The organism is Roseovarius sp. E0-M6 (assembly GCF_037083845.1).
GTDB lineage: Bacteria > Pseudomonadota > Alphaproteobacteria > Rhodobacterales > Rhodobacteraceae > Roseovarius.
Genome location: NZ_JBAPLA010000001.1, coordinates 617,641 through 1,079,013 on the forward strand (window position 1 = coordinate 617,641; position 461,373 = coordinate 1,079,013).

Genomic DNA, 461,373 nt, shown 5'->3' on the forward strand with positions numbered 1-461,373 from the left:
TGGGCAAGGCCATCGCGCAATATGAAGGCGCGCCGGACCCCTATCAGCTTTTCTGGATGTATCATCGCACGCGACGAGAGATCAATTTCGTGCCGCAAGCCATTCTGAAGCCAGCGAAACTGGTCTATACGCCATATCTTGATACGGAGTTTGCGGATTTCTGTATGTCGCTGCCTTATAGTGTGACGATTGATCAGCAGTTGCACAATGATGCCATTGCGCGGGCCTATCCGCATGTGTCGGACATCCCGTTTCAGGAAGGGTTTCGTGAGCCGCCCGCCGCGAGGGGCCGACCGCTTCACAAGCTTGCGAGCTTGCGCGACGCATGGCGGATCGCCGGCGTTCTGAGTCCACAGGATCGGACCGGCGCGATGCTACGATGGCTTCGTCCGCGCCCTCGGCTCAAGCGGAGTCCGGGAGATGTTTATGACCTGCACGCGCTTTGCCTTCAGGGGCTGAACGCCGAACGGGCGCGCAGCATTCTGGATCTGGCCGCTAGACTGGAGGGGGACGCCCCGCGCGCGCTTGTCACTGACTGCTACGAGGGGACAGCATGATCACCCGGGTTCGTAACCGGTTGGCCGCGATGCGCCATGAGCGTTTGCGGCGGGGCGCCTATCGTCGCCCATTCGCCGGGTGGGGTGACGACCGTCTCTTGCTATTGGGGGTGGATCACCGGATTCCGCAAAGCCAGATCTATCCGTTCCACTTTTATGAACCGACGCTGAGAGCGCGCGGGATCGAGGTGCGGGAGGCGCCGGTCGAGACTTACGGTCCCGCCGCGCCGAGCGGCGCGACGACCGTTTGTTTTCAGACGCAGTTTGATATCACAGAAGCGGAGTTTGACGCCCTTACAACGCGTATCCGTGCCCTCAACCCGGGTGCGCGGCTTGTCTATCTTGATTGGTTCGCGCCGACGGACCTTAGGCTGGCGAAGATAGCCAACAGCCGCGTCGATCTTTATGTCAGCAAGCATCTGTTGCGCGACCGGTCAGCCTATGGTGTGCCGACGGACGGCGACACGACACTTATGGATTATTACGGCCATGTTTTCGGTCTCACTCATGCGCCGCAATGTTTTGATATTCCAGATGGGTTCATGGAGAAACTTCAATTGGGGCCATCCTTCGTCACGGCCCCCTTCATGCTGCCGGTTTTTACACGCGGTCAGCGGCCCACGGGCGCGCGACCACTTGATCTTCATGCGCGGATCGCGATCGGTGGATCGCCTTGGTATGCGGCGATGCGGGGCCAATGCGCCGACGCGGTTGCCGCACTGGATCAGGTCTCTGCGGTGACGGGGACGGGTATCCGCCACGATCTTTTCCTGCGCGAACTACGTAGGTCCAAGCTGTGTTTCAGCCCCTTTGGCTACGGTGAGGTGTGCTGGCGCGACTTCGAGGCCGTGATGTGCGGTTCGGTCCTGATCAAGCAAGATATGAGCCATGTGGAAACCGACCCCGATATTTTCGTGCCCCATGAGACCTATGTGCCTGTGCGCTGGGACCTGTCGGATTTCGGCGATACGGTGAACCGGCTTTTGAATGATCCGGCGCAGTGCGAGAGGATCGCGCGCCACGCGTTCGAAAGGTTGCATGATTACGCAAGCTCGGAGCGGTTCGTGTCACAGATGGCACCGCTTTGGGAGGATCGTGGATGAGTGTGGACGCGGTTGTTATCGGGCGAAACGAAGGGGCGCGGCTTGACGCTTGCCTTGGGTCACTCAAGGGGCGGGTGAGGCGGATTGTCTATGTCGACAGCGGTTCGACCGACAACAGCCTTGCGATTGCCCGCGACGCGGGGGCCGAGGTGGTCGAGCTTGACCTGAGCACGCCGTTTACCGCGGCGCGGGCGCGCAACGCCGGGTTTGCGGCGCTGACGCCGCCCGGGGAGTTCGTGCAGTTCATGGATGGCGATTGCATTCTGGCGGCGGGTTGGTTGACCAATGCGGTTGCCGCGCTGAAGGCGCGTGCGGACCTTGCACTGGTTTGCGGCAGGCGGCGAGAGCTGTGCCCCGAGGCCAGCGTCTACAATCGGCTTTGCGATCTGGAATGGAACACCCCTGTGGGCGAGGCGCGGGCCTGCGGCGGTGATTTCCTTATCCGGGCCGAGGCCTTTGCCGCAGTTGACGGGTTCGACGCTGGTCTTATCGCCGGGGAGGAGCCGGACTTGTGTCTCAGGCTGCGCCGGGCGGGCTGGCGGCTTTGGCGGCTTGATGCCGAAATGACCGAGCATGACGCGGATATGCACCGGTTCGCGCAATGGTGGCGCCGGGCGATGCGGGCGGGCCACGCCTATGCTGAAGGGGCGGCGCGCTACGGGCGCGGCCCTGAACGTCATTGGGTTCGGGAGACGGCGCGCGCGGTTTTCTGGGGGCTTGCACTACCGCTCGTGAGCCTTGGGCTGGCGTTGATCTCGCCTTGGGCGCTTGGCCTTTTGGTGGCCTATCCGCTTCAGGTCTGGAAGCTTGCACGCAAAGGGCCTTCGGCTGTCTGGGCGCTTTTTGCGGTGCTTGGCAAGTTCCCCGAAGCACTTGGGGTGCTGACCTATTGGGCGCGCCGGTTGCGGGGTCACGATGCCCGGATTATCGAATACAAATGACGCCTCAGCGTCTTGCGCGGTGGCCGATTGCCCGCACGACAAGTCCGGGCAAGATGGCAAAACACGCGGCATATCGCGGTATCATGCGCCGCGGATGTGAGAGCGCGCGCCAGAGCCATTCGAGCGCAAGAGCCCGCATGAAACGCGGTGCGCGCGCCTGATGACCCGCGATGAAATCCAAACCTGCGCCAATGGATGCAAACCCGACTGAGGGGGCAAGGTGCGCGCCGCGTGCGGCAAGGCGTTCCTGTTTGGGTGCGCCGAGCGCCAGAAAGCAAAGCCGCGCACCGGACGCCGCGAGGGTCTCAAGCGTTTCCTCCCCTTGGGGACCATCGGGATCAAAGCCCATGGCGGGCGCGTCGACGTGCAAGATTTCAAGGCCCGGCACCGCATTGCGCAATCCGGCAGCGGCCCCCTTGAGGGCATCATCCGTGCTGCCGATCAGCGCGATGGGCCAGCCTTCGTCAGCGGCGAGTTTGCATAGCGGCACGATCAGGTCTGAACCGGGCATGAGTGTCACCCGATGCCCCGCGATCCAAGAGAGCCAGACAATCGGGCGCCCGTCGGCGACGATGAAATCCTGAGCCGCGTAGGCCCGTGCAAACTCGGCGTCGGACCGGATTTTGACAAGGTGATCAAGGTTGAGCGTTGCCAGGGCAAACCCACGCCCGGGGCCAAGACGCGCACGGATCGCGGTCCAGAGTGCCCCGCGGTCAGGTATGTTGATCTCGATCACGTGATTGCCGCTTGAGAGTTTCATCGTCACCCTTTCCTGCCTCTGCATCGGATATCCGCTTGCACCGCCGTGGCAAAGAAAAAACACAGTTTCCGAAGTCGGCATGCAGGGGGCGCGACTTATCCCCGGCCTCATGATAGATTCAGATTGCAGTAAAAGGACACAGGCGCACCCGCACATGCCAAACGCATTGGCCTATCTCATGCTGATCCTCTGGCCGGTGGTGTGCCTGATCCTGTTTCGCAGGTTCTCGATCGAGCGCGCGATCATCTGGTCCATTCTCGGGGGGTATCTGATTTTGCCGCAAGCGGCAGAGTTCGATCTGCCGTTGGTGCCGGATATGACCAAGACGTCGATCCCGAACATCTGTGCCTTCGCGTTCGTGTTTTTGCTGGCTGGACGGCGCATGAACTTCTGGCCGGATACGTGGCCTATGCGCGTGCTGCTTTTGGGGTTCGTGCTTGGCGTGGTGCCGACCGTCCTCACTAATGATGATCCGATGGTGTTCACCATCCTGGGAACGACCGAGCCCATCGTTTTCGAAACGGCCAGCATTCCGGGCCTTGGCGTGATCGACCTTTTTTCGGTCGTGTCGGCACAGCTCATTGTGCTGATGCCATTTTTTCTCGCGCGGAATTTCCTGTCGAGCGAGCAGGGCATTCGCGAACTCTTGCTTGCTCTGGTTCTGGGGGGGCTGGCCTATAGCCTGCCGTCTCTCGTTGAAATACGGCTCAGCCCACAGATCAATATCTGGGTCTACGGTTTCTTTCAGCACAGTTTCGAGCAGATGATGCGCGACGGCGGTTTCCGACCCATTGTCTTTCTGCCGCATGCCTTGTGGCTGGCCTTCTTTATCATGACGGCGGCTGTTTCGGCGGTTGCGCTCGCGCGGGATGCCCAAGGGGCGACCAAGGTTCGGTGTTTTGCCGCAGCACTTTATCTCTTGTGTGTTCTCTATCTGTGCAAGAGCCTTGCTTCGATGGCATATGCCAGTGTTCTGCTGCCCTTGTTTCTTCTGGCGGGTGAAAAATGGCTGTTCCGCACCGCGATCCTGATGGCGGCGATCGCGGTCATCTATCCGATCCTGCGCGACAATGGGTGGGTGCCGCTTGAGGCGATCCTCGCTCAGGCAGAGGCGATAAATCCCGATCGCGCGCAGTCGCTTGGGTTCCGTTTTGACAATGAAGAAATGCTTCTGGAACGCGCCCATGAGAAGTGGTTGTTCGGTTGGGGCGGCTGGGGTCGCAATCTCGTGCGGGACATGCAAACAGGAGAAATAATTTCTATCCCCGATGGTGAGTGGATCATCGTCTTTGGCACCTTTGGATGGGTGGGCTATCTTAGCCAGATGGGCCTGTTGGCCGTGCCGCTGTATATGCTTTGGCGCTATGTCAAACCGCAACCCGCGCGTGGTTCGATTCACGTTGGGGCGGCTGCGGTCATCCTTGCGGTCACGTTGATCGACATGCTGTTGAACGCGATCCTGACGCCTTATACTTGGCTGCTGGCCGGGGCTCTCTGGGGGCATGCGGAGGCCAGTCTGAGAACAAAGCGCGTGACGCGGTTTACCTCTCCGAAGAGTGAGGGACCGCGAACCATCCTGCAACCTGAACGCCGGGAGGGCGACCGCACCGCGCTTTGACGTGAAGAGATTGATTCGCGGCTGATCTGACACCATTGTTGACCCAGCATGGCCAATTTGTTTCGCATACGTGGTTTGTTGTCCGGGCGTGTGATTGTGTCAGCAATGTGGCTTCGCGAAAAATAAGCAAAAGCAATAACTTATGTTATTACTCTCATCTTTGGAAGAGTTCATTTTTTGGGCGAAGAGGGAATTTGAGGTAGAACTGTGACGCCTCTTTCGCCCCGTTTTGAGTTCTGGAGACAGACATTTGATGAGTGATAATGCCCCCAAGCCGTCGGGCGGCGCCGATATTGCGATTGTCGGTATGGCGCTGAAGGTGCCGGGTGCCGATGGTGTCGACAGCTTTTGGCGCAACCTTGCGACGGGTGTCGAAAGCATCTTGCCGTTAAGCGAACAGGATTTGCAGAACGCAGGCGAAGACCCGGCGCTCGTGCGTCAGAAAAATTATGTGGCCGCCGCGGCCATGCTCGACAAGTATGATCATTTCGATCCCGACTTCTTCGGATTTGGTCCAAAGGAAGCGGCGATTCTCGATCCACAGCATCGCAAGTTCCTCGAGGTGAGCTGGGAGGCGATGGAGCAATCCGGCCATGTGCCGCAAACGTTCAATGGCCGGGTCGGTGTCTATGCCGGATGTGGCATGGGAAGTTATTTCTTCTTCAACATATGCTCGAACCCCGATCTTGTGGATGACGTGGGCATGTTTCTTCTGCGCCATACCGGGAATGACAAGGATTTCCTGTCAACGCGGGTGAGCCATGTTTTCGACCTCAAGGGTCCGAGCCTCAATATTCAGACCGCCTGTTCCACGTCGCTCGTTGCCGTGCATCAGGCGCGTCAGGCGCTGATGCGGGGTGAATGTGACATGGCGCTTGCGGGCGGGGTCACGATCGAACTGCCGCAAGGGCGGGGATATCTTTGCAAAGAGAACGAAATCCTGTCGCCGGATGGGCATTGCCATGCGTTCGACCACCGCGCGCAAGGGACGGTCTTTGGCAGCGGGGCCGGGGCCGTGGCGCTACGTCGGCTTGAGGATGCGCTGGCGGATGGAGATCATATCTGGGCGGTGATCAAGGGGAGTGCCATCAACAATGATGGCGCTGCCAAGGCCGGATACCTCGCACCCAGTGTGAACGGGCAGGCCGAGGCGATTGCCGCCGCTCTTAGCGATGCGGGGGTGCCGCCCGAAAGCATCGGATACGTGGAATGTCACGGGACCGGCACATATCTGGGCGATCCCATCGAAGTGGCCGCCCTGACCGAGGCGTTCGGGCCGGCGGATGCGCCGCGCACCGGGATCGGATCGGTCAAGACAAACATTGGCCATCTTGATACCGCCGCGGGGGTGGTGAGCCTGATCAAGACGTCTCTTGGTCTCTATAACGGTCAGATGCCGCCAAGCCTTGGATATGAGAGGCCGAACCCGTCGATCGACTTCGAACAAAGCCCATTTTACGTGAACAACCGCCTTCGCGAATGGCAAGGCGAGGGACGTCGCCGCGCGGGTGTGAACTCGCTTGGGGTGGGGGGCACGAATGCGCATGCGGTGCTTGAACAAGCACCCGAGCGCGCAGCATCCGAGCCGTCCGACTGGCCCATGCATATTCTTACCCTTTCGGCGCGCAGCAAAGGCGCGCTTGACGGCAACGCGCAGGCGCTTGCGGCGTATCTGCGTGACAATCCCGAAGTGCCGCTGGCCGATATTGCCTATACGCTCAAGACAGGGCGCGCGGCCTTCGAGAAACGACGCGTGCTTGTGGCCGAAAGCCATGAGGAGGCCGTGCGCCTGCTTGAAAGCGGCGATCCACAGCGGGTTTTCACTCAGGATGCGCTGAGCAAGGCGCCCGATGTGGTCTTCATGTTCCCCGGTGGGGGCGCGCAATACGCGGGCATGGCGCGCGACCTCTATGATACCGAACCGGTTTTCCGTGACTGGATGGACAGGGGTCTGACCCATCTGGATGGCGTGCTCGATTTCGACATCCGAACGATGTGGCGGCCTGATGAGATCACCCCCGAGACCGAAGCGGCGCTTTTGAAACCTTCGGTGCAACTTCCGCTGATCATGATCGTGGAATATGCGCTGGCGCAGCTCTGGATGAGCTGGGGCATCAAGCCGACGGCCATGGTCGGTCATTCGATGGGTGAAAACACCGCTGCGTGCCTTGCTGGCGTGATGTCGTTCGAGGCCTGTATCGATCTGGTTCTTCTGCGTGGCCAACTTTTTGACAGTGTCCCCGCGGGCGGCATGCTGAGCGTGTCACTCCCCGAGGCGGAGCTGCGCGAGATGATCGGTGATGATCTTGATATGGCGAGCGTCAACGCACCCGATCTGTGTGCCGTGTCGGGCCCCGATGCGGCGCTTGAGGCGCTCGCCGCGCGACTTGCCGCGCGCGATATCGACCGTCAGCGCATCGCCATCGACATTGCGGCGCATTCGCGGATGCTTGCCCCGATCCTTGATGAATATCGTGCTTTTCTTGCGTCCCTCGACCTGTGCCCGCCGCAAATCGAGGTGATTTCGAACCGGACTGGCCTGCCCTTGACCGCAGAGCAGTCAACCGATCCTGACTATTGGGTCGCGCAACTGCGCAACACCGTGCGCTTTGGTGATTGCATGGCGGCGCTTTCGGAGCGGCGAGACCGCGTCTTTCTTGAGGTTGGGCCGGGCAAGGCCCTGAGTTCACTGGCGCAGATGCAACCCGCCGTGACAGCCGGGCAAGTTCTCAGTTCCTTGCGTCACCCGCAGGACGCAACAGCGGATGACGCACATTTCCTTCGCGTCATCGGGCGTCTCTGGGCGGCAGGGGTCGAAGCCGACTGGAATCAGATCTGGGGCGATGCACGGCGCAACCGTGTGGTGCTTCCGACCTATGCATTCCAGAGTGCGCGCTATTTCATCGAACCCGGCACGGCCGTGGCCCGGACCGAACACCCCGAAGTGGCGCGTCACGAAAGCATGTCGGACTGGGGCTATCGCACCGCGTGGGTGCCGCGTTATGCGGCCTGCGAGATTGACGCTCTGGAAACCTCAGAGCCCATGACCTGGCTGGTGTTCACGGACGAGGCTGGTGTCGTCGCGCCAATGGTGGACCGGCTGCGCGCGACGGGTCACCGGGTGATCACTGTGGCGTCGGGCGACAGTTTTCTGCACCGGGGCGAGGACGATTATATGCTGGCCCCCGAAGTGGGGCGCGACGGGTATGATACGCTTTTCACCGCGTTGGACGCCGATGGCGCATTGCCCGACAGGATCGTTCATGCGTGGCTTGTCACTGCGGCCGAGCGGTTTCGGCCCGGCAGCAGCTTTTTCGACCGCAACATGGAGCATGGCTTCTTCAGTCTGTTCTACATCGCGCAGGCGATGGGTGGGGTCGATATGCCGGAAACATGTCACCTGACGGTGCTCTCAAACGGTGCCATTCAAGTCGCCGGCGAGGCGCTGCCCTGGCCCGAGAAGGCGCTGATCGCGGGCCCTGTGGGCGTCATCCCGCGTGAGTTTCCGGGTGTCACGGTGGCAAGTCTTGAACTGGATCTGTTGCCGGATGCACGCGGGCGCATATCGCGTCAGGCACAAGAGGCGTTGACCGCGCCTTTGCTGGATGAAGTCCTTGCTGAACCGGCCAATCTGCGCGCAGCGATGCGTGGCGGACGACGTATCGAGGCGCAGTTGCGGCCCTCCGCACTTCCCGAGGCTGCGCGCAAGGCGGCGGGATTTCGGCCGGGCGGCACGTATCTTATTACCGGGGGCCTTGGCGGTATCGGGCTGAGCGTGGCGCGGATGCTGGCCCGCGACCACAGCGCAAATATCGCGCTGCTTTCGCGCAAGGCACTGCCGCCTCGGGCGGAATGGGACAGCTATCTCGATCGGTCGGGCGGGACCGGGCCGATGTCGTCGATTTTGCGATCCTGCAAGGAGATCGAAAGCTTGGGGGGAACCCTTCGCGTGCTTCAGGCTGATGTGACCGACCTGAGGGCGATGCAGGATGTGGCGAATGAACTGCGGGCCGAGTTCGGAGGCGTTGATGGCGTGATCCATGCGGCGGGCCATATTGACGATGCGCCCATCCTTGCCAAGGACGCAGCCGGGATGCAGGCGGTGCTTGCCCCCAAGGTGGCCGGACTCAGGGTGCTTGACGAGGTCTTTCCGGATGGCACGCTTGATCTCATGGTGCTGTTCGCATCGACCTCGACCGCGACGGCGCCGGCGGGGCAGGTAGACTACGTCGCGGCGAATGAATACCTCAACGCCTTCGCGCGTGCCCGACGCGGGAGCAAAACGCGCGTCATGGCGCTCAACTGGGGCGTCTGGGCCGAGGCGGGAATGGCCGCCGAAGCTGTTGCGGCGAGGATGGGCGACGCGAACGAGGAAAAGCTCGCTCTCGACCTGCCGCTTCTGTCCGAAGCGACGCCAGAGGTGGGCGGTGTCCAATCGCTGCGCGGCACGCTTGATGCCGAGCGTGACTGGGTGGTGAGCGAGCACCGGACACGGCGCGGCCAAGTGATTATGCCCGGCACCGGAACCGTCGAGTTGGCCGCACAGGCATTGGCGGCCAAGGGCATCGCTGCTCCGTTCGAGATACGTGACCTTATGTTCCTTCGGCCGCTCGAGGTCACAGACCGGCGCGCCATCGACATCCGGCTGGAAACCGAGCGGCAAGGGCTCATGTTCTCTCTGCGCGCCGAGGCCGAAGCGCAGGGACAGCGCGGCCTTGTCACCACAGCCGAGGCGGTGCTTGCGCCGCTCGATCCGGTCGCGCGGCCCGGGCGCGTCGATCCGCGCGCCATTGAAAAACGCTGTGCAACGATCCTGCCAATGCCCTTTCACTCACCACAGGAGGCGCATCTGGACTTTGGCCCGCGGTGGAGCGTGGTGGCTCGCGCTGCGCTTGGCGACAAACAGGGTATCGCTCATATGCGACTTCCCGAGATTGCGCAGGCCGATCTGTCCAAAGGATACCGGCTGCATCCCGCGCTTCTGGATATCGCGACCGGCTGGGCGATTTCGCTGGCGCCGGACTATGCTGCGGATCACCTCTGGGTGCCGATGTCCTATCAATCGATCCGCGTTTGGCGCGATTTGCCACGCGACATTGTAAGCTGGGTTCGGCTGCGCACGGGGCAGGGTGATGACATTGCCGCTTTCGACATAACGCTGTGCGGAGAAGATGGCGAAGTGTTCGTCACGATCGAGAATTTTCAGATGCGACGGATCGCGGTGCAGGGTGGATTTGCAATCACTCCGCCCCGGCCCGACGAAATTCTGTCCGATCGCGTGGACGCCGCCCCGCTGAGCAAAGCCGAGGCGCGTCTAGCCTATCGTGTGTCGCGTGGGATTGCCCCACAGGAAGGCGCCGAGGCGTTGACCCGTGCATTGGCGCTTGGCGTGTCCGACATCTATGTCTCGTCGCTTGACTTGCCTGCGCTGGTGACCGAGGCCATGACCCCCGAGACCACCCCGGCAAAGTCCGGGCAAAGTTTTCAACGACCGGATCTCGACAGCGACTTCGAAGCGCCGGAAGGCGCCACGGAAGAACAGCTTGCCACGATGTGGGAGGCTCTTTTGGGGATCGACCGGGTCGGCGCTTTGGACAGTTTCTTTGACTTGGGTGGTCATTCGCTTCTTGCCGTTCGGCTTTTTGCGCAGGTGAAGCGCGCCTTCGGTGTCGACTTTCCGATTTCGGTCTTGTTCGAGGCCCCTTCGATCCGACCGTTGGCACAGCGCATCGTGGAAAAGGGCGGCATTGCGACCGATCCCGCGGCGTCCACCACCCCCGGAGCGTCCGAGGAAGCAGCCGAAGCAGAGACCGGGCTACGCCACGTGGTGCCACTGCACGCGGGAAATCCGGGCCAAGGCGTGCCGCTTTTCATCGTGGCGGGCATGTTCGGAAACGTGATGAACCTGCGCCACCTTGCGCTTCTGATCGGGTCGGACCGTCCGGTCTTTGGCCTTCAGGCGCGCGGCTTGGTAGGTGACGAGGCGCCACACACCTCCATTTCAGCAGCGGCGCGCGACTATATCGCGGAAATGCGCGAAGTTCAGCCCGAGGGGCCATTCATGATCGGCGGATTTTCCGGCGGCGGCGTGACAGCATATGAGATTGCGCGGCAATTGACCGAGGCGGGTCAGCGCGTGGGCGCGCTCATCATGCTCGACACGCCCTTGCCGGTGCGCCCGTCGCTTAGCCTGCGGGACAAGGGCTGGATCAAGGTTCATGAACTGCGCCGGAAGGGCGTGGGGTATCTTGGCGAATGGGCACGCAACCGTCTTGCCTGGGAGGCCGAAAAGCGCCGCCGCGCCGAGGCGCGTGAAGCCGGGCCCGAAGCCGGTGGATTCGACAATGCCAAGATTGAACAGGCCTTTCGCTACGCCGTGGCGCAGTATGTGCCCGAACGGTGGGACGGGCCGCTCACGCTTTATCGTCCGAGGCTTGATCGCCACTGGGCCGTGTCGGGCGGAGGCTATGTAAGCCGTGAACGCGAATATGTGTTCGAGGACAATCAGTGGACGCGATATGCGCCCCGCATCGAGGTCATCGAGGTGCCGGGCGACCATGACAGTATGGTGCTTGTCCCCAATGTCAGCGTTCTCGCACGGCATATCAGGGCCGAGCTGGATCTTGCCGACCCAGATGGCACCAGTGGGGCAAACGGGCTTTTCTGGCCCGGACAGTCGGCGGCGGAGTAACCCGAATGACAACGCCGCGCATATTGACCATCATCCTGAACTACCGCACGCCAGATATGACGTTGCGCGCCCTTGCCGCCGCGCGCGACGCGATGGCGCCCCTCTCGGGAGAAATCGTTGTCGTGGATAACGGGTCCGGTGACGCCTCCTGTGAGATCATCCCGCGCGAGATCGCAGCACGCGGCTGGGACGGCGATGGCCGCGTGAGGTTTTGTCCTTCGCCGCGCAATGGCGGGTTCGGCGCGGGCAACAATTTCGGTATGGCACAAGGTCTCTCGGATGGCGGACGCCCGGATTACGTCTATATCCTCAATTCAGATGCTTTCCCCGACCGTGACGCCATCGACGTGCTGCTTGAGCACCTTGAGGCCCATCCGGAGGCGGGCATGGCCGGCAGCTATATCGAGGGCGAGGATGGTGTGCCGCATCAGACGGCGTTCCGCTTTCCCACCATAGCGGGCGAATTCGAGGGGGCCGTGCGCACCGGGATCGTGTCGCGCTTTCTCAGCCATGCTATCGTGCCCCTTGCCATACCGGAGGGGCCGGCCCGTGTTGATTGGTGCGCCGGGGCATCGGTCCTGATGCGTCAGGACATGCTGGACAAGATCGGCACCTTTGACGAGACGTTCTTTTTATACTTCGAAGAGACGGATCTTTGCCGCCGCGCCGCGCGCGCCGGGTGGCAGGTCTGGTATCTTCCGCGCAGCCGGGTCGTTCATGTAGGTTCCGTCAGCACGGGAATGAAAACATGGAAACGGACGCCCGGATACTGGTTCGACTCGCGCCTGCATTATTTTGTCAAAAACCATGGCCGGGGCTATGCCATTGCCGCAACGATTGCCCGCCTCTCTGGTGAGGCGCTTTGGCGCTTGCGCGCGCGTCTGACGGGACGTCCGTTTGGTGCTCCAAGCGGGTTTCTACGCGATCTTGCGGCACACAGCCTGCGCGCCGCCGTGGGCCGCAAGCATGCGGCACAACCAGGTGCCGGTGCATCCATAGTCGAGGATTTGAAATGAGTATGTTTTCTTGCGTTCTGATTGGTGATGAATCCCTGACACAGGCCTGTGGAGAGAGGCTCTTGCAGGCGGGTCACGATATCCGCGCGGTTGTTTCCGCCGACGATGCGGTGCGTGTCTGGGCCGAAGCGCAGGGCCTCAGCGTTTTCTCATCCCCCGATGCGCTGCATGGGGTGGCGTGTGATCGAGGGTTCGACTGGATCCTGAGCGTGGCCAACCTGCGGGTGCTGCAAGCAGATATTCTCGACCTCGCGAGGCAGGGCGCAGTGAACTTTCACGACGGACCCTTGCCACGATATGCAGGGCTCAATACCCCGGTCTGGGCCATCCTGAACGATGAGGCGCAGCACGGTATCACGTGGCACCTCATGGAATCCGGGATCGACACCGGTGATGTTCTGGTGTCCCGCATGTTCGAGATTGAGACCGGCGACACGGCGCACAGCCTCAACACCAAGGCGTATGCCGCCGGTATCGAAAGTTTTGCCGACGTGATGCGCGCTCTGGAAACAGGAGATACCAAAGGGCGCGCGCAAGGCGGCGGCACGCGCATCTATTGTGGGCGGGACGATCGCCCTGCCGGATTTGGCCTGCTTGATCCGGGGCGGTCGGTCGAGGATATCCTTCGCCTCGTGCGGGCCCTTGATTTCGCAGGATATGCCAATCCGCTTTGTGCTCCCAAGCTTGATCTTGGAGCTTGTGTAGCACTTGTGGGAGGGGCCGAAGCGGTGAACGCGGATGGCACGCCGGGCGCGATATTGTCGTTGGAGGCTGACGCGCTGACATTGGCTGTCGGTGACGGGGCGGTGCGCCTGACGGGACTGCGCGATATGTTTGGCGATCCGTTCGATCCGGGCGCTGTGATGCGAGAGGGCGATATCCTGCCACCGTTAACGGGTGAGCGTGTGACCGCGATCAACGAGACGATGGCCGGTGTCAACCAGAGGGAGCCCTATTGGCGTAGCGTGCTGAAGGGGCTGGAGCCGGTTTCGGCGCCACTTGCCACGCGCCACGGCGCCGCACCGAATTGGACCGAAGTCGAGATTGCCAAACCCGCCGAAATGCCCGCCGATACGGCCCGCGCGGTTGCGGCACTCTGGGCACTTGTGTCCTCCGGGCAGGTGGAGGCCGATATCGCGTGGCAAGGCGATGCGCTGGCCAAAACCGTTGACGCCGCGCATGGGCTTTCGTCCCAGTGGGTGCCGCTCAGGGTTTCGCGCGACGTGGATGACTGGGATGAGCTTCTGGCGGCGATTAGCAACAGGGTCGATCAGGCAGACAAAGCCCGTGGATTCGCCGCAGACATTTTTGCCCGTGACCCGGCGCTCAGGGAACTTGGGAAACCGCAGGTTGGTCTAAGTGGCAAGGCCTCGCCGGTGCCCGGCATGGCGTTAAGCCTCGCTCTGAACGACAAGGGACTGTGCCTTTTCGCCGATCTTGCGCGCTTGGAGACCGACGCGGTGGAGCGTCTCAAAGCCCGGCTTGAAACCATGCTCAAACGTGTGGCGGATGGAGTGAGAGACATCGACCGTATCTGTGACCTGCCGGACAGTGAACGGCGAGCGTTGCTTTCGGCATGGGATGCGACCGAGAGCCCGCATGACAGGTCGCAGACCGTGCACGGCGCGTTTGAGAAAATGGCAGCGCAGAGGCCAGATGAAACCGCGCTGATATTTGAAGACCGTGAACTGAGCTATGCCACGCTTGATGCCGAGGCCAATAGTGTGGCGGCGTCATTGCGTGATGCCGGTGTGGCGCGGGGTGATTTCGTCGCGCTCTGTGTGCCGCGCGGCCCCGACATGGTCATCGGTGCGCTTGCGATCCTTAAGGCGGGGGCCGCGTATCTTCCGCTTGACCCGACATATCCGCAGGATCGCCTTTTGCATTGTATCGCCGACAGTGGTGCCGGGATCGTCCTGTCACGTTCGGAGGTGACGACCCTACCTGAATGCGACGCGGCACGGATCGACATGGATGGCATGACCCGGTCCACCAGTGTTGAGCGTGTCGACGGGGGTGCGCGGCACGGCGACCTTGCGTATCTGATCTACACCTCGGGCTCTACCGGACGTCCCAAGGGGGTCATGGTCGGGCATGGCAATGTCGTGAATTTCTTTCACGGGATGGATACGCATGTGGATGCGGACCTTGGTCGCGTCTGGATGGCTGTGACAAGCCTTGCTTTCGATATTTCTGTGTTGGAGCTTTTCTATACGCTGGCGCGGGGGTTCTCTGTCGTGATCAGCGGCGATGAAACCCGTGCCGCCATTTCCAACGGACCGGTGCGCGCGGCACCCGGTGGCGCGATGGATTTCTCACTCTATTATTGGGGTGCCGATGACGTGGCCGGGCCGGGCAAATACGACCTCCTGCTGGAGGGTGCGAAATACGCCGACGAAAACGGCTTTGCGGCGATCTGGACGCCCGAACGGCATTTCCACGCCTTTGGCGGACCTTATCCGAACCCTTCGGTGACGGGGGCGTCGGTGGCAGGCATGACCCGCAATATCGGTGTGCGTGCGGGCTCTATCGTCGCGCCGTTGCATCATCCAGCCCGGATAGCCGAGGAATGGGCGGTGATCGACAATCTGACGAACGGTCGCGCGGGTCTGGCCTTTGCATCGGGCTGGCAGCCGGATGATTTCGTGCTGCGGCCCGAGAATACGCCACCCAAGAACCGCGATGCGCTTTTTGATACGCTGAACAAGGCCCGTGCCCTGTGGCGGGGTGAGCCGGTCGAATTCGCACGCGAAAACGGGGAGATGCATCCGGTCGTGACACAGCCGCGACCCGTGTCCCCCGAGCTTGAGGCGTGGGTCACGACGGCGGGCAACCCCGCCACCTGGCGCGAAGCCGGCGAGAACGGCGCGCATATCCTCACCCATCTTCTGGGGCAGTCCGTTGAAGAGGTGGCCGAGAAGATCGGCATCTATCATGACGCGCTGCGCAAGGCGGGGCACGATCCGGCCAAGCACAAGGTTACGTTGATGCTTCATGCCTATCTGGCCGAAACCCGAGAGGCGGCCCGTGACGTGGCGCGTGGCCCGATGAAGGACTATCTGCGAAGTGCCGCTGGCCTGATCAAGCAATATGCTTGGGCGTTTCCGGCCTTCAAGAAACCCAAGGGGGTCACCAACCCGTTTGAAATCGACCTGAGCGGCCTGTCGGACGAGGAAATGGAAGGTATCCTCGATTTCGCCTTCGAGCGTTATTTCGAGGATTCGGGCTTTTTCGGGACGGTCGAGGATGGCATCGCGCGGGCCGAACAGTTGCGCGCCGTCGGTGTGAGCGAAATCGCATGTCTGATCGAATATGGGATCGACAAGGACACCGTGCTCGACAGCCTGCCGCGTATCAAGAGCGTGATGGATCACGTGAATTCGGGTATCGCGCCGGCCGAGGATGACTTCTCACTCGCGGCTCAGATCGTCCGGCATGGGGTCACCCATCTTCAGGCCACGCCCAGCATGGCACAGCTTTTTGTGATGAACGATGAGGCGCGGGGCGCTTTGTCGGGGGTGAAACAAATTCTTCTTGGTGGTGAGGCGCTTCCCGGCTCTCTGGTCACGGAGTTGCGCAAGAGCACGGAGGCCCGCATTCTCAACATGTACGGCCCCACCGAGACAACCATCTGGTCAAGCGTGGCGGAACCCGGTGCGCCCGCCCCCGGGGCCGAGCCGATCGGGCGGCCCATCGCCAACACGGTCATGCGCGTCTTGGACGAGGACGGCGCGCTTTGCCCCATCGGCGTGCCCGGTGAGCTTTGGATCGGAGGCGAGGGCGTTTCGCGCGGCTATTGGCGGCGTGACGACCTGAGCGCCGAACGGTTTCAGCCCGACCCTGTCAGCCCCAAGGGCGGGCGGCTTTATCGCACCGGCGATCTGGTTCGGTGGCGGACCGACGGGCAGCTTGATTTCCTTGGCCGCACGGATTTTCAGGTCAAGATCCGGGGCCAGCGCATTGAACTCGGAGAGATTGAGACGGCCATGAAGTCAGATCCCGCGATTGCCGAGGCCGTTGTTGTCGCACGCGACATGGCCGGCGACACGCGGCTTGTGGGGTATTACACCGCGTCAGGTGACGTCGATGAGACCGCGCTGAGGGCTCATATGGCACTGCGATTGACCGGTGCGATGGTGCCCGCGCATCTGATGCGGGTCGATGCGTTTCCCCTGACACCAAACAAGAAGATCGACCGAAAGGCCCTCCCTGATCCGGTGCCGCGGGCAGGGGGGCGGGCCAAAGTCGAAGAGCCGTCCACCGAGCCTTCCGAGAAAGGCGTGGAGGCGGGCGTGGCCGGACAGAACGCGCAGGAGATCACCGCGATTATCGCCCAAATATGGCAGGAGGTGCTTGGGATACGCGATGTCGGAGGACGTGATAACTTTTTCGATCTGGGCGGCCATTCGCTTTTGGCGGTGCAAGCGCATCGGAGCATTCGCGCCCATCTCGCGGATCATAAATTGTCGATCACGGATGTTTTCCGGTATCCGGTTCTGGATGATCTGGCCGCGCATCTGGCTGCGCAGGGTGTGCGCGCGGCACGGGCCCCCGAACCTCAAGCGCCTGTGCGCGAGGAACGCGCCACAGCCAGACCCGCCGATCTGCGCCGCCCGGTCCTTTCGGCCGAGACTGCGCGGCTTGTCTCGCGGCGACGTGCGCTGCGACAAGAGCGGGGCAGGGCGCGGGCATGATTTTGGACGCAGCAACCAAATCCTCGTGGCATGGTCCTTTCACGCGTCTTGCCGGAGTGTTCCCCGACAAGGTCGAGATGTCGATCTGCGATCCCCGAGACGATCATCCGGCCCCCTTCCCAAGCGAGGCGTGTGCCGTCAGCCGCGCGACCGAGGGCCGCCAGCGTGAATTTGCAGCGGGCCGCGCAGCGATCCACGGGGCGATGCGGGCCTTGGGGACAACGCCCGAACCGGTGCCAGCGGGCCCCGACCGCGCCCCCCGTTGGCCCGAGGGCCTGACAGGAAGTCTTAGCCATTGTGACATCGCCTGTGTCGCCGCCGTGGCCCGGACGCGGGACATGCGCAGCATCGGTGTAGATGTCGAGCCCGATGCCCCGCTCGCCTCAGACCTGATCCCCGAGATTGCCTCATTGGCCGAACGGGCATGGCTTTCGGCTCAATCGGATGCGTGGCGCGGTCGGCTCGCGCGACTTATCTTCTCGGCCAAGGAATGTGCTTACAAATGTCAATATCAGGTCAGTGGCACCATCATCGGGTTCGATGCTTTCGACGTGACGCCCGACCCCGACTCGGGCCAATTTGAAGCGACACTCGTGACCGCCGTTCCGGGATTTTCTGCGGGACACAGGTTTCACGGACGTTTCGTGATCGAAGGAGGGTTGATCGTGACGGCATCCACATTGCCGCAGGGGCCGAGTTGGCGCATGGGGTCCGCCTGATGCCGCTCCGTTTTGTCATCATCGGTTTGGGTATTCTGTGCCTCGCGGTCGCCATTGCGTGGATTTTTTGGCCGAAACGCGGCCCGAGCCCGGAGGCCGTGGCACGCGCCTATGAGGCCCCGCTTCCGGCCCCTGACCAAGGTTTACAAGTTTATCATCTGGGTCACAGCCTTGTGGGGCGTGATATGCCCGCGATGCTGACACAGCTTGCGCAGGCGGGCGGACAGGATGGGCATTCCCATGAAAGCCAGCTTGGCTGGGGGACGTCTCTGCGTGAACATTACGAACCGGACCTGCCGATCAACGGGTTCGAGGCCGAGAACGACCATCCCCGTTACCGCGACGCGGCGGAGGCACTTGGATCAGGTGATTACGACGCGGTCATCCTGACCGAGATGGTCGAGCTGCGTGATGCGATCAGGTATCACAAAAGCGGGCGCTATCTGCATCTCTGGGCCGAGCGCGCCCGAGAAGGCAATCCCGATGTACGGGTCTATCTATATGAAACCTGGCATCATCTTGATGATCCGGAGGGGTGGCTTCTGCGGTTGGATCGTGATCTTGAGCGGTATTGGATGGCCGAACTGCTGCACAAGGATCTTGCCGAAAATCCTGAACGGCCGATCCATGTCATTCCGGCGGGGCAGGTGATGGCGGCGTTCGTCCGCCGGGTCGAAGAAAAAGGCGCTGTTGGAAATGTCGCGGCGGCGGCTGACCTTTTTGCGCGGCGCGAGGATGGAAGCCTCGATACCATCCACGTGAATGACCTTGGGGCCTATCTCGTGGCGCTGACGCATTACGCGGTGCTTTATCACAGTTCACCGGTGGGCTTGCCGCATCGGCTCAGCCGCGCGGATGGGAGCCCTGCGGCTGCGCCTGAACCCGATACTGCACGCCTGATGCAAGAGGTCGTATGGGACATCGTTTCACAGATGCCGCAAACGGGGGTGGCGACAAGATGAGAAACCTGCTTGCTTTCGCCTTTGCCGTGATGGCCGCAGTGCCCGCGAGGGCGGACGCGCCGCCGATGGCGATCAACCTTGCCCCTGTGCGTGACTGGTCGAGCGCGCAGCCTTTCATCGACGTGATGAAGACCGCGCGCCGCTGGATCGGACACAAGCCCGGACAGTGGGGCGGGGTTGAATACGAGGAGCTGCAGGCCCGCGGTCTCCTTGATGCACAGGGGTGGCCCATAGCGGTGCCGGGTGATCTTGGGTCTATCGGCACTGTGATTCTGACAGATATTCCCGAGGCCGCGACAGAGGCGTTTTCCGGGCGTTATGTGCTCCGTTTCGAAGGTGAAGGCATCGTGGAGGTATCGGGACGCGCGCAAAACACGCGTTACCGCGATGATGAGGTGCGCTTTGACTTTGAGCCGGGCGAGGGGCCGGTCATTATCCGCATTCAGCGCAGCAATCCTGACGATTACGTGCGCGACATAACCGTGATGCGCGAAGCGCATGTGGACCTTCACGAGGCGGGCGCGCTCTTCAATCCCGATTGGCTTGCCGTTATCGAGGGGTTCGAGGTGCTGCGCTTCATGGATTGGGCCAACACCAACGACAGCGACGAAAGCATATGGACCGCCCGTGCGCAGGTGGATGATTTCTCTTACTCGCGGGTCGGTGTTCCTTACGAAGTGATGCTACGTCTGTCCGAGCGGGTTGGCGCGGATGCCTGGATTACGTTGCCGCATCTGGCCGATGCCTCTTATGTCAATGCGGCCTGCACGCTTCTTCGCGATGCGCTCCCTGAGGGGCGGCGCATCTGGCTTGAGTATTCGAACGAAGTCTGGAACTGGCAATTCCTTCAGGCGGAATGGGCCGGCCAACAGGCTGAGGCGCGTTGGGGGAAACCGGATCAGGGCACCCAGTTCCACGGTATGCGCGCCGCCGAAATCGCCCGCCAATGCAGCGAGATATTCGGCGATGTGGACCAAGATCGTCTGGTCAACGTGATCGCGACGCAGACGGGCTGGCTCGGGCTTGAACAGGGGATACTCAACGCGCCGCTGTGGCAGGCCGAGGCCGAGGGCAACGGCCCGCCGCACGAGGCATTTGATGCTTATGCGGTGACGGGATATTTCGGTGCCCTTGGCACCCAGAGGCTGGCGCCACTCGTGCGCGATTGGCTTAATGAAAGCGCAGGGGCCGCCCGCGCCGAAGGCCGTGACCTTGGCCTTTCGGGTGACGCGCTCGCGGCACATGTGGAGACGCATCGCTATGACCTCGCTGTGACGCGCGCGGCGCAGGAACTTTCAAACGGAAGCCTGAGCGGAAATCCGGACGGCACACTGGCCGACTTGCGCGACAGGCTGTATCCCCATCACGCGCAAGTGGCGGAGAGATATGGGCTCGACCTCGTCATGTATGAGGGCGGCACGCATGTCGTCGGTGTCGGAGAGGTGTTGGGCGACGATGCGCTGACCGCGTTTTTTGTCCATCTCAACTACACCCCTGAAATGGGTGCTCTGTATCTCAGGCTTTTGGCCGATTGGCAGGCCGCTGGGGGCCAGCTTTTCAATCATTACGCGGATGTCTTGACGCCGGGGCGATGGGGAAGCTGGGGCGCGCAACGCTATCCCGGAGATGACAATCCGCGATGGCGCACCTTGGAGGCATGGAAGTGACGGATGCTGTGCCGCTGAGTGTCATTCTGCCGGCCCATGATGAGGCTGACTGGATCGAGCGGTGCCTTGCGGCGGTGTGCAAGTCGCGCCCATTGGAGGCCGAAGCCGAGATCATAGTGGTGGCAAACGGATGTTCGGATGAGACCGCCGCGCGGGCGCGGGCCATGGACGCCCGGTGCAAGGCGGTCGGATTTGCTCTGCGGGTTCTCGAACTGTCGGAGGGTGGCAAAATTGGGGCTTTGAATGCGGGGGATGCGACTGCGCGCCATGACGCGCGGGTCTATCTGGATGCCGATGTCGAGGTCAGCGCCGGACTATTGCCTGCGTTGGCCCGCGTTCTGGCCACACCGCACCCGCGTTATGCGAGCGGGACGCCGATCCTGAGCGCGGCAAGGAGTGCCGTCACACGGGCATATGGCCGGTACTGGATGACGCTGCCATTCAACACTGAAGGCGTGGGCGGATACGGCATTTTCGCCATGAACGGCGCCGGGCGCGCGCGCTGGAAGGCTTGGCCCGAGATCATCTCGGACGATACTTTCGCAAGGCTGCACTTTGCACCGGAGGAGCGGATCAAACTGCCCGATACCTACCACTGGCCGCTGGTCGAGGGCTTTGGCAATCTCGTGCGCGTCCGGCGACGCCAGAATCGGGGGGTGCGAGAGATATCGACAGCGTTCTCGCATTTGCTGAGACATGACAGCGTCAATGCGCCGGGTGCCGCAGGGATTCTGCGCCGGGCGTTGCGTAAACCGGTCGGCTTTCTGGCCTATGCCGCCGTCGCGTTGACTGTGACTGGTTCGGCGGGACGGGATGGCACAGCTTGGACGCGGGGGCGTTAACCATCTCCACGAAAATGTGACGCGAGCTTGGTGGCCTCGGCATCGACATCATGCCGGATAAGAACCCGCTTGCGTCCGGCCTTGCCCATCGCGTCCCGCTGACTGTGGGGCATTTTCCCCAGTTCCAGAACCGCTTGGGTCAGGGCTGCGGGATCTCCTGCCGGAACGAGCCACCCGGTCTCGCCCGGGCGGACAAGCTCGGGGGTGCCCGCGATATAGGTCGCGATCACGGGGCGGGCCGCGGCCATCGCTTCCATCACCACCATCGGCAATCCTTCCGCGAAACTGGGCATCACGAGGGCGTGGGCCTGTGCAAGTTCCGCGCGGATCGCCTCCTCGTCCAGCCAGCCGGTCAGGCAAACATTATCGGACAACCGGGCCTCGGCGATTTCGGCTTCCAGTTCCTTGCGAAGCGGGCCATCCCCGACAAGGTGCAGAACGGCGTCGGGATGAGCGTCGCAGATGGAGCGCATGGCGGGCACGAGCGCCATTTGTCCTTTCTGTTCGACGAACCGCCCAATCGAAACGAGTCGCAAAGGACCCTTGGGCATCGGCGCGGGATCGGCGAAACGTGCAGGCTCGATCCCGCAATGCACGACGTGAATGCGCGGCCAATGTTCATGCGCGACCCAGCGACAAAGCTGTGAGCGGCCAAACCGGCTTACCCCAACCGTAAAGGCCGCGCCGATGATCTTGTCGGGGAGCGAGAGGGCCCGGGGCGCGTCGAACTCTTCGGGGCCGTGGACCGTGAACGAATAGGGCGGGCCGCCAAGGCACCGCGTCAGGTGCGCGACAGTCGCGGCGTTGGTGCCGAAATGGGCGTGAATGTGAACCGCCTGCGTTTCACGGCACCGCAAGAGAACATAGGCCGCTTCGGCAAGATAAATCAGGTGACGCCGCCACCCGACTTCGGACCGCGTGCCCATGCGGTATGATTGCCGCAAAGCTCTGAGTGTCGCGAGCGGGTGCTTGATCGCCACCCGCAGGACCGCCGCCAAAAGCAGCAACGCGCCTTGCCGCAGGACATAATGCGTGCGCGTTGCTTCGGCCTTGTCACCCTCATCCACCAAGGGCATTTCAGGCACGCGCATGGCAAGGCGCAGCACTTCGAACCCCTGACGTTCAAGCGCCTGTATCTCGCGGCGGATGAAGCTGTGCGACGGTTGCGGATAAGTGTTGAGCACATAGGCGATTTTCATGCCGGGCGCGCCTTTCGGGTGCATATACGTCGTGATGCCCAGAACACCGAGCCTTGGTCACGATACTGCATGATACCGCTGAAATTAACCGCGAAACACACGCAGATACGAAATTCGGGTGGATCGGTTGGTGTCCACATCAATTCGTTTGCCGGACCGCCCCGATCAGGTAAGACAGTCGGGATTATCCGGGGCGCCCGAGGAGGCCATGCAGCGACTGATTTCCGCCTTTGCCGGCAACCGCCTGACCGCCCGTCTGATGCGCAGCGCGTCCTGGGTTCTGATCGGGTATGCCGGAGCACAGGCGATCCGGCTTGCCTCGAACCTGATCCTGACCCGAATTCTGTTTCCCGAGGCATTCGGCCTCATGGCGCTCGTGACGATGATCACCGTTGGATTGATGATGTTCTCGGATGTCGGCGTCGGCCCTTCGATCGCACAAAGCAAGCGGGGCGACGACGCGGCCTTCCTTGATACCGCGTTCACCATTCAGATCATGCGCGGTGTCTTGCTCTGGTTGGTTACTTTGGTGATCGCTTTGCCCGTGGCGGAATTCTATGAACAGCCCGACTTGGCGCTTTACCTTCCGATTGCGGGATTTGCGCTTGTGATCACCGGGTTCTTCCCCACCAAGATCGAAACCGCGCACCGGCATCTCGTTTTTGGCAGGCTCACAATTCTGGACCTGTCGGCGCAGTTCATCGGGGTGGGGGGCATGGTCGTTCTGGCCCTTCTGACGCAATCGGTGATGGCGCTGGTTCTGGGGTCGGTTCTGACAGCGACGGCCAAGCTTGTTCTGACGTGGCGCTTTTTGCCGGGCCACGCGAGCCGCCCCCGACTTGAACGTGCCGCGATGGCCGAACAAATGCGGTTCGGAAAATGGATATTCTTGTCAACCGCCTTCGCGTTTGTCAGTGCGCAGGGGGACAAGGCGATCCTCGGTAAGCTTTTGCCGATCGAGACGCTGGGCATCTACAATATCGGTTATTTCCTGGCCAGCTTTCCGGTGCTTCTTGGCATCACCATGTGTCAGAATCTGTTGATACCGGTTTACCGCGACAGACCGCCCGGCGCGTCGGAGCATCACCGCACGCGGCTTCGCAAGATGCGGGTGCTGATCACTGGCGCCCTGTTCGGAATGCTTGGTGCGATGGCGCTTCTGGGGCCGTGGCTTGTTGGGGTTCTCTATGATCCCCGCTATGAGGCGGCGGGCACCATGATGGTGGTGATTGCGCTGGCGTTCCTGCCGCAGGCGATCGGGCTTACCTATGATCGCGCCGCACTGGCGGCGGGCGACTCGCGCGGTGCATTCGTTTTTTCCGGGCTGCGCGCGGTGTTGCAGATGGTCTGTCTCTGGACCGGATTTCAGTTGGCCGGTCTGGTGGGCGGTCTTGCGTCTTATGCCGTGGCGATGATTCTGGCACATCCTTGGCTCGTCCGGCTTGCACGCCGTCACCACGCGTGGGACGGCCCGCACGATGCTGTATTTGCGACACTGGCGGTCGGATTGGCCGTCATCGCGCTCTGGCTCCATGGCGGTGAGGTCGCGGGGCTTTTGAATGTGCGCCCCGGTCCGTGATCAGGAGGTCCGTTTCACGCCCCGCTTGGGCCGCTTGCGCCGTTTCCCAACCCCCTTGGATTCGGGGATCGTGATGACCGGACGCAGGCCGATCTCACGCTCCATCTGCGTGGCGGATCTGATCACAGGGTGTCGCAGGTCAAGCAAGAACGCGATGCCGAGCCCAAGCAGCAAGCTTGCAAATGCGCCCAAAATGACAATCTGTTTGCGTGCGCGGGTGAAAGGGTAATCCGGCAACGGCGCGGGTTCCAGCACGGTCAGACGCTCGGATTGGCGCTCGGTCTCAAGCTCATAGCTGATGGCGGCGTCCTTGCGGCGCGTCTGAATGGTCTGAAGCTGTTCGCGCAGTTCCTGAAGTTGGAGGTTATACCGCGCGAGTTGCAGTTCGACCTCGGGGCTGGCTTCAAGCGATTCAGTCAATTCGTCCAGCGTGCTTGTCAGGAGCGCGCGCTCTTCTGTCAGGCGGGCAAGTTCGGCGCGGTTTTCTTCTTGCTGGCGGCGCTCCACGCGTGATGTGGGTTCGGTGACGAGGCTGCTTTGCAGGCTGATCATCTGTCGGTCGATATTCAGTATGGCTTCGTTGAGGCGTTCGACCTCCCGCTGGCTGACGGCAGTGCCGCCGGGCATTGCGACGTCGTTATCAGCACGGTAAGCCGCGATCTCAGCTTCGAGATCGGCCACCTCACGCTTGAGGTTGGCTTCTCGTAGCTTGAAAAATTCAAGCGTCTCCTCGGCTTGCTCAAGCCGTGAACTTGTCGAAAGCTGGACGGTGCGCTGTGCAAAGGCGTGCGCGATGCGTTGTGCGCCGTCCGCGCTTGGCCAGTCGGCGGTGACGCGCAAGAGCGATACGGTGCCATCGTCGGAAAAGCCTTCGCGGGCTGCGGCGACCCCGCTTACCGTGACCGCACGGCGGATGATTTCGACCTTTTCACTGTCACGCAGCGCCGGTGCATTCTCGAAAAGGTTCAGCTTTTCGGCCATCTCAAGAACGGCGCCGCGCGCCATGACCTGCTGTTCGATCATCTGCAAGCGTCGCGCGGAGGAGCCTTCAACCGTGGTTGGCGTCAGCTCTTCGGAAATTCTTGGGCTTTGGACCTGTAGCACCTCGGAGGAGGTGTAAAGATGCTGCTGCGACAGGGCATAGAGCACAGTCACGACTGTCCCGAGGCAGACCACCCCGAGAATCACCAGAAACCGCCGCCTGATCATGTCGATCAGGTCCGAGAGGGAATAAATCGATCCCATACGACCCTTGTCCTGCCTCTTGCGTGCGGCGAAGCGCACGTGGCCTTTTAGCCTCGAAATATCATGTAATGCGGCAAATTGGCAAAACTATGTCGTGGGGCGGGAGTTATGCGGCGCGGGCATGGTCCGCGTCATTGCGCCCACGGTTGAGGATGACACCCAACAACGGGGTCTTTCCGGCAAGACGACGTTCACATTCCTCGATCTGACTGCCGAGTGTGCGCTTGGCATCGGCCACGAGCAGGACACCATCGACCTGCGGCAGGAAGGCCGAAACATCGTCATAGTCCAGCATCGGAGGCAGATCGTAAAGAACGATATCGGGGTCCAGATCGGCGATCATGTTGTCCAGCGCGATGTGAGCGCGCCGCGAATGCAGACGTTCGGACGGATTCAGCGGGCGTTCAGTGTTCAGACCAAGGGCCAGTGTGTCCGAGAACCTGAGAAGATGCTCGCGCGCTGGAACCTCGCCGGTCAGGAATTTACCGATGTCCGAGCGACCGCGAAGATTTAGTGCGCGGGCAATGGCGGGGTCACGCTGATTCATATCCATCAGGACCGTGCGGAATTCAGGGATCCGAGACATGCTTAGCGCAAGGTTGAGCGCGGTGAATGTCGCGCCGCATCCCACGGATGGCGCGGTGATGGCGATCCGTTTCCACGTCTCGCTTTCCAGACTGCGCAGCAGTTGGGTTCTCAGATCATCAATCACGCGGATCACACGGTCGTCTTCTCCCGCCACGAAACGCTGAACGCGAAGCGCGTCATTGGCCCGACCCTGAATGGGTATTGATGGCAATTCGTTCCAAGCCGACCCGGAAAGACGCATGGCGGGGGGGCTTGGCATTGGCATAACGCTGATATCCTCGTGGGCGATCATGTCAGTCATGGATGTCCGCACGACATCACCTTGGTCCTCATCCGTCTCGGGAACAGGGTCTGCAGGTGCGTCTTCGGCATACTCAAAATTGGCGCTATCTTCGGCAAAGCCACCGGTTTCGGGGGCCTTGGAAGCGGGCGGGTCCACGTCTGTCTCTGCGTCCCGGGCAAGAAGGTCAGGATCGAAGCGCGGCATGGGAACTGTCTCATCTTGCTGCACCTCGTCGTCGCTTTCGTCCGAAACGGGGGTTGCATCCGCGCGCAATTTATCAAGATAGGCGCGGGTTTCGCTGTCGGTCACGGACTGTATTCGCAGGATTTGCGGCCGATCTTGGTCGGCGAGGTCGCGGCTCCCGCCGCGGCGGTCCGACACATGTCCAATTCTGTAGCGTTCTATCATGACTGTCACTTTTCAACCTGTCGGACCCACCCAAAGATCCGACGTAACGCCCCCTGTCAGTATCCGGTCCGCCGCAGCACAACGCCGACCGTTCTCCACAAAATTTTCAAGTCCTGCCCAAGCGAGAGTTTCAGATCATAATCCTGATCGATAACGGCGCGTTCGGTAAAGAGATCTTCGTTTCGCTTGGAGACCTGCCACGCGCCGGTTATGCCCGGACGCAGCGCGAAGTAATGTCGCGCATCCCCGTACATGATAAGCTGTTCAGGCATCATCGGGCGCGGCCCAATAAGGCTCATGTCGCCTTTGAACACGTTCCAAAGCTGAGGCAGCTCATCAAGAGAGGTTGCGCGAAGGAACGCGCCGACCGTTGTGATGCGGGGATCGTTCTTCAATTTCTGTGTGGCATCCCATTCGGCGCGCATCGCCGGGTCTGAGGCGAGACATTGTTCCAGCATCGTGTCTGCGTCTCGGACCATCGTGCGCAACTTGAATAATTTGAAACGGGCGCCGCCACGCCCCAGCCGGTCTTGATGATAGAAGGGATTGCCCCCTTCGATCCAAAGCGCGGCCCCCGCCACCAAAATGAGCAGAATCGCGAAGGGCGCCATGAGGATGCCAAGCACGATATCGAGACCGCGTTTTCCGATCAGCCGATAGACCGGGTGCGGCGGTCGCAGGTAGCCCGCAGGCACCGAAAGAGACGGGTCTGGAAGGCGAAGTGTGTGATCGACCTGCCGGACCAGCGGGTAGCGGAGGCGCCTTGCAGCGTCGGTCGTCAGAGTCGCCTCTCGGCCCCGCGGATGCGGCACATCAATACTTGAATCTGTCATCCCGTTCCCCAAGCAGCAATTCAAAACGCATAATCGTACATCGCCCGGGGAGGCTGTCCGGCGTCTCACCACGCGAGCAGAAGGTGGTGGAAACGTGGTATCCGGACCCGGCAGTCCCGGGGGTTGTCTCAATCCAGACAAACCGGGGTCACTATTGTGTCCTCAATTCGTCTAAAGTGAGACTATCATTTTCTATCGATTCTCTGACAATTACCACGGAAACAATGCGTTTCTGATTTTGTTAACGAATGGAGGTAAAGAACTGAAAATAAATAATAATATTATTAATATTTGCGTCATGCTCGGCAACGATCACGCTCCTTATCTGCTATTGTTCGTAATTAAGCCACGATCCAACGCGGGGGTGTTCGGGGCGGAAATGTGGCAGACCAAGATCGTAGTCAGGTACTTTGCAACCCTGCCGATTGCGATGTCGAAATCGGCGCCTCTACCGTGTGCGGAGCGTCGTCGTTTTGATCTTGTGGGTTGCGGGCCGGAAAGGACGTGCATTTCCATCTTCGGTCGCGAATTGAGTTTCTGATTGCCGTGTCCGGCAGGGCGGCGTGAAAACCTTTAAACTTTGTGACGGCCCCGATCCGAACGTCGGTATTGCGTCGGTATCAGGACGGCATCAGGACGGTGCGAATTAATTTCGGATCGGTGCGATTTCTTGTGCATTTGGTCATTGACGGGACCGGGGACCTGATTTAATCAGCCCCTCACGCGCGGTTGTAGCTCAGTTGGTTAGAGTGCCGGCCTGTCACGCCGGAGGTCGCGGGTTCGAGCCCCGTCAACCGCGCCATTTTCATACTTCGTGACACCTGTGATTATCACGGCTTCCAGCCGCCGCCCTTGATGCGGTTTGGCGTCAGGGCATCGGGCCAGCCGTAGAATGCTTCATAGGCGAAAAGTGCGATGCAGATTGCTATGATCGCGAACACGAATTTCACACGCGCCCAGCTTGGCGGGTTTTGCGCCCACCTCTTCATCCGGAAAAGCCAGCGTTGATTCACCGGGGCACCCCCTTGAATTTCCGCGTTTCTTTTAGGACAAAGTCCTGAAGGACACGCGCGGAAACCCTGACACATGACGACGCACTCTGAAACCCGTCACCTGCCTTACTCGGCCCAGCAGATGTATGATCTGGTGGCCGATGTGGAATCCTATCCCGAATTTCTGCCATGGACAGCCGCCGCGCGCATACGCAGCACGACACCGCAGGATGATGGCTCAAAGGTTATGCTTGCGGACCTCGTGATCTCTTTCAAGGTGTTCCGAGAGAAGTTCGTGAGCCGTGTGACGCTCTGGCCGGACGACATGAAGATCGACACGGAATACCTTGAAGGCCCATTCAAATATCTTGTATCGAACTGGGTTTTCCAAGACCGAGAAGAGGGCTGCGACGTTTCCTTTCACGTTGATTTCGAGTTTCGCAACATGATCTTGCAGAAAGCGGCGGGACTGTTTTTCTATGAGGCGATGCAACGCGTTGTGCGCGCCTTCGAGGAGCGGGCGCACAAGCTCTATGGATGACACTATCACGACATTGCTTGCCTCGGTCCGCGCCGAGCCGCAGGCAGACGACCTTGAGGTCATGCGCCTGTCGATGCTTGATTGGCTCGCGGTTGGATTGGCGGGATGCAGCGAACCCGTGGCGCGCATCACCCGCGCGATGGTTCTGGCCGAGGGTGGCAATTCACAGGCCACAGTAATGGGCGGCGGTCAAGCACCCGCGCGCGCAGCGGCTCTGGTCAATGGCGCGACGTCTCATGCGCTAGACTATGATGACACGCATTTTGCCCATATCGGACATCCGTCGGTGGCGGTCATCCCGGCAGCCCTTGCCATGGGAGAGCGCGAAAACGCACCACGCGACAAGGTGCTGCGTGCGGCGCTTGCGGGATGCGAAGCATCGGTGCGGATCGGCCTGCTTTTGGGGCGGGGGCACTATCAGGCCGGATTTCACCAGACCGCGACCGCCGGAACATTCGGCGCGACCATCGCCGCCGGGCTTCTGGCCGGGCTGAACGATGAGCGTATGGAGCATGCGCTTGGCCTTGCCGCGACGCGCGCCTCGGGCCTCAAGTCGCAGTTCGGCACGATGGGCAAGCCGTATAATGCCGGGATGGCGGCGGCCAACGGTTTGGAATGTGCCGATCTTGCCGCCCTCGGAATGATGTCGAACCCCGACGCGGTCACGGGCGTGCAAGGGTTCGTGTCAACGCATCATGGAGACGGCGACAGCACGGAGACACCGGGCTTTCTCATGCGCGGAGTCAGTCACAAGTTTCACGCGTGTTGCCATGGTCTTCACGCCGCGCTCGAGGCGCTGTCGGGTCTTCTTCCGATCGATGCAAACAAGGTCAGCGATGTTCAGGTAACCACGCATCCGCGCTGGATGTCGGTCTGTAACAAGCACGCGCCAGAGACGGGTCTGGGAGCGAAGTTCAGCTATGAGGCCGTCATGGCGCTCGCCCTCTTCGGGTACGATACGGCGAACCCGGCCACGTTCGCGGACGAGCCGATGCGCGAACCTGCGATTCGATCGCTGATGCGGCGGGTTGATGTCGTCACAGATGAGAAGCTGACCGAGACGGAGGCAAAGGTCCGCATCAAGGCGGGAGAGGTGTTCGAGGCGCACCATGACCTGAGTGCGGAGATGGCGCTTGAGCATCGGCGCGCACGGGTCAAGAAGAAAGCCGCGATCCTTCTGGGTAACATGCAGGCCGAGGCGGCATGGGATGTGATCGTGAGCGACGGGCCCGTCGCAGCACTGTCGGCACTTCTTAAGACGTCAGCGCCGTCTCGATAAGCTCCAAGGCGTGATCGCGGGACATTTGGCGCACGGCCTCGCGCCCTTGCGCGCCGAAATCACATGTCTCTGCGGTCACGCCCTTGGCGGTTGCGAGGCCGAAACATACCCGGCCTTCGGGTTTGTGCTCGGACCCGCCGGGGCCTGCGATGCCCGTGATCGAAACGGCGATGTCCGCACCTGCGGCGCGGCGGGCGCCGGTGGCCATTTCCCGAGCCACGTCTTCGGACACTGCCCCATGAGCAGAGAGCGTTTCAGGTAAGACACCCAGAAGGTCGCTCTTGGCGGCGTTGGAATAGGTCACCAAACCACGTTCGAAAACAGTCGATGACCCGGGCACATCGGTCAAGGCCACAGCCACCATCCCGCCTGTGCAACTCTCGGCGGTGGTGAGGGTGAGGCCGGCAGCATGGGCCGCCTCGACTATGCGTGCCGCTTGTGTCATGCCCCGTGCCACAGCCCCCCAAGGATGCCGACGCAAACCGCCGCCATGACACCCGCGATCACGTCATCGAGCATGACACCCATCGCGCCGCCGCGCCGGTCCGCCCAGCCGACCGGGCCGGGCTTCCAGATGTCGAACAGCCGGAAGAGCACGAAGGCGGCGATCCAGCCGGGCCAAAGCGCGAGGGCGGGAGCCCCGGAATGGGCCGCGCCGATCGCGACAGGCAGAAGCGCAATCCATTGTCCCGCCACCTCGTCGATGACGATCTCGGAGGGGTCTTTGTCGGCTTTACCCTTTGTTTCCAATAGTGTCGCCCACCATCCTAATGTGATGGACGCCGCGATGCCCACGGCCAAAAGCGCAGGTCCGCCCAGCACCAGAAGCCCCCACGCCACCGGCAGCGCGGCAAGCGACCCCCAAGTGCCCGGTGCGGGCCTGAGGTGCCCGACATAAAAGAAGGTGGCGATCAGATGGCTCATGATGTCACCAATGTCACGGTGGCCAAGGCCGCGATTCCTTCGCCCCGGCCGGTGAAGCCCAGCCGCTCGGAGGTGGTGGCTTTGACCGATGCGCGGTCGATATCAGTGCCGCAATATCCGGCAAGTGCTGTTCGCATCGCCGGGACATGAGGCCCGATTTTGGGATATTCGCAGACAAGAGTGACGTCTAGGTTGCTGATTTCAAAACCTTTCGAGCGTGCGAGCGCCATGGCGTGCGACAGGAAGATATGGCTTTCCGCGCCTTTCCATTGGGGATCGGAGGGCGGGAAATGCTGACCTATGTCGCCCTCGGCGAGCGCGCCGTAGATCGCATCGGTCAGGGCATGCATGCCGACATCGGCATCGGAATGCCCCTGAAGGCCGCGATCATGGGGAACGGCGACACCGCAGAGCATCACATGATCGCCGGGGCCGAACCTGTGGACGTCATAGCCGTTTCCGGCACGAAGTTGCATGGGCTCTCCAAGGATGCGCGCGGCGCGTTGGAAATCGCCGGGATGGGTGATCTTTATATTGGTCTCATCGCCTTCGACGATGGTCACGTCAAGCCCTGCGGCGCGCGCCACGGCCACATCATCGGCAGCGTCGCCGTCATGGTTGCGGTGCGCCGCGAGGATTGGACCGAAATGGAACCCTTGCGGTGTCTGCGCGCGGAAAAGTCCGCTGCGATCCTGTGTTCCGGTGACCAGACCGCCGTCGCCGCGCCAAAGCGCGTCGGTGACGGGCAGAGCGGGCGCGGCACCGGGAGAGCCCTTGAGCGCCGCGATCACCCGGCTGATCAGGCTGTCGCTCACACAGGGGCGCGCAACGTCATGGATAAGCACCTGCGTTGTTGATCCGCCTTCGAGAGCTTCAAGACCGTTGAGAACCGACCCCGCGCGGGTATCACCCCCCGCCGTGACGACAAGCCCCGGAAGGGTGGGGGCCAAGGCCATGTCATCAGGGTGCAGGACAAGAACAATATGATCTATGTCAGGATGCGACGCGAACCGTGCGAGAGTGTGGCCGGTCACGCTTTGCGTGCCGATGGGTTGCCACTGTTTTGGCATCGGCCCACCGGCCCGGGTGCCTCGGCCAGCGGCCACGATGAGGGCGGCGGTTGTCATGCTGTCTGATAGCGCGCTGGTGCATAGCTGTGCAACACCGTCGAAAACTGCTTAAATTTTGTGCAGAAGGTGTGTATCAGCGTGATGAAGCTCCACATTTCTTGAAGGAATGCAGGGTTTGTCAGAAGCCTGCACCGTTGCACAAGGATTAGGCACGTGGCCCAAACCCTTTCCGATCTCGGACTGAACCCACCGGTTTTCCTGGCCCCGCTTGCGGGAATCACCGATCTGCCATTTCGCAACCTCGTATCGCGGTTCGGGGCCGGCCTTGTCGTGAGCGAGATGGTCGCGAGCCAAGAGATGGTTCAGGCAAAGCCCGGCGTGCGCGAGCGCGCCGAGCTTGGCTATGGCACCCAGAACACCGCGGTTCAGTTGGCCGGTCGCGAGGCGCATTGGATGGCCGAGGCCGCCCGGATGGTCGAAGCCAACGGCGCCCGTATCATCGACATCAACATGGGCTGTCCCGCAAAGAAAGTCACAAGCGGTAGCGGCACGGGCGCAAGCGGATCGGCCCTGATGAAGGATCTCGATCATGCGCTGTCGCTGATCGAGGCGGTGGTGGGCGCGGTTGATCTGCCCGTAACGCTCAAGACGCGGCTTGGTTGGGATGACAACATGCTGAATGCACCCGAGCTTGCCCGGCGGGCCGAGGCCGCAGGTGTGCGCATGATCACCATTCATGGCCGCACCCGCTGTCAGTTCTATAAGGGGCACGCGAATTGGAGCGCCATCCGGGCGGTCAAGGACGCGGTGGGTGTGCCGGTGGTTGCCAATGGCGACATCATCGACGTGTCAGACGCACGAACGGCCCTGAGCCAGTCGGGCGCGGATGGCGTGATGGTGGGCCGCGGGGCACAGGGCCGCCCCTGGACACTGGCGCGGATCGCCTGTGAGCTTTTTGGTGGGCCCGCCCCGGAGGTTCCACGCGATCACGCCTTTTGTGACATGGTTTCCGAACATTACGAAGAGATGCTCAGGTTTTATGGTTGTGATCTCGGGGTGCGTGTCGCGCGCAAGCATCTGGGCTGGTACATGGATGAGGCGAGCACAGGCGCGGGTCTGCGCAAGCGTATCCTGACCACGCGCTGCGCAAAGGAGGTCATGACGCTTCTGCCCGAGGCGCTATTGGCCCCGCAAAGGGCCGTGGCATGAGCGACACCGTTCAGGACGGACTGTGGTCTGCCTTGCCCGCGCCCGCGCTGATCCTTGATGGCGACGATACAATCGTCGCGGCGAACCCTGCCGCGGAATCATTTCTCAACTTGTCGAGCCGGGCCATCGTGGCGCGCCCGGTTTGGGACGTGATCGCGATTGACCCGCCACCCAATGCCGCGCTTGCACGGGCACGGGCACAGGGGGCGACACTTGTCGTCAATGACGCCGAGATGCGCGTGGCCTGGTCCAATCCGGTTGTGGTAACGGTCCATGTGGCGCCTTACAGCGCGGCGGCGGGTCAGATGTTGATGTTGGTCACGCCACATGACGCCGCAGGCCGGCTTGAGAGCCGGGGCGCACGGCCATCGACGGCGAAATCCGCAATAGGGATGGCCGAAATGCTGGCGCATGAGATCAAGAATCCGCTGGCCGGGATCACCGGTGCCGCCCAGTTGTTGTCCATGTCGCTGAGTGACGAGGACCGCGAGCTTACCGATCTGATCGTCGCCGAGAGTCGGCGCATCGTAGCACTTCTGGATCATGTGGAGCAGTTTGGTGATGTCCGCCCCCCGGTGCGGCGGCCCGTCAATCTGCATGATGTGCTCGATCGTGCGAAAAAGTCCGCATTACTTGGGGTCGCGGCGGATATGCGCATGACCGAAAGCTATGATCCCTCGTTGCCCGACGCGCATGGCGACGCCGATCAGTTGCTTCAGGTCGTGCTGAACCTGATCAAGAACGCTGCCGAAGCCGCGACGGGCGGATCGGGCACCATCACGTTGCGAAGCTATTTCGACCACGGGATGCGTCTGCGGGATATTGATGGCGTGCCCCGCGCCATTCCGCTTCAGATCGAGGTTGAAGACGATGGTCCCGGCCTGCCCGAGGATATCGCGGGAGATGTGTTCGCGCCTTTTGTCTCGGGACGAGAAAACGGCACGGGCCTTGGACTCGCGCTCGCCAACAAGATCATCACCGCACATGAGGGGCTGATCGGTGTGGTATCCGCCCCCGGCCGAACTGTGTTTCGGCTTTCGCTACCTGTGGCGCCGCGCGAAACGAAAGGATCGGAGTGATGGACGGGACCGTTTTGGTTGCTGACGATGACAGGACCATTCGCACGGTCCTGACGCAGGCGTTGACGCGGGCGGGGTGCAAGGTTCACGCCACGTCATCGCTCACGACGCTGATGCGGTGGGTCGAAGAGGGGCGCGGCGATGCGGTGATCTCGGATGTGGTCATGCCGGATGGCAACGGGCTTGAGTTGCTGCCCCGCATTTCGCAGATACGCCCCGGCCTGCCGGTTATTGTGATCTCGGCGCAGAATACCATCATGACCGCCATCCGCGCGACCGAGGCCGAGGCGTTCGATTATCTGCCCAAACCCTTCGATCTGCCGGAACTCATGCGTCGGACGGGGGCCGCGCTTGATGCCGGGCACGTGCGCGGCAAGACGCCGGATGTGCCACCGGACCGGCCCGAGGAGCTTCCACTGGTGGGCCGGACACCCGTGATGCAGGCGCTTTATCAGGGGGTCGCGCGGATCGTGAATATTGACCTTCCGGTGCTGATCCGTGGTGAAACCGGGGCAGGTAAATCGCTTCTGGCGCAGGCAATTCATGACCTGTCCGAACGGCGTGGCGCGCCCTTTGTGACGGTCGGGCCGACGGGTTTGGAGGATGTCGACGCCATTGCCGCGCGCGTCGGGCGGGGCACGATGGTTCTTGACGGGCTTGAGCGGTTCGACGCTCAGGCGCAGGTGCGCGCGCTTCTGCTGCTTGAGGCTTGCAAGGGCGCGCGGGTGATCAGCACGATGCAGGAGACCGGGTTCGCGGCGTTGAACGATGATCTCTACTACCGTCTCAGTGGTGCCGTGCTGGACATGCCGCCTCTGCGGGAACGCACTGACGACATCGAACCGCTTGCCGCGCATGTGCTGGCCGGGCTGAGCGGGGCGACACGCGGCATCGATGCGGCGGCGGCGGACCTGTTGCGGCGTTACGGCTGGCCGGGAAATGTGCGTCAGCTTGAGAACCTCTTGCGGCACGCGGCCCTTGATGCCCGCGAACCACAGCTTGGCCGCGCCGAGATCGAACCGCTTCTGGCCACACAGCCGGACGCGCCTGCGGCCATGGGAACTGAGGGTGAAACGCTGTCTGATTCGGTGGCCAATCACCTGAGCCGATACTTCGATATGCATGGTGGAATGCTTCCGCCGGCTGGTCTTTACCCTCGGATTCTTCGAGAAATCGAACATCCTCTGATCGAGATCGCGCTTGAAGCGACAGGCGGAAATCAGGCCAAGTGCGCCGAACTTCTCGGGATCAACCGCAATACGTTGCGCAAGAAAATGACCGAGTTGGATATTCGCGTGACACGCCGTCGCAAGTTGATGTAAAAGAGCAACATACCTGTGGCGAAAAGGGAGCAGTGCCGCCGACCGCTACCATATTTGGTGGCCTGTGCAGCGCGCGACGCGATTTGAGGGGGAGGGCAGTGGCCGCGAGGGCACGCAAAGTAAGTTGGGATCGAGTGGTCCGACTGCGCAGGATGCGCCTTTTGCAGACAGTGGCCACGGTTGGCCTGTTCGCGATTGGGCCGGTTCTTGCGCTCGTGACCTATCTGGTGATGGGGCCGCTGGATCAGGGGGCGTCTTCGAACGTCCTGCGCATCGTCCTGCTTAGCGATCTTATCTATGTCATCATTGTTGCCGCGCTGGTGTTGCAGCGGGTCGTGCAAATGGTGGCCGCACGGCGCCGGCATTCGGCGGGGTCGCGGCTTCATCTTCGGCTCACGGGTGTGTTCGCCATCATGGCGCTGATGCCCACCGTTACCGTGGCCGTTTTTGCCACGCTCAGCGTGAATATGGGCCTTGAGGCATGGTTTTCGGACCGCGTTGGCCGCGTGGTCAGCAATTCGGTGGCCGCGGCCCAAGCCTATGAGGAAGAGCACCGCCGCGACCTGATCACTGATGCGCGCGCGCTCGCCTCGATCATCAACGCGACCAAGCGCGCGACCGTTTTTCTGGATGATGGCGACATCCGCAAGGTGCTGTCGGATGGGCAGCGGGGCATTCAGCGGGGGCTGCGCGAAGCGTTCGTTGTCGACGGCACCGGCACGATCCGCGCGCGGGGTGAAAACTCTTATCTGTTCGACTTTGAGAAACCGACGCCAGAGCAGATAGACCGCGCACAGGAGGAAGGGGCCATCGTCATTCAGGACTGGGTGAACAACGAATTCCGCGCCCTCATGCCGCTGGTGACGATCCCGGACCGCTATCTCTATGTCAGTCGGAACGTAGACGGTGAAATCCTCAACCTTCTGGACGAGACTCAGGAAACCGCCGCCTTTTATCGCCAGCGAGAGAGTGAACGGGGCCGCGTCCTGTTTGAATTCGGGCTGGTTTATGTGGGGTTCGCTGTCATCCTGATTCTGGCTGCGATCTGGCTTGGTATGTGGTTTGCCGAACGCCTGTCCCGGCCCGTCGGACGGCTGGCCAGCGCCGCGCAAAGGGTCGGAGATGGCGATCTTGATGTGCAGGTCCGCGAAGAGGACGGCGATGATGAGATTTCCATGATGGGCCGGTATTTCAACAAGATGACCCGCCAGCTCAAGGAGCAGCGCAACGACCTGCTGGCGCGCTCGGAACAGATCGAGCGGCGGCGAAGACTGTTCGACTCGGTGCTGGGATCGGTGTCGTCGGGGGTTGTCGGGCTTGATGCCAAGGGGCGCGTGACCTTTGTGAACCGCGCCGCCGAACGCCTGCTCGACTGGCAACAGGACCGGCAGAGTGTTCCGTTGTCGCTGGCGGTGCCGGAGTTCGCCGAACCGTTCGAACGGCTGAGCGCGAACGGGGGCGGCTTTGTTCAGGACGAGATCCGGGTGAGCCGGGGAGGCACGCAGGAAAACCTTCTTGTGCGCATGTCCGAGCGTCTGAGCGAAGAAGGCGAGCTGGAAGGTTACGTGGTCGCCTTCGACGATGTGACCGACCTTGTCAGCGCGCAGCGCATGGCGGCGTGGGGCGACGTGGCGCGGCGGATCGCGCATGAGATCAAGAACCCGCTGACCCCGATCAAGTTGAGTGCCGAACGGACGCGGCGCAAGTTCTCGAAGTTGCTGGACGCGGAGAACGCCGAGGCGCTGACGCAGATGACAGAGGTGATCGTGCGCCAGACCGATGACCTTCGCCGGATCGTGGACGAGTTTTCCAAGTTCGCACGCATGCCGGAACCCGAGCGGCAACGCGAAAGCCTGTCACAGCTTATCCGCGAGGCGGCCATGCTTCAGGAGGCGGGCCAGCCGGAGGTGCGCTTCGAGACGGATTTCACCGACGAGGAGATGCGCGCCGATCTTGACGCGACGATGATCAGTCAAGCGCTGACCAACCTGATCAAGAACGCCGGGGAAGCCATTGAAACCCGACAGGAAAAGATGGATGACGATTTCACGCCCACAATTCGCATCAGCAGCGGAATCGAGGGCGGACGGGCCGTGATCCGTATCGCCGATAACGGCATCGGCCTTCCCGAAGACAAGGCCAGACTTTTTGAACCTTATGTCACCACACGCGACAAGGGCACCGGCCTTGGCCTGCCTATCGTGAAGAAGATCATCGAGGAACATGGCGGCACGCTGACGCTTGAGGATGCTCCGGCCTTTGAGCCGGATGCGCATCGTGGGGCGATGGCTGTCGTCACGCTTGAGCTTGTGTCCGAGCCACAAGCTCTTCAGCCACAACGTGAGGCAGTTTAGGGGGTAGTGGAATGAGTGATATTCTGATTGTCGATGACGAGCGCGATATTCGCGAATTGATCTCGGACATTCTTGAGGACGAGGGGTATGCCACGCGGCTTGCCGGGAATTCCGACGATGCGATGGCGGCCGTGGCCGAGGCGCAGCCTGCGCTCCTGATCCTTGATATATGGCTCAAGGACAGCAACATGGATGGCATTGATATCCTGAAGGCGGTCAAACGTGACTATCCGGATGTGCCAGTGGTCATCATTTCGGGGCATGGCAATATCGAGATCGCCGTGGCCGCGATCAAACAGGGCGCCTATGACTTCATCGAAAAGCCCTTCAACATAGATCAACTTCTGGTAGTGATCCGGCGCGGGATGGAAACCAGCCGACTGCGCCGCGAGGTGCAGACGCTTAAACGCCGTGACACCGGACCGGCGGAAATGCTTGGGGACAGTTCGGTGTTCCGCGCACTTCTGAGCCAGCTCGACAAGGTCACGCGCTCGAACGGGCGGGTGATGCTTTCGGGGCCGCCGGGCTCGGGCAAGGAGTTGGCGGCGCGTTATATTCATGCCAACTCCACTCGCGCCGAGGGGCCGTTCATAAGTGTCGGCTGTGCCACCATCGAAGCCGACCGGATGGAAGAGGTTCTCTTTGGCCGCGAAAGTGAGGAGCGCGGTGTCGAACCCGGCCTGCTGGAAGAGGCAAATGGCGGTGTGATCTATTTCGACGAAGTGGCCGATATGCCTATTGGCACACAGTCCAAGATATTGCGCGTGCTCGTTGATCAGCAATTCCTGCGCGTTGGTGGCTCGGACAAGGTTCAGGTGGATCTCCGGGTCATTTCCTCGACCAGCCGCGACCTTGAATCCGAGATCGCCGCCGAACGGTTCCGCCGTGAACTTTATCACCGTCTCAATGTGGTGCCGATCACCGTGCCGTCACTTGAGGAGCGGCGCGACGACATTCCGCTTCTGGCCACCCATTTCATCGAGGGGCTGCACAAGACCCAAGGCCTCCCGCTGCGCAAGCTCAAGGATGACGCGGCCGCGCTTCTTCAGACGATGCCGTGGCCGGGCAATGTGCGCCAGTTGCGCAACGTCATCGAGCGCGTGCTGATCCTTGGCGATGGCAATGGCGAGATCGAGTCATCCGAGCTTCCCGGTGAGACGGAGGCTGTTGTCGAGGATGGTCGCGTCGTGCTTTCGGGGTCGCTTGCCACCATGCCCCTGCGCGAGGCGCGCGAAGCGTTCGAGCGAGAATATCTGCTGACCCAGATCAACCGTTTCGGGGGAAATATCAGCCGCACCGCCGAATTCGTCGGCATGGAACGCAGCGCGCTGCACCGCAAGCTCAAGTCACTGGGTGTGGTGACCGGGGCAAAGTCGGGTGCGCGGGTCGCCAAAGTGGCCGATGCCGAGGCGTCCTGACCCTTCGACGCGGTGTGTTAGGCGGCGAATTGCGTTGACCCACAAGCTGCAACCTGCGATGCAAAAAGCCCCCGGGAAGCATCTTATAGGGCTGGCATGAAGGTCATAATTTGTGGCGCGGGACAGGTTGGCTGGCAAATTGCGCGGCACCTGTCCGGCGAGAAGAACGACGTGACCGTGGTGGACAACAACGCCGATCTGGTGCGGCGTGCCACCGATACGCTTGATGTGCGGGGGCTTGCCGGATTCGCCAGCTACCCGGATGTGCTTGACCGGGCCGGGGCGCGTGACGCGGACATGATCATCGCCGCCACCTATTCCGACGAGGTCAACATGGTGACCTGTCAGGTGGCGCATTCGGTCTTCAATATCTCGCGCAAGATCGCGAGGTTGCGTAGCCAGTCCTATCTGGACGCGATCTATTCCGACCTTTATCGCCGCGACCACATGCCCATCGACGTGGTGATCAGCCCCGAACGCGAAGTGGCCGAGGCGGCGTTGCGGCGACTCAAATCACCGGCAGCGTTCGACAGCGAAGGATTTCTCGACGATCAGGCACAGCTCATGGGGCTCAGGCTCGATGAGGATTGTCCGGTGCTCTACACGCCTCTGCGGCAGCTCAGCGATCTTTTCTCGACGCTGCGTGTCATTGTCCTTGCGGTACGGCGCGAGGGGCGGCTTTTCGCGCCCGAGGCCGGGGATCAGCTTTTTGCCGGGGACGAGGCGTATCTCTTCGCTCCGAATGAGGATGTGCCGCGAATGCTCGAGGTGTTCGGCAAGAAATCGAAACGGCAGGAGAAGGTGGTCATTCTCGGTGGCGGCAACGTGGGCCTTACCGTGGCGCAGGCGCTTGAGGATCGCGGTGGCGGCATCCGTGCCAAGGTGATCGAACGCAACCGCCAAAGCGCGGAGCGGGCCGCAGACGCGCTCGAGAGGACAATCGTCCTGCATGGTGACGCGCTTGACGCGACCTTGCTGAACGAGGCCGGGGTGGGCCGCGCCGACGCGGTGCTGGCGGTGACGGACGATGACAAGACCAACCTGCTCGCGGCGGTGCGGGCCAAGGCCGAGGGATGCCCGCTGGCCATTTCGCTAATCAACGATCCGACGCTTGTGCCATTGATGGAGCCGATGGGCATCGACGCCTATATCAATCCGCGCGCCACCACCGTCAGTTCGATTTTGCGCCATATCCGGCACGGTCGCGTGCGAGGGGTCTATTCCATTGGCGATTCCGAGGCCGAGGTGATCGAGGCGCAGGTGCTGTCGACCTCTTCGGTGGCCGGGACGCATATTCGCGACATCGACTTTCCCGAAGGCGTTCTGGTCGGGGCGGTCAAAAAGGGGGACGAGATACATCAGCCCACCGGCGGCCTGAGGATCGAGGAAGGCGACGTTCTGGTAATCTTCGCGCTGTCTTCGGACGTGCCCGCGGTTGAGCGGCTTCTTCAGGTCTCGATCGATTTCTTCTAGGGCCGCATCATGACCGCCCTTCTTGCCAGACTTCCGCTTTTTCTGATCCTCGCGGCCATATCCTGTGTTGCGATGATGGTGCCCGCGTTGCATGCGCTTTTGAACGATGATCACACGATCGCGCGGAGCTTTCTTTATTACGGGCTGATCGGGCTGGCCTTTATCGCGCTGATCGGCATCACTCTGAGCGCTCGGCCCCGCCGCAGCTCGAGCGATCTGGCCAATCTGCTTGGGCTTTTCCTGACCTTCACGCTGCTGCCCGTATTTCTCGCGTTGCCGTTCTACGAAGGGCTGGGCACGACCGCGTTCGTGAACGCCTATATCGAAATGGTGTCCTGCCTCACCACGACAGGCGCGACCTTTTTCGACGCGCCCGAGCGACTTGCCGACAGCTTGCATCTTTGGCGCGGGATCGTTGGCTGGCTTGGCGGGATGTTGATGTGGGTGGCGGCCTCGGCGGTTCTGGCACAGCTCAATCTTGGTGGCTTCGAGGTGACGGCGACCGCGGAACCGGGGCAGGGCGGCACGCGGCTTGACCAGTTTCAGCGCGCAGGCGCCGCCAAGCGTCTTGGGCGGTCCGCCGTGGCACTCGTCCCGATCTATTCAGGACTGACCGTGATCCTTTGGCTATGCCTTGTTGTGGGCGGTGACCGGCCCCTTGTGGGCGTGATTCACGCCATGTCCACGATGGCCACAAGCGGGATTTCCCCGATCGGCGGCCTGTCCGAAGCGCGATCTGGTCTTGCGGGCGAGATGGTCATTTTCCTCTTTCTCAGCTTTGCTCTGTCACGTCTGACCTTTTCGTCCGACACCATGACGGCCAGCCGGCCGGGGCTTCTGCATGATCCGGAATTCCGGCTGGGCGCGGCGCTGGTCATCGGGGTGCCGCTTCTGATCTTCCTGCGGCATTGGCTGGGCGCGCTCGAGGTGCAGGACGACGAAAACCTTTCAAACGCGTTGCGGGCTCTTTGGGGGGGTGCGTTCAGCGTGCTGTCTTTCCTTTCGACAACAGGATTCGAGAGCGGCGATTGGGATGTGGCGCGCGGATGGTCCGGGCTGAGCACGCCCGGCCTGATCCTGATGGGGTTGTCGCTGATTGGTGGCGGGGTCGCCACAACCGCGGGCGGGGTCAAGCTGCTTCGGGTCTATACGCTCTACCTTGCGGGGCAGCGCGAGATGGAGCGGCTCGTGCATCCGTCCTCGGTGGGACGGGCAGGGGCACGAAGCCGCCGTATCCGGCGCCAAGGCGCCTTTGTCGCATGGATATTTTTCATGCTTTTCGCGCTTTCACTGGCGCTTTTGACGGTGATATTCGCGGCGTTCGGAATAGATTTCGAGAATGCCGTCGTGCTGGCCATTGCCGCATTGTCGACGACCGGACCCTTGGTTCAGGCTGCGTCTGAGATACCCATCGTTCTGGTCGAGATCGAGCCGATGGCAAAGTTAGTGCTTGGTGCTGCGATGGTGGTTGGGCGACTTGAGACGCTGGCTATCATCGCGCTGCTCAATCCGGGTTTGTGGCGGAGCTGAGGCGCAAGAAGAGCGCATCGGAAACATATTGCCGCCCAACGAATTGATTTTGGGGCTGGAAACACCCGCGAATGGTCTCCATACTCGTCTAAGATTCACGAAGATGCCGATACGCGGCACCACGCAAGAACAAAGGCTTTGGAACCATATGGCTTCTGACCGTCAAAACCTGCAGGACGTATTTCTCAATCAGGTGCGAAAAACCAAGACGCCGGTTACGGTGTTCCTTATCAACGGTGTGAAATTGCAGGGTGTTATTACCTGGTTTGACAATTTCTGCATTCTTCTGCGCAGGGACGGACAATCACAGCTTGTCTACAAGCATGCGGTCTCGACGATCATGCCATCCCAGCCGATCAACCTTTATGATGGTGACGAGGACGCGTGACGTCAACTGAGCCAGTGGCAACCCGGGCGTGGGTGCTGCATCCCGATATCAGCGGACAGGATGCCGCGCGCGATCCCGAGCGCGCGCTAGAAGAGGCCGTAGCGCTTGGTGAGGCGCTTCCGGGACTCGAAATCCTTGGGTCCGAGATCATCCGCTTGCCGCGGCCCCATCCCCGCGCGCTTTTCGGATCGGGCAAGATCGAGGAACTGAAAGCCCGGCTTGAGGCGAACGAGGTGGGTCTGGTTCTGATTGACGGTCCCGTGACGCCCGTGCAGCAGCGCAACCTAGAAAAGGCGTGGGGCTGCAAGCTTCTTGATCGCACCGGTTTGATCCTTGAAATTTTCAGCGATCGCGCCGCCACCCGTGAAGGTGTGCTTCAGGTCGAAATGGCCGCGCTCAGCTATCAGCGCACGCGGCTGGTGCGGGCCTGGACCCACCTCGAGCGACAGCGCGGGGGCCTTGGTTTCGTTGGCGGACCGGGCGAAACCCAGATCGAGGCGGACCGCCGCGCCATTGACGATCAGCTCGTGCGACTGCGCCGACAGTTGGAGAAGGTGGTTAAAACCCGCACCCTGCACCGGGCCTCGCGGGCCAAGGTGCCGTTTCCGATTGTTGCACTGGTGGGATATACCAACGCGGGTAAATCCACGCTCTTCAACCGGCTGACCGGATCTGACGTGATGGTCAAGGATATGCTCTTTGCCACGCTTGATCCGACCATGCGCAAAGTATCGCTTCCGCATGGCGGGCCGGACGTGATCCTGTCGGACACGGTGGGGTTCATCTCGGATTTGCCGACCGAACTGGTCGCTGCGTTTCGCGCCACGCTCGAAGAGGTGGTGAGCGCAGACCTCATCGTGCATGTGCGCGACATCTCCCACCCCGAAACCGAAGAACAGGCGGCGGACGTTGAGACGATCCTGGAAGGGTTGGACATAAACGAGGCGACGCCTCGGCTTGAGGTGTGGAACAAGGCCGACCTTTTGTCGCCCGAAGATGCAGAAACCCGCCGCACGCTTGGGGACAGGCGCGACGATGTCGTTCTCTTGTCCGCAATCACCGGCGCCGGGCTCGGGGAGTTTGTCGAACATGCGACCGATGCGCTCACCACCGCTCAGGTCGAGGTCACGGTAACGCTCGGCTTCGATGAAGGCCGCAAACGAGCGTGGCTTTACGATCAGGGCATTGTCGAGGCCGAACGGCAGGGCGAGCACGGCTGGGAGTTTGACGTGCGCTGGACCGTGCGTCAGGCGGGGGCCTTCGAGGCGCTGTAAGGCGCTGACCCGTCTTGGACGCGTCAGTCGCGTGGTGTCGGCGTGAGACGTGTGACGCCCACGGATGCGGCCCGTGCCAGATCGGGATCCAAAGACATCGGAATGTATTCACCGCGCCGCCATAGCTGTGCCATGTCATCGTAGTGACGACTCAGGAAATGACCGGACTGACCGGTGGAGATCATGAAAACGCTGCTGTCGGGGTCGGCAAAATCATAAACGCCCCGATAGCCCGCGCCATGCACGTTGGCAAAGGGGTTGTCGCCAGTTCCGCTGGTGCGACCACGCAGAAGCGTGTTGTCTCCGCCCGAAGTCGATTGGCGGATATTCACGAAATAGCGCAGCACCGGCACCTCGCCCAGAACCTGATGATCATGCGTGGCCTGATGCAGGTCGCCCCACCGCAGCGATTCGAGCGCGGACCCATAGCGATCGCTGATCCAGACAAGTGCGTCATCAAGTGCTTGCCGCGAAATGTCGGTGCAGGTTTCGACGGGGCTCGATTGCTGCACGTCGCACCATTTCGCGGCCCCGTCCACGTCGCGATAGGCACGCTCGATAAAGACGGGGTCGGCATGGGTGAATTCGTCCGCCAGCGGGCCGAGCTCGTCCTTGGTCAGCCGTTGTTGTAGGGCGCGAAGCCAAGCGGCATAGATCAGGGGTTCAGGCCGGTGCTCGTTCATCTCGCCGTTCCAGTCGGCCAGAAGGGCCAGCGCATCCTGACGCAAGCGTTCCGTGGTGCCTTCGGGCGCGGGATCACCGGTGAACCAAAGATCCGCGCCGATCAGCGGCAGGATTGACCGCGCGGTGAAACTCACGGTGTCGAGCTGACCCTCGATAAAGCTGTCGCGGGTATGGACTTCACGGCCTTGCATCAGGCGCTTCCATCTGTTGATCCGCTGCGTATCGCCCCAGACATAACTCACATGGAGGGGGAACGGTCGGTCCACCGTCTTGTTGTTGGTGTTGCCGAGGATGCCACCCGAGGGACTCACGAATTCCGGGTTCGAGGAATAGGGCAGCCGCCCTTGCCAGCGGTTTCGCGTGATCCAGCCCCGGGCGGGCATGCGGCCCTTGCTTTCATGTGCGGCATCGCGTTTGGGCATGGCGCCGACCATCTTCATCGCGATGGCGTCCTGATCCACGAGGGTGAGGTTCTGGGCCGGGGAGATATATTTCTCGCCCGCGTCGAGGGCCTGGGTGACGGTGCGGGCGCGCATCAGCTCGAGGGCCGCGCTCATCGTGGTGTCGCGACGGCTTAGCGCCGTCCATGAGAGGGAGGAGACATGGCCCTTGGGTGTCACGGTGCCAAGGTCGAACTGCGAGCCGGGCAACACCGGGCCGTTTTCGGTCCACCGCAATGTCAGGGTGACGGGGTCACCATCCGCGATTTCGATGATGGACTGCCGCGTCTCGAAAGGTTTGAAACCTTCAGGTGTCTGATATTCCTCGGGATTTACGGGGTTGAGGCGCTCGATAAAGACGTCTTGATCATCAAGATAGGCCGACGTGACGCCCCAGCCCAGTTCGGCACTGCGGCCCACGAGAATGGCGGGCACACCGGGGATTGTTCCGCCGATGACGCCGCCTGTGGTGAGTTCGAGCCGGGCCAGATACCAGATAGAGGGCGCGGAGAACCCCAGATGAGGATCGTTGGCCAGAAGAGTGCCGCCCGAGGCGGACCGGCTTGTCGCCGCGGCCCAGGCGTTGGATGCTCCAGCCAGTTCGGGCCGGTGCACAGGCGACAGAGGGTGATCGGGCCAAGGCTTGGATTCGGCGAAGCGCGGCAAGCTTCCGGCGGGGAACAGTGAGGAATATTTGGGCAGAGCGGCGATACCGTCACCGGGCGCGTCGGGCAGAATATCCTCGATCATTTCGGGATTGTCCAACGCAAGAGAGACCCGTGCGCGCCGCACCTCACTGGCCAGATGTCCCGACAATTGAAGCGCCATGAGCTTGATAATCGAGATGGAGTCGGCGGGTTGCCACGGCGAGATCGGCGCGTTGAAGATGAACATCTCGGGCGCGCCACGGCCAAGCGCCCGTTCGTTGATCTCGGCCAGACGTGCATTCACGCCTGCGGAATACGCGTTCAGTGCAATGAGCGTATCGGCGTTCTGGGCCCCGACCGAGGCCCGGGCAGTGTTATAAAGATCAAGCCTTTTCAGTAGTTTATCTACAGGCAGCGTGCGCGTTCCGAACACTTCCGAGAGGCGCCCCTGTGCGGTGCGGCGCAGCATGGTCATCTGCCAAAGCCGATCCTGTGCATGAGCATAGCCAAGACCGAAATAAGCGTCGGCGTCGCGGCTGGCGAAGACATGGGGGACGTTGGCGTTGTCGCGGACGATCTCGACCGGGGTGATCAGACCGTCGACGGCAAGATCCTTATCGTATTCCGGCAGCGAGCGAGACAGCAAGAAATAGAACACCAGCACCGCGAGCAGCGCCAGCCCAAGCACGACACCCACGCCGCGCACCATCCATTTGAGCACAGCCGTCATGGCCCGCCTCTTTGCCCTTGCAATCGTTTCAGGGCATAGTCAGAAATCCGGAGCAAGACAATGGAAAGGGTGGGAATTATGGCGAAACTGGCGTTTCTGGGCCTTGGCGTGATGGGCTATCCGATGGCGGGGCATTTGCAGGCCAAGGGGCATGAGGTCACCGTTTATAACCGCACCGCCGCGAAGGCCGAAGCATGGGTGGCCGAGCATGGCGGGACGATGGCGCCCACCCCGCGCGAGGCTGTTGCGGGTGCGGATTTCGTCATGGCCTGCGTGGGCAATGACGACGATCTGAGGGCCGTGTGTCTTGGCGCGGATGGTGCTTTCAAGGGTATGAAAGAAAACGCTATTTTCGTGGACCACACCACGGTTTCGGCGCGTGTTACCGCCGAGATGAACGCAGCCGCCACCAAGGTGGATCTTGGATTTGTCGACGCGCCCATTTCCGGCGGACAGGCGGGGGCCGAGAACGGCGTTCTGTCAGTCATGTGTGGTGGTGACGCCGCGCATTACGATGCCGCCGAGCCGATCATCGGCTGTTATGCCCGCATCTGCCGCCGCATCGGCGAGAGTGGTGCCGGACAGATGACCAAGATGTGCAACCAGATCGCGATTGCGGGGTTGGTTCAAGGTTTGAGCGAAGCCCTTCATTTCGCGGAGAAATCCGGCCTTGATGGACGTGCTGTCGTGGAGGTGATCAGCCAAGGCGCAGCCGGAAGCTGGCAGATGTCGAACCGCTATGAAACCATGTTGGATGATGAGTTCGAGCATGGCTTCGCGGTGGACTGGATGCGCAAGGATCTGGGCATCTGTCTGGACACTGCGGACGAGAACGGTGCCTCGCTTCCGGTGACGGCGTTGGTCGATCAGTTTTACAAGGATGTGCAGAAGATGGGTGGTGGTCGTTGGGACACGTCGAGCCTCGTCAAGCGGCTGCGCAAGCTTGGGTAAGCGGAACGGTTAACGTGGCGCCCGATACGTCGGTATCATGTCGGTATTCACGTCTGTATCGCGTCGGTGTCAGGTGAGTCGCGCCAACCGTTTCGGCAGCGCGCGCACCCCCAACCGCCCGGCACGAATAGACGGGTGAGCCCCGGACCGCGCGGCGCTTAGTCCAGCGCGGTCAGATCGCGGTATTCACCGTAAGCCTTGGCATGGGCGCGGTAGCTTTCGATGACGCGTTTGAACATCGGGTCTTGGGCGGATTTCTCGGCGTAGACCTCGTTCGTGGCGGCGCGCAGCGCGTCAAGCACCGGATCGGGAAATCGCGCGACGGTGACGCCGTTGGCGCGAAAGTCATCAAGCACCGCCGCCTGTGCGCCCGCAGCGGCACCAAGGGCAAAGAGGTTGGCATCGTTGCATGCGGTTTCGATCGCAAGGCGCTGTGGATCGCTGAGCGCGTCCCATTTCGTCTTGTTCATGTAGAACTCGATGAAGCCCGCGGGCTGATGCCAGCCGGGAAAGTAATAAGTCTTGGCCACCTTGTCGAAGCCCAGCAACCGGTCCACGAGTGGAAAGCTCAGTTCGGTCGCATCAAGCCGCCCGGTTTCCAGCGATGTCGAGATTTCGCCGGTGGGCAGAGACATCGCGTTCGCGCCAAGCTTGGCCAGAATGGCGCCGCCAAGGCCGCCGATGCGGATGTTGAGGCCCTTGAAGTCCTCAGGCGTGTTGATCTCGGTGGTATACCAACCCCCGGCCTCGGAGAGGATGACGCCGCAGGCCATCGGCACGAGGTTGTAGGGTTCGTAAATCTCGCGCCAGAGTTCGAGCCCGCCGCCATGGTTGAGCCAGCTTATGTAGGAAAGCGGGTCGCCCCCGAAAGGCACCGATCCAAAGAGCGCGGCGGCGGGCTCCTTGCCGCTGGCGTATGAGGCAAAGGACCAGCCCGCGTCGATGGCGCCGACGCTTACGTTGTCGAAGATTTCGAAGGGTGGGCTCAGTTCACCGGTGAGAAGGTAGTCGAATTCAACCTCGCCGCCAGTGAGGGTGGCAACAGTGTCGACAAAGCGTTCGGCGGTGGGGTTCAGCACGGGCAGCGGGCCGAAGGCCGACTGCAACGTGAAACTTTCCGCATGGACCGAGGTGGAGGCGAAGGCGAGGGCGGCGAGGATCGTGCGTTTCATGTCTGTCTCTCCATTTAATGCTATTCGAGCATGATGTGACACGCTTGCCAACACGGAACCGCGTCAAGGCCCCGGCTGTTGAGGTTGAAACCGCGTTACAGAAAAGGAGACGACCCCATGCCTTGCCCAATTCGCACCGCCGCTGCAGGCCTTGCCGCTGTTATCCTCGCGCCGCCGGCCTTGGCACAGGAGGCTTCCGCCTTCGAACTGGCCGGCCATGGCGAATACGGCCTCTACCTTACCGATCCCGCAGGACGGCCGGTCTATGCTTTCATTTCTGAACGGGGCACGGCCACAGACGGCCTGCCATCGCTGGAGAGTTGTGGCGAGTCTTGCCGGGAGGATTGGCCGCCGGTGACCGCATCGGAAACACCGACGGGTGCGCAGAGCCTTCGGGCCGACCTCTTTGGGCGGGTCAGCGACGAGGCCGCCGGTGAGGTTGCGACCTATAATTCCTGGCCGCTTTTCTATTACGCCCATGAAGACCCCGACACTGAAGGGCCAGATGGTCACGCGATCAGCACCTATGGCGGCTGGTGGGCCCTGATCGCCCCTGATGGCGAGCCGATTCGCACCGGTGTCATGCCGGGCGCAAATGTGGATGGCTGAGCAGCGGCACGCGGTCAGGTCAGCCCGGTGACGAGGCCGGGCCACAGAATGAGAAGCGCGAGCACGAGGAGTTGCAGCGCGATAAAGGGGATCACGCCGCGATATATATCGCGTGTGGTGAGCTGGTCGCCCGCCGCGCCCCGAAGGTAGAAAAGCGAGAAACCGAATGGCGGGGTGAGAAACGAGGTTTGCAGGTTCACCGCCACGAGGATGCCGAACCAGATCAGGAGCGCCTGACCCGAGAGTCCGTTGCCGAAGTCGAGACCGGCGATGATCGGTGCGAAGATCGGTATCAGAATAAGCGTGATCTCGAGCCAGTCGAGCACGAACCCCAGAACGAAGATCGCGGCCATGACCACGGCAAGCACCACGTATGGCGACGTGCCGAAGGCGGTGACACCTGCCTCGACAAGGTCATCACCGCCAAGACCCTTGAAAACCGCCGAGAAACAGGTGGCACCGATCATGACGAAGAGCACCATCGCGGTGGTTGTCACGGTGCGCCGAGCCGCGGCGAGAATGGTTGCGCGGCGAAACCGACCATATAGCGCCGTGATGAGAACCGCGCCGAACGCGCCGAGACCGCTGGCTTCGGTGGGGGTGGCGAGGCCGGCGATGATCGAGCCCAGCACAGCCACGACAAGCCCCAGCAGCGGCCCGAGGTCAAGCAGCAGCCGCAGGGGTGCGACGCGTGTCTCGCGGCCTATGGGTGGCAGGCCGCGCGCGCGCCAAAAGACGAGCGCCGCATAGGCCAACACGAGCAACAGGCCCGGCCCGATGGCACCCGCGAACATCGACGGCACCGGCGCGCCCAGTTGATCGCCCAGCACGATGAGCATCACCGAGGGCGGTATCAGAATGGCCAGCGTGCCCGACGCCGCCACCAGCCCGGCGGCGGAGGCCGTATCGAATCCTGCCTCGTCAAGGCGCGGCAGCGCGAGAAGCGCAAGCAGCACCACCGACGCCCCGACGATCCCCGAGGAGGCCGCGAGCAGGACGCCGATCACCAGCACCGAAAGGCCCATGCCCGCGGCACTGCCGCCAAGCGCCTGTTGTGCGGCGCGCAGGCTGCGTTCCGCGACGCCCGACATTTCGAGCACCAACCCCATGAAAATGAACATGGGAATCGCAACGAGGAGCCAATTCGACAGCACGTTGGCGTAGATGCGGCTTGTCAGGAGGCTGAAATATGCGGTGGGCAGGTCCGAGATCAGCACGAAGAGCGCCGCCGCGCCGCCAAGCACCATGCCGACCCGATACCCAAGGAGGATGCCGGTCAGTGTGAGCGCGGCCATGGCAAGGGGCAGGGCGGTGTCGATCATCGCGCGTCACGAAGCAGGCGCAGGGTGTCGATCACGACCGCCAGCGCCAGAAGCGCAAGCCCGAGCGGCAGCAGTGCCTTGACCAGCCACAGATCGATGAGACCGCCATTGCGCGATCCTTCGTCCGAGCTCCAGGCGCGGAGCATGAACCCCGATGCGGCGGGCAGCATGAGCGCGAAGAACGGCAGCGCAAACAGCAGATGCCCCAGCAGATCGACGCGCGCGCGCCACCGGGGGCTGCGCGACTGATAAAGGAAATCGACGCGCACATGACCTGCGCCGAGCCAGACCAGGCCCGCAGGCAGAAGTCCGATGATCACAAGCAGGTGCCATTGCAGATCGAGCAGGGAATTGAGCGTGATCGCGGGGCCGAAGAAGGTGCGGGCATGGTCGAACGTGATGACCGGGTTCATGTCGAGCGCGCTCAGCGTGACCTGTGCGACAATGGCCAGCATCAGCGCGATAACGGCCCAGTCGAGCAGCCCGAGACAGATGGCGATGACACGCGCGATCATGCGCCCCCCTTCAAATTCCTGAACCATCATGGAACTGTAACGCAGCGGCGGGTGCAACGCTTTAATGGAGGGACATGATGGATATTGACCGGATCAGGGCCGAGACGCCTGCCTGCCGCGAGGTGCTGCATTTCAACAATGCGGGCGCATCTTTGATGCCTGCGCCGGTGGTTGCGGCGCTTCAGAATGTGCTGAACGAGGAGATTGCGCTTGGCGGATACGAGGCCGAGCGCCGCGCGACTGCCGACCTTGAGGCGTTCTATACCGAGTTCGCGGCCTTGCTGAATGCCGACCCGGACGAGATTGCCTATGTCGAGAATGCGACGCGAGCCTGGGACATGGCGTTCTACGGGATAGATATTGGCCCCGGAGATCGGGTGATCACCCACGGGTCGGAATATGTCTCGAATTACCTTGGGCTTTTGCAACAGGCGCGGCGGCGGGGGTTTAAAATCGACCTCGTGCCGTCGGATGCGACGGGGCAAATCGACGTCGGCGCGTTGGATCGGATAATCTGTTCGCGCACGAAGCTGATTGCGATCACTCATGTTCCCACCCAAGGCGGCCTGATCAACCCCGCCGAGGACGTGGGGCGTATCGCCAAGGCACATGGCGTTCTTTACATGCTGGATGCCTGTCAGTCGGTCGGACAGATCGAGGTGGATGTGGCCCGCATCGGCTGTGACGTGCTTTCGGGGACGGGGCGCAAATTCCTGCGCGGGCCACGGGGAACCGGGTTTCTTTATGTGCGCCGCGCGGTGCTTGACCGGATCGACCCGCCCTTTGTCGATCTCAGATCCGCGGACTGGACCGGACCAGACAGTTACGAGATGGCCCCGGGCGCGCGGCGGTTCGAAAATTGGGAAAGTTTCGTGGCCGGGCGCGTGGGCCTTATGGCGGCGGTGCGCTATGCGCGGCAGATCGGTATGCGGGATATCGAGGCGCGGGTGACGGACCTTGCGGCGCGCCTTCGTGACGAGTTGGGCGTGCTGAAGGGTGTCACCCTTCATGATCAGGGCGCGCGCACATGCGGCATCGTCACCCTGCGAAAGCAGGGGCATGACCCGGCGGATATGGCCGCGCAACTTCGCGCGCAGGGCATCCATGTGTCGGTTTCGTCAGTAAGCTCGGCCCGGCTCGACCTTGGGCCACGCGGGCTTGATACGCTGTTGCGGGCGTCGGTGCATTACTTCAACACCAAGGAGGAAATCAGGCGCTTTGCCGAGGCGGTGGACCGGCTGTGACGTCTTCCGGGGTGATCCGCGTTTGGCAAAGAAGCCCCGGCGGGCCAGAGCGCTTCAGCTTCAGCTTCGGTTCGCGGGGCGCGGCATCGTGTCGGGCAGGGTGATATCGGCCACCTGCGCCGCGATCGGATCGTTGCGAAGGGGATGGGCGCGGGTGTCATAGCTTGACGGGTCGCGCATCCGTTCCCATGCGCCGCCCACGTAGACCTCAAGCCCGGAGAACCGCGACTTGTAGCCCATTTTCCGGCTGCCCGGCACCCAGTAGCCGAGATAGACATAAGGCAGCCCCATCTCACGCGCGATGGCGATGTGATCGAGGATGAGATAGGTGCCGAGGCTTCGTTTCTGGTAGCTGGGTTCAAAGAAGGAATAGACCATGCTCACCCCGTCATCGAGCACATCCGTCAGGCTCGTGGCTGCGAGATCGCCGGTGGCGTCATCGGTGTATTCGACAACGCGGGTGCGGACCGGGGTTTCCTCGATCATGGCGGCGAATTCGAAGGCATCCATGTCGGCCATGCCGCCGGCGGCGTGGCGCTCTTCGAGGTAGCTGCGGAAAAGCGCGAACTGTTCCTCGGTGGCCCAGGGCGAACTCGACCGTCGGTTCAGGCTGGAATTGCGCCGGATGGCGCGTTTCTGAGATTTGGAGGGTTTGAAGGCCGCGACGTTGATACGAGCCGAAAGACAGGCCGCGCAATCGGCGCAGGCCGGACGGTAAAGCACATTCTGCGACCGACGAAACCCTTGTTGCGAGAGCGCATCATTAAGCCGCTGCGACTGATCCCCCTGAAGCGCCGTGAAAAGTTTGCGCTCCATCCTTCCCTCGAGATATGGGCAGGGCTGTGGGGCGGTCACATAAAACTGGGGTGTTGTCGGCAGCGTGTGGCGCATGATCTCACTTTGTTTTCCTCTCGTCACGGGACGATAGCAATGATGCGCGGTCCCGCCAAGGGGTCTGGCTTGGCGAATGGACTTCCCGCCGTGACATGCGCAAAACTCCGCAGTCCCGCCTATCGGCGGGCGCGACGGTTGAGCGCGGTGGTGTCGAGTATCAGGTCGGGCAGGCCCTGACCGCGCGGATGCAGGAGCATGAACCCCATCGAGACGATCTGAATGATGGGAATGGCCAAGGCGATGGTGAAAAGCCCGGTGTGCAGCGCCGCTGTCGCGCCGTCGAATCGTGCGCCGTTCGCGTGGCGGAATTCGATCCCCATAAGCCGCATCCCCCAAGTGGCAGAACTGCGCGCGATGGTCAGCGCGCGATAGAAAAAGCCAATGAGCAGAAAGAGAAAGGGAAAGAAAAAGAGCCCGATGAACGCAGTCAGCACAACCGCAAGAAGGCTGATCACAAAGATCAGGGCGGTATCGACGAGAAATGCCATGAGCCGTTTGAGCGGCACATCGGCATAGAACTCGGGGGTCTGGTCGGGATCAGGGAGGGTCCAGGTCATGTCAGGCGCTATATTGGTTTGTGGCCGGGGGCGAAAGTCTCCGGCCCCGTGATCGGGGCCGGTGGGCGTGTTATCGACCGGCATCATGCCTCACGCGGGGATGTTTCGTCATCTTCGCGCGCGTTGGCGGCGCGGGCGCGGTCATCCATGAACTGATCGAACTCGGACTTGTCCTTGGCTTGCCGGAGGCGGTCGAGGAACTTTTCAAACGCCTCTTGCTCTTCTTCGAGGCGGCGGAGGGTTTCGTTGCGGTAGGCGTCAAACGCGCTGTTGCCGCTGGAGCGGGCCGAGAAGCGAGGGCCGGTTACGGCGCTGCGGGATTTTGAACAGGTCATTTTTCCCTTCCAGATCATGTAGCCCAAAAGGGCGAGGCCGATGGGCCAGAAAAAGATGAAGCCAAGCACCATGGCAATGATCCAGGCGGCGCGGCCCTTGTGATCAAGCCAGCCTTCGGCGCGCGCGAGTGCCGCCATCGGGCCGGTGCCGTGATTGTCAGAGGCGAGGGTCGTCATAAGCGTGTCCTTCCGGTTGGAATCCGTGGTCATCAAGCGGATGTAAAGCCGTTTTACATCCATGCCCATCAAATGGGAAAGTGAAGCGCGTGTTGCAAGGGGTATGTGAATCTTTTTCACATAGTCCTCCGGATCGGTGTCGCGTCTGAAATATTGGCGCCCCGAGGAGTGGTCCTGCATTGACCTTGGCGCGGGGGGGCGAAACAGTCGCATCATGAGTTTCGCAGACCGCATCACCCGTTGCCCCGCCTCGTTCGATATCTCGGCCGGAGAGGAGGCGCGCGCGCGCCTGCCCGAAGCGCCAAAAGCGGTGGCCGACCTTATCGAAGGGGCGGCCGGGTGCAGCCCCTATCTTGGCGCGCTGATCGCGCGCGAGGCCGAGTGGCTTTCGAAGGCGCTGAGCGATCCCGAGGCCGCGCTTGCGGCGGTGCATGAGACGGTGCACGCGCTTGAGGATGCGGCGCTGTCAAAGGGGTTGCGCCGGGCCAAGGGGCAGGTGGCGCTTTTGACCGGGCTTGCCGATCTTGGTGGGGTCTGGCCGCTTGAGCAGGTGACGCAGGCGTTGACCGATTTCGCCGATCTGGCCGTGGGATGCGCCCTACAGGAGGCTGTGGGCCGCGAGATCCGGCGCGGCAAGCTTCCGGGACAGGAGGAGGCGGATATTGCCACGGCAGGTGGCATGACGGTGCTGGCGATGGGCAAGATGGGGGCGGGGGAGCTTAACTATAGTTCGGATATCGACCTTATCTGCCTGTTTGACGAGACGCGTTTCGCGCCCGACGATCTGCACGATGCCCGCGCGGCCTTTGTGCGCGCGACGCGGCGGATGTGCGCCACACTGAGTGACCGGACATCGGACGGATATGTCTTTCGCACCGACCTGCGGCTCAGGCCCGACCCGAGCGTGACGCCCGTGTGCATGACCATGGCCGCCGCCGAAACCTATTACGAAAGCCTTGGGCGGACATGGGAGCGCGCGGCCTATATCAAGGCGCGGCCCTGTGCGGGCGACATCGGGGCCGGGGCCCGGTTTCTCGATGTGCTCAAGCCGTTCGTGTGGCGCAGGCATCTGGATTTCGCGGCGATCGAGGATGCCCATAACATGCGTTTGCGCATCCGGCAGTCCAAAGGCTTTGGTCGTGCGCTGAGCCTTCCGGGGCATAACATCAAACTTGGCCGGGGCGGCATTCGCGAGATCGAATTCTTTACCCAGACGCGGCAGATCATCGCCGGTGGGCGAGACCGTGACTTGCGGGTGCGCGGAACGGTCGAGGGGCTGGCCCGGCTGGCGGCCAATGACTGGGTTCCCGAGGAGGTGACCGAGGAGTTGACCGGACATTACCGGTTTCACCGCGAGGTCGAGCACAGGCTTCAGATGCTGCGCGACGCGCAGACCCATGACCTGCCCAATTCCGATGAGGAGTTCGCCCGGCTGGCAGCCTTCATGGGACGGCCGCGCGCGGAACTTGAAAAAGAGCTTCTGACGCGGCTGGGTCAGGTGGACGCGATCATCGAACGGTTCTTTGCCCCCGGCGAGAGCGAGGAGGCACCGCCCGCGCAGGGTGTCGAACTTGACCGCAAGATCATCGCGCGTTGGCCCAGTTACCCGGCGCTCAGGTCGGCGCGGGCGACCGAGATTTTCAACCGCCTGCGGCCTTCGATCCTCAACCGGCTGGCGGCGTCGGCGCGCCCGCAGGAGGCGCTTCTCGCTCTTGACGGGTTTCTGGCCGGGCTTCCGGCCGGCGTGCAGCTTTTGTCGCTCTTTGAGGCCAATCCGCAGCTTATCGACCTGTTGTTGGACATTGCGGGCACCGCTCCGGCGCTTTCGGGGCATCTGGCACGTAACCCCGGTGTCTTTGACGCGGTGATCGCGGGGGATTTCTTTGCGCCTTGGCCGGGGCTGGAGCGTCTGACCGCCGATGCAGGCGAGATGCTGGCGCAGGAGGCGGACTATGAGCGCAAGCTCGATGCGGCGCGGCGATGGCGGCGGGAATGGCTGTTCCGGATCGGGGTGCATCATCTTCGCGGTCTGATCGATGCCGAGCGGGCAGGCGAGCAATATGCCGAACTGGCCGAGGCGGTGGTCGCGGCGCTTTATCCCGAGGTGGTCGCTCAGTTCTCCGAGCGGCACGGGCCCCCGCCCGGACGTGGTGCCGTTGTGCTTGCGATGGGATCGCTGGGGGCCGGGCGGCTCAATGCGGCATCGGACCTTGATTTGATCGTCATCTATGATGCCGATGGCACGGAGGAGTCGACGGGCCGGCGCCCCCTTGCCACGAGGCTTTATTTCGCGCGCCTGACACAGTCGCTTATTACCGCGATCACGGCGCAGACCGCCGAAGGCCGGCTTTATGAGGTGGATATGCGGCTGCGCCCATCGGGCAATCAGGGGCCCGTGGCGACGGCTTGGTCGGCCTTTCGCGAGTATCAGACCAAGGAGGCATGGGTCTGGGAACATCTCGCGCTGACGCGGGCGCGACCGATTGCGGGCGATGAGGGGCTGGCGCGGGATATCGCGGAGTTCCGGGCCGATCTTCTGGCGCGGGAGACAAAGGTCGAGAAGGTTCTGAGCGAAGTGGCGGCCATGCGGGCCCGAATACGCGACGCCAAACAGCCTGATGGCCCGCTTGACAGCAAGCTGGGCGAAGGACGGCTTCAGGATATCGAGCTTCTGGCACAGGCGGCGGTGCTTCTGGCGCGGGGAGATGCGCATGATGTGCCGCGCGCGCTTGATCTCGGTGTCGAAATCGGGTGGCTGAGTGACGCAGACAGGCGGGTTTTGATGGAGTCTTTCAGGCTTTGTTGGGAAGTGGTGATGGCCGCGCGCCTTCTGAGTGATCGGGCACCGGACCCTGCCCGCGTGAGCGGAAGCGCCGAAACCTATCTTTTGCGTGTGACCGGACTCGAAACGATGGATGCGCTTGTCCGCGCGCTGGAGCAAAAGGCCCAAACTGCGCGGGCGGCGATCGAAGCCGCGCTTGAGCGTGTGCCGGAGGATTTGAAATGAGAGAGCGCGACGAATTGGACCCCAAGGGCCTGATCCGGGAGGCCTATCGGATCGACGGGATCACCGGCGGTGAATGCCGGTCGATCTTTCTTGACTGGGCGCTGTCGATGGACAGCGACCGGGACACCCAAGGCGATATCGCCGCGTTGCTTGAGCGGTATCGCGGCGAGCACCCGGAGCATCCCATGACACAGGTTCTGACCGAAGGGCTGGAACGGTCGGGCAAACCGCGCCGCAGGGGCGGCTGGAAGTCCAGACCGCGCGAATGACGCGGTGACAGGTGGGCAGATTGCCCAGCTAGGAACGCTTAGAACAAGGGGTCATGCCACCCTGGAACCTTGCCCCCGCAGACCCAGTCCTTGCTTGATTTGACGGAGCCCACCCAACGAACGCGGGTGCGCCCGGTGGCGTCGCTATAGGTTCTCCAACTGTGGCGGCGCCCCTCACCGATACCTGAAGCGCCGCAATCGGCACTTCTATTCTCTCTTTGATTACAGAACTTGGCGTAAACCCGGCCTTGGCAGTTGTTGGTGAAATACGAGATGAACTCATCGTTTTTCCATTTGCTTGTCACGCTGATGCATTTGCTTGCCGTGTTAAAGCATCCATCACTGTCTTGTGCCATGGCCGGGGGCGCGACGAGCGACACGGCAAGGGCGGCGAGAAAGTATTTGGCGTCAGAAATCAACATGGTGGATGCCTTTCTTGTCAGGTGAACATGTCCACAGGCTAATCTCGCCATCGTGCTTGGCTCAAGCCCTGCTAAAAAAATCAGGCGCCCGAAAGGCCAACAAAACACCGCCACTTTTTCCCCAATTTGACGCAAACGCGCCGCATTCGGAGAGCATTACTGTTTTCGATCAAAAGGGCAGAAAGCCCAAGGAGGCAGTGATGAAACCCATTCGACTTATGCTCGCGATGCTTGCGGGACTTGGCCTGAGCGCCTGTGCCGCACCCGAGACCGCAACCCGTAACGCCCCGCTCGTTGTTGATTCGCCCGCACCGCAGGCCGCGTCGCTTCGGGTGCAGAACGTCACGGTGGATGTGCCACGCGAATTGCGCGTGTCCGAGGCCAACCGCTACTTCCCCGGTGGCGATATCGTCTGGCGCGAGGACCCCACGGGGGATCGTTATGCGCAGGTTCAAAAGATCGTCGAAGACGCGATGATCACGGGTGTGTCCACCCTCGAAGGCGCCATGCCGGTCGACCTGCATATTGAGGTCACACGGTTTCACGCCCTGACCGAGAAGGCGCGTTATACAACGGGTGGCGTTCACGACATCGAGTTCAAGGTCACGCTCCTGCATCCCGAAACCGGTCAGCCGCTGGGCGCCGCGCATGAGGTGGATGCCGGGTTCAAGGCGCATGGAGGCCAGAAGGCGATCGCCGCCGAAGCGCGTGGCGAGACACAGAAGGTCCGGATTACCCGTCATCTGGCACAGGTGATCCGCGATGAACTGACCCGGCCTGACGGATTTCAGACAGCGAGCCTTGGTCTTTACGAGATGTTCAACTGATCGCGGGCCTTTTCACAGCGCCACAAAGAGCTTAAGGGGACGGCCATGACGCCGTCCCCTTTGCCTGTTCTTCGCCTGAAACCGAAATCGAACCCGCGCCACATTCGGCACGGGTTTCCTTGGGTTTTTGACAACGAGGTCGTGACCGACCGCCGCACGCGGGCCATCGCGCCGGGGGCTTTGGCCGTGCTGGAGGACGCCGAGCGCAGGCCGCTTGCGCTTGTGGCGGTCAATCCGGGGTCTCGTATCATCGGACGCGTCCTTGACCGCGATCCGGGGGCGAGCATGGATGAGGCGTGGGTCCGGGCGCATATCGGCCGGGCACTGACCCTGCGAGAGCGCCTGTTCGACGCGCCGTTCTACCGGCTGATCCATGCCGAGGCGGACGGGCTTCCGGGGCTGATCATCGACAGGTTCGGCGATGTCGCCGTGATCCAGCCGAACGCAGCCTGGGCCGAGACGCATCTTGATACGCTATGTGCCGCGCTGGTTGAGGTGACGGGTGTCACCACAGTGGTGAAGAACGCGGGCGGACGGGCCCGGGCGCTCGAAGGGCTGGATGATATTGGCACCGTCCTTTTTGGCGAGATGCCGACGGGCCCGGTGCCGGTGCCGATGAACGGGGCCGTTTACATGGCCGATCTTGTATCGGGTCAGAAAACCGGTCTCTTTTACGATCAGCGGCCCAATCATGACTTTGCCAAGCGCCTGAGCGATGGCGCGCGGGTGCTTGATGTGTTTTCGCACGTGGGCGGTTTCGGGCTCGCGGCGTTGGCGGGTGGGGCTCGGTCGGCGCTCGCGGTTGACGCCTCGGACCCCGCGCTGGCGCTGTCGCGTGAGGGGGCGGCACGGATGGGCATGGAGGAGCGGTTCGACACGCGCCAAGGCGATGCGTTCGAACAGCTTGAGGCATTAGGGCAGGAGGGGGTCCGGTTCGACGTGGTCATCTGTGATCCGCCGGCCTTTGCGCCCACGAAAAAGGCACTGGACCGGGGGTTGCGCGCCTATGAACGAGTTGCCCGGCTTGCGGCGCCTCTGGTGACTGAGGGCGGGTTTCTGGGCCTGTGCTCCTGTTCACATGCGGTGGACCTTTCGGCGTTTCGCGGAGCTTCGATCCGGGGGATCGGGCGCGGCGGACGGCAGGGGCGGCTGATCCATACGGGGTTTGCCGGGCCGGACCATCCGATGCATCCGCATCTTGCAGAGAGCGGGTATCTCAAGGCGCTGTTCTTCGCGTTATGAGGGCGCTTCTCGATACGTGCGTGATTTATCCCACGGTCATGCGGCAGATGCTGTTGCGGGTGGCGTCGCGGGGGGTGTTCACGCCACTTTGGTCGGCGCGTATCCTTGAGGAATGGCAACGCGCTGCGGCCAAGCTTGGGCCCGAAGGCATAGCGCAAGCGGGGGCGGAGGCCGCGCTTCTGCGTATGGAGTGGCCCAAGGCGGAGGTGGCGTATAACGCCGCGCTCGAGGCACGGTTGTGGCTGCCGGATACGCATGACCGGCATGTGCTTGCTGCCGCGATCGCCGGGTCGGCGGATGTGATCGTGACACTGAACGCCCGAGATTTCCCGCGCCATATCCTTGCCGAAGAAGGGCTTGGCCGGGCCGATCCCGACGCGCTCTTGATGGGATTTCGCGAGGCGCAGCCCGAAATGGTCGCTGCGGCGGCAGGCGAGGTTTTGGCCGAGGCGAACCGGCTTTCGGGTGAGCAATGGGAGCTGCGCGCGTTGCTCAAGAAGGCGCGATTGCCACGCCTTGCCAAGGCGCTTGGATGAGGTGCCTCAGACCGGGGTGACCCCTTGCATGGGATCAGGTCCAGCGCGCGTCGAGCGCGTCGATGGCTGCGATACGCTCCTTGGTCTTCGGATGGCTCATCAGCCACGCGGGCATTGCACCGCCGCGTGATTGGGTCAGCTCTTCGAGTTTGGTGAAGAGTGATTTTTGCGGCCCGGTGCCGATACCTGACTTGGTCAGGAGGGCGGCGGCATAGGCATCGGCCTCGTATTCATCCGATCGCGACAGCCGCGCGGCCAGAAGCGAGGTCAACCCGTTGGCGATCCAGACGCCGATCCCCGGCAGGAAGCGTGACAGCAGCATGGCAAGGGCCGTGCGGAGAGCGTTCTGACCCGAAAAGTCGATCATCCGGCGGCGCGTGTGGCCAAGCGCGACGTGGCCAAGCTCGTGCGCGATGACCGAGGCCATTTCTTCGGCGGTAACGTCGCCTTGTTGAAACTTGCGATAGAAGCCGCGGGTGATGAAGATGCGCCCGTCCGGCGCGGCCAGACCGTTCACCGGGTCTATCTCGTAGATATGGACGCGGATGCGCGGCAAATCGAGCGCCTGTGCCAACCGGTCGGTCATGGATTTGAGCTTGGGATCTGCGAGTTCTGTCGATCGCGAATCAAGCTCGCGCCGGGTGCGCCAAACCGAGAAGCGATACATGGCGACAGCATAGATGATCGCGAGAAGAATCGGCGTGAATTTGAGCATGATAAGAATATGGGGCGTGGACCGCATGGCGGCAAGCCCGGCGTGGAGGCTGGAGGCGCGCAGAAATCAAATCGCCTTCGGCGAGGATATTTGGAGCAAGAAGAATGACCTGTGTCAGGCCGAACAGGAGGCACCGCCCAGCACGCAGAACTTGGCGCAATGGGGGTGGTTGAGCGCCACGTCGCGCTCGGCTTCGGCCAAGGTTGTGCCAAGCTCGAATTCGGGGGCGTAGGGCAGCAGCGTGCAGGCCAGAACGGCGGGTTTTTCGGCGCCTTTGCGTTTGACCACCATGCGCGACGAGGCGCACATCACGTCACGGGGCGATTTGCCCAGAGTGTCCCAGCAGCCGGTGGTGATTTCGGGCACTTCGACGTTTTCGTCCATCTCGGGGAAAAGCATGGTCATGCCGGGGTCGTTCGGATCGATATCAAAGCCATGTTCGGCGAAAAGCGCGGCAAAGCCGGTGCGGGCCTGTGCATCGGATTCGTCCCAAATGGTGCGCCCCGCAACGGCCATGCGCGCGCCGATATCACGCAGCCAGATCATGCCGTCGATCGTGCGCTGAAACGTGCCTTTGCCGCGCATTTCCTCATGCATGGCGGGTGACCAGTGATCAAGCGAGATGCGCAGCGTGAGTTTCGTGCCGAACTCCTCGACCAGCGCCTTGAGCGGCTCCTGCACGGTTTTGCGCTGCATCGGGCGCATCGCGTTGGTCAGGATCAGCACCTCGTAGCCGCGTGACAGCGCGGCGCGGGCCATTGCGCACATTTCGGGGTTCATGAAGGGTTCACCGCCGGTGAAGGCAATTTCCCGGATCGGCCATCCACGGGTTTCGATCTGATTGAGGTAATCGCAAAGGTCGGCTTCGGTGAAATAGACCAGCCGGTCATTGCTGGGAGAGCTTTCGATATAGCAATTCACGCAGGTGATGTTGCACAGCGTGCCAGTGTTGAACCATAGCGTTTCAGGATGCGAGAGCGGCACCTGTGCGCGCGTCTCGCCCTTGGCCGTCACATGGGGATGCCGGAATTTTCCCGCGTTGGCGTCGCCTGCGACATTGTCCTTCATGGCTGCTTGGGCCTCCTGATCTCAGTTCGGGGCCGCGCGTATCGTTCGGGGCGGCTGGCTTGGTATCCTTAGGCTATTTCACCTAAATGCCGGGGTGTCACAAGAAAAGTCCCGCCTGCCGGCTCTGACGCCATTGTGAACACGCGGGCGCGTGCTAGTCTTGGGTCGAGGGCGCATCACCGCGCCCGAGGAAAGGACGCCGATGGTCTCTCGTGTCATCCCGGTCGAGCCGTTCGACCTTGTCATCATCGGAGGAACCGGCGATCTGGCAAGGCGCAAGATCCTGCCCGCGCTTTATCAGCGGTTCGTTGCGGGCCAGATCGGCAAGGAAAGCCAGATCATCGGCGCGGCGCGTTCGGAAATGGAGACCGAAAGCTATCGCAGCTTTGCCGCCGAGGCGATCCGCGAGTTTACCGATACGGACGAGGTGAAGCCCCGCAAGCTCGCCGCGTTTCTGAAGCTCGTGAGCTATGTCACGCTTGACGCGAAGGGCGAGGCGGGGTGGAAGACCCTGTCGGGCATGGTGCAGGAGAACCGAATTAGGGCCTTCTATTTCTCGGTCGGTCCGAGCCTTTTTGGCGATCTGGCCAAGCGGCTTCAGAAATATGGCATGGCCGAGGATGATTGCCGGATCGTGGTTGAGAAGCCCTTTGGCCGCGATCTTGCCACGGCCAAGGAGCTGAACCGTATCCTCGCGCGGCATTTCGACGAGAGCCAGATTTACCGGATCGACCATTACCTTGGCAAGGAGACGGTGCAGAACCTGATGGCGGTGCGATTCGGCAATATGCTGTTCGAGCCGTTGTGGAACAGCCAATATGTGGATCACATTCAGATCACCGTCGCCGAAAGCGTGGGTGTCGGTGGCCGTGGCGGATATTACGACCGGGCGGGCGCCATGCGCGATATGGTGCAGAACCACCTGATGCAGCTTTTTTGCCTGATCGCGATGGAGCCACCCGCCAAATTCGAACCGGATTCGGTGCGGGACGAAAAACTCAAGGTGATCCGCGCACTTGAGCACGTGAAGCCCGAGAACATCGTGCGGGGGCAGTATGACGGCGACGGGCAAAACCCCGGCTATCGCAACGAGGTCGAAAACCGCGACAGCACGACCGAGACCTTTGTCGCATTGAAGGCCCATATCTCGAATTGGCGTTGGGCCGGGACGCCCTTTTATCTGCGCACCGGCAAGCGGCTTCGCGACCGGGCGAGCGAGATCGCCGTGGTCTTCAAGGATGCGCCGCATTCGATCTTTGACGAGGATGCGGGGCGGCATCACAATATCCTGACGATTCGACTTCAGCCCAATGAGGGGATCGAGCTGGGTGTGACGATCAAGGAACCGGGACCGGGGGGTATGCGCCTTGTCGATGTGCCGCTCGACATGAGTTTTGCCGAGGTGCTGGGCCCGGACGAGGCGGATTTTCCGGATGCCTATGAGCGCCTTATCATGGATGTGATCCGGGGCAACCAGACGCTTTTCATGCGCGGTGACGAGGTCGAGGCGGCCTGGGCCTGGACCGATCCTATCATCGCGGAATGGCAGGCGGCGGGCACCGAGCCCGAACCATATGATCCCGGTGGATCGGGGCCCGAGGAAGCCCTTTTCCTGATGCACCGGGACGGACGACGCTGGCGGGAGATCAAGCCATGAACCTAACCGAATACATGGATTCCGAGATGATGGCCCTTGAAGTCGCCAATCTTCTGGCCGGGGATCTGAACACCGCGCTTGAGACCCAAGACCGCGCGCTTCTGGTCGTGCCGGGGGGCACGACGCCGGGACCGGTTTTCGATGTTCTGTGCGCCGCGCGGTTGGACTGGGAGCGGGTGGATATCATGCTGAGCGATGAGCGTTGGCGCCCCGAGGTGCATGTCCGTTCGAATACGCGCCTTATCCGCGAACGGCTTTTGGTTGATCGGGCCGCAGCGGCGACGTTTATCCCGCTCTACAAGCGGTCAGAAGAGCCCGAGGAAGTTCTTGGCGAGGTATTGGCGGGGGTCGAGGCGGCGCTGCCGGTGGCGGTTGCCCTTCTGGGAATGGGATCGGACATGCATACCGCGTCACTATTCCCAAAGGCGGATCGCCTTGAGGAGGCGATGGGCCGGCGTGCCCCGCCGCTTGTGCCGATGCGCGTGCCCGGAGAGCCGGAGCCACGGGTCACACTCAGCGCGCGGGTGCTGAATGATGCGATGTGCAAGCACCTTGTCATCACCGGGGAGGCCAAGCGCGGAGCTTTGATGCGGGCGCGCTCATCGACACCGATGCAAGCGCCAATTGCGGCGTTTCTTGAGGATATGCGCGTGCATTGGGCCCCGGAATGAGCGGGGGTGTCGCAGAGTTGCGCCAGCTTGCGAAGTTGGCCGAGGCGCGGGGCATCCTGCCACTTTTCGAGGAGAACCAGCAGCGGGCCGCAGATTTCTCGATCAGTTTTGACGGGATGCTTTTTGATTATTCAAAGACCCATCTGAATGTGGCTGCGCGGACGGCGCTTTTGGATTGGGCGGCGGAGCGGGATGTTTCGGGGCGGCGTGCGGCCATGTTCGCGGGTGCGCCCATCAATGAGACCGAAGGCCGTGCCGTGCTACACACGGCACTGCGCAACCTGTCTGGCGAGCCGGTAGAGGTGGATGGGCGCGATGTGATGCCCGAAGTGCGCGATACGCTGGCGCGGATGCAGACCTTTGCCGAAGAGGTGCGCAGCGGCGGCTTCGTGGGTGCCGGTGGAACGATTACCGATGTGATCAACATAGGAATCGGGGGATCGCATCTTGGGCCTGACATGGCGGTGCGCGCGCTTTCGCCCTATCACGACGGGCCGCGCTGTCATTTCATCTCGAATGTGGACGGGGCGGATGCGGTCGATGTGCTGCATGGTCTTGATCCGGCGCGGGTTCTGGTGATTGTGGCGTCGAAAAGCTTCACGACGACGGAAACCATGACCAACGCGGCGACTGTGCGCGACTGGATGGCCGAGAAGGTCGAGACCCCCGCAGCGCAGTTCGTGGCGCTTTCGTCGGATGAGGAGACGGCGGGTCAATTTGGCATCCCGCCTGATCGTGTCTTTGGCTTCGGCGATTGGGTCGGGGGGCGGTATTCGATCTGGGGGCCCATCGGGCTTAGTCTTATGCTGGCGATCGGACCGGAAGCGTTTACCGACTTTCTGGGCGGGGCCGAGGCAATGGACCGGCATTTCCGTGAGGCCGAACCTGCCGAGAACATGCCCATGATGCTGGCCCTGACCGGGCTTTGGCATCATCAGATCATGGGATTTCCGACGCGCGCGGTTCTGCCTTATGATCAGCGCCTGTCGAAGCTGCCCGCCTATCTTCAGCAATTGGAAATGGAGAGCAACGGCAAGCGCGTGGCGCTGAGTGGTGAGACGCTCGACATGCCATCGGGGCCCGTGGTTTGGGGCGAACCGGGGACAAACGGTCAGCACGCGTTCTATCAATTGATCCATCAGGGCACGCAGGTGGTGCCTTGCGAATTCATGGTGGCGGCCCAAGGGCACGAGGCCGGTCTCGGGCATCATCACACGCTGCTGGTGGCCAATTGCCTTGCCCAATCCGAGGCGCTCATGCGTGGTCGGTCGCTTGACGAGGCGCGCGCGTTGATGGCCGAGAGCGGGCTGGAGGCCGACGAGCTTGAACGGCAGGCGCGGCACCGGGTCTTTCCGGGCAATCGACCGTCGGTCACGCTGATCTATGATCGGCTGAATCCGCGCCGACTGGGACAGATCGTGGCGCTTTATGAACACCGCGTTTTTGTCGAAGGTGCGATCCTTGGCATCAATTCCTATGATCAATGGGGGGTCGAGCTTGGCAAGCTGTTGGCACAGGAGCTTGGGGCGGTGCTCTCGGGTGAGGCGAACGCGCAAGATAAAGACAGCTCCACCCGGCAGCTTGTGCAGTTTGTTCAGAACTGGCGAAGCTGATCCTTGTCTGGGCCAAGCCTCTAAGATGTTTCACCTTTCGCTGATGTCTAAGGTGAAAGGCGAAACGCTTTAAGTCGCTGTAAAGATATAATCTTATCCTTCCAAATTTATCATGCGCCGATTTTCGCACATTCTGAAAATCGGGTGGAACATCCTGTCGCGCGACACGTTTTTGCCCCTGACGCCGAAACGAAATGCGAAAGGAAGGTTGTCATGAAAAATTGGATTTACGCAGTCGCAGGGTCTGCGGTTCTGGCGCTTGGCGCATGTGAGTCGCTCACCACAGAGCAACGCACGCTCGCAGGTGCCGCCGGTGGCGCTGCTGCCGGGCTAATCACTGCCGAAGCACTGGGGGCCGATGACGATTGGCGGCTGATTTCCGCATTGGGTGGCGCTGCGGCCGGTACGGTAGTTGCGCAAAACAATCAGCGCAACGTTTGCGCCTATGCGCGCGGTGACGGCACTTACTATGAGGCGCCGTGCCCGTAAGCTGCCGCATGATGACGGTCTAAACAAAGCGCGGCCGGGTGGGAAACCACCCGGCCGCGTTCCTGTTGGACTGTTCGGCCCGCGCACACGGGAGGAGGATGTGCACACGACCCGCCGTCTTCTCAAGGCGCGGCACGAATAGAGTGCAACGCCGGTTTTTGGGCGGTCCCGGACGACGGGAGGAAGTGTCGCTCGGAACCGTTTCGCATCTCCAGAATGCCGCGATGCAGCAGATTCGCAATCGAGGCACGCTGCACTTGCAGAAAAATCGTCAACCCAATGGGAAGATGATGAAAAAATCAGCCATGTGATCGCTGATCGGGCAGGATCGTGCCGCCCCTTCGCGGATGCAGCATGATCGTGTGCTAGGCCCGCAAGATCGAGCGGCCCGCATAGAGCGCCGTTTCGCCCAGTGCCTCTTCGATGCGGATCAACTGATTATACTTGGCCAACCGGTCTGACCGCGCGAGGCTTCCTGTTTTGATCTGCCCGCAATTGGTGGCAACGGCCAGATCGGCGATGGTGGCGTCTTCGGTTTCACCTGAACGGTGCGACATGACGTTGGTCATACGGGCACGATGCGCCATGTCGACGGCGCGCAGTGTTTCGGTCAGGGTGCCGATCTGGTTGACCTTCACGAGCATCGAGTTGGCGGCGTCGTTCGCGATCCCTTCGGCCAGGCGGGTGGGGTTGGTCACAAACAGGTCGTCGCCCACAAGCTGCACCTTGTCGCCCAGTGCCTTGGTGAGGGCGATCCAACCGTCCCAGTCATCCTCGGCCATGCCGTCCTCGATCGAGATGATCGGATAATCGGCGACGAGCGCCTTGAGATAGTCGACATTTTCTTCGGAGGTGAGGGTTATCCCTTCGCCGGAGAGATGGTATTTACCGTCCTTGAAATATTCGGTCGCGGCGCAATCGAGCGCGAGATGCATGTCATCGCCAGGCTTGTAGCCCGCTTTCTCGATGCTCTTGAGAATGAAATCAAGCGCCTCTCGGGTCGAGCCGATATTGGGCGCAAAGCCCCCTTCGTCGCCAACGCCGGTGGCGAGGCCCGCCGCGCTCAGTTCCTTTTTCAGCGTATGGAATACCTCGGCCCCCATGCGCACGGCGTCGCGGATATTTTCGGCCGCCGTGGGCATGATCATGAATTCCTGAATGTCGATGGGATTGTCGGCATGTTCGCCGCCATTGATGATGTTCATCATCGGCACCGGCAGGATCCGGGCCGAGGTGCCGCCGACATAGCGAAAGAGGGGCTGACCACAGAAATCGGCGGCGGCCTTGGCGGTGGCCAGGCTCACCCCGAGGATGGCGTTCGCGCCCAGACGAGATTTGTTGTCGGTGCCGTCGAGTTCGATCATGGCCTCGTCGATTGCGACCTGTTCGGTTGCGTCGAAACCCAGAAGCACCTCGGCGATTTCACCGTTCACGGCCGCGACCGCCCCAAGCACGCCCTTGCCCATGTAGCGCGCCTTGTCGCCGTCACGGCGCTCGACCGCCTCGTAGGCGCCGGTTGAGGCGCCCGATGGCACGGCGGCGCGGCCCATGGTGCCGTCTTCAAGGATCACGTCGACCTCGACCGTGGGGTTGCCCCGGCTGTCGAGTATTTCGCGGGCGTGAATGTCGATAATGATGCTCATGGCGTCTGATCCTGAAAAATGGCGATGTGTCGGGCGCGTCAATAGCAAGGAACGGAAGAAAAGGGAACGCCGGATGATTGCGCTAACAAGTTATCGATGTTCACGATAACGGTGCATTTCCGCCCGCGATGGTGGTTCGCCCTTTGCGCGCGAGGCGGCGTTCGCGCAGAATCGTGTAGATGCCGCTTGCGATGATGAGGGCCGATCCGAGATAGGTGAGAAGGTCGGGGCGCTCGGAAAATATCAAGATGCCGAGGATCAGCGCAAAGAGAAGACGCGAATACCGGAAGGGCGAGACAAAGGAAACCTCGCCCACGCGCATCGCGGCAACCACGCCGTAATACCCCGCACTTCCGAACGCGATGCCAAGAAGAAGCGCCCAGATCGGGAAGGGCGGCGGCATCAGCGGTTCACCCGTGACAAGGCAGAGGCCGAGCCCCGCAAATATCAGCGTTGCGAAGCCGTAAGCGGAAATCGTTCGCGTGGTAACGATCGCGGGGGTGAACCGTGTGGCAAGGTCGCGCAAGGCCAGCGCAAAGACGGCGATAAGCGGCAAAAGTGACACCGGAGTGAATCCGGCAAGCCCGGGCCGGATGATCATGAGCACACCCAGAAAGCCGATGGCGATGGCGCTCCACCGCCGCCATCCGACAGCCTCGCCAAGGAACAGCGCCGCGGCGAGGGTGATGGCCAGCGGCTGAGCCTGAAGAATGGCCGATACGACAGAAAGATCGGCAAGCGAGAGAGCGGTGACGAAGCTGAGTGCGGCGATAAGTTCGCCCAGATTGCGCAGCAGGAGCGGGGCGCGAAAGGCATCGCGGGTAAAAAGCCTGTCACCCCGCAGAAGCGCCGCGATGGTGAAGATGAGCGTCCCGCCGATCCCGAACAATATGAGGATGTGCCCGACGGAAATGTCGCGCGACAGGAATTTGACGAAGGCGTCTTCGATGGCGAACCCCGCCATCGCGAACACCATGAGAAGCGCACCGCGCACATTGTCCATTGGTCACACCCCTTTCAGGCGTCGAGGGTGACCCAGATCGGGACATGGTCCGAGGGCTTCTCGCGACCGCGCACATGCTTGTCGATCTGGCACTCTGTCAGTAGGTCGGCGCAGTGCGGGTCAAGAAGGAAATGGTCGATGCGGATACCCTGGTCGCGGTTCCACGCCCCGGCCTGATAATCCCAGAAGGTGTAATGCCCGGTGCCGTGCGTGCGGGCGCGGAAGGCATCAGTCAGCCCGAGATTGACAAGGCGGCGGAAGGCCGCCCGCGTTTCTGGCAGGCCAAGTGCATCGTCGCGCCATGCGTCGGGGTTTTTGGCGTCCTCGTCCTGTGGGATTACATTATAGTCGCCAGCCATGAGGAACGGCTCTTCCAAGGCCATGAGCGCACGAGCACGCGCGTCGAGCCGCGCCATCCACGCAAGTTTGTAATCGTATTTCGGCCCCGGTGCAGGATTGCCATTCGGCAGATAGAGGCCGCAGACGCGCACGGCGGTCTTGTCTCCCATCACCGTCGCCTCGATCCAGCGGGCGTGATCGTCCTCATCGTCACCGGGCAGGCCCCGAGTGACATCCTCAAGCGGCAGCTTTGAGAGGATGGCAACACCGTTGAAGCTTTTCTGGCCGTGGGTTTCAACGCTATAGCCGCGGTCTTCGAAAACCTCGCGCGGGAAGGCTTCGTCCACGGACTTGATTTCCTGAAGCACGACAACATCGGGGTCGGCCTCGTCCAGCCATGTCGGAAGGGCCGAGATCCGGGCCTTGATACCGTTGATGTTGAAGCTGGCGATCTTCATGGGGCGACCTTCCGCAGGGGTTTCCCCGTCTATCGCGCAGACACGCGCCGGGAGCAAGTGAAGAGACCGGGTGTGTGACCATGGGATGGCGGGCGCGATTCGCGTCTGCCGCGGCATCAATCTGTTAAGCTTTGTGCAACTACCCGCACAGGTTGCAATTCTGTGCCACGGGTTTTCACGGGTATTTATCCACAGCAAAAATTTTTTTCCCGGCACGAAGCGCCAAGTCATCATGTACAACCTGTGATTTGAAACGCGACGATATGGAATAAAGTTAAAGTATTCACAGGCCTGTGGATAAAATCTAAGGTAGAAAATCTCTTTAGACAAACCCGCTAAACGTGCAACCGTTTTGAGGTCTGCAACACCAAAACTGGGGAGAACCTTCATGAATACGCAACTTAAAGACGAGCTTCTGGGACACGCATTCGAGGCCGAAACAACAACTACGACAAGCCTCCACGACGGCGGCGCGGTCGAGGCATTCACCTCGTCATTGGCCCCTTCGATGAGCGCCGAGGCTGCTTCGGGAGATGCCGTCGGTCTCTTTACCTCGTCGTTGGGTCCGGTGGCGACGCGCGGCATGGGCGCCGGTGAAGGCGTGGAGATGTTCACCTCTTCGTTGGCACCGTCGGCGACGCACACAGCCAGCGGTGACGCGGTGGAAATGTTCACCTCAAGCCTTGCGCCCGCCGGCAATGTCGTTGCGCTCAACGGCGATGTGACGGGCCTGTTCACCTCCTCGCTCGCTCCGACGGCCACCGAAGCCAAGTCGGGCGACGCGGTCGAGATGTTCACGTCGAGCCTCGCGCCCACCGCCACCGAAGCCAAGTCGGGTGACGCAGTGGAGATGTTCACCTCCAGCCTTGCGCCGACAGCGACCGAAGCCAACGCGGGTGACGCGGTGGAAATGTTCACCTCCAGCCTCGCGCCCAAGGCGACCGAAGCGTCGGACGGCGACGCGGTGGAGATGTTCACGTCGAGCCTCTGAGCCGAGCCATGCGGAGCGGGGCGTTTCATCCCGGCAGGATTTGACAGGAGAAAGCCCATGGAAAATGTTGTCCGGCTGAACGTCCCGTTCCGGCAAACCAGCACCGCCGCCCGGCAGGCGGTGCTGATGCAAAACTTCGCGGAGCATCGCCGCACCGAAGACGATGTGTTCTGGCTGAAGGAAAATGCCGAATTTCTGAACATCCTGGAATGCACCGGCGCGGCAACCGAGCGCGCGGCGCTGACTGTGCATGATCGGTTCTACGACGAACTTGAAATGCGGATGGGGTTTTTCCCGCAATACTACCGTTTCCTGCTGTCGATGTGCCTTGATCTTGAGGATATCGGAATGCCGGGTGACAAGGGCGCGAAACTGGTTGAATGGACCACGCGCCAAGGTCTCGTCGAGGCTGAACTGTCGGATCTGCAACGGGCCGAGGCGCGGCGTCTGTGTTTGCGGCGCGGGGTCGATCCTGTGGTTGACCCCGAGGCGCTCGAGGCGCGATTGCGGCGTTTTGCCGGGCGTTCCGAGACCTTTGCCATGCCCAACAAGAAAGCGGCGTATGAGCTGACTCATATCGTGTTTTACCTGTCGGAATACGGCCGCAAAGACCCGTACGTGGACGATAATATGCGCGAGAGCCTGCTTTTTGCAGGAACACTCGCGTTTCTGGATTTCAACGCAGATCTGCTGGCCGAGATTTGCATCGCGCTGCGCTTTGCGGGCGAAGCGCCGCCCGAGGTCTGGGACATCTGGCTGCGCCAGCAATTGTCGCTTTTCTCGCAGGACGCTGACGAGGCGGGTTCGGTGGCCGATGACTATCACGAGTTCCTCATGCTCAATTGGTATATGTCGATGACCGAGGAAGACGGCTTTGCGACACAGGTGCCCGAAGGGCGCGTTGTCTTTCACAGGGTTCGTCCGCAATCGGGGCCGCTTCGTGAACTTTCGGAGTGTATCTATGCGCTCGGGGCGTCGCGGAGTGGCGACTGGCAAGCGATGCGCGCCCGGGTCTCGGACACGCTATCACACGAGGCGCAGGCCGCGTTGGCGGCCGCCGAGGCCGCGACAGGCCGGTTTGACCGGTTCTTTCACGGATTTGCGCGGGTGGGTCTGACGGGGGTGGGGGCATGAGCGCGCGCGTGGCGGGTGCGGCGATCCCGATCGGTGTGGGGCTGACCGCGCTTTACACGGCGCTGATTTCCAGTGCGGACGCGATCACCAAGTTTTTTGGCCAAGCCTATGCCGCACCACAGCTTTTTGCCGTTTCGGGTTTGATCGTGGCCGCGCTTGCCTTTGCCACAAACCGGAGCGGTCGGGCGCGGCGCGGGATGGTGACGCGCTGTCCGGGCGCCATGGCGGTGCGGGTCGCAGCGACGGTCGCGGGGTCGGTCGCGTTTTATTACGCTTTCCGGTTGTTGCCCTTTGCCGAAGTTTTCCTGTTCATCGCGCTTATTCCGCTGATGACCGCGCTTTTGTCGGGACCGGTTCTTGGCGAGGAGGTGCGCCCACAGGCTTGGGCTGCGCTGTGCCTTGGTCTTTTGGGCGTGCTGTGCCTTTTCCCGACCGGTCTGAGCGGTATCGGCGCGGGGCATGCAGTGGCCTTCGCGGCCGTGGCGCTTGGAACGGTATCGATGATGGCGTCGCGTTATATCGGGCGGCGTGACGACAACCTGCTGGCACAGGTCTTTTATCCCAACCTCGGGCTCGCGCTTGCGATGCTGGTGGCATTGCCCTTTGTCTGGCGTCCCATGGGCCTGATCGATTTGGGGTGGGCCGCGGCCTATGCCACGCTTCTGTTCGGTGCGCGGTGGGTTCTTGTGGCCGCGTTCCGGGCCCTGCCGGCCTATGTGGTGACGCCGCTCATGAACCTTCAGTTCGTCTGGATGGTGGTGTTGGGGGCCTTGGCGTTCGGTGAAATGCCCGGTCTGCTGGTCTTTGCAGGGGCGGGGATCATGGTGACCGCCGGAGCATGGCTTATCTGGGATCAAACCTTGCCGGCGCGGCGCGCGGCCAAGGTGGTGCCCGCCGAATGACGGCCCTGACCGGAGGCGGACGTTACATCGAGAAGGACGTGCCGCAGCCACACGAGCTGCTGGCGTTGGGGTTGTCGATAGTGAAACGCGCGCCGATCAGTTCTTCGGTGAAGTCGATCGTGGCACCGGTGAGGAAGGGCAGCGAGACACTGTCCACCACGACGCGTTGGCCGTGCCCTTCGAGGACGAGATCATCGTCTTCGGGCTTGTCGAGCTTGATCTCATACTGAAATCCCGAGCAACCGCCACCTTCGACGGCCACGCGCAGGGCCTGACCCTGTTCGTCAGCGCCGATTTCGGAAAGGCGTTCAAACGCGCGCTCGGTAACTTTGGGAGGAAGTTGCATGATCCTGAATCCGCTTGGGCTTTGCTTCGTTAAAGTGCAATATAAGGGCGGCAGGGAGAAGCGACAAGGATCGAGGCATGACAGCAGTGTATGCCGCGCGCCCGACTGCGACGCGCGGGCGGCTCATCGCGGAAGAAGAAAGTGCTTTTCGGTCTTGTTTTCAAAGGGATCGGGACCGCATCATCCATTCCAGCGCGTTTCGGAGGCTCAAGCACAAGACCCAAGTCTTTGTTGAGCACGAGGGCGATTATTTCCGCACCCGACTTACGCATTCGATCGAGGTGGCGCAGGTGGCGCGCACCATCGCAGGGGCCCTCGGGCTCAACTCGGAACTGACCGAGGCGGTGGCTCTGGCCCATGATCTGGGGCATACACCGTTTGGTCACACAGGTGAGGACGCGCTTAACGCGCTGATGGCGCCTTATGGCGGGTTCGACCACAATGCGCAGGCGGTGCGAATCGTGACATCGCTTGAGCGGCATTATGCAGGCTTCGACGGGCTCAACCTGACGTGGGAGACGCTTGAGGGGTTGGCCAAGCACAATGGCCCGGTCGTGTCACGACTGCCCTATGCTCTGGCCGAGTATAACGCGCGTCACGATCTTGAGTTGCACACCCATGCCAGTGCCGAGGCGCAGGTGGCGGCTCTTGCGGATGACATCGCCTATAACAATCACGATCTTCACGACGGTCTGCGCGCAAAGCTTTTCACCGAGGATGACCTGCGTGATCTGCCCATCGTGGGTCCGTGCTATGCCGAGGTGGACGCGGCGCATCCGGGGCTTGACCGTGTGCGGCGGCGGCATGAGGCGTTGCGGCGGGTTTTTGGCATCATGGTGGGGGATGTCATCGACCGGTCGCGCGAGGTGCTGGCCGATTTGGAGGTGACCGATGTCGACGAGCTTCGTCGGCTTGGCCGCCCTGTGATCCGGTTCTCCGATACGCTTTGGGAGGATCTTCAGGTTATCCGGCGGTTCCTTTTCACACGCATGTATCGTGCGCCACGCATCATGCGGATGCGCGACGAGGTGACGACGGTGGTGCGCGATCTGTTTCCGTTCTATATGGACCGTCCCGAGCACCTGCCGGACGCGTGGCAACCGGATGTGGCACAGGCAGCGAATGAGACCGAGCGCGCCCGTCTGGTCGCGGATTACATCGCGGGGATGACAGACAGGTTCGCCTATCAGAGCCATGCCCAGTTCTTTGCAGAGAAAATGAGCGAGGACGAGGCATGGCGGTAGAGGCGGCGGCAGACGGAGCCTTGTCTCCTATCATGGCCTTTGCGTTGGTGGGTGTCATCGGCGTGGGGTCGCAATGGATCGCGTGGCGGATCAGGATGCCGGCGATCGTTCTCATGCTTTTGGGTGGCCTTATTGTCGGGCCTCTTCTGGGTATCTTCGATCCCATGCGCGATATCGGCGATCTGGTCGGGCCGATGATCTCGGTTGCGGTGGCGATCATCCTGTTCGAAGGGGGACTCACGCTTAACCTGCATGGCTTGCGCGGGGCGGCGGAAGGAGTGCGCCGGCTTGTCCTGATCGGTGCGCCGCTGGGCTGGTTTCTGTCGGCGATGGCGCTGCATTTCGTCGCGGGGCTCAGCTGGGAGGCGTCGGTGGTCTTTGGCGGGATCATGATCGTCACCGGCCCCACCGTGATCGCGCCGCTTTTGCGGCAGGCGCGGCTTCCGCGCAGGCCGGCGCAACTTCTACATTGGGAGGCTATCGTCAATGACCCCATTGGCGCGCTTGCGGCGGTGATCGCCTTTGAACTGGTTCTCGTTTTGCGCGCGACCGAAACCATGGGCGATGCCATTCTGGACATGGCCGTGGGCATTTCCGTGGCCGCCGCACTGGGCGCTGTCGCGGGCTGGAGCGTGGTGAGGGCATTCCGCCGCGAACTCGTGCCGCAGTTCATGAAGGTGCCGCTTCTGTTTGCCGTCGTGCTGGGCGTGTTCGCGCTGTCGGATGCGCTTTTGCATGAAAGTGGCCTTCTGGCGGTCACGGTGATGGGCCTGTGGATCGCCAATGCCGACTTGCCCAGCTATGATGAATTGCGACGGTTCAAAGAGCACGCGACGATCCTGCTTGTCTCGGGTGTGTTCGTTCTGTTGGCGGCCTCGATGACCCCCGAGACGCTTTATGCGTTGGACTGGCGCGCGCTGGCCTTCGTGACGGTGGTAATTTTCATCGTCCGGCCCGCAACGGTTCTGGTGTCGTTCATCGGCACGCATCTGCCGTGGAAAGAGCGGCTTCTCGTGGGGTTCACGGGACCGCGCGGCGTTGTTCTGGTGGCGGTTGCGGGGCTTTTCGCGCAGCGCCTTTATGCCGGGGGCGTCGAGGATGCGGTGCGCCTTACGCCGTTGGCCTTCGCGCTGGTGGCTGCGACCGTGATCCTGCATGGGTTCACCATGTCGCCCTTGGCGCGCGCGCTTGGCCTGAGCGCGGCACAGGTGCCGGGTGTCATATTCGCCGGCGGCTCGCGCTTTTCGGCGGCTTTCGCCGAGGCGCTAAAGCGGCTTGATGTGCCGGTCCTGATGGCGGATGCGAACCGCACCCGCCTGCGCACCGCACGCGAGGCGGGGCTGCCCATTTTCGTCGGCAATATCCTGTCCGAGGCCGCCGAACACGGGGTTGAATTCATCAGCTTTGGACGCATCGTCGCGCTGAGCGACAATGACGCGCTCAATACGCTTGTCACCACTGACCTTGCGCCAGAATTCGGGCATGAAAACGTCTATCAGCTCAAACCCGCCAAGCAGGAGCACCGCCGCTATGCGATGCCCGTGACACTGGGTGGGCGGACCATCTGTGATGGTCTGGGATATCTCGATATCGGGCGCCGGATGACCGAGGGCTGGACGGTTCAGAGCGTGCAGTGGACCGGCGCCGAGGATGAGCACGACCTTTGGGTCGAGGCCAATCCCGAGGCTGTCGTTCTGGCAGAGGTCAACGCGGGCAAGGCGTTGCGGCTTATTGCCAAGGATATGGAGGTTCAGGCATGGGAGGGCTGGCATCTCGTTTACTTTGCGCCCGAGCCCGAAGACGCAGATGAAAAGGCCGCAGAAGCGGCGGCGGAACGTGCCGCAGAAGACGCCGAGACTACCGTGAAAGGCGACGCGGGCTAGGGCGTGGAGATTTCCGCCCGTTGACGCGGCCTGTGGCAGTGATAAACCCGGCGCGACCCTAGACAAGGCGCAAGAGAGATGAACCTTTTCACCGAAATACGCGGTGCGGTGATTGCTGCACTCGAAACGATGATGGACGAGGACACGTTGCCCGCCGGGCTCGATCTCGGGAATGTCACGGTCGAGCCGCCCCGCGATCCGCTGCATGGGGATATGGCGACGAATGCCGCGATGGTTCTGGCCAAGCCTGCCGGACTTAAACCGCGTGATATCGCCGAAGTGCTGGCCGCAAAGCTTTTGGACGATGCCCGCATCGTCAGTGCCGAGGTGGCGGGCCCCGGTTTTCTCAACCTGCGGTTGGCCGATGCGCAATGGCACGAGGTGCTGCGCGCCGCGATCGCGGCGGGCGGAGAGTTCGGGCGCTCGAATATGGGGCAGGGACAGCGGGTCAATGTCGAATACGTGAGCGCGAACCCGACCGGGCCGCTTCATGTGGGGCATACGCGGGGCGCTGTCTTTGGAGATGCGCTGGCCAGTTTGCTGGATTTCACCGGCCATGATGTGACGCGTGAATACTATATCAACGACGGCGGCGCGCAGGTCGATGTGCTCGCGCGGTCCGTTTATCTCCGGTATCTTGAGGCGCATGGTCAGGAAGTCGCCTTCGAGGACGGAACTTATCCGGGGGACTACCTGATCGCGGTGGGGGCCGCGCTCAGGGAAAAGGTGGGCGACGCTTATGTCGGCCAACCCGAGAGTGCCTGGCTGACCGAGGTGCGCGATTTCGCAACCGATGCGATGATGGAACTTATCCGCGAGGATCTTGCCGCGCTTGGCGTCAGGATGGATGTCTTCTATTCCGAGAAGTCGCTTTATGGCACCGGTCGGATCGAAGCCGCGCTTGAGGCGCTTGAGGAAAAGGGCCTGATCTATGAGGGCGTGCTCGAGCCGCCCAAAGGCAAGAAACCCGAGGATTGGGAGCCCCGCGAGCAGACCCTGTTCAAGTCAACGGAACATGGCGACGACGTGGACCGCCCGGTGAAGAAATCCGATGGTGCGTGGACCTATTTCGCACCGGATATTGCTTATCACTATGACAAGATATTACGCGAGTTCGACGCGCTGATCGATGTTTTCGGCGCGGATCATGGCGGGTATGTCAAACGGATGAAGGCCGCTGTTTCGGCGCTGAGTGACGGGCAGGTGCCGCTGGATATCAAGCTGACGCAGCTTGTGAAGCTTTACAAGAACGGCGAGCCGTTCAAGATGTCCAAGCGCGCGGGCACATTTGTCACGCTGCGCGATGTGGTGGACATGGTGGGTGCCGATGTGACGCGGTTCCATATGCTCACCCGCAAGAACGATGCGCCGCTCGACTTTGATTTCGACAAGGTCGTGGAGCAATCGAAAGAGAACCCGGTCTTCTACGTGCAATATGCCCACGCGCGGGTATCCTCTGTTCTACGCAAGGCCGACGCGGCGGGGATCACGGTGGACGATGCGGCGCTTCTGAGCGCCGATCTTGGCGGGCTTTCGCACGAGGCCGAACTGACACTGGCCCGCAAGATCGCGGAATGGCCACGTCAGGTTGAGATCGCGGGGCGCACCCACGAGCCGCATCGTGTGGCGTTTTTCCTCTATGATCTGGCCAGCGAATTGCATGCGCTGTGGAACCGGGGCCATGACGACCCGTCGCTCCGCTTCTTGCAGGAGGGTGACGCAGCTACAACACAGGCGAAAATCGCGCTTGTCCGGGCCGCAACCGTTGTCATTTCGGCAGGTCTTGGTATTCTCGGCGTCACACCGGCCCAAGAGATGCGGTAACAAACCGCACATTAAAAATCGGCCGGGCAATCGAGGCGGACAAGACCCGGGCCGTAGCAGGGCCGGGGTCGTGAGAGGCAGAACATGGCACAGATGCAGGCGTCGCGGCCCATGGCCGCGCCCGTGAGCGATCAACAGGGCAACAGCATTCAAAAGGCGACCTACTTTCTTGGCGCTCTGACTTCGGTCGCGCTGGTGGTTGGGGTGACGGTCTGGGGTGTTCAGACGATGACCCGCGACGTCAGCGGCGTTCCCGTGGTCGAAGCGTCCAAGGGGCCGATGCGCGTGACCCCGGACGATCCGGGCGGACAACAGGCCCAACATCAGGGCTTTTCGGTGAACGATGTGGCCGCCGATGGCACGGCGGCGGACCCCGCGGACCGGCTTATCCTTGCGCCTGAGCCGCTTGACCTCAGCTTTGAGAAGACGGCGAAGATCACCAAGGCCCCGACCGAGGAGGCCGAAGCGTCAAATGACGGCCTCGAGACCACAGCCGCCGCCGCAACCGAGGACGATGAGGGCGCCAAGATGCGGGCCCTTGCCGATGCGCTGGCCGAGGGCGTCGAGCCGCTTGAGACCTTACAGCCCGCCTCGATGCAGGCCGCGCCGGCGCCTGCCGTAAAGGGTGGAATTGGCCGTTCACTGCGCCCGCGCGTTCGGCCCGCCACCTTCACACCCGCAGATCCCGAGGCGGTTATGGCCGAAACCGGGCAGGGCACGCGCGATGTGGCCGCAGCCAGAATCCCGGTGGGCACCCGTCTGGCGCAGCTGGGTGCGTTCAAGAGCGAAGACATCGCGCGCGAGGAATGGACGCGGCTTGAGACGCGGTTCGGTGATTACCTTGAGGGTAAGGATCGCGTGATCCAGAAGGCCGAAAGCGGCGGGCGGACCTTCTACCGTCTGCGCGCCATGGGGTTTGAGGATCTGGCCGATGCGCGTCGGTTCTGCTCCGCACTGGTGTCCGAGCGGGCAGAATGCATCCCGGTGGTCACGCGGTGAGCCACTTTGGCGCGACGATTCTGGATGCGGGCGGAATGCGCCTGAGTGCCGAGGAAAAGGCGTTTTTCCGGGAGGCCGATCCATTCGGATTCATCCTTTTTGGACGCAATATCGAGAGCCCCGCGCAGGTGCGCGCCCTCTGCGACGAGATGCGCGAGACGGTGGGCCGAGAAGCTGTGATAACGATTGATCAGGAAGGCGGGCGCGTTCAGCGTCTGCGCCCGCCTGACTGGACCGACTGGGTGCCGCCGCTCGAAGAGGTCCGGCGCGCCGGTGCGCAAGCCCCCGAGGCGATGCGGCTGCGCTACCGGATCATGGCCGCCGAACTTCGCGCGCTTGGCATCGACAGCAATTGCGCGCCGCTTGTGGATGTGATCGCGCCTGACACGCATGAATTTCTGACCGACCGCTGTTATGGAGACAGCCCGGAGGAGGTGGCACGGATTGGCCGTGCCGTGGCCAACGGGCTTCTTGAGGGTGGGGTTTTGCCGGTGATGAAGCACATTCCGGGACATGGCCGCGCGACCAGTGACAGCCATCTGGACCTGCCATTCGTCACGGCACCGCTCGAGGCGCTCAAGGCGCGGGATTTCGCGCCCTTCGCGGCGTTGGCCGACCTGCCGATGGCGATGACGGCGCATGTGGTCTATGAAGGCTGCGATGATCGCCCGGCGACGGTGTCGGCGCGGATGGTGGGCCTGATCCGCGAGGTGATCGGGTTTGACGGCCTTTTGATGACGGACGACATTTCGATGAAGGCCCTTGACGGAAGCCTGCCAGAGATCGCGCGCGGATCGCTTGATGCGGGGTGCGATGTCGTTTTGTTGTGCAATGCCGCGCTTGAGGACCGCCGTGCGGTGGCCGATGCGGCAGGGCGAATGACCCCGGCGGCGCAAGCGCGCGCCGAGACCGCGCTTAAAGCGCGCATAACGCCCGGCGAGGTTGACATTTCGGCCCTGACGGCCAAGCTTGGGCAGTTGAAATAAGGCCGGAGACCGGCGCGGGCATGTCCGACTCTCACTTTGATGAAGAACAGCCAGAGGCCACGCAAAGCGTGGCTGATCGCCTTGCGGCGGAGGCTTTGATCATTGATGTGGATGGCTATGAAGGGCCACTTGACCTGTTGCTGACCTTGGGGCGGACCCAGAAGGTCGATCTGCGCAAAATTTCGATCCTGCAACTGGCCCGGCAATATCTGCAATTTGTTGAAAAGGCGCGCGAGCTTCGCATCGAGTTGGCCGCGGACTATCTTGTGATGGCTGCGTGGCTGGCGTTTCTCAAGTCGCGTCTGTTGCTGCCACCGGACCCTGCCGAAGAGGGGCCGAGCGGTGAGGAACTGGCGGCGCATCTGGCGTTTCAGCTTGAGCGGTTGCAGGCGATGCGCGAGGTAGCGGCCCGGCTGATGGCGCGCGACCGGCTGGGGCGAGATTTTTTTGTGCGCGGCATTCCCGAGGGTGTCGAACGGGTGCGGCGCGTTACTTATACCGCGACACTTCTGGATTTGATGCAGGGGTATGCGCGGTTGCGCACCAAGGATGAGTTCCGGCCCTACGCGCTTGATCGCGAGTCGATCTTTTCGCTTGAGGCGGCACTGGACCGGATGCGCGGCTTGATCGGATACGCGGGTGAGTGGACAGACATCTCGACATGGCTTCCTGACGGATTCACGGTCGATCCCGCGCGGCGGCGCTCGGCCACGGCATCGACCTTTGCTGCGGCGTTGGAGCTGGCCAAGGAAGGGCGGCTCGAGATACAGCAATCCGAGACTTTCGCGCCGATCAAGGTTAAGCGCAGGGACTAGTATATGGCCGAGGATATGGACGCACCGGAAGAAACCCTGTTTGAAGCGCCGCCCATGGGCGAACAGGAGCGCATGGTCGAAGCGATCCTCTTTGCAAGCGCCGAGCCGGTGACGGTTCAGGAGTTGAACGCGCGCATGCCGCACGGCTCGGACGCTGCCGAGGCGCTGGTGCATCTGCGCAAACGTTACGAGGGGCGAGGGGTCACGCTGGCCCGCGTGGGAGACGCCTGGATGATGCGCACCGCCTCGGACCTTGGCTTTCTGATGCAGCGCGAGACGGTCGAAACCCGCAAGCTCAGCCGGGCGGCGATCGAGACATTGGCGATCGTGGCCTATCATCAGCCTGTGACTCGCGCCGAGATCGAGGAAATCCGCGGTGTTTCGGTCAGCCGCGGCACGGTGGATCAACTTCTTGAATTGGAATGGATTCGGTTCGGCCGGCGCAAGATGACTCCGGGCCGGCCTGTGACATTTGTTGTGACACAGGACTTTCTGGCGCATTTCGGATTGGAAAGCGCGCGCGATCTTCCGGGCCTCAAGGAGTTGCGGGCCGCCGGACTTCTTGACAACCGGGTGCCACCGGGGTCAATGCCGGGGCTGCCTGAAAGCGACGATGACGAGGATGACGCGGGCGGGGTTGCCGCAGACGATCAGGGCGAGATGTTCGAAGGCTGAACGCCGAGGGTTTCGAGATTGACCCGGTTTTGCTAGGGTTTTGCCAAAACGGGCGGCGTTCATGCCCTGAAATTGCCATGTTCCGCCCTTATATCTGAGCCCAAGAGGCAGAGGAGAGCGAAAATGAACGCCAATTACATCATCAACATGGTCATCCGTCAGGTGACGCGCCGGGTTTTGAACCGCGGGGTGAATGCCGGGATTGACGCTGTAGGCCGTCGCATGGGCAAAGGTGAAAAAGGGCCGGATACCGGCGAAACCACCAAGCGTGCCAAGCAGACGATGCGCGCGACACGCCGTATGGGCCGCATGTAATCACCGCTCCGGCGGCACCCAAAAGGTGTCAGCCCCGAAAATGCTTGGATAGTTTGAGACCTTGGCCTTGATAATTCGAGGCCAGATCTTTGCCGTATAGAAGCGCGGGCCGTGCCGCCATCCGCTCGTATATGAGGCGTCCGACCACTTGACCGTGCTCAAGCACGAAAGGTGCTTCGTGGCAACGCACCTCAAGCACGCCGCGTGACCCCGTGCCACCCGCCTCGGCCCAACCAAAACCCGGATCGAAGAACCCCGCATAATGAACGCGAAACTCGCCTGCCATGGCCACATAGGGGGCCATTTCGGCGGCGCAGTCGGGGGGGATCGAAATCGCTTCGCGGCTCATCAGGATATAGAATGCGCCGGGATCAAGGATGATGCGGCCTTTGGTGGTGCGCACTTCTTCCCAGAAATCTGCCGGATCGTAATGGTTTAGCTTGGCAAGGTCGATCAGGCCCGTGTGTCGCTTGGCACGATACCCCACAAGATCACCCGTCTCGGGGCGCAAATCCACCGAGAATCCCAAACCTTCGGAGATGACCGGCGTGTCCGACACGATCGGTGTGCGGGCATGGACATCGCGCAATTCGTCGTCACTCAAGGCGGTGCGGCCATGCCGAAAGATGATCTGGGTCAGCATCTGGCCGGGTTGGGCCACCACCGAAAAGCTTTGCGGGCAAATCTCGGCATAAAGGGGACCGTCATATCCGTCGCAGACCCGATCGAATTCGACCCCGTGATCGGTGATCACCCGGGTCATCAGATCAAGCCGCCCGGTCGAGCTTTTGGCGCTGGCGGCGGCGGTCATGCCGTCGGGCAGGGCCAGCCTTTCGGTCAGGGGCACCACATAGACGCACCCCTTTTCCAGCACCGCACCCCCTGTGAGCGGCACTTCGTGCATGGTCAGCTCATCCAGACGGTCGGTCACGGTATTGCCGCGCCCCGGCAGGAAAGAGGCGCGAACCCGATAGGCCATGTCACCCAGCCGCAGATCAAGCGAGGCGGGCTGAACCTGCCCGGGTTGAAACGGGGCCGTGGCCGCGATCCGGCCAGCGCCGATCATCTCGTGGATCTGGCTGTCTGCAAGAACACCGGTCATGCGAGGACCTCTCGGATGGGCCGGGCCGGGCAAATGGGGATAAGAAACATGGTCGGGCTAGCAGGACTCGAACCTGCGACCTTCCGTCCCCCAGACGGACGCGCTACCAGGCTGCGCCATAGCCCGACGATGGTGGGCGTTTCATAGCGGTTTTCTGTTGGGACACAAGGGGATTTTCCCAAAAAGCGCGGGATCATCTTCTGGTTTTTTCCGAACCGTCAGTCAGAGCGCGCAGCCGGCCCGCGAAGGCGGCCAGCGCCGTGCGCTCGTCTTCGCTACGCGGGGCCGACGGGATGTCGGCAACGGTGGTAAGCCCGCCGCGCGCGGCGTCTATTGTATCGCTTGGATCGTCGGGCACGGAGATGCGCGTGGTGCGTGGCGGCGCCGCGGTCTTTTCCTCGGGTGCGGTCCCGGCCTCGGTGCGCTCTGGCGTTGGCCCGGGTTCTGGTGCTTCTTCCGGCTCGGTGGCGGCGTCTGTCTCGAATGACGGGGCGGGGCCGCTCTCACCACTGTCCGCAGGGGGTGTCGCGGGCGGCTCGGCCGGTGGTTTGGGCGTATCTTGGAAAGTGGGGGCAGGCGCCTCGGGTGTGTCGGGGTCCGGCTCGAGCCCCTCGTTTGATGGCGCAGGCGGGTCCGCAGGTTTGGGCGGCAGGAAACTGCTAGGTGGTGGACTTTGCGCGGGCTGGGGCGGTGCGGGTGGTTCCGATGTCCCGCCGGTCGGCAAGGTCTCATCGTCGCCCGTGCCTTCGGCGTCGGGGGTGTCCGTGCCATCGGTGTCGTCGGACGATGACTCTGTCGCCTCAATCGGTTGCGGTCGTTCCGTGCCGGTGTCTTTGGGGGGCATCGCGCGCGCCGGGGCAGGGTCGTCCGCCTGTGTATGCGCCTCTTGCGGCGGGGCCGCAGGCGCCTGAGGGGGCTTCGGCGTGTTGGGGGCGGATGTTTCGCGTGATTTGGGCCGGGTGTCGGTGTCACGGGCGAAATCAAGGACACGGGCGGTTTCGGGTTCCGCCTCGGTTTCCATCGGCGCGGCCTCGATCAGATCGGTCTCGTCCGGTTCTTCGCCGTCAAGCGGTGCGGACAATGAGGCGACGTGTTTGATCCCTTGTTCGCGGAGAAGTTTCTGCGCGCCCTTGATGGTCATGCCGTCATCATGAAGAAGCTTGCGAATACCCCCCAGAAGGCGCATGTCCGCCGGCCTGTAATACCGCCGCCCGCCGGCCCGCTTGACAGGCTTGACCTGACTGAACTTGCTTTCCCAGAACCGCAGCACATGTGCAGGAACGCCAAGCCAGTCGGCCACTTCACTGATGGTGCGGAACGCGTCGGCGGATTTGCCCATTTACACTTGCGCCTCAGGCCTTGTTGCCCGCCGCGACCCGCTCTTTCATCAGGTGGGACGGACGAAATGTCAGCACGCGGCGCGGGTTGATCGGAACCTCTTCACCGGTCTTGGGATTGCGCCCGACACGGGCGGATTTGTCCCGCACCGAGAATGTGCCGAATGACGAAATTTTGACCTGCTCTCCTCGGGCGAGGGCGTCGGACATGTGGTCAAGAACGCTTTCGACGAGTTGGGCAGAATCGTTTCTGGAAAGACCGACTTCGCGGAAAATCGCTTCGCTCAGGTCCATACGTGTCAGTGTCGTTTCACTCATGCCGTCCCCCGTTGGCTTTTGCCAACTTTGCGGGGAAGAATTTTGCGAGTCAATATCAATGGCTTGCAGCTTGGTGTTTACGCGTTGATTTGCGCGTTTTTACCAGCGAAGAACCACTGCGCCCCACGCCAGACCGCCGCCGATCGCCTCACTTAGAATCAGGTCGCCGCGTTTGATGTCGCCTTTGGATGCCCCCACCGATAGGGCCAGGGGGATAGATGCGGCAGAGGTATTGCCGTGATCCTGCACGGTGAGGATCACCCGATCCATGGATAGACCCATCTTGCGCGCGGTGCCCTGAATGATGCGAATGTTCGCCTGATGCGGCACAATCCAGTCGACATCGCTGCTGAGCAGGCCGGCCTTTTCAAGGGCCGTGTCTGCCGTGCTGGTCAGTTTCTCGACAGCCTGACGGAAAAGCTGATTGCCCTGCATCCGCAGTTTGCCCGAGGTGCCCGTGGTCGAAACGCCCCCGTCCACGAACAGCATGTCCTTGTAGCGCCCGTCCGAATTGAGATCGGTCGAGAGGATGCCGCGATCTTCCTTGGTGCCGCTCGCCTCCTCGGCCCCAAGGATGAGCGCCCCGGCCCCATCGCCAAAGAGCACACAGGTGGAACGATCCTCCCAGTCCATGATGCGGCTGAAGGTTTCCGCCCCGATCACGAGAATGCGCCGCGCCTGTCCGGATATGATCAGCGCATCGGCCGTGCACAGCGCATAGATGAATCCAGCACAAACCGCCTGCACATCGAAGCCAAAGCCCGTGGCCATGCCAAGACGGCTCTGGACCATGGTGGCGACGGACGGAAAAGTCAGGTCCGGGGTGGACGTGGCAACCAGCACACAGTCGATATCCGACGGCTCCAGCCCCGCGTCCTTGAGTGCCGCCCATGAGGCATGCACCGCCAGATCCGAGGTGGTTTCCCCCTCGGCGGCGAAGTGACGGCGCTCGATTCCCGAACGACTTCGAATCCATTCGTCCGACGTTTCGAGAAACCCTTCGAACCAGGCATTTTCAACCACGCGTTCGGGCAGATAGTGCCCGACACCCTGAACCACAGCACGGGTCGTCATGAGCGATCACCTTCTTTCGACGACGTGTCATCGTCATCATCGTCGCGGCCTTCGTCGGCCAAAAGCGACGCGGCAGCGACACTCGCGGCAAGCCGTTCGGTAAAACCGCTTTCGGCCAGTTGAAAGGCGAGCTTAATTGCCGCGGAAAAGCCAGTGGCGTCGGCCGACCCATGCGATTTGACCACGGTGCCATTGAGGCCAAGGAACACGCCGCCATTCACCCGGCGCGGGTCAATCCGCTTTTTCAGGCGCTGAAGCGAGGTATAGGCCAGCATCGAGGCGAGCCGCGACATGGGGGAGTATTTGAATGCGGCCCGCAGCAGTTCCGAGATCAACTCGGCCGTGCCTTCGCCTGTCTTGAGTGCGACATTGCCGGTGAACCCGTCGGTAACAATCACATCGCAGATGTCCTCGGGCAGGTCGCGGCCCTCGACGAATCCCACAAAGGAAAACCCGGCCTTGTCGGCATTCGCTGTGATCAGGTCATGAGCCTCGCGGAGTTCGGCACGGCCCTTGTGCTCTTCTGTGCCGACATTGAGAAGGCCCACGCGGGGATTTTCGACACCGAGCCCATTGCGCGCATAGGACACGCCCATCAGCGCGTATTGCATGAGGTCCTTGGCGTCGGCGCGGATATCGGCGCCGCCATCCAGCAACACGTTGAACCCTTGTGGATTGCGCGAGGGCCAGAGCACGGCGATGGCGGGGCGGTAGACACCGGCAAGACGCCGCAGGCGCAGCACCGAAAGCGCCATGAGCGCACCGGTGTTGCCGCAGGACACACACACCGTCGCATCGCCTGCGCGCACGGACTCGAGCGCCGACCACATCGACGTCGTTTTCCCGTGGCGCATCACCTGGCTCGGCTTGTCCTCCATCGCCACGACGTCGGCCGCATCGCGAATTTCGATGCGCCCATCAAGGTGGCGGCGTCTGGCGACAAGCGGCTCCAGCTCGGTTTTGGGACCGTGCAGGATAAAGGCGATGTCGGGGTTTTTCTTGGCGGCATGCGCCAAGCCAGACACAACAACACCCGGCCCGCGATCACCGCCCATGGCATCAACGGAAATAACGGTGCGCCCGGTCCCCGCCGTGGATTGATCCTCATGCGCGGTCATGCGGGCGAACGTCCTTTATGAGCGGCTCAGGCTGCGTCGTCTTCCAAGTCGATTTCGTCCGCCATCGTGACGACTTCGCGGTCCGCATAGTGGCCACAGGCGACACACACGTGGTGCGGACGCTTGAGCTCCCCGCAGTTGGGGCATTCGTTGGGGTTCGCCGCTGTGAGCGAATCGTGCGCGCGACGATTGTTGCGGCGCGATTTCGATACTTTGTTCTGTTGGACAGCCATGTCTCAACCTCAATTTCTGTGGGCCCTATGGCCCGGTTTCATGCGAGTCTCGCGGCTCATAACCGTTTGCAGGCCGCGCGAAAACCCCAGAGTCCGATGAGAGCGCGAAAATACAGCGAAAAGACGCCGGGGCAAGCTATTTTTGCTGCTGTGCGGCAGAGAGTTTCAGCCATCGCCCTCGAGCTTGTCACGCAAGGCCGCAAGCCCGGCAAAGGGTTTGGTGTCGGCATCGGTGAGCGGCTCTGCCCCTTTGGGTGTGGCGCGGGCCTCGACAGGGTCGGGGGTATCGGCACGTGGATAAGGCGGCAGGGACAGCGAAAGCGCCTCGGTCAGGATCGCCCCAAGCGAGATCGTTTCGGTGAGCGGCTCCTGATCCACGTCATCCGGCATTTCCACCTCGTCCCCCTCCGGCACGGCAATGCCCTCGGCAAGAAAGCGGCGCGTCACATCTGTTTCGATCCGCGTTGTCACCGGGGCAAGCGTGGCAACACAGGGCTGTGTTACCGTGGCCCCAAGATGCCCGTCAAGACGCCAGTCGCGCCGGCCCTCTGATTGAACCGTGCCTTCGAACACCACCTTGCGAAGGTCCACGAGATCAAGCTCCTCGGCGAGGGCGGCCATGGCCTCGGCATCGGGGGCGATGCGAAACCGGTTCGGAGCCCGCTGCGAAAGCGAGGAAACGCGCAAAGTGTCGGTTGTTGAGGTCTTGTTTGGCATACGCCCCCGCTTTCTTGTTTGATCCTCTGGACCACAATACTGTATGCGGGATAAAAGGCGTGGGCGGCCAAGATCAAGGGGCAGGTGACGTGAGACAGGTGTTTCGTTGGAAATCCGGGGTTCTGATCCTCGTGCTGCTGGCCGTTTCGGCCTGCACGGCAAAATATCGCAGTCATGGATATGTCCCCCCGCCGGAAGACCTTCAGAATGTATTGGTGGGGGTCGATACCCGCGCGACGGTCGACGATACGATCGGCCCGCCATCGACCTCGGGTCTTCTTGGAGATGGCAATTACTATTATGTCACGAGCACTGTGCGCCACTTCGGCGCGTTCCGGCCCGAGGTGGTCGACCGCACGGTTCTCGCGATCAGCTTTGACGAGGCGGACGTGGTCCGCAATATCGAGACCTTTGGCCTTGAAGAGGGACGTCCCGTGCGCCTGACGCGGCGCGTGACCGACAATTCCGTCGAAGGCAACGGCTTCCTCCGGCAGGCCCTGGGCAATATCGGACGTCTGAACCCCGGCGATTTCTTCTGATCCGGGCCTGAGGCGTCATCGCCCTGTCATCGCTTGTCCGTTAGGATCGTGGCATCTATTGTGATCCATGTAACATGGCGGGAGGGCATGGCGGATGTTTTCCAAGGGACGCTACATCGCCCATGAGGCGCGGGACACACAGGATGTGAACCGCGCGCAACGTCTCAGGGCCGAGGTATTCGGACGCGGCGCAGAGCCCGACGCCGACCAGTTCGACACCGATTTCCAACACATGCTGGTCGAGGACCGGGACAGTGGCGCGCTGGTTTGCTGCTATCGCTTCCTGCCGCTGAGTGCCGGGGACCAAATCGGCAAAAGCTATTCCGCGCAGTTCTATGGCCTTGAAACGCTTGCGGATTTCAAAGGTCCGCTTGTCGAGATGGGGCGCTTTTGTGTTGCGCCGGGCCTGCGCGATCCCGATATCCTGAGGGTCGCGTGGGGCGCGATGACCCGATATGTCGACCAGCACGGAATTGAGATGCTGTTCGGCTGTTCATCGTTTAGCGGCACCGATGCATGGCGGTATTCGGATACGTTCGCACTTTTGGGGCAACGTCATCTTGCTCCGCGACACTGGCGGCCTGCGGTGAAGTCGCCCGAGGTGGTGCCCTTTGCGCGGATGCTGGGCCGGGCCCGCCCCGACACGCGAGAGGCCATGAAACGGATGCCGCCGCTGCTCAAGACCTATCTGACGATGGGCGGCTGGGTGAGTGATCATGCCGTGGTGGATGCCGAGATGAACACCCTGCATGTGTTCACCGGGGTCGAGATCGCGGCCATTCCGCCGGCGCGGCAACGGCTTCTGCGCGCCGTCGCGCAATAGCCCCGCTTGACGAGCGGACGCGGCGGGGATAGCCCGGCGCGCATGGCACACGCACCCCTTTTGCAACTCTCCGATATCTCGCTCACCTTTGGGGGCGCCCCGATTTTCGATGACCTTTCACTGGTGGTTCAGCCGGGCGACCGGGTCGCGCTCGTTGGGCGCAACGGTTCGGGAAAGTCCACACTTCTCAAGGTGATGGCGGGTCTTGTTGAACCTGATACCGGGGAACGGGTGGTCACCCCCGGCATCCGTGTGGGATATATGGAGCAAGACCCAGACATGAGTGGATTCGCGACGCTGGGTGAGTTCGCGTCGGCAACTCTCGATCCTGGTGAGATGTACCGGGTGGAGCGCGCGGGGGCCGGACTGAAGTTCGACCCCGATCGGCCGGTCGCGACCGCGTCCGGTGGGGAGCGGCGGCGCGCGGCACTGGCCCGGATCATGGCAGAGGCGCCGGACCTGATGCTTCTGGACGAGCCGACGAACCACCTTGATATCGAGGCGATCGCGTGGCTCGAATCCGAGTTGAAGGCGGCGCGCGCAGGCTTTGTTTTGATCAGCCATGACCGCGCTTTCCTGCGTGAGCTTACGCGTGCAACCCTATGGATAGACAGGGGAATGACGCGCAGGCAGGAGAAAGGTTTTACGCATTTCGAAGCGTGGCGCGAGAAGGTCTGGGAAGAAGAGGACAGCGCCCGTCACAAGCTTGACCGCAAGATCAAGGCCGAGGCCCGTTGGGCGGTCGAGGGCATCAGCGCCCGCCGCAAGCGCAATCAAGGACGGGTGCGCGCGCTTCAGGATCTGCGTGCCGAACGGGCGGCACAGATCAAGCGGCAAGGCGCGGCGGCGATGGCGCTTGAGCAGGGGCCGAAATCGGGAAAACGGGTGATCGAGGCGCGCGGCATCGCGAAAGCCTATGGTGACACGCAAATCCTAACAAAGTTTGATCTGCGCGTGCAGCGCGGTGACAGAGTGGCCTTTGTGGGGCCGAACGGGGTTGGCAAGACGACACTTCTAAAGCTGCTCCTGAAAGAGATTGAACCCGATGAGGGCACGGTCGAGCATGGCACCAAACTGGCTGTTGCGGTCTTTGATCAGGCGCGCGCGCAGCTTGACCCGAACATGACTCTCTGGGAGAGCCTGACTGGTGAGCCGGACATGCGCGTGGCGGGCAACGCCGATCAGATCATGGTGCGCGGTCAACCCCGGCATGTTGTTGGATATCTTAAAGATTTCCTGTTCGACGAGCGGCAGGCGCGGGCACCGATCAAGTCCCTCTCGGGGGGTGAAAAGGCGCGGCTTCTGCTGGCCAAGCTGATGGCGCGCGAGAGCAACGTTCTGGTGCTCGATGAACCGACGAACGATCTTGATATCGAGACGCTGGACCTTCTTCAGGAGTTGCTGGACGATTACGATGGGACTGTCCTTCTGGTGAGTCACGACCGCGATTTCCTTGACCGCGTCGCCGCGACGACAGTCGCGATGGAAGGCGATGGTCGCGCCACGGTCTATGCAGGCGGTTGGAGCGATTACAGATCGCAACGCAAAGCCGAAGAAACCGCCAAAAAGCAAGAAAAGACAAAGGCTAATGCGGCAAAGTCAACGCAAGCGCAGCAGGCCCGAAAGGTAAAAGGGCTAAGCTTTACCGAAAAGCACAGGCTTGAGTCCCTGCCTGCCGAGATCGCGCGACTTGAGGCCGAGATCGGCAAGCTTGAAGAGCTGCTATCGGATGCTGACCTCTTTACTCGCGAACCGGTCAAATTTCGCAAGGCCACCGAGGCGCTGAATACGCGTCAGGAGGCCTTGGCGGCGGCCGAGGAAGAGTGGCTCACACTTGCCGAAAAGGACGAGGCCGGGGGCTAAGGCCGGCATCGGTATCCACGTCGGCATTCACGTCGGTGCGTTTGAACGGCGAATTTGCCACCTGTTAACCGCGATCATTGCATTCGAAGCGCGCCATCGAGGCGGATAACCTCACCGTTGAGATAATCGCACTCGACAATAAACCGTGCCAGCGCCGCGTATTCATCGGGATCCCCCAGCCGCGCGGGAAACGGACCATCGGCTGCCAACTCATCCTGAACCGCCTGCGGAAGGCCCTTGAGCATGGGGGTGGCAAAGATGCCCGGCGCGATCGCCATGACGCGAATTCCCTCACGTGTCAGGTCACGCGCCATGGGCAGGGTCAGACCGACGATACCCCCTTTGGACGCGGCATAGGCCGCTTGGCCCTTCTGCCCGTCAAAGGCGGCGATAGAGGCGGTGTTGACGATAACGCCGCGCGTGCCATCGGGGGCCGGATCGTTGCGCGCGATCTCAGCGGCTGCAAGGCGGGCGACATTGAAGCTTCCGACAAGATTGACGTCGACGGTGCGGCGGAATGTGTCGAGCGGGTGGGGCCCGTCGCGGCCAAGGGTTTTTGCCCCTGTGGCGATCCCGGCGCAGTTTATGGCGGCGGTCACGCGCCCCATCGCGTCACGGGCCGTGGCGATTGCCGTGGTTACTGACGCCTCGTCTGTGACATCGGTTTCCACGAAATGCGCGCCGATTTCCCCGGCTATTGCGCGGCCCCGTTCGACATCGCGATCAAGAAGGGTCACGGCGGCGCCCCGAGCCCGAAAGTGCCGGGCGGTGGCTTCGCCAAGGCCAGAAGCGGCCCCGGTGATGATGGCGGTGGTCTCGGTGATTTGCATGGGGTGGGCTCCTGTCATGGAATTGAACGTGCGTTCAGATACTGTGCCGGGGTGGCGCTGTCAAAGCTTGCGGGGAAGGCGCCGCGACAGGGCCCCGAGGCCCAGCACGGTGAGCAGGATGCGAATGATGTGATGAAGGGTAACGAAGGCCGGGTTCGCCTCGAGTGAGAGGGCGACGAGCGCCATTTCGGTGAGGCCGCCGGGTGCGAAACTGATCAGGAGGACGTCAAAGGGCTCGGACCAGGCAAGACCCAACAGGCCGGCGAAGAACGCGGCGAGCAGCATCATCCCGGCCACCGAGAGCAGCGACAGCCAAGCCCCGCGCATCAGGAGCGCGCGGTCCAGCCCCTTGAACCTCAGGCCAAGGGCGATGCCCACCACGATCTGTGCATCATTGATCAGCCATTGCGGCAGGGAGATCGGCGCGAGGCCGGTGAGGGTGACGACCGCAGCAGCCAGAAGCGGGCCGGTCAATTGTCGTGCGGGCAAACGCAGCAGTGATCCGGCGAGGATGCCCGCCGCAAGGGTGGCGACAATGGCCGGAAAGGCCCCCCAATCAGTTCCGGCGCGGGCGAAGGATGCGCCTACCGAACTTCCGACCGGGGCCCCGAGCCAGAGCGACAGTCCGATGGGCAGGGCGGTCACCACAAGGATCACGCGCAGGAATTGCTGAAGCATGAGGCGGGGTAGATCGGCGCCCGCCTCTTCGCCAAGCGCGATGGATTCAAAAAGCCCGCCGGGCGCGCCAGCACAGAGTGCCGTGGCGCGATCATAGCCGCCGAAATGACGGAATATCAAGTAGTTGAAGCTTTGAACTGCGGCGACGAAACCGGCCAGCGCCGCAACGCTGAAGATAAGGCGCAAAGGCTCGGAGAATAGCGCGGGGGTGATCTGACCGCCGATCATCATCCCGATGAGACCTATGAAGACAAGGCGCACGGGCTGAGGGAAGACATAGCCTTCGGGGAGAAGGCCGGGGCGCAAGATACCGAGGCTGGCCGAAAGCATGAGCGGCCCGAGCAGATAGGGCAACGGCAGGCCCGCAAACACGGCGAGCGGGGCGGCGATGAGCCAGCCTGAAAGGAGAAGGGCAAGGGTTGCTGTGAGGCGCGGCATGACCCTTTGAAGCACCCCCGTGAGGGGGGTGCAAGCGCGTAGGTCGCGGGCGCGGTGCGCTATTGGGGGCAGGGCATGGCCGCAGCACCCCAGAGCAGAATATCGCGGGTGTGCGCCTTGAGCGAGTAGGGCGCGGGCTCACGCGTGCCGCCCGGGGCCCAGCCCCAATGGACAAGCGGACAATGGTTCACATGCTCGGCGAGGTCGACAAAGGTCATGCCGCCGTTGGTTTCGGGGGCGCGCAACTGTTCGCACACCTCGCGCGGGGATTTGTCGAACCATGCGAATTCAACTGGCGGCAGGCGCCAGGCATGTGCGACGCGCGGCGCGGCGTGGGGGTCTTCGTTGGCATCGGGGCGGTCCTCCTGCAACTCCGTATGGCAGGTGGAGCAGAGCAGGTGCTCGGCCCCGATCCGGCTTGACCCGGCTGTGATGTTCATGCCGTGCGGGCCGGGCCTGTCGAAGGAAGGGCCGGTCCACATCGGGGTGTTCGTGGCAACATGGCAATTGGCACAGCGCGGGTGGCTGGCGACCTTGTAGATGCGGGCGAAGGCATCGAGCCCTTCGGCGCGGCTGACAGATCCGGGTTGTGGCAGGTCAAGTGACACGTCCTCGGACATGGCGGGCAAGGCGGGTAACAGCAAAAAAATGACATGAAGAACGAGGCGCATATTACGCAAACTCCACAAATTTTGAGAATGGCATCTCGCGCAGACGCTGACCGGTCAGCGCAAAAATGGCCGCCGCCAAGGCAGGTGCCGCAGGCGGGACCGGCGGCTCGCCCAACCCCGTCACGCGGTCGCCGTTCTCCAGAAGCCGCACCTCGATCGTCGGGCACTGGTGAAGGCGCATACCCTGATAGGCGTGGTAGTTGAGTTGATCGGCCTTACCGTCGGTATAGGTGAGTTCACAATTCATCGCATGCCCAAGGCCAAAGACGATGCCGCCTTGCATCTGGTTCTCGGCGTTGATCGGGTCCATGACGCGGCCCACCTCGGCGGCGGCCCAGACATTGGTGATCCGAAGCCCGTCCTCGGTTTCAGTCACTTCGACAATTTCGGCGCAAGGAACGCCAAACGATGTGGTGAGCGCGACGCCGCGACCGCGCGCTCCTGACTTGGGGCCGGACCAGCCGGACATTTCGCCCACGGCTTCGAGCGTGGCGCGGGCCAGCGGATCGTCGCAAAGGCGCAGACGCTCTTCGAGAGGATCAGCCCCGGCGGCATGGATCAACTCATCAAGACCCGCATTGTAGAAAAAACCGTTTGAGGACGCCCCCACCGAGCGCCAAGACGAGATCGGGGCGAGGTCGGGGGCGCGGTACCCTGTGACCCGATGATGCGGGATGGCGAATGGCTGTTCGAACGCGCCGGCGACGATCTGGCTGTCTGGGCCGGGAACGGGCATGTTCTGACGACCCATCTGTGAGGCCATGACCGAGGGCATGGCGATCGAGAGGTCATAGGCCGTGACGCGACCTTCCGAGACGCTGCCGCGCATGCGGGCCATGGCGATCTGACGTGGGAAATCATGCGCCATGTCGGTTTCACGCTCATAGGTGAGCTTCACGGCCGTGCCGGGCATGGTGTTGGCGATCTCGGTGGCGTGCCACTCGGCCATATCCTCAAGGCGGTGGCCAAAACTCCCGCCGATAAGTTGCGTGTGCAGCGTCACCTGATCGGCGCTGTGACCGGTAATGGCAGAGACATTTTCCTGAACGAATCTGGGTATTTGTGTCCCGCTCCAGATCTCGACTTCGTCTTCGGTCACGCGCACCGTGGCGCCGATCGGCTCCATAGGAGCATGGGCGAGATAGGGTGCGCGATATTCGGCGGTGAGGGCATCCTCGGTGAGTGCGGTGTCGACGTCGCCATCGTCGCGTTTGCGGCTATCGCGGGCCGCGTCGGTAAAGCTGTCGGCGAGGGCTTGCCAGTGCCCATCCATCGTGGCGGGCATGGGAGAGGGCGTCCATGAGGCCCGGATCGAGCGCGCGGCTTCAAAGGCTTGCCATGTGGTATCGGCCACGATTCCGAGGCCGCCCGTGACCGGCACGACCGCGTGAATGCCGGGCATGGCGCGGGCGTCCTCGGCGTCGAACCCGTCGATGCCCCCGCCTTGGGCGGGGTTGAGACACACGGTGGCATGGAGCATGCCGGGCACGGATAGGTCGATCCCGTATTTGGCCTTACCTGTGGATTTATCAACGATATCAATTCGCTGCATCGGATTGTTGAGAAGTCGCCAAGTCGAGGGATCGCGCAGGCCCACATCCTGAACCACGTCAATTTCGGCGGCCTCGGAAGCGAGATCGGTATAGGGGATCGCGGCCCCGTCACCGAGGATGACAGAGCCGTCGCGGGTGGTCATGGCCGCCGGATCATGACCGCGCCGCGCCGCCGCGCGCTTGAGCGTTTCGCGTGCCGAGGCCCCGGCGCGGCGCAGCTTTTCATAGCCGTCGGGCACAGTGGTGGAGCCGCCGGTGATTTGCAGCCCGATGAACTTCATCGCGGCTGAGACGCCTGTCTCGGTCATGGAGCGGAGAAGCCCCTCGGCGGGGGCCATGAACACCGCAGCCTCGGTCGCGAGCGCGCGATTCCAGTAGGCGGGCGAAGGCGGTCCGGGCCAGACGCGCACCTGATCAAGGGACACATCCAGCTCTTCGGCGATAAGTGCGGCCTGAACGGAATAGGCGCCTTGACCCACATCCGACCGCGGCGTGACAAGGGTGATCCCCTCGGCGTCGATCAGCACATAAGGTGTGAGCGCCGCCGCACCCTCGGACAGCCCCTCCTTGAGCGGGTTGTCATAGGGAGTCTGGTAGCGCCAAATACCGAATGCTACGCCGCCCGCGATGGCGGCGGACCCGACAAGAAGCGATCGGCGTGTTATTTTCTTCCAATTGGCCAAAAGGTTATGCGTCTTTCTTTGCGTTCGCGGCGGCCCGGACAGCGGCGCGAATTCGTGGATATGTGCCACAGCGGCAGAGATTGGCCGAAAGGGCGCGGTCAATGTCCTCGTCCGTGGGGTCGGGTGTGGTGTCGAGCAGCGCCGTTGCGGCCATGATCTGACCGGATTGGCAATAACCGCATTGTGCAACCTGTGTATCAATCCAGGCCTGTTGCACCGGGTGGGGCGCGTCGGGCGTGCCCAGTCCTTCGATGGTGGTGATGTCACCGATCACATCGCGGGCGGCCAACTGACAGGCGCGGACGGGCATACCATCCATATGGACGGTGCAGGCGCCGCATTGCGCGATGCCGCAGCCATACTTGGTTCCGGTAAGGCCGAGCATGTCGCGCAAAACCCACAAGAGTGGCATGTCGGCGGGCGGATCGATGTCATGGGTGGTGCCGTTGACGGTGAGTTGCATGGGCCTCTCCCGAATCATCATACACGGCAAAGGGTATTGCAATCGGTCCGCATGGCAATGGCGCGTTGCGCGGCGTGACGTAAAGGAACGGAGGGGTCTGGAGCGGGTAACGGGAATCGAACCCGTAACTGAAGCTTGGGAAGCTTTCGTGATACCTTTTCACCATACCCGCGCCGAGACCTGTAGCTAGGCAATCTGCCGGGGGAGGTCAAGAGGTCGGGCGCGGCGCGATGGCGCCGCGCTCATAGAGGTGTCACACCGGGATCAGTTCGACAGGTGATCGGTGGTGAAGAGCATATCCTCGCCCGCGCCGGTATGGCAGGCAATGCAGCCCTGATCGGCCCCTTTGGCAACGCGACCGGCCAAGCTCATTCCCTTGGGGTTTTTGTCAAGCGAGCCATCGGGCAGGTATTTCGCCCAGAACCAATCGGCATTGTCGGCGTCATACCCGGCTTCGCGGCGGAACATCACGGTGACCGCGCCAAGGTGTTTGTCGGGATTTGACAGCACCTCGTCGCCCGTCACGCCTTCGGGGCCGTAGTTGCGCTTGATCACCAGATCGCCGGTATGTCCGTCGACCGTGGCCTCGGTGTAGAGCGTTTCGAGCATCATCCCGTGGGGGGCAACCCCCTCGTAGGGGAACGTGCGCATCATGCCGTCACCGGCAAGGTTCATCTCGTTCATTTCCGCCCAAAGCTCGGCGGCATAATCGGTATCCACCTCGTTTCCGAAGGGGGCGTCTTGGGCTATGGCCGCCCCGGTCAGGCTCAGGGCGGCAACCGTGGCAATCAATGGCATTCTCATAAGTGGTCCTCCGTTGGTTCGATGCGTGGGTTCTCGGGCACCAGCCTAACGGTCGCGGCCATCACGCTGGGTCAAAATGCAGTCACGACATCGTGAATCCAATGCGCGGGGTTCGTGATTGACCATGTGGGCCGCTGCCGAGGATGGTGTATGAAAACAGGAGGTGCCGTAAAATGTTCCGAATATTGGCCGCCACGACGTTCATTCTTGCAGCGCCCGCTGCCACCGCTCAGGACGCCGCAGAGGGCGAAAAGGTGTTTCGCAAATGCAAAGCGTGTCACATGGTGGGCGAGGATGCCAAGAACCGGGTAGGTCCGGTCCTGACAAATGTCGTCGGGCGCCCCGCAGGGAGTTATGACGATTACCGCTATAGCTCTTCGATGGAAGAAGCCGGTGAGGCCGGGCTTGTCTGGGACGAGGAGTCGATTTTCGAATATCTCGCTGATCCGCGTGCCTTCCTTCGGTCCTATCTGGATGATCCCAAGGCACGGGCCAAGATGACTTTTCGGTTGAGTGACGCGCAGGAGCGGCGCGATGTCATCGCTTATCTTCAAAGCCTTTCGCCCGAGGACAGTGCCGCCGTTGCGCCCGAGGCACCGCACGCCGCAGAGGTCGAAACCGCGGCCACGTCACTTTGTGTGCGCAACCTTAATACGCACGCTCATTTCTTTGCGGTCGAAGCCCGTGGCGCGGATCGGCGCACCGCCACCCTTGACCCGGGTGAGCGGCTTTGCGTCGACGGGGACACCGGAAAAACCGGGATGGTCTCGGTCTTCGAGAGTGCCGAAGGGTTTGAAGGCTGTTCCCGCCTCGTCCCGGTGGGCGAGACCGAAGACATGCTCAGATATGTCGATTTCGATCGCTGCTTCTGGAGTTCGAACACCTGAGGTTTCGGGCTTGGCGATCCGCACTGACAGTTTGAGTTCGGTTGTCCCGGAAGCTCAACATTCGGACCCAACTTTCGGCGGCGTGATCTGAAGACCGCGGTTGCGCCTCAGGCGCGCCGCCGCCTCCGTCGCCCGCCGCCATCATCCCCGCCGGTGTTGAAGCTCACGTCGGGGAGCGACACGATTTTAGACAGGTCCGGGAAGGCATCGGTCTTGTGAGGGATCGCGTTGGCGGCGACGAAATGCTCTTGGAACTTGGGTTCGATCGCGGTTTCGACCTTGTCGATTTCGCGCACGACGCGTTCGATCTCGGCGCGCGCGGCGATGTTGCAAAGCGCGATGCGCGCCCCGGTGCCCGCCGCGTTGCCCGCGCTTGTGACCTTGTCGAGGGGGGCGTCTGGGATCATGCCAAGAACCATGGCGTGTTTCGAGGATATATGCGCCCCGAACGCGCCTGCAAGCACGATACGGTCAACGCGATCGACACCGCGTTCGTCCATCAGCAGGCGCGCGCCCGCGTAAAGCGCGGATTTGGCAAGCTGGATGGCGCGGATGTCACCTTGGGTCACGGTGATGCGCGGGCCGCCCTCGGCGGTGGCATCATGGATGAGGTAGGAATGGGTGCGCCCTTCGGCGATACAACGATCCGTACCGGTCTGAGCGGCCGACCCGATGAGGCCGGATGGGTCCATCAGGCCCGCCATGCGCAATTCTGCCACGGCCTCGATGATGCCAGAGCCACAAATGCCGGTCACGCCAGTGGTGGCGGTCGCTTCGGCAAAGCCGTCTTCGTCAGACCACAGATCGGAGCCGATGACGCGGAAGCGTGGTTCTTTTGTTTCGGGGTCGATACGGATGGCGTCGATGGCGCCCGAGGCCGCGCGTTGGCCCGAGCTGATCTGTGCGCCTTCGAAGGCGGGCCCGGTTGGCGAGGAGCAGGCGAGCACCGAGGATTTGTCGCCGAGCAGGATCTCGGCGTTGGTGCCCACGTCGATAATCAAAGCGAGGTCGTCGGATTTTCCCGGTTCCTCACTGAGGGCAACAGCGGCGCAATCGGCCCCGACATGGCCCGCAATACAGGGTAGGATATAGGTCCGGGCGCGGGTGTTGATCGCCGTCAGGTCAAGCTCGCGTGCCATGAGCGATATGCTTTCGGACGTGGCGAGCGCGAAGGGCGCTTGACCCAGCTCGACCGGATCGATCCCCAGCAGCAGGTGGTGCATGACCGGGTTGCAGACGAAAACAGTCTCGACAATGAGCGCGGCATCTATCCCGGCTTCCTTGGCGATTTTGTCAGAGAGGGTGTTGATCGCCTCGCGCACGGCGGCGGTCATTTCGCAGTCACCGCCGGGGTTCATCATCGCATAGCTGACGCGGCTCATGAGGTCTTCGCCAAAGCGTATCTGCGGGTTCATGATACCCGAACTTGCCTTGACCTCGCCGGTTTCAAGATCGGTGAGATGAGCCGCGACCGTGGTCGACCCAAGATCTATGGCCAGACCATAAAGGCCGGCTTCGTGCAGACCGGGCCAGATTTCGATGACACTCGCCACGGCATCGCGGTGAGACTTGTGCAGCGCGACCGTGACCTGCCATTTGCCCTTGCGCAATGTCGGCTGAAGCTTGGAGAGGAGCGTGAGATCGGCGCGTATCTCGGGGATGTCCCATTCACGCTTGAGCGCGCGGGCAAGCCGTTCGAGATCGCCTGTCGGCTCGTGCATGTCGGGTTCATCCACCTCGACAAAATAAAGCCGCGTGGCGGGGTCCATCTCGATCACGCGGGCCGAGGCGGCCTTGCGCACCACCTGTTTGTGGACTTGGGATTCGGGCGGCACGTCGATCACCACGTCGCGTTGAACGGTGGCCTGACAGCCGAGGCGGCGGCCCGGTTTCAGGCCGCGCTTCTGGTCATAGCGTTCTTCGACCGCGTTCCATTCGCTGAGCGCGTCGTCATGGACGGTCACGCCATGCTTGGAAAATTCGCCATATCCCGGTGTCACCTGACATTTGGAGCAAATGCCGCGCCCGCCACAGACCGAATCGAGATCGACCCCGAGTTGCCGTGCCGCGGTCAGGACTGGCGTTCCGGCAGGAAAGCGCCCGCGCTTGCCCGAGGGGGTGAAGACGACAAGGGGCTCTTTGGGGACTTGGGTAGTCATGCCTGGCTCCGGTTGGGTGCGCGCTTTGGCGCGAAGATAGGGAATTTGCCGGTGGGGGAAAGCCTGATCCCGGCAGAATGTGGTGGGGGAGCGGCATTATTATCGGGCGGCGGTTCAGGCGGAGAGAAATGAATCCGCTGATTTGCAATCAGAAAGGAGGACGCCGCCGGTTTCATAGTCCGACCATACGGCGGATATCCTGTGGCGTCGCACCCTCGGCACGAAAGGTGGCGATGGCGCGCGCGTCGTCGCGCTTGGCCAGCCGGCGGCCCGTGTCGTCGCGGATCAGGCGGTGATGGTGGTAGGTGGGGGTGGGCAGATCAAACAGATGTTGCAGCAAGGCATGGATCGGGGTCGCCTCGAAAAGGTCGGCGCCGCGGATCACATGGGTGATGTCCTGCGCGGCGTCATCAAGCACCACGGAGAGGTGATAGGATCCCAGAAAATCGCGCCGTGAGAGGACGATGTCGCCAACTTCGTCGCGCAACGCCGCGTGATAGGTGAGCTGTGGGCCCGTGTCGCCATTGGGCCCGGCGCCGGTTTCGACAAATCCGACCGTCGCGGGGGCCGCCGCCGCCATATCAAGGCGCAGCGCTGCGCCTGCGGGGCGCGGGCCAGTGCGGGGATGCCGGTGACGGCATGTGCCGGGGTAAATCAGCCCGTCGGGCCCGTGGAGCGGCGTGCCCTCCTGCGGGGCGGCAGCGGCCGCCGCGATATCGGCGCGGGTGCAGGTGCAGGGATAAAGCAGACCGCGCGCCCAGAGGGTATCGAGCGCCGTCGCGTAGGCCGCAAGCCGATCTGTCTGTCGCATCGGGGGGGCGTCCCACCTAAGCCCGAGCCAGCCGAGATCGTCCTGAAGCTGTGCCTCCCATTCGGGGCGCGATCGGGTCGTGTCGATGTCTTCGATGCGCAACAGGAATCGCCCCTTGGCCGCGCGGGCCATGTCATGCGCCAAGAGCCCTGAAAAGGCATGGCCAAGATGTAGCGGGCCGGTTGGCGACGGGGCGAAACGGGTCGTGAATGTCACGCTTTTTCAATGAGGTATACAGAGGCCTTGAGGTCCCGGGCCGGGATGTGGGCGCCTTTGGTTTTGCGCAGGAGCCGCGCTGCGCCACTGTCGAGCCAGTTGCACAGAGCAGCGTTGTAGCCCGGTTCCGTTGCGAGCGCATGGTCATTGAGGCTCAGACAGAGATGGCCGCCTGCGGGCAGCGCGTGCATCAGCGTCTCGAAGGTTTCGGGCGGCGCCGCGCCGATGCCAAGCACGCCCGCCGCCGCAATCGTGGCATAGGCACCGGGCTCAAGTGGCGGGTCGGCGTCGAGGTCGAGCAAGGAAAGCTGCCTGTAGACGCCTTTGGCGCGAGCCCTTTCCAGCATTGACGCGCTTGGATCGGTGCCGTCGATTACCGTGAACCCCGCCTTGGCCAAAGCTTGACCCGAGAGGCCGGTTCCGCAGCCAAAATCAAGCATCGGTGCGTCAAGCGCGCAACGTCCTGCAAGCATACGGGCCACGCGCGCGGGTGTCGCATAGCCATTTTCGGTCAGTTCGGCATCGTAGGTGTCGGCCCACCGATCATACATGTCCGTCGTCTCGTCCTGCGATGCGGGGCGATAAACGTGGTCTAGAAAATTGTCATTCATGCAGCGCAGTAAAGCACGCCTCTCATGCGGCGTCCAGTTCACGCCCGAGAACGATTACGTCCGCCCCCATACCGGCCTCGGTGAGGTGGGCGCCGTGTTCGCGAAATAACTGCCTGAGCCGGCCCGCCGCGATATGGCTGTCGAGCCGGGCATCATACCCGCCATGGGCAAGGGTGGGGTCGTTGAACGAAAGCGCCAGCAAATCACCCGGAGCGAGGGCATCAATGAGCTGATCCATGGACTCGGGCGGTGCTGCACCCAAACTTATCACGCCAGCCGCGACGATGGCACGATAGGCGCCGGGCGCGATGTCGAGCCGGTCGGCCTTGGCGGTCCAGAGCGTGTCATAGCAGCCCTTGGCGCGGGCCTTGGCGATCATCGGGCCGGATATGTCGGTGCCGTGAAGCGGTGTGATGCCGTGGGTGGCCAGCGTCATGCCCGAAAGCCCCGTGCCGCAGCCATAATCCAGCACGGGCCGGTCGTCATCGGGCAAAAGGGGCATAAGCGCCTCGGCGATGCGGGCGGGGGTGACATAGCCGCGTTCGGTGACGTCGGCATCATAGCTTTCGGCCCAGTCGGCGTAGACGTCGAGCGTTTCATCGACCGGGCGTTCGGTCCAGAGATCGGGTTTCATGTGTTTGTCTGACATGGTCCTATCCTAAACCGTTTCATGAGAAATCTGAACCACAGTGTTCCGCCGCTTGGCGTCAGGATGCGGCGGTTTGAGCGAGGGGTTGGACGGCGTCGGGGTCGCGGCTGAGCGGGTAATCCGAGAGCCATGCCTGCCACGCCGCCTTGGCGCGGTCGGTGTAAGCCTTGTAGCGGTCACGCCGACCCCGGCGGCCCCCCTTGATCCCGTCGACCGGGCGAAAGAGACCGAAATTGACGTTCATCGGTTGAAATGTCTTGGCCTCGGCGCCGCCGGTGATGTGATGGATGAGCGCGCCCATTGCGCTATCCTGCGGGGCGGTTGCAATGTCGTGCCCGGCGATCTGGGCCGCCGCGAGACGGCCCGCGAGAAGCCCCATCGCGGCGCTTTCGACATAACCTTCGACGCCTGTGATCTGCCCGGCGAAGCGGATATGCGGCCGGGAGGTCAGGCGCATCTGGCTGTCGAGCAGTGTGGGCGAGTTCAGGAACGTGTTCCGGTGGATGCCGCCAAGGCGCGCGAACTGTGCATTTTCCAATCCTGGTATCATTTTTAAAACAGAAGCTTGGGCGCCATACTTCATCTTTGTTTGAAAGCCGACGATGTTATAGAGCGTTCCGAGTGCATTGTCGCGCCTGAGCTGAACGATGGCATGGGGTTTGATGTCGGGCGCGTGCGGATTGGTCAGGCCCACAGGCTTCATCGGGCCGTGACGCAACGTTTCGCGGCCCCGTTCGGCCATGACTTCGATCGGGAGGCACCCGTCGAAATATCGGGCGGTTTCACCCTCGTGAAACTCGGTCTTGTCGGATGCCAGAAGGGCATCGATGAACGCCTCATATTGGGCCTTGTCCATGGGGCAATTGAGATAGGCGGTGCGCTCTTCTTCGGTTGCGCCCTTGTCGTAGCGTGATTGCATCCAGGCGCGGGACATGTCGATCGTGTCGAAATGCACGATAGGTGCGATGGCATCGAAAAAGGCAAGTCGGTCGGTCCCGGTTTCCGCCGCAATAGCCTCGCCCAGGGTGTTGGAGGTGAGTGGGCCGGTGGCGATGATCCAGTGACCATCCGCGGGCAATCCGGGGATTTCGCCGGTTTCGATCTGAACGAGGGGGTGGGCGCGCAGGCGTTCGGTCACCGCGCGCGAAAATGCGTCGCGGTCCACGGCGAGCGCACCGCCAGCGGGAAGGCGGTGACGGTCGGCCATGGACATCAGCAAGCCGCCGGCCGCGCGCATCTCCCAATGCAGGAGGCCCACAGCGTTTTGTTCATCATCGTCCGAGCGGAAGGAGTTTGAGCACACCATTTCAGCCAGATCGCCGGTCTGATGGGCGAAAGTGCCGACATTCGGGCGCATTTCGTGGATCACCACAGGGATTCCGTGGGTGGCGGCCTGCCAGGCGGCCTCGGATCCGGCCATGCCGCCGCCGACGATGTGAAGTGTCTGGGTCATGGTCGCGATGTAGGGGATCAGGGCCTGAATGGGAAGGGCCGTAGACCGGAATTCGAGCCCGTGGTCAGGCGGTCGGAGCCGGATGTTTCAGGACGGATCGGGCACCGCGTCGAGCGGCAGGCCAGAGGGCACCATATCCGGTACGCCGAGGCGCGCGCCCTTGTCCGAAATCGGATCTTCGAGCGCACTGAGAAAGGCCATGATCGCGGCCACCTCGGGATCGGTGAGGTCCAGGGGCTTGATCTCGGTCGCGATGCCGATGGCAAGCATCTCGTCGAAATCCTCGAGCGCGTCGGTGTCGGAGCCATCGAGATTGATCTCCGGCAGGCTGGCATATTCAAGCGTGTATTCGGCAAGCATGGTCAGCGGATCGAGGTGGTGACGCACCATGTCCTCAAGCTTCGCGTAGGCACCGTTGTGGCCGAAAGGTGCGGTCAGAGTCACGTTGCGCAGCGACGGTGTGCGAAACCTGTAATGATCTTCTTTCTTGCCGGTGACAAAGCCGCGCCCGTGATCGGCATAACCGCCGGCGCCGTGCCCCTTGCCGGGGCCGAATTGGGGTATGCCGATGGCGTGGAAGGCGTGATCGGTCTGAAAGGTGCCGGAATGGCAGGTGGCGCATTTCGCCTTGCCATAAAAAAGTTGCATGCCGCGGAACTGATCGGGGCCAAGGGCGTCGGGGGCGCCCCGCAGGAACGCATCGAACGCGCTATCTGTGGCGCGGAATTCGAAGGTGATGTAGTCGGCAATGGCGCGGCCCACGTCCGAAATGTGAATCGGCTCGTCCGAGCCGATGATCCAGTCGAACCGAGTGCGATAGGCGGGCACCTGTTCCACCCTTGTCGCGATCATTTGCCATGCACCATCAAGGCCGCGGATGTGTCCCGCTTCGACCGCGTCCGCGACGGGGTTTTCGCCCGGTTGCCCGGCCATTTCGTGATGCGAGAGAAGCGGCAGGATGGCTTGGGCGGCAAGCGCGGAGGACACAGGGCGTTCAAGCTCGAAGCCCGGTGGCATGCGCATGTCGAACCGCTCATAGGTGTCGCGCTCAACGCGCCCATCATGAAAGAGCGTGGTAAATTCGAACGCGCCGAGATTGTAGAGCGCGGGCGCGTTGCGGGGGATGCGTGCGGGAGGCATATTGGCCGTATCGCCGGTCCGGGCAGGGCCAAGCCCTATGCCGCCTTCGCCCAGCGAAAGCGATATCGCATCGCCACTTCCCAAGGCGGGATGGTGGCAGGCAGCGCAGGAAATATTACCGTTGCCCGACAGGATGGGATCGAAGAAAAGATCGCGTCCAAGAAGCACCGAAGTGGCGCCGGGGGTGGGAAAATCCTCGTGGGTGGCGGGGTCAGGAAGGTCCGCGGCGACCGCCACACCTGCGTGGAGGAGCAGAATGCCCAGACCTGTCCATCGTGCCCACATCGGAATAACCTGTGAAAATACAATGCAGTCAAAGTTACAGCCGGGCCGCGTGCGGAAAAATGCCAAAACTGGAAATAATGTGGCGTGAAAATGGAAACATTGTGCCCAAGCACTTAAGCGCGGGCAGAAAACTGTTTTCAGCCATCAGATTACGGGGTGAGCCTGATGTGTTTTATTGAGTCCATTCGGGGGGGCGCTTCTCGATGAAGGCGGAAATGCCCTCCTCGGTGTCGCGCCAAAGCATGTTTTCGACCATGACATCGCCGGTGAAGGCATAGGCGCGATCGAGCGGCATTTCGAGTTGATCATAGAAGGCCTGTTTGCCGATCTTGACCGCCGAGCCAAGCTTGGAGGTGACCTTTTCGGCAAGGGATTTCGCCTCGTCCAGAAGCGTATCCGCCGGCACGGCATGGTTGATCAGCCCGAGCTCCGCCGCGCGCTCCGTCTCGATGAACTCTCCGGTGGTGAGCATTTCGAAAGCTTGCTTGCGCGGTATGTTGCGCGAGAGCGCGACCATCGGCGTCGAGCAGAAAAGCCCGATATTCACCCCGTTGACGCCAAACCGCGTGCCATGCGCCGCCACGGCCATGTCGCAGGAGGCGACAAGCTGACAGCCTGCGGCAGTGGCGATGCCATGTGGCGCGGCGATAACGGGTTGGGGCAGGGCGCGCAGCGACATCATCACCCGGCTGCACCGTGAGAAAAGATCGGCGAAATAGGCTCTGCCGGCGTCTTCGGCCTGTCGTCCGGCGGTCATTTCCTTGAGATCGTGGCCCGCGCAGAACGCCTTGCCCTCACCGGAAAGCACAACGGCGCGGATGCCGGTGTCGTCCTTCAGCGCGTCAAGCTCGGATTGTAGCGCGGCGAGCATGCCATCGCTCAGCGCATTGAGCCGGTCGGGCGCATTCATCCGCAGATGCGTAACGGCCCCTTCGTCGAAACGTTCAAGCAGCGCCATCTTGTCACCCTCCCTTTGTTGTGCTCCTTTTAAGACATACCGCGACGGGGAGGGCAAGCGTTGGGTTTGAAGATGACCGCCGAAGAACTCATGGTCTTTCTTGACCGGGAGTTTCCGCAAGTGACCGGTGATTTCCGAATCGAGGACGTGGGCGAGATGCGCGCGCGGGTGAGGCTTAACGTCGAAGAGCGGCATTTGCGGCCCGGCGGCACCATATCCGGCCCGTCGATCTTTGCGCTGGCGGATGTGACGGTCTATCTCGCGGTGCTGGCGATGATCGGGCCCGAGGGCCTTGCCGTTACGACAAACTGTTCGATTGATTTCATGCGCAAGCCGGCGGCGCGCACTGACCTGATCGCCGAATGCCGGCTGCTCAAGCTAGGCCGGGTGCTGGCGGTGGGCGAGGTTCTCATCTTCTCGGACGGGGGCGATGCGCCGGTCGCCCGTGCGAGCCTGACCTATTCCATTCCGCCAAATCAGGGCTGAGTGATGGGCCGCGCCCCCGAGTTGATCTGTGGCTATGACGTGGATGATGCGGGGCGTGCTCAGGCCACGGCTGTTGATGCGCCACGGCCCGGCGCGGGCAATGCATATCGGTGGCTGCATTTCGATGCGGGCGCGGAGGGGCTTGAGCCGTGGTTGCGCGCGCATCTGCCGTTGCCTGCGGTGGACGCGCTTTTGCAAGCCGAGACGCGGCCACGCTGTGCGAACTTGGCCGACGGCGCGATGATCAATCTGCGCGGTGTCAACCTCAACCCCGGGGCCAACCCCGAGGATATGGTAAGTCTGCGCATCTGGGCCACCGCCGAACTTGTCGTAACGGTACGTCTGCGAAAGGTATGGGCGGTTGATGCGCTTAGGCAGAAGGCCGAGGACGGCCGGGCGCCGGGCAGCGCCGCGGGACTTGTGGCCGCAATGGCCGAAGGGCTGACACGACGGATCGAGGAGGTGGCGCTTGAGCTTGAGGACCGGACGGACGCGCTTGAGGAGCAGGTTCTCGGTGGTGAGGCTGTGCCGCTGGCCCTATTGGCCGAGACGCGCCATACGGTGATCAAGCTGCGTCGCTTCGTCAATCCACAGCGCGAGGCGCTGGACGCGTTGGCCGCGGGGGCTGCCGAGGGCGTGACGGCGCCTGACGCGCTCTTGTCGCTGCGCGAGACGGCGAACCGGTCGGCGCGCAATGTCGAAGCGCTGGACGCGTTGCGTGAGCGGCTGATGGCGATGCAGGATCACCTCGAGGCGCAGCGGGCGCAGACCATGGGCACAAACGCCTACCTGCTGTCGGTGGTGGCGGCAATTTTCCTACCGCTCGGATTTCTGACCGGGCTTTTCGGGGTAAATGTGGGCGGAATGCCGGGTGTCGAGAGCGACGTGGCCTTCTGGGTGCTGTCGGCGGTGTCCGCCGGGCTGGGTGTGGTGCTTTACGTCGTTTTCAAATTGTCGAAATGGCTTTGAAATTGGCGCAGGCCGGATGTGAGTATTTCTGGAAAGATGAAATGCGAAAGCTGTTTCAGGCGGATGATGCGCCGCGCTAAAGCTGTGCGAAAAAAAGGGCCGGGTGCAAGACCCGGCCCAGGGGAAGAGGGGCCGTCACGGGGATGTCACGGCCTCCAGAACGGTTTTGCGGCTTCGTTTCGCGCCGCGGTGGCCGTGAGGCCCAGATCATCAAGCTGTGCGGTCGACAGGTGGCGCAGCGCCAGCCGTGTGCGGTGGCGCGTTGTCCAGACGGCGATCGCATAGGCCACGCGCACCGCGACGCGCGATCCGAGCGGCAGCGTGTCACGGCGTGCAAGCTGAGCAAGGGCGATCTGATCGGTGTGTGTCGGCATATACATTTTGCGACCTCCAGGTATTTGTGTTGATACAATCCGGGGATTGTGTGGATCATAGGTAACGTGTATTCAGATGATGAGCGAGGAAAACATTGTTATGGATACAATTTGGCCCCCAGATTTTGCAAATAGCCGCGATCCGAAGTATATTGTGTTGATACAATCTCTGCGCGCGGCAATCCGGGCTGGGGGCTTGCCCAATGGCGCAAGATTGCCCCCTGTGCGGGAGCTTGCATGGCAGTTGGGCATCACGCCGGGGACCGTTGCGCGGGTGTACCGCATGGCGGTCGAGGAAGGGCTGGTCGAGACAACGGTCGGTCGCGGCACGTTCGTGCGGGGTGGCATGGTCACATCGGCCCCCGAGCCGGAGGACGCGCTTCTGACGTCGGTGCCGCGCGACGAGGTGGATTTTCGGGCCGTTCGTGTGCCCGATCTTGGACAGGCCGAGGTGATCCGGCGCGGTCTTCAGGCGCTCGCGGAAAGTGCGGGCCGACCCTATACCGATTATCCGACCGGAGAAACCGACGCCGCGGCCCGCGCGGCTGTGGCCCGCTGGATCGGACCGGACCGTGCGGGACCGCTTGGCCCTGAGGATATCGTGCTTGGTGTCGGGGCGCAGAACACGGTGATCATGATCCTCCAGGCGCTTCTACACGGGGCGGCGCCGGTGATCCTGACCGAGGAGCTTGCCTATCCCGGTGTCCGCCATGCCGCGCGGCTTCTCAGGGCGCGGGTTGTCGGGCTTGAGATGGACGGCGAGGGCGTTCGCCCGGATCGGATGGAGGCCGCGCTTAGGCGGGACGGGGCACAGGTCTTTTTGACCGCGGGCGATGTTCACAGCCCCACCACGTTGCGGACAAGCGTGGCGCGGCGACAGGAAATCGCGGAACTTGCGCGGACCTATCAGATCCAGATCATCGAAGATGACTGTCACTGTATCTCGCGGCCTGAGGCGCCGGGCTATCGCGCCATCTGTCCCGAGCGGGCTTGGTATGTGTCGTCGCTGACCAAGTCGGTTTCGGCGGCACTTCGCTTTGGGTATGCGGCCTGTGCCCGTGGACAAGCAGACGCGGCGCGGCAGGTGGCGCAATCGTCGTTCTACGGAATGCCGCAGCCGATGCTTGATCTGTGCGCGGACATGCTCGGCTCGGGTGAGGCGGAGCGGATCAGGGCAGAGGTCGAGGCGGATGCGCGTGCGCGGGTGCGCGCGGCGGTCAATCTGCTGGGTCAATGGGACATCACCTGGCGTCCTGAGGTGCCGTTCCTGTGGCTGAACCTGCCGCAGGGGTGGCGCGGGTCGACGTTTACCCGGGCCTGCGAGGCGGAGGGTATTCAGATCAAACCCGCGGACGAGTTCGCCCTGCCGGACGGGCGTGCGCCCAACGCGGTGCGCATCGGCCTGAACGCGATCCGCGAGCCGGGCCGTTTTGAGGCCGCGCTGAGCCGGGTGTCCGCGCTTCTGGCGGCGCCACCGGTGAATGTGGACCTCTAAGTGTGGCGATATTGTACTTGCCGTACCCGCTTGTGGGAGGGTAGGCTGTGATTGAAGTTTGCTTTCCTACTGACCGAAGTGGATTTGCTGTGGCGCTAAGGGCTTTCGTTGATGCGAGTGCGCAAGGTGATGTGTTTTCTGTTGCTGGTATCGCCTTTGGTTTTGGGCGCGCTAAGAAAGCGCAAAAGTGTTGGCGTGAAAATTTCAGCCCACGCGTTATTCATATGACCGACCTGCACAATAGACGCGGTGAATTTGAAGGCATTACCCCCGATGAAGGAGGGCAAATTCTCAAAGAATGCGTTTCGATAGTTAATAAACACATGCAGTTTTTCGCTATATCGTCTTGTCGCATTAGTGAGATGAAACAAAACTTGCATATCCCAGAAACAGGCGACCCAATAATGGATGCCATCTCAAAGGGGGTCAGCTCTCCTTATGCTTGGTGCGTTCACACTGTGATGCACCACCTCGGCCATCTTTCGCACCTTCACTCCGGGTCGCGCTCGGGGATCAGTTATGTGATTGAAGCAGGCGACTTAGGGCAGGGAAAAGTGAAGGAATACATACGATTTGTAGAAGATCACCCATATCCGGCCTTCCGCGCGATGTATGGCTTTGACGGCGCTTCATTTGTAGAGAAGCAAGGCAAAGAAGTATTATTGCAAGCAAGTGATATTCTTTGTTGGGAGTGGGCAAAACACCTACTGAGGAAGGATCAGGGCAAAGGGGTTAGGCCACCACTAGATGTGATATTCGGAGGGCTGGAAGAAACTTCCCAAAAGTATGGCTTTACTGGAACCAGTCAAAAGCCAGGGCGCGGCATAGCCAGCCACTATGAGGGTGATAAGTGGGCGGAGAGTCTGCGGGATTTATGCAAAGAATATTCAGGCCCAGACACCAACTTGCTTGCTAGTCTGTATCGTGAGAACGGTTAGGTGCGCCCACTGATGCAACCCTCTTCATCACCCGCTCCATCGCTTCATCGGCCTCTGTGGGGTTTAGTTCGCCAGCGTCGATCATATCCTGCACGGCCTTTTCGAACCTTGCCGACTGATCTTTCTGGCTTTCCTGCTTTGGCTTTTTCGTCATTGGACACGAGCCGTTTGGTAAGTGAGCCGCTTGCCTACGATGCCAGTAAGCGCAAGGTCTGCGCGTTCGGTATCGTGGACGCCCAGAGCCTGACGGTTGCTGTAGCGGAAGTCAAATTCAGCGAGATAGCGGTGCAGATGCTTTTCCTTGCAATGCTGATACACGCCACGCATCCCGCGCTTGAAGATCGAGAAGTAGCCCTCGATGGTGTTGGTGTGGATGATGCCGCGACCGTACTCGCCGCGACCGTGGTTGACAAAGGCGTGCATGTACTCGGCATCCAGCTTGCCATACAGGCCGCTTTCGTCGGTGATTACTTTTGCTTCTGCATCAAGGTTATCGCGCAGGATCGGCAGAACACTTGCCTTGTCGGCTTTCTTCACATGGAAACTCTGCACGCGCCCAGAGCGGTCCACCAGAGACAACACAGCCATCTTGTGGCCCGATCCGCCATGGAACGAGAACGGCTTCTTGCGGTTCTTTTTCAGACTGTTGTGCTTAGCGCGACGTTCCCGGCCTTCATCGTTGGTGCCGTAATAGGTTTCGTCAATCTCAACGATACCACCACCGCCACCCATAGGGGCCAGATCGCCCGAGCGCATCGCTTCACGGATGCGGTGAGACATGAACCACGCGGTTTTCAGGGTCACGCCCAGAATGCGGTGAAGCTGGTTGCTGCTGATGCCCTTCTTGCTGCCAACCATAAGATAAATCGCTTGCAGCCAGACGTTCATCTTAACGTGACTGCTTTCGAAAATGGTGCCGACCTTGACGGTTAAGGGTTTGCGGCATTTGTAGCACTTGTAGGCTCCAATGCGGGTGGACTTGCCGCCCATCTTGGAAACGCGCTCACGCTCACCGCACTTTGGGCAAGTTGCGCCATGCGGCCAGACACGCGCCTCAACGTAATCATAGGCGGCTTGCTCATCGTGAAAGTGCTTTTGAGACAGGTTAGACATGACGCAACTCCTTGTCTCAACTGTATAACAGAGAAAAGTGGGTACGGCAAGTATAATAACGCCCTAAGTGTGGGGTATAATAATACCGTAATTGCAAGTCATTGTTTTAGGTATATTAATTGCGCCATATGCGACTTGACCGTGCGATATGCGTCTGTATAACCCGCTCATCCACCGGGGGCCCCATGCAAGGGGCCTTCCTTGTCTTACGAAAGAGGGTCTCCTCGTCATGAAAACCTTTTCTGCAAAACCGGCAGATATCGACAAGAAATGGATCCTGATCGACGCCGAAGGTGTCATCTTGGGTCGTCTTGCCTCGATCATCGCCACGCGCCTGCGCGGCAAACACAAGCCGAGCTTCACGCCCAACATGGACATGGGCGACAATGTCATCGTCATCAACGCCGACAAGGTGCAGTTGACAGGCGACAAGCGCGAAAAGCCGAACTACTGGCACACTGGCCATCCCGGCGGGATCAAGAGCCGCACCACGGCCGAAATCCTTGAAGGTAAATACCCTGAGCGCGTGGTCATGCAGGCCGTCAAGCGCATGCTGCCGGGCAACCGCCTGAGCCGCAAGGTGATGACCAACCTGCGCGTTTACGCAGGCTCCGAACATCCGCACGAGGCGCAGAGCCCCGAAGTGCTTGATGTCAAATCCATGAACAAGAAAAACACACGGGTGGCATGATGGCTGAAGAAATCAAAACACTCGAAGGCCTCGAGGCCGCCGTGGGCGAGAACATCGCCGGTGTGCAGGGCGTGGAAGCCGACAGCGCCGTGGCACGCGAGCCCGTGCGCGACGAGCTGGGCCGGTCCTATGCGACGGGCAAGCGTAAAGACGCCGTGGCCCGTGTCTGGATCAAGCCCGGTTCGGGCAAGGTTCTGGTGCGTGATGCCAAGGGCAACTACATCGACTACACCAAGTATTTCGCGCGTCCGGTGTTGCAGATGATCCTGCGTCAGCCGTTCGAAGTGGCCGGTGTGACCGATCAGTTCGACGTGATGGCGACGGTTAAGGGGGGTGGTCTTTCGGGGCAGGCCGGTGCGGTGAAGCACGGCATCTCGAAGGCGCTTCAGCTTTATGATCCCGGTCTGCGCGGCGCGCTCAAGGCCGCAGGGTTCCTGACCCGTGACAGCCGTGTTGTCGAGCGGAAGAAATACGGTCGCCGCAAGGCGCGCCGGAGCTTCCAGTTCTCCAAGCGTTAAGCCGCAGGGCACACAAGACATGGAGGGGGCCGTTCCGAAGGGAGCGGCCCTTTTTACGTTGCAGGGATGAGCCGGGCGCCGTGCGATACGGCCTGCATCCGCTTGGAATCCGCTGAATTGCCAGAGACAGCATTCAGGATTGAAGATGGGCCTTTCTGCCACGCCGCGCTTGTCCAATGTCGCGCGGGGTGTGTAATCTGACGTAGCAGGTAGGAGGCCAGAATTTGGACGCGTCGGCAATACTGACATGCTCGACCAATGTTTTTGACAGTGGCGCGGCGCGCGTCGCGCTTGACGCGGACCTTTTGGTGACGGCGGTCACGCGTGCGCAGGAGCGAATGGCGCAAGACCCATTAGGTGAGCGGACCTTCACGCTCAGTCATGCGCGGGTGGCGGGGCGTGTTGATCTGGCCAATCTTTTTCGGGACCGGCAGAACGCCCTGATCGGACTTTTTTTCAACGATTGCGTCTTTGAGGATGAGATCGACCTGACCGGGTCCGCGCTTTTGGGGCTGAGGTTTCAGAAATGCGGACTTCGGATCGTGACGGGCGAATCCTGCAAGGTGTTTGGAGAGGTGCAGTTCGATCAGGTCTTTTCCTCGGAGGACGAGGGCGCGCGCACCGGGATGGAGGCGCGCGACACGTGGTACGGCACAGGGCGCGGGCCATTGAGCGCGGCGTTTGATCCTGATGGAGATGACAAAGGCGACGACGAGGTTGCGCCGCGCATCGAGGGGGTCTCGCGGCAGGGGCTTTGCCAGATCAATTTCCGCAACGCCGAACTTGATCAGTCGTTCGAGCTGCGCCGGTCGCTTGTCTGTGGGCCGCCACCGCGAGGCCATATCGATTCGTCGAACACAATACTGGTTTACGCGCTGGCGCTTGGCGGTGCGCAGGTCGGGCGAAACGTGTCGATCTATGAGGGTTCGGCGGTTTTGGGTGGACTATCGGTGGCGCGGACACGGATCGGTGGTAATCTTTTTCTGGCGAGCAGCAGGCTTGTTGCGGGCGAGAGTGCCGCGCTTGATGGACAGCAGGCGCGCATTGAGGGGTTCGTGGGTCTGCGCGGCGTCAGGACACGGGCCGGCACAACCATGCCGTTCGAGGCAAAGGGGCTTGTCAATTTCCTGAATGCGAACCTTCAGAGCACGCTTGACCTTTCGGACGCCGAATTGGTGGCCGAACCGCGCGACGCTCTGGTTGCGCTGCAACTGAGCCAGGCGCGCATCGGGGATGTACGGGCGATCTCACCGGATCGGATGACCGATATACGCGGGCAAATTCAGGCGCTTGATTGCGAGATCGAACATTCCATGCATCTTGAGAGCATGCTTGTCCGGCCCCGCCGACTGGCCAATCTGGACGGGGCCAATAGCCAGCCCGGCGAAACGGTGCTGGCCAATTTCACCGGCTGTCAGGTGGGCGGGAGCGTTTATCTCATGGGAGAGTGGCGTGGTGTTGTCCGGATGGCCGAGTCGCGGGTGGGAAATTCGATCAACCTCGGGTTCAACACCGGCCTCAAGCTGATCAGTCCGCCCAAGGCGGCGAATGCGCTGATGCTGGATTCGACGACCGCCGGGATCGGGCTTGAGATCGGCCTGATCGAGGTCGATTCCGAGGGTAGCTGGCTGGCGATGCGCAAGATACTTGGCGCGCCCGGCAAGATCGACTGTCGGGTGACACCGCTGAGTTTCGTGAAAGACGGTGAGCTTTGGGAATTCTCGGTCACGTTCCGTGGACGGCGCCATTTCGGGGAGGCGTTGAGGGTTGGGCGGCATGTGCAACTTCTTGAAGGAGCTGGCCCGGCGTTTCTAAAGGCGTTTCGGCGGCGCGACCTGAGCTTTGAGAGCGATGAGCAGAAAAAGGACTACCTTCGGCTTTTCTGTGGAACCTTGATGGGCGATGCCGGGCATTTCCGCATTGTCGAGCCCGGCGACTGGAGCTGTGACCGGCTTCCCGCGTATTGCCGCGCCTCGGTCGAGCCGCTGCGCCTGATGACGGGTGACGAGCTTGCCCAAGCCGGCAAGGCAGGTCTGAGCTTTGGGGCCCACGCGACGATCTGGTATGCAGATAAGTTGTTTCGGGCGAAGCTGGCCGTGCATGGGCGCAATCATGTGGTCGAGATGCTGAGTGATGACGAACTTCATTCGGACCTGCCCACGATGACATGGCCCGCCAAGCCGCTTTTCTTTGTCGAGGACGGGGTGCCAGTGTATGGCGAAAACTGGCCGCGTGCGCCGATCCTTCATGCGGAGCCGCGTTTCGAGACGATGCCACGCCGAATGAAGCGATGCATCGCCAAAGCGCGCGGAGTGACGGAGGACACATTCCGCATGCGGCCCACGGTGGGCCTGAGAAATTGCCACTTCGGAAAGCTGACGGATGATCATGGCAACCGCTGGCCCAAGTCCATCCGTCTTGACCTGTCGGGATTGACCTATGACGCGGTCGAGATGCCGGACCCGCGCAACAAGGTGGTGAAGCGCAAGGCGGCGCGACACAAGATGGGCGAGACATGGCGCAAGAATCCCGGTGCCTTCTGGTTTGTGTGGATGCTTATCATCGGGTCTGCGGGGCTTCTCCTGCTGTTGATTGCCGAGGAGGTCGCCACCGCTGTGGAGGCCCGCAACTACGGCCTTTTCGCGATCTGGGCCGGGCTATTTCTGTTGCTTGGTCTGGGCGCGCGCGCCCGACGGCATATGAACCCATTGCGCGACGCGGCGCGGTCGTGGCGCAAGCGACGCAGGTGGCTGAGACTTCAGTTCTATGACTACGTCCCGACACGCGACGAGTTCAATCCGCAGCCCATGGAGCAACTGGCGCAGGTGATGCGCCATCAGGGCGACGAAGAAGGTTTCCGGCGCATTTCACGGCTGAAATCGCGTTGGCAGAACCGGACGCAGACTTTCGTTCTGCTGCGCCCGTTCATCTGGGTTTTCGGCATGGCCTTCGGGTATGGATTCTCGGTCTACCGGTCGCTTGTGACCTTTGTGGGGCTTTTGGTTCTGGGGGTGTGGGCCACGCATCTGGCGCTGGAGCGGGAGATACTTGTTTTGAACGCGAGCCCCGATGCGGCCTTTGTGGTGCCAGAGGGGCGCGCGTTGCCGAACCAGCCATGCCGGGACGAGATCCTTCCGGTGCTCTTTGCGCTCGATAAATTCGTGCCGCTGATCGAGCTGGGGCAGGAACGTCTTTGCCGTGTGCGGTCCGAAATGGCGGTGGGCGCCGGGGTGCCGTTCTGGTCGCCACGCGTGGTTGATACGCCGCGCTTCTGGCAGGTGGCCGGATCGATCTACAAGCTGCTGGGGTGGATCGTAAGCTCGATCCTTGTGCTGACCTTGTCCAAGACGCTGCGCCGCTCCACCGGTGAATGATACGGCGGGGTCTTGCCGTCGCGGCGTTTGCCCGCCAAGTCGTTTCGACTTGGACATGCGGCATCAAGTAGAATCAAAACTGCACGCAATGGTCGGGGCTGCGTTGCGGGCGACAATGACAGAGTAGGGAGTAAAGGTATGAAAGTTTTAACCACATGTATCGCCGCCTTGACCCTGAGCGCGGGGGGCGTCAGCGCGCAAGCCTGGATTCATGACCGGCTTGCGGGGGCCGAGGTCGTCTATGAGACCGGCAACGACGCGCCCGCGCCCACCCAAAGCTGGGACAGCGAGGGCGGCACGGTTTATGATAGCGGTCAGCCGCTTCTGGGCCAGCATACCGGTTTTTGGGAGGTGCGGCATGGACAATACTGTTCGTATTTCGGGCCTGTCGATCATCGTGACCGGGATTGGACCTGCTGGAACGTGGAATTTCCCACCGAGGACACCGTGGTGTTCAGCGCACCGCCCGGCCCGTGGATCGGACCGCGCGAGGTGACGGGCCGGTTCGTGCGCTGAAACCGGTGTGACCATGTCTTTTTGCCTTCGGCGAGGATATTTTTAGCAAAAAGAAAGGCGGGTCGCGGCCCTGAGTGGTCTCAGTGATCCGGCGGCACGAGCCCGAGGCCGCGCAGGTAGATGCCGACGCCTGTTTCCAGAAGATCCTCGGGCGGGAAGGGCGACTGGCTTCCGGGGGAGTTTCGCGCGAAAAGCTCGACGACGCCATGGCTGAGCGCCCAGATATGAGCCGAGAACATCGCGGGCGGCGGGCGCTTCTCGGGGGGGATGTGTTGACTCAAGGCTTGGGCCGCGCGTTCGAACCCGGCGCGGGCCCGCGCCGCCACGGTGGCCAGTTCGGGCGTGCGGTTGACCGAGATACCGCTTTCGAACATCGCGATGTAATGGCCCGGAAACTTGCGCGCGAAGGCAAGATAGGCGCGGCCCGTGGCCTCGAAACTGGCGAGGGCGGAGGGCTGACCCTCATTGAAGGCATGCTCCATAAGGTCAGCGAAGATCACGTAACCTTGGCGCGCCGCCTCGGCGATGAGATCGTCGCGGCCGGCAAAATGGCGATAGACGGCGGCCGGGGTCACGCCAGCCTGCTTTGCGGCCTCTGAAAGCGTGAAGCCCGCCGGGCCCTTGACCTCGATCAGATCGAGCGCGGCCTCGACAAGGGCCTGACGCAGGTTGCCGTGATGATAACCGCGTTTAGGCATTCCAGATGCCGGGGCCGCCACAGACCTGAGCATCGGGGGTGCCGAGGGCGCGCGTGTTCTTGCCGGGATAATCGAGACGCGAGAGGACATGACGGATCGCTTCGAGCCGCGCGCGGCGTTTGTCGTCGGAGCGGATGATCGTCCACGGTGCGGCCTCGGTATGGGTGCGCTGAAAGGTTTCGCCGATGGCGGCGCTGTAGGCGTCCCACCGGTTCAGCCCCTCGACGTCGATCCACGAGAGCTTCCATTGTTTAAGGGGGCTTTGTTCGCGCTTGAGAAAGCGGCGCAACTGTTCTGCACGGCCTACATTGAGCCAGAATTTGACGAGGATCACACCGTCATCGACCAGCATACGTTCGAAATCGGGGGCTTGGGCGAAGAAATGTTCGCGTTGTTCATCGGTGCAGAAATCGAACACCTTTTCGACCACGCCACGATTATACCAGCTTCGATCAAAGAAGACGAGTTCGCCGGCGGCGGGCAGGTGATCGATATACCGTTGGAAATACCATTGTGACTGTTCCGTATCGTTCGGTTTGGGAAGCGCTACCACGCGCGCGCCGCGCGGGTTCAGGTTTTCGCGAAACCGTTTGATCGTGCCACCCTTGCCCGCCGCATCGCGCCCCTCGAAGACGAGTGCGAGACGCGCTCCGGTCTCCTTGATCCACGCCTGCGCCTTGACCAGTTCGATCTGAAGGCGGTCCATGTCCTGATCATAGGCCTTGCGGGGCAGACGCTCGGAATAGGGATACGAGGGATCGAGGACATCGCCCTTTTCCGCGCGCCGGATGGCGTTGCGCACGTCCGCCGGGGCGGTTTCGTTGAAATAGCTGCTGATTGCGCCGTCAAAGGGCAGCGACATGGGCCTCTCCAGTTCTGTTTTTTGCAAAGTATGGCCTGTGCGGTGCCACAGCGCAATCCGGTGCGCTGCTCTCGAAACGCTTCAGCCGTCGGGCCTGTCGCCATGGAGCCGGTCGATGATACGGCGCACAATGGCGAGATCTTCGAACAGGCCGTGCAAGTCCTCTTCTACGTCATGGACGGGTTGCCGCAGACCGCCCATCTCCATGAAGCCTTCTTTACGCTCAAGCGCGAGGAAGAAGTCAGACTCCCGGAACCCGGCGCGCATGGCGCGGGTGCCCTTGTCGCCCCCCTCGGAATGGGCGATGGCAAGCAGGCTGTCGAGGAAGGGGTCCGGCATGATGCGGCGGGCCGCGTCAGGATCGTCGGCATAAACGGCGAAGGCGGCCTCGAACTCGGCGTGGTCGAAATGCACACGGGGCTTAGAGCGCCCTGTGCCGAAGGCGAACATTTCACCCAGAGCATTGCCGAAGCCACCAAGTTCACGCGCGATGAATATGTCTGTCGGAACCCGCTCGGGCACACCGATGCGGATAAGCAACCCTTTGAAAACTGTGGTTGTCTTGCTGTTGTCGTCGTTACCTCCGGACCGCCGCCGAAGATGTGCCTCGACCAGTTCGAAATCTGTATCGCGATAGGTGCCTTCAAGCCGGTCTTCGAGATTTGTGCGGTTGAAGCTTCCGATGAGGCCGAGGCCTTGGGCGCTGTCCAACGGAAACCGCCGGGAGGCGGTTTTGTCATGCGAAAGGTCACCGAGGAAACGGCAGACGCCGGGCATCACGGCTTCGGACATTGTATTGTCCCATTGGCGCGCCTGACGGTGCCACAGAAAGGCGGCGATCAAACCCCCGAAAACCAACGGCACGATTGAGCCCACGAGCCGACCTTCCATGTCGCTGGCGGTCAGGAGAGCATAAAGAGCGATGAGCGCGGCAATCGCGAGCGGAATGCCCGCATGCAGCATCGCCTTCTTCAGGAGCGCCTGACGATGTGCCTCGGCTTCGTTCAGTTTCGATGCGATATCCGATTGAAAGACGTCCGAGAAACCCGTTTCGATAGGTGCGCGTTCCGTGAATGTCATGTCCCCTCCGTTGCTTTAAAGCGTTTCGCCTTTAAGCTGAGACATCAGCGAAAGGCGAAACGCGTTCAATGCCTGAATGTCGCGCTGCGTTTCGCGAAAATCTGTGATCCAAGTTTTTCGCGAAACGCTTTAGATCCACAACGGTAACTGGCGCCGCAGGGAACTTGCAAGGGAGGTGCGCCGGATACGTCAGCGCAGACCGGCGCGTGCGGCGGCACGGTCGATTGCGGCGACGGTCGCTTCGGGGTTCGTGTGGTGGGGCATGTGGCCCACACCTTCAAGCCGTGTGAGGCGGGCGCGGGGCGCCTGTTTTACCAGCTTTTCGGAATGGACTTCGATGGGCACCGTATCGTCGGCTGTGCCATGCACGATCTCGATGGGCATGGTGAGGGTCGCGGGATAGCGCTTTGACATCTCGACTATATGAGGCCGTAGACTGGTCACTTGTTGACCGTTGGCGCGCAGAGCCTTGCGGCGCAGGCTCAGATCGGCACCGACGTATTCGATATAGCCCTTTGGGGCGGATTGAGGCGCGAAGATGCCTTCGATCGCGGTTTCGATGCGCGATTGTGGTGCGAGTGCTGTGATCAGCGGCACGACCGTGGCGCCACCCACGGAAGAGCCCGTCAGATTGTAGAGCGTGCCAAGTTCACCGGGCCACGGGTTCGAGACGCCCGCAAGGATGACCAGCGCCGAGGTGTCGCGCGGCTTGGACAGGCCCCATGCGAGGGCCACCGCGCCGCCGTAGGAGTGGCCGACCACCACGGGAGATGTCACACCCAGTTCCGCCGCCGCCTGTTGCAGAAGTGCGGCCTGTTCCTGTGGGCTTTCGCCTTTGGTGCTGCCGGGGCCGCCATAGCCGGGAAGCCGTTCGGTCCAGCCATGGCCGGGGCGATCAAAGGCGATGACGCGATAGCGCGCAGAGAGCCTCTCGGCGAGGTCAAATGTAAAATCCCGCAGGTTGCCGCTCGCGCCATGAAGAAGCACGATATCGGGTCCGGTGCCGCGCACCCAAGCATGCACGCGCGTGCCGCCCACATCGACGAATTGCCCGATTGGCGGGTATTCGGCGCGCGCGTCGGCTTCGCGCCTTTCCGCGAGAAGGGAGCAGCCCCCGACGAGTAGTGCGAGGCTGGCGAGCGATATCCAAAGCATCCCGGCCCTCATGTCATGACCTCAGGCCGTGGCCTCGCCGATGCGGTCCATGTCGAAGGGCGTGGTTTGATATATCTGATTGATCCAGTTGCCATACAGCAGGTGGGCGTGACTGCGCCAACGGTTCTGTGGCTGGCACGCCGGATCGTCATCGGGGTAATAGTTACACGGCAAGGCGATCGGTGTGCCATTCGCAATGTCACGGTCATATTCCTGTTTTAGCGTGTCGCTGTCATATTCAAGGTGGTTGAAGATATAAATCGCCCGGTGGCCCGGATCCTCGACCAGACAAGGGCCGACGTCATCGCTGTGCAAAAGAATGGTGAGACCGGGCGCGTCGGCAATTTCGGCGGCGCGCATTTCGGTCCAGCGACTGACAGGAATGACGCAATCGTCCGAAAATCCGCGGAGATAGGGCGACGAGGGGGCCATGTTGCGGTGCCGGAAACAGCCGAACGCCTTTTCCGAGAGCATGTGCTTTGCGACGCCGTGAAAGTGATTGATCATCGCCATACCACCCCAGCAGACGCCGAAGGTGGAGTGCACGTGGGACTGGGTCCAGTCGAACACCTGGCGCAATTCCTCCCAGTAGGTCACGGCGTCGAAATCCAGATGTTCTATGGGCGCGCCGGTGACAATCAGCCCGTCGAACTTTTCGCCGCTCTCGGCCACCTCGGAGAAGGGGCGATAGAAGCTTTCCATATGATCGGCGGCGGTGTTGCGGGCCTGATGTTCGGTCATGCGAATGAGGCTCAGCTCGATCTGAAGCGGCGTTGCGCCGATCAGACGGGCGAACTGGTTCTCGGTCTGGATTTTCTTGGGCATCAGGTTCAGCAGCCCGATCCGCAGCGGGCGGATATCCTGACGATCGGCCGCGTCCGGGTCCATGACCATGACACCTTCGCGTGTGAGCACGTCGAAGGCAGGCAGGTTGGCTGGAATCTTGATGGGCATGGGATGGAGTCCGGTCGGTTAAACGAAAGGTGAGAGTGTATATTGCGGGTTTAGCTGCGCAAATCGAGGGCCCGGGCGACGAGATCGTCGAAATCGCCTGCGTCGCGAACCTCGGCAACGTCGGATGCAGGCAGGGTGATACCCCATTTGCGCATCGCCTCGTAACGCGGTTCGCGGTGAGCGAGGGCGCGGGCATATGTCCAGCGGATGAAGGCGTCGGGGTCCACGTCGGTCGGGGCGACACCGTGGCTCTGGGTGTAGTCCTCCCATGCGGCGGCCAGAAAGGCGGGCTGATAGGCCATGGGCTTGGGCGCGCGGTCAAAGCGCCGGACCAGTGCTTCGGTATGCGCGTCGCTGCCTTGTAGGTAAACGAGCAGGCAATCGCGCGAGAGTTCGGTCAGGAGCGGATCGGCGGGATCGTCGCCATCGACCCATTCACAAATTGATCCGCCCGTGTCGCAGATGAAATGGGGATAGCCATAGAGGGCCTGTGCGCGGCTGATGAAATGGCCTGTGTCGCGCAGTGCCGCGATTTCGGCAGTGCGGAACTGTTCCTGACGGCGGGTATATTCGGCGATGTGCAGACCGCCCTTGGCCGGATCGCCCGGCTTGCCCAGATAGGTCGAGACGGGGGCGAGGTTGTCGAACGTGATGTTCGAGCCGATATAGATCGAGTCCGTCAACAAAAGGTCGCGCAAAAAGGGCACCTGCATGGCGTGCGCCTTGGCGTTGTCGGCAATGAGTTCGCCCATGTAGCGGGTGCCGATGCGGTAATCTATCGAGTAGTGAAACCATCCGCCCGCGTCGCGCAGCATGTTGGCAAGGTGGGTCTTGCCCAACCCGGACATGCCGTAAAACAGCACGCGCTTGTGGGTGGCCTCGCGCCAGTCTTTCGCGGAATTGTAGATCATCGCCTCTGTCCCCTTGTTTCAGACGTCGTAGCCAGACGGACGGAGGGCGTCAATCGCCGTGGGTGTGGGCGGAATGCTCTTGATGTGTGATTAAGGCGTCATGACAAAACGCCCTCGCGGCGGTTGGCTTCGCGAGGGCGTTGCATTGGGGCGGGCAGGCGGCCCGAGCGCGATCAGTTCTCGATGATCGAGACGTTGTCGTAGGCGGCGGTGAAGCCCGAGAGCGAGGCCGGGATGCCGACCGTCTGATCGGGGGCTTGCGCCGGCACGATGGTGACGGTGGCGTTGGCGCCGCGCTTGAACGCGGTCACGTCATCTTCGGTCAGACCGATCTGTGCAACACAGCCCGACTGGCTGCAAAAGCGGAAAGGATAGCTTTTTGCCGGGCCGCCATCGACCGAGATTTTCACCTCTTCTGTCAACAGTGTGAAGAGCGGGGCCGTGACCGTGGCGCCGGCTTCGGCGGGGCCACCTTCCTTCAGGCGGAAAATGGTAAATTCGGCTGTCGGGTTGCCTTGCTCGTCCGTGAGAAGCTGAAACATCTGGCAGGGATCTTCTTCGGCCTGCGTGCGGAAGCAACGCATTTGCCAGTCGCCGTATTCTTCCTTGATGTAAGTGGGATCCTCCTGAACCTCACGCCCGAGATCGAAATCGCCGCCGCTCTCTTCGGTTTGGCCTTCGGCGGATTCTGCCGGTTCATCTGTGCTCGTCGCCTCGGTCTCGGCTTCGTCTGTGGCGGTGTCCTGAGCAAGCAGCGGCGCGCCGGCAAGCAGCAAGACGGTGCTCAGGGTTGTGAAAGAAAGCGTTTTCAGCATGTCATCCCCATCGAATAGGTTGCGGGTTTATGTGTTAGGTTCGGTCGGCGGCGACCTATCACGGCGCGCCGGGGCTGTCAGGATTAAATTCCAGCAAGCTTGGACGCGCAAGGCGGAAATTCGCTCTTGGCCGGGTCACTCAAAGTGAAAAAGGGGCCAGACGGCCCCTTTCTCGTGTCTCTCCCTGCCGGACTGGCCGACTTAGTATTGCCGGAACGCTAGGGCAGAAGCGACGTGCCGTCAACAGTCAATAAACCGTCGCGTTCGCACAAAAAAAGACCGCATCCGAAGATGTGGTCAGTCTGACAGGGAGGAAGTAAATCCAGGTGCCAGAGGACATGCGGCACCGGATGCAATTCATACTGGCAGGTAAGGGTTAAATTAGTATGTTCAAGCAGGACAAACGGGGATTGGAGGGCAGTGCGATGGCAGAGGAGGTCTTTATCGGAGGCGGGGGGCCGGGCTATGAAACCCGGCAGGGTCTGTCGCTTGGCTATGCCAATCGGCATGGTCTGATCGCCGGGGCCACCGGAACGGGCAAGACAGTCACGCTTCAAATCCTGGCCGAAGGGTTCTCCGCCGCTGGCGTGCCTGTCTTCCTGTCGGATGTGAAGGGTGATCTGTCGGGGCTTGCCGCTGCGGGGAGCGAGACGTTCAAGCTCCATGATGCGTTTATGAAACGGGCCGCGACCATCGGGTTTGATGATTTCAGCTATGATGCCTTTCCGGTCACCTTCTGGGATTTGTTCGGAGAGCAGGGCCACCCGGTGCGCACCACGGTGGCCGAGATGGGGCCGCTTCTTCTAAGCCGGTTGATGGAACTGAGCGAGGCGCAGGAGGGCATCATGAACATCGCCTTCCGCATCGCGGACGAAGAGGGGATGCCGCTTCTGGATCTCAAGGATCTTCAGGCGCTTCTTGTTTGGGTGGGCGAGAACCGCGACACGATTGCGATGCGCTATGGCAATGTCTCTCCGCGGTCGGTGGGCGCGATCCAAAGGCAGTTGATGGTGCTTGAGAACCAAGGCGGTACACAGCTTTTCGGAGAGCCCGCACTCGATCTCGATGACCTCATGCGCCATGATGACGGCGGACGCGGGCGTATAAATATTCTGGCTTCGGACAGGCTCATGGGGGCGCCCCGGCTTTATGCGACGTTCCTTTTGTGGCTCCTGAGCGAGTTGTTCGAGACACTCCCCGAGGTGGGGGATCCCGAGAAGCCCAAGCTTGTTTTCTTTTTCGACGAGGCGCATCTGTTGTTCGATGACGCGCCCAAGGCGTTGGTGGACAAGGTCGAACAGGTTGCCCGGCTGATCCGGTCCAAGGGAGTCGGGGTTTACTTCATCACACAGAATCCCGACGATGTGCCCGAGGACATCCTCGGGCAACTTGGCAACAGGTTTCAGCATGCCCTGCGGGCGTTCACCGCACGCGATCGGCGCGCCCTGATGCGCGCGGCGGAGACCTATCGCCCCAACCCGCGCTTTGAAACGGTGGATGCGATCCGTGATGTCGGCGTGGGCGAGGCGGTGACCTCCATGCTGATGGACAAAGGCGTGCCGGGGGTCGTCGAGCGCACGCTAATCCGGCCACCATCCTCCAAGCTGGGCTCGATCGACCCTGCGGCGCGCGCCCGCGTTATGGCCGCGTCACCGATGGCCGGGAAATACGACAAAACGGTGGACCGGAACTCGGCCTTTGAGATGCTCAGGACACGGGCCGAAGCTGCGGCCAAAGCGGCAGAGAAAGCCGAGGATGCGGCAGAAGAGAAGTCGGTCGCGGAGCGTGAGTTCAACGCGGGCCGGCGCTATTCCGGTACCAAGGTCGGGCGCTCATCGTCGCGCCAGCAGGCGCAGGACGAAGGGATAGGGGCCTCGATCGGGCGGGCCATCACGGGTGTGGTGGTCAAGGAGCTTAAGGGCACGACGGGCCGCCGCATTGTGCGCGGCATCCTTGGCGGGCTTTTCAAGGGACGGTGAGGCGGCGTGGTCTTGCGGTGCCCGGACCGCTCGGGTCACGAAACGCGAAGGTCCGACACTACCTAAAGCGTTTCGCGAAAAACCCGGATCACAGATTTGCGCGAAACGCAGTGCGACATTCAGGCGTTGCACGCGTTTCGCCTTTCGCTGATGTCTCAGGTCAAAGGCGAAACGCTTTAGTTTCGGGCTCGGGCGTTGCTTGAATGACGGTTTCGCTCTTCAGTTGGCGATACCGAGCGTGATGAACAGGCCAAGGGTCAGGATCGCGAGAACCATCTGCATGTCCTCGTCGCTGGTGTCGGTTGCATCTTGTGCAACGACTTGCGGCTCCATCACCGGTTCGGAAAGAGTGCCCGCGGTTGCCGCGGATGCGCTGAGTCCTGCCGCAAAGGTCAGGTAGAGTAGCTGTCTTTTCACGATTGCCCCCAAGCTTAAGACTTTGTGCAGTTTAGGCGTCACCTCGGGTAAACGTCAATATACGGGTGGTTTTGAACCGTGATTACCGTTAGTTTGTTTCCAGAGCAGAAACAAATGAGGCAGAACACATGTCAGCCCGAAAGACCACGACCACCAAATCCAAGCCCGCGCCCAAGAAGTCGGCGAGTGAGGCAACGGAGACGGCCCCCGCCGCCCGCATGGCGCGCGTTCCGGCACCAACGCCCAAGACGACACCGCCGCGGACCCCACTTTCGGGTGTGACCGCGGATGACGAACCGGCGCGAACCCCGGTGTCGGGCTCAGACACGGACACGGCCGGCGCGCCCGACCTCAAGAAGCAGGAATTGTTCAAAAAAGTCGCGGACCGCACCGGCGCGAAAAAGAATCAGGTCAAGCCGATTGTCGAAGCCGCGATGGCGATCATGGGCGAATCGCTGGAACAGGGGCGCGACATGAACCTGCCACCGCTCGGCAAGGTCAAGCAGAACCGGGTCAAGGATAACCCGAACGCGCGTGTGATCATCGCAAAGATCAGACAGCCCAAACACCGAGACAAGGGCCCCGTCGACTGATCGCGTTCAATGGGCATATCGTGAGCGAGAAACGGGCGTGAGCGCCCGAGGCGCTTTCACAGTTGCACTGTGTTTCGGCCCTGAGCGGTGAGGCGTTTCGAGACATATTTAAAATGCAGATTGGCGCGCCAGACCGCACAAGACTCAGTCTGAGCGCGCGGTTTTCCTTTGCCGATCTATCGGGTTAAAGGTGAAACGCTTTAGGTTGCAGCCCGTGCAAAGTGACGCTAAATAGCGCGTCATGGGTGATTAGCTCAGTGGTAGAGCGCTTCGTTCACATCGAAGATGTCAGGAGTTCAAATCTCTTATCACCCACCATTTTCGCTTTTTCATGTTTATTTCGGCACACTTGGCGGACCATCTCGTGTGCGCATTGTTGCGATGAAACGCTGAGATGTCACAGGTTTGGCCCGATATCTGGTTTCTGCGGCATGGTCAGACCGAGTGGAATCTGGAGGGGCGGATTCAGGGGCGACTCGATTCGAGCCTTACCGCACTTGGCCGAAAACAGGCGGCGGAACAGGGCCGCATCACCGGGCCAGTTCTTGATCGTTTTCCACAGCTTGAGCAGCGCATTTTCGTGTCACCCCTTGGACGCGCGCAGGAGACCGCGCGGATCGCGCTACCTTCACGGACCTTTCATACCGATCCGCGCCTTGCCGAGATTGACACGGGCGCATGGGAGGGATGCCTGCGCCGTGACGTGGTGGGCGGGCGTCACGGGCTGGAGGCCTATTGCGCGGCGCCAGATGGTGAAGGGTTTGACAGGCTTCAGGCGCGGGTGCGCGCATTTCTGGCCGATCTGAATGAGCCAGCTATTGTGGTGGCTCATGGCATTCTGGGCCAAGTATTGCGTGGCACTGTCTGTGGCTTGCGACGCGTGGATATGGCCGCGCTCAGCAACGATCAGGGCTGTATCTACCACCTGGCCGAAGGCCGCGAGACGCAACTTGATGGGCGGGAAAATTGATCGCTTGCCGCACCCGGATCAAGACAAGTAGCCGCGACGTCGTGATGAATCCGTGGTCTGAGTTCGGATCAAAGCGTTCCGCGAAAAACCCCGATCACGGATTTTCGCGAAACGCAGCGCGACATTCAGGCGTTGCAGGCGTTTCACCCTTCGCAGATGCCGCGGGCTAAACGCGAAACGCCTTAGTCGATCAGCGCCGGAACCACATCGACCTTTGAATAGTCGACCATCAGATAGCCCGAGGCATGGCGGCTTACAGCACCGGGGCGCAGATCGGCGACATCCTGGGCCATGACGCCCCGGATACGTTGCGTGAACCCCTTGTACCGAAATTCGTAAATGCCAAAGCCCTGATCCGAGGTGCCAACACGCTTGATATCGGTTTTCACGCGCTGATCGCTGAGCATGGGCCCGCTGCCATATCCATAGCCCATGACGCCACTACCACCAGAGGTGGCGATGGCCGTGATGAATATGATCGCCAGCATCATCCAGATGATGATTTCCGGCCCAACGCTTCCCGCAGGCAGGCTGCCTTGTGTCGAGATCGTGGCTTGTTGAATCTGAGCGGCGCTCATACGGGCCTGTTCTCGAGCCTGTACGACGCCAGTCCACGCGATGAGAACGGCGAGCGCCATCGCAACGATAAGGTTTTTCATTATGGTTCCCCCAAGGTTTTTAGCCCCGCGAGACATCACAATTTCAAACGCTCTTAATCACCAGCGGATCTCGCGAATACGTGATTATGTTAACACGGATTGGGCCGTACTCCAAATCGAGCCAGCCGGGGCGCCTGCATCAGGGCAGGTCAGGAGGGCAAATGCAGTGCTGTGAGGGCGAGTGCCGAAAGCTGTAACAAGACATCTTGCGCAACGCGCGATGCGAGGCTAAGAGGCGTCGCAGCGGGTGATTAGCTCAGTTGGTAGAGCGCTTCGTTTACACCGAAGATGTCGGGAGTTCGAGTCTCTCATCACCCACCATCCTACGCCTTCGTCGATACAGATTTAACGCGATCGCGATGTGGTTTGTGGTCTGCGTTGGGTCATTGAAGCGGACGCGCCCGGTCAAACAGATCGAGCGCGTGGATTTGAGCCTCCTCGTTCAACGGGCCAGCGCGTCAAGCACACGCGCCCAGCTACGCATCCCCTTGTGAAAGCTCTCGACGTTGTACTTTTCGTTCGGGCTATGGATGGCGTCGTCATCCTGGGCGAAACCGATAAGCATCGAATCCAGCCCGAGAATGTCCTTGAAGTAGCCCGCGATGGGGATCGAGCCCCCCATGCCGGTGAAGACAGCCTCGCGGTCCCATTCGTCCGAAAGCGCCTGACGGGCCTGTTCGAATTCCGCGCGTTCGATATTCATCACCGCGGCCTTGTTGCCTTCGAGATCGGTGTCCCATGTCACGCGAGCGTCGGGTGACAGACGTTCTTCGACATGGGAGCGGATCCGGTTGCGAAGCGCGTCGGGATCCATGTCACCCACGAGGCGGCACGTCAGTTTGCAATGCGCCTCGGCGGGGATCACCGTCTTGGAGCCAGCGCCCTGATAGCCGCCCCAAAGACCATTGATTTCAAGAGTTGGGCGCGCCCATTGCTGCACGAGCGCCGAATAGCCCTGTTCACCATGTGGCTGAGTGTAGCCCACCGAAGTGAGGTAGGTTTCCTCGTCAAAGCCGGAGTTTTCCCATTGCCGCAGCAGTTCGTCGGGGACGTCGTGCACGCCGTCATAAAACCCTTCGACCGCGACGCGCCCCGTCTCGTCATGGAAGGACGCGATGATGCGGGCAATTTCGCGCAAAGGGTTTAGGCCGGGGCCCCCGTAGTGACCCGAATGCAAATCAATGCGGGGCCCGTGGAGCGTGAACTCGTCCTTGAGCATTCCGCGCAGTTGACTGGCTATGGACGGCACGCCGGGCGAAACCATGGAGGTATCGCAGATAAGCGCGAGATCCGCCGAAAGCTCTTGGGCGTTCTCTTGCATGAACGGAATGAGCGAGGGCGAGCCGGATTCTTCTTCGCCCTCGAAGAAAAAGGTGACACGACATGGTAACGAGCCGGTCACATTTTTGTAAGCGCGGCACGCTTCGACGAAGGTCATGAGCTGACCCTTGTCGTCGGATGCGCCGCGGCCCCGGATCACGCGCCCTTGGGGTGTGTCCTCGATTTGTGGATCAAAGGGATCTGAGTTCCATAGGTCGAGCGGATCAACAGGTTGAACGTCATAGTGGCCGTAAAACAAAAGGTGCGGCCCGGGCCCGTCGATATGGCCCACGACCATCGGATGGCCCGGTGTCATTCGTTTTTCTGCTTTGGCACCAATGGATTGAAGGTCAGAGACAAGCCAATCCGCCGCATCCTCACACTGGGACTTGTAGGCCGGATCGGTTGAAATGGACGGGATGCGAAGCACCTCGGTCAGCCGGTCGATGGCGGCGGGAAGTTGATCGTCGATACGGGTCAGCACGGCGTCGAGGGACATGATATTAGCCTCCGGGTGGGAATGGTTTGGCGCGACGTTACCAGCCCGTCCCGCACTGTCCAGCCATTGATCCAGATCAAGGCGGGAGCGGAGCGACATTTTGTAACGGTTGCGCGAAGGAAGCGCAGGATATATTCAAAATACGCAAAATATCCGGCCATGCCAGCGCGGGCCCCGGCGGGTGCGCAAGCCAAGGAGAGACCCAGGTGGATTATACTGCGAAGTTGGATGACGCGATTGGACGGCTGCATGACGAGGGCCGCTACCGGACGTTCATCGACATCGAACGCCGCAATGGGCAGTTTCCGCACGCGACATGGACCGACAGCGAAGGCGCTCAGCGCGATATCACCGTGTGGTGCGGCAATGACTACCTTGGTATGGGCCAACATCCCGACGTTCTTCGCGCGATGCACGAAGCGATCGACGCCACGGGTGCAGGCTCGGGCGGCACGCGCAATATCAGCGGAACCACGGTTTATCACAAACGGCTGGAGGCCGAGCTTGCCGATCTGCATGGCAAAGAGGCGGCGCTGCTGTTCACCTCGGCCTATATCGCCAATGACGCAACTTTAAGCACGCTTCCCAAGTTGTTTCCCGGCCTTATTATTTACTCGGATGCGCTTAACCATGCGTCGATGATCGAAGGGGTGCGCCGCAATGGTGGCGCCAAGCGCATCTTTCGGCACAACGACCTTGATCACCTGCGGGAACTGCTTGCAGCGGATGACCCGGATGCCCCCAAGGTGATCGCGTTCGAGAGCGTCTATTCCATGGATGGCGACTTCGGTCCGATCGAGGCGATCTGCGATCTGGCCGATGAGTTCGGCGCGCTCACCTATATCGACGAGGTTCATGCAGTGGGCATGTATGGCCCGCGTGGCGCCGGCGTGGCCGAACGCGACCGTCTGATGCATCGGTTGGACATTATCAACGGCACGTTGGCCAAAGCCTATGGCGTGATGGGCGGCTACATCGCGGCAAGTGCGAAAATGGTCGACGCCATAAGGTCTTATGCGCCGGGCTTCATCTTTACCACCTCGCTTGCTCCGGCTGTCGCGGCGGGGGCTGCCGCCTCGGTCCGGCATCTCAAGCAGGACCGGGCGCTGCGTGAGGCGCATCAGACGCAAGCGCGCATTCTCAAGACCCGGCTCAAAGGGCTTGGCCTTCCATTGATTGACCACGGGAGCCATATCGTGCCGGTCATGGTCGGTGACCCTGTGCATACCAAGGTCATCTCGGACATGCTGCTGGATCGGTATGGAATTTATGTTCAGCCGATCAACTTTCCCACCGTTCCCCGGGGCACCGAACGGCTGCGGTTCACACCGTCACCGGTGCATGGCCCGGACGAGATGAATAGGCTGGTGCACGCGATGGATGAACTTTGGAGTCATTGTGCGCTGAATCGCGCCGAAATTTCCGCATAAGGTGCGGATTGGTGCAAAGTTTCTTGCACTGTGCTATGGTTCTGGAAAACAACAAGAGCAGGGTCGAATCGGGACATTCGATCACAGGCTTCCGGAGCAGAGGGCAGGTTGAATGATTTTGCGTCGCAGTTCACGCAATAAGCACGCCGAAGAAGATGTATCACTGGGTTTTGATTCATTCGAATTGAGGCTTGGTGACGTCATGCGTGGCGAACGCGCGACGATGGGCAAATCCCTGCTGGATGTCGAACGCGAACTTCGCATCAAGGCAAGCTTTGTCGCTGCAATCGAAAACGCCGACCCGGACGCCTTCGACACCCCCGGATTCATCCCTGGATACGTGCGATCTTATGCGCGCTATCTTGGCATGAACCCGGACGAGGCCTTTGCCGGATTCTGTGCCGAGAGTGGATTCTCGACCGCGCACGGCATGTCGGAAGCCGCGTCTTCGGTCCGGCGGAACGAGCCGCCGGTGGTCCGCAAGGCGCCGCGCCGCGACGAAGATCCGCTGGTGGCGCCCGCAACTCCGTTTGTGCCCGCAACCGAAAGCTTTATGTCCCGAATCGAACCCGGTGCGATCGGATCGTTCGCGGTTCTCATCGCGCTTGTCGGGGCCATCGGCTATGGCGGCTGGATGGTGCTTGATCAGGTGCAGCAAGTGAAGGTTTCCCCGGTCGAGAACACCCCCGATGTTTTGGCCGAACTCGACCCGCTTGATGGCGCCATGGGCCAGCAGGACAGCGGCCAGGCGGGTGACACCGTAAGCGGCGTGTTCGCCCCCCCACAGGAAGATGCGCTGGATCGCCTATACCGCCCCGAGGCGCTTGATGTGCCGGTGCTGGTGGCGCGCGATGCACCCATTTCCACGCTAAGCCCGGCCCAGATCGGCACATTGCGGCCCGAACCCGGTGAGAGCACAATAAGCGCCACGAGCGTTCTGGCTCAAGCGGATGAGGAGAGTGCGGCGCCGGGGCTGTCGGGCATCGATGCGGCGCTGGCCGCGGCACAAGGTATTACGCCCCAGGTTCTGGCCAAGCCCGAGCCGGGTGTTCAGATGGTGGCCGTGCGTCCGGCATGGGTTCGGGTTCGTGCGGCCGATGGTTCGGTCATCTACGAAGCGATCATGAATGCCGGCGACACCTACGATGTTCCGGTCACCGAAACCCCGCCAAGCCTGCGCGTCGGTGAAAGTGGTGCGATCTATTTCCGCGTGAATGGCGAGCATTACGGCCCGGTCGGACCGCGGGGGTCTGTCACCGCCAATCTGGCGCTGGATGCCGGGTCATTGTCCGAGACGTATGAGGTTGCGGACTTGACGCAGGATGCCGATCTGAAGCGGTATGTCGCCGAGCTTAGCCAACCTGCGAACTGATCTCGCCTCGGGAGATTTCATCCGTTTGCCTGTGATCGGTTTGGCCCCTATGTAGGGGTCAGGAGCCGCAATGCACTGGAACGTCAGATGAGCCACAATCCGATCCGCCCATGGCGTAACATCGAGCGCCGCAAGTCGCGTCAGATACAAGTCGGGTCCGTGCCTGTGGGGGGCGACGCCCCGATCTCCGTGCAGACGATGACAAACACCGCCACAACAGATGTGGCTGCCACCATCGCACAGGTTCAGGCCGCGGCCGATGTGGGGGCGGATATCGTGCGTGTGTCCGTCCCCGACGAGGCATCGGCCAAGGCCCTGAAGGAAATCGTGCGCGAAAGCCCGGTGCCGATCGTCGCTGATATCCATTTTCATTACAAACGCGGGATCGAAGCCGCCGAGGCCGGGGCCGCGTGCTTGCGTATCAACCCCGGTAATATCGGGTCGGCGGCGCGCGTTCACGATGTGATCCAAGCGGCGCGCGATCATGGGTGTTCGATGCGCATCGGCGTCAATGCGGGCAGTCTTGAAAAGCACCTCCTTGAAAAATACGGGGAGCCGTGTCCCGAGGCGATGGTCGAAAGCGCGCTCGAGCATAGTCGCATTCTCGAAGACAATGATTTCCACGAATTCAAGATCAGCGTGAAGGCAAGCGATGTCTTTCTGGCCGCGGCGGCCTATCAGCAATTGGCCGATGCGACGGACGCGCCCATCCATCTTGGGATCACCGAGGCGGGTGGTCTCATGTCCGGCACGATCAAAAGTGCGATCGGTATGGGAAACCTGCTCTGGATGGGGATCGGTGACACGATCCGGGTAAGTCTGAGCGCGGACCCGGTCGAAGAAATCAAGGTCGGCAATGACCTCCTCAAAAGCCTCGGGCTTAGACATCGTGGCGTCAATATCATCAGTTGCCCAAGCTGTGCGCGGCAAGGTTTCGACGTGATCAGCACCGTCACCGAGCTTGAGAAACGGTTGGAACACATCAAGACACCGATGAGCCTTTCGATCATCGGCTGCGTGGTGAATGGGCCGGGTGAGGCGCTTTTGACAGATGTCGGGTTTACCGGAGGCGGTGCCGGGTCGGGGATGGTCTATCTTGCCGGGCAGCAGAGCCACAAGATGAGCAACGATCAGATGATCGACCACATCGTCGAGGAAGTTGAGAAAAAGGCCGCGCAAATCGAAGCCTCGGAACGTCAGGCGGCGGAATAGCGCGCCGCCTCACTTCAGGTAATTGCGCAGGACGATTGTGGGAATTTCGCCGCGTAACATCTTGTCTTTGAACACATATGATGGCGCGATGTCCAGTTCCAATGCCGCGGCAAGGGACATGTGCCGCGTGATATCGAGCAAGGTTACACGCAGATCAAATTCCTTTGCCAAGGCCCGCAACCCGGCTTCGGCACGGGCGCAATCAGGGCAATCATCGCGCGTGAAGAGTGCAATGGCGGTCTTGGCACCGGGCCTGCCGAACCCCGGAAGCTCAGGGGCCGTGAGTTCGGCCCAGCGTGCGGCAATCCGATCAAGGTCCGTCGCGGCTGCCTCGGCATAGAGATTTATCTCGGGCGCGGGCGCATCAGGCAGGGCCGCGCGGGGCAGTCCAAGCAGCGCTTCGCGAATTTCGTTGTGCAGGATCGCGCGTTCTGTCCGCGTAAGATCGGTGAAATCGGTTTCGGCCATTGCGGGCACGGCAAAGCCACCCGCCAGAAGCGGGCCAAGCACCAAACTGCGCATTGGGGTCACTCCTGACGCTGATCCGCCACGATCGCGCGCATCGCATCAATTGGCACATAACCGCGCACCATTTCATCGCCCATGACGAAGGACGGGGTGCCGGAGATGTCCATTTGACGTGCGAGCGCATAATTGGCGTTGATCGCGTCGCTGACCTCGTCGCTGGACATGTGCTCCATGATCGCCGCACCATCGAGGCCGAACGTGTTGGCAAGCCGCTGAAACGCGACCTCGGAGTAATCGCCGTTATAGGCCATGAGCGCGTCGTGAATGGTCTTGTAAGCGTCATCGCCCGCCACCTGAAGCGTGGCGATTGCAAAGCGTGAAGCCAAGATCGACTCGTCACCCAAAATGGGGAATTCCTTGATTACAAAACGAATATTGTCATCTGACGCGATCAGTTCGCTCACTTCGGGGAACGCGCGTTTGCAATAGCCGCATTTGTAATCGAGAAACTCGACCACGGTCACGTCCCCCTCGGGATTGCCACCGACCCATGAATGATCGTCGTTGAAGATCGCCTCGGCATTGGCGGAGACGAGGCCACTATCGGCGGCGGCCTGTTCTTGCTGCTGACGCTGTTCAAGAAGGGCCACGGCCTCCATTATGATCTCGGGGTTTTCAAGAAGATAGGCGCGGATCTCGGACTGAAACGCGGTGCGCTCAGCGTCGGACATTTGCGCAAGGTCAAGCGCCTGCGCGGGCAGGGCAATCGAGACGGCAAGTGCCGTGGTGGCGAGAAGGCGTTTCATTGTCATTTCCTTTTTCGGTTCGCGGACTTTGCCGCAGAAAGCACATCCTGAGCGCGATGCCAACCGCCTGATCCACGTGGCAGAAGACCTGACGCCCGTGTCGCATGAATGGCCGCATCCTCAAGCCGCCCCTGAAGCGCATAGCGTTCGGCGGTGACCACCGAGGCCATACCGGGACTGCCTGTCTTGGCATGCGCCACACCGAGATCGCGCATCACGCGAATGTCGCGGCCGTCGCGCGCGCGCGCCTTGGTCAGGATGCGAAGCGCCTTGCCATACTGCCCTTGCGCAAGCAGGGCCCGGCCATAGGAGCCAAGGATCAGCGCGTCGCGCGGGGCGGCATTCACGGCGCGACCATACGAGGCAGCGGCCTGTGAGAAGCGTCGGTTTTCCAGAAGGATCTGACCGCGCAACTCGTAATAATAGGGGTCACCCGGTCGCAAGGCTATGGCCTGATCCAGCGCCCGAAGCGCCTTACCCATTTGCGACTGACGGTGATGCGCGACAGCGCGCCGCATGAGGGCCACATCCTTGAAACCGCTTTCTCCGGCGCGGGTCAGTGTCCATTTCGGCGACCTTTTGAAGGCCGAGAGTTTGCCCTTGGCACGCGCGAACCAATAGCGCGCCTGCGGGTTGTCGCGCGCGCGCCCCTTGTTCGCCTCGGCCAATCGTTTGATCACGCGATAGCGGTCGGCAGACATCGGATGCGAACGGGCATAGGGATCTTGCCGGCCGACGCTGAGCACGTCCTGTCCGCGAAAAATGTCGATCAGATCGACCGCGCCTTGTGGGTCGACCCCGGCGCGCACCATGTAACGCACGGCTGACGCGTCGGCCGAGCTTTCTTCGGCGCGGGTGTGCGTAAAGAATAGCCGCATCGCCGTGTTGGCGGCCCCGAGTGCCGCAGCACCCGCAGCCTGTGAATTGCCGCTGGCCACGCCGGCCGCAGCTGCAAGCGCCACACCGATCCCCGCCGCGGTGCGCGCGTTGCGCATTGCGATCGGGCGGCGCACAAGGTGCCCGCTGGCGATATGCGCGGCCTCATGAGCGACGAGCGCCTGAAGCATTTCCGGTGTTGTCATCTTGAGCAGAAGCCCGCTGTGAATGAAAATATTGTCGCGATCCACTACGAAAGCGTTAAGACGCCGGTCATCGATCACGAGGATGTTGACGCGGGTGGGGCTGAGACCTGCGGCCTTGAGCACGGGCGTTGCCAATTGCCTGAGCGAATGCTCCATGTCAGGATCGCGCAGCAGCGTGAGGGCGCGACCGGGATCAGCCATGCCAAAGGCCAGGATCAAAACGAGCGAAAAGAGACGGACAAGATGCATTGACGCGCTGCCTCAATCGGGGTGAATGGGCGGTGTTGACGCCCAATGTGAGAGAAGAGCATGCGGAACTCAAGGCGATCCGAAGTCGATCCCTTCATTGTGATGGATGTGATGGAAGCAGCCCGGAAGGCCGAGGCCGACGGACGGCACATCATTCACATGGAGGTGGGACAGCCGGGAACACCCGCGCCCGAAGCGGCGCGCGCGGCGCTGACACGTGCGATGGAACACGACGCCATGGGATACACCGTGGCGCTTGGCCTGCCGGAACTGAGGCAAAGAATAGCGCATCATTACAAAGAGTTGTATGGGCTCGATATTTCGGCTGAGCGGGTGGTCATCACATCAGGATCGTCGGCGGGTTTCATTCTGGCCTTTACGGCGCTCTTTGATGCGGGCGACCGGGTGGCGCTTGGCGCACCGGGGTATCCATCCTATCGGCAGATCCTGCGCGCGCTCGATCTGATCCCTGTGGAGATCGCGACGGCAGCGGAAAATCGCCTGCAACCGGTGCCGGATGACCTTCGGGATCATGCGTTCGAGGGGCTGTTGGTGGCGTCACCGGCGAATCCGTCGGGGACGATGCTGGGGCGTGAGGAGTTGGCGTCTCTGATTTCGGCGACACAAGCGCAGGGTGCGGCCTTTGTCAGTGATGAGATCTATCACGGCATCGAGTATGACAAGAAGGCCGTGAGCGCGCTGGAACTGAGCGATGAGGTCTATGTGATCAATTCGTTCTCAAAGTATTTTTCGATGACCGGCTGGCGCGTCGGCTGGATGGTGGTGCCCCAATCCCATGTCCGCACGATTGAGCGTTTGGCGCAGAACCTGTTCATCTGTCCGCCGCATGCGAGCCAGATCGCAGCCCTAGCCGCCATGGAATGCACCAAAGAATTGAACGCGAATCTAGAGGCTTACAGCGCAAATCGCATGTTGATGCTGGAGGAACTTCCGAAGGCGGGCTTTGATCGCATCGCGCCGCCGGACGGGGCGTTTTACGTCTATGCCGATGTCTCGCACCTGACCGATGACAGCCGTGCCTTTGCCGCCGAGATCCTGCAAGAGGCCGGTGTCGCGGTGACGCCGGGCCTTGATTTCGATCCGGCGCGCGGGCATGGGACGATCCGGTTTTCCTATGCGCGATCCACCCAAGACATTCGTGAAGGGCTGCGCCGCCTGGAGGTGTTCATGGCGGCCCGAAGCGCCTGATTGCGACGTCGGCATTCACGTCGGCATTCGCGTCGGTATCACGTCGGTGCATCGGGACGGTAGGGTGAGAGAAGGGTAACGATCTTCTCGCACTGGCAGCCGGGTTTTGATATAGTCGAACCAACGACAAACCGCGGTGCCGCACACCGCAGAGAAATGACCCGAGCAGCATGATCCGACCTCTTTTGATGAGCCTTGCCCTTTTGATGGCTGAGCAGCCAGCGGTCGCGCAAGACGTTGTGGCGGCGCAGGACGGATTGAGCGGGCTGGCGCGGTTCAACGCCGAAGAGAGCGCCGTGACCGACACGCGTGGCGGTCTTGCCGTTGAGCTGCATCTGAGCCAGGGCGTGCCATACCGAATCTATACGCTTGGCGATCCGATGCGCCTGATCCTTGATTTCCGCGAGGTGGACTGGCGGGCGATGAGCCCGACCCGCCTTGTTCAGGGGGAGAAGGCGCTGACCGCGCGGGCGGGCAAGATACGCCCCGGTTGGAGCCGGATGGTGCTTGATCTTGCGCAGCCCGTGGTCCTTGAGAGCGCCGATCTTAAGGTGAACCGTGAAGACGGGCGCGCGCATCTTTCGGTTTGGCTCAAAGATGCGACGCCGGAGGCGTTTGCCGCCTCCGTGGGCACCCCCGATGTCGCCGGATGGGCGATCCCGAAACGCCAGATCGATCCCGGTGCCCAGAAAAAAGACCCGTTCGCGCCGCTGGTGGTGGTCCTTGATCCCGGCCATGGCGGCATCGATCCGGGCGCGCAGTCGGATGGGGTTGTTGAAAAAGACCTGATGCTGAGTTTCGCGCGCGAGGTCAAAGAGGCGCTGTTGCGTGGCGGTGATGTCGAGGTGATCCTGACCCGTGAGAGCGACAGTTTTGTGTCACTGGAGCGGCGGGTGACGGTGGCGCACGAGGCGCGGGCCGATGTGTTCATTTCTCTTCATGCGGATTCGTTGAATGCGGGTGGAGCCGCAGGCGCGACGGTCTATACCCTCGATTCCGAGGCGAGTGACGAAGCGAGTGCCGCGCTTGCCGAACGGCATGAGCGAGACGACCTGCTGGCCGGGGTGGACCTGAGCCAGTCGGATGACGTGGTGGCCGATGTTCTTATGGACTTGGCGCGCCTTGAGACAAGCCCGCGGGCCGACCTTCTGGCGCGGTCCATCGTGCTGGGTCTGCGCGAGTCCGACTTGCCGGTAAACTCCCGGCCCATCCGGGCGGCGGGATTTTCGGTTTTGAAATCGCCGGATATTCCCTCTGTTCTTCTGGAGCTTGGTTTCTTGTCGAGCGACCGGGATCGCGACAACCTGAGTGATCCGGGATGGCGTGAACATATGGCGGTGGCGGTTGCGGATGCGGTGCGCGCATGGGCCATTGCCGACGAAGCGTCGCGCGAACTGGTGCGTCAATGACGGGGCGGCGGGAAATAGCCCAGCCATTTGGCCCGCGGCTTTTGACGAAACGCGACACGATGCCTATATCGACAGAGCCATTCACATGGGGGCAGGCGTGCTAAGAGCGATACTTTCTTTTTTCGGATCGATTTTCACCCTTCTGACACTGTCGGCGATGGCCATCTTTCTGACCGTCGGGGCCGTGATATGGGTTTATAGCCGCGACCTTCCCAGTCATGAGAGCCTTGCCACCTATACGCCGCCGACGATCAGCCGGATTTTTTCAGCCGAGGGGCGGATCATCGACGAATTCAGCCGTGAACGCCGTCTGTTCACCCCCGCCGAGGCAATTCCCGATCTTATCAAACAGGCCTTCATCAGCGCCGAGGACAAGAATTTCTATGAGCACGGAGGTTATGACGCGCGGGGTATCGCGGCGGCTGGCCTCGAGGCGATCCGCACCCGGGGCGAAACCGTGCGCGGCGCCTCGACCATCACTCAGCAGGTGATGAAGAACTTCCTTCTGGATGGGTCGCGCCGGGTTGAGCGGAAGATCAAGGAGATCATTCTCGCTACCCGGATCGAGGAAACGCTGAGCAAGGAGGACATACTTGAGCTTTATCTCAACGAAATCTATCTTGGGCAGAACAGCTACGGTGTGACCGCCGCTGCACAGACCTTTTTCAACAAGTCGCTGAACGAGCTTGCCCCACATGAGGCGGCGTTTCTGGCCGCGCTTCCCAAGGCACCGTCGGATTACCATCCGGTGCGGGCAAAGGATCGGCTTTTGCAGCGTCGGAATTTCGTCCTGCGCGAGATGCAGGAAAATGGATACATCACCGAGGCGGTGTATCAGGCCGAACAGGACATGCCGCTTAAATCCGTGCAGAATGGCGACTATGATCCGTTCTGGGACAACCTGCCGCCACGGGACTATTTCACGGATGAAATCCGCCGGCAGCTGAGCCGCGATTTCGGCGAGGGCGAGTTTTTCACCGGCGGGCTGAGCGTGCGGGCCACGCTGGACCCTGAAATGCAGGTGGAGGCGGCACACGCGCTACAAGGCAAGCTCGAGGAATATGACCGGGGCAGGGGCCTTTGGCGTGGAACGGGCGAGAGCATCGACCCGGCGCTTCTCGAGGATGAGGCCGCGTGGCGTGACGCGCTTTCCAATGTCGACGTGGCGCGCGATATCGATTTGCAGGGCAATTGGCATGTTGCCGTGGTGCGTGGCATCGAAAGCCAGCAAATCACCCTTGGGATCGAGGGGGTCAGCCCGTCGGAAGCCGAGGCGCCCGTTGTGCCGCGAAAAGACATTTCATGGATGCGCGGCAATTTTCAGGATAATTTCGATGTGGGTGACGTGGTGCATGTCCGCCGTATGACCACAGGCGACGACGGCACCGGCGATTTCATCCGCTGGACCCTCAGGCAGGTGCCCGAAGCACAGGGCGGGTTCATGGCGATGGACGTCAATACCGGCCGTGTGATCGCGATGCAGGGTGGATTCTCGTATCAAAATTCGGTGTTCAACCGGGCCACACAGGCCAAGCGGCAGCCCGGATCAAGCTTCAAGCCGTTTGTTTTTGCCGCGGCCCTCGACAGTGGCTATACCCCTGCGACGATCATCGTGGACGCGCCGATTGAGATCAACACGCCGCAGGGCCTTTGGCGGCCGCGCAACTCGTCGAACAAGTTCTATGGGCCGACCCCGCTCAGGACCGGGATCGAGCAGAGCCGGAACCTCATGACCATCCGCTTGGCACAGGAGGTCGGGATGGAGACCGTGGCGTCCTATGCCGAGCGGTTTGGCGTGTATGACGACATGGGCCCCTATCTTGCCAACAGCCTCGGGTCGGAGGAGACGACGCTTTACAACATGGTCGCGGCCTATGCGATGTTCGCCAATGGCGGTGAGCGTGTGGAGCCGACGCTGGTGGACCGGGTGCAGGACCGCTATGGCCGCACGGTCTATCGTCACGATCAGCGCATCTGCACCGACTGCGATGATCCGGGCATCTCGGGATCGCGCAGCCCGCGTATCGTGTCGAACCGCGAACGTGTGATGGATGCGATCACGGCCTATCAGCTTACCTCGATGCTGCGCGGTGTGGTCGAACGGGGCACGGCGCGTGGCAACGTCAACCTGAGTGTCCCGGTCGCGGGCAAGACCGGCACCACCAATGACGCGCGCGACGTATGGTTCGTGGGCTTCACCAGCAATATCGTTGCGGGGTGTTATATCGGGTTCGATCAGCCGCGCAGCCTTGGGCGGGGGGCCTATGGCGCGGGGATGTGCGGGCCGGTTTTCACACAGTTCATGCGCAAGGCGACCGAAAAGTATGGGGGCGGTGAGTTTGATCTGCCGCCCGGCGGGTTCTTCATGAAGATCGACCGCTATACAGGTGCACGCCTGCCTGACGATGCCAGCGGGCCGAACGTCGTGGCCGAGTATTTCCGCGAAGGCGAAGAGCCGATCTTTGGTCTCGCCTTTGATGGCGGGTTCGCGATGGGCAACGATCTTGAGCTTTATGCGACGGGGGAAGGCGAAGTCATCCGCGACGTTACCACCTCGGATGGCGGGACCGGCCAAGTGGGCGAGAAAGCGACCTTCGGTACCATCTCGTCGGGTGGGCTTTACTAGCGCGTTTTGCCTGTCGCTGACGTCTCAGGTTGAAGGCGGAACGCTTTAATTTGATCCGGAGGTGTGCGTTTGTGGGCCGTGGGTTTTCGCGGCGTTCCGGATCTTGTGCTGAATGAACAAGACCTCAGGCTTTGTGATCCAGGCTTTCGTCCATGTCACGGTCCGCCACGTCGAGCGTGGCCCATGTTGTGTCATTTGCGGGTTTGGGGGGCGTATCACAGGACCGGCCCAGAATGCTGACCTTGGCGATGAAATGCGCCGAAATGGGCGCGGTGACGAAGAGGAACGCCATGATCAGAAGCTCGTGCATCGACCCTTCCCCGTAAAGATAGGAGTGGATCATCGCGGCGAGCAGAAGCGCGCCGACCCCTACAGTGCCGACCTTGGTGGGGGCGTGCAGCCGCGTCATCGACCCATTGAACTTGAGAAGGCCGATCGAACCGACCAACGAGAAGATCGCGCCTATGAGAAGGCAGAAGGCGACGACCAATATGCCAAGCGTTTCAAGTGTCATTCGATGATGTCCCCCCGCAGCTTGAAGCGCGCATAGGCCACGGTCGATACGAAGCCGAGCATGGCGATGATCATCGACGCCTCGAAATAGATGCGCGTGCCCTGTGCGATGCCGATCAGGACGATGAGACCGATGGCATTCACCACCATGGTGTCGAGCGCGAGTATACGGTCGCCTGTGTCAGGGCCGACAATGAGCCGGACCATCGCCATGATCTGTGCCAGCCCGATGGAGACAAAGGCGACAATGAGAGCGATGTTCATGAGGTCGGTGGCTATGCTCAAAGGAAAATCTCCTTCAGACGTCTTTCGTACCGGTCCTTGATCCGATCGCGTTCCGCGTCCGGGTCGTCGGTGTCAAGCGCGTGAACAAGAAGGCTGTGGCCTTCGTTCGACAAATCCGCCGAGACCGTGCCCGGGGTGAGAGTGATCGTTCCCGCAAGGATCGAAATCGCTTCGGGCTGACGCAGGTCGAGCGGGATAACGACCCATGCCGGGCGCAGTTTGTCGTTGGGGCGGGTAAGCACGATCCACGCGACCTGAATGTTTGCGACAATGATATCCCACAGCACGATGAGGATATAAATCATCATACGTCCGAACCGGATTCCGTGGGGTCGGTCAGGCCACCAGACCGCGGTGATGCGTGGGATGATCACGCCGAGGATGAGGCCGAAAACGACCATCCCTGCCGATACCTGATTCTGAAGGAGCACCCAGACACCCGCCAGCAGCAGCGTTAGAAACGGATGCGGAAGAAGCCAACGGATAGCGCCGGTCATGTCAGTGGCCCTCCTTCGGCGAAGACAACTTGCCGGGTGTGTCCAGAACAGTCGAGATATAGGGCTCGGGCGAGAAAAGCTGTTGCGATGTGGCGTTCATATAGGCGTAGACCGGCCCGGCAAAGACCGTATGCGCCACCAGAAGCGAAATCAGCCCGCCGACCGCAACATAGGAGAGGTTCGCGGGGCGTGGAAGGAGCGGGCTGTCTTCGGTCGTCTCAACGCTGCGGGCCTTCCAGAAAACCGTGCTTCCGGCGCGGGCGAAACCCACGACGCTGATCAGGCTCGCGCTGAGGATGATCGCCCATGTCCAGGCCATGAGCGGTGAGGCGAAGGCCGCGTCAAGGATGAGCAACTTGCCCAGAAAGCCCGAAAGCGGCGGCAAGCCGGCCATGGCGATTGCCCCGACGAAGAAGAGCGCCGAGGTCAGTGCCGCCCCGGCGGCGGGGGGCAGGGTGGTGAGGCGCAGATCGTCGCGTCCCGCGCGCACGAGATCAACCACGAGAAAGAGAACCGCCGCCGACAGGGTTGAGTGCACGATGTAATAAAGCGCCGCTGCGATGGCGGGGGCCGTGAACAACGAGATGGCGACCATGATCATCCCCATCGAGCCAATCACCGCAAAGGTCACGAGCCGATCGAGCTTGCGCGCGGCGAGAACGCCGATCATCCCCACCGAAAGCGAGACGAGCGCCGCGGGCAAGAGCCACGCCCCGTGCAGCCCCGCCGTCACCTCGAGGTCAGGGGGAAAGACCATCGTGTAGACACGGATGATCGCATAGGCGCCGACCTTGGTCATGATGGCAAAGAGGGCCGCCACGGGGGCCGGGGCCTCGGCATAGCTGGATGGCAGCCAGAAATGCAGCGGCACAAGTGCGGCCTTGATCGCAAAGACCAGAAGCAGAAGCACCGCCGCCACGCGGATGCCCACCGTCGCCTCGGGGCCGATCAGCGTTACCCGTTGGGCGAGATCGGCCATGTTGAGCGTGCCGGTCTCGGCGTAGATCGAGCCGAGGGCAAAAAGAAAGAGCGTGGAGCCCAGCAGGTTGAACAGCACATATTGGACCCCTGCGCGCAGTCGGTCATTGCCGCCGGCATGAATCATCAGGCCATAAGAGGCGATGAGCAGCACCTCGAAGAACACGAAAAGGTTGAAAAGGTCTCCGGTCAAGAAGGCGCCCATGATGCCCATCAACTGAAACTGAAAAAGCGCGTGGAAATGACGCCCGCGTTCGTCCCACCCCGATCCGATCGAAAAGAGCAGCACGAAAAAGGCCAGCACCGACGTCAACAGGATCATCATTGTCGAGAGCCTGTCACCGACCAGCACGATGCCGAAGGGCGCGGCCCAGTCGCCCAGTTGGTAGACGGTTACGGTGCCGTCCGACGCCTCCAGCGCCAGTCCGCCGGCAAGGGCTATCAACCCGACCACGCCTGCCACCGAAAACACCCGTTGGATGCCGATGTGATAGCGCGCAGCCAGCACGATGAACGGCGCGAGGATGGCGGGCAGAACCACCGGCAGAACGATCCAGTGGGTCATGCCGCATCCTCCGGTTTGGTCTGTGCGTCCTCGTCGAGATCGTCGACATGGTCGTCATCCGAGCCCAGATAGGCGCCGAGCGCGATCATCACGATAACAGCCGTCATCCCGAAGGAGATCACGATCGCCGTGAGCACGAGCGCCTGCGGCAGCGGATCGGTATAGGTCTCGACCCCCTTGATCAGGATCGGCGGTGCCCCCACGGTCAATCGCCCCGACGCAAAGAGAAACACGTTGACCGCGTAGGTCAGCAACGAGATCCCGAGGATGACGGGAAAGGTTCTGAGGCGCAGCACGAGGTAAAGCCCCGCCGCGATCAGGATACCTATGGCCGATGCAACGAGCAGTTCCATGTTACGCTCCCCCCTCGGCTTGTGGATTGGCTAAGGTGTCTGCGTCGTCGCGAGACGGATCAATGTCCATCGCGTGTTCGGCATCGGGGACATGCGCGCGGCGTGCAAGCCGCGAGAAGCTTTCAAGCGACAGCATCACTGCGCCGACCACGGCGAGGAACACGCCCAGATCAAAGGCTGCGGCGGTGGCAAGTTCGAACTTATCGAAGGGCGGGATGCGGACATATGTGAAATCCGAGGTCAGGAATGGCTTGCTCACGAACCACGAGCCGATCCCGGTGAGACCGGCCACCAGCACCCCGGCGCCGATGATTCCGTGATAGGGATAGCGCAGGCGCGACGAGGTCCAGCTGAAACCGCTGGCCATGTATTGCATCACCACCGCGATCGACACGACCAGACCGGCGATGAACCCGCCGCCCGGTTCGTTATGGCCACGCAGGAAGATGTAGAACCCGACCATCAGCACCACGGGCATCATCACGCGGGTCAGCACGACCATCATCATCGGGTGCATGTCGCCCGCGCGTATCTGATCGGGTGTCCGGTTGAGCAGGCGCGCACGCACGGGGCCCGACAGAAGCGTTTCGGTGAGCGCATAGATCAGCAGGGCCGCGATGCCGAGCACGATGATTTCGCCGTAGGTGTCAAAGCCCCGGAAGTCGACAAGGATCACGTTCACCACGTTGGTGCCGCCGCCGCCCTTGTAGGAATTCGCCAGATGGAATTCGGATATGGGCGAGGTCACGCTGTCACGCAGGAGGTAATTCAGCGACAGCATGGTCGCCGCACCCCCGGCCGCCAGCGCCACCGCCGCATCCCGCGACCGCCGCAGGATACTGCTTTCGATCGGGGTGCGGTTGGGCAGAAAATTCAGCGCCAGAAGCATCAGGATAATGGTGACCACCTCAACCGTGATTTGCGTCATCGCAAGGTCGGGCGCACTGAAGTAAATGAAGCCCACGGACACCATAAGCCCCACGATCCCGATGAAGATCAGCGCCAACAGGCGGTTGCGATGCAGGAAGACCATGCCGCAGGTCGCCGCCACGAGCATGATCCAGCCCGCGATCGGCACTGCGCCGACCGGTTGCAGGCCGCGTGCCGTGGCCCCCGTGGTGCCTGTCATCCATGCGTGCAGCCCGACAACAACAACGGTGGCCGCCATGATCGCGCCGTAGCGTGTGAATGCGCCATCATGCAGCGGGCGGATGATCCCGCGCGCCAACGCCACCGTGCCAGCGATGACCCGGTCGAAAATCTCCTTGGCCTCGGGGCGTGGCATGGCGTCCCAGCCGCGCAGCAGGGGCGCGTAGATGATCACAAGGAAGAGCCCCCCCGCCACCGCCGCGATCGACATGAAGAGCGCCGGAACGAGCCCGTGCCAGATTTTCAAATGCGCCTTGGGCAGGGCCGCGGTGTCGCCCAGCACTGCCTCGGTCACGAGCCGCACATAGGGTTCCGCGAGGAACGGCGCGACACCGATCGCGACCACCAGCACCACGAGGATCGCGGGTGGAAGCCACATGCCCGACCCCGGATCGTGCGGCTTGGCAGGGTAATCGTCGCGCACCGGGCCAAGGAAGACATGTCCGATCAGCCTGAAGCAGTAGGCGGCGGAAAAGAGCGATCCGAGCACCGCGAGAGCCGGCACCAGCCAATAGGCGTCAAAGAGGGTGGTGTGAAGCGCCTCTTCAAGCATCATTTCCTTGGACAGGAAGCCATTGAGAAGCGGAATGCCCGCCATCGAGAGCGCCGCCAGCGACGCGATCACGAAGGTGACCGGCATCAGCTTGCGCAGCCCGCCCAGCCGTCTGATGTCGCGGGTATGCGCCTCGTGGTCGATGATGCCCGCCGACATGAAGAGAGCGGCCTTGAACGTCGCATGGTTGAGGATGTGGAACACTGCCGCCATGGCGCCAAAGGCGGTGCCGGTGCCCAGAAGCATGGTGATCAGGCCCAGATGACTGACGGTCGAGAAGGCCAACAGCGCCTTGAGATCGTGCTTGAACAGCGCGATGACCGCGCCCAGCACCATGGTCACAAGCCCTGCGGTGGTGACGATCATGAACCATTCCGGCGTGCCCGACAGCACCGGCCACATGCGCGCCATCAGGAAAATACCGGCCTTAACCATGGTGGCCGAATGGAGATAGGCCGACACAGGGGTCGGCGCGGCCATGGCATGCGGCAGCCAGAAATGGAACGGAAACTGCGCCGATTTGGTGAAACAGCCCAGCAGAATCAGCAGCAGCGCAGGCACATAAAGCGGTGAATTCTGGATCACCTCACGGTTCTCGAGAATGACGCTCAGGTCATAGCTGCCGACGATCTGGCCCAGTATCAGCATGCCCCCGACCATGGCCAGCCCGCCCATCCCGGTCACGGCCAGCGCCATGCGCGCGCCCTGCCGGCCTTCGGGCAGGTGCTTCCAATACCCGATGAGCAGAAAGGACGAGAGCGAGGTCAACTCCCAGAAGACCAGCAGCAACAGGATGTTGTCGCTCAGGACAATGCCGACCATCGCGCCCTGAAACAAAAGCAGATAGGTGAAGAATTCACCCATGTTATCGTCACGCGAAAGATAGAACCGCGCATAGGTGATAATCAGCAGGCCGATGCCGAGTATCAGGCTGGCGAAGAAAAAGCCCAACCCGTCGAGCATCAGCGTGAAGCCCAGCCCGAGTTCGGGTATCCAAGCGATACGTGCCGTCACGACATCGCCCGCGATAATGGCGGGCAGGTTGGTCAAAAGGCCGATGGAGGCGGCCAGTGTCACGATGAAGGTGACGCCCGCGCAGGCCTGTCGGCCCGCTGAATTCATGAGCCCGGGCAGCAATGCGCCCAGAAACGGCAGGAGAACGATTAGAAAGAGAGACACTTGAGCTCCTGATCTTGTAGCTGCGCGTTTTGAGCTGATTTTCAGGTGTAAGACATTTGTGACGATAGCTCAATCATCCGGTGGGTTAAGCCAGGACATATCCGCGAAAGTGCCACGCCGTTATCCCGAAGCGTCAGATAAGGGCGCGCTGCGGGCCACGCCGATATCTTGCGTTGCGATGCGCATAGCCTGTGTATCAGGGTATTGGCGGGCCACGTCACGGAAGGCCGGGCCATGACAAGAACATCCTCCGCAGGTCGGGTGGCGTGCGCCTTGGTCGGCAAAGGCAGGCCATGAGGATGGCTTCTGTCGCGCAGGTCAGACATATTGCACGACATGCCTATCACACCCATGACCATGTCACATGGCGGGCGCTTGAGGCCCGGACCGCGTATCCGACAGAACCGGTGAGACATCTGAACTTGAGTTGGGATTTGGTAGCGGAGGAGGGACTTGAACCCCCGACACGCGGATTATGATTCCGCTGCTCTAACCACCTGAGCTACTCCGCCGAAACTGCGGTGCTGATATTCCGGGCATGATCAGGGGTCAAGAGGGTTTGATCGAAAATTACCGGCCTATCAATGGATCAGCCAACCATCATTTCCTTGGTCGCCGAAAGGGTGATGTCGGGCCAGTCCCGTTCGACCCTGTCAATGTCCCATTGCAGGCGCGTGAGGTAGACAACATCGCCGTCATTATCATGGGCGATGTGCTGTTTGTTGGCCGCCGTGAACCTGTCGACCGCGTCTCGTGGTCCGGTAACCCACCGCGCGGAGGTGAATTGCGAGCCTTCAAAGCGCACGGGCAGGCCGTATTCCTGTTCGATCCGGGAGGCCAGAACCTCGAACTGAAGTGCGCCGACGACGCCCACGATGAAGCCCGAACCGAAGGAGGGTTTGAAGACCTTTGCGGCCCCTTCCTCGGCGAATTGCATCAGCGCCTTTTCAAGGTGCTTGGCCTTCATCGGATCGCCCGCACGCGCCTGTTGCAAAAGTTCGGGCGCGAAGGATGGAATGCCGGTGACGCGCAGCGCCTCGCCCTCGGTCAGGGTATCGCCGATGCGCAATTGCCCGTGGTTGGGGATGCCGATGATGTCGCCCGCCCATGCCTCTTCGGCCAATTCCCGGTCCGAGGCGAGGAAAAGCACCGGGTTGGATACCGTCATCGGCTTCTTGCTGCGCACATGGGTGAGCTTCATGCCGCGCTTGAAATGGCCCGACGCCATGCGCAGGAAAGCAACCCGGTCGCGGTGCTTGGGGTCCATATTGGCCTGCACCTTGAAGACGAAGCCCGTCACGTTCTTTTCCTCCGGCGATATTTGCCGGGACTGGGCGGATTGCGGTTGTGGTTCGGGCCCATATAGGCCGATGCCTTCCATCAGTTCCTTGACCCCGAAGGAATTGATCGCGGAGCCGAACCAGATGGGCGTCATATGTCCCTCGAGCACGGATTGCGGGTTAAGCTTGGGCAGCAGTTCGCGCGCCATCTCAACCTCTTCGCGAAGCTGATCTATCAGGTTCGCGGGCACGTGCTCGGTCAGTTTTGGATCGTCGAGTCCGGCGATCTTGATCGACTCGGCCACCTTGTTGCGGTCGGCGCGGTCCATGAGTTCAAGCCGGTCGTGCAGAATGTCGTAGCAGCCAATGAAATCGCGCCCCTGTCCGATGGGCCAAGAGGCGGGGGTGACGTCGATCGCCAGCATTTCCTGAATCTCATCGATGATCTCGAACGTGTCGCGGCTTTCGCGGTCCATCTTGTTGCAGAAGGTCAGGATCGGCAGGTCGCGCAGACGGCAAACTTCGAAAAGCTTCTGGGTCTGGCTTTCCACGCCCTTGGCACCATCAATCACCATCACCGCCGCATCGACAGCGGTCAGGGTGCGATAGGTGTCTTCCGAGAAATCCGAGTGGCCGGGCGTGTCGACAAGATTGAAGCGGAAAGTCTTGAAATCAAACGACATGGCCGAGGCCGAGACGGAAATGCCTCGGTCCTTTTCCATCTGCATGAAATCCGAACGCGTGCGCCGTGCCTCGCCCTTGGCGCGGACTTGTCCGGCCATCTGGATCGCGCCCCCGTAAAGAAGAAATTTCTCGGTCAGCGTCGTCTTGCCGGCATCCGGGTGCGAGATGATCGCAAAGGTGCGGCGGCGCGCGATCTCGGGCGGCAGGGCGGGGCGGTTTGAAGCGGTGTCAAGCATACGCCCGCTATAGAGGCAGAGGCGGGGGCACGCAATATCGTGCGCGGCCCTTCCCCCGGGCTGTGCGAGAGGGGCGGAACCGGGGGAAGATCCGCGCGTTGTGACAAGATGAACGTGTAAATGGAGGTTGCTATGACATCATCCAAGAAAACCGAGAAGAAAACCGCGGACAAGAAAGCCAGCGACAAGACCGTGGCGAAGCCGGACAACCCGGTCAAACCCGAAGATCCGTTTGGCAAACCCGCGAAAGGCGAAGAGTGGAATCGCGAATCCATGCAGACCGCCATGCGCAAACCCGCCTACAAGACCGACGACGGGAAAACCGCAAAGAAACAGGTGGACGACCTCAAGGATGATTGATGCGGCGCGTTGCCGCAAATCGCGCATATCAGAGGAGAGGGACGTGTCGATGCCCAACCCGAGTATCAAGGACGAAGACACCTATCAGTCTTTGCGAGAGAAGGGCTATTCCGAAGAGAAGGCCGCGCGCATTGCCAATGCACAGGCGGATCGCTCCATGTCGCCCTCGCAAAAGGGCGGAAAACATCCGCCCTATGAGGAGTGGACGAAAGAAGAGCTCCTTGAGAAGGCCAAAGATGTGGGTGTGGAAGGGCGCAGCGAGATGTCGAAAGACGCGCTGATCAAGGCGCTGCGCGGTTGAGACGTCAGAGCGTGGAGGCGCGTTTGAGAAGCATCGCGGCGTCGGGATGCGAGAGCAGCTTTTCGGAAACCTCGAAGTCCAGATGGGCGCGCGGGGCATGACCCGGCAGCGCGCGGGCCAGCGCGGCGTCGATATCGTCGGGAAGTGCTGCGCGATTGCGCGTATCGACAAACAGCGTTTCCGCGGCGATGCCTTCGGCATAGATGATCTGATGTTCGTCAAAGAGAATTTGGAAGTAGTCCATGAAACCGCCATCCTGTTGAATGATGGTGGTTCCGTTTACCAAATGACGCGCCCGCACGAGAAGTTCGTGCCGCCCCGCACCAAGAGCATCCGAGCGTTGGTAGATAAAGAGCCTGTGATCGGGGCTGACATGTAGGTCATTTGAATTGTTGAGCGCGCCAGCGCGGATGCAGATCGGTGCGAAACTCCCGATGGCCCGCACCGTCGAGGCCCCGATCCAACGCACGGTCTGAGGCCCGTCATCACGGGTGAGAACGCGGTCGCCGATATGCAGATCCTCGATCGGGGTCTGTGCGCCCGAGGCCATGGTGATGCGCGTGCCGCGCGAAAACGAGACGCAGGCCACCTGCGCGAATTTGGTGCGGGCGTTTTCAGTGTCGATGCCGACAAGGGTATATTCGGTCTTGGGCTCAAGCGGGGCGAGGGGCAAGGCATAGACATCGGCCACGTCATCGCGCTCATCCACTTCGACCATCACCAGAAGCTCTTGGGTGGCGCCGCGGCTGGACATGAAGGTCAGGCAACTGTCGAGGAATATCCGTTGGCCGGGTTGTCCGGCACGGGTATCTTCCGCAACGACAAAACTGCTGTCGCCACTGGTTTCGAGGGATAACCGAACCGGGGTTGCCCCGCTGCGCAGTTCATAGGTGTCATCAAGGTCAAGTTCGACCGCGAAAGAGATGGAGTCGCCCAGATTGGCTCCGTTCACCACATTGAACAAAGCCGACCGATAGACCGGCAGGGATTGTATCAGGGCGGGTTTTGAGTCGGACATCACACACTCTTTCCGGATCAGACCGGGACACGGGACGCTCATCGGCTATCGCGACATTGTGGCGGCTTCACGACGTCTTGCTGGTCATTTGCTGGCATTGCCGCGCGAATCAGTTAAGCCAGTATGAGAAAATTCTGGGAGGATCAGTATATGAATTTCGGACTTAAGGGCAAAAGGGCATTGGTTTGCGCATCGAGCCGGGGCCTCGGACTTGGCTGTGCGCGGGCCCTCGCGGAAGAGGGTGCCGATCTGGTGATGAATGCGCGGGGTCAAAGTGTGCTCGAAGACGCGGCCCAGACCATCCGCGACGAATTTGGCGTTCAGGTCGAGACCGTGGCGACCGATGTCACCACCGAAGAAGGCCGGGCTTCGTTGCTGAAAGCCGCCGAGGGCGTTGATATTCTTGTCACCAACGCCGGCGGACCGCCTCCCGGCATGTGGCATGACTGGGACCGTGAAGATTTCATTCGTGCGCTCGATGCCAACATGCTCGCGCCGATCGCGCTGATGAAGGCGCTCTTGCCGGGAATGATGGACCGGGGATGGGGCCGGGTGGTCAACATCACCTCACAGTCGGTCAAGGCGCCTGTTCCGGTTCTGGGTCTGTCGAACTCGGCGCGCGCGGGCCTGACCGGTTACGTGGCCGGCACGTCGCGTCAGGTGGCGGGATCGGGTGTCACGATCAACAACCTTCTGCCGGGCATTCATGACACCGACCGCGCCGAGGCGCTGGACCGGGGGGTGAGCGAAAAGGAGGGTATCAGCATGGAAGAGGCGCGTGCCAACCGCTGTGCCACGATCCCCACAGGCCGCTATGGCACGGCAGATGAATTTGGCGCGGCCTGTGCGTTTTTGTGCAGCCAGCACGCGGGGTTCATTGTCGGACAGAATATCCTGCTTGATGGCGGCGCGGTGAACGCCACGCTCTAGCCACGTCACCGGGTCACGATTGGCGGCGGTCGTGATGATCACAAGCGCGTTGGTGCGGTGTCATATCAGTAGGCAGCCCCGTTTTGGACTGCTATGGCCAGTGGCGTAATAGCCAAGGAAGAGTTCCATGCAAGCTGCCGCCATTGTTGCCATTTTCGGCCTGATCATTCTTGCGTCGCTTCTCGTGGTACCACGCCGCGCCACGGTTGATGGCTTCTTCGGCGGGGCCGCCACAGATGGCCGCGCGCCGGGGCTTTGGATGCTTGTTCTGAGCCAGGTGACGACGTGGATTTTCGCGCGGTCGCTGATGAACTCGGCAATTCTGGGCTACTATTACGGGATCTGGGGCACGCTGGCCTATGCCGCCTATTATGGCAGTTTCCTAAGCGGTGGGTTCATTGTGGGGCGGTTGCGCGAAACCGGCGCCGGATCGGTTCAGGACTGGCTGAGCGCGCGGTTCGGAACCACGGGCACCGCCTGTTACAATCTTGTCATCGCGTTGCGGCTCCTGAGTGAGGTCTTTGCCAATCTGCTTGTCGTGGGGCTAATCTTTGCGGCCGCCCTCCCCGAAGTGGCGCTGGCGCGGGAGGGGGCCATCCTTGTCGTAGCGTGCCTTGGACTGGCCTATAGCGCGTGGGGCGGTCTGAGTGCCGCCCTCAGGACGGACGTGCTTCAGATGGTGGTATTCCTTGGCGTCTTTTGCGCCGCTCTGATCGCTTTGATCCTGAGCCCCGGTTTTGAAATTGGCGCGGTTCTGACCGCGCCGGGGGTTGCGGGAGCGTGGAACGGCCAAGTTCTTTTGCTGGTGGCGCTTTTGCAGGTCTTTTCCTATCCCGCGCATGACCCGGTGATGATGGACCGTGGGTTTGTGGCGGATGCGCGCACAACACGCGCCTCGTTCCTGCACGCCTTCTGGATTTCGACGCTCTGCATCATCGGATTCGGCTTTTTCGGTATTCAGGCCGGCCTGATCGGGGCGGAATACGAGGGCGAACTTCTGGGCACGTGGGCGGCGATGTTTCCCCCGTGGCTTTATGTTGCGCTTCTGGTGTCGTTGTTGGTCTCGGCGCTCAGCACACTTGATTCGGCGTTGGCGAGCGCGGCGCGCCTTGTGGTCGAGGAATGGCGGCTGGGCACACGCAACCTTGGTGCGGGACGCGTGGCCATGATCGTGTTCATGGCGCTTGGGGCGGTGCTGACTTTATGGGGGAACCGGACATTGTTCGATGCGGTGGCGGTGAGCGGCACCGCCAGCATGTTCCTCACCCCGGTCCTGATCGTCGGTCTGGTGATGGGGCGTCGGATCGCGCTTTGGTCGTATCTCGTGGCGTTCGGCGCGGCGATGGCGGGGGCCGCGGCCTATTTCGGCCGGGCGGGCGCGTTCTGGGCCGCGATCCTGCCGGAAGGGCACAAATATGAGCAATTGTTGATCATTTGCGCCGTGGTGCTGATCGTGGGGTTTGGTGCGGTGCTGGCCGGGGCGCGGCGCGCGCGCTGAACCTCGGTCCTTCGCAGGCTATTGCACCGGCGCGGGGAGGTTGCTATCCCGCGTCGATACCCCAAGTCCGATGAAATTTATCGGGTAACACGGCGAGGCCTCGGTGGACGCATCCGTTCCCAGACTGGAAATTCGGAACCTGACGCGCCGCTATGATGGCCGCGTCGTGGTCGATGACCTGTCCTTCAAGGTGATGGCAGGGCAGGTGACTTGTCTGCTGGGGCCATCGGGATGCGGAAAATCCACCACCTTGCGGCTGATCGCCGGTGTCGAGATGCAGGACGCGGGCGAAATCTGGGTCGATGGGCGGCTGATCTGTGACACCGTCTTTCGTGTCCCGCCCGAGCGTCGGCAGATCGGCCTGATGTTTCAGGATTTCGCGTTGTTTCCACACCTCAGCGTTGCCGACAACGTGGCGTTCGGGCTGAGCGGGGATCGGGCGGCACAAAGCGCCCGCGTGAGCGAGCTGCTTGAGCGTGTCGGGCTTGGAACTTATGGCACGAAATACCCCCATGAGCTTTCGGGTGGGGAGCAACAGCGCGTGGCGCTGGCGCGGGCGCTGGCGCCGTCGCCGTCGATCATGCTGATGGACGAGCCTTTTTCGGGGCTCGACAACCGGCTGCGCGACGGCATCCGCGACGAAACGCTCGACATTCTGCGCGAACAGGGCACCGCGGTTCTTCTGGTCACACATGAACCCGAAGAGGCGATGCGCATGGCCGATGAAATCGCGCTGATGCGGGGTGGCCGGATCGTGCAGATGGGCGCGCCTTACAATATCTACAACGCGCCGGTGGATCGTGAGTGCGTGGCCTTTTTCTCGGATGTGAACGTGATCCGGGGCCGGGTTCAGGGCGCGCTGACGCAGACCGCGTTCGGGCAGTTCTTCACACCCGGCGTTGACGACGGGCGCGAGGTCGAGATCGTGATCCGCCCGCAGCACGTCAAGATCGACTTCGACAGGAACGGACGCGGCCCGAACCCCACCATGGCCGAGGGCACGCCGGTGCGCGGTACGGTGGTGCGGGCGCGGTTCATGGGTAACGAGAGCCTTGTCGAGTTTCGCATGGACCATGACGGCTCGGTGATGCGCGCGACCGTGCCCAACGTTTTCCTGCCAAGTCCGGGCAACGCGCTTTGGTTGATGATGCGGCGGGATAAGTGTTTTGTGTTCCCGGTAGAGGAGGCTGAGGGATGAGCGATCTGACGGGAAAGCATGCCGTGGTAACGGGCGGTGCGGGTGGCATCGGCCTTGCCTGTGCCGAGGGGCTCGCACAGGCAGGCGCACACGTGACCATCACCGACACGAGCGAAGAGAAATGCCAAAGGGGCCGCGAACTTCTGGCCGAAGCGGGGTGCCCGGTGCAAAGCATGGCATTCGACGTGAGCGACCGGGCGGCCTGTGAGGCGGCCTTTGCACGGATCGAGACGGCGGGCGGAGCCGATATCCTTGTGACGTCGGCCGCCATCGTCAAGCCGGCCCGCATCCTCGATTTTGATCCCGATGATTGGAACCGCATTCTTGACGTGAACCTGACCGGCACGTTTCATTGCGCGCAATTGGCCGGGCGGCAGATGGTTGCGAAAGGCTGGGGCCGGATTATCACGATGTCGTCGGTCAACGGTCAGATCGCAAATATCGGGCGCGGCGCCTATTCCTGCACCAAGGGCGGTGTGGACATGCTCACCCGGCTTCTCGCGGCGGAACTGGGCGATCAGGGCGTCACCGCGAACGCGATCGCGCCGATCCCTGTGGACACGCCCATGATACGCGAGGCCCATGGGCCGGAAGATCGCGCGCTTTGGCATGCGCAAACGCCCAATCCGCGCTATGCCCGGCCCCGGGAAGTGGCCGATGCGGTCTGTTTTTTGGCGTCTGAGAAGGCGGCGTTTGTCAACGGCCACATTCTCAATATAGATGGTGGGTTCATGGCCGCGGGGATTCTGCCACGGGGGTGAAAGCGAAAATCGGCGATTCCTGCGCGGAATTCCGCATTCGTTCTTTCACATCCCGCACGAAGCGCATAGATACATAGGGCGAAAAATCCGGGCCGGGACGAGACGGGCCTGAAACTGGGAGACTTGTAATGCTGAACAATATCGGCCTACCGGGCATTCTTTTGATTGCCGTTGTGGTGTTGGTGCTCTTTGGACGGGGCAAGATCTCGTCCTTGATGGGTGAGGTGGGCAAAGGCATCACCTCGTTCAAGAAGGGTATCAGCGAGAGCAGCAAAGAGCTTGAGGACGAAGGCGACGAGACCGCAGAGACCGACACGGCCCGCGACGTGACGCCTGACAAAGACAAGACCAAGGTCTGAGCGACGTAGATGTTGGACCTTGGCTGGACCGAGTTGCTGGTCATCGGCATCGTGGCGCTTATCGTCGTGGGGCCCAAGGATTTGCCCGGAATGTTCCGCACCGTGGGACAGTTCGTTGGCAAGGCCAAGGGTATGGCCCGCGACTTCAGCCGCGCGATGAATGACGCCGCCGATGACGCGGGCATAAGCGATGTGCAAAAGACGCTCAAAGCGGCGTCGCGTCCGCTCAATTCCGCGATGGACAGCGTCAAGAAAGCCTCGGACGACTTTACCCAGCAGACCATGCAGAGCGGCAAGCCCAAGGGCGACAAGCCCAAGACCGAAACGACCGAGACCAAACCCGAGGTCGAGGCCGAAGCGGTCGCCAAGGAGCCCGCAAAAGGCGCCGCGAAGCCTGCCTCTGCCAAGGCCACGACGAAAACACCGGCCAAATCGGGCGCCACCTCCAAGGCTGGCAGCGGGGGCGACAAATCCACGGCGAAGACAACGCCCGCCAAAAAGCCCGCGACCACCAAAAAGCCCGCAGCCGCCAAGAAACCGGCAGCCGGTAAGGCCAGCGGCACATCGACGGCGAAAAAAGCGCCGGCGAAGACACAGACAAGTTCGGCCAAGCCCAAGACGACGGCATCCAAGCCCGCCGCCCAGAAGGCTGCGCCCAAGACGGCCGCGCCAAAGAAGGCGTCACCGAAGAAAACCGCGGACAAGCCCGCCTCCGGGAATAAGGCATGAGCCAGAGCGACACCCACCCCGACGAAATCGAAGACAGTGCCGCGCCGCTGATCGAGCATCTCACCGAGTTGCGCAAGCGACTGATCCGTTGTGTCGTGGCCTTTCTGATCGGGATGGTGATCTGTTTCACGGTCGCCACGCCGATCTTCAACTTCCTGACGGCACCGCTTTGCCAAGTGTTGGCCGAGCGCGGACAGGATTGTGACCTGATTTTCATCAGCCCGCAGGAGGGGTTCTTTGTTGCGATCAAGGTCTCGCTTCTGGGGGGCTTTATTCTGGCCTTTCCGTATCTGGCTAATCAGATGTGGCGGTTCGTGGCGCCGGGGCTCTATAAATCCGAGAAGGGAGCCTTTCTGCCCTTTCTTTTGGCCTCGCCCTTCATGTTCTTTCTCGGGGCCTCGTTCGCCTTTTATGTCGTGACGCCGCTGGCTTATGACTTCTTCTTGGGGTTTCAGCAGTTTGGACAGGAAGGTGAGGCCGTTGCCACCGGTGATCCACAAAATGCCGCGCCGCTCAGCGTGGTGTTTCAGGGGTCGGCGCAAGAATATCTCAACCTGACGATCAAGTTTATCGTCGCGTTCGGCCTGTGCTTTCAGCTGCCCGTGCTGCTTACCTTGATGGGCAAGGCCGGGCTGGTGACCGCGCCGGGGCTGAGGGCTGTGCGGAAATACGCGGTTGTGGGTATTCTGCTGCTGGCTGCGCTGGTCACACCGCCGGATGTCATCACGCAAATCATTCTGTTTGTCGTTGTTTACGGCCTTTACGAAATCTCGATCCATCTTGTTGCCCGTGTCGAGCGTAAGCGAGAGGAAAGGCTACGTGCCGAAGGGCTGTGGTTCGATGACGACGATGAAGACGAAGGCGAACTTGGCGCGCATCCCGATGAGGAAGACGAGGCCGAGGGCCGGAATACATGACCGACCCGATGGAGCGTATAGCGGCGGCGCTGGAACGGATGGCGCCGGCCCCGCTGCAGGCCCCTGATTTCGGCGCGGCCGAGGCCTTCGTCTGGCATGTCGAGCCTGATCGCCTCGCACCGGTCGAGACGGTGAACCGGGTGGATATGTCCCTTCTTCTGGGTATCGATCGGGCCCGTGATACGCTCTTGGAAAATACCCGCCATTTCGCGCTCGGATTGCCCGCCAACAACGCGCTTCTTTGGGGCGCGCGGGGTATGGGGAAATCCAGCCTTGTGAAAGCTGTGCATGCGGCGGTTCGGGACGAGGGGCATGACGCCCTCAAGATTGTCGAGCTTCAGCGCGAAGATCTTCCCAGCGTCGGTCGGCTCTTGTCGCTGTTGCGGAAAAGTCAGGCGCGATTCTTGCTGTTCTGCGATGATCTCTCCTTTGGTCACGATGATCAGCATTACAAATCGCTCAAAGCGGTTCTTGACGGGGGCATCGAAGGCAGGCCGGAGAACGTCGTATTCTATGCCACGTCGAACCGCCGGCACCTGATGCCGCGCGACATGATCGAGAACGAACGCTCGTCGGCCATCAACCCGAGCGAAGCGGTCGAGGAGAAGGTGTCACTGAGTGATCGGTTCGGGCTTTGGCTTGGCTTCCACGCTTGCGATCAGGATCGCTATCTCGCCATGATCCGGGGCTATTGCGACGCCCATGGTATCGAGATTGACGATGACACGCTGCGCACCGAGGCGATCGAATGGCAGGCCACCCGGGGCGCGCGGTCGGGCCGTGTGGCGTGGCAGTATTTCACCGATCTGGCCGGGCGCCGGGGTGTGCCGGTCGCAACCTGATCCCGCGGCATTCATTCGGTTCTAAGCACCCCAAAGCGGGCAGGGCCGCGCCATCGGTGCGCCGCCCATCTATTCGGGCGCCGAACCGGATGAACAGCGCGATCAGTTGGTCAGGTAGGGCATCGGATCAAGACTGTCGAACCCGTCGCGCACTTCGAAATGGACGGCCGAGGAATCGGAGCTACGCGCCTTGGCAAGGGTCTGCCCGCGTGACACGTTCTGACCTGTCGAGACGCCGACATTGTCGACGTTTGAATAGACCGTCAGCAGATTGTTGGCGTGTTTTACAACCACGATCGGCGTGCCGTTCGTATCTTCGGTGATCGCCGCGACCACGCCGCTATCGGCGGCCTTCACGGCATCGCCGGGGCTGGCTGCGATGTCGATGCCGTCATTCTTGCCCTTCGAATATGCGCGGATGATGTCGCCCTTGACCGGGAAGGCCATGCGCGTCGGCTTGGCGGTGGACGTGCTTTGTTCCTTGCTCAGGTCAGGGGCATCGCCGGGGTCATCCTCGGGCTTGTCGAGCGTGCTGACCGCGACGGTGTCTTCCTCGGGGAGTGGCTTGGCGGCACTGGGCGGTTCGGGGGTGGGAGACCCGTTCCCCGGGGCATCGCTTGGATCGAACTTGGCTTGGGTTTCGCCGGGCAGGGCCACGGGAATCAGAAGATATTGCCCCTCGCGGACGGCGAAATCGGGGCCAAGGCCGTTCCAGTCGGCAAGGCTGCGAATCGACACGTTGTAAAGACGCGCGATCGTATAGGCGGTTTCGCCGCGGGCGACCTTGTGGCGCGTCGGCTCGACGCCGCTGGTGCCCTTGGGCAAGGGTGTCGTCTCGATCTCTGCGGTCGAAGCGTCGGCCCGCTCAATGGCGTTTCCGGCAATGCTTTCGATGTCGACGCCACCGGGTTTGATCGGGCCGCCCGCGGGCTCTGCCACGCGCTCGGGCAGGGCGATCACTTCGCCTTCGCGCAGGCCGTCGCCGGGTTTGATCCCGTTGTAGCGCGCGAGACGGTCCGCATCGGCCCCGATCCGGTCGGCAAGGCTTTGAAGTGTATCGCCGCGCCGCGCCACCGCGACCTGATAACCGGGATACGAGATGATTCCACGGGCGTCGGGCTCGGGGCGTTCGGCGGTAGCCTGCCGTGCGGCTTCGGCGGTGCCGCCGCTGCTGTTGCCGCGCAGGTCGAGATCGAAGGGTTCGCTACAGGCCGTCAGCGTCAGGCAGGCCATGCCAGCCACGATCACCGCTGGTCTCGATCGGAATTTCATTGCTCGCATCCTCACTTGTCGGCCCGTCGGTGCGGGCGTGCCTCGTGTTGTTCCGGGTGGCAGCACAGGTCGCGTGCCAACTCCGCTCTCTCATCCTTCGTCACGGCCCAGCCCCTCGAGCAGGGGCACGAACCGGACCGGCATCAGTTCGTCATAGTCGAAGCCTGTTTCATGGCGCGTTACCCTGATCAGGCTTTGCACCGCATCCGACTGTCCCACCGGCAGAACCATGATACCGCCGATTTTGAGCTGCGCCAATAGGGGCCCCGGCGGGTCTTCGGCGGCGGCGGTCACGATGATCCGGTCAAAAGGTGCCTGTTCGGGGAGTCCGAAGCTACCGTCAACGCTGCGACAGGTGATGTTGGTCAGGTCAAGTTCGCGGAAAAGCTCGGACGCTTCGCGCACGAGACGCTTGTGACGGTCGACGGTATAGACGCGCCGCGCAAGCAAACTGAGGATCGCGGCCTGATAGCCTGAGCCGGTGCCGATTTCGAGCACCGTGTCGCGTGGACTGATCCTGAGGGCCTGTGTCATCATGCCGACGACCGAAGGTTGCGAAATGGTCTGACCGCAGGCAATGGGCAGGGGCGTGTCGTCATAGGCGCGCGCCGAAAAGTAGCCGCGCACAAACGGCGCGCGGTCGATCTTCTCCATCGCCTCGAGCACGCGTTTATCCGTCACCCCGCGAGAGCGTAGCGCGAACAGGAACTGCATCTTGCGTTCAGCGGTATCGGATGATCTGTCGGTCATTCGATGGCCTTGAGCGCCTCCAGAGTGTCATGCGCCGTGAGGTCGGCGCGCATCGGTGTCACCGAGATATAGCCCGCGAGGTTCACATCGGCGTCCGATCCGGGGGCTGTCGGTTGTTGTTGCGGCGCGCCTGTGACCCAGAGGAACCGACGCCCGGATGGCGAAAGCTGTGGTTTGACGCCGAAGCCCATGTCGCGGCGAAAGCCCTGACGGGCGGCGCGCGTGCCCTTGACCTGTGCGCCGGGGACGGGCGGAAAGTTCACGTTGAAAAAGATGCCGTAATCGTCATTGCCCCACAGATCGGCGTCGAGGATGGCGCGGCAGGTGGCGACACCATGCTGGCGCGCGGCTTCCCACTTGTCCTCGAGGTCGGTGTTGCCGGGGCCGTAGAACTGGCTTAGCGCGATGGCCGGCAGACCCTGAAGGGCGGCTTCCATCGCGGCCCCCACGGTGCCGGAATAGACCGCGTTCTCGGCCGAGTTGTTGCCCCGGTTCACCCCCGACAGGACAAGATCGGGGGGCGTGTCCTTCATCACGTCGTGGAGCGCCGCAAGAACACAATCTGCGGGGCTTCCTTGTGCGGCGAAGCGGCGCGGGGCCAATTCCGAGATCATCATCGGATGGGTGAACGAAATGCAGTGAGCGACCCCAGACTGTTCAAAGGCGGGTGCAACGGTCCAGACCTCGCCATCGGGCCCTGCAAGCTCATCGGCGATGGCTTGCATCACTTCGAGTCCCGGCGCGTTGATGCCGTCGTCATTGGTGATGAGAATGCGCATGCCTGTCCCCTTGGGTTCCTACTGATATCGCTCTTTGTGTCTATCGGTGTGGTGCGCTTGCGGCAAGCGCCCGCCCCTCAGAAAAGCCCGTCTAGAAGCCGCGTCGCTTCGTCCCGCGGGGAGGTGAGGGCATCGCGGTCTTCGCCGGGATGAAACCGCGCACGGGTGGCCGTGGGCATCGCGCGTGGCTCAAGGATGCAGACACGCGGGCCGGTGCGCATGGTCTCGGCCTGCCAACTGCGCGCCAAGGCGATCTGGGCGGCCTTGGTGGCACCATAGGCGCCATAGAATTTCTCGCCCGCGTGGGGGTCATCGAAAAAGAGCGCGGTGCCAGCCTCTCCCAGAAGCGGAGCCATGAACGGGATGAGAACCGAAGTCGCGGTGACGTTGGTGGCCAGCGATTTCTCCATGTCCCGCGCATCAAGATGCGACGTGGGCGCGAGCGGCGCGGCGTGGATGGCGGTATGCACCCAGACATCGACGTGCCCCCAACGGTCATAGACCGAACGACAGAGCTGTGCCATCGCGTCGGCGTTGCCGATATCCATCGGCGCCAGCGTGGCGTTGCCGCCCTTGGCCTTGATCCGGTCATCAAGCTCTTCGAGCGCGCCCACGGTGCGGGCTACGGCGATAACGTGGTGCTCGGGGGCCAGCGCTTCGGCCAGTGCCGCACCCAAGCCGCGAGATGCGCCTGTGACCAGCGCGAGTTTGGTATCCTGATGCGTCATGCCGAGGAAATCCCACCCGATGGCTCATTAATCAAGGTCATTCCTTGACTTTTTCGCCGGTGCAGCGAAAAAGTCGGTCGATGAATGAACCGCAGTCGAAAAGGACATGGGACAAATGAGTGACAGAGTTCTCGGAAAGGCCATTCTTGGTCAGGCGACACTTCTCAAATCGGCCGGGCTCGTCCTTGGCGGCACGCTGATCATCGCCATGGCGGCGCAGGCGAGTGTCGGCTGGCCCGTACCCATGTCGCTTCAGACGTTGGCGATCCTCGTGGTCGGCCTGACCTTCGGGTCGCGTCTTGGGGCGATCACGCTGGTGGCGTATCTCGCGCAGGGCGCGATGGGTCTGCCGGTCTTTGCCAACGCCCATTCGGCGGCCGCGCTCGTGGGGCCGACGGCCGGGTTCCTCTACGGGTTCGTCGGCATGGCGTTCCTGGCCGGTCTGGCGGCAGAAAAAGGTCTGACGCGCGGCATCGTCTCGACCGCGCTGGTGGGCATGGTAATTTCGCTTCTGCTTTACATCCCCGGCCTTGCATGGCCCGCGCTTGTCATGGGCAAGACCCTGCCCGAGCTTTGGGGCGGCTGGATGGCGCCCTTCCTGCTGGGCGATGTGGTCAAGGCCGTGATCGCGGCAATGATCGTTTGGGGTGGCTGGAAGGCGCTTGAGGCCCGTAAGGGGTAAGCTTTCACCCTACAAACATGCAAAACGCCGACCTTCGGGTCGGCGTTTTTTTTCTGCTGATCGGGTCAGCCGGTCGGCAGTGTGAGGGTGTCCGCCTGTCCGTTGCGCATCAGGACCACAAGCCCGGAATTGATCGCGACAACCTGTTTCCGGTCTACCGTGTCGCCCAACGTGACCTTCTCGATTCTACCGGAGCGATGGCGGATAAGCGCCTCGGGCCGGGGTTTGATGAAGGTGCCCACAAGGGTGAGATCACGCAGTGACAGCGCGCCCTTGTTGGTGGCGGCTTGGGTCACTTTTGCAGGGGTTCGCGTGCCGTCGGCCATGATCTGTCCGTCTCCCGTTTTTCTGCCGCATCATGCGGTTGAGGTCGGGCAGATACGGCAGGCTTCAGGCAGAAGAAAGCGGTGAAAAACGGATCAGCAAGATTGCGCCGCAACGCAGCAAAAAAGGAGCGCGACACCGCTCATTCCGATGTCGCGCGCGCTTATGTCACGGGAGGCGTCCCAACTTGACGCCGGAGCTATTCGGCGGCGGTCTTGAGCACGAATCCCTTTTTGATCTGGTCCGAAGGTTCGACCGGGTATTCGCCTGAGAAACATGCATCGCAATATTGTGGGCACTCGGGTTTGCGGCCACCGGATTCGCCCACGGCACGATACAGCCCGTTGAGCGAAATGAACTTGAGGCTGTCGACCGCCAGGTGCTCACACATCTCGTCCTCGGACATGGTAGCGGCGAGAAGTTTGTCCCGTTCGGGTGTGTCGACCCCGTAGAAACAGGGCCACGCGGTGGGCGGCGAGGCAATGCGGAAGTGAACCTCCTTGGCGCCGGCATCGAGGATCATTTCCTTGATCTTGCGCGAGGTGGTGCCACGCACGACGCTGTCATCCACGAGGATCACGCGCTTACCCTCGATCAGGGCGCGGTTCACATTGAGCTTGAGCCGAACGCCCATGTTGCGGATCTGCTCGGTCGGCTCGATGAACGTGCGGCCCATATACTGGTTGCGGATGATGCCCATCGCATAGGGAATGCCGCTTTCGTGACTATAGCCGATTGCTGCGGGTGTGCCTGAATCCGGGACCGGGCAGACAAGGTCGGCATCGACGGGCGCTTCGCGGGCAAGTTCGATCCCGATCTGGTGGCGGGTCTCATAGACAGAGCGGCCACCGATAATGGAGTCAGGACGCGAGAAATACACATGCTCGAAGATGCAGAAGCGCGAGTTGGCGGGGCGGAAGGGTTTGCGGCTGTCGACACCAGCTTCGGTGATGACAACCATCTCGCCCGGTTCGATTTCGCGTACGAACCGCGCGCCGATGATGTCGAGCGCGCATGTCTCGGAACTCAGCACCCAGCCATCGCCGATCTGGCCCAGAACAAGCGGGCGCACACCCAGCGGATCACGCACGCCGATAAGCTTGGTCCGGGTCATGGCCACGACTGAAAACGCGCCTTCGACCCGACGCAACGCATCCTCCATCCGGTCGGGAATGGTTTTCTGAAGCGAGCGAGCCATCAGGTGAATGATACATTCGCTGTCCGAGTTCGACTGAAAGATCGAGCCGCGCTCGATCAGTTCGCGGCGAAGCGCCTCGGCGTTGGTGATGTTGCCGTTATGCGCGATGGCGGCGCCGCCCATGGCGAACTCACCAAAGAAGGGTTGCACATCACGGATAACGGGAGCCTTGCCACCGGCGGTCGAGTAACGCACGTGGCCGATGGCAAGTGGGCCGGGCAGTGTCTCCATCAACGATTGCTTGGTGAAATTGTCGCGCACATAGCCAAAACGACGGGCGTTGTTGAACCCGTGATCGGGATGGTAGCAGACGATGCCGCCGGCCTCCTGTCCGCGATGCTGAAGCGCGTGCAGCCCGAGAGCTACGAAATTTGCGGCGTCGGTTACACCGATAACGCCGAAAACGCCGCATTCCTCCTTGAGTTTGTCATCGTCGAAGGGATGGGCGGGGGGCATCTGGCGGGACAAGGGCAGCTCCGAATCCGTTGCGCGATCTGGTGTCCGGTTTACGCCGGATCACCGGGTGTGTCACGAAACTATCATAGAAAAAGGATGTGACGTGATGGCGTGTGGCCTTCTGACCCGGATATGGGTCAGTAGCGCGACTATTCAACCCCCGCCAGCAGGCAAGCCGCGGCATGGATGCGAGGCAGGGAGATCGGGCGGGGGGTGAGCCCGAACGCGCCAAGATAGTCAATCACGAGGGCGGCGCCGACCTGACCCAGCACCACCAGGATGGTAAGTGTGAGAATCCCGAGGACGGGCACGGTCCAGAGCGACGCCCGGACGAAAAGCGCGCCACAGAGGCCACCAACCAGAAGCCAGGGCGGCACCGTGGTGACGCGCGGCAGGCTGCCACCGTCGCCGACAAGGAGGGTGAGAAGCAGGAGCGCCACGAAGCCTACGCCGAAAGACACGGTCGCGGCGGCAAGCGAGCTTTCGATAATGCGGCCCATCGCGGCGTTTATCGGGCTTTGGATGGCAACCGCCATGCCGGTGACGACCATGAGAACCGAGGCGATGAGAACCGTATGCGTGCTCATTCCTGAATGCTGTCGCCCGCGCCGTTGTCACAGGCACCGACAAGCTGTTCATATTGCTCGGTGATCCAGCCAAGGGCCTGTTCGGGGTTGCCGTCTTCGATCTTGCCGGTCATGCGGGCAAAAACCCGGGCCGAGCGGCTGTCGTCGATCATCTCGATTTCCTGACTGGCGGCGACGGTTTCGTAGACGAAATAGGCAATCGCCACGAGAAGGATGCCGCGCGCCACACCGAAGATGAACCCGAGTCCTTGATCCAGCCCCCCCAGAACCGACCGCTGCACCAAAGACGAAAAAAGCGGTGTGATCAGCGAGGCGATGATCAGCGCGACGGCGAAGACCAGTGCGAAGGCCGCGATCATCGAAAGTTCGCAATTGTCGCCGAGGAAATCGCCCACAAAGGGTATTTCCGTAACCAGCGGTTCGACCTGCGGCGCGAAGATGAAGGCCACGATGCCGGCGACGATCCAGCCGGCAATGGCCAGCGCCTCGCGCACGAAACCGCGGCTATAGGCCAGCAGCGCTGACAGAACGATTATCAGCGCAACCACGCCGTCGATGATGGTGAAACCGTCCATGCCTGTTCCTGTCCCTCTAGACCGCGCTAGCCAGCGCCGAAAATGTCACCCACGAAGCCTGTCAGATCGTCCACGCATGTCAGGCTCAGACCTGCCCCGTCCGCGGGTTTTCCGCCCGAGGGAAGTATTGCTGAGGTGAAACCAAGTTTTTGCGCTTCTTTCAACCTGTTTTCGCGCTGACTCACGGGTCTGAGTGCGCCTGAGAGGCTTATTTCACCAAAAACCACCGTATCAGCGGGAAGCGCGCTGTCTTCGCGCGCGCCCAGAAGCGCGGCGGCGACGGCGAGATCCGCGGCCGGCTCAGAGATTTTCATACCGCCCGCCACGTTGAGATAGACATCGAGTCCGGCGAAGGGAATGCCGCAGCGCGCCTCGAGCACCGCGAGGATCATGGCGAGCCGCGAGCCATCCCACCCCACGACCGCGCGGCGCGGTTGTGCATGCGGTGTCGGCGCCACAAGGGCCTGCAATTCGACGAGCACGGGGCGCGTGCCCTCGATGCCTGAGAACACGACCGAGCCGGGCGAGGGCGGACCGCGCTCGGACAGGAATAGCGCGGAGGGGTTAACGACTTCGCTAAGGCCCCGTCCGGTCATCTCGAAAACACCGATTTCATCTGCCGGACCAAAGCGGTTCTTGACCGCGCGCAGGATGCGGAATTGATGCCCGCGCTCGCCTTCGAAATAGAGCACGGTATCGACCATGTGCTCGACCACGCGGGGGCCTGCGATCTGACCGTCCTTGGTGACGTGACCGACAAGGATGACCGATACGCCGCGTCGCTTGGCGAAGGTGGTGAGCTCATGGGCCGCCGCGCGCACCTGACTGACCGAACCGGGGGCGGAGCCGATCGTGTCGGACCACATGGTCTGAATCGAATCGATGATGACAAGGCCCGGTTTCTCGGCCTCGATCGTGGTGAGGATGTCGCGGAGATTGGTTTCGGCGGCCAGCCGCACTGGGGCATCGGCAAGGCCCAGACGCTCGGCGCGGAGACGCACCTGCGCGCTGGCCTCTTCGCCCGAGACATAGATCGTCTTCATGCCCTTGCGGGCGAAGGCCGCAGCGGCCTGCAAGAGAAGCGTGGATTTGCCGATGCCCGGATCGCCCCCCACCAGAAGCGCGGAGGCCGCGACCAGACCGCCACCCAACACGCGGTCAAGCTCGCTCAGGCCGGAATGGGTACGCGGCGGGGCGGCTTCCTCGGTTGTGAGATCGGTGAGGGGGATGCGATTTCCCTTGGCATTTCCGAGGCTTGCCTTGGCCGGACCTGCGGATATCCCGGTGTCCTCGGAGATCGAGTTCCACTCACCGCAAGCTTCGCAACGGCCTGACCATTTGGAGTGGACGGCGCCGCATGCGTTGCAGGAGAAGGTGGTTTTGGCCATGCAAGTCTGATGCACTAAGGGGGTGGTTTCGTCAAACCCGTTTGCGCGTGAGGTGGCCGAAGAGCAGTGAGGCAAGAATACAGCCCGTGAAAAGATAGAGCCCCCAGGCCGTCTCGATCCGGCCCATGCCGATCCCCTTGACCACTACGATGTAGATCGCGACGAGAAACACGTCGGCCATCGCCAGTTTGCCCAAAAGGTCGAGCGCCGGCAATGCCTTGCGCCTGAGAAAGCCGAAATGGATGAGGCCGAGGCCGATGGTTTTGAGGTAGGGGGCGAAAAGCGCGAAAAAGGTGACCAGAAGGGCAAGGATGACATCTGTGCCCCAAAGCGATTGAAGCCCTGAAACGACCGAGATTTCGCTGAGGCCGAAGAGCGGCAACAAGCCGGCGCGCATCAATGGCGCGAACCAGGCGACGGGGAAGAGGATCAGGAGGGTAAGATTGGCGTATTTGAGCATCATCGATCTTTTTATTGTTGAGGATGCCGATGCAGCGTGTGATCAGTTGAGTAGGTTCCGATTGCAGTAAACCATACGCTTTTGAGAGCGATTGGACTTATTTTGGGAGCGCCGAACCGGAGGGATGTATGGGCATTGGTACTGGGGAGATAAACTCTTTCGAAAGCCTGGAAAAGCTTGGGCGGGTCCGGCTGTCGAAATACTTCTTTATGCGTGACTTCTTATACTCAGAAATAGGAAACTATTACGGTATACCCAACATCCCGACCAATCCGCGATTGGCAATTGAAACCGGTAAGCGCCTGTGCACGGATCTTCTTGACCCAATCGTTGAAACGTTTGGGCCGATCGTGGTTCGCTCATCCTATCGGGGCGAGGAGGTGAACGCGGCAGGCAATGAAAAGAACCACAACTGTTCGAAGAACGAAGCAAACTTTGCCGGGCACATATGGGACAAGGAGGACCGCCATAATAGGACAGGCGCGACCGCCTGTATTATCGTGCCTTGGTTTGCCACGCAATATGAGCGAGGTCGGGACTGGCGCGATCTTGCCTGGTGGGTGCATGATCATATCCCTTATTCCTCAATCTACTTCTTTCCCAAGTTGGCAGCTTTCAATCTGAATTGGCGTGATCACCCAATTCAGCAAATTTCATCGTACATCGTCCCGAAAGGACATTTGCTCCGCGCTGGAGACGAACCCAATGAGAGTATTGAGGCCCGACGGTCCCGTTACGCGGATTTTCCGGCATTTCGTGGTCTTACTTACCCCAATATACCGGTACGCTGGTCGTCTTGAAAGGAACGATACTCTTGCAAGTCGCCCTGTGACGTCACCGGACCGCCTCGATCGGGCCTGTCGCGCGCCCGTGGATGAACTGATCAAGATAGGGATCGCCTGACTGGTCCATGTCCGCCACCGGGCCGGTCCATTGAATGACGCCGTCGTGTAGCATTGCGACATTGTCGGCAATGGCGCGCACGCTGGTCATATCATGGGTGATGGTCATCGCCGTGGCGCCCATCTCGGTGACGATTTCGCGGATCAGGTCGTTGATGACCCCCGACATGATCGGATCGAGCCCGGTGGTGGGTTCATCAAAGAAGATGATCTCGGGTTCGGCGGCGATGGCACGGGCGAGGCCCACGCGTTTTTGCATCCCGCCGGAAAGTTCTGCGGGAAATTTGTCGGCCACATCGGTTTTCAACCCGACGCGGCGAAGCTTCTCGATGGCGATTTCGCGGGCCTCATCCTTGGGCCGCTTGAGCGATCCGCGCAACAGCCGGAAGGCGACGTTTTGCCAGACGGGCAGCGAATCAAAGAGGGCGCCGCCCTGAAAGAGCATGCCGAAACGCGCGAGGAACGCGTCGCGATCGCCTTTGGTCACGTCTTTGCCGTCCAGCGTGATCTCACCGCTGTCGGGCGAGATAAGACCCAGCACACATTTGAGCGCCACGGATTTGCCAGTGCCCGAACCGCCGATGATCACCATGGAGGTGCCGGTGGGGATCGAGAGGGTCACGCCGCGCAGCACGTGGTTCGACCCGAAAGCCTTGTGAACGTCGGTGAGCTTGATCATGCGGTGCCCGCCTTCCTGGTGGAGGGGCGCTGCCCCTCGTCCGGAAACTGTGTTTCCGGCCTCACCCCGGGATATTTGGCGCAAGAAGAAAGGCTTGCCGGGGCCGGAGCCGATATGCGGGGCGCGCGTGTCATGCGGAGAAGAAAAGTTCGGTCAGGAGGTAATTCGAGGCGAGGATCAGAACGCTGGCAGCCACCACGGCGGCTTTGGTTGCGCGGCCGACACCCTGAGCGCCCCGGCCTGAGTTCATCCCGAAATAGCAGCCCATCAGCGCGACGAGGAAACCAAAGACCGCCCCCTTGATAAGGCCCGAGGCCACATCCCACCATTCGAGGAAATCGAGCGTGTTGTGCAGATAGGTTCCGGCGCCGAAATCAAGCCGGCCCACGCCGACAAGAAAGCCGCCCATGATGCCCAGCACATCGCCCACGCCCACCAGAACCGGCACCGCGAGTGTCGCGGCGAGGACGCGGGGCAAGGTGAGGTATTTCATCGGGTTGGTCGACAGGGTGGTGAGCGCATCAATCTGTTCGGTGACTTTCATCGTTCCGATTTCGGCGGCGATGGAGGACGCCACGCGCGCCGCCACCATGAGCCCGCCCAGCACCGGCCCGAGTTCGCGGGTAAGGCCGATGGCGACGATGGAGGGCACCACCGTTTCGGCGTTGAACCGGGCCCCGCCGGCGTAGATCTGAAGCGCGAGGGCCCCGCCGGTGAAGAGTGCCGTCATGCCGACGACAGGCAGGGAGAGCCAGCCGATCTGAATAAGGGCTGTGCCGAATTCGCGGGCATAGAAGGGCGGGCGCACCAGTTGGCTCACCGTATCGACCGCAAAAAGCGCCACCCGTCCGGTGATGGCCAGCAGTCCGAGGACAGTCGCGCCAAGCGCGCCAAAGAAACGGGTGATCATGCTCATGCGGTCAGATAGCGTCTTGTGTAGCGCGCGCCAAGTGCCGTGAGAACTTCATAGCCGATCGTGTCTGCGGCATTGGCCAGTATGTCGATGCCCTGATCGTCGCCGAGGAGCTGAAGAGATTTGGGATCTTGGCCAAGCGCGGTCACGTCGACCCCGATGAGATCCATCGAAATGCGGCCCGCGATTGGCAGGATGGTTCCGTCGGCCCAGAGGCCGGTGCGCGGCCCCATGGCGCGCAATATACCATCGGCATAGCCCGCATTGATCGTGGCGATACGGGTTGGCCGGTCGGCGGTGTAGCCGTTGGCGTATCCCACGGTTTCGCCCGGCTCCAGATCGCGGCACTGGATCACCGGGATATCGAGCGTGACCACGGGACGCGCCTTGGTGTAGGGATGGCCACCGAAAAGGCCGATGCCGGGCCGGGTCAGATCGAAATGATAGTCAGGACCCATGAGGATGCCGCCGGTATTCGACAGGCTTCGCGCCACGTCGAGCCCGTCGGTCAACTCGTGGAAGGTGCGAAGCTGACGCGCGTTCATCTCGTGATCCGGCATATCGGCACAGGCAAGGTGGCTCATGATGAGGACCGGATCCTGTGCGAGGGCGATGTCGCACAGGGCGGACCATTCATGAGGCTCCATCCCGAGGCGGTTCATGCCGGTGTCGAGCTGTATGCCGAACGGATGCCCGGGGAGCGCCTCGACATGGCGGATCATCTGATCAAGCGAGTTGATCATGGGAATGAGGTCGAGATCACCGATCATGTCGGCATCGCCCGGCATGTGCCCCGAAAAGACCAGTATAGCCGGGCCCGGACCGAGCGCCTGACGCAGGGCCGCGCCTTCCTCGGCCACCGCTACGAAGAAGGTACGCGCGCCGGCACGCGCCAGAGCGCGGCCCAGCTTGTCGGCCCCCAGGCCGTACGCGTCGGCCTTGACCACAGCGGCGGTTTCGCTCTCGCTCATGGCGTCGAGCGCCCGCCAGTTGGCAACGGCGGCGTTGAGATCGATGGTGAGGGTCGCGGTGCTCATGAGAGGGGGTAGATGCCATGGCGGGCGCGCGCGTCAAGAGGAAACCGGTGATGCGCGCGAATTCGCAGGACGCTTCGCCGCGGGGCGAAGCGATTGCGCTTGGGTGGTGTGTCGCGCGCCGCTAGTCTGAGCCTGTCCGGGGCGCGATGCCGGGCGCGATACGTGGACCACATTGATGCAGACCGAGCCGAATTTTCACCATGTCGCCGCCGCGATGGCGGACGCGCGGCGGTCGCGGATGCTTTGCACCCTGATGGACGGCCGCGCGTTCACCGCCAAGGAACTGGCTTGTGACGCGGGAATCACACCGCAGACCGCGAGCGCGCATCTTGGGCGGTTGAAGGCGGCGGGGCTTATCCATGCCGAAAAGAGCGGGCGGCATGTTTACCACCGGCTGGCCGGGGTGCAGGTGGCCGAGATGCTGGAGAGCCTTGGCTGTTTGTCACCGCTCGATCATTTGCAGCGGGCGCGCAAATCCTGTGGGGCGCGGCGTGACGGGGCGGACGCGCTTTTCGCACGGTGCTGTTACAGCCATCTGGCTGGAGAACTGGGCGTCATGGTTCATGATGCGATGCGGGCGCGCGCGCTTCTTGTGCCGCAGGGCGAGGGGCTTCGGTTGAGCGCGGCGGGGCAGGTGTGGGCGGTTCAACATGGGTTTAGACTTCGCGCAGGGGCGCGCCGGTGCCTCGACTGGAGCGAGCGGAGGCACCATCTGGCGGGGCCGCTTGCCATTGATTTGCTGGCTCAGATGTTTGCGCGCGAATGGGTGGTCCGGGCAAAGACAGGCCGTGCGCTCATACTTGGACCGGCGGGGCGGGCAGGGTTTGAAGAGGCGTTCGATCTACATGAATTTTAGACGATAACTCGCTGATTACATGACTTAAAGAGTTTCGCCTTTAACCTGAGACATCAGCGGAAGTAGAAATGCGCGCACCGCCTGAATGTCGCGCTGCGTTTCACGAAAATCTGTGAGTCAGGTTTTTCGCGAAAAGCTTTAGAAGTCCTGATCACCCGTCTGTTGCCATGGCTTCACAAGATTGCCGAAACGGGTGAATTGTGATTCGAAGCTAAGCTCGACGGTTCCGATGGGGCCGTGACGCTGTTTGCCGATGATCACTTCGGCCTTGCCGTGCAGGCGGGACATACGTTCCTGCCAGCCCGCCATTTCGTCCAGCTTCTCTTCGGACGGCTTTTCACGTTCGGCGTAATATTCCTCGCGGAAGACGAACATCACCACATCGGCGTCCTGTTCAATCGAACCCGATTCGCGCAGATCCGAGAGTTGCGGGCGCTTGTCCTCGCGGCTTTCGACCATGCGGCTCAGCTGAGACAGGGCGAGGACAGGGATGTTAAGTTCCTTGGCTATCGCCTTGAGACCCATAGAGATTTCGCCAATCTCCTGCACCCGGTTATCCGAGGTTCCGCGCACAAGTTGCAGGTAGTCCACCACCAGCAGATCAAGCCCGTGTGTCCGCTTGAGCCGACGTGCACGGGCGGCGAGCTGAGCAATCGGGATGGCGGCGGTGTCGTCGATATAGAGCGGGCAGCTTTCGAGTTGCTTAGCGGCCTCGACAAAGCGGCGGAATTCCTCTTCGGTCATGTCGCCCTGACGAATCTTGTGCGAGGAAATTTCGGAAGCCTCGGCGAGAATCCGACCGGCCAGTTGCTCGGCGCTCATCTCAAGCGAAAAGAAGCCAACGACGCCGCCTTCGACCGCGCCTTCGGAGCCGTCGGGCAGGGTGCCGCGGCGATATGTCTTGGCCACGTTATACGCGATGTTCGTCGCGAGTGAGGTCTTGCCCATCGAGGGGCGCCCGGCAAGGATCAGAAGGTCAGAACTGTGCAGGCCCCCCAGCTTCTTGTCCATGTCCATCAGACCGGTGGAGACACCCGCAAGGCCGCCATCGCGCTGATACGCGGCATTGGCCACATTAACAGCGTCGGTTACAGCCTTGAGAAAGCTTTGAAACCCGGTTTCTGTCTGACCCTGTTCAGAAAGCTGATAGAGCTTTTGCTCGGCTTCGACGATCTGATCTTTGGGTTCGCTTGTCACGTCGGCGCGCGATGCCTTGCCCGCGATGTCGTGCCCCAATCCGATCAGTTCGCGGCGGATGGCCATGTCATAGATCATCTGGGCGTAGTCGCGCACGGCAAAACTTGAAATCGCGGCACCGGCAAGCTGCACCAGATAGGCCGGGCCGCCGAGTTCCTTGAGGCCCTCATCCTCTTCGAGGAAGGCCTTGAGGGTTACCGGCGAGGCGAGATTGTTGCGCGCGATGCGCGCCGCCGCGGTTTCATAGATGCGGGCATGGACGGGATCGTAGAAATGCTGCGGGCCGATGACGGCGGCGACACGATCATACACGTCATTGTTGGTCAGGATGGCGCCCAGAAGCTGCTGTTCGGCCTCGATCGAATGCGGCATCGCGTCGGAGGCCTGCGCGTCGGTTCCGGTGGCATTGAAAACGGCAACTTCGCTCATTTTGATTCCCTGCGTCGCTGATGATCATCGGTCTTAGAACGGCACGCCCGGTGCAGGCAAATTGTATGTTTCTGTGGATATCGCGTGGAGCGCCTGCCCCGTGCCAGATGTTGCGCCAGATGATGTGTGCAGGGAAAATATGCCATCAATATATAGATGCGACAAGGCGGTCGTCTGGCCAGGTGATCTTGCGTCACCCGGCCTGCGGGCTTGGATCAGGCACGCGTGGATTGCCATCCGCGGGGGTCATGGAGGAATTCTTCGACGCCGTTCAGCGTGGCCATGTCGAAGGTTTTCTGGGACCGGGCTTCGGCCAGAACGTCCCACCAAGTGCAGAGGTGATGCAGGGTCACGCCATGATCGCCGAGGGTTTTCCCGGTTTCCGGGAAAATTCCGTAATTGAAGATCACGGCGGTGTGGGCGCAGGTGGCGCCGGTGTCGCGGATGGCGTCAACGAAGCTGAGCTTGGAGCCGCCATCGGTGGTCAGATCCTCGACCAGCAACACGCGTTCCCCTTCGGTCATCGCGCCTTCGATGCGGGCGTTGCGACCGTAGCCCTTGGGTTTCTTGCGGACATAGGTCATCGGCAGGGCCATCCGTTCGGCCACAAGTGCTGCGAAGGGGATGCCCGCCGTCTCGCCGCCGGCGATATTGTCGAACGCCTCGAACCCGGCGTCGCGCATCACTGTGACAGTGAGAAAGTCCATCAGCGTGGCACGGATGCGCGGAAAGCTGATAAGCTTGCGGCAGTCGACATAGGTGGGCGAGCGCAGGCCCGAGGCCAGTGTGAACGGTTCCGCCGCGTTGAAGTGGACGGCACCCGTTTCCAGCAGCATACGCGCCGAAAGGCGGGCGATCTCGTCTTTGGGCGGGAAGCTCGTGGGGATCATGCGAGGGGTCCTTTGACTTAGCGAGGCGCCGGGTTTTCGTGCCTCCGGCGGGGATATTTCGGGCAAGAAGAAGGGCTAGGACACGCTCCAGTGAAGGGGCATTTGCGGGTCGAAGACGGTGACGGGTCCGTCGCCTGTTTCGATCTTGGCAGGGTAGTTGACCGGCGCTCCACGTGTCAGGGTGAGCGTCGCATCGTTGGCGGGCAGACCGTAGAAAGCCGGGCCGTGCAGCGACGTGAAGCCTTCGAGCCGGTCGAGCGCGTTATCCATCTCAAAGACGTCGGCGAGGATCGACATCGTGTTGGTGGCGGTGAAACAGCCCGCGCAGCCACAGCTGCTTTCCTTCGCGGGATCGGCATGAGGGGCGCTATCGGTGCCGAGAAAAAAGGTGGGATCGCCCGAGGTGGCGGCGGCGCGCAGGGCCAGCCGATGCTCTTCGCGCTTGGCCACGGGAAGGCAATAGTAATGCGGTTTGATCCCGCCAACGAGGATGTGGTTGCGGTTGATCACAAGGTGATGCGTGGTGATCGTGGCGCCGAGATCCTTGCCGTCGCGCGCATAGTCCACGCCTTGGCGGGTCGTGATGTGTTCCATCACCACGCGCAGGCCGGGGGTGGCGCGGCGCAGCGGGTCAAGCACGCGGTCGATGAATGCTGCCTCACGGTCGAAGATGTCGACCTCGGGATCGGTGACTTCGCCGTGGACGCAGAGCGGCATGCCGATTTCGGCCATGCGTTCAAGCACCGGGCGCACCCGGTCGAAATCGCGCACGCCGGAGGCGGAATTGGTGGTGGCCCCGGCCGGATAAAGCTTGACCGCCGTGACTAGGCCCGAGGCATGCGCCGCCGCCACATCCTCGGGGTCGGTGTCTTCGGTGAGGTAAAGCGTCATAAGCGGGGTGAAATCGGCGCCTTCGGGGCGCGCCGAGAGAATGCGATCGCGGTAGGCCGCGGCCTCGGCCCCGGTGACCACTGGCGGCACCAGATTGGGCATGATGATAGCGCGCGCAAAGTGACGGGCGGTTTCGGGCAGAAGGCCGCGCAACATGGCGCCATCGCGCAGGTGCAGGTGCCAGTCGTCGGGGCGGCGGATCGTGAGTGTCTGGGTCATGGCCGTCCGCTTACACAATCGCACGCGTCAGGGCCAGAGGTTTGGAACGGTGGCGGGCGTCAGCCGTCGCCCGTGTCCGATTGCCGGGCCTCGAGCCGCGACTTGGCGGCGCTGAGCGCCTTGCGGAAGGGCGGGGCGTTGCGCCGGGCGAGCACGAAGCGCGCCAGCCGCAAGGTCAGCGCGTCGCGCTGTGCCCCGGTCAGGCGGCGCAGCAGGCCGAACTGATAGCCCGCATCGGTGCGCCGGTTGCGAAAGAGCTGTGCGAGGCTGAGGACATCGAGCTTGTCCGCGCTGAGCTGGGCGAAGATGCGGTAGAGAACCTGCATTCGCATCAGTCCGGTTTCCAGATCGGTGCCCATATAGCGCATCCGGAAGCGGGTGACGTTGGGCCGCGTGAAAAGTGCGGCGTGCATCGCATCAAGCTCAATCTCGGGGTCATAGAGCACAAAGGCTTGCGCCGCGGCGTCGATCGTGTCGGGGGCATAACCATAGCGGTCATCGAAGGAAACCCGGCGCTTATGGCGATAGCGGTCGTCCCATTCGGCGATGCGCGGATCGAGTGTTGCTTGCGGCTGTACCACCACGACCTTGGCGCCGGGGGCCGCCACCGAGAAGGCCGCCGCCGCATAGCCGCAGGGGCCCGCGCCGTAGAAGATCACCTGATCGAAATCCTCGAAGAAGCCGTCATCGACGAGCCGGTCGAAATATCCAAAGACGCGCGGTGAGCGAAACCACGTGTCGCCGTCGCTGATCAGGCACAAGCTCGACCAGCCCAGCGCCTTGACCATGTCCCAGCCCATCGGCTGCGCGTCCTCGGAGAGACGCGCGATGCTGGAATGGGTTTCGAAAGTCACAAGCAGCGTCTTGCCGTCTTCGACAAAAATCGCGCTGTGGCTATCGCCCAGACGCTCGGCATATCCGTCGTCATCGACCACTTCGGACACTTTGTCGAGCCATTCGTCGCGCGAGGCCAGCCCGGAAAGCGGCGTGTCGAAGGTATTGGCTGCATCCTGCATCGCTCGTGTCCTCGAGATTTGGTCTGCGCCGGGTTTTACCGGCTGTTTGCGGAGGGGCATATGTGTCAATCCTGTCAGAATTTGGGAAATTCCATGAGGTTTGCTAGACAACTCAATACGTCATGTATGGAGTGGCATGGCAAAAGGGGAGACAATGAGCGATATCGCATCCATCGAAGAGGTCCAGGCGATGCTGGCGGCGCAAGGCTATGTTTGCGCCCGCGATCTGGGCACTGTCATTTTCCTTGGCTTGCGGTTGGGCCGGCCTGTCTTTCTTGAAGGGGAGGCGGGAGTTGGCAAGACCGAGATCGCCAAGGCGCTGGCCGCCGGGTTGGGCCGCAAGCTGATCCGGTTACAATGTTACGAAGGGCTTGATGCAGCAAGCGCCGTTTACGAGTGGAATTTCGCGGCGCAGATGATCGCGATCCGCACCGCGGAGGCCGCGGGGGGCGCGGACCGGCAGGCGCTGCGCGAGGAGCTGTTCTCGGAGGAGTTCCTGATCGAGAGGCCGCTTCTTCAGGCGATGCGCGCCGATCCGGCGGGGCCTCCGGTGCTTTTGATTGATGAGCTGGACCGCACGGACGCCCCGTTCGAGGCGTTCCTGCTTGAGGCGCTGAGTGAATTTCAGGTGACGATCCCCGAACTGGGCGCGATCCGCGCGCCGACGCCGCCAATCGTGATCCTGACATCGAATCGCACCCGCGAGGTGCATGACGCGCTCAAGCGGCGGTGTCTTTATCATTGGGTCGAGTATCCCGATGCCGCGCGTGAAATGGAGATTTTGCGCGCGCAGGTGCCCGAGGCCGCCGAGACGCTGAGCCGGGAGATCGTCGCCTTCGTGCAGGCGTTGCGGACCGAAGACCTGTTCAAGCGGCCCGGGGTCGCAGAAACCATCGATTGGGCCAAATGCCTGCTTGCGCTCGACGTGATCGAGCTTAGCCCCGAGGTGATTGCCGACACGCTGGGTGCGGTGCTGAAGTATCAGGACGACATCGCGAAGTTGCAGGGCTCGGAGGCCAAGCGCATTCTGGATCAGGTGCGCGAGGGGCTTGATGCGGGGTGACGGGCCGGTTTGGGCGCATCTTGTGAGACCGGGCGGCGCGCGGGGCGCCCCGAGGTGGTTCGATGCCTGAGTATACGAAGATCGACCTGCCCGAGCATCCACGGCTGAGCGAGAACATCGCGCATTTCGCGCGCGCCTTGCGTAAGGCCGGCCTGCGGGCCGGGCCGGGCCGGGTGATCGAGGCGGTTCGCGCGGTCGAAGCGGTTGGGTTCACCTCCCGCGCGGACTTTTTCCACACGCTGCGCGCCGTGTTCGTCTCGCGCCCCGAGGAGCGGGCTGTCTTTGCACAGGTTTTCCGGCTTTACTGGCGCGATCCGCGTTTCATGGAACACATGATGGCGATGATGTTGCCCGCGATCCGGGGCGTGCAGGAGGATCGCGACGCCCGCGATGCCGAAACGCGGGCCGCCGAGGCGCTGCTTGACGGGCACGCACCCGACATGCCGGACAGTGGCGCGGACGAGCTATCCATCGAGGTGGACGCGAGCGCCACGATGTCGCGCGAGGAGCGGCTGCGCAGTCTTGACTTTGAACAGATGACCGCGCGCGAAGTGGCCGAAGCCAAACGCATGCTGTCGCGGCTGCGCCTTCCGGTGAATCCGCTCGCCTCGCGCCGGGGCAAGGCGGCCACCACCGGGCCTCGGCTTGATCCGCGCCGCACGCTTCGGGCCGCGATGCGGCGCGGGGGCGAGATCGGGGCGCTTCAGAAGGCGGTGCCGCGCCAACGGTGGCCCAACCTCGTGGTGCTGTGTGACATCTCGGGATCAATGAGCCAATATAGCCGGATGGTGCTTCATTTTCTGCACGCCGTCGCCAACCATCAGGGACAGGGCTGGGCCGAATTGCATGCGTTCACCTTTGGCACGCGGCTGACCAATATCACCCGGCATCTGCGCACGCGGGATGTTGATGCCGCATTGGCCGCCGCCGGGCGCGAGGCGCAGGATTGGGAAGGTGGAACGCGCATCGGTGACTGCCTGCATGTCTTCAATCGTGATTGGTCACGACGGGTCATGGGGCAGGGCGCTGTTGTGCTGCTGATCACGGACGGCCTTGACCGTGGGGCGCCCGAGGCGCTGGCCAAGGAGGCCGAGAGGCTGCAATTGACGGCGCGGCATTTCATCTGGCTCAACCCGCTGCTGCGGTGGGAGGGGTTTGCCCCGAAGGCCGAGGGTATTCGCGCGCTTCTGCCGTATGTGGATTCGTTCCGAGCGGGGCATTCGGTCGCGTCGCTGGAGGAGTTGGCGAATGCGATTTCGCGCGCCGATGACACCGGCGAAAAATCGCGCCTGATGGCGGAGCTGTAGCCGGGTCACGGAACAAGCAGGAAGAAACGGACGTTTCACGCAGGATTGGCGCAGGATTCCGCGCCCAAGTCAGATGCGATGAAAGGACACTGGTATGAAACGTCCAACACTCAGAAATTCGACGGCGCTCGCGCTGTCATTCTCGCTCGCGGCACCCGCGCCGCTTGTGGCGGAGGAGACGCCCACATGCACAATCGACTCAGAGTTGCCCTGTATGGTGCCGGAACTCGATATTCTGGTTGAGACCAACGCACAGCGGAACGAGCTTTTGTCATCCGGTCAGCTTTTGGGCGATGCGACGGGGGCTTTTGTTGCGGGATCGGCCGATAGCGAGGCCGAGGCCCGTCAGCAGGCTGGTAAAGGTTCGGGCGATCGCGGCGGACAGGCCACCGAACAGGCCACGGAACAAGCCGCTGGGCAGGCGTCAGATGCTGTGACCGAAGAGGCCGAGCCCGCGCCCGATGCCGCACAGGCCGAAACGGACACTCAGGCTGCCTCTGAACCGGAGGGCGATGTGGATGATCAGACCGATGACGCCTTCGTGGCCGGATCGGCCGACAGCGAAGCCGAGGCGCGCCAGCAGGCCGATACCGGTGGGGATCAGACGCCGACAGAAGCCGAGATAGAGGCCGATCTTGCCACTGAGCAGGCCGAAACGGAACAAGCCGAAGGTGAAGTTGAGGCGGAAGCCGATACCGACAGGTCGGAAACCGCAGAAGAGAGTCAATCCGACGGGAACGGAGCCTATGTCGCCGGTTCGGCGGATGACGAACAACGCGCCCGTGAGGCCGCGGACCCGATGCTGGCCGAGAGCGCCGAAGAGCGGGCGGCCCGCGCCGAGGCGCAGGCCGAGGCCGCCGCACAGGCCGAGGAAGAGGCACAAGCCGCCGCCGCGTCGGACGAAGGTGAGGTTGTGGAGAGCGACGAAGTCACCATCACCGAAGAGGTGGCGCGCTCCTCGGACGAGGAGTTCCAGACGGAGGTTGACAGCACGGCAGGGGCGACAGCCAACGCCAATACAGCTGCAAGCGCGGATAACGACGATGACGCTATTCTTAGAACCCTTGGCACCGCTGCCGCTGTGGGGCTCGGGGCCTACGCTGTGGGGTCGCTTCTGAATGACAACAGTCGGGTCGTCTCAAATAGCGGCGACCGGGTGGTTGTCGAAAAGGACGGCCAATACCGCATCATCAAGGACGATGACACACTTCTTCGGCGCCCCGGCAGCACGGTGGAGACACAGACCTATTCGGACGGGTCGACCCGCACGGTCGTGACCGCGCAGGACGGAACCGAGACGATCACGGTGCGCGCCGAGAACGGGCGCGTTCTACGCCGGGTTCGGGTGTTGCCCGATGGCACGCAGGTCGAGCTTTTCGACGACACGCGGGAGTTTGCGCGGGTTGATGTCGATGAGTTGAACCGGTCGCGGGCTCAGGAATACGATTTCACAAATGCCCGGACGGATGAGTTGCGCGCGGCCTTGGCCGCCGATCAGGCTGTTGATATCAGCCGGACCTATTCGCTCAACCAAGTGCGCTATATCGATGCTGTGCGCCATCAGGTTCCTGTGGTCGCGCTTGATACGGTCAATTTCGAAACCGGATCAGCCGTCATTCGTCCGGCCGAGGCCGAAGAGCTTTCGGCGCTCGGGCAGGCGATGAAAGATGCTATCGGACGTGATCCTAGTCAGGTGTTCCTGATTGAAGGGCACACCGACACAGTTGGCCCGGCAAGCTATAATCTTGCACTGTCGGACCGGCGCGCGGAATCCGTGGCGCTTGCGCTGACCGAGTATTTCGACGTCCCCCCCGCGAATATGATTGTTCAGGGCTATGGCGAATCCGATCTCAAGGTGCGCCGGGCGGGGGATATCCGCGCCAACCGCCGCGCAGCGGTTCGCAATATCACACCCTTGCTGAACGAACGCTGACCGCAAGATATGACAGGCCGAGCGGCCTGTGACAGCACGGCGCGCCCTTTTCACATAAAGGAGGGGCGCGCCTTTTTGGTTTGTGCCGCCGGGCGCTGCGCCGCATAATGTGGGGCGAAACAACGAGGTGGGCCGCTGTGGACCCGAGATTTGAGAACATCCCCGAAACCGCCCTGCGGTGGCACCGGGCCGGCAAACGCGCGGCGCTGGCCACGGTGGTCGGAACATGGGGCAGCGCGCCGCGACGGATGGGCAGCCAACTGGCCATTTCGGGCGACGCGGACATGGCGGGAAGCGTATCGGGGGGATGCGTGGAAGGCGCGGTCGTGGCCGAGGCACTGGACGCGCTTGAGACAGGCAAGCCCATACTACTTGAATACGGGGTCAGCGACGGCGATGCCTTTGCCGTTGGGCTGGCCTGTGGCGGCACGATCCGGGTTCTTGTCGAGCCGGTGGGCGAGGCGATGCCCGAGGATGTTCTGGCGGAGCTTTGCGAATTTCGGTCCCGGCGCGTTCCGGTGGCCTGTATCACGGGCGTGACCACGCCACCACGGCTTGTGCGCGCACCCGCCGGGCAGGCCGGCGATGATGAAGCAGAGACCCGGCTGGCCGAGCGGTTCCGGCTTGACCGGTCCGGGTTCGAAGCGGACGGAGAGACGTTCGTGGCCATTCACAACCCGCCGCTGCGCTTGATCGTGGTGGGCGCGGTCCATATCGCGCAGGCACTCGTGCCGATGGCGCGCATCGCAGGGTTTGATCCGGTGATCGTGGACCCGCGTGCCGCCTTCGCAAGTCAAGAGCGGTTTCCCGGCGAGACGATCGTTGACGATTGGCCGGATGAGGCGCTTGACCGGATCGGGCTTGACCTGCGCACGGCGGTGGTCACGTTGACCCACGATCCCAAGCTTGACGATCCGGCCTTGCGCAAGGCGTTGGATTCGGATGCTTTTTATATAGGGGCGCTCGGATCGACCCGGACCGCTGGAAAACGTGATGAGCGGCTGCGAGAGCAGGGCATTGCCGGCGATGAGATCGCCCGGATCAACGGCCCTGTGGGACTGAATATAGGGGCGTCGGGGCCCGCCGAGATCGCCGTTTCGATCCTGGCGCAGATCGTGCAGACCCTGCGGGGGGCCGGGTGAAATTCGGTTCCGTGCCCCTGACGGACGCGGAAGGCGCGATCCTGGCTCATTCCGAGCAGGTGGCGGACGGGCGGCTGCGCAAGGGCGCGATCCTCACACCCGATCATCTGGGCGCGCTGCGGCAGGCGGGCCTGAGTGAGGTGACGGTCGCTCAGCTTGAACCGGGGGATGTTCACGAAGACGCGGCTGCCGCCCGGCTGGCTGCGGCGCTGTGCGAGGGGGCGGACGGGCTCAACGTCACGCGGGCGGCCACGGGCCGGGTGAATTTGCTGGCGTCGCAGGCGGGACTGGCGGTTCTGGATGCCGGGGCGATACACGCGGCAAACGCGGTCGATCCGTTGATCACCGTTGCCACGGTCGCACCGTTCCATCCGTTGCGCCGGGGCGGGATGGTCGCGACCATCAAGATCATCTCTTATGGGGTTTCCGACGCGGCGCTGATCCGGGCCGAGACAGCGGCCCGTGGCGCGATGCGGCTTGCGCGGCCACGGTATCGCACGGCCTCGCTTATCGTGAGTGAGTGTCCCGGTGGCCCCGGCCTCAAGGGGGTGGAGGCCATCGAGGAACGTCTGGCGGGATTCGACATGCGGCTTGAGGAAACCCAGCGCGTCGCGCATGAGGTCGAACCCATGGCCGAGGCGCTTGGGCGGGTGCGGGGCGAGGTCGCCTTGGTCCTGACGGGGTCGGCCACGTCGGACATCCGTGACACCGCGCCCGAGGCCCTGCGCCTCGCGGGAGGTCGGATCGTGAGGTTTGGTATCCCGGTCGACCCCGGCAATCTTTCTTTCATAGGTGCGCTTGGCGCTATGCCGGTGATCGGTCTGCCGGGGAGCGCGCGATCGCCGGTTCTGCATGGCGCGGACTGGATTCTGGGCCGGGTGGTCTGTGATGTCGGACTCGCGGACGCGGAAATCGCCGCGATGGGGGTGGGCGGATTGCTCAAGGAGATCCCGACACGGCCACGCCCCCGGCGCGGGTGAGCCGAGGGCTCATTCCAGATCGAAGGCGCGGATGATCGGGCGGCAATGGGCGCTGTGGAAATCCAGGAAGAACCGCATCGTGGCGGCATAGGCCCGGTCCTCGGCGTCGCTGAGATTGGCCGGGGTGTTGAACCATGTCTCCGCAAAATGCTGTTCCCCGAGAATTTTGCGGGTCAGGCGTTTGCCGTTCAACTGATTGTAGGTTTCCTTGGCGCGCAGGCAGTCAGCGACATGGATGTCCTCGTGGATATGACTGGCGGCTTCCTTGAGTGGCATCACAGAGTGAGGGACATTCTTGGCGCAATCCTTGAGGGTTGTCCCGGCGGCGCGTGAAACACCCCGCCCGCCTGCGTATATGTGGTCTAGCGGTAGATAATTCTCGGCCATGACCCGCGCATTCGCGGCCTCATTCACCCGCGCCTGATAATTCTCGCCGGGCGGGGTGTCGACAAGACGCACCTCGAAATCGCCGGCGGCCAGGCTTTCCCAGTCTGATTGACCTTCGAAGATCGGAATTTTTCCGGGAAAAGCTCCGCGCCCTTCCGCTTGTTCCAGCAACGCAGGGTCGAGGAAGCTTTGCCTGATCTGCCAAGCCGAACGATAGGATTGTTCGGCCTGACGGCACCAGCAGGCAAGATCGGGCCAATTTTCGGCGCGGCGTCCGGTCAGATTTTCGATCTGGTCCATGACCGGGCTGGGCGTGAGGCCCGGTGTTTCGCCGTCGCGCAGAGAGAGAGTGAAGAGAAAATCGGCGACGCCGTTGGAACTGACCGAGGCGAGGCTGCCACTGAACGCCTGTGGCGGTTGCGTGCCCCTCTGCGGTGTGAGCCGAGCCGAGCCTTGGCCCCCCATGGGCCGCGACCCCGGTGCGAGCGTCCAGTTGCCATCCGCTTCGGGCACAAAGCCAACAAGCATGTTGAGTGGTGGCTTGGCGCTGAAGGGGAAATCCAGCTTTTCACCACAGAATTTGCGGCGAAGGGTCAGATCGGCGTCGAAAAACCCGTTGTCATCCCCATTGTGTGAATTCATCGAATCCTTTGCGTCGCGCATCGTGAAATCCTGAACCTCGATCGCCCATGTTCCCGGTTGTGGGAGCGTTTTCTGAGTGCAGGCGCAGGGCGGAAAGAAATCAAGTTCGAGGGGCGAGGGAAGCTGAGGCTCTTGGGCATGTGCGGGGTGAAACACGCCGGGCAGCACCATGCAGACCATCAGCAAAGAGATGATCGTCGCAATTGATCGGGATGTGGAGGGTGGCATTTGCACCATGTTGGAAGCGTATTGCGCGCGGGTGAACCTGTCAAAGGGAAGCCGTCTGATCAATTTACCGGGTTCTCAAGTCGCGTTTTGCGTGCTTTACTCATCGTCAGCCAACGATAGAACAGCCAACTGGGAGGAGCCGATGCCGCAGGTCAGCATGACTGTGAACGGCAAGAACGTCGCCGGAGAAATAGAGGGCCGGACGCTTCGTGTTGACTTCCTGAGGGAAAATGTGGGTCTCACCGGCACCCCTGTGGGATGCGACACCAGCCAGTGCGGTGCCTGTCTCGTGCACGTGGATGGTAAGGCGGTAAAGGCCTGTTCGATCTTTGCGGGCGAAGCTGAAGGGGCCGAGATCGCCACCATCGAGGGGATGGGCGAGGCCGATGGCACGCTCGACTATGTGCAGCAGGCGTTTCAGGACCATCACGGCCTGCAATGCGGTTTCTGCACTCCGGGTATGGTGATGAGCGCGCATGCGTTGCTCAAGGAGAACCCCAAGCCGAGCGAAGCCGAGATACGGCATTATCTTCAGGGCAATATCTGTCGCTGCACGGGATATCACAACATTGTCAAGGCGATCATGGTGGCATCCGGGCAGGATGCGACAGGGATCGCGGCGGAATAGCGCCGGATCGGGGTTTGACACCCGGCCCGCGCCACTAAGCGACGCCATGTAAGGTGGGTGCCATCCCACCGCACGAGAGGGAGGACGAGACATGCCAGACGGAGGCATCGGGGCCAGCACCAAGCGGCGCGAGGACGTGCGGTTTCTGACCGGCACGGGCAATTATACCGACGACATCAATCTGCGCGGGCAGGCCTATGTGCATTTCCTGCGGTCGGATGTGGCTCATGGCACACTCAAGTCCGTGGACACCGGTGAGGCCGAGGCGATGCCCGGCGTCATCCGCATCTTTACCGGTGCCGATTTCGAAGAGGTCGGCGGTTTGCCGTGCGGCTGGCAGGTGACGGACCGCGACGGCAACCCGATGCAGGAGCCGGGCCATCCGGTCATTGCGCGCGGCAAGGTGCGCCACGTCGGAGAGATCATCGCCGCCGTGGTTGCCGAAAGCCGTGATGCGGCCCGCGATGCCGCCGAAGCGATCATGGTGGATATAGACGATCTGCCCGCGGTGGTGGACATGAAGGCGGCGCTTGAGGAGGGCGCGACCAAGGTGCATGACGATCTGACCTCGAACCTCTGTTATGACTGGGGGTTCGTGGAGGACAACAAGCAGGCCGTGGATGACGCCATTGAAGCGGCGGCACATGTCACGACACTTGAACTTGTCAATAACCGCCTGATCCCGAACGCGATGGAGCCGCGCGTCGCGGTGGGCGATTTCAGTCGCGCCACGGGCGACAGCACGCTTTATACCACCTCCCAGAACCCGCATGTGATCCGCCTTCTGATGGGGGCCTTCGTGCTGGGTATTCCCGAGCACAAGCTGAGGGTTGTGGCGCCGGATGTGGGCGGTGGTTTCGGCTCGAAGATATTTCACTATGCCGAAGAGGCGTTCTGCACCTTCGCGGCCAAGGCGCTGAACCGCCCGGTCAAGTGGACATCGACGCGGGGTGAGGCGTTCATGTCGGACGCGCATGGGCGCGACCACGTCACCAAGATCGACCTGGCGCTTGACAAGGACAATAATTTTACCGCGATCCGCACCGATACATACGCCAACATGGGGGCCTATCTTTCGACTTTCGCGCCCTCGATTCCGACCTGGCTACATGGCACGTTGATGGCGGGAAACTACAAGACCCCGGTCATCTATGTGAACGTGAAGGCGGTCTTTACCAACACCGTGCCCGTGGATGCCTATCGCGGTGCGGGGCGGCCCGAAGCGACCTTCCAGCTTGAGCGGCTGATCGACAAGGCGGCGCGCGAACTCGGCGTTGATCCGATCGCGCTCAGGCGGCAGAATTTCGTGACTGAATTTCCCTATGCCACGCCCGTGGCAGTGGAATACGACACGGGCGATTACAACGCCACGATGGACAAACTCGAAGAGATTGCGGACCTCAAGGGGTTCGAGGCGCGACGTAAGGAGAGCGAAAAGAAGGGTCTGCTGCGCGGGCTTGGCATCAACAGCTATATCGAGGCATGCGGCATCGCGCCCAGCAACCTTGTCGGGCAGCTGGGTGCGCGGGCGGGACTTTACGAATCGGCAACCGTGCGGGTCAACGCCACTGGCGGCATCACCGTCATGACCGGCAGCCACAGCCACGGGCAAGGACACGAGACATCCTTTGCGCAAGTGGTGTCGGAGATGATCGGCATCGATGCGGACATGATCGAGATCGAACATGGCGACACCGCGAACACGCCGATGGGCATGGGCACGTATGGCAGCCGCTCCATCGCCGTCGGGGGCAGCGCAATGGTGCGCGCCACCGAGAAAATCATCGCCAAGGCGCGCAAGATCGCGGCGCACCTCATGGAGGCGAGCGAAGCGGATGTCGAGCTCAAGGACGGTCAGTTCAGCGTGGCAGGCACCGACAAATCGGTCGCGTGGGGCGATGTGACGCTGGCCGCGTATGTGCCGCACAACTATCCCTTGGACGAGATCGAACCGGGCCTTGAGGAAACCGCGTTTTACGACCCGGCGAACTTCACCTATCCGGCAGGCGCGTATGCCTGTGAGGTCGAGGTGGACCCCGAGACCGGCAAGGTGACCGTAGAACGCTTCGCGGCGACCGACGATTTCGGCAATGTGATCAACCCGATGATCGTAGATGGTCAGGTCCATGGCGGGATCGCGCAGGGCATCGGGCAGGCGCTGCTGGAGGCCTGCGCCTATGACGAGGATGGCCAGCTTCTGACCGGGTCCTACATGGATTATGCGATGCCGCGCGCAGATGATGTGCCGTTCTACACGGTCGATCATTCGTGCCAGACGCCGTGTACCCACAATCCACTGGGTGTGAAGGGCTGTGGCGAGGCGGGGGCCATCGGCAGCCCGCCATCGGTGGTGAACGCGGTCATAGACGCGCTTCAGTCGGGGGGGCATGACGTGGCGCATATCGACATGCCGCTGACACCGAGCCGCGTCTGGACGGCGATGCAGGGATAAGACAGCGGGCGTTTCCGGGGCTCTGCCCCGGACCCCGGGATATTTTTAGCAAGAAGAAAGGCTTGGCGGGCTTTCTTCAGGGAGGTTGAAAAGATGTACGCGTTCGATCTGAAGCGACCCGGCACGATTGATGAGGCGGTGAAGGCGCTTGGGGCGGAAGAGGCCCAGGCGCTTGGCGGTGGACAGACCCTTATCCCGTCGCTCAAACAGAGGTTGGCGGCGCCCTCGGTTCTGGTGAGCCTGTCGGGGATCGCCGAGATGCAAGGTGTCTGCACCGATGATGACGGGCGCATCTGTATCGGTGGCGGCACCACCCATGCCGGTGTTGTCGAGGGGGCCGCGACCTATCCGGCGCTTGTGTCGCTGGCCGCGCGGATCGGCGATCCGGCTGTGCGTAACCGGGGCACCATCGGCGGGAGCCTTGCCAATAACGACCCCTCGGCCTGTTATCCTGCGGCGGTGCTGGCTTCGGGGGCGACCGTGGTCACCAATGCGCGCGAGATTGGCGCCGACGACTTTTTCGAGGGCATGTTCGCGACCGCGCTTGAGGAGGGTGAGATCATCACCGAAGTGCGTTTTCCGGTTCCTGAAGCGGCGGCCTATGAGAAGTTCGAGCAACCTGCCTCGCGCTTTCCTTTGGTCGGTGTTTTCGTGGCACGGCACGCGAATGGCGTGCGCGTTGCGGTGACCGGAGCGTCGGAAGAGGGAGTGTTCCGCTGGACCGAGGCGGAAGAGGCATTGGCGAATGATTTCTCGGCAGAGGCGCTGACCGGGATGAGCCCGCCTGCGGACACCATGATCAGCGATCTTCATGGGCAGGCGGCCTATCGCGCGCATCTTGTTGGCGTCCTGACGCGGCGGGGCGTGACGGCTGCGGGGTAAGGCGGCCCGATTTGCCGGACCGGGATCTTTGATCGTCTTGGAGCGGTCCAGATGACTTATGCGACGATTCTGATCCATGCCGCGCTGACGCTTGGGGCGATCATCGTTTTCAGCCGGATGCAAGGTCTGCGCACCTTTGCGAAGATGTCGGGCTTCGACTTTGCGATCACCGTCTCGTTCGGGTCGATCCTTGGGGCGTCGGTCATGTCGCCAGACACCCACGTCACGGTGCCGCTTGTGGCGCTGGCCGCGCTTTTCGCGCTTCAGATTAAAGCGTTTCGCCTTTGACCTGAGAGATCAGCGAAAGGCGAAACGCGTGCAACGCCTGAATTTCGCGCTGCGTTTCGCGAAAATCTGTGAGTCAGGTTTTTCGCGAAACGCTTTGGTCTTGCGCAGGCGCGTGTGCGGTTCGGTTTTGTTGATCGGATATTGGAGAACACGCCGCTTCTGGTGATGGAGGGGCGGGAGGTTCTGGATGACAACCTTGCCAAGGCGGATATGACCCGTCAGGATCTTTGGGCCAAACTGCGCGAGGCGAATATTTTTGACCTTGATGTCGTCCGCGCGGTGATCGTGGAACGCAGCGGGGAGGTGAGCGTCTTGTATGACGACGGGGTGCAGCGCACCATGTCGGACGAGCCGTTATCGGATGTCCGGCGCTGACCCGAAGGGCGCGCCGGATATAATGGGATCACCTTTCGTGGCGTCGGCAGGCGACGCTTGACGGACGGTGCTTAGCGGCTGGAAGGCGCGATGATCATGATCATCTGACGGCCTTCCATTTTGGGCATGTTTTCGACCTTGCCCACGCCGTCGATATCGCCCGCCACACGTTCAAGCAATTCGCGGCCAAGCTGCTGGTGCGCCATTTCGCGCCCGCGAAACCGCATGGTGATCTTGACCTTGTCGCCATTTTCCAGAAACTTCATGACGTTACGCATTTTAACGTCGTAATCATGGGTGTCGGTGTTGGGCCGGAACTTGACTTCCTTGACCTCGATCACCTTCTGTTTCTTGCGCGCTTCGGACTCGCGCTTTTGTTGTTCATACTTGTATTTGCCGTAATCCATAATCTTGCAGACAGGCGGATTGGCGTTGGGCGAAATCTCGACCAGATCAAGCCCGGCCTCTTCGGCCATTTCCATAGCGCGCTCAGGTGTCACGACACCCACATTCTCGCCATCGGCGCCGATAAGGCGGATTTCGTCGGCGCGGATGCGGTCATTGACTTTGGGGCCGGTGTCGCGCGTTGGGGGCGCGTTATGAGGTCTGCGGGCTATGGCTTTGTTCCTTCGATGATGGATCTTGTTCGAGGCCGCAACGTAGCCCCCCCTCCGAAGTGTTTCAAGCGCGAATATGGGTAGATATCAGGGTTTAGCGACCCCACGGTGCCAGCCCGGTAAGCCGAGTGTATGGATTTGAAAAAAGATGGTGAGAGAGGTCGGATATTGGCCGAATTGAGCCGAATCATGCGTGTTTTCCCCTTGCCGCTTGCGCCGGGTTGCTCCATTTGAAAGCATGAAAGCAAAGTTGGCTAAGCGCCGACAGGCACTGAAAAAGGGATAGTTTGATGAGAAATCTGCTCTGGATTGTTCTGGCTGCGATCGTCCTGATTGGCGGTTATCTCCTGATCACTGGCAAATCGCCGCAAGAAGTGATGGAAGAAACCGGCGTTACGGAAACGACGCTGGAAGATGAAATGAATGAGGCTTCGGACGCGGCTGAGGATGCGGTTGATGATGCCGTGACCGCCACGGAAGACGCAGCAGAGGCCGCAGGTGATGCGATCGACGATGCGATCACCGCGACGGACGACGCCATGGACGACGCAGCCGAGGCAACCGAAGAGGCCGCCGACGACGCGATGAACGCGACGGAAGAGGCGGCTGACGATGCCGCTTCGACAACGGACGAGGCGATGGACGACGCGGCAGCCACCACCGAGGATGCGGCTGAGGCAACCGACGAGGCGGCTGACGATGCGGCTGCTGCGACGGAAGAAGCCGCTGACGACGCCGATGCGGCAACGGACGAGGTCATGGACGACGCGGCGGCGACCACCGAGGACGCGGCTGAGGCAACCGACGACGCGGCTGACGATGCGGCTGCAGCGACGGAAGAAACCGCTGAAGACGCAGCTGCGGCAACGGACGCGGACATGGACGACGCGGCAGCCACCACCGAGGACGCGCCCGAGGCAACCGAAGAGGCGGCTGACGATGCGGCTGCTGCGACGGAAGAAGCCGCTGATGACGCAGATGCGGCAACGGACGAGGTCATGGACGACGCGGCGGCGACCACCGAGGATGCGACCGAGGCAACCGACGACGCAGCTGACGATGCGATGAACGCGACGGAAGAGACCGCTGACGATGCGGCTGCGGCGACAGACGATGCCACGGATGGCGCGGACACAACCGAGGATGCGGCCACTGCGACCGAGGAGGCAGCGGAAACGATCGACGGTGTGAAGGTTCCCGATGTGCTGACCGTTGACGGGTTCGATTACGACTCGGCCGTGCAGATGGTGGATGACTCAAACCTCAATGCCGGTATCAAGTTGGCGACGAAATCGGCGCTTGAGAAGGCACGTGATGATCCCGAGGTTCTGGAGCAGGTTCTGACCCAGCTTCGCAATCGTCTCGGCATGAGCGAATAAGCGGTCAGGTTTGACCCGTCGTTGAAAAGAAGAACCCGCGCAGCATGATCTGCGCGGGTTTTTTCGTATTTGGACGCGTTCGGACGGTCAGGACATCAGTCAAGAAATGCCTTTTCCACGACATAGGTTTGCGGGTCTGAATTAGCCCCTTCCTTGAGGCCGTAGCCTTCGAGAAGTTCCTTGAGTTCAAGATTGAAGGCGAGGTTGCCGCAGATCATCGCGCGGTCCGTCTCGGGGTTGATCGGATCGATGCCCAGATCCGAGAACAGTTCGCCCGAGCGCAGAAGATCAGTGATACGCCCCATCTTGGCCGAGGTTTCGCGAGTCGTGGTGGGGTAATAACGGATCTTGTCGGCAAAGCCTTCACCGATCAGCTCTTCGAGCATGTCATCATGGCGGATGCGGTTGATGATCTCGGCCCCATAGGCCAGTTCACCGGCCTCACGACAGGTGTGGGTTATCACAACCTCATCGTAGTCATGATAGGTTTGCGGATCGCGCAGGAGTGAGGCGAAGGGCGCAAAGCCGGTGCCGGTGGCGAAGAACCAGATGCGCCGCCCCGGGAGCAGCGCGTCGTGGACGAGCGTGCCAACGGGTTTGGGGCGCAGGATGATCTGATCACCCGCTTCGATATGCTGAAGCCGCGAGGTAAGTGGGCCGTCCTGCACTTTGATCGAATAGAACTCAAGCTCGTCATCCCATGAGGGGGAGGCGATGGAATAGGCGCGCAGAAGCGGCTTCTGCTTGCCGGTGTCGGGATGCGGCTCGCCCATGAGGCCGATCATCACGAACTCGCCCGAGCGGAAGCGAAGCGAGGCAGGTCGCGTGACACGAAAGGAAAAGAGCCGGTCCGTCCAGTGCGTGACTTCGGTCACTGTCTGGGCATCGGGCAGGGTGGGTGTCGCTTTGCTGGGGGCCGCGTTGGTCAAACTGGTCATCTCGTTCATTGGCAATATGCCGACGTCATACGCCGACACCTCCTGATACTCATTGATCTGCGTCAGGTGAAGGGGCGTTATCCGCGCAGGCGCGCCTGATAGTCGTGGTTGCGCCAGTCGGCCCGGAAGAGCCACTGATCTTCGGGTTGACGTATGGCCAGTTCATCGCTGATCTCGACCTCGTCGAAGCCCGCGCGCCGGGCCATTGCGTATTGATCGGCTATCACGTGGCCCCTTGCACGCAGACGCCCCTCATAGCCCATCAGCCGCAATTGCCGCGCGATGGTGAAACCGCGCCCGTCGGCAAAGCTGGGAAAGTCCACGCGGATCATGGTGACACCCGAGAGCTGGCCCGAAAGTTCAACCGGGTCGGTCGAGGAGGGCAAGTCGATGCCATGCCCGGGGCGCGCATCTTCGAGCGCGGTGATCGGGGTGGTCCAGTCGTCGGGGGCAAAACCCCGGTCGGTAACGAGAATGCTCATGCGTCTTCTCCTGATTTCACAAGTTTGCCATCCACGAGGTGAATGCCACATTCGGTTTTTTCACTTCCCGCCCAGCGGCCTGCGCGAGGGTCGTCATCGGGGTTATCGACCGGTCGCGTGCACGGCATGCAGCCGATCGACGGATAGCCACGCGCCACAAGAGGATGGCGCGGCAGGCGATTTTCTTCCATGTAAGTGCGCACGTCGCCACGGCTCCAATGGGCCAGCGGGTTGACCTTGATCCGGCCTGTGCCGTCCTCGGTTTCGAAGAAGTCGAGCGAGGCGCGCGATCCGCCGTGATAGCGTTTGCGCCCCGTGATCCAGCCATCGAACCCGTCAAGCGCACGGGCCAGTGGCCGCGTCTTGCGCAGGTCGCAGCAGGCATCCGTATCGTGACGGTGCAGCGTCTGTTCGGGGTCGGTGCGCGCGACATCCTGTCTGTCGGCGTGGATGATCCGCACATCGCACAGACCAAGCCGTTCGCTCACCTCCTGCTGATAGACGAGCGTTTCGGCAAAGAGCAGCTCGGTATCGAGAAAGATCACCGGCGTAGTGCGATCGATCACCGACACCATGTGCAGAAGAACCACCGACTCGGCCCCGAAGCTTGAGACCAGCGCAAGTTGCCCGGCGTGCGTATCGGTGAGGGCATGCCGTAACACGGCTGTTGCCGCATCAAGGCGATACCGGTCGTTCAGTCCCGCGACGCGGGTCTTGGCGTTATTCTGCGGCATGCACCTGTTCCTCGTCATAGAGCGCGGCCTTGAACGGCGCGATGCCCAGGCGGCGATAGGCCGCGAGAAAGGTTTCACCGGGGCCGTCGCGATGAGCGAGATAGGCCAACACGATCCTTTCGATGGCCGGAACAATCTCATCATAGGCAAAGCCGGGGCCGGTGCGCTCTCCCAAAGCTGCATCTTCGGTGCCGTCACCGCCAAGCGTGATCTGGTAGTTCTCGACCCCCGCGCGGTCGAGGCCGAGGATGCCGATATGGCCGACGTGGTGATGCCCGCAGGCATTGATGCAGCCTGAAATCTTGATCTTGAGCGGGCCCACCTCGTGTTCGAGCTTCAGTTCTTCGAAGCGGGTCGCGATCTCTTGGGCAACAGGGATCGAACGGGCGGTCGCCAGCGCGCAATAGTCCATTCCGGGACACGCGATGATATCGCTGATCAGCCCGATATTGGCGGTGGCCAGCCCGTGTTTCTTGAGAATGCCGTGAATGCCCGGCAGGTCGGATTTATGAACATGCGGCAGGATCACGTTCTGTTCGTGGCTGATGCGCAGTTCGTTATGGCCGTAGAATTCCGCCAGATCCGCCATCACGCGCATCTGATCTGCGGTGGCATCACCCGGTGTCGCGCCATGGGCCTTGAGGCTGATCTGAACGATGGCATAGCCGGGCGCGCGGTGGGTCCAGAGATTCGTGTCGGCCCATGCGCGGAAAATGGGATCGGTCTTATAGGCGGTGTCATAGATCGCCGTGCTCTCGCTTCGGAATGCGGGCGGCGCGAAGGCAGCTTTGATTGCGTCGAAAAGCGTGGTGTCGAGGCCGGAAAAGCTGGGTTTGATGCGGGCGAAATGAGCGTCCACGCGGCGTCGTATCTCGTCTATGCCATGTTCGTGAACAGTGATCTTGATCCGCGCTTTGAACTTGTTGTCGCGGCGGCCAAGCAGGTTCCAGACGCTGACCACGGATTCGACATAAGGCAGCAGGTCGTTCTGGCTGACGAAATCGTTCAGGACTTTGCCGATCATCGGCGTGCGCCCAAGCCCGCCGCCGACGAGGATGCGGTAGCCGATCTCACCGTCGCGTTCGACCACCTGAATGCCGATGTCATGCGCCTTGATCACAGCGCGGTCGTTGTCCGAGCCGGTGACGGCAATCTTGAACTTGCGTGGCAGGAACTGAAATTCCGGGTGGTCGGTGGACCACTGGCGTAGCAGCTCGGCCACGGGGCGCGGGTCGGCCACCTCGTCGGCGGCGGCGCCCGCGAAGTGATCGGCGGTGACATTGCGGATCGTGTTGCCCGAGGTCTGGATCGCGTGCAGGTTCACCTCGGCCAGTGCATCGAGCATGTCGGGCACGTCCGGCAGCTTGGGCCAGTTATACTGAATGTTCTGGCGCGTGGTGAAATGGCCATACCCCTTGTCCCATTTCTCGGCCAGTAGCGCGAGTTGACGCATTTGCGCGCTGTTGAGCGTACCATAGGGGATGGCGACCCTGAGCATATAGGCGTGCAGTTGCAGGTAGAGCCCGTTCATGAGGCGCAGGGGTTTGAATTCGTCCTCGGTCAGGTGGCCGGCGACGCGGCGTTCGACCTGCGCGCGGAACTGGCGGTTGCGTTCGGCCACGAAGGCGGCATCGAAATCGGTGTAGTCATACATTGGTCTTCTCCTCTCGGCACCACGGCAGATGCTCGGGCGCCACGCGGACGCGGCTCAGGTGCGGGGCGGGAAATGCTCTTGCTTGCCATGGGCGTAGTTGGACGGGCCGGTGCGGCGAAATTCCTCGCGGAAATGAGTCGGCTCGGGGCCGGTTTCACCGGGGGCCGCATTGGCGAGATAGACGCCCACAACGGTCTCGGACTGTCCTTCGGCCATGAGAAGGCGAACCTGCGCATGGGCTTCATCGGTCAAAAGCTCGGCCTCGGACAGGTGGCGCGACCAACGGTCGTCTTCGGTGAGATAGACCACATCGCCTTCGAGAAGCGCATTGGCGGTGATAACCTTTGGGGTGAATGCACGGGCCATGTCAGGCAAGCTCCTGCTGTCGGATCAGAGCGGCCTGCGCGGCACGGGGCGCCAGGCCAAGGAAAGTGAGGGCAGGGCCGGTGAGGCCCGCCTCGGCAAGGACGGACGGCAGCGCATCGAGCGTTGTCGACAGCACCCGCTGATCAGGGCGTGAGGCGTTTTCGATCACGGTAACCGGCGTTGCGCGGTCGGCCCCGTGCATAAGCAGGCGGCCCTGAATGAAGCGCGCGGACTTCTTGCCCATATAGATGGCCGCAACCTCGCCAGAGCGGGCAAGGGCGGCCCAGTCGTGATCGGCAAACCCTTTCATGTCGTGGCCCGTCAGGAAACGCAGGCTTGAATTGCGGCCCCGGCTTGTCAGGCTTTGGCCGATAGCTGCGACACTGGCCGAGGCGGCGGTGATGCCCGGCACGATATGAAAGGCGATACCCGCCTTGGTCACGGCCTCGATTTCTTCGTCGAGGCGACCGAAGACCGTGGGATCGCCCCCCTTGAGGCGCACCACCTGCGCCCCGGTTCGGGCGTGGGTGACGATCAGTTGGTTGATCTCGGGCTGGGTCATCGAAGGGCCGAACCCCTCCTTTCCCGCGTCGATGAGCGTGGCCTCGCGGCGGGCAAGTTCGAGTATCTCGGGCGTCACGAGTCGGTCATGGATCACCACGTCGGCCTCGTCGAGGGCGCGGCGCGCCTTGAGGGTCAGAAGCTCGGGATCGCCGGGACCGGCGCCGACAAAGGCGACATGGCCCTCGCGGGCGTCGCGGGCGGCGTGGCGGTCAAGGAGGTCGTCAAGCGCGGTTCTCGCGGCCTCTTCGCCTTCGCTGAGCGCGCGGGGACCATCCCGAAAATACCAGTCGGACCAGAAGTCACGGCGCGGGCGGCCCACGGGCAGGACATCGGCGGCCTTGCGAAAAGTTTTGCCGATTCGCGCGAGCAGGCCCAGATTTGTGGGCAGGCGCGACTCGAGTTCGGCCTTGATCGCGCGGGCAAGCACGGGGGCGGCGCCTTCGGTGCCGATGGCGACGGTGACCGGATCACGGTCGACGATGGCCGGTGTGATGAACTGGCTTGCCTCAAGATTGTCCACGACATTGATCAGCGCGCCGGCGGCACGGGCGAGTTTGGCGGTGCGGGCGTCGTCGACCTCGTCTTCCGAGGCGGCATAGACCAGCGCGGCCCCGGTGCAGTCTTCTTGAGTGATCGCGCGGCGCTGCACGCTGAGACGGCCGATCTGGGCCCAGGTGATGATCTCGGGGGCGGGATCGCACGCGAATACAGTGATCCGCGCTTCGGTCTTCATCAGCAGGCGCAGTTTGGCAAGCGCGGCATCACCACCGCCCGCAAGCACGATCCGGTCGCCCTCAAGCGAGAGGAAGATGGGAAAATGTTTCATGGCTTGGCGCCCCGTTTCGGTTGACTTGATCCTAAATATAGAAAATATTCCCGATATAACGCCATATGCCTTCGTTAATAAGGACATATGTTCCGGTTCGGCGCGCCCCGCGTGTCCGTGTTCTACGATTGAAGGAAAGACCGAATGTCCGTCCGTATCGACGATCTTGATCGAAAAATTCTTTTGCAGTTGCAGCGAGACGGGGGGCAATCTCTGGACGATATCGCCAAATCCGTTGGCAGTTCCAAGACGCCTGTGTGGAACCGGATTCGCAAGATGCGCGAAAGCGGGGTGATCCGTCAGCAGACCTATCTGCTGGATGCCGAGGCACTTGGGTTCGAGGCGTGTTTCTTTGTGCTGATCCGCACGTCCGAACATGACGCGGCTTGGCAAGGGGCCTTTCTCAAGGCGCTGCGCGACAGGCCCGAGGTGCAGGAGGCGCACCGGCTTGCGGGGGATATAGACTATATTCTGAAGGTGCGGGTGGCCAATGCGCGCGCCTATGACACATTCTATCAGGCGCTGATTTCCGAAGTGAAAGTGCACAATGTCACGGCACTTCTGTCGATGGAAGAAATCAAGTCCACGACGGAGTTGCCGCTTTAGATGTCATGCCGTGAGTATTTGAGGAAAGATGAACCCCATAACCTTCATCTTTCCAAAAATACTCAAAAAAACGGGGCGCCGATCATGCGCCCCGTTGCATCGTGCGAGTGACGTCGCTTCGTCAGCCATTGAGCGCCTTGTTGAGGTTCTCGTCCACCTTTTCAAGGAAGCCCATTGTGGTGAGCCAGCCCTGATCGGGACCGACGAGAAGCGCGAGATCCTTGGTCATGTGGCCGGATTCGACGGTATCCACGATGACCTTCTCGAGCGTTTCAGCAAAGTTGCGCAGCGGCTCGTTGCCGTCAAGCTTGGCGCGGTGCTTGAGCCCGCCGGTCCAAGCATAGATCGATGCGATGGAGTTGGTCGAGGTTTCTTCTCCGCGCTGATGCTGACGGTAGTGGCGTGTCACGGTGCCGTGTGCTGCCTCGGCCTCGACGATCTTGCCATCGGGTGTCATGAGTTGTGACGTCATGAGACCGAGCGAGCCGAAGCCTTGTGCCACGGTGTCGGACTGCACGTCGCCATCGTAGTTTTTGCAGGCCCAGACGAACCCGCCAGACCATTTCATCGCCGCGGCGACCATGTCGTCGATCAGGCGGTGTTCATAGGTGATGCCGGCCTCCTCGAACTTGTCCTTGAACTCTTCGTCATAGATCTTCTGGAAGAGGATCATGAACTGACCGTCGTAATTCTTGAGGATCGTGTTCTTGGTCGACAGATAGAGCGGCCACCCCATCTTGAGCGCGTAATTCATCGAAGCGCGCGCAAAGTCGATGATCGAGGCGTCGAGGTTGTACATGCCCATGTAGACACCCGAGGACGGGGCCTGAAACACTTCTTCTTCCATCACCGTGCCGTCTTCGCCCACGAACTTCATCGAGAGCGTGCCGGGGCCGGGGAATTTCATGTCGGTCGCCCGATATTGATCGCCGTAGGCGTGGCGGCCGATAACGATGGGCTTGGTCCAGCCCGGAACAAGCCGTGGCACGTTCTGACAGATGATCGGCGCGCGGAACACCACACCACCGAGGATGTTGCGGATCGTGCCATTGGGCGAGCGCCACATCTTCTTGAGGCCGAATTCCTCGACCCGGCCTTCATCAGGGGTGATCGTCGCGCATTTGACGCCGACACCGACTTCCTTGATCTTTTCGGCCGCATCGACGGTGATCTGATCTTCGGTGCGGTCGCGTTCTTCGATTCCGAGGTCGTAATAAAGCAGATCGACATCGAGATAGGGCAGGATGAGTTTTTTCTTGATGAAGTCCCAGATGATCCGGGTCATTTCATCGCCGTCGAGTTCGACGACGGGGTTTTCCACCTTAATCTTGGACATTGGGGCCATTTCCTTCGGGTATGGGTTGACGGAATCGCGGTCTCGGCCTGCGTTTTAGCGCATGGAGACGGTTCTGGAAAGACGGTATGCGACAGTATACCGATTATATGGCCCGGGCTTCGATCCTTCGCAGGCGCACCATGAGGACCGTTGCGAGGATCGCGTAGACGAAAACGCCGGTCGCCAGTGGCAGCGGAGTGCCGTCGAAGGCAAGGCCAACGGGCACCGCGAGCAGCACCGACAGCACTGTCGACGCGGCACCGATGACACTCGCGGCCATGCCTGCCACATGGCCCAGCGGTTCCATCGCAAGGGCGTTCACATTGCCTAGGGTGAGGCCAGCCTGAAAGAAGATGCCGACCTGCCAGATGACGAACACGTAAAACAGCGCCGGTTCGGGCACACCGGCGAGCCAGATCGTGATCATAGCCGCCGAAAGGCCGATCTGTGTGGTCAGCATCGCTGTCACCAGAAACCGCATCCCGAGGCGCATCACGAGGAATGCGTTGAGAAAGCTGGACGATCCGGCGAGGATGGCACAGACGCCGAACCACAGCGGGAAAGTTTCAGCGCGATCGAAGGTCAACTCATAGACCTGCTGGATCGAGGAGATGGTGGCGAAGAGCATGCCGTAGCACAGCGTCTGAACAAGGATGGAGGTGCGCACCGACGGGTAGGAAAAGACCTCGGCCACCGCAGAGGCCAGCGCCCGTGGGCGAAGCGGGCGCCGGCGCGCCCGTGGGAGAGGTTCGGGCAGGCGCAGCATGAGCCAGAGTGTCGATACGCCCGAGAAGAAAATGAATGCGGGAAAGATACTGCGCCAGCCCCCCACCGACATGATCGCATCCCCCAGAAGGGGTGCCAGCGCGGGCACCAGTGTGAAGACGATCATCACGAAAGACATCAGGCGCGCCATCTCGCGCCCCGAGAAGAGATCACGGATGATGGCGAGGGTGACGACCCGCGGCGCAGAGGTGCCGATGCCCTGAAAGAGCCGCGCGGCCAGCACCAGTTCGAGCGTGGGCGCCCCCCAGGCCAGCGCCGCGCTGACGATATAGAGCGCGGCCCCCGCGACCACCACGGGCTTGCGTCCGAACGTATCGGACAGCGGGCCGGTGACGAAGGTGCCTAGACCCATCCCAAGGATGAAAGCCGTGACGACAAGCTGTGCTTCGTTGATGTTGTCCGGCGACAGTTCCGTGCCGATGGCATGCAGCGCGGGCAGCATGGCGTCGATGGAAAAGGCGATGGTGGCGAACATCATCGCCATCATGGCAACGAGTTCCACGCGGGATGGCTGAGACGGGGAGGGGGACATGGACAACTCGGTACAAACGATCAGGTAACACGGACGGACGCTGCGCGCGATACGTCAGATCACGGGGCCTGTCCCGCCTGTTCCATGATGTCGTCGATGACCTTGAGCCAAAGCTCTTTGGGCTGACAGCCCGGAACCGCATGCCGCCCGGCCACGATGAAAAGGGGCACGCCCGAGACGCCCATCTCGCGGAATTGCCGGTCGCGGGCCTGCACGTCTTCGATGTCCGACGGACCTTCGAATAGGCGCGCAACCATTGCGGCATCCATGCCGCAATTGCCCGCGATTTCGCTGAGTGTTCCGCGATCGCCGATGTCTCGGCCTTCGCGGAAATAGGCCAAAAAGAGCGCATCGACAACGCGGTTCTGAAGACTTTCCGCCTCGGCCCAGTGGATCAGGCGATGGGCGTCGACGGTGTTTGGCGTTCGCCCGATGGCCGCAAAGTCGATGTCCAGCCCTGCCTCTTCGGCCCGCTCAACGACAGGTTTGTAGGCGGTGACCGCGCCGTCTTTGCCACCGAACTTCGCCTCGAGATATGTCCGCCGGTCCATGCCGCCCTCGGGCATGTCCGGGTTGAGCTGAAATGGATGCCAGACGATCTCGAACGGGTGATCGGGCCGATCGTGCAGCGCGGCGTCAAGTTCGGCCTTGCCGATATAGCACCACGGGCAAATGGGATCCGAGACGATATCAACACGTACCATTCAGAGCCTCATAAATCGGGGTGAGCGCGCGGCGCTGAAGCTTGCCGTTCGGATTTGTGGGCAACGTGTCTACGTGAAAGAAGCCACGCGGGCATTTGTATCCGGCCAGACGCCGAGTAGCTTCGGCCCTGAGCATATCCTCACTGAGCGGTTCGGGCCCGGTGTAGAACCCCATGATAAGGCGTGCGTCGCGCTTGACCTCGATATCGGTCACGGCGATCTGGGTGATGCCCGGAATGTCGGCAAGCGCCTCCTCGACCTCAAGCGGGGAGACGCGATAGCCGCCGGCATTCATCATGTCGTCGTCGCGCGCCAAATAGGTGATGGCGTCGTTTTCGCTCATCACGCCCTGATCGCCAGTGAGAAACCAATCGCCGCGCAATCGCGCGTTCATTTCTTCCTGCGCGCCGAGATACCCCAGCATCAGGCCCGGGTCATGGCGATGCACGGCGATGATACCGGGCGCGCCACGTGGCACCGGGCCGTCTTTGCCAAGGATCGCTACGCGACGGCCCGGTTGCGGCCATCCCAGCGTTTCGGGCGGTGCGGGATGCGCCGGGCAGGACGAGATGAAGGTCGAGCATTCGGACATGCCATAGGCTTCGAAAATGCCGGTGCCGGTGGCGGCGCGCCATTCGTCGGCGATGCGGGGTGAAAGCTTCTCACCAGCCGAGAGACCATGCCGCAGGCTGGGCAGTGCAAGCGCATCGTGTTGTGTGAGAATCTTCCTGTAAACCCCGGGTGCGGCGGCGAAAATCGTGGCATCGTGACGCTTGAGCAGAAGCGGCAGCTGCGCGATGGAAATGTCGCTTGCGGGGATGAGCGCGGTGGCACCAACGCTCCATGGATCCATCAGGCCGGTGCCCATCGTATAGGTCCAGTTAAAGGCCCCCGCGTGCAGCAGACGATCGTCGCTGCTCAGCCCGTACCAGCCGTCATGCATCATGCGCCGCGCCCAGATGGCGCGATGGGCGTGCACCACCGCACGCGGCAGACCAGCGGTGCCGGAGGTATACACGATGTAGGCCGGACGCTCGGGATCGCCCATCGCGTAGTCTGAGGGCGGCAGATCGCGCATCGCGGCAAGGGATTCGGGGCCGATCACGGGCAGGTCGGTATCGGGGCAGGCCACGTCGGGGGCGTGCAGGATGGCCCGCGGCTCAAGCCCGGGAAGAAGGGCCGAGACTTCGCGGGATGTGAGCTGTGGCGAGGTGGGCACGGGGATCAGGCCGCCGGCGATGCAGCCTAGATAGGCGATGGGAAAATCCACTGTGTTGCCCAGCCTGAGCAGCACTCGATCCCCGGGTGACAGCCCTTGTTCAGTCAGGCCGGTCGCCGTGCCGCGCACAGCCGCCTCGAGCCGGGCATAGCTCCAGCGTTCGGCGCGCGCCGGACCAAGCACCGCCAGCGCAATCTTGTCGGGCACGGTGGAGGCGTGAGCCAGCACATATGCGGCCATGTTGAACGGTGTGGGGCAGGGCGTCGGAGCGCCGGTATCGACGACAGAAATCATGATGGCATATGGGTATGTCGTGCCGCGCACAGTTGCAAGTGACGCGGCGCGTTCGTATACATTTTTGCCATGGAACATCCCAACCCCAAAAATCTGATACGGATCGCGCGGCGCAGCGGGAGCGACGAGTCCGGTGAACCGCTGAACCTTGGCGAACGCGTGCGCGAGCTTCGCAAGGCGCGCGACTGGACGCTTGAACAGGCCGCCAAGCAGGCCGGACTGGCCCGGTCGACACTGTCAAAGATTGAGAATGGTCAGATGTCGCCGACCTACGAGGCGCTCAAGAAGCTGGCTGTAGGTCTTGAGATCAGCGTGCCACAGCTTTTCACGCCGCCACAGAAGGATCAGATCAACGGTCGTATGAACGTGACAAAAGCCGGAAGCGGGACCGAATACCTGACCACGACATACGAGCATATGCTTTTGTCGGACACGCTGACCAAGAAGAAGATGCTGCCATATCACGCGCGCATCCGCGCCCGCAGCATGGACGAATTCGATGGTTGGGTGCGTCATGATGGCGAGGAATTCATGTATGTGTTGACCGGGGTCGTGCGGCTTTTCACCGAATTCTATGAGCCGGTCGAGATGCGGCGGGGCGACAGCGCCTATTACGACGCGACGATGGGCCATAACGTGATTTCGGTGAGCGAGGATGACGCGACCATCCTGTGGGTGACGTCGCTGACCTGATGAGGGTGGTGGGGCGGATGGCCCATCTTGCGCTGCGGGGAAGGTTTCGAACGAGGCCTATTTAGCCATTGGCTTTGAGCACCTTTTTCATCTTCATGGGATCACCAGCTGGTTCCGAAACATACCCGTTGGCAAGATAGAAGCGTCGGGCCGTGCGGGTGCTTTCAAGAGTGGCCAAGGTAGTTCCGCGCGCGGAGCTCTCGGCTTCAAGAGCTGAGAGAAGCGCTTTGCTGACCCCTTTGAAGCGTGTTTCAGGGGCCACGTAGTTCAGAAGGATCTCACCGTCGGAACGAGCCATGCCGACCCCGCATAGGATAGTGTATTCCTCAGCAACAAAGACCGATGCATCTGGATGGTTCACCCAGAGACACCAGTTCTCTTCGGTCTTGTTTTCGAGCCAAGAGGCAATCTCCGCAGGGTCATCTTGATGATCCTCGCGACAGAGCTCGGAGATAGATCGGCGAAGCACGTCAACTGCAATCGGAGCATCGCGTTCGAGTCCTGAGCGTATTAACAAAGTCATTTGTTTCGCTACGTGTGATATTTGCCGTAAACACCTGACATTGCCGAAGGACACAATGTCAACTGTGTTCGTCAATCGGCCACCCCCACCGTCCAACGACCAACAGGTCAACAACGGTCTATTCTTCGTACCACCAGACTTCGGGCAGAAACGCCACCCCGTCGCCGTAGATCGGGATGCGGTCCTCGGGGAATTTCAGTTCCTTGTGATGGGCGATGCGGCCCACCGCGTATTGATGGACCGGAATCACATAGCGCCCAGATGTCAGCACACGGTCGAGCGCGCGGGTGGCGTTCACGAAAGCATCGCGGGTGCGGGCGGTCAGCATCGCCTTGATCATCGTTTCGGCGGCGGGCGAATTCATACCCATGAGATTACGGCTGCCGGGGGCATCTGCGCCTTCGGAGCCCCAGTAGAAATATTGCTCATTCCCCGGGCTGAGCGACAGCGCGCGCCGGATGAAAGTGAGGTCGAAATCATAATTATCCTCGCGCGCGGCGTATTGTGCCTTGTCGATGCTTTCGACGGTCAGTTTGATGCCCAGCCGTTCAAGCGCGCGGGCGTAGATTTCCATCATCGAGGTGGCCTGCTGTACCAGCGCGTCCTGCTTGAGCAGCACACTGAGTTCGAGCGGGCGGCCTTCGGCATTGCGGCGGATGCCGTCCTGCACCGTCCATCCGGCCGCGTCCAGAAGCTTGGCGGCGCGCCGGATATTGCTGCGATTGCGCTTGGTGCCGTCGCTCACGGGCAGGCTGTACCCGTCGAGGGCGCCGGGCAGGAGCGTGTCACGGTAGGGTTCAAGAAGTGCGGCAACGGCGTCGGGCGCGGGCCCGTCGCGCATGCCCAGAACCGAGCCCGAGAAATACGAGGTGATCCGCGGCTGCCGTCCACCGGTCAGGGTTTCGTTGATGAATTCGAAATTGAAGGCGAGGATCAGCGCCTCGCGCACCCGCCAGTCATCCAGCGGCGGGTTGCGCATATTCATGACAAACCCCGTGATGCCTGACGGTTTTTGGTGGGGGATTTCGGATTTCACGATGTCGCCGCGCTGTACGGCGGGGAAGTCATACTGGCGCTCCCATTGTTCGGCATTGAATTCCCGCACGTAAGAGATCGCGCCGGCCTTGAACGCTTCTTTCATGATCGCATCGTCGCCATAGAATTCGATGCGGATCTCATCGAAATTGTTCGTGCCGCGGCGGATGGGAAGGTCGCGCCCCCAGTAATCGGGATTGCGGGTAAGCACGACATGGCGGTCAACCTCGTAATCGGTGACCATATAGGGGGCGCTACCGATCGGAATGTCCTCGATCCGGCTTTCGGTGAAATCGCGCCCCTCCCATTGGGATTTCTTGACGATTGGCCGCAGCCCCGCCAGCAGCGCGAGATCGCGCTCGGGGGTGTTGAACGTCAGTCGAACGCGGCGCGGGCCTGTGGCCTCGATCTTCTTGACCTTGTTCCAGAGGCCGCGATAGCGCAGATGCCCCTTGCCGCCGATGGTCTGAAATGACCAGATCACGTCCTCGACGGTGACCGGACTTCCGTCCGAGAATCGCGCTTCGGGGCGGAGGGTGAATTCGACCCAAGAGCGGTCATCGGGCACCTCGACCGATTCGGCCAGAAGGCCATAGATCGTGAACGGTTCGTCCTGGGATCGCAGCATCAACGACTCGTAAGCCATGTAGCGCAACTGCCATGGCGGGGTGCCACGAATGATGAACGGATTGAGCGAATCGAACCCGCCGACATTGCCGGTCACGACCTTTCCGCCCTTGGGCGCCTCGGGGTTCACGTAAGGCAGGGACACAAAATCAGGTGGAAGCGCCGGAGAGCCATACATAGCTATGCCATGCGCGGGGTCCGACTGCGCGGCGAGGGGGGTGATTCCGCAAGCCAGAAAGGTTAAGACATGCGCCAGCCGGCGGAAAAAATCCGATGCCATTTCGTGAACAATCCTTGCCTGCCCTTGTTTGTCTGAGCCTGAGCGTAGAGACGGTTTCACGTATTTTCAAACTTTTAGCTTGGATCGTGGCGCAAGATTGCTTATAAAGGGGTCACTGCTCGATAGGTTTCTTGCCTGTATGAAACCTGCCTCAATAACTTAACGTCGGCCTTGTGCCGACGTTTTTTTTGATCCGATCCGCGGTGAGCTCCCCGTGCAATTCGCATAGGCGGCATATATGCTGCAAGAGCATCAACCGCGGAGAGATCATATGAGCGTCACTGGAAAAACCGCCATCGTCACCGGCTCGAATTCCGGGATCGGCCTTGGGATCGCCAACGAGCTGGCCAAGGCCGGTGCGAAGGTGGTTCTGAATTCCTTTACCGACCGTGAGGAGGATCACGCGCTGGCCAAGCAGATGAGCCATGAGCACGGGGTCGAGGTGCGCTATATTCAGGCGGATATGTCGAGCCCTGACGCATGCCGGGCCCTGATCGAAACGGCGGGGGTCTGCGATATACTGGTGAACAACGCGGGTATTCAGCATGTGGCCCCCATTCAGGATTTCCCGCAAGACAAGTGGGACGCGATTATCGCGATCAACATGTCATCGGCCTTCCACACCACCGCCGCGGCTTTGCCGATGATGCGTGCGGCCGGGTGGGGCCGGGTGATCAATATCGCCAGCGCGCATGGCCTGACGGCGAGCCCCTACAAGAGCGCCTATGTCGCCGCCAAGCACGGGATTGTGGGCCTGACAAAGGTGACCGCGCTGGAGACCGCGCAAGAGCCGATCACAGCCAATGCGATCTGTCCCGGTTACGTGCTGACACCGCTGGTCGAGGCGCAGATCCCCGACACGATGAAGGAATACGACATGTCCCGCGAGGACGTGATCAAGAACGTCATGCTCAAGCGGCAGCCGTCGAAGGATTTCGCAACGGTCGAGCAACTTGGCGGCACGGCGCTTTACCTGTGTTCGGATGCCGCCGCGCAGGTGACAGGGACGACGATCAGCGTCGATGGTGGCTGGACTGCGTTGTGATCATGAGCGCGGACCGCGCGGCATGGGTTCTGTCTGGGACGAGGGGCCAGCCCATCGCGCTCCCCGGGATATTTTCAGCAAGAAGAAAGGCCGGATGTGGCTAAGGTGAAGCGGATCAATCTTGGGCTTCAGGGCGGGGGCGCGCACGGGGCCTATACATGGGGTGTGTTGGACCGTCTTCTGGAGGATGAGCGCATCGAGATTGCCGCGATGTCAGGGACATCGGCGGGGGCGATGAATGGTGCCGCGCTCAAGGCGGGGTGGGTCGAGAACGGGCGCGAGGGTGCGCGGGCCCGGTTGGCCTGGCTGTGGGAACGAATGGGCGCGGTGGAGGATATGCGCTGGCCGGCCTGGATGGGAGCGGGATTGCCGACTTCGGGTCTCAACCGCACCATGGCCCTTTCGGTGCCCTTTGCCATGGCCGATAGTGTGAGCCGGTCGGTATCGCCCTATTTCTATGGGCCGTTCTATCGCAATCCATTGCGACCGATTGCCGAGGCGTTCGAGTTCGACAAGGTTTGCGCGCCCGAGGGCCCCGCGCTGTTCGTCTGTGCCACCAACGTGCGCAGTGGCAAGATACGGGTTTTTCCCGAGGCCGAGGTCAGCACTGACGTTCTTTTGGCGTCGGCCTGTCTTCCGACAATGTTTCAGGCGGTCGAGATCGGCGGTGAGCATTACTGGGACGGTGGATACACCGGCAATCCGGCGATTTTCCCGCTGTTTCGCGAGGGGCTTCCGCAGGATGTGGTGGTGATCAACATCAATCCGCTCGAACGCAGTGAGGTGCCACGCGCCGCCCATGACATTCAGAACCGGATCAATGAAATCAGCTTCAACAGTTCGCTTCTGCGGGAACTGCGCGCGATCAGTTTCGTTCAACGATTGCTTGATGAGGGGGCGCTGTCATCGGGCACGATGAAACGGGTGCTGGTCCACATGATCGCCGATGACGGCCTGATGCGTGATCTGTCGGTCGCGACCAAGATGGTGCCCGTCCCGGAATTGCTGTGGAAATTGCGCGACGCGGGGCGGGTGGCCGCCGATGCTTTTCTCGCCGCGCATTTCGATGATCTCAACGAACGCAGCACGATCGACCTTGCCGAAATGTTCAGCTGAGTTTGCCGTCGGTGTCGTCTTCGGAACTGACGGCCTTCTGGCCCGGATAGACGAGGCCGGCGGAGATCACCAGTTTGGCGGCATCCTCGATCGACATGTCGAGCTCGATCACGTCCTCCTTGGGCAGGAAAAGAAGGAAACCCGACGTCGGGTTCGGTGTGGTGGGCAAGAAAATCGACAGGAGTTCATCGCCGGTCTCGGCCTTGGCGGCTATCTCGCCCTTGGCCGTGGTCGAAATGAAACCGATGGCCCATATGCCCTTGCGGGGATATTGTAGCAGGCACGCCTTCTCGAAGCTGCGTTCCGACTGGGCAAAGACCGTTTCGGAGATCTGTTTCACCCCTGAATAGATCGAGCGCACAACCGGCAGCCTGTCGACGAGGCTTTCGGCCCAGGCGATGAGCGAGCGACCGATAAGGCCCTTGGCGATCCAGCCTACGGTGAGCGTGAAGAGCAGGAACACGACCACGCCCAGCCCGTGAATGTTGATCTTGACCCAATCGGCCTCGTCGGGACGTGTGTTGCCGAGGATGTAATTGTTGATCAGGTATTCGGGCTGATAGGCGTTGGGCAGGAACGGCAGGACCACACCATCGACAAAGCCGATCAGCGACCACAGAAGCCAGATCGTGAGGAACACCGGCGCGATGACCACCAGCCCGGTGAGAAAGCTTGCGCGGAGACCGGAGAAACGGCCGCTTCGGGGGCGCGGCTTGGGGTCATCATCAAAAGGAGTGTTCATGCGTGGGCCATTCAAAGCTTGATCCGACATATCTAAGGGTAAACATGCCGGGCGACAACGCCTGAGACAGGCGGTTGGACATTCATCGTCGACCCCCCTTGCGCCTTGTGCCAGACAGGGTTATACGCGCGCCATTCAATCCGCAGGCATGGGCGGGCTGATCGGGGGAGACATCCCCGGCGGTCCACCGGTTGAGGCGCTGTCTCTCTGTCCCTTGCCGAGGCGAAAACCGGAAAAGGAAAACGACCATGGCTCTTCCCGAGTTCTCCATGCGTCAGCTGCTTGAAGCTGGCGTTCACTTTGGCCACCAGACGCAGCGTTGGAACCCCCGTATGGGCGAGTTCATCTATGGCGCGCGCAACGGCATTCACATTGTCGATCTGACACAAACCGTTCCCATGCTGGACGCCGCGCTCAACGCGGTCCGTGAGACCGTCGCAAAGGGCGGCCGTGTTCTTTTTGTCGGCACCAAGCGTCAGGCTAGCGGGCCCGTTGCCGAAGCCGCCGAGAAAAGCGCGCAGTTCTACATGAACCACCGTTGGCTGGGTGGCACGCTGACCAACTGGCAGACCGTCAGCAAGTCGATCAAGCGCCTCAAGGAAATCGATGAGACACTTGAGGCCGGTGCCGAGGGCATGACCAAGAAAGAGCGTCTGGGCATCGAGCGCGATCAGGAAAAACTTCAGGCGAGCCTTGGCGGTATTGCCGAGATGGGTGGCACGCCCGACATGCTGTTCGTCATTGACGTCAAGAAAGAGGCGCTGGCCGTTGCCGAAGCCAACAAGCTTGGCATTCCTGTCGTGGCTGTCGTTGACACCAACTGCTCGCCCGATGGTATCGATTACATCATCCCCGGCAATGACGACGCCGCACGCGCCATTTCGCTGTATTGCGATCTGGTGAGCCGCGCCGCGCTTGACGGTATGTCGGCCCAGATGGGTGCGGCGGGCGTCGATGTGGGAGCGCTGGCCGAAGCACCGACCGAGGAGGCGCTTGTTGAAGGTGGCGTCGAGACCGGCGACGTGAGCGACGAGACCGCGCATGACGATGCAATGCAGAAAGGCGCGCCTCTGGACATCAAGTCCACCGAGGAAGTCCGCGAGGATGCCAAGGAAGAGGCCAAGGAAGACGCCAAGGGCTGAGCGCCCGACGTGTCACATGCATGACATGGGGGCAGGGCACACCCTGTCCCTGACACTAAGATGATGTGAGGAGGCCGACATGGCAATCACTGCTGCAATGGTTAAACAACTGCGCGACACGACAGGCGCGGGCATGATGGACGCCAAGAAGGCGCTGACCGAAACCGAGGGCGACATGGACGCCGCCGTTGATTGGCTGCGCACCAAGGGTCTTGCGAAAGCCGCCAAGAAATCCGACCGGACCGCAGCCGAGGGGCTTGTCGCGGTCAAGGTCGAGGGCGGACGTGGTGTGGCCGTCGAAGTGAACGCGGAAACCGATTTCGTCGCCAAGAACTCGGACTTCCAGGCGATGGTTTCGGACATCGCGGACGCCGCGGTCAAGGTCGATGATATCGACGCGCTGGCACAGGCCGATCTGGGCGGGAAATCCGTGGCTGACACGATCACCGACAAGATCGCCACCATCGGCGAGAACATGAGCCTGCGGCGCATGGCCTCGATCGAGGGCGAAACCGTTGTATCTTACGTGCACAACGCGGCCGCCGACGGCATGGGCAAAATCGGTGTTTTGGTGGCGCTCAAAGGTGGCGACAACGCCTTTGGTAAGCAGATCGCGATGCATATCGCCGCGACCAACCCTGCCGCCCTGAATGAGGCCGAGCTGGATCAGGATGTCGTCGAGAAAGAGCGTCAGGTCCAGATCGACATCGCGAAGGAGTCGGGTAAACCCGACGCCGTGATCGAAAAGATGATCGTCGGCCGCATGAAGAAATTCATGTCCGAAGTTACGCTTCTGGGTCAGGCTTTCGTGATCAATCCCGATATGACAGTCGAAGAGGCCGCCAAGGACGCAGGCGCCGAGATCACCGGCTATGTCCGGCTTGAGGTGGGCGAAGGTATCGAAGTCGAAAAAGAAGACTTCGCCGCCGAGGTGGCCAAGGCCGCTCAAGGGTAAGAGCACACGACGGTTCGTATTGAGCGGGGCGCCTACGGGGGCCCCGTTTTTCTTTGCGCGTTGGGTTTTCTTGAATGACGTTCTGAGCCTGAATAGCGCGTTCATACGGCTTGCCTCTGGCGCGCGGCTTGGCCCAGCTTAACGCTGGCGCGATGTTTCAGGCGATGTCGACACGTCCGGGTTACGACAGGCCGGAGAGTGAGCACGCGAGTGATGATCGTAAGATACGAAAAACCCCGCCCTGTGAGGGGCGGGGGTCATCATGTCAGACAGTCCGTGTGATCAGAAGCTCACGCCGACCTTGAACCCAACGCTGACGGCGCTGTTGTCGTTGAAGTTGGCGCGGGCCGTGTCCGGCGTGCCGGTTTCGGGGCGCGCATCGCCCAGCCACGTGTAGCGAAGACCACCCGAGAAATCGACATTGTCGGTGATCTGATACTTGCCGCCGATGGCGACCGAGGTTGACCCGTCGGTGGGCGAAAGCGGCGACACGAGATTGTCGGAGCCGCCTTCTTCATAGGTGACGGAGATGCTTCCCGAGAAGCGGTCGTTGAACTGGCGGCCAACGCCGATCTCATAGGTCCATGCCTCGTCGATCTCGGCAAGGTTGGGAACCGCGCTTGGCGGATTGAGCGAGAACTCCTCCCAATCGGACCAGCGGACCGAGCCGAAGACAAGCGTGCCCGGGGCGACACCCGATTGCACCGCGAGCTTGACCGATTGCGGCAAGGTCACGTTGGTGACACCGGTGGAAACAAAGCCGGGCGCGCCGGCGGGCTGTTCCTGTGTCTTCATCGTGAGGTCAATTTCGGAGTGATAGGTCAGCGCCGCGCGGAAGGCGATGTCCGGGATCTCGTAGGCCGCGCCAACGACATAGCCATAGCCGGTGTCGGAGGCGAAGCGCACGTTGTAGCCGTTGAGCGGGCCATAAGCCAAACCAGAAAGAGAGATCGCGCCATCGGCGTTGACGAGGCGCGGACCACCGTAGACCGAGAACCGGTCGGAAAACTTGTAGCGTGCAAGCGCGGTCAGCCCGAAGCTGTCGGCCTCGGCCGAGGTGCCGCCGAGAAGCGTGGTGGCCGGGTTGCCAGAATACTGGACATCGGCGCCATAAGGCTGATCCATGATGACCGCGAACGAGAGTTTCTCGTTATACTGGTATTTGACCGCGAAGCCCCATTGTGTGAACTGGTTGGCCACGTCGCCGGGGTTGTTGCCCAGAAGGTCTCGGCCCGTGACGTCAGGCACGGCGGTGCCGAAGCTGAGTTCAAGGCGGTTGCCGTCTTCGAAGATGATGTCGATCGGCGTGCCGCTGCGGTCAAGGCCTCCGGCGTGGGCCGATCCGGCAGAGATTGCAAGCGCGGAGACCGCCGTTAACAGAGTGGATTTCATGGTTACGCTCCTCCAAAACCAATTGACCTGACCCTATCTAGGCCTGTTCCGCGCTCAAATACTGACGCGGCGTCATGGCAAATTGCTGGGGTGCAGGGTGTCGGAAATGACACAGATTTGTAACGGCTCACCGCTTTTTGCGGGTCTCGAGCAGGATATTGGCGTAATTCGCGGCAAAAATGATGCCGGCGCCGACGAAGACGAGCATGTCGAGCGACTCGCCATAAAAGAGCATTCCGATCACCGCGATAATCGGCAGCCGCGCAAAATCCACCGGCATCACGACGGTGGCAGGCGCGAGCGAAAGCGCCTTGGTCAGACAAAAATGCGCAAAGAGCCCGCCAAGCGCGATCACCACCAGCCACGGCAGCGACACGAGGTCGGGCAGGGCGATATCACCGTCGATGCCCGCGCAGATCACGCCGAACGCGGCCTGAATCACGGTCATCCAGAAGAGGATGCAGGTCAGGCTCTCGGTTCGTGTGAGCTTGCGGGTGAAAATCGCGGTCACGGCAAAGCCAATACCCGCTGTGGCCGCCGCCCCGAGGCCCCAGCTTAGGGTGTCTGGGCTTGGTCGGGTGACGATGAGAATGCCGATGAACCCCACGAGCGCGGCAAGAGCTCGGCGCGATGTCAATCGCTCACCGAGCACCAGCGGCGCAAGCAACAGCGCCCAGAGTGGCGCGGTGAATTCGAGCGCGAAAACCTGTGCCAGCGGAATGACCGTGATGGCATAGAACCAGAGGTTCTGACCGGCGAAATGCGCCACGTTGCGGATCACGTGGGTGCCCGGACTACGCAGGGTGATCTGGGATGCCGTCCCCATGAGGGTGGCCACCACGATCACGATGAGGAGCCCGAAAACACTGCGATACATCATGATTTCGAACGTGTCGAACGCGAAGCTGACCTCGCGTCCGGCCACAGCCATCGCCGAGAACGAGCAGATCAGCCCGATCATCCACAACGCCGCGCGCGCCGTATCGTCGAAGCGTGGAGTGGGAAGGGGATGCGGCGCGTCGGACATGTGCAAGCGTTACCGACGTGCCACGAGGGTTACAAGTTCCGCGAACCCTAATCCCCGAGAGGCAAGGAACAACAGCCCGTGACAAAACTCCGGTTGCCCGACCGGGTCAGAAGAAAATCGACCTGCCAGGGATAGTCGCGGTCACTCATGCCATCATTGCACTGTCGAGCTTCGAAAATGGCCTCGCCGTTACTCCCGGGGCCTTCCATGGACACAAGAGCGGGCCACGCGAGACGCCCCTGCGCCACGAGGGTGTCCGCGATGTTGAGGTCGAGATCGCTGCCGCCGATATCTGAGTAGCGTGCCGAGGCCGCACCGAGGGACAGCCCCCAGAAGGGCTCGGCTCCGCTGCATTCAAGGCCGACGGGCAAACCGCTTTTGCCAAGGGTCGGCTGTGGATCGGGGGCGAGAAACCGCATGGATATCCAGCCGTTTCCTTCGTTCCAGAGGATGCGCCCCCAACCGCCCGAGGCATCGGTGCGTGACACTTCGATCGCCGTGGCATCATGAGCGAGATCGCCGATATCCGCGCTGCTTGCGTCGGGGGCGGACCGGACGTTGAGCGTGTCGTCCGAGGCAACGCCGGTCACGCGGTGATAGCTCGGCTCTGCCAAGGCGAGGGTGGGCGCGGCGAGAGCGGTCGCAAGGGCGAGGGTGAGGGCGCGCATGGGGCCTCCTTCGGGCGATGTCAGATGCAGGACAACCTAGCGAAAAACAGATCGGATTCCTACTGGCCTTTGCGAAGCGGCATGGCCTGCGTCAGGCAAACGGGCGGATTGCCCCGATGCGAAGGGCCCGCTCTCGGCCCACATTGATCGTGGTCAAGTCGCGCGCCGTGAAACTCTGTTACGCTTGGCGGTAAACAAGAGGAGGTTCGTATGGAAGACCTGATCAAACTCGGACGGGATTTCGTTGAGGCGATGGTGACGCGTCGGGGCATCGCGCATGTCGACGAAGTCTATGCCGAAAACGCGCAATCGGTGGAAGCTGTCGTGCCTCCCGGGCGCGATGTACGGATCGCCAAGGGGCGTGGCGCAATCAGAGCGAAACGCGAGGATTGGGCGGCAACGCATGACATCCACACGCTCGAGGCGGATGGTCCTTACATCCATCCGCCCAATCGCTTCGCCGTGCGTCTCGAGGCGGACGTGACGCAGAAGGCCAGCGGGAAGAAAATGACCTTGCGGGAGATTGCGATTTATACAGTCGAGGACGGCAAGATCGCCCGCGAAGAGTTCTTCATGCTGCCGAAATAGGTTGTGCGATTATGGCTGGCAGGGGACGCGCAACAGGGCTGCGCGGTCACGTGGTGCGCCGTGGTTAGGATTTAACTGATCTAAGGTTTCGAAACTTCGACTTGTTCCGGGTTTCGCCGAGTGTGCAGTGTTGGAGTGCAACGGACTACCCGATACGCTTGGAAATCATTCTTCAACGCTGTCGCCTTCTGAGTCGGGAGACGTAATCATGGTAGATTCAACCGATCGTGCCTTTGTTGGAAACCATCAGTTCGGTATGGGCTATGAACCGACCTATAGCGGCGCGAACAGCCTCTTTCGCAGACAATATTCGCGTGATCTTGACGGTGTCGATATCGTCGCGTGGGGGGTGCCCTATGACCTGAGTGTCACCAATCGACCCGGCTGCCGGTTCGGACCGCGCGGCATTCGCGCCGCGTCGACCAATCTCGCTTGGGACGGAGGCCCGTGGTTTTGGGAGTTTGATCCCTTCGAAAAGCTACGGATGGTGGATTACGGCGATTGTACGTTCGACCCCGGATTTCCGACGGAAATCCCTGAAACGATTTACGAGGAAGCCAAGGGTATTCTGGCCTCAGGCGCGCTTCTTCTGACGATGGGCGGAGACCATTCGGTGACCGAACCTGTGTTGCGGGCGCAGGCCGAACGATATGGTCCGATCTCCCTGATCCAGATAGATGCGCATTCCGACACATGGGAAGAAAATCCCAGACGGTTCGATCATGGGTCAATGTTTTATCACGCCGCTCAAGACGGTATTTTGGACGCGGAGCATTCGGTTCAGGCCGGGCTTCGCACCTACAACGCAAAATCGCACGGGTTCAACACGCTGACGGCCGAGTTCGTCCACGAACAAGGCGTTGCAGCGACCGTGGAGCGGATCAAGCAGGTGGTGGGCGACCGCCCGGCCTACCTGACCTTTGACATCGACGCGCTGGACCCGGCCTTTGCGCCCGGCACCGGAACGCCGGTTTGCGGGGGCCTAAGCACATGGCAGGCGATGTCGCTGATCCGAAAGCTGGGCGGTGTGAACCTGATTGGTGCGGATGTTGTGGAGGTCTCTCCGCCCTTTGATCATGCAGAGATCACCGCGCTTGCCGGGGCGACCATTCTGCTTGAAATGATCTGCCTGATCGCATCGAAAAAATAGGACAAGACAGGCGGAGCGCGGTGATCGGAGAGGTGCTTTGCCGCGCCCCGCCGTTGCGCGGGCTTTAAGGTCAGGTTTCCGAACTGTCGCTTGGTCCTGCGCAGAAGCGCGCCCCGGTTTGATTTCGAATGTCAGCCTTGGCACCGCCCTGTCGGGAGCTCAGGCCTGCGCCGCCGACGCTTACTCCCACTCGATCGTGCCCGGAGGTTTGGATGTCACGTCATAGGTGACACGGTTGATGCCGCGCACCTCGTTGATGATGCGTGTCGCCGTCTCACCGAGGAAATCGTGGCTGAAGGGATAGTAGTCCGCTGTCATCCCGTCCACCGAGGTGACGGCGCGCAGAGCGCAGGCGTAATCATAGGTGCGCCCGTCGCCCATCACGCCCACGGTGCGCACCGGCAGGATGGCGACGAAGGCCTGCCAAATTTCGTCGTAGAGGCCGTGTTTGCGGATTTGGTCGATATAGACCGCGTCAGCCTTGCGCAGGATATCAAGCTTGTCGCGGCTGATCGCACCGGGACAACGGATGGCGAGGCCGGGACCGGGGAAAGGGTGGCGTCCGATGAAACTGTCGGGCAGGCCAAGTTCGCGCCCCAATGCGCGCACCTCGTCCTTGAAGAGTTCGCGCAGCGGTTCGACAAGCTTCAGGCCCATCTTCTCGGGTAGGCCGCCGACATTGTGGTGCGACTTGATCGTGACCGAGGGACCGCCCGAGAACGAGACAGATTCGATCACGTCAGGATAGAGCGTGCCCTGCGCGAGGAACTCCGCGCCGTCGATGCGGTCAGCATGTTTCTGGAACACGTCGATAAAGAGGCGGCCAATAGTTTTTCTTTTTTCTTCCGGGTCGCTTACGCCCTCAAGCTCACCTAGAAAGAGATCGGATTCATCGGCGTGGATCAGCGGGATATTATAGTGATCGCGGAACATCGTGACCACTTCCTCGGCCTCGTTGAGGCGCAGGAGGCCGTGATCAACAAAAACACAGGTCAGTTGATCCCCGATCGCCTCGTGAATCAGCACCGCAGCGACACTCGAATCAACGCCGCCCGACAGGCCGCAGATAACCTTGCGATCGCCCACCTCTTCGCGGATCTTGCGGATGGCCTCGTCGCGGTAGGCGTCCATGGTCCAGTCGCCCTTGAAGCCGGCGGCGCGCACGAAGTTCTCGTAAAGCGTCTTGCCGTTGGGGGTGTGATGAACCTCGGGGTGGAACTGCACTGCGTAGAAATGCCTCTCGGCATCCGCCGTGATCGCGAAAGGGGCGCCGGGGGACGTCCCATAAACGGCAAAACCCGGTGCAATTTCAGCGACATGGTCGCCATGGCTCATCCAAACCTGCTCGCGTCCGCTGCCATCCATGAACCAACCTGTCAGAAGGTCGATACGGTCTTCTTCGGGGGTGACGAAGGCCCGACCGAATTCGGCCGTTGCGTGCTCGCCCGCTTCGACGCGCCCGCCCAGATCGTGCATCATCACCTGCTGACCATAGCATATGCCAAGGATCGGCACGCCCAGATCGTAAATCGCGCGTGGTGGCCGCGGAGAGCCCTCGCGCATCACTGAATCCGGCCCGCCCGACAGGATGATCGCGCGCGGCGCGAACTCGGCCAAAAACGCATCGGTCACGTTCTGGTAGGGATGGATTTCGCAATAAACGCTCAGTTCGCGCAGCCGGCGCGCGATGAGCTGTGTGACCTGACTGCCGAAATCTATGATGAGCAGGCGGTCGTGGTTTTCGGTGATGGTGTCTGTGATCATGGCAAGCGTCGTAAGCGCAAGACCAGTGATGCGCAAGATGTCGCGGGCGCAGGACGGGCCCGGAAAACTGAAATTGCCGCGTTGTGATGTCGCTTTCGCGTCTCAGGTGGCGGATATATCCTCCGAAAGCCCCGGTCGCTGCGATAAACCAAGCACCAATCGGTGCCCGGAATTGGGCGCGGCAGTGAACAAGGGATGTCGAAGATGGCAGAAGCAGCAGAAGCACGCAGACGTGGACGTGGTGGCGGAGGTGCGGCCCGGCGCGCCGAGCGCACGACCGTGCGGATCGAAACCGCGAAGTATATTCAGCGCAACATCCCGAACTTCGAGGTGCTGAACGAAGAGGCCCTCGACATCATTGAAACCAATGCCGAGACCATCCTTGCCGAAGTGGGGGTCAATTTCGTTGACAACCCTCCCGCGCTCGAGCGGTGGCGCGATGCGGGCGCGGATGTCGATGGAGAACGGGTGCGCATTCCCCGTGGTCTGGCAAGGAAACTTATCTCGACCGCACCCGGAGAGTTCACACAGCATGCGCGCAACCCCGAGAAATCGGTGGTTGTCGGCGGTCGCAACCTTGTTCTTGCGCCTGTCTATGGCCCGCCTTTCGTGCGCGATGTCTCGGGGGGGCGCCGTTATGCGACGATGGCGGATTTCGAGAAATTCGTGAAGCTGACCTATATGTCGAAATGGCTGCATCATTCGGGTGGCACGATCTGTGAGCCGACGGATATCCCGGTCAACAAGCGCCACCTCGATATGCTGATGGCGCACATGACCCTATCGGACAAGCCGTTTATGGGTTCGGTCACCGACCCATCGCGTGCGCAGGACAGCGTGGAGATGTGCGAAATCCTGTTCGGCAAGGAGTTTGTTCAGGACAACACGGTGATGACATCGCTGACCAACATCAACTCGCCGATGACCTTCGACGATGTGATGATGGGCTCGCTGGAGGTGTTTGCGGCGAACAATCAGGCCTGCATCATCTCGCCCTTCATCGTGGGCGGCGCGATGGCGCCGGTCAGCGTCGCGGGCACCCTGACACAGGTTCTCGCCGAGGTGATGGCCGGAGTCGCCTACAGTCAACTTGTAAGACCGGGCGCGCCCGCGATCTTTGGCGCGTTCGTCAGTTCGATCGACATGAACTCGGGCGCGCCCACCTTTGGCACACCCGAGGCGTCGCTCATCACGTATGGCGCCGGTCAGCTTGCGCGGCGTCTGGGCCTTCCCTTTCGCTCGGCCGGGTCGTTCTGTGGCTCCAAACTGCCCGATGCACAGGCCGCTTATGAGACGGCGAACAGCCTGAACATGGGGCTTCTGGCCGGTGTGAACTTCATGTTGCATTCGTGTGGTTGGCTCGAGGGCGGCCTTGTGGCCGATTTCGAGAAGTTCGTTCTGGACGCCGATCAACTGGGCGTGCTGCACGGCTTGGCGAAGGGCGTGAACGTGGACGAGAACGGTCAGGCGATGGACGCGATCCGCGAGGTCGGCCCGGGCGGGCATTACCTGGGGTGCGCGCACACGCAGGCCAACTTCAAAGAGGCGTTCTGGAAAACCGAAGTCTTCGACTACAAACCCTTCGAGACTTGGGAAGAAGAGGGCGGCCGCGACAGCCGCACCCTTGCGTCGAGGCGGGTCGAGCACCTGATCACGAACTATCAGCAACCCGCGCTTGATCCCGGTATCCTCGACGGGCTGAACGACTATGTCGCGCGCAAAAAAGACTCGATGCCCGACGCTTTCACCTGAGCCTCGTGCGAGGCGCGCAGCAGTCGCGCCTCGCCCATCAAGGCGATAAGCACGTCCACATGCCGGGCTACGCTGTAGGATGCATCCGATTGGCGGCGCTGAGTGTTCAGCGCCGTTTCCATGTCCAGAAGGCGCCTTACGGCCTGGGCCCCTTTGAATGTGCCGCCATATCCAAGAATACGCGGCAGGTGCGCCTTGCGGGTATATCCGGGAACGCCGATCCGCGCGGCACGTATCAGAAGGCGGGGCCGGCGCAGCGCGGCGAATTCCTTGAGTGTTTCATGCATCGGGACGGTCCTTCTGGCTGTTGGTGGTTCAAGATTACACAACCTAAAAGGGCGTTGCGTGGTTTGCGCAGTCACCGTTCGATCAAGTTTTGCACTGTTAACCATTCGTAAACAATTGTTCTCAGGTGGGAGACAATTAACGAACCGGTAACAAAAACCCCCTTAGGTTGTGTCTGCGCCTGTGGATAAGTCTGTGGAAAAGCAGATCTCCGCAGGATGGGGCGCAAGGGGACTGGAGGATCGACGATGTGGGACGCGATACGCTATGCCGACAGCAATGCAACATTGCCAAGTTGGGTGCCTGAACAGGCGCGCCAGTATCTTGAGCATACCGAAACCGGCGCTCCGATAAGGGCGCTGGCGCGCGCGACGGGCTGTCATGCTTCGACCGTGCTGCGACGTATTCGCACGTATGAAGCCCGTCGTGACGATCTTCTGGTGGATCAGGCGCTTAGGCGTCTGGGCCGCGACATGGCCCGCAAGGGCCCTGCCGGTTCTCCAGCCAAGGAGATGACGACAATGACGATTGATGGGGACTTCGAGACCAAACCGGTCGCCGGCGACTTAAGCCGGGCGCGACTTGAACGCGAGGCGCTGCGCCTCTTGCGGCATCTGATCGAACGGGGTGCGGTGCTTGCCGTGGCGGCGGATATGGAAAAGGCCGTTGTGGTGCGTGACACCGAGGCCGGAACGCAGGCGCGCACGGCCGTCGCCGAAAGTGCAGTAGCCGAGGCGATGGCCCTTAATGGCTGGATCAGTTGCGACGCGCCCGGGCGCATCTCGCGCTATCGGATCACCCGCGAAGGCCGGGCCGAGCTTGGCCGGATGATGGCGCGGGCCGAAAGCGTGGCCTTGGGCGCCACACTGGGCGAGACCCAGGGCCGGGATGAGGAAGAAGTCCTCGCGCAGGGCGCGGTGGAGGCGGGGCGCTGTGCTGCGGGGCTGACGCCGCTCCTTGCGTTGGCGCGGCGGCGTGACAAATCGGGGCGACACTTTCTCTCTGCGGAACTTGTCCGGGCGGGCGAACGCCTACGCGAGGATTTCGAGCTTGGGCACATGGCCACGGGGCAGGTGGCGATGGACTGGAGCCGGGTCATGACCGGGCGCGTTGACGGCTCCGCCCGGTCAGGCCGCGGGTCCGCGCCGTTCTCGGCCACGGATGCGGGGCGTCGGGCGGAAGCCGCGTTGCGCGACCTTGGACCGGGTCTGGGCGATATTGCCCTGCGCTGCTGCTGTAAGCTTGAGGGGTTGGAAAGCGCCGAGAAGCGGATGGGATGGTCGGCACGGTCAGGCAAGATCGTGCTGCGTATCGCGCTTCAGCGGTTGCGCCGGTTCTATGAGGGATTGGGCGATGAGGCGGGCATGATCGGCTAGGCGATGCTCCGCGTCAAAGCGCCTCAGGCGGCAACGAGATGCCCGACACCGTAGGCCACCACAGCGCAGACCGTACCGATAAGCACGGTTTCCCCGACGCTACGGGCGACATGTTCGCCCGTGGCGTTCCAACGTAGAAGGCCCAAGGCAAGCAGCGCACCAAAGGTCGTGATAATCGACAGGTGAAAGGTGTCTTGGCCGGGTTCGAGCATGAAATAGGGCACCAGTGGCGCGGCGCCGAAGACAACAAACGAAACAAACGTAAAGAGGCCGCTGATGATCGGGTTTTCGTCCTCGGGGTTCGCCATACCGAATTCGTAAGTCATCATCAGGTCGGCCATGATCTCGGGGTGGCGACAGAGGATTGAGGCCGCAGTATCGGCCTCACCTGAGGGCACGCCACGCTGTCGCAATATCTCGAAAAGCTCGGTGCGTTCCTGATCAGGGTTTTCCGATATCTCTTGAAGTTCGCTCCGGCGGCGTTCGTGGTAGAGATCATGCTTGGACCGGAGCGACAGGAATTCACCCAGTCCCATGCTGATCGCATCGGCGAAGAGGTTGGCAAGCCCGAACACGATAACCGCCACGCCGCCGATCTGTGCCACGCCCTGCGCCGAAGCACCCGCAAAGCCTGCGACAATGGCGAAGGTGGTGACGATCCCGTCATTGCCGCCATAAACGATTTGCTTGAGAAATTCCTGCGTGCGCCCGAGAGAATGCGCATCACGCCGGTGTTGCCGCCAGTCCATTGTTCCTGCCTTCGCCGGTCTGATTCACCGACCAAAATGCCTTGTGCGCCCGCAAAAGAGAAGGGCGCCCCGTCACATGGGGCGCCCTTTTCCGCGATACCTATGGATCAGGCGAGGTCGAAGCGGTCGGCGTCCATCACCTTGGTCCAGGCTGAGACAAAGTCGCACACGAAGCGCGGCCCGGCGTCGTCTTGCGCATAGACTTCGGCCAGCGCACGCAATTGCGCATTCGACCCGAAAACGAGGTCATAGCGTGTGCCGGTCCATTTTTCTTCGCCGGTCTTGCGGTCCTTGGCGACGAATTCCGACTGATCTTCCTTGGTGGAGGACCATTCGATATCCATGTCGAGCAGATTGACGAAGAAATCGTTGCTCAACTGGCCGGGGCGGTCCGTCAGCACGCCGTGCTTGCTATCGCCATGGGTGGCGCCAAGGGCGCGCATCCCACCCACGAGCACCGTCATTTCCGGCGCTGTGAGCCCCATGAGCTGGGCGCGATCGACCATCAGCTTCTCAACCGGCATCCCGAAGTTCGTCTGGGTGTAATTCCGGAAGCCATCGGCCACGAGTTCGAGATAACCGAAGCTTTCTTCGTCGGTCTGCTCAGCCGTGGCATCGGTCCGACCGGGGGTGAAGGGCACCTCGCAGGGCTCTCCTGCGTCGGCGGCGGCCTTTTCGATGGCTGCGACACCGCCCAGAACGATGAGATCCGCGAGCGACACGCGCTTGCCGCCGCTCTGACCGTTATTGAACGAGGTCTGAACCTCTTCAAGCTTGGCCAGCACGTTGGACAGGCGCTGTGGTTCGTTTACCTCCCAGTCTTTCTGAGGGGCAAGGCGGATGCGGGCACCATTGGCGCCGCCGCGATAGTCGGAACCGCGATACGTAGCCGCCGAGCCCCATGCCGTTTTCACGAGATCGGCAACCGAGAGGCCCGCCGCGAGGATATCTTTCTTGAGCGACTTGATATCGTTGGCGTCGACAAGCTCGTGATCGACAGCCGGAAGGGGATCCTGCCAGATGAAATCTTCTGCAGGAACATCCGGGCCCAGATAGCGGGATTTCGGCCCCATGTCGCGGTGAGTGAGCTTGAACCATGCGCGGGCAAACGCATCCGCGAATTTCTCGGGATTGGCATGGAACTCGCGCGAAATCTTTTCAAAGCCCGGGTCCATGCGCATCGACATGTCTGCGGTGGTCATCATGGGCGGATGCTTTTTATCAGGCTCATGCGCATCCTGAACCATGTGTTCGGGGCGGCAATCCTTGGGCGTCCACTGATGCGCGCCAGCAGGGCTTTTGGTCAGTTCCCATTCATAGCCGAAAAGCACATCGAAATAGCCCATGTCCCACGTGGTCGGGTTGGGTTTCCAGGCGCCTTCGATTCCGGATGTGATCGCATGCTCTGCGATCCCGCTTTCGTAGCTGCTTTTCCAGCCGAATCCCATCGACTCGAGGCCGCCGGCCTCGGGTTCGGGGCCGACATAGATCGGATCGCCCGCGCCATGCGCCTTGCCGAATGTGTGACCGCCGGCAACAAGCGCGACAGTTTCGTCATCATGCATGCCCATGCGCGTGAAAGTTTCGCGCACGTCATGCCCCGATGCGACGGGATCGGGGTTTCCGTCAGGCCCTTCGGGATTGACGTAGATAAGACCCATCTGCACGGCGGCGAGGGGGTTTTCCAACTCGCGTTCGCCAGAGTAGCGGCTGTTTTCCTGATCGGATGTTGCCAGCCATTCTGTCTCGGCGCCCCAATGCACATCGTCTTCGGGGGCGTAAATGTCGGCCCGGCCACCACCGAAGCCCTCAACCTTTCCGCCCATCGATTCGATGGCGCAGTTGCCTGCGAGGATAAGAAGGTCGGCCCAGCTGAGTTGATTGCCGTATTTCTTTTTCACCGGCCAGAGCAGGCGGCGGGCCTTGTCGAGGTTGCCGTTGTCAGGCCAGCTATTGAGCGGCGCGAACCGTTGATTGCCGGTGTTGCCACCGCCGCGGCCGTCCGCGCTCCGGTATGTGCCGGCGGCGTGCCATGCCATGCGGATGAAAAGTGGACCATAATGACCATAGTCGGCGGGCCACCAGTCCTGACTGTCCTTCATCAGGGTGTAGAGGTCATCTTTGACAGCCTGCAGGTCAAGCTTCTGAAATTCCTCGGAATAGTCGAACTCTGATCCCATAGGGCTTGGGTTGCGGCCATGTTGATGCAGGATGCGCAGATCGAGCGCGTCGGGCCACCAGTCGCGGTTCGTGACCGTTTTCTGTTTCGAGAAGGGGCATTTTGTGCCGTCCATGACAGACCTCCGGATATGTTGAGCAGTTTGCGCCGCATGGTCATGCGGGTTTGGAATAATTCTAAAGCCAATCTGGAGAAGGATTGCAATAAAATCCAATTGCCATTTATTCATTTTATCATAATTTAAAATTATGAACCTGACTTTACGACAACTGGCGTATTTCCGCGCCCTTGCGCAGCAGCGCCATTTCGGGCGCGCAGCGGAAACAGTTAATATTTCGCAACCCGCGCTTTCGGTGCAGATACGCGAAATGGAAGCGCAGGTTGGCCGGGCTTTGGTTGAAAGGCGGGCGCGGGATGTGGTGCTGACGCCATTTGGCCGAACGATCCTGTATCATGCCAAGCGCGTACATACGGAGATGCAAGCCTTGGAAGAGGCTGCACGATGGCATGACGGATTGGCCGGTCAGCTTAGGCTTGGTATGATTCCGACGATCGCACCTTATATCCTGCCCGGCACCCTTGAGGCGTTGCGGAGTCGCGACATCTCGCTTGATGTGCAGATCGAAGAGGCGCAAACCGCACAGCTTATTGACGAGCTGCAAGGCGGGCGCCTTGACGCGGCGGTGATGGCGCTGCCGGTAGAGACCGGGGGGCTGTGCGCCACCTCACTTTTTGAGGATCGTTTCCTTCTGGCGGGAAGTGCCGCGCGGCTGGCGGCGACGGGTGCAGAGGTCGAGACGCTCAGGCCAGACTTGCTAGGGTCGGCACAGCTTTTGCTTCTTGAGGACGGGCATTGCCTGACCGATCAGGCGCTTGAGCTGTGCAACCGGGAGCGAGGTCAGGCGGGCATCGACATGGGGGCCTCGTCGATGGCGACGTTGTCACGGCTTGTCGCGGCGGGATTCGGCCTTACCCTCATGCCGGAGCTGGCCGCCGAGATTGAACGCCGTGCTGTGCCCGAACTGGTTCTGGCGCGGTTCGCAGTCCCCGAACCGGGCCGGCAGATCGTGCTGGTGCGGCGTGCAGGAACTGAGGAGGGGGGATGGTTCACCGATCTTGCGGATGTTCTTAAACGGGTGGGCAAAGCCATAATCATGGCAACACGAGAGAACAGGCCACACGGCGCCCAAAACGCGCCGTGACGGCCAAGTCCCGCCACGGCACACTGACATGAACATCCTGCTAAAAGGTGATGGGGCACTTGTTACAGATCGACCCGGCAACGCGGGCGACATTACTGGCAAATCCCATCGCCTGCCTTTATAGTTACGACACCTTACCAAAGAATGTGCGGGGAAAAATTCGTGCGTGATCTCAAACTTCCTGAACAGCGTCACCCGGAAAAGGCCAGGCGCCCCGACAACCCCCAACCCAAGAAGCCGAGCTGGATTCGCGTCAAGGCACCGGTTGGCAAAGGCTATATGGAAACCAAGCGCACGATGCGCGAGCATGGCCTTGTCACCGTCTGCGAGGAGGCGGGCTGTCCTAATGTGGGCGAATGCTGGAATCAGGGCCACGCCACGATGATGATCATGGGCGAGGTCTGCACCCGCGCCTGCACCTTTTGCAATATTGCGACCGGCAAGCCACCCGAGCAGCTTGATCCGTTCGAGCCGGGGCGTGTGGCTGACGCGGTGCAGAAACTGGGCCTTAATCATGTGGTGGTGACGAGCGTGGACAGGGACGATGTCGACGACGGCGGGGCCGAGCATTTCGCGCAGACCATTCGCGCGATCCGGCATCGCAGCCCCGATACGACGATCGAAATTCTGACGCCGGATTTTCTGAACTGCGATCCATCGGTTCTTGAAACCGTGGTTGCGGCCAAGCCGGATGTGTTCAACCACAATCTGGAAACCGTTCCCGGCCTCTATCCCGGCGTGCGCCCCGGCGCGCGTTATTTCCACAGTCTACGCCTCTTGCAGCGGGTCAAGGAAATGGACCCGTCGATTTTTACCAAGTCCGGCATTATGGTGGGCCTCGGCGAAGAGCGTGCGCAGGTGCATCAGGTGATGGACGACATGCGCGCGGCCGAGATCGACTTCCTGACCATCGGGCAATATCTGCAACCCACACCCAAGCATCACGCGCTGGACCGGTTCGTGACACCCGAGGAGTTCGCTGCTTATGAAAAGGCCGCGTTTGGTAAGGGGTTTCTCATGGTGTCGGCCACGCCACTCACCCGGTCGAGTTATCACGCGGGCGATGATTTCGCACGTCTGCGCGAGGCGCGGGAGAGGGCGCTGGCCTCTTGAGGTTGGTCATCTAAAGCGTTTCGCGAAAAGCCTGACTCACAGTTTTTCGCGAAACGCTTTAGCCCTCTCAGCCGGACAAGGTATGCGCTCAACAAAAAACCGGCCCCGAAAGGCCGGCTTGGTTTGGAAAAGACACACCAAAAACTCTGAGCTTGTCGGCTGTCAGCCGTTCCAGCTTCGCAGATCACCGCAGTCCATGTGGACGAAGTTCGAGCGATAGTAGCGCCCGACACCGCCTGCGCGGCATGCTTGGGCGGCCTTGCTCAGCTGCCCGACCGAGCGTGAGGAAAGGCGAAGATCGGCTGCTTGACCCTCCATGTGAAGGGAATTGCGCGCCACATTGCGCGACCGCGAGCGGAGCATCGCGTTGGTCTTGGGGCTGCGGAAGCCCGAAAGCATCTTGTAAGGTTCGTCCGTATCGACAAGCGCGTGGGCGGCGGCCATGATGTCGATCGTGCGAAGGTCGATGTTCTTGACCTTGTCGACGCGCCAGTCGCGCATGAAGATGGAAATTTCGCGAACGGCATCGCGAATGTATTCGCCTTCGATCCAGTAGATGGTGTCGATCTTCTCACCGGTTCGGGAGGAATACATCTTGATCCGTCGGATGTCGCCAGCGCCGCGAAGAAAACCTGCGGCATTGGAGTAGGTTGGGGCGGCCACAAGGCTGGTTGCTGCAAAAGCTCCCAGAAGGGCGCGCCGCGTCACGCCTGTTGTCTTGATATCGGTCATGTAGTCTGCGCCTGTCCGTCGCTTGCCTAATTTGTCCCGCTTAGCCGCGGGAGCGTTCATCTCATCCCCAGATGCAAGGCTAGCTATGACACATAAAGAATCGGTAACCAACCAGCTTTTGCCCTTTTGGTTCCGCGCAAGGGGTTTTGGGCATTTTTCCGCGCATTTGGTAGGATATGTGGTCGAAATGCGCCGCGGCGATGCAGGAAGGCCGCGACAGCGCGGTGAATTCAACCTCTCACGCAAATTTGCGTAGACTTTGCGTGGTGGTATTCGATCATGAAACCTGAAGAAATGAACTGTAGTTATGTTGCCATTGGGGGAAGCGGTATGAATGTCGCAGAAAGAACGTCTCATCTGATGTTGGTTCAGAGGGTTGTTGCCATTTGTATTCTGGCGATCGCCGGCCTTGTCGTGACCGCACCTGACGCGCGCGCGGAAGTCACGGCGTTCAAACAGGCGATCGCGGAGGCTGCGGCCCGGGATACCGAGCTTGCCGCTTTCTATCGGGCCAATAACTACCGTGGTATCTGGACCTCGAATTCAGACGATGATCGTGCCCGCCGCCGGGCGCTTCTCGAAGCGATCGAGGGTGCGGGCCATCACGGGCTTCCGGCCACGAAATATCGCGCTAACGAGCTTCTGGCGATGATGCGTCAGGCGCGCACCCCGCGCGACCTTGGCAAGATCGAAGTGGCCCTGAGCAAGACATTCCTCGAACTTTCCGGCGATTTACAGACAGGGATACTGGTGCCGAGCAAGATTGATAGCGGCATCGTGCGGCAGGTGCCTTACCGCAGCCGCGTGTCCTATATGACGAATTTCGTGAAGAACAATCCGCGCGGGTTCTTTCGGGGTCTGCCGCCGCGCTCTGCGGAATATAGCCGGCTGATGAAGGAAAAACTGCGGTTGGAGCAGCTTGCGGCGCGCGGTGGCTGGGGGCCACGGGTGCCCGCGAATGCGCTCAAGCCGGGGACGCAGGGGGCTGCGGTCGTGGCGCTGCGCAACCGGCTCACGGCCATGGGCTTTTTGCAACGCTCGGCCTCGCAAGTCTATGACGCACGTCTTGCCGGGGCGGTTCAAGCCTTTCAGGTGGCGCACGGGCTTGAAGCCGACGGGGTGGCTGGCGCCTCGACGATAAGCGAAATCAACAAGCCGGTCATGGCGCGGCTTCAGTCGATCATGGTCGCGATGGAGCGCGAACGCTGGAACAACAAACCACGCGGACAGCGGCATGTTCTGGTGAATCTGACAGATTTCAGCGCGCGCCTCATCGACAATGACAAGGTCACGTTTCAGACCCGCGCGGTTGTCGGAAAAAACGTTCCGGACCGCCGTAGCCCCGAGTTCTCGGATGAGATCGAATACATGGAGATCAATCCGACATGGAATGTGCCGCGGTCTATCACCGTCAAGGAATACCTGCCGCAGATGCAGCGGAACCCGAGTGCGGCGGGCCATCTGAGGCTTTATAACGCACGCGGCCAGCAGGTGAGCCGGGCCAACGTGAATTTCAATGCCTACAATGCGCGGACTTTTCCCTTCGACCTCAAGCAGCCGCCGTCGAACCGCAATGCGCTCGGGTTGGTGAAATTCATGTTCCCGAACAAATACAACATCTATCTGCACGACACCCCGGCCAAGAACCTGTTCTCGCGCAACAAGCGCGACTTCAGCCATGGCTGCATCCGTCTCCATCAACCGTTCGAGTTTGCCTATGCGCTTCTGTCCAAGCAGGAAAGCGATCCGAAAAGGTTCTTCCATTCGGTGCTCGATACGCGGCAGCAAACGCAGGTCAAGCTTCGCAAGAAGGTGCCGGTTCACATCATATATCGCACCGCCTTCACCCAAGCGAAGGGGCATACGAATTATCGCAAAGATGTATATGGGCGGGATGCGCGCATCTGGAACGCTCTGGAGCAGGCGGGGGTTTCGCTGCGCGCCGTTCAGGGGTAAACGAAACCCCGAAGAACGGGGTGAGCATGACCTATACCGTCAAGGAAATTGCAGAGGCACTGGGCGCGCAGGCGCTTGGGGCCTCTTCGATTCGCATTTCCGGCGTCGCTGAACCTGCCGATGCCGCAGAAGATCATCTGGCGCTGGCAATGAAGCCCGAATACGCCGAGGCGCTGCCAAAGGGCCGTGCGCGTGCGGCATTGGTCTGGGATGGCGCCGATTGGCAGGCACTTGGACTTGAGGCCGCGATCATCGCGCCGCGCCCGCGTTTTGCGATGTCGGGTCTGACCGCGCTGATGGACAAGGGCGAAGGCTGGGACGATGGTATTCATCCCTCGGCCATTATAAGTGACAGCGCCATACTGAGTGAGGGGGTTTCGGTCGGGCCGCTTACCGTGATCGGCGCGGGCGCACGGATCGGCAAGGGCACACGGATCGGGCCGCAGGCCACGATCGGTGCCGACGCCGAGATCGGTGAAGCCTGCCTTGTCCGTGAGGGGGTGCGGATCGCGGCGCGGGTGCGCATCGGTGATCGGGTCGTGCTCAATCCCGGCTGTGCCCTTGGCGGTGACGGGTTTTCCTTTGTCACTCCTGACCTGTCGAACGTCGAGGCGGCACGCGCCACATTGGGCGATCAGGCGGATACAGAGACGCAAAGCTATGTCCGGATTCACAGCCTTGGATCGGTTCGGATCGGGGACGATGTGGAAATCGGTGCCAATACCGCCATCGACCGTGGCACCATTCGTGACACCGTGGTGGGCAACCGGACGAAGATCGACAATCTATGTATGATCGGACATAACGTCGTGATCGGGAGTGATACGCTTCTGTGCGGCATGGTGGGCATCGCGGGGTCCACAAGGATTGGCAACAACGTGGTTCTGGGCGGGCAGGTTGGTGTCAGCGACAACATTTTCGTAGGTGACAGGGTAATCGCCGGCGGCGGGACCAAGATATTCACCAAGACACCGGCAGGCCGTGTGATCCTTGGAAACCCAGCGATTAAGATGGAGACGCAAATGAACATCAACCGCAATCTGCGGCGGCTGGGTCGGCTTTTCGACGATGTGGCAGCACTCAAGAAATCGGTTTCCAACACCGATCAGAGCGACTAAATCAGCGGGCACGCGTCCGTGTATCCCAAAGAGCGAGACCCATGAGCAAAAGCATTCAGGACCGAGTGATCGAGATCATCGCCGAACAGGCTGTTCTGGAGCCTTCGGACGTGACCATGGATAGCACGCTCGAAGATCTCGGTATCGACAGTCTGGGTCTGGTGGAAAGCATTTTCGCGATCGAAGAGGAGTTCGATATTTCGGTGCCGTTCAACGCAAATGAGCCCAACGAAAGTGATTTCGATATCTCCAGCGTGTCGAGCATCGTTGCGGGGATCGAGAAACTCGTCAAGGAACAGCACGGGTGAAGCGTGTGGTGATCACTGGCGCGGGCACGATCAACGCGCTTGGCCATGACGTTCCGACAACGCTCGAGGCCATGCGCGAAGGCCGGTGCGGCATAGGTCAGCTTGAGATGCGGGATGTCGACCGGCTTGGCATCCGTATCGGCGGCCAGATCAAGGGATTTGAGCCCGAGAGGGTCTTTAACCGTCAGCAACTGGCACTTTTCGACAAGTTCACACAGTTCACCATGGTGGCCGCCCGCGAGGCGATCGCGCAGTCCGGCCTGTCCTTCGAGGGCGAACTCGGGACACGCGTCGGTGTGGTTCTGGGCAATTCCGGTGGCGGCATGAGCACCATCGACGAGAATTACCGCGCACTCTATGAAGAGGGCAAGAACCGCATTCATCCGTTCGTGGTGCCGAAATTCATGAACAACGCGGCGGCCAGCCATGTGGCGATGGAATTCGGCCTCATGGGGCCGAGCTTTACCGTCTCGACGGCTTGTGCGTCATCCAATCACGCCATGGCGCAGGCGTTTCAGATGGTTCATGGCGGAGTGAGCCCCGTGATGGTCACAGGTGGGTCCGAAACCATTCTGTGTTTTGGCGGGGTCAAGGCCTGGGAAGGGCTGCGGGTTATGTCCCGCGACGCCTGCCGGCCCTTTTCCGCCAATCGCAACGGGATGGTGCAGGGCGAGGGCGCGGGTATCTTCGTCTTTGAAGAATATGAGCATGCGCGGGCGCGGGGTGCCGAGATACTGGCCGAAGTGATTGGCTATGCCATGACCTCGGACGCGGCCGATATCGTCATGCCCTCCAAGCAGGGTGCGGCACGGGCAATTTCAGGGGCCATGCGCGACGCGCGCATCAACCCCGAAGAGGTTGGATATATCAATGCCCACGGCACCGGCACCGCCGCCAACGACAAGACCGAGAGCGCGGCGGTGGCGGATGTGTTTGGCCCGCATGCGGATAACCTGATGATGTCCTCAACGAAATCCATGCATGGCCACGTGATCGGCGGCACCGGCGCGGTGGAGCTTCTGGCCTGTATCATGGCACTGAGAGATGGCGTGGTCGCCCCCACGATCGGCTATGAAGAGCCTGACCCGGAATGTGCGCTGGATTGCGTGCCGAACGTTGCGCGCGAGGCCAATGTCGAGGTCGCTCTGAGCAATGCTTTCGCCTTTGGCGGGTTCAACGCTGTGCTCGCCCTTCGCAAGGCGGCGTGAGCAGCCACACTCACGGTTAATTCGGGTTGAAAATCGGTCCCCACTTTGGATCAACCTGCTCTGATTATTCGATGTTGCGTCGAACATATGACACGTCACGCCGCGATCTTGGGTGTTGTAATAGGTGATCAAAGCGTTGCGGTGCCGCCAGTCAGGACGGCACCGCAACATGGCCTCCGCATCAGGGATGAGACAGCGACCGGACGCGCCGGCAACCAGCCCGATAAATAGGGCCAGTCACCGACTCCGGATAAACCGGCGGACCACAGAGCCTTGGAATCTCAAGGTTTGTCAGCCCGTTGTTCCCAGGCTTAATTGCCACCACTCATGGAACAGGCCAATCATCTCTTATTGTGTTCGCTCACATAAGTCAGGAAATCCCTACCATGCCTCCGGGCGCGGGGCGCGGTGACTGACCTTGTGAAATTGTCTCAGGAGGGAAGGTGTGGTCAGGCTTCCATCATGAAAATCTGGTTCTGGAAACTGGCCTTGAGTACCGCCTGCGCCGTGGTTTCGACACAGAGGGCTTCGCGCGCAAGGCGCAAGTGCTTTTCAACTGTCGCGGCGGTCAGCCCCAGCAAGAGCGCGATATCCTGCACGGTTTTGCCGTCACCCACCCATCCGAGCACTTCGCGCTGCCGCGTCGTGAGGGTGCGTGCAGGGCTCGTGTAGGGGAGGGACAGGATGCGCAGATGCGCGATGTTGTTCAGCAGAAGGATATCGTCACCATGTTCCTTCCACATCGCATCCACCTCGTGCTGTCGCATGCCCTCCTCGGCAGTAAGCGCGATGGCACCCTTTGTGCGCGGCGACACCGACAGGAAAGAAATCGAATACCCGGCCCTGACGCCATTGGAGAGGTTGAATTCCAATACTTTACGTTCCTGACGGCTGAGCGTGCCGCTCTCGGCCATCTCGCGCAGCACTGACCACGAGCAGGCCCCGTCATGATCAAGCGCCCATCGGACCATGGGCGCGTGGTGGTAAAGTCCCTCACCGACGAAAACATCCGTATAATCGGTGGAATGGTTGGTCAGGATGACAAAATCGTCCGAGTCGCCCAACGACTGTCCCGACCGATATCGCGTCGCGCCATACATGATCCGGTCAAACCCATAGCCCGCCATGCGGCGCTGATGCATGTCCCAAAGTTCTTCGATCTCGGGCGCGTGGAGGAAATCATTGAGTTCGGATGTCTCTATCATGAGCCGTCGCTCAGATGTGTTGCCAAAGCGTCCATGGCCAGCGGATAGCCCGCTGCGCCAAAGCCGCAGATCACGCCAACCGCGACACGCGCGATATACGATCGATGACGGAATTCCTCTCGTGCGTGGATGTTCGAGAGGTGCAACTCGATTACCGGCAATTCCGTCGAGGAAATCGCATCCATGAGCGCCACGGAGGTGTGGGTATAGGCCCCCGCATTCAGGATGATCCCGTCATGCGTGTCGCGTGCGGCATGGATCATGTCGATCAGAACACCCTCGGAATTGCTTTGCTCAAACGCGAGAGCAAGGCCCATCTCCTCGGCGCGGGCGCGGCACATCGCTTCGATGTCGCCCAGCGTCGTGTTGCCGTAAACCTCGGGCTGGCGGGTGCCCAGCAAATTGAGGTTCGGCCCGTTCAATATCAAAATCGACGTCATTATAATTTCCTTCCGGACCGAACCTTTAGCTTCCCAGACGGCTTGTGTCGAGTATTGCCTTTATTTTACACCTCCACCCCGTAGTTTGCGCCGATTTTCTGCATTTGCAATCGACGCGAGGGGCGGTATGCATTTGGAACGCTGCCTATGGGGAGAATGATCATGACGACCTGTGTTTTTGTTCAGATTCGTTGCCAGCCCGGCATGACCTACAAGGTCGCCGATGCCATCGTCCTGCGCGAAATCCACTCCGAGTTGTTTTCAACCAGCGGCGCATTTGATCTCCTGCTCAAAATCTATGTCCCCGAAGGGCAGGATGTGGGCGTCTTTATCAATGATAACATCGCCAATATCGACGGGTTGGAGCGCACCCTGACCACGCTGACATTCAAGGCGTTCTGAAAGGGGCGCGCAATCCCTCATTCGAAGTGGAGGACACAGCTTTGTCCCGCAAGGAAGCGGCCCTCGGGATTGCTCAGACGCAGGCGGATACCGAACGTGCCTGTGGCCGCGTCAAGCACCGGATCGATCACGTCAATCACCGCTTGAACGCGCGCGCCGCTTTCAAGGACCACATCGATAGTATCCCCAAGCGAAATGCCCGCGCGCCGGGCGGCGGGCAGATAAGCCTCGACATGTAGTGGATCAATGCGGGCCACGACGACCACCGGCTCTTGCTCATTATATAGCTCGCCCACCGACATGAGTTTGTCTGTCACGACACCGTCAAAAGGAGCTCGGATGCGTTTGCGTTCGCGCGCGGCAAGGGCGGCTTCAAGCTGTTCCGCTGCAATCTTTTGTTGAAGCACTGCCTCTTCCTCCTCGAGGCGGGCGGTCCGGGCCTCGAGCAGGGCATTTTCCTGTTCGGATTTCGGAACCAGATTGTTTTGAAGCAGGGTCGTCAGACGCGCGGCATTCGCCTCGGCTGTTTCGGCCTTTCGCCGCGCCAGCCGAACCGCGATGTCGCTGGACAGACGCAGCCGCGCCAGCCGCACCTCGCTATCTTCTTGTGAGGCCTCAAGCTCGGCCATGACGTCTCCGGCGCGAACGGTATCGGCCCGTCCGACCTCGAATCGGGCGAGAACGCCACGGCTTGCGGCCCCGACGCGCGCGACCTGAGCGGCGTTTACAATACACTCCGTCACAGCCTGCGCCGAGGCAGAGATAGGCACGAGTAAGCAAAATAGACTTACCGCACAAATGGTTAACCGGATGACGGGATGGCGCTGACTGTGGGGTCTATTTTTCATGTCTATAAACTGGATTAATTGCCGGAATGCCGGATTTATGTGTATTATGGCATCTTTAAGGCAAGAATTCCGCCTGTTTTTGGGGCTGCTCGGTTTTCTCTGCACTATTGGGATTTTTTGTAATTCCACTCCGACAGGGGACCGCGCGCAGTAGGAGACGCGTGAAGCGCATGAAGGGTATTGTCGTCGATGGTTGCGGAACATCAATCCGCGACCCCGGATAATGGGACGTTTTAGTCTCCGGTCCTTTTTTTCCGCTACCGATACCGGGCGCGGGGCCTCACAATTTGGCACCACTCACCTAAGCAACTCGGTTTCACACCGTGTCCTGATGGAGACGTTCGAGCCAAGATTATTGCTTTCGGCCGATCTCTTTCCCATCGCTGGCACCATTTCCGCACCGGGCGAAGAAGACAGTTACGCGATCACATTCGCGGAACCGACGCGGGTCAGCTTTGATAGCCTCACGCCTTCTGAACTGAATTGGCGGTTGTCTGGTCCGGGCGATGTCAATGTGGGGAGCACCCTCGACCGTGCCGACGGGCGCAGCCGTAACGCGCCCGCCCTTCTTGATGTGGCACGGGGCACCTACAATCTGACCGTTTCGGGCCAAGAGGCGCAGACAGGCGCGTATGCATTCGCGCTCAATGATCTTTCCGATGATCCCGAACTGTCATTTGGATCCGAGCAAACAGTAACGCTCCCGCCGGCGGGTCAGCAGGTCTTTCATTTCGAGGCTCAGGCCGGGGACGTCCTGCATCTAGACATGCTTGAGGCGGAGACAAATGCCGGCTCGCTGAGCATTGTACGCCCCGATGGCGGTGTCGAGCGAACGAACACGCTGCGCGATACCACCAGAACACTGGACAGGCCGGGGCGATACACGCTCATCCTCGATGCTGATCTGGACGAAACCGCGCCCGTGCCCATACGATTTCGCGCGACTTTGGGCACTCAGGAAATCTTCACATACACGCCCGGCACCACCACCACGGCGATGATCGACACGCCGGGCGAACGGCATATTCACCACTTTTCGTTAGGAGCCGATACACGTGTCGCGTTGAGCGGTGATCATGTGGCGTCCCTTATCAATTGGGTTTTGCGAAGCCGGGAAGGCACCGTCGCGTCGGGTTTCAATCTGAACGCGGCGGACGCCCCCGAACTCCTTGATCTTGAGGCTGGGGAGTATTGGTTTACTGCGTTGGGTCAATCTGACCGGACGGGCTCTTACAGTTTCCGGATCGGCGCGTCGGGCACATATTCCGTCACGCCCACAACCCGCACAGTGCAAATGGCCACACTCGGCGAAGACCTTACCGGCACCCTGACGGCCAGTGATGAAATTCACCGGTATGATTTCACATTACCTGCGGCGACAGATGTCATTCTGGATATGCCGCTGGAAAACCCGGATATCGAGGTTTTGCTCGAAGGGGCGACGGCGCAGCTCTTTGAAATGCGCGCGAACAGATACCAGCCGAGCACGCGTTACGCCGCGTCGCTCCGGGCCGGGGATTATTCCTTGATCGTTCGTCCGACAGCAGAAGCGGCGGGGGACTACCGGCTGAGATTGCTGGATATCTTGGCCGACGCCCAACCTATGACGCCCGGAAAGTCTTTGACAGTGGATCTTCAGGAAGATCACGCGATTCAGATACGCACGGTCGACCTTGAGGCCGGTGAGCGGCTTTTTTTCGACGGCACTTCGGTGACGGGACCAAACGCAGATCATAATGAGCGCGACATGGAGGTCGAGGTGTTCGGTCCCGATGGTCGTTTGATCGCCGACCTGAACGATTTCGTGTCAAGCGGGGAAGCTTTTGTCGCGCCGCAGGACGGGGCCTATCGGCTGGAATTCCGGCGCGACGACAATAACCGGCTAACCTATGAGGCGACACTTTACCGGGCATCGCCGGAACCTGTGGCGACAAGCCTTGGAAGCGTGGTCGATGCGGATATCGACTTTCCCGGGCGTCTCTTGGAATACGAATTCGACATCGCGACGCCGACCTCGATTCTGGTCGACCTTTTCGAATCCGGTATTGGACGGGGCAATTTGCGGTTCGACCTTGTTGGCCCGGATGGGGCGATCGTTACAAATCAATCCATAAACCTAGACCCATGGGGGCGGCATTTCTCGGTGGCCGCAGGCAAACACATTCTGCGGGTTTATGCGAATACCGACGAAACAGGCAGCGCCCGCATAAGGCTTCTCGATGATGCGACAGCCCCCGTGCGGGCGTTCGGCGAAGGCATAACCGGCACGCTCACCCCCGGAGAAGAGGCACTTCGCATCGCGATCGACGCAAAGGCGGGTCAGCGGATCGCCCTCGATTTCAATGAACTTTCGGGACAGAATACGTTTTATTCACCTTTGCTCTATGTTGTCGGCCCTGATGGCGCGGATACCGTGAGGACGGGCAACACCGGCACCGATACCTTTTTTGAGGCGGAGCGCGACGGACGGTACCTGATCATCCTCGACCCGCGCGAGGGGCAATCGGCCCCGATGACCTATGACCTGACGCTGCGTGATGCCACGCGGCGCACTGTGCCCTTGGAGGTCGGCGCACAGGTGGATGGCTCTTTACCGGTGATCTTTGGTGAGGTCGATCACAGTTTCACCCTTGCCGAAGGTGCGCTGCTCTACCTTGACGCCTTGAACAATGCGCCGGTGCGATGGACAGTGCTGGATGCGCAGGGCCTAGAACTGAGCCTTGGGACTGATCCCGATCTCGATGATTTCAACAATGATGCCCGGTTTTTCCGCCTTCCCCCCGGCGAGTATTTCCTGCGGCTCAGCCCGCGTGGAAACGCGACACCTGATTACAGCTTCGTGCTGCGGAATCTGTCCGCGAGCACGGAACTGCCGTTTGATCAGGATATCACGATCACGTCGGCAGGGGACGGCAACGCCATTGTGCGGCATTTCGATCTGGCCGGTCTTGAACAGGTTTATCTGGATGGCCGAAGCTATACCGGCGATGCCTATTGGATGCTTTTCGACCCACAGGGGAACCGGGTCAGCTGGGCATTTTTCCGCGATGACATGACGTATCTGACGCGTGTGCCGGGGCGCTACACATTGGTCATTGATGAGCGTGCAAACCGGGACGACGGATTTGAGACCACTTTTCGCGTGACAAAAGCCGTGCAGCGCAGCGCAGCCATGACGCCCGGCGTCGAAGTGTCTGGCACCATAACCAATCCGATGGATGAAGGGCGCCACACCTTCACGCTGACAAACCAGCAAATTTTCCGGTTCGACGGGCTGTCGGACAACCCCTCGTTACATTGGCGGATCGAACGTAACGGCCTGCCTTGGGTGGGTCCGGTCAACATGCGCAACGGCTCGTTCGTGCTGTCTCGGCTTGATCTGCCGCCCGGGGATTACGAGGTGGTCATCACTGCAAGCGGCAGTGCCACCGGGGATTATGCGTTCAATCTTATTCCCCATGCCGATGCGATTCCGCTAGCAGGTGACGTGTCCACCCCACTGATACGAACCCCCGGTCGCGAGGCGCGTCTTTTTACGTATTCCGGAACGTCGGGGCAGGTGATCGAGTTTGATGTTCTGTCACACTCGGGCAACAAGTCATTCGCGATATACGATCCGGACGGAAACAGGATCGTCTCGTTCAATTCATTGCGAGACGTTCCTGATATTCTCCTGCGCAAAACCGGCACCTATACCGTGATGGTATCTGGGTACGGCACCAATGCTCCGGATAGCGAAATCAGCTATGCGTTCGTCTTGCGCGAAACGGGTAACCAAGCGCCCGAGACGCTGACCGGCACACAGCTTACGGTTGGTGAGACAGTGTCGGGGACAATCCCCGATCCGGCGACCCCGCAGAGCTATGTCCTCACCCTGAATGAACCAACGCGAATTCTGATCGACGGCCAGACAAACCTGAACCAGGTAAACATCCGCGTGCATGACCGCTTTGGTCAGGTTGCCATCCGTCGCATCAATCAACAACTCTTTCAGCTGTATGACCGGGCCGATCAAATCGACGATACACACATTCTGGAGCTTGCAGCGGGCACTTATCGCTTTGATGTCGAGGCGACCTCGGGCAGCAGGCCCTATGCGTTCAGGCTGCTTGATGCCGATGCGGGGGCGTCCCTCACGCTTGGTGTGACAGAGACGGTCTTGCTCAGCCCCGGAAACGCGATGCAGGTGTTTACCATCGACGCGGTAGAGGGTGAGCATGTCGCGCTCGATATGGTTTCAGATGGGGATTTTCAGTATTATTCCGTCCTCGCGCCGGATGGCACAGAGCTTTCTGACCGGAATCTTCTTGAATTCGTCAGCTTTCAGGCCAGTCAAACCGGCCGTTATCTTCTGATCATCGACGGGCACGCGGGCAACAGCATGCCGCGCACCGTGTCGGTGACGCGCCTGTCAAACGCGGCGCAGACGATCGAACTGAATGACGTCGCGATGGTCGAGTTGCCGCGTCGCAGCGCGACGGATCGGTTCACCTTCACCTTGGATGAGACCAAGACGCTTTACCTCGATAATCGTTTTGTAAACACCAAGAGCATCAACTGGGCGATCCGCGACACCCAAGCGCGCGAGGTTGCCGGTGCGCGTATCGACAACGCCGGATCAAGGCTTTTCACATTGCCGCAGGGGACGTATGAGCTAAGCTATGTTGCCAGTCGAGATTTTGCGCCCTTCGGCGTGCGGCTTCTTGATCTGTCGGTTGGAACCCCGATCACGTTGGGCGACCCGATCATGGCAACCGAACCTGTCTCAAGCGACAGGCGTGTCTTTCACTTCGAAGGCAGGGTGGGACAGGAACTCATCCTCGATAGGCTGGCGGTCTCGACCCACAGCATTCAGGTTCAGCTTGTCTCGCCAGACGGGCGGGCAATGCCGGCACAAAGCATCGACGACCTGTCTCCGATGATACTGGATGCCACCGGCACGTGGCATCTGATTATTCTTCCGCCGCATGGTCGCGACGACCCGCTGACCTATGAGTTTCGCTTGTTCGAGCGTGTCGACGACACCCATATGCTCGACTTCGGGGTGCGCCGCAATGATACGCCGCCGGACGTGCGCGGCCGCCTGTTCTATAGCATGACGATGCCCGAGGCCGGAGAGGTCTATTTCGATGCGCTGCTCAATGATTCGGACGCATGGTGGGTCTTCAGGGACGCAATGGGTCGGCGGATCGGGGATGCATCGCGTTTCTCGACGGACGGGGGTGACATCTCGCGGCAGTTCCTTGCCGCCGGTGAATATACGCTCGAGGTTGCCAGATCAGATGATCAGATCACCGAACTTCCCTTCCGGCTTCTGAGGTTTGCCGAAACACCCCAGATCACGCCCGGCGCGCCGGTCGAGGTGCTTCTTGATCCGGGGTCGCTGACCCGTGCCTACAGGTTTGACGGCGAGGCGGGACAACGGTTCAAGATCGCGTTGGGGCAGGGCAGGGTCAGTAACGTAAGCTGGCGCCTGATCGCACCGGGCGGGCGGGAAATCTTTGCGGCGTCATCGGTGGCGGACCTTGATACGTTCTCGCTTGCGGGAGCGGGGGAATATGTCCTGCTGATCGAAGGGCGCGCTTTTCTGACCGATCCGGTGACCCTGAGCCTGAACCTCATCGAAACTCCGCGTCGCGCGGCGGCCCCGGCGAGTTCCGCATCACGCGACGCACCTGACCTGATTCCATCCAATGTCACGGTCGCAGCAGCCGGACCTGTGCAAGCGGGTAGCCCGCTGACAGTGTCATGGACCGTTACCAATGCGGGTGAGAGCAGCGCGATACCAGGCCGGGACCGGGTGATCCTGCGGCGCGTCGATACCGGCGAGATCGTGGGCGTACGCGTGACGTCGCCCGCTTCGGCGCTGCTCGGACCCGGCGACGCACTGACACGGCAAGCACAGCTCAGCCTTCCGTCCGGCGCGCTTGGCGCAGGGGATTTGGTGGCGGAGGTGGAACTCGATATCGCGAACGCGGTGAACGAAACATCGGGCGGGCTGGCGCGCGAAGCCAACAATCTCGCGTCGGTTTCGTTCGTCGCCTTGAATGATCAGCTGCCCGATCTCGTGGTCGAGAATATCCGTGCGGACCCAGCCGGCGGCTATGCGCCCGGCCAGACGGTGACCGTGCACTGGACGTTGCGCAATGCCGGAGAGGCCACCGTAACGCAGACCTTTGCCGATCAGGTGCGTATTCGCAATCTCAGCCAGTTCAGAGCGCCGACGATTGACCTGCAAAGCCTTGTCTATGATCCGGGCGCTGACGGAACCGTCCCGCCTAACGGCACGGTCGAACGCACGCTGACCTTCGTCTGGCCCGAGGGTCTTGCGGGAACGGGGCTCTTTGGTTTCGACGTCACCACCGACCTTGATCAACAAGTGCAGGAAGGCAATGACGCGGGAACCGCGGAGGATAACAATCAAACACAGTTTGACCTGATTTCGGCCCCCGACCTCACGGTCGCGGATCTCGCAATGGATGCTGATGAACCGCAGGCCGGGGATAGCGTGACCTTCTCCTGGACAGTGCGCAATACAGGCAACGCGGATGTTCCGGTGCCTTTCCGCACGCTTCTCGTTCTCAGGAATGAATCTGAACGGTCCACACTGTTAAACCAACGCATAGACTTCCCCGAGGAGGCCGGAACCGTTTTACCCGCCGGGGCCGAACGCCAGCGCAGTTTCACCGTTCAGCTTCCCGAAGGACGTCTGGGCGTCGGAAACATGCAGTTTCGGCTGTTTCTCGACAATGGCAGCGCGACATCGGTTATCGAAGTGAATGCCGATGGCGACGCCGAGAACAACAACGCAACCGTGTTGGACTTCGTCGCGCGGGAAAAGATCTATCCTGACCTTGTCGTTACGAACGCGCCCAGCGTGACGGGTGCGCCGGTGGCCGGTGGCGTCGTGCGTGTTGACTGGCGCACCAGCAACACAGGCGATGACCTGGCGGGCGCACGTACCGACCGCGTTGTTCTGAGTGTGGATGACACGTTCGGGAATGAAGACGACATTGTGCTGGGCTCGGTCGAGCGTGGGCAACTCGAGGCCGGTGCAAGCGACGCGGTCAGCCTTGATGTCACGCTGCCCGGTGATATTGAAGGCGCGTTCAGGCTTGCGATCATCACCGACAGCGCGGCCACGGTGATTGAGGGCGATAACGAGACGAACAACACAAGCCCCGCGCTACCACTGACGGTGACGGCGGGGGACGCGCCCGATCTGGTGGTCGAGGCTGTGGCAGGCCCCACAGCGGCAAGCTGGGGCGACGTGGTGCCGCTTTCGTGGCGGGTGGCCAACCAAGGCACGCAAGCCACAGATAGCGACTGGTCCGACCGGCTTTACCTCTCGCAGGATGCGGTGCTCGATGCCGGAGATACGCTCTTGGCCGAGGTATCGGCCCCGCGCGCACTTGCCCCCGGCCAAAGCTATACCAACACCACTGAGGTCACCGTGCCCGGCGGCTTGACCGGAGCGTGGCGTCTTATCGTGCTGACGGACGGCACCTCAATCCAGAACGAGGGCGGCAACGAAGGCAACAACGCGACCACCGGTCTTGAACCTGTCACGATCTCGGCGGCGCCGGCTGCAGATCTTGTCGTGTCAGAGGTTGAAGGCCCTGCCGAGGGATCGCCCGGCGACACCGCCACCGTTACTTGGCGTGTCGGCAATTCCGGCGAAGGCGACGCGCGCGCACCCTTCTCAGACAGGGTTTACCTGACCCAGAGCGGCGGCCTTGGGGGCGCGCGGCTTCTGGGGACATTCACCCATAACGTGGGGCTGGCCCCCGGTGAAACGGCCGATGCCTCGCTTGAGGTGACATTGCCCACGCTACCGGATGGCACGTGGCGTTTTCTCGTCCTCACCGACAGCGGCAACCAGATATTCGAGGCGGGGCGCGAAGAGAATTCTGCGCTTGACGATGATGTTTTCGGGCTGGCCACTCCCGACCTGACGGTTGCCAACCTTTCGGCCCCTGACACAGCCACCTCGGGCGAGGTTATCACCGTTGCCTGGACGGTCGAGAATACCGGCTTTGGCACCGCGATCGCGGGCCGGCGGGACAGGGTGCTTCTGTCCCGCGACGGGGTGGCGGACGGAACCGATATCGTGCTTCATACAAGTGCCGAGCGTGGCGCGCTCTTGGCCGGCAGCAGTGATAATCAGAGCGTTGATCTGCGCTTGCCCATCGACGTGCGGGGCGACTGGCAGGTCCTTGTGGTGGCCGATGCCACCGACCGTGTCGAGGAAAGAGCGGCCGAAGATAACAACGCTTTGGCCCGCGCACTGACCGTCGCTTTGACCGATCACTCCGATCTGGCGGTGAGCGAGGTCACCGCGCCGCCGCTCACCGTGGCCGACCCGGCGGTGATTCAGGTGGGATGGCGTGTCACCAATGTTTCCGATCAGCAAGGCGACGAATCCGGTTGGACCGATCAGGTGTGGGCCTCGCGTGATGAGGTGCTTGGGGATGCCGATGACATCCTGTTGGGCAGTTTCGCGCGCTCCGGTGCGTTGATGCCCGGCCAGAGCTATCTGCGATCTGAAGCGATCACGTTCCCCGGCGCGTTTTCTGACAGACTCAGGGTTTACGTGGTGGCTGACACCGTGGGCGATGTCTTCGAGGATGGTCAGACCGACAACAATCGGGGCGCGGTGCCGCATGAGGTCGATATAGCGAGAAAGCCCTATGCCGATCTCAAGGTCACCTCGATCGAGGCGGCGGGCGGGGCCTTGTCAGGCACCGATCTTTCGCTGTCTTGGACGGTCCGGAATGACGGTATCGGCGCGACCGACCTGTCTTCTTGGTCGGACAAGGTTGTCCTGTCACGCAATCCCGATGGGACAGGTAAGGTGGCCGAGGTGCCGTATACGCATCTTGGCGTTCTTCAGGTCGGCGACAGCTACCGGCGAACCGCGACGATCCGGGTGCCGGACGGTGTTGAGGGTCAGCTTTATGTCTCCGTGGAAACGGGCGGGCCTTACGAGTTCGTCTTTACGGATAACAACAGGTCCGATGCCGCGCCTGTCACGGTCACTCTTTCGCCGTCTCCGGACTTGCAAGTCACCGATATCGCCACGGTTGAGACCGCAGCCGAAGGCGCGGTGATCGACGTCGCATGGCGCGTGAGCAACGCCGGGGCGGCCGGCCTTGAGGGCTCATGGACCGACCGTCTTGTCCTCGTGCCGCTGGACACGTCCAAACCCTCGATAACGATCGGAACCTTCCTCAACACACGTTCGCTGGCAATTGGCGAAAGTTATCAACGAACCGAAAGATTCCGCCTTCCGGAGCGGATCGAAGGGGCCTATCGCCTCACGGTCGTGACCAATTTCAACCGCGGCATCTATGAGGAGGGCGCGGCGCGCGACAACAATACCGGCAGCGATGATCGCCCGATGACGGTCACGCTTGATCCGCGGCCCAATTTGCAGGTGGCTGCGGTCACGGTGGCCCCGTCGGTGAGTGCCGGGGGCTCTGTTCAAGCGACGTTCGAGATTATCAATCAGGGCGCGTTTTCAGCCACCGGCGAATGGCAGGATTCAGTCTATTTGTCGCTTGATGACAGGCTGAGTTCAGATGACGTGCTGATAAGCCGCACCGGCAACCCGCTGAGCCTTGAACCGGGTGAGCGCTATTCAGTCGTTTCGGATATAGGCACCGTGCCGCTACGTTGGTCGGGTGATGCCTATGTGATCGTCTCGGCGGACAGCAACGCGCGCGTGGATGAATATCCGTTCGACAACGACAATCAGCGCAGCGCGAAATTCGGCGTGAGCGCGCTGCCGCGTCCAGACCTTGTGACCGATGCGGTCGTGGCCCCCGCGCAGGCGGTGCATGGTTCGGAAATAGAAGTCCGCTACCGGGTAACGAACAAAGGGCAGGGTGACACGCTTGATGATACGTGGCGTGACACGATTTGGATCGCGCGCGACCCGCGTCGGCCCAACACGTCCGCCTTTGCCGATGTCGAGGGAGCGGATTTTCTCAAGGGCAACTCGGCCCGCCTTCTGGCCACTGTCACCCATCGCGGCGGATTGGCCAAGGATGACAGCTATGAGATGACAGTGCGGGTGCGCATCCCGTCCGATCTACCCTCGGGGCAGTATTTCATCACCCCTTGGTCCGACAGCTATGACGTGGTGGCCGAAGACACTCTGGCCATCAATATCAATCCCGATGATCCCAACGAGCTTGACAACAACAACTACAAGGGTCGTGCGATCGATATCTTGGGGTATACGCCGGTTCGTCCTGATTTGGTGGTTTCGGATGTGTCCTCGGATGGGCCGGTGCGGGCCGGGCTGGATCAGTTGCGTGTCTCTTGGCGTGTGACGAACGATGGCCTTGTCGACACACCGGATGGCGGATGGGTGGACCGCGTTTACCTGAGCAACCGCGAGACCCTTGGTGCGCCGGGCGAAACGCTCTGGCATCTCGGCGATGTCCGGCGCGACGCGGGCATCGCTCCTGACGGGTATTACGACGCGGCACAGAGTTTCGATCTGCCGCCATCTGCCGCAGGGACGTTCGTTCATGTGATCACCGACGCCTCTGTGCGCGGACGGCAGGCGGTCGTCGAGGATGACGAAACCAACAATCGGGGTTCGGGTACCGCGGATGTCAGCAACGCACCCTCGGACCTGCGGGTGATCGCCGTCAGCGCGTCGGAGGGGGCTCAATCCGGTGAGCCCGTCACGGTGACCTGGACGGTGCAAAATGTGGGCGGCGACCTTTGGGAGGGCACCCAGTACTGGCGCGACGCCGTTTGGCTTTCTCGTGATGCGGTCTTTGATAGAAACCGCGCGACTTTGCTGGGGCAGGTGATCCACAATGCGGGGGCAGGGCTGAAAAACGGCGCGAGCTATACCGAGAGCGCGACACTGACCCTGCCGCCGGGAACAACCGGGGATTACTTCTTGCATGTGGCTACCGACGTGGCCAGGTTTGGCGCCTTACCCAAGTCCGAGCAGATTTCCGGGGTAATCGGTAACGCCGCCAGCTTTTATGAATCGAGCGTCTTTGAAGATGACAGCGACCCGACCGGTAATTTCGGACGCGGGGTGCTGGATGTCACCTATGCAGAACCCGACCTGAAGATCACAGAGTTGACGGTCCCGCCCGAGGCAAGCAGCGGGGGGGCGGTCGAGATACGCTATAGCGTGCTCAATGACGGCAGCCGGGCCACCCGTGAAACACTTTGGTATGATCGTATCTTTCTTTCGGTCGACGGCGCGCTTGACCGGCAGGATCACTTGATCGGCGAGGTGCGGCACGTCGGTGCGCTTGATGTTGGCGACACCTATGATCAAACGATCAATGTGGACTTGCCGCTGGGGATCGAAGGTGACTTTACGATCTTTGTCGAAACCGACGCCACGTCGGATGAAGGCGGATCGTATCAGCCCTCGACGATCCGCGCCGGACTTCGCGGGTTGCGCGCCACTTCGGACGAGGTGCCGGAGTTCGCGGATGAGGGCAACAACACCGCCACAGCACAGATCAGCGTGACACGAGCGGACACCGCCGATCTGACAGTCAGTGCCTTGAATATCCCGCAACGCGCCGTCACCGGTCAGCCAATGACGGTGAGTTATGCGATTCGCAACGGTGGTGCGCGTTCCACGGGCGGAGGCTGGCGCGATCTGGTCTATCTGTCGCGCGATGAGTCGCTTGATCCGCGCACCGATTTCTTCCTCGGATTTCATGATCATCAGACCCCGCTGGAATCAGGTGAACTTCGCGAGATCGATCTCGCGACACGGCTGCCCAAGGGATTGTCAGGCAGCTACTTCGTGTTTGTCCTGAGCGATCCGGTTTCGGACAGATCCCCCTCGGGCCGCGTTTTTGAGGATGGCGCTGATGAAAACATCCGCGCCTCCGCGCAACCGCTCCTGATCGAACAGGAACCCCCCGCCGATCTGATTGCGCGTGACGTAAGCATCGCGGGCGGGCGGGCGCCGGGCGATACGGTGACGGTAAACTGGACCGTCACGAACCAGTCCGCAGCCGAAGCCAAGGGCCGCTGGAGCGATGCGGTCTATCTGTCGCGGGACGGCAGCTGGGATATCGGGGACACGTTTCTGGGACGGTTCAACCATTCCGACGGGCTTGCCCCGGGTGCAAGCTATGAGGCGCAGATCGAGGCCGCGTTACCGATCCTTGCCGATGGCGCGTGGCGCGTTCTGGTGCGCACCGATGCGCGCGACGAGGTGAACGAAGCAGCTTTTGAGGCCAATAACACCACGGCGGGCGCAGCCCCCATTTCAGTCGAAAGCCCGCTGCTTCCACTCGGGATTGCGCGGACAGTCACGCTTGATGGGGCAGAGGAACGGCTCTATCGCATCGAGGTGCCCGCCGGTGAAACACTGCGTGTCTCGCTCACGGGTGGTGATCCGAACGTGCCGAACGAGATTTTCCTTCGGGCCGGATCGCCGCCCACCCAGTCACATTTCGACGCAGCGCACGGTTCGGTTTTCGGCACGCGAAAAGACGCGGTCATTTCCTCCACCGAGGCGGGCACCTATTATGTCCTTGTTCGCAGTTTCGGAGGCGACGGTGCCGCGCTGGAAACTGACCACACGCTGCGCGCCGACATTCTGCCGTTTCAGATCACTGAGGTCACACCAGATCAGGGCGGATCGGCCCGCTTCGTGACGATGAGCATCGAAGGCGCGGGCATCCTGCCCGGCGCCGTCGCCAAGCTTAGCCGCCCGGGCGTCGCGGAGTTCCTTCCCGTTTCGGTCAAACGCGTCGACGCGACCCGCCTGATCGCGACCTTCGACCTCAAGGGCGCCGCCCACGGGCTTTACGATGTGATCGTCGTGAATGCGGACGGAGAGGAGGCGATCCTGCCTTACCGCTATCTTGTGGAGCGTCAGGTCGAGCGCGATGTGACCGTGGGTCTGGGCGGTCCGCGCGTGGTGCCCGCAGGACAGGCCGGCCGCTATTCGGTGGTGGTGGACAGCCTGACCAATGTCGACACCCCCTATGTGCATTTCGCGTTCGGCGCCCCCGAGATGGGTAGCAACGATTTTGCGTATGGCCTTCCGTTCCTGAGTTTCGCCACAAATCTGGGAGATGGTTCGGATAACCCGGCCGACGGGCTGAGCGGGACACAATCGCCTGTGAACCTTGGCGGACAGCTTCTTGCGCCGGGGTATGCGTTTGATCTTCAGGCCGAGGGACAGGCTCAACTCAGTTTTGCGGTGCAGACCTATCCCGGCCTTCAGGCGCTGATCGACCGCGATTTCGAAGGCATCAAATCCTATCTTTACACCCGCTTCCCGGATCTGGCCGAGGCGGATGCGCTAGGGGCCGGGGTCGACGCGCTGGAAGCTGTGGACCCCCTCATTCATGAGATTTTCACCAATCCGGCCTTCGAAGTCATATCAGGTGACCTACCTTGGTATCTTCCCTTTCAGTTCAATGTTGTGGCCGCGGCCACGCCGATGACGCGAGAAGAGTTTGTGGCGGCCCAGCGAACCGAGGCCGAGAAACTGCGGCAGGCGGTGCTTTCCGATGCCGAGGCGACACCTTCCTTGCAGACGCTGGCTGCGGATGCTGACATGTGGACCGACGGGTTTCTTGCCGCGCTGGAACAGGCGGGCCTTCTGCGAGAGGCGACAGACGCACCTCCGGTCTTCGAACGTCCGAGGGTCACGAGCCTTGTCGCGCAACTCAGCCAAGGCTTGCTTTTGGGACCTGCCGGTGACGACATCAGAAGCACGGGCGATCTGGTGGATTTCTATGCCAAGGTGCGGGAGTGGTATGGTGACACCCCCGGTGAACCCGCGCCGATCGCACGCTTTGACGTGCGGCAACCGCCTCAAGGCCTCCCCTACGAAGTCCCTGTGCCGGAGCTTCCGGGCTTTGAACAATTTGATCTTGCGCTTGAGCGGCCTACCACCTTCACGGCGTTTAACGTCTTTTCCCCATGGTTGGGCGAAGGCGCGATCGAACTTCCGGATTTTGGCTCCGATGCCACTACCGGTGTGCTTGAGGATCTTGATCTTGATCGGTTCCGCGAGATTGCGGGCGTTGCCGATGACACCGGCACCGCGACCATGCGGGGCCCGTTGGGCGCGGGTGACGACAACTGGGTGCCGGGCGACGCGAGCTTGCCCTACGAAATCGAGGTCACACTCAATGAAGCCAGCCCGAGGCCCGCGCGCGAACTGCGTATCATCACAACGCTGGACGACGCGTTGGAGGCGCGCAGCTTTCAGTTGGGCGGGCTGACCCTTGGCGATCTGAGCATCGAGGTGCCCGCCGGGCGGCTTGTCTATCAAACCGAGATTGATCTGACCGCCACGCGTGGCTTTGTCCTGCGTGCCTCTGCTGGGATCGACCTAGAAAGCCGCACCGCCACATGGCTTCTCCAGGCCATAGATGCAAACACCGGTGAGCTGCTTGAGGGGGACGATCCGAGTGGTCTGTTGCGCCCCGGTGAGACAGGCGCGGTGCGCTACCGGGTGACTGCCGATGAGGACGCGGCCAACAGTGCGACGATCACCGCCACGGCACGGGTGATCCTCGATGTGTCGGCCCCCGAGGATACGGTGCCGATCACGACGCGGATCGACCAAACCGCGCCGGAAACCTCCTACACCGTCACTCGCATCCCCGGAACAGATGATTACCGTGTCGATTGGACCGCGCAGGATAATGGGTCAGGCGTCCGCGACGCGCATATCTATGCGTCGCTGGATGGCGGCAATTACCGGATCGTGGCCCGGGCCGAGCAAACCGGCCAATTCGTCTATTCGGCCCCGCCCGGCGCAGCGGTGGATATCCTTGTCCTTGCGCGTGATCTTTCCGGCAATCGCGACACGCCGCCGGCAGGCATAGGCGCCGATGGCGATCTGGCCGATACGCCGGTCAACCTCGGAGGTTCGGACGTTGATCAAACCACGGCTGCCACACCGCTTCCTCCGGCGGAGCCCACGCAAACCACCCCGCAGAATGCGCTTTTCCTTGAGACTCTCGACGCGGTGCCCGCCACCATTTCGCCACTACGCCCCGGCGCATTTGCAACGGCGGTCGCCCCCTTCGCCTTCGAGGCGCTGGTTGACGGGTTGACGGGAAGCCAAGGTGGCATTGGCGCGCTGGCGGTTCTGGGGCTTGCGGATGGCAGCATTCTATATTCAGGCGGGCCGGACCGCGCTTGGCTCTATCGTCTTGATGCGCAAGGGCAGGGCGGAGAAGAGCCTTTGGCCCGCCTCGACGTGCCTCTCTACGATCTTGCCCTCGCGCCTGATGGCAGGCTCTGGGCAACAAGTGGTGGGGGCGCGCTGCTTGAGCTTGATGCCGTGACAGGCGACATCCTCGATCGATACGGTGACGGGATCACACAATCGGTGGCAGTGTCGCGGAATGGGGCGATCTATGTTTCGACGGGCGACGGCATCGCCCGGTTCGACCCAGAAAGCGGCACCTTTACCGCCTTTGCCGAAACCCGCGTGGACGATCTGGCATTTGCACCGGACGGCGCACTTTGGGGGACAAGCTGGCCTGACCGGGGTCGGGTGCTGCGCTTTGATACCACGGGCCGCGCCGAGGTAGTGGCCTCCCTCGATGCGCCGGTCGACTCGTTGGCGTTCGGGGTCACGGGCACCGAGTTCGCGGGTCTGGCACTCCTTACTTCGGTGCGCAGCGGAACCGCCGATGACGGTCTGTCGCGGATATTCGCCCTTGATCTGGCCTCGCACGAGGTGGTGAGTGTGGCCGCCGCCATGCTCCGCGCCGAGGGGATCACCGCGCTGAACGATGGTCGTGTCGTCGTGGCGCATGGCGAAGGGCTTGATGTCCTGCGGCCCCTTTATACCCCTCAGGTCGTGGCGAGCACCCTTGAGGATGGTGAAATAACATCGCGCCCGGTCGCAAGCTTTTCGCTCCGGTTCGATGACGACATGGCAACATCGGGCCCGGGATCAGTTCTCGACCCGGTGAACTTCGCCCTTATCGACGGAAATGGCGAAATCCTTCCGATAACGGAACTCGGCTATGACCCCGCAATGCGGGAGGTGACGCTGCGGTTTGCAGCTTTGCCGCGTGGTGTCTACGCGCTCAGCGTTTCTGCGGATGTCCGTAGTGCGCGGGGTGTCGCGCTCGGAGTGCCGCACACCGTGGAATTCACGCGGCTTGACGATGTAACGGCAAACGTGCGGATTGAATATCGTGACACGCGATTTGATCGCGCCACCGGGGTCGCAACCTATGAAGTGATCGTCACGAATACCGGCACGCGCCCTCTTGGTGCGCCCTTGCAGCTTACGCTTGATGCAAATGACCCCACTGGCAACGGCACCCCGCTTCTGGGGCAACGCGCGAACGATATCTGGCTGATAGACCTCACACCCGGTCTGGGTGAAGACGGACTTCTTCTTCCGGATGAAAGTGCCACGGCGTTGGCGGTTTCCCTTCTGCTGGACCCCGGACAAAGGGCGGCCTTCGCTCATGGCGTGCGCATTCTGCCCGGATCGAACACCAAGCCTGTGATCCTTGAGGATTTCCCGACCGATGCGGTGGTCGGCATTCCCTATTGCCATCAACTGACTGCGGCCGATCTGGAAGGCGACCCGGTGGGTTTCGTTCTGGTGAGCGGGCCCGAGGGCATGACGCTTGACCCCGAGACCGGTCAGATCGATTGGACGCCCGATGCGAATGCGGCCGCTCTGACACCCGTTGTTGTGCGCGTCTATGACGAGGCCGGCGGCTTTGGTGAGGCGACATGGGACATCACGATCTCAGAGGGGCTGAATACCGCCCCTGTGGTCGAAGCCCCCAACAGCCTGATCGAGCTTTCCGAAGGCGAGGAGATGCGGCTGCCGATTGTGGCCTTCGATGTTGATCTAGATCGGCTTTTGTATTTTGCCGACAACCTTCCCGATGGCGCCTTCCTCGATCATGCTACGCAAGAGCTTGTCTGGACACCGCGCGCCGGACAGCGCGGGCTTTATCAAGGAGTGACGATCGGCGCGAGTGATGGCGCGATACAGACGACCCAGAGCTTTGATATCCGCGTTGTCCCGGGCGATCAGCCTCCGATCGTGGCAACCCCTTTGACCATCGAGGCCCGCGAAGGCGATCCGTTGCGCATCCCGCTGACCGCCGCAGACCCCGAAGGGGAAACATTACGCTTCAGCGCCCCCTTCCTGCCTGCGGGTGCCGAGCTTGACACCGAAGCTGGCGTGCTCGAATGGACGCCGTCCTATACACAGCGCGGCATTTACGAACTGCCGGTCGATATCTCCGATGGCCGAAAAACAACGCGCATCGTTCTCAAGATCGACGTGGCGAACGCCAATGGTGCGCCGGTCCTTGCCGGGTTCGACGACTGGCGCCTGACCGAGGGGCAGGCGCTTTTCTTCCGCACCGATGCGTTCGACCCTGACAATCCTGATTACGTCTTGCCGGAACGAAATGCGGCGGGTGAGTTGCTGGATTACGAAGGCTCACAGCGGCGCAGCGTAACCTATGAGATGACGGACCTTCCCGAGGGCGCGCAATACGATCCCGGCACGGGGCAGTTCACCTGGCAGACGACTTTTGACGATGCTGGGCGCTATGTGATGCGCCTGACTGTCACCGATGACGGGGATGGCACCGGTCTCTCGGAAGTGCGCGAGATCGACATAGCGATCACCGTGGATGACCTCAACAGACCGCCTGAATTGCCGGACCTGCCCAATCGTAGTGTGACCGGAGGGGAGGTGCTCGAGATCCCGCTGAGCTCGGTCGACCCCGATGGCAACCTTTTGCGGTTCACCGCCACGGCCACGCGTGCCGCGGGTGCGGACCAGATCGACCTTGATCCGACCCCTGTTCCCCTTGATGGAAGCGCGCCTTTCGGCACCTTGCTGACTGATCCCGATACCGGCGCGGTCAGCCTGCGCCTGACACCGCGAGAGATTGATCGCGGGGACTGGCGTATTGATCTCGCGGTTGAGGATGATGGAAACGGCGTGGCTGAAAATGCCCGGAGTGATCAAGGAAGCTTCATTCTCAGCGTTGAAGCTGGAAACCTTGGCCCCACGCTCAGGCCCGTGGCAGGGCTAACCGCGGTCGCAGGGGAAGAACTGGCTTTCGAATTCAATGCCAACGATGTCGATCGCGATCCTCTGACCTTCGGGATTGAAGGGCTTCCCGACGGAGCCGTGCTTGAAGCGGGGGCGGGATATGGCCGCGCGATCCTTCGCTGGACACCCGGTGCAACAGATATAGGGCGCCACTCCGCAACCCTCACCGTCACCGATAGCGGGGCAGGGGTGCCCGCCAACGCACTCAGTGATACTATGGGGCTCGATGTCGTCGTGCGCGCCGCAAACGGGGCTCCGATCCTGCAACCGGTGGGTGAGATCGAGGTCGCCGAGGGCGCCACACTCGCGCTTCAACTGGCCGCTGCTGATCCCGATGCCGACCCACTCACGTGGTCGGCCACCAACTTGCCGGCAGGGGCCACGCTCGATCCGTTGAGCGGTATTCTGAATTTCACACCCCACAGCTTTCAGGCGGGAACATACGAAGACATCGTAATTTCAGTTACGGACGGGCTGGCCACGGCGTCGGAAACCGTCACCATGGTGGTGACGAATACAAACCGCGCCCCCGTCTTCGTGCCCACACCGCCGCAATCGGGCCGCGAGGATGACGCGCTAAGGTTTCGCCTTCTGGCGGGGGACATTGACGGCGACGGCCTGCTCTTCGAGCCGGTCTCGGCCTTGCCACCGGGGGCCACCCTGAACGAGGTGACCGGTGAATTCCAATGGACACCCGACTTCACCCAAGCCGGCGATTACTCACTCAAACTGAGGGTGCGTGATGCAGCGGGCGCAACCAGTGAGCAAGACGTAGACCTGCGCATCCGCAATCAGAACCGGCTTCCCGCGCTTGAGCTTCAACACCGGGCGGTCGTTCTGGGCGAAGAGCTTCAGGTTGAGCTTTCGGCCACGGACCCCGATGCCGATGACACGCTTGTCCTGTCCGTGGAAAACCTACCCGAAACAGCAGATTTCGATCCCGCGACGAACATGTTGATCTTCCGCCCGGAGGCCGGTGACCTTGGGGACAATGTTATCCGGGTTTCGGTCTTCGATGGTTCGGATGTGGTAAGCCGGACAATGGTGCTGCGTGTCACGCGCGCCCCGGTGCTGCCTGTCGCAGTGCTCGAGGTGACACCACGCTTTCCGGCACAACCCGGTCAGACGGTAACGCTGTCGGCGGCGGGGGCGGGCTTTGTTCCGGTGACAGGTTTTCGCCTGATCATCGACGGGGAGGAGGTGGCACTTGATCATCTCAGGCGCGCAAGCTTCGTGCCCGATGCGCCCGGCCGGGTCAGCGCGGTTCTGGAAGTCACGGATGCAGATGGCCGTGTGGGGCGTGTGGAACGAACCATCGCTGTACGCGACACCGCAGACCGCGCCGCGCCCAGTATCACTCTGACTGTTGAAGACGGCGAGGTTCTGAGCGCCGGAGCCGTTATCGGTTCGGTCCAAGATCCAAGTCTTGATCACTGGCGCGCGGTTCTTGTGCCATCCGGTGGTGGTCCCGCGATCGAACTTGGCGAAGGTCGCGAAGAAGTTGAAAATGGCCCCTTGGGCATGATTCAGCCCGGCCTTATGAGTTCGGGGTTCTATACGCTGCGGATCGAGGCCGAGGATGTTGCGGGGCTGCGCAGCATCGTGGAACGTCAGGTCGAAATCCTGCCTGCGGCCTCGGCCACCTTGCGCCGCTCCGAGCTTGAGGCCAGCGTGGAACTGGGTGAGACCACGCTTGATCTGATGCGGATCTATGATGCGCGCGATGCCGCCCGCGATGGTGATTTTGGCATGGGCTGGCGTGCGGGTTGGACCGATCTGGCATTCGATGCCGGGCCAGCGGGGGGGGCGGGCCACGCCCTGCAAGAAGGCACCCGGGTGCATCTTACGGCACCCGACGGCACGCGGCTCGTCTTTGCTGCACGTTTCGAGGTAACGCGCATCGCGGGCTTTGAACGTGTCACGCTCGCCTTCGAAAGCGACACTGCGGGATATGACCTGAAACATGATGGTCCGCTCTTGATGACTTCGGAAGGGGGCCTCTACTCCGAGGTTTCGGGTCTTCCCTACACGCCCTTTGGCCGCGGCGGGGCGGTGCTGACGCTCACCATGCCTGACGGCAGCCAATGGTCAAGCGATGGCACCGGCGCGGTGAAAACCATCAAGAAGGACGGCGTGCGCCTCCTGGTATCCGACAGCGGGGTGATCGCTCCCGACGGAAGCACGGTTCAGGTGGTTACGAACCCTCTGGGCGGAATTGCCGGCTTGGCTCTTCCTGATGGCACACGACGCATCTATCTTTATGACGATGCCGGGCAACTTTCATTCGCCGGTGGGTCCGGCGGACGATCGCCGGTGCTTTATGGGTATGAGACCGGCGCGCACGGTCGCCTTGTCACGGTGACAGGACCGGATGGCGCGCATTACAGTTATGATGCCTCGGGGGCGGTTACCACAACCGGTGCCGCGCATCACTTCGGCGCGTTGGCGCGCCCGGCCCCAAGGGATACGGTCTTGTCTTCTGGCGAGACCGAGACAATGACGCTCACGCTACGAGACAGCGAGCTCGCCTCGGCCAATGGGCGTGTCGTTCTTCGTGTTGCCGTCCAAGGCTCGGCACCGGCCCAAATTTTGCTTGATGACTCCACGCCTGTCTCGCTTGAGCGGGTCGGGGGCGAAAGCGTCGCTCTTTTCGTGGTCGAGCGCGCGGGCCTACACAAGCTTGATCTCTCGGCGGTAAGTAGCGGCTCTTATCGCGTCACGATCACGGCTGCCGGGGATATCGATGGCGACGGAGCGGTGAACGGGGCCGACCTTGGTCAACAGGATGCGACGCCCATGGACATAGATGGCGACGGGCGCGCCGATGCGGGCGACCGTGCCATCCTCTTGCAGAATTTCGGGTTCCTGCCCAATGCCGCGCCGGTCCTGACCCCCACGCCGCAGAAGACCTATACAGATTTGTCCATCGTCATTTCCCTCGCTCCGATGGCGCATGACCCTGAGGGTGACGCGATCTTTTACGATATCCTCGGCGCGGTCGGGGGCACGGCAGAGCTTAGCCCCGAGGGCAACGCGATCCGCTTTACGCCCGAAGCGGGCCGAACCGGGCCGGGGCGGATCATCCTGCGCGCCAGCGACGGCTATCGCTGGTCCGATGCGGAAACGCTTGCTGTCGACATATCGGGCGCGGCCCTCCAAGAGATCGGCTTCAGCCAGCGCACCCCAACCCTTGCCGACGGTCAGCGCACGGCGTTCGGGATCACCGGCACCTTCGCCGATGGTGGCAGCGTGGCCCTTCCCGAGGGATATATAACCGTTAAGTTCGCAGATCCGACCATTGCACGCCTGCGCCCGGGTCAGATCGAAGGCTTGAGCGACGGCTACAGCTTGCTTCGCGCGACGCGGGGCGCCGTGACTGCGGCCACTGTCGTGCGCGTCGGCAAGCAAAGCCAGTATGACCAGAGCCTGATCACCTATGGCACCGATGTCTATCCCGATGCTGTCACACTCAGCCCCGGTGCAGAACGGCAACTGCTTCTCTTTGACCCGTTCGAGGAGAATGTGATCCAGACACGCGGCGACGAGGTTTTGAAATTCGTGGTGAACGGGAATGTTGTCGAGGTGACCCCGGATGGGCGGATCATCGGCAAGGCACCCGGTGAAACAATTGCGCAGGTGATTTACCGCGCGACAGAACTCCTTGTGCCGGTGCGCGTGCAGGCCCCAGTTGTGGGCGATGCGGTGCCGGTGGGTCGCGCGGGCGGTATCGTTGAAAACGCCGATGGGTATCAGGTGGCCATCGCCGAGGGCGCGTTGCCGCGTGATACAAACGTGACCATCACGACATTGGAGCAAGACGACATAGGCCTGCCGCCCCTCCCCGAGGAGGAAGGGTTCACCCCCGGGGGGGCGTTCCGCCTCGAAACCGGGGACGCCCCGATGCGGGTGCCGGCGCAATTCGCCATTCCCACCGATCTCGCGCCCGGCTCGCGGATCGTGTTCTACCGCATAACCGACCTGATGACCGCGGATGGGCCCGTGCGTGGCTATCAGGAGGTTGAGACCGGAATTGTCGGGGCGGACGGTATGGCACGCACGTCCTCGCCGCCGCATGACGGGATTCAAGGTGAGGGGGATTACAACTTCTTTGGGATCGACGACGCCAAGATCCGTCAGATCGGTCAGAAAACCACAGTCGTCGCCAAGGGCCTCAAAGACGTGGTTCAAACCAGCGCCTTTGTTGCTGGTGCGGCGGGCGGGGCTTTCATTGGCGCCCTCAGTGCGAGCGGTAAGATCAACCTCAATGTGCCGCGAAGTGTCGGCAGCCTGATCACCAGTGTCCTGAACGCGGATACGTTCGAATATATCGGTGAGAAGATCGTCGAAGTCGTCTCCGATATCGGTGATTTCGTGACGTCCATTGTGGGCAGTGCAGCCGCGAATACGCTCGGCGGAACGCAACCGATCATCACCGGGACGACGGCTCTTCTCGTAACCGAGAGCGAGGACACGGCTGTGGTTGATCCGCGCCTTGAAATTCGTGGCTTACGGCTGGCACAACCCGCGACATCCTCACTTCCGCTGCCCAGTTGGGTGGTGTTCGGCGATTTCGACATTGATGAGCTTCAGGCCAAAATGCTCGACGCGGGGCAGGCCGAGCCCGATACAGTGCTGCGGGCCGCCGCAGGGGGTGGCATTGCCGTGCGGGCCGAGTTTCGGCGCGAAGGTAGCGACGACATCCTGACAGTGCGGCCACCGCGCGACGTGGCCGTGTCGAACCTGCGAGTCGTGCGTCCTTACCTTTCAGCGCAGGATTTCGTGACGGCGCCGAGCCCCACTGAATATAGCCTTGGCGCTGCTCCCGGCGGTGGCTACAAGGATGTCGCATGGGACGTCTCGGAGCCGGTTATCCTGCGGGGGCGCGCAGGCGATACCTTCGTTGCGGTCGAGCGCGGAATCACCCAACCCGAAGGTGCCGAAGTCGCGACGGTTAAGGGCAAGCTGGATCAGCTCGTCGTGATCCGCGAAAAGGCGGACGATTTCGGCATACCGCGGCCCTCGCTCGTGGCTCGTATCCCGATTGGCCATCTTGACGGAGCAGGTGAGCCGATCGAAGACATGCCTACGACGCGCCCGGACCGCGTGGTGATGACATCGGATCGCTCACGCCTCTATGTCGGGCTCAGCGGGGCGGGCGGCATCGCGGTTGTGGATGCGGTTCTCTATCGTCAGATCGACGTGGGCTCCGCCGACGATGATGTAACAAGCTTTATCAAGATCGATGGCGCACAAATCGGCGAGGTCATCCTCGACCGTGGCGACGACTTCCTGATCGCAACCGACCGCGCTGCGGGCGTGCTCTATTTCATCGGCATCAACCCCGACGACACCGAGACGTATCATAAGGTCTCGTCCCGGAAACTCGATCTTGACTGGCCGATCACCGGCGCCACGCTCACCCCTGATTTTACCCAGCTTGTGGTCTCTCAAAGTGACCGTGGCGATGCGCAGGGCGGCAATGGTCGCGTAGCCATTTTTGACCTTGCCGCGGTGCAGGCGGCAGATGAAGCGGTGCAACCTATCTTCGAGATCGGCCCGCGCGGAACCTCGAACGGGGCATTCCTGCGCAATCCGGCAAATGTCCAAACCCGGATCGACACCGCCACGAATGAGGTGAAGCTGATCATTCTGGACGGGGGCAGGCAAACCGCTACAGGTGACAGCACCGGCGCCTACAACGGCACTATCGTGGTTGTAGGTCGTGACGTGAAAGAGCCAGAAAACTGGTCTCATCAGTCCAACGTGTCTTTCAACTTCCCGCTCGGGGCGGATCACGATTCCGGCAGCGACCCGTTTTCGATCGCCGATCCCACCGACATCGTCTTTAGCCGCGATGGCGCAACCGCCTATGTCATCGGCCAAAGGCGCTTTGACACGCGTTTCGTCGAGCGGAACCCGAACGCCGTCGAGAACAATCCAACCCCGCGCTATCGCTTCAACCTGGCGGGCACCAACGTCGCGATCATCAAGAACCTGCTGTCAGACCCCAAAGCCGATGGCGGCGCGAAAACACCAACTGTCGTCGCAGCCACTCGCGGCATACCCGAAAGCTGGGGTACCGACCTTGGCCTCTCTGCGGATGGATCACGGCTCTTCATGTCGGGCGGGCGGCAAGGCATTGTTCTGGCCTATGATCTGAAAGCGATCGAGGATCATCTTGAGGCAAACAAGGGCGATCCGGATTATTATGACCATCCTATCGACGATCTGAACGGAGCAGGAACCCCCCTCGCAACCAGTGGACCGCGGCGCTCGATCAACACCGACATCGATGTGCGTGGCGGGTTTGGTCTCTTTGATCGCACGCGCTTTGATGGTGGCGGTGGCGGAGCCGAGCCGATCTATTTGGGCGCGTTCGAAGGAAACAATCCGGTAGGAACACCTTCGCGTTGGGCCCCCATTGTGACCGGTGGCATCACCGGAGGCGTGGCCGAGGGCCGCACCAGCATCAATCTCAATGTCGAAACCAACGGACCGCTTGAAGTCTCGGCCGGGACGGGTGCCATAGACTTGCCGGATTATAGCAAGGCCGGAACCGGTGAGACGCTCGAATTCCTCTTCGATCTGACCAATCTCGACGAACTGGTCGAGATGGTCTTTACGCTCTCCGTCGCGGCCCCCGGCGAAGGGCTTTACATCACAGATTCCTCCGATGCGGAACGCAAGGCGATCAGCAATCTTGGCTACATCGACAGCCGTCTCGATGGCACGCAACTGACCGAGCTGCCTGTTGAAGGCAACCGCAACCGTATCTTTACAAAACGCATGAGCGGCGCGGAGTTACGCGCGCAATTTCCTGATGGAAAGGTCCGGGTCGCATTACCGAGTGACACCGTGCTCACTGCGGGGCAACAATATTTCTGGGGTGTTCAGACGGTGCTTCAGGGCTCGAATAACGACCCCTCGAACCCTTCGGTCGAGGCAAGCCTCGTGATCAGACCGCAAAAGCCCAAGACAGGCGACCGTTATGCGGGGGTCACTGTCGTCACCCACGGCTTTAGCGCGCCGCTGCTGGGCCCCGAGGCGACCGAAACGTCGGTTTTCGGGCTTGCGCAGGCCATTGCGGACGCGGGCGACGGGGTGGTTATGGTCTACGATCCCGGTGTCGAGTCAACCGACCGCCGCCGCGTTGGCAACTGGGTTCAGGTGGGCGGCGCGGGCAAATCGGCGACGGATGCCAATTCGCTTGTTCTGGTGGGCGATTGGATCGACGCGAGCAGCATCAATGACACCGGCTTTGCCGAGGCGGCGGCGGACACCTTCTATGCCGAGATGATCGATCTGGATGACCGGCTCTCGGGCCTGTTGGCCTCTCCGCTTCATTTCATCGGGCAGGATCGCGGTGCCTCGGTCAATTCCGAGATTGTGCAACGGCTTCTGGCCTTCGAGGGCGAGGACAAGCTGGGTGATATTCATGTCACCACGATCGACCCCGGGGGCGTTCAGCCGCAGATGAAGGTGCCGCTCTCGGGTTTCCTGACAACGGTACAGGACATGTCGAACCTCGTGTCGGTAGGCTTCTTCGCCTACGGCGTCTTTCAGACTTACCTCTCGGTTCAGTCCCTTGGGACCGCTAGCCCGGTTGCGGTGCCCGCCGCCGCCGCGGCGTTCCGCAACGCCAAGCTTGCGGCGGATTTTGCCACCAAGGCCGAAAAGGCCAATACTGCCGTCACACGGCTGGGCTTCAACACGATCGACTTCACGAACTTCCAGGACCCGAAGGTCGTCAACTGGAAAGGTGTGGGTTTCGCCGACAATTACTATCAACAAGCCGTTGATCCCAAGCGCGCCTGGTCGTTCACATGGCGCGGGGCCCCAGTCAAAACTGCGGACATCAATTTTAACCTCACCGGGCTGCCCGGCTTTTTCGAGGATGACAACGTCCCCAATATCTCGATCGGCGATCAACTTGGTCTCGGGGTGGGCACCCTGAACGCGCGTGCGGTCGGATGGTATTTGGGCACTACAAACCTCAATGCCGATACATTCCCGGGTGTAGGTAATTCCCCGGATCAGATCTGGCGCCGCGTGTCCGACCGGTTCGTGGATACCAAGACCGCCTTTCCCCCGGCCGAAAAGCTATGGGAGAGCGTCGGAAAACTCGCACGTTATTACAATGATACCGCCGCCCCGCGCTTCAAGGATGTGGCCGAAAGCAGCGCAGGCTTCGATGGCAACACCAAGAGCTGGTATGTCGCAAGAGAGTTCGAGCAAAGCCCGCTGCGCGCCCGCACCAACGCCATAGCCAAGCTTGATGAACGTGCATGGGAAGGCGTCGGTACGGGCTGGTTCTATTCGACCCTCGGAGGTGGCAGCGCCCTTCAGAGCAAAATCAACAAGACCAACCGTGACAAGTATGATCCCGAGAAAGTCGACAACTCGGCTCAACCGGGCCAGACCGAGGTGATCGAGGACGTCTTCAATGGTGACTTCGACAGCACGGTGCGCCCGCTCTACGGTCGTGCCCCGATCCCGGGTCGCAGCGCCTATGAGATCGCCGGCTGGTCGTTCCACGGCGGTGGCATAGGCGATCTTGACCGGCCCACGCGCCTACCGGGTTACTACGACGGTGCCACGTTGGGGCAGGGTATTCCCTTTCCAAATCTCAACGCGATCCGGGCGAAGCCATCCTTCGATAAGTTCAAGGCGACGCTCCCGCCCAAGTTCTTTGCAGATCCGGGAAAAACCATTCTTACCGAGACTGCCAGCAACGCTTGGAAGCTGATCGAATTCCTTGCAGGCGAGGTGTTTGCCACGGGTCAAAGCTCAAAGATCGTTGATCAACTGAGCAAGGCGCAGGTCACGGACCTGCCCGAGTTGCTGCTGGATTTCGTCAAGACCAGCACACTCAAGGTCAAGGATTTCGTATTCGGCGGCGGTGCGATGGACGTCCTGCGCGAACTTCAACAGGCCTTTTTGACCGAAGGCGGCCGCCTGTTCAGTATTGATCCGCCTGCCAAAGGCAGCGTGCTGAGTGCGGTGATCGACTCGACCCTTGAGCAGGGCAAGGAAATTTTTAAAGACGGTGAAGAGGATCTCGCGCTCAAGGAATGGCTCGGCCTTCAGCAACGGAATGTGAGCAAGACTGACGTGGCCGGCAAGGGTCTTAAGTTCCTGCGCGACGAACTGATCAAGCGCATTCCCAAGGTGCTCAAATTCATTCAGGCCAATCTTGTGGACTACAGTTTCGACCTTCAGCCGGGCCGCAGTCTTGTGCACAATACGATGCGCTTTCCTGAGGGTAAGGATCTGTTGGGTCTGGACCTTGCGTGGTATCCCCGGCTCGCTCTTGGCGATGACGCCGCCCCCACAGACAGCACCCTCAGGGTCTATGCAAATGTCGCCGGCACCAATTATGAACTTCTGCCCGAAGTGGACGGGGCCGCCACCGGCACGGGCACTGAGCTCACTCCCCAACGGGTCATGTTCAAAGTGCCCGACGAGGTGATCGGCGACGTCGGACGCCTTTTCCTTGTGGTCGACAAGGCCAGTGGCGCCGCGCCCAGCCCGTTCATCAGTGCCGATGTGGACAACATCAGCTTCAATGGCGCGGTGGCCTTCTCGGACAGTCACGGGGACGAGCAAGACCTTAACATTTTCTTCAGTGATGAAGGTCAATCGCTGACCAATGCCGACGGGGTAGATGCCCTGTTCGTCTCTCAGGAAACCGGAACGGGCATCGACCGCCACGAACTTGAGATAGAGAACCGGAACGAGGCCGCAATCACACTGGAGGTGACGATCCCGGCCAACGATTTCCTGACCATCAGTGCGGTTGAAGGCACATGGCGCGGCCCGGGCGGGTTGCTCGCCGATGCGCCGATCGACATGCGTGACGGGGCGAGCGAGGTGAAACTCACGTTGTTGCTGCCAGCGGGCAAAACCGCCAAGCTCGGACTGTCGGCTTCGGTGGAAAAAGAGCGACTCGAAGAACTTCTGGGTGTTGATGGCCTTTCCCTGCTGACCGGCAGGATGGACATCCACTATGATATTCAGGGCAAACCGCAATCTTACGACACGACCGCCAACCTCTTTTATCTTCTGGACGCGGGCGATAGCGCGGCCAATGACGGTGTCATCGGGCTTGCCGACACCAAAAGCGGAACCCGCCGCGAGATCGTCGTTCCCGTGCGCGGCGTATTGGGCGAAATCGCCGCATTGGACGCCGACATCGTCGATTCTCGCCGCAATGAATGGTTGGGCGTGACAAGTGATCCGGAGAGGATCACGCTCGGCTTTGCTCCGACCGGCATTGCGGCAGTGCCAGGCAAACAGCCGATCCTCGAGGATAGCGGCACTCTACGATTGTTTTGGCAAGACAATGAGTTGAGCCGATATGACATTGAGGGGCGTGGCACGGCGGCACAGGTCATCAACCTTGATACCGAAGGTCTGCGCGCGGCGTTGAAGGCACAGTTGCAAGCTATGCGCGAGCAGGAAACACAAGAAAGCGACAGCGACGAGGCGGGTTTTTCGGCGCTGTTCGAAGGGCTGACCGATACGCAGTGGAGCATGGTCGCGGACGAGATTTTCGACCGGGTTCAGACCATGTTGGCCCCGGCAGGCGAGGGCGCGTTCCTTCCCACGCGGACGGCCGAGGGCGCCGTTACCTGGGTGCTGAGCCAAGGCGAAGAAGGGCTGACAGATCTGCCCGTGGAGACTTCCGAGGCCGAGAAGGCCGCCGCCGATACGCAAGAGGCGGTAGACGAGGCGCTGGACGAGCAGAGCGCGCGGGTAGAGGCGCCGAAGTCCGATTTCGAGAAAGCCGCGGCTGAACTGGAAGGGATTTTCGTGGCCGATCCCGAAGATCACGCCGAACTTGCGATCTTGGCCGAAGAATTCGGCAGATTCTCCAGCGACGCGCTGTCACGGGTCGAGACGATCAAGGACAACGCCACAGAGATCGGCGCCGAGATCGCAAATGTCATCGGCGCGTTGGAAGGCGATACCGAGGCATTTGCAAAGCTGGGTGCACCGGTGGCCACTGCGGTCGCCAATGTGGCGCAGGACGCCGACAGTGTCGAACCCTCGATGACCGAATTGCTTGACCGCCAAGTGGCGCTGATCGCCGAGGCCCAAGCCGTTGCGGAGAGCCCTGAGCAACTCGGCCTTCTCAATCAGCTCCAAGCCACGCTGGACAGGATCGACGGCGGTGCGCAGAACGTGCTTGCCTCGCTCGGGAGTGTCGGCCTTATGCAAGGCAAGGGCTTCCAGCCGAGACCGGAGCTTGGCGATGCCGTCAATAGCGGCATGGCGCAAATGTTGAATGGCTTAAAACAGGCCGGAACCAACAATGGCGGTAGTGGGCTACTGGGCGGCGTCCTCAAGAATGTCTCGGACCTGCTGGGCGACGGGCTGGGCAACCAATTCGATGACGCCTTTAAGGGCATCATCAGCGAAAATCAGGGCTTGCTGAGCGGCCTCAATGGGGTGTTCGGCGAAAACGAGGGGCTGCTGAACCAGATTGGTCAACTTTTCGGTGATAAAGTTCCGACGCCACTTACCCAGGAAGTCCAGACATCGCTTGGCGGGTTGAAAAACCTGATGAACCGACTTGGCACAAGTTTCGGTGAGATGAACCAAAACCTGCAAGGTGTCATGGCGGCCACGGCAAAGTCTGAAGACAGTTTCAGGGATTTGGGGGCCAAGGCGATGACCTTGGGCAACGATCTTATCTTTGAGGCTGATGGTGTCGAAACACAGGTGCTAGCCGCGGAAGCAGCGCATATGTCGGCGGCAAGTATCGGACGCAATGGAGATAACATTGAGGCCGCCGAAGCGATGGCCGAGAGCGTTTCAGGTGAGTTCAGTGCCAGTCAAGATTCCATCAGCGAGATACGCACACGTGGCGGCGGGCTGATTCAGGGTGGCCAGAACCTGCTCGATGCTTTGCCTGGTCTATTGCAGGGCGGCTCCGACCTGATCGAGGGCCTGATCCGGGCCCCTGGCGGCACAGATGCTGGCGACGGCTCCAGCGGCACTGGGCTGCTGGGCGGCATCGGTAATCTCTTCGACAACCTGACGCCACATCTGGATGGACTGGCGGGCAACCTCACCAAGTTGAATCAGACCGGCACCGCGCAGATCGAAACCGCAAGCGGCTCGCAAAGCGGGTTGGGCAAAATGCTGGACGGCATCGCTGACCTCTTTGAGAAAGTGGGGCAAAGCCCGCTGATGACATCTTTGGCACAAGACGAAGGCGGCTCCGGGAATGGCGGGCTGGGCGGTGTGCTCGCCAATATCGGCGGAGAAAACCAGGTGATCGGTTCGAACCTCGCAAAGCGGCTGGTGGAGGCTCTGGGTTTTGAAGAATCACCGACCGCGCCCAAGCCTTCAGGCGGTGGTGGCGGGCTTTTCAACAGCGGGGCCCTTTTGAAGGTGCTGAGCAAAGAGCTTCAGATCGACAATCCGTTCTCCGCGCTGAAGCTTAAAACCGAAGAGATGCGCGACACTCTTTCCGGTGCTATTCGCAAGACCGGCGAAATGATGCAGCTTCTTGAGACCACCGGGCCGGACGGCCCGATCCCCGCCGGCATTTTCGATCTGTTGCAAGGTGCAATGCAGGACGCGGGCACGGGCAAAGCCTGGTTCAGCGAGGCTGAGACGATCAACCGCAACCTTGGCGGGATGCTTGGGTCTCTTTTCCCCAAAGCGTCCCAGAGCGTCTCCGGCTCCCTTGGTGCCCTTAGCCAAAAAGTGGGTGAGTTGTTCGAAACACAGCAATCGGCCATGAGCGGGCTGGGCGCGATATTCGACGGGATCGCGCGTGATGGCGGCAGTATGCTGGACATGCTGGCGGCGGGCGAAGCGCCGCCCGAAGGGTTCAAGCGCACGCTGGCAGGCAAGCTGATCGATCAGGACGCCGCTTGGGGGCGGACCGAGGCGCAACTGGGCCTGACCGAGACGCAGCTCACCAGCATCAAAGACGCCGCCGAAACCGCGGGACTGGGCGCAGATGGCGCGCTAGCGGCACTCGATGGCTCGCTTTCGGGCGTGCTGACCGAAGTCGCCACCCAAGGCACTACGTTCGCAGATGCGTCGGCCAGCGTGCGTGATGTGGCCGAGCGTATCGCGGCGCTTGTTCCGGGTGACAGCGCCGGGGTCGAAGCACTCCGCACCGAACTTCAGGAGAGTATCGCCGCCGCCAAAACCGAGGCCGAGGCGACGCGCCAAAAGGTAGAGGAGGCCACCGAGGAGACCAAAGAATCTCTCAACGAGCTTGAGGCCGAGGCTGCCGAAATAACCGATGCCACCCGGCTGGGCTTCGCCAGCTTCGATTTCACGCCGCTCAATCCCGGGCCGCCCGACAATATTGAGCCCGCGGCCGATCTCGACAAATTGCTGCGCAGCGACGTTGACGATCTTCTGACCAAGACGCAGCAACGTTTCCGCCTTGATGCGCTTTTCAACGCCGACCACGCCGAGGACCGGGTGGTGATCGACACCTCCGCCTTGTTCGATGCGCTGCGGGCACGGGCCAGTGCCGAGGGTGAGGAGTTTGATGCCATTGGCGCCTTTGCCGAAACCGTCGCGTGGACCTACGCGCACGAGCTTGCCCACACGCTCGGCCTGCCTGATCTTTACGATGCACAAACCGGCAAGGAACTGGACGGCGCGGGGTTGATGGGCGTGCGGGGAGAATTCGCCCAGACCGACGCACAGAAAGACGTGATCCGGTTCGCCTCGGACGTGCCGGACGCGGGCGATATAGTCGAAGTGACCGGCGTTCTGGACATGCTGCGCGTGGCGCGCGACGCGGGCGTGATGGACCGCGGAAACCGCACTGACAGCGATTATTTGCTGGCCCCCCCGACCGGCGCACGCCCGCTGACCACCACCGGCTGGCACGTGCTGGGCGACGTAAATGAAGGGCCCACTGACGGCATAGAACTGCGCGAAGGCGGTGGCAGCCGCACTGCGGCCTATCGCAGTTTCGTGATTCCGCCCGGCGCAACGACCTTCAGCTTCACCCTGCATACACAGTTGGTTGACGAGCGCGGCGCACCTCCCGATGCGATCGAACTCGCGCTGCTCGACGCTCTTGGCAACGCCATCACGGTTCTTCCGGGGCTGAGCAACACCGATGCCGCGCTCAACCTTCAGGCCAACGGCACGTTGCGCAATGCGCCCGAACTCACCATAGCCCCTGCGACTGGGGGCCAACGCGACTTCACAAGCCGCCGCGTCACACTTGATCTGACCCGGCTTACGGTCGGTGCGCGCCTTGCGCTTTCGCTTGATTTGCTCGGGTTCGGCTCTGAGACCTCCCGGGTAATGGCGGATGGGTTTGCCTTTGATGTCCCCAGCGTTGAAAACAATACACCGCCGCGCCTGACCAGCGGAGCAAACGTGACGCTCGATGAGGATGGCGCGGCCCTTGTCGATCTCCGGACACTTGTCACGGATGCCGAAGGCGATGCGCTCAACTATGAAATCACGAGCCCGCCGGCACGCGGCACGCTCGATCCGGTTGAACCGGGTGTCTGGCGCTATAAACCGGCACCGGATTTCAATGGCACTGATGGTCTTCTCTTCACGGCAAGCGATGGTGTTTTCCGTCCGCTCCCAGTGCTGTTGAACCTTGTCGTGCGGCCTCAGAATGACGCGCCCACGATGACGCCCGAGCGAACGGAAACCGCGAGCGAAGGTGATACGATCCTGCTTCAGGTGCAGGCGGTCGACCCTGACGGCGATACCTTGGCCTATTCGCTTGAGACTGCGGTCGAGGGCGCTGTTTTGACCGGTGAAGGTGCACTGACCTGGACAGTGCCTGACGGGCCTGCAACGGGTATTTTCCGGCTGCTGGCCGATGACGGCCAAGGGGGCACCGCAAGACAGACCCTTCGGGTTGTGGCCGTGAACGCCGCACCGGCAATCCGTCTGAACGCGCCCGCCGAGGCCGTGGTCGAAACCGAGGCGCGGCTCTCCCTCACCATTGCGGATCCGGGCGATGATCCCACTGGGCCGGTGACGGTGGACTGGGGCGATGGGACGACCGAAACCCTGCCAGCGCACACAACAGCCTTGTCCCATGTCTATGACAGGCTGGGAAATTTCCAGATCACGGTCAGCGCCGCTGATGACGACGGCGCAACGGGCAGCGCCACGGCTCGGATCAACATCGTGACGCCGGGCCTGCGTGTGACCTCGCTCACCTCGGGGGCGTGGGGTGTCAACGTGCGGTTCAATGAGCCCGTGGATACCGGGCTTCCCAACCCCTATCGGCTTGGCGGTGACACGGGTGAACCTATCGACGTGCTGCTCCTCGATGAAACGGGGGAGGTCGTGCGCGGCTCGCTCGTGCCCGATTCCGATGCGCGCGGCTTTACCTTCATCGCGAGTGACCCGGGCCTCGCGCCGGGAACATACCGCCTGCGCCTGACTGGCGATACGCTGGGCTGGAGGAGCAAGTGGGATCTTCTTGAAACCGGCCCCGATGGATACGAAGAGCGAAGCTTCACGGTGGCCGAGGCGGCGGTGCGCCTCAAAGTCGACCACGCCATTCAGACCCCCGGAGAGCCGCTTGGCCCGCAGGGCAGGGGGCTTTCGGTGGTCATGAGCCAATCGGGCGGCTTGCGCTCGATCGTTTTGCGCGCGGAGTGGGATGCCGACATGATGAGCATGACCGGCCTCACCTCTGGGCTGAGCGGTGTCAGGGTCTCGCGCGTGGATACTGGAACGACGATACCGGGCTCGGGCCTCTGGCGGCTTGACTTCGATACACCGCCGGATGCGGGCGAGATCAAGCTTGGCGACCTGATGGGCCGAATGCACAGCACGGCGGCCTATGGATCACAAGGTGCACCATTGCGCCTGAGCGCGGTCGAGATAAACGGCGTGGCCACGGCTTCGGAACGGGCGGCTGGTATACGCGCGTTCCGCAGCGCGCCTGCTATGTCCGCCGCCTCGGGTCAATCGCTCACCCTCGCGGCCCTCCGGGGTGATGCCGATGGTGACGGTCAGCGTACCGGCGCCGATGCCGCGATCTTTGCAGAGCTTCCTCGTGACGACCTGACCGGGCTTGATGCGTGGCGGCTTACGGATCCCAATCTTCTGCGCCCGTTACCGGGCATGGGACTGGTGACAGACCCTGACATTGACCTTATCTCGGCGTCAGGGCGCAGGGCGGGAACAGGTTTCGATCCCTTTTCGCCAACGCCACCAAGGCTCGGAGAGGTGACTGCAACCGGGTCCGCGCTCGCGCTTTTCGACAACGGGACACAGAGCGATGCGGGTGAGAGCGATCGGCTCTATTATCTAAGCTACAGCCGCCCAACCGAGATCTGTCTTGTCGATCAGGGTATCTCCGCCGATCACAACGGTGCGATCTCTGCCGGACTTTGCTTTGAAGGCGAGCCGCGCGCCTTGAATGATCCCGATCAGCTCTGGCGCCTCAGCGGACTGCGCGAGCTTACCGCCGATGAGCAGGGAGAAGACGCCGAGAGACATGAGCAGATGCCGCAAATGTCCTCGGGCGCATTCTGTTTCGCAGGGACAGCACCCGACGACATGGAAGAGGGGGCCGTGTTCGGCCTGACCGCACGTCCCGCCGAAGAAAGACTGCGCAGCCTTGCCGATGGCGAAGGGCCACCGCCGCAACATCTTATGTGCTTTGAAAAGGTTACACAGGAACCCACCACGCTTGAGCCACAGCCCAATCCGCCCGAAGCGGAACAAGAGGCCAAAGCGACCCCGACGCCATCGCAGAACAACGCTCATCTGACGCCCTTTACGGCGCTTGCCCTCATCAGTGCCGTTGCGTCCACCGCTCCGCGAGACATGCAACGCAGGAAAAATCGCCGCCATGCTATCCTCTTGGATGATGACAAAGCGAATCAGGCGGCCCCATGACGAATAAGGATGATCCGGAGACACACCAACCCGGCACCAATGCACAGGAACGACGCGTCCGGCTCGACACCAGCCGGATGAAAAGCTCGTATTGCAATGTCTGCAACGCGACCAGTACACGCGAAGAAGTGGTGCTCAATTTCGGCCTCAATCAATCATGGGATCGCAGCGACGGTGATCTCGAGATTGAAATTCAGCACCGCGTCATCATGAGTCCGCATGCCGCGCGCAAGCTGAAGGATGTGCTTGACGAGTTGATCGACAGCTACGAATCCCGCCACGGCCCGTTGCAGGAGTAGCGACCCAGTGGAAGGGCGCACCGAACATCGGGAAGACGGCGTGACCGACTCGGAAGAGATGGGCGCACGCGCTGAGCCCGCAGATCCATGGCGCGCGTTTCTCGAACCCGGTGATGGTGCCGATTTTCTCGCAGGGTGGCTCTCTATCGCTTGTGGCCGGATCGAACATACCTCGGGCGCGGTTCTCTTCTTGCGGGGCGATGGAGGGCGTCTTGGCCCGGTGGCGCTGTGGAAGGTGGAGCCGGCCGCAATCAGTGATTTCGCCGTGATGGCCGAGGCGCTTTTGCGACAGCCCGAACCGCTGGTCGATCGTGGCGAGGGGCGCAGCCTTCTGGGATATCCGATCGAAACCGGCGGTGACGTGCAGGGCGTCCTTGTTCTGGCCCTCTTAAGACACCCAAGCGGGGCCTCGTTGCGCCGCCTCATGCGCGAGCTTCACTGGGCCTGCGGCTGGATCGAGGCGCGGCTCATGCAAGGGCAGGCGCGGTTGGGCCGCAAACAGGCCGAGAGCGCGCGTCTCGTGACCGCGCTTCTGGCGGCCTGCGGTGAACACGAACGGTTCGATGGTGCGGCGCTCGCATTGGTGAATGCCATTCCGGACCTGACCGGTTTCGATGGCGCGGCGCTTGGGATGCGACGTGGTGGGCGTGTCCGTCTTGAGGCGATGTCGCGCGCGGCATCATTCGGTCGGCGTGCAGAGCGAACCCGCGCCTATGAGGCCGCCATGGACGAGGCGGTGGCGCAGGCCGAGGTGGTCGCCTGGCCCGAGCGCCCCGATGGCCGCCGGGTCATCGACGCGGCCCACCGCAGTCTTGCGGGCGATCTGGGGGCGGGGGTTCTCGTGTCTGCACCACTGAGCGTTCATGGGAAGACCGTGGGTGTGCTCACGTTGGAAAAATCCCGCGGAAGCGAGGAAACCGTGCGCCTGGGTGCAGATACTCTCGACGAATTGCGCCTTGTCACGGCCGCCTTGGCATCGCTCCTCAAGGCCAAGCATGACGAGCGTCGGCTGATCTCGGGGCGGCTGCGCCATTGGGTCGGTCGGGGCGGCAGCGCGATATTGGGCCGGCGTCCTGCGATCTCCCTCGCCGCGATCATGCTTGTCGTGGCGCTTGTGCTGCCATTCTTCGTTCCTGCGGACCTTCGCGTGCGGGCCGCGGCCACCGTCGAAGGACGAACCCAACAGGCGGCTGTAGCGCCAGTTGACGGCTTCATCGCCGAAGCGCCGGTCCGCGCCGGCGAAGAGGTCGTGTCGGGGGATGTGATAGCACGGCTCGACAATCGCGATCTGAAACTGGAAGCAGCCGCCGCAGAGGCCCGAACCGCCGAGGCGCGCCAATCTCTGCGCGAAGCTCTGGCGAAAGGTGATCGCGGCGCTGCGGCCGTCGCCAACGCCGATCTGGCCGAAGCACACGCCACGGCCGATCTGGTCAAAGCGCGGCTTGACAGATTGATCATACGGGCGCCGATAGACGGGCTTGTTGTCTCGGGCGATCTCAGTCAGCGCATTGGCTCACCTGTAAGTCGCGGAGATGTGCTTTTCGAAATCGCTGAGCAAGCGGGTTGGAAACTTCGCATCGACGTGAGTGAATACGATCTGGCCCTTGTCGAACCGGGGCAGACCGGTCACGCGGTCTTGTCAGGGATGTCGGACATTCCCATCGCTTTCGATGTCTTGACGATCGCGTCGGTGTCTGACCCGGCGGAAGGCGAAAACCGGTTTCGCGTCGAGGCGCGTATCACCCAAGCTCCCCCGGCGCTTCGCCCCGGACTTGAGGGTGTGGCGAAAATCGTGGCCGGCCAAACCACGCTGGCCAATGCTTGGCTGCGCGGCACCAGAGTTCGTCTTCGTCTCCTTCTGTGGAGGTTCCTGCCGTGAGCGATGCGCATTCCTCCTCCGACTGGTATCGCATCAGCGAAGCGCGGCCGCGTCTGCGCCGAGATGTGCGGGTGATCCGGCATATGTATCTCGGCCAACCCTGGTATATCCTGTCAAACCGAACGGGCACAAAGGTTCACAGGCTGACCGCCGCGGCGCAAGAGGTTGCCGGACGTCTCGCCGGGCGCAACTCGGTCGAGGAAATCTGGCTTGAGTTGTCTGATAAACTGGGCCAGTCCGCCCCCTCTCAGGACGAGATCATCCGCCTGCTGTCACAGCTACATCAATCCGACCTGCTTGAAGCGACCGAAACGCCGCTCCTGTCGGACATGCTCGAACGTCGCGACAAGGATCGTTTGCAAATCTGGCGAAAGCTGCTGCTCAATCCGTTGTCCGTGACCGTGCCGATGATCGACCCGGATCGCCCGCTGCGCGCCCTGTGCGCCGCCATGTCACTTATCCCGCGCGCAATCTGGTGGCTGGTGCCACTGCTGATTGTCGCGATTGCGTTGGCGCTTCTGCCGGTTCACTGGCGCGCACTGACCGATCGCGGACTCGAAGGATTCCTCGACCTCGAGAACCTTGCCCTGATCGCGCTCATTTACCCGGTCGTGAAGGCTTTTCATGAGATCGGCCATGGCGTGGCCGTGCGGGCCCGTGGTGGCGAAGTGCATGAGATGGGGCTGATGTTCATCGCCTTTTATCCAATCCCCTATGTCGAGGCGTCGGCGGCACTTGTCTTTCCATCGAAATGGGACCGCGCGGCAGTTGCGGGCGCGGGTGTCGCGGTCGAATTGGTCATTGCCAGCCTTGCCTTTCTGCTCTGGATCGGTGTCGAGCCGGGCACGGCGCGGACAATCCTGTTCAACACGATGGTCATTTCTGGCCTCTCGACACTTGCGGTCAATGGCAATCCGCTCCTGAAATTCGACGGCTACCATGTGCTGTGCGACCTGATTGAAATCCCGAATCTCGGCAAACGCGGCAATGAATGGTGGGGCGAGATGACACGGGTGCATCTGCTCGGCACTGATGAAAGGGCGCGAACACGGATGCAGACCACCGGCTGGGAGCGCCTTTGGTTCATCTTTTATCCGCCTGCGGCCTTTGCCTATCGCGTGTTCATCTCGTTGACGATCGCGCTTTTCGTGGCGACAACCTACCGGCTTGTCGGCGTGGCGCTGGCGCTTTGGTCAATGACGCTCATGCTTCTCTGGCCTATGGCCAAGACGGCACACAAGGCTGTAACCGATCCCCGGATACGGGCCGCCGGGGCGCGTGCGGTGGCCGGGGCAGGGGGGATGGCGGCGGTCGCCCTTTTCGCCCTTTTTCTCGTGCCCCTGCCTCACTACGCTGTTGTTCAGGGCGTCACTTGGCTTCCGTCCGAGGCCGTTCTGCGCGCGCCTCAGGCAGGCCATATCGTAACGGTGGCTGCACAAGACGGCGCCATGGTCACTGCCGGTGCGCCGCTCCTGTCGCTGGACGCCCCCGAGCTTGCGGCCGAGCAAAGGGTCAGCGCCGCGCGGTTGGAGCGCGCTCAGGCACAGTATAATGTCGCGCGTGTCGCAGGTGAGGCCGAGGCGGCACAATACCGGCAACGTGTAGACGAGGCGCGCACGGCCTTGGCCGATGCGCGCGCGCGGCTGTCCGAACTTGAGATGCGCGCGCCTCTGACCGGTCACCTTGATCTGCCGGGTCAGACAGTGCCGAAAGGTCAATTCGTGACACGCGGTGCTCAGATTGGTCACATCCTACCGGGCACGCCCCCCGTGATCCGCATGGCCGTGCCGCAGGACTATGTTAACATGATACGGGACGATCTTCGTGGCATCGACGTGCGCTTTGCATCGCACCCCGCAATCGAACACGGCGCCCGCATTCTGCGCGAAGTGCCTGCGGGACGCGACATTCTGCCGTCCCGCGTGCTCGCGATCGAGGGCGGTGGGCCGTTCGCCACCGTTCCTTCCGACGATGGTACCACGCGAAGCGTGACACGCATCTTTCAGTTTGATCTTGGCCTGCATGATGGCGCCGCGCCGCCGGTTTACGGGCTGCGGGCGCATGTGCGCCTGCGCTTTTCTCCCAAGCCACTCGCGGTGCGCGTGGGCCGCTCCATCAGATCCTTGTTCCTGAGCACGTTCGATGTTTGACGGCGCGCGGCCTTGGACGATCTCGGACCGTGCCGACGGGGCCGAGCCCGAGCGCCGCCCGATACCGCCCAGACGCACCGACGAGGTGGTGCAGGCTGCACTGTCGCATCTGCGCCGCGCCACGCGTCCTCCGGGCCTGCGGGCGCGTTGGGAAACACGGCGTATCATTCGCGAAGGGCGGAGCCTTGCCACCCTTGACGATAACGCGCTTGTCCGACTGGTGCGGACACAGGCTCCGCTACTTCTGGACCGTGGGTTTCGCGGACGTCCTTTGCGGATTGCCGCCGCCGGTATTCGCGAAATGACCCGCCGCAAGCTTGGTCTTCTCCATCATCCGGTGCAGATCACCGCCGGCCTGGCCTTGTTGCGCGGTCAGATCGTGGAAATGGCGACCGGGGAGGGCAAGACGATCACCGCCCTACTTCCGGCCATTCTCGTGGCGCTGACTGGGACGCCGGTGCATGTTGTCACGGTAAACCGCTATCTTGCGGCGCGCGACGCCGAAACGCTCGCGCCCGTGCTCGGGGCGTTTGGCCTGAGCCACGGGGTCATTACCGACGAAACAGAACACCATTTGCGCCCCGCCATCTATGACAGCGATGTGGTCTTTTCGACGAATTCCGACATCGCTTTCGATTATCTGCGCGACCGCATCGCCCACGGCGCCGACCGTTCTTTGCTGGCCGTCATGGCGCGGCGCGTTCTGGCCAAAGGCGGCGCGCGCGACAATCGGCGGATCCTGACCCGCGGTCTCGGTTTTGCCATCGTGGACGAAGTCGACTCGATCCTCATCGACGAAGCCCAGACCCCACTGATCATAACGTCGGAACGACCCGGCGGAGATGCCGAGCGCGCAGGTGAGGACCAGATGCTCGCACTTGCCTCGACATTGGAGGAGGGGCGCGACTACCGTTTAGACCGAAAGGCGCGCCGCATTCGCCTTCTGCCGGGTGCCGACGACATTCTTAACGGAATTGTTCCCAGCGATCCCCGCCTTATTCCGGACCTCGCGCGCCGTGAGGCCCTGACACAGGCGCTCTCCGCCCTGCATCTCTATCAGCGCGATGAACACTATATTCTGACCGATGACGGCCTTGCCATCGTCGATGAATTCACCGGACGGGTCATGCCAGACCGTCAATGGCAAAGCGGGCTGCACCAGATGATCGAAGCCAAGGAACGTGTAGAGCGGTCGGGACAGCGCGTAACCCTTGCACAAATCACCTATCAGATGTTTTTCGGCCGCTATCTTTGGTTCTCCGGCATGACCGGCACCGCAACCGAGGTGGCCCGAGAACTCCGCCTTAGTCACGGCAGGGCGGTCATAAGGCTGCCAACGAACAGGCGTGTGCGACGACGCCTTGCACGGACCCGGCTCTTTGGCACCGCCGATCGCAAATGGCAGGCGATCACCCGCGACGTGCGTCGCATCACAGCCCAAGGTCGTCCGGTTCTTGTCGGGACGCGCTCGGTCGCGGCCTCCGAACTCATCGCCGCTCGGCTCAGGGCCGCCGGATGTGACCCCGTGGTTCTAAGCGCCCGTCAGGATGCCGACGAAGCCGCCATCGTGTCCCGCGCAGGCGAGGCCGGACGAATCACCGTTGCAACGAACATGGCCGGTCGCGGCACCGACATTCCGATTGCTCCCGATATCGAGGCCCGCGGCGGCTTGCATGTCATTCTGACCGAATTTCACAGTTCCGCACGGATTGATCGACAACTGATCGGACGGGCAGGACGGCAAGGACAGCGCGGTTCCGCGGCCGCTTATGTCTCCCTCGAAGATCCGCTTTTTCAGGATATGACGCCCGGACTTGCGCGCGCGATGGCTTGGCTCAGCCTGCGATGGTCCGGCCGCTTGCCCGCACCATTGGCCGAGCTTTTGCGCAATGTCTCACAAATGCGCTCAGAGCGGCGTGGACGACGAAGACGATCAGATACCGTGAAGCGGGCGCGCAAACAGGAAAAAGCACTGGGATTTCGACCGGACAATATTTGAACAGTAAAACTATGTATATCAGCCAGATAGGAGATATATCTAAAGCGATTAGTTCAAATTCGGATGCCTATATTATTTACATAATACTGATTATGCGCCTTTAAGGTGCTCGATTTTGAAACCAACCAAAGCCCCCGATTTTCGCACGCTCCCCCGGCTTCCAGCCTAGCGCGGTGGCGCGCCACTATAGGTCGTGCGATACAGAAGCCGCCGGTATCCATCATAATCGTTGGTGGCATAATGCAGCGTCGCCCGGTTGTCCCAGATCACAACATCTCCCGCGCTCCACTTGTGCCGCATGGAAAAATCGGGCCGTGTCGCGTGCTTGTAGATCTGTTCCAGAAACGGTCGGCTATGCTCTTCTGTCATCCCGTCGAAACGCGTCGTGTAGATCGGGTTGAGAAAAAGCATTCTTTGCCCGGTTTCCGGATCGGTCACCACGGAGGGATGCGCGATCTCGCGGTCTGCATCAGGGTCTCCACGGCTCATCTTGACCGAGGAATTGGCGCGTGCGCTTTCGGGCGGCGCGAACTTGACGCCATAAGGTTTTCCGACATGGATCGCGCTGCGCGTATCCACCAGATCCCTGAGATGGCCGGGCAAGGACGCATAGGCCGTGACCTGACAGGACCAGGCGGTGTCACCGCCAAACGGGGGTATCTCAACGGCATTGAGAACCGAGCCTGCCGGCGGGTTGGGCAGAAAGCTGAAATCGGAATGCCATTCTCCGCCAAAGACGCCGGTATTACGCTCGTCCGCCTCCTTGAGAACCGCGATCACATTCGGATCGCTCTCGATTGGCGTCACATATGGTAGCTGCATCGGTGCGCCAAAGACCTTGGTCAACGCCGCCTGTTGTTCATGGGTCATATGCTGATTCGGCAGGACCAGAACACGATGCTCTGCCAATGCCGCCCGTAGAAAAGCCGCCGACGCATCGTCTGTTACGTCACCCGGATGAAACCCATGGACCACCCCACCAAGATGTCCTGTCAGCTTTTCAACCTCTGCCATGCCTTTCACCCCTTTTCTTGTCCCATGAGTCGCCCGGACCATGAACCGCCGTTCCAGTCATGGCAATGCCCCCGACTAGAAAAGCAGGGCGGCCCAAGTGTTGACCGCCCTGCCCCCTTGTCCTGCGCCCTCAAGCGATCAGAAAAACGCCTGAAGCCCGGTCTGCGCCCGCCCGAGGATCAGCGCATGAACATCATGCGTGCCCTCGTAGGTGTTCACTGTCTCAAGGTTCATCATGTGACGAATAACCTGATATTCCTCGGAAATTCCGTTGCCGCCGTGCATGTCGCGCGCCATCCGCCCGATCTCAAGTGCCTTACCGCAATTGTTGCGTTTGATCAGGCTGATCATCTCGGGCGCCGCATTCGCGTCATCCATCAACCGCCCGACCCTCAGCGCGGCCTGAAGGCCCAACGTGATCTCGGTCTGCATATTGGCAAGCTTGAGCTGGAAGATCTGCGTCTGCGCCAGCGGCCTGCGGAACTGGTGCCGGTCAAGCCCATATTGACGCGCCGCGTGCCAGCAGAATTCGGCCGCGCCCATCACGCCCCACGCGATGCCATAGCGCGCGCGGTTAAGGCATCCGAACGGCCCCTTGAGCCCTTCCACATTGGGCAGTAGTGCCTCTTCACCAACTTCGACATTGTCCATGACAATCTCGCCGGTGACGGAAGCGCGCAAGGATTGCTTGCCCTTGATCTGGGGCGCGCTCAGGCCCTTTGCCCCCTTGTCGAGAACGAAACCGCGAATTTTGCCGTCATGGGCGTCCGATTTGGCCCAAACCACGAAGACATCCGCGATCGGACTGTTCGAAATCCACGTTTTCGACCCATTGAGCACATAGCCGCCCTCGGTTTTCTTGGCCGTGGTCTTCATTCCAGCGGGATCGCTGCCCGCGTCGGGTTCGGTCAGGCCAAAACAGCCGATGAACTCTCCCGAGGCCAGCTTGGGCAGGTATTTCTGGCGCTGCTCCTCGCTTCCGTAGGCATAGATCGGATACATGACCAGCGAGGATTGCACCGACATCATCGACCGATACCCTGAATCCACGCGCTCGATCTCACGCGCGACAAGGCCATAGCCGACATACCCGCCGCCAAGGCCGCCGTATTCCTCGGGAATTGTCGTGCCGAGCAGACCCATTTCGCCCATCTCGCCAAAGATTTCCGGCTCCACCGCCTCTTCCGCATAGGCCTTGATGACACGCGGCTGAAGCTTTTCCTGCGCGAATTGCCGCGCGCTCTGGGCGATCATCCGTTCGTCTTCCTCAAGCTGATCATCAAGGCGGAACGGGTCTTCCCAATCGAACTTGCCAAGATCCGGGGCATCTTTGGCTTTGAGTTTGGGGGTTTCGAGAGGCATGGCAGTCTCCTTTGCGTCACGGGGTTACACGCTATATATATGACCATAACAACGGTTAAAAACGCTATTTCCGCATAGTTTAATGAGGTTTTCGAATATATGGCCCCTCACCTGCCCTCTATGACCGCCCTGCGCGTGCTCGAAGCGTTCGACAGGCTGGGCAGCACCACAAGCGCGGGTGCAGCACTCGGATTGACGCAAAGTGCCGTCAGCCGACAGCTCAAAACTCTGGAGTCACAACTCGGCACTCCGCTTTTTATCCGCGAAGGCCGCAATCTTGTTCTGACCCCTGCAGCACAGGATTATGCCGATGAAATGCGCGATATCCTCGCGCGGATCGCACAGGCCGGGCTGGGCCTTCACGCACCCACGAATGCCGGGCAACTCACCCTTGCCATCCTGCCGACCTTCGGCATGCGTTGGCTCGTCCCGCGACTGCCCGATTTCGCCCGTGCGCATCCCGAGGTCACGATCAATCTCGTGACTCGCCTCAAGCCGTTTAACTTCACCTCGGAAGCCATTGATGCAGCGATACATTTCGGAGTAGCCGACTGGCCCGGTACTGATGCGATGCGGCTGCGGTCGGAAACCGTGTTGCCGGTGGCGGCACCGGGCCTTCTGACGCGCCCGGTCGAGAGCGCCGAGGACGTGGCCGCCCTGCCCCTGTTGCACATCGAAACCCGCGCCGAGGCATGGCAAACATGGTTCAAGTCGCATGGCGTGGACAACCCGCGCATTACCGGCACGGTTCATGATCAGTTTTCGACCATCACTCAGGCTGCGCTGCACGGATTGGGCGCGGCCCTGTTGCCGACCTATCTGGCCGATCCCGAGATTAATGCCGGACGGCTTGTCCCGCTTTGGGATGCGCCGACCGAGATGCCCGGCGCCTATTACCTCGTTTGGCCCAAGGCGCGCGCGGATGATCCGGCACTGACCGCCTTTCGAGGCTGGCTTACGGCCCAGACCGATGACGAGGATTTGCTGCCGCGCTAATTTAATCCCGCGCTAAAGTGGTTCGCGAAAAACCTAACGCACAGATTTTCATGAAACGCCTTATGCACCGGCTACCTCAGCCAAGCGCATAACCCGCGCCGCGCACGGTGCGCAAAGGATCATCCCCACCTGCGGCGCAAAGCCCCTTGCGAAGGCGGCCGATATGCACATCAACTGTACGTGTATCGACATAGATATCGCGCCCCCAGACCCGATCGAGAAGCTGTTCACGGCTCCAGACACGGCCCGGCTTTTCCATGAACGTGGCCAGAAGCCTGAACTCTGTCGGCCCTAGCTTGAGCGTCGTGCCGCCGCGTGTCACACGATGGGTTTCCGCGTCCAGAACGATATCCATATATTCCAGACGCTCGCCCACCGCCGCCGGCCGCGTGCGGCGCAATTGCGCCCGCACCCGCGCCAGAAGTTCGACCACGGAATAGGGTTTCACAACATAGTCATCGGCCCCGGTCTCAAGGCCGCGCACGCGGTCCACCTCTTCCGACCGGGCCGAAAGCATGATGATCGGCGTCGCGCGCGTCGCGTTTCGCGTCTTGAGCTGGCGGCACACTTCGATGCCCGACAAGGTCGGCAGCATCCAGTCGAGCACGATGATATCCGGCGCCACCTCGTCGACCATGACGAGCGCTTCCTCGCCATTCTCGGCCATTTCAACGCGAAACCCGTCCGCCTCGAGGTTGTAACTCAGGATTTCGCGCTGTGCGGGCTCATCCTCGACCAGCAGCACACAAGGTTGGTCGGCACTCATTTTCCACTCATCCGTTTGTATCTTCCGAAGCCTGCGACAGTTCCGGATCAACCGACGTCTGATCGCTTTTCGGACGTGCATCCTCGGGCATTCCGCCTGTCACAAGATAGACCACCTGTTCCGCGATCGAGGTGACGTGATCGCCCATTCGTTCGGTGTTCTTGGCCATGAAATGCAGGTGCATGCAGGCCGTGATATTGCGCGGATCTTCCATCATGAAGGTCAGGAACTCCCGGAAGAGCGCATTATACATCTGATCGACGTCATGATCGCGCTGCATCACATCCTGGGCCAGTTCGGCGTCGCGCTGAATATATGCGTCGAGCGCGTCCTTGAGCATCCGCTCCACTTCGCGGGCCATGCGTCTGAGCGCGGCGGCGGCCCCGTTGACCGGGGGCAGGTCCATCATGACCGTGGTCCGCTTGGCCATGTTCTTGGCATAGTCGCCGATCCGTTCGAGGTTGGTGCTGATCTTGAGCACCGAAAGAACCAGCCGCAAATCGATGGCCGTGGGCGCGCGCAGCGCGATCAGGCGGGCGATATCCTCGTTGATCTGCTCTTCCAACTCGTCGATTGCGCGATCCTTGCGGCGCACGTCCTCGGCCAGCTCTTCGTCGCGCGCCTCAAGCGATTTGGCCGCGTCGACAATGTTGGCCTCGACAAGGCCACCCATCTTCATGATCTTCGCCTGAATACCTTCTAGATCTCTGTCGAAGGCCGACGCGATGTGAGTATCTTGCATGTGACTTGGCTCCCTGACGGATCAGCCGATCCGGCCTGTGATATAGCTTTCTGTGCGCGGATCCTCTGGGTTGGTGAAGATCTGGCCCGTTTCACCGAATTCGACCAGATTCCCCAGATGGAAAAACGCGGTCTTCTGGCTGACGCGTGCAGCCTGCTGCATCGAGTGCGTGACAATCACCACCGAATAGCTTTGACGCAGCTCATCGATAAGTTCTTCGACCTGCGCCGTCGCAATCGGGTCGAGCGCGCTGCACGGCTCGTCCATCAACAGGACTTCGGGCTGCGTGGCCACCGCGCGCGCGATGCAAAGGCGCTGCTGCTGGCCGCCTGACAACCCCGTGCCCGGCGCATCGAGACGGTCCTTGACCTCGTCCCAGATCGCGCCGCGCCGCAACGCATTCTCGACGATCTGGTCCAAATCCGCCTTGTTCCGGGCCATGCCATGAATGCGCGGGCCATAAGCTACGTTATCATAGATCGACTTGGGAAACGGATTGGGCTTCTGAAAGACCATGCCCACTTTGGCCCGAAGCTGAACCGGATCGACCCGTGCGTCGTAGATGTCCTCGCCATCCAGAAGGATCTCGCCCTTCACCTTGCAGATGTCGATCGTGTCGTTCATCCGGTTCAGGCAGCGCAGGAAGGTGGATTTTCCGCAACCCGACGGGCCGATAAAGGCCGTGACCGTCCGGTCCTCGATATCCACGTCCACATCCTTGATGGCATGGGTGTCACCGTAATAGACCTGCACGTTGCGGGCCGTGAATTTGAAAGTGTTCTGATTCACTTTGCTCTCCGAGGGGTTTGGGGCGTCATACATCGGTTGGATCCTTTCCTACCATTTCCGCTCAAACTTGCTACGCAGGTAGATGGCCACAGCGTTCATGGTGACGAGGAAGGTCAACAGCACCAGAATAGCGGCTGAGGTGCGACTCACAAACCCGCGTTCGGGGCTATCGGCCCAGATGAAGATCTGTGTGGGCAAGGCGGTCGCACTGTCGAGCGGTGTGTCCGGCGCCGAGGTGATGAAGGCGTTCATACCAATAAGCAGAAGCGGAGCCGTCTCACCAAGCGCCTGCGCGAGACCGATGATCGTGCCGGTCAGGACGCCGGGCATCGCGAGCGGTAGGACATGCCCAAACACCACCTGATGCTTTGACGCGCCCACCCCGAGTGCGGCCTCGCGGATCGAGGGCGGCACCGCCTTGAGAGCAGCGCGCGTGGCGATGATGATCGTCGGCATCGTCATCAGAGCGAGCGTCATGCCGCCCACAAGCGGCGCCGAACGGGGCATGCCGAACCAGCCCAAAAACACCGCCAGCGCGAGCAGACCGAAGACGATCGACGGTACGGCGGCCAGATTGTTGATATTGACCTCGATGATATCGCTCCACTTATTCTTGGGTGCGAACTCTTCAAGGTAGATCGCGGAGCCGATCCCGAGCGGGAAAGAAATAAGAAAGCAGACCAGCAAAGCCCAGAAGCTACCCACAAGCGCGCCCTTGAGGCCGGCAAGCTCGGGAAAGCGCGAGTCGGCATTGGTGAGAAGCGCCCAGTTAATCGGCTGGGTAACCGCGCCCGCCTTCTCCAGAGTGTCGAACCACCCGATCTGACGATCCGAAAGCTTGCGCTGGTCGGCCGGGCTGTCGCGGTCGACCATACCCTTGGCAAGCTGATCGTAGTCATCTGAGGTCGGAACGTTGACGGTCACAGTTTCACCGATCAGGCTGGGATCCGCCTGAACCCGGTCGCGCAGCGTAAATTGCGCGCCATTCGAGAGAATACTCTCGAGTTTCCGTAGGTCCGCTCGGCCCTCCACGTCCGGGAAATATGCTTTCAGACTGTCGAGCAGCACATCGTCAAAATTGCCACGCTGGAGATTGTCCGCCGATATCTGCTCGGGATCAATGAACACTTCGAGCTGAATATGCGTCTGGTAAAACGCCTTGTATCCGGTGCTGACCAACGAAGAGATGAGGATAAAGAGCATCAGCGCCGCAAAGCTTATTGCCGCCAGACCAAGACCCTGAAGCACCGTCTGGTGCCGGTTGCGCTTTTTCATGAGCGCGCTACCGGCAGAGCCAATGGAAGAACTCGGTGTGGTAGAGATATCGGTCATTGCCTTGGGCCCTTAGTCATAGACTTCGCGATACTTGCGCACGATGCGCAGCGCGAAAATGTTGATCACCAGCGTGACGATAAAAAGCATCATGCCAAGTGCGAAGGCAGCAAGTGTCTTCGGGTTGTCGAAGGACGTATCGCCGATCAGAAGCGTTACGATCTGGACTGTTACCGTCGTCACGCTGTCAAGCGGATTGACCGTCATCTTGGCCATGAGACCGGCCGCCATCACCACGATCATAGTCTCTCCGATCGCACGGCTGACGGCCAGAAGCACACCGCCAACGATACCGGGAATCGCCGCAGGGAAGAGCACGTTGGTCATCATTTCCGCGCGCGTCGCACCGAGGCCGAGCGCGCCATCCCGCAACGATTGCGGCACCGCCGAGAGCGCATCATCGGCAAAGGACGAGATGAACGGGATAAGCATGATCCCCATCACGCTGCCCGCCGCGAGCGCGGTATTCGGCGCCACATCGAGCCCGATGGACTGACCGAAACTGCGCAGAGCGGGGGCGACGACAAGAATGGCGAAGAAGCCGTAGACCACGGTCGGAACACCGGCGAGGATTTCGAGGAAAGGCTTGGCAACAGCCCGGAACTGCTTGGGCGCGAATTCGTTGAGATAGATGGCGGACATAAGGCCGACCGGCACAGCGAGTGTCATGGCGATTACGGTGATCACGAGCGTGCCCAGCATCACCGGCAGCCAGCCGAACGCCCCTTCCGCCGCGACCTGATCCTCGCGCATCGGTATCTGCGGCTCCCAGTTGGTTCCGAACAGGAACTCGCTGACCGGTACCTTTTCGAAGAAGCGAATGGTCTCGAACATCAGCGACGCGACGATGCCGATGGTGACGAAGACCGCGACCACCGAACAGAAGATCATCAGGCCCGACACGATCCGCTCGACGCCGTGACGTGCGCGGAATTCGGCGGCGACCTTGCGGCGCGAAAAGACGAGCAGCGCCAGCGACAATAGCAGGACCACCACCAGAAGCAGTTGGCCGCTGCGCGCATTCAGGGCGAGATACCTATCGGCCGCATCGAGTTTCCACTGCTCGGGCGTGCCAAAGATCGACCCTCCTGCAATAGATTTGATCTCGGCCACGATCAGCTGCACCTCACCGGTGCCCAGACCATCCAGCCGCTCCGAAATGCTCGATTTCAGGATCAGGTCGATAACCGGCCCCTCAAGCACCAGCCAGAGCAGGATCACCACAAGCACCGGCACGAGGATCATAAGACCTGAATAAAAACCGTGAAACCCGGTCAGCGAATGAAGCCGTGCCCCTCCGTTTCGAATGGCCGTAGCGGCCTGACGGTTCCAGACATAGCCAATTATGGAAAGAATGAGGAGGCAGAGGAAAGCTGCGGTGGTCATGTCGCCCTCGAGTAAACCAAAAAGTACCGCCCGGCCACTAAAGGCCGGGCGGAGATGTTTTCAAATCCGATCAGGATTTCGGTTCCATGTTGATAGCCTCGACGGCCTCTTTCCGCTCTTGCGCGCGCTTCTTGTCACCCAGCGGAACCATGCCGCGCTCGGACAGGTAACCGCCCGGGCCCATCGCGTCCTCGGAGGTGTACTCCTCGACGAATTCCTGAAGGTTCGGGATCACGCCGCGATGCGCGTTCTTGACGTAGAAGAACAGCGGGCGCGAGATGTCGTACTCGCCGCTCTCGATGGTGTCGAAGCTGGGCGTCACGCCTTCGATGGCGACGGCCTTGAGCGTGTCCTGATTCTCGAACAGGAACGAGTAGCCGAAGATGCCGAGGGCGTTCGCATCAGCCTGAAGGCGCTGAACGATCAGGTTGTCGTTCTCGCCGGCTTCCACGAAGGGGCCGTCCTGACGCAGACGCGCGCAATGCTCTTCTGCCCAATCCTCGCCCTTGTCAGCGATCATCGGGATGTCCATGCAGCCGTCGACAATGGCCAGCTCGACGAACGCGTCACGGGTGCCCGAGGTGGGCGGGGGGCCGTAGGCGAGGATTTCGACCTCGGGCAGGCTCGAATCGACGTCCGACCACTTCATGTTGGGGTTGGCGACCATTTCGCCATCGACCGGCACTTCGGCGGCGAGGCCGAGGTAGACCTGCGCCTCGGTCAGGTTCCAGTCATGCTCGCTGTCGCGCGACACGGCGATGGACAGACCGTCGGAACCAATCTGAACCTCGGTGATGTCGGTCACGCCATTTTCCTGGCAGAGTTCGTATTCGGAGGCCTTCATGGCGCGCGACGCGCCGGTCAGGTCGGCATGAGCCTCGCCGATGCCGCCGCAGAAGATTTTCATGCCGCCGCCGGTGCCGGTGGATTCGACGATGGGCGACGGTGCGCCGGTGTTGTTGGCGAACTGCTCGGCGGCAGCCTGGCTGTAGGGAAACACGGTGGACGAGCCGACAACGCGGATTTCGTCACGCGCCTGTGCGACGCTCGCGGTAGCAGCGACGATGGCGATGGCCGATGTCGTGCGGATCAATGAAGACATATTTTGCTCCTGTCTGAGGTTGGCAGCGACCGCATGAACATTGCGGCCTTGCCCGGCGGGATACGCTTCGCTGGCAACGCTTTTGTTACGTTTTGGTAACGGTTTTATGACAAAGGGCGCGGTGAGGCGGATAAAGTCGAAAAATTCACGAGCCATGTTTGGCGGGCGCGCAATTTCTCAAATCACTGCGGAAGTATAACCCGAAATTCGCTTCCTTTTCCGAGTTCGCTCTCGATTCTGAGACGACCCCGGTGGCGATTGACGATATGTTTCACGATCGCCAGACCAAGCCCCGTGCCGCCCATCTCCCGCGACCTGTGGCTGTCGATTCGATAGAATCGCTCGGTCAGGCGCGGAATATGGGTCGCGGCAATCCCCGCTCCCTCATCGCGCACCGCGAGCGTGACCGCGCGGCGGCGCAATGTCGGATCGTATTCCAGAGTGGTGAGGGTGACATGCACCGTCTTGCCACGCCCACCGTACTTCACCGCATTCTCGATGAGGTTCGTCGTCACCTGTCGAAGCTGATCGGCATCGCCGGAAATATGCACCGCGTCGGGAATATCCTCAACGATCTTGACCCCCGCCTCGTCGCTGACAGAGCGCAAAAGATGGATTACACTTCGCACCAGCGCGGCCAAATCCACATCGGTTTGCGGGCGGATGCGCTCCTCGCTCTCGACCCTGCTCAGCGCAAGCAGATCACGCACCAGACGCTCCATCCGCGTGGCCTCGGCATACATCGTTCCAAGAAATCGCTCGGTCGCCGCCGCGTCGCCCTTGGCCGGTCCGCGCAATGTTTCGATGAACCCCATGAGCGCGGTCAGCGGCGTGCGCAATTCGTGGCTGACATTGGCCACGAAATCGCGCCGCATCTGACCCGCTTGCTCCACATGGGTCATATCCTCGAACGACACGAGCACCCCGGAAAGCCCCGCGAACTCCACCCACGCCGCATGCACGTCAAAGGTGGTGTCCTGTGCCCCGTCATTGCCCAGATATCGCGCGGTCTGGGTTCGGTGGTCGCGCAGACAGGCTTCGATCGCGTCCATCACCACCGGCTGACGCAGCGCGGTGATGAAATGCCGCTCAAGAAGGTTGTCTCCCAAAAGAGCGCGCGCCTTGTCATTGACGCTGTGAATCCGCTCATCGCGCCCAATGACCAGAGCCGCGATCGGCAGGCCCGCAATGAGCGCGTCTATATCAGCGCGCAGAGTGTTCATCCTCAGAGCGGGTCCAGACCGGCACGAAACCGGCGCATGGCGTCCTGATAGTGCTCCGCACTCAGTTTCAGGGCATTGATCGCCGCTTCGTCAAGCTGTCTGACCACCTTGCCCGGTGCGCCCATGACAAGACTGCCATCGGGAATTTCCTTGCCCTCGGTCACCAGCGCACCAGCCCCGATCAGGCAATTCCGACCTATCTTGGCGCCGTTGAGGACGGTCGCCCCCATCCCGATCAGGCTGTTGTCACCAATCTCGCATCCGTGCAGCATCGCCTTGTGACCAATGGTGCACCCTGCCCCGATCGTCAGGGGGAATCCCACATCGGTATGCAGAACACAGTTTTCCTGAATGTTGGTCCCGGCCCCCACGCTGATGGGCTCGTTGTCACCGCGAAGCGTGGCTCCGAACCAGATTGACGCCGCCGTTGCCAGCATGACTTTCCCGATCACGTTCGCGTCCGGGGCGATCCAGAAATCCCCGTCATCGGGGGTGCTTGGCGCGTGGCCGTCCAAGGCATAAAGTGTCATTGTAGCTCCTCGAATTCGCTTTGCAACTTGCGCACATGTTCGGTCAGCGCGGGTTGCTGTATCCGTTTCATGCGCGCCGCTTTCACTATCGACCTGAGCCGCTCTGCTGTCTCGGCGAGGTCGTCGTTAATCAGGACATAATCATATTTCGCCCAATGGCTGATCTCGTCCCAGCTTTTCTGCATCCGCTTGGCGATGACCGCCGTGCTGTCCTGTCCGCGCCTCACCAGTCGACGCCGCAATTCCTCGATCGAGGGCGGCAGGATGAAGATCGACAGCGTATGCTTGCCAAGATCGGAGTTCTGGATTTGTTGCGCGCCCTGCCAGTCAATATCGAACAGAACGTCCCGCCCTTCGTTGATCGCGGCCTCCACCGGCGCCTTGGGCGAGCCGTAGAAGTTCCCGAACACATGGGCATGTTCCAGCATTTCACCCGCGGTCACCTGATTGCGAAAAATGGATTCCTCTAGGAAATAGTAGTCCTTGCCATCCACTTCTCCGTCGCGTGCCGGGCGCGTCGTGGCCGAGACCGAAAAGCTGAGCGTTTCGTCCCAGTCCAGAAGCTGCCGCGTGAGCGTGGACTTCCCCGCTCCCGAAGGCGAACTGAGGATGATCAGAAGGCCGCGTCGCGCTGCTATCTTTGCGGGATCACTCGACATTCTGCACCTGTTCACGCATCTGTTCGATTACCGATTTGAGGTCCAGACCGATGGTGGTCAGAGCACCTGATTGCGCCTTGGAGCATAGTGTATTGGCCTCTCGATTGAATTCCTGCATGAGGAAATCAAGCTTGCGCCCTATCGGGCTGCCCGCTGCGATCAATTCGCGTGCCGCTCCGATATGGGCGCGCAGGCGGCCCAGTTCCTCGGTCACATCGCTTTTGACGGCCAGCAAGGCGAGTTCCTGCGCCACGCGCGCCTCGTCCACGCCGTCGGTATTCTCCACAACCCGGGCAAGCGCCTCTTTCAGGGCGCGTGCGGTTTCGGGGCGGCGGGCCTCTGCAGCGACGTCTGCGGCCTCCGTCAGACGTTCGATCTCATCCAGATGTCCGTTCAGCAAGGCCTCGAGCGCAGCGCCTTCGCGCGCCCGCATCGACAGAAGCTCCTCAAGGATTGGGTCGACTCCCGGCACGATCTTTGCAAGAAGGGCACCGGTATCGGCCTCCACCGCCCCCGCCTCGAGAACACCGCGCACCGTCAGGATGTCCCCCGGTCCGGCCGGCGCAAGCGAAACGCCTCGCGCCATGGCCTCTGCCTCAACCTGAGCCAGCGCATCCAGAACCGCGCCAAGCTGTGTTTCGTTCACGCTCAACCGGCCCGCCTGCTCATCGGCCTGAACCCGCAAGGTCAGGGTGACATTGCCTCGCGACACCGCATTGCCCAATCGCGCGCGTAGCGCCGCTTCGAGCCCGTCGATCCAATCCGGGACGCGAAGCCGAAGATCAAGGCCCTTGCCGTTGACCGATCGCACGTCCCATTCCCAGGAATATCCGGCCCCCGACCCGCGCCCCGACGCAAACCCTGTCATAGATAACAGCAAATCCCGCCTCCTGCTGGCCTTGTTCCCTTCGTCCTAAGCCTTGCGCACCCGCCGCGCAAGCCACCGCTCGGACGGAGCAACGCGCCTTCGGTTAACCCTTTCGATCAGTTTTTAGACAAATCCACCCTCAATTGTGGAATATTGTCCATGGGGCAAGGAGTGGAACCATGTGCGACGAACACGACAAAAGCGATGAAACCGGGATCACCCCCTTGAAGCGCCTTGGCACCAAAGACGATGACGTCCTGCTCGGGGAATTCGTGGCCTATTGGCAAAAAATGAGAGGCCCCGACGGGCCGCCGCGCCGGTCGGATATCGATCCGCGCGGAATCAGTGCGCTTATCTCGAATGCCTTCGTCATTGAACGTATCGCGCCGGGTCTTGCCCGACTTCGTATCGCAGGCACCCACCTGAGCGACATGCTTGGCATGGAGGTTCGCGGGATGCCGCTCTCGGCCCTGTTTCAACCTGCGCATCGTGATCCATTGGCGGATGATCTGGTGCAGCTTTTCGATGCCCCGGCGATCGTGCATCACCGTTTGCGGGCCCACCCTGCCCGTGGCGCGGCGTTGGATGCGACCATGGTCATGCTGCCACTGCGCAGCGATCTTGGGGATACATCCCGCGCATTGGGCTGTGTCCTGAGCCGCGGCACATTGGGCAAAGCACCCCACCGGTTCGAAATCCTCGGGCGCAGCATCACACCTCTCGACCTGAGCGATCATCCGGCCGCCATACCGGCGCAAGCCGAGACCCAGAGTCAGACGTCGGGCTTTGCCGAACCGCATGCACCTTTTGGCGATGCCGGCGCAGAACATCCAAGCGAACGCCCCTATCTGCGCCTAGTGCGCTGAGCCCCTAGGCCGACGCAAAAAGAGGCGGAAAACCCGCCTCTCTGCTCACCTTTTCAAAGCTGACAATGCTCAGACCGCTTCAGCGTGCCGTTGCGCGCGCAGGCTGGAAAGTTCCTCGGCCACGAGAAAGGCCAGTTCCAGCGATTGCGACGCGTTAAGGCGCGGATCACAGGCGGTATGATACCGGTCGCTCAGATTCTCCTCGCTCACGGCGCGAACGCCACCCGTGCATTCAGTCACGTCCTGACCGGTCATCTCGAAATGCACACCGCCGGGAATGCTGCCTTCGGCCTTGTGCACCGCAAAGAAGTCATGCACCTCGCGCAGGACCGCATCGAAGGGACGCGTCTTGTATCCGGTGGCCGACTTGATCGTGTTGCCATGCATCGGATCGCAGACCCACGTCACGTTGAACCCTTCTTCGGCCACTGTGCGGATAAGCTTGGGCATATGCTCGCCCACCTTGCCCGCGCCGAACCGGTTGATCAGGGTGATGCGCCCCTCTTCGTTGCCGGGGTTGAGAATGCTGATCAGCTTCTTGAGGTCGTCGGTGGTGATCGACGGCCCGCATTTGATACCAATCGGGTTCTGCACGCCGCGCAGAAATTCCACATGAGCGCCGTCAGGCTGACGCGTGCGGTCCCCGATCCACAGGAAATGCCCTGACCCGGCCAGCCATTTCCCCGTGGTCGAATCCACCCGTGTCAGCGCCTCTTCGTATTCCAGAAGAAGGCTTTCATGGCTGGTGTAGAAATCGACCGTCTGAAGCGTATGGGCGGTTTTGCTATCCACCCCCGCGGCCTTCATGAAGTCAAGCGTATCGCTGATCCGGCCCGCCAACTCACGATAGCGTTCCGCCTTTTCACTTTCGGTAAAGCCCAGGGTCCAGGAATGCACCTGATGCACATCCGCATACCCCCCGGACGAGAACGCCCGAAGCAGGTTCAGCGTGGCCGCGGCTTGCGTGTAGGCGCGCAGCATCTTCTCGGGGTTCGGGATTCGCGCCTCCGACGTGAAATCAAGGTCATTGACGATATCACCCCGGTAGCTGGGAAGCTCGACCCCGTCCACGGTTTCGGTCGGCGCGCTGCGTGGCTTGGCGAACTGACCCGCCATGCGGCCCACCTTGATCACCGGTACCTTGGCCCCGTAAGTCAGAACCATGGCCATCTGAAGCATGACCTTGAACGTGTCGCGGATCGCATCCGCACTGAACTGGTCGAAGGCCTCGGCGCAATCACCGCCCTGAAGCAGGAACGCCTCGCCGCGTGCGGCGGCGCCAAGTTCTTTCTTGAGCTTGCGCGCTTCGCCCGCAAAAACAAGCGGCGGATACTGGCTCAAACGCGCCTCGACGTCATGCAGCGCATCCATATCCACGTAGTCGGGCATCTGGATCCGCGGTTTTTGCCGCCACCCTGATTTTTGCCACTCGCTCATTTTTGTCTCCACCATCGAAATATTGAGGGGGCTGTATAACCGACACGGCCCCGAACCGCCATATATGACATCTGGAAAAACTTGCAAATTCTCGCGCGACCCTTGTCTTTGTCGTAAAATTCCGAAAAGACGTTGAAGTCGTAACGTAAACCCGATGGAGTCGCTATCCATGCGCGAGGGGACCAATTCCACGAAGTCCGGGCCGGGCCAAGCCCCGCGTCGCTTCGTATTCGTCCTTATGGATAGTTTCACGCTGCTCAGCTTCGCCTCGGCGCTCGAATGCCTTCGGATCGCCAACCGCATGTCCGACAAGCAGCTCTATGATTGGACGATCATTGGCGACTCGGAAGATATGATCGCGTGTTCCAGCGGCTCCCGCTTTCAAATCGACGGCCCCCTGAAAGAGCTTAGCCGCGACGACACCGTGATCTTGTGCGGCGGCATCGACGTTCATGTTCACACGACCAAGCGCCTGCTCAGCTGGCTCCGCCGCGAGGCGCGGCGCGGGCTACCCATCGGCGGTCTCTGCACCGCGGCCTATACCATGGCCAAGGCCGGACTTCTCGAGGGCAAGCGCGCGACGATCCACTGGGAAAACCACGACAGTTTCATCGAGGAATTCGAAGAGGTCGACCTGACCAAATCGGTCTTCACCATGGATGGCAACAGGATGACCACGGCGGGTGGCACCTCCTCGATCGACCTCATGCTTCATATCATCGCCGAGGACCACGACGAGAAGCTCGCGAATTCGGTCGCGGATCAGCTTATCTATTCCTCGATCCGCACCGATCAGGACACGCAGCGCCTTTCGGTGCCCACCCGTATCGGCGTGCGCCATCCCAAGCTGAGCCAGGTCATCCAGATGATGGAGAAAAACATCGAGGAGCCGATCTCGCCCTCGATCCTCGCACGGGACGCGGGCATGTCCACCCGACAACTCGAACGCCTGTTTCGCCGCTACCTGTCACGCAGCCCCAAGCGGTATTACATGGAACTGCGTCTGCAAAAGGCGCGCAACCTTCTGATGCAAACAGACATGACGGTGATCAACGTGGCGCTGGCCTGCGGCTTCTCTTCGCCCTCGCATTTCTCGAAATGCTATCGCGCGCACTATAACACTACGCCCTACCGCGAACGCGGCTCGCAATCCTCGCGCTTGTCGGTTTGACACGCGGCCTATTGCGGGCTCAGACGGTAAAGCGCGCCATCGCTCACCGACAGATACCAGATTGAGCCGTCCGGCGCCTCTTCGATCGCACGCACGCGGCCCGTCTTGGGCCCCTCGATCTGCTCACGAAGCTCAAGCGGATCACCCGCCAGCCGCGCGATATGCCCGAACTTGAGCGATCCGATGAAATGGTGCCCCTTCCACTCGGAAAACATCTCGCCCGCATAAATCATGTGCCCCGAGGGCGCCATCGACGGATCCCAGTAAAAGCTCGGTTGCTCCATGCCTTCTTTCGAACTGCCTTCGGGAAACTCACGGCCCGAATAATGCGTGCCATAGGAAATGACGGGCCAGCCGTAATTCGCGCCTTTTTCCACGCGGTTCACCTCATCGCCCCCCTTGGCGCCATGTTCGCTCACCCACAGATGACCCTCGGCGTCAATGGCCGCGCCCTGCGGATTGCGGTGCCCATAAGACCAGATTTCAGGCTGCGCGCCATCCTGCCCGACAAACGGATTGCCCTGCGGTACCTGTCCTTCACGGGTGATCCGGATCACTGACCCGTTTTCCCGGCTCAGATCCTGCGCCGCCGGACGGTCGCCGCGTTCGCCCACGGTGACAAAGAGCAAGCCGTCATCAGTCTCGACCACGCGAGAGCCGAAATGCCGCCCGCCCCGTGATCCCGGTTCCATCTCCCAGATGATGCGCCAATCCTTCAACCTGTCGCCCTGCTCGGTCAGGCGCGCCACGGCCACGGCGGTGCCCGCGCCGTTGCCTTGCCGTTTGGCCAGCGTAAAGATCAGTTCGCGGGTTCGGTCAAAATCACGCGGGATCAGCAGATCGAGAAGCCCGCCTTGTCCCACCGCCGCGACGTCGCCGACACCGGACACCTCCATGCGCGCGCCGTCATCATCAAGCCGCCAGAGCCGCCCACCGCGTTCTGTGATCAAAACATCCCCGTCGGGCAAAAAATCAAACGCCCAAGGCGCTTGCAATTCTCCGGCCATTTCCGTGACGGTCAACTCACCCAAAGATGTCTCGAGCGCACGCGCCGGGCTCGCTAGGGCGCAGGTTATGGTTAACATGGTGATTAAACGGATCATGGTGTACCTTCCTCTCTCACATACGAGATAGGCACCCTCCCAGAATTTTCGATGATAGCGACCATCAAAGTCAGGTCCGCCCGCACCGAATTAACCTCAAAACGCGATATTTATCCACAGATACCTGTGAATAACCCTGTGTATAATTTCACAAACGCGATTTTTCGCAGTTAAGCACGCTTTCCACCCACCTTGGCCACATCCATGAGCCGGAGCACCATATCCTCGATATCCGACGCGCTCAGCCCGGCGATGCGATACATCTCTTCGGGACTCGCCTGATCAATAAAGATATCCGGCAGGACCATCGACCGGAACCTGAAGCCCGCGTCGAAGACACCCTCATCCGACAGAAGCTTCGCCACATGGCTGCCAAAGCCGCCGACGGCGCCCTCTTCAACGGTGATCAGCGCATCATGCCGCGCGGCCAGATCAAGGATCATCTCCCGGTCCAGTGGTTTGGCGAAACGTGCGTCGGCGATGGTGGGGGTGATCCCTTTCGCGGCCAGCGCCTCGGCGGCGCGGCGCACCTCGCCCAGCCGCGTTCCGAAAGACAGGAGTGCAACACCCTGTCCCTCGCTGATGATCCGGCCCTTGCCAATCTCAAGCACCTCACCGCGCTCCGGAAGGTCCACGCCTTCCCCCTCCCCACGCGGATAGCGGAATGCTATGGGCCCCTCGTCATGCGCCGCGGCGGTGGCAACCATATGCACAAGCTCGGCCTCGTCAGCGGCAGCCATCACCACGAAACCCGGTAGATTGCTCAGGAAGGCCACATCGTAACTGCCTGCATGCGTGGCCCCGTCAGCACCCACAAGGCCCGCACGATCAATGGCGAACCGCACCGGAAGGCGCTGAATGGCCACGTCATGAACGACCTGATCATAGCCGCGCTGCAAAAACGTCGAATAAATCGCACAGAAGGGCCGCATGCCCCCCGCCGCAAGCGCGGCCGAAAACGTGACCGCGTGCTGCTCCGCGATGCCCACATCAAAACAACGGCTTGGATACCTGTCCTCAAGCTTTTTGAGGCCGGTGCCATCGGGCATCGCGGCGGTCACCGCACAAATCCGGTCATCCTCGGCGGCGTGCCGCACGATCGCATCTGCAAAAACTCCGGTATAGCTGGGCGCGTTCGGCTTCGATTTCTTCTGCGCCCCTGTGATAACGTCGAACTTCGCGGTGGCGTGGCCACCATCGCTTGCCCCTTCGGCGGGGGCATATCCTTTGCCCTTCTTTGTCAGCGCATGAATAAGGATCGGCCCGGTCGCCCGCGCCTTTACCGTGCGCAGCACCGGAAGAAGCTGCTCCATGTCGTGCCCGTCGATCGGCCCAACATACGAAAAGCCCAACTCCTCGAACAGCGTCCCGCCCACGGCCAGCCCCTTGAGCATGTCGCGCGCCCGCTTCGCGCCTTCCTGAAACGGTCCGGGCAGAAGGCTCACCGCTCCTTTCGCCGCGGCCTTCAGTTCCTGAAACGGGGCTTCGGCATAAAGATGCGACAAGTAGGACGAAAGCGCCCCCACCGGTGGCGCAATCGACATTTCGTTGTCGTTCAGGATGACGATCAGCCGCTTTTTAAGGTGGCCCGCGTTGTTCATCGCCTCAAAGGCCATGCCAGCGCTCATGGCGCCGTCGCCAATGACCGCGATGGCATCACCGTGCCCTGTCTCGCTGGCCCCGCCCAGATCGCGCGCCACGGCAAAGCCAAGCGCCGCACTGATCGAGGTCGAACTATGCGCTGCGCCAAACGGGTCATAGGGGCTCTCGGACCGCTTGGTGAATCCGCTGAGACCGCCTTTCTGACGCAGCGTCGGCATCTTCTCGCGGCGCCCTGTCAGGATCTTGTGCGGATAGCTTTGGTGGCTCACGTCCCAGATGATCTTGTCACGCGGTGCATCGAACACCGCATGCAGTGCAACGGTCAGTTCAATAACCCCCAACCCGGCCCCAAGATGCCCTCCGGTTTGCGACACCGCCGAAATCGTTTCGGCGCGCAACTCATGGGCGAGCCGCAAAAGCTCGGGATCACTGAACCGCTTGAGGTCCGAGGGACTCTGAACCTGATCGAGCAACGGAGTCGCGGGACTGTCTGACATGATATGAACCCCTCCTTCGGGGCAATTTCAGCTTGTCCGAGCGATAACGAACCCCGCAAGCGCTCGCAAGCCGTCCGCCCTTGCTCCGTATAAAGATAGGGCGTCACGGGCGTCGTCAACAAGGGCCCGCGCCCGCGCCTTGGCCCCGTCCACGCCCAGATGTGAAACGAAGGTGGCCTTGCCGGCGGCGGCGTCCTTGCCCACCGCCTTCCCCGTGATCGTCGCGTCGCCTTCGACGTCAAGCACATCGTCGGCGATCTGAAAGGCAAGGCCCACCGCACTGGCATAGCGCTCAAGCGGCCCGGTATCCGCCCCTGCCATGACCGCCCCCGCGGTGCCCGACCACTGGATCAGTGCACCGGTCTTGCCCGCCTGAAGCGCGGTAATCTCCGCAAGGTTAAGCGGAATGTCAATGCTTTCTGCCGCGATATCAAGGGTTTGGCCCAGAACCATCCCCTGACCGCCCGCTGCCCGCGCCAGACCAAGCGCAAGCGCGGCGCGCGTCTCACCCGGCCCCACAGCAGGGTCGAGCACGCATTCGAAAGCAAGAGATTGCAGCGCATCGCCAACCAGAACCGCAGTCGCTTCGTCCCATGCGCGGTGGACGGTGGCACGTCCGCGCCGCATGTCGTCATCATCCATGCAAGGAAGATCGTCATGCACGAGGCTATAGGCGTGCAGAAACTCGATCCCGGCGGCAGGCCAGATGGCGCATGCGTGCTCCACCTCATGCAGGCGCGCACCCTCCATCACCAGAAACGCCCTAAGCCGTTTGCCCCCGGCACTGGCGTATCGCATGGCATCATGCAAAGGTTCGCGGCCCAGCGGTTCAAGGACACGGTCAATGTGCCGCGTCACATCGCGCGCCACCTCGTCAAGCTCGGTCAGCACGCGTCAGGGGTCCGTCACCGGCGTGGTGCCCGTGGGTTGCCCTTGCCCGTCAAGGGTGATGGCCGCCACCTTCTCTTCGGCTTCCTTCAGCTTGGTTTCACAGCGTTTTTTAAGCTTCGCACCACGCTCATAAAGGGTGATCGACTCCTCCAGAGCCACGTCCCCGCGCTCAAGCTTGGCGACCACCGATTCGAGTTCGCGCATCGCATCCTCGAAGGTCATCTGCCCGACATCCTCGTCGCTCATAATCCGTCCTCTCTTGGCCTCGGGTCACCATAACCGTCCGGCCTGACAGGTTCAATTCGGTTGACGCAGATAGGGCCTTACGGGAATGTGCAGTATGGCAGAGCGTGGCGCAATCAACCTCGGAAGTGACTTTGACATGTATCTCGAGGTCGCCACCCGGCTTGAAACCGCGCGCGAAGACGATCCGGCACTGGCGGAATGCGACCCCGGAGAAATGATCCGCCATGTGCGGGGCAAACGGGCGATCCTTCATTGCACGCTCGATGACCGGCCCGCGGTCCTGCGCCTTGGTCTGACACCAAATGACACCGCGAATGCCAAGACATGGGCCGAAATGAAGCGCCTCTGGCCCTATATGCGCGACGGCAAGGCCCGGATCGCCGAACCCCTGCATTTCAGCCCGGACCACGACATCCTCATCGTGGCCGAGGTGCCGGGGCAACCGCTCCTTCGCAGCATACGCGCAAGCGAGGGCCACTCGCGTGTCCGCCATCTCGCGCCCGCCGCCGGGTGGCTGCACCGGGCCACCGCGATGACCACCGAATGGCGACCAGCACGGCCCGCACCTTGGCTGGCCCGCGCAATCGCTGCCGCAACGCATCAGTGCTTCCCGAATTTGCGCGCTCTGGAAACAGAAATCATTGATCGTATTCAGACCCTTGCAAACCATATTGAAGGCAAGGAATGGCGCGTCGCGATATGTCACGGGGATCTGCATCCCAACAACCTCATCCTCGAGGGTGACCGCCTGACCGGCATCGATATCGGCGGTTCGTCTTATCTGCCCATCTACAAGGATATGGCGCGGTTTCTCATGCATATGGGGCGGCGTGACATCACGCTGTCAGGCGATTGGTGGATGGGCGTGGACCATGCCGGCGCCTATGCGTTTCGCGATGCCTTCGCCCTTGACGAGTTCGAATTTGGCACGGTTTTTCCCTTCATGCTCGGGGTCGAGGCCCTGATCCGCGTCGAGACGCAACAGCTCCCCCCGACCCGCATCAAACGCGCCGAACGCATGTATCGCAGGCTCCTCAAGGATCTGTCCCATAGGGCCGAAAACATAAGTCAGTGACTTTCTTTTAAAAAATTGCTACTTTTACGCTCCCCGCAAGATGTCGGTATCACAATGGTTGAACGGTTTGGGGTCTGCTTTTCGCTTTTTCCGGGACCTGACATCATGAAAAAATTATATCTAGCATCGAGTTTCGCGTTGGCTTTGGCCGTGACAACGCCACTTCACGCCAGTGGTGACGGCGCCAATATACCCATTGGCACGGGGGCCGCGGACGCAGGCGCGACATCATCAAGCCAGGGCTTCATTCCACTGCTGCTGCTTGCGATTATCGCGGCTGTGGTCGCGGCTGACTAAAGCCTTTCACGAATGTCTCCAAAACCCTTCTTTCTGATCAGGCTGTTCGTCAAACACATCACAATATAAAAAAAGGCCCCTGAAAACAGGGGCCTTCTCGTAGATATTCATGTCATTTAATGGGCCGTTGCACTTGGACCGTCCTGCGGCTTGAGTGCGGCTTCAGCGGCGGCTGCCTCTTCGGCGGCCTCGTCCCATTCCACAGCGACAGGAGTTTCGATAAGCGCCTGCTTGAGCACTTCCGACACATGCGAGACGGGAATGATAGTCAGCCCTTCTTTCACGTTGTCCGGGATATCAACAAGATCCTTCTCGTTTTCCTCGGGGATAAGCACCGTCTTGATGCCACCCCTCAGCGCCGCGAGAAGCTTCTCCTTGAGTCCGCCAATCGCCAGTGCGTTGCCGCGAAGCGTGACCTCGCCGGTCATGGCGATGTCTTTGCGCACGGGAATACCCGTCAGCACCGATACGATGGACGTCACCATCGCAAGGCCCGCCGACGGCCCGTCCTTGGGCGTGGCGCCCTCGGGCACGTGAACGTGGATATCCCACTTCTCGAACCGCGGGGGTTTGATCCCGATCTGCGGGCTGATCGACCTGACATAGCTTGATGCGGCATCGATCGACTCTTTCATCACGTCGCCGAGTTTGCCGGTGGTCTTCATCCGGCCTTTGCCCGGCAGGCGCAGCGCCTCGATGTTGAGCAATTCGCCCCCCACCGATGTATAGGCGAGACCCGTTACAACGCCGACCTGATCCTTTTCCTCGGCCAGACCATAGCGGTGCTTCTTCACGCCAAGGAAATCGCCAAGGTTCTCGTCCGTCACCTCGATGGTTTCGGCTTCCTTCTTGACGATCATGGTAACCGCCTTGCGCGCCACCTTGGCGATCTCGCGTTCAAGGTTCCGCACCCCCGCTTCACGGGTGTAATGACGGATGATCCCGGTCAGCGCCTCGTCCGACAGGCTGAACTCCTTGGGTTTGAGCCCATGGTTCTTCACTTGCTTCTCGATGAGGTGCTGTTTTGCGATCTCGCGCTTTTCAACCTCGGTGTAACCGGCCAACGGAATGATCTCCATCCGGTCCAGAAGCGGTCCGGGCATATTGTAGGAGTTCGCCGTGGTGAGGAACATGATGTTCGACAGGTCGTATTCCACTTCAAGGTAGTGGTCCACGAAGGTGCTGTTCTGTTCCGGATCCAGCACCTCGAGCATGGCCGACGCCGGATCGCCACGGAAATCCTGACCCATCTTGTCGATCTCATCGAGAAGGATGAGGGGGTTTGTCGTCTTGGCCTTTTTCAATGCCTGAATGATCTTGCCGGGCATCGAACCGATATAGGTCCGGCGGTGGCCACGGATCTCGCTTTCGTCGCGCACACCGCCAAGGCTGATACGAATGAATTCGCGTCCGGTGGCGCGCGCCACCGACTTGCCAAGACTTGTCTTGCCCACACCCGGCGGGCCGACAAGGCACATGATCGGGCCTTTCAGCTTCTTCGAGCGTTGCTGCACGGCAAGGTATTCAACAATCCGCTCCTTGACCTTCTCAAGACCATAGTGATCTTCGTCAAGGATGGTCTCGGCACGGCGCAAGTCCTTCTTCACGCGGGATTTCTTGCCCCACGGGATCGACAGCATCCAATCAAGATAGTTGCGCACAACCGTGGCCTCGGCACTCATCGGGCTCATGTTCTTGAGCTTTTTGAGTTCCGCTTCGGCCTTCTCGCGCGCTTCCTTGGAAAGCTTGGTTTCCTCGATCCGCGATTCAAGCTCGGCCACCTCGCCTTCGCCCTCTTCGCCATCGCCAAGTTCCTTCTGAATGGCCTTCATCTGCTCATTCAGATAATACTCGCGCTGCGTGCGCTCCATTTGGCTTTTGACGCGCGTCTTGATCTTCTTCTCGACCTGCAAGACGCTCATTTCGCCCTGCATGAAGCCATAAACCTTTTCAAGCCGCTCGCTCACGCTCAGCGTCTCAAGAAGGTCCTGCTTCTCGGCAACTTCGATCCCCAGATGTCCGGCGACCAGATCGGCCAGACGCGCGGGCTCCTCGGCTTCGCCCACGGCGCTCAGCGCCTCTTCGGGGACATTCTTCTTGACCTTGGCATACCGCGCGAACTCGTCGCTGACGGTGCGCAGAAGCGCTTCGATCGTTGCGGTGTCGCCCGGCATCTCGTTAAGATACTCGGCTTCAGCCTCGAAGAATTCTTCGTTTTCGATGTAATTGCGGATCCGCACCCGCGCCACGCCTTCGACCAGCACCTTCACCGTGCCGTCGGGCAGCTTGAGAAGCTGCAACACGTTCGCGAGAACACCCGTCCCATAAATGCCGTCCGCGCTCGGGTCGTCATCCGATGGGTCGATCTGGCTCGACAACAGGATCTGCTTGTCATCCTGCATGACCTCTTCCAGTGCGCGGACCGATTTCTCGCGCCCGACGAAAAGCGGCACGATCATATGCGGGAAAACCACGATATCGCGCAGCGGGAGCACCGGATAGGAGGCGTTCAATGGCTCTTGCATGCTCTTTCCTTCAGGTTTCCGGGGCGTTCATCCCCGGCTTTTCTTGGCAAGAAGGCACCGGCCCCGCTTGGCGGCAGCCACGGCCCTCTCCATTCACAGGCTTGAAGATGGGGCAGACAAGCCCCCCTTTCAACCTCGTCTGGATCAGAATGACCCGGTCCGGCGCGGGGGGCAACCGCCAATCGTTCCGTGAAGACTAGTGCGTTTCGCCTTTGACCTGAGACATCAGCGAAAGACGAAACGCGTGCGACGCCTGAATGTCGCGCCCCGCCTTAGGGATAATGCCAAAGGGCCACGCAAATCGCGTGGCCCAGCAGGGAGAATTTGAAAGTGTCGTATCAGTCTAAGTCACGGATCCTTGCCCGCCAAAGTGCCCTTCGAAAGGGCAGTCGTTCAGATCAGAGCAACCACGACAACGAGCGAGGCGACGATCCAGCTATTTGCAAAAACGGCGAAGTGCATGTTCTTCCCTCCAGATATGTATCCCCACAATGCATAGCCCGACCATTTGGTTCCGGCATAGTCCGGGAATCCTGACCATCGCCCTTCGCGTCAAAGCGGATCGATATCCCCCTGCGCCCGCACGGCGTGGAAATCCGCCTCCCATGCTTGGAAACGTCCCTGCGCAATGGCGTCACGCATCCCCGCCATGATCTGCTGAAAATAATGAAGGTTGTGCCACGTCAGCAGCATCCCCGAGATCATCTCGCCCGACCGGAACACATGATGCAGATAGGCCCGGCTGTAATGCGCGCAGGCCGGGCAGGTGCACGCCTCGTCAAGTGGGCGCGGATCGTCGGCGTGGCGCGCATTCTTGATGTTGACCTGCCCGCGCCGGGTCCATGCTTGGCCCGTGCGCCCCGACCGGGTGGGCAGCACGCAATCCATCATGTCCACACCGCGCGCCACCGCGCCCACGATGTCATCGGGTTTGCCCACCCCCATGAGATAGCGTGGACTGTCCTCGGGTAGCATCTCGGGGGCATAGTCCAGCACCTCGAACATCGCCTCCTGCCCCTCGCCCACGGCCAGCCCGCCGATGGCATAACCGTCAAAGCCGATTCCCCGCAGCGCCTCGGCGCTTTCGGCGCGCAGATCGCGGGTCAAACCGCCCTGCATGATCCCGAAAAGCGCGTGTCCCGGCCGGTCTCCGAACGCCGCTTTCGAGCGTTCGGCCCACCGCATGCTCAGGCGCATCGCCCGCGCGATCTCGTGGTCGTCGGCGGGCAAAGCGGGGCATTCGTCGAAACACATCACGATGTCACTGCCCAGAAGCGCCTGTATCTCCATCGACCGTTCGGGTGTCAGAACGTGCTTTGAGCCGTCGATATGGCTCTTGAACGTCACGCCCTCCTCGCTGAGCTTGCGCAACCCGGCAAGGCTCATCACCTGAAACCCGCCGCTGTCGGTCAGGATCGGCCGCTCCCAGTTCATGAAGCGGTGAAGCCCCCCAAGCCGCGCAATCCGTTCCGCCGTGGGGCGCAACATCAGGTGATAGGTATTGCCCAAAAGGATATCCGCCCCCGTGGCGCGCACATCTTCGGGGCGCATCGCCTTCACCGTCGCCGCGGTCCCGACCGGCATGAACGCAGGCGTGCGAACCTCGCCCCGCGGGGTCATGATCCTTCCGGTCCGCGCCTTGCCATCCTGCGCCCGCAACTCGAATCCGAACCGTTCGCTCATGTCTTTTCCGCCTTCTTGACTTCGCTTCAGCCTCTCTATGGCGCTTCGCTCCGCGACGCAAAATGCTTTCGCCCCGCCCTGCGAAATGAACCAAACCCGCCGTTTGTGCGTTACCCAAAGCACCGGACCGCGAAAATACCGGCACACGAGGGATTTGTGACGCCAAAACCAAGACTTTTCGATCTGCGCACGCTTTTGGGCGTGATCGCCCTGATGTTCATCACGCTGGCCCCCGTCAGCGCGCAGCAACCGTATTTCGAAGTTGATCGCCTTAATCCCGGACTGTCGGAGCCACCCGAAAACCTTGATCGCGAAACGCCGCGCGCGACGATGGAAACGCTCCAGTATCTGTTGGCGCAAGAAGCTTATGACACCGCCGCGCATCTGTTCGATCTGTCGGATATTGACCCTGAGCAACAGGCCAGGATCGGGCCTGAAATCGCACGCAAGTTCGGCAATGTGCTCGACCGGCAAATACTGATTCCATGGGGTGATCTCTCGGATCGGCCCGATGGCTGGGTCACCGGCGCGACCGAGGAACCGGGCACCGGGCGGGTCCGCCGCTCAATCCTTCTCAGCTTGCTCGAGGGCGACACGCATCCCGTGCCTGTGCGGCTCAATCGTCTCAAACCTGAAAACGGTGCGCCTGTCTGGGTGGTTTCGCGGCAAAGTGTGGGTGAAATTCCCGCCCTTAACGAGAGGTTCAAACCGACCCGCCTTGAGCAGGCAATGCCCGAGGCCCTGAAGCGCCGCGGACCTTTCGGGATGTATTACTGGGAATGGCTCGTCCTGCCGGTGATGATCGCGCTGGCGTCATTGGTCGGGCTCATGTCCTTTCGCCTCGTCGGCTGGCTCGGAGGGCTGTCCGATCGCCGCTTCGTTCAGTCGATCGTGCGCGCCTTTCGCTGGCCCGCCACCATTGTCACCGTGGCGCTGATCGTGAGCTTCGCGACCAGTCGGCTCTTTATCGTCACCGGCCCGGTGAGCGTGATCATCGCGCCCGCGGTCCTTTTGGGGTATATCCTCGCCGTGGCACTCGCCTCCATCCGCGTGGCCGATGAAATCTTCGACCGGCTGTCGCCAAGCAATCCGCAAGACCTTGCCGATCCGTCCAAATCCGAGTTTCGCAGCATCGCCACGCTTCTGGCTGGCATTCGTAAATTCATCATCGTCGCCGCCGTTGTGCTGGGCGCGGTCACGCTGCTCAGTTCCATTCAGATATTCAATTCTGTGGGCTACACACTTCTGGCCGGGGCCGGGGCGATCACGATTGTCCTCGGGTTTGCGGCACGTGAGGTTCTGGGAAATCTCATGGCCGCGGTGCAGATCGCCCTCAATCGTTCCGCGCGGATCGGTGACGTTCTGGTCTACCGCAATCAATTCTGCACGGTCGAGCGCATTCACTTCACCTACGTTCAGCTTTTGATCTGGACGGGCAACCGCTATGTCGTTCCCGTCAGCGATTTCGTCGCCAACCCGTTCGAAAACCTCTCGATGGAAAGTCACGAGATGTTGCGCCCCATCACCGTGACACTGCATCACGATGCCGATATCCAACAGATGCGCGATGCGTTCTTCGAGATCATGGACATGATCGACGATGGCACCCTCGGCAACCGCGACAAAGCCTTCGTGCGCGTCGCCGATCAGGACGCCTTCGGTCAAAAGGTGCTGTTCGCCTTGCCCACCCCGAACCAATCCTCCTTCTGGGATCTCGAATGCCTCGCCCGCGAGCAAATCCTCGCCCGCGCCCTCAAGATCGAACGCGAGACAGGTAAGCCGATGCTTCCGCCAAGCCCGGGGCGCGATTTACCCGGCGGCTGACCCTGTCCCGCTTGCACCTTGCCTCAAAACCGCGATGATGGACCCAAGTTTCAGTAAGGAGATATCAATGTCCGACGACGAAAACACGACCGACCAACTGCAATTCGGCTGGGAGGAATGGATATCGTTGCCGGGTCTTGGCGTTCCTGCAATCCGTGCCAAAGTCGATACGGGGGCCCGAACGTCCGCACTTCATGCCTTTGACATCGAAACCTTCGGGCCAACCTCAAAGCCCAAGGTCCGGTTCACCCTGCACCCGATCCCCGGTCGCGATGATCTTGTCATTCCCTGCTCGGCGCCCATCGTGGATCGCCGCGAGGTGACGTCATCCAACGGCGAAAAAGAAAGCCGTTACGTGATTCAGACAACCATTGAGGTGGCGGGCGAAAGCTGGCCCATCGAGATCACTCTCACCAACCGCTCCGGCATGGCAAGCCGGATGCTCCTCGGGCGGCAGGCTCTCAAGGATCATATCTCGATCGTGGCAACCGACCGTTTCATGCAGCCGGAACTGAGCTACGATGTCTACCACAGCTCCAAGATGCGCCGCGAGGCTCCGGATCGTTCATTGCGCATCGCCGTGCTTTCGCGCGAAGACAACTATTCCACCCGCCGCCTTGTCGAAGAGGGCGAAAAACGCGGCCACACCGTTGAAGTGATCAACACCACGCGCTGCTACATGGCGATCAACGCGATGGCCCCCGAAGTGCATTACGATGGCAAGCGATTGCCGCGCTTTGATGCGGTCATCCCGCGTATCGGGGCGTCCATCACACCCTATGGTGCGGCCATCGTTCGACAGTTCGAGACCATCGGCACGTGGTGCGTCAACGGCAGCGCGGGCATCACCGCCAGCCGCGACAAGCTTTACGCCCATCAGATCATGGCCCGGGCCCGAATCGGCATGCCCAACACGGCCTTCGCCAGCTCTCCGCGCGACACCGCGAACATCATCAGCCTCGTGGGCACAGCGCCCCTTATTGTGAAACTGCTCGAATCGACACAAGGCAAAGGCGTCGTTCTGGCCGAAACCAAGAAGGCCGCCGAGTCGGTGATCGACGCCTTCCGCGGCCTCAAGGCCAATTTCCTCGTGCAGGATTTCGTCAAGGAAGCCGCAGGCGAGGATATCCGCTGTCTCGTGATCGGCGGCAAGGTGGTGGCCTCCATGAAACGCACCGGTGCCGATGGCGATTTCCGCTCGAACCTGCACCGGGGCGGGTCGGCCAAATCGGTGCGCATCACCAAGCAAGAACGTGACACGGCCCTGCGCGCCGCGCGGTCGTTCGATCTCAACATGGCGGGGGTCGATCTTTTGCGGTCCGAAGGCGGCCCCAAGGTGCTCGAGGTGAACTCGAGCCCCGGCTTCGAAGGGATCGAGGCGTCGACCAGCAAGAACATTGTCGGCAAGCTTTATGAAACCATCGAAGCGCGCGTGCGTCCGACCCCGATCCGACGCCGCAAAGGAAGCTGAAGCTGCCTTGCACCTCCTGTGCGGACTGGCCGCACTGGACGTGCCGGACGTAAATCCTTATATGTTTGGTCAAGTAACCGATCGGATTGGCAAATGACCGAAAACGCACAAAATTTCGAAGGCGCCCCCCTTATCGCACCATCGTCGACGGATCATCAGCTTTATGACGGCATCGTCGAGGCGTGCCGCTCGGTCTATGATCCCGAGATTCCGGTGAACATCTACGATCTGGGGCTGATCTATACGATCGACATCGACGATGAGAACGCGGTCAAGGTCATCATGACCCTCACCGCACCCGGGTGCCCCGTTGCCGGTGAAATGCCCGGCTGGGTGGCCGAAGCGATCGAGCCCCTGCCCGGCGTGAAACAGGTCGATGTCGAACTCACATGGGAACCGCCCTGGGGCATGGACATGATGTCCGACGAGGCCCGGCTCGAACTCGGCTTCATGTAAGCAGGCGACTCTGCTTTCCTCTCCTGTTAGGCAGGTGTTTTTACTTGCATCTGAGTCATAGCAAGCATATAAGCTTGCTATGGTATGGACCGTTTTCACAGGCGACATCGTCAACTCCTCCGATCTGGGAAAAGTCGACCTCGACGACCTCATCGGTGCGGTTCACGATACATCCGACCGCGCATCGCGTTGGCCGGGTCGCGATGCGCGAACCACTCAGATCGGCTTTGCCCGCAGGGGCGGAGACGGCTGGCAGATCGCCTGCGCTAATCTTCGGAATCCTCTTCGCCTCGCGCTCTGCGTTCAAACCGCGATCGTCGCCCGCATAGACGGAGCCGCGTCGCGCATCGCGGTGGCGACCGCTTCAGGCGATATGCTCGCCACTCTGCCCGATGACCTCAACAGTGCGCATGGCCCCGCCTTCACACGCTCGGGTCGACTGCTTGACCGCCTTGAGGGGCACAGGCTCATGGCGCATGCCGACGGCGGCGCATGTGACGCGCTCTTCTGCCTTGCCGATCACATGGCGCAGGGCTGGACACAGGCGCAGGCACGCGCACTTTCGTTCAAGCTCCGCCCCGACGCACCGGCCAACCGGGAAATCGGCGCCGCGCTCGGCATCTCGCGTCAGGCGGTGGATCAGGCGCTTCACGGCGCGGGCTATATTGCGCTCGCCGATGCTCTGGCCCGCCTGGAGGACACGGCATGATCGCCACCTTCACTGCGCTTTTGTTTGCTCATCTGCTGGCGGATTTCGTGTTCCAGACGGATTGGATCAACGCCAACAAACACCGCCCGCATGTCATGCTCCTGCACGGCGCAATCGTGCTCGTCACCGCGCAGGCGGCGCTGGGCCGGGTCGACGCGCCGGAAATTCTGGCTCTGGCAATCGCGCATATGGTCATCGACGCCATCAAGATCCGGGGCGATTTCCGTGGTATCGCGGGGTTTCTCACCGATCAGGGCGCACATATTGCCACCATCTTGGCTGTGACAGTCTTGACGCCCGATCTTTGGGCCGGCGGCCTTTGGGCCCCTTGGCCCAAGGTCTTGCCGCTCATGGCCCTCTTGGCGGGCCTGATCACCACGCTGTTTGCCGGTCAATACGCTGTGGGGCTGCTCATGCGTCCGCACACGGTGCGCATCCGCAACAACGGGCTGCGTGATGGCGGTCGGCTCATCGGTCTGCTTGAGCGTGGACTCATCTTTGTGTTGGTCATTGCCGGACAACCGATTGGCGTGGGGTTCCTCATCACCGCCAAATCCATCCTCCGCTACGGCACCGCGACACGCGATCAGCGCACCGCCGAATACGTCATCATCGGCACCCTCGCCTCCTTCGGCTGGGCCATTTCCGTAGCCTTCGCCACCGCGCTCCTGCTCGCGCATCTTCCAGACCTTGAGATCGGGCCCCTTCGGCACTAGGTTAGCCCCAACAGCAAAGGAAAGAGCGACACAATGTTCGGAATTCCCGGAAAGCAGGCGGTGACCATGACTCCAAAGGCTGCGGCACAAATCGCAAAGCTGATGGAGAAAGAAGGGCACAAAGGTCTGCGTATCGGCGTCAAAAAAGGCGGATGCGCGGGCATGGAATACACCATGGACTACGTCGACGAGACCGACCCCAACGACGAGGTGGTCGAACAGGACGGCGCGTGCGTCATGATCGCTCCGATGGCTCAGATGTTCCTCTTCGGCACTGAAATAGATTACGAAGTTTCGCTCTTGGAATCGGGGTTCCGCTTCCATAACCCGAACGTGACCGAAGCCTGTGGATGCGGTGAGTCGATCAAGTTTGAGAATATGTGAGCTTTGGTCACCAAACCTTTGTTTTGATTTATTTTAGGAATCTCAGATGAGACGCAAGCTGGCCGCCGGCAATTGGAAGATGAACGGCAACGGCGCCAGCTTGGCAGAAATCGAAACCCTTGCCCGCGACCACGCAGAGGGCGGCACCGATCTGGTGATTTGCCCGCCCGCCACGCTTATCTCGCGCGCTGCGGCGGTCGCAGGTCCCATCGACATCGGCGGACAGGATTGCCACATGGCCGCCTCGGGCGCGCATACCGGCGATATTTCGGCCAGCCAACTGCGCGATGCGGGGGCCACGGCCGTGATCCTCGGGCATTCCGAACGCCGCGAGGCGCATGAAGAAGACAGCGCCATGATCCGTGAAAAGGCTCGCGCGGCCCATGCCGAAGATCTTACCACCATCATTTGCGTGGGCGAGTCGCTTGCCCAACGTGATGCACAGAATACGCTTGATATCATAGGCGCACAGCTCTCGCTGTCGGTCCCAGACACGGCCACAGGACACAATACCGTCATCGCCTACGAGCCGATCTGGGCCATCGGCACCGGCAAGGTGCCAAGCATGAACGAGATCGGCCAAGTGCATGATTTCATTCGCTCAAACCTAGAACGCAGGTTCGGGTCAGGGGTCGGGCGCTCCGTTCGGCTGCTCTATGGCGGCTCGGTCAAGCCCGGCAATGCCGCTGAAATCTTTAGCGTGTCCAATGTCGATGGCGCGCTTGTGGGCGGGGCCTCGCTCAAGGCGGCGGATTTCTCTCCCATCGTCGCGGCCCTTGACGCGACCACCTAGACATCCGCGCCCACCCCCTCCAAGGTGCCGCCATGGCCCCACGCAAGATCATCATCGACACCGACCCCGGTCAGGATGACGCCGTCGCGATCCTGCTCGCACTGGCCAGCCCCGAGGAGTTGGAGCTGCTTGCGATCACCTGTGTCGCGGGCAATGTTCCGCTTGATTACACCACTCGAAATGCACGTATTATCCGTGAGTTGTCCGGCAAAGCTGAAGTGCCCGTTCTGGCCGGATGTGATCGGCCCATGACCCGGGCGCTGGTAACAGCCGAGCATGTGCATGGCCGCACCGGGCTTGACGGGCCGGACCTTCCCGACCCGGTGCTGCCTCTCGCCCCCGGTCACGCCGTCGACCACCTGATCGACACGCTGCGGCGCCATCCCCCCGGCACGATCACGCTCTGCCCGATCGGGCCGCTCACCAACATCGCCACGGCCCTTGACCGTGCCCCCGATATCGCCCCCCGCATCAAGGAAATCGTGCTGATGGGCGGGGCCTATTTCGCTGTGGGCAATGTCACGCCCGCCGCCGAGTTCAACATTCATGTTGATCCTCAGGCCGCTGATATTATTTTTAAATCTGGCGTTCCGATCACCGTTGTTCCGCTGGATGTGACACACAAGGCGCTGGTCACCCGCGCCCGCAACGACGCCATTCGCGCCATCGGCACGCCGGTTGCCCGCGCGGTGGCCGAGATGACCGATTTTTTCGAAAGATACGACCGGACAAAATACGGTCAGGACGGCGCACCGCTGCACGATCCCTGTGTGATCGCTTATCTGCTCAGGCCCAATCTCTTCTCGGGCCGTCATATCAATGTCGAGATCGAAACCACGTCCGAATTGACCATGGGCATGACCGTCGCCGACTGGTGGGGCGTCACGGATCGCCCTGCCAACGCGCTTTTTCTGGGCGATATCGACGCCGACGGATTTTTTTCTCTCCTGACCGAAAGGCTCGCCCGGCTATGACCGCCCTCACCCTTGCCGCCGCCGATGATCTCACAGCCCTCCTGCCCCTCGTCGAAGCGTTTCACGCCGAAGAGGGCATCACGCAGGATGACGACACCCGCCGCGCCGCACTTCTCCCGCTGCTCGAAGGGTCGCCGCATGGTGCGATCTACGTTGCCGGTCCGCGCCGTGCGCCCATAGGGTATGCGGTCATCTCCTTCGGCTGGTCGCTCGAATTCACCGGGCTCGACGGGTTTCTCGATGAAATCTACATCCGTCCGGGCGTGCGCGGGCGTGGCATCGGAACTGAAATTCTGGCCGCACTGCCCAAGGCCCTGTCGCGCCACGGCGTGCGTGCCATCCATCTCGAGGTGCGGCGCGACAACGAAAAAGCGCGCGCGCTCTATCAACGTCTTCATTTTGAGCCGCGTGATCATTACATGCTGATGAGCCGCAAGCTTTGAGGACCGCTATGACCCTCGATATACCCTTCGACAACAGCTACGCTCAGCTCCCGCCCGCGTTCTTCACGCGGCTCGACCCGACCCCGGTAAAATCCCCTCGCCTCCTTGCCTTCAATGAGGCGCTCGCGCGTGAGCTTGGCATCGCCCCCCAAGAGGCCGACCTCGCCGCCATCTTCGCCGGCAACAAGGTGCCCGAGGGTGCCACCCCGCTGGCTCAGCTTTACGCAGGCCATCAGTTTGGCGGGTTTTCCCCTCAGCTTGGCGATGGCCGCGCCAACCTGCTGGGTGAGGTGATCGACCGGACCGGATCACGCCGGGACATTCAACTCAAAGGGTCTGGCCCCACCCCCTACAGCAGGATGGGCGACGGGCGCGCATGGCTGGGCCCGGTGCTGCGTGAATATGTGGTGAGCGAAGCGATGCACGCGATGGGCGTGCCAACCACCCGCGCGCTTGCCGCCGTCGTCACGGGCGAGTCGGTTTACCGCGAAACCGGTGCCCTGCCCGGTGCCGTGCTCACCCGTGTCGCCTCGAGCCATATCCGCGTGGGCACCTTTCAGGTCTTTCTCGCACGGCGCGACCTCGAGAGCCTGCGCGCGCTTTACGACTATACCCGCGCCCGCCACACGCCCGAGGCACAAAGCCCGGGTGATATGCTGCGCGCGGTCATCGACCGTCAGGCACGGCTCATCGCGGCATGGGAATCGCTTGGCTTCATCCACGGGGTGATGAACACCGACAACACCACCCTCTCGGGCGAGACCATTGATTACGGCCCCTGCGCCTTCATGGACCGGTATCACCCCGACACGGTGTTTTCCTCGATCGACGCGCACGGGCGCTATGCCTATGGCAATCAGCGGCATGTGATCGTCTGGAACCTCGCACAGCTTGCCACCTGCCTCGTCCCCCTTCACGATGATCAGGATGCGGCGGTCGAAGAGATGACCCGCGACATCCATGCCATGCCGGAGTTGATTGGCCGTTACTGGCTCAGTGCATTCGGACACAAGATCGGCCTTGATGACGCCAGCGAGTCGGACCGCCCGTTGATCGACGAATTGCTCGCACTCATGGCGGCCTCGGGCGCTGATTTCACCAACACATTTCGGGCACTGGCCGATGGCTCTGCGCGCGATCAAGTCACCGACCGCGACGCTTATGATGCGTGGCACGCAAAGTGGCAGGCGCGGCTTGCGTCGGAAACCGGCACCGCTGAGCGCATGCGCGCCGCGAACCCATGGGTCATTCCCCGCAATCACCGCATCGAACAGATGATCGAGGCCGCCGTCGCCGGCGACATGGCCCCGTTCGAACGTCTGATGCGGGTGCTCGCCACGCCATACGAGGCGCAACCGGACGAGGCCGAACTGACGCGCCCACCGCGCTCCGCAGAAGTGGTTCAACAGACATTTTGCGGCACCTAAAGCGTTTCGCGAAAAACTTGGAACACAGATTGCACGAAACGCAGCGCGACATTCAGGCGTTGCCCGCGTTTCGCCTTGTCGCGCTATTTGCGCCAACGTTTGAAAAATCGCGGATTCTTGCGGATGAACTCATCGATCACCGACCCCACCCCGCCATACGCCTTGCCCTTGAGATAGGCAAAGCCCGCCCCGGCCCCGATAAGAGCGCCCATGGCATCCATGATGAGGTCTCCCATAGTGTCCATCAATCCGGATTTCTGCATGTTGAATCCAAAGAGCTGATCCATCGAGAACTCGAAGACCTCCCAAAGAGCGCCGATAGCAATGGCGAAACAGGCGCCGAAAAATGCGACCGCGACATGCGGCGCGTTAAATTTGTCGCCTTGAAACATCATGAAGACCAGCAAGAAACCGATCAGCCCGAACCCGATGGCCGATCCGCCATGCATGACGATGTCCCACCACCAATAACGCTCGTAGAAATCGAACACCTCGCCAAGGAAGACGGTGCCGCCGACGAAAATGACAATTGCCGCCATGAAACTTGGGGGCACATGCACTTGCGCCCAACGGGCGACAAACATAGGCGCCATCGACAGGCCCAGCGTGGCCAAAGCCACGAAAGCCAACGGCAACCGTCCTTGGGTCAGCGCGAAAATCGTAACGCCCACAAGGCTCAGCCAGATCAGCAGCGCCAGCCATGTCTGATCGCGGAACACGGGATGACTTCTCCCTCGCTTCGTGTTGTAGTCCAACTACTATGAGCGGATCGTCGTTCCGGATTGCAACCTACAACTTGCAGAAATGCGTCGGGCTTGACCTGCGGCGTCGACCCGATCGCAGCTTGCAGGTGATCAATGCGTTGGCCGCCGACATCGTCGTGCTGCAAGAAGTGGACAAGCGTCTGCCGCCCCGGCCCGCCGCCCTGCCCCATGCCATGGCCGAGGCCGACGGCTGGCGCATTCTGCCCTTCGGCGCTCCGGGCGGCTCGCTGGGCTGGCATGGCAACGCGATGCTGGCACGGGGCGACCTCACCCTCCGCGACAGCGCCCATATCGATCTGCCGGGGCTTGAACCGCGCGGCGCGATTCGCGCCGACCTGAACACCGGCATCGGCCCGCTCCGTGTGATCGGGCTGCATCTCGGGCTTGTGCGGCGCTATCGGCTGCTACAGGTCGCGGCGATCATGCGCGCGCTGCACAGCCTACCGCCGATGCCGACGGTTCTGGCGGGGGATTTCAATGAATGGGGAAGTGTGACCCCGCTTGATGTGGCGGCGCACGGGCTGGGCTTCTTGCAAACACCGCCCAGCTTTCCCGCTCTACGGCCCGTGGCCCGACTCGACCGCTTTGCCGTTACGCCCGACCTGCACGCCCTAAGAAACGACGCCCATATGGCCCGGCCTGCGCGCATCGCATCGGATCATCTGCCGGTCTGGGCCGAATTCGGTCTGCGCTGAGGCTGGCTTGCACCCGGCCCGCATGCTAGGGCGCGGGACAGAAAAGATGCCCGGAGCCGCCCGCCATGACCCTGTTGCAAATCGCCTCGCTTCTGATCGTCCTTGCGGGCGTCTTCGGTGCCATCAACTATCTCTTCCTCAAACTGCCCTCGGCCATCGGCATTCTCGTGGTGGCGCTTCTCGCCTCCTTCGCTGTGATGGGGGTGGACATGCTCGTCCCGACCCTCGGCATGGCCGATCAGGTGCGCGCCATCGTGCTCGATCTCGAATTTTCGGATGCCCTGCTCGAAGGCATGCTGGGGCTGCTGCTCTTTGCCGGCGCGCTGCATGTCAAGATCGCGGACCTGCGTGCCGAGGCGCGCGTGATATTCCTGATGGCGACACTGGGCGTCGCATTGTCCACCCTGCTGATCGGTGTCGGGTTTTCATGGATTACCGGCATGCCGTTCCTCGTGGCGCTTGTCTTTGGCGCGGTTATCTCGCCCACCGATCCTGTCGCGGTTCTGGGCGTCCTGCGCGAGGCGAAACTGCGCAAATCGCTGGAAACCAAGATCGCGGGCGAAAGCCTCTTCAACGATGGCATCGCCTATGTGGTTTTCCTGATCCTCGTGGGCCTCGCCTTTCCCTCGGGCGAGCATCACGGATCGGGCTTCGGCTATGCCGCGCGGCTTTTCGCCCAAGAGGCGCTTGGCGGGGCCGCACTCGGGATCGCGCTTGGCTGGCTCACCTTCCGGGTGATGCGCCGGATCGACGACTATTCGCTCGAGGTGCTGCTCACGCTGGGGCTGGCTTTCGGCGGCTATGAACTGGCGGTCTACCTGCATGTCTCGGCCCCCATCATGGCCGTGTGCGCCGGGCTCCTGATCGGCGATGTCGGAACCGAGCACGGCATGAGTCCGACCACGCGCCAATATGTTGATGGCTTCTGGAAACTCATCGACGAAATCCTCAACGCTGTTCTTTTCTTGATGATCGGGGTCGAGGTCTTCGCCGTGGCCTTTGACATGGACTATCTCGTTGCCGGCACGCTCTCGATCGCGCTCGCGCTGCTGGGCCGTCTTGCTGCGGTCGCGGTGCCGGTCTTGCTGCTCAGACCGTTCCGAAGCTTCTCGCCCGGGGTCGTGCGCATCATGACATGGGGTGGCCTCAAGGGGGGCATCTCGGTGGCCCTCGCCCTGAGCCTGCCCGACGGCGAATGGAAACCCGTCATCCTGACCGCAACCTATATGGTGGTGATCTTCTCGATTATCGTTCAGGGCCTCACCGTGGCGCGCGTGGCAAACCGCGTCGGGCGCGAACCTGATCTCGTCTAAGGGGTGGAAAGACGCGGCCCGAGGCGCTATCCCTCTGACCCAGAGTCCCATAAGGCGCCGGGCATGACAGCAGACACCATCACCAAACGCTGCGAGGCACAGGGGCTTCGCATGACCGGACAACGGCGCATCATCGCCTCGGTTCTTGAGGGCGCGGACGATCACCCTGACGTGGACGAACTTTATGCCCGCGCCGCCGCCATAGACCCCCGGATCTCGATCGCGACCGTCTACCGGACAGTAAAACTGTTCGAGGAATCGGGCATCCTCGAACGGGTCGACTTCGGCGACGGGCGCGCCCGCTATGAAGATGCCGAGCGTGAACATCACGACCACCTCATCGACGTGACCACCGGCGACGTGGTCGAGTTTTTCGACCCCGAGATCGAGGCCCTTCAGGAAAAGATCGCCCGGCGTCTCGGCTACCGGCTTCAGGGGCACCGTATGGAACTGTATGCCGTGCCGCTCAAGGACACGGATTAAACGGTTCCGGTCCGCGCGGCGCCGCATTTCACGAAAATCCGCGTCTCAGGTTACTCTCGAAGCGCTTTAGGGCTGTTGTCCCCACCCGAAAGACGGCACGATTCGCCCGACACCCTGTAGGAGGCTTTCAAGATGCGCCCGGACATGACCATCACCGTTGCCCAGTGTCCCGGCGACCTCGATACACCCCGAGACCGGCTCGACTGGATCACATCCGAACTTGCGGCATCGCCCGGGACGGATCTGGTGCTGCTGCCCGAACTCTTCGCCTGCGGTTACAATATCGGCGATGCCGTCACCCGGCGGGCCGAGCCGCGCGACGGGCCCTTCGCCCGCGCCATGAGCGATCTCGCCCGGCGCTACGACACCGCGCTTTGTTATGGCTATGCCGAACGCGCCGGTGACACGGTTCATAATTCGGCACTCTGCCTTGACGCCACCGGACGCCTTGTCGCGAACCATCGCAAGCTCTTGTTGCCGCCGGGCTTCGAGGCCGATCACTTTGACCCCGGTCGCGATGCCACGCTCTTTGACATCGGCCCGTTCCGGTGCGGGCTGCTCATCTGCTATGATGTGGAATTTCCCGAGAATGTGCGCCATCTCGCCGCCGCGGGGGCCGAGTTGATTCTCGTGCCCACGGCACTTGGCGCCGAATGGGGCGTCGTCTCGGATCACCTCGTGCCCGCCCGGGCCTTCGAGAACGGCGTGTTTGTCGCCTATGCCGACAACAGCGGATCACAGAACGGTCTGGCCTATTTCGGCGGCTCTTGTGTGGCGGGTCCGCGCGGCGAGGTGCTGGCCAGAACCGAGCCCGGGCCGGGCATCGCCACGGCCATGCTCACACACGCGGCTGTGGCCTCCGCGCAGGAGCGGCTGCCCTATCTGCGTGACCGCGCGTCGCTCCCTTGGGTCACATCGTGACGATATAACCAATCAAGGCTGCGCATCATCGCGCCGGGCGCGACACGCCCCGCAACCCGCAGACCACAGTGGGCGGCCCACCTGAGCGGCCCAAAGGACAGATGATACTTGTGGGCATTGCCATTTGCCGCAGTGACCGCGCGCCTCACCCGCGCCTCGCGCTGTGCGCGATACGCGGCAAACGCCGCCTCGGGGGTGTCTGCGGCGGTCAGTGCATCGGCCAAGACCCAGCCATCCTCAAGCGCCATATTTGCGCCTTGCGCCATGAAAGGCAGCGTCGGATGCAGCGCATCCCCCAAAAGCGTGACACCCGGCGCGTGCCAGTTCTGAGCGATCTTGTGCCGGAAAAGTCCCCAAAGGTTCACTTGCTCCACTTGCGCCAAAAGAGTTTGCGCCTCGGGGCCAAAATCGTCAAAGGCCGCCCGAAGCGCCACCGGATCATCCGTCTGGCTCCAGCTTTCGGCGGCCCACGCCGCGCGCTCCTGCACAGCCACAAGGTTCATCAGGCTCCCGCCGCGCAACGGATAGCTGACAAGGTGTCGGTGCGGACCCATATGAACCTGAATATCATCGCGCCGCGCGGTGCGATTCTCGACCACCGCGCGCCATGCCACCTGACGGGTGAAAAACGGTGCTTCGGCGCCATTGAGCGCCCGTCGCACCACCGAATGCAACCCGTCCGCGCCTATGACGATATCCGCATCCGTCACAGCCCCCGACGCCAGCACGACGCGCGGGCGTGTGCCGGGCTCGACATCCTGCACCTTCTGAAGAAGTAGGATGCGCGCGCCCGCCTGCCGCGCCTCGTCATGTAGCACATCGATCAGGTCGGCCCGGTGAAACAACAGAAAATCACGCCCGCCCATGCCAAGCGACGTGACCGCGCCCTTGCGATAATCATGAAGCGTGACGCCCGACGCGGCCACGGCGGCGTTGCGAGCGGCTTCGCCAAGGCCCATGGCGCCCAGCACCGCGAATCCGTTCGGGCTTATCTGAAGGCCCGCACCCACTTCGGTGATCGCTTCGGTCTGATCCAGAACCGTAACCCGCGCCCCACGCTGCGACAGGATCACCGCTGCGGCAAGCCCGCCGATTCCGGCCCCCACGATTAGGATTTTCCTGTTCTGCACCGTGGTCTGAGTCACCGTGCCAGTCCCTTTCTAAGAAAAACGCCGGAGCTTCCGCCCCGGCGCCATGGTCATATCCAGAGGTTGCCTGCGCAACGTTCAATCGTCGCGATGAACCTTCTCGCGGCGCTCGTGGCGCTCTTGGGCCTCAAGGCTCATCGTGGCGATGGGCCGCGCGTCAAGACGCTTGAGGCTGATCGGCTCTCCGGTCACTTCGCAATATCCGTATTCGCCCTCGTCGATCCGGCGCAGCGCCTGATCAATCTTCGCCACCAGCTTGCGCTGGCGGTCGCGGGTGCGCAGTTCCAGTGCGCGATCCGTCTCTTCGCTGGCGCGGTCGGCCACATCGGGAATGGCGCGCGTGCCGTCCTGAAGCCCCTCGATCGTGTCCCGGCTACCCTCGAGAATCTCGTCTTTCCATCTCATCAATTTGCGGCGGAAATATTCCGTCTGACGTTCGTTCATGAACGGTTCGTCCTCGACGGGTCGATAATCCTCGGGCAGAAACACCTCGGACTTCATCTTGGTCTCCTCCTCAACACCCATGTCTGTTGTCATTGGCTCTTCACTCTCAGACATCTGGCCCTCTCGGCCTGCGTTTACTCCGATCCGATCGGATTGTCACTACTCAATCACGTGCGATTGATGTGAAAGGCGGAACACGATAGCCTTTCGTTTCAAGCGCCTGAACAAATGCCAGAAGAAAGTTGAAAACACATGAAATTCACCGGCACCGACGCCTATGTCGCGACCGATGACCTGACAGTTGCGGTCAACGCGGCGATCACGCTGGAGCGGCCGTTGCTCGTCAAGGGCGAACCGGGCACCGGCAAGACCGAGCTTGCCCGGCAGGTCGCCGCCAGCCTTGGATTGCGGATGATCGAGTGGAACATCAAATCCACGACCCGCGCCCATCAGGGCCTTTATGAATACGATGCCGTCTCGCGTCTCCGCGACAGTCAGCTTGGCGATGAACGCGTGCATGACGTGTCCAACTACATCCGCCCCGGCAAGCTCTGGCAGGCTTTCGCGAGCGAGGAGCGCGTCGTGCTTCTCATCGACGAGATCGACAAGGCCGATATCGAATTTCCCAACGACCTGCTGCAAGAGCTCGACCGGATGGAATTCCATGTCTACGAGACCGGCGAGACGATCACCGCGCGCCACCGGCCCGTGATCATCATCACCTCGAACAATGAAAAAGAACTGCCCGACGCCTTTCTGCGGCGCTGCTTCTTTCACTACATCCGGTTCCCCGACATGGAGACCCTGAAGCGAATCGTCGAGGTGCACCACCCCGGCCTCAAGGATTCGCTTCTGACCACCGCGCTCACACAGTTCTACGAAATCCGTGATCAGCAGGGCCTCAAGAAGAAGCCCTCCACCTCCGAGGTGCTCGACTGGCTCAAACTGATTCTCGCCGAAGACCTGTCCCCCGAAGACCTCAGGCGCGATGCGGGCGACGCGCTGCCGCACTTGCATGGCGCACTTCTCAAGAACGAACAGGATGTCCACCTGTTCGAGCGGCTGGCCTTCATGGCCCGGCGTCAGCGGTCATGACGATCAGGCGGCCATGTCCCGTGGCCGCCGCCCCATTTGAATCGAATCGGTCACAATTTCGCCCCATTGGCTCCTTACCAATGGCCCGATGCGCATGGAGATTGCTTACAACTCGTCTTTTGCGCCTTGTCTGCGGCGTGCGAAGACGGGGGTGTGTTCCCCTCGCGTCAGTCCGTCCGGGGGGTGTCAGTGACCAGTAACCGTTCAGAGGGCTCATGCGCCGTATCCTTCTTCCTGTCTGCCTGATCCTCGGCGCCTGCATGCCAGGCGCCCCCGGTGAGGTGACCTCGCGTGCCGCAACCCCCTCGCCCGAGGCGGTCGCGTCGATCAAGGTATTCGCCGTGGCCCGCCCCGAGGCCCCGAACCGCTCGAATGCCGATATCCGGCGCGATTTCCTCGATCTCAGCATGCAACTTGAATCGGGTCGGCAGCTTCGCACCTTCTCACGGTTCGAAGGACCGATCCGCGTGCGCGTCACCGGCAGGCCGCCCCCGACACTCCTGCCCGATCTCAACCGCGTGCTTTACCGCATGCGAAGCGAGGCCGACCTCAACATCGACCTGGCCCGCGAAACCGGCTGGAACATCACGATTCAGGCCGTGCCACGCACCGAAATCCGCGAACAACTCCCGCAGGCTGCCTGTTTCGTCGTGCCCAATATCGACGATATCTCGCAATACAGCGCGGCGCGCCGGTCCGGCCGCACCAACTGGTCCAGCCTCGTGCGCCGTGAGAAGGTCGCGATCTTCCTGCCCTCCGACGCAAGCCCCCAAGAGGTGCGCGATTGCCTGCACGAGGAACTGGCTCAGGCCATCGGCCCGCTCAACGACCTTTACAGGCTTAGCGACAGCGTCTTCAACGATGACAACGTGCACACCGTGCTCACTGGCTTCGACATGCTGATCCTGCGGGCCTATTACGCGCCCGAACTGCGCTCGGGAATGAGTTATAATCAGGTGGCCGATCGCCTTCCGGCAATCCTGTCCCGGCTCAATCCGCGCGGGGACACGATCCCCGCACGCCCAACCGGAAGCACGCCGCGCTCATGGATTCGCGCGATTCAGACGGCCCTTGGCCCCGGCACCCCCCAGCCGCGCCGCCAAAGCGCCGCGCAAGAGGCCGTGACCATCGCCGAGACGATGGGCTGGACCGATCACCGCCGCGGCTTCTCGCATTACGCGCTCGGGCGGATCACGCAATCATCTTCGCCCGTCTTTGCCCAGAACCATTTCGCCGCCGCTGACGCGTATTACCGCCGTGCCCCCGCCACGAAACTGCACCGCGCACATGCCGCCTCACAGCTCGCGGCCTATGCCATCACCCAAGGCAAGGGCGATGTCGCATTGATGCTCGTCGATCCGCAGATCGCGGTAGCCGAACGCCACGAAAACGCCGCGCTGCTGGCCACGCTCATGCTCCTGCGCGCCGAGGCGCTTGAGTTGACCGGACGCACCTCCGAGGCCCGCGCCGTTCGACTCGACAGCCTCGGTTGGGCGCGTTACGGATACGGGGCTGACTGGGCCGTCCGGGCCAAACAGCGCGAGATCGCATCGCTCAACCCCCTCAAGGGTTTCTGACGGAGATAAACAATGGTCGTTGCAGTATCGGCATTCATCGGCGCCGCTCTTGGCGCAGTTCAGGCCCGCCGCCGCAAGGGTCAATCGGCGGATATGGCGCAATATGCCATTGTCTATGCCCTCCTTTTCTCACTTGCTGCGCTTTTCGCGTCGATCTTCATGGCCCGGATGACGGCCTGAAGAGATGTTTCTTCCCTTCTTCGAAGAGTTGCGCAAAACCGGCGTGCCCGTCTCTCTGCGCGAATTTCTGACATTTCTCAGCGCGATGCGCACGGGCCTCGTGACCTATGATCCCGAAGGATTCTATTACCTCGCGCGGGCCTCGCTGGTAAAGGATGAGCGCCATATCGACAGGTTCGATCAGGCCTTTTCCACCTGCTTTTCCGGGCTTGAGAATATCACGGCTCAGCAGGTGATGGAGGCGGTGGACCTGCCCTCCGATTGGCTTGAGAAAATGGCCGAGAAACACCTCACCCCCGAGGAGAAGGCCGAGATCGACGCGCTTGGCGGCTTTGACAAGCTGATGGAGACGCTCAAGGAGCGGCTCAAGGAACAGCAGGGCCGCCATCAGGGCGGCAACAAGTGGATCGGCACGGCCGGCACCTCGCCTTTCGGCGCGTATGGCTACAATCCCGAGGGCGTCCGCATCGGCCAGGACGAAAGCCGCCACCAGCGCGCAGTCAAGGTCTGGGACAAGCGCGAGTTCCGCAATCTCGACGACAGCGTTGAACTGGGCACACGCAACATCAAGGTCGCGCTCAGGCGTTTGCGCAACTGGGTGCGCGACGGGGCCGAGGATGAGCTGGACCTCGACGGCACGATCCGGGCCACCGCCGACCAAGGCTATCTCGACGTGGTGACGCGCCCAGAACGGCGCAACGCGGTCAAGCTGCTGCTCTTTCTTGATGTGGGCGGATCTATGGACGCGCATATCAAGGTGGTCGAAGAGCTGTTCTCGGCGGCCCGCGCCGAATTCAAGCATCTCGAATATTACTATTTTCACAATTGCCTTTACGAAGGCGTCTGGCGCGACAATCGCCGCCGCTGGGATGCGGTCACCCCCACATGGGAGGTGCTCAACACCTATGGCTCCGATTACAAATGCATCTTCGTGGGTGACGCGTCCATGTCCCCCTACGAAATCGCCTATCCCGGCGGCGCGAACGAACATTGGAACCCGGAATCGGGGGAAACATGGCTCGCCCGCGCACGGGCGCAATGGCCGGATAACCTCTGGATCAATCCCGTCCGCGAGAGCCATTGGGGCTATACCCATTCGATTTCGATGATATCGGAAATTTTTGAGGGCCGCATGGCGCCCATGACGCTCGAAGGTCTTGATCGCGGCATGCGCGAACTCGTGCGCTGAAACCTTTCGCGCGCTCCGTTTACCGTCCACACGACTCACCCGGCACCGACGCGATACATACGTGAATACCGACACGATACCGACGTGCCGGACGGCGCGTTAACCCATGCGCATTTGAGCACGCAAACGACTGCGCCGCGCGGATCATCCGCACGGTGCAAGGTTTAAGATTGACCGGCAAGCTTATACTACAGCGCGATTTTCACGCGTTTAGAAAAAATTCATTCTGCTGTGTCAATAATTGCCCTTCACCCGCTCTTTCGTCGGATCGAAATGCGGAAAGGCAGATACGGTCGCCTTCAACCGTTTCTGCTGCCCATCAAGCTGGCCGATTTCTATCTCGGTGCCCGGCTCGGCATATTGCGGGCTGACACGACCAAGGGCGATGACCTTGCCGAGGATCGGTGACTTCATCGCGCTGGTGATCTCACCAACCTGCGCCTTGCCGATGCGCACGCAATCGCCGGGCGATGGCACAACGCCACCCGCAATTTCAAAGCCCACAAGCTTGCGATGCGGATGCGCCTTGCGCTCTTCGATGGCTGCGCGGCCGATGAAATCGTCTTCCATGGATTTGAGCGGCACGGTAAATCCGATCCCCGCCTCGAACGGGTCTGTCGTATCATCGAACTCCGATCCGGCAAAGATCAGCCCGCCCTCGATCCTGAGCATATCAAGGGCCGCAAGTCCCAGCGGTGCAATGCCGTATTGCTCACCCTCGGCCCAGACTCTGTCAAAGATTTCAACGGCATCCTTCGGATGACAGAATATCTCATAGCCCAGTTCACCCGAGTAACCGGTGCGCGAGATGACAACCGGCGTGCCTTGTACATCGTCCACCCGCGCGATGGCCAGACGGAACCACGGCAGCTCCTCGATCGTCGGTTGTTGCGGCGGGGTCCAGAATATCTCCTTGAGGATGTCCCGGCTGTGCCGCCCCTGCACCGCGATGTTGTGAAGCTGATCGGTCGAATTGCGCACCCACGCATTCAGGCCCCGTTTCTCGGCCTGCTCACGCAGCCACAAGCCGCTCGTATCATTGCCACCGATCCAACGGAAATTCGTCTCGCCCAAGCGATAGACGGTGCCGTCATCGATCATGCCGCCATGGTCATAGCACATCGCGGTATAGACAACCTGCCCCACGCTCAGCTTCTTCATGTTGCGCGTGACGCAAAGTTGCATGAGCTCTTCTGCGTCCGGTCCCGTCACCTCGTATTTTCGCAGCGGGCTCAGGTCCATTACCGCAACCTTTTCGCGGCACGCCCAGTATTCCGCGATCGCGCCGTGGTTGGTCATCGTATTGGCAAGCCAGTAGCCGTTATACTCGATAAAGTCGCGCGTATGCCGCGCAAAGCATTCGTGGAACGCTGTCGTCTTGGTTTCTTCCACATCTGCCTCCGCTGATTTTCTGTAACCCATGCTACGTTGGAAGTCTTCGGTCGCTTTATATGTCCGAACCTGAATATCGGTTGGATTCCAACCGTTTGCCGGATCAACATCACATGGGCATGCGGTACTAACACAGACCAGATCGGTCAGCGCCCTGAGCAGCACATAGTCCCCAGGTCGCGACCATGGATCGTCCATTCCGATGCCATTGGCGTCGTCCAGCATCGTGTTGAAAAAGAAGTTGATCGCCGGCCAGCCGCCACGTGGACGCACCCCGTATTCGGCAAGGTTGGTGTTGATGTTGTCCGAGCAATTCACATGCCCCGGATACCCCAAATCCGCGTAATACCGCGCCGTGCAGGCAAGGCCGAACGTGTCATGCCGGCCGCAAGTGTCCTGCACGATCTCCACCAGTGGCTCTTGGTCCACCGACCAGTATTTCGAAAAGATACCCGGCTCCGGGTAGAGGCTCCCCATCAGGGCGCGGGTCGTGGTCGGGTCGATCTCACGTTCAAGCCCCTTGTCGAGCGCACGCGCGGAAAACGCTTGAAAGTCCGAACATTCACGGCCCTGAACATCAAGGACCTGAATGAACTCGCCTTTTTTCACCTCATAGGGCACGGCCACGCCGGGCTGTATGTTGAAATCATGGATCGGATTGGCAAGCGGATCGGGTGCCGCCATACCTTCCTTGCCCACGCCCGGATCGGCGCGGCGCACATAAAGGATCAATTCGGACGGCACATCGCCCTTGCCAGGGTCCATCGGCCCTCCCGGCGCGGCAACGATCAAAAGCCCGTCGCGATGCGCGGTCAGGGCGGCCATGTCTCCGGGCCGCGACTCGTTTCCGAGAACTCGGATCGCATCGCCCTTGCCGATGTCGAACCCTGCGATATCAAGAGATTTCAGAACCTTGGCGCCTGATCGCGAACCGTTCGCCAGCGTGGCGATCACGCCCTCGGGCCTACCATGCCCGTCGGCGCCCAGATATCCAGCATCCGAGGTCTTGTCAGGTGCAAAGAACACAAGTTCCCCGGTCTGCATCCCTTCGCGGTCCAGCACGATGATCTCGTCCCCTGCGAAAAGCGCCACGGCACGGCTTCCACCGCCCGGCACGGGGTGACGCTCCACCCCCTTTGGCAGGACAGGCAGCCCGGGTACGATGACCCCCTGCCGCTCCCACGGAACCTCGAAAACAGGTTTTACACTCATCAGCCCAATCCCAATGCTCGTTTCCGTTTTTCTGCCCATGCGCCGATCGCCATATCGAAGGTCAGCGCCATGAGCGACACATTCATGCCCAGCACGAAATTCTTACCAAGTTCGGTCCCCGCCAATGTTCTCTGCAACTCTTGGCCAAGATCCTGAGTTCCGATGAAAGCCGCGATGATCACCATGAAAAAGGCAAAGATTATCGCCTGATTGAAGCCCACGGCCATCGTCGGCAACGCCAACGGAAGCTGTACCGCGCGCATCTTTTGCCGCTTGCTCGCGCCGGCCATATCGGCAGCCTCCGTCATCTCCGGCGGGACGGATCGCAACCCTTCGATGGTGTAGCGCGTCAACGGCACCATCGCGAATATGAGGATCGAAAAGACCACCGCCACGTCATTCACACCGAAAAGCATTATCGCCGGAATGAGGTATATAAAGCTGGGAAACGTCTGCGCCGTGTCACACACGAGCAAGATACGCTCGGCCCATCTTTTTGAGCGCGAGGCGAACATGCCCAGCGGAATACCAAGAAGCGCCGCAAGGATCACCGCCGAAATCACCGTGTAAAGCGTGATCACCGAGCGGTCCCACCACCCCGAGAACGCCACTATGGTGAAAAACACGGCGGCATAAATACCCGGTTTGCGCCCACCAAGCGCATAGGCGAAGGCCACGATTCCAAGGATGAACGCCGGCGTCGGGATCCACAGAAGGCTGTCGCGGAACGGGATCAACACCTTGACGTTCAGGAACCAGCGAAGCCAGCCCGTCACCGCCTGAATGGCGTCGATCTCAAGGAAGTCCTTGATCAGCTTGTCGATTTCACGACCTTGGCTGAAATGCTGACGGCGGCCAATCTCGGCAAAGATTTCGATGAACTGCGCCAGCACATAGAAAACCGCGAAGGCTCCGACACACGCCAGAAGATAGGCGTGCCGCTGCCACCATGGTGTGCCGCGTTCGAAATGCTCAGGCTGCTTGACCACCCACGCCTTGCTCAGACGGTCAAGCATCACGGCCAGCAGAACGATGGTCACACCAATCTCGAAGGACCGGCCCAGCTTGAAGCTCCCCATCATCGCCAGAAGCTTGGCACCCAGTCCGGGCATCCCGATAAATGCGGTCAGAACGACCATGGCAAGGCACAGCATGATCACCTGGTTCACACCCACGAGGATCTCGGTGCGCGCCGAGGGCACATAGACCCGGCTCAGCATCTGCCATCTCGTGCAACCCGCCATCTTGCCGGCCTCGACGATCTCGGGACTCACCTTCTTGAGACCGAGCGTTGTCATGAGGATCATCGGGGGAATGGCATAGACGATGGTCGCCACCGCCCCCGCCGTTGGCCCCACCTTGAAGAATATGACCGCCGGCAAAAGATAGGTGAAGAACGGCAGCGTTTGAAGCACACTGAGGATCGGCCTGATGGCGCGATCCACCCATGCGTATTTCCAGGCCAGAATGCCGAAGCCAAGGCCAATGAGAAAAGCAATGGGGGCCGCGACCACAAGCACCGACATGGTCTGCATCGCGATATCCCACTGACCGATCAGCGCCGCCCAGACAAAGGTGCCCCCGGCCAGAAGTGCAAAGCGCCATCCGCCAAGATAATAGCCCACCACCGCAGCGGCCGCAGCGATCGCGGTCCAGGGGATCGGCCCAAGAAATGGCCAACGCCGTTTGCCAAAAAGCAGGTTCGCAGTCGCATCGAGGACGTATTCAAGCCCCTCGGTGAGGAACCGTGTCAACGCCAACAGGCCAAGATCATCCTTGACGAAGTTGAATATCGCATCGAGCCAAGTCGCCAGCGGCGGCACAGCCCACTCGGGAACCCGGATAAGCCAGCTTGGCAGAATGCCCAATCCCTTGGCCAGGATCAGCACCACAGCAAAGCCAAGAAGCCCCCAAAGCACCTTGGTGCGGGGCGCGGTGCCGACTTCGGTGTCCGGCATGCCAACCGTTACATCCGCCATCAGTCTGTCCCAGCCCCAAGCAGCATATCAAGTGCCGCCTCGCGATCGAGAATGCCAATGACATTGCCGTTTGGGTCGGCCACGGGCATGGCGTCGCGCGGGTCGTTAACCAATTGTCGCGCCAGGGCGTGTATCGTGGCCCGAGAACTGATCGTTTCGCCCTGCGGCACGCCACTCCCGTTAATGGGCCGCGCAAGACCACCTGCATGCACCACGCGGGCCTTGTCGACGTCCTCGGTGAATTTGCGAACGTATTCGGTGGCCGGTCGCATAACGATCTTGTCCGGCGTGTCGCATTGTTCAACGGCGCCGTCTTTCATGATGGCGATCCGATCGGCAAGACGGAGCGCCTCGTCGAAGTCGTGCGTGATGAAAACGATGGTCTTGCTGAGCATGTCCTGAAGGCGCAGGAACTCGTCCTGCATCTCGCGCCGGATCAACGGATCGAGCGCGGAAAACGGTTCGTCGAGAAACCAGATGTCGGGTTCGATGGCGAGGCTTCGGGCAATGCCCACACGCTGTTGCTGTCCACCCGACAATTCACGCGGAAAATATTCCTCCCGCCCTTCCAGACCGACAAGCTTGATCACCTCCATCGCACGTTCCCGGCGTGTGTGACGGTCCTGTCCCCGCATCTCGAGCGGGAAAGCCACGTTTTCCAGAACCGTCCGGTGCGGCAAAAGACCGAAAGACTGAAACACCATGCCCATTTTCGAGCGGCGCATCTCGATGAGCTCCTGCTCGTTCATCGCCATGATGTCCTGTCCGTCCACTTCGATCGTGCCGCCGGTAATGTCGTGAAGACGTGAAAAACATCGCACCAGCGTGGACTTGCCCGAGCCCGACAGGCCCATGATCACCAGCATCTCGCCTCGGTTCACTTCGATCGATACGTCCTTGACGCCCGCGATGTACCCATCCGCCCGTATCTCATCGAAGGTTTTGGCCTCGGTCAGCCGGGCAAGATAGCCTTGTGGATTGGGGCCAAAGAGTTTCCACACGTTGCGCGCGGAGATAACAGGTTGAGTGTCTGACATTTTTTCCCCTCAGGGCAAAGCGCCGCTCCGCGCGGGTGGCACGAAGCGGCGTCATGTTGGTTCAATGGGTTCAGCCCGTGCAGGTTTCGACCCATGGTTGCCAGACATCCGAATTCGCATCGAGCCATTCGGCCGCCGCGTCCTGGGGTTCGAGATCGTCGGTATCGACCAGCTTGGCCATCTGCGCGATCTGCGGGTTGGTGAAGTTGACCTGCTCAAGGAGGCAATAGCCCGTGGGCCATTTGTCCTGCATCCCGTCCCATGCCGCCTTTTTCAGGTATCCGTTGGCCGGGTTGCCACAGTCATAAAGCGCGTCGGGGTTGGGCCCGACCGCCGGATCCTTGTCGCATCCGTCTTCCCATGCCGGAAACTCGACAAACTCACCGGGCCAGACGGCCTCGGCAAAGTTCGGCGTCCAGTTGAACACCACCACCGGGCGCTTATCAGCCTCGGCAGAACCGATCTCGGCCCAAAGCGCGGCGGCCGATCCGGCATTGATCACGACAAAGTCCATGTCAAGCGCCTCAACCCGTTCCTTGCCGTGCTTGAGCCAGTCCACAGGACCGTCAAGATAGCGGCCCTTGTCGCCGGTTTCAGGGGTGGCAAAGACCTCGGCACAGTCATTCAGCGCCTCCCAGTCGGGCAGGCCCGGACACGCGTCCTTGGTCCACATCGGATACCACCAGTCTTCGCGCGTGACGGCATTGTGATCGCCCACATCGACGATCCCGCCTTTTTCCATGGCCGCGCGGAACGATGCGCCGAACGCCCCCTCCCAGACTTCGAGTTCAAGCGTCACATCCCCAAGGCGGATGGATTCATAAACCGCCTGACTGTCGGTGGTGACATACTCGACGAACAAGCCAGCCTCTTCCATCATCTGGCCCACCGCGTTCGACATCACGATTTGACTTGACCAGTTGTGAATAGGAATGACCACCGGGTCCTGACTGTCCGCGGCATAGGTGGCGCTGGCACCGACCGATAAAGCGGCAACCGACAAAATATGCTTGAGTTTCATAACATCTCCCTGAGTTTTCTATGTAGTTAGCCACGAGGCTCCCATCCTCTGACCTGTCGATAGTCTGACCCAGCCAGACCCGATCCGCTAAAACAATTTTGATGGGGTAAGCCTGCGGTTTTGATGGGCAAAGCCACAAAAATCTGCTCTAATCAACGCGTTGCGAATTTCGCGCTCAACGTGTTTTTCCACAAAGCACATGCGCGAGGAGAGAGAGCCGGGGAAAACGCTATGACACGGCAGAAAGTGCTTCCACCGCTGGATTATTTGCGCGCCTTCGAGGCTGCCGCAATCCACGGAAGTTTCGCCGGCGCGGCCCGCGCCCTGAGCATCTCCGAAACCGCAATCAGCCGTAAGGTCCGGCTTCTTGAACTGCATTACGACCTACCGCTTTTCGTGCGCGGTCATCGCTCGATACACCTGACCGAACAGGGGCAGCGCCTGCTTCAGCCGGTGCGCAGTTCGCTTGATACGTTGCGCGATGCCTCACAGGAGATGATGGGTCTCGCGCATAGCCACACGATCAACATCGCGGCCACGAACTCGGTCGCGTCATTGTGGCTTATGCCCCGTCTGCACCAATTCACAAGCGCCAATCCGCAGATCAAGATACGCCTGACAGCCTCGGATAGCGACGCCGAATGTCTGAGCGACGGGATCGACCTCACGATCCTGCGCGGCGACGGTGACTGGCCAGGCTACGACGCACGTTTCTTGTTCGGGGAAACGGTGTTCCCCGTCTGCGCGCCATCCTATCTGCGCGCGCACCCCAAGGCCCGTCAGGTCAACGCCTTGCACGAACTTGACCTGATCGACATCGCGAACCAGCACACCGAATGGATGAACTGGCAAGCCTGGCTCGGATCACAAGGCCATCCCAGCGGCCCCGCCGACAGGGCCACCGTGGTCAACACCTACCCGCTTGCGATCCAGGCCGCCGTCGATGGCGTTGGCATCGCCCTTGGCTGGATGCACCTTGTGGACCGGCTGCTGGAACAGGGCGATCTCGTGCGCCCCGTGGGAGAATCCAGCACCCGCACAAACTCGGGCTATTATCTGCTTCGGCGCGACAATTCCAAACACCTGCCAGAGCGGGATGTCGTGGAATCATGGCTTCTCGCCCAAAGCGCAGCCCGCAAAAGATACAGCCAGAAAGCGGCGAAAAGCCCTTCCGTCTCATCTCAGGGTTCGGACGGAAGGGCTCTGGACTAGGCCAGTCGCGTCGGGAGGCGGCCTAGGTCGTCTGGAGGTAGGCTTCCAGACTGTCATCAAGCGCATCCTTCCACGGGGTGTGGTGTGGTGGCGCCTTGGTTCCGGTCATGGGCGATGTGTACCCATGATTGCGGAACTCCATGATGTTCTTCTTCTTGTGCTTCTTCCATTCGAAGAACGCCTTGTTGGCGGCCTCGACATCAAAGCTCGGGTAGTCGGTTTCGTTGATCAGTTCTTGGACATAAGCCCCTTGATAGGCGATGCAGCCGTAATCATCCTCAAGCGCATCCTCGTCGGCCTGCCGCTGTTTCCAGTCGGCCTCCATCGTGGCCTGATCCGGCAGGTCGATCTTGCCCATAATGCAATCACGCACCCACCACGCTTGGGCATCGAACATGTTGAACGTGTACCACTGGTCCTGCATCCCAAGATAAAAGAGGTCATGATTGCCGGTAAAGACGACCCCCTTGTAAAGGTCATCAGCCGCCAGCCTGTTCGCGGTCTTGAGCCGAAGGTCATCGGGCAAAAACGGAAAATGGTGTTTATAGCCGGTACACAGGATGATCGCATCCACGTCAACACTGGTGCCGTCTATGAAGTGCGCGGTGCGCCCCTCGACCCGTTCCAGCGCGGGCACTTCCTTCCAGTTGTCGGGCCAATCATATCCCATCGGCGCGGTCCGGTGGGCCACGGTGATCGAATTGCAGCCATATTTCCAGCACTGAGACCCGATGTCCTCGGCGGAATAGGACGTGCCGAGGATCAACAGATCCTTGCCCTCGAATTCTCTGGCGTCGCGGAAATCATGGGCATGAAGGATCCGCCCGTTGAACGCCTCAAAGCCCGGATAATAGGGAACATTGGGAAATGAGAAATGTCCGCTGGCCACGATCACATGGTCAAAAGTTTCGCGGCTTTCCTCGTCCTTGACACAATCGCGGGCCGTCACCTCGAATCCACCATCATCAAGCGCGCGCACATCCCGGACCACGGTATTGAACCGGATCATGTCGCGCACACCCGCCTTTTTTATCCGGCCTTCGATATAATCGAACAGCACGGCACGAGGCGGATAGCTTGCGATCGGCTTTCCGAAATGGTTCTCAAAGTTGTAGTCGGCGAATTCCAGCCCCTCTTTAGGGCCATTCGACCACAGGTAGCGATACATCGACCCGTGACAGGGGTTGCCGTATTCGTCCACGCCCGTGCGCCACGTATATCGCCATAGCCCTCCCCAATCGGCCTGCTTTTCATAGCAGACGATGTCCGGGATATCTTCGCCCTGGTCCTTGGCTGATTGAAAGGCCCTGAGCTGAGCGAGCCCCGACGGCCCTGCCCCGATAATGGCTATGCGTTTCTTTGCCATGAAGTCATCTCCCTGAATTGGTCTGAACCGGTTCAACGCGCCGGTGCTTTTGGTATAGTTTAGTAAACCAGTCGCTAAACCAATCTGTCAATGCAAACCTGCCCGCGCGGAAGGATTTTCCGGCGGGCAGGAAAGAAATCGGGAGATTCTGGGTTAGTGGGGCGAACGCACCCTCAGGTGAGCGGCGGTTCCGAACTTGAATTGGCCCAATCCGGCTCGAACCCGAGCACTTCGGTCGCGGGCGGCAGAGCCGGATTGAACAGGCGGTTATGCGCCATCGTGGCCAAATAAAGCGGATTGTGCTCTGCCAGTCGCCACACCTTGCAGCGCAGATCGAACCGCTGCCGGAAGGCATCGAAACTCAGCGTGACATGCCCGGCCTCGTGGAGCGCGCGCGCGCCCTCTGATCCCGGCGGAAAGGTCGCGGTCAGAATATCCGAAAACTCATCGGCCTTCTGATAATAGCCAGCCGCCAGAAATCCGAGCGCCTGATCCCGGCGCTGTGCCGGATCGTTGGTTTTCGCGGCCATGTGTGTCAGTTCGGCGGTCACGGAATAGGCGGGCGACTTGTTCATAACGGTGATGATTTGCCCCATCGCGTCTTCCGCCCCCTCGGGTGTCACTTCGGGCATGATAGAATCGTCCGGTTGCCCGGCATTTTCGCGCATCGACATTTGCCGCACCCGGCATTGCCAGCGCAGGAACGCCATGCGCAGCGGATGAGGGTCGCGGGCCATTCCGAATGTTTCCTGAAGCATCGACACGCGATGGGCTCCTTCCTTTGAACTCTGTTTGATGTCGCTGCGGCGGCACGCCTATGCGGCGCTGAACCGCGTCACGTCTTTTGCATGGCGGAACGGTTGACCATTCGCAAGGCTTGGGATGCGCGCCTCGGTCGCGGCCACCTGATCAAGGTCGATCCGCGCCTGCACAACGCCCGGCTCCTCTCCGCCATCGGCCAATATTTCGCCCCAGGGCGACAGGATGAGCGAATGCCCATAGCTCGCCCCACCGCCTTCGATCTCGCCCGTGGCGCAGGCCGACACGATGAAACGGGTGGTCTCGATCGCTCGCGCACGATTGAGCACATGCCAATGCGCCGCCCCGGTGAGACGGGTGAATGCCGCAGGGCAAATGATGATCTCGGCGCCGCCTTTGGCCAAACAGCGAAAAAGCTCGGGGAACCGCAGATCATAACAAATGGTGTGGCCGATCCGGGCCTTTGGCGTGTCATGTATCACCGCGTCCTCGCCGGGCACGACGCTGTCACTTTCGCGGTAAACCTCGCTCTTTGACAAGGTCACATCGAAAAGATGTATCTTGTCATACCGGCCCCGCACCTTGCCCGCATCGTCAATCATGTATCCACGGTTGAGAAACTTCTCACCCGGCCCGGCGACAGCGATGGAACCCACATTGATCCAAACACCGAGCCGTGCTGCCAGATCGCTGAGACCGGCCAGAACCGGGTGCTCTGCCTCAGGGGCCACGGGGGGCGCGATCCGGCCCGCGTCGGTCCGCAGACCGCCGCAATATTCTGGCAAGAAAAGCAGTTCCGCGCCCAACTCCACCGCCGCCTCGGCCAGCGACGTGGCCGCGGACAGTGCCGATGCGAAGTCGGGCATCGGACGGGTCTGAAGGCAGGCGATATCAAGCGGGCGCGGCATGTCTGGGCTCAGAACTTCATATAGGCCTTGCGCAGGTTCACAAGCGGATGCCGGTCCGACATCTGGAACTTGATCAAAAGCTCGCGCGCGATCATGTCCCGGTCCTGCTGATTGTCCGGCAATTCGATCGTGTCGGGCACCCGGACCCAACCGTTATTGTTGCGGTCAAACACCGCAGGGCTTCCCTCTTCATACCCCATATGCACATCTTCGAGCCAGTTCAGGTCGTCCCACCCCATGGTTTCCATGTATTTCGTCAGAAACGGGGTGATCCGCTCATAGTCAGGCACAAGGTTCACATCATAACGATAGCCGATGTGCTGACCGATTTCCTTTTCGCGTTCCGAGCCAAGCCCGTCTGCATCCTTGAGGAACTGATCGACATCGGTAATTTCCGAGCCGCGATATTGTGTTCCAGCCATTTGTTTTCCTCCGTTTGGTGGGGTGGAACCCCACCCTACGCTTGGTCGCAGGGTGGGCTTTAAACCCACCTATTACAGGTGATGATAATCCTCGACGCCAACCGTGTGGTTGGTGCCCGCCAACGGCACACCGGCCATCGCCGAAGCCTCCATCGTGAGCGCGGCCAGATCCTCGGGCTCAAGACTGTGCAGATAGGTCTTACCGCACGCCCGTGCAAAGAGTTGCGCCTCGATAGTGAGCGTGTGCAGGAAGTTATAAACACGCTCGGCGGCCGCATCCGGATCAAGCCGCTCGCGCAGCTTGGGGTCTTGCGTCGCCACGCCCACCGGGCAGCGGCCCGTATGACAGTGGTAGCAATAGCCCGGATCAGCGCCGATTTCCTCGGGGAAGTTGGCCTCGGGGATATCCTTGTTGCAGTTGAGCGCCATCATCGCCGAATGGCCGATGGCGATGGCATCCGCGCCAAGGGCGATGGCCTTGGCCACGTCCGCGCCGTTACGAATGCCGCCAGCATAAACCAGCGTGATCTCGCCGTGTTTGCCAAGGTCGTCGATGGCCTTGCGCGCCTGACGGATTGCCGCCATGCCCGGCACACCGGTGTCTTCGGTCGCAAGGTGCGGCCCGGCACCCGTGCCGCCTTCCATCCCGTCGATATAGATCGAGTCCGGATCGCATTTCACGGCCATCCGCACATCGTCATAGACGCGGCTCGCCCCCAGCTTGAGCTGGATTGGTATCTGCCAGTCGGTTGCCTCGCGAATCTCCTGGATCTTCAGCGCCAGATCGTCCGGGCCCAGCCAGTCGGGGTGACGCGCGGGCGAACGTTGGTCGATCCCGGCAGGCAGAGAGCGCATCTCGGCCACTTGGTCGGTCACTTTCTGACCCATCAGGTGCCCCCCCAGACCAACTTTACAACCCTGACCGATGAAGAATTCACACCCATCGGCAAGAACAAGGTGGTTGGGGTTGAAGCCATAGCGCGACTGGATGCACTGATAAAACCACTTAGAGCTATAGCGCCGCTCGTCAGGGATCATGCCCCCCTCACCCGAACAGGTCGCCGTGCCCGCCATCGTGGCGCCCCGCGCAAGCGCGGTCTTGGCCTCATAGCTCAGCGCGCCAAAGGACATGCCCGTGATGTAGACCGGGATATCAAGTTCGAGCGGTTTCTTGGCGCGCGGGCCAATCACCGTCTTGGTCTCGCATTTCTCGCGGTAGCCTTCGATCACGAAGCGCGTCAGCGTGCCGGGAAGGAAGGTCAGGTCATCCCAATGCGGAATTTTCTTGAAGAGAGAGAACCCCCGCATCCGGTACCGGCCAAGTTCAGACTTGATGTGGATGTCGTCCATCACCGCCGGCGGGAAGATGAAGCTGTCACCGATGCGGTTCACATCGCGTGCCAGAGCTTGTTTTTTGGGCAGATCACCGTCAGCCATTTGAATGTCCTTTCGTCGGGTGGTGGGTGGGAAACCCATCCTGCGCCGTCGATGCAGGATAAGGTTTCCGCCCACCGATCAAAGAATGAGCTTCTTCTCGGATGGTTCGAGGTTGTCGTAGTTCCAAAGCTGCTTGCCAGCGACGACCTTGGAGAAGTGATCCACCCCCTTGTCGGGCATCAGGCCGTATTGCGTGAGCTTCCGGGTCAGCCATTTCTTGTCCAGATCGGTCAACTCCGCCTCAACCGCGTCCACGCCGAGCGATTTTATATCGCCGCCGACATAGATCGTGCCGTCATACATCGAGTCACCGAGGTTTTTACCGGCATTGCCGCAAACCACCATCCGGCCACGCTGCATCATGAAACCACTCAACGCGCCGGTGTCACCACCAACGATGATCGTGCCGCCTTTCTGGTCGATGCCAGTCCGCGACCCGACCGAGCCGCGGCACACAAGATCACCGCCACGAATGGCCGCGCCGAAGGTGCTCCCGGCGTTCTTTTCGATCAGGATCGTGCCCGACATCATGTTTTCGCCACAGGACCAGCCGACACGGCCGGTAATCCGCACGTTCGGGCCGTCGATAAGACCCACGCCGAAATACCCGGTCGATCCTTCGATGATCAGATTCAGCTTGGACAATATCCCCACCCCGAGCGAGTGTTTGCCCCGCGGATTCTTAAGCACGATCGTGCCATACCCTTCGGCCATCAACTCGCGAATGCGGCTGTTGACCTCGGTTGTGGACATATCGTCGGTGTCAATCTCGGTCCGCTTGTTGAAATCGACATCCGGCGCCCAGGGATAGGTGAACCTCTCTTCGGCTTCGGGATCAAATTCAACATACAGCGATTTGCCGGTAAGTTGTTCGGTCGTCATTCCAAGCGCTTTGGCACGCTCGTCCTGCGTCATCTGTTTCAGTTCTGCGTCGCTTACGCTTGCCATACCCGGACCTCCTCATCATACGGGTCATACGTGTCGATCTCTTCGGGAAGGATCGCGCGGATCGCCACCTCTTCCGAGGCCATGGCGATCAGATCATCGCTTTCGTAAAGAACCAGCGGTTTCGCGGCCATCGTGTCCTTGGCCATGCCAAGCTGATCCTTGGTCGCGACGAGATAGGTGAACACACCGTCAATTTCGCCGATCGACTGGCGCAGGCTGTCTTCCAGGCTGATGCCGTTCGCAAGGTTGTGTGCGGTGTAGACCGCCAGCAACTCGGAATCGCAGTTCGACATGAACCTGTGACCCTTGCGCTCCATCTCGCGGCGCATGATCCAATAGTTCGTGATCTGGCCGTTATGCACGACCGATACGTCGTTATAGGGAAACGCCCAGTAGGGGTGCGCGGATTTGATATCCACGTCGGATTCGGTCGCCATACGGGTATGCCCGATGCCATGCGTGCCCTGAAAGTCATTGAGCCCGTAAGCCGCGGCAACAACCGACGCATCGCCAAGATCCTTGATCAGTTCAAGGCCGTTGCCCATGCTGAGGATCTCGACGCCTTCGGTCTCTTCAATATGCGCCGCCATCTCGCCGGCGTCACCGGGATGGGTGATCACGTAACGAAGCGAGTATTCCCGGGGCGCGTCCTTTGACTTTATCACGGCGCCGTGTTCCGCGAGGATCGTCTCGACCTCGGTGATACGGTCCTCGATCACCTTGTGGACGCCGCGACCTCTCTCCATGTCCTCGGCTTCGGCCACCTTGAGGCGCATGATATAATCGCCCTCGGTCGGCTCGCCATAGACCGCATATCCGGTGCTGTCCGGCCCGCGGTGTTTAAGGGCTTGCAGCATCGCGGTCATTTCGGACCCGACCGAGCTGCTTTTGCCCTTGTGAATCAATCCTGCAATTCCGCACATCTTGAATGCGCCTCCTTAGCGTCAGGTTGCGTTGCTTTTTCGGCGGCAGGTCAGGCCTGCCGCCCTTGATTTACTGAAATGCCTTTAGGGCAGGCATTCCATGTAGGTGTCCTTGTCCCAATCGGTGACAGTGGACATGAAGCGCGCGTATTCGTCGTGCTTGTACTCGTCGAACAGGCGATACATCTCGCCCGGCATGCCGCGCTGCACCACCTCGTCGTTGCGCAGGAACTCCAACGCCTCGCCCAGGCTCATGGGCAGTTTCTTGACATCCTTGCCATCATTGATCGCATCATAGATGTTGCGCTCTTCCGGCTCACCGGGATCAAGCTTGTTGTCGATGCCGTCATCCATCGCGGCCAGAAGCGTGGAGCCCATCAAATAGGGGTTCACCATGCTGTCCACCGACCGGTATTCAAACCGGCCCGGTGCCGAAACCCGAAGACCCGTGGTCCGGTTCTGGAAACCCCAGTCGGCAAAGACCGGCGCCCAGAAGCCTGTATCCCAAAGCCTGCGATAACTGTTGACAGTCGAACACCCGACAGCAGTCAGCGCCTGAAGGTGATGCACGACGCCGCCAATCGCTTCGAGCCCCTCTTTGCCGGGCATCTGCGGATCATCATTATCCGGCATGAACGTGTTGTCGCCGCCCCGGACATACATATAGTTGTCGGCCATCCCCGGAAGATCGTCGGGATCATTGCCGCATTTGACGAACTTGTCTTCGCCGCCGCGCCACAGGCTCATGTTGTGGTGGCAGCCGCTGGCCGACACACCCATGAAGGGCTTGGACATGAAACAGGCGAAAATGCCGTGTTCGCGGGCGACTTGCGCGCAAATCTGACGATAGGTGGTCAAACGGTCTGCATTGCGCAGCACGTCGTCGAACATCCAGTTCAGCTCAAGCTGGCCGGGCGCGTCCTCGTGGTCGCCCTGGATCATGTCGAGACCCATTTTGCGGGCGTAGCGGATCACCTGCATACTGACAGGGCGCAGGCTCTCAAACTGATCGATGTGATAGCAAAACGGCTTGGAATACCCATCCCGCGGCTTGCCGTTCTCATCGAACTTGAGCCACATCATTTCGGGCTCGGTTCCGATGCGCAGCTTGCGACCATGTTTCTTCTCGAACTCTTCGTGCATCCGGCGAAGGTTCCCGCGGCTATCGGCCGTAAGATAGCCACCCGGATTTTCCTTTTCCTCGCGGTTGCGGAACAAGGTGCAGTAGAAGCGCCCGATTTGCGGCGCCCATGGCAACTGCATGAAGGTCTCCGGCTCGGGAATACCGATCAACTCGGCGGCCTCGGGGCCATAGCCGAGGTATTCTCCCGCACGGTTGGTAAACAGGTTCATCGTCGCGCCATAAACCAGCTGAAAGCCCTTTTGGGCAATGCTTTCCCAGTGGTCTGACGGGATACCCTTGCCCATGATCTTGCCGGTGACGGACACGAATTGCAGGTATAGGTATTCGATGCCCTTGGCATCGATCATCTTGCGGACTTCCTTGATCTTCTCGTCGCGTCCGGGCGCGTCTACAAATCTTTCGAGGTCAGTTTCGGCCAATGTCTTCACTCCTTGCTGGTCGTTCCGCGGTCTTCGCGCCGCTTCTTATGATGGCGTGGTTCAGTTTCGGTTTTCGTATGCTAGCCTTGCTTTCTTCGTTGGCAAAGCGCCACAGAGCGCGAAAATACGCTATTGCTGTCCTGTATTGGCGATGGAATACGCATATCTGGCAGGTCCAATGCGAATTTATGACAAGCTCGGCGAACCAAATTCTCCGATTGAAGTTACGTTAAAAAGGAATCGATCCAATAAGCAACCTTTTTTGAGCCAATCCGCCAAATTTTCTGGACATTACACCCATTTTGGATCAAAATTGGATCACACCACGAAAGGACTCTTATGAGCAAACTTGGCTCCACTGACATTGCGGCGCTTATTCGTCGCGAAATCTCGAAGGGGACCTACCGTCAGCATGAGCGGTTGCCCGCATCGCGTCAGATGGCCGAAACCTATGGCGTAGCCCGCAACACGTTACGCGAAGCCCTTATTCAGCTTGAACGCGAGGGTCTGATTTCAACCAGACCGGGAAGCGGAACCTACGTCACCCATCAGGGCAGTGATCAGACTGTCCATGCGGTCGAGACCGCCAATCCGCTTGAACTTATTGACGCCCGCTTCGCGCTTGAACCGCATCTATGCCGCCTTAGCGTCCTGCATGGCCGCCACCCGGATTTCGAACAGATGGAAGCGCTTTGCGATCAAATGGAGAATTCCGTCCATGATCCACGTGCCTTCGCCGAGGCGGACACCGCCTTTCACCGGGCGCTGGCCACGTCAACAGGCAACAATCTGTTGATCTGGGTGATCAGCCAGATCAACTCGGTGCGCTCGATGGATGAATGGACACGGATGCGGCAACTCACGCTTGGCCCCGAGATCATCCATCAATACAATATTCAACACCGTCAGATCATTGATGCGATCCGCGCGCGCGAACCCGAGCGGGCGGCCAACCAGATGAAAGAGCATTTGGAAACCGCGCGCCTGTCACTGACACGCGCCGCCGATGCCTGATCTTCAGGCTTGCGCGGCGGACTGGAGCCAGTTGATGTAAAGACGCTCCGCGATCTCGTTGAAACCCGTCATGCCCTCTTTGGCTTTGCGGGTCATCTGGGCCGTTCCATCCCGACCAAGCGCGTCGTGCAGCGCATCACGATATTCCGGTATGTTGGCCCAGTTGGCAACGGTATCGTCCTCAATTTCGACATGGAACTGCGTGGAATAGGCGCGTGTCCCCCATTTCATCGCCTGCACGACACAGGCCGGCGACGTGGCAAGACATTGAGCACCGGGCGGCATCTTGGTCACTTCTGCCGAATGCCATTGCAGGCTGTCGAACCTTTCCGGCACGCCGTCGAAAAAGACACCGGAGGCCCCGGCCTCGGTCAGTTGCACGTCCATGATGCCGATCTCGGGCGTCTCGGACGGCTTCACTTCGCCGCCCAACGCCTCGGCCAGAAGTTGATGGCCAAGACACAGACCCAGAAACGGTAGCCCGCGTTCTTCGACGGCCTCGCGGATGAACGCCTTTTCATTTGCCAGCCACGGATACTTGTCTTCCTGCCAGACGTCCTGCGGCCCGCCCATGACCCACAGCGCATCATATCCATCCAGCGACGGAAGCGTCTCTCCCGCATCAAGTTCGACCGCGTCCCAGCTATGGCCGTCCTCGGCCAGGAACTGCCGGAAGATACCGGGGTGTTCGACTTTCTCATGTTGCAGAACAAGAATCTTCATGACGGTCTCCCTCTCAGGGCAGACCCTATGCGCGCGCGGCTCCGGCGCGCAAGTGCCTGAATCCCGTCATAAGCCCAAACCGATGTTTCCGATCCAAGACCGGCTGACTGTCATGATGCGCTTAGCGCCCGCGCCCATGCGTACGCTCGTACATATCCGCGATCATGCGGCTCGCGGTCTTTTCGAACGCGGCGGGAATGATCGCATGTACCAGCGCGCAGCCCCCGGCAGCAAACAGCCTGAGTGCAAATCCTCCGGCAAAGCGGGCATGTTCTGCATAGCTCTCGTCAACGCTATGCGGATGGTCAAGGAATACGCGTTTCATCATGGCCTGTTCTCCTGTTTCCGTGATCAGGGTCAGATTAAGCGCTATCCTCCGTGACTATATCCCAAAATATCTACTTCATGACTATTCTTTGAGAAACATTCCCAATATTGTGGATTTATGCGCAATATTGATGAAACTAATCGGCGAATCCTCACCATTCTGCAACGCGACGCGACGATCAGCCTCGACGCGCTTGGCGACAAGGTCGGCCTGTCCCGCAACGCCTGCTGGCGCCGTATCCGCACAATGGACGAGGCCGGATTGATCCGGGCGCGTGTTGCCCTGCTCGACCCCGGCAAGTTGGGGCTTGGGCTCACCGTTTTCATGCAGATCAAGGCCGAACGGCACGATGCCGACTGGCTTGAGGCGTTTGCCCGCGCAACCCGTGCCATGCCCGAGATTCAGAGCGTCTACCGCATGACGGGAGAGTTGGATTATCTCATTCGCGCGCGCGTCTCGGACATGGGCGACTATGATCGCCTCTATCAGCGGCTCATCTCCCGCGTGCCGATGGGCGATGTCTCGGCCAGCTTCGTAATGGAAGAAATCAAGGACACCACCGAATTACCGCTTTGAAACAGCGCACGGCCCGGATCATCTCCGGGCCGCGGTCGTGTTGCACCCGCCCCCGGTCAGTTCGGGATCAATGCCGGCACGATTGTCACGATCCCGGGGAAGAACCATAGGATCGACAGCCCCACCACCTGAATGATCACGAAGGGCGCCACACCGCGATATATGTGCCCGGTCGTAACCCCCTTCGGCGCGACCCCTCGTAGATAGAAGAGCGCAAATCCGAATGGTGGCGTCAGGAACGAGGTTTGCAGGTTCACCGCGATCATGATCGTCACCCATTTGGGATCGAAGGAGCCGCCATAGATGACCGGCCCCACAATGGGGATGACGATGTAAATGATCTCGAGGAAATCGAGCACAAATCCCAGAATGAACAGAACCAGCATCACGATGAGGAAGACCTTGAACTCATTGTCAAAGCTGCGCAGGAACTGCTGAATGTAATGCTCCCCGCCAAAGCTGATCACCACGAGATTGAGAAGCTGAGAGCCGATGAGAATGGTAAAGACCATGCTCGTCACCTTGGCCGTCTCGCGGACCACCGGGGTAAGAATGCCGCCGGAAAAGAGCACCCAGCAACTGAACAGCAGGCCGAAAAGCGCATAAAGATAAGCGATCTTGGCCACCGCGAACGCGGCCCATGTCTCGAAGGCCACGTCCTCGACATTGATCCTGAGGTCGAAATTCATCCCCAGCAGGATCGCGACGACAATCGCGAGCGTCGCCCAGATGATCACCTTGCCTGAGCGTTCCTGATCCTTGAGCTTGCGATAGGCGGCCAGCATGATCGCCCCGCCCGCACCAAGCGCGGCGGCCGGCGTCGGATTGGTGATCCCCCCAAGGATCGACCCCAGCACCGCGATAATCAGGACAAGCGGCGGAAAGACCACGCTGATCAGTTCGTTCCGGGCAAGACGCGCCGCCGCGTGCGACGCGCCATAAAGCGCAAGCCCCATCGGTATGAGCAGCAGAAGTGTGCTTGCCCCCGGACTCATTGCCGGACTGATGAGCAAGATATCCACCATCAGCCCGAGGATCACACCTATCGCGCCGATGACAAGTGGGCGCGGATCACCCGATGGCGCGATGCCGCGGCCAAAGGTCAGGATGAGCGCGAAGAGAAGGAAGATGACCGACACCCCTGTGCCAATCGGTGCCGCCGCTTCTTTCTTGTCCTCGATGGCCTGAGCGATCTGCTCTTCGGTCAGTTCCACGCTCTCGACCACGCCGCCCTGTGCTTCGATCTCGGCCTGCTCGGCCACGGCGGCATCCCATGCGCTCTGGCCATGCAGTTCGATCATCGCGGCTTGGCAATCGGGGCTGACACTGGTGCGCAGCGAGGCCCCCTCCCCCCGTGAACTGAAGCTGTTGACCGTGACATCCTGGCTTCCAACCACACCGATTTGCCCGGCAATCAGCAGACCCGCCACAAGTGCGATGGGAATGCCGAGGAACCACGTGAACTTTTCACCCCGCGTCGTCGCTTCGCTGCCGCCGCCGCCCATCGACACCGCCGGCGCCTTGGACGGATTCACCAGCGCATATCCAAAGGCATAAAGCCCATAGAGAAGCGCCAGCATGATCCCGGGCAGCAGCGCCGCCTGAAACAACGTCCCAACCGAGACGACCGCCGGTTCGCCAAGATATGTCAGCGCGTCGGAACAGCCCGCCTCAATGGCGCGATTTTCCTGCGCCACGGAATAAAGATCACCCGCCAGAGTGCCCAAAAGCACGATCACGATCGAAGGCGGGATGATCTGTCCCAGCGTGCCACTTGCAGCAATAACGCCGGTGGCGATCTCGGGGCTGTAGTTGTGGCGCAGCATGGTGGGCAAGCTGAGCAAGCCCATGGTCACCACGGTGGCGCCCACGATGCCCGTGGACGCGGCAAGAAACGCCCCCACAACCACGACCGACACGGCCAGTCCGCCCGGAAGCGGCCCGAATACGCGCGCCATGGTGGTCAGCAGATCATTGGCAATCTTGGACCGTTCCAGCGTGATGCCCATCAGCACGAACATCAGCACCGCAAGCAAAGTCTCGATCGACTGGCCGGCCAGAACCCGTTCGTTCATGCGGTTGACGATGAATGACACGTTGCGGTCAAGCGCGCTTTCCCAGCCGCGCGGAAAGACCGACTCGCCTATTCGTGGCAAGTCCGGGTATCGGAAAACCGATATGGTCTCCTGTTTCACACCCTCGGCCACAAGCGCGCGGTAGTCAGCGCTCGATGTGTCGATCGCCTGATGAATAAGCAGGCCCGAACTGTCGAGCGCCGCAATGATAGCAAAGGCGATAACCCCGGCGCCCCCAATGGAAAAAGCCACCGGAAAGCCCGAAAGGATGCCCCCGAAGAGGCACAAAAATACGATGATCAGCCCTATCTCGACGCCATCAAGTCCAAAAAGCATGTCCCCTGCCCCTTATGCCGCGCGCGACGGTCTGATCCGGTTGCCCGGGTTTCGCGTTGTCCCCAACCGCGTCATCAATGTGTTCCCTCATAGGCTTCTTCGCCGGCCCCGAGCGTATCCCGGTCAAGATACTTTCCCTCGCTCACCGGCCCTTCTTTCCACTCAAGGAACGAGCGGTAGAAAAAGGCGATCGCCTGAAGAAAAACCATCACGGTAAAGAGCACGAGCAGCACCTTGAACAGGAAATACCCGTTAAAGCCGTTCGGACTGAACCCGATCGTCTCGACGTTCCAGCGCACCGCCCGCGATTTCAATAAAAGCCGGTCCAGCGTATCGCTTGCCGATGGCTTGGGCGTGATCAGGTGCCGCCACATGAAATACCACCCGTACATCCACGTCAGAATTGCGGCGGGCATCATGAAAACAAGGCTGCCGAACATGTCGATGATCCGCTTGGTGCGGAAACTCACGGCGGAATAGATCAGGTCGACCCGCACATGCCCACCCTGCACGAAAGTGTAGGTGGCGCAGAGGCACACCACGAGCGCGTTATAAAGCTTGAGCTCCTCGGCCCACCAACTGATATCCATCTGAAGCGGAATGCCAAACCCGATGCCGATATCGGGGCGCACGAATACCCGCTGAAGGAACACGATGACGATCTGTTGGATCACCATCAAAAGCCCGGCCCAAGCAAAGAACCGGCCCACCATGTTGGCGAAGCCTTCGAGAATCCAGACGCATCCCCACATGAACCGGTTGGCCACGAGGCCGATCCCCGTGGACAGGGCAAAAAGCCCCATGACGACGAAAAGAAACTCCTTTGAGCCGCCATAGTAGATGACGCGCATCAGGCTTTCTTTATCTTCGGGCGATCCGGTCCAATAGAGCCAGTCGAACCAGTGCGTCACAACGAACTGGTAACCCTCGAAAACGAAGTCGAGCATCTTCTCCCCTCACCCAGTGGGTGTCAGTTTGGCGCCAAGGGATGCCCACGGAGACTGTCCGATCCGCACGTCGCACCCGGTTGCGCGAGATTTGCGGGCGCCGCTATCCCAAGCGCCGCCCGCATCACCGGGTGACCTAGCCCAGCACGCGGTTGCGCTGTGCGGTATAGACACCATCCGATTTCTGTATCCACTCCGAGGAGGATTCCAGCGATGCCGTATAGCTGTCGTAGATACGTTTGTAGATGTCGTCGCCCATGTTTTCCTGATGGACGGCATCCGCGGCCTCGCCGAACGCATCCCAGACCGAATTGGGGAACTCACGCGTCTGAACACCGCTCGATTGCAGACGCTGAAGCGCCGCGCCGTTGTTCGACAGGAATTGCGCCAGGTTCCATTGGTGAGCTTCGGCACAGGCGATCTCGACGATCTTTTGCTGTGGTGCGGTCAGATCCATGAACGTATCGCGGTTCACACCGACAGACAGACCCGCGCCCGGCTCGTGGAAGCCAGCGGTATAGTAGATCTTGGTGATCTCCTGGAAACCGGCCTTCTCATCGGCCCACGGTCCGATCCACTCGGTTCCGTCGATCGCACCCGACGCCAGCGCCTGATAGACTTCGGCCCCCGGCAGGTTCTGAACCGATGCACCAAGTTTGCCAAGCGCCTTGCCACCAAGGCCGGGCATGCGGAACTTGAGGCCGTTGAAATCCTCGGGGCCGTTGATCTCCTTCGAGAACCAGCCGCCCGCCTGCGCGCCGGTGTTCCCGGCAAGGAAGGATTTCAGGCCGAAAATCTGGCCAAGTTCGTCGTGAAAACCTGCACCGCCATCATGATAGTACCAGTTGGCCAGCTCCTGTGCGGTCATTCCGAACGGCACCGATGTAAAGAACGCATAGGACGGGTGCTGACCGACAAAATAGTAATCCGCACCGTGATACATGTCCGCTTGTCCGGCTGTCACCGCGTCAAAAACCTCGAACGCACCGACAAGCTCACCGGCCCCTTTGACCTCGATGGTCAATTGACCGTCGGCCATCGCATTGACACTGTCGGCCACGCGCTGCGCGGCGTCGAACACACCGGCAAGGCCACGACCCCAGGTTGTGACCATGGTCAGTTTGCGGTTGCCCTGCGCATAAGCCGGTGCCGCAAGCGAAGCCGCCGCCGCGGCCGAGCCGCCCAGCGTGGTATTTTTCAGAAAAGAACGACGATCCATGTTTGGTTTTCCTCCCAGTAAGTTTTATGAGCGTCATGACCGAAGCCGGACGCGGATCGTTACGAGTGGTCAGGACACTACTGCCAGAGTCGAACCTTGGGAATACCGACTACTGCGTAGAAACGTTTGATCAGGTCAGAAAATTTTACCAATCAACCATAACCCGCTGGCAAAACCGCTGTGGATACTAGGAATTTCTGACGATTTGTCGTAACGATCCGACATGAATTTTTCGGCTGGCAGACTTTGGCAGAACTACGGACAGAAGCTTTTTCTGACCGCCACCCTGCCATTCATACTGGCTGCGGTTGTGATTTCCATATTTGTCACGCTTCAGTCTCACAAGCTGGCCGAACGCGAGATCGCGGCGCTTGAGACCCAGCTTCTGGAGGCCAAGCGCAAGGAATTGAAGAACTATCTCGCCATGGCGCGCACCTCGTTCGTCAATATCTATGGGCGTGCCGCCCCCGATGACGAGAACGCCAAGCTGCTTGTCACACAAATCCTGTCATCCATGCTGTATGGGCAGGACGGGTATTTCTTTGTGTTCGATTACGACGGCAACAACCTTGTCGCGCCGCGCCATACCGACCTTATCGGGCGCAACTGGTCGGGGCTCACCGACACATCGGGCACGCCGATCACCGACGAGTTGATCCGTCTGGCCCGAAATGGCAGCGGCTATCACAGCTATGAATGGGTCAAGCCCTCGACCGGAGAGACAGCCCGCATGGTCACCTATGTGATCGGGCTTCAGGATTGGCGGTGGGCGGTTGGCACGGGCGTGTTTGTCGATGACGTGCTGGCGTCGGTGGCTGCGTCGCGCGCCGACGTCGAAGCACGGGTGCGCCGGACCTTCGTCTTCATCGGTGGCTTTGCCATCGCCGCGCTGCTTTTGGTGTTCACCTCAGGCCTTTTCATCACCCTGCGCGAACGACGCCTCGCCGATGCCAAGCTCAAGGCCCTGACCCAACGGGTGTTCGACGCACAGGAGGAAGAGCGTGGGCGCGTCGCGCGCGAATTGCACGACGGGATCAGCCAAATCCTTGTCGGCGTGCGCTATGCGCTCGATCTGGCGCGGCGCAGAACTGAAACGGGCGATACTCGGGCGGCGCAAAGCCTCGACAAGGGGATCACCCATCTTGCCGGCGCCATTCAGGAGGTCCGCCGCATCAGCCGCGATCTACGCCCCGGCACCCTTGATGATCTCGGTCTCGGGCCGACGCTCAAGGCGCTGATCGAAGATTTCGGGAAACGCACCGGCATCGAGACCGCTTTCACCACGGTCGTTTTCCGCAACCGGCTTGACCCCGAGGCCAAGATCGCGCTCTACCGCATCGCGCAAGAGGCATTGACAAACATCGAGCGCCACGCGGGCGCCACACATGTAACACTCGATGTGCGCGGCCATCAGGGCGGCGCGACGATGCGCATCTCCGACAACGGCACCGGGATGCAGAATGCCCCCGACGACGCAAAGTCACGACCGGGCCTTGGCCTGCGCAACATGCAGGAACGCATCGACCGGCTTAACGGAACGCTGCGTCTTCTGTCCTCTGGCAGCGGCACGATCATTGAAGCATCGGTCCCTCTGTCGCATATGCTTCCGCCAGAAGATGACAGCCCCGACACGAAAGCCACCGCATGACAAAATCCCCCACACGTATCGTGATCGTCGATGATCATCCCATGGTGACCGAAGGGGTTGAGGCCATCCTCGAAACCTTTGACGATATTTGCGTCATCGCCACGCTGTCGGACGGACAGCAGATCATCGAACAGGTCGAGGCCCTGTCCCCGGACGTGATCCTTCTTGATCTGAACATGCCCGGGCTCGGCGGTCTCTCCACCACCGAGATCATCCTCGAACGCCGCCCCGAGACGCGCATCCTCATCCTGACCATGCATGACAGCCCCGAATACATCTCCTCGGCGCTCAGTCACGGTGCCATGGGTTATGTGCTCAAGGATGTGCCCACCGACGAGATCAAGCTGGCCATCGACGCCGTCATGCGCGGCGAGCGATACCTATGCACCGGGGCCCAAGGCTCGCTCACCCCGCCGGGCGGTCCAGGCGCGCGCGAACAACTTACCAATCGCGAACAGGCGATCCTGCTGCAACTGGCGCAGGGCCGGTCAAACAAGGATGTGGCTCTCGCCCTCGACATATCGGTGCGCACTGTCGAAACCCATCGCAAGAACATCAAGCGCAAGCTGGGGATCAGCTCGACCGCCGGATTGACCCGCTATGCCATGGAACATGGGGTTTTGCAGGGCACCGGGGTCAGCCTCTGACAAGGCGCTCAAAGATACCGTGCCCCGCACCTTGCAGGGCGCGGAGCATGTGGTTCGCAAGACACCTCAGCCAAGAACGGCCCCGTCGCTCCGGGTAACCACCACGATGGACGAGCGCGGCAACCGCCCCTCGCCATCCGGGAACGGCGCGTCGGGGTGCTGGATGCCCACGAACATCGCGCGGCGGTCGGCGGACCACGTGAGGCCCGTCACCTCAGATCCCTTAGGCCCGGTCATGAAGCGCGCGATCTCGCCGGTGACCGGATCGCCCGCCAGCATCTGGTTGTTGCCCATGCCGGCGAATTCGCCCTCGTTGCTGTCCTTGCCATCGGTCTGAATCCAGACGATCCCGGCGCTGTCAAAGGCCATGCCATCGGGCGAATTGAACATGTTGCCCGCCGTGATGTTATCGGACCCGCCATAGGCATTGTTCGGATAGACCTCCGGATTGCCCGCCATGACATAAATATCCCAGGCAAAGCCATCGGCGGCATGGTCGCCGCCCTCGGGCCGCCAGCGCACGATCTGTCCATACTTGTTGGTTTCGCGCGGGTTCGGGCCGCCCACCGGGGTCTCGTCGCCCCCGGCATTGGGTTTCACACCGCGGTTCTTGTTGTTGGTCAGGCAGCAATACGCCTCGGGCGCGTGGGGGTTGGCGGCCACCCATTCGGGACGGTCCATCGTCGTGGCCCCGACCGCTGATCCGGCCTCGCGCGCGAAGATCAGAACTTCGGCAAGGCTTACCATGCCCGTCGTCTCGGGCGTCAGCGCCAGCCACTCGCCGGTGCCGTCCTCATGAAATTTCGCCACATAAAGCGTTCCATCGTCAAGCAGCGCCTCGGTCGGCCCGCCGGGCGTGTAGGTGCCGTTCGAGACGAAGCGGTAGAGGAACTCGCCGCGCTCGTCATCGCCCATATAGACCACGACCCGGCCATCGGGGGCGAGCGCCACCTCGGCATTCTCGTGCTTGAAGCGGCCCAGCCCGGTATGCTTGACTGGCACGCTTTCAGGGTCGGCGGGGTCGATCTCGACCACCCATCCGGCGCGGAGCGGCTCGTTGGGGTTTTGCGCCGTGTCAAACCGCGCGTCCCACTTGTGATAGTCATAGCCCCAGCCATCCGGGCCGATGCCATAGCGGGCATAACCACGGTCGAGTTGCACCGGCTTTTGATCCTCGGCCTTGGCGCTCGACCCGAAATAGCCGTTGAAATTTTCCTCGCAAGTCAGGTAGGTGCCCCAGGGCGTTCGCCCCGAGCCGCAATTGTTGAACGTGCCAAGCGCCGCCTTGCCAGTCGGATCGGCCTCGGTCCTGAGCAGGTCATGCCCCGCCGCCGGGCCGGCGATCCGCATCGGTGAGAGGTGGGTGATCCGGCGGTTATACGGGCTGTCGGTCACAACTGCCCAGCCCGCGTCGCCCTCGCGCAGCTCCATCACCGTGACGCCCTGTAGCTTTTGCAGCTTGCGCACATCGTCAAGGCTCGTGGGCACGCCGTTCTCGGCATGGGGCAGGTTCACGTCACGGTTGGTATATTCGTGATTGACCGCGATCAGTTGCCGCCCCTCGACGACAAAGCTTTCCATTCCGTCTGTATTCTCTCCGAAAATCCGATCAGCGGTGGCGGCATCGCCGCCAGTGGCATGGTCGAAGCTCGGCGCGCCCGGAAACAGCGGATCGCCCCACCGTGCCAGTATCTTCCACTCATAGCCGTCGGGGACATGAATGGTGTGATCGGTCTGCGCCGCAATCGGGGTGAAGGCGAACCGCCCGCCCTCGGCGGCTCCGGCCCCCAGAGGCGCGAGGCCCGTCGCCATTGCCGCGGCCCCCGAGCCAAAGGCCAAAAGACCCGACATGAAACCTCGCCGCGAAAGTGCGGCCTCGACCACCCGGTCAAAGTCGCAGCCTTCGGGGCGCGGATTGGTCATCTCGTCCCAATCGTCGGCGGATACGCGGTTCAGGTCGATATCGGTCATGGCAGCTCTCCTTATCGGTTGGCGTCGGGCCGCTCTGCGACAGCGCAGCTCTCGGACGCGATGCTAGCCGACTCCTGTAACACTCAGGTTTCACGGATAGACGCCAACAAGAGGTGCGGAAATTGCAATTCCGACCACAGACCGCTGCGCAGCGCAACAAATGCAAAGATTCCCCCGGCATTTGCGACATTTTTTCTGGCAAATCCTGTTGACGCCCTCGGCGACCGAACATAATGTCCCGCGCACGCAGCATGAGGAGTCGCGCAGATGACCGCGCTAATCGTAGTCGTAGGTAAATGGCGCATGGGCCGGTAACGGACACCATAACGGTACCCCATGCGCCCCCGGAACATCGGGGGCTTTTTTATGCAGCGTGACAATGACGTCTTGAACGGAGCAACATGATGACACGTCAGATGACCGGAGCGAAAATGGTGGTTCAGGCCCTCAAGGATCAGGGTGTGGACGTCGTATTCGGATACCCTGGCGGCGCGGTGCTGCCGATTTATGACGAGGTGTTTCAGCAAAACGACATCCGCCATATCCTTGTGCGTCACGAACAGGGTGCTGTTCACGCCGCCGAAGGTTATGCCCGCGCCACCGGCAAGCCCGGTGTCGCGCTCGTCACCTCGGGCCCCGGCGCGACCAACGCGGTGACCGGCCTCACCGATGCTCTGATGGATTCAATCCCGATCATCGTTCTCTCGGGTCAGGTGCCCACGTTCATGATCGGCTCAGACGCCTTTCAGGAGGCTGACACGGTTGGCATCACCCGCCCCTGCACCAAGCATAACTGGCTTGTGCGGGATACCAAGGCGCTATCGGGCATCGTGCATGAGGCGTTTCACGTCGCCACGTCCGGGCGGCCCGGCCCCGTCCTTGTCGACATTCCCAAGGATGTGCAGTTCGCCTCGGCCGAGTATACGCCGAAATCCCGGACCCAGATTTCGCATTATCAACCGCAGGTCAAAGGCGACATGGAGTCCATCACCGAATTGGTCGAGGCCCTGGAAACCGCCGAACGACCGGTGTTCTATACCGGCGGCGGCGTGATCAACTCCGGCCCCGCGGCAAGTCAGCTTCTGCGCGAATTGGTCGAGGCCTCGGGCGTGCCGATCACCTCGACACTGATGGGGCTTGGCGCCTACCCGGCCTCCGGCAAGCACTGGCTTGGTATGCTGGGCATGCACGGGCTCTACGAAGCCAACATGGCGATGCATGGCTGTGACCTGATGATCAATATCGGCGCGCGCTTCGATGACCGGATCACAGGCCGGATCGACGCCTTCTCGCCGCATTCCAAAAAGGCCCATATCGACATCGATCCTTCGTCGATCAACAAGGTGATCAAGACCGACATCCCCATCGTCGGCGATGTGGCCCATGTGCTCGAGGATGTGCTCAAGGTCTGGAAATCTCGGGGCCGCAAGGTCAACCGCGAGGCGCTGCGCAAATGGTGGGCCCAGATCGAGGAATGGAAAGCCGTGGAATGCCTTTCGTTCAAGCAGGAAGGCAAGACGATCAAGCCACAGCATGCGCTGGCTCGGCTTGAGGCGCTGACAAAGGAGCATGACCGCTATATTTGCACCGAAGTGGGCCAGCATCAGATGTGGGCGGCGCAATACCTGAACTTCAACGATCCGAACCGCTGGATGACAAGCGGCGGGCTCGGGACGATGGGCTATGGCTTCCCGGCGTCGATCGGCGTTCAGATGGGCCACCCGCAAGCACTGGTGATCAATGTCGCGGGCGAGGCATCTTGGCTGATGAACATGCAGGAAATGGGCACGGCGATGCAATACCGCCTGCCGGTGAAGCAGTTCATCCTCAACAACGAACGCCTCGGCATGGTCCGGCAATGGCAGGAACTCTTGCATGGCGAACGCTATTCCTCCTCGTGGTCCGAGGCGTTGCCCGATTTCGTCAAGCTCGCCGAGGCGTTCGGTGCCAAGGGCATTCAATGTCAGGACCCCGCAGATCTGGACGACGCGATCATGGAGATGATCAACCATGACGGCCCGGTGATCTTCGATTGCCTCGTCGAGAAGCATGAGAACTGCTTCCCGATGATCCCGAGCGGAGAGCCGCACAACAAGATGCTGCTCGGTGAGGCGAGCACGAAGGACGCGATCCAGGAAGGCGGCGCGGTGCTGGTGTGACATTTGATTTCGGACATGACGTACTGAATGAAATCCCGGAGAGGATATTTTGTCTGGCTGAGAAGTCGATCATATCCGCAAATCGTCATGCCACCTATCTTGGCCCGGGCATCGAGCACTGGCCAGCAATGTCAGTGCTTAATGCAAGTCATGCCTGTGAACTGTTTATAAAGGCTTCCATCGCGACTCATCACCCGCTTCTGATTTTCAAAGATGCGTTTAATTTTTCACCTGATGAGGCGAATGGCTTGTCTTTGGAAAACATCATTGCCAAAGGACGCAGTCATGACTTCGCGAATTTACCCAAGATATATTGGGCGGTGACAGGTAAGTCTCTTAATAGACCTGATTTGTTCGAGGACATGCGTCAAACAAGGAACGCGCTACAGCATTTTGTGGAACCGGAACACAAGGACTTGTCAGAGTTGACCCTCCGTTTCATTTATGAAGTAGTTGATCCGCTGATAAACTCAGACTTTGGTATCCACGCACTCGAATACTACGAAGATATAAATGATGGCTATGACTACACGGTAGACCAGCTAATCAAGCATGAGATCGAATTTTCTATGCCAAGTAATTTTTGCGAAGGCGAAGTCTCTTGGGATGAAGCTTTGGCCGACGTGAATGCGACCTATCGAGAGTGGTTTCACGGAGCCTTTCTCAAAGCAACTGGCACCCCACTAAAAAGCGAGAACTCGACATGTCCGCACTGAAGATCAAAAAAGGCTCGTCCAAGCATTCGGCCTATAACCTAAGGCCGAACTTCTCGGATGTCAGCGAAACCCACACTCTCGCGGTCATCGTCGAAAACGAGCCCGGCGTGCTGGCGCGGGTAATCGGGCTCTTTGCCGGACGCGGCTACAATATCGATAGCCTGACTGTCGCCGAGATTGACCACGAAGGGCACCGATCGCGCATCACCATCGTGACCACCGGCACACCGCAGATCATCGAACAGATCAAGGCACAGCTTGGCCGCATCGTTCCGGTTTACGACGTGCACGACCTGACGGTCGAGGGGCGCGCGGTGGAACGCGAACTGGCCTTGCTCAAGGTGGCAGGCGAAGGCGACAAACGCGTCGAGGCGCTACGCCTCGCTGACATCTTCCGTGCCAACGTGGTCGACAGCACACTCGAAAGCTTTGTCTTCGAGATTACCGGCACCTCAGAAAAGATCGACGCTTTCGCCGATCTGATGCGTCCGCTCGGTCTTTCGGATATTGCGCGGACAGGTATCGCCGCCCTGCCCCGCGGCTGATCCGGCGCGCGCCCCCTGCGCGCCGGTCACTCATCGTCAGGCCATCGCCGCCACGCGCTTGCGTAGAAATGGCACGATCTCGGCAGACTCGGGCTCAGGGCTCTCGCAGACATGTTTGAGAGCACCCATAGCTGCGCCCGCCTCCCGCAAATCATCTGTCAGGTTTGGGTAGCTCTCCCGCTCGACAACCCGCGGGCGCGACACGATCCGCATTGCCGTGGCTTCCTTCAGGTCGAACTGGATAAGATCACCGGCCTTGAACGGCATCTTGGTGTCACGGGCACGGGCATCGCGGCGATAGAAAGCAAGATCTCCGTGATCGTCACACCAGATCACAGCCCGGTTCTTCGTCTCGTCACTCCATAACACCACGCCATACATCCGGAAGTCCTCCTTTGACTTTGCCTTATCAGCATGCCGCGAGGTGCCGACGCGATACATGACCAATTCGGACCGCACGGCTGTTCGTTTGTGTCACTTGAAATGCAAGCTGACGCGAATTAACGTCACCGCTGATGCGTCTTCGCGTCTATTTCAACCTTGATGCTATGCACTAGGATGTTAGTCACCTAATAATAGCACATTAAACTCGGCGCCCCTGACACAGATACATGCCTAGATTACATCAACATATGCCATCCGACGACTCGCATGATCCGGCCGAACTACGGGCAATTTTCGGTGAAAACCTGCGTCTCCTATCCGCAGGCTACGATTCCGTGGCGTCGCTCTGCCGCGACCTCGGCATCAACCGGACGCAATTCAACCGGTATCTCTCGGGGGAAAGCTTTCCGCGCCCCGATGTTCTGCACAGGATTTGTCAGTTCTTTGGTGTCGACGGGCGGATATTGCTTGAACCCGTCGCCTCCTTGCGCCCGGCCTCGGGCGATCTTCTAAATCATCCGATGGTGGCGGGGTTCTTCGGTGCGGGGCCCGTCGCGGTGCCGACCGACCTCTTTCCCAGCGGCTTCTACAGGTTCGTACGCCCCAGCTTCATCGATGAGACGCGCTTCGTTCTGGGGCTGGTCTATGTGACCCGCGCGGGTGACTACACGTTCCTGCGTGGCTATGAATCGCGCGCCGCACTGCGCGCCCAAGGGCTTTCGGTCAATCCTGCCGACCGCGAATTCCGCGGCATCGTGATGCGTCAGGAAGAAGGTATCATGGCCATCGTCTCCCACCGGGACGCGCTTGCCTGTTCGTTCAATTTCCTGACACAGGAAACGTCCTTTCAATCGAATCTCTGGGAGGGATATGTCACCCGCACCGTGCGTGAAAAGATCACGGGACGGCGGGCCACACGCATGGTCTATGAGCATCTCGGCCAAGATCGCAAAACCATCATGGCCGCCGCACGCAGCGCGGGGCTTATCCCGTTTGAGCGTATTCCGCCCTTCCACGCCAAGCTTTTGCGTCTCGACGAAGAATTCCGCTAAGCGTGCCGCGTCGGTTTGAGGCAAAATTTGTCGCGAACTGTCGGTTGAAATGGCGCAATTCCCGTCATGGAAAACAGGTAACCACCTGACCGGAGTGCCCCATGACCAACGTCACCGATCTTAGCAACGTCCGTGCGAGCGTCGAAACCGCGAATGGCCTGCCGAACGCGCATTACATCGACCCCGCTATCTTTGACGAGGAAAAACAGGCGGTCCTGTTCAGCCAGTGGACCGGTCTTGCCGTGGCGTCGGATGTGCCCGAACCCGGTGATGCCGTGCCGCTGACCTTCCTCGGCATGCCGCTTCTTCTCATCCGCGACAAGGAAGGCGATGTGCGCGTCTTTCAGAACATCTGCCGCCATCGTGGCATGATCCTCGTGGACAAGCCGCGCAAGATCGAGGGCGCCATCCGCTGCCCCTATCACTCCTGGTGCTACTCTACCAAGGGCAAGCTGGTTTCGACACCGCATGTCGGCGGCCCGGGCCAAAACACCCACGATGCCATCAACCGCGACACACTCGGCCTCAACGAGGTGCGCAGCCATGTCTGGCGCGACGTGGTCTGGATCAACGTCTCGGGCGATGCCCCCGCCTTTGGCGACGCCATGTCCCACATCATCGACCGCTGGTCCGAATTCGATCTGCCGCTACACCACGGCGGCTATGACAGCCGCTTCACGCTCGAACTCAACACCAACTGGAAGCTTGCTGTCGAAAACTATTGCGAAAGCTATCACCTGCCTTGGGTTCATCCCGGCCTCAACAGCTATTCGCGCCTCGAAGATCACTACAATATCGAAGAACCCGGCGCCTATTCCGGCCAGGGAACCATGGTCTACCGTCAGATCACCGACGAAAACGGAGATCGTTTCACCGATTTCGAGGATGTCGGCCAAAAATGGAACGAACAGGCGGAATATATCGCCGTCTATCCCAATGTCCTGCTGGGTGTACACCGCGACCACGCCTTCGCAATTGTGCTCGAACCGCAGGGGCCCGAGCGCACGGTCGAGCATATTCACCTCTATTACGCTCAGCCCGACACGCCCGAGGGCCTGCGCGCGCGGAACACGCAGCTTTGGAAGACCGTTTTCGAGGAAGATGTCTTCGTGGTCGAAGGGATGCAGAAGGGCCGCCATGTGCCGGGCTTCGATGGCGGACGTTTCTCACCCGTGATGGACAGCCCGACCCATTGCTTCCACGCGTGGGTCGCCGGCAAGTTCGAAGCACATCGTGGCCAGAGGACAGCAGCGGAATGAGCGGGCCGGGCTTAGACGCGCGCCTCATCGCCGCGCATGATCCAATGAACAAGCCCGCGTTGGTGCGCCTCTATACCGAGGCGGCCGACAGCGCGAATGACATTGACGCCTCCTGCTTCTTCCTGACGCATGCCTATGTCTTCGCCCTTGATGCCGGGCACCCGGATGCCCGAACCCTGCACGCCCGCCTCAAGGCGCACGGCCGCGAATCCTGAGCGTCAAGACCGCACCGGGCAGGTCACTCTGTCCGGTGTGGCGCCGTCAAGCTTCCGCAGCGTCCACCGCAAGCCGGTAAAGATGCCAGCTTGAATGCCCCAGAAGGGGCAACACCACCAACAGTCCGACAAACGCCGGAAGCATCGCCGCGAAGGTTGTGATCGCGACCAAGGCCGCCCAAAGAAGCATCGGCCCCGGATTGCCCAGCACAGTCTGAAAGCTTGCGATCATGGCCGAGACGAAATCAACCTCGCGGTCCAAAAGCATCGGTAGCGCCATCACCGTGATATTGAAAATAAGCAGCGCGAAAAGCGCGCCCACCACGCTTCCAACCGCCAACATGCTCATCCCCTCACGGGTGAGGTAAACGTCATAACCGGTTGAAATATTGGTCATTGTCGAGAGGCCAAGGAAAAGTGCAAAGATCATGTGGGCCAAAAAAACCCAGAACAGGAATACCATGACGATGATCGCGCACAGGGATGGCAATTGTCGGCGCCCCTGTTGCAATACAACCCCAAGCACGGCGCGCGGCCCAAGCGGCTCTCCCTGTTCGAGCCGGTGAGAAACCTCGTATAGCCCAACTGCCGCGAACGGCCCCACGAGCGGAAATCCGACCGCCGCGAAGATAAGCCAATAAATCTGCCCCGTCGCTTGCGTGACCCAGATCATCAGCCAGCCAAACAGCACACAGACCCCGGCAAGCATGATCCCATATATCGGGGCCCGGCGCATATCCCGCCAACCGCGCCGCAGCGCCTCACCCAGCATCTCGGCCCGCAATTCGCCAAGATCCGGCACCCCCGGTTCCTTCTCAATCATCTCAGATGTCCCATTGCCCCTTGGTGACCCAAGCCTAGCGAGCGTCCGGCGAACGGAAAACATCTATCTCGGCATCACCTTTACGCGACGGGGGTGCGGGCCGCCGGGCCCATCGCCCCATGCCACGCTTCGGCAAGCTCAAGCACAGCCTGATCCGCACCGGGCGCGCCGATGATCTGCAACCCCATGGGCAGACCCCGTTCCCCAAAACCCGCCGGCACAGCCACCGCCGGCAATCCGATCAGGCTTGCCGGCACAACCACCTCCATCCAACGGTGATAGCTGTCCATCGTCTGACCGCTGATCGCGCGCGGCCATGCCTCCTCGAGTGGAAAGGGCCAGACTTGCGCTGTCGGCAGGACAAGCGCGTCATACCGCTCAAAAAGCTCCAGCGCCCGGTGATACCATCCGGTCCTGAGTTCGCTGGCGCGCTGCACATCCGCTGCCATAAGGCCAAGGCCGGTTTCGGCCTCCCAAAGTGCCTCGGGCTTGAGCTGTGCGCGGGTGTCTTCGCGGTCCATCAACGGACCAATCGACGCGGCGATGGCAAAGGCGCGCAACGTCACCCATGCCTCCCACAGCGCCTCGCGCGGGTGCGGCGCCTCCACCGGGGCCTCGACCTCGACACCAATATCGCCGAAACCGGCAAGTGCGCTTCGACACAGATCAAGCACACCGTCCTCAAAGGGCCACGCACCCCCCCAATCGCCCAACCACGCCACGCGCGCGCCCGCCACCTGCCCCTTGGGCGGCAGGATCGGCGCAAAAGGCCACCCTTGGGGAAAGCGCGGATCGCGCCCCTCCATCACCGACATAAGGAGCGCCAGATCGCGCGGTGTGCGTGCCATCGGGCCATTGGTCGAAAGCTGATGGAGATAGACATCCGCCCCCGGCTCTCCCGGCACCCGGCCCCAGCTTGGGCGCATCCCGTAGATATTGTTCCACCCCGCCGGGTTCCGCAGGCTTCCCATCATGTCCGAGCCGTCCGCGACACTCACCATGCCGTGCGCCAGCGCCACCGCCGCCCCGCCCGACGAGCCGCCACAGCTTAGCGCCGGATCATAGGCATTTCCCGTGGCCCCGTGCACCGGATTATAGGTGTGACTGCCCAACCCGAATTCCGGCGTGTTGGTCTTGCCAATGATGATCGCGCCCGCCGCGCGCATCCGCGCCACATGCAGCGTATCGCGCGCCGCGATCTGACCCGCAAAGACAGGCGACCCCTGGCTTGTCGGCAGCCCTTCGGCATCCGCAAGATCCTTTATCGCGACCGGAAGCCCATGCAACGCCGCCCCCGGTCCCGCCTTGTCAGCCGCGCGCGCCGCCTCCATGAGCGTATCCTCGGGGCGCAGGGACACCACGGCGTTGAACCGTCCGTTTACGCCATCAATCTGCTCTAGGGTCGCCGCCATCAGCGTCTCGGCGGTCAGTTCCCCCCGCGCCATCCGGTCAAGTTGCTCGGTCGCGCTCAGATGACATATATCGGACATGAGACGCACCCCCGGTTTCGTCTTGGTCAAAATACTCAATTGCGCGGCTCGCCAACAGTCGGCACGCCGGGTGACTACTCCTCGCCTTGCGCCTCGGCCCGGCTTTTCCCGCTCACATTAAGCGCCAGCGTCGCGGCCATGAACGGGTCCAGATCCCCGTCAAGCACGCCCTTGGTGTCACTGGTCTCGACACCGGTGCGCAGATCCTTGACCATCTGGTAGGGCTGAAGAACATACGATCGGATCTGGTTGCCCCAGCCCGCATCGCCCTTGGCCTCATGCGCCTCGTTGATTGCCGCGTTGCGGCGGTCAAGCTCAAGCTGATAGAGCCGCGATTTCAGGGCCTTCATGGCAATGTCGCGGTTCTGGTGCTGCGACTTTTCCGAACTCGTCACCACGATCCCCGTCGGCGCATGGGTGATCCGCACGGCCGAGTCGGTGGTGTTCACATGCTGTCCGCCCGCGCCTGAACTGCGGTAGGTATCGATACGGATGTCCGCCGGGTTCACCTCGATCTCGATATCGTCATCAACCACAGGATAGACCCAGACCGACGAGAACGAGGTGTGCCGCTTGGCGGCCGAATCAAACGGGCTGATCCGGACAAGCCGGTGTACGCCGCTTTCGGACTTGAGCCAGCCATAAGCATTGTGTCCGCTGATCTTGTAGGCGGCGGATTTGATTCCCGCTTCGTCGCCCGCGCTTTCCGACTGAAGTTCGACCGAATAGCCGCGCTTCTCGGCCCAACGGACATACATCCGCGCCAGCATGTTAGCCCAGTCACAGCTCTCGGTGCCGCCCGCGCCCGCGTTGATCTCGAGGAACGTGTCGTTGGCATCCGCCTCGCCATTGAGCAGCGCCTCAAGCTCCTTGGCCGCGGCGCGCTCCTTGAGCGCCTTGAGCGCGGTTTCCGCTTCGCGCACCACGTCCGCGTCGCCTTCCATCTCGCCCAGCTCGATCAACTCCACGTTGTCGCTCATTTCCTGCTGAATCGAGTCATGCGTCTCAATCGCATCGACAAGCGCCTGACGTTCCCGCATGAGTTTCTGCGCCTTGGTCGGATCGTCCCAAAGGTTGGGGTCCTCGACACGGGCATTGAACTCCTCCATGCGGTGATGGGCGGTTTCCCAGTCCATGCGCTGGCGCAGCAGGTCCAGCGAATTCTCGATCTCCTCGACCACCGTCTGAATTTCCGCGCGCATTTGCCCTGCCTTCATTCTGATCCACAGATGCGCGTGATACCGCAGGAGCGCAGCCCCGGCAAGCCGCAGAGCCCATGCCATGACCCCTGCGGTCCACTTGGGAAAAGAGGCCGGAAATCACTGAGAATTCCAGGGCAATAACGCATCATTGTTACGGTTAAGAAAATGGCGCACCTGATAGGATTCGAACCTATGGCCTCTGCCTTCGGAGGGCAGCGCTCTATCCAGCTGAGCTACAGGTGCGGCTCACCGCGCTCTATACCGGGGTGACCGGTGCCGCGCAATCTCGAAATGCCGCGTCCGCACAAACGAAAACCGCCGGACCCTTTCGGATCCGGCGGCCTACTCGTTCTAGGGCGTTAGCCTCAGACCGGGTTACCGTATTTGTCGTAGACGGGCTCGGGCTCGACATAAACGGGCTCGGGCTCTGCTTGCTGCTGCGAGCATGCTGCCGCGATAAGGCTCAGCGCGATAACCGCCGGGATTTTGAAAAGTTTCATACGTTTGGCTCCAAGTTTAGCAACATTTTGACCTTAGCAAGGCCGGTGCGGGTTTGTCGATGCCATCTAAGAGGATTTTACCCCCAGATGTGGCTCTCATGTCGCGCCGCAGCACCCATGCCCCCTCAGGCGAGCAGATCATGGGCCAATTCCAGCGCATCAATAAGCGCATCGACCTCCGTCTCTGTGTTATATAACCCAAATGAAGCTCGGCAAGTGGCTGAAACACCGAGATGATCCATCAGCGGACCCGCACAGTGATGCCCGGCCCGAACAGCGACACCTTTTTTGTCCAAAATCGTAGAAATATCATGGGGATGCGCGGCACCGCTCATGCTAAAACTAAAGATCGCGGCCTTGTCGGGAGTGATGCCTTGTTGCATCAGCCAGTTCAAACCGGAAAGTTTATGGAACGTAAGATCGCGAAGCCTATCTTCATGTGCGGCCACGTTTTCCATCCCAAGCCCCATAAGATACTCAAGCGCGGCACCAAATCCGATTGTTTGCACGATTCCAGGGGTTCCAGCCTCAAATTTCATCGGAGGATCGGCATAAATCACCGAATCCTTCGAGACTTCGCGAATCATATCCCCGCCGCCCATGAAAGGGCGCATCTCGGCAAGCCGCTCGTTCTTCACGAAAATCGCGCCAGATCCTGAGGGCCCATAAAGCTTGTGACCGGTGATCGCGTAGAAATCACAATCCAGCGCATCAATGTCGACGGGCCCATGAACAGCTGCCTGGCTGCCATCCACAAGAACCGGCACGCCCTTCGCATGCGCGGCCTCGATGATCGGCTTCATATCGACCCGGGTGCCCAACACATTCGACAGATGGGTCAGCGCCAACAGCTTCGTGCGTGGTCCGATCGCGTCGATCACCCGCTCTGGATCAAGCGCGCCGTCCGGCTCGATATCCACCCATTTCAGAACCACACCCTGCCGTTCACGCAGAAAATGCCACGGCACGATATTCGCATGGTGTTCCATGACCGATAGGATGATCTCGTCGCCCGCTTCCATCCGCGGCATGGCCCAGCCATAGGCGACCATGTTGATCCCCTCGGTGGTGCCCGTGTTCAGCACGATTTGCCGCTCATCCGCGACCCCGAGGAACCGGGCGATGGTGCCGCGCACCGCCTCGTATTTCTCGGTGGCTATATTGCTCAACATATGCAGACCGCGATGCACATTGGCATATTCATGCGTGTAGGCGGTATTAACCGCATCAATCACCGCCTGCGGCTTCTGCGCCGAGGCACCACTGTCGAGATAGACCAGCGGCTTGCCGTTCACTTCTCGGTGCAGGATCGGAAAGTCTGCCCGAATCTTGTCGATGTCCAACATGTCTATACTCCCCCAATCGCCGCGGCACCGATCAGGGCCGCCAACATGGCCGACCCGACGGCCAGCGCCACGATAGCAACCACGAATACGCCCAGTGCCTTGGCAAAGTTATCGAATCTGTGCGCGGCGTCGATCATCGCCAGCATGATGAAAATGCTCCAAGCCACAAAGGCCAGAAGCGCGAAGGCGCCGATTGGCGGCAGGAGCACCGTGATCACCACGACTCCGATGCCAAGCACGATCGCCACGAGTTGCAGCCATATGGTCACGGCCAGCATATCCTCAACCCGCGCCTCACCGCCGAAGGCGCGCCCGATCCACGTCAGTACGAAGACCGAAATCACCGCCTGCCCCCATTGCATCAATGCAAAGAGAAGTGGCGCGCGATACGCGGGATTAAGCCGCAGCATCTCGCCCATCTCCCCTTCGGGAAGGGGGGCGGCTTGCAGAATGCCCGACACCGCAAGCGACATCGCCACCGCGATCAGACCAAGCGTCAGCCAAAGGATTTGCGGTGGCCAGCCCATCGCGATGACGCGTGCGCCCGCCGCGCGCGGCTCGGTCAGCGTCTGTCGGAAAAGATCAATGAAGAGTGCCCGCGCCGTCATGCTGTTTCCTGCCCCCATTCCGCCTCGCGTGTCCCGGCAATCCAAAACCACAGGAACACACCGCACCAAAGCACACCCACCGCCAACAGCCCCGGACCGGGGCCGACAAAGCCCGCCACCAACCCGTGCAAAAGAACAAGTGGCGTCGACGCGAGAAATGCCCAGAAAAGCGCAACCCGCGCCCCATACCCTGTTCCGCTGCCACCAAAAGCCCGGCTCAGCAAATGTATGATAAAGGCAAGCAGGTAGAAAAAGAGCGGCGCAATAAAGACCCAGCCCAGAAGCGCACCGCCCAGAAGCGGATTAAGCTCCTGACCGGTCAAATGCGCTTCACGGCTCAATCGGGGCCATTGCGCGACAAAAACGATCAGGCAGGCCCCCATCAGAATGGCAAGCGCCCGGCCCTCGTGTACACCGTCAGAAAGAAGGCGCCGGATCACACGACCCGGCCCCCGATACGTTGCCACGATCTCGCGGCTCACAGACATCAGCCGCGCCGCCGCACGAGCCAGCCTTCAAGAAGCACGACAACCTCGTCGCGCAACGCCTCGTCTGCGACTTCCTCGACGGCCTCGGCCAAGAAGGCCAGCGTCAGAAGATCCGTGGCGATCTCACGCGGAACACCGCGCGCCCGCAAATAGAACATCGCGTCTTCGTCAATCGCCCCCGAGGTGGACCCGTGCGAGCACGCCACGTCATCGGCATAGATTTCCAGCTCCGGTTTGACGAGGAATTGACTGTCCTCATCAAGAAGCAGCGATTGGCTGATCTGATAGCCGTCGGTTTTCTGTGCGCCGGGTTTCACAAGGATCTTACCCTGAAATACGCCCGTCGCGCCGTTCCGAAGAACCTTCTTGAAGACCTGCCGGCTTTCACAGCGTTCGGCGTCATGGGTCACAAAGACAGTATCGTCATGATGGAAATCGCCATCGCCCATCGCAGCCCCGGCAATATGCGCGGTCGCGTCGTCCCCGGTCAGTTCAAGCACGGCTTCATTCCGGGTCATGACCCCGTTCGCGGTCATGGTGAAGGATTTGAAGCTGCTCTCACGTCCCAGCCGACCAAACAGGTGCGTGACCGCACGGCGCTCATGATCACGCCCCTGAACGCGCACATGGTGGAATGATGCCTCGTCGGCCACATCCACTTCCATCACCTTGTTGAACCGCGCGGCGGCTGGCCCACTTTCAAGGAGGGTCATCTCAGCCCCCTCCTCAAGCTTGATCAGATGGTGAAGCATCGCATCGGATGTCTTTGATTTATGATGATAAATCAGGCTGATGGGTTTGCTGACGCGGCCCGTAACATGCAAGACGATCCCGTCCCCCGCATAGGCGGTATTGAGCGCGGCGAGCGGCCGGTCCACATGGGATTGGCCCCGCTCCTCAAGCACACCATAAAGATCGCGTGCCCAATGGATGTCCTTGGCACCCGCATCGGCAAGGCGTTCGATCGTCACGCCCTCAAGGCTCAGATCATCGCTCGCTTCGGCGTCGAAAACACCGTCAACGAACACGATCTTGAGTGCGTCGATGCTCCCGAACACGATCTCATCCCCTGCATCGAACAGCGCCGCTTTCGGCGCCTCCACCTGCGTCAGGCTGTCGGGGCGGGTAAATTTCCAGTATTCGTCACGCCGCGCCGGCAATCCGGCCTTGCGCACCCGCGCAAGGGCCGCGCCACGCGCTTCCGTGGTCCACGCGGCGCCCTCCGGCATCTGCAATGCGGCGATACGTGTTTCGGTCACGTCCTGCTTTTGCGGGGACGGTTGATGTTTGCGCACTGGCAACATGTCAGGCTTCCTCCGCAACGATATCCGTATACCCGTTCTTCTCGACCTCGAGCGCGAGTTCGGGACCACCGGTTTTCACGATGCGGCCATCCGACATGATATGCACGACATCGGGTTTAATATGGTCCAAAAGCCGTTGATAGTGCGTGATAACCAAGAACCCACGCCCTTCGCTCCGAAGCGCGTTGACGCCTTCCGCCACAAGCTTCATTGCATCCACGTCAAGGCCCGAGTCAGTCTCGTCCAGAATGCACATCTTGGGTTCGAGCATCGCCATCTGAAGAATCTCGTTGCGCTTCTTCTCGCCGCCCGAGAAGCCCACGTTCACGGGGCGTTTCAACATATCCGCGTCGATCTTGAGGTCCTTAGCTTTCGCCCGCACTTCCTTGAGGAAATCGGTTGCGCTCATCTCCTCCTGCCCGCGCGCCTTGCGCTGTGCGTTCACCGCCGTGCGCATGAAGGTCATGTTGCCCACGCCGGGAATTTCCACAGGATATTGAAATGCAAGGAAAAGACCCGCCGCCGCGCGCTCCTCGGGCTCCATCTCAAGGATGTCCTCCCCCTCAAGCGTCGCACTGCCCTCGGTCACCTTGTATCCGTCACGGCCCGAGAGAACATAGCTCAGCGTCGACTTGCCCGAGCCGTTGGGCCCCATGATCGCGTGTACCTTACCGGCCTCGACAGTCAGGTCGACACCTTTCAGAATTGTCTTCTCTTCTTCCTCAAGATCGACGTGCAGGTTTTTGATTTCCAACATTTTTCTTTCCTCTTCTCGGTCCGCACCCTAGGGCCGGAGCATCATTTCAATCGTTTTCAAAAGGTGCGCCGGATCAAGCGTCATCGGCGTCACCTCAAATTCGGCAAGGCGCCCGTGATAGACGGGCTGCCCCAGATACCGCTCAACGCGGTGGTATTGCTTGCGAGGCTTGTAGTCGTCGAAAAGAAGCGTCACGGGTTTTTCCGTCCGCAATGCCGTGGCCATGGCACAGCCCGTCCGGAAACGTCCGTCAACAAGCACGACATCGGGTTGCGTGAACTCGGGAAGACCCCAAACTTCAAGAGGATAGCGCGGAAACCTGATGTATTCCGCCGTGCCCTTGGGATAACCCCACTCCTTGGTGTCTCCGATGTCCGACCAGATGATATCGACTTCTGACCGCGGCGGGTTTGCCTCGAACCAGCCCCGCATCATCGCCGCCCATTCCCCGTCGCTCTCGACTGAAAAGACGCGCTTGCCCGGCATCTCACCGGCCATGACGGTGGACCCGCCCGACCCGTATTCCAGGATCACGCGCGCCCCCTCATAGGCCGCGCGCACCCGCGCGGCCTCCGCCTCGGGAAGGGTCAAATCGGGGCGTGATATCATCTCAAGTGAGGTCATCAGATTTTCGGCCATTAGCTTCGCTTGAGGAAGCTCATTTTGCGATGGCTCTGGACGAACCTTTTCACCCCGTTCCAAAAGGTGGCGTCACTCGTTCCGTACTCACTAAATCGAGATTTCAACTTGTGGAGTTCAAATTCGACAGAACTATCGTCAAACGTTTCAATCTCATTGGACAGCGCCGCATGGTACAGCTGTTCATAGAAAGCCGCAGTTCCCGCAGGAGCAAGTCCACGAGGATCCGACTCGCGCACTTTGTCGATCAAGTCTCCATGCACCCAACTGGTCATCCCACAGATCCCTCAAGCGAGATCGCCACAAGCTGCTGCGCTTCCATGGCGAACTCCATCGGGAGCGCCTGAAGCACATCCTTGCAGAACCCGTTGACGACAAGCGCGACGGCCTCCTCTTCGTCCATGCCGCGCTGGCGGCAATAGAACATCTGGTCGTCATCCACCTTGGACGTGGTCGCCTCGTGCTCTACCCGGCTCGAATTGTTGCGCACCTCGATATAGGGAACCGTATGCGCGCCGCACTCGCTCCCGATCAAAAGGCTGTCGCACTGGGTATAGTTGCGGCTGTCCTTCGCCTTCGGATGCATCGACACAAGGCCGCGATAGGTGTTCTGCGCGTGGCCCGCGCTGATCCCTTTCGACACGATGCGCGACCGGGTATTCTTGCCCAGATGCACCATCTTGGTGCCGGTGTCAGCCTGCTGATAGTTGTTGGCGATGGCGATGGAATAAAACTCTCCCTGGCTTTCGTCCCCGCGCAGGATACAGCTGGGATATTTCCAGGTCACGGCACTGCCGGTTTCGACCTGCGTCCACATCACCTTGGCCCGGTCGCCCCGGCAATCGGCGCGCTTGGTCACGAAGTTATAGATACCGCCTTTGCCGTTCTCATCGCCCGGATACCAGTTTTGCACCGTGGAATATTTCACTTCGGCGTCTTCCTCGACGATGATTTCAACCACGGCGGCATGAAGCTGTGCGATATCACGCTGCGGCGCGGTGCACCCTTCAAGATAGCTCACGAACGACCCCTTGTCGGCGATGATCAGCGTCCGTTCAAACTGGCCGGTGTTTTCGGCGTTGATGCGGAAATAGGTGCTGAGCTCCATCGGGCAGCGCACCCCCGGCGGCACGTAAACGAACGACCCGTCCGAAAAGACAGCGCTGTTGAGCGTCGCGTAGAAGTTGTCACTCACCGGCACGACCGACCCGAGATATTTTTTCACCAGCTCGGGGTGCTCTCGAATGGCCTCGCTGATCGAGCAGAAGATCACCCCCGCCCGCTTCAGTTCCGCCTGAAATGTCGTGCCCAGGCTGACGGAATCAAAGACAGCGTCCACGGCAACCTTACGGCCTTCCGCAGGCGCCTCATCCGCCCCTTCGACCCCGGCCAGGATCATCTGCTCCTTAAGCGGGATACCCAGTTTTTCATAGGTTTCCAAAAGCTTGGGATCAACATCATCCAGAGATTGGGGCTTCACCTCCATGGATTTCGGACGCGCGTAATAATACTGCTCCTGAAAGTTGATCTCAGGATAATCCACCATCGCCCAGTCCGGCTCTTCCTTGGTGAGCCAGCGATCATAGGCCTCAAGCCGCCAGTCGGTCATCCATTGCGGCTCCTCGTTCTTCTCCGAGATGAGCCGCACGATATCGGTCGTCAGGCCTTTCGGCGCGTATTCCATCTCGATATCGGTGTTCCAGCCGTGCTTGTAGGTGCCGCCAACCTCACGTACCGCATCGACCGTTTCCTGGTCCACGCCTTCTTTCACCTGAACGTCGTCTAGGGCCGCCATGGTTTTTCTCCTCATTCGGTTCACGCCGCACGGGCGCGATGTCTTCGATGCAGCTTCGCCCATGTTTCGGCAAAGCGCTCTATCTCGTCCTCGGTCGTCTCAGGCCCCAGCGAAACGCGCAGCGCGCATCCCGCCTCTGTCGCGTCATATCCCATGCTCTGAAGCACGTGACTGGCCTGCGTCTTGCCGCTGGAACAGGCACTTCCGGCCGAGACCGCAAAGCCCGCGAGATCCAGCGCCATCACCTGCGTCTCTCCCTTCCATCCCGGCGTGATGAAACACGTCGTGTTGGGAAGCCGCCGCACCGATTTCCCGACAAAAATAGTCTCTTTAACGGAATCCTCAAGCGCCTTTTCTAGAATGTTTCTAAGTTTTTCAATCCGCGCCCAGACACCTTCCTCAATATCACGCGCCGCCGCTTCGGCCGCCGCACCGAAACCGGCGATCCCGATCAGGTTCTCGGTGCCCGACCGGCGCCCCATCTCCTGCCCGCCGCCACGTATCCGCGCGGCGATGTCGGTGCCCCGCCGAACGATCAGAGCCCCGATGCCCTTTGGCCCGCCCAACTTATGCGCCGACACGAGCGCCATCTCACATCCGGCCCAGTTGAACGCCACGGGCAGCTTGCCGAATGCCTGCGTCATATCAGACACGGCCAGCCCGTCGGGAAGGTCTTGAATCACACCGGTCTCGGAATTTGCGGCCTGAAGCGCCGACTGCTCCGGGGCGGTGACGGTGACGCGGCCATCGCGGTCCAACTCCAGACATTCTTCGGTCCATGCACGCACCGCGTCATGCTCGATCCCCGCCGCCCTGAGCGCGCGCCCCGCACAGGCAAGTGCGGCGGCCTCCGTCGCGCCGCTGGTAAAGATCACATCCGCGCCATCCGCGCCCAACGCCGTCGCCACCTGCCCGCGCGCCCGCTCCATCAACGCCTTCGCCGCGCGTCCTTCGGAATGCACGCTCGACGGATTACCGACAAGCTCCATCGCTCCCATCATCGCCGCGCGCGCCTCAGGTTTCAGCGGCGCGGTCGCATTGTAATCCAGATAGACGCGGCTCATGCCCTGCCCTTCTTCTTGCTGAAAATATCCTGGGAGAACGTGAAAAACCCTTGGTTTTTCTCGTGGGGGCAGAGCCCCCATCCCCGCGACGCCGAAGGCGGCGCAACCCGGCCGGCCATTGCGCTCATTCCTCGTCCACGACCGCAAACAGCGTGGGCACTGCCGGACAAGGAGCAAGCGAATTATCCACCACGTCGCTCAGCCGTGTTTGATGCAAAAACACGTAGACATGCGCACTCAGCCCCTCCCACAAACGGTTTGTCATGGATTGCGCCCGCGATCCGCTCGCCCCACCCGAGGCGCCCGCACCCTTGTGCAATGCGTCAACCGTCTCATCCACCGCCGCCAGAACCTCCGCCACGCGTATTTCCGCGGCAGGCCGCGCCAGACGGTATCCTCCCCCGGGGCCGCGGACCGACGCGACCAATTCAGCACGTCGCAGTTTCACGAAAAGCTGTTCGAGATAAGGCAGCGAAATATCCTGCCGCCTTGACACATCTCCCAATGTGACCAACCCCTCGGATTGCTGCAACGCGATATCGACCAGCGCCACCATCGCATAGCGCCCTTTTGTGCTCAGCTTCACCGACGTATCCTCCGCGAATAGATTGACCTTCGTTCGGGCATTGCTTATCTGCATGCAGCCGACCGATCGCGTCGTAAACTTAGAAAAGTTCTAAGGTGGTCCGCCCATTCCGTCAAGAATGACGCCACCTTTCGAAAGGACGAAGGGAACATTATGCCCGAGGTAATCTTTCCCGGCCCCGAAGGCCGGCTCGAAGGCCGCTACCACCCGCAAAAGGAAAGAGACGCCCCGATCGCAATCGTCCTGCACCCGCATCCGCAATTCGGCGGCACGATGAACAACAAGGTGGTCTACAATCTCCACTACGCGTTCTACAACATGGGCTTCACCGTGCTGCGCTTCAATTTCCGCGGTGTCGGACGGTCTCAGGGCGAATATGATCAAGGCGTCGGCGAACTCAGCGATGCGGCCTCGGCACTCGATTATCTTCAGTCGATGAACGCCAACTCCAAACATTGCTGGGTCGCGGGCTTTTCGTTTGGCGCGTGGATCGGCATGCAGCTATTGATGCGCCGTCCCGAGATTACGGGCTTCGTCTCGGTCTCGCCGCCTGCCAACATGTATGATTTCTCATTCCTCGCGCCCTGTCCCTCTTCCGGGCTCATCATCAATGGCACGAATGACCGCGTGGCCCCCCCGGCGGACACCCGCAACCTCGTGTCCAAACTTCAGGAACAACAGGGTATCACCGTCACCCACGAGGAACTGGACAGCGCCGATCATTTCTTTCAAGAGCCCCATATGGACACGATGATCGACAGCGTGACAGGCTACGTCAAACGCCGCCTGACCGAAGGAACACGCTAAATCATGGGAATGACCGAAGACCTGGCCGACGAACTGGCGCGCGACGTGATCAAATTCATGGACGCGACCGATGGCGACGAACAGATCATCTCGGACATTGTTCAAGTGCTCGGCGCCTCCTCGCAAACCGCCGAGGAGGCGTTTCTCACAGCGGTCCGCGTCCGCCGCGCCAACATCAAGGCGCGCGCGCTCCTGATGGAACGCGCGCGCGCCTACAAGGCCAAGCTCGCTCAGGATCAACCGGACAAGCCTGAAAGCTGACACGCACCGCCGGCCCATTTGGCACATCAAACGCCTGATCCCGGAGACATTCAAACCGCCGCTCTCTTGCGCGGCGTCGCGCGAATTGCTACGCGCCACCCACCGGTCGCAGCCTACCCGGTCTAAAAAACAAGGACACAAGACATGAAGACAGCTCTCATCTGCTCGGGCGGGCTCGATTCCGTGTCGCTCGCGCATATCACGTATCGCGACGGCACGCTCACCCGGCTCGTTTCTTTCGACTACGATCAACGGCACCGCAAGGAACTCGACTTCGCCACCGCCTGCGCCCGTCGCCTCGCGGTTCCGCACCATATCGTCGACATGCGCGCGGTGGGCGCGGCCCTCACCGGCTCGGCCCTGACTGACGACATAGACGTGCCCGATGGCCACTATGCCGAAGACAGCATGGCGCTCACCGTCGTGCCCAACCGCAACGCCATCATGCTCACCATCGCCTTCGGCATCGCGGCGGCGCGCGGTGACAACGCCGTCGCACTTGCAGTCCACGGCGGCGACCATTTCATCTATCCTGATTGCCGACCAGCATTCATCGACCGCTTCGGCGCGATGCAGCGCGCGGCGCTTGATGGCTATGCCGACATCGCCCTGCACGCGCCTTTCGTGTCGACCGACAAGGCCGGGATCGTGGCCGCAGGCGCCGAAGCGGGAACACCCTTGGCCGAGACATGGTCCTGCTACAAGGGCGGCGCGCTGCATTGCGGGCGCTGCGGCACCTGCGTCGAACGCCGCGAGGCCTTCCACCTCGCCGGCATCCCGGACCCGACCACCTATGCCGATCCCGACTTCTGGCGCACCGCCACAAACGCGCATGCGGGGGCCTGAAATGTACCGGATCACCAAGGAGTTCCACTTCTCCGCCTCTCATCAACTCACACATCTGCCGCCCGATCATCAATGCGCCCGGCTTCACGGGCATAATTACGTCGTGGTGGTCGAGTTGGCGGCGTCCACGCTCAATGCGGACGGCTTCGTGCGCGATTATCACGAGCTGGCGGCGCTCAAGGACTATATCGACACCCGGTTCGATCACCGCCACCTCGAAGATGTGCTCGACACCCCGACCACCGCCGAGAATCTGGCCCGCCATTTTTTTGACTGGTGCGGCGCCCGCTGGCCCGAGACCACCGCCGTGCGTGTCTCCGAAACACCCAAGACATGGGCCGAGTATCGACCATGACACCGCCCGTGCTCCGCATTGCCGAAATCTTCGGACCGACCATTCAGGGCGAAGGCGCCCTGATCGGTGAACCCACGGTGTTCATCCGCGCTGGCGGCTGCGACTACCGATGCAGTTGGTGCGACAGCCTTCATGCGGTCGAAAGCCGGCATCGCCACGACTGGGCCGCGATGACCCCCGAAGCCGTCTGGGCCGAGGTCGAACGCCTCTCGGATGGCCGCCCGCTTACCGTGTCGATCTCCGGCGGCAATCCCGCGATTCAGGATTTTGCCCCGGTGATCGCCCTCGGACAGGCGCGGGGATACCGCTTCGCCTGTGAAACGCAAGGTTCGGTCGCGCGATCATGGTTCGGCGCCCTCGATACGCTCGTTCTCAGCCCGAAACCGCCCTCAAGCGGGGAAACCGTCAACTGGGACACCTTTTCCGATTGCGTCACCGCCGGCACAGCGGCCAGCAGCACCGTGCTCAAGATCGTGATCTTCGACGAGGCGGATTACGACTGGGCAAGACGCGTCGCGGAACGTCATCCCGACCTGCCGCTCTATCTGCAACCGGGCAATCCACAGGTGGACCCGGCCGTCCCGGTTGATCTCACGGCCGCCACTGACCGGCTGCGCTGGCTTGTGGAGCGTGTCACCGGTGATGGCTGGTTCCGTGCCCGCGTCCTGCCACAGCTTCACGTTCTGATCTGGGGAAATCAGCGCGGCGTCTGACCCCGCCAACAGGAGACATCACATGACCGACGGCATCTATGCGAACCTCAAGCAGCTTGGCGGGCAGACCGCCCTGCCCTCCGATCCCGCCACAGCCGAGCTTGAGCGGGTCGCGAATCCACAGGCTGACGTGGCCTATAACGTGCGCTTCACCGCACCCGAATTCACCTCGCTCTGCCCGATGACCGGACAGCCCGATTTCGCTCATCTGGTGATCGACTACGTTCCGGGCGACTGGTTGATCGAAAGCAAATCGCTCAAGCTCTACCTCGGCTCGTTCCGCAATCACGGCGCCTTCCACGAGGATTGCACGATCTCGATCGCCCGGCGGTTGGTCGAGTTTCTCGCGCCTGAGTGGCTGCGCATCGGCGGCTACTGGTATCCGCGCGGCGGCATCCCGATCGACGTCTTCTGGCAAACCGGCCCCATCCCCGAAGGCGTCTGGATACCGGATCAGGGCGTTCCGCCCTATCGCGGTCGCGGCTGAGGCGCGAACGCCTTTTGCCCTGACCGGCGGCTCTCAGCCCTTCTTGCGCTTCTTCTCGGCCACAACCTTCTCGGCCAGATCGCGGGCGATGGCGAAGGCCCCCTTGATCTTGTCGCTTTCCTTGCGCCAATCGCGCCGCACGACGATCTTGTTGTCCTTGATCTTGGCCAACCCGTCCTGCGCCTGCACGAATTCCACAAGCCCCTGAGGCGAGGCAAACTTGTCATTGTGAAACTGGATCGTCGCGCCTTTGGGCCCACCGTCAAGCTTGGCGATCCCCGCCTTCTTGCACATGCCCTTGATGCGCACGATCAGCATCAGCATGTTGACCTCCTTGGGCAGCTTGCCGAACCGGTCGATCAGTTCGGCGGCAAAACCTTCCAGTTCAACTTTCGTGTCCAACCCACTGAGGCGGCGATACAATCCCAGCCTGACATCAAGATCGGGCACGTAATCCTCAGGGATCAGAACCGGCACACCCAGATTGATCTGCGGCGCCCATTGCTCATCTGATTCGCTCAGACCTTCAAGCTCGCCCGCCTTGATCTTGGCAATCGCCTCTTCCAGCATCGACTGATAGAGTTCATACCCCACGTCGCGCATCTGCCCCGACTGCTCTTCGCCCAAAAGATTGCCCGCCCCCCGGATATCGAGGTCTTGAGACGCCAGCGTGAACCCCGCCCCAAGCGTATCGAGCGACCCCAAAACCCGGAGCCGTTTCTCGGCGCTCGGGCTCAGCTTCATGCGCGGTTTCGTTGTAAGATAAGCATAGGCCCTGAGCTTCGAACGCCCGACACGGCCCCGGATCTGATAGAGTTGCGACAGGCCGAACATGTCGGCGCGATGCACCACCATCGTGTTGGCCCGGGGAATATCAAGGCCGGATTCCACGATGGTCGTCGCCAGAAGCACATCGTATTTTCCGTCGTAAAACGCGTTCATCCGGTCATCGAGCTGCCCGGCTGCCATCTGGCCATGCGCGACCACGTAACTGACCTCGGGCACCTGCGTCTTGAGGAATGCCTCGATTTCCGGCAGGTCGCTGATCCGCGGCACCACATAAAAACTTTGCCCGCCACGGTAATGCTCCCGCAGAAGCGCCTCACGGATCGTCACCGTATCGAATTCGCTGACATAGGTGCGGATCGACAGGCGGTCCACCGGCGGCGTGCCGATGATCGACAGGTCGCGCACCCCCGACAAGCTCAGTTGCAGGGTTCGCGGGATCGGCGTGGCGGTCAGGGTCAGAACATGCACATCCGACCGCATCTGCTTGAGCCGCTCCTTGTGACTCACGCCAAAGCGTTGCTCCTCGTCCACGATCAGAAGCCCGAGATTCTTGAACCGCACGCTCTTGGCCAAAAGCGCATGGGTGCCCACCACGATGTCCACCTGCCCCTTGGCCATTCCTTCGCGCGTCTTGGTCGCCTGACCGCTTGACACAAAGCGTGACAGCGGCGCGGCCGAAATTGGAAATCCGCGAAATCGCTCGGCAAAGCTCTGATAGTGCTGCCGCGCCAGAAGGGTCGTGGGCGCGATCACCGCCACCTGCTGGCCTTGCATCGCCGCGACAAAGGCCGCGCGCATCGCCACCTCGGTCTTACCAAAGCCAACGTCGCCACAGATCAGCCGGTCCATCGGCGTGCCGGATTCCAGATCGGCCATCACGTCCTCGATGGCGCGCAGCTGGTCGTCGGTCTCCTGATAGGGGAAGCGCGCGGAAAAAGCCTCCCACGCGTGGTGCTCGGCCTCCAGCACCGGCGCTGTTCTCAACGCGCGCTCCGCCGCCACCCGGATCAGCCGGTCGGCCATCTCGCGGATCCGCTCCTTGAGCTTGGCCTTCTTGGCCTGCCACGCGCCACCGCCAAGCTTGTCCAGAAGACCCTCTTCATGGCCATAGCGGCTCAGCAACTCGATATTCTCGACCGGCAGGTAAAGCCGCGCACTCTCGGCATATTCCAGCACGAGGCATTCATGCGCCGCACCCGCCGCGGTGACCACCTCCATCCCGTGATAGCGGCCGATGCCGTGATCCACATGCACCACCAGATCGCCGGGCGACAGGCTCTGGGCCTCGGTCAGGAAATTCTCGGCCCTCCGCCGCGCCTTGGGGGCCCGGATAAGCCGATCGCCAAGGATATCCTGCTCGGAAATCACCGTCAGGTCCGCCGTCTCGAACCCGTGCTCAAGCGCCCAGACCGTCAGGTGAAGCCCCCGCTTGCCCAGTCGCGTGGCGTCCGTCACACTGACCGCACCCAAAAGGCCCTCATCCTCGACAAGACCCTCCAGCCGCTCGCGGGCGCCTTCGGAATAGGCGGCCAGAACCACAGGCCCCCGTTCCATTCTCGCATCAACATGAGTTTTCAAAACCTCAAAAAGATTGAGATTTTCCTGTTGTCTCTCTGGTGCAAAATTGCGCCCGACCCGCGCGCCCGCGTCGATGATCCCCGGTCCGGGCGCTCGCGGCAACGGCGAAAATGCAAGCGTTCGACGCCCTTCAAGCGCTGCCTCCCATGCCGCGTCATCAAGGTAAAGCTGCTCAGGCGGCACGGGCTTGTAGATCGTGTCGTCGCGGCCCTTGGTCTTCAATGCGTGCAACCGCGTTTCGTATTGATCCACGACGCTGGTCCAGCGCGCGTCGCGCATCGCGCCGCTCTGGTCGTCCATGGTGACGGTCGCCCCCGGAAGATAGTCAAAGAGCGTCTCAAGCCGGTCATGAAAAAACGGCAGCCAATGTTCGATGCCCTGATGCTTGCGTCCGGCGCTCACCGCCTCGTAAAGCGGATCGTCGGTGCCCGCGGCGCCAAATTCGATCCGGTAATTCTGCCGAAACCGCGTGATCGCCGCATCGTCGAGAATCACCTCGCTCACCGGTGCAAGCTCAATCGCGTCAAGCTTGGCCACCGTGCGCTGCGTGGCCGGATCGAACCGGCGCACCCCGTCCAGAACATCCCCGAAAAGATCGAGCCGCACAGGCCCGCTCTCTCCCGGTGGATAGATGTCGATGATCCCGCCCCGGATGGCATAATCGCCGGGTTCGGTCACAGTCGGGGCCTGAACAAAGCCCATCCGCACGAGAAACGCGCGCAAGGCATCCTCGTTGATCTGCCGATCCACTTGCGCCGAAAACGCCGCCTCGCGCAGAACATCACGCGCAGGCACCCTCTGCGTCGCCGCATTGAGCGTGGTCAAAAGCACGAACCGCTCCGGCCCGCCATGCACAAGACCCGCCAGCGTCGCCATCCGCGTCGCCGCGATGTCGGCATTGGGCGATACCCGATCATATGGCAGGCAATCCCAACCCGGAAATGTGATCACCGGCATATCCGGCGCAAAGAACCTGAGCGCGGCCGTGGTCGCCACCATCCGCTTGTCATCGCGTGCGACGTGGCACACCGGCCCCTCGGACCGTGCCACTTCGTTCAGGATCAGCTTGGCATCGAACCCCTCGGGTGCGCCGCCCACGATGATCTTGTCACCCGTCGTCATGATCGCCTCACCCACCAAGCGCAGAGGATGTGAAATTCTGAAGCATGCCCCACATCGCGGTCACGAATATCGAAATGACACCAATGATTTGCGTGATCATCCTGTGGCGTCTAAGCCGCTTGATCAATGGATCGCCCTGAAGGCTGTCGCGTCGGATGATCCGTGCCGTGCGGGTCACAACCGCCCCCACGATCGAAAGCGGCAACCCCATCAGGAAAAGCGCCTGCGCGAATTCCCGGTCATAGACAAACCCCAAAAGCGCCAACCCGGTCAGCAGGAAAAATACGAACCCGGTCAGAAGTACCCCAGTCTCATCCGAGATATAGAGGATGCGATTCACGTTGATCCGCACCAGATCCTGCATGTCGTGCCGCGCCTCGCCATCATCGCGCCGCGCCCTCAGGATCATGTCCCATGGCACGCCCAGAACCCAGTGATTGACCGTGGACCACATCACGGCAAGCGCGATCCAGAACCACAGGTTCGAGAAACTGCGCATGTCGATCATCTCGAAAACTGTGCTGTACCAGTCCAAATCACTGCCCCGGATTGCCTCTGAGCCTCGCCTCAGGGGCCCGTCTTAGCGCCGCTCTGCGGCAATTCCTACCCTTGAGGTGATGAAATTATCGTGCCAAGACACCCGGCATCACCACGATCGAGACCCATCTCATGCGCCCGACCCAAAGCCCCTTTCCCGCCACCCGCCTGCGCCGCACCCGCGCAACCCCCGCGCTGCGCGATCTGGTGCGGGAAAACACGCTGACACCGGGTGACCTCATATGGCCCGTTTTCGTGCGCGAGGGCGAAAACATTGAGGAACCCGTGCCGTCGATGCCCGGCGTCAACCGGCTCAGCGTCGATCGCGCCGTCGAGGCCGCGCGCGAGGCCGATGCCCTTGGCATTCCGGCCATCTGCCTCTTTCCTTATACCTCGCCTGAAAACCGCACCGCTGATTGTGCCGAAGCATGGAACCCTGACAACCTGTCAAACCGCGCCACCCGCGCCATCAAATCCGCTGTGCCGGGCATCGCCATCATGACCGACGTGGCGCTCGATCCCTATTCGGATACCGGCCATGACGGCTTCGTGGTGGACGGGCGTATCGTCAATGACGAAACCGTCGAGGCCCTTGTGCGGCAGGCGCTGTCACAGGCCGAGGCCGGTGTCGACATCATCGGCCCATCGGACATGATGGACGGGCGCATCGGGGCCATTCGGGGCGCCCTCGAAATGGCCGGCCATCATGACGTGACGTTGCTCAGCTACGCCGCCAAATATGCCTCCGCCTTTTATGGTCCCTTCCGCGATGCGGTCGGCGCCTCCGGCGCGCTCAAGGGTGACAAACGCACCTATCAAATGGACCCCGCCAATACCGACGAAGCCCTGCGCTGTATCGAACGCGACCTCGCCGAAGGTGCCGACATGATCATGGTCAAGCCCGGCATGCCCTATCTCGACATCTGCCGCCGCGCCAAGGACACCTTCGCCGCGCCCACATTCGCCTATCAGGTGTCAGGCGAATACGCGATGCTCACCGCCGCCACCCAGAATGGCTGGATCGACGGGGACCGCGCCATGATGGAAAGCCTCATGGCGTTCAAACGTGCCGGCTGCGACGGTGTGCTCACGTATTTCGCCCCGCGTGTGGCCCGCACCCTCGCGGGCAACTGAGCAGGCCCTCACCCCACCTCAAAGCAGCATCCCGCCCACCAGCGGAAAGCCGCGTGACACATGGCGGACGGGGCCCTATACTGCGTCCAGATCGGTTGCCCGAACAACCGACAGCAGTCAGGCAACAAACAGGCATATATCATGAGAAATCTTTCCCGACGCGGTTTTACGCTGGGCGCTCTCGCCGCTTCTCCGCTTCTGGCCGCATGTGGCAACGGCATCGGCTCCAAGGGCTCGCAACGCATCGACGCGCGCGTCGACACAACACTCAATTACCTTTATTCAACCTACCCCGGTACGGTTGACCTTTCCCAGAAAGCCACCGGTATGCTGGTCATGCCCCTCGTGACCGAAGCTGGCTTCGGCCTTGGGGGCGGGTATGGGCGCGGTGCGCTGCGCATCGGCGACACCACCGTGGACTACTACTCTGCCACCAAAGGCAGCGTCGGCCTTCAGATCGGGGCCCAGCAATTCGCGCATGTGCTTTTCTTCATGACCGATGAGGCCCTGTCGGGGTTCCGCCGCGCGTCGGGCTGGGCTGCGGGTGCCGATATCGAATACGCGTTCCGCGGTCAGGGCGAAAACATCCGCGCCGAAACCACCACATCGACAGCGCCCGTCGTCGCGGTGATCTTCGGTCAGGCTGGGCTTTTGGCGGGCGTTTCGCTCGAAGGTATGAAATACACGCGCATCATCCCCTGAGGCGGCAAACCGACCGAATGTCGGAGGCTCCGGCCGTGTATCGGCATGCATATTTACGGGACCGTTGAAAGCGCGAAGATAGGCTTTCAATGGTCTTGAAAATGTTCAAATTCAAACGCTTGCGACCTCTTCTTTAAGGCGTTTCGCGAAAATCCGTAACTCGTGTTTTCGCGAAACGCTCTGGTCAGTGCAGCGTGAATTCACCCACCAGGTTGCGCCACTCTCCGGGCGCCACGGGCTTGCGATGCGTGAAGCTGACCGAATGGAGCGGACCATCTATCTCCCGCTGCCAGAATTCCACGAATTCAAAAAGTCTCGGATGGTCCGGCGCCAGATCATAATCCTGCCAGACAAAGCTGTTGAGCACGTGAATGTAGTCGGGCATACGATAGAAGAATTCCGCGGTGGTCAGCCCATATCCTTTGAGCATCATCTCCGTTTCCGACATCCGGGTTTCTTCGGGCATTGTCCTGCTCCTTTTCTGCCTCTTCTTTCAGCTTGGCAGAAAAAGATTACTTTTCAACAAAAACAACCTGTTATCAAACTTCCCGACTGGCTGCTAAAGCGTTCCACGAAGAACCTGCCTCACAGCTTTTCGCGAAACATAGCGCGACACTCAAACGTTGCACGCGGTTCGCCTTTCGCTGATGCCTCAGGTCAAAGGCGAACCGCTTTAGCGGCATGAAAGATGCCCCATTGCACCCCGTATCGCGGCTCTGATATAGTCCGTGAAACACAATATAGACCGCGAACCAAGAACGGGCAGACAACGTGAGCGATACGCCGCAACCACCAGAAAATACAGAAGAAAACACACCCGAGCGCCCGGCGTATGACGGCCCCGTTATCTCGATCTCCGATGAGATGAAGGCGTCCTATCTCGATTACGCCATGTCCGTGATCGTGAGCCGCGCCATTCCCGATCTGCGCGACGGGCTCAAACCGGTGCATCGGCGCATTCTTTATGCCATGCACGAGGGTGGCAATACCCATGACAAGCCCTATCGCAAATCGGCGCGGGCCGTCGGCGACGTCATGGGTAAGTATCACCCGCACGGCGACAGTGCGATCTACGACGCGCTGGTGCGCATGGCGCAGGATTTCTCTATGTCCCTGCCCCTGCTTGATGGTCAGGGCAATTTTGGCTCGATGGACGGGGATAACGCTGCGGCCATGCGCTATACCGAGGTGCGCATGGACAAGCCCGCCGCCTTCCTGCTCGCCGATATCGAAAAAGATACCGTCGACTTTCAGGACAATTACGACGGCAAGGACCGCGAGCCTACGGTTCTGCCCGCCCGCTTTCCCAACATGCTGGTCAACGGCGCGGGGGGTATCGCCGTTGGCATGGCCACCAACATCCCGCCGCACAATCTGGGTGAGGTGGTGGATGCCACGCTCGCCCTTATCGACACGCCGGACCTCGAAAACGAAGATTTGATCGAATACGTGCCCGGACCGGATTTTCCCACCGGCGGCATCATGTTGGGGCGCTCCGGTGCGCGAAAGGCCTATCTCGAAGGGCGCGGCAGCGTCATCATCCGCGCCAAGACCCGCGTCGAGGAACTGCGCAAGGATCGCTGGGCCATCGTCATCGACGAGGTGCCCTATCAGGTGAACAAGGCCACGATGATCGAGCGTATCGCCGAGGCCGCACGCGAAAAGCGGATCGAGGGCATTGCCCATGTGCAGGACGAATCCGACCGCTCCGGCGTGCGGGTCGTGGTGGAACTCAAACGCGACGCCACCGCTGAAGTCGTTCTCAATCAGCTTTTCCGCTTCACCCCCATGCAGACCTCGTTCGGCTGCAACATGCTCGCCCTGAATGGCGGTCGCCCCGAACAACTCACACTGCGTGGCTTCCTGACCGCCTTCATCGGCTTCCGCGAAGAGGTAGTCGCACGGCGCACCGCATTCGAACTGCGCAAGGCCCGCGAACGTAGCCACATTCTCTGTGGTCTCGCCGTCGCGGTATCAAACGTGGACGAGGTTGTTGCCACAATCCGCGCCAGCGCTGACGCCGCGGAAGCCCGCAAAAAGCTTATGACCCGTCGCTGGCCCGCCGGTGACATCCTCGAATATATCGCGCTCATCGACGACCCGACCCATACGGCCAACGATGACGGCACCTACAACCTCTCCGAGGCACAGGCCCGCGCGATCCTCGAACTGCGTCTGCAACGCCTGACACAGCTTGGCGTCAAGGAAGTCACCGACGAGCTTCAGGAGCTTGCCGGCAAGATCAAGGAATACCTCGCCATCCTGGCCAGCCGCGAGCGGATCATGGACATCATCGCCGACGAGCTGCGCGAAGTGCGGACGAATTTCGCCCTGCCGCGCCGCACCGAGATCGTGGACTGGTCCGGCGACATGGAAGACGAGGACCTGATCGAGCGTGAGGATATGGTCGTCACCGTGACCTCGGGCGGGTATATCAAACGCACGGCCTTGACCGATTTCCGCGCTCAGAAGCGCGGCGGCAAGGGGCTTTCGGGCATGCAGACCAAGGAAGAGGATGTCGTCACCAACCTCTTCGTGGCCAACACCCATACACAGCTTTTGTTCTTCACCACCGATGGCATGGTCTACAAACTCAAGACTTGGCGCCTGCCACAGGGGGGCCGCACGTCCAAAGGCAAGGCGATCGTCAACATCCTGCCGATCCCGGTGGGTGTCTCCGTGGCCGCGATCATGCCGGTGGACCGCGACGAAAGCGATTGGGACGATCTTCAGGTCGTCTTCGCCACCTCCGCCGGAACCGTTCGCCGCAACAAGTTGAGCGATTTCACAAATGTGAAGTCCAACGGTAAGATCGCGATGAAATTCGAGGGCGAACATGCGGACACCACGCTTATAAACGCCCGCATCGCTTCGAACGATGATGACGTGATGCTGGTGACACAGTCGGGCCGCGCCATTCGGTTTCCCGCGACCGATGTGCGTGTGTTCAATTCACGCTCATCCGTGGGCGTGCGCGGCATCCGGCTTTCCAAGGATGACACCGTCGTCTCCATGTCGATCATCCGTCACTTCGAAGCGAGCCCCGACGAACGTGCCGCATATCTGAAAATGCGTCGCGCAATGGCAGGCTTGGCGGACGATGCTGATGTGTCAGATGAAGAAGGCGGCGATGCCAACGCGAGCCTGTCACAGGCCCGCTATGCCGAGATGTCCGCCGCCGAGAATCTCATCCTCACGATCACCTCGGGCGGCGCGGGCAAGCTCAGCTCATCGCATGATTATCCGTTGCGCGGGCGCGGCGGCATGGGGGTCATGGCGATGGACAAGGCGATGCGGGGCGGCCCGCTTGTCGCCTCTTTCCCGGTCGAGCTTGATGATCAGATCATGCTCGCTACCTCGCGCGGTCAATCGATCCGCGTCCCGGTTCAGGGCATCTCCTTCCGCTCGCGCAACGCGGGCGGCGTAAAGGTCTTCGACACCCGCAAGGGCGAAAAGGTGGTCAGCGTTGCCTGGATTGCCGAACAGGCCGACGAGGACGACATCGACACCGCGAACGTGTCCGGACCCGAGGATCAGAACGGCTGACATGCGTATTGTCTCTTTCATCATCTTAGCTTTGGTGAGCTTCGCCCTCGGCGCCTTCTTTCTTTATAACCGCTATGACAGGATGATGGAAAACCGGCGGATCGAGGCGATGAACGATCGCATTTCAGACGCGAACCGGGTGGTGGAAAGGATCACGACTCTCGACAATTATTCGCGCGACTGCACCGACTCGCTTGTTGGTCTGACAACCGGGACATTTCAGAATCCGAATGTCGAACCCGCCATCGCACTTCGAATAGTTCAAAGCTGCGATACTCAGATGAACAGCAGCGCGGACAAGTCCATCGACACTATCCAGAGGCTCGAAAACTCCTCCGAAGCCGAGGGGGCATTGGCCTTTTTCACGGCCGCGCGCGACCTGACTGCCGCCTATCGTGCCCAATCACAGGATTTCGGGCGCGCGACCGAGCTTTTGACCGAGACGCATGAGGCCGGCGCCTCGCTCTCGCGCCATCAGGGCGCTGTGGTCGATCTGGTGAACCGCCGGCTTCCCGCCATCAACGAAGGGCTGGAAGAGTTCGACACGACACGTCGCGCCTTCATCACTCCCAACGGATAACCCAACAGCCGACTCCGCGTGCGCACCACGCCAGCAAAAGCGACGAAAGGCTCAGCATGCCAAGCCGCACCCTCGCAAGTATCCTCAGCGCCGCAGCCTTGGGCAGCGATGAGGTGACTTCCGATTTGCTCGAAGATTTTGGCCCCGCCACCGGGCCGCAATGGCGCTTCATCTCCGATGGCGTCATGGGCGGCATCTCCGGTGGCCAGGTTACCATTCACGAAGTCGAGGGCCATCCGGTTCTGCATCTCACCGGCACCGTCAGCACAGCCCATAACGGTGGCTTCATACAGGCCCGGCGCGATCTGCCCGCAGGCCTGCCCGGTGACGCCAAGGGCCTCACCGTCACCGTGCGCGGCAATGGCGAGGATTATCATGTCCTATTGAAATCGGCCCGTGGCACCCGGCCTTGGCACAATTACAAGATGCTCTTTCCGACGCGTCCGGACTGGGCCGACATCACGCTGCCACTTTCGGGCTTCGTGCCCTCCCGCGATGAGCTTCCCGCCACCATCGCACCCGAGGACGTGACCGGCATCGGGCTTGCTGGCTATGGCCACGATTTCACCGCCGAACTTGAGGTGGCCCGCATCGCGATCGACTGAACTGCGCGCGTCAAACCTCCGACAGGGCCCTGAATTTCGCCTCGAGATAGTCAAGAAGCGGTCCCTCGTCCGGGCCACGTCCACAGGCTTGGGTGATCACCTCTCGCGGCTCCATCAATGCCCCGTGCCGCTGAACTTTGTCACGCAGCCATGTGGTTGCCGGGGACGGATCGCCCTTGGCCAGCGCCGTATCAAGCTCTGGCACATCGGCCCTGAGCGCCTCAAAAAGGCACCCTGCATAGACATTGCCAAGGCTATAGGTCGGGAAATACCCGAACAGGCCCACCGACCAGTGAACATCCTGCAAACAGCCCAGCGACGCCTTCGGCACCGCATATCCGAAATCGGCCTCGAACCGGTCATTCCACGCAGCTTCGAGATCGCGCGGCGCAAGGTCACCTGACACCAGCGCCCGCTCAAGATCAAAGCGCAGCAGCACATGCAGATTATATTGCACCTCGTCCGCTTCGGTCCGGATAAAGCCGGCATGCAATCGGTTCACGATCCGGTAGAACATATCTTCGTCGGCCACGCCGAAATCTCCGAACCGGTCGCGCATCCGCCCGAAAAGCCACCCGGTAAACGCCCGGCTCCGGCCAAGCTGATTCTCATAGATCCGGCTCTGGCTTTCATGCACTCCCATCGACACCCCACGCCCCAGCGGCGATAGCGCATAGGCCGGATCGACCGCCTGCTCATAACAGGCATGGCCCGTTTCATGGATCGTGGGATAGAGGCAGTTGAACGGATCATGCGGATCTGAGCGGGTGGTGATGCGCACGTCGCTGCCCGACCCTGACGAGAATGGATGCACCGCCCGGTCAATCCGCCCGCGGGACATGTCATATCCAAAGGCCGCCGCCACCTCGCGCGCCAACTCCATTTGCACGGCCTCGTCGAACACGGCATCAAGGCCCGCCGCCTCACTGATCGCCGCCTCGCGGATCGCGATAAGTCGCGGGCGCAGCGCCCCGAACATCGACGTAAGCGTCTCGGCAGTCGCGCCCGGCTCATAATCCTGCAATAGCGCGTCATAGACATCGCCCGTCCCGGCAAGCGCGGCGCCCTCTTCACGCCGCAGCTCCAGAACCTCGGCCAGAACCGGCGCGAAGGCGGCGAAATCATCCGCCGCGCGGGCCTCGGCCCACGCCCCCTGCGACAGGGCCGTGACTCGCGCCAGCGCAGCGGCAAGATCGCCCGGCACTTTCGAAGCACGCTCATGCTCGCGGCGGATTTCACGCAGGTGCGCGGCCACCACCGGATCGCCGGGGGCCTGCGCCTCAACGGTTTCGAGCCACTCGGCCACACGCGGATCGGTGCGGCGCGCATGCAGCATCGCCTGCATCGCCGCCGCCTCTTCCGATCTCTGCGCCGCGGCCCCCCGCGGCATCACCGTCTCCTGATCCCAACTCAGCCGCCCGGCCACCTGCGCAAGCGCCTGCGTGTCCCGTTCATGCGCCATCAACGCTTCGAAAGCTTCCATGCTTTAGGAGCCCCTCACCGATTGCGCACGCGGATACAGGCTCAGGAAGCGGGCCCGCAGGATCAGCGCCCAAAGCGTGACCGCCAGAAGCTGATGAATGATCGCCACCTGCCATGGCGCACCGGTGACAACCGTATAAATGCCCAGCACGACCTGACCGGCCAGTGCGATCATCACCGCATTGAAGGCGACCCGCGTGGCCGTATGCGCGCTCCGCCGACCACGCAACCAAACGACGACTCCAAAGATCAGAAGCAAATAGCCTGCGATCCGGTGAATGAACTGAACCGTGCCCGGGTTCTCGAAAAGGTTGCGCCACCATGGCTCGATCCGCCACATTTCGGGCGGTGTCACGCCGCCGCCCATCAGCGGCCAGTCGGTGTAGCTGCGTCCCGCGTCGATCCCGGCCACCAACGCGCCCAAAAGGATCTGAAGAAAGGCAAAATGCAAAAGCCCGGTCGAAAGACCATAAAGCTTGCGCTCCTTGGCCCGGCGCGCCTGCATGAGATCACGCTCCTCACGGCCCAGCATCATCGCATACCACGCGATGAATCCCAGTATGACGAAGGCCAGCCCCAGATGCGTGGCAAGGCGGTAAGAGGCCACGTCCACCATCGCCCCGCTCAGACCAGAATAGACCATCCACCAGCCCACGGCGCCCTGAAGCCCGCCAAGCGCGCCCAAAAGCAAAAGCCGTCCTGTCCATCCAACGGGAATGCGCTTTGTCAGCCAGAAAAACAGGAACCCCAAGGCCCAGACAAGGCCGATCACCCGGCCAAGCTGCCGGTGCCCCCATTCCCACCAGTAAATAACCTTGAAATTCTCAAGGCCCATCCAACTGTTCTGAATCTGAAACTCGGGGATTGCTTGATATTTGGCGAATTCCGACTGCCAGTCGGCGTCGCTCATGGGCGGAAGCGCCCCGGTGATGGGCCGCCATTCGGTGATGCTCAGCCCGCTATCGGTCAACCGGGTAAGCCCGCCCACCGCGATCATCACGACCACAAGCGCGAACAGCACGAAAAGCCATGCGCGAATGGCGCCCCGCGCCCCGCGCCGGCCCTTGTCGATGACCCCCGTGGCGGCCGCGCGCTCTTTTGGCGCCTCGCTGCCCACCTCCTCGAAAATGCTGCGCTTTCCGCTCATCTCGATCCCCTCATGCCTACGCGGAAAACATTAGGTCGCGGCCCCTCCGCCTTCAACCGCGATCCTTCCAGCGGACCATCTGCCGCATGATACCATGCAGCATACGGATATCCGCCTGCGTCATCGGCATCCGCGCCCAGAAATTGCGCAGGTTGCGGCGCATCCCCTCGGCCTTGTGCTCGGGAAAGAAAAACCCCGCCTCCTCCATCCTCTCCTCGTAATGCAGCGCAAGATGCGCGACCTCGTCGCGCGTCGCCCATTCGGTATCGCCGGGCTCATCGCGCAGTGCCACCACCTCGCCGCTGGCGCGCATCCATTCATACCCCATGAGCAGAACGCATTGCGCAAGGTTGAGACTGGCAAACTCGGAGTTCACCGGAACATTGATGATCGCGCTCGCGCGCGCCACATCCTCGTTCTCCAATCCCGCACGCTCCGGCCCGAAAAGGACGGCCACCCGCTCGCCGCGCGCGATCTTCTCAGCGGCAAGGCGCATGGCAGCCTCGGGGGCATAAACCGGCTTCGTCATCTCCCGGCTTCGCGCCGTCGTCGCAAAGACAAAGGTGCAGTCGCCCACCGCGCCGTCCACGTCCGCCATCAGCCGTGCCTCATCCAGAAGCCGCCCGGCCCCGCTCGCCATCGCCACAGCCTTGGGGTTGGGCCAGCCATCGCGCGGATTGACCACGCGCATCCGGTCCAGCCCGAAATTCCACATCGCCCGCGCCGCCGCGCCGATATTCTCGCCCATCTGCGGGCGAACAAGAACGAAACTGGGTTGGGCTTTGTCGGTGGGCATGGGCAAGACTCCTCTGACCCGGCTCATATTGCGTCACGTGCGCGGCGAAAAGCCCCCAGTCTTTCAATCTTCGCCAAATACTCAAACCCGGCCCCTGCCACCTGCCCCATGGACCGGGCTTTCTTTCCCCGTTATAGCAGCGCGAAACACGCGAAGCAGGGGGATCACATGGCCGAAACAGAGACACCGCAGATCTATCTCATCACCCCGCCCGAAATCGAGCTTTCCAGCTTTCCCGACCGGCTCGCCGCCGTGCTGGACGCCCATGAGGTCGCCTGCGTGCGCCTGTCGCTGCCCGGCCGCGACGAGGATCGCATCGCCCGCGCCGCCGACGCCTGCCGTGAGGTGACCATCGCGCGGGATGTGGCGCTGGTGATCGACAGTCACACCATGCTGGTCGAGCGCCTCGGCCTCGACGGGGTGCATCTTTCCGACGGCGCGCGCTCGGTGCGCACCGCCCGCAAGGAGCTTGGGCCCGAGGCCATCGTCGGTGCGTTCTGTGGCACCTCCCGTCACGATGGCATGTCCGCAGGCGAAGCCGGCGCGGATTACATCAGCTTCGGCCCCGCCGGGATCAGCGCGCTCGGCGACGGGCAACAGGCCCCCCATGAGCTTTTCGAGTGGTGGAGCCAGATGATCGAGGTGCCGGTCGTAGCCGAAGGTGTGCTTGATGCGGACCATATCGCCGCCCTGGCCCCCGTCACCGATTTCTTCGGCCTCGGGGATGAGCTTTGGTCAGCCGACGATCCCGTCGCCCGGCTGGCGGCCTTTGTCGCCGCCATGGGCTAAGGCATACGCCGCGAGCGGTCCGGTCACCATTGGCGCGACTCACCAAGCACCGACGCAATACCGGCATGAATACCGACGCGGCACCGACGTGGCGTGCGCCGCGTTAACCCTTATTCGGAAAGCTGCCGGTCGATGGGCATACCGCCACGCACCTGCGCCTCAAGATGCCGGGCCAGTGCCTTGCGGTTTTCGAAATCCGCCACCCTGACAGGCGGGTGATAACACAGTTCCACATGCCCCTGCCGCCGCACCGCCAGAGTCTTGAGAAGATGCGGACCAAAATCCATATCCCCCCACCAGCCATAAAAGCGACGCGGCTGCCCCTTTGGCGCAAAGTAGATCACGGTCACCGGCTGAACATGCAGATTCGCCCGGAGTTCTGGCCCAAGAAATGCCTCGAAAAGCGTTGTTTTAAAAGATAAAACACGCATTCCATCTGTGGATGTCCCCTCGGGAAAAAAGACAAGTTTGTGCCCCGCCGAAAGCCGCTCTTTGAAAAGCTCCGTCTGCGCCCGCGCGTGACGCCGGTCACGCGCGATAAAGACCGTGCCGGTGATCTTTGCCAACAGGCCGATACCGGGCCAACCCGCCACTTCGGATTTGGACACGAAATAAAGATTGCTGACCGAATTCAGAACAAAAATATCCAACCATGACACATGGTTGGCAACCATTGCTCCGGCGTTTCGCATCGGGGTTCCATGCGTCTGAACCTTCAACCCGAGTATGCCCAACGCCTGCCCGCAAACCGTCCTCGTCACCCAAGGCGTGACCGGTCGCTTCTGCCCGCAAAGTGGTCGCTCGACGATGCGCATCAGGGATTTGACGATAACGCCGGCGATCAGAATCGTCGTCAGCGCGAGCATCCGCACGACCACACGCGCCCAGCCTCCAACGCCAATTCGAAACGGCTCGTCCGGCGCGGCATCCCACGTTTGATTCATCTCGCAAGCCCTCGTGCATAAATGCTTTTCCGGCTTGGGCTCATCTTCGTCGCATCCATGATCAGGCACACATCCGTGGTGTTGAACGCATGGTCCACAAAGGCACCTTCCCCGACGAACCCGCCCAGACGCAGATAGGCCTTGATAAGGGCCGGCACCTGAAGCATGGCCGCGCGCCGGTCGAGCGTTTCCGGCGGCAAAAGGTCCATCCGCTGAAAATGCGCGGCCCGGGCGCGTGTCCGAAGTGCCTCGGGCGCAAGGTGGCGATGATGCAAAAGCGACAGCGGCGCGGCCAGCGCCTGCGCATCGGTTCCGTGAAAGCTCGCTACGCCGAATAGAATTTCGATGCGGTGATCTTCGATATATTGTGCGAGGGCTTGCCACAAAACATGCATCGCGGTGCCACCACGATAGGTCGAATCAAGACAGGATCGCCCCAATTCCAACAAGTTACGTCCCGAAGCTTTCAGGGGTGTAAGGTCGTATTCATCCTCTGAATAAAACTGGCCAAGATCCCGGGCCTGCGTGCCACGCAACAAGCGGTAAACCCCGACGACCCGATCATCGGCCGCCTCGTCGATCAACATCAAATGATCGCAATGCGCGTCGAACTGATCCCGCTCAAGCTTTGCCTCGTGATCGACCAGCGCGCCATCACTACCCAATTCGGTAACGAATACGCGGTAGCGTAACGCCTGTGCCGCGCGAATGTCGGCTTCGGTCGCGGCCAGCATCACCCGGAATTTCGGTTTTTCCACCACGTGTCCCACGGCCTTTCCCAAAGATTACGGGGTTTTAGGCACAGGCGGATCGTTTGGCAACTGACCCTGTGGGCTTTTCTATCTGGTCTCGCCTAAGGGTTGTGTTAACCTTTTGGAAACTTTGTTCAGGGATCAAAGACCGGAAGAAGCGTCACACGTGACGTCTCGATCACCACTTTGCCAGCTTCGGGGAAATTCACCGTGACCCGACCACCGATATTGGATTGCACCTGTCCCACGCCCCATTCCGGGTGGGCCGGATGTGCGACCCGCATACCGGGTTCAAGAAAATCATCGCCGCTGCTCATCCCATCCGCACCCCTCACATAAAGGTTGTCATGCCCCCCAATACCCCGGATATCGCCGCGCTGCTAGGCTCGCGCATCTGCCACGATCTGATCAGCCCGGTTGGCGCCATCACCAATGGGCTTGAGCTTATGACGCTTGGAGGTCGTGGCGCTTCGGGGCCGGAATTCGCCTTGGTGACTGACAGCGCGGCCAATGCGGGCGCGCGCATCAAGTTCTTTCGTCTGGCCTTCGGTCAGGCCGCGGAAAACCAGACGGTAAATACGCACGAACTGCATGACATTCTGTGCGGCGTTTATACCGGCGCGCAAAAGCTCGACTGGCAGGTGACCGAGGCGCTTCCTCGGCCGCGTGCCCGCGCGGCCTGTCTCGCACTTCTCTGTCTTGAGAAATGTATCGCCCGGGGTGGCGCTCTTACCGTCACCGGCGGGACGAAGGCACTCTGCCTCACGGCCAAAGCCGAGAGCCTGACCACACCTGCCGAATACTGGCCCTGCCTTACCACGGGCGTCTATCCCGTGGACCTGCCGCCGGCACAGGTTCAATTCGCACTCTTGCCCTTGATGGCACATGAGTTCGACTTGAGCATTGATGCTCAATCATCTGAAAAAGAAGCTTTAATAAGAATACAGATCATAGAAAACGAACCGAGTAATCGGCTATGAACTTGTTGAATATGCGCCTGCAAAGGCGGAAACTGGCCGCGTGATATAAACGCTTTAGGCGCGGACCGCCCCATCCCCGTCGACAATATACTTGAAGCTCGTGAGCTGTATCGCGCCGACCGGGCCGCGGGCGTGCATTTTGCCGGTCGCGATGCCGATCTCGGCGCCCATTCCAAACTCGCCGCCATCCGCGAACTGGGTCGAGGCGTTGCGCATGACAATGGCGCTGTCCACCTCGGCAAAGAACCGGTCTGCCACGGCTCCGTCCTCGGTCAGGATACAGTCGGTATGGCTTGACCCGTATCGTCCAATATGGGCGATGGCCGCGTCCACATTGTCAACGACCCGTGCCGCGATGATGCTGTCAAGGTATTCGCGCCCCCAATCGGCCTCCTCGGCCGCTACGGTGCCGCAAACAGTTCGAAGCGTGTTATCCGCGCGCACCTCAACGCCTGCCTCAATCAGCATACGTAGAATATCCGCACCAAGATCGTCTTTTAAATCTTCGTGAATCAACAAACATTCTGCTGCACCACAAATTCCTGTCCGGCGGGTCTTGGCGTTGAGGATCACGGCCTTGGCTTTCGCCGGATCGGCGGCGCGGTCCACATAAATATGAACGATTCCCTCGAGATGGGCAAAGACCGGCACCCGCGCCTCGCGCTGGACCAGTCCGACAAGGCCCTTGCCGCCCCGTGGCACGATCACGTCCACATGCTCGGTCATGGTCAGAAGCTCGGTCACCGCGGCCCGATCCCGTGTGGGAACAAGCTGAATCGCCGTGTCCGGAAGCCCGGCCGCCCGAAGCCCTTCGACAAGACAGGCATGGATCGCGCGGCTGGACTGAAAGCTTTCCGAGCCGCCGCGCAGAACCACCGCATTTCCCGATTTGAGGCAGAGCGCGCCCGCATCCGCCGTCACGTTCGGACGGCTCTCATAGATCACGCCAACAACCCCCAGAGGCGTGCGGACCCGCTTGATTTTCAGACCGCTGGGCTGGCTCCATTCGGCCAGAACCTCGCCCACGGGATCGTCCTGCCCGGCCACGGCACGCAGCCCGTCGCAGATGCCCGCGATGCGCCCTTCGTCCAGCAGCAGCCGGTCCATCAAGGCTGCGCCAAGACCCTTCTCGCGTCCGTGCTCAAGATCCTGCGCATTGGCGGCGATGATCGTCTCTCGCTGTGCCCAGACAGCATCCGCCGCGGCCAGCAAAGCCTGTGTCTTCTTTGCCGCCGGGGTCACGGCCAGCGTGCGGGCCGCCTCACGCGCGGCCCATCCAAGCTCCAGCATCATCGCCGGAATATCATCTCTCTCGGTCACCACAGCGCCTCCTTCTCAGAACGCCATATCGTCGCGGTGCAGCAATGCGCCGCGCCCACCATACCCCAGAACATCTGCAATAGCTTCGCTGCGCAAGCCTTTGATACGGTTTGCTTCGTCCGATCCATATCGCGTGAGGCCCTGCCCCAGTGCGATGCCATTCGCACCGATCACGGCCACCGGATCACCCCGCTCGAACCGGCCTTCCACTTCGGTCACACCCGCCGCCAGAAGGCTGCTTCCCGCCGCAAGCGCGCGTGCGGCGCCTTCATCCACGATGACACGTCCGCGCGGCTTCATCCCGGCAATCCACGCCTTGCGCCGCGCCTGTGGATCACCTTGCCCGCGAAACCACGTCGCCGCCGCGCCATCTTCCAGCGCACGGACCGGTCCCGGCACGCTGCCCTCGGTGATCGCCATGTCACAGCCCGCGGCCATCGCCGCGCGCGCGGCCATGAGTTTGGTCTTCATGCCGCCCTTGCTCAGACCTGACCCCGCATCGCCCGCCATCGCCTCGATCTCGGGGGTGATCGCGGTGATCTCGTCGAACCGGCGCGCACTCGCGCTCTCGGACGGATTGGCGGAATAGAAACCGTCCACATCGCTCAGCAGGACCAACAGATCGGCCCCCGCCGTGACCGCCACTTGTGCGGCCATCCTGTCATTGTCGCCATAGCGGATTTCATCCGTGGCCACGGTGTCGTTCTCATTTACGATGGGCACCACACCGAGTCGCAATAGCTGTGCCAGTGTCGCGCGGGTATTGAGATAGCGGCGTCTATCCTCGCTGTCCTCAAGCGTCAGAAGAACCTGCGCCGCGCGCAGCCCCCGGGCCTTGAGCGCGGCATCATAGGCTCCGGCAAGCCGGATCTGACCCACCGCTGCCGCGGCCTGTGATTGCTCAAGCGTAAGGTTTGGCCCACCAAGGCCAAGTTCGGCCCGCCCCAATGCGATCGACCCGGACGAGACGAGTATCACCTCCGCGCCTGCGGACCGAAGCCAAGCCACGTCATCGCAAAGCGACCCGAGCCATGCCTCGCGCAAGGTTCCGCTGTTGCGATCCACAAGCAGCGCCGAGCCGATCTTGATGACCACCCGCGTCGCGCTGCTTACGGCTCCCATGGCGCATCCTCGGCGTCACCGGCCTTCTGGCGCAGCTTGTCCTCGGCAATCTCGGTTCGCAGGGCGCGCAGCACCTCGGTCACACCTTCGCCTGACACGCCCGACATGGTCAGGACCGGCCCCTCGGCCACCTCGCTCAGGTCGGCGCGAACAAACTCGGTCAGCTCTTCCCCGAGCGCATCGGCCTTGTTCAGAACGGTGATCCGTGGCTTTTGCCCGAGGATGTCGCCATAAGCTTCAATCTCGCCAATGATTGTTCGATAATCCTCGACCACGTCATCGGCCGTGGCATCGACAAGATGCAAAAGCACCGAGCAACGCTCAACATGTCCGAGGAAAAGATCGCCCAACCCTCGCCCCTCGCTCGCTCCGCCGATCAGGCCCGGGATGTCCGCCACCACGAATTCCACACCGTCCACACCAACGACACCAAGGTTTGGATGCAAGGTGGTAAAGGGATAATCCGCAACCTTCGGACGGGCGTTCGAAGTCGCGGCGAGGAAAGTGGATTTGCCAGCATTGGGCAGCCCCAGAAGGCCCACATCCGCAATCAGCTTGAGCCGCAACCAGATGGTGCGCTCCACACCCTCTTGGCCAGGGTTGGACCGGCGCGGGGCCTGATTGGTCGAGGTTTTGAAATGCAGGTTGCCCCAGCCGCCATTGCCGCCCTTGGCGAGTAGCACCCGATCACCCACCTGTGAGAGGTCAGCGATCAGTGTCTCCTGATCGTCGTCAAGAATTTCGGTCCCCGCGGGCACGCGCAACACGATATCATCACCATCCGCGCCGGTGCGTTGCTTGCCCATTCCGGGTGTCCCGTTCTTGGCAAAGAAATGCTGTTGATAGCGGAAATCGATCAACGTGTTCAGACCATCCACCGCCTCGGCCCAAACCGAGCCACCAGTGCCGCCATCGCCGCCATCGGGACCGCCGAATTCAATGTATTTCTCCCGGCGAAAGCTGATACAGCCACCGCCGCCGGAACCCGATCGAATATAGACTTTGGCGAGATCAAGAAACTTCATGACGCGTCCTTACGCGAAGGGGGCACCGGGCTCAATCGTGTTTGCGACTATAGGTCCATGTGGGAAGTGTCGCATTCCGCGCCACACAAAACCCCTCGGCATCGCCCAGATACTGAAACCCGGTATTGGTAAGCACCCGCGCCGAGGCTGCGTTGCCTTGAAACACCGTGGCGAAATGCGCCCGGCAGCCACGCGGATTTGCGGCCACAAGCGCGCGCACCGCCTCGGTTGCGATGCCCGTATTCCAAAACTGCGGCGCCACCCAGAAGCCGATCTCACACACACCCGCATCCACATGTTTGAGCAGGACAAGACCCATCACCTCGGGCCCGCCCGAGCGTGTGGCGTCGATCGCCCAGGCATCCTCGGTCCGGTCCTCGGCGCGCACCCGCGAGATATAGCTCTCGGTCCAGCCTGGCGGTAGCGGGTGCGGGATCGTGCCGGATGTCTGGGCCACACGAATATCACCAGTGTGCAACGTGATAAGCCCCGCATCCGATGGCTGAAGCGGGCGCAGATCGAAACGCTCGGTCTCGATCACCGGAAGATTGATGACGCATTCGTGTTTCATGTCTTTCCTCCCCTGAAGCGTCTCGCGAAAATCTGTAGGTCAGGGTATTCGCGAAACCCTTTAAACAGCATGTGCCGGATCGTGGCAGTGACAGGGCCCGTCCGGCCCCTTGGTGTCATCCGCCGCCCCCCCCGATAGGTCCTGCGGAAAACGCCGCGACATCGTGCGACACAAACGAAAAAGGGGACCGGCCTGCGCCGATCCCCTTCTGAGTGTGCTAAAACCCTTTAGATCGGCTTACTCTGCGGCCTCCGCCACTGGCAGAACCGAAATAAACGTGCGGCCTTTGAGACCTTTGTGAAACTTCACCTTGCCTTCCACGGTCGCAAAGATGGTGTGATCCTTACCAAGGCCCACCCCTTCGCCCGGCCACATTTTCGTGCCGCGCTGACGCATGATGATGTTGCCCGGGATGACCGCTTCGCCACCGTATTTCTTCACGCCAAGGCGGCGACCGGCTGAGTCGCGACCGTTACGGGAGGAACCGCCTGCTTTCTTGTGTGCCATGCTCTCTCTCCTTAACCTTTGGTCAGTTCTTTGGCCTGCGCGACCCACTCTTCGCGGTCGATACGGCCCTTGAACGATAGCTTCTCGTCCATTTCTTCAACGTCGCTCGCATTCCACGCCGCGATCTGCGCGAATGTGGTGATACCGGCTTCGTTCAGCTTCTTCACGATCACCGGACCAACGCCGTTGATCTGCGTGAGGTCATCACCCTTGTCCGCCTTGGCGGCCTTCTTGGGTGCGGCCTTCTTGGGCTTGGTTTCGGCTTTTTTGGCCTTCGCTTCGCCCTCTTCGACGCGCTTGGCCATCTCGGCCTGATCGGTCTTGTTCTTGGCATAGCGACCGTCAGAGGCGACCGCCACCGAGCCTGCGCCCGCTGCGGCCTTCACGCCCGACTTCTCGGCACCCTTCTCCAGAATCTCGGTCACGCGCAGAACGGTCAACTGCTGGCGATGGCCCTTCGTGCGCTGCGATCCGTGCTTCCGGCGGCGCTTGACGAAGTGAATAACCTTGTCGCCCTTGATCTGGTCAATGACCTCGGCCTGCACGGCCGCGCCTTCGACCAGCGGCGCGCCGAGTACGGGCTTGTCACCGCCCAACATCAGCACGTCGTTGAATTGAACCTTTTCGCCGGCATCGGCCGCAATTTTTTCAACCTTCAGCGTATCGCCGGATTGAACCTTGTATTGCTTGCCGCCGGTCTTGAGAACCGCAAACATCTTTTGCTTCCTTCGTCGTTTCCGCGTTCTGTGGTCCCCGATCCGGGAGTTTCCGGCCCTCAGGCCACCTCGAACTGCGCGCCCCTTGAGGACGATATGTCATAAACCCCGCGCAAGCCTGCGGCCAGCCGGGATGTGGGCTTATTCAAGAGCAGAGCCCGAAAGTCAAGGGGGGTCAGCCCCGCCTTAGGCGGCTTTTTCACCCCACGGATCAAAGCCGCTCGGCAAGCGCGTGATCGGCAAGCGCCCGCCCCGTCAAATAGCTGGTTTCATCCAGCATTCGGTTAAACCCCTCAAAGAGCGCATGGTTCAGCGCACGCCCCTCAGGAGTGCGCAAAAACGCGCCGTAGTCCTTCAATAGCGCATCGTCGAGCGGCGCATAGGCCAAGAATTGAAACGCACCCAGCCAGTCGGTCATTTCCTCTCGAAGCTCCGGCTCCTGCCGCCAGACATCGCGCGCCATTTCCGTGTCGGTTTCGTCATACGCACCACCATCGGCCATACCGCGAAAGAACATCAAATTGGTGTTGAGCGCCCCTTCGACATTTCGTTCGATCAGGTCGCTATCTTCGGTCATCCGGTCGATGTGCGCGATGATCGGCGCCCCGTCCTCGCGGGCGTCCTGATAACTCAGGATGGCCGCTTCGGCTGCGGACGCGTCCGTCATGATATCACGCGCCGCCAGTTCAAGCTTCAGGATGCGCTGACCTTCAGGGCGGTCGAAAAACGCGATCATTCCCGCAATGTCCTCGCCTTTCAACGCCTCTGACATCTCGGCCTCGACCAGAGATCGCATCCGTTCCGGATCGTTGATCCGCCGCACCTCGGCCATCCATACCTCGCTTGCCGGGTCGCCAAGAAAGGTCTCCGACAGGTCACGGCCATTGGCGATCGCCTCTTGGCGCAGAATGGAAATCGTTTCGCTCAGTTTCAGCACCTCAAAAAGCGTGCCAAGCTCTTTCTCGCGGTCCGCCTCCTGTGCCAGCGCACCGGCCAGCGACGCGCAAATGAAACCCACCGCCAACACAAAAGATCGCATCGGCATCAAATGTCCTGACCTTTCTTGAGATCGGCCAGCCGCCACGCCAATTGCTCGAGCCTGTTCGCGGTGATTTCGAACTGCACCGCGTTCAAAAGCTCATACACCCGCTGCATGCGCGGCGTCTCGAGCGCACGAACATAGGCCGCAAGATCGTCATTGTCGAAATCACGATAGGTATGCGCCGCCCCGACCAGACTGGCGCGGGCCATTTCCTTGCGCAACGACTCCCGCTCGGCGGCCATCAACGCCCGCAGTGCCCGCTCGTCGAGCGGCGTCTCAAGCACGCCAGAGCGAGACGCGGCCATGAGGAACCTGACCTGTATCTCTTCGACCGCCAGCACCGAAATGCTCTCGGGGTCGATCGCATCGGACATCCGTTCGAGAATCTCACGGCGCTCGGATCCGGCCTCCGCCAAAAGACGCTGTCCCATGACCTTCTCGGCCTCGGTATCTTCGGCGACATGCGCCGCATTTTCGACCTCGACCAGCCGCTCTCCGAGGGCCGAGCCGTAGAACGCCTTGGCATGATCCAGCATATCATCACTCAGCGTCGGTTCGAGCATATCGACGGCAAGGTCTTGCAACACCTCGTCGGTATAAAGATCCGACACCGCCGCAGCCCATCCCGGGCCGAAATCCTCATCGCTCATTCCAAGCATGAGCGGCGCATCCTCGACCCCGTCTCCGATACTGGCCAATGCCACGTCAAAGCCCGTGACCTCGAGAAAATCGTGGATGTCCGCGCGGTCCGCCGCCCGCGCGGCAGGCACGATCAGCATCGCCGCCACCAGCGCCGCCAACAGATGCGCGGCCCGGCGCCGTGCGACATTCATCAAAGGTTTCATGCTGCCTCGCTTCATTCCAATGGGTTCGCCCTCAACTTAGGGGCTTTCTGCACCCTCGCAATGCAAATCCCTCAAATCGCCCTTGTCAGCCCGTCCAAAGGCAATTAAACGCCTCCCCCACAGACCCCCGCGGAGAGGTGCCGGAGTGGTCGAACGGGGCGGTCTCGAAAACCGTTGAGCCTTCACGGGTTCCCAGGGTTCGAATCCCTGTCTCTCCGCCACTAGGGCCTTTGCATCGCACGCCAAAACTCAGCTTCCACGGTCGAATCCCGCCTGCTTGTCGTGCTAGGCTACGCGCATGACATTGCACATTCCAAGTTTACTCGCCGCCGGTCTCTCGCTGTCAATGGCCGGCATCCCCGCCACCGCCCAACAGGGCAAGACCTATGGTGACGGGTCACGGGGCGAGGTGTTTTTACCCTTGGGCGATCTCTCTTTCGCCGACAGGGTCGTGTCCCACACGCCCGGCACCGGCAAGATCAAGGACAGCGCCGCTCGCGCCGAGCCTGCACTGGGCGCGCCTGATTTCTCGGGCGACGTTGATGATGGCACCTTCCTGTCGCTTGGCTGCGACGGGTCGCTTGTCCTCGAATTCACCGACAACGCGCTCGTCGAGCTCGAGGGGCCGGATCTTTACGTGTTCGAAGTCGGCCCCAAGGTCGAGGGTCTGACTTTGGCCATCTCTGCGGATGGCGTGGATTGGACCGATGTGGGGGCCATCACCGGCGGCACTGCCGAGGTGGATATCGCCCCTGTCGCCACAGCCGACACGGATTATCGCTTCGCCCGCATTACCGATGACGGTTTGGGCTGTGGCACGAGTTTCGCAGGTGCGGATATCGACGCGGTGGCCGCTATTGGGTCGGCCATGCGCTTCACCCTTGATGCATCGGTGCTCTTTGCCGTCGACAGCGACATGTTGCGCCCTGCGGCCCTTTCCTCGCTCGATACATTGGCCCATGACATTGCCGCCGCCGGTATTTCGAAATTCACCGTGATCGGACACACCGATGCATCAGGATCGGCGGCCTATAATATGGATCTCTCCCTGCGTCGCGCCAAGGCCGTGCGCAGCTATCTCGCCGACCGGCCCGCTCTCTCGAAGGTCTCGATCAAGGCGGTGGGACGTGGCGAATCGCAGCCCGTCGCAGACAACGACACCGACGCGGGCCGACAAATGAACCGGCGGGTGGAAATCATCGCCCAAAGCGGATCATGATGGACGGCGCGCCTCTAAATTGCCCGGTATTGGGGCCATTTTAACACTTTTTGCGCAGTATGAATGCCTCGCAACAACCAGAGGCCCGTCATGCACGCGTCCCCGTCCACACCTCGCGCGCCCCGCCACGCGCGCCTTTTCGAGTTGATCCGGCAAGGCGCCTATGCCCGCCGCATCGCCCATCAGATCGAGGCGGCCAATCCTCCCCCGCTTGAGGCGATGCATGATTTTCGGGCGCGCGCGGCTGTATCGCTCGGGTCCGAGTGACCGGCTGATCAACCGCGAAAGCCCGTTGCCACCACGAATTTCTCCGAACTGTCCGGGCGCGAGGCCGGAGGTTTGACATTCGCCACCTTCGCAAACCTCTGCTTCAGAAGCTTCTGCAATTCCCCTTCGGCTCCGCCAGCCAGCACCTTCGACACGAACGTGCCACCCTCTTCCAGCACGTCGAACGCCAGATAGGCCGCAGCCTCGCACAAGGCCATGATGCGCAGATGGTCGGTCTGTTTGTGCCCCGAGCTTGACGCGGCCATGTCGGACATCACCACGTCGGCCGTGCCCTCCAGCCATTCCTTGATCTGATCGTCGGCACCCTCGTCCATGAAATCCAACTGATGAAATTCGACCCCTGCAAGCGGCTCGACCTCCTGAATGTCCACACCGATGATACGCCCCTGCGCCTTGCCGCTTTTTTCGCCCAAGGCGTTCACCCGCGGCACCGCGACCTGACACCAGCCGCCCGGCGCGCATCCCAGATCGACCACCCGCGCCCCCGGCACGAGAAAGCGATACCTGTCATCCAGCTCCATGATCTTGAACGCCGCGCGACCGCGATAGCCCTCGGCCTGCGCGCGTTTCACATATGGATCGTTGAGCTGCCGCTGTAGCCACCGGGTCGAGGAATTGCGCCGTCCGCGCGCCGTTTTGACCTTCACGGTCAGATCGCGCTGACCACGCCCCGATGTGTTCTTGCCGTCCGGTCCCTTGGTCATCAGATCGTCCCTTCGTCAAGCACCCCGTCGGCGGCCATCTGCGCGTAAAGCATCCCTTCGCGCAAGCCCCGGTCGGCCACCGAAAGCCTGTCGGTCGGCCAGCAGCGGAGCAGCGCCTGAAGGATCGCAGCGCCCGACATGATCAGCGCCTGCCGATCAAGCCCGATGCGCGGGTCCTTGCGCCGCCCCTCGGGCCCCAGTTCAAGATAGGTGCGGATCACCCGGTCGATTTCATCGCTGGTCATGCGCAGACCGTCCACCCGGTTGCGGTCATAGCGACGCAGGCCCAGATGGCTTGCCGCCACCGTTGTGACCGTGCCGCTGGTGCCCACGATCTGAAACCCCTCACGCGCCTGCTCTTCCTTGTAGGGTGCGAATTCCGCAAGGTTTTCCTCGAAAAACCAACTCATGAGCGCAAAGCGCGCGGCGTCGTCCTCGACATCGCGGAACTGATCCCTGAGTGTCGCGACACCAAGCGGCACACTGATCCAGTCCACGACCCGCGCGCGCGGCCCATCGTCACAAGGACCATCGAAGCCGGTGCATAAACGCATGATCGAGCGCACCCGCTCGGCCGGCGCCACCTCGGTCAGGTCGATCCAGACAAGCTCGGTCGAGCCGCCACCGATATCCACCACCAAAAGCTGATCGGTCTTGCGGCTCACCAACGGGGCACAAGACACCACCGCCAGTTGCGCCTCTTCCTGCGGTCGGATGATCTCAAGGCGCAGCCCGGTCTCGCGCATGACACGTTTGAGAAACTGCTCGCCGTTCTCGGCCCTTCGGCAGGCCTCGGTCGCGACAAGGCGCATCTTGCGAACCTTGTGCCGTTTGAGCTTCTGCTGACAGACGCGCAGGGCCTGAATGGTCCGCACGATCGACCCGCGCGACAGGCGCCCCGAACGCTCGAGCCCTGCACCCAACTGCACCGATTTGGAAAAACTGTCCACGACGCGAAACTGATTGCCCTGCGGTTCGGCAATCAGCATCCTGCAACTGTTCGTGCCCAGATCCAGCGCCGCATAAAGCGGGCCGGGACGGGCTTTGATAGGCGCGGCGCTCTCAACCGGCTTCGGGAGTGCGCCCGCACCAGTGGGACGCTTGGGCGCCATCTATCACGCCCTCCATTTCGAGTTGCCTTAAAGGTAGGTGTTTCACCGCTCAGGCGCAAGCTCTGCGACGGCTCTCATCTTCTTCATGAGGATTTCTGGGGTGGCCCCGGGTGGATTTTTCAACTTGCATGACGCATGGTCCGGCAACGTCGCTGTATCGCGCTATGGTGTCGAAAAATGACGTCGCGGCGCGGCGGTGCTGCATTAGACAGGGCCATCATTTCAGGGGAATCATCCATGGCGGACGTGACAATTGTATACTGGCGCGATATCCCTGCCCAAGTCATCGTGGGCAAGGGACGCCGCGGCGCGAAAAAGCAGCTGCCCGAACGGTTCGAGCAGGCCATCGACAGGGCCGCGATGAAAGTGGGCGCCGAGGATACAGATGCCTATCTCGCCGAATGGCGCAAGGCCGCACCCTTCACCGTCGAAGGTGACCCCGCCGAAATAGTCGAGGCCGAAGCGGCTCGGCTGGACGCAGAATATGATCAGGCGCGCATCAAGCAACTGATCGCGAATGATGGCTGGGCATGACGCCTGCATCGATATGGGAGGCCGCGATGGCTCTGTTGAACTTCAAGAAGCGTGAAAAACCCGGCGCAACACCCGTGAACGGTCAGGTCGAGGCGTTGCTCAAGGATTATTCGATCGAGGTGATGCCGCGCACCGCCGAGAAGGTCGAGGATTTCCGCACGCTCCTGCCCGAGGGCACCCGCGTCTATATTGCCCATATCGAGGGCACGCCCATCGACGAGATGGTCGCCACCGCCAAGCGCATCGCCAACGAAGGCTATCCGGTCATGCCGCATTTTCCGGCGCGCATCATCAAGGATCGTGCCACGCTGGCCGATTGGATCGCCCGCTATCAGGGTGAGGCGGGTGTCGATCAGGCGCTCGTCCTTGCTGGCGGCGTCGTGACGCCCCACGGCGATTACGACAGTGCCATCGGTCTGCTGGAATCGGGTGAATTCGACAAGGCGGGCTTCAAACGCCTGCACGTCGCCGGTCACCCCGAGGGCAACAAGGATATCGATCCCGACGGCTCGATCACCAATGTCAGCGCCGCGCTCAAGTGGAAACAGGATTTCTCCGAGCGCACCGACGCCAAAATGGCGATTGCCACCCAGTTCGCCTTCGACGCGAAACCCATCATCGCATGGGCCGACAGCCTCAAGGAAGCGGGGATCGACCTTCCCATCCATATCGGCATCGCCGGCCCGGCCAAGCTTCAGACCCTGATCAAGTTCGCCATCGCCTGTGGCGTCGGACCCTCGCTCAAAGTGCTGCAAAAGCGCGCGATGGACGTGTCCAAGCTGCTGCTCCCCTACGAGCCGAACGACGTGATCGCCGAGCTTGCGGCGCACAAGGCCGCGAACCCCGATTTCAACATCACCAATGTGCACTTCTTCCCGCTCGGCGGGATCAAGTCGAACGCAAACTGGGCTATCGAACACGGTGGCGCATCCACCCGGCCCGCAAACCCCGCCTGAAGGACGAATTCATGACTCGCACCGTTGTCGAGAGCAAAACCAAAACCGCCATCATCGGCTTTGATCAACCGTTCTGCGTGATCGGTGAGCGTATCAACCCCACGGGCCGCAAGAAGCTCGCCGCCGAGCTTGAGGCGGGCGATTTCTCGACCGTCGAAGCAGACGCCATCGCGCAGGTCGCGGCAGGTGCCACGGTGCTCGATATCAATGCGGGCGTTGTCTACAATTCGAACCCCAACCCGAACGAGACCGAGCCGCCGCTCATGACACAAATCGTCGAGCTTGTTCAGGGCCTCGTCGATGTGCCGCTTTGCATCGACAGCTCGGTCCCCGCAGCCCTCGAAGCGGGGCTTCAGGCCTGCGAAGGCCGCCCGCTGCTCAACTCGGTCACAGGCGAAGAAGACCGCCTCGAATTCGTTCTGCCGCTGGTCAAGAAGTATAACGTTCCGGTGGTGGCCATCTCGAATGACGACACCGGCATTTCCGAAGATCCCGACGTGCGCTTCGAAGTCGCTCGCAAGATCGTCGAACGCGCGGCGGATTTCGGCATCCCGGCCCATGATATCGTCGTTGATCCGCTGGTGATGCCCATCGGCGCCATGGGCACCGCCGGTCAACAGGTCTTTACCCTCGTGCGCAAACTGCGCGAGGAACTGGGCGTCAACACCACATGTGGCGCTTCCAACATCTCGTTCGGCCTGCCCAACCGGCACGGAATCAACAACGCGTTTCTGCCGATGGCGATGGGCGCCGGCATGACCTCGGCGATCATGAACCCCGTGGCCCTGCCTGTGAAACAGGCCGATATCGAGGCCAAGAAAGCCGAAGTCGCCGCCACCGGCATCGAATTGCCCGCTGACATGGACGACGAAACCTTCTGTCAGCTTTTCGGCCTGGGAAGCACGAAGCCCCGCGCAGGCAAGGAAATGGAAGCGATCCTCGCGGCCAACTTCCTGACCAACAACGACCCGCACGGTGCCAACTGGATCAAGTTCAACAAGGCGCCCCCGAAGGCCGGCGAGGAAGGCCGTGGCCGCGCAGGCCGCACCGGCGGACGCCGCCGCCGCGCCTGACCGCGACAGCATGACAGCAAAAACCCCGCCCTCATCCGGCGGGGTTTTTCATGAATAGCCAAGCCATACAGACCGTCTTCTTGCCGCAAATACCCCCGCGGCTGAGGGAGCGATCCCGCCCCGCTATACCATCGGCGCCATGATCTCGGTTTCGTCACCATCGCGCACCGCACGATAGAAACAGCTTCTCCGGTTTGTGTGACATGCGGGGCCGGTCTGTCGGATCAAAAGCAATAGGCAATCGCGGTCACAATCCACGCGCATCTCGATCAGGTCCTGAACATGGCCGCTCGTTTCACCCTTGACCCAGAAATCTGCCCGGGACCGGCTCCAATAGGTCACGCGCCCTGTCTCAAGCGTGCGCGCCACCGCCTCGGCGTTCATCCACGCCATCATCAGAACCTCGCCGGTGTCCGCGTCCTGCGCGATCGCGGGGACAAGCCCCGCCGCGTCATAGCTCAAGGTTTTGGGATCGAATGTCATGCGCAGCCCTTTCCATGTCCGGCGTGCCGCTCTATCTAAGGGACAGTGACACGAAGGAAAAGCCATGAGCGGCGAAACCGATCTGATCAAGCTTTACTCGGCCCGGATATTGGAGCTGGCCGCCGACATGCCGAGGTTGGGCCGTCTGGACGCCCCCTGCGCCACCGTCAAACGCCGTTCGCCGCTTTGCGGCTCGACCATCACGGTCGATATCGTGGCCGAGGATGACCGCATCACCGACTATGCCCAGGATGTGAGAGCCTGCGCCCTCGGGCAGGCAGCGGCCAGCGTCGTTGGCGGCAATATCGTCGGCTGCACCCTTGATGAGGTCCGCGCGGCCCGCGACGGGCTTCTCGCCATGCTCAAGGAAAACGGACCAACACCGCCTGCCCCCTTTGACGGGCTCGAAGTGCTTCGCCCCGCCGCCGATTACAAGAACCGCCACGCCTCTATCATGCTCTCCCTCGAAGCCTCGCTCGAGGCACTTGAGAAAGTGACCGAATCCGCCTGATCGGCGGGCCAAGGCGTGCTACCGCACTTCCACAGTCGCGTGATCCATCCCGAACCGCTCTTTCAGGAGCCGCTTCACCTCGCGGCGCACGGCGTCTTTGTCGCTGCCCGCCTCGGCCACCACTTCGAGGGTGGCCATGGGCCGCTCCTGCGTCACCTGCCACGCATGCACATGGCTCACCTCGGTCACCCCTTCCACCTCCTCGCCAAGCGTCTGCACCACCTCTCGCCGGTCGAACTCCCGCGGGGCCCCTTCCAGAAGGATATGCCCACTCTCGCGAACAACGGCCCAGGCACTTCTCAGGATGATCGCAGCCACCAGCACCGACAGGATCGGGTCGATCGGCATCCAACCTGTCCAGATGATGATCAGCGACGCCGCCAGCGCCGCGACCGAGCCGAGAAGATCGCCCGCGACATGCAGCGCGGCGGCGCGCACATTCAGGTTCTCGCTCTCTCCACGCGTCAGCACGTAAAAAGCGGCGATATTCACCAGCAATCCGATCAGAGCGACCCACAGCATCAGACCACCCAGAACCTCGACCGGGTCGAGAAGACGCTGAATCGCCTCCCAGAAGATCCAGCCCGCGATGACAAAAAGCGTGAGTCCGTTGACAAAGGCCGCAAGCACGGAAAACCGGTCATATCCGTAGGTGCGCTTCCAGTCCGCCGGACGCCGCGCCAGCCGAAAGGCGAACCATGCCAGCATGAGCGAGGCGAAATCGGTAAGCATATGCCCCGCATCCGCCAACAACGCGAGAGACCCCGAAATCACACCGCCAACCACTTCGGCCAACATGAAGGCCCCGGTCAGACCCGCGGCGATCGCGATGGCCCGCTCGTTTTTCGGGATGTGATCGTGACCCCCGGGCCGGTGCTCGTGCTCATGTCCGTGATCGTGCATCCTGCCCCTCCGCGTGCTGCATGTTGTCTGAAACGTAGTCTTCAGCCCCCGGAACCCCAAGCCACCACATAAAAAACCGCCGCACATGCAAAGGCATGGCGGCGGCAGTCAATTGCGAACCCGTGGGCCCCGGATCGCGGCGGGGGACAGAGGCATACCCGCCAAGACCTTGAAAAACAGGCAGTGTCAGTCGCAGCGCATCAGAAAAGTTGGGGACAGGAGATGCGGGCGTCCGGGCACGGAATATCGCAGGCAGAAACTAGAATAGGCCGGGCAAATAAAGCCCTCCGATCAACATGACGACAAGGGCGGCACCGCCGATCGCATCACTCAGAAGGCTGTCGGACCGGGCGGCGGTAGCTTTGATCTGGGCAATCATCGGGTCACTCCGTTTCGTCTTGTGTTGCCCCTTTGTTCTCACTTTTGGCGTCAACTGTAAAGAACTTTATAAGAACATTCGTGAACTTTTTGGAACAAAAATTGCCAAGCTGTTGATGTAAATTAATATTTTTTGACGCGCTCAGCCAACCTTGATCAGGCGGATCGCCTGATCCTGTTCCATCAGCCACAGTAGAATTCGCGCCGCGCGCCCCCGCTCCGAGGTCAATTCCGCATCGTCAGACAAAAGCTTGCGCGCATCGCTTTGCGCCACCGCCATCAACGCGGTCTGCGTCTCAAGATCGGCCACACGAAACCGCGGCACCCCCGATTGTGCGGTGCCGATCACATCGCCCGCACCCCGCATTTCAAGATCGACCTCCGAGATGCGGAACCCGTCCTCGGTCTCGCGCATCGTCTCGAGCCGTTGTTGCCCGCCCTCGGACAGGGGTGATTGATACATCAGCAGGCAGGTGGATTGCGCCTCCCCGCGCCCGACCCGCCCACGCAACTGATGAAGCTGCGCAAGGCCGAAGCTCTCGGCGCGTTCAATCACCATGATCGAGGCGTTGGGCACATCCACCCCAACTTCAATCACCGTCGTGGCCACCAGAACCCCGGTCTCACCGCGCTGAAAGCGCGCCATCGCGGCATCCTTTTCCTCGGGTGGCATCTGCCCGTGAACCAGCCCGACACGCCCCTCTCCAAGGCTTGCGCGCAACGCCCGGAACCGCTCTTCGGCGCTCGATAGATCGCTGACTTCACTCTCATCCACCAGCGGACAGACCCAATAGGCCTGTCGGCCCTCGGCGATGGCCCCGCGCAGATGCCCGACCACCTCGTCCATGCGCCCCATGTTGATCAGCGCGGTCTTGATCGGCTTGCGACCGGGCGGTTTCTCGTCCAGCACGCTCACCTCCATATCCCCGTACTGCGCGAGCGCGAGACTGCGGGGAATGGGCGTTGCCGTCATTACCAGAACATCCGCCTGCGCCCCCTTGCGCCCCAGCTCAAGTCGCTGGCGCACACCGAACCTGTGCTGTTCGTCCACGACGGCAAGCCGCAAATCGGCAAACTCCACATCTTTCTGAAAGACGGCATGCGTGCCCACCAGAACCTGTATCTCGCCCCGCGCCAGCGCGGCGAGCTTGGCCTCACGCGCCCGGCCTTTGTCGCGCCCGGTCAGAAGTGCCACGGTGACGCCCGCCGCCTCGGCCATCGGCGCAAGCCCCGCCATATGCTGCCGCGCGAGGATTTCGGTCGGGGCCATCATCACGCCCTGCCCCCCCGCCTCGACCGCGATCAAAAGCGCTATGAACGCGACAAGGGTCTTGCCCGCGCCCACATCGCCCTGAAGCAATCGGTTCATGCGGGTCTCGGCGGCCATATCGGCGGCGATACCCGCGATCGCGCGTTCCTGCGCCCCGGTCGGCGCATAGGGCAGTGCCGCCAGAACCCTCTTGCGCAGGTGGCCATCCCCCGCACTCGCCCGGCCCTTGCCCCGCCTGCGATGCGCCCGCGCCAGTGCAAGGGTCAACTGATGGGCGAGAAACTCATCATAGGCCAGCCGTTCACGCGCCGGATGCCCGGGGGCAAGCCCGGCCAAATCCTTGGGCGCATGGGCCGCCGACACCGCTGCGTGCCAGTCCGGCCAACCGGCCTTTGCCTTCTGACCCGGATCAATCCATTCCGAAAGATCGGGCGCTCGGCTCAGGGCCGCGGCCACCGCCTTGGTCATCACCTTCTGGGTGATCCCATGTGTCAGCGGATAGACCGGTTCAAAATCGGGGATGTCGCCCGCCTCCTCCGGGGGCAGAACATGTTCGGGATGCACCATCTGCGCGATCCCGTCGAAAAGCTCGACCCGCCCCGAGACCACGCGCCGCGCGCCGGTGGGCAATATCCGCGCAAGGTAATCGTCACGCGCGTGAAAAAAAACGAGTTGGAACGCCACCTGCGCGTCTTCGACCATGATGCGATAGGGCCTGCCGCGCCCCTGTGGCGGCACGTGCCGCCCCACCGTCACCTCAACCGTGACAACACCGGGAAGGTCGGCCCCCTGAACCGACGCCCGCTTGCGCCTGTCAACGCCCGTATGCGGCAAGGTGAACAACAGGTCGCGCGGGCGGCCCACACCCAGCGCCTCGAACGCCTTAACCGATTTCGGCCCCACGCCGGGCAGCGTCTCAAGATCCGCGAAAAGCGGAAAGAGGATCTCGGGCCGGGTGCTCATGCGTCTCCGATCAGACTGAGCCAGCCGTCCTCGTCTATCGTCTCGATACCCAATTCCGCAGCCTTCACAGCCTTCGACCCGGCCCCCGGACCGGCGACCAGAAGATCGGTCTTTGCGCTCACGCTCCCCGACACTTTCGCCCCAAGGCTCTCGGCCCGCGCCTTGGCCTCGGCACGGGTCATCTTTTCAAGGCTGCCGGTAAAGACGACCGTCTTGCCCGCAACGGGGCTGTCATCGGCGCGCGTCTCGGGGGGTAAAATGCTGCGCAACTCCGCCACGAGCCGTTCGATCGCGCCACGCTCATCGGGGTTGGCAAAGGCATCCGACAGCGACAACGCCATGACCGGGCCAATGCCGTCGGCAGCAATCAGATCGTCCCACACGGCGGCGGACTCATCCGGGACGTCCCGCGCGGCAAACGCGCGCGCGCGCGCCTCCGAGACGCGGGCGCGACGCCCGTCTTCGGCGGCCGCGCGCCGTTCGGCATCCGCCGCCTCGTCCGCAGCACGGCGCGCAAGCGCCGCGGGCCGCGCAGTATCCAGCGCAAACGTCAACGCCTCCCAACTCTGATAATGCCGTGCGAGGTCCTGCGCCGCGATCTCACCGACATGGCGGATACCCAACGCAAAAAGGAGGCGCGACATCTCGATCTCGCGCTTGTCCTCGATGGCCTGAAACAGGTTCCCGGCACTCGTTTCGCCCCATCCGTCGCGCTTGGCCAGCTTCGCGACATTCTTCGCATCGCGGGCGCGCAGGGTAAAGATGTCCGCAGGTTCCCTGACCGGCAATATGTCGTCGGCATGGAACATCTCCACCTGTTTTGCGCCCAACCCCTCGATGTCAAACGCCGCGCGGCTGACGAAATGTTTCAGCTTCTCAACCGCCTGCGCGGGACAGATCAGGCCACCGGTGCAGCGGCGTATCGCGTCGCCCTCCTCGCGTGTCGCGTCCGATCCGCATTCCGGGCAAACGGTCGGAAACTCATAGGGCGCCGCCCCCTCGGGCCGTTTCGCAAGGTCCACATCCGCGATCTTCGGGATCACGTCGCCCGCGCGATAAACCTGCACCCAGTCGCCCACGCGGATATCCTTGCCGTCGCGGATTTCCATGCCTTTGTTATCACGGCCCGCGATGTAATCCTCATTGTGCAGTGTCGCGTTCGACACGACCACCCCGCCCACCGTCACCGGGGCAAGCCGTGCCACGGGGCTAAGCGCACCGGTGCGGCCCACCTGAATGTCGATCGCCTCAAGCCGTGTCCAAGCCAGTTCAGCCGGAAACTTGTGCGCCACAGCCCAGCGTGGCGTGGTCGAGCGGTATCCAAGCCGCGCCTGAAGGCCCAGATCGTTCACCTTGTAGACCACGCCATCAATGTCATAGCCCAGCGTCGCCCGTGCCTGCTCGATGGTCTCGTAATGCGCGAGCATCTCCTTCGGTCCATCACAAAGACGCGTCATGTCGTTGGTCACGAAGCCCAACGCTTCCAGCCGGTCGATCGCGCCCATCTGCGTTTCGGCCAGCGGCTCCGACAGCGCGCCCCACGCATAGGCAAAGAACCTGAGCGGGCGCGCCTGCGTGATCGTCGCGTCCAACTGCCGCAAAGATCCGGCGGCAGCATTGCGCGGATTGGCAAAGGTCTTGGCCCCGCGCTCGGTTTGCCGCACGTTCAGCGCCGCGAAATCGGCATGGCTCATGTAAACCTCGCCCCGAACTTCCAGAAGTGCGGGGGCGTCGGATATCTCTTCTGGGATGTCATCGATGGTGCGCGCGTTGGCGGTCACGTTCTCGCCGACCTGTCCGTCACCACGCGTCGCGGCCTGTGTCAGCCGTCCGTTTTCATAACGCAGGCTCAGGCTCAGCCCGTCGATCTTGGGTTCGGCGGTGTAGGTCAGTGGCGACTCCGGCCCAAGGCCAAGATAGCGGCGGATACGGGCGTTAAATTCGGCCACCTCGCCCGCGTCGAACGCATTGCCAAGGCTCAGCATGCGTTGCTCATGCGTGACCTTGGAAAACGCCTCGGAGGGGGATGCGCCCACCTGTTCGCTGGGGCTGTCGCTGCGCTTGAGATGCGGAAAGGCCGCCTCGATCGCAGCGTTGCGCGCCTTGAGCGCGTCATAGTCTGCGTCGCTGATCTCGGGTGTGTCCTCGCCGTGATAGGCCGTATTGGCCCGCGCGATCTCATTCGCGAGCCGCGCCAGCTCGGTACGCGCCTCTGCCTCGCTCAGCGTCTCAACCGCGATCCCGCCGCTCATGCCCATCCCCCTGATATTGCGGGCTCAGATGACCACCCGCCTGATCAGAGTGTTAGGCCGCGTCCACGCCAAGGTCCAGCCATGAGTGATGACGCGAAAGCAGTGTGCCGCCGCCTGCGCCCACCGGTCAGGCCCCGATAGCAAGCCTTTCACCACCGAGTTCCGATGGATCGGGATCCCGCAAGACATAACCCCGGCCCCAGACCGTCTCGATATGGTTTACACCGCCCGTCGCCTCGCTGAGTTTCTTGCGCAGCTTGCAGATGAACACGTCGATGATCTTGAGCTCGGGCTCATCCATGCCGCCATAGAGATGGTTGAGAAACATTTCCTTGGTCAGGGTCGTGCCCTTGCGCAGGCTGAGCAGTTCGAGCATCTGGTATTCCTTGCCCGTCAGATGCACCGTCTTGCCGCCCACATCCACGGTCTTGGCGTCAAGGTTCACGTTGATCTCACCCGTCCGAATCACCGATTGCGAATGCCCCTTCGAGCGGCGGATGATCGCATGGATGCGCGCCACGAGTTCATCGCGGTGGAACGGTTTGGTCAGGTAATCATCAGCACCAAAGCCAAAGCCCTTGATCTTGCTTTCGGTGTCGTCCGCCCCACTGAGGATCAGGATCGGCGTTTCGATTCGCGCCAGGCGCAGCTGCCGAAGAACCTCGTGTCCGGTCATGTCCGGCAGACCCAGATCGAGAAGAATAAGGTCGTAGTCATAAAGCCTGGCCAGATCGAGCCCTTCTTCGCCAAGGTCGGTCGTATAAACGTTGAGATTTGCATGAGTCAGCATCAACTCAATGCTCTTGGACGTCGTGGGATCGTCTTCCACCAGCAGCACGCGCATATCATTTCTCCGATTGACTTGATCGAAACTGACACTGGCGAAAATTGGTTAACTACAAGTTACCATAAGCGAACATTTCACGAAAACAACCTTTAGTTGTCATTCATCTTGTCCACTGCCATCTGTTTTCCTGTACAGTTTCAAGGCCGTAGCCTTGAGCGCCTCTTCACCATGCAGGCTGACTGCGCGCACCCATTCACTGAACTCCTCTTCGCTCAGATCATATTTCGTTAACGCATCGTCCCGCGACAGAAGCCCGTAAAGCACACCACGCACCACAGCGAGTTTGCGTGACGCGACCCATCTGCACGTTCCTTGCGTTGGTAGATCCGCCCGGCTCAGGATCGTGCCGTCCGGCAATGTCACGGCCCTCGGGCCTTCCACTTTTTTCAGATACATCACGCTTTCCTCGAAACCAGCGCGTCCAATCTGACGCGCACCGCTTAACACCCGCTGAAACCGACACAGAAGAGTGTCTAGGATTTTCCTAAAGCGCGCCCACAACCGGCCCACGTCCCCGCCACCGGACGGACGGCGCGTAACCCAAGGCCGCGCGAACAGCGGGATGGTTTAACTCGCGCGTGAAACGGTTATATACCGCGTGATCACCACACACGCTGGAGGCCGCCATGCCACTGGATCAAAGCCTGAACTCGCTCGGCCTGCCCAAGGCCCCTGCCGACACGCGCGTCGTGGTCGCCATGTCTGGCGGCGTCGACAGCTCGGTCGTGGCCGCGCAACTCGCCGAAGAGGGTTATGACGTCGTGGGCGTCACCCTTCAGCTTTATGATCACGGCGCGGCCCTTGCCAAAAAAGGCGCCTGTTGTGCGGGAATTGACATCCACGATGCCCGCCGCGTGGCCGAAGACATGGGCTTTCCCCACTACGTGCTGGATTACGAAAACATCTTCCGCGACGCGGTGATCGACGAATTCGCCGACAGCTATCTTGCCGGCGCCACCCCGGTGCCCTGCATCCGCTGCAACGAACGGGTGAAGTTCAAGGATCTGCTGGAAACGGCCAAGGATCTTGACGCCGATTGCATGGCCACCGGTCACTACATTCAGCGCAAGATGGGCGCACACGGCCCGGAACTGCACAGCGCCGCGGACGCGGGCCGCGATCAAAGCTATTTCCTGTTCTCGACCACCCCGGATCAGCTTGATTTCCTGCGCTTCCCGCTGGGCCACCTGCCCTCCAAGGACGCCACCCGCGAACTGGCCGCGCGCTATGGCCTGCGGGTGGCCGACAAGCCCGACAGTCAGGACATCTGCTTTGTCCCCGACGGCAATTACGCCTCGGTGATCGAGAAGCTGCGCCCCGGCGCCGTGGACCCCGGTGAGATCGTGCATGCGGATGGCCGAGTTCTGGGCACTCATGAGGGTGTCATCCACTACACAGTGGGTCAGCGCCGCGGCCTCGGGATCGGCGGTCTGGACGAGCCGCTTTATGTGGTCAAGCTCGACGTGGACACCAAAACCGTGATCGTCGGGCCAAAATCCATGCTCGCCACCCGCACCATCCCGGTGCGCGAGATCAACTGGCTCGGCGATGCGCCCTTCACCTCGCAGGCCGAATGGCATGTCTCGGTCAAGGTCCGCTCAACCCGTCCCCCGCGCGACGCGGTCATCCGCCCACTGTCCGACACCACCGCCGAGGTTGAGCTTCTGACCCCAGAAGAAGGGGTGTCTCCGGGGCAGGCCTGCGTGTTCTACGAAACCAGCGGGAGCCGGATCCTCGGTGGCGGCTGGATCTGGCGCGGCGACTAAAACCGGTCGCCTTTGACCTGAGGCATCAGCGAAAGGTTACACGCGTTAACGCCGCTTCACGTTTTGAGGAGCGCCGTGGCGCGGCGATCAGCACTATGGCAGGCTTGGCGCACTCCATAAAAGGATGCTCCCATGCCCCGCCGCCTGCTTCTCGCCTGCCTGACGCTTCTGCCGCTCCACCTTGCGGCACAAGAGACCACTCCGGACACGCTGGACGCCCCCGAGACCGTGCAGCCCGAGCCGCCGATGACGCTCGATCGGCTCGATACCATCCTGCACGCGCTTGATCCTGACCTGCGGTCGAACGGCACGATGTGGCAACTGACCATAAACGAGATACAGGTGCTTGTCGTCACCGACGAAACGGCCGACCGGATGCGCGCCGTCACCCCTGTGGCCAAGGCGGAGACGGTCTCGCCCGAGAGGATGCAACGCATCCTTCAGGCCAATTTCGACACCGCGCTCGATGCCCGCTACGCCATCGCCAAGGATGTTCTCTGGTCGGCCTACATCCACCCGCTGAAACCGCTGGAAAAGGATCAGTTCATTTCCGGTCTGGGGCAAGTGGTCAACCTCGCCCAGAGCTATGGCACGCTCTACTCCGGCGGGGCGCTGCAATATGGCGGTGGCGACAGTGGCGCGCTGCAACGCGCGCTCATCGACGATCTGCTCAAGAAGGGCGAGGAGATCTAGGCCCGGCCCCAAATTCGTCGCCGCAAAGACACCGCCTGATGGCTTGGAGCCGTCACGCATGACGCATTTCGCCCGCCCCGTTAACAACAGGTCCGAGAAGCCAACACACCGACGCGATACCGACGTAACTACCGACGTGGATACCGACGTAGAAAATCCTTGTAAAAAAGGGAATTAACCACGTTTCGCATTGATACCGCACGGCACCCGGCGGCGGGCACCGTTACGTCCGTGATCCAAGCCCTGCCATCACCGCACGCGCCGCGCGCAAGCCCGGCGCCTCGCCCCCCCGCCCCAAACGCTCCATCGTAAGGCGCATGGCACGGGCCTGCCTTTCTGGATGCTCCAGCATGGTCAGCAGCGCCGGCGCGATCCGGTCGGCCCGGCACTCCCTGCCGTTACATTCGGGCACGTCCCGCGTCTCGCTCACAAGGTTCACAAGCGTGAGTGTATCCACCTTGAGAAGCGCCGCGATGATCTGTCGGCTAAGCCAGTTGACATCATAGGCGATGACCATCGGCGTGTCCGCCGCCGCAAGCTCAAGAGAAACTGTGCCCGACGCGGCGAGCGCACCCTGCGCCACGCCAAAAGCGGCTGCTTTTTCAATCTTGTACTCGGCATTGCTCATGCGGCCCGGGTCAAGGATGAGCGGCGCTTGCGGCCAGTTGCCGACCGCCTCACGCAGGGTTTCGGTGACATTCGCAGTGGTCGGCACCACGAGTTTCATGTCAGGATACCGCTCAAGAACCGGGCGCAGCGCCTCGCCAAAGATCGGCGCCAGCCGCGCCACCTCACCACGCCGCGATCCGGGGAGCACCAACAGCACAGGCGCGTCGCTCAGGCCATGTTTCTCGCGAAATGCCGCAACGTCCTCGGCCCCCGCCTGCGGTTCGCTCACCACCGGGTGACCGACGAAATCGCACGCCATCCCATGCGCCCGCATAAGTGGCGGCTCGAACGGCAGAATCGCCAGGACGTGATCAATCACCTTCGCCATCTTCGCGGCCCGCCCCTCGCGCCAGGCCCAGACTGATGGCGCCACGTAATGCACTGTTCTAATGTCGCTTTTCGCCTTCACGAGCTTTGCCACACGAAGACAGAAATCAGGGCTGTCAATGGTGATCATAACATCGGGGCGGGTCTCCAGAACGGCCTCGGCGGTCTCGGCGATCCGACGCTTGAGATGTCTGTATTTCGGCAAAACCTCGACGATGCCCATCACGCTCAGCTCGGACATATCGAAAAGGCTCGAAAGCCCTTCATCCTGCATCAGCGGGCCACCAACACCGTGGAACTCCACACCGCTCAGCGTCTTGAGCCCTGCCATCAGCGCCGCGCCAAGCCTGTCTCCCGACGCCTCGCCAGCGATCAGGAAAACCCGCATCACATGGACCGCGAGACAAGGAATATCCCTGCCTTTTCAACGGCCTCCATTGTGGATTTGCGATCCAGGATCATCACCCGCCCAGCCTCCACCACGAGCCCGGCCAAACCGGCCTCAGCCACCTTCGCGACGGTTTCAGGTCCGATGGCCGGCATATCGACCCGAAGGTCCTGATCGCGCTTCGCAGCCTTCACATAAACACCCCGCTCCCCACGCCGAAGCGTATCCAGGGTTTCACCTACAAAGCGCAACATCGCATCAGTGCCCTGCGCCGTTTCGATCCCAAGGCACTGCCCCCCCGCAACGACACAGCCCTGCCCGATATCAAGCGGCGACAAATGCGCCAGCACCTCGATCGCGCGCCGGGCATCGTCAAGTTCGGCATCGGATGGCGCCGGACCCGCCGAAAGGTCTGTTTCCGCGGCCAAGTCCGCCACCAGCTCGTGTGCGCCCATCACGTCAAAGCCTTGCTCTTCGAAGATCGCGATCACTTCGCGCAGAAGCGCATCATCCCCTTTGGGAAGCGCCTGCATCACCCGTGGCGCCAGCCTGAGCATCTCGGCATCACAATCCGCCGGATTGATCGCAGGGCGCGTGAGGTGCCCCGCAAAAACAAGCCGTGCCACACCAGCCTCCTTCATGGCCGCAAACAATGTGCCGATCTTCTCAAGCTGATGTTCTTCGGCGCGTTCGGTTAACGAACTGGGAATGCCTTTCAACGTATAGATCAACGCATCAGGGTGCGATTCGGCGATCCGAACCGGAAGCGCGCCACCACAGGCGATGATCGCAAGCCGCCCGGCCATCTCAGTCCGCCCCCGGTGTCAGGAAGGACCGGTCACTGGCGCCCGTCACGAAATCAACGATCTGGCGCACATACTCGCTTTCGGTCTCTTCACCCAGGCGCCGGGCCCGGTCCTGAAACGCACCCTCACCTTGTGCAAGCATCTGGAATGCCGCGCGCAGCGCGGTGATGTCAAACCGCGCCACGCCGCGCCGTTTCAATCCCACAAGGTTAAGACCGTCCAACACCCCACGCGGCGCCTGAACAAGACCGTAAGGGATCACGTCATTCGTCACCATCGTCACCGCGCCGATGATGGCCCCCTGACCGATCCGCACGAACTGATGCACTCCCGAGAGGCCCCCGATGATCACGTCATCCTCGATGATGCAGTGCCCTGCCAGCGCGGCGTTGTTCACAATGACCACCCGGTCCGCGATGATCACGTCATGGGCCACGTGGCACCCCGCCATAAAGAGGCAATCGTCGCCGATCCGGGTCACACCGCCGCCGGCCTCGGTGCCGGTGTTGATCGTCACATGTTCACGGATGCGATTGCGCGCGCCAATCTCAAGGCGCGTCTTTTCCCCTTTGAATTTAAGGTCTTGTGGAATTTCCCCGACACAGGCGAAGGAAAAAATCACGCAATCTTCACCGATCGTGGTTTGCCCTTTCACAACCACATGCGACATAAGCGTCACGTTCGCGCCCAGTCGGACATCCGGCCCCACATGGCAAAACGGCCCGATCTCGCAACCCGGTCCGATGTCGGCCCCGTCCTCGACGACGGCACTTGGATGGATAACCGTTTCGCGCATATCTCAGGCCCCGGTTCCGCCCAGATCCATCATGGCCGTGAACTCCACCTCACAGGCCATCTCGCCGTTCACCGTGGCCATACCGGAAAATTTCCAGACCTTGCCCCCCGGCTTGCCGCGCAGCGTCTCGATCTTCATCTCGAGTATGTCCCCCGGAACCACCTTGCGACGGAATTTGCATTTGTCGATGGCCATGAAATACACGGCGAGGTTCTTGTCCTGCATGTCCAGCGCCATGCCCACCATCACCGCCGCGCTCTGCGCCATCGCCTCGACGATCGTGACGCCGGGCATGATCGGATTGTCGGGGAAATGGCCCTGAAAATGCGGCTCGTTCATCGTGACATTCTTGATACCGCAGGCCGAACGATAGCCATCGATAGCGACTACCTTGTCCACAAGAAGGAAAGGATAGCGGTGCGGAATCAACCGCTTGATCATCTGGATATCTGCGGATTTCAGGGCGTCGGTCATGCTGTTCCTCTCGGTTGGGCGTGTCCGGCCCCATTCACGGCGCGGGGTTTCGCCCACGCCCATCTTCCCCCGGCTTTAGCAACTCGCCCGGCCTTGGGCAAGCGACGGGCTCACTCGTCGGTGGCCTCGTCTGTCGGGGTCTCGGTGTTATCCGTCGCGCCCTCGGTGGCGTCATCCGCACTTTGTGCTTTTTCCGCTTTTTCCGCGGCGGCCATGGCCTCGTTCACGCGCGCTATGGCGGTATCGGTGATGTCGACCGCGTCCGAGCGCACCAGAACCTGCCGCGCATCAAGGATGACTTCGCCCCCCGCCTCGTGCATCAGGTTGAAAAGCACGCTTTCGGCCTGTCGCAACAAGACGAACGGAGCCTGCTCGCGGGATCGCTCAAGATCGCGCGACGCGCGTTCGCTCTCCTCGCGAATGCGGCGGACCTTGTCGTCAAAGGCATCGGCAAGATCGCGAAACGCCTCCGGTGACAGGGTCGCGCGCTGTTCGGTGAGTTCCTGCTCCTCTTCACGAAGCTCGGCCTCGACCCGGCGGTTCTTGGCGATAAGCGCCTCACGTTGTTCACTATACCGCTCTAGAAACTGCTGACCCGGAAGGGATTCGTTGAACAGACGTTCTGTATCAAGGACCAATATATTGCTCTGGACCACACCGATATCCTGCGCAGCCGTCACCCCGGCGCTCATAACACCGCCAAGCCCAAGGGCCAGAGCAAGGGCCAGACGCGCCGCCCGGCCCATGATCAGAATTCCGTCTGAATGGACACGTCGAAGTTCTGGGTCCGGTCCGTCGGCTCTTTCTCAATAGGCGTGGACCAGTTGAACCGAAGTGGCCCAAACGGCGATTGCCAGATCAGGGACAGCCCCACAACGTGGCGCGCCTCGAAATTCGTCGATGCGAGCGCACCGGTCGCCCCGGCGGTGTTCACATCCCAGATCGCGCCGACATCGTAAAAAGCCCCGCCCGTCAAGCCATACTCATCCGGCAGCCCCAGCGGGAATTCGGCGTCGAGTTTGAGCGCGGCGAAATAATCCCCGCCCAGATGTTCCACATTGGTGCCGTTGGTCTCGGTCGGACCGATGCCGTTCGGCTCGAAGCCGCGGATGATCTGGCCGCCGAAGCGGTCAACGGCGCGGCTGCGATCGCTGCCCATAAAGGTCAGCGCCCCGCCTTCGAAGGTCGCGCGAAGCGTCACCTCTTCGTTCAAGACACGGGTCTGGCCGACAATCCGGGCGCTCGATTTGATGTACTCCACATCGCCGCCAAGCCCATAAAACTCTTGCCCGAATGACAGCAGAACGCCCGCATTGGGGTTAAGCCCGGTGCGCCGCGTGTCATAGGTATATTCATATCCCAGCCCACTTGCGAAACGGCCACCAAGGCTGGTCTCGCGGGTCAGGATTCCCGAGGCGCCGCCCGCCGGCGGGTTATAGTCATTCATGTCCGAATAGCGCGCGCTGTAGAGCACGGTAAGACGGCCGTTCTCGCTGACGGGGAAGGTCAGGCGCGGGCGAAACGTGCCAATGGTTGTATCGTAAAGCGCATCATCGTCATCGGTCTCGATATAGCCGAAGTTGAGCCCGAACTCGACATCGCGACCAAGGAATGCAGGCTCGGCAAAGTCGATATTGTAATTAATGCTGTCCGCGCCGGCAGTCACCCCCGCCGAGAGCCTCTGCCCACGGCCAAGAAAGTTGCGTTCACTCAGCCCGACGGAAATGCCCAAACCGGCGCTGCTCGAGAAGGACGCCCCGAAACTCAGCGACCCAGTCGGCTGTTCCTCGACATCAACATCAATGACCACCTGATCCGGGCGCGATCCTTCGCGCGCGTCCACGTCGGCATTCTCGAAATATCCAAGCGCGCGGATACGTTCCGCCGCCTGCCGGATTTCGCGTGGATTGAACGGGTCGCCCTCGACGGTGTCGAACTGCCGCCGGATGACGCGATCAAGCGTGGTGGTGTTGCCCTCAATGTCAATTCTCTCAACGAACACGCGGGGGCCGCGGACAATCGCGAACTCCACGTCCAGCGTCAGATCGCGGTCATTGCGGGTAATTCTTGGTTCAACCCGCAGGAAATCGACCCCCTGCCGCACACCGAGACGTTCCATCCGCGCAATCGAATTCTCGATCTTGGTGGGCGAATATATTCCGCCTTCGCCGATCTTCAGCGCGGCTTGATACTCGGCGGCGTCAACCTCGGGAATTTCGCTTATCGTGGTGATCTCACCAAAGCGAAATTGCTGACCTTCCTGGATGTTGAAGGTGATGAAATACGTGTCACGCTCGCGCGCCAGTTCGGCATTCACGCCGGTTACCCGGAAATCGACATAGCCGCGTGCGGCATAGAAATCCCGCAGCACCTGCTTGTCGAATTCAAGTCGATCTTCGATGAACGTGTCGCGGGCGATGAAGGCGCGCAGAAGACCGGCCTGCTTGCTCTGGACCACGCGACGCAGGCGACGATCGGAATAGGCACGGTTGCCCACAAAGCCGATCCTCTGAACCTCGATCTTGTTGCCTTCGAAAATCTCGAACACAAGGTCCACGCGGTTGTCGCTACGGCGGATGATCCGTGGATTGACCCGCGCCGCCACGCGCCCGTTTTCCTTGTAGGCTTCGACGATGATCTGCGCGTCGCGCTCTGCCTTGGCGGGATTGAACACCTGTCGCGGGCTGCTCTCGATAAAGCCTGAAAGGTCTTCGTCCTTGAGGCGCTTGTTACCTTCGAACGCGATCCTTGAGATTGTCGGATATTCCTCGACCGTGATACTGAGAAGATTTCCACGTGGCTCGATTGTCACGCTTTCGAAAAGCCCGCTGGCCACGATCCGTTGATAGGCGGCGTTCAGTTCACCCGCCGAAACGGTCTCGCCGCGCGCGATTCCCGCATATGTCAGGATAGTGCCGGTTTCGATCCGCTGGTTGCCATCCACATCCACCGAGGTGAAGCGGTAGGTCTGCGCTGTGGCCTCTTGTGTCGAGGCCCCTGCGAACACGGCAAACAGCGCCAAAAACAGAACCACCGGAAAACTTATTTTCCGGGCCATGGCAACGATGCGTGGCAGGCGCATCCCCCTAGCGTCTTGCATAGTAACAATCCAGTCAGACATCCCACTTGTTACTTTGACTAGCGGGTATGTTACGGGTTGTCAAAACGGCAATGAAAGAAGTTGCCGGCAATCCGGGCTGTTGACACGCACGGCGTGATTCCGGTCGGGTCTGGCTCTCTCAGTTGGCGATATAGGCGGCGGCAAAAAGGGCGCCACCCATCGCACACAGAAAGAACAGGCGATCCCGGTTGAGATCGACCAGAACGCTGAGACCGCGGTATCCACCAATAAAGCTTTGCATAATGCCCTCATGCAGTCGTGTCTGCACAAGGAATGACAGGCCAACATGGCCAAAGCATCGCTGAAATATGGTTTTTTCGTGGCAATGCCCTGTGGCACGCACCACGCCGGCGCGCGCTTAGCAGGGCCATTTCTCAGCAGAAGATATCGTTCAACAACGCGAACACCATGAGACTCAGAATGAGGGTCAGACCAATCCCCATCATGATCCGCAGGGCGTTTTCACTTGGCGGTTTCCCGCGCACTGCCTCATAGGCGTAAAACATCAGGTGCCCGCCATCGAGCACCGGAATGGGAAAGAGATTAAGAAGCCCCACCGCCGTCGAGAGCACGGCGATGAACCAGATGAAATTGTCCGGTCCCTGACTGGCCATCGCGCCCGAGACCTGCGCGATCCCGATTGGTCCGGACATGTTGCAACTGCTGATCGCGCCCGTGACCATGTGCCAAAGGCCCGAAAGCGAGGTCGTGATCACTGCATAGGTGCGCTCCACGCCGCCCAGAACGGCCTCAACCGGGCCAAGCGGCTCGGTCGCGGGATCAAAGGCAAAGCCGCCCGCAATCCCGATGCGCCACTTGGTTTCAAAACCGCCCTCGCGCGCCTGTTCGTCACGGCTTCTTGGTGCCAAAACGAAATCCAACACCTCGCCCTCGCGCCAAACCGTCAGCTCAAGCGGCCGACCGCCAGAGGATTCGACCACTTCGCGCAGATCCTCGAAAGCGCCAATCTCCTGACCTTCGATCGACAGGATCACGTCGCCGGAGCGCATATCGATGTCATAGGCGGCGGATTTCGGAGCAAGCTGACTGACCAGCGGCGGAATAGGATGCGGGCCCCGGACGTCGATTTCGCGGCCGTCCCGCGTCACGGTATAGTCCATCACGCGGTCGCGCGGGAGCCTGTCCAGAAACTCGTCAAAGGCCTCCTCATCATCCTCGGGGGGCATCTCAATCCCGGCGATGGCCTCGATCCGGTCCCCTTCCGCAAGGGTGATCCCCTCATAGGGCAGCGGTTTCATCTCGCCCACGGTCAGCGGCGAGACCGGCGCGCCTTGGTAGAGGCCGACCGCGGCAAAGATCAGGATCGACAGCGCAAAGTTGAACAGCGGTCCGGCCGACACCGTCGCAACCCGCGCCCAAAGCGGTGCGCCATGCATGGTCTGTCGAAACTCTTCCGGGCTGAGGGCCTCCATCGCCTCGCCGTCCTTGCCGCTTGCCGGATCGGCGTCACCGCGAAACTTCACATAGCCGCCGAAAGGAAGCGCCGCGAGCTGCCAGCGGGTGCCGTGCCGGTCCATGCGCGAGGCAAGAACCTTGCCAAAACCCAGCGAAAACACATCCGCCTTGATCCCGCACCAGCGCCCGACGATGTAATGCCCATACTCATGGATCGCCACGATGATCGAAAGCGCGACCACGAACGCCGCCATGACCCCGAGAAAACTACCGAACTGCGAGACGAATGCGCTTAAATCCAAACTTTGTCCTACTCTGCCCGCGCGCGGATCATGTCGTCCAGCGCCTGCCGCGTAACTTGGTCCGCATGTGTGACGGTTTCAAGCGTGATCTCCGCGTCCGCGACGTCGTTTCGCCCCTGCGACTGCGTCATCACCTCTTCGACAAGGTCGCTCATGTCCAGAAACCCGATGTGCCCGGCGATGAAATGATCAAGTGCCCGCTCTTTCGCGGCGTTGAAAACTGCCCCCGCGAGCCCGCCTGAAGCCATCACCTCGCGGGCGAGCGTCAGCGCCTTGTAACGTGCCGGATCGGCCTCGCGGAAGGTCAGCGCCCCGAGCGCGACAAGATCAAGCCGCTCAAGCGGCAGCTCGTCCCGCGCGGGCCAGCTTAGCGCATAGCCGATGGCATGGCGCATATCGGGCGGGCCAAGATGGGCCATAAGCCCGCCATCACAGTGCCCGACCAACGCGTGAACAATGGATTCGGGATGGATAACAACCTCTATCTGATCCGGCTCTACGCCGAAAAACTCTTTGGTTTCGATGACTTCCATCGCCTTGTTGAACATTGACGCGCTATCGATGGTGATCCGCTGTCCCATGGCCCAATTGGGGTGCGATGATGCCTCTTTGACGGTCACATCCCGCAGCGCATCCATGGGCCGGTCACGAAAGGCACCGCCGCTCGCGGTGATGATCACACGCTCCACGCTGGCCATATCCTCGCCGCGCAGCGCTTGAAAAATGGCTGAATGCTCACTGTCGACCGGCAATATCGTCGCCCCCGAAGCCGCAGCCCGGTCAAGAAGTAGCGGCCCGGCTGTCACCAGCGATTCCTTGTTGGCCAGCGCAAGTGTCGCCCCCCGCTCCACCGCAGCAAGCCCCGGAGCCAGCCCGGCGGCCCCAACGATGGCCGACATGACCCAATCCACCTCACGCGCGCCCGCCTCGATGATCGCCCGGCTGCCCGCCGCGGCCTCGACCCCCGATCCGGCCAGCGCGGCGCGAAGATCCTCCAAAAGGTCGTCATGTGCCGTCACCGCCAAACGCGCGCCAAGCCGCACCGCGTCCTGCGCAAGAAGCGCGATGTTGCGCCCCCCGGTCAACGCGTCAACCTCATAGAGATCGGGCCGCCGTACAATCAGGTCAATCGTGCTCTGCCCGATTGAACCCGTTGCGCCCAGAATGGTGATCCGCTTCATGTCAGCCCCGGCACGAGCCCCAGAACCCCCAACAGGCCAACGGCGATGGCAGCTCCGATCATCGCGTCGAACCTGTCAAGCACGCCGCCATGACCGGGTAGGAGGTCCGAGCTGTCCTTGACATCAACCCGCCGCTTGATCGCGCTTTCACCGATGTCCCCCATCTGGCCCGCGAAACACACCAGCACCGACAGAACGATCAGCCAGCCACCGGTCTCGGTAGGCCCGGCAAAGACCACGCCGACGATCGCCGCGCCAATCCATCCCGCAATAGTGCCCGACCATGTTTTCTTGGGGCTCACCGCCAGCCAAAACTTGGGACCGCCCAGCATACGGCCCGCGAAATATCCCCCGATATCCGACACGATCACGATGGCGATCACCCAGAGTAGCCACACCACGCCACCGTCATTGCGCAACACTTCTATGATGTAACAGGCGAGCAAAATCGCCGCGACCCCAGTCAGGTAAAGACCCGAGTGCCGGGCAAAACGCCCCGCCCCCACGATTGCGGCCGCCCCCATCAACGGCAGCGCCACGATCCCCGGCAAGAACCAGACCAAAACCATGATCAACCCCGAGAGACAGCCAAGTGTGATGGCCATGCCACGCGCCGCCGGAGCCAGCATCCGCGCCAACTCCCATGTCATCACCCCGGCCAGAAGCCAGAGCCCCAACGCGAAAAGCCAGCCGCCAGCCCAGATTTCCCCCACAGCGACGAAGATCATGAGGGCCGCCGTGGTGACACGCGGCGAGAGATCGGACCACCTCGGTTCTCCGCTCATGCCTTCACCGCACCGAAACGGCGGTCACGCCGCGCGTAATCACGCACCAGACCCTCAAAGATGTCGGCGGTGAAATCGGGCCAGAGCGTGTCGATGAATTCATATTCCGCATAAGCCGACTGCCACAGCAGGAAGTTCGAGATACGCGCCTCACCGCTTGTGCGCACCACAAGGTCGGGATCGGGCAGCACGCGGGTGTCCAGATATCGGGTCAAGGTGCTTTCGTCGACATCCTCGGCGCTGAGGTCACCGCGTGCCACATCCTGCGCCATACGCTTGATGGCGCGCGCTACCTCGTCCCGGCTCCCGTAGTTGAGTGCGATGGTCAGGTGAACACGGGTATTCTCTTGGGTCAGAAGCTCAAGCTCGTCCATGAGCGCGATCAGCTTGGCATCAAGGCGCACACGGTCCCCGATGAAGCGCACTCTCACACCCTCGTCCCGAAGCGCGCGGGCCTCCTTGGTGATATAGCGGCGAAACAGGCTCATCAGCCCTGCCACCTCGGTCTGCGTGCGTTTCCAGTTCTCCGTGGAAAACGCGAAAACAGTGAGGTATTTCACCCCCAGATCGGGGCAGGTCTCGACGATTTCGCGAACCCGCTTGGCCCCCGCGTGATGGCCAAAAAGGCGCGGCCGTCCGCGTGATTGCGCCCAACGTCCATTGCCATCCATGATAATGGCCACATGTCGCGGCGCGCCCTCGCATCCGGTGGTTTTGTCACCCTCGGGCATCAGACCTGCATGATTTCCGCTTGTTTCGTTTCCAGCGCCTCATCGACCTTGGCAATATGCTCGTTGGTCATCTCCTGAACGGCATTTTCCCAGAACTTCTGATCATCCTCGGACATGCCCTCGTTCTTGGCCTTCTTGATCTGATCCATGCCGTCGCGACGGACATTGCGCACGGCCACGCGCGCATTTTCGGCATATTGCGAGGCGACCTTGGTCAATTCGCGGCGACGCTCCTCGTTCAACTCGGGAATGGGCAGCATGATGATCGTGCCGTTAAGCTGTGGGTTGATGCCCAGTCCGCTCTCACGGATGGCCTTTTCAACCTTGTTCACAAGACTCTTGTCCCAGACATTGACCGTGACCATCCGCGACTCGGGCACGTTGACGGTGCCCACTTGGTTGATCGGCGTTTTCTGGCCATAGGCATCGACCATCACCGGCTCAAGCATCGAGGCCGAGGCGCGCCCGGTGCGCAAGGACGCGAACTCGGTCGAAAGCGCCGAAAGCGCGCCCTCCATCCGGCGTTCGAGATCGTCTGTGTCGAGCATGAATTCGTCTGACATGATGGGCCTGTCTTGTGCTTGGTTCCGTTCAGGGCGGGTATAACGTCAATGCCGCCCCCTTGTATAGGCATAGCGGCACCCCCCAATCTGGACAACGAGGGATGCCGTGATACATAGTAAAAAATTCCAAAACCATGGCCGTCAGACATTGAAAACCATGGTCTCCAGACACTGAATGAACGTGCGGATCAATGAGAGACAGTGACAATACCGTTCCCGAGCGCCCCGAGGGTTTGCCCGAAACCGTCAGCGCACAGGCCCTGACACGCGCGCCCTTTTCCATCGTGCTGACCAACCCCGCGATGGACGACAACCCCATCGTCTATGTGAACCGGGCCTTCGAAGAGATGACAGGCTACAGCCGCGAGACGGCCATCGGGCGCAACTGCCGGTTTCTGCAAGGCAAAGATACCGAACAGGCGGCCCTGGACAAGCTTCGAACCGCCATCACCAACCACGAGGAAGCCGTGGTCACGCTGCGCAACTATCGCGCCGACGGCACGAGCTTTCTCAACCGGCTGATGGTCGCCCCATTGCGCGCCGAGGGCGATGCGCCACCCTATTTTCTGGGGGTGCAGACCGTCGTGGATGAACGTCGGCAGGAAGATGCACTGGAAATGCTGTATGAAATGCAGCACCGCGTCAAAAATCACCTGTCGATGATCGTTGCCATGATCCGCATGCAGGCGCGCGACGCCCATACCGACGCCGCCCACGAATTCGACACGCTGGCGCGCCGTGTCGAAACGCTGCAACTTCTCTACGAGGAACTGAACAGCACCGGATCGAACGCCAATGACGACAATCAGCCTGTCGCGCTAGGGGCTTACCTGACACGGGTGGCCAACGCCGTGGCCTATCTCGATGGCCGCTCGGGGGTGCGAGTCAATGTCGATGCCGATGCCGTGACCGTGCCCATGCAGGCCGCCACACAGGTCGGGCTGATCCTCTCCGAGGTCATGACCAACGCGATGCAGCATGCCTTCGACAACCGCAAAGCCGGCCTTGTCGAGGTCCGCATCAAGGAGTTGAGTGGCCACGCCTTGCGGCTTCAGATCGCCGATGACGGCAACGGTATTCCCAGGGGTGTCAATTGGCCTGACAACAGCACGCTCGGCGGGCGCATCGTCAAACAACTTGTGGACGGGCTTGGCGCGCATCTGTCGGTGGGCGACGGCGCTGCGGGCACCACGGTCATCATCGACATTCCGGCAGATAGCCTGCGCTGAGCGGTGGCTCAGTCGTGCACCTTGGTATAGGTGCCCTCCCCCGCAAGGATGCCCTTGAAGCCGCCCGGCTCATCCAGCGAAAACACGATTATCGGCAGATTGTTATCGCGCGCGAGCGCGATGGCGCTCGCGTCCATGACCTTGAGGTGCTTGGCCAGCACCTCGTCATAACTCACCGTATCAAACCGCGTGGCGTCGTCATGCTCCACCGGATCCTTGTCATAGACACCGTCCACCTTGGTGCCCTTGAAGATCGCCTCGCAGGCCATTTCGTTCGCCCGAAGCGTGGCGGCGGTGTCGGTGGTGAAATACGGGTTACCGGTGCCCGCGGCAAAGATGCAGACGCGCTTTTTCTCAAGGTGGCGCACCGCGCGGCGTCGGATATAGGGCTCGGCCACCTCGTCCATGCGGATGGCTGAAATCACCCGGCAGAAAACGCCCAGCTTCTCCAGCGCCGATTGCATCGCCAGCGCGTTCATCACCGTGGCGAGCATGCCCATGTAATCGGCGGTGGTCCGCTCCATTCCCTGCGCACTGCCCTGCAACCCGCGAAAGATGTTGCCGCCGCCGATCACCATGCAAATCTCGACGCCCATATCGTGTACCGATTTGACCTCTCGCGCGATCCGCTCGACAGTCGGAGGATTGAGCCCGTAATTCGCATCCCCCATCAGCGCCTCCCCGGAAATCTTCAGCATGACACGGCGGAAGGTCGTCTGGGAGGTATCGGCGGGCATCGGGCGCGCTCCTTTGTTGGGTCGTTGCCGCAGTAAATGTCCCAAACCCGTGGCGATTTCAATCACCGAATGCAGCCCGTCCACAGTTTTGCGCCGCGCCGTCTCGCCTCGTCCGGCGATCTGTCGTATGGGACGGGGCATGATCCGCCTCGACGATATAGACCGCACCACACCCGTGCTGATTGCAGGGCCCACCGCCAGCGGTAAATCCGCGCTCGCGCTCGACATCGCGGCGCGGGCGGGCGGTGTGATCGTCAACGCCGACAGCATGCAGGTCTACGAGAACTGGCGCATTCTCTCGGCCCGCCCCTCGGCCGATGATGAAAACGCCGCACCGCACGCCCTTTATGGCCATGTCCCCCGCTTTGCAGACTATTCCGCCGGACACTGGCTGCGCGACGTTCGCGGTTTGCTGACCGATGGGCCGCGCCCGATCATCGTGGGCGGGACCGGGCTCTATTTTCGCGCATTGACCGAAGGGCTGGTCTCTATTCCGCCGGTTCCACCGGATATTCGCGCGCGCGCGGACGCGATCCGCACCGCCGAAGGCCTTGGCCCACTGCTACACGAACTTGATGACGACACGCGCGGCATGATTGACACCCACAACCCGATGCGCGTTCAGCGCGCGTGGGAGGTGCTCATGGCCACAGGCCGCGGTCTGGCCGCATGGCAATGCGAAACCCCACTACCGCTTCTGCCTGTCGACGCCTGCACCGCCTTCGTGATGGACGCGCCCAAGGCATGGCTCACGCCCCGTATCGAAGCGCGTTTTGACGCGATGCTTGCCGCCGGCGCCCTTGATGAGGCGCGCGCCAACCTTGCCGGTTGGACCCCCACGCACCCCTCATCACGCGCCCATGGCGCGCCCGAACTCGTGGCCCATCTGCGCGGCAAAATGACACTCGAGGAGGCGCGCGACCGCGCCACCATCGTCACCCGGCAATACGCCAAGCGACAGCGCACATGGTTCCGGGCGCACATGCAAGATTGGACCTGGCTGCGCCTGCCATTCGATGAAAACGGGTCAAACCAGCCCTGAATCGCAGCGTTCCCGACATAAACGCACGTAGGCCCGCCGCCGGCCTGTCGGGTAATTTTCGCGCCTCGGGGATAGCGCGAAACGCTTCGGCGGCAGACCGCCGATCAGGCGAACCACCGCCTGCTTGATAAATTTCGATTTTTTCCGGGGTGACAGCACGCATTTCCCGTGTGAAGCTTGCACAAAACCGGCATTGTTGAGGCAGGTCGACATGACGCAAAAAGTCAGCATCCAAACCATCGCGCAATGGTCCCGTGGAACCGATTGGCGCCTTGGCTTGCCCCACACCGAAGAGGCGCACGCCCTGCTCTGGATCACCAAGGGACAGGCGCGCATTCTTCTTGACGGGGTTCAACGGGGTCTCGGTGTTCACAACGCCATCGTTATCCCCGCGGGAAGCGTCTTTGCCCTGTCCCCCGGCCCGCAATGTTTCGGTTGGGTCTCGCTCATAACGCCGCGCGGCCCGATCATGATGCCCGACCGCGCACAGGTGTTACGAATCCTCGATGTTCACAATCAGGCGGAATTGACCGGGCTGCTCGAAGCGATGCAGCGCGAAACCAATCAGGACCGACCGTTCGCAAACGAAGCCTTGGCCGCCCATGCCGCCTTGGTGACCGTCTGGCTACGCCGTGCGATGATCGCCGACCAGACCGAGACACGGCCTTCTGCGGCGCATCGGCTCGTGATGGCTTATAGCGCCCTCATCGAACGTGATTTCCGGCTACCCAAGGTGATGGCCGATTATGCCGCCGAACTCGGCGTCACGCCCACCCATCTCACCCGGGTCTGCCGCCAAGCGGCCGGCATGACAGCGGCCGACCTCCTGGTGCGCCGAACCCTGCACGCCGCGCGCGAGGCGCTTGAAGACGGAGATATTCCCGTGAGCCATGTCGCGGGGCTGCTGGGGTTCGGAAGTGCGGCCTATTTCTCTCGCTTCATGCAGCATCACACGGGCAAGACACCGACCGCACTGCGCAAGGCGGCCCAAGGCGCGGCAGCGCCAGTCTGACACATGCCAATGAGGGAAGATCAGCTTCCCCAGATCACCCGAACGTAATTCTGGGTTTCCTTGTAGGGGGGAACTCCGCCGTATTTCTTCACGGCCCCCGGCCCCGCGTTATACGCCGCCAAGGCAAGGCGCCACGACCCGAAGGCGCGGTATTGCTGAGCGAGATAACGCGCGCCACCATCGAGGTTCTGGGCCGGATCATGCGGATCGACACTGAGTTTGCGCGCCGTCATCGGCATGAGCTGTGCCAGTCCGATCGCGCCCTTGTGTGAAAGCGCCGTCGGCTTCCAGCCGGATTCCTGTTGAACAAGCCGCAGAAACAGATGCTCAGGCACGCCGTGCCGTGTCGCGGCGCTCTTGGCCATCACCAGGTATTGGCCCTTGTAAGCCCCGGAATAGACACCCGAAAATGATTTTCCGCTGCCCCATTTTGTCGGAGTGACGAATTTCTTGGGCTGAAGCCGCACCGACGCCTTGTATTGCGAGGCCGCGCGCGTATCGAGAACCTTTGTCTGAGTGCTGAACGTCTTCTTGCGCGATTTCGTCGACAGTATTTCTGCCGGTGCTTGCGTGGTCATCAAAAAGCACGCGACAAGCGAGATCGACAATACTCTGAACATGCGTGATTTGCCCCGTTGCCCAATTGGGCGAGACGATAAAAGGTTCCGCCGAAAATTTCCAGCCCCCCCATACTCGGTCGGCGCGAACCCGCATGCTTGCTAAAATTTTTCGCGCATTTTAGGCTTTCCTTAATTATTGCCCGGTGATGTAACCGGCGAAACTGCTTCAACGGATTCGGGAGATCACGGATGGCCGGCTCGGTTAACAAAGTCATACTCATCGGCAATCTGGGACGCGATCCCGAGGTCCGCACCTTTCAGAACGGCGGCAAGGTCTGCAACCTGCGCATCGCCACCTCCGAAAACTGGAAGGACCGCAACACCGGCGAACGGCGCGAACGCACGGAATGGCATTCCGTCGCGATCTTCTCCGAACCACTGGCCCGCGTGGCCGAGCAATATCTGCGCAAAGGCTCCAAGGTCTATATCGAGGGCCAGCTCGAGACGCGGAAATGGCAGGATCAGTCCGGTCAGGACCGCTATTCGACCGAAGTCGTCCTGCGTCCCTACCGAAGCGAGCTGACCATGCTTGACGGTCGTGGCGAAGGTGGCGGCGGCGGTAGCAGCTATGGCGGCCCAAGCGATAGCGGCCAAAGCGGCGGCGGATATGGCGGCGATTACGGCGGCGGCTCACAAGGCGGCTCCGGATCGGGTGGCGCCTCGGACATGGACGACGAAATCCCGTTCTGATCCACATCCATTAAGGCGGCCTTTACCTCCGGTGCCTCAAATGGCGCATGAGCTTTGATTGCCCGCCCTGCCCTGACATCGCCCTGCCTTTGCAACAGCATCCGCATTATGCGCGTGCCGTGGCACAGATGGGCGGGCGTTGCGCCGCCACCGACATCATATCGCCACAGGGGGGCGTCATGGGCACGGCGCAATGGGTGCTGCGCCGTATCGGGCCGCTTCGCGTGGCATGGCTCCCGCGCGGCCCGATCTGGGGGCCGGACACGCCGAGCGCCTTCAGGCGGCGTGCGCTGCGACGCCTCGTCGCCGGGATTCCGCCCCGAAGCCTCCGCCTTGTGACTTTCGAAACCCCCAATGACGCCACCGGACTGCGCCTCGCATCAGGGCACAGCATCGCCGAGCTTGATCTTACGGCCAAGACTGAGACACTGCGCGCCGCGATGCACGGCAAATGGCGCAACCGCCTCTGCCGCGCCGAACGGGCGGGCCTGTCGATCACTCACCGCCCGTTCGATCCCGGCTCCGACGCGCCCCTTCTCGCCCTTGAGATGTCACAGCGGCGCATCCAGCGGTATCGCGCCCTGCCCCCCGGCTTCACCCTCGCCTTCGCCCGCGCCACGCCCCGCGCCACACGTATCTTTGAACTCCGTGGCCATGGTGAGTGCACGGCCTACATGCTCTTTCTCCTGCACGGCAGCGCCGCCACTTATCACGTCGGCTGGACCGGGCCGGTGGGCCGCTCCGTCTCGGCCCACAATCTGTTGCTCTGGCGCGCGATGCTCTGGCTCCGCCACACGGGTATCACCCGGCTCGACCTCGGTCGGGTTGATACCTTGCGCGCGCCGGGCCTTGCCCGATTCAAGCTGGGGTCCGGCGCGCGGATACGGCTCATCGGTCCCACATGTCTGTTGATCTGAGCGCGCGCACCCCTTTTGCCTCTGGCCTTTCTCCGCAACCACGTATAGGGCCGCGGGCAACCCTAAAATGAGAGGCCCCCCGCATGGATCTGCGCAACATCGCGATCATCGCCCACGTCGACCACGGCAAGACGACGCTCGTGGACGAACTGCTCAAGCAATCCGGCGCGTTTCGCGCCAATCAAGCCGTGGACGAACGGGCCATGGACAGCAACGATCTTGAGCGTGAGCGCGGCATCACCATCTTTGCCAAGCCCACCTCGCTTGAATGGCGAGGCACGCGGATCAACATTGTCGACACCCCCGGTCACGCCGATTTCGGCGGCGAGGTCGAGCGTATTCTCTCAATGGTCGATGGGGTCGTCCTGCTGGTGGATGCCGCCGAAGGCCCGATGCCGCAGACCAAGTTCGTGACCTCCAAGGCGCTCGCTCTCGGGCTGCGCCCCATCGTCGTGCTCAACAAGGTCGACAAACCCGACGCCGAGCCCGACCGCGCCCTTGATGAATGTTTCGATCTTTTTGCGAACCTCGGCGCCGACGATGACCAGCTCGACTTTCCGCACATGTATGCAAGCGGCCGGTCGGGTTGGGCCGATCACGATCTCGACGGCCCGCGCAAGGATCTGGTCGCGCTCTTCGACCTGATCGTCAACCACGTCCCCGCGCCGCGCCAGATCAAGCATCAGGACGAGGATTTTCGCATGCGCGCGACGACTCTCGGCGCCGATCCCTTTGTCGGTCGTCAGCTTACCGGTCGCGTCGAAAGCGGCAAGCTCAAGGTTGGCGCGACGGTTCAGGCCCTGAGCCGCCTTGGTCAGAAGATAGAACAGTTCCGCGTGACCCGCATTCAGGCGTTCCGCGGCCTTCAGACGCAGGATATCGACGAGGCCGCCGCAGGCGACATCGTGACCCTTGCCGGCATGTCCAAGGCCACGGTCGCCGATACGATCTGCGCGCTGGCTGTGGACGAACCCCTCTCGGCTCAGCCGATTGATCCACCGACAATCTCTGTCACGTTCGGCATCAACGACAGCCCGCTTGCCGGTCGCGACGGCAAGAAGGTCCAAAGCCGCGTCATCCGTGAACGCCTCATGAAAGAGGCCGAATCGAACGTCGCCATCCGCGTCACCGACACACCCGGCGGCGAAGCCTTCGACGTGGCGGGGCGCGGCGAACTTCAGATGGGCGTCCTGATCGAGAACATGCGCCGCGAAGGGTTTGAGCTGTCGATCTCGCGCCCCCGCGTTCTGATGCGCGAAGGCGAGAGCGGCGAAACGCTCGAACCTATCGAAGAAGTGACGATCGATGTCGATGACGGCTATGCCGGTGCGGTGATCGAAAAGGTCACTGGTGCGCGCAAGGGCGAAATGACCGAGATGAAGCCCGCCGGCGCAGGCAAGACGCGGATCATCGCGCATGTGCCCTCGCGCGGGCTGATCGGCTATCACGGCGAATTCCTGACCGACACGCGCGGCACTGGCGTGCTCAACCGCGTCTTCCATGGCTGGGCGCCCCACAAAGGGCCGATTCCGGGCCGCCGCGCCGGCGTGCTCATTTCCATGGAGAACGGTGAAACAGTGTCCTACGCGCTGTGGAACCTCGAAGATCGGGGGCGCATGTTCGTGGGACCACAGGAAAAGGTTTATGTCGGGATGATCATCGGCGAACACAGCCGCGAAAACGATCTCGAGGTGAACCCGCTCAAGGGCAAGAAACTGACCAACGTGCGCGCCTCAGGCACCGATGAGGCCGTGCGCCTCACCCCGCACATCCAGTCCAGCCTCGAAGAGGCCATCGCCTATATCAACGATGATGAGCTGCTGGAGGTGACACCCACTGCGCTGCGTCTGCGCAAGCGGCATCTCGATCCGCACGAACGCAAGCGCGCGTCCAAATCCGGCTGATCCGGTTCCGCGCCTCTCTCAGGGCGGGGTCTCGATGGTGCCCAGCACCTCAAGGTTCCGCCCCTCCGAGAGCCGCATCACGACGATCTCACCCGACCGCGCGAACCGCCCGGTAAGGGCGCTGATATTGACCTGATGAGTGACCAACAGATGTCGCGCACCGTCCGGCGCTTGGGCGAGCGCGCCGAGAACCGCCTGCCGCTGGGCCTCGGCGTCGCCGCGTCCGGCGAAATGGGAATTGAGCGGTGCGACCTCCGTCACCTCCCCCATCCCGACAAGACGCGCAGTCTCAAGGCAGCGGCACCATTGACTTGACCAGACCGCGTCAAACGCGATCCCGGCCTGTCGCATCGCCGCCCCGATCCGGCGCGCCTGATCCCGGCCCGCCCCGTTCAGCGTCCGCTGCGTCGTACAATCGCCAAGGGTGAAGGACGCCGGATCACCCGTTCCCGGCGCCAACGCGTGCCGCATGAGCGCCACGGCCCCCGGGCGCTTGAGAAGTGACCAATCCTGCGCCGTGGACGCAACCGGCGCCACCAAAAGCACGAGTATAAGAATTAAAAAGCGCTGCATAATCCTGTTCTAGAGCTCACGATCTCCGGGTCCAGCCCAAGGTCAGGCATCATGCGCCCAAAGCACAAGACCCCGGTGACCATTGCGGGCCGCCGGGGTCGAGATGTCATGCTTAGCGTTGTTCAGTTGCAGACGATCTCGCGCATCACAACATGCGCGGGCTCGAGCAATTTCTTGTCCTCACGATACACGGCCGGGTATTCGACAAGTTCGACCCGCCCGTTGCGGCGCACGTAATAGCGCTTGGGCTTCTCGATCAACACCTTGGATACCTCGTATTTCGCGGGCACCTTGACCTCTTTGAAACACGCGATAAGACGTTCACGCTGTTTTTCTTCCGCGGCTTCTGCGGCCGTGCCGGCCATAAGGAGCGCGGCAATCAATAAAGCGTATCGCGAAAAACCTGACCCACAGATTTTCGCGAAACGCGGCGCGACATTCGGGCCTTGCACGCGTTTCGCCTGTCGCTGATGTCTCAGGTCAGAGGCGAAACGCTTTAGTCCTTTCGACACATGCATTCTGCTCTCCTCCATGCTTATGTCCAGCACGCAAGGTGGCACGCGAATGGGGCATCTTTGGGAAAGTGGTGTGGTGGTTAATAGGCAAAATTGACCCCACCCAAAATAAAAGGGTGGCCCCAGGACCACCCTTTTTCTTTCCGCATCCGGCGTGCAGGTCAGGCGAAAATGCTCGCGCGGCCCCCGTCCGGGTGCACCGCCATCAGTTGCACGGCGCCTTGCGCAGAACATAGTGGCCCGGCTTGCTCATGGTCCGCTTTTCCATGTAGATCGGCGGATAATACATTTTCACCATCTGGCCGTCCTTGTGTTCCCACTTCTTCTTCGCGGGATACTCAAGGTATTTTTCCGTGCTGTACGTGGCCGGCACCCAGTGCTTGTCATAGCACGCAACTTTTTGACCTTCCCACGCCAAAGCAGGCGCAACAAACGCAGCCGACGCAACAATTGCACCCATCAAAATACTTTTCATGTTTCTTCTCCATGTTGAATTAACGCCATCAATGTTAAACAACCGCCCCCTTTCGCGGCGATAGCTATCGAATGCTATCAGAGCGGCGCGCGTCCCAAATACGGAAAATTTTAAGAAAATCGGCAAAACTGTGGCACAGCGGCCATAGTTTGAGGTGGCGAACGGTAAGTCTTTGATTTGCAACTGTTTCACGAGACGAAACAATCTCACCCAAACCGGGTTTGATCGTGATCATTCGAAACAGTAAGTCCGTCCTTCTAATTCGCGGATGCAGCGTTCAAGCCTCGGATCGCGGATCGGCGGGGCCGCGCCGAAACGCGGCGCCCCATGGCGGAAACCCGCTCTATTCGCTTGTCTCAACGATCAGCAATTCCCGCTCCGAGGCAGTGCGCGCATGGCTCAGAGCCTCCTGATATTCGGGCGAATGATAGCAGTTTTCCGCCGCCTCGACCGAGGGAAACCGCGCCACCACGTTCCGCGCGCGCTCTTTACCTTCCAATTGCACGAAACGCCCGCCCCGCGCGATGAACTCGCCGCCATGCTTGGCAATCGCCGGACCGGCAAGCTCGGCATATTTGCCATAGGCGTCGGGGTCGGTCACGGTCACATGGGCTATCCAAAGTGCAGGCATATCACGCTCCTTCAATCAGTTTTTCGACATTCTTGATGGCCGCCTCGGCCCCGGTGACATCCGCACCGCCGCCCTGCGCCATGTCGGGCCGGCCACCGCCACCCTTGCCGCCAAGCGCGGGCACAGCGGCGCGCACCATATCCACCGCCGAAACGCGGCCCGTCAGATCCTCGGTCACCCCTGCGGCCACGGCGGCCTTGCCACCCGTATCGGCAATAAGCAGAACCACACCAGAGCCCAGCCGAGACTTGTGTTCGTCGATGAGCGCAGGCAAATCCTTGCCCGACACACCCGTCAGAACCTGCGCAAGAAAAGCCACCCCGGCCACGTCGCGCGCCTCGGGGCCACCGCCCTGCCCGGCCCCGCCGGACATGGCCAACTCCCGCCGCAACTGCGCGATCTCATTGCCAAGCGCCTTGCGCTCCTCCAGAAGCCCGCGGACCCGGCTCAGCACATCATCCGGCTGCGTCTTAAGTTCAAGCGCGAGCGCCCCGACGCGATGATCCTGTCCACTCAGATAGCGGAAGGCATCGGCGCCGGTCAGGGCTTCGATCCGGCGCACTCCGGCGCTCGACGCGGCATCGCCCAGCATGACAAACAGGCCGATATCGCCGGTTTGGCGCACATGTGTGCCGCCACAAAGCTCGATCGAATAGGTGTGCCCGTCCTGACCCTTGCCCGACGTGTCATCGCGGCCCATCGACACCACCCGCACCTCATCGCCGTATTTCTCACCGAAAAGCGCCTGAGCCCCAAGATCGCGCGCCTCATCGGGTGTCATGATCCGGGTTTCGACCGGCGCGTTCTGGCGGATATAGGCGTTCACCTCTTCCTCTACGCGCGACACCTCGTCCGGGCTCAGCGGCTTGGTATGGCTGAAGTCAAAGCGCAACCGGTCCTGCGCGTTGAGCGATCCGCGCTGCGCCACATGATCGCCCAGAACATTGCGCAGCGCTTCGTGCAGAAGATGCGTCGCCGAGTGGTTCGCGCGAATGGCGGTCCGACGGGCATGATCCACCTCGAGTTGCGCCGCCTCACCGCGAACGATCTCGCCCTCGGTCACTTCCGCGAAGTGGATGAAAACCCCCGCAACCTTGCGTGTATCCGTGATCCGCGCGGCCCCCGAGGCCGTGCGTAGCGTGCCGCTGTCGCCGACTTGACCACCCGCCTCGGCATAGAACGGCGTCTGGTTAAGGACGATCTGAACCTGCGCGCCCGCCTTGGCGCTGCCGACCTCGCCGGCCTCCTGCACCACCGCGGTGATCTGACCCTCGGCCGTTTCGGTGTCATACCCCAGGAAATCCGTCGCGCCATGCGCGTCCGCGATATCGAACCACACCCCCGCGTCCGCCGCCTCGCCAGAGCCGGACCATGCCGCGCGGGCCTTGGCCTTCTGCTCGGCCATCGCGGCGTCAAAGCCTGCGACCTCGACCTCGCGGCCTTTCTCGCGGAGCGCGTCCTGCGTCAGGTCGAGCGGAAATCCGTAGGTATCATACAGCTTGAACGCCGTCTCACCCGGGAGCGCCACGTCCTTTGGCAACTCGCCAAGTTCCTCATCCAGAAGCCTGAGACCGCGTTCCAGGGTCTGCTTGAACCGCGTTTCCTCAAGCTTGAGCGTCTCCTCAACAAGGCTCTGGGCGCGACCAAGTTCGGGGAAAGCTTGCCCCATCTGCGCGACAAGCGCGGGCACCAACCGGTGCATGACCGGGTCTTTCGCGCCCAGAAGATGCGCGTGCCGCATCGCGCGGCGCATGATCCGGCGCAACACATATCCCCGCCCCTCGTTCGAGGGCATGACCCCGTCCGCGATCAAAAACGAGGTCGAACGCAGGTGGTCCGCGATCACCCGGTGATGCACATTGCCGGGTCCGTCCGGATCGGCGCTGGTCGCGTTTGCGCTGGCCTCGATCAGGTTGCGCATCAGGTCGGTGTCGTAATTGTCGTGCTTGCCCTGCAACAGCGCGCCGATCCGCTCAAGCCCCATGCCCGTGTCGATCGACTGCATCTCCAGATCGCATTGCGTGCCGTCCTCGAACCGTTCATTCTGCATGAAGACGAGGTTCCAGATTTCGATAAACCGGTCGCCATCCTCCTCGGGGCTGCCCGGTGGCCCGCCCCATATCTCGGGACCATGATCATAGAATATCTCGGTGCAAGGTCCGCAAGGCCCGGTCGCACCCATCGACCAGAAATTGTCATCCGTGGCGATGCGGATAATCCTGTCATCACTCAGCCCGGCATATTTCTTCCAGATATTCGCCGCTTCGTCGTCTGTGTGATAGATCGTCACCAAAAGCTTGTCGGGATCGAGACCGAATTCCTTGGTCAGCAAGTCCCAAGCATAGGGAATGGCCTGCTCCTTGAAATAGTCGCCAAAACTGAAATTGCCGAGCATTTCAAAGAAGGTGTGGTGCCTCGCGGTATAGCCCACATTATCCAGATCGTTGTGCTTGCCGCCTGCGCGCACGCATTTCTGGCTCGTGGCCGCACGGCTGTAGGACCGTTGTTCGATCCCGGTAAAAAGGTTCTTGAACTGCACCATGCCCGAATTGGTGAACATCAGCGTCGGGTCGTTGCGCGGCACAAGCGGCGAACTTTCGACAACCGCATGATCGTTGCGCTCAAAAAAGGACAGGAAGGTGGACCGGATTTCGTTCAGCGTCGGCATGGCTATCTCTCTTGGCGGTCAGCGGCATTTGGCGTTGTGTCGATGTAGCTGTCTGCCTTGGCACTGTCCACCGCAAGAAAAGGCCCGCACCCTTCTGAAGGGTACGGGCCCGGTCAAACCGTCGCCTGCGTCGGGATCAGGCCTCGAGGATATCGTCGCCCTCGGCCTTGGCCTCGGTCTGCGGCATGTCGAAATCAAGGCCATGCGCGGCGCGAATCTTGTCTTCGATCTCGAACGAAATTCTGTCGTTTTCCTTCAGGAAGGTCTTGGCGTTTTCCCGCCCCTGCCCGATACGCTCATCGCCATAGCTGAACCAGCTGCCGGATTTCTCCACCACGCCCGCCTTGACGCCCAGATCGAGCAGCTCACCCATCTTCGAGATGCCTTCGCCATACATGATGTCGAATTCTACCTGCTTGAAGGGGGGGGCGACCTTGTTCTTGACGACCTTCACGCGCGTCGCGTTGCCGACAACCTCATCGCGGTCTTTGAGCGCGCCGATGCGGCGAATGTCGAGTCGGACGGAGCTGTAGAATTTGAGCGCGTTACCACCCGTCGTGGTTTCGGGGCTGCCGAACATGACGCCAATCTTCATACGAATCTGGTTGATGAAGACCACCGTGCATTTCGACCGGCTGATCGAGCCGGTAAGCTTTCGCATCGCCTGGCTCATCAGCCGGGCCTGCACGCCCACATTGCTGTCGCCCATATCGCCTTCAAGCTCGGATTTGGGCGTGAGCGCCGCAACCGAATCGACGACCACCATGCTCACCGCGCCCGACCGCACCAGCGTATCGACGATCTCGAGCGCCTGTTCGCCCGTATCGGGCTGCGAGATCAGAAGCTCTTCCAAATCGACGCCGAGTTTCTTGGCATAGGTCGGATCGAGCGCGTGCTCGGCATCCACAAAAGCGCAGACGCCGCCTTTTTTCTGTTCTTCAGCCACGCAATGAAGCGTGAGCGTGGTCTTGCCCGAGCTTTCGGGGCCATAAACTTCGATGATGCGACCCTTGGGGAGGCCGCCGATGCCCAGAGCGATATCAAGGCCCAGTGACCCCGTCGAAGTGGATTCGATCTCCTGCACCGGGTTGTCGGCCCCGAGCTTCATGATCGATCCCTTGCCGAACTGGCGTTCGATCTGCGCCAGCGCGCTGTCGAGGGCTTTCTGCTTGTCGGGATTACGTTTGCTGTCCATGGAAAGTAGATCTGCCGTTGCCATTTCTTTGACTTCCTTATTCCACACCCTGTTCCGGGCGGCAATCAATGCTTCGTTCGCTTATTGTTCTCAAAATGTATGTAGACAAAAGCAGAACATTTCAAGAGATTTGTTTGTATGCCCAGAGTTTCGTAAGAGGGTTAAGAAGTCGTTTAGGAGTGCCCGGCGGCGTGCAAAAAAGGGGAGAGTCCCGGCCGATGTTGGTGTTTTCCAAGCAAAAACTCGTGCTGCTGTCGGTGCCAAAGACCGGCACGACCGCCTTTCAGGCGGCGCTTGCGCCGCATGCGTCCATGGTGATCACCGATCCCCCCGAGCTCAAGCACGCGCCTGTTTTCCGCTACAACCGGTTTTTCCGCCCCGCCCTCGAGAAATTCGTGGGCGTGCCGCTCGATGTCGTCGCGGTGATGCGCGAGCCCATAAGCTGGCTTGGAAGCTGGTATCGCTACCGGCAGCGCCCGGCCATGGCCGGACATGCGAATGCGACCTGCGACATGAGCTTTGATAGCTTCGTTGAGGGCTACATAAAGGGCAAAAGACCCGGCTTCGCCAATGTGGGATCCCAGGCCAAGTTCATGGAGCCGCAAAAGAACGGCACGGCGGTCACGCATCTCTTCCGGTATGAGGATCAAGAGCATCTGCGAGAATTTCTATCGGCGCGACTCGGGGTGACGTTCGATACAGCCGTTCTCAACGTGTCGCCGCGCGCTGAACTGCATCTCGCACCCGAGATCGAAACCCGCCTGCGGCGCAAATGCGCGGCGGAGTTTGCCCTTTATGACAGTATCGGCCCCGGCGGCGCCTATACCCCGCCCGAAATCGGGTCGGTCGGCTAAGGCGTTTTGCCTTTGTCCTGAGACATCAGCGAAAGGCGAAACGCGGGCTACGCCTGACTGTCGCGCTTCGTTTCGCGAACATCCCCGGGTCAGGGTTTTCGCGAAACGCTTTGGAATACTCCCAAGACGTGACCCCGGCTTGCGCATCCCGAGACTCGGGAAAGACAGCGCAGCGCGCGCAAATGTCCGAGGCGGTGACAGGTGCTAGGGGCCTGGCGCGCCGACGCGGTCTTTTTGAACACCTTCAATAGCCATCTGTCGATGCACCACATCCGTCAGATCGGTCAGCGAAAAGGGCTTCGACAAAAAGACCGAGTGCGGGATCTTTGCTTGCGCATCCGCGAAATCATCTTCGGCATAGCCCGACATGAAGACAGTGCGCACCTCGGGCCGGGCCTTCAGGGCCTGCCGCACCCATGTCGGACCATCCTCTCCGGGCATCACCACGTCGGTCACGAACACATCAAAGACCAGCGTCTCATCTCGTAAAATATCGAGTGCATCCTCTGCCGATTCCGCCTCCACCACGGTAAACCCGCGCATCTGCAACGCCCGCGAGGCGAAGGCCCGCACCGGTGCCTCATCCTCGACAAGGAGCACGACACCCTCGGCGGGGGTCTCGGGGGATGTCGCTTTCGCCTCGTGGGCGATCTTGGTCACCGCGTCGCGATCAAACGCCGGAAAGAGCAGGAAAAAGGTGGTGCCCACCCCGGTCTCGCTATCGGCGAAGATGAAGCCGCCGGTTTGTTTCACGATGCCGTAAGCGGTCGACAGACCAAGGCCCGTCCCCTCGCCCACGCGCTTGGTGGTGAAGAACGGCTCGAACACCTTGCGCAGGTTTTCGGGGGCAATACCGGTGCCGTCATCCTCGACCGATACCTTGACATAACGCCCCGGCGCCACCGTGGCGCGATCTCGGACCAACGGCGTTTCGAGTGTCAGGTTTTCGGTCCGGATAAGCACCGACCCGCCGCCCGGGACCGCATCACGGGCGTTCACCACGAGGTTCATGAGCACCTGTTCGAGTTGCCGCTTATCGGCCCGGATCGACCAAAGCTCGCTCTCATGAGAGAGCGACATCTCGACCTTTTCACCCACCAGCCGGTTGAGCAGATGGGTCAGGTCCGCCAATGCGTCACGCAAATCCATGATCTCGGGCCGCAGGGTCTGTTTGCGTGAATAGGCCAAAAGCTGACTGACCAGGGCCCCTGCCCGGTTCGCGTTCTGACTGATCTGGAGCAGGTCGCCATGATCCGGATCGCCCTGATCATGACGCAAAAGCAGAAGATCGCAATGCCCCGAGATCGCGGTGAGCAGGTTGTTGAAATCATGCGCAACACCGCCAGCCAATTGTCCGATGGCCTGCATTTTCTGGCTTTGCACGAACTGCGCTTCGAGGGATTTAAGCTCGGTGGCGTCATGCAGCACGGCGATGAGGATCGTGTCATTGCCCTCGCGCGCCCGGTTCAGCATCACCTGCGCAAAGGTTTCTCCATCGTCGCGCTTGACCCGAAGAAACTCGGAATGCACGGTGCCGCGCCCCTCCGCCGCATCGCTGATCCAGTCGCTGACCGGGCGGCCCAACCCTTCGAGGAGATCCGAAAGCGGCCGCCCCACGCAATCCTCATTGCCCAGCAATTCACGCGCCGGCCGGTTCGAAAGCATCACCTCACCCGCGGCCGACAGCTTGAGCAACGGCACCGGCAGTTCGTCGAGAAAGTCCCAACCATCGGGCTGGCGTTCGGTGGCGGACAAACCGGGAAGCAGGAAAATCTCGCGCCGCCCTGCCGTGCCCTCAAGTTCGGCCACGAGACAGCCGACACGTCCATCACGGGTGTTCACGTCGTTGACGGCCCCCGACCGGATCGGAAGGTCCGGGCAAATACGCTCAAGCGAGCGCACCCGCTCTCCCACGAGGTCGCGCGCGGCTTCGTTCATGAAGAGCACGGCATCGTTGCGCCCGACCGTGATCATCGGGAGCGGCATCGGATCACCGCGGCGTGGCACGCTCTGGGCCGCGCGTTCGATCCGCCACAGGCAGACCCCCGCGCCCACACGCTGTGCGCCGAACCGGATATGGCCTTCACGGGTCACGACATCCTCTTGCGCCGCCCCCGCACGCGCCGCCCGGTTTTCAAGCCGCAAGAGCAGTGTTCCGGGATTGGCCAATCGCGACTGCAGGAGAGTCGCGAGCGTGTCTGCCGTGCTGCCCGCAAAATCCCGGCGCGCGGCGGCGTTGCGGCAAAGGATCCGTCCCTCGGCGTCGGTCAGAACGCAAGGCGCGGGATCATGCTCGCTCAGCGTGGCGGCAGCGTCGACAAGCCGCCGATGCGCCCGGCGCGCCGAAAGCCGCATCAGCCCATATCCCAAAGCAACCGCCGCCAGAAGCCCCGACACCCCGGCCAGCGTCATGCGCGCATAAGTTTCGGAGGCAAGCGCCGCCGCCAGCCCAAAGATGAGCGCCGCGAGAAGCACAAGCCCGGCCCTTGGCCGCATATGCGCAACGGCACGTTTCAACGGGGCATTCGGTTCTGTCGAGATTGCCAAGACGACGCACCACTTTTCCGATTCGATTGCGCTACAATTCGGCAAGAAACCTTAAAGTGCGCTTAACTCAGGCGGAAAAACCCGCCCAAGATGTGCCGGAACTCTAGCGATCGCGCCTTAATTGCGCCAGAAAAAACCCGTCCCCCGCGTCCGAGACCGGCCAGCGTGTGCTCTCGGTCATTCGCCAGTCCGGGTGTCGCGTCATGAATTCAGCGACGCGCGCCTCGTTTTCCTCACGCAGGACAGAACAGGTCATATAGGCGAGCAGCCCACCCGGCGCGACACACCCCGCCGCCTGATCGAGGATACCGTCCTGCGTGCGCAAAAGTGCGCCAAGATCCGCCTCGGTCAACCGCCATTTGGCATCAGGCGTGCGGCGCCACGTGCCGCTCCCCGAACAGGGCACATCGCACACCACCAGATCGAAAGGCCCGGCGGCCACGGCCTCGTCCAGACCGGCGAGCGTTATCTGCGCCCCGGCCCGCGCCGCCCGCGCAGGAAGGTCGGCCATGCGCCGTGGCATCGCGTCATGCGCCACGATCTGCGCCGCGCTGCGCGCCGCAAGCGCCAGCGACTTGCCGCCACCCCCGGCACAGAAATCCAGCACCCGCGCCACGCCCGACAGGTCGAGCCGGGACATGGCGGCTTGGCTCGAGCCGTCCTGCAACTCAACGCGCCCGTCCGCGTAGGGGTGCGAAAGTTTCACACGCCGCGCCCCGGCTGTGACCCGAAGTGCGGTTTCGGCGATATCGCAGGGATGTGCCTCGATGCCGTCCCGCGCCAGCGCACCAATCGCCGCGTCCCGTCCGCCCTTGCGCGCGTTGACGCGCAGCATGACCGGCGCACGCTCTCGCAGGGCGCGTGCGGTCCGGGCAAAGTCTTCAGCCAACGCGTCCTGAAACCTCGGCACGATCCATGCCGGAAGGTCGTATGGTTCGGTCTCATTCCCGGCCGCGCGCTCTGCCGGGTTCAGCGGTGCGGGGGCATGCCCCTGGCCTGTGAAAATCTCATCGGGATCAACGCCTTGCTGTCGCAGCAGGCCCAGCATGAGCGCGCGGCCACTGCACCCGCCGCCACGCGCGCCACACGACGCCCGGCGGCGGAGCACGTCATAGACGTGATCGCGCACCGCCGCGCGATCCTTTGATCCCGCAAAGCGTGACCGGCGCGCCCATTGGGTCAGCGCCTTCTCGGCAGGCTCACCGGCAAGAATCGCGTCAAGGATCTCCGCCCCTGCCTGAACCCGCGCCGCCGGTGTCATCAGCCGATCCGGTAGTTCGGGCTCTCGCGGGTGATCTGCACGTCGTGCACGTGGCTTTCGCGCAGTCCCGCCCCAGTGATCTTCACAAAGGTGCAGTCGCGGCGCATTTCCTCGACCGTGGCACAGCCGGTATAGCCCATCGCGGCCCGAAGCCCGCCGACAAGCTGATGCACCACCGCGCCTGCGGCCCCCTTGTAGGGCACCTGACCTTCTATTCCCTCGGGCACCAGCTTGTCGCTGGCCGCATCCTTCTGAAAATACCGGTCTGCCGAGCCGCGCGCCATGGCCGCAAGCGACCCCATGCCGCGATAGGCCTTGAACGACCGGCCCTGATACAAGATCACCTCGCCGGGGCTCTCATCGGTGCCCGCGATCAGGCTTCCGACCATGGCACAGGAGGCACCGGCCGCGATCGCCTTGGCGAAATCGCCCGAAAACTTGATCCCACCATCCGCGATCACCGGGATATCGCCTGCGGCGGCGGCACAATCCATGACCGCGGTCATCTGTGGCATGCCGACACCGGCCACCATCCGGGTCGTGCAGATCGATCCCGGCCCGATCCCCACCTTGACCGCATCGGCGCCCGCGTCGATCAATGCGCGTGTCGCCTCGGCGGTGGCCACGTTGCCGGCCACGACCTGAACGTCACTCGACAGCGCCTTCACGCGCCGGACCGCTTCGGCCACGCCCTCGGAATGGCCATGCGCGGTGTCGACCACCACCATGTCAACGCCCGAATCCACCAACGCCTCGCTGCGCTCAAAGCCCGCGTCACCCACGGTCGTGGCGGCGGCCACCCGCAGGCGCCCAAGGTCGTCCTTGCAGGCGGTCGGGTTGAGCACGGCCTGCTCGGTGTCCTTGAGCGTCAGAAGACCGGTCAACTTGCCCCCGCCATCCGTCACCAAAAGCTTCTCGATGCGCCGCGCCTTCATCAGGCTGATCGCCTCCTGCCGGTCGGCGGGCTCGCGCAGGATGGCAAGGTCATCCGTCGTCATCATCACCTTGACAGGCGTGTCGTCATGCTCGGCAAAGCGCATGTCACGGTTGGTGACGATACCCACGACGCGCCGGCTTTCATCGACCACCGGGAAGCCCGAAAAGCCATACCGTTCAGTCAGTTCGCGCGCATCCTTGAGCGTCTGATCCGGCGTAAGGGTGATGGGGTTGTAAACGATGCCGCTCTCGAACCGCTTCACGCGGCGCACTTCCTGTGCCTGCTGCGCGATGTCGAGGTTGCGGTGAACGACGCCCATGCCACCGGCCTGCGCCATGCAGATCGCCATGCGCGATTCGGTCACCGTGTCCATGGCCGAACTCAGAAGCGGAATGTTGAGGGCGATGGACCGGGTCACATGCGTGCGCGTGTCCGCCGTGCTGGGCAGGACGCTGGACGCCGCGGGAACAAGCAGAACATCATCGAAGGTCAGGGCCTCACGAATCTCCATTGGGGGTCTCCATGGATGGGGTCGTTTGGCGCTTCCCTATTGCATGGGCTGGCGCGAATGAAAAGGGAATAAGCTGCGGGGCGCATCCAATTGCCGCACATCGCCCCGCACGAACCCGGCCCGCGGTGGAAAAGCGTTGCCACACCACCGCGCCGCGCCCTATCTTGCTCAGGCTGTTTCCGACACAAGGACGTTCGCCATGCGCAATCTCGCCCTCTTTGCGGCCCTTGTCTTTGCCGCGGCACCGCTTTTTGCGCAATCGGCCCACCGGACACCCGAGGCGTCTTATGGCGCCGCCTCCCCCGCCCCCGAAACTGACGAAGACTGTCTGCGCAAGGTTGGGGCGGTCTCGATCCGTGGGCACCCACCGCTAATTAACAACCTGAGCTTGCGTCGAGGGGCGTGAGCGCCTAAAGCGTTTCGGGAAAACCCCGGGGCACAGATTTCCGCGAAACGCACCGCGCCACCCGACCGGCGCACGTGTTTTAACCTTGTTTGGTGCCTCAAGTTCATGTCGAAACACTTTGGCGACTAAGGCACCGCACAACACAGGAGGGGCAGACCATGGCGTCTATCAAGAAATGGCTCGACCGCCGTCGCCACCCGTGGAAAGGCGTCTTTTACGACGCTTACAAACAGTGGAAGGCCGAGAACGGGCCCACCCGCCTCTATGATTACAACGGGCTGCCCCAACATGCGACAGCCTTTGATTTTGGCGGGTTCGAAGGCGCTTGGACCGACATGATCCTCGCCGCACAGCCCACCGCCCAAGTGCATGTGTTCGAGCCGCACCCGGACTTTGCCGCCCAACTGCGCGACAAATTCACAGGCAACAACGACGTGCATATCCACGCCTTTGCCCTTGGCCGCACGAACGGCACGCTCTCTCTCTCCGACACTGGCGACGCGTCGTCCGCGGTGGCCAGCCATGACAAAAGCTTTGATGCGGACGTCATTGCCGTCAAAGATTTTTTCTCAGATCACGACATACCCAAGATCGACCTCGTCAAGATCAATATCGAAGGCGGTGAATACGATCTGTTGCCGGCCCTCATCGACACCGGGGTGATCGAGCGCATCACGCGGCTTCAGGTGCAGTTCCACCTCTTCGACCCCGCGTTTGTCGAAGCCCGCGATGGTATCCGCGAACGACTGTCAGACACCCATGACTGTGTCTGGTGCTATCCCTTCGTCTGGGAGGAATGGCGCCGGCGCGCGGAATAAAGCGGTCTGCCGCTCGCTGATGTCTCAGGCCAAAGGCGAAACGCTTGAAAATCTGCGCAAAGCCAAGGCACCTGTTTGGCCCAAAAGAAAAACGGGGGGCACATAGGCCCCCCGATCAAGTTTCGCCACTCAGGCTCACTCTTTGATACCGCCCGGTTTTTGCCTGCGGCCTGAGTGTCGTCCAAGGCGAGCGCACCCGCCTTGGTGAGCGCGGGCGTCGGAGCGGCTGCACGTGCCCCTCGCCCGGCTCGGTCCCGGTTCAGCTACACCCACTCGTTCCGCCGCAGGTGTTGCACTTCATGCAGGTGCCGTTGCGCACCAGCGTGTAGTTGCCGCAATCGCCACAGGCCTCACCCTCATAGCCCTGCATGCGGGCCTTGGTGCGCGCGTCCATCGCGACCGCCGTGGTCGAGGTGGTCATCGACATGGCCTGAGTGGTCGTGCCGCCCGTTTCGGGTACCAGCGTCTGAAGCGTGTTGACCGGATCGGCCGCCCCGTTCAGTGCGGTGGCCCCCATCGACTGCCCGCCGTTGAACACCACGAGTTCCTGCGGAAGACGCTTGCGCAGATAGCCTGTCGAGCTGATCTGCTTGAGCACTTCGAGCGACCGGTTCGCGGCGTCCTCGCTCATCTCGCTGATGTTGCGCACGCCTTCTTCCTCACCGCGGCCCAGATCGTCAAAGGCGGCGCCTTCGGGTTTCACATGAGCAAGGTCGGTCCGGTCGAGATAGGACACGGCCAGTTCGCGGAAGATGTAGTCAAGGATCGACGTCGCGTTCTTGATGCTGTCATTGCCCTGAACCATGCCCGCCGGTTCGAACTTGGTGAAGGTGAAGGCGTCGACGAACTCCTCAAGCGGCACGCCGTATTGCAGGCCCACCGACACGGCGATGGCGAAATTGTTCATCATCGCTCGGAAGCCGGCCCCTTCCTTGTGCATGTCGATGAAGATCTCACCAAGCTGGCCGTCCTCGTATTCACCGGTGCGCAGATACACCTTGTGACCCCCGACGACGGCCTTCTGGGTATAGCCCTTGCGGCGTTCGGGCATCTTCTCGCGGTGCGATTTGACGATCTCCTTGACGATCACCTTCTCGACGATCTTCTCGGCAAGAACGGTGGCCTTTTCCTGGGCCGACCCGCTTTCAAGCACCTCTGCGGCGTCCTCGTCATCCTCGACCAGGGCCGACGCGAGGGGTTGCGACAGTTTTGAGCCATCGCGATAAAGCGCATTGGCCTTCACCCCAAGGCTCCACGACAGTTCATAGGCCTTCTGGCAATCCTCGATCGTGGCATCGTTGGGCATGTTGATCGTCTTGCTGATCGCCCCCGAGATGAAGCTTTGCGCCGCCGCCATCATGGTGATGTGGCTTTCCACGCCCAGATACCGCTTGCCGGTCTTGCCGCAGGGATTGGCACAATCAAAGATGTGATAGTGCTCTTGCCGCAGGTGCGGCGCCCCTTCCAGAGTCATGGTCCCGCATACATGGTCATTTGCGGCGTCGATATCGGCCCGCGAATATCCCAGATGCGCCAGCATGTCGAAGGTCGGATCGTTCAGCTTCTCGGCCGGAACACCCAGCACATTTCGGCAGAACTCCTCGCCCAGCGTCCACTGGTTGAACACAAAGCGGATGTCGAAGGCACTGCCAAGCGCCTTGTCCACCTTCTCAAGCTCATTCGGTCCAAACCCGTGCCCGACAAGCGAGGTATGGTTGACACCCGGCGCATTGCCGATGGTGCCGTGCCCGACGGCATAGCTCACGATCTCCTCGATCTGCGCGCTGCCATAGCCCAGCTTCTCCAATGCGGCAGGCACCGACTGGTTGATGATCTTGAAATAGCCACCACCAGCGAGCTTTTTGAACTTTACCAATGCGAAATCCGGCTCGATCCCGGTCGTGTCGCAATCCATCACAAGGCCGATCGTGCCGGTGGGCGCGATCACCGTGGCTTGCGCATTGCGATAGCCGTGCTTCTCACCCAGCTTGAGCGCCTCGTCCCAGCTTGCCATCGCAAGATCGACAAGCTTGGCCTCGGGGCAGTTCGCAAGGTCAAGCGGCACCGGCTTCACCGCCAGTTCCTCATATCCTTCGGTCGCGCCATAAGCGGCGTTGCGATGGTTGCGAATGACCCGCAGCATGTGATCGCGGTTGCGCTTGTATCCTGCAAACGGGCCAAGCTCACCGGCCATCTCGGCGCTCGTGGCATAGGCCACACCGGTCATGATCGCGGTCAGCGCGCCGCAAAGCGCGCGGCCCTCGGGCGAATCATAGCCATAGCCCATGTTCATCAACAGACCGCCGATATTGGCATAGCCAAGGCCGAGCGTGCGGAAATCATAGCTTAGCTGCGCGATCTCCTTGCTGGGGAACTGCGCCATCATCACGCTGATCTCAAGCGTCACGGTCCAGAGCCGCGAGGCATGCACATAGCCCTCGGCATCGAACTTGGTGCCATCATAGAAGGTCAGCAGGTTCATCGAGGCAAGGTTACAGGCCGTGTCGTCAAGGAACATGTATTCCGAGCACGGGTTGGAGCCGCGAATCTCGCCATCCTCGGGGCAGGTATGCCATGCGTTGACCGTGTCGTGATACTGAATGCCGGGATCGGCGCAGGCCCATGCCGCATGACCCACATCCTCCCACAGGTCGCGCGCCTTGATCGTCTTGGCAACGCTGCCATCGGTCCGGTTCAGAAGTGCCCAGTCCTCGTCATTCTCGACAGCCTTGAGAAAGGCGTCGGTGACACGGATCGAGTTGTTGGAGTTCTGGCCCGAGACGCTTGCATAAGCCTCGGAGTCCCAGTCGGTGTCGTAAGTCGGGAATTCGATGCTGTCATAGCCCTGCTTGGCGTAATCCAGCACCCGCTTCACGTAGGTTTCCGGGATCTGCACCTGCTTGGCCCCACGAATGGCCGCCTTGAGCTGCTCGTTCTTCTTGGGATCGACCGCATCCTCATTGCTGCCATCCCAGGCGCGGATCGCGGCAAAAATCTCGTTGAGCTTGAGCTCGTGCATTTTCGACCCGGCGACGATGCTGGCGACCTTCTGCTCTTCCTTGACCTTCCAGTTGATGAATTCCTGGATATCGGGGTGATCGGCGTCGCAGATCACCATCTTGGCGGCGCGGCGCGTGGTGCCGCCCGACTTGATGGCACCCGCCGCGCGGTCGCCGATTTTCAGGAACCCCATCAGGCCCGAGGATTTGCCACCGCCCGAGAGCGGCTCATTGGCGGCGCGCAGGCTGCTGAAATTGGTGCCGGTGCCCGAGCCATATTTGAAAAGCCGCGCCTCGCGCACCCAGAGATCCATGATGCCGCCATCGCCCACAAGGTCGTCGGCAACCGACTGGATGAAACAGGCATGGGGCTGCGGATGCTCATACGCGCTGGTGGATTTGGTCAGCGTCCCGCTCTCATGATCGACATAGTAATGCCCTTGGCCGGGGCCATCGATGCCATAAGCCCAGTGCAGGCCGGTGTTGAACCATTGCGGGCTGTTGGGTGCGGCCATCTGATCGGCCAGCATGAAGCGCATCTCATCGAAATAGGCACGCGCATCCGACTCGGTGCTGAAATAGCCGCCCTTCCAGCCCCAGTAGGTCCATGCGCCCGCCAGACGGTCAAAGACCTGTTTCGCACTTGTCTCGCCCGTGCGGTCGCACGTCCCGTCGGGGACCGACCGCCACAGGAACTCCGGAACGCCCTCTTCCTTCACTTTCTTAAGCCGCACAGGCACGCCTGCCTTGCGGAAATACTTCTGCGCGATCACGTCGCTCGCGACCTGGCTCCAGCTTGCCGGCACTTCGACCGAGTCGAGCTTGAAAACCGTTGTTCCGTCGGGATTGCGGATTTCCGAGCTGGTCGTGACAAAATCCAGCTCTGCGTATGCGTCCTGCCCTGCCTTGGTGAATCGTCTTTCGATTTTCATTATACTGCCTCTGTCTTCAGCTTGTTCCAACCCCGGCCCCGACCAACTCGGCAAGACCACTGCCCGGCGAAAGGCAACACGCATCCTGCGCCCCGGACACAGCCGTTCCGACGCGGTTTTCCCGTCCGGGTTAAAGGCCCGGTATCTGGTTGGGTATCGTGTCCCTCTCCGGCTCGCGACACTATATATTGTGGCTTGGCTGCCGGTTCGCACAAACTGGCGTATTTCAGGGGCTCTGGTCAACGAGATTTTTACACCGATCCGGCGAAATTTGCCTTGACCTGTGACGCATATGAAAGATGGCTCCACCCGGCTTACGATTCCTACCCAGTGGCCTGTGCATGATCTTCCCCTGCATGCCTCGCGCCCGCGTTTCCAAAAGCCGAAAGGTTTTGCGGGCTTAGCGCGACCGCCTCACACATCACGGCAATTTCATACCGCGTTATCCCCAGCTTTCGAAATCCCGGCTTCGAATAACTCGGACCCGCAAAAAAAATGTTGAGCCGATCCACGATACACGCCGGGATTGCAAAAGCACCCGCCAAACCGATGCGAAGGTGCCACACCACATATTGTAGCCATCACCACTGAACCAACCAAAGGGTGTCAAAGAACCCCCGACAAAGGCCCGTTGTCACACAGTGCCGCGCGCGGCTGCGCGTTTCTGAAAGACCGTGAAAGATGTCTAAGAAGGAAATGGTCGGGGCGGCGAGATTCGAACTCACGACCCCCTGTACCCAAAACAGGTGCGCTACCAGACTGCGCCACGCCCCGGACCGTGCGCGTGGTCTATCCGCGATTCTCGCGTTTGAAAAGGCCTAACACTTCCAAGCGGCGCGCGATTGATCCAACGCCGGATGCCGCAGCACGCTGCCCTCGGTCACACCCAGCCGTGACGCCAGCCCACCATTGATCTCCAGAACATATTGAATCCGCTTTCCGCCAAAGATCTGAGCCGTGCTCAGCGGCTCGGCATTGGCGTGGATATTCACCACAGTGCCCGTCCGGTCGAGAAAGATGATGTCGAGCGGGATAAGCGTGTTTTTCATCCAGAACGAGATGCGACCGGGCCGGTCATACACAAAAAGCATGCCGGCACTTTGCGGCAGGCTCTCGCGAAACATGAGGCCGCGGTTCCGCTCGGCCCGGTCGTCCGCGACCTCGACCACGAACCGCGCCTGTCCCCAGTCTCCGCCCAGATGCACCTGATCGGCCCGGCACGCGGCCTGCGCCGCAGCACTCCCCATCGCAAACACCGCCGCGAGGACTATTCCGACGAATTTACCGCACTTTCCCATCCGCGCACCTCCGTAGCCATGCGCCCCCGTTTACCATCAATCACGCGAATCGCCAGTGCCTCCCCCGGCTGAAGATCGGCAAGCCCGGACCGGCGCAGCACCTCAATGTGCAAAAACACATCTTCGTCACAGCCAAACGTGTTGGCAAAGCCAAATCCCTTGCCCTTGTCGAACCACTTGATCCGCGCCGGCTCAAGCGGGGCATGCCGGATGGCCTCGGGGTCCGCCTCGTCAAGATCGACCAGTCCGCTGCCCTCGGGCGGGTCCGGCGGCGTGATCGCATGCACCACCACCGCTTGTTCCCCACGTTCGGTTTCCTGAACGTCGATTTCGATCCCCGCATCATCGGCAACCGAGCTTTGGCCAAAATTGCGCAACACATTTGCATGCAGAAGAATGTCTTTGGTGGACTCTTCGGCCACGACAAAACCAAACCCCTTCACGGGGTCGAACCATTTCACGTGCCCATGCACCCTGCGAGTATTGTCGGCCATGTCCGGTCCCGTTTGTGCTGCGCCCGCGCTGGTTTGGCTGCACCCTGCGCGTCAAGAGATTGCGCGAAATAACGCTCTAGTGCAAGCTCGCCGCGTCATATGACATAGACTTTTGCGGCTTGCGTGACGCGAGAATCATGGGTTGAGGCGCGCAATCTGCCACATGGCTTCGGCATTCTCGCGGGTCCAGCAGAATCGGTCGTGCAACCGGAATGCGCCATCGGCCCAGAACTCGATCTCCACAGGGGTGATCCTGTAGCCGCCCCAATATGGCGGGCGCGGGGGATTCGTGCCCTTTGACGCGGTCACTTTCGCGACATCCGCCATCAGGGATTGTCGTGACTTGAGCGGTTCGGACTGCTTCGACGCCCAAGCCCCCAGCCTGCTCTGAAGCGACCTCGAGGCGTAATATTCATCCGCCTCCGGTCCCTCTTCGCGGGTGACGACGCCCCGCATCCTGATCTGGCGGCGCAAGGATTTCCAGTGCATGACCATCGCGGCCTTGCCCTGACCGTCAAGCTCGCGGCCCTTCGCACTGCCGTAATTGGTGTAGAACACGATACTGTTCGGCGCGATCGACTTCAAAAGCACCATGCGCACGTTGGGCAACCCCCCCTCATCAACCGAGGCCAGCGCCATGGCGTTGGGGTCGTTGGGTTCGGTCATCTTGGCCTCATCCAGCCAGCGTTGCGCGATCACGAACGGATCGTCCCCTGAAAAAATTCCCGTGCGGTCGACCATCCGGCATCCTCCCTTTTCGCGCCATCCTAATACGTTCCGCTCCAAACCTGCATCACGGTTTTCGCCCGAACACCCCTTGCGCCTCTATGTCGCAACCATGCACGCACACCGTGCAACCATGCGCGCACGCACACCGTGCAACAACGTCACCCTCACCGATAATCCCTCCGCTCAGACTTGATGCCCCAATGCCATTGGCCTACACGGGAGGGCACGATCACGAACTTGGCCAAGGATGGGACATGTCAAATCAACTCATGGCAGGGAAACGCGGGCTTATCATGGGCCTCGCCAATGACAAGTCCATCGCATGGGGCATCGCGCGTGCCTGCGCCGGTGCCGGCGCCGAACTTGCCTTCACCTATATGGGCGCCGCGTTCAAAAAACGGGTCGAGCCCTTGGCGGCGTCGCTGGGCGCCAAGCATCTTTACGATTGCAACGTGTCCGATCCGGACTCAATAGACGCGGCCTTTGCCGAAATCGAAAGAACATGGGGCAAGATCGACTTTCTTGTTCACGCCATCGGCTTTTCCGACAAGAGCGAGTTACGCGGGCGTTATATCGACACCAGCCGCGAGAACTTCCTCAACACGATGGATGTCTCCTGCTACAGCTTCACAGCCGTGGCCAAGCGCGCTGAGAAACTGATGACAGATGGTGGGTCGATGCTCACGCTCACGTATTACGGCGCCGAACAGGTCATGCCGCATTACAATGTCATGGGCATCGCCAAGGCCGCGCTTGAGGCGTCGGTCATGTATCTGGCCGAAGACCTTGGCAAGGACGGCATCCGCGTCAACGCGATCTCGGCCGGCCCGATCAAGACACTGGCGGCCTCCGGCATCGGCGATTTTCGCTATATCCTCAAATGGAACGAACTCAATTCGCCCTTGCGCCGCAACGTGACCACCGACGACGTGGGCAAGGCCGCGCTCTTCCTTCTCAGCGATCTGGGTAGCGGCACCACCGGCGAAAACCTGCATGTGGACGGGGGCTATCATGTCGTCGGCATGAAAGCGGTGGACGCCCCGGACATCGACGCGACCGAAGGCTGACGCGCGCCATGGACGCGGGCCACCTGATCGCCTTCAACCTGACGCTCATCGCCGCCCTGATCAGTCCCGGCCCGGCCATGCTCGTGGCGCTGCGCACCAGCCTGACCGAAGGCCGGCGCGCGGGGGCGCTGGTGGGGATGGGGCTTGGCATGGCGGCCGCGCTCTGGACATTGCTGGCGCTCTTGGGGCTCAGCGTGGCCTTCACCCTCTTTCCATGGGCTTATCTCGCGCTCAAGGTGCTCGGCGCAGGATATCTCCTCTATCTCGCTGTGACGATCTGGCGCGAGGCCCGCACGCCGCTTTCTGCGGCACCCCCGCGTCGGACCGGGGGGCATGTGCTGCGCGGGCTGCTCGTCAATCTCGGCAACCCTAAGTCCATGCTCTTTGCCGCCTCGGTCCTTGTCGTGATCTTCCCGCGCGACCTTGGCATGGGCGGGGCGCTCCTCATCACGCTCAATCACCTCGCGGTCGAGTGGCTGGCCTATGGCGCCTTCGCTGCCATGCTCTCAACCCGACCCGCACGCGATGGCTATCTCTCGCTCAAGCCGCTCCTTGACCGAATCGCGGCCACTGTTCTTGCCGCTCTCGGCCTGCGCCTTCTTCTGCAACGCTAACCAAAGATACGACCGCCATGACCGATCCGCTTCCGCACGAAAAAGGCTTCCACGTCAGTTGGGATCAGCTTCACCGCGATGCCCGCGCCCTCGCATGGCGCCTTCAGGGCGTGGCACCCGAAGACGGCTGGCGCGCCGTGGTCGCGATCACCCGCGGCGGCATGGCCCCCGCCATGATCATCGCCCGCGAACTCGATATCCGCACCGTCGACACGATCTCGGTCAAAAGCTATGATCACCAAACCCAAGGTCAGGCCGTGGTGACCAAACATCCCGACGCCGAGCTTGTCGGCGATGGTCACGGCGTGCTCGTGATCGACGATCTGGTGGATACCGGGCGCACGCTCGAAGTGGTGCGCGCGCTTCTGCCCCATGCCCATATTGCAACCGTCTATGCCAAACCGAAAAGTCGACAACTCGTCCAGACCTACGTGACCGAAGTGAGCCAGGACACCTGGATTTTCTTTCCGTGGGACTTGGCGCTCCAATATGTGGAACCCTATCGCGGAAGGACCTGACCCATGCAACGACGCCACCTCCTCGCCACCGCCGCAGCGGCCTGCGCAGTCGCCCGGCCCCTCGCAGCACAACAGGACCCGGGCGATTGCAAAGCCAGACACAGTATCGGTGATTGGACGTATGACGCGCGGCTCACCGGCGACTGGCGCGAGGATCCGGACGCCCACTCCGAGAGCGAGCTCCGCCGCGCTGCACACCTCACTGCGACGCTCAGACGATCAACCGTCGTTCCCGGCCGCTACAACGGCAAAAGGATCTCCGATACCAGAGAGATGAAGCTGGTCCTCGTGTTTCCCCCCGGGCGTGAGAACACACCCGACGTTAAATTCTCGCCCGGCGGCTTCCGCCTTGAGACCGGAGAAAAGGTTTCAGCGGTCGAACTTCTCGCGAATGGCATCGAGATGCAGATCAGCGTCGACGACACCCCCATGGGCACAACGAGTTCAATCGATTACCACCTCGTGACCCTCGAAGACCTGTCCGAGCCGGTCTATCGCGCGCTCTTCGATGCACAGGAGATCAGGCTTGATATGACCGCAGGCGGGGACCGCGTCATGTCTGCCTATATCGATCTTACCGGAATTTACTTCGCCATCGAGAACGGGACCGGCGTTGTCATCGACAAACTGATCCGGACTGTCCGCAAGGACGGCTTTTGTTCCGAGGAACCAGACTGCGTCATGACCACCGCCGCCGTCGGGCTTCTGGGCCGCGCCGACGATTGCTTTGAGTTGACCCAAATGCGCCGCCTGCGGGCACAGTTTGGCGATGCAGAACCCCAGGTTCTCTCGGATTACGTGACAAGCAGCCGCCGCATCCTCGGCCAACCGCCGACCCCGGCCCGGCGCGCGGCCATTCTTGCGTTCTGGGCGCTCGTGGTGATACCGGCGGCGGCGCTTGCGCGCGTTGGGGCGATGCGGGCCGCGCGGGGCGTGTATTTGCGGGGCTTTTCAGTGCTGCGCCGTCTCTTGGCATAGGCCTGCACCAGATCGCCACAAACCGCGACAGGCCGGGCTGAGCTTCCGCCCTTACCGCGACCATCGACAGGGCAACAGACATGGCCTTCACTCCGCGCACAGCAACCACCTTTTCACCCCCGGTGATGGAGGCCCGCCGCTGGCTTGACGGGGTCGATTTCACCGACCGCCCCCTGATCAACGTCAGTCAGGCCGCTCCGGTCGATCCCCCGCCCGAGGCGCTGCGTCAAGTCATCGCCGATGCCGCCCTCAATCAGGCCGAGGCACATCTATATGGCCCCGTGCTTGGCCTGCCTGATCTGCGCGCCGAACTCGCCGCGCAATGGGCGGCGGCCTATGACGGTGAGATCGGGCCGGAAAACGTTGGCATCACCTCGGGCTGCAATCAGGCGTTTTGCGCCGCGCTCTCGACCCTGTGCGCCGAAGGGGATGAAGTTCTCCTGCCAACACCTTGGTATTTCAACCATAAAATGTGGCTGGACATGACCGGCGTAACGGCTGTTCCGCTCGCCACCGGCGACGATCTCCTGCCCGATCCCGACGCGGCGGCGGCCCTCATCACCGACCGGACCCGCGCCATTGTGCTGGTCAGCCCCAATAATCCCGGCGGGGTCGAATATCCGGCCACCCTGCTGCGGGCGATGCACGATCTGGCACGCGACCACGGTCTGGTTCTCATCGTCGATGAAACCTACCGCGATTTCGACGCTCGCGACGGGCGCCCCCATGAGCTCTTCACAGATGCGAACTGGGGGGATCATTTCATCCACCTCTATTCGTTTTCCAAGGCCTATCGCCTCACCGGGCACCGTGTGGGCGCGCTCGTCACCTCGCCCGCGCGCCTCGCTCAGGCCGAGAAGTTTCTGGATACCGTCGCCATCTGCCCCAACCAACTGGGTCAGATCGCGGCGCTCTGGGGGATGCGCAATCTCGCGCAATGGGTCGGTGGCGAACGCGCCGAAATCCTCGACCGCCGCGCCGCCATCGAAGAGCATTTCCCGAAGCTCTCCGACAAGGGCTGGCGGCTTCTGGGCTGTGGCGCCTACTTCGCTTATGTCGAACATCCCTTCGCGTTGCCCTCGGACGACCTTGCCCCGGCACTGGTGCGCGAAGCCGGCGTGCTGCTTCTGCCCGGCACCATGTTCATGCCGGGCGACGACCCGTCCGGCGCGCGTCAGCTCCGCATCGCCTTCGCCAATGTCGACCGCGCCGATATCGCGCGGCTCTTTGATCGGCTGGCGGGTGTGTCACTGCCCCTTGCCCCGCCCCCGGACAGGGCTTAGACAGTCCCGCAACCGTATCTGACACGAGCCCGAGCGAGGTCGCATGGCGTCTGGAAATTCCCTGTCTAAAACCGCTGTCTGGATCCTGATGGGGCTTTTGATCCTCGGGCTGGGTGGCTTCGGCGTAACCAACCTTTCCGGCACGGTGCGCAGCGTCGGAAGCGTGGGCGACACCGAGATCGAGGTGACCGAATACGCCCGCGCGCTCCAGAACGAAATTCGCGCCGCCGAGGCCGAACAGGGCGAGCGGATTTCCTTTGCTCAGGCACAGGCCAACGGCATTGATCAGCAGGTGCTGGGTCAGCTCATCGCCTCCGCCGCGCTCGAGGACGAAACCGACCGGCTCGGCATTTCCGTGGGCGACCGAAACCTGCGCGACGAAATTCTCAACATTCGCGCCTTTCAGGGCCCAAGCGGTGAGTTCAGCCGCGAAGCCTATCGTTACGCACTTGAGCAGGCCGGGTTGAATGAAGCCCAGTTCGAAGAGGACATCCGCTCCGACACCGCCCGCACCCTGCTTCAGGGGTCGGTGGTCGCCGGGGTGCGCCTGCCGCCCGCCTACGCCGACACGCTGGTCGAATATTTGGGCGAACGCCGTGACATAAGCTGGGTCGTGCTCGACCGCGGCGACCTTGAGACCGGCCTTCCGGAACCCACCGAAGAAGACTTGCGAACCTATCATCAGTCGCACCTGCCCGATTTCACCGCACCGGAAACCAAGGACATCACATATGCGTGGCTCACGCCCGAAATGATCCTGGACACGGTCCAGATCGACGAGGCCACCCTGCGCGAGGCTTTCGAAGACCGTGCCGCCGAATTTCAGCAGCCCGAACGCCGCCTTGTCGAACGTCTGGTCTTTGCCGATCAGGACGCCGCCGAAGAGGCGCGCGCGGCACTCTCGGATGAGGGCACGACCTTCGAGGATCTGGTCGAGGCCCGCGGTCTCGAACTGTCGGACATCGACATCGGCGATGTTGCGCGCAGCGAACTTGGCGACGCCGCCGATGCGGTCTTCTCCGCCGAGGTGGGCGACGTGGTGGGCCCCCTGCCCAGCGATCTCGGTCCGGCGCTCTACCGTGTGAACGGCGTTCTGGCCGCACAGGAAACCTCCTTTGAAGAGGCCGAGCCGATGCTCCGCGACGAACTGGCACAAGATCGCGCCCGCCGCGCCATCGACAGCCGGATCGACCGGATCAACGATCTGCTGGCCGGAGGGGCCTCGCTTGAGGAACTGGCCGAGGAAACCGACATGACCTTGGGCCAGATCGACTGGCACCCCGGCGTGACCGACGGGATCGGCGCCTACGAGGCTTTTCGCGAGGCGGCGGAAGACCTCGACGAGAGTGATTACCCGGATGTCGAAGTTCTGGGCGATGGCGGCATCTTTGCCATGCGTCTCGACAAGATCACCGAGCCCCGCATCCGCCCCGTCGATCAGGTTCGCCCGGCGCTCACCGCCGCATGGCGCGAGCAGGCGATAACCGATGCCCTCCTGACCGAGGCCGAACCGCTTGTCGACCGACTGGCTCAGGGGGCGGACTTCGCCGACCTTGACCTCACCGACGTGCAAAGCGCCCAAGGCATTACCCGTCAGGGGTTCGAGGCCGACGCGCCACCCGCCTTCACCGAGGCCGTGTTCGGCATGTCCGAGGGCGAAGCCCGGCTGCTCGAAGGCGAAGGCCGCGTCTTTCTTCTGCGCCTTGACAGCGTGCAGGCCCCCGACCCCGAAGCCGAAGAGCTCTCGATGCTGGAAAACATCCTTGCCAATCAGGCCGCCAACGCGCTGTCGCAGGATCTCTTTCAGGCGCTCGCCACCGACATCCGGAGCCGCGCGGGCGTGACCCTTGATCAGTCGGCCCTCAACGCCGTCCATTCGAACTTTCAGTAAAGGGCCGCACCCGGTGGAGCTGACCCCCTCTTACGAAACCTTCGCCCCCGGCTTCGAGGCGGGCCACAATCAGGTGGTCTACGCGCGCCTCGCCGCCGATCTCGACACGCCCGTTTCGCTGATGCTCAAGCTGACGGGGGCCGCCCGCGATGCCTTCCTGCTCGAATCCGTCACCGGAGGAGAGGTGCGCGGCCGGTATTCGATCATCGGCATGAAACCCGACGTCATCTGGAAATGCCACGGCACCGAGGCCCGCATCAACCGTCAGGCCCGCTTCGACGAAGACGCCTACGAGGGTCAGGAGGCCGATCCCCTTACCTCGCTGCGCGCACTCATCAAAGAAAGCCGCATAGACCTGCCCGATGATCTGCCCGCCGCCTCCGCCGGGCTCTTCGGATATCTCGGCTATGACACCATCCGCCTTGTCGAGCATCTTCCCGACGTGAACCCAGACCCCCTCGGCCTGCCAGACGCGCTCATGCTGCGCCCATCGGTCGTCGCCGTTCTCGACGGTGTCAAAGGCGAGGTGATCGTCGTATCGCCCGCATGGGCCCAAAGCGGCGTTTCGGCCCGTGCCGCCTATGCACAGGCCGCAGAACGGGTGATGGACGCCGTGCGCGATCTTGAACGCGCCCTGCCTCAGCAGGCCCGCGATCTCGGCAAGGCGCACGAGGATGCGGCCCCGGTGTCGAACTTCACACACGAAGGTTACAAGACCGCCGTCGAACGGGCCAAGGAATACATCCGCGCCGGCGACATCTTTCAGGTCGTGCCATCGCAACGCTGGACTCAACCCTTCCGTCAGCCACCCTTCGCACTCTATCGAAGCCTGCGCCGCACAAACCCGTCCCCCTTCATGTTCTACTTCAATTTCGGCGGTTTTCAGGTCATCGGTGCCAGCCCCGAAATCCTTGTCCGCGTCTTCGGAAACGAGGTGACGATCCGTCCCATCGCCGGCACTCGGCCCCGTGGCGCCACCCCCGAAGAAGACCGCGCGAACGAGGCCGATCTCATGGCCGATCAAAAGGAACTCGCCGAGCATCTGATGCTGCTCGATCTGGGGCGCAACGACACCGCCAAGGTCTCCAAGATCGGCACCGTGCGCCCGACCGAGGAATTCATCGTCGAACGCTACAGTCACGTCATGCATATCGTGTCGAACGTGGTGGGCGAGCTGGATGATGATCACGACGCGCTCGACGCACTTCTGGCCGGGTTGCCTGCGGGCACGGTCTCGGGCGCGCCCAAGGTTCGCGCAATGGAGATCATCGACGAGCTTGAGCCGGAAAAGCGCGGCGTCTACGGCGGCGGCGTCGGATATTTCAGCGCGGGTGGCGACATGGATGTCTGCATCGCATTGCGCACCGCGGTGGTGAAGGACGCACAGCTTTATGTTCAGGCCGGCGGCGGTGTTGTCTATGACAGCGACCCCGAGGCCGAGTATATGGAAACCGTCCACAAATCGAACGCCATCCGCCGCGCCGCGGCGGACGCGGCGCGGTTCACCGGATCGGGCAATACCTGAGCGTCTGACACCGCCGCGCGTTCATGAAATTGCGGCTTGATGTCGATCAAGGTTTTCCCCGCCAATACATTCCATAACGCGAATGTATTGAAAAAGGAGTCCCCAATGACCCGCATCACCCGCCTTACCCACGCGGCCGCCTGCGCGCTCGGCCTTGCCTTTCTCTCCGGCACCGCCGCGATCGCCGCCGAAGACGCCGCAGGGATCACCACCTCCGTAACTCCCGACACCCTCCCCGCGAAAAAACAGACCGAACCCGGCCTCTATATTACCGCAGCCGAGGCCGCGGCACTGCTTGAGACGCGCGACGACGTGGTGCTCATTGACGTGCGCACGCCCGAAGAAACCATGTTCGTCGGCTTTCCCACGGTTGCGGATGCGAACATCCCCTATCTCAACGTCGACCCCGCCCACCGTCACAACCCCGAACGTGGCAGCTACGCGATGACCCACAATCCCGGTTTCGTGCCGGCCACGCTTGATCTGCTCGACCAAACCGACGCTCGCGCGGCGCTCGTGATGTGCCGCTCCGGCGGGCGCAGCGCCTCTGCCGTCAACGCCCTCGCCGGGGCCGGTGTCGATGTGCCGCTCTATTCCGTCGTGGATGGCTTCGAGGGCGACAAGAACGAGGCGGGCAAGCGCACCGTGAATGGCTGGAAGAACGCGGGCGCGCCCTGGACCGCGAAAATCCCCGCAGGTTTCCTGCACGAGGCCGACTGACCTGCGGGGCACCCCCCGGAACCAGTCTTGAAATCCACTGACGGCGCGGGCGGTCGCGACCCATTGCCACCGCCCGCGCCCTGCGGCAGAACGGTCGCATGGCCCGGCTCATCCTTTTCAACAAACCCTATGGTGTGCTCTCGCAATTCACCGACAAGGGCACGGCCGACAGTCCGCGCGCCACGCTTTCTGACCATATTGCCCTGCCCGGCGTCTATCCCGCCGGACGTCTTGACCGCGACAGCGAAGGGCTTCTGGTCCTGACCGATGATGGACGGCAACAGGCGCGTATCGCCAACCCCCGCTTCAAGGCACCCAAAACCTATCTCGTGCAGGTAGAGGGCGCGCCCGACGACGCGGCCCTCGCCGCGCTGCGCTCGGGCGTGACCCTGAAGGACGGTCCAACCCGCCCCGCACAGGTCAGCCGCATCGACCCGCCCGACCTCTGGCCGCGCGACCCGCCGGTGCGTTATCGCAAATCGGTGCCCGACACGTGGCTCTCGCTCACCATCACCGAAGGGCGCAACCGGCAGGTGCGCCGCATGACCGCGCATGTGGGCCACCCCACCCTGCGGCTCGTGCGCTGGCGGGTGGGCGACTGGACGCTGGACGGGCTGACCCCGGGTCAATGGCGCGATGCCTGAACATGGCCGAGCCTCGTGAAATTTCTGCGTGGTTTTTCATGAAAATAAGCGCGTCAATTTCATGATGTGACGGAAGTTTTGTAAGTTGCACCAGCGTTCGCTGCGTTAAACACACCATCCGCGCCAGATCGCACCGACGCAATACCGACGTGAATACCGCCGCGGATGCCGACACACCGAACGCCCGCCATCGCCTGTGTTAACAGGCGATTCGCTCTGTCGCGGATCGCACGGTCACAGATACATCGCACGATTGCGCAAGATCATGTTCGGACACCCGGCCCGGCCCGACAGGTCACTCCCCGGTCAGAACCGCCGAAACCGGCGCAAGCGCCACTTGGCTGGCGCGGTCCTGAAGCCCCCAGATCAGAAGCGCGCTCACCGTTTCGGCCCGCAACCGGCCAAGCATGATCACCCCGTCCTCGTCACGCCCCGCCTTGAACGCGGCCTGATCGAGAAACCGGCGAATGACTGTTGCGTTCTGTCCCTTGGCGTCGAAATCGCGAAAGACCGTGCCGGTCGGCACACCTTCGCGCT

402 protein-coding genes and 9 tRNA genes (2 of these 411 cut by a window edge) are annotated in these 461,373 nt (G+C 61.5%); 189 read left to right on the top strand and 222 right to left on the bottom strand.

Features of this window, described 5'->3' with window-relative positions; all coding sequences use genetic code 11:
* The 3 genes in view from V8359_RS03090 to V8359_RS03100 are tightly spaced (each overlapping or abutting the next) and all read left to right on the top strand, a layout consistent with a single transcriptional unit that may run on beyond the window.
* Positions 1-557 carry the final stretch of an asparagine synthase-related protein gene (locus tag V8359_RS03090; RefSeq protein ID WP_336427239.1) on the top strand. The gene continues 1,015 nt to the left of window position 1, outside the view, so the window shows 557 of its 1,572 coding nt (coding positions 1,016-1,572); its start codon lies beyond the left edge, outside the window; it ends in the stop codon at positions 555-557.
* Positions 554-1,660, top strand: coding sequence for a glycosyltransferase (locus V8359_RS03095; RefSeq protein WP_336427240.1), 1,107 nt, complete (start codon positions 554-556; stop codon positions 1,658-1,660). Before V8359_RS03090 ends, V8359_RS03095 begins: the two co-directional genes overlap by 4 nt.
* Positions 1,657-2,601 carry a glycosyltransferase gene (locus tag V8359_RS03100; protein WP_336427241.1) on the top strand — a complete coding sequence of 315 codons (945 nt, stop codon included), beginning with the start codon at positions 1,657-1,659 and terminating at the stop codon, positions 2,599-2,601. Before V8359_RS03095 ends, V8359_RS03100 begins: the two co-directional genes overlap by 4 nt.
* Positions 2,602-2,605: 4 nt before the next feature.
* On the opposite strand, the gene V8359_RS03105 is transcribed toward V8359_RS03100, so the two are convergent.
* On the bottom strand, positions 2,606-3,361 hold the full coding sequence (locus V8359_RS03105; protein ID WP_336427242.1) for a WecB/TagA/CpsF family glycosyltransferase: 756 nt from the start codon (positions 3,359-3,361) through the stop codon (positions 2,606-2,608).
* Between the two features lie 154 nt (positions 3,362-3,515).
* On the opposite strand from V8359_RS03105, the gene V8359_RS03110 reads away from it, so the two are divergent.
* From V8359_RS03110 to V8359_RS03145, 8 genes are all read left to right on the top strand, one after another.
* A complete protein-coding gene (locus tag V8359_RS03110; RefSeq protein ID WP_336427243.1) occupies positions 3,516-4,979 on the top strand; it encodes a hypothetical protein in 1,464 nt (487 codons plus the stop codon).
* Positions 4,980-5,232: 253 nt separating this feature from the next.
* Positions 5,233-11,670 carry a type I polyketide synthase gene (locus tag V8359_RS03115; RefSeq protein ID WP_336427244.1) on the top strand — a complete coding sequence of 2,146 codons (6,438 nt, stop codon included), beginning with the start codon at positions 5,233-5,235 and terminating at the stop codon, positions 11,668-11,670.
* 5 nt (positions 11,671-11,675) lie between these two features.
* On the top strand, positions 11,676-12,686 hold the full coding sequence (locus tag V8359_RS03120) for a glycosyltransferase family 2 protein (protein ID WP_336427245.1): 1,011 nt from the start codon (positions 11,676-11,678) through the stop codon (positions 12,684-12,686).
* On the top strand, positions 12,683-17,380 hold the full coding sequence (locus tag V8359_RS03125; RefSeq protein WP_336427246.1) for a MupA/Atu3671 family FMN-dependent luciferase-like monooxygenase: 4,698 nt from the start codon (positions 12,683-12,685) through the stop codon (positions 17,378-17,380). Before V8359_RS03120 ends, V8359_RS03125 begins: the two co-directional genes overlap by 4 nt.
* Positions 17,377-18,099 carry a 4'-phosphopantetheinyl transferase family protein gene (locus V8359_RS03130; protein ID WP_336427248.1) on the top strand — a complete coding sequence of 241 codons (723 nt, stop codon included), beginning with the start codon at positions 17,377-17,379 and terminating at the stop codon, positions 18,097-18,099. The genes V8359_RS03125 and V8359_RS03130 overlap by 4 nt, the downstream gene beginning before the upstream one ends.
* Positions 18,099-19,061 carry a hypothetical protein gene (locus V8359_RS03135; RefSeq protein ID WP_336427249.1) on the top strand — a complete coding sequence of 321 codons (963 nt, stop codon included), beginning with the start codon at positions 18,099-18,101 and terminating at the stop codon, positions 19,059-19,061. Before V8359_RS03130 ends, V8359_RS03135 begins: the two co-directional genes overlap by 1 nt.
* The gene (locus tag V8359_RS03140; RefSeq protein WP_336427250.1) at positions 19,058-20,728 is read left to right on the top strand and encodes a hypothetical protein; all 1,671 of its coding nucleotides are present in this window, start codon (positions 19,058-19,060) and stop codon (positions 20,726-20,728) included. Before V8359_RS03135 ends, V8359_RS03140 begins: the two co-directional genes overlap by 4 nt.
* On the top strand, positions 20,701-21,570 hold the full coding sequence (locus V8359_RS03145; protein WP_336427251.1) for a glycosyltransferase: 870 nt from the start codon (positions 20,701-20,703) through the stop codon (positions 21,568-21,570). The genes V8359_RS03140 and V8359_RS03145 overlap by 28 nt, the downstream gene beginning before the upstream one ends.
* Here the strand turns inward: V8359_RS03145 and V8359_RS03150 are convergent.
* A complete protein-coding gene (locus V8359_RS03150; RefSeq protein ID WP_336427252.1) occupies positions 21,567-22,769 on the bottom strand; it encodes a glycosyltransferase family 4 protein in 1,203 nt (400 codons plus the stop codon). The two genes, V8359_RS03145 and V8359_RS03150, sit on opposite strands and share 4 nt — an antisense overlap.
* Before the next feature lie 208 nt (positions 22,770-22,977).
* On the opposite strand from V8359_RS03150, the gene V8359_RS03155 reads away from it, so the two are divergent.
* The gene (locus V8359_RS03155) at positions 22,978-24,348 is read left to right on the top strand and encodes an oligosaccharide flippase family protein (protein WP_442970322.1); all 1,371 of its coding nucleotides are present in this window, start codon (positions 22,978-22,980) and stop codon (positions 24,346-24,348) included.
* Here the strand turns inward: V8359_RS03155 and V8359_RS03160 are convergent, their stop codons facing one another.
* The 3 genes from V8359_RS03160 to V8359_RS03170 form a co-directional block, all read right to left on the bottom strand.
* Positions 24,349-25,593 carry a GumC family protein gene (locus V8359_RS03160; RefSeq protein ID WP_336427254.1) on the bottom strand — a complete coding sequence of 415 codons (1,245 nt, stop codon included), beginning with the start codon at positions 25,591-25,593 and terminating at the stop codon, positions 24,349-24,351.
* Between the two features lie 106 nt (positions 25,594-25,699).
* The gene (locus V8359_RS03165) at positions 25,700-26,773 is read right to left on the bottom strand and encodes a CpsD/CapB family tyrosine-protein kinase (protein WP_336427255.1); all 1,074 of its coding nucleotides are present in this window, start codon (positions 26,771-26,773) and stop codon (positions 25,700-25,702) included.
* Positions 26,774-26,928: 155 nt separating this feature from the next.
* Positions 26,929-27,705: a sugar transferase gene (locus V8359_RS03170; RefSeq protein WP_336427256.1), complete on the bottom strand. Its 777-nt coding sequence runs from the start codon at positions 27,703-27,705 to the stop codon at positions 26,929-26,931.
* A gap of 725 nt (positions 27,706-28,430) precedes the next feature.
* Between V8359_RS03170 and V8359_RS03175 the strand changes: the two genes are divergently transcribed.
* Positions 28,431-28,507, top strand: a tRNA-Asp gene (locus V8359_RS03175).
* Positions 28,508-28,535: 28 nt separating this feature from the next.
* On the opposite strand, the gene V8359_RS03180 is transcribed toward V8359_RS03175, so the two are convergent.
* On the bottom strand, positions 28,536-28,718 hold the full coding sequence (locus tag V8359_RS03180) for a hypothetical protein (RefSeq protein ID WP_336427257.1): 183 nt from the start codon (positions 28,716-28,718) through the stop codon (positions 28,536-28,538).
* A gap of 73 nt (positions 28,719-28,791) precedes the next feature.
* On the opposite strand from V8359_RS03180, the gene V8359_RS03185 reads away from it, so the two are divergent.
* Complete coding sequence (locus V8359_RS03185) at positions 28,792-29,238, top strand: type II toxin-antitoxin system RatA family toxin (protein ID WP_336427258.1); 447 nt, start codon at positions 28,792-28,794, stop codon at positions 29,236-29,238.
* Entirely contained in the window at positions 29,231-30,517 is a 1,287-nt protein-coding gene (locus V8359_RS03190) for an MmgE/PrpD family protein (protein WP_336427259.1), read from the top strand. The genes V8359_RS03185 and V8359_RS03190 overlap by 8 nt, the downstream gene beginning before the upstream one ends.
* Here the strand turns inward: V8359_RS03190 and V8359_RS03195 are convergent.
* From V8359_RS03195 to V8359_RS03205, 3 genes are read right to left on the bottom strand one after another with little or no spacing between them, the layout of a single operon-like run.
* Positions 30,492-30,962: a CinA family protein gene (locus V8359_RS03195; protein ID WP_336427260.1), complete on the bottom strand. Its 471-nt coding sequence runs from the start codon at positions 30,960-30,962 to the stop codon at positions 30,492-30,494. The two genes, V8359_RS03190 and V8359_RS03195, sit on opposite strands and share 26 nt — an antisense overlap.
* The gene (locus tag V8359_RS03200) at positions 30,959-31,441 is read right to left on the bottom strand and encodes a phosphatidylglycerophosphatase A family protein (RefSeq protein ID WP_336427261.1); all 483 of its coding nucleotides are present in this window, start codon (positions 31,439-31,441) and stop codon (positions 30,959-30,961) included. Before V8359_RS03200 ends, V8359_RS03195 begins: the two co-directional genes overlap by 4 nt.
* A complete protein-coding gene (locus tag V8359_RS03205) occupies positions 31,438-32,568 on the bottom strand; it encodes a bifunctional 2-C-methyl-D-erythritol 4-phosphate cytidylyltransferase/2-C-methyl-D-erythritol 2,4-cyclodiphosphate synthase (protein ID WP_336427262.1) in 1,131 nt (376 codons plus the stop codon). The genes V8359_RS03200 and V8359_RS03205 overlap by 4 nt, the downstream gene beginning before the upstream one ends.
* A gap of 156 nt (positions 32,569-32,724) precedes the next feature.
* On the opposite strand from V8359_RS03205, the gene dusB reads away from it, so the two are divergent.
* The 9 genes from dusB to hflX all read left to right on the top strand — a co-directional run bounded on the left by dusB (position 32,725) and on the right by hflX (position 44,558).
* Positions 32,725-33,720, top strand: a complete 996-nt coding sequence (gene dusB / locus V8359_RS03210) for a tRNA dihydrouridine synthase DusB (RefSeq protein WP_336427263.1) — start codon at positions 32,725-32,727, stop codon at positions 33,718-33,720.
* The gene (locus V8359_RS03215) at positions 33,717-34,799 is read left to right on the top strand and encodes a two-component system sensor histidine kinase NtrB (RefSeq protein WP_336427264.1); all 1,083 of its coding nucleotides are present in this window, start codon (positions 33,717-33,719) and stop codon (positions 34,797-34,799) included. The genes dusB and V8359_RS03215 overlap by 4 nt, the downstream gene beginning before the upstream one ends.
* Positions 34,799-36,121 carry a sigma-54 dependent transcriptional regulator gene (locus V8359_RS03220; protein WP_336427265.1) on the top strand — a complete coding sequence of 441 codons (1,323 nt, stop codon included), beginning with the start codon at positions 34,799-34,801 and terminating at the stop codon, positions 36,119-36,121. Before V8359_RS03215 ends, V8359_RS03220 begins: the two co-directional genes overlap by 1 nt.
* 152 nt (positions 36,122-36,273) lie before the next feature.
* Positions 36,274-38,475 carry a sensor histidine kinase NtrY-like gene (locus V8359_RS03225; protein ID WP_336427266.1) on the top strand — a complete coding sequence of 734 codons (2,202 nt, stop codon included), beginning with the start codon at positions 36,274-36,276 and terminating at the stop codon, positions 38,473-38,475.
* A gap of 11 nt (positions 38,476-38,486) precedes the next feature.
* Positions 38,487-39,893, top strand: coding sequence for a nitrogen assimilation response regulator NtrX (gene ntrX / locus V8359_RS03230; RefSeq protein WP_336427267.1), 1,407 nt, complete (start codon positions 38,487-38,489; stop codon positions 39,891-39,893).
* Positions 39,894-39,989: 96 nt separating this feature from the next.
* Positions 39,990-41,366, top strand: coding sequence for a Trk system potassium transporter TrkA (trkA, locus tag V8359_RS03235; protein WP_336427268.1), 1,377 nt, complete (start codon positions 39,990-39,992; stop codon positions 41,364-41,366).
* 9 nt (positions 41,367-41,375) lie between these two features.
* Positions 41,376-42,896 (top strand): TrkH family potassium uptake protein, encoded by a 1,521-nt coding sequence (locus tag V8359_RS03240; RefSeq protein WP_336427269.1) that lies wholly within the window; start codon positions 41,376-41,378, stop codon positions 42,894-42,896.
* A 148-nt stretch (positions 42,897-43,044) separates the two neighbouring features.
* Positions 43,045-43,284: an RNA chaperone Hfq gene (gene hfq / locus V8359_RS03245; protein WP_336427270.1), complete on the top strand. Its 240-nt coding sequence runs from the start codon at positions 43,045-43,047 to the stop codon at positions 43,282-43,284.
* Positions 43,281-44,558 (top strand): GTPase HflX, encoded by a 1,278-nt coding sequence (gene hflX / locus V8359_RS03250; protein ID WP_336427271.1) that lies wholly within the window; start codon positions 43,281-43,283, stop codon positions 44,556-44,558. Before hfq ends, hflX begins: the two co-directional genes overlap by 4 nt.
* A gap of 23 nt (positions 44,559-44,581) precedes the next feature.
* Here hflX and V8359_RS03255 read toward each other — a convergent pair whose 3' ends face one another.
* Positions 44,582-47,059: a penicillin acylase family protein gene (locus tag V8359_RS03255; protein WP_336427273.1), complete on the bottom strand. Its 2,478-nt coding sequence runs from the start codon at positions 47,057-47,059 to the stop codon at positions 44,582-44,584.
* Positions 47,060-47,137: 78 nt separating this feature from the next.
* Here V8359_RS03255 and V8359_RS03260 point away from each other — a divergent pair, with 78 nt between their 5' ends.
* On the top strand, positions 47,138-48,010 hold the full coding sequence (locus V8359_RS03260) for an NAD(P)-dependent oxidoreductase (protein WP_336427917.1): 873 nt from the start codon (positions 47,138-47,140) through the stop codon (positions 48,008-48,010).
* A 158-nt stretch (positions 48,011-48,168) separates the two neighbouring features.
* Here V8359_RS03260 and V8359_RS03265 read toward each other — a convergent pair whose 3' ends face one another.
* Complete coding sequence (locus V8359_RS03265) at positions 48,169-49,182, bottom strand: TRAP transporter substrate-binding protein (protein ID WP_336427274.1); 1,014 nt, start codon at positions 49,180-49,182, stop codon at positions 48,169-48,171.
* A gap of 117 nt (positions 49,183-49,299) precedes the next feature.
* Between V8359_RS03265 and V8359_RS03270 the strand changes: the two genes are divergently transcribed.
* Positions 49,300-49,791: a hypothetical protein gene (locus V8359_RS03270; RefSeq protein WP_336427275.1), complete on the top strand. Its 492-nt coding sequence runs from the start codon at positions 49,300-49,302 to the stop codon at positions 49,789-49,791.
* Between the two features lie 14 nt (positions 49,792-49,805).
* Here the strand turns inward: V8359_RS03270 and V8359_RS03275 are convergent, their stop codons facing one another.
* On the bottom strand, positions 49,806-51,113 hold the full coding sequence (locus V8359_RS03275; protein ID WP_336427276.1) for a TRAP transporter large permease: 1,308 nt from the start codon (positions 51,111-51,113) through the stop codon (positions 49,806-49,808).
* Positions 51,110-51,628, bottom strand: coding sequence for a TRAP transporter small permease subunit (locus tag V8359_RS03280; RefSeq protein WP_336427277.1), 519 nt, complete (start codon positions 51,626-51,628; stop codon positions 51,110-51,112). Before V8359_RS03280 ends, V8359_RS03275 begins: the two co-directional genes overlap by 4 nt.
* Positions 51,629-51,702: 74 nt before the next feature.
* Between V8359_RS03280 and V8359_RS03285 the strand changes: the two genes are divergently transcribed.
* Positions 51,703-52,872 carry an aminotransferase class V-fold PLP-dependent enzyme gene (locus V8359_RS03285; protein ID WP_336427278.1) on the top strand — a complete coding sequence of 390 codons (1,170 nt, stop codon included), beginning with the start codon at positions 51,703-51,705 and terminating at the stop codon, positions 52,870-52,872.
* A 60-nt stretch (positions 52,873-52,932) separates the two neighbouring features.
* Here the strand turns inward: V8359_RS03285 and V8359_RS03290 are convergent, their stop codons facing one another.
* From V8359_RS03290 to V8359_RS03300, 3 genes are all read right to left on the bottom strand, one after another.
* Positions 52,933-53,763, bottom strand: coding sequence for an arginyltransferase (locus V8359_RS03290; RefSeq protein ID WP_336427279.1), 831 nt, complete (start codon positions 53,761-53,763; stop codon positions 52,933-52,935).
* A gap of 119 nt (positions 53,764-53,882) precedes the next feature.
* Positions 53,883-54,323, bottom strand: coding sequence for an RDD family protein (locus V8359_RS03295; protein WP_336427280.1), 441 nt, complete (start codon positions 54,321-54,323; stop codon positions 53,883-53,885).
* An 83-nt stretch (positions 54,324-54,406) separates the two neighbouring features.
* Complete coding sequence (locus tag V8359_RS03300) at positions 54,407-54,835, bottom strand: DUF2852 domain-containing protein (RefSeq protein WP_336427281.1); 429 nt, start codon at positions 54,833-54,835, stop codon at positions 54,407-54,409.
* 214 nt (positions 54,836-55,049) lie between these two features.
* Here V8359_RS03300 and V8359_RS03305 point away from each other — a divergent pair, with 214 nt between their 5' ends.
* Both V8359_RS03305 and V8359_RS03310 read left to right on the top strand, forming a co-directional pair.
* Entirely contained in the window at positions 55,050-57,842 is a 2,793-nt protein-coding gene (locus V8359_RS03305; protein WP_336427282.1) for a glutamine-synthetase adenylyltransferase, read from the top strand.
* Complete coding sequence (locus V8359_RS03310; protein ID WP_336427283.1) at positions 57,839-58,111, top strand: hypothetical protein; 273 nt, start codon at positions 57,839-57,841, stop codon at positions 58,109-58,111. The genes V8359_RS03305 and V8359_RS03310 overlap by 4 nt, the downstream gene beginning before the upstream one ends.
* Before the next feature lie 38 nt (positions 58,112-58,149).
* Here the strand turns inward: V8359_RS03310 and V8359_RS03315 are convergent, their stop codons facing one another.
* Positions 58,150-58,533 carry a hypothetical protein gene (locus V8359_RS03315; protein WP_336427284.1) on the bottom strand — a complete coding sequence of 128 codons (384 nt, stop codon included), beginning with the start codon at positions 58,531-58,533 and terminating at the stop codon, positions 58,150-58,152.
* A gap of 200 nt (positions 58,534-58,733) precedes the next feature.
* Between V8359_RS03315 and V8359_RS03320 the strand changes: the two genes are divergently transcribed.
* Genes V8359_RS03320 through V8359_RS03330 form a run of 3 tightly spaced genes read left to right on the top strand, consistent with a single transcriptional unit; the run spans position 58,734 to position 61,138 of the window.
* Positions 58,734-59,360 carry a DUF6778 family protein gene (locus tag V8359_RS03320; protein ID WP_336427285.1) on the top strand — a complete coding sequence of 209 codons (627 nt, stop codon included), beginning with the start codon at positions 58,734-58,736 and terminating at the stop codon, positions 59,358-59,360.
* Positions 59,361-59,405: 45 nt separating this feature from the next.
* Complete coding sequence (locus V8359_RS03325; RefSeq protein WP_336427286.1) at positions 59,406-60,602, top strand: RSP_2647 family RNA methyltransferase; 1,197 nt, start codon at positions 59,406-59,408, stop codon at positions 60,600-60,602.
* Complete coding sequence (locus V8359_RS03330; RefSeq protein WP_336427287.1) at positions 60,599-61,138, top strand: RSP_2648 family PIN domain-containing protein; 540 nt, start codon at positions 60,599-60,601, stop codon at positions 61,136-61,138. Before V8359_RS03325 ends, V8359_RS03330 begins: the two co-directional genes overlap by 4 nt.
* Before the next feature lie 34 nt (positions 61,139-61,172).
* Here the strand turns inward: V8359_RS03330 and V8359_RS03335 are convergent, their stop codons facing one another.
* Positions 61,173-61,853, bottom strand: a complete 681-nt coding sequence (locus V8359_RS03335; RefSeq protein WP_336427919.1) for a M48 family metalloprotease — start codon at positions 61,851-61,853, stop codon at positions 61,173-61,175.
* Positions 61,854-61,967: 114 nt separating this feature from the next.
* Positions 61,968-62,921, bottom strand: a complete 954-nt coding sequence (locus V8359_RS03340) for a radical SAM protein (protein ID WP_336427288.1) — start codon at positions 62,919-62,921, stop codon at positions 61,968-61,970.
* Between the two features lie 202 nt (positions 62,922-63,123).
* On the opposite strand from V8359_RS03340, the gene zwf reads away from it, so the two are divergent.
* The 4 genes from zwf to V8359_RS03360 all read left to right on the top strand — a co-directional run bounded on the left by zwf (position 63,124) and on the right by V8359_RS03360 (position 67,351).
* Positions 63,124-64,578 (top strand): glucose-6-phosphate dehydrogenase, encoded by a 1,455-nt coding sequence (gene zwf / locus V8359_RS03345; protein ID WP_336427289.1) that lies wholly within the window; start codon positions 63,124-63,126, stop codon positions 64,576-64,578.
* The gene (gene pgl / locus V8359_RS03350) at positions 64,575-65,249 is read left to right on the top strand and encodes a 6-phosphogluconolactonase (RefSeq protein WP_336427290.1); all 675 of its coding nucleotides are present in this window, start codon (positions 64,575-64,577) and stop codon (positions 65,247-65,249) included. The genes zwf and pgl overlap by 4 nt, the downstream gene beginning before the upstream one ends.
* Positions 65,246-66,862 carry a glucose-6-phosphate isomerase gene (gene pgi, locus V8359_RS03355; protein ID WP_336427291.1) on the top strand — a complete coding sequence of 539 codons (1,617 nt, stop codon included), beginning with the start codon at positions 65,246-65,248 and terminating at the stop codon, positions 66,860-66,862. The genes pgl and pgi overlap by 4 nt, the downstream gene beginning before the upstream one ends.
* Positions 66,863-67,075: 213 nt before the next feature.
* Positions 67,076-67,351, top strand: coding sequence for a glycine zipper 2TM domain-containing protein (locus V8359_RS03360; protein ID WP_336427292.1), 276 nt, complete (start codon positions 67,076-67,078; stop codon positions 67,349-67,351).
* Between the two features lie 365 nt (positions 67,352-67,716).
* On the opposite strand, the gene eno is transcribed toward V8359_RS03360, so the two are convergent.
* The 3 genes from eno to xth all read right to left on the bottom strand — a co-directional run bounded on the left by eno (position 67,717) and on the right by xth (position 70,794).
* The gene (gene eno / locus V8359_RS03365; RefSeq protein ID WP_336427293.1) at positions 67,717-68,994 is read right to left on the bottom strand and encodes a phosphopyruvate hydratase; all 1,278 of its coding nucleotides are present in this window, start codon (positions 68,992-68,994) and stop codon (positions 67,717-67,719) included.
* Positions 68,995-69,094: 100 nt separating this feature from the next.
* Positions 69,095-69,997: a DMT family transporter gene (locus tag V8359_RS03370; RefSeq protein ID WP_336427294.1), complete on the bottom strand. Its 903-nt coding sequence runs from the start codon at positions 69,995-69,997 to the stop codon at positions 69,095-69,097.
* Positions 69,998-70,011: 14 nt separating this feature from the next.
* Entirely contained in the window at positions 70,012-70,794 is a 783-nt protein-coding gene (xth, locus tag V8359_RS03375) for an exodeoxyribonuclease III (RefSeq protein ID WP_336427295.1), read from the bottom strand.
* A 388-nt stretch (positions 70,795-71,182) separates the two neighbouring features.
* On the opposite strand from xth, the gene V8359_RS03380 reads away from it, so the two are divergent.
* The 3 genes from V8359_RS03380 to V8359_RS03390 are packed head-to-tail and all read left to right on the top strand — an operon-like array spanning position 71,183 to position 73,821.
* On the top strand, positions 71,183-71,785 hold the full coding sequence (locus V8359_RS03380) for a hypothetical protein (protein ID WP_336427296.1): 603 nt from the start codon (positions 71,183-71,185) through the stop codon (positions 71,783-71,785).
* A gap of 57 nt (positions 71,786-71,842) precedes the next feature.
* The gene (locus V8359_RS03385; RefSeq protein ID WP_336427297.1) at positions 71,843-72,919 is read left to right on the top strand and encodes a DUF6902 family protein; all 1,077 of its coding nucleotides are present in this window, start codon (positions 71,843-71,845) and stop codon (positions 72,917-72,919) included.
* Positions 72,916-73,821 (top strand): DMT family transporter, encoded by a 906-nt coding sequence (locus tag V8359_RS03390; RefSeq protein ID WP_336427298.1) that lies wholly within the window; start codon positions 72,916-72,918, stop codon positions 73,819-73,821. Before V8359_RS03385 ends, V8359_RS03390 begins: the two co-directional genes overlap by 4 nt.
* Positions 73,822-73,843: 22 nt before the next feature.
* On the opposite strand, the gene V8359_RS03395 is transcribed toward V8359_RS03390, so the two are convergent.
* Positions 73,844-74,167 carry a HesB/IscA family protein gene (locus tag V8359_RS03395; protein WP_336427299.1) on the bottom strand — a complete coding sequence of 108 codons (324 nt, stop codon included), beginning with the start codon at positions 74,165-74,167 and terminating at the stop codon, positions 73,844-73,846.
* Positions 74,168-74,244: 77 nt separating this feature from the next.
* Between V8359_RS03395 and V8359_RS03400 the strand changes: the two genes are divergently transcribed.
* The 8 genes from V8359_RS03400 to V8359_RS03435 all read left to right on the top strand — a co-directional run bounded on the left by V8359_RS03400 (position 74,245) and on the right by V8359_RS03435 (position 82,908).
* Positions 74,245-75,411 carry a deoxyguanosinetriphosphate triphosphohydrolase gene (locus V8359_RS03400; RefSeq protein ID WP_336427300.1) on the top strand — a complete coding sequence of 389 codons (1,167 nt, stop codon included), beginning with the start codon at positions 74,245-74,247 and terminating at the stop codon, positions 75,409-75,411.
* Positions 75,402-77,294, top strand: a complete 1,893-nt coding sequence (locus V8359_RS03405) for a cation:proton antiporter (protein ID WP_336427301.1) — start codon at positions 75,402-75,404, stop codon at positions 77,292-77,294. The genes V8359_RS03400 and V8359_RS03405 overlap by 10 nt, the downstream gene beginning before the upstream one ends.
* Before the next feature lie 78 nt (positions 77,295-77,372).
* The gene (gene argS / locus V8359_RS03410) at positions 77,373-79,118 is read left to right on the top strand and encodes an arginine--tRNA ligase (protein WP_336427302.1); all 1,746 of its coding nucleotides are present in this window, start codon (positions 77,373-77,375) and stop codon (positions 79,116-79,118) included.
* Positions 79,119-79,202: 84 nt separating this feature from the next.
* Positions 79,203-80,117, top strand: coding sequence for an SPOR domain-containing protein (locus V8359_RS03415; protein ID WP_336427303.1), 915 nt, complete (start codon positions 79,203-79,205; stop codon positions 80,115-80,117).
* Complete coding sequence (nagZ, locus tag V8359_RS03420) at positions 80,093-81,103, top strand: beta-N-acetylhexosaminidase (protein WP_336427304.1); 1,011 nt, start codon at positions 80,093-80,095, stop codon at positions 81,101-81,103. The genes V8359_RS03415 and nagZ overlap by 25 nt, the downstream gene beginning before the upstream one ends.
* Before the next feature lie 20 nt (positions 81,104-81,123).
* Positions 81,124-81,918 (top strand): segregation and condensation protein A, encoded by a 795-nt coding sequence (locus tag V8359_RS03425; RefSeq protein ID WP_336427305.1) that lies wholly within the window; start codon positions 81,124-81,126, stop codon positions 81,916-81,918.
* Between the two features lie 3 nt (positions 81,919-81,921).
* Positions 81,922-82,593, top strand: coding sequence for an SMC-Scp complex subunit ScpB (scpB, locus tag V8359_RS03430; protein WP_336427306.1), 672 nt, complete (start codon positions 81,922-81,924; stop codon positions 82,591-82,593).
* Between the two features lie 123 nt (positions 82,594-82,716).
* Positions 82,717-82,908: a hypothetical protein gene (locus V8359_RS03435; protein ID WP_336427307.1), complete on the top strand. Its 192-nt coding sequence runs from the start codon at positions 82,717-82,719 to the stop codon at positions 82,906-82,908.
* 28 nt (positions 82,909-82,936) lie between these two features.
* Here the strand turns inward: V8359_RS03435 and V8359_RS03440 are convergent, their stop codons facing one another.
* The 8 genes from V8359_RS03440 to V8359_RS03475 form a co-directional block, all read right to left on the bottom strand.
* Entirely contained in the window at positions 82,937-84,010 is a 1,074-nt protein-coding gene (locus V8359_RS03440; RefSeq protein ID WP_336427308.1) for a 2'-deoxycytidine 5'-triphosphate deaminase, read from the bottom strand.
* 49 nt (positions 84,011-84,059) lie between these two features.
* A tRNA-Pro gene (locus V8359_RS03445) sits at positions 84,060-84,136 on the bottom strand.
* A 67-nt stretch (positions 84,137-84,203) separates the two neighbouring features.
* Positions 84,204-85,349 (bottom strand): MerR family transcriptional regulator, encoded by a 1,146-nt coding sequence (locus V8359_RS03450; protein ID WP_336427309.1) that lies wholly within the window; start codon positions 85,347-85,349, stop codon positions 84,204-84,206.
* Between the two features lie 13 nt (positions 85,350-85,362).
* Positions 85,363-85,665 (bottom strand): integration host factor subunit alpha, encoded by a 303-nt coding sequence (gene ihfA, locus V8359_RS03455; RefSeq protein WP_336427310.1) that lies wholly within the window; start codon positions 85,663-85,665, stop codon positions 85,363-85,365.
* Positions 85,666-85,764: 99 nt separating this feature from the next.
* Positions 85,765-86,739, bottom strand: coding sequence for a beta-ketoacyl-ACP synthase III (locus V8359_RS03460; RefSeq protein WP_336427311.1), 975 nt, complete (start codon positions 86,737-86,739; stop codon positions 85,765-85,767).
* The gene (gene plsX, locus V8359_RS03465) at positions 86,736-87,857 is read right to left on the bottom strand and encodes a phosphate acyltransferase PlsX (protein ID WP_336427312.1); all 1,122 of its coding nucleotides are present in this window, start codon (positions 87,855-87,857) and stop codon (positions 86,736-86,738) included. Before plsX ends, V8359_RS03460 begins: the two co-directional genes overlap by 4 nt.
* A gap of 26 nt (positions 87,858-87,883) precedes the next feature.
* Positions 87,884-88,090, bottom strand: coding sequence for a 50S ribosomal protein L32 (gene rpmF, locus V8359_RS03470; protein WP_336427313.1), 207 nt, complete (start codon positions 88,088-88,090; stop codon positions 87,884-87,886).
* Between the two features lie 165 nt (positions 88,091-88,255).
* Positions 88,256-88,807, bottom strand: coding sequence for a YceD family protein (locus V8359_RS03475; RefSeq protein WP_336427314.1), 552 nt, complete (start codon positions 88,805-88,807; stop codon positions 88,256-88,258).
* Positions 88,808-88,896: 89 nt separating this feature from the next.
* Here V8359_RS03475 and V8359_RS03480 point away from each other — a divergent pair, with 89 nt between their 5' ends.
* The 3 genes from V8359_RS03480 to V8359_RS03490 all read left to right on the top strand — a co-directional run bounded on the left by V8359_RS03480 (position 88,897) and on the right by V8359_RS03490 (position 92,032).
* A complete protein-coding gene (locus tag V8359_RS03480; RefSeq protein ID WP_336427315.1) occupies positions 88,897-89,346 on the top strand; it encodes an outer membrane protein assembly factor BamE in 450 nt (149 codons plus the stop codon).
* 94 nt (positions 89,347-89,440) lie between these two features.
* The gene (locus V8359_RS03485) at positions 89,441-90,169 is read left to right on the top strand and encodes a GNAT family N-acetyltransferase (RefSeq protein ID WP_336427316.1); all 729 of its coding nucleotides are present in this window, start codon (positions 89,441-89,443) and stop codon (positions 90,167-90,169) included.
* A gap of 42 nt (positions 90,170-90,211) precedes the next feature.
* Positions 90,212-92,032, top strand: a complete 1,821-nt coding sequence (locus V8359_RS03490; RefSeq protein ID WP_336427317.1) for an ABC transporter ATP-binding protein — start codon at positions 90,212-90,214, stop codon at positions 92,030-92,032.
* A 74-nt stretch (positions 92,033-92,106) separates the two neighbouring features.
* Here the strand turns inward: V8359_RS03490 and V8359_RS03495 are convergent, their stop codons facing one another.
* From V8359_RS03495 to V8359_RS03525, 7 genes are all read right to left on the bottom strand, one after another.
* Positions 92,107-92,862, bottom strand: a complete 756-nt coding sequence (locus V8359_RS03495; protein WP_336427318.1) for an SDR family NAD(P)-dependent oxidoreductase — start codon at positions 92,860-92,862, stop codon at positions 92,107-92,109.
* 60 nt (positions 92,863-92,922) lie between these two features.
* Positions 92,923-93,978 carry an AbrB family transcriptional regulator gene (locus tag V8359_RS03500; protein WP_336427319.1) on the bottom strand — a complete coding sequence of 352 codons (1,056 nt, stop codon included), beginning with the start codon at positions 93,976-93,978 and terminating at the stop codon, positions 92,923-92,925.
* Positions 93,979-94,037: 59 nt separating this feature from the next.
* Positions 94,038-94,649, bottom strand: coding sequence for a hypothetical protein (locus tag V8359_RS03505; RefSeq protein WP_336427320.1), 612 nt, complete (start codon positions 94,647-94,649; stop codon positions 94,038-94,040).
* A 1-nt stretch (position 94,650) separates the two neighbouring features.
* The gene (locus tag V8359_RS03510; protein ID WP_336427321.1) at positions 94,651-96,885 is read right to left on the bottom strand and encodes a xanthine dehydrogenase family protein molybdopterin-binding subunit; all 2,235 of its coding nucleotides are present in this window, start codon (positions 96,883-96,885) and stop codon (positions 94,651-94,653) included.
* A gap of 4 nt (positions 96,886-96,889) precedes the next feature.
* Positions 96,890-97,348, bottom strand: coding sequence for a (2Fe-2S)-binding protein (locus V8359_RS03515; RefSeq protein WP_336427322.1), 459 nt, complete (start codon positions 97,346-97,348; stop codon positions 96,890-96,892).
* 98 nt (positions 97,349-97,446) lie between these two features.
* Positions 97,447-97,520, bottom strand: a tRNA-Gly gene (locus V8359_RS03520).
* Positions 97,521-97,612: 92 nt separating this feature from the next.
* Positions 97,613-98,152: a hypothetical protein gene (locus tag V8359_RS03525; RefSeq protein ID WP_336427323.1), complete on the bottom strand. Its 540-nt coding sequence runs from the start codon at positions 98,150-98,152 to the stop codon at positions 97,613-97,615.
* 173 nt (positions 98,153-98,325) lie between these two features.
* On the opposite strand from V8359_RS03525, the gene V8359_RS03530 reads away from it, so the two are divergent.
* Positions 98,326-99,039, top strand: coding sequence for a c-type cytochrome (locus tag V8359_RS03530; protein WP_336427324.1), 714 nt, complete (start codon positions 98,326-98,328; stop codon positions 99,037-99,039).
* Positions 99,040-99,146: 107 nt separating this feature from the next.
* Here the strand turns inward: V8359_RS03530 and V8359_RS03535 are convergent, their stop codons facing one another.
* From V8359_RS03535 to V8359_RS03565, 7 genes are all read right to left on the bottom strand, one after another.
* On the bottom strand, positions 99,147-101,198 hold the full coding sequence (locus V8359_RS03535) for an ASKHA domain-containing protein (RefSeq protein ID WP_336427325.1): 2,052 nt from the start codon (positions 101,196-101,198) through the stop codon (positions 99,147-99,149).
* 172 nt (positions 101,199-101,370) lie between these two features.
* The gene (gluQRS, locus tag V8359_RS03540) at positions 101,371-102,225 is read right to left on the bottom strand and encodes a tRNA glutamyl-Q(34) synthetase GluQRS (RefSeq protein WP_336427326.1); all 855 of its coding nucleotides are present in this window, start codon (positions 102,223-102,225) and stop codon (positions 101,371-101,373) included.
* The gene (locus V8359_RS03545) at positions 102,222-102,836 is read right to left on the bottom strand and encodes a class I SAM-dependent DNA methyltransferase (RefSeq protein WP_336427327.1); all 615 of its coding nucleotides are present in this window, start codon (positions 102,834-102,836) and stop codon (positions 102,222-102,224) included. The genes gluQRS and V8359_RS03545 overlap by 4 nt, the downstream gene beginning before the upstream one ends.
* A gap of 22 nt (positions 102,837-102,858) precedes the next feature.
* Positions 102,859-103,485, bottom strand: coding sequence for a class I SAM-dependent DNA methyltransferase (locus V8359_RS03550; protein WP_336427328.1), 627 nt, complete (start codon positions 103,483-103,485; stop codon positions 102,859-102,861).
* A gap of 58 nt (positions 103,486-103,543) precedes the next feature.
* Positions 103,544-104,938 carry a methylenetetrahydrofolate--tRNA-(uracil(54)-C(5))-methyltransferase (FADH(2)-oxidizing) TrmFO gene (gene trmFO, locus V8359_RS03555; protein WP_336427330.1) on the bottom strand — a complete coding sequence of 465 codons (1,395 nt, stop codon included), beginning with the start codon at positions 104,936-104,938 and terminating at the stop codon, positions 103,544-103,546.
* Positions 104,939-105,025: 87 nt separating this feature from the next.
* Positions 105,026-106,363 carry a cytochrome-c peroxidase gene (locus V8359_RS03560; protein WP_336427331.1) on the bottom strand — a complete coding sequence of 446 codons (1,338 nt, stop codon included), beginning with the start codon at positions 106,361-106,363 and terminating at the stop codon, positions 105,026-105,028.
* A 172-nt stretch (positions 106,364-106,535) separates the two neighbouring features.
* Complete coding sequence (locus V8359_RS03565) at positions 106,536-107,321, bottom strand: enoyl-CoA hydratase (protein WP_336427332.1); 786 nt, start codon at positions 107,319-107,321, stop codon at positions 106,536-106,538.
* 72 nt (positions 107,322-107,393) lie between these two features.
* On the opposite strand from V8359_RS03565, the gene V8359_RS03570 reads away from it, so the two are divergent.
* Both V8359_RS03570 and V8359_RS03575 read left to right on the top strand, forming a co-directional pair.
* The gene (locus V8359_RS03570; protein WP_442970305.1) at positions 107,394-107,807 is read left to right on the top strand and encodes a PaaI family thioesterase; all 414 of its coding nucleotides are present in this window, start codon (positions 107,394-107,396) and stop codon (positions 107,805-107,807) included.
* 3 nt (positions 107,808-107,810) lie between these two features.
* Positions 107,811-108,776: a zinc transporter ZntB gene (locus V8359_RS03575; protein WP_336427334.1), complete on the top strand. Its 966-nt coding sequence runs from the start codon at positions 107,811-107,813 to the stop codon at positions 108,774-108,776.
* A gap of 146 nt (positions 108,777-108,922) precedes the next feature.
* On the opposite strand, the gene V8359_RS03580 is transcribed toward V8359_RS03575, so the two are convergent.
* A complete protein-coding gene (locus V8359_RS03580) occupies positions 108,923-109,156 on the bottom strand; it encodes a DUF1127 domain-containing protein (RefSeq protein WP_336427335.1) in 234 nt (77 codons plus the stop codon).
* Between the two features lie 94 nt (positions 109,157-109,250).
* On the opposite strand from V8359_RS03580, the gene V8359_RS03585 reads away from it, so the two are divergent.
* The gene (locus V8359_RS03585; RefSeq protein ID WP_336427336.1) at positions 109,251-110,645 is read left to right on the top strand and encodes an aminotransferase-like domain-containing protein; all 1,395 of its coding nucleotides are present in this window, start codon (positions 109,251-109,253) and stop codon (positions 110,643-110,645) included.
* A 47-nt stretch (positions 110,646-110,692) separates the two neighbouring features.
* A complete protein-coding gene (locus V8359_RS03590) occupies positions 110,693-111,583 on the top strand; it encodes a hypothetical protein (protein WP_336427337.1) in 891 nt (296 codons plus the stop codon).
* A gap of 150 nt (positions 111,584-111,733) precedes the next feature.
* Here V8359_RS03590 and V8359_RS03595 read toward each other — a convergent pair whose 3' ends face one another.
* Positions 111,734-112,696, bottom strand: coding sequence for an IS1595 family transposase (locus V8359_RS03595; RefSeq protein ID WP_336427338.1), 963 nt, complete (start codon positions 112,694-112,696; stop codon positions 111,734-111,736).
* Between the two features lie 229 nt (positions 112,697-112,925).
* Here V8359_RS03595 and rplM point away from each other — a divergent pair, with 229 nt between their 5' ends.
* From rplM to V8359_RS03615, 4 genes are all read left to right on the top strand, one after another.
* On the top strand, positions 112,926-113,387 hold the full coding sequence (gene rplM / locus V8359_RS03600) for a 50S ribosomal protein L13 (protein WP_336427339.1): 462 nt from the start codon (positions 112,926-112,928) through the stop codon (positions 113,385-113,387).
* A complete protein-coding gene (gene rpsI, locus V8359_RS03605) occupies positions 113,387-113,905 on the top strand; it encodes a 30S ribosomal protein S9 (protein ID WP_336427340.1) in 519 nt (172 codons plus the stop codon). The genes rplM and rpsI overlap by 1 nt, the downstream gene beginning before the upstream one ends.
* Positions 113,906-114,129: 224 nt before the next feature.
* Positions 114,130-117,279: a hypothetical protein gene (locus V8359_RS03610; RefSeq protein ID WP_336427341.1), complete on the top strand. Its 3,150-nt coding sequence runs from the start codon at positions 114,130-114,132 to the stop codon at positions 117,277-117,279.
* Between the two features lie 138 nt (positions 117,280-117,417).
* The gene (locus V8359_RS03615; RefSeq protein ID WP_336427342.1) at positions 117,418-117,795 is read left to right on the top strand and encodes a hypothetical protein; all 378 of its coding nucleotides are present in this window, start codon (positions 117,418-117,420) and stop codon (positions 117,793-117,795) included.
* An 80-nt stretch (positions 117,796-117,875) separates the two neighbouring features.
* Here V8359_RS03615 and V8359_RS03620 read toward each other — a convergent pair whose 3' ends face one another.
* The 7 genes from V8359_RS03620 to V8359_RS03650 form a co-directional block, all read right to left on the bottom strand.
* A complete protein-coding gene (locus V8359_RS03620; protein ID WP_336427343.1) occupies positions 117,876-118,493 on the bottom strand; it encodes a TetR/AcrR family transcriptional regulator in 618 nt (205 codons plus the stop codon).
* On the bottom strand, positions 118,486-119,355 hold the full coding sequence (gene ppk2, locus V8359_RS03625) for a polyphosphate kinase 2 (RefSeq protein ID WP_336427345.1): 870 nt from the start codon (positions 119,353-119,355) through the stop codon (positions 118,486-118,488). Before ppk2 ends, V8359_RS03620 begins: the two co-directional genes overlap by 8 nt.
* Before the next feature lie 81 nt (positions 119,356-119,436).
* Positions 119,437-120,435, bottom strand: a complete 999-nt coding sequence (locus V8359_RS03630; RefSeq protein ID WP_336427346.1) for a DUF3137 domain-containing protein — start codon at positions 120,433-120,435, stop codon at positions 119,437-119,439.
* Between the two features lie 189 nt (positions 120,436-120,624).
* Positions 120,625-121,590 (bottom strand): alpha/beta fold hydrolase, encoded by a 966-nt coding sequence (locus V8359_RS03635; RefSeq protein ID WP_336427347.1) that lies wholly within the window; start codon positions 121,588-121,590, stop codon positions 120,625-120,627.
* A gap of 21 nt (positions 121,591-121,611) precedes the next feature.
* The gene (gene metA / locus V8359_RS03640) at positions 121,612-122,544 is read right to left on the bottom strand and encodes a homoserine O-acetyltransferase MetA (RefSeq protein WP_336427348.1); all 933 of its coding nucleotides are present in this window, start codon (positions 122,542-122,544) and stop codon (positions 121,612-121,614) included.
* Between the two features lie 50 nt (positions 122,545-122,594).
* A complete protein-coding gene (locus V8359_RS03645) occupies positions 122,595-123,455 on the bottom strand; it encodes an ATPase (RefSeq protein WP_336427349.1) in 861 nt (286 codons plus the stop codon).
* Between the two features lie 173 nt (positions 123,456-123,628).
* Entirely contained in the window at positions 123,629-124,270 is a 642-nt protein-coding gene (locus V8359_RS03650; RefSeq protein ID WP_336427350.1) for an invasion associated locus B family protein, read from the bottom strand.
* Positions 124,271-124,695: 425 nt separating this feature from the next.
* On the opposite strand from V8359_RS03650, the gene V8359_RS03655 reads away from it, so the two are divergent.
* Positions 124,696-126,249, top strand: a complete 1,554-nt coding sequence (locus V8359_RS03655; protein ID WP_336427920.1) for a helicase HerA-like domain-containing protein — start codon at positions 124,696-124,698, stop codon at positions 126,247-126,249.
* A gap of 219 nt (positions 126,250-126,468) precedes the next feature.
* On the opposite strand, the gene V8359_RS03660 is transcribed toward V8359_RS03655, so the two are convergent.
* Complete coding sequence (locus V8359_RS03660; RefSeq protein WP_336427351.1) at positions 126,469-126,666, bottom strand: hypothetical protein; 198 nt, start codon at positions 126,664-126,666, stop codon at positions 126,469-126,471.
* Positions 126,667-126,794: 128 nt separating this feature from the next.
* Here V8359_RS03660 and V8359_RS03665 point away from each other — a divergent pair, with 128 nt between their 5' ends.
* The 3 genes from V8359_RS03665 (at position 126,795) to V8359_RS03675 (ending at position 128,229) form a co-directional block, all read left to right on the top strand.
* The gene (locus V8359_RS03665; protein WP_336427352.1) at positions 126,795-127,259 is read left to right on the top strand and encodes an HU family DNA-binding protein; all 465 of its coding nucleotides are present in this window, start codon (positions 126,795-126,797) and stop codon (positions 127,257-127,259) included.
* A gap of 243 nt (positions 127,260-127,502) precedes the next feature.
* A tRNA-Val gene (locus V8359_RS03670) sits at positions 127,503-127,577 on the top strand.
* Between the two features lie 76 nt (positions 127,578-127,653).
* The gene (locus V8359_RS03675) at positions 127,654-128,229 is read left to right on the top strand and encodes a histidine phosphatase family protein (protein WP_336427353.1); all 576 of its coding nucleotides are present in this window, start codon (positions 127,654-127,656) and stop codon (positions 128,227-128,229) included.
* A gap of 182 nt (positions 128,230-128,411) precedes the next feature.
* Here the strand turns inward: V8359_RS03675 and V8359_RS03680 are convergent, their stop codons facing one another.
* Complete coding sequence (locus V8359_RS03680) at positions 128,412-128,888, bottom strand: tail fiber domain-containing protein (RefSeq protein ID WP_336427354.1); 477 nt, start codon at positions 128,886-128,888, stop codon at positions 128,412-128,414.
* Positions 128,889-129,133: 245 nt separating this feature from the next.
* Here V8359_RS03680 and V8359_RS03685 point away from each other — a divergent pair.
* Positions 129,134-129,209, top strand: a tRNA-Val gene (locus tag V8359_RS03685).
* A 121-nt stretch (positions 129,210-129,330) separates the two neighbouring features.
* Here the strand turns inward: V8359_RS03685 and V8359_RS03690 are convergent.
* The gene (locus V8359_RS03690) at positions 129,331-130,707 is read right to left on the bottom strand and encodes a M20/M25/M40 family metallo-hydrolase (RefSeq protein ID WP_336427355.1); all 1,377 of its coding nucleotides are present in this window, start codon (positions 130,705-130,707) and stop codon (positions 129,331-129,333) included.
* Between the two features lie 206 nt (positions 130,708-130,913).
* Here V8359_RS03690 and hemA point away from each other — a divergent pair, with 206 nt between their 5' ends.
* The 3 genes from hemA to ispG all read left to right on the top strand — a co-directional run bounded on the left by hemA (position 130,914) and on the right by ispG (position 134,721).
* Positions 130,914-132,137, top strand: a complete 1,224-nt coding sequence (hemA, locus tag V8359_RS03695; protein WP_336427356.1) for a 5-aminolevulinate synthase — start codon at positions 130,914-130,916, stop codon at positions 132,135-132,137.
* Positions 132,138-132,249: 112 nt separating this feature from the next.
* Positions 132,250-133,509 (top strand): helix-turn-helix domain-containing protein, encoded by a 1,260-nt coding sequence (locus V8359_RS03700; RefSeq protein WP_442970306.1) that lies wholly within the window; start codon positions 132,250-132,252, stop codon positions 133,507-133,509.
* Positions 133,510-133,596: 87 nt separating this feature from the next.
* Complete coding sequence (ispG, locus tag V8359_RS03705; RefSeq protein WP_336427358.1) at positions 133,597-134,721, top strand: flavodoxin-dependent (E)-4-hydroxy-3-methylbut-2-enyl-diphosphate synthase; 1,125 nt, start codon at positions 133,597-133,599, stop codon at positions 134,719-134,721.
* A gap of 9 nt (positions 134,722-134,730) precedes the next feature.
* Here the strand turns inward: ispG and V8359_RS03710 are convergent, their stop codons facing one another.
* From V8359_RS03710 to V8359_RS03720, 3 genes are read right to left on the bottom strand one after another with little or no spacing between them, the layout of a single operon-like run.
* On the bottom strand, positions 134,731-135,243 hold the full coding sequence (locus tag V8359_RS03710; RefSeq protein WP_336427359.1) for a hypothetical protein: 513 nt from the start codon (positions 135,241-135,243) through the stop codon (positions 134,731-134,733).
* Between the two features lie 5 nt (positions 135,244-135,248).
* Complete coding sequence (locus V8359_RS03715; protein WP_442970307.1) at positions 135,249-136,001, bottom strand: DsbA family protein; 753 nt, start codon at positions 135,999-136,001, stop codon at positions 135,249-135,251.
* Positions 135,998-137,326 carry a M48 family metalloprotease gene (locus tag V8359_RS03720; protein ID WP_336427361.1) on the bottom strand — a complete coding sequence of 443 codons (1,329 nt, stop codon included), beginning with the start codon at positions 137,324-137,326 and terminating at the stop codon, positions 135,998-136,000. The genes V8359_RS03715 and V8359_RS03720 overlap by 4 nt, the downstream gene beginning before the upstream one ends.
* A gap of 60 nt (positions 137,327-137,386) precedes the next feature.
* On the opposite strand from V8359_RS03720, the gene V8359_RS03725 reads away from it, so the two are divergent.
* From V8359_RS03725 to V8359_RS03735, 3 genes are all read left to right on the top strand, one after another.
* Positions 137,387-138,535 (top strand): pyridoxal phosphate-dependent aminotransferase, encoded by a 1,149-nt coding sequence (locus V8359_RS03725; RefSeq protein WP_336427362.1) that lies wholly within the window; start codon positions 137,387-137,389, stop codon positions 138,533-138,535.
* 170 nt (positions 138,536-138,705) lie between these two features.
* Positions 138,706-139,944, top strand: coding sequence for an N-acetylmuramoyl-L-alanine amidase (locus V8359_RS03730; protein ID WP_336427363.1), 1,239 nt, complete (start codon positions 138,706-138,708; stop codon positions 139,942-139,944).
* Positions 139,945-140,041: 97 nt separating this feature from the next.
* Entirely contained in the window at positions 140,042-142,570 is a 2,529-nt protein-coding gene (locus V8359_RS03735; protein WP_336427364.1) for a penicillin-binding protein 1A, read from the top strand.
* 124 nt (positions 142,571-142,694) lie between these two features.
* On the opposite strand, the gene mnhG is transcribed toward V8359_RS03735, so the two are convergent.
* The 8 genes from mnhG to V8359_RS03775 all read right to left on the bottom strand — a co-directional run bounded on the left by mnhG (position 142,695) and on the right by V8359_RS03775 (position 150,842).
* Positions 142,695-143,084 carry a monovalent cation/H(+) antiporter subunit G gene (gene mnhG, locus V8359_RS03740; RefSeq protein WP_336427365.1) on the bottom strand — a complete coding sequence of 130 codons (390 nt, stop codon included), beginning with the start codon at positions 143,082-143,084 and terminating at the stop codon, positions 142,695-142,697.
* On the bottom strand, positions 143,081-143,347 hold the full coding sequence (locus tag V8359_RS03745) for a K+/H+ antiporter subunit F (protein ID WP_442970323.1): 267 nt from the start codon (positions 143,345-143,347) through the stop codon (positions 143,081-143,083). Before V8359_RS03745 ends, mnhG begins: the two co-directional genes overlap by 4 nt.
* A 17-nt stretch (positions 143,348-143,364) precedes the next feature.
* The gene (locus V8359_RS03750) at positions 143,365-143,865 is read right to left on the bottom strand and encodes a Na+/H+ antiporter subunit E (protein ID WP_336427367.1); all 501 of its coding nucleotides are present in this window, start codon (positions 143,863-143,865) and stop codon (positions 143,365-143,367) included.
* Between the two features lies 1 nt (position 143,866).
* A complete protein-coding gene (locus V8359_RS03755; protein WP_336427368.1) occupies positions 143,867-145,408 on the bottom strand; it encodes a monovalent cation/H+ antiporter subunit D in 1,542 nt (513 codons plus the stop codon).
* Positions 145,405-145,761 (bottom strand): Na+/H+ antiporter subunit C, encoded by a 357-nt coding sequence (locus tag V8359_RS03760; RefSeq protein WP_336427369.1) that lies wholly within the window; start codon positions 145,759-145,761, stop codon positions 145,405-145,407. Before V8359_RS03760 ends, V8359_RS03755 begins: the two co-directional genes overlap by 4 nt.
* A gap of 1 nt (position 145,762) precedes the next feature.
* On the bottom strand, positions 145,763-148,642 hold the full coding sequence (locus V8359_RS03765; RefSeq protein WP_336427370.1) for a monovalent cation/H+ antiporter subunit A: 2,880 nt from the start codon (positions 148,640-148,642) through the stop codon (positions 145,763-145,765).
* 435 nt (positions 148,643-149,077) lie between these two features.
* Positions 149,078-149,154: transfer RNA gene (locus V8359_RS03770), tRNA-Met, on the bottom strand.
* A gap of 77 nt (positions 149,155-149,231) precedes the next feature.
* Complete coding sequence (locus V8359_RS03775; RefSeq protein ID WP_336427371.1) at positions 149,232-150,842, bottom strand: peptide chain release factor 3; 1,611 nt, start codon at positions 150,840-150,842, stop codon at positions 149,232-149,234.
* 132 nt (positions 150,843-150,974) lie between these two features.
* Here V8359_RS03775 and V8359_RS03780 point away from each other — a divergent pair, with 132 nt between their 5' ends.
* Complete coding sequence (locus V8359_RS03780; protein WP_336427372.1) at positions 150,975-151,202, top strand: hypothetical protein; 228 nt, start codon at positions 150,975-150,977, stop codon at positions 151,200-151,202.
* Positions 151,203-151,251: 49 nt separating this feature from the next.
* Positions 151,252-151,503: a DUF7218 family protein gene (locus V8359_RS03785; RefSeq protein WP_336427921.1), complete on the top strand. Its 252-nt coding sequence runs from the start codon at positions 151,252-151,254 to the stop codon at positions 151,501-151,503.
* Between the two features lie 4 nt (positions 151,504-151,507).
* Here V8359_RS03785 and V8359_RS03790 read toward each other — a convergent pair whose 3' ends face one another.
* The gene (locus V8359_RS03790; protein WP_336427373.1) at positions 151,508-152,521 is read right to left on the bottom strand and encodes a Hint domain-containing protein; all 1,014 of its coding nucleotides are present in this window, start codon (positions 152,519-152,521) and stop codon (positions 151,508-151,510) included.
* A 150-nt stretch (positions 152,522-152,671) separates the two neighbouring features.
* Here V8359_RS03790 and V8359_RS03795 point away from each other — a divergent pair, with 150 nt between their 5' ends.
* The 8 genes from V8359_RS03795 (at position 152,672) to V8359_RS03830 (ending at position 159,755) form a co-directional block, all read left to right on the top strand.
* Positions 152,672-153,451, top strand: coding sequence for an SDR family oxidoreductase (locus V8359_RS03795; RefSeq protein ID WP_336427374.1), 780 nt, complete (start codon positions 152,672-152,674; stop codon positions 153,449-153,451).
* Positions 153,452-153,578: 127 nt separating this feature from the next.
* Complete coding sequence (locus V8359_RS03800; protein ID WP_336427376.1) at positions 153,579-154,949, top strand: sodium:proline symporter; 1,371 nt, start codon at positions 153,579-153,581, stop codon at positions 154,947-154,949.
* 103 nt (positions 154,950-155,052) lie between these two features.
* A complete protein-coding gene (locus V8359_RS03805; RefSeq protein WP_336427377.1) occupies positions 155,053-156,147 on the top strand; it encodes an ABC transporter ATP-binding protein in 1,095 nt (364 codons plus the stop codon).
* Positions 156,144-156,908 carry an SDR family NAD(P)-dependent oxidoreductase gene (locus V8359_RS03810; protein ID WP_336427378.1) on the top strand — a complete coding sequence of 255 codons (765 nt, stop codon included), beginning with the start codon at positions 156,144-156,146 and terminating at the stop codon, positions 156,906-156,908. Before V8359_RS03805 ends, V8359_RS03810 begins: the two co-directional genes overlap by 4 nt.
* Positions 156,909-157,036: 128 nt before the next feature.
* On the top strand, positions 157,037-157,267 hold the full coding sequence (locus tag V8359_RS03815; protein WP_336427379.1) for a twin-arginine translocase TatA/TatE family subunit: 231 nt from the start codon (positions 157,037-157,039) through the stop codon (positions 157,265-157,267).
* Between the two features lie 9 nt (positions 157,268-157,276).
* Positions 157,277-157,996 carry a Sec-independent protein translocase protein TatB gene (gene tatB, locus V8359_RS03820; RefSeq protein ID WP_336427380.1) on the top strand — a complete coding sequence of 240 codons (720 nt, stop codon included), beginning with the start codon at positions 157,277-157,279 and terminating at the stop codon, positions 157,994-157,996.
* Complete coding sequence (gene tatC / locus V8359_RS03825; protein WP_336427381.1) at positions 157,993-158,913, top strand: twin-arginine translocase subunit TatC; 921 nt, start codon at positions 157,993-157,995, stop codon at positions 158,911-158,913. Before tatB ends, tatC begins: the two co-directional genes overlap by 4 nt.
* On the top strand, positions 158,910-159,755 hold the full coding sequence (locus V8359_RS03830) for an ATP-binding protein (RefSeq protein WP_336427382.1): 846 nt from the start codon (positions 158,910-158,912) through the stop codon (positions 159,753-159,755). The genes tatC and V8359_RS03830 overlap by 4 nt, the downstream gene beginning before the upstream one ends.
* 102 nt (positions 159,756-159,857) lie before the next feature.
* On the opposite strand, the gene V8359_RS03835 is transcribed toward V8359_RS03830, so the two are convergent.
* The 4 genes from V8359_RS03835 to V8359_RS03850 form a co-directional block, all read right to left on the bottom strand.
* Positions 159,858-161,036 carry a LysM peptidoglycan-binding domain-containing M23 family metallopeptidase gene (locus V8359_RS03835; protein ID WP_336427383.1) on the bottom strand — a complete coding sequence of 393 codons (1,179 nt, stop codon included), beginning with the start codon at positions 161,034-161,036 and terminating at the stop codon, positions 159,858-159,860.
* Positions 161,037-161,117: 81 nt separating this feature from the next.
* Positions 161,118-161,777 (bottom strand): protein-L-isoaspartate(D-aspartate) O-methyltransferase, encoded by a 660-nt coding sequence (locus tag V8359_RS03840; RefSeq protein WP_336427384.1) that lies wholly within the window; start codon positions 161,775-161,777, stop codon positions 161,118-161,120.
* Positions 161,774-162,556 (bottom strand): 5'/3'-nucleotidase SurE, encoded by a 783-nt coding sequence (surE, locus tag V8359_RS03845; protein WP_336427385.1) that lies wholly within the window; start codon positions 162,554-162,556, stop codon positions 161,774-161,776. Before surE ends, V8359_RS03840 begins: the two co-directional genes overlap by 4 nt.
* Positions 162,557-162,633: 77 nt before the next feature.
* The gene (locus V8359_RS03850) at positions 162,634-163,284 is read right to left on the bottom strand and encodes an SDR family NAD(P)-dependent oxidoreductase (RefSeq protein ID WP_336427386.1); all 651 of its coding nucleotides are present in this window, start codon (positions 163,282-163,284) and stop codon (positions 162,634-162,636) included.
* 115 nt (positions 163,285-163,399) lie between these two features.
* Here V8359_RS03850 and V8359_RS03855 point away from each other — a divergent pair, with 115 nt between their 5' ends.
* Complete coding sequence (locus V8359_RS03855; protein ID WP_336427387.1) at positions 163,400-163,966, top strand: biotin transporter BioY; 567 nt, start codon at positions 163,400-163,402, stop codon at positions 163,964-163,966.
* A 65-nt stretch (positions 163,967-164,031) separates the two neighbouring features.
* Here the strand turns inward: V8359_RS03855 and V8359_RS03860 are convergent, their stop codons facing one another.
* From V8359_RS03860 to V8359_RS03885, 6 genes are all read right to left on the bottom strand, one after another.
* The gene (locus V8359_RS03860) at positions 164,032-164,292 is read right to left on the bottom strand and encodes an amidophosphoribosyltransferase (protein WP_336427388.1); all 261 of its coding nucleotides are present in this window, start codon (positions 164,290-164,292) and stop codon (positions 164,032-164,034) included.
* Between the two features lie 197 nt (positions 164,293-164,489).
* A complete protein-coding gene (purF, locus tag V8359_RS03865; protein ID WP_336427922.1) occupies positions 164,490-165,944 on the bottom strand; it encodes an amidophosphoribosyltransferase in 1,455 nt (484 codons plus the stop codon).
* 149 nt (positions 165,945-166,093) lie between these two features.
* Positions 166,094-166,531: a DMT family transporter gene (locus tag V8359_RS03870; RefSeq protein WP_336427389.1), complete on the bottom strand. Its 438-nt coding sequence runs from the start codon at positions 166,529-166,531 to the stop codon at positions 166,094-166,096.
* Complete coding sequence (locus tag V8359_RS03875; RefSeq protein WP_336427391.1) at positions 166,528-167,106, bottom strand: CvpA family protein; 579 nt, start codon at positions 167,104-167,106, stop codon at positions 166,528-166,530. The genes V8359_RS03870 and V8359_RS03875 overlap by 4 nt, the downstream gene beginning before the upstream one ends.
* Positions 167,107-167,132: 26 nt before the next feature.
* On the bottom strand, positions 167,133-168,494 hold the full coding sequence (gene radA / locus V8359_RS03880) for a DNA repair protein RadA (RefSeq protein WP_336427392.1): 1,362 nt from the start codon (positions 168,492-168,494) through the stop codon (positions 167,133-167,135).
* A gap of 31 nt (positions 168,495-168,525) precedes the next feature.
* The gene (locus tag V8359_RS03885; protein ID WP_336427393.1) at positions 168,526-168,954 is read right to left on the bottom strand and encodes a paraquat-inducible protein A; all 429 of its coding nucleotides are present in this window, start codon (positions 168,952-168,954) and stop codon (positions 168,526-168,528) included.
* Between the two features lie 128 nt (positions 168,955-169,082).
* Between V8359_RS03885 and V8359_RS03890 the strand changes: the two genes are divergently transcribed.
* On the top strand, positions 169,083-169,754 hold the full coding sequence (locus V8359_RS03890; RefSeq protein ID WP_336427394.1) for a hypothetical protein: 672 nt from the start codon (positions 169,083-169,085) through the stop codon (positions 169,752-169,754).
* Between the two features lie 34 nt (positions 169,755-169,788).
* Here the strand turns inward: V8359_RS03890 and V8359_RS03895 are convergent, their stop codons facing one another.
* The 3 genes from V8359_RS03895 to alr form a co-directional block, all read right to left on the bottom strand.
* Positions 169,789-170,535, bottom strand: coding sequence for an ABC transporter ATP-binding protein (locus V8359_RS03895; protein ID WP_336427395.1), 747 nt, complete (start codon positions 170,533-170,535; stop codon positions 169,789-169,791).
* Between the two features lie 130 nt (positions 170,536-170,665).
* Entirely contained in the window at positions 170,666-171,451 is a 786-nt protein-coding gene (locus tag V8359_RS03900; protein WP_336427396.1) for an MlaE family ABC transporter permease, read from the bottom strand.
* Positions 171,448-172,485, bottom strand: coding sequence for an alanine racemase (alr, locus tag V8359_RS03905; protein WP_336427397.1), 1,038 nt, complete (start codon positions 172,483-172,485; stop codon positions 171,448-171,450). Before alr ends, V8359_RS03900 begins: the two co-directional genes overlap by 4 nt.
* 175 nt (positions 172,486-172,660) lie before the next feature.
* Between alr and V8359_RS03910 the strand changes: the two genes are divergently transcribed.
* Positions 172,661-173,341: an ArsR/SmtB family transcription factor gene (locus tag V8359_RS03910; protein WP_336427398.1), complete on the top strand. Its 681-nt coding sequence runs from the start codon at positions 172,661-172,663 to the stop codon at positions 173,339-173,341.
* Between the two features lie 138 nt (positions 173,342-173,479).
* Here V8359_RS03910 and V8359_RS03915 read toward each other — a convergent pair whose 3' ends face one another.
* The 4 genes from V8359_RS03915 to V8359_RS03930 form a co-directional block, all read right to left on the bottom strand.
* Positions 173,480-174,967: a replicative DNA helicase gene (locus V8359_RS03915; RefSeq protein WP_336427399.1), complete on the bottom strand. Its 1,488-nt coding sequence runs from the start codon at positions 174,965-174,967 to the stop codon at positions 173,480-173,482.
* Positions 174,968-175,182: 215 nt separating this feature from the next.
* Positions 175,183-175,857, bottom strand: a complete 675-nt coding sequence (locus V8359_RS03920; protein ID WP_336427400.1) for an orotate phosphoribosyltransferase — start codon at positions 175,855-175,857, stop codon at positions 175,183-175,185.
* Between the two features lie 75 nt (positions 175,858-175,932).
* The gene (pyrC, locus tag V8359_RS03925; RefSeq protein ID WP_336427401.1) at positions 175,933-176,967 is read right to left on the bottom strand and encodes a dihydroorotase; all 1,035 of its coding nucleotides are present in this window, start codon (positions 176,965-176,967) and stop codon (positions 175,933-175,935) included.
* Positions 176,968-177,026: 59 nt separating this feature from the next.
* The gene (locus tag V8359_RS03930; RefSeq protein WP_336427402.1) at positions 177,027-177,983 is read right to left on the bottom strand and encodes a phosphoadenosine phosphosulfate reductase; all 957 of its coding nucleotides are present in this window, start codon (positions 177,981-177,983) and stop codon (positions 177,027-177,029) included.
* Between the two features lie 154 nt (positions 177,984-178,137).
* Between V8359_RS03930 and V8359_RS03935 the strand changes: the two genes are divergently transcribed.
* From V8359_RS03935 to V8359_RS03955, 5 genes are all read left to right on the top strand, one after another.
* Positions 178,138-179,046, top strand: a complete 909-nt coding sequence (locus V8359_RS03935) for an AAA family ATPase (RefSeq protein ID WP_336427403.1) — start codon at positions 178,138-178,140, stop codon at positions 179,044-179,046.
* A gap of 62 nt (positions 179,047-179,108) precedes the next feature.
* Positions 179,109-180,353, top strand: coding sequence for a vWA domain-containing protein (locus tag V8359_RS03940; RefSeq protein WP_336427404.1), 1,245 nt, complete (start codon positions 179,109-179,111; stop codon positions 180,351-180,353).
* A gap of 94 nt (positions 180,354-180,447) precedes the next feature.
* On the top strand, positions 180,448-182,286 hold the full coding sequence (locus V8359_RS03945) for an OmpA family protein (RefSeq protein WP_336427405.1): 1,839 nt from the start codon (positions 180,448-180,450) through the stop codon (positions 182,284-182,286).
* 107 nt (positions 182,287-182,393) lie between these two features.
* The gene (locus tag V8359_RS03950; RefSeq protein WP_442970308.1) at positions 182,394-183,428 is read left to right on the top strand and encodes an XdhC family protein; all 1,035 of its coding nucleotides are present in this window, start codon (positions 182,394-182,396) and stop codon (positions 183,426-183,428) included.
* Positions 183,425-184,408 carry a molybdopterin-binding protein gene (locus V8359_RS03955; RefSeq protein ID WP_336427407.1) on the top strand — a complete coding sequence of 328 codons (984 nt, stop codon included), beginning with the start codon at positions 183,425-183,427 and terminating at the stop codon, positions 184,406-184,408. The genes V8359_RS03950 and V8359_RS03955 overlap by 4 nt, the downstream gene beginning before the upstream one ends.
* Before the next feature lie 9 nt (positions 184,409-184,417).
* Here V8359_RS03955 and V8359_RS03960 read toward each other — a convergent pair whose 3' ends face one another.
* Positions 184,418-185,623, bottom strand: coding sequence for a hypothetical protein (locus tag V8359_RS03960; RefSeq protein WP_336427408.1), 1,206 nt, complete (start codon positions 185,621-185,623; stop codon positions 184,418-184,420).
* A gap of 184 nt (positions 185,624-185,807) precedes the next feature.
* Between V8359_RS03960 and V8359_RS03965 the strand changes: the two genes are divergently transcribed.
* From V8359_RS03965 to V8359_RS03985, 5 genes are all read left to right on the top strand, one after another.
* Positions 185,808-186,293 (top strand): (2Fe-2S)-binding protein, encoded by a 486-nt coding sequence (locus V8359_RS03965; RefSeq protein WP_336427409.1) that lies wholly within the window; start codon positions 185,808-185,810, stop codon positions 186,291-186,293.
* A 91-nt stretch (positions 186,294-186,384) separates the two neighbouring features.
* On the top strand, positions 186,385-188,745 hold the full coding sequence (locus V8359_RS03970) for a xanthine dehydrogenase family protein molybdopterin-binding subunit (protein ID WP_336427410.1): 2,361 nt from the start codon (positions 186,385-186,387) through the stop codon (positions 188,743-188,745).
* 93 nt (positions 188,746-188,838) lie between these two features.
* Positions 188,839-189,627, top strand: a complete 789-nt coding sequence (locus tag V8359_RS03975; RefSeq protein ID WP_336427411.1) for an FAD binding domain-containing protein — start codon at positions 188,839-188,841, stop codon at positions 189,625-189,627.
* Positions 189,628-189,678: 51 nt separating this feature from the next.
* Entirely contained in the window at positions 189,679-189,915 is a 237-nt protein-coding gene (locus V8359_RS03980; protein WP_336427412.1) for a hypothetical protein, read from the top strand.
* Between the two features lie 114 nt (positions 189,916-190,029).
* A complete protein-coding gene (locus V8359_RS03985; protein WP_336427413.1) occupies positions 190,030-190,290 on the top strand; it encodes a YetF domain-containing protein in 261 nt (86 codons plus the stop codon).
* Positions 190,291-190,361: 71 nt separating this feature from the next.
* Here V8359_RS03985 and infC read toward each other — a convergent pair whose 3' ends face one another.
* Complete coding sequence (gene infC / locus V8359_RS03990) at positions 190,362-190,985, bottom strand: translation initiation factor IF-3 (RefSeq protein ID WP_442970324.1); 624 nt, start codon at positions 190,983-190,985, stop codon at positions 190,362-190,364.
* Positions 190,986-191,197: 212 nt separating this feature from the next.
* Between infC and V8359_RS03995 the strand changes: the two genes are divergently transcribed.
* The gene (locus tag V8359_RS03995) at positions 191,198-192,286 is read left to right on the top strand and encodes a hypothetical protein (RefSeq protein ID WP_336427414.1); all 1,089 of its coding nucleotides are present in this window, start codon (positions 191,198-191,200) and stop codon (positions 192,284-192,286) included.
* 95 nt (positions 192,287-192,381) lie between these two features.
* Here V8359_RS03995 and V8359_RS04000 read toward each other — a convergent pair whose 3' ends face one another.
* The 6 genes from V8359_RS04000 to cysG all read right to left on the bottom strand — a co-directional run bounded on the left by V8359_RS04000 (position 192,382) and on the right by cysG (position 197,850).
* Positions 192,382-193,233: a ferredoxin--NADP reductase gene (locus tag V8359_RS04000; protein WP_336427415.1), complete on the bottom strand. Its 852-nt coding sequence runs from the start codon at positions 193,231-193,233 to the stop codon at positions 192,382-192,384.
* Positions 193,234-193,301: 68 nt separating this feature from the next.
* Positions 193,302-193,706: a DUF934 domain-containing protein gene (locus tag V8359_RS04005; RefSeq protein ID WP_336427416.1), complete on the bottom strand. Its 405-nt coding sequence runs from the start codon at positions 193,704-193,706 to the stop codon at positions 193,302-193,304.
* Complete coding sequence (locus V8359_RS04010; RefSeq protein WP_336427417.1) at positions 193,703-194,440, bottom strand: phosphoadenylyl-sulfate reductase; 738 nt, start codon at positions 194,438-194,440, stop codon at positions 193,703-193,705. Before V8359_RS04010 ends, V8359_RS04005 begins: the two co-directional genes overlap by 4 nt.
* The gene (locus V8359_RS04015) at positions 194,427-196,094 is read right to left on the bottom strand and encodes a nitrite/sulfite reductase (RefSeq protein ID WP_336427418.1); all 1,668 of its coding nucleotides are present in this window, start codon (positions 196,092-196,094) and stop codon (positions 194,427-194,429) included. The genes V8359_RS04010 and V8359_RS04015 overlap by 14 nt, the downstream gene beginning before the upstream one ends.
* 54 nt (positions 196,095-196,148) lie before the next feature.
* Positions 196,149-196,460, bottom strand: a complete 312-nt coding sequence (locus V8359_RS04020; protein WP_336427419.1) for a DUF2849 domain-containing protein — start codon at positions 196,458-196,460, stop codon at positions 196,149-196,151.
* Position 196,461: 1 nt separating this feature from the next.
* A complete protein-coding gene (gene cysG / locus V8359_RS04025) occupies positions 196,462-197,850 on the bottom strand; it encodes a siroheme synthase CysG (protein ID WP_336427420.1) in 1,389 nt (462 codons plus the stop codon).
* A 144-nt stretch (positions 197,851-197,994) separates the two neighbouring features.
* Between cysG and V8359_RS04030 the strand changes: the two genes are divergently transcribed.
* Positions 197,995-198,456, top strand: coding sequence for an Lrp/AsnC family transcriptional regulator (locus tag V8359_RS04030; protein ID WP_336427422.1), 462 nt, complete (start codon positions 197,995-197,997; stop codon positions 198,454-198,456).
* Positions 198,457-198,577: 121 nt separating this feature from the next.
* Here V8359_RS04030 and V8359_RS04035 read toward each other — a convergent pair whose 3' ends face one another.
* From V8359_RS04035 to V8359_RS04050, 4 genes are all read right to left on the bottom strand, one after another.
* Positions 198,578-199,792: an NADP-dependent isocitrate dehydrogenase gene (locus tag V8359_RS04035; RefSeq protein WP_336427423.1), complete on the bottom strand. Its 1,215-nt coding sequence runs from the start codon at positions 199,790-199,792 to the stop codon at positions 198,578-198,580.
* A 103-nt stretch (positions 199,793-199,895) separates the two neighbouring features.
* Positions 199,896-201,065 (bottom strand): MFS transporter, encoded by a 1,170-nt coding sequence (locus V8359_RS04040; protein ID WP_336427424.1) that lies wholly within the window; start codon positions 201,063-201,065, stop codon positions 199,896-199,898.
* A 104-nt stretch (positions 201,066-201,169) separates the two neighbouring features.
* Positions 201,170-201,814, bottom strand: coding sequence for a DsbA family oxidoreductase (locus V8359_RS04045; protein ID WP_336427425.1), 645 nt, complete (start codon positions 201,812-201,814; stop codon positions 201,170-201,172).
* A complete protein-coding gene (locus V8359_RS04050) occupies positions 201,801-203,327 on the bottom strand; it encodes a class I adenylate-forming enzyme family protein (RefSeq protein WP_336427924.1) in 1,527 nt (508 codons plus the stop codon). The genes V8359_RS04045 and V8359_RS04050 overlap by 14 nt, the downstream gene beginning before the upstream one ends.
* 69 nt (positions 203,328-203,396) lie before the next feature.
* On the opposite strand from V8359_RS04050, the gene V8359_RS04055 reads away from it, so the two are divergent.
* Positions 203,397-204,020, top strand: coding sequence for a helix-turn-helix domain-containing protein (locus V8359_RS04055; RefSeq protein WP_336427426.1), 624 nt, complete (start codon positions 203,397-203,399; stop codon positions 204,018-204,020).
* A 61-nt stretch (positions 204,021-204,081) separates the two neighbouring features.
* Here the strand turns inward: V8359_RS04055 and V8359_RS04060 are convergent, their stop codons facing one another.
* Both V8359_RS04060 and V8359_RS04065 read right to left on the bottom strand, forming a co-directional pair.
* The gene (locus V8359_RS04060; protein WP_336427427.1) at positions 204,082-204,543 is read right to left on the bottom strand and encodes a GNAT family N-acetyltransferase; all 462 of its coding nucleotides are present in this window, start codon (positions 204,541-204,543) and stop codon (positions 204,082-204,084) included.
* Positions 204,544-204,661: 118 nt separating this feature from the next.
* On the bottom strand, positions 204,662-206,485 hold the full coding sequence (locus V8359_RS04065; protein ID WP_442970309.1) for an extracellular solute-binding protein: 1,824 nt from the start codon (positions 206,483-206,485) through the stop codon (positions 204,662-204,664).
* A gap of 271 nt (positions 206,486-206,756) precedes the next feature.
* Between V8359_RS04065 and V8359_RS04070 the strand changes: the two genes are divergently transcribed.
* Both V8359_RS04070 and V8359_RS04075 read left to right on the top strand, forming a co-directional pair.
* Positions 206,757-207,530, top strand: coding sequence for a 3-hydroxybutyrate dehydrogenase (locus V8359_RS04070; RefSeq protein WP_336427428.1), 774 nt, complete (start codon positions 206,757-206,759; stop codon positions 207,528-207,530).
* A 96-nt stretch (positions 207,531-207,626) separates the two neighbouring features.
* A complete protein-coding gene (locus V8359_RS04075; RefSeq protein WP_336427429.1) occupies positions 207,627-208,646 on the top strand; it encodes a patatin-like phospholipase family protein in 1,020 nt (339 codons plus the stop codon).
* Here V8359_RS04075 and V8359_RS04080 read toward each other — a convergent pair.
* Positions 208,639-209,388 (bottom strand): DUF502 domain-containing protein, encoded by a 750-nt coding sequence (locus tag V8359_RS04080; protein ID WP_336427430.1) that lies wholly within the window; start codon positions 209,386-209,388, stop codon positions 208,639-208,641. The genes V8359_RS04075 and V8359_RS04080 overlap by 8 nt on opposite strands.
* A gap of 248 nt (positions 209,389-209,636) precedes the next feature.
* Between V8359_RS04080 and rpsB the strand changes: the two genes are divergently transcribed.
* Together rpsB and tsf are read left to right on the top strand one after the other, a co-directional pair.
* Positions 209,637-210,530: a 30S ribosomal protein S2 gene (gene rpsB / locus V8359_RS04085; RefSeq protein ID WP_336427431.1), complete on the top strand. Its 894-nt coding sequence runs from the start codon at positions 209,637-209,639 to the stop codon at positions 210,528-210,530.
* A 79-nt stretch (positions 210,531-210,609) separates the two neighbouring features.
* Entirely contained in the window at positions 210,610-211,485 is an 876-nt protein-coding gene (tsf, locus tag V8359_RS04090; protein ID WP_336427432.1) for a translation elongation factor Ts, read from the top strand.
* Between the two features lie 282 nt (positions 211,486-211,767).
* On the opposite strand, the gene V8359_RS04095 is transcribed toward tsf, so the two are convergent.
* The 3 genes from V8359_RS04095 to V8359_RS04105 form a co-directional block, all read right to left on the bottom strand.
* A complete protein-coding gene (locus V8359_RS04095) occupies positions 211,768-212,877 on the bottom strand; it encodes an OmpP1/FadL family transporter (RefSeq protein WP_336427433.1) in 1,110 nt (369 codons plus the stop codon).
* 127 nt (positions 212,878-213,004) lie between these two features.
* On the bottom strand, positions 213,005-213,904 hold the full coding sequence (locus V8359_RS04100; protein WP_336427434.1) for a DMT family transporter: 900 nt from the start codon (positions 213,902-213,904) through the stop codon (positions 213,005-213,007).
* Positions 213,905-213,951: 47 nt separating this feature from the next.
* Positions 213,952-214,572 carry a COG3650 family protein gene (locus tag V8359_RS04105; RefSeq protein WP_336427435.1) on the bottom strand — a complete coding sequence of 207 codons (621 nt, stop codon included), beginning with the start codon at positions 214,570-214,572 and terminating at the stop codon, positions 213,952-213,954.
* A 210-nt stretch (positions 214,573-214,782) separates the two neighbouring features.
* On the opposite strand from V8359_RS04105, the gene V8359_RS04110 reads away from it, so the two are divergent.
* Together V8359_RS04110 and speB are read left to right on the top strand one after the other, a co-directional pair.
* Positions 214,783-215,160, top strand: coding sequence for a nuclear transport factor 2 family protein (locus V8359_RS04110; RefSeq protein ID WP_336427436.1), 378 nt, complete (start codon positions 214,783-214,785; stop codon positions 215,158-215,160).
* A 208-nt stretch (positions 215,161-215,368) separates the two neighbouring features.
* Positions 215,369-216,310, top strand: a complete 942-nt coding sequence (gene speB, locus V8359_RS04115; RefSeq protein ID WP_336427437.1) for an agmatinase — start codon at positions 215,369-215,371, stop codon at positions 216,308-216,310.
* A gap of 180 nt (positions 216,311-216,490) precedes the next feature.
* Here the strand turns inward: speB and guaA are convergent, their stop codons facing one another.
* Entirely contained in the window at positions 216,491-218,074 is a 1,584-nt protein-coding gene (gene guaA / locus V8359_RS04120) for a glutamine-hydrolyzing GMP synthase (protein ID WP_336427438.1), read from the bottom strand.
* Between the two features lie 204 nt (positions 218,075-218,278).
* Between guaA and V8359_RS04125 the strand changes: the two genes are divergently transcribed.
* Complete coding sequence (locus V8359_RS04125) at positions 218,279-219,826, top strand: trimethylamine methyltransferase family protein (protein ID WP_336427439.1); 1,548 nt, start codon at positions 218,279-218,281, stop codon at positions 219,824-219,826.
* On the opposite strand, the gene V8359_RS04130 is transcribed toward V8359_RS04125, so the two are convergent.
* Positions 219,781-220,113, bottom strand: a complete 333-nt coding sequence (locus tag V8359_RS04130; RefSeq protein ID WP_336427441.1) for a DUF6477 family protein — start codon at positions 220,111-220,113, stop codon at positions 219,781-219,783. The genes V8359_RS04125 and V8359_RS04130 overlap by 46 nt on opposite strands.
* Positions 220,114-220,359: 246 nt before the next feature.
* Here V8359_RS04130 and V8359_RS04135 point away from each other — a divergent pair, with 246 nt between their 5' ends.
* Complete coding sequence (locus V8359_RS04135) at positions 220,360-221,487, top strand: DUF6456 domain-containing protein (protein ID WP_336427442.1); 1,128 nt, start codon at positions 220,360-220,362, stop codon at positions 221,485-221,487.
* 23 nt (positions 221,488-221,510) lie between these two features.
* Here the strand turns inward: V8359_RS04135 and V8359_RS04140 are convergent, their stop codons facing one another.
* Positions 221,511-222,236 carry a VIT1/CCC1 transporter family protein gene (locus tag V8359_RS04140; protein WP_336427443.1) on the bottom strand — a complete coding sequence of 242 codons (726 nt, stop codon included), beginning with the start codon at positions 222,234-222,236 and terminating at the stop codon, positions 221,511-221,513.
* A gap of 107 nt (positions 222,237-222,343) precedes the next feature.
* Complete coding sequence (katG, locus tag V8359_RS04145) at positions 222,344-224,530, bottom strand: catalase/peroxidase HPI (RefSeq protein ID WP_336427444.1); 2,187 nt, start codon at positions 224,528-224,530, stop codon at positions 222,344-222,346.
* A gap of 133 nt (positions 224,531-224,663) precedes the next feature.
* Here katG and V8359_RS04150 point away from each other — a divergent pair, with 133 nt between their 5' ends.
* Positions 224,664-225,617 (top strand): LysR substrate-binding domain-containing protein, encoded by a 954-nt coding sequence (locus V8359_RS04150; RefSeq protein ID WP_336427445.1) that lies wholly within the window; start codon positions 224,664-224,666, stop codon positions 225,615-225,617.
* Positions 225,618-225,779: 162 nt separating this feature from the next.
* Positions 225,780-226,730 carry a lipoyl synthase gene (lipA, locus tag V8359_RS04155; RefSeq protein ID WP_336427446.1) on the top strand — a complete coding sequence of 317 codons (951 nt, stop codon included), beginning with the start codon at positions 225,780-225,782 and terminating at the stop codon, positions 226,728-226,730.
* Between the two features lie 162 nt (positions 226,731-226,892).
* Here the strand turns inward: lipA and V8359_RS04160 are convergent, their stop codons facing one another.
* Positions 226,893-227,462 (bottom strand): YcbK family protein, encoded by a 570-nt coding sequence (locus V8359_RS04160; protein ID WP_336427447.1) that lies wholly within the window; start codon positions 227,460-227,462, stop codon positions 226,893-226,895.
* A gap of 330 nt (positions 227,463-227,792) precedes the next feature.
* On the opposite strand from V8359_RS04160, the gene V8359_RS04165 reads away from it, so the two are divergent.
* From V8359_RS04165 to V8359_RS04180, 4 genes are read left to right on the top strand one after another with little or no spacing between them, the layout of a single operon-like run.
* Positions 227,793-229,418 carry a L,D-transpeptidase family protein gene (locus V8359_RS04165; RefSeq protein WP_336427448.1) on the top strand — a complete coding sequence of 542 codons (1,626 nt, stop codon included), beginning with the start codon at positions 227,793-227,795 and terminating at the stop codon, positions 229,416-229,418.
* 26 nt (positions 229,419-229,444) lie between these two features.
* Positions 229,445-230,536 carry a UDP-3-O-(3-hydroxymyristoyl)glucosamine N-acyltransferase gene (gene lpxD / locus V8359_RS04170; RefSeq protein ID WP_336427449.1) on the top strand — a complete coding sequence of 364 codons (1,092 nt, stop codon included), beginning with the start codon at positions 229,445-229,447 and terminating at the stop codon, positions 230,534-230,536.
* Between the two features lie 41 nt (positions 230,537-230,577).
* Complete coding sequence (locus V8359_RS04175; RefSeq protein ID WP_336427450.1) at positions 230,578-230,844, top strand: acyl carrier protein; 267 nt, start codon at positions 230,578-230,580, stop codon at positions 230,842-230,844.
* Positions 230,841-232,052, top strand: coding sequence for a beta-ketoacyl-[acyl-carrier-protein] synthase family protein (locus V8359_RS04180; RefSeq protein WP_336427451.1), 1,212 nt, complete (start codon positions 230,841-230,843; stop codon positions 232,050-232,052). The genes V8359_RS04175 and V8359_RS04180 overlap by 4 nt, the downstream gene beginning before the upstream one ends.
* Positions 232,053-232,501: 449 nt before the next feature.
* On the opposite strand, the gene V8359_RS04185 is transcribed toward V8359_RS04180, so the two are convergent.
* Both V8359_RS04185 and aroQ read right to left on the bottom strand, forming a co-directional pair.
* Complete coding sequence (locus tag V8359_RS04185; RefSeq protein ID WP_336427452.1) at positions 232,502-233,257, bottom strand: LuxR family transcriptional regulator; 756 nt, start codon at positions 233,255-233,257, stop codon at positions 232,502-232,504.
* Entirely contained in the window at positions 233,254-233,697 is a 444-nt protein-coding gene (aroQ, locus tag V8359_RS04190) for a type II 3-dehydroquinate dehydratase (RefSeq protein WP_336427453.1), read from the bottom strand. Before aroQ ends, V8359_RS04185 begins: the two co-directional genes overlap by 4 nt.
* A 162-nt stretch (positions 233,698-233,859) precedes the next feature.
* Between aroQ and V8359_RS04195 the strand changes: the two genes are divergently transcribed.
* On the top strand, positions 233,860-234,099 hold the full coding sequence (locus tag V8359_RS04195) for an Lrp/AsnC ligand binding domain-containing protein (RefSeq protein WP_336427454.1): 240 nt from the start codon (positions 233,860-233,862) through the stop codon (positions 234,097-234,099).
* 17 nt (positions 234,100-234,116) lie between these two features.
* Here the strand turns inward: V8359_RS04195 and V8359_RS04200 are convergent, their stop codons facing one another.
* Positions 234,117-235,151, bottom strand: coding sequence for an efflux RND transporter periplasmic adaptor subunit (locus V8359_RS04200; RefSeq protein WP_336427455.1), 1,035 nt, complete (start codon positions 235,149-235,151; stop codon positions 234,117-234,119).
* Positions 235,152-235,278: 127 nt separating this feature from the next.
* On the opposite strand from V8359_RS04200, the gene V8359_RS04205 reads away from it, so the two are divergent.
* Genes V8359_RS04205 through V8359_RS04225 form a run of 5 tightly spaced genes read left to right on the top strand, consistent with a single transcriptional unit; the run spans position 235,279 to position 276,228 of the window.
* On the top strand, positions 235,279-269,901 hold the full coding sequence (locus V8359_RS04205; RefSeq protein ID WP_336427456.1) for a CARDB domain-containing protein: 34,623 nt from the start codon (positions 235,279-235,281) through the stop codon (positions 269,899-269,901).
* The gene (locus V8359_RS04210; protein WP_336427457.1) at positions 269,898-270,200 is read left to right on the top strand and encodes a DUF3467 domain-containing protein; all 303 of its coding nucleotides are present in this window, start codon (positions 269,898-269,900) and stop codon (positions 270,198-270,200) included. The genes V8359_RS04205 and V8359_RS04210 overlap by 4 nt, the downstream gene beginning before the upstream one ends.
* Before the next feature lie 40 nt (positions 270,201-270,240).
* Complete coding sequence (locus tag V8359_RS04215; RefSeq protein WP_336427458.1) at positions 270,241-272,079, top strand: HlyD family efflux transporter periplasmic adaptor subunit; 1,839 nt, start codon at positions 270,241-270,243, stop codon at positions 272,077-272,079.
* Positions 272,076-274,229, top strand: coding sequence for an efflux RND transporter periplasmic adaptor subunit (locus V8359_RS04220; protein ID WP_336427459.1), 2,154 nt, complete (start codon positions 272,076-272,078; stop codon positions 274,227-274,229). Before V8359_RS04215 ends, V8359_RS04220 begins: the two co-directional genes overlap by 4 nt.
* Positions 274,222-276,228 carry a preprotein translocase subunit SecA gene (locus V8359_RS04225; protein WP_336427460.1) on the top strand — a complete coding sequence of 669 codons (2,007 nt, stop codon included), beginning with the start codon at positions 274,222-274,224 and terminating at the stop codon, positions 276,226-276,228. The genes V8359_RS04220 and V8359_RS04225 overlap by 8 nt, the downstream gene beginning before the upstream one ends.
* Before the next feature lie 165 nt (positions 276,229-276,393).
* On the opposite strand, the gene V8359_RS04230 is transcribed toward V8359_RS04225, so the two are convergent.
* The gene (locus tag V8359_RS04230) at positions 276,394-277,242 is read right to left on the bottom strand and encodes a TauD/TfdA dioxygenase family protein (protein ID WP_336427461.1); all 849 of its coding nucleotides are present in this window, start codon (positions 277,240-277,242) and stop codon (positions 276,394-276,396) included.
* Between the two features lie 138 nt (positions 277,243-277,380).
* Complete coding sequence (locus V8359_RS04235; protein WP_336427462.1) at positions 277,381-278,604, bottom strand: acyl-CoA dehydrogenase; 1,224 nt, start codon at positions 278,602-278,604, stop codon at positions 277,381-277,383.
* 99 nt (positions 278,605-278,703) lie between these two features.
* Here V8359_RS04235 and V8359_RS04240 point away from each other — a divergent pair, with 99 nt between their 5' ends.
* Entirely contained in the window at positions 278,704-279,600 is an 897-nt protein-coding gene (locus V8359_RS04240; RefSeq protein ID WP_336427464.1) for a LysR substrate-binding domain-containing protein, read from the top strand.
* Between the two features lie 76 nt (positions 279,601-279,676).
* On the opposite strand, the gene phoB is transcribed toward V8359_RS04240, so the two are convergent.
* From phoB to V8359_RS04290, 10 genes are all read right to left on the bottom strand, one after another.
* Positions 279,677-280,366, bottom strand: a complete 690-nt coding sequence (gene phoB / locus V8359_RS04245) for a phosphate regulon transcriptional regulator PhoB (protein ID WP_336427465.1) — start codon at positions 280,364-280,366, stop codon at positions 279,677-279,679.
* 7 nt (positions 280,367-280,373) lie between these two features.
* Positions 280,374-281,108, bottom strand: a complete 735-nt coding sequence (gene phoU, locus V8359_RS04250; protein WP_336427466.1) for a phosphate signaling complex protein PhoU — start codon at positions 281,106-281,108, stop codon at positions 280,374-280,376.
* 21 nt (positions 281,109-281,129) lie between these two features.
* Positions 281,130-281,930, bottom strand: a complete 801-nt coding sequence (gene pstB, locus V8359_RS04255) for a phosphate ABC transporter ATP-binding protein PstB (RefSeq protein ID WP_336427468.1) — start codon at positions 281,928-281,930, stop codon at positions 281,130-281,132.
* 15 nt (positions 281,931-281,945) lie between these two features.
* Entirely contained in the window at positions 281,946-283,229 is a 1,284-nt protein-coding gene (gene pstA / locus V8359_RS04260; protein WP_336427469.1) for a phosphate ABC transporter permease PstA, read from the bottom strand.
* 12 nt (positions 283,230-283,241) lie between these two features.
* The gene (gene pstC / locus V8359_RS04265; RefSeq protein ID WP_336427470.1) at positions 283,242-284,615 is read right to left on the bottom strand and encodes a phosphate ABC transporter permease subunit PstC; all 1,374 of its coding nucleotides are present in this window, start codon (positions 284,613-284,615) and stop codon (positions 283,242-283,244) included.
* Between the two features lie 70 nt (positions 284,616-284,685).
* Positions 284,686-285,873, bottom strand: a complete 1,188-nt coding sequence (locus tag V8359_RS04270; RefSeq protein WP_336427471.1) for a substrate-binding domain-containing protein — start codon at positions 285,871-285,873, stop codon at positions 284,686-284,688.
* A 26-nt stretch (positions 285,874-285,899) separates the two neighbouring features.
* Positions 285,900-286,940 (bottom strand): ATP-binding protein, encoded by a 1,041-nt coding sequence (locus tag V8359_RS04275; RefSeq protein ID WP_336427472.1) that lies wholly within the window; start codon positions 286,938-286,940, stop codon positions 285,900-285,902.
* Positions 286,941-286,942: 2 nt separating this feature from the next.
* Positions 286,943-287,470: a gamma carbonic anhydrase family protein gene (locus V8359_RS04280; protein ID WP_336427473.1), complete on the bottom strand. Its 528-nt coding sequence runs from the start codon at positions 287,468-287,470 to the stop codon at positions 286,943-286,945.
* Positions 287,467-288,129: a guanylate kinase gene (gene gmk / locus V8359_RS04285; RefSeq protein ID WP_336427474.1), complete on the bottom strand. Its 663-nt coding sequence runs from the start codon at positions 288,127-288,129 to the stop codon at positions 287,467-287,469. The genes V8359_RS04280 and gmk overlap by 4 nt, the downstream gene beginning before the upstream one ends.
* Positions 288,119-288,997: a YicC/YloC family endoribonuclease gene (locus V8359_RS04290; RefSeq protein WP_336427475.1), complete on the bottom strand. Its 879-nt coding sequence runs from the start codon at positions 288,995-288,997 to the stop codon at positions 288,119-288,121. Before V8359_RS04290 ends, gmk begins: the two co-directional genes overlap by 11 nt.
* A 179-nt stretch (positions 288,998-289,176) precedes the next feature.
* Here V8359_RS04290 and V8359_RS04295 point away from each other — a divergent pair, with 179 nt between their 5' ends.
* Positions 289,177-289,863, top strand: a complete 687-nt coding sequence (locus V8359_RS04295) for a PAS domain-containing protein (protein WP_336427476.1) — start codon at positions 289,177-289,179, stop codon at positions 289,861-289,863.
* 69 nt (positions 289,864-289,932) lie between these two features.
* On the opposite strand, the gene V8359_RS04300 is transcribed toward V8359_RS04295, so the two are convergent.
* Positions 289,933-291,300 carry a class II 3-deoxy-7-phosphoheptulonate synthase gene (locus tag V8359_RS04300; RefSeq protein WP_336427477.1) on the bottom strand — a complete coding sequence of 456 codons (1,368 nt, stop codon included), beginning with the start codon at positions 291,298-291,300 and terminating at the stop codon, positions 289,933-289,935.
* 169 nt (positions 291,301-291,469) lie between these two features.
* Between V8359_RS04300 and V8359_RS04305 the strand changes: the two genes are divergently transcribed.
* Entirely contained in the window at positions 291,470-292,471 is a 1,002-nt protein-coding gene (locus V8359_RS04305; protein ID WP_336427478.1) for a GlxA family transcriptional regulator, read from the top strand.
* Between the two features lie 8 nt (positions 292,472-292,479).
* On the opposite strand, the gene V8359_RS04310 is transcribed toward V8359_RS04305, so the two are convergent.
* The 4 genes from V8359_RS04310 to V8359_RS04325 form a co-directional block, all read right to left on the bottom strand.
* A complete protein-coding gene (locus tag V8359_RS04310; RefSeq protein ID WP_336427479.1) occupies positions 292,480-293,574 on the bottom strand; it encodes a PQQ-dependent sugar dehydrogenase in 1,095 nt (364 codons plus the stop codon).
* Between the two features lie 170 nt (positions 293,575-293,744).
* Positions 293,745-295,673 (bottom strand): 1-deoxy-D-xylulose-5-phosphate synthase, encoded by a 1,929-nt coding sequence (dxs, locus tag V8359_RS04315; protein WP_336427480.1) that lies wholly within the window; start codon positions 295,671-295,673, stop codon positions 293,745-293,747.
* Between the two features lie 27 nt (positions 295,674-295,700).
* The gene (locus V8359_RS04320) at positions 295,701-296,564 is read right to left on the bottom strand and encodes a polyprenyl synthetase family protein (protein WP_442970311.1); all 864 of its coding nucleotides are present in this window, start codon (positions 296,562-296,564) and stop codon (positions 295,701-295,703) included.
* Positions 296,565-296,567: 3 nt separating this feature from the next.
* Positions 296,568-296,810 carry an exodeoxyribonuclease VII small subunit gene (locus V8359_RS04325; protein WP_336427481.1) on the bottom strand — a complete coding sequence of 81 codons (243 nt, stop codon included), beginning with the start codon at positions 296,808-296,810 and terminating at the stop codon, positions 296,568-296,570.
* Between the two features lie 94 nt (positions 296,811-296,904).
* On the opposite strand from V8359_RS04325, the gene V8359_RS04330 reads away from it, so the two are divergent.
* The gene (locus V8359_RS04330; RefSeq protein ID WP_336427482.1) at positions 296,905-297,885 is read left to right on the top strand and encodes a phosphotransferase; all 981 of its coding nucleotides are present in this window, start codon (positions 296,905-296,907) and stop codon (positions 297,883-297,885) included.
* A 413-nt stretch (positions 297,886-298,298) separates the two neighbouring features.
* Here V8359_RS04330 and lon read toward each other — a convergent pair whose 3' ends face one another.
* Positions 298,299-300,707, bottom strand: a complete 2,409-nt coding sequence (gene lon / locus V8359_RS04335) for an endopeptidase La (protein ID WP_336427483.1) — start codon at positions 300,705-300,707, stop codon at positions 298,299-298,301.
* Positions 300,708-301,259: 552 nt separating this feature from the next.
* Positions 301,260-302,390, bottom strand: a complete 1,131-nt coding sequence (gene tgt / locus V8359_RS04340) for a tRNA guanosine(34) transglycosylase Tgt (RefSeq protein ID WP_336427484.1) — start codon at positions 302,388-302,390, stop codon at positions 301,260-301,262.
* A gap of 156 nt (positions 302,391-302,546) precedes the next feature.
* Here tgt and V8359_RS04345 point away from each other — a divergent pair, with 156 nt between their 5' ends.
* The 10 genes from V8359_RS04345 to V8359_RS04390 all read left to right on the top strand — a co-directional run bounded on the left by V8359_RS04345 (position 302,547) and on the right by V8359_RS04390 (position 311,587).
* The gene (locus V8359_RS04345) at positions 302,547-304,214 is read left to right on the top strand and encodes a mechanosensitive ion channel family protein (protein WP_336427486.1); all 1,668 of its coding nucleotides are present in this window, start codon (positions 302,547-302,549) and stop codon (positions 304,212-304,214) included.
* A 67-nt stretch (positions 304,215-304,281) separates the two neighbouring features.
* The gene (gene rimK, locus V8359_RS04350) at positions 304,282-305,685 is read left to right on the top strand and encodes a 30S ribosomal protein S6--L-glutamate ligase (RefSeq protein ID WP_336427487.1); all 1,404 of its coding nucleotides are present in this window, start codon (positions 304,282-304,284) and stop codon (positions 305,683-305,685) included.
* A 93-nt stretch (positions 305,686-305,778) separates the two neighbouring features.
* Entirely contained in the window at positions 305,779-306,141 is a 363-nt protein-coding gene (locus V8359_RS04355; protein WP_336427488.1) for an SUF system Fe-S cluster assembly protein, read from the top strand.
* Between the two features lie 79 nt (positions 306,142-306,220).
* Positions 306,221-306,850 carry a hypothetical protein gene (locus tag V8359_RS04360; protein WP_336427489.1) on the top strand — a complete coding sequence of 210 codons (630 nt, stop codon included), beginning with the start codon at positions 306,221-306,223 and terminating at the stop codon, positions 306,848-306,850.
* Positions 306,847-307,566, top strand: coding sequence for a DUF3307 domain-containing protein (locus V8359_RS04365; RefSeq protein WP_336427490.1), 720 nt, complete (start codon positions 306,847-306,849; stop codon positions 307,564-307,566). The genes V8359_RS04360 and V8359_RS04365 overlap by 4 nt, the downstream gene beginning before the upstream one ends.
* A 33-nt stretch (positions 307,567-307,599) precedes the next feature.
* Positions 307,600-307,950 (top strand): HesB/IscA family protein, encoded by a 351-nt coding sequence (locus tag V8359_RS04370; protein ID WP_336427491.1) that lies wholly within the window; start codon positions 307,600-307,602, stop codon positions 307,948-307,950.
* 46 nt (positions 307,951-307,996) lie between these two features.
* The gene (tpiA, locus tag V8359_RS04375) at positions 307,997-308,743 is read left to right on the top strand and encodes a triose-phosphate isomerase (protein ID WP_336427492.1); all 747 of its coding nucleotides are present in this window, start codon (positions 307,997-307,999) and stop codon (positions 308,741-308,743) included.
* 32 nt (positions 308,744-308,775) lie between these two features.
* Entirely contained in the window at positions 308,776-309,717 is a 942-nt protein-coding gene (locus tag V8359_RS04380) for a nucleoside hydrolase (RefSeq protein WP_336427493.1), read from the top strand.
* Complete coding sequence (locus V8359_RS04385) at positions 309,714-310,160, top strand: GNAT family N-acetyltransferase (protein ID WP_336427494.1); 447 nt, start codon at positions 309,714-309,716, stop codon at positions 310,158-310,160. Before V8359_RS04380 ends, V8359_RS04385 begins: the two co-directional genes overlap by 4 nt.
* 8 nt (positions 310,161-310,168) lie before the next feature.
* Positions 310,169-311,587: a protein adenylyltransferase SelO gene (locus V8359_RS04390; RefSeq protein WP_336427495.1), complete on the top strand. Its 1,419-nt coding sequence runs from the start codon at positions 310,169-310,171 to the stop codon at positions 311,585-311,587.
* A gap of 83 nt (positions 311,588-311,670) precedes the next feature.
* Here V8359_RS04390 and V8359_RS04395 read toward each other — a convergent pair whose 3' ends face one another.
* Positions 311,671-312,306 (bottom strand): hypothetical protein, encoded by a 636-nt coding sequence (locus tag V8359_RS04395; RefSeq protein WP_336427496.1) that lies wholly within the window; start codon positions 312,304-312,306, stop codon positions 311,671-311,673.
* A 41-nt stretch (positions 312,307-312,347) separates the two neighbouring features.
* Here V8359_RS04395 and V8359_RS04400 point away from each other — a divergent pair, with 41 nt between their 5' ends.
* From V8359_RS04400 to V8359_RS04415, 4 genes are all read left to right on the top strand, one after another.
* Positions 312,348-313,046, top strand: a complete 699-nt coding sequence (locus V8359_RS04400) for an endonuclease/exonuclease/phosphatase family protein (protein ID WP_336427498.1) — start codon at positions 312,348-312,350, stop codon at positions 313,044-313,046.
* A gap of 65 nt (positions 313,047-313,111) precedes the next feature.
* The gene (locus V8359_RS04405; protein ID WP_336427499.1) at positions 313,112-314,359 is read left to right on the top strand and encodes a cation:proton antiporter; all 1,248 of its coding nucleotides are present in this window, start codon (positions 313,112-313,114) and stop codon (positions 314,357-314,359) included.
* Between the two features lie 63 nt (positions 314,360-314,422).
* Entirely contained in the window at positions 314,423-314,842 is a 420-nt protein-coding gene (locus V8359_RS04410) for a Fur family transcriptional regulator (RefSeq protein ID WP_336427500.1), read from the top strand.
* 144 nt (positions 314,843-314,986) lie between these two features.
* Entirely contained in the window at positions 314,987-315,763 is a 777-nt protein-coding gene (locus tag V8359_RS04415; RefSeq protein WP_336427501.1) for a carbon-nitrogen hydrolase family protein, read from the top strand.
* Here the strand turns inward: V8359_RS04415 and V8359_RS04420 are convergent.
* Positions 315,721-316,908, bottom strand: a complete 1,188-nt coding sequence (locus V8359_RS04420) for an FAD-dependent monooxygenase (RefSeq protein ID WP_336427502.1) — start codon at positions 316,906-316,908, stop codon at positions 315,721-315,723. The genes V8359_RS04415 and V8359_RS04420 overlap by 43 nt on opposite strands.
* Before the next feature lie 81 nt (positions 316,909-316,989).
* On the bottom strand, positions 316,990-317,448 hold the full coding sequence (dksA, locus tag V8359_RS04425; protein WP_442970325.1) for an RNA polymerase-binding protein DksA: 459 nt from the start codon (positions 317,446-317,448) through the stop codon (positions 316,990-316,992).
* Positions 317,449-317,607: 159 nt separating this feature from the next.
* Here dksA and V8359_RS04430 point away from each other — a divergent pair, with 159 nt between their 5' ends.
* The 4 genes from V8359_RS04430 (at position 317,608) to V8359_RS04445 (ending at position 321,396) form a co-directional block, all read left to right on the top strand.
* Entirely contained in the window at positions 317,608-318,450 is an 843-nt protein-coding gene (locus tag V8359_RS04430) for an AAA family ATPase (RefSeq protein WP_336427503.1), read from the top strand.
* A gap of 215 nt (positions 318,451-318,665) precedes the next feature.
* Positions 318,666-320,027, top strand: coding sequence for a DUF2927 domain-containing protein (locus V8359_RS04435; RefSeq protein WP_336427504.1), 1,362 nt, complete (start codon positions 318,666-318,668; stop codon positions 320,025-320,027).
* 12 nt (positions 320,028-320,039) lie between these two features.
* Complete coding sequence (locus tag V8359_RS04440; protein WP_336427505.1) at positions 320,040-320,207, top strand: hypothetical protein; 168 nt, start codon at positions 320,040-320,042, stop codon at positions 320,205-320,207.
* 4 nt (positions 320,208-320,211) lie between these two features.
* On the top strand, positions 320,212-321,396 hold the full coding sequence (locus V8359_RS04445; RefSeq protein ID WP_336427506.1) for a vWA domain-containing protein: 1,185 nt from the start codon (positions 320,212-320,214) through the stop codon (positions 321,394-321,396).
* A gap of 234 nt (positions 321,397-321,630) precedes the next feature.
* Here the strand turns inward: V8359_RS04445 and V8359_RS04450 are convergent, their stop codons facing one another.
* From V8359_RS04450 to V8359_RS04465, 4 genes are all read right to left on the bottom strand, one after another.
* Complete coding sequence (locus V8359_RS04450) at positions 321,631-324,000, bottom strand: DUF1989 domain-containing protein (protein WP_336427507.1); 2,370 nt, start codon at positions 323,998-324,000, stop codon at positions 321,631-321,633.
* The gene (locus tag V8359_RS04455) at positions 324,000-325,979 is read right to left on the bottom strand and encodes an ABC transporter permease (protein WP_336427508.1); all 1,980 of its coding nucleotides are present in this window, start codon (positions 325,977-325,979) and stop codon (positions 324,000-324,002) included. The genes V8359_RS04450 and V8359_RS04455 overlap by 1 nt, the downstream gene beginning before the upstream one ends.
* Positions 325,979-327,016: a quaternary amine ABC transporter ATP-binding protein gene (locus V8359_RS04460; RefSeq protein ID WP_336427509.1), complete on the bottom strand. Its 1,038-nt coding sequence runs from the start codon at positions 327,014-327,016 to the stop codon at positions 325,979-325,981. The genes V8359_RS04455 and V8359_RS04460 overlap by 1 nt, the downstream gene beginning before the upstream one ends.
* Positions 327,017-327,086: 70 nt before the next feature.
* On the bottom strand, positions 327,087-328,037 hold the full coding sequence (locus V8359_RS04465) for an ABC transporter substrate-binding protein (protein ID WP_336427510.1): 951 nt from the start codon (positions 328,035-328,037) through the stop codon (positions 327,087-327,089).
* A 231-nt stretch (positions 328,038-328,268) separates the two neighbouring features.
* On the opposite strand from V8359_RS04465, the gene V8359_RS04470 reads away from it, so the two are divergent.
* Positions 328,269-329,249: a LysR substrate-binding domain-containing protein gene (locus V8359_RS04470; protein WP_336427511.1), complete on the top strand. Its 981-nt coding sequence runs from the start codon at positions 328,269-328,271 to the stop codon at positions 329,247-329,249.
* A 22-nt stretch (positions 329,250-329,271) separates the two neighbouring features.
* Here the strand turns inward: V8359_RS04470 and V8359_RS04475 are convergent, their stop codons facing one another.
* From V8359_RS04475 to V8359_RS04510, 8 genes are all read right to left on the bottom strand, one after another.
* Entirely contained in the window at positions 329,272-330,615 is a 1,344-nt protein-coding gene (locus V8359_RS04475; protein WP_336427512.1) for an NAD(P)/FAD-dependent oxidoreductase, read from the bottom strand.
* A 173-nt stretch (positions 330,616-330,788) separates the two neighbouring features.
* Positions 330,789-331,373, bottom strand: coding sequence for a hypothetical protein (locus V8359_RS04480; protein WP_336427928.1), 585 nt, complete (start codon positions 331,371-331,373; stop codon positions 330,789-330,791).
* 57 nt (positions 331,374-331,430) lie between these two features.
* On the bottom strand, positions 331,431-332,282 hold the full coding sequence (locus V8359_RS04485) for a carbon-nitrogen hydrolase family protein (RefSeq protein WP_336427513.1): 852 nt from the start codon (positions 332,280-332,282) through the stop codon (positions 331,431-331,433).
* Positions 332,283-332,290: 8 nt separating this feature from the next.
* On the bottom strand, positions 332,291-332,704 hold the full coding sequence (locus tag V8359_RS04490; protein ID WP_336427514.1) for a hypothetical protein: 414 nt from the start codon (positions 332,702-332,704) through the stop codon (positions 332,291-332,293).
* Between the two features lie 72 nt (positions 332,705-332,776).
* Complete coding sequence (locus tag V8359_RS04495) at positions 332,777-334,141, bottom strand: FMN-binding glutamate synthase family protein (protein WP_336427515.1); 1,365 nt, start codon at positions 334,139-334,141, stop codon at positions 332,777-332,779.
* A 78-nt stretch (positions 334,142-334,219) separates the two neighbouring features.
* Positions 334,220-335,089 (bottom strand): GXGXG motif-containing protein, encoded by an 870-nt coding sequence (locus V8359_RS04500; RefSeq protein ID WP_336427516.1) that lies wholly within the window; start codon positions 335,087-335,089, stop codon positions 334,220-334,222.
* Complete coding sequence (locus V8359_RS04505) at positions 335,077-336,012, bottom strand: glutamine amidotransferase (RefSeq protein WP_336427517.1); 936 nt, start codon at positions 336,010-336,012, stop codon at positions 335,077-335,079. The genes V8359_RS04500 and V8359_RS04505 overlap by 13 nt, the downstream gene beginning before the upstream one ends.
* Before the next feature lie 84 nt (positions 336,013-336,096).
* Positions 336,097-337,575, bottom strand: coding sequence for a glutamine synthetase family protein (locus V8359_RS04510; protein ID WP_336427519.1), 1,479 nt, complete (start codon positions 337,573-337,575; stop codon positions 336,097-336,099).
* Between the two features lie 339 nt (positions 337,576-337,914).
* On the opposite strand from V8359_RS04510, the gene V8359_RS04515 reads away from it, so the two are divergent.
* A complete protein-coding gene (locus V8359_RS04515; RefSeq protein ID WP_336427520.1) occupies positions 337,915-338,589 on the top strand; it encodes a FadR/GntR family transcriptional regulator in 675 nt (224 codons plus the stop codon).
* Between the two features lie 3 nt (positions 338,590-338,592).
* Here V8359_RS04515 and V8359_RS04520 read toward each other — a convergent pair whose 3' ends face one another.
* The gene (locus V8359_RS04520) at positions 338,593-339,312 is read right to left on the bottom strand and encodes a type 1 glutamine amidotransferase (protein WP_336427521.1); all 720 of its coding nucleotides are present in this window, start codon (positions 339,310-339,312) and stop codon (positions 338,593-338,595) included.
* A 121-nt stretch (positions 339,313-339,433) separates the two neighbouring features.
* Positions 339,434-339,640 (bottom strand): DUF6356 family protein, encoded by a 207-nt coding sequence (locus V8359_RS04525; RefSeq protein WP_336427522.1) that lies wholly within the window; start codon positions 339,638-339,640, stop codon positions 339,434-339,436.
* 117 nt (positions 339,641-339,757) lie between these two features.
* Here V8359_RS04525 and V8359_RS04530 point away from each other — a divergent pair, with 117 nt between their 5' ends.
* On the top strand, positions 339,758-340,216 hold the full coding sequence (locus V8359_RS04530) for an Lrp/AsnC family transcriptional regulator (protein ID WP_336427523.1): 459 nt from the start codon (positions 339,758-339,760) through the stop codon (positions 340,214-340,216).
* A gap of 56 nt (positions 340,217-340,272) precedes the next feature.
* Here the strand turns inward: V8359_RS04530 and V8359_RS04535 are convergent, their stop codons facing one another.
* From V8359_RS04535 to V8359_RS04545, 3 genes are all read right to left on the bottom strand, one after another.
* Positions 340,273-342,627 carry a TRAP transporter large permease subunit gene (locus V8359_RS04535; RefSeq protein ID WP_336427524.1) on the bottom strand — a complete coding sequence of 785 codons (2,355 nt, stop codon included), beginning with the start codon at positions 342,625-342,627 and terminating at the stop codon, positions 340,273-340,275.
* Positions 342,628-342,701: 74 nt separating this feature from the next.
* The gene (locus V8359_RS04540) at positions 342,702-343,574 is read right to left on the bottom strand and encodes a TRAP transporter small permease subunit (protein ID WP_336427525.1); all 873 of its coding nucleotides are present in this window, start codon (positions 343,572-343,574) and stop codon (positions 342,702-342,704) included.
* Positions 343,575-343,710: 136 nt separating this feature from the next.
* On the bottom strand, positions 343,711-344,793 hold the full coding sequence (locus V8359_RS04545) for a TRAP transporter substrate-binding protein (protein ID WP_336427526.1): 1,083 nt from the start codon (positions 344,791-344,793) through the stop codon (positions 343,711-343,713).
* Between the two features lie 223 nt (positions 344,794-345,016).
* Between V8359_RS04545 and V8359_RS04550 the strand changes: the two genes are divergently transcribed.
* Positions 345,017-346,441: a cache domain-containing protein gene (locus V8359_RS04550; protein WP_336427527.1), complete on the top strand. Its 1,425-nt coding sequence runs from the start codon at positions 345,017-345,019 to the stop codon at positions 346,439-346,441.
* The gene (locus V8359_RS04555; protein ID WP_336427528.1) at positions 346,438-347,088 is read left to right on the top strand and encodes a response regulator transcription factor; all 651 of its coding nucleotides are present in this window, start codon (positions 346,438-346,440) and stop codon (positions 347,086-347,088) included. Before V8359_RS04550 ends, V8359_RS04555 begins: the two co-directional genes overlap by 4 nt.
* A 66-nt stretch (positions 347,089-347,154) precedes the next feature.
* Here V8359_RS04555 and V8359_RS04560 read toward each other — a convergent pair whose 3' ends face one another.
* A complete protein-coding gene (locus tag V8359_RS04560) occupies positions 347,155-349,059 on the bottom strand; it encodes a PhoX family protein (protein ID WP_336427529.1) in 1,905 nt (634 codons plus the stop codon).
* 404 nt (positions 349,060-349,463) lie between these two features.
* Between V8359_RS04560 and V8359_RS04565 the strand changes: the two genes are divergently transcribed.
* The 3 genes from V8359_RS04565 to ilvN are packed head-to-tail and all read left to right on the top strand — an operon-like array spanning position 349,464 to position 352,479.
* The gene (locus V8359_RS04565) at positions 349,464-351,218 is read left to right on the top strand and encodes an acetolactate synthase 3 large subunit (RefSeq protein ID WP_336427530.1); all 1,755 of its coding nucleotides are present in this window, start codon (positions 349,464-349,466) and stop codon (positions 351,216-351,218) included.
* Positions 351,215-351,934: a hypothetical protein gene (locus V8359_RS04570; protein ID WP_336427531.1), complete on the top strand. Its 720-nt coding sequence runs from the start codon at positions 351,215-351,217 to the stop codon at positions 351,932-351,934. Before V8359_RS04565 ends, V8359_RS04570 begins: the two co-directional genes overlap by 4 nt.
* Entirely contained in the window at positions 351,922-352,479 is a 558-nt protein-coding gene (ilvN, locus tag V8359_RS04575) for an acetolactate synthase small subunit (protein WP_336427532.1), read from the top strand. The genes V8359_RS04570 and ilvN overlap by 13 nt, the downstream gene beginning before the upstream one ends.
* A 36-nt stretch (positions 352,480-352,515) precedes the next feature.
* On the opposite strand, the gene V8359_RS04580 is transcribed toward ilvN, so the two are convergent.
* Positions 352,516-352,938, bottom strand: a complete 423-nt coding sequence (locus V8359_RS04580; RefSeq protein ID WP_336427533.1) for a hypothetical protein — start codon at positions 352,936-352,938, stop codon at positions 352,516-352,518.
* A 173-nt stretch (positions 352,939-353,111) separates the two neighbouring features.
* Between V8359_RS04580 and V8359_RS04585 the strand changes: the two genes are divergently transcribed.
* The 3 genes from V8359_RS04585 to V8359_RS04595 all read left to right on the top strand — a co-directional run bounded on the left by V8359_RS04585 (position 353,112) and on the right by V8359_RS04595 (position 355,389).
* A complete protein-coding gene (locus V8359_RS04585; RefSeq protein ID WP_336427535.1) occupies positions 353,112-353,915 on the top strand; it encodes a helix-turn-helix domain-containing protein in 804 nt (267 codons plus the stop codon).
* 101 nt (positions 353,916-354,016) lie between these two features.
* Complete coding sequence (locus V8359_RS04590; RefSeq protein ID WP_336427536.1) at positions 354,017-355,174, top strand: aromatic ring-hydroxylating oxygenase subunit alpha; 1,158 nt, start codon at positions 354,017-354,019, stop codon at positions 355,172-355,174.
* Entirely contained in the window at positions 355,171-355,389 is a 219-nt protein-coding gene (locus V8359_RS04595) for a hypothetical protein (RefSeq protein WP_336427537.1), read from the top strand. Before V8359_RS04590 ends, V8359_RS04595 begins: the two co-directional genes overlap by 4 nt.
* Before the next feature lie 46 nt (positions 355,390-355,435).
* On the opposite strand, the gene V8359_RS04600 is transcribed toward V8359_RS04595, so the two are convergent.
* The 15 genes from V8359_RS04600 to V8359_RS04670 all read right to left on the bottom strand — a co-directional run bounded on the left by V8359_RS04600 (position 355,436) and on the right by V8359_RS04670 (position 367,991).
* Positions 355,436-356,212: a DUF2189 domain-containing protein gene (locus V8359_RS04600; RefSeq protein WP_336427538.1), complete on the bottom strand. Its 777-nt coding sequence runs from the start codon at positions 356,210-356,212 to the stop codon at positions 355,436-355,438.
* 80 nt (positions 356,213-356,292) lie between these two features.
* Positions 356,293-357,702 (bottom strand): amidase, encoded by a 1,410-nt coding sequence (locus tag V8359_RS04605; protein WP_336427539.1) that lies wholly within the window; start codon positions 357,700-357,702, stop codon positions 356,293-356,295.
* A gap of 74 nt (positions 357,703-357,776) precedes the next feature.
* Positions 357,777-358,904 carry a peptide chain release factor 2 gene (prfB, locus tag V8359_RS04610; protein ID WP_336427929.1) on the bottom strand — a complete coding sequence of 376 codons (1,128 nt, stop codon included), beginning with the start codon at positions 358,902-358,904 and terminating at the stop codon, positions 357,777-357,779.
* A gap of 166 nt (positions 358,905-359,070) precedes the next feature.
* Positions 359,071-359,147: transfer RNA gene (locus V8359_RS04615), tRNA-Arg, on the bottom strand.
* A gap of 122 nt (positions 359,148-359,269) precedes the next feature.
* A complete protein-coding gene (locus tag V8359_RS04620) occupies positions 359,270-359,404 on the bottom strand; it encodes a hypothetical protein (protein ID WP_336427540.1) in 135 nt (44 codons plus the stop codon).
* Positions 359,405-359,529: 125 nt separating this feature from the next.
* A complete protein-coding gene (locus V8359_RS04625; RefSeq protein ID WP_336427541.1) occupies positions 359,530-360,750 on the bottom strand; it encodes a cysteine desulfurase in 1,221 nt (406 codons plus the stop codon).
* 2 nt (positions 360,751-360,752) lie between these two features.
* Positions 360,753-361,358, bottom strand: a complete 606-nt coding sequence (locus V8359_RS04630; RefSeq protein WP_336427542.1) for a Yip1 family protein — start codon at positions 361,356-361,358, stop codon at positions 360,753-360,755.
* Positions 361,355-361,846 carry a YIP1 family protein gene (locus V8359_RS04635; RefSeq protein ID WP_336427543.1) on the bottom strand — a complete coding sequence of 164 codons (492 nt, stop codon included), beginning with the start codon at positions 361,844-361,846 and terminating at the stop codon, positions 361,355-361,357. Before V8359_RS04635 ends, V8359_RS04630 begins: the two co-directional genes overlap by 4 nt.
* A complete protein-coding gene (gene sufD, locus V8359_RS04640) occupies positions 361,846-363,150 on the bottom strand; it encodes a Fe-S cluster assembly protein SufD (RefSeq protein WP_336427544.1) in 1,305 nt (434 codons plus the stop codon). The genes V8359_RS04635 and sufD overlap by 1 nt, the downstream gene beginning before the upstream one ends.
* Before the next feature lies 1 nt (position 363,151).
* Positions 363,152-363,907 (bottom strand): Fe-S cluster assembly ATPase SufC, encoded by a 756-nt coding sequence (gene sufC, locus V8359_RS04645; RefSeq protein ID WP_336427545.1) that lies wholly within the window; start codon positions 363,905-363,907, stop codon positions 363,152-363,154.
* 27 nt (positions 363,908-363,934) lie between these two features.
* A complete protein-coding gene (locus V8359_RS04650; RefSeq protein WP_442970326.1) occupies positions 363,935-364,531 on the bottom strand; it encodes a hypothetical protein in 597 nt (198 codons plus the stop codon).
* A gap of 14 nt (positions 364,532-364,545) precedes the next feature.
* Positions 364,546-364,821 carry a hypothetical protein gene (locus tag V8359_RS04655; RefSeq protein WP_336427547.1) on the bottom strand — a complete coding sequence of 92 codons (276 nt, stop codon included), beginning with the start codon at positions 364,819-364,821 and terminating at the stop codon, positions 364,546-364,548.
* On the bottom strand, positions 364,818-366,341 hold the full coding sequence (gene sufB, locus V8359_RS04660; protein ID WP_336427548.1) for a Fe-S cluster assembly protein SufB: 1,524 nt from the start codon (positions 366,339-366,341) through the stop codon (positions 364,818-364,820). Before sufB ends, V8359_RS04655 begins: the two co-directional genes overlap by 4 nt.
* Before the next feature lie 20 nt (positions 366,342-366,361).
* Positions 366,362-367,405, bottom strand: a complete 1,044-nt coding sequence (locus V8359_RS04665) for a cysteine desulfurase family protein (protein WP_336427549.1) — start codon at positions 367,403-367,405, stop codon at positions 366,362-366,364.
* Positions 367,406-367,529: 124 nt separating this feature from the next.
* Positions 367,530-367,991 (bottom strand): Rrf2 family transcriptional regulator, encoded by a 462-nt coding sequence (locus V8359_RS04670; protein ID WP_336427550.1) that lies wholly within the window; start codon positions 367,989-367,991, stop codon positions 367,530-367,532.
* Between the two features lie 153 nt (positions 367,992-368,144).
* Here V8359_RS04670 and V8359_RS04675 point away from each other — a divergent pair, with 153 nt between their 5' ends.
* The 6 genes from V8359_RS04675 to queF all read left to right on the top strand — a co-directional run bounded on the left by V8359_RS04675 (position 368,145) and on the right by queF (position 371,460).
* Entirely contained in the window at positions 368,145-368,798 is a 654-nt protein-coding gene (locus V8359_RS04675) for an alpha/beta hydrolase (RefSeq protein ID WP_336427551.1), read from the top strand.
* A 3-nt stretch (positions 368,799-368,801) separates the two neighbouring features.
* Positions 368,802-369,059, top strand: coding sequence for a hypothetical protein (locus V8359_RS04680; protein ID WP_336427552.1), 258 nt, complete (start codon positions 368,802-368,804; stop codon positions 369,057-369,059).
* 144 nt (positions 369,060-369,203) lie between these two features.
* On the top strand, positions 369,204-369,905 hold the full coding sequence (gene queC / locus V8359_RS04685; protein ID WP_336427553.1) for a 7-cyano-7-deazaguanine synthase QueC: 702 nt from the start codon (positions 369,204-369,206) through the stop codon (positions 369,903-369,905).
* Position 369,906: 1 nt separating this feature from the next.
* Positions 369,907-370,260 carry a 6-carboxytetrahydropterin synthase QueD gene (gene queD / locus V8359_RS04690; RefSeq protein ID WP_336427554.1) on the top strand — a complete coding sequence of 118 codons (354 nt, stop codon included), beginning with the start codon at positions 369,907-369,909 and terminating at the stop codon, positions 370,258-370,260.
* Positions 370,239-370,973 carry a 7-carboxy-7-deazaguanine synthase QueE gene (queE, locus tag V8359_RS04695; RefSeq protein WP_442970312.1) on the top strand — a complete coding sequence of 245 codons (735 nt, stop codon included), beginning with the start codon at positions 370,239-370,241 and terminating at the stop codon, positions 370,971-370,973. Before queD ends, queE begins: the two co-directional genes overlap by 22 nt.
* Before the next feature lie 22 nt (positions 370,974-370,995).
* On the top strand, positions 370,996-371,460 hold the full coding sequence (gene queF / locus V8359_RS04700) for a preQ(1) synthase (RefSeq protein ID WP_336427556.1): 465 nt from the start codon (positions 370,996-370,998) through the stop codon (positions 371,458-371,460).
* Positions 371,461-371,493: 33 nt separating this feature from the next.
* Here the strand turns inward: queF and mfd are convergent, their stop codons facing one another.
* Together mfd and V8359_RS04710 are read right to left on the bottom strand one after the other, a co-directional pair.
* Entirely contained in the window at positions 371,494-374,949 is a 3,456-nt protein-coding gene (gene mfd / locus V8359_RS04705) for a transcription-repair coupling factor (RefSeq protein WP_336427557.1), read from the bottom strand.
* Positions 374,950-374,956: 7 nt separating this feature from the next.
* The gene (locus V8359_RS04710; RefSeq protein ID WP_336427558.1) at positions 374,957-375,484 is read right to left on the bottom strand and encodes a component of SufBCD complex; all 528 of its coding nucleotides are present in this window, start codon (positions 375,482-375,484) and stop codon (positions 374,957-374,959) included.
* 134 nt (positions 375,485-375,618) lie between these two features.
* Between V8359_RS04710 and hemB the strand changes: the two genes are divergently transcribed.
* Positions 375,619-376,620, top strand: coding sequence for a porphobilinogen synthase (hemB, locus tag V8359_RS04715; protein ID WP_336427559.1), 1,002 nt, complete (start codon positions 375,619-375,621; stop codon positions 376,618-376,620).
* 141 nt (positions 376,621-376,761) lie between these two features.
* On the top strand, positions 376,762-377,322 hold the full coding sequence (locus V8359_RS04720; protein ID WP_336427560.1) for a YSC84-related protein: 561 nt from the start codon (positions 376,762-376,764) through the stop codon (positions 377,320-377,322).
* Between the two features lie 184 nt (positions 377,323-377,506).
* On the opposite strand, the gene V8359_RS04725 is transcribed toward V8359_RS04720, so the two are convergent.
* Positions 377,507-377,788, bottom strand: coding sequence for an usg protein (locus V8359_RS04725; protein WP_336427561.1), 282 nt, complete (start codon positions 377,786-377,788; stop codon positions 377,507-377,509).
* 305 nt (positions 377,789-378,093) lie between these two features.
* Between V8359_RS04725 and gyrA the strand changes: the two genes are divergently transcribed.
* From gyrA to V8359_RS04740, 3 genes are read left to right on the top strand one after another with little or no spacing between them, the layout of a single operon-like run.
* Positions 378,094-380,868, top strand: coding sequence for a DNA gyrase subunit A (gene gyrA / locus V8359_RS04730; RefSeq protein ID WP_336427562.1), 2,775 nt, complete (start codon positions 378,094-378,096; stop codon positions 380,866-380,868).
* Between the two features lies 1 nt (position 380,869).
* The gene (locus V8359_RS04735) at positions 380,870-381,448 is read left to right on the top strand and encodes a hypothetical protein (RefSeq protein ID WP_336427563.1); all 579 of its coding nucleotides are present in this window, start codon (positions 380,870-380,872) and stop codon (positions 381,446-381,448) included.
* Between the two features lie 56 nt (positions 381,449-381,504).
* Positions 381,505-382,053, top strand: a complete 549-nt coding sequence (locus tag V8359_RS04740) for a CIA30 family protein (RefSeq protein ID WP_336427564.1) — start codon at positions 381,505-381,507, stop codon at positions 382,051-382,053.
* A 10-nt stretch (positions 382,054-382,063) separates the two neighbouring features.
* Here the strand turns inward: V8359_RS04740 and V8359_RS04745 are convergent, their stop codons facing one another.
* From V8359_RS04745 to V8359_RS04755, 3 genes are read right to left on the bottom strand one after another with little or no spacing between them, the layout of a single operon-like run.
* The gene (locus V8359_RS04745; RefSeq protein WP_336427565.1) at positions 382,064-383,536 is read right to left on the bottom strand and encodes a carboxypeptidase M32; all 1,473 of its coding nucleotides are present in this window, start codon (positions 383,534-383,536) and stop codon (positions 382,064-382,066) included.
* 3 nt (positions 383,537-383,539) lie between these two features.
* Entirely contained in the window at positions 383,540-384,682 is a 1,143-nt protein-coding gene (ctaA, locus tag V8359_RS04750; RefSeq protein WP_336427566.1) for a heme A synthase, read from the bottom strand.
* Between the two features lie 52 nt (positions 384,683-384,734).
* Complete coding sequence (locus V8359_RS04755; protein WP_336427567.1) at positions 384,735-385,478, bottom strand: RNA methyltransferase; 744 nt, start codon at positions 385,476-385,478, stop codon at positions 384,735-384,737.
* A gap of 168 nt (positions 385,479-385,646) precedes the next feature.
* Between V8359_RS04755 and V8359_RS04760 the strand changes: the two genes are divergently transcribed.
* A complete protein-coding gene (locus V8359_RS04760; RefSeq protein WP_336427568.1) occupies positions 385,647-386,267 on the top strand; it encodes a thiamine phosphate synthase in 621 nt (206 codons plus the stop codon).
* A 110-nt stretch (positions 386,268-386,377) separates the two neighbouring features.
* On the opposite strand, the gene V8359_RS04765 is transcribed toward V8359_RS04760, so the two are convergent.
* The 3 genes from V8359_RS04765 to V8359_RS04775 all read right to left on the bottom strand — a co-directional run bounded on the left by V8359_RS04765 (position 386,378) and on the right by V8359_RS04775 (position 388,280).
* A complete protein-coding gene (locus V8359_RS04765; protein WP_336427569.1) occupies positions 386,378-387,211 on the bottom strand; it encodes a lysophospholipid acyltransferase family protein in 834 nt (277 codons plus the stop codon).
* Positions 387,208-387,945: a GNAT family N-acetyltransferase gene (locus tag V8359_RS04770; protein WP_336427930.1), complete on the bottom strand. Its 738-nt coding sequence runs from the start codon at positions 387,943-387,945 to the stop codon at positions 387,208-387,210. Before V8359_RS04770 ends, V8359_RS04765 begins: the two co-directional genes overlap by 4 nt.
* 152 nt (positions 387,946-388,097) lie before the next feature.
* On the bottom strand, positions 388,098-388,280 hold the full coding sequence (locus tag V8359_RS04775) for a DUF3553 domain-containing protein (protein ID WP_336427570.1): 183 nt from the start codon (positions 388,278-388,280) through the stop codon (positions 388,098-388,100).
* Between the two features lie 30 nt (positions 388,281-388,310).
* On the opposite strand from V8359_RS04775, the gene V8359_RS04780 reads away from it, so the two are divergent.
* Entirely contained in the window at positions 388,311-388,943 is a 633-nt protein-coding gene (locus V8359_RS04780; protein WP_336427571.1) for a histidine phosphotransferase family protein, read from the top strand.
* A gap of 54 nt (positions 388,944-388,997) precedes the next feature.
* Here V8359_RS04780 and V8359_RS04785 read toward each other — a convergent pair whose 3' ends face one another.
* The 8 genes from V8359_RS04785 to V8359_RS04820 form a co-directional block, all read right to left on the bottom strand.
* A complete protein-coding gene (locus tag V8359_RS04785) occupies positions 388,998-390,236 on the bottom strand; it encodes a glutamate-5-semialdehyde dehydrogenase (RefSeq protein WP_442970327.1) in 1,239 nt (412 codons plus the stop codon).
* Positions 390,237-390,278: 42 nt separating this feature from the next.
* Entirely contained in the window at positions 390,279-391,385 is a 1,107-nt protein-coding gene (gene proB, locus V8359_RS04790; protein ID WP_336427573.1) for a glutamate 5-kinase, read from the bottom strand.
* Complete coding sequence (obgE, locus tag V8359_RS04795) at positions 391,373-392,410, bottom strand: GTPase ObgE (RefSeq protein ID WP_336427574.1); 1,038 nt, start codon at positions 392,408-392,410, stop codon at positions 391,373-391,375. The genes proB and obgE overlap by 13 nt, the downstream gene beginning before the upstream one ends.
* Before the next feature lie 31 nt (positions 392,411-392,441).
* Positions 392,442-392,981: a GNAT family N-acetyltransferase gene (locus tag V8359_RS04800; protein ID WP_336427575.1), complete on the bottom strand. Its 540-nt coding sequence runs from the start codon at positions 392,979-392,981 to the stop codon at positions 392,442-392,444.
* Positions 392,982-393,218: 237 nt separating this feature from the next.
* Positions 393,219-393,488 (bottom strand): 50S ribosomal protein L27, encoded by a 270-nt coding sequence (rpmA, locus tag V8359_RS04805; protein WP_336427576.1) that lies wholly within the window; start codon positions 393,486-393,488, stop codon positions 393,219-393,221.
* Between the two features lie 11 nt (positions 393,489-393,499).
* Complete coding sequence (locus tag V8359_RS04810) at positions 393,500-394,204, bottom strand: 50S ribosomal protein L21 (RefSeq protein ID WP_336427577.1); 705 nt, start codon at positions 394,202-394,204, stop codon at positions 393,500-393,502.
* A 211-nt stretch (positions 394,205-394,415) separates the two neighbouring features.
* Positions 394,416-395,249, bottom strand: a complete 834-nt coding sequence (locus V8359_RS04815) for a DUF2059 domain-containing protein (RefSeq protein ID WP_336427578.1) — start codon at positions 395,247-395,249, stop codon at positions 394,416-394,418.
* Positions 395,249-396,091, bottom strand: a complete 843-nt coding sequence (locus tag V8359_RS04820) for a DUF2059 domain-containing protein (protein ID WP_336427579.1) — start codon at positions 396,089-396,091, stop codon at positions 395,249-395,251. Before V8359_RS04820 ends, V8359_RS04815 begins: the two co-directional genes overlap by 1 nt.
* Before the next feature lie 131 nt (positions 396,092-396,222).
* Between V8359_RS04820 and V8359_RS04825 the strand changes: the two genes are divergently transcribed.
* The 3 genes from V8359_RS04825 (at position 396,223) to V8359_RS04835 (ending at position 397,577) form a co-directional block, all read left to right on the top strand.
* Positions 396,223-396,312 (top strand) — tRNA-Ser (locus V8359_RS04825).
* Between the two features lie 77 nt (positions 396,313-396,389).
* A complete protein-coding gene (locus V8359_RS04830) occupies positions 396,390-397,310 on the top strand; it encodes an OmpA family protein (protein ID WP_336427580.1) in 921 nt (306 codons plus the stop codon).
* Positions 397,311-397,400: 90 nt separating this feature from the next.
* Complete coding sequence (locus V8359_RS04835; RefSeq protein WP_336427581.1) at positions 397,401-397,577, top strand: hypothetical protein; 177 nt, start codon at positions 397,401-397,403, stop codon at positions 397,575-397,577.
* 8 nt (positions 397,578-397,585) lie between these two features.
* Here the strand turns inward: V8359_RS04835 and V8359_RS04840 are convergent, their stop codons facing one another.
* Together V8359_RS04840 and V8359_RS04845 are read right to left on the bottom strand one after the other, a co-directional pair.
* Positions 397,586-398,302 carry an RlmE family RNA methyltransferase gene (locus tag V8359_RS04840; RefSeq protein ID WP_336427582.1) on the bottom strand — a complete coding sequence of 239 codons (717 nt, stop codon included), beginning with the start codon at positions 398,300-398,302 and terminating at the stop codon, positions 397,586-397,588.
* A complete protein-coding gene (locus V8359_RS04845) occupies positions 398,302-399,414 on the bottom strand; it encodes a Ppx/GppA phosphatase family protein (protein WP_336427583.1) in 1,113 nt (370 codons plus the stop codon). Before V8359_RS04845 ends, V8359_RS04840 begins: the two co-directional genes overlap by 1 nt.
* 237 nt (positions 399,415-399,651) lie before the next feature.
* On the opposite strand from V8359_RS04845, the gene V8359_RS04850 reads away from it, so the two are divergent.
* Genes V8359_RS04850 through V8359_RS04860 form a run of 3 tightly spaced genes read left to right on the top strand, consistent with a single transcriptional unit; the run spans position 399,652 to position 401,977 of the window.
* Positions 399,652-399,948, top strand: coding sequence for a virulence factor (locus V8359_RS04850; RefSeq protein WP_336427584.1), 297 nt, complete (start codon positions 399,652-399,654; stop codon positions 399,946-399,948).
* Between the two features lie 26 nt (positions 399,949-399,974).
* On the top strand, positions 399,975-400,904 hold the full coding sequence (locus tag V8359_RS04855) for a methylenetetrahydrofolate reductase (protein WP_336427585.1): 930 nt from the start codon (positions 399,975-399,977) through the stop codon (positions 400,902-400,904).
* A gap of 11 nt (positions 400,905-400,915) precedes the next feature.
* On the top strand, positions 400,916-401,977 hold the full coding sequence (locus tag V8359_RS04860; protein WP_336427586.1) for a methyltetrahydrofolate cobalamin methyltransferase: 1,062 nt from the start codon (positions 400,916-400,918) through the stop codon (positions 401,975-401,977).
* A 123-nt stretch (positions 401,978-402,100) separates the two neighbouring features.
* On the opposite strand, the gene hisI is transcribed toward V8359_RS04860, so the two are convergent.
* Positions 402,101-402,460 carry a phosphoribosyl-AMP cyclohydrolase gene (hisI, locus tag V8359_RS04865; protein ID WP_336427587.1) on the bottom strand — a complete coding sequence of 120 codons (360 nt, stop codon included), beginning with the start codon at positions 402,458-402,460 and terminating at the stop codon, positions 402,101-402,103.
* Between the two features lie 64 nt (positions 402,461-402,524).
* On the opposite strand from hisI, the gene V8359_RS04870 reads away from it, so the two are divergent.
* Positions 402,525-402,971 (top strand): iron-sulfur cluster assembly scaffold protein, encoded by a 447-nt coding sequence (locus V8359_RS04870; protein WP_336427588.1) that lies wholly within the window; start codon positions 402,525-402,527, stop codon positions 402,969-402,971.
* Positions 402,972-402,989: 18 nt separating this feature from the next.
* Here the strand turns inward: V8359_RS04870 and V8359_RS04875 are convergent, their stop codons facing one another.
* The 5 genes from V8359_RS04875 to sciP all read right to left on the bottom strand — a co-directional run bounded on the left by V8359_RS04875 (position 402,990) and on the right by sciP (position 409,980).
* A complete protein-coding gene (locus V8359_RS04875) occupies positions 402,990-403,874 on the bottom strand; it encodes a cation diffusion facilitator family transporter (RefSeq protein ID WP_336427589.1) in 885 nt (294 codons plus the stop codon).
* A 520-nt stretch (positions 403,875-404,394) separates the two neighbouring features.
* Entirely contained in the window at positions 404,395-406,485 is a 2,091-nt protein-coding gene (recG, locus tag V8359_RS04880; RefSeq protein ID WP_336427590.1) for an ATP-dependent DNA helicase RecG, read from the bottom strand.
* Positions 406,482-408,737: an NAD-dependent DNA ligase LigA gene (gene ligA / locus V8359_RS04885; RefSeq protein WP_336427591.1), complete on the bottom strand. Its 2,256-nt coding sequence runs from the start codon at positions 408,735-408,737 to the stop codon at positions 406,482-406,484. Before ligA ends, recG begins: the two co-directional genes overlap by 4 nt.
* A gap of 127 nt (positions 408,738-408,864) precedes the next feature.
* Entirely contained in the window at positions 408,865-409,581 is a 717-nt protein-coding gene (gene ctrA / locus V8359_RS04890) for a response regulator transcription factor CtrA (protein ID WP_336427592.1), read from the bottom strand.
* 99 nt (positions 409,582-409,680) lie between these two features.
* A complete protein-coding gene (gene sciP, locus V8359_RS04895) occupies positions 409,681-409,980 on the bottom strand; it encodes a CtrA inhibitor SciP (protein ID WP_336427593.1) in 300 nt (99 codons plus the stop codon).
* A gap of 230 nt (positions 409,981-410,210) precedes the next feature.
* On the opposite strand from sciP, the gene mnmA reads away from it, so the two are divergent.
* Entirely contained in the window at positions 410,211-411,350 is a 1,140-nt protein-coding gene (gene mnmA / locus V8359_RS04900; protein ID WP_336427594.1) for a tRNA 2-thiouridine(34) synthase MnmA, read from the top strand.
* A gap of 132 nt (positions 411,351-411,482) precedes the next feature.
* Positions 411,483-412,043: a type III secretion system chaperone gene (locus tag V8359_RS04905; RefSeq protein ID WP_336427595.1), complete on the top strand. Its 561-nt coding sequence runs from the start codon at positions 411,483-411,485 to the stop codon at positions 412,041-412,043.
* Positions 412,044-412,266: 223 nt separating this feature from the next.
* Here V8359_RS04905 and lpxB read toward each other — a convergent pair whose 3' ends face one another.
* The 12 genes from lpxB to frr form a co-directional block, all read right to left on the bottom strand.
* Positions 412,267-413,427, bottom strand: coding sequence for a lipid-A-disaccharide synthase (gene lpxB / locus V8359_RS04910; protein WP_336427596.1), 1,161 nt, complete (start codon positions 413,425-413,427; stop codon positions 412,267-412,269).
* Positions 413,427-414,233 carry an LpxI family protein gene (locus V8359_RS04915; RefSeq protein ID WP_336427597.1) on the bottom strand — a complete coding sequence of 269 codons (807 nt, stop codon included), beginning with the start codon at positions 414,231-414,233 and terminating at the stop codon, positions 413,427-413,429. The genes lpxB and V8359_RS04915 overlap by 1 nt, the downstream gene beginning before the upstream one ends.
* A gap of 1 nt (position 414,234) precedes the next feature.
* Positions 414,235-415,029, bottom strand: a complete 795-nt coding sequence (gene lpxA / locus V8359_RS04920; RefSeq protein WP_336427598.1) for an acyl-ACP--UDP-N-acetylglucosamine O-acyltransferase — start codon at positions 415,027-415,029, stop codon at positions 414,235-414,237.
* A gap of 3 nt (positions 415,030-415,032) precedes the next feature.
* Positions 415,033-415,503 (bottom strand): 3-hydroxyacyl-ACP dehydratase FabZ, encoded by a 471-nt coding sequence (fabZ, locus tag V8359_RS04925; RefSeq protein ID WP_336427599.1) that lies wholly within the window; start codon positions 415,501-415,503, stop codon positions 415,033-415,035.
* 110 nt (positions 415,504-415,613) lie between these two features.
* Positions 415,614-416,249, bottom strand: coding sequence for an OmpH family outer membrane protein (locus tag V8359_RS04930; protein ID WP_336427601.1), 636 nt, complete (start codon positions 416,247-416,249; stop codon positions 415,614-415,616).
* Positions 416,250-416,251: 2 nt separating this feature from the next.
* Positions 416,252-418,561 (bottom strand): outer membrane protein assembly factor BamA, encoded by a 2,310-nt coding sequence (gene bamA, locus V8359_RS04935; RefSeq protein WP_442970328.1) that lies wholly within the window; start codon positions 418,559-418,561, stop codon positions 416,252-416,254.
* Positions 418,562-418,742: 181 nt separating this feature from the next.
* The gene (locus V8359_RS04940) at positions 418,743-418,865 is read right to left on the bottom strand and encodes a hypothetical protein (protein ID WP_336427603.1); all 123 of its coding nucleotides are present in this window, start codon (positions 418,863-418,865) and stop codon (positions 418,743-418,745) included.
* A 133-nt stretch (positions 418,866-418,998) separates the two neighbouring features.
* A complete protein-coding gene (rseP, locus tag V8359_RS04945; protein ID WP_336427604.1) occupies positions 418,999-420,342 on the bottom strand; it encodes an RIP metalloprotease RseP in 1,344 nt (447 codons plus the stop codon).
* Between the two features lie 8 nt (positions 420,343-420,350).
* Entirely contained in the window at positions 420,351-421,523 is a 1,173-nt protein-coding gene (dxr, locus tag V8359_RS04950; protein ID WP_336427606.1) for a 1-deoxy-D-xylulose-5-phosphate reductoisomerase, read from the bottom strand.
* Positions 421,520-422,308, bottom strand: coding sequence for a phosphatidate cytidylyltransferase (locus V8359_RS04955; RefSeq protein ID WP_336427607.1), 789 nt, complete (start codon positions 422,306-422,308; stop codon positions 421,520-421,522). Before V8359_RS04955 ends, dxr begins: the two co-directional genes overlap by 4 nt.
* Positions 422,305-423,039, bottom strand: a complete 735-nt coding sequence (locus V8359_RS04960) for an isoprenyl transferase (protein WP_336427608.1) — start codon at positions 423,037-423,039, stop codon at positions 422,305-422,307. The genes V8359_RS04955 and V8359_RS04960 overlap by 4 nt, the downstream gene beginning before the upstream one ends.
* Positions 423,039-423,602, bottom strand: a complete 564-nt coding sequence (frr, locus tag V8359_RS04965; RefSeq protein ID WP_336427609.1) for a ribosome recycling factor — start codon at positions 423,600-423,602, stop codon at positions 423,039-423,041. The genes V8359_RS04960 and frr overlap by 1 nt, the downstream gene beginning before the upstream one ends.
* A 191-nt stretch (positions 423,603-423,793) precedes the next feature.
* Here frr and V8359_RS04970 point away from each other — a divergent pair, with 191 nt between their 5' ends.
* The gene (locus tag V8359_RS04970) at positions 423,794-424,831 is read left to right on the top strand and encodes a sensor histidine kinase (RefSeq protein ID WP_336427610.1); all 1,038 of its coding nucleotides are present in this window, start codon (positions 423,794-423,796) and stop codon (positions 424,829-424,831) included.
* A gap of 8 nt (positions 424,832-424,839) precedes the next feature.
* Here the strand turns inward: V8359_RS04970 and pyrH are convergent, their stop codons facing one another.
* Complete coding sequence (gene pyrH, locus V8359_RS04975; RefSeq protein WP_336427611.1) at positions 424,840-425,568, bottom strand: UMP kinase; 729 nt, start codon at positions 425,566-425,568, stop codon at positions 424,840-424,842.
* A 139-nt stretch (positions 425,569-425,707) separates the two neighbouring features.
* On the opposite strand from pyrH, the gene miaA reads away from it, so the two are divergent.
* Both miaA and V8359_RS04985 read left to right on the top strand, forming a co-directional pair.
* Positions 425,708-426,610 (top strand): tRNA (adenosine(37)-N6)-dimethylallyltransferase MiaA, encoded by a 903-nt coding sequence (gene miaA, locus V8359_RS04980; RefSeq protein ID WP_336427612.1) that lies wholly within the window; start codon positions 425,708-425,710, stop codon positions 426,608-426,610.
* Positions 426,611-426,821: 211 nt separating this feature from the next.
* Entirely contained in the window at positions 426,822-427,622 is an 801-nt protein-coding gene (locus tag V8359_RS04985; protein WP_336427613.1) for an AraC family transcriptional regulator, read from the top strand.
* Between the two features lie 20 nt (positions 427,623-427,642).
* Here the strand turns inward: V8359_RS04985 and V8359_RS04990 are convergent, their stop codons facing one another.
* Positions 427,643-428,242 (bottom strand): lytic transglycosylase domain-containing protein, encoded by a 600-nt coding sequence (locus tag V8359_RS04990; RefSeq protein WP_336427614.1) that lies wholly within the window; start codon positions 428,240-428,242, stop codon positions 427,643-427,645.
* A gap of 189 nt (positions 428,243-428,431) precedes the next feature.
* Between V8359_RS04990 and ssb the strand changes: the two genes are divergently transcribed.
* The 3 genes from ssb to typA all read left to right on the top strand — a co-directional run bounded on the left by ssb (position 428,432) and on the right by typA (position 431,753).
* A complete protein-coding gene (ssb, locus tag V8359_RS04995; RefSeq protein WP_336427615.1) occupies positions 428,432-428,932 on the top strand; it encodes a single-stranded DNA-binding protein in 501 nt (166 codons plus the stop codon).
* Between the two features lie 47 nt (positions 428,933-428,979).
* Positions 428,980-429,849 (top strand): GNAT family N-acetyltransferase, encoded by an 870-nt coding sequence (locus V8359_RS05000; protein WP_336427616.1) that lies wholly within the window; start codon positions 428,980-428,982, stop codon positions 429,847-429,849.
* Between the two features lie 83 nt (positions 429,850-429,932).
* A complete protein-coding gene (typA, locus tag V8359_RS05005; protein ID WP_336427617.1) occupies positions 429,933-431,753 on the top strand; it encodes a translational GTPase TypA in 1,821 nt (606 codons plus the stop codon).
* 18 nt (positions 431,754-431,771) lie between these two features.
* On the opposite strand, the gene V8359_RS05010 is transcribed toward typA, so the two are convergent.
* From V8359_RS05010 to recA, 6 genes are all read right to left on the bottom strand, one after another.
* Positions 431,772-432,326, bottom strand: coding sequence for a histidine phosphatase family protein (locus V8359_RS05010; RefSeq protein ID WP_336427618.1), 555 nt, complete (start codon positions 432,324-432,326; stop codon positions 431,772-431,774).
* Between the two features lie 122 nt (positions 432,327-432,448).
* Positions 432,449-432,844 carry a hypothetical protein gene (locus tag V8359_RS05015; protein WP_336427619.1) on the bottom strand — a complete coding sequence of 132 codons (396 nt, stop codon included), beginning with the start codon at positions 432,842-432,844 and terminating at the stop codon, positions 432,449-432,451.
* Between the two features lie 202 nt (positions 432,845-433,046).
* Complete coding sequence (locus V8359_RS05020) at positions 433,047-433,508, bottom strand: hypothetical protein (protein ID WP_336427620.1); 462 nt, start codon at positions 433,506-433,508, stop codon at positions 433,047-433,049.
* 151 nt (positions 433,509-433,659) lie between these two features.
* The gene (locus V8359_RS05025) at positions 433,660-433,947 is read right to left on the bottom strand and encodes a DUF1330 domain-containing protein (protein WP_336427621.1); all 288 of its coding nucleotides are present in this window, start codon (positions 433,945-433,947) and stop codon (positions 433,660-433,662) included.
* Between the two features lies 1 nt (position 433,948).
* Positions 433,949-436,615 (bottom strand): alanine--tRNA ligase, encoded by a 2,667-nt coding sequence (gene alaS / locus V8359_RS05030; protein ID WP_336427622.1) that lies wholly within the window; start codon positions 436,613-436,615, stop codon positions 433,949-433,951.
* 136 nt (positions 436,616-436,751) lie between these two features.
* On the bottom strand, positions 436,752-437,834 hold the full coding sequence (recA, locus tag V8359_RS05035) for a recombinase RecA (RefSeq protein WP_336427623.1): 1,083 nt from the start codon (positions 437,832-437,834) through the stop codon (positions 436,752-436,754).
* 194 nt (positions 437,835-438,028) lie between these two features.
* On the opposite strand from recA, the gene V8359_RS05040 reads away from it, so the two are divergent.
* The gene (locus V8359_RS05040) at positions 438,029-438,664 is read left to right on the top strand and encodes a gamma-glutamyl kinase (protein ID WP_336427624.1); all 636 of its coding nucleotides are present in this window, start codon (positions 438,029-438,031) and stop codon (positions 438,662-438,664) included.
* A 204-nt stretch (positions 438,665-438,868) separates the two neighbouring features.
* Here V8359_RS05040 and V8359_RS05045 read toward each other — a convergent pair whose 3' ends face one another.
* From V8359_RS05045 to guaB, 3 genes are all read right to left on the bottom strand, one after another.
* Positions 438,869-441,160, bottom strand: a complete 2,292-nt coding sequence (locus V8359_RS05045) for an ATP-binding protein (protein ID WP_336427931.1) — start codon at positions 441,158-441,160, stop codon at positions 438,869-438,871.
* A 154-nt stretch (positions 441,161-441,314) separates the two neighbouring features.
* Positions 441,315-442,472: an RsmB/NOP family class I SAM-dependent RNA methyltransferase gene (locus tag V8359_RS05050; protein WP_336427625.1), complete on the bottom strand. Its 1,158-nt coding sequence runs from the start codon at positions 442,470-442,472 to the stop codon at positions 441,315-441,317.
* Positions 442,472-443,920, bottom strand: a complete 1,449-nt coding sequence (guaB, locus tag V8359_RS05055; protein WP_336427626.1) for an IMP dehydrogenase — start codon at positions 443,918-443,920, stop codon at positions 442,472-442,474. The genes V8359_RS05050 and guaB overlap by 1 nt, the downstream gene beginning before the upstream one ends.
* Positions 443,921-444,119: 199 nt before the next feature.
* Here guaB and V8359_RS05060 point away from each other — a divergent pair, with 199 nt between their 5' ends.
* The gene (locus V8359_RS05060; protein ID WP_336427627.1) at positions 444,120-444,326 is read left to right on the top strand and encodes a hypothetical protein; all 207 of its coding nucleotides are present in this window, start codon (positions 444,120-444,122) and stop codon (positions 444,324-444,326) included.
* 158 nt (positions 444,327-444,484) lie between these two features.
* Positions 444,485-445,144 (top strand): FkbM family methyltransferase, encoded by a 660-nt coding sequence (locus V8359_RS05065; RefSeq protein WP_336427628.1) that lies wholly within the window; start codon positions 444,485-444,487, stop codon positions 445,142-445,144.
* 259 nt (positions 445,145-445,403) lie between these two features.
* Here V8359_RS05065 and V8359_RS05070 read toward each other — a convergent pair whose 3' ends face one another.
* The 5 genes from V8359_RS05070 to pdxH all read right to left on the bottom strand — a co-directional run bounded on the left by V8359_RS05070 (position 445,404) and on the right by pdxH (position 451,608).
* The gene (locus V8359_RS05070; RefSeq protein ID WP_336427629.1) at positions 445,404-449,075 is read right to left on the bottom strand and encodes a vitamin B12-dependent ribonucleotide reductase; all 3,672 of its coding nucleotides are present in this window, start codon (positions 449,073-449,075) and stop codon (positions 445,404-445,406) included.
* 697 nt (positions 449,076-449,772) lie between these two features.
* Positions 449,773-449,849 (bottom strand) — tRNA-Pro (locus V8359_RS05075).
* A gap of 44 nt (positions 449,850-449,893) precedes the next feature.
* Complete coding sequence (locus tag V8359_RS05080; RefSeq protein WP_336427630.1) at positions 449,894-450,373, bottom strand: DUF192 domain-containing protein; 480 nt, start codon at positions 450,371-450,373, stop codon at positions 449,894-449,896.
* The gene (locus V8359_RS05085) at positions 450,343-450,867 is read right to left on the bottom strand and encodes a cold-shock protein (RefSeq protein WP_336427631.1); all 525 of its coding nucleotides are present in this window, start codon (positions 450,865-450,867) and stop codon (positions 450,343-450,345) included. The genes V8359_RS05080 and V8359_RS05085 overlap by 31 nt, the downstream gene beginning before the upstream one ends.
* Before the next feature lie 135 nt (positions 450,868-451,002).
* Positions 451,003-451,608, bottom strand: coding sequence for a pyridoxamine 5'-phosphate oxidase (pdxH, locus tag V8359_RS05090; RefSeq protein ID WP_336427632.1), 606 nt, complete (start codon positions 451,606-451,608; stop codon positions 451,003-451,005).
* A gap of 242 nt (positions 451,609-451,850) precedes the next feature.
* Here pdxH and fabI point away from each other — a divergent pair, with 242 nt between their 5' ends.
* From fabI to V8359_RS05135, 9 genes are all read left to right on the top strand, one after another.
* Positions 451,851-452,663, top strand: coding sequence for an enoyl-ACP reductase FabI (fabI, locus tag V8359_RS05095; protein ID WP_336427633.1), 813 nt, complete (start codon positions 451,851-451,853; stop codon positions 452,661-452,663).
* Between the two features lie 8 nt (positions 452,664-452,671).
* Positions 452,672-453,277, top strand: a complete 606-nt coding sequence (locus tag V8359_RS05100; RefSeq protein ID WP_336427634.1) for a LysE family translocator — start codon at positions 452,672-452,674, stop codon at positions 453,275-453,277.
* Positions 453,278-453,294: 17 nt separating this feature from the next.
* Entirely contained in the window at positions 453,295-453,795 is a 501-nt protein-coding gene (gene gpt, locus V8359_RS05105) for a xanthine phosphoribosyltransferase (protein ID WP_336427635.1), read from the top strand.
* A 3-nt stretch (positions 453,796-453,798) separates the two neighbouring features.
* Complete coding sequence (locus tag V8359_RS05110; RefSeq protein WP_336427636.1) at positions 453,799-454,773, top strand: hypothetical protein; 975 nt, start codon at positions 453,799-453,801, stop codon at positions 454,771-454,773.
* Between the two features lie 80 nt (positions 454,774-454,853).
* On the top strand, positions 454,854-456,056 hold the full coding sequence (locus V8359_RS05115) for an aminotransferase (protein ID WP_336427638.1): 1,203 nt from the start codon (positions 454,854-454,856) through the stop codon (positions 456,054-456,056).
* A 43-nt stretch (positions 456,057-456,099) separates the two neighbouring features.
* Positions 456,100-457,947, top strand: a complete 1,848-nt coding sequence (locus V8359_RS05120) for a peptidylprolyl isomerase (protein ID WP_336427639.1) — start codon at positions 456,100-456,102, stop codon at positions 457,945-457,947.
* Between the two features lie 13 nt (positions 457,948-457,960).
* A complete protein-coding gene (gene trpE, locus V8359_RS05125; protein ID WP_336427641.1) occupies positions 457,961-459,472 on the top strand; it encodes an anthranilate synthase component I in 1,512 nt (503 codons plus the stop codon).
* Positions 459,473-459,577: 105 nt separating this feature from the next.
* Positions 459,578-460,192 carry a sulfurtransferase gene (locus V8359_RS05130; protein ID WP_336427642.1) on the top strand — a complete coding sequence of 205 codons (615 nt, stop codon included), beginning with the start codon at positions 459,578-459,580 and terminating at the stop codon, positions 460,190-460,192.
* A gap of 98 nt (positions 460,193-460,290) precedes the next feature.
* A complete protein-coding gene (locus V8359_RS05135; RefSeq protein ID WP_336427644.1) occupies positions 460,291-460,836 on the top strand; it encodes a pseudouridine synthase in 546 nt (181 codons plus the stop codon).
* Positions 460,837-461,131: 295 nt separating this feature from the next.
* On the opposite strand, the gene V8359_RS05140 is transcribed toward V8359_RS05135, so the two are convergent.
* Positions 461,132-461,373 carry the 3' end of a divergent polysaccharide deacetylase family protein gene (locus tag V8359_RS05140; protein ID WP_336427645.1) on the bottom strand. Its footprint extends 1,261 nt past the window's final position, so the window shows 242 of its 1,503 coding nt (coding positions 1,262-1,503); the start codon falls outside the window, past its right edge; the stop codon is at positions 461,132-461,134.

What these genes read in the sequence shown, in the direction of transcription:
- V8359_RS04855 (WP_336427585.1), top strand. Translation starts at nt 399,975, where the DNA reads ATGGCTCTGTTGAACTTCAAGAAGCGTGAAAAACCCGGCGCAACACCC.
- rpsI (WP_336427340.1), top strand. Translation starts at nt 113,387, where the DNA reads ATGGCTGAAGAAATCAAAACACTCGAAGGCCTCGAGGCCGCCGTGGGC.
- V8359_RS04810 (WP_336427577.1), bottom strand. Translation starts at nt 394,204, where the DNA reads ATGTTTGCGGTTCTCAAGACCGGCGGCAAGCAATACAAGGTTCAATCC.
- V8359_RS05025 (WP_336427621.1), bottom strand. Translation starts at nt 433,947, where the DNA reads ATGCCTGCACTTTGGATAGCCCATGTGACCGTGACCGACCCCGACGCC.
- V8359_RS03790 (WP_336427373.1), bottom strand. Translation starts at nt 152,521, where the DNA reads ATGTCCGACTCAAAACCCGCCCTGATACAATCCCTGCCGGTCTATCGG.
- V8359_RS05070 (WP_336427629.1), bottom strand. Translation starts at nt 449,075, where the DNA reads ATGAAAATCGAAAGACGATTCACCAAGGCAGGGCAGGACGCATACGCA.
- V8359_RS04430 (WP_336427503.1), top strand. Translation starts at nt 317,608, where the DNA reads ATGAAATTCACCGGCACCGACGCCTATGTCGCGACCGATGACCTGACA.
- sufD (WP_336427544.1), bottom strand. Translation starts at nt 363,150, where the DNA reads ATGTTGCCAGTGCGCAAACATCAACCGTCCCCGCAAAAGCAGGACGTG.
- V8359_RS03545 (WP_336427327.1), bottom strand. Translation starts at nt 102,836, where the DNA reads ATGAATGACAATTTTCTAGACCACGTTTATCGCCCCGCATCGCAGGAC.
- V8359_RS03780 (WP_336427372.1), top strand. Translation starts at nt 150,975, where the DNA reads ATGACATCATCCAAGAAAACCGAGAAGAAAACCGCGGACAAGAAAGCC.
- V8359_RS04185 (WP_336427452.1), bottom strand. Translation starts at nt 233,257, where the DNA reads ATGATAGAGACATCCGAACTCAATGATTTCCTCCACGCGCCCGAGATC.
- V8359_RS03140 (WP_336427250.1), top strand. Translation starts at nt 19,058, where the DNA reads ATGAGAAACCTGCTTGCTTTCGCCTTTGCCGTGATGGCCGCAGTGCCC.
- ispG (WP_336427358.1), top strand. Translation starts at nt 133,597, where the DNA reads ATGAGCCACAATCCGATCCGCCCATGGCGTAACATCGAGCGCCGCAAG.
- nagZ (WP_336427304.1), top strand. Translation starts at nt 80,093, where the DNA reads ATGCATCCCGGTGGTCACGCGGTGAGCCACTTTGGCGCGACGATTCTG.
- V8359_RS03980 (WP_336427412.1), top strand. Translation starts at nt 189,679, where the DNA reads ATGACTTATGCGACGATTCTGATCCATGCCGCGCTGACGCTTGGGGCG.
- V8359_RS03185 (WP_336427258.1), top strand. Translation starts at nt 28,792, where the DNA reads ATGACGACGCACTCTGAAACCCGTCACCTGCCTTACTCGGCCCAGCAG.
- cysG (WP_336427420.1), bottom strand. Translation starts at nt 197,850, where the DNA reads ATGAAACATTTTCCCATCTTCCTCTCGCTTGAGGGCGACCGGATCGTG.
- V8359_RS04985 (WP_336427613.1), top strand. Translation starts at nt 426,822, where the DNA reads ATGACGCAAAAAGTCAGCATCCAAACCATCGCGCAATGGTCCCGTGGA.
- V8359_RS03935 (WP_336427403.1), top strand. Translation starts at nt 178,138, where the DNA reads ATGAGCGATATCGCATCCATCGAAGAGGTCCAGGCGATGCTGGCGGCG.
- V8359_RS03095 (WP_336427240.1), top strand. Translation starts at nt 554, where the DNA reads ATGATCACCCGGGTTCGTAACCGGTTGGCCGCGATGCGCCATGAGCGT.
- V8359_RS04760 (WP_336427568.1), top strand. Translation starts at nt 385,647, where the DNA reads ATGGCCGAAACAGAGACACCGCAGATCTATCTCATCACCCCGCCCGAA.
- V8359_RS03690 (WP_336427355.1), bottom strand. Translation starts at nt 130,707, where the DNA reads ATGTCCCTCGACGCCGTGCTGACCCGTATCGACGATCAACTTCCCGCC.
- V8359_RS03440 (WP_336427308.1), bottom strand. Translation starts at nt 84,010, where the DNA reads ATGACCGGTGTTCTTGCAGACAGCCAGATCCACGAGATGATCGGCGCT.
- V8359_RS04930 (WP_336427601.1), bottom strand. Translation starts at nt 416,249, where the DNA reads ATGGGCCGGGCGGCGCGTCTGGCCCTTGCTCTGGCCCTTGGGCTTGGC.
- sciP (WP_336427593.1), bottom strand. Translation starts at nt 409,980, where the DNA reads ATGTATCTGAAAAAAGTGGAAGGCCCGAGGGCCGTGACATTGCCGGAC.
- V8359_RS03860 (WP_336427388.1), bottom strand. Translation starts at nt 164,292, where the DNA reads ATGGCCGACGGCACGCGAACCCCTGCAAAAGTGACCCAAGCCGCCACC.
- V8359_RS05065 (WP_336427628.1), top strand. Translation starts at nt 444,485, where the DNA reads ATGGCGTCTATCAAGAAATGGCTCGACCGCCGTCGCCACCCGTGGAAA.
- V8359_RS04130 (WP_336427441.1), bottom strand. Translation starts at nt 220,113, where the DNA reads ATGCATGAAACACTCAAGGAATTCGCCGCGCTGCGCCGGCCCCGCCTT.
- V8359_RS04125 (WP_336427439.1), top strand. Translation starts at nt 218,279, where the DNA reads ATGGCAGAAGCAGCAGAAGCACGCAGACGTGGACGTGGTGGCGGAGGT.
- typA (WP_336427617.1), top strand. Translation starts at nt 429,933, where the DNA reads ATGGATCTGCGCAACATCGCGATCATCGCCCACGTCGACCACGGCAAG.
- V8359_RS04165 (WP_336427448.1), top strand. Translation starts at nt 227,793, where the DNA reads ATGAATGTCGCAGAAAGAACGTCTCATCTGATGTTGGTTCAGAGGGTT.
- V8359_RS03325 (WP_336427286.1), top strand. Translation starts at nt 59,406, where the DNA reads ATGACGCCGTCCCCTTTGCCTGTTCTTCGCCTGAAACCGAAATCGAAC.
- V8359_RS04070 (WP_336427428.1), top strand. Translation starts at nt 206,757, where the DNA reads ATGAGCGTCACTGGAAAAACCGCCATCGTCACCGGCTCGAATTCCGGG.
- speB (WP_336427437.1), top strand. Translation starts at nt 215,369, where the DNA reads ATGGTAGATTCAACCGATCGTGCCTTTGTTGGAAACCATCAGTTCGGT.
- V8359_RS03800 (WP_336427376.1), top strand. Translation starts at nt 153,579, where the DNA reads ATGCAAGCTGCCGCCATTGTTGCCATTTTCGGCCTGATCATTCTTGCG.
- purF (WP_336427922.1), bottom strand. Translation starts at nt 165,944, where the DNA reads ATGCCCCCCGCCCATCCCTTCGACGATGACAAACTCAAGGAGGAATGC.
- V8359_RS04200 (WP_336427455.1), bottom strand. Translation starts at nt 235,151, where the DNA reads ATGTTCCGCAACCATCGACGACAATACCCTTCATGCGCTTCACGCGTC.
- V8359_RS05045 (WP_336427931.1), bottom strand. Translation starts at nt 441,160, where the DNA reads ATGCGGCCAAGGGCCGGGCTTGTGCTTCTCGCGGCGCTCATCTTTGGG.
- ctaA (WP_336427566.1), bottom strand. Translation starts at nt 384,682, where the DNA reads ATGAGCGGAAAGCGCAGCATTTTCGAGGAGGTGGGCAGCGAGGCGCCA.
- V8359_RS03195 (WP_336427260.1), bottom strand. Translation starts at nt 30,962, where the DNA reads ATGACACAAGCGGCACGCATAGTCGAGGCGGCCCATGCTGCCGGCCTC.
- V8359_RS04415 (WP_336427501.1), top strand. Translation starts at nt 314,987, where the DNA reads ATGACCATCACCGTTGCCCAGTGTCCCGGCGACCTCGATACACCCCGA.
- V8359_RS04560 (WP_336427529.1), bottom strand. Translation starts at nt 349,059, where the DNA reads ATGACCGATATCGACCTGAACCGCGTATCCGCCGACGATTGGGACGAG.
- pgl (WP_336427290.1), top strand. Translation starts at nt 64,575, where the DNA reads ATGAACCTAACCGAATACATGGATTCCGAGATGATGGCCCTTGAAGTC.
- V8359_RS04940 (WP_336427603.1), bottom strand. Translation starts at nt 418,865, where the DNA reads ATGCAAAGCTTTATTGGTGGATACCGCGGTCTCAGCGTTCTGGTCGAT.
- V8359_RS04445 (WP_336427506.1), top strand. Translation starts at nt 320,212, where the DNA reads ATGTTTCTTCCCTTCTTCGAAGAGTTGCGCAAAACCGGCGTGCCCGTC.
- tsf (WP_336427432.1), top strand. Translation starts at nt 210,610, where the DNA reads ATGGCAATCACTGCTGCAATGGTTAAACAACTGCGCGACACGACAGGC.
- V8359_RS03615 (WP_336427342.1), top strand. Translation starts at nt 117,418, where the DNA reads ATGAAAGTTTTAACCACATGTATCGCCGCCTTGACCCTGAGCGCGGGG.
- V8359_RS04675 (WP_336427551.1), top strand. Translation starts at nt 368,145, where the DNA reads ATGCCCGAGGTAATCTTTCCCGGCCCCGAAGGCCGGCTCGAAGGCCGC.
- dxr (WP_336427606.1), bottom strand. Translation starts at nt 421,523, where the DNA reads ATGAAGCGGATCACCATTCTGGGCGCAACGGGTTCAATCGGGCAGAGC.
- V8359_RS03290 (WP_336427279.1), bottom strand. Translation starts at nt 53,763, where the DNA reads ATGCGCCACACGCTGCCGACAACACCCCAGTTTTATGTGACCGCCCCA.
- V8359_RS03115 (WP_336427244.1), top strand. Translation starts at nt 5,233, where the DNA reads ATGAGTGATAATGCCCCCAAGCCGTCGGGCGGCGCCGATATTGCGATT.
- V8359_RS04140 (WP_336427443.1), bottom strand. Translation starts at nt 222,236, where the DNA reads ATGGACTGGCGGCAACACCGGCGTGATGCGCATTCTCTCGGGCGCACG.
- trkA (WP_336427268.1), top strand. Translation starts at nt 39,990, where the DNA reads ATGAAGGTCATAATTTGTGGCGCGGGACAGGTTGGCTGGCAAATTGCG.
- V8359_RS05085 (WP_336427631.1), bottom strand. Translation starts at nt 450,867, where the DNA reads ATGGCCGACAATACTCGCAGGGTGCATGGGCACGTGAAATGGTTCGAC.
- V8359_RS04055 (WP_336427426.1), top strand. Translation starts at nt 203,397, where the DNA reads ATGGAACATCCCAACCCCAAAAATCTGATACGGATCGCGCGGCGCAGC.
- V8359_RS03720 (WP_336427361.1), bottom strand. Translation starts at nt 137,326, where the DNA reads ATGCATCTTGTCCGTCTCTTTTCGCTCGTTTTGATCCTGGCCTTTGGC.
- V8359_RS04585 (WP_336427535.1), top strand. Translation starts at nt 353,112, where the DNA reads ATGCCATCCGACGACTCGCATGATCCGGCCGAACTACGGGCAATTTTC.
- V8359_RS04540 (WP_336427525.1), bottom strand. Translation starts at nt 343,574, where the DNA reads ATGCTCGACTTCGTTTTCGAGGGTTACCAGTTCGTTGTGACGCACTGG.
- proB (WP_336427573.1), bottom strand. Translation starts at nt 391,385, where the DNA reads ATGGGAGCCGTAAGCAGCGCGACGCGGGTGGTCATCAAGATCGGCTCG.
- plsX (WP_336427312.1), bottom strand. Translation starts at nt 87,857, where the DNA reads ATGACCGCGCATGAGGATCAATCCACGGCGGGGACCGGGCGCACCGTT.
- V8359_RS04000 (WP_336427415.1), bottom strand. Translation starts at nt 193,233, where the DNA reads ATGAACGAGATGACCAGTTTGACCAACGCGGCCCCCAGCAAAGCGACA.
- V8359_RS03535 (WP_336427325.1), bottom strand. Translation starts at nt 101,198, where the DNA reads ATGACTACCCAAGTCCCCAAAGAGCCCCTTGTCGTCTTCACCCCCTCG.
- V8359_RS03725 (WP_336427362.1), top strand. Translation starts at nt 137,387, where the DNA reads ATGCGGAACTCAAGGCGATCCGAAGTCGATCCCTTCATTGTGATGGAT.
- alr (WP_336427397.1), bottom strand. Translation starts at nt 172,485, where the DNA reads ATGAGCACCGCGACCCTCACCATCGATCTCAACGCCGCCGTTGCCAAC.
- recA (WP_336427623.1), bottom strand. Translation starts at nt 437,834, where the DNA reads ATGGCAACGGCAGATCTACTTTCCATGGACAGCAAACGTAATCCCGAC.
- V8359_RS04780 (WP_336427571.1), top strand. Translation starts at nt 388,311, where the DNA reads ATGCCCCCCAATACCCCGGATATCGCCGCGCTGCTAGGCTCGCGCATC.
- V8359_RS03390 (WP_336427298.1), top strand. Translation starts at nt 72,916, where the DNA reads ATGAGCGCGCGCGTGGCGGGTGCGGCGATCCCGATCGGTGTGGGGCTG.
- ppk2 (WP_336427345.1), bottom strand. Translation starts at nt 119,355, where the DNA reads ATGTCGCTGCCCTTTGACGGCGCAATCAGCAGCTATTTCAACGAAACC.
- V8359_RS03380 (WP_336427296.1), top strand. Translation starts at nt 71,183, where the DNA reads ATGAATACGCAACTTAAAGACGAGCTTCTGGGACACGCATTCGAGGCC.
- tatB (WP_336427380.1), top strand. Translation starts at nt 157,277, where the DNA reads ATGTTGGACCTTGGCTGGACCGAGTTGCTGGTCATCGGCATCGTGGCG.
- V8359_RS04870 (WP_336427588.1), top strand. Translation starts at nt 402,525, where the DNA reads ATGAGCGGCGAAACCGATCTGATCAAGCTTTACTCGGCCCGGATATTG.
- V8359_RS03120 (WP_336427245.1), top strand. Translation starts at nt 11,676, where the DNA reads ATGACAACGCCGCGCATATTGACCATCATCCTGAACTACCGCACGCCA.
- V8359_RS04565 (WP_336427530.1), top strand. Translation starts at nt 349,464, where the DNA reads ATGACACGTCAGATGACCGGAGCGAAAATGGTGGTTCAGGCCCTCAAG.
- V8359_RS04060 (WP_336427427.1), bottom strand. Translation starts at nt 204,543, where the DNA reads ATGACTTTGTTAATACGCTCAGGACTCGAACGCGATGCTCCGATTGCA.
- aroQ (WP_336427453.1), bottom strand. Translation starts at nt 233,697, where the DNA reads ATGACGTCGATTTTGATATTGAACGGGCCGAACCTCAATTTGCTGGGC.
- V8359_RS03255 (WP_336427273.1), bottom strand. Translation starts at nt 47,059, where the DNA reads ATGACGGCTGTGCTCAAATGGATGGTGCGCGGCGTGGGTGTCGTGCTT.
- fabI (WP_336427633.1), top strand. Translation starts at nt 451,851, where the DNA reads ATGTCAAATCAACTCATGGCAGGGAAACGCGGGCTTATCATGGGCCTC.
- V8359_RS03400 (WP_336427300.1), top strand. Translation starts at nt 74,245, where the DNA reads ATGACAGCAGTGTATGCCGCGCGCCCGACTGCGACGCGCGGGCGGCTC.
- V8359_RS04390 (WP_336427495.1), top strand. Translation starts at nt 310,169, where the DNA reads ATGACCCTCGATATACCCTTCGACAACAGCTACGCTCAGCTCCCGCCC.
- V8359_RS03730 (WP_336427363.1), top strand. Translation starts at nt 138,706, where the DNA reads ATGATCCGACCTCTTTTGATGAGCCTTGCCCTTTTGATGGCTGAGCAG.
- scpB (WP_336427306.1), top strand. Translation starts at nt 81,922, where the DNA reads ATGGCCGAGGATATGGACGCACCGGAAGAAACCCTGTTTGAAGCGCCG.
- zwf (WP_336427289.1), top strand. Translation starts at nt 63,124, where the DNA reads ATGGTCTCTCGTGTCATCCCGGTCGAGCCGTTCGACCTTGTCATCATC.
- V8359_RS05100 (WP_336427634.1), top strand. Translation starts at nt 452,672, where the DNA reads ATGGACGCGGGCCACCTGATCGCCTTCAACCTGACGCTCATCGCCGCC.
- V8359_RS03280 (WP_336427277.1), bottom strand. Translation starts at nt 51,628, where the DNA reads ATGATCGCGCGTGTCATCGCCATCTGTCTCGGGCTGCTCGACTGGGCC.
- V8359_RS03220 (WP_336427265.1), top strand. Translation starts at nt 34,799, where the DNA reads ATGGACGGGACCGTTTTGGTTGCTGACGATGACAGGACCATTCGCACG.
- V8359_RS03215 (WP_336427264.1), top strand. Translation starts at nt 33,717, where the DNA reads ATGAGCGACACCGTTCAGGACGGACTGTGGTCTGCCTTGCCCGCGCCC.
- V8359_RS03970 (WP_336427410.1), top strand. Translation starts at nt 186,385, where the DNA reads ATGCCAGACGGAGGCATCGGGGCCAGCACCAAGCGGCGCGAGGACGTG.
- V8359_RS03710 (WP_336427359.1), bottom strand. Translation starts at nt 135,243, where the DNA reads ATGCGCAGTTTGGTGCTTGGCCCGCTTCTGGCGGGTGGCTTTGCCGTG.
- ilvN (WP_336427532.1), top strand. Translation starts at nt 351,922, where the DNA reads ATGTCCGCACTGAAGATCAAAAAAGGCTCGTCCAAGCATTCGGCCTAT.
- V8359_RS04990 (WP_336427614.1), bottom strand. Translation starts at nt 428,242, where the DNA reads ATGTTCAGAGTATTGTCGATCTCGCTTGTCGCGTGCTTTTTGATGACC.
- V8359_RS04495 (WP_336427515.1), bottom strand. Translation starts at nt 334,141, where the DNA reads ATGGCTGACGGTGATCTGCCCAAAAAACAAGCTCTGGCACGCGATGTG.
- V8359_RS03395 (WP_336427299.1), bottom strand. Translation starts at nt 74,167, where the DNA reads ATGCAACTTCCTCCCAAAGTTACCGAGCGCGCGTTTGAACGCCTTTCC.
- V8359_RS03275 (WP_336427276.1), bottom strand. Translation starts at nt 51,113, where the DNA reads ATGATCGACACCGCCCTGCCCCTTGCCATGGCCGCGCTCACACTGACC.
- V8359_RS03940 (WP_336427404.1), top strand. Translation starts at nt 179,109, where the DNA reads ATGCCTGAGTATACGAAGATCGACCTGCCCGAGCATCCACGGCTGAGC.
- V8359_RS04735 (WP_336427563.1), top strand. Translation starts at nt 380,870, where the DNA reads ATGCGTATTGTCTCTTTCATCATCTTAGCTTTGGTGAGCTTCGCCCTC.
- rplM (WP_336427339.1), top strand. Translation starts at nt 112,926, where the DNA reads ATGAAAACCTTTTCTGCAAAACCGGCAGATATCGACAAGAAATGGATC.
- V8359_RS04525 (WP_336427522.1), bottom strand. Translation starts at nt 339,640, where the DNA reads ATGATGAAACGCGTATTCCTTGACCATCCGCATAGCGTTGACGAGAGC.
- V8359_RS04600 (WP_336427538.1), bottom strand. Translation starts at nt 356,212, where the DNA reads ATGATTGAGAAGGAACCGGGGGTGCCGGATCTTGGCGAATTGCGGGCC.
- V8359_RS04815 (WP_336427578.1), bottom strand. Translation starts at nt 395,249, where the DNA reads ATGCCGATGCGATCTTTTGTGTTGGCGGTGGGTTTCATTTGCGCGTCG.
- V8359_RS03775 (WP_336427371.1), bottom strand. Translation starts at nt 150,842, where the DNA reads ATGCTTGACACCGCTTCAAACCGCCCCGCCCTGCCGCCCGAGATCGCG.
- V8359_RS03130 (WP_336427248.1), top strand. Translation starts at nt 17,377, where the DNA reads ATGATTTTGGACGCAGCAACCAAATCCTCGTGGCATGGTCCTTTCACG.
- V8359_RS03105 (WP_336427242.1), bottom strand. Translation starts at nt 3,361, where the DNA reads ATGAAACTCTCAAGCGGCAATCACGTGATCGAGATCAACATACCTGAC.
- xth (WP_336427295.1), bottom strand. Translation starts at nt 70,794, where the DNA reads ATGAAGATCGCCAGCTTCAACATCAACGGTATCAAGGCCCGGATCTCG.
- V8359_RS03450 (WP_336427309.1), bottom strand. Translation starts at nt 85,349, where the DNA reads ATGGGCAAATCCGCCGACGCGTTCCGCACCATCAGTGAAGTGGCCGAC.
- pdxH (WP_336427632.1), bottom strand. Translation starts at nt 451,608, where the DNA reads ATGGTCGACCGCACGGGAATTTTTTCAGGGGACGATCCGTTCGTGATC.
- V8359_RS03830 (WP_336427382.1), top strand. Translation starts at nt 158,910, where the DNA reads ATGACCGACCCGATGGAGCGTATAGCGGCGGCGCTGGAACGGATGGCG.
- V8359_RS03320 (WP_336427285.1), top strand. Translation starts at nt 58,734, where the DNA reads ATGAAACCCATTCGACTTATGCTCGCGATGCTTGCGGGACTTGGCCTG.
- V8359_RS03150 (WP_336427252.1), bottom strand. Translation starts at nt 22,769, where the DNA reads ATGAAAATCGCCTATGTGCTCAACACTTATCCGCAACCGTCGCACAGC.
- V8359_RS03700 (WP_442970306.1), top strand. Translation starts at nt 132,250, where the DNA reads ATGATTTTGCGTCGCAGTTCACGCAATAAGCACGCCGAAGAAGATGTA.
- queE (WP_442970312.1), top strand. Translation starts at nt 370,239, where the DNA reads ATGGGCCGAGTATCGACCATGACACCGCCCGTGCTCCGCATTGCCGAA.
- V8359_RS03550 (WP_336427328.1), bottom strand. Translation starts at nt 103,485, where the DNA reads ATGTCAGACAAACACATGAAACCCGATCTCTGGACCGAACGCCCGGTC.
- V8359_RS03875 (WP_336427391.1), bottom strand. Translation starts at nt 167,106, where the DNA reads ATGGACGGTTTCACCATCATCGACGGCGTGGTTGCGCTGATAATCGTT.
- sufC (WP_336427545.1), bottom strand. Translation starts at nt 363,907, where the DNA reads ATGTTGGAAATCAAAAACCTGCACGTCGATCTTGAGGAAGAAGAGAAG.
- V8359_RS04630 (WP_336427542.1), bottom strand. Translation starts at nt 361,358, where the DNA reads ATGACGGCGCGGGCACTCTTCATTGATCTTTTCCGACAGACGCTGACC.
- V8359_RS04440 (WP_336427505.1), top strand. Translation starts at nt 320,040, where the DNA reads ATGGTCGTTGCAGTATCGGCATTCATCGGCGCCGCTCTTGGCGCAGTT.
- V8359_RS04785 (WP_442970327.1), bottom strand. Translation starts at nt 390,236, where the DNA reads ATGATGCTGGAGCTTGGATGGGCCGCGCGTGAGGCGGCCCGCACGCTG.
- V8359_RS04410 (WP_336427500.1), top strand. Translation starts at nt 314,423, where the DNA reads ATGACAGCAGACACCATCACCAAACGCTGCGAGGCACAGGGGCTTCGC.
- tgt (WP_336427484.1), bottom strand. Translation starts at nt 302,390, where the DNA reads ATGAGCGAACGGTTCGGATTCGAGTTGCGGGCGCAGGATGGCAAGGCG.
- V8359_RS04095 (WP_336427433.1), bottom strand. Translation starts at nt 212,877, where the DNA reads ATGAAATCCACTCTGTTAACGGCGGTCTCCGCGCTTGCAATCTCTGCC.
- tpiA (WP_336427492.1), top strand. Translation starts at nt 307,997, where the DNA reads ATGAGACGCAAGCTGGCCGCCGGCAATTGGAAGATGAACGGCAACGGC.
- V8359_RS04545 (WP_336427526.1), bottom strand. Translation starts at nt 344,793, where the DNA reads ATGGATCGTCGTTCTTTTCTGAAAAATACCACGCTGGGCGGCTCGGCC.
- radA (WP_336427392.1), bottom strand. Translation starts at nt 168,494, where the DNA reads ATGGCCAAAACCACCTTCTCCTGCAACGCATGCGGCGCCGTCCACTCC.
- V8359_RS04850 (WP_336427584.1), top strand. Translation starts at nt 399,652, where the DNA reads ATGGCGGACGTGACAATTGTATACTGGCGCGATATCCCTGCCCAAGTC.
- phoU (WP_336427466.1), bottom strand. Translation starts at nt 281,108, where the DNA reads ATGCAAGATACTCACATCGCGTCGGCCTTCGACAGAGATCTAGAAGGT.
- pyrH (WP_336427611.1), bottom strand. Translation starts at nt 425,568, where the DNA reads ATGCCCGCCGATACCTCCCAGACGACCTTCCGCCGTGTCATGCTGAAG.
- V8359_RS03580 (WP_336427335.1), bottom strand. Translation starts at nt 109,156, where the DNA reads ATGTATATGCCGACACACACCGATCAGATCGCCCTTGCTCAGCTTGCA.
- pstC (WP_336427470.1), bottom strand. Translation starts at nt 284,615, where the DNA reads ATGACCACCGCAGCTTTCCTCTGCCTCCTCATTCTTTCCATAATTGGC.
- V8359_RS04765 (WP_336427569.1), bottom strand. Translation starts at nt 387,211, where the DNA reads ATGAATCAAACGTGGGATGCCGCGCCGGACGAGCCGTTTCGAATTGGC.
- V8359_RS04835 (WP_336427581.1), top strand. Translation starts at nt 397,401, where the DNA reads ATGCACGCGTCCCCGTCCACACCTCGCGCGCCCCGCCACGCGCGCCTT.
- V8359_RS03760 (WP_336427369.1), bottom strand. Translation starts at nt 145,761, where the DNA reads ATGGAACTGCTCGTTGCATCGGCCATAGGTATCCTGATCGCGGCGGGG.
- V8359_RS04535 (WP_336427524.1), bottom strand. Translation starts at nt 342,627, where the DNA reads ATGCTTTTTGGACTTGATGGCGTCGAGATAGGGCTGATCATCGTATTT.
- V8359_RS03335 (WP_336427919.1), bottom strand. Translation starts at nt 61,853, where the DNA reads ATGCTCAAATTCACGCCGATTCTTCTCGCGATCATCTATGCTGTCGCC.
- guaB (WP_336427626.1), bottom strand. Translation starts at nt 443,920, where the DNA reads ATGGAGATTCGTGAGGCCCTGACCTTCGATGATGTTCTGCTTGTTCCC.
- V8359_RS03635 (WP_336427347.1), bottom strand. Translation starts at nt 121,590, where the DNA reads ATGCTTTGGATATCGCTCGCCAGCCTCGCACTACTCGTCGGGGGCTGC.
- V8359_RS03315 (WP_336427284.1), bottom strand. Translation starts at nt 58,533, where the DNA reads ATGTTGATTTCTGACGCCAAATACTTTCTCGCCGCCCTTGCCGTGTCG.
- pstB (WP_336427468.1), bottom strand. Translation starts at nt 281,930, where the DNA reads ATGTATGACGCCCCAAACCCCTCGGAGAGCAAAGTGAATCAGAACACT.
- lpxA (WP_336427598.1), bottom strand. Translation starts at nt 415,029, where the DNA reads ATGCGCGAAACGGTTATCCATCCAAGTGCCGTCGTCGAGGACGGGGCC.
- V8359_RS05080 (WP_336427630.1), bottom strand. Translation starts at nt 450,373, where the DNA reads ATGGGAAAGTGCGGTAAATTCGTCGGAATAGTCCTCGCGGCGGTGTTT.
- V8359_RS04135 (WP_336427442.1), top strand. Translation starts at nt 220,360, where the DNA reads ATGTGGGACGCGATACGCTATGCCGACAGCAATGCAACATTGCCAAGT.
- V8359_RS04665 (WP_336427549.1), bottom strand. Translation starts at nt 367,405, where the DNA reads ATGAGCCGCGTCTATCTGGATTACAATGCGACCGCGCCGCTGAAACCT.
- V8359_RS04490 (WP_336427514.1), bottom strand. Translation starts at nt 332,704, where the DNA reads ATGGCTGGAACACAATATCGCGGCTCGGAAATTACCGATGTCGATCAG.
- V8359_RS03930 (WP_336427402.1), bottom strand. Translation starts at nt 177,983, where the DNA reads ATGCAGGATGCAGCCAATACCTTCGACACGCCGCTTTCCGGGCTGGCC.
- V8359_RS03855 (WP_336427387.1), top strand. Translation starts at nt 163,400, where the DNA reads ATGAGTGACAGAGTTCTCGGAAAGGCCATTCTTGGTCAGGCGACACTT.
- V8359_RS04225 (WP_336427460.1), top strand. Translation starts at nt 274,222, where the DNA reads ATGTTTGACGGCGCGCGGCCTTGGACGATCTCGGACCGTGCCGACGGG.
- V8359_RS04325 (WP_336427481.1), bottom strand. Translation starts at nt 296,810, where the DNA reads ATGAGCGACGAGGATGTCGGGCAGATGACCTTCGAGGATGCGATGCGC.
- alaS (WP_336427622.1), bottom strand. Translation starts at nt 436,615, where the DNA reads ATGCCGACGCTGAACGAAATCCGGTCCACCTTCCTGTCCTTTTTTGAG.
- V8359_RS04800 (WP_336427575.1), bottom strand. Translation starts at nt 392,981, where the DNA reads ATGAAACACGAATGCGTCATCAATCTTCCGGTGATCGAGACCGAGCGT.
- V8359_RS04460 (WP_336427509.1), bottom strand. Translation starts at nt 327,016, where the DNA reads ATGTCAGACACTCAACCTGTTATCTCCGCGCGCAACGTGTGGAAACTC.
- trmFO (WP_336427330.1), bottom strand. Translation starts at nt 104,938, where the DNA reads ATGACCCAGACACTTCACATCGTCGGCGGCGGCATGGCCGGATCCGAG.
- V8359_RS03885 (WP_336427393.1), bottom strand. Translation starts at nt 168,954, where the DNA reads ATGCTCAAATACGCCAATCTTACCCTCCTGATCCTCTTCCCCGTCGCC.
- V8359_RS04175 (WP_336427450.1), top strand. Translation starts at nt 230,578, where the DNA reads ATGAGCAAAAGCATTCAGGACCGAGTGATCGAGATCATCGCCGAACAG.
- V8359_RS04625 (WP_336427541.1), bottom strand. Translation starts at nt 360,750, where the DNA reads ATGTTGGACATCGACAAGATTCGGGCAGACTTTCCGATCCTGCACCGA.
- V8359_RS04455 (WP_336427508.1), bottom strand. Translation starts at nt 325,979, where the DNA reads ATGGCGGATGTAACGGTTGGCATGCCGGACACCGAAGTCGGCACCGCG.
- V8359_RS04310 (WP_336427479.1), bottom strand. Translation starts at nt 293,574, where the DNA reads ATGATCCGTTTAATCACCATGTTAACCATAACCTGCGCCCTAGCGAGC.
- V8359_RS03785 (WP_336427921.1), top strand. Translation starts at nt 151,252, where the DNA reads ATGCCCAACCCGAGTATCAAGGACGAAGACACCTATCAGTCTTTGCGA.
- V8359_RS03850 (WP_336427386.1), bottom strand. Translation starts at nt 163,284, where the DNA reads ATGACGCATCAGGATACCAAACTCGCGCTGGTCACAGGCGCATCTCGC.
- katG (WP_336427444.1), bottom strand. Translation starts at nt 224,530, where the DNA reads ATGGACGGCACAAAATGCCCCTTCTCGAAACAGAAAACGGTCACGAAC.
- V8359_RS03305 (WP_336427282.1), top strand. Translation starts at nt 55,050, where the DNA reads ATGAGTTTCGCAGACCGCATCACCCGTTGCCCCGCCTCGTTCGATATC.
- V8359_RS04905 (WP_336427595.1), top strand. Translation starts at nt 411,483, where the DNA reads ATGCCCCGCCGCCTGCTTCTCGCCTGCCTGACGCTTCTGCCGCTCCAC.
- fabZ (WP_336427599.1), bottom strand. Translation starts at nt 415,503, where the DNA reads ATGACCGACGCCCTGAAATCCGCAGATATCCAGATGATCAAGCGGTTG.
- V8359_RS03715 (WP_442970307.1), bottom strand. Translation starts at nt 136,001, where the DNA reads ATGACAATGAAACGCCTTCTCGCCACCACGGCACTTGCCGTCTCGATT.
- V8359_RS03225 (WP_336427266.1), top strand. Translation starts at nt 36,274, where the DNA reads ATGCGCCTTTTGCAGACAGTGGCCACGGTTGGCCTGTTCGCGATTGGG.
- V8359_RS03265 (WP_336427274.1), bottom strand. Translation starts at nt 49,182, where the DNA reads ATGAAACGCACGATCCTCGCCGCCCTCGCCTTCGCCTCCACCTCGGTC.
- V8359_RS03755 (WP_336427368.1), bottom strand. Translation starts at nt 145,408, where the DNA reads ATGACCCACTGGATCGTTCTGCCGGTGGTTCTGCCCGCCATCCTCGCG.
- V8359_RS04110 (WP_336427436.1), top strand. Translation starts at nt 214,783, where the DNA reads ATGGAAGACCTGATCAAACTCGGACGGGATTTCGTTGAGGCGATGGTG.
- V8359_RS04385 (WP_336427494.1), top strand. Translation starts at nt 309,714, where the DNA reads ATGACCGCCCTCACCCTTGCCGCCGCCGATGATCTCACAGCCCTCCTG.
- queD (WP_336427554.1), top strand. Translation starts at nt 369,907, where the DNA reads ATGTACCGGATCACCAAGGAGTTCCACTTCTCCGCCTCTCATCAACTC.
- V8359_RS04955 (WP_336427607.1), bottom strand. Translation starts at nt 422,308, where the DNA reads ATGAGCGGAGAACCGAGGTGGTCCGATCTCTCGCCGCGTGTCACCACG.
- V8359_RS04475 (WP_336427512.1), bottom strand. Translation starts at nt 330,615, where the DNA reads ATGGCAAAGAAACGCATAGCCATTATCGGGGCAGGGCCGTCGGGGCTC.
- V8359_RS03915 (WP_336427399.1), bottom strand. Translation starts at nt 174,967, where the DNA reads ATGAGCGAAGTTGCCGTTTTCAATGCCACCGGAACCGACGCGCAGGCC.
- V8359_RS03890 (WP_336427394.1), top strand. Translation starts at nt 169,083, where the DNA reads ATGGGCATTGGTACTGGGGAGATAAACTCTTTCGAAAGCCTGGAAAAG.
- V8359_RS03490 (WP_336427317.1), top strand. Translation starts at nt 90,212, where the DNA reads ATGGCACACGCACCCCTTTTGCAACTCTCCGATATCTCGCTCACCTTT.
- V8359_RS03945 (WP_336427405.1), top strand. Translation starts at nt 180,448, where the DNA reads ATGAAACGTCCAACACTCAGAAATTCGACGGCGCTCGCGCTGTCATTC.
- V8359_RS04755 (WP_336427567.1), bottom strand. Translation starts at nt 385,478, where the DNA reads ATGCCCACCGACAAAGCCCAACCCAGTTTCGTTCTTGTTCGCCCGCAG.
- V8359_RS04065 (WP_442970309.1), bottom strand. Translation starts at nt 206,485, where the DNA reads ATGGCATCGGATTTTTTCCGCCGGCTGGCGCATGTCTTAACCTTTCTG.
- V8359_RS04680 (WP_336427552.1), top strand. Translation starts at nt 368,802, where the DNA reads ATGGGAATGACCGAAGACCTGGCCGACGAACTGGCGCGCGACGTGATC.
- V8359_RS04270 (WP_336427471.1), bottom strand. Translation starts at nt 285,873, where the DNA reads ATGGCTCGTGAATTTTTCGACTTTATCCGCCTCACCGCGCCCTTTGTC.
- V8359_RS03160 (WP_336427254.1), bottom strand. Translation starts at nt 25,593, where the DNA reads ATGGGATCGATTTATTCCCTCTCGGACCTGATCGACATGATCAGGCGG.
- V8359_RS03360 (WP_336427292.1), top strand. Translation starts at nt 67,076, where the DNA reads ATGAAAAATTGGATTTACGCAGTCGCAGGGTCTGCGGTTCTGGCGCTT.
- V8359_RS03675 (WP_336427353.1), top strand. Translation starts at nt 127,654, where the DNA reads ATGTCACAGGTTTGGCCCGATATCTGGTTTCTGCGGCATGGTCAGACC.
- V8359_RS04590 (WP_336427536.1), top strand. Translation starts at nt 354,017, where the DNA reads ATGACCAACGTCACCGATCTTAGCAACGTCCGTGCGAGCGTCGAAACC.
- V8359_RS03560 (WP_336427331.1), bottom strand. Translation starts at nt 106,363, where the DNA reads ATGTGGGCACGATGGACAGGTCTGGGCATTCTGCTCCTCCACGCAGGT.
- V8359_RS04195 (WP_336427454.1), top strand. Translation starts at nt 233,860, where the DNA reads ATGACGACCTGTGTTTTTGTTCAGATTCGTTGCCAGCCCGGCATGACC.
- V8359_RS04860 (WP_336427586.1), top strand. Translation starts at nt 400,916, where the DNA reads ATGACTCGCACCGTTGTCGAGAGCAAAACCAAAACCGCCATCATCGGC.
- gpt (WP_336427635.1), top strand. Translation starts at nt 453,295, where the DNA reads ATGACCGATCCGCTTCCGCACGAAAAAGGCTTCCACGTCAGTTGGGAT.
- V8359_RS03170 (WP_336427256.1), bottom strand. Translation starts at nt 27,705, where the DNA reads ATGACAGATTCAAGTATTGATGTGCCGCATCCGCGGGGCCGAGAGGCG.
- V8359_RS04530 (WP_336427523.1), top strand. Translation starts at nt 339,758, where the DNA reads ATGCGCAATATTGATGAAACTAATCGGCGAATCCTCACCATTCTGCAA.
- mfd (WP_336427557.1), bottom strand. Translation starts at nt 374,949, where the DNA reads ATGACGACGGGTGACAAGATCATCGTGGGCGGCGCACCCGAGGGGTTC.
- V8359_RS03570 (WP_442970305.1), top strand. Translation starts at nt 107,394, where the DNA reads ATGACCGCCGAAGAACTCATGGTCTTTCTTGACCGGGAGTTTCCGCAA.
- V8359_RS03950 (WP_442970308.1), top strand. Translation starts at nt 182,394, where the DNA reads ATGTGGGGCGAAACAACGAGGTGGGCCGCTGTGGACCCGAGATTTGAG.
- V8359_RS04235 (WP_336427462.1), bottom strand. Translation starts at nt 278,604, where the DNA reads ATGCCTCTCGAAACCCCCAAACTCAAAGCCAAAGATGCCCCGGATCTT.
- V8359_RS03475 (WP_336427314.1), bottom strand. Translation starts at nt 88,807, where the DNA reads ATGCCAAACAAGACCTCAACAACCGACACTTTGCGCGTTTCCTCGCTT.
- V8359_RS03795 (WP_336427374.1), top strand. Translation starts at nt 152,672, where the DNA reads ATGAATTTCGGACTTAAGGGCAAAAGGGCATTGGTTTGCGCATCGAGC.
- V8359_RS03750 (WP_336427367.1), bottom strand. Translation starts at nt 143,865, where the DNA reads ATGACCGGCGCTATCCGTTGGCTTCTTCCGCATCCGTTTCTAACGCTG.
- V8359_RS04720 (WP_336427560.1), top strand. Translation starts at nt 376,762, where the DNA reads ATGAGAAATCTTTCCCGACGCGGTTTTACGCTGGGCGCTCTCGCCGCT.
- V8359_RS03530 (WP_336427324.1), top strand. Translation starts at nt 98,326, where the DNA reads ATGTTCCGAATATTGGCCGCCACGACGTTCATTCTTGCAGCGCCCGCT.
- V8359_RS04840 (WP_336427582.1), bottom strand. Translation starts at nt 398,302, where the DNA reads ATGACCAAGGGACCGGACGGCAAGAACACATCGGGGCGTGGTCAGCGC.
- gmk (WP_336427474.1), bottom strand. Translation starts at nt 288,129, where the DNA reads ATGTCGAGTGATCCCGCAAAGATAGCAGCGCGACGCGGCCTTCTGATC.
- V8359_RS03285 (WP_336427278.1), top strand. Translation starts at nt 51,703, where the DNA reads ATGATGGATATTGACCGGATCAGGGCCGAGACGCCTGCCTGCCGCGAG.
- V8359_RS03910 (WP_336427398.1), top strand. Translation starts at nt 172,661, where the DNA reads ATGCAGACCGAGCCGAATTTTCACCATGTCGCCGCCGCGATGGCGGAC.
- V8359_RS03995 (WP_336427414.1), top strand. Translation starts at nt 191,198, where the DNA reads ATGAGAAATCTGCTCTGGATTGTTCTGGCTGCGATCGTCCTGATTGGC.
- V8359_RS03485 (WP_336427316.1), top strand. Translation starts at nt 89,441, where the DNA reads ATGTTTTCCAAGGGACGCTACATCGCCCATGAGGCGCGGGACACACAG.
- V8359_RS03205 (WP_336427262.1), bottom strand. Translation starts at nt 32,568, where the DNA reads ATGACAACCGCCGCCCTCATCGTGGCCGCTGGCCGAGGCACCCGGGCC.
- V8359_RS04005 (WP_336427416.1), bottom strand. Translation starts at nt 193,706, where the DNA reads ATGAGCATTCTCGTTACCGACCGGGGTTTTGCCCCCGACGACTGGACC.
- ssb (WP_336427615.1), top strand. Translation starts at nt 428,432, where the DNA reads ATGGCCGGCTCGGTTAACAAAGTCATACTCATCGGCAATCTGGGACGC.
- V8359_RS03870 (WP_336427389.1), bottom strand. Translation starts at nt 166,531, where the DNA reads ATGAGCACGCATACGGTTCTCATCGCCTCGGTTCTCATGGTCGTCACC.
- V8359_RS05115 (WP_336427638.1), top strand. Translation starts at nt 454,854, where the DNA reads ATGGCCTTCACTCCGCGCACAGCAACCACCTTTTCACCCCCGGTGATG.
- V8359_RS04550 (WP_336427527.1), top strand. Translation starts at nt 345,017, where the DNA reads ATGAATTTTTCGGCTGGCAGACTTTGGCAGAACTACGGACAGAAGCTT.
- V8359_RS04045 (WP_336427425.1), bottom strand. Translation starts at nt 201,814, where the DNA reads ATGGTACGTGTTGATATCGTCTCGGATCCCATTTGCCCGTGGTGCTAT.
- queF (WP_336427556.1), top strand. Translation starts at nt 370,996, where the DNA reads ATGACCGACGGCATCTATGCGAACCTCAAGCAGCTTGGCGGGCAGACC.
- V8359_RS04845 (WP_336427583.1), bottom strand. Translation starts at nt 399,414, where the DNA reads ATGGCGCCCAAGCGTCCCACTGGTGCGGGCGCACTCCCGAAGCCGGTT.
- V8359_RS04740 (WP_336427564.1), top strand. Translation starts at nt 381,505, where the DNA reads ATGCCAAGCCGCACCCTCGCAAGTATCCTCAGCGCCGCAGCCTTGGGC.
- hisI (WP_336427587.1), bottom strand. Translation starts at nt 402,460, where the DNA reads ATGACATTCGATCCCAAAACCTTGAGCTATGACGCGGCGGGGCTTGTC.
- V8359_RS03895 (WP_336427395.1), bottom strand. Translation starts at nt 170,535, where the DNA reads ATGATCAAGCTCACCGACGTTCACAAGGCTTTCGGGTCGAACCACGTG.
- V8359_RS04875 (WP_336427589.1), bottom strand. Translation starts at nt 403,874, where the DNA reads ATGCACGATCACGGACATGAGCACGAGCACCGGCCCGGGGGTCACGAT.
- V8359_RS04605 (WP_336427539.1), bottom strand. Translation starts at nt 357,702, where the DNA reads ATGTCCGATATATGTCATCTGAGCGCGACCGAGCAACTTGACCGGATG.
- sufB (WP_336427548.1), bottom strand. Translation starts at nt 366,341, where the DNA reads ATGGCGGCCCTAGACGACGTTCAGGTGAAAGAAGGCGTGGACCAGGAA.
- ctrA (WP_336427592.1), bottom strand. Translation starts at nt 409,581, where the DNA reads ATGCGCGTGCTGCTGGTGGAAGACGATCCCACGACGTCCAAGAGCATT.
- ihfA (WP_336427310.1), bottom strand. Translation starts at nt 85,665, where the DNA reads ATGAGTGAAACGACACTGACACGTATGGACCTGAGCGAAGCGATTTTC.
- V8359_RS05130 (WP_336427642.1), top strand. Translation starts at nt 459,578, where the DNA reads ATGACCCGCATCACCCGCCTTACCCACGCGGCCGCCTGCGCGCTCGGC.
- V8359_RS04280 (WP_336427473.1), bottom strand. Translation starts at nt 287,470, where the DNA reads ATGACACTTTATGCCTTGGACGGCCACGCGCCAAGCACCCCCGATGAC.
- V8359_RS03405 (WP_336427301.1), top strand. Translation starts at nt 75,402, where the DNA reads ATGGCGGTAGAGGCGGCGGCAGACGGAGCCTTGTCTCCTATCATGGCC.
- mnmA (WP_336427594.1), top strand. Translation starts at nt 410,211, where the DNA reads ATGCCACTGGATCAAAGCCTGAACTCGCTCGGCCTGCCCAAGGCCCCT.
- V8359_RS04300 (WP_336427477.1), bottom strand. Translation starts at nt 291,300, where the DNA reads ATGAGCGAGTGGCAAAAATCAGGGTGGCGGCAAAAACCGCGGATCCAG.
- bamA (WP_442970328.1), bottom strand. Translation starts at nt 418,561, where the DNA reads ATGGCCCGGAAAATAAGTTTTCCGGTGGTTCTGTTTTTGGCGCTGTTT.
- V8359_RS04770 (WP_336427930.1), bottom strand. Translation starts at nt 387,945, where the DNA reads ATGCTGGCCGCGACCGAAGCCGACATTCGCGCGGCACAGGCGTTACGC.
- V8359_RS04830 (WP_336427580.1), top strand. Translation starts at nt 396,390, where the DNA reads ATGACATTGCACATTCCAAGTTTACTCGCCGCCGGTCTCTCGCTGTCA.
- V8359_RS04515 (WP_336427520.1), top strand. Translation starts at nt 337,915, where the DNA reads ATGAGCAAACTTGGCTCCACTGACATTGCGGCGCTTATTCGTCGCGAA.
- V8359_RS04020 (WP_336427419.1), bottom strand. Translation starts at nt 196,460, where the DNA reads ATGGCCCGTGCATTCACCCCAAAGGTTATCACCGCCAATGCGCTTCTC.
- ntrX (WP_336427267.1), top strand. Translation starts at nt 38,487, where the DNA reads ATGAGTGATATTCTGATTGTCGATGACGAGCGCGATATTCGCGAATTG.
- V8359_RS04620 (WP_336427540.1), bottom strand. Translation starts at nt 359,404, where the DNA reads ATGAAACTTTTCAAAATCCCGGCGGTTATCGCGCTGAGCCTTATCGCG.
- V8359_RS03100 (WP_336427241.1), top strand. Translation starts at nt 1,657, where the DNA reads ATGAGTGTGGACGCGGTTGTTATCGGGCGAAACGAAGGGGCGCGGCTT.
- V8359_RS04150 (WP_336427445.1), top strand. Translation starts at nt 224,664, where the DNA reads ATGAACCTGACTTTACGACAACTGGCGTATTTCCGCGCCCTTGCGCAG.
- V8359_RS04595 (WP_336427537.1), top strand. Translation starts at nt 355,171, where the DNA reads ATGAGCGGGCCGGGCTTAGACGCGCGCCTCATCGCCGCGCATGATCCA.
- V8359_RS03385 (WP_336427297.1), top strand. Translation starts at nt 71,843, where the DNA reads ATGGAAAATGTTGTCCGGCTGAACGTCCCGTTCCGGCAAACCAGCACC.
- V8359_RS03425 (WP_336427305.1), top strand. Translation starts at nt 81,124, where the DNA reads ATGTCCGACTCTCACTTTGATGAAGAACAGCCAGAGGCCACGCAAAGC.
- lon (WP_336427483.1), bottom strand. Translation starts at nt 300,707, where the DNA reads ATGCAAGAGCCATTGAACGCCTCCTATCCGGTGCTCCCGCTGCGCGAT.
- eno (WP_336427293.1), bottom strand. Translation starts at nt 68,994, where the DNA reads ATGAGCATCATTATCGACATTCACGCCCGCGAAATACTCGACAGCCGG.
- V8359_RS05010 (WP_336427618.1), bottom strand. Translation starts at nt 432,326, where the DNA reads ATGCAGCGCTTTTTAATTCTTATACTCGTGCTTTTGGTGGCGCCGGTT.
- V8359_RS04480 (WP_336427928.1), bottom strand. Translation starts at nt 331,373, where the DNA reads ATGCTTCAGGAAACATTCGGAATGGCCCGCGACCCTCATCCGCTGCGC.
- V8359_RS03835 (WP_336427383.1), bottom strand. Translation starts at nt 161,036, where the DNA reads ATGCGAGCAATGAAATTCCGATCGAGACCAGCGGTGATCGTGGCTGGC.
- guaA (WP_336427438.1), bottom strand. Translation starts at nt 218,074, where the DNA reads ATGATCACAGACACCATCACCGAAAACCACGACCGCCTGCTCATCATA.
- V8359_RS05135 (WP_336427644.1), top strand. Translation starts at nt 460,291, where the DNA reads ATGGCCCGGCTCATCCTTTTCAACAAACCCTATGGTGTGCTCTCGCAA.
- V8359_RS05050 (WP_336427625.1), bottom strand. Translation starts at nt 442,472, where the DNA reads ATGACACCGGCGGCGCGGGTTCAGGCAGGGGCGGAGATCCTTGACGCG.
- pstA (WP_336427469.1), bottom strand. Translation starts at nt 283,229, where the DNA reads ATGACCGATATCTCTACCACACCGAGTTCTTCCATTGGCTCTGCCGGT.
- V8359_RS03650 (WP_336427350.1), bottom strand. Translation starts at nt 124,270, where the DNA reads ATGCTGAAAACGCTTTCTTTCACAACCCTGAGCACCGTCTTGCTGCTT.
- V8359_RS03270 (WP_336427275.1), top strand. Translation starts at nt 49,300, where the DNA reads ATGCCTTGCCCAATTCGCACCGCCGCTGCAGGCCTTGCCGCTGTTATC.
- V8359_RS04655 (WP_336427547.1), bottom strand. Translation starts at nt 364,821, where the DNA reads ATGACCAGTTGGGTGCATGGAGACTTGATCGACAAAGTGCGCGAGTCG.
- V8359_RS04775 (WP_336427570.1), bottom strand. Translation starts at nt 388,280, where the DNA reads ATGAGCAGCGGCGATGATTTTCTTGAACCCGGTATGCGGGTCGCACAT.
- V8359_RS04105 (WP_336427435.1), bottom strand. Translation starts at nt 214,572, where the DNA reads ATGCGCGCCCTCACCCTCGCCCTTGCGACCGCTCTCGCCGCGCCCACC.
- V8359_RS03200 (WP_336427261.1), bottom strand. Translation starts at nt 31,441, where the DNA reads ATGAGCCATCTGATCGCCACCTTCTTTTATGTCGGGCACCTCAGGCCC.
- dksA (WP_442970325.1), bottom strand. Translation starts at nt 317,448, where the DNA reads ATGACAACAGACATGGGTGTTGAGGAGGAGACCAAGATGAAGTCCGAG.
- V8359_RS03330 (WP_336427287.1), top strand. Translation starts at nt 60,599, where the DNA reads ATGAGGGCGCTTCTCGATACGTGCGTGATTTATCCCACGGTCATGCGG.
- rpsB (WP_336427431.1), top strand. Translation starts at nt 209,637, where the DNA reads ATGGCTCTTCCCGAGTTCTCCATGCGTCAGCTGCTTGAAGCTGGCGTT.
- pyrC (WP_336427401.1), bottom strand. Translation starts at nt 176,967, where the DNA reads ATGACCCAGACACTCACGATCCGCCGCCCCGACGACTGGCACCTGCAC.
- V8359_RS04050 (WP_336427924.1), bottom strand. Translation starts at nt 203,327, where the DNA reads ATGATTTCTGTCGTCGATACCGGCGCTCCGACGCCCTGCCCCACACCG.
- V8359_RS03975 (WP_336427411.1), top strand. Translation starts at nt 188,839, where the DNA reads ATGTACGCGTTCGATCTGAAGCGACCCGGCACGATTGATGAGGCGGTG.
- V8359_RS03415 (WP_336427303.1), top strand. Translation starts at nt 79,203, where the DNA reads ATGGCACAGATGCAGGCGTCGCGGCCCATGGCCGCGCCCGTGAGCGAT.
- V8359_RS05000 (WP_336427616.1), top strand. Translation starts at nt 428,980, where the DNA reads ATGAGCTTTGATTGCCCGCCCTGCCCTGACATCGCCCTGCCTTTGCAA.
- V8359_RS04915 (WP_336427597.1), bottom strand. Translation starts at nt 414,233, where the DNA reads ATGGCCGGGCGGCTTGCGATCATCGCCTGTGGTGGCGCGCTTCCGGTT.
- V8359_RS03340 (WP_336427288.1), bottom strand. Translation starts at nt 62,921, where the DNA reads ATGAAGGACAATGTCGCAGGCGACGCCAACGCGGGAAAATTCCGGCAT.
- V8359_RS03565 (WP_336427332.1), bottom strand. Translation starts at nt 107,321, where the DNA reads ATGGCGCTGCTTGAACGTTTCGACGAAGGGGCCGTTACGCATCTGCGG.
- V8359_RS04230 (WP_336427461.1), bottom strand. Translation starts at nt 277,242, where the DNA reads ATGGCAGAGGTTGAAAAGCTGACAGGACATCTTGGTGGGGTGGTCCAT.
- V8359_RS04370 (WP_336427491.1), top strand. Translation starts at nt 307,600, where the DNA reads ATGTTCGGAATTCCCGGAAAGCAGGCGGTGACCATGACTCCAAAGGCT.
- argS (WP_336427302.1), top strand. Translation starts at nt 77,373, where the DNA reads ATGAACCTTTTCACCGAAATACGCGGTGCGGTGATTGCTGCACTCGAA.
- V8359_RS03810 (WP_336427378.1), top strand. Translation starts at nt 156,144, where the DNA reads ATGAGCGATCTGACGGGAAAGCATGCCGTGGTAACGGGCGGTGCGGGT.
- V8359_RS03155 (WP_442970322.1), top strand. Translation starts at nt 22,978, where the DNA reads ATGCAGCGACTGATTTCCGCCTTTGCCGGCAACCGCCTGACCGCCCGT.
- V8359_RS04450 (WP_336427507.1), bottom strand. Translation starts at nt 324,000, where the DNA reads ATGAGTGTAAAACCTGTTTTCGAGGTTCCGTGGGAGCGGCAGGGGGTC.
- V8359_RS04035 (WP_336427423.1), bottom strand. Translation starts at nt 199,792, where the DNA reads ATGTCCAAGATTAAGGTGGAAAACCCCGTCGTCGAACTCGACGGCGAT.
- V8359_RS03645 (WP_336427349.1), bottom strand. Translation starts at nt 123,455, where the DNA reads ATGATCTACAATTCCGCGAAAGACTGGCGCGAGGCCACCCACAAGCGC.
- V8359_RS03300 (WP_336427281.1), bottom strand. Translation starts at nt 54,835, where the DNA reads ATGACGACCCTCGCCTCTGACAATCACGGCACCGGCCCGATGGCGGCA.
- V8359_RS04015 (WP_336427418.1), bottom strand. Translation starts at nt 196,094, where the DNA reads ATGTATGACTACACCGATTTCGATGCCGCCTTCGTGGCCGAACGCAAC.
- hfq (WP_336427270.1), top strand. Translation starts at nt 43,045, where the DNA reads ATGGCTTCTGACCGTCAAAACCTGCAGGACGTATTTCTCAATCAGGTG.
- V8359_RS05060 (WP_336427627.1), top strand. Translation starts at nt 444,120, where the DNA reads ATGCGCAATCTCGCCCTCTTTGCGGCCCTTGTCTTTGCCGCGGCACCG.
- miaA (WP_336427612.1), top strand. Translation starts at nt 425,708, where the DNA reads ATGATCCGCCTCGACGATATAGACCGCACCACACCCGTGCTGATTGCA.
- V8359_RS03630 (WP_336427346.1), bottom strand. Translation starts at nt 120,435, where the DNA reads ATGACATTCACGGAACGCGCACCTATCGAAACGGGTTTCTCGGACGTC.
- V8359_RS04485 (WP_336427513.1), bottom strand. Translation starts at nt 332,282, where the DNA reads ATGCCGCGCCCGCTTGATATCGCCTGCCTTCAGACCCGTCCGATGCCC.
- lpxD (WP_336427449.1), top strand. Translation starts at nt 229,445, where the DNA reads ATGACCTATACCGTCAAGGAAATTGCAGAGGCACTGGGCGCGCAGGCG.
- V8359_RS04205 (WP_336427456.1), top strand. Translation starts at nt 235,279, where the DNA reads ATGGAGACGTTCGAGCCAAGATTATTGCTTTCGGCCGATCTCTTTCCC.
- phoB (WP_336427465.1), bottom strand. Translation starts at nt 280,366, where the DNA reads ATGAGTGCCGACCAACCTTGTGTGCTGCTGGTCGAGGATGAGCCCGCA.
- frr (WP_336427609.1), bottom strand. Translation starts at nt 423,602, where the DNA reads ATGTCAGACGAATTCATGCTCGACACAGACGATCTCGAACGCCGGATG.
- V8359_RS04500 (WP_336427516.1), bottom strand. Translation starts at nt 335,089, where the DNA reads ATGGCAAGCGTAAGCGACGCAGAACTGAAACAGATGACGCAGGACGAG.
- V8359_RS04435 (WP_336427504.1), top strand. Translation starts at nt 318,666, where the DNA reads ATGCGCCGTATCCTTCTTCCTGTCTGCCTGATCCTCGGCGCCTGCATG.
- rimK (WP_336427487.1), top strand. Translation starts at nt 304,282, where the DNA reads ATGTCCGACGACGAAAACACGACCGACCAACTGCAATTCGGCTGGGAG.
- V8359_RS04160 (WP_336427447.1), bottom strand. Translation starts at nt 227,462, where the DNA reads ATGACCGATATCAAGACAACAGGCGTGACGCGGCGCGCCCTTCTGGGA.
- V8359_RS05120 (WP_336427639.1), top strand. Translation starts at nt 456,100, where the DNA reads ATGGCGTCTGGAAATTCCCTGTCTAAAACCGCTGTCTGGATCCTGATG.
- V8359_RS03370 (WP_336427294.1), bottom strand. Translation starts at nt 69,997, where the DNA reads ATGGACAATGTGCGCGGTGCGCTTCTCATGGTGTTCGCGATGGCGGGG.
- V8359_RS03260 (WP_336427917.1), top strand. Translation starts at nt 47,138, where the DNA reads ATGGCGAAACTGGCGTTTCTGGGCCTTGGCGTGATGGGCTATCCGATG.
- V8359_RS04330 (WP_336427482.1), top strand. Translation starts at nt 296,905, where the DNA reads ATGGCAGAGCGTGGCGCAATCAACCTCGGAAGTGACTTTGACATGTAT.
- V8359_RS03435 (WP_336427307.1), top strand. Translation starts at nt 82,717, where the DNA reads ATGAACGCCAATTACATCATCAACATGGTCATCCGTCAGGTGACGCGC.
- V8359_RS03620 (WP_336427343.1), bottom strand. Translation starts at nt 118,493, where the DNA reads ATGCCTAAACGCGGTTATCATCACGGCAACCTGCGTCAGGCCCTTGTC.
- V8359_RS04010 (WP_336427417.1), bottom strand. Translation starts at nt 194,440, where the DNA reads ATGCCGCAGAATAACGCCAAGACCCGCGTCGCGGGACTGAACGACCGG.
- V8359_RS04650 (WP_442970326.1), bottom strand. Translation starts at nt 364,531, where the DNA reads ATGACCTCACTTGAGATGATATCACGCCCCGATTTGACCCTTCCCGAG.
- V8359_RS03515 (WP_336427322.1), bottom strand. Translation starts at nt 97,348, where the DNA reads ATGCAACTCACCGTCAACGGCACCACCCATGACATCGATCCGCCCGCC.
- V8359_RS03920 (WP_336427400.1), bottom strand. Translation starts at nt 175,857, where the DNA reads ATGATCCCCACGAGCTTCCCGCCCAAAGACGAGATCGCCCGCCTTTCG.
- V8359_RS03680 (WP_336427354.1), bottom strand. Translation starts at nt 128,888, where the DNA reads ATGAAAAACCTTATCGTTGCGATGGCGCTCGCCGTTCTCATCGCGTGG.
- metA (WP_336427348.1), bottom strand. Translation starts at nt 122,544, where the DNA reads ATGCCCATCAAGATTCCAGCCAACCTGCCTGCCTTCGACGTGCTCACA.
- V8359_RS04365 (WP_336427490.1), top strand. Translation starts at nt 306,847, where the DNA reads ATGATCGCCACCTTCACTGCGCTTTTGTTTGCTCATCTGCTGGCGGAT.
- queC (WP_336427553.1), top strand. Translation starts at nt 369,204, where the DNA reads ATGAAGACAGCTCTCATCTGCTCGGGCGGGCTCGATTCCGTGTCGCTC.
- rpmF (WP_336427313.1), bottom strand. Translation starts at nt 88,090, where the DNA reads ATGGCTGTCCAACAGAACAAAGTATCGAAATCGCGCCGCAACAATCGT.
- V8359_RS04465 (WP_336427510.1), bottom strand. Translation starts at nt 328,037, where the DNA reads ATGAAACTCAAGCATATTTTGTCGGTTGCCGCTTTATCGGTCGGTGCC.
- V8359_RS04380 (WP_336427493.1), top strand. Translation starts at nt 308,776, where the DNA reads ATGGCCCCACGCAAGATCATCATCGACACCGACCCCGGTCAGGATGAC.
- V8359_RS04745 (WP_336427565.1), bottom strand. Translation starts at nt 383,536, where the DNA reads ATGGAAGCTTTCGAAGCGTTGATGGCGCATGAACGGGACACGCAGGCG.
- V8359_RS04555 (WP_336427528.1), top strand. Translation starts at nt 346,438, where the DNA reads ATGACAAAATCCCCCACACGTATCGTGATCGTCGATGATCATCCCATG.
- V8359_RS04355 (WP_336427488.1), top strand. Translation starts at nt 305,779, where the DNA reads ATGACCGAAAACGCACAAAATTTCGAAGGCGCCCCCCTTATCGCACCA.
- V8359_RS04725 (WP_336427561.1), bottom strand. Translation starts at nt 377,788, where the DNA reads ATGCCCGAAGAAACCCGGATGTCGGAAACGGAGATGATGCTCAAAGGA.
- V8359_RS03495 (WP_336427318.1), bottom strand. Translation starts at nt 92,862, where the DNA reads ATGCAAATCACCGAGACCACCGCCATCATCACCGGGGCCGCTTCTGGC.
- V8359_RS03900 (WP_336427396.1), bottom strand. Translation starts at nt 171,451, where the DNA reads ATGAGCATGATCACCCGTTTCTTTGGCGCGCTTGGCGCGACTGTCCTC.
- V8359_RS04305 (WP_336427478.1), top strand. Translation starts at nt 291,470, where the DNA reads ATGCGCGAGGGGACCAATTCCACGAAGTCCGGGCCGGGCCAAGCCCCG.
- V8359_RS04960 (WP_336427608.1), bottom strand. Translation starts at nt 423,039, where the DNA reads ATGCCCGAGGGTGACAAAACCACCGGATGCGAGGGCGCGCCGCGACAT.
- V8359_RS04970 (WP_336427610.1), top strand. Translation starts at nt 423,794, where the DNA reads ATGAGAGACAGTGACAATACCGTTCCCGAGCGCCCCGAGGGTTTGCCC.
- V8359_RS04520 (WP_336427521.1), bottom strand. Translation starts at nt 339,312, where the DNA reads ATGAAGATTCTTGTTCTGCAACATGAGAAAGTCGAACACCCCGGTATC.
- V8359_RS03965 (WP_336427409.1), top strand. Translation starts at nt 185,808, where the DNA reads ATGCCGCAGGTCAGCATGACTGTGAACGGCAAGAACGTCGCCGGAGAA.
- V8359_RS03145 (WP_336427251.1), top strand. Translation starts at nt 20,701, where the DNA reads ATGGCGCACCTTGGAGGCATGGAAGTGACGGATGCTGTGCCGCTGAGT.
- V8359_RS04030 (WP_336427422.1), top strand. Translation starts at nt 197,995, where the DNA reads ATGTCCGTCCGTATCGACGATCTTGATCGAAAAATTCTTTTGCAGTTG.
- hemB (WP_336427559.1), top strand. Translation starts at nt 375,619, where the DNA reads ATGCGCCCGACCCAAAGCCCCTTTCCCGCCACCCGCCTGCGCCGCACC.
- V8359_RS04040 (WP_336427424.1), bottom strand. Translation starts at nt 201,065, where the DNA reads ATGATGGCGATGATGTTCGCCACCATCGCCTTTTCCATCGACGCCATG.
- V8359_RS04275 (WP_336427472.1), bottom strand. Translation starts at nt 286,940, where the DNA reads ATGAACACTCTGCGCGCTGATATAGACGCGCTCATTGCGGGCCTGCCG.
- V8359_RS03595 (WP_336427338.1), bottom strand. Translation starts at nt 112,696, where the DNA reads ATGTCTAACCTGTCTCAAAAGCACTTTCACGATGAGCAAGCCGCCTAT.
- V8359_RS03240 (WP_336427269.1), top strand. Translation starts at nt 41,376, where the DNA reads ATGACCGCCCTTCTTGCCAGACTTCCGCTTTTTCTGATCCTCGCGGCC.
- V8359_RS03585 (WP_336427336.1), top strand. Translation starts at nt 109,251, where the DNA reads ATGGATACAATTTGGCCCCCAGATTTTGCAAATAGCCGCGATCCGAAG.
- recG (WP_336427590.1), bottom strand. Translation starts at nt 406,485, where the DNA reads ATGAGCACCCGGCCCGAGATCCTCTTTCCGCTTTTCGCGGATCTTGAG.
- rpmA (WP_336427576.1), bottom strand. Translation starts at nt 393,488, where the DNA reads ATGGCACACAAGAAAGCAGGCGGTTCCTCCCGTAACGGTCGCGACTCA.
- V8359_RS03815 (WP_336427379.1), top strand. Translation starts at nt 157,037, where the DNA reads ATGCTGAACAATATCGGCCTACCGGGCATTCTTTTGATTGCCGTTGTG.
- V8359_RS03295 (WP_336427280.1), bottom strand. Translation starts at nt 54,323, where the DNA reads ATGACCTGGACCCTCCCTGATCCCGACCAGACCCCCGAGTTCTATGCC.
- V8359_RS04295 (WP_336427476.1), top strand. Translation starts at nt 289,177, where the DNA reads ATGTGCGACGAACACGACAAAAGCGATGAAACCGGGATCACCCCCTTG.
- V8359_RS04820 (WP_336427579.1), bottom strand. Translation starts at nt 396,091, where the DNA reads ATGAAACCTTTGATGAATGTCGCACGGCGCCGGGCCGCGCATCTGTTG.
- V8359_RS03745 (WP_442970323.1), bottom strand. Translation starts at nt 143,347, where the DNA reads ATGAACATCGCTCTCATTGTCGCCTTTGTCTCCATCGGGCTGGCACAG.
- V8359_RS03525 (WP_336427323.1), bottom strand. Translation starts at nt 98,152, where the DNA reads ATGAGAATGCCATTGATTGCCACGGTTGCCGCCCTGAGCCTGACCGGG.
- V8359_RS04400 (WP_336427498.1), top strand. Translation starts at nt 312,348, where the DNA reads ATGAGCGGATCGTCGTTCCGGATTGCAACCTACAACTTGCAGAAATGC.
- V8359_RS03135 (WP_336427249.1), top strand. Translation starts at nt 18,099, where the DNA reads ATGCCGCTCCGTTTTGTCATCATCGGTTTGGGTATTCTGTGCCTCGCG.
- V8359_RS04240 (WP_336427464.1), top strand. Translation starts at nt 278,704, where the DNA reads ATGGCCCCTCACCTGCCCTCTATGACCGCCCTGCGCGTGCTCGAAGCG.
- V8359_RS04080 (WP_336427430.1), bottom strand. Translation starts at nt 209,388, where the DNA reads ATGAACACTCCTTTTGATGATGACCCCAAGCCGCGCCCCCGAAGCGGC.
- V8359_RS03500 (WP_336427319.1), bottom strand. Translation starts at nt 93,978, where the DNA reads ATGCCGCGCCTCACAGCAACCCTTGCCCTTCTCCTTTCAGGCTGGCTC.
- V8359_RS04470 (WP_336427511.1), top strand. Translation starts at nt 328,269, where the DNA reads ATGACACGGCAGAAAGTGCTTCCACCGCTGGATTATTTGCGCGCCTTC.
- V8359_RS04360 (WP_336427489.1), top strand. Translation starts at nt 306,221, where the DNA reads ATGGTATGGACCGTTTTCACAGGCGACATCGTCAACTCCTCCGATCTG.
- prfB (WP_336427929.1), bottom strand. Translation starts at nt 358,904, where the DNA reads ATGCGCGCGGAAATTCAGACGGTGGTCGAGGAGATCGAGAATTCGCTG.
- obgE (WP_336427574.1), bottom strand. Translation starts at nt 392,410, where the DNA reads ATGAAGTTTCTTGATCTCGCCAAAGTCTATATTCGATCGGGTTCCGGC.
- V8359_RS04505 (WP_336427517.1), bottom strand. Translation starts at nt 336,012, where the DNA reads ATGTGCGGAATTGCAGGATTGATTCACAAGGGCAAAAGCAGCTCGGTC.
- V8359_RS04635 (WP_336427543.1), bottom strand. Translation starts at nt 361,846, where the DNA reads ATGTCTGTGAGCCGCGAGATCGTGGCAACGTATCGGGGGCCGGGTCGT.
- tatC (WP_336427381.1), top strand. Translation starts at nt 157,993, where the DNA reads ATGAGCCAGAGCGACACCCACCCCGACGAAATCGAAGACAGTGCCGCG.
- V8359_RS03655 (WP_336427920.1), top strand. Translation starts at nt 124,696, where the DNA reads ATGGCAGAGGAGGTCTTTATCGGAGGCGGGGGGCCGGGCTATGAAACC.
- V8359_RS04290 (WP_336427475.1), bottom strand. Translation starts at nt 288,997, where the DNA reads ATGACAGGGTTTGCGTCGGGGCGCGGGTCGGGGGCCGGATATTCCTGG.
- V8359_RS03840 (WP_336427384.1), bottom strand. Translation starts at nt 161,777, where the DNA reads ATGACCGACAGATCATCCGATACCGCTGAACGCAAGATGCAGTTCCTG.
- V8359_RS03190 (WP_336427259.1), top strand. Translation starts at nt 29,231, where the DNA reads ATGGATGACACTATCACGACATTGCTTGCCTCGGTCCGCGCCGAGCCG.
- V8359_RS03310 (WP_336427283.1), top strand. Translation starts at nt 57,839, where the DNA reads ATGAGAGAGCGCGACGAATTGGACCCCAAGGGCCTGATCCGGGAGGCC.
- V8359_RS03460 (WP_336427311.1), bottom strand. Translation starts at nt 86,739, where the DNA reads ATGACGACCCGTGCTGTGGTTCAGGGTGTCGGGCACTATCTGCCCGAA.
- dxs (WP_336427480.1), bottom strand. Translation starts at nt 295,673, where the DNA reads ATGTCAGACAGTCCCGCGACTCCGTTGCTCGATCAGGTTCAGAGTCCC.
- ligA (WP_336427591.1), bottom strand. Translation starts at nt 408,737, where the DNA reads ATGAGCGGCGGGATCGCGGTTGAGACGCTGAGCGAGGCAGAGGCGCGT.
- V8359_RS03575 (WP_336427334.1), top strand. Translation starts at nt 107,811, where the DNA reads ATGGGCCGCGCCCCCGAGTTGATCTGTGGCTATGACGTGGATGATGCG.
- V8359_RS03110 (WP_336427243.1), top strand. Translation starts at nt 3,516, where the DNA reads ATGCCAAACGCATTGGCCTATCTCATGCTGATCCTCTGGCCGGTGGTG.
- V8359_RS03505 (WP_336427320.1), bottom strand. Translation starts at nt 94,649, where the DNA reads ATGCGCCTCGTTCTTCATGTCATTTTTTTGCTGTTACCCGCCTTGCCC.
- V8359_RS03665 (WP_336427352.1), top strand. Translation starts at nt 126,795, where the DNA reads ATGTCAGCCCGAAAGACCACGACCACCAAATCCAAGCCCGCGCCCAAG.
- V8359_RS05040 (WP_336427624.1), top strand. Translation starts at nt 438,029, where the DNA reads ATGTTGGTGTTTTCCAAGCAAAAACTCGTGCTGCTGTCGGTGCCAAAG.
- V8359_RS05110 (WP_336427636.1), top strand. Translation starts at nt 453,799, where the DNA reads ATGCAACGACGCCACCTCCTCGCCACCGCCGCAGCGGCCTGCGCAGTC.
- V8359_RS04100 (WP_336427434.1), bottom strand. Translation starts at nt 213,904, where the DNA reads ATGTCCGACGCGCCGCATCCCCTTCCCACTCCACGCTTCGACGATACG.
- V8359_RS03125 (WP_336427246.1), top strand. Translation starts at nt 12,683, where the DNA reads ATGAGTATGTTTTCTTGCGTTCTGATTGGTGATGAATCCCTGACACAG.
- V8359_RS04210 (WP_336427457.1), top strand. Translation starts at nt 269,898, where the DNA reads ATGACGAATAAGGATGATCCGGAGACACACCAACCCGGCACCAATGCA.
- surE (WP_336427385.1), bottom strand. Translation starts at nt 162,556, where the DNA reads ATGCGCATTCTCATCACCAATGACGACGGCATCAACGCGCCGGGACTC.
- lpxB (WP_336427596.1), bottom strand. Translation starts at nt 413,427, where the DNA reads ATGCGGGTTTTCCTGATCGCTGGCGAGGCGTCGGGAGACAGGCTTGGC.
- pgi (WP_336427291.1), top strand. Translation starts at nt 65,246, where the DNA reads ATGAGCGGGGGTGTCGCAGAGTTGCGCCAGCTTGCGAAGTTGGCCGAG.
- V8359_RS04405 (WP_336427499.1), top strand. Translation starts at nt 313,112, where the DNA reads ATGACCCTGTTGCAAATCGCCTCGCTTCTGATCGTCCTTGCGGGCGTC.
- mnhG (WP_336427365.1), bottom strand. Translation starts at nt 143,084, where the DNA reads ATGACACTTGAAACGCTTGGCATATTGGTCGTCGCCTTCTGCCTTCTC.
- V8359_RS05015 (WP_336427619.1), bottom strand. Translation starts at nt 432,844, where the DNA reads ATGCATGTGTCGAAAGGACTAAAGCGTTTCGCCTCTGACCTGAGACAT.